General features: G+C 70.5%; 401 protein-coding genes, 8 tRNA genes, 3 rRNA genes, 1 other RNA gene, 7 pseudogenes and 1 riboswitch (2 of these 421 running past the window's edge). Of the genes and pseudogenes, 243 read left to right on the top strand and 177 right to left on the bottom strand.

What is annotated here, in order from left to right:
- A protein-coding gene (locus tag QFZ76_RS22310; protein ID WP_307675403.1) for a potassium/proton antiporter crosses the window boundary here: on the bottom strand, window positions 1-105 show its beginning. The gene continues 1,434 nt to the left of window position 1, outside the view; the window shows 105 of its 1,539 coding nt (coding positions 1-105); its start codon is at window positions 103-105; the stop codon falls past the left edge of the window.
- A 239-nt stretch (window positions 106-344) separates the two neighbouring features.
- On the opposite strand from QFZ76_RS22310, the gene QFZ76_RS22305 reads away from it, so the two are divergent.
- Window positions 345-3,122, top strand: a complete 2,778-nt coding sequence (locus tag QFZ76_RS22305) for a penicillin acylase family protein (RefSeq protein WP_307675402.1) — start codon at window positions 345-347, stop codon at window positions 3,120-3,122.
- Window positions 3,123-3,182: 60 nt separating this feature from the next.
- Here the strand turns inward: QFZ76_RS22305 and QFZ76_RS22300 are convergent, their stop codons facing one another.
- A complete protein-coding gene (locus tag QFZ76_RS22300) occupies window positions 3,183-3,767 on the bottom strand; it encodes a 5-formyltetrahydrofolate cyclo-ligase (RefSeq protein ID WP_307675401.1) in 585 nt (194 codons plus the stop codon).
- 132 nt (window positions 3,768-3,899) lie between these two features.
- Here QFZ76_RS22300 and galU point away from each other — a divergent pair, with 132 nt between their 5' ends.
- From galU to QFZ76_RS22260, 8 genes are all read left to right on the top strand, one after another.
- Window positions 3,900-4,802 (top strand): UTP--glucose-1-phosphate uridylyltransferase GalU, encoded by a 903-nt coding sequence (gene galU, locus QFZ76_RS22295; protein WP_266438166.1) that lies wholly within the window; start codon window positions 3,900-3,902, stop codon window positions 4,800-4,802.
- 5 nt (window positions 4,803-4,807) lie between these two features.
- The gene (gene glp / locus QFZ76_RS22290) at window positions 4,808-6,130 is read left to right on the top strand and encodes a gephyrin-like molybdotransferase Glp (protein ID WP_307675400.1); all 1,323 of its coding nucleotides are present in this window, start codon (window positions 4,808-4,810) and stop codon (window positions 6,128-6,130) included.
- A gap of 85 nt (window positions 6,131-6,215) precedes the next feature.
- Entirely contained in the window at window positions 6,216-6,728 is a 513-nt protein-coding gene (moaC, locus tag QFZ76_RS22285; RefSeq protein ID WP_266438171.1) for a cyclic pyranopterin monophosphate synthase MoaC, read from the top strand.
- Window positions 6,725-7,231, top strand: a complete 507-nt coding sequence (locus QFZ76_RS22280; RefSeq protein WP_307675399.1) for a molybdenum cofactor biosynthesis protein B — start codon at window positions 6,725-6,727, stop codon at window positions 7,229-7,231. Before moaC ends, QFZ76_RS22280 begins: the two co-directional genes overlap by 4 nt.
- Before the next feature lie 20 nt (window positions 7,232-7,251).
- Complete coding sequence (locus QFZ76_RS22275; RefSeq protein WP_307675398.1) at window positions 7,252-7,866, top strand: GNAT family N-acetyltransferase; 615 nt, start codon at window positions 7,252-7,254, stop codon at window positions 7,864-7,866.
- Window positions 7,867-8,050: 184 nt separating this feature from the next.
- Window positions 8,051-9,298 (top strand): gephyrin-like molybdotransferase receptor GlpR, encoded by a 1,248-nt coding sequence (gene glpR, locus QFZ76_RS22270; RefSeq protein ID WP_307675397.1) that lies wholly within the window; start codon window positions 8,051-8,053, stop codon window positions 9,296-9,298.
- A 75-nt stretch (window positions 9,299-9,373) separates the two neighbouring features.
- Window positions 9,374-9,447: transfer RNA gene (locus QFZ76_RS22265), tRNA-Ala, on the top strand.
- Window positions 9,448-9,708: 261 nt separating this feature from the next.
- Window positions 9,709-10,104 (top strand): nuclear transport factor 2 family protein, encoded by a 396-nt coding sequence (locus QFZ76_RS22260; protein ID WP_307675396.1) that lies wholly within the window; start codon window positions 9,709-9,711, stop codon window positions 10,102-10,104.
- A gap of 53 nt (window positions 10,105-10,157) precedes the next feature.
- On the opposite strand, the gene QFZ76_RS22255 is transcribed toward QFZ76_RS22260, so the two are convergent.
- Window positions 10,158-10,634 (bottom strand): GNAT family N-acetyltransferase, encoded by a 477-nt coding sequence (locus QFZ76_RS22255; RefSeq protein ID WP_307675395.1) that lies wholly within the window; start codon window positions 10,632-10,634, stop codon window positions 10,158-10,160.
- Window positions 10,635-10,701: 67 nt separating this feature from the next.
- Between QFZ76_RS22255 and QFZ76_RS22250 the strand changes: the two genes are divergently transcribed.
- A complete protein-coding gene (locus QFZ76_RS22250; protein ID WP_307675394.1) occupies window positions 10,702-11,505 on the top strand; it encodes an exodeoxyribonuclease III in 804 nt (267 codons plus the stop codon).
- A 12-nt stretch (window positions 11,506-11,517) separates the two neighbouring features.
- Here QFZ76_RS22250 and QFZ76_RS22245 read toward each other — a convergent pair whose 3' ends face one another.
- On the bottom strand, window positions 11,518-12,138 hold the full coding sequence (locus QFZ76_RS22245; RefSeq protein WP_307680100.1) for a MerR family transcriptional regulator: 621 nt from the start codon (window positions 12,136-12,138) through the stop codon (window positions 11,518-11,520).
- Between the two features lie 157 nt (window positions 12,139-12,295).
- On the opposite strand from QFZ76_RS22245, the gene QFZ76_RS22240 reads away from it, so the two are divergent.
- The 4 genes from QFZ76_RS22240 to QFZ76_RS22225 all read left to right on the top strand — a co-directional run bounded on the left by QFZ76_RS22240 (window position 12,296) and on the right by QFZ76_RS22225 (window position 15,904).
- Window positions 12,296-13,801 carry an NAD(P)/FAD-dependent oxidoreductase gene (locus QFZ76_RS22240; protein WP_307675393.1) on the top strand — a complete coding sequence of 502 codons (1,506 nt, stop codon included), beginning with the start codon at window positions 12,296-12,298 and terminating at the stop codon, window positions 13,799-13,801.
- Window positions 13,798-14,715, top strand: coding sequence for an alpha/beta fold hydrolase (locus QFZ76_RS22235; protein ID WP_307675392.1), 918 nt, complete (start codon window positions 13,798-13,800; stop codon window positions 14,713-14,715). The genes QFZ76_RS22240 and QFZ76_RS22235 overlap by 4 nt, the downstream gene beginning before the upstream one ends.
- Window positions 14,712-15,596 (top strand): SDR family oxidoreductase, encoded by an 885-nt coding sequence (locus tag QFZ76_RS22230; RefSeq protein ID WP_307675391.1) that lies wholly within the window; start codon window positions 14,712-14,714, stop codon window positions 15,594-15,596. The genes QFZ76_RS22235 and QFZ76_RS22230 overlap by 4 nt, the downstream gene beginning before the upstream one ends.
- A gap of 89 nt (window positions 15,597-15,685) precedes the next feature.
- Complete coding sequence (locus QFZ76_RS22225; protein WP_307675390.1) at window positions 15,686-15,904, top strand: hypothetical protein; 219 nt, start codon at window positions 15,686-15,688, stop codon at window positions 15,902-15,904.
- A 183-nt stretch (window positions 15,905-16,087) separates the two neighbouring features.
- On the opposite strand, the gene QFZ76_RS22220 is transcribed toward QFZ76_RS22225, so the two are convergent.
- Window positions 16,088-19,342 carry a S41 family peptidase gene (locus QFZ76_RS22220; protein ID WP_307675389.1) on the bottom strand — a complete coding sequence of 1,085 codons (3,255 nt, stop codon included), beginning with the start codon at window positions 19,340-19,342 and terminating at the stop codon, window positions 16,088-16,090.
- 166 nt (window positions 19,343-19,508) lie between these two features.
- Here QFZ76_RS22220 and QFZ76_RS22215 point away from each other — a divergent pair, with 166 nt between their 5' ends.
- Window positions 19,509-20,108 carry a TetR/AcrR family transcriptional regulator gene (locus QFZ76_RS22215; protein ID WP_307675388.1) on the top strand — a complete coding sequence of 200 codons (600 nt, stop codon included), beginning with the start codon at window positions 19,509-19,511 and terminating at the stop codon, window positions 20,106-20,108.
- Between the two features lie 122 nt (window positions 20,109-20,230).
- Entirely contained in the window at window positions 20,231-22,477 is a 2,247-nt protein-coding gene (locus QFZ76_RS22210; RefSeq protein ID WP_307675387.1) for an MMPL family transporter, read from the top strand.
- A 127-nt stretch (window positions 22,478-22,604) separates the two neighbouring features.
- On the opposite strand, the gene QFZ76_RS22205 is transcribed toward QFZ76_RS22210, so the two are convergent.
- Entirely contained in the window at window positions 22,605-23,063 is a 459-nt protein-coding gene (locus QFZ76_RS22205; RefSeq protein ID WP_307675386.1) for a MarR family winged helix-turn-helix transcriptional regulator, read from the bottom strand.
- A 24-nt stretch (window positions 23,064-23,087) separates the two neighbouring features.
- Window positions 23,088-23,753 (bottom strand): GNAT family N-acetyltransferase, encoded by a 666-nt coding sequence (locus tag QFZ76_RS22200; protein ID WP_307675385.1) that lies wholly within the window; start codon window positions 23,751-23,753, stop codon window positions 23,088-23,090.
- A 106-nt stretch (window positions 23,754-23,859) separates the two neighbouring features.
- On the opposite strand from QFZ76_RS22200, the gene QFZ76_RS22195 reads away from it, so the two are divergent.
- From QFZ76_RS22195 to QFZ76_RS22170, 6 genes are all read left to right on the top strand, one after another.
- Window positions 23,860-25,470: an immunity 49 family protein gene (locus QFZ76_RS22195; protein WP_307675384.1), complete on the top strand. Its 1,611-nt coding sequence runs from the start codon at window positions 23,860-23,862 to the stop codon at window positions 25,468-25,470.
- Window positions 25,471-25,541: 71 nt separating this feature from the next.
- Window positions 25,542-26,054, top strand: coding sequence for a YbaK/EbsC family protein (locus QFZ76_RS22190; protein WP_307675383.1), 513 nt, complete (start codon window positions 25,542-25,544; stop codon window positions 26,052-26,054).
- Window positions 26,051-26,896, top strand: a complete 846-nt coding sequence (locus tag QFZ76_RS22185; protein ID WP_307675382.1) for a DMT family transporter — start codon at window positions 26,051-26,053, stop codon at window positions 26,894-26,896. Before QFZ76_RS22190 ends, QFZ76_RS22185 begins: the two co-directional genes overlap by 4 nt.
- 271 nt (window positions 26,897-27,167) lie before the next feature.
- Complete coding sequence (locus QFZ76_RS22180) at window positions 27,168-27,860, top strand: helix-turn-helix domain-containing protein (RefSeq protein WP_307675381.1); 693 nt, start codon at window positions 27,168-27,170, stop codon at window positions 27,858-27,860.
- The gene (locus tag QFZ76_RS22175) at window positions 27,757-28,470 is read left to right on the top strand and encodes an RNA-guided endonuclease TnpB family protein (RefSeq protein WP_307675380.1); all 714 of its coding nucleotides are present in this window, start codon (window positions 27,757-27,759) and stop codon (window positions 28,468-28,470) included. The genes QFZ76_RS22180 and QFZ76_RS22175 overlap by 104 nt, the downstream gene beginning before the upstream one ends.
- Window positions 28,471-28,599: 129 nt before the next feature.
- Window positions 28,600-28,875 (top strand): DUF1876 domain-containing protein, encoded by a 276-nt coding sequence (locus QFZ76_RS22170; RefSeq protein ID WP_266438256.1) that lies wholly within the window; start codon window positions 28,600-28,602, stop codon window positions 28,873-28,875.
- Between the two features lie 31 nt (window positions 28,876-28,906).
- On the opposite strand, the gene QFZ76_RS22165 is transcribed toward QFZ76_RS22170, so the two are convergent.
- From QFZ76_RS22165 to QFZ76_RS22140, 6 genes are all read right to left on the bottom strand, one after another.
- Window positions 28,907-30,082, bottom strand: coding sequence for a serine hydrolase domain-containing protein (locus tag QFZ76_RS22165; RefSeq protein ID WP_307675379.1), 1,176 nt, complete (start codon window positions 30,080-30,082; stop codon window positions 28,907-28,909).
- A 54-nt stretch (window positions 30,083-30,136) separates the two neighbouring features.
- Window positions 30,137-30,601 (bottom strand): organic hydroperoxide resistance protein, encoded by a 465-nt coding sequence (locus QFZ76_RS22160; RefSeq protein ID WP_307675378.1) that lies wholly within the window; start codon window positions 30,599-30,601, stop codon window positions 30,137-30,139.
- Between the two features lie 123 nt (window positions 30,602-30,724).
- Window positions 30,725-31,195, bottom strand: a complete 471-nt coding sequence (locus tag QFZ76_RS22155; RefSeq protein ID WP_307675377.1) for a MarR family winged helix-turn-helix transcriptional regulator — start codon at window positions 31,193-31,195, stop codon at window positions 30,725-30,727.
- A 10-nt stretch (window positions 31,196-31,205) separates the two neighbouring features.
- Window positions 31,206-31,985: an energy-coupling factor ABC transporter ATP-binding protein gene (locus tag QFZ76_RS22150; protein WP_307675376.1), complete on the bottom strand. Its 780-nt coding sequence runs from the start codon at window positions 31,983-31,985 to the stop codon at window positions 31,206-31,208.
- The gene (gene cbiQ, locus QFZ76_RS22145; protein WP_307675375.1) at window positions 31,961-32,722 is read right to left on the bottom strand and encodes a cobalt ECF transporter T component CbiQ; all 762 of its coding nucleotides are present in this window, start codon (window positions 32,720-32,722) and stop codon (window positions 31,961-31,963) included. The genes QFZ76_RS22150 and cbiQ overlap by 25 nt, the downstream gene beginning before the upstream one ends.
- Window position 32,723: 1 nt before the next feature.
- Window positions 32,724-33,767 carry an energy-coupling factor ABC transporter permease gene (locus QFZ76_RS22140; RefSeq protein ID WP_307675374.1) on the bottom strand — a complete coding sequence of 348 codons (1,044 nt, stop codon included), beginning with the start codon at window positions 33,765-33,767 and terminating at the stop codon, window positions 32,724-32,726.
- Window positions 33,768-33,946: 179 nt separating this feature from the next.
- On the opposite strand from QFZ76_RS22140, the gene QFZ76_RS22135 reads away from it, so the two are divergent.
- Window positions 33,947-34,321 (top strand): SsgA family sporulation/cell division regulator, encoded by a 375-nt coding sequence (locus tag QFZ76_RS22135; protein ID WP_307675373.1) that lies wholly within the window; start codon window positions 33,947-33,949, stop codon window positions 34,319-34,321.
- Here the strand turns inward: QFZ76_RS22135 and QFZ76_RS22130 are convergent.
- From QFZ76_RS22130 to QFZ76_RS22120, 3 genes are all read right to left on the bottom strand, one after another.
- The gene (locus QFZ76_RS22130; protein ID WP_307675372.1) at window positions 34,298-35,977 is read right to left on the bottom strand and encodes a penicillin-binding transpeptidase domain-containing protein; all 1,680 of its coding nucleotides are present in this window, start codon (window positions 35,975-35,977) and stop codon (window positions 34,298-34,300) included. The two genes, QFZ76_RS22135 and QFZ76_RS22130, sit on opposite strands and share 24 nt — an antisense overlap.
- A 96-nt stretch (window positions 35,978-36,073) precedes the next feature.
- Complete coding sequence (locus QFZ76_RS22125; protein ID WP_307675371.1) at window positions 36,074-37,714, bottom strand: penicillin-binding transpeptidase domain-containing protein; 1,641 nt, start codon at window positions 37,712-37,714, stop codon at window positions 36,074-36,076.
- 174 nt (window positions 37,715-37,888) lie between these two features.
- Window positions 37,889-39,631: a dolichyl-phosphate-mannose--protein mannosyltransferase gene (locus QFZ76_RS22120; protein WP_307675370.1), complete on the bottom strand. Its 1,743-nt coding sequence runs from the start codon at window positions 39,629-39,631 to the stop codon at window positions 37,889-37,891.
- 63 nt (window positions 39,632-39,694) lie between these two features.
- Here QFZ76_RS22120 and rsmI point away from each other — a divergent pair, with 63 nt between their 5' ends.
- From rsmI to QFZ76_RS22070, 10 genes are all read left to right on the top strand, one after another.
- Window positions 39,695-40,552: a 16S rRNA (cytidine(1402)-2'-O)-methyltransferase gene (rsmI, locus tag QFZ76_RS22115; RefSeq protein ID WP_307675369.1), complete on the top strand. Its 858-nt coding sequence runs from the start codon at window positions 39,695-39,697 to the stop codon at window positions 40,550-40,552.
- Window positions 40,553-40,817: 265 nt separating this feature from the next.
- Window positions 40,818-41,246, top strand: a complete 429-nt coding sequence (locus tag QFZ76_RS22110) for a hypothetical protein (protein ID WP_307675368.1) — start codon at window positions 40,818-40,820, stop codon at window positions 41,244-41,246.
- A gap of 46 nt (window positions 41,247-41,292) precedes the next feature.
- On the top strand, window positions 41,293-42,174 hold the full coding sequence (locus tag QFZ76_RS22105) for a TatD family hydrolase (protein ID WP_307675367.1): 882 nt from the start codon (window positions 41,293-41,295) through the stop codon (window positions 42,172-42,174).
- Between the two features lie 141 nt (window positions 42,175-42,315).
- The gene (locus QFZ76_RS22100) at window positions 42,316-43,698 is read left to right on the top strand and encodes a resuscitation-promoting factor (protein ID WP_307675366.1); all 1,383 of its coding nucleotides are present in this window, start codon (window positions 42,316-42,318) and stop codon (window positions 43,696-43,698) included.
- Between the two features lie 93 nt (window positions 43,699-43,791).
- Window positions 43,792-44,697 (top strand): 16S rRNA (adenine(1518)-N(6)/adenine(1519)-N(6))-dimethyltransferase RsmA, encoded by a 906-nt coding sequence (rsmA, locus tag QFZ76_RS22095; protein WP_307675365.1) that lies wholly within the window; start codon window positions 43,792-43,794, stop codon window positions 44,695-44,697.
- Window positions 44,694-45,590: a 4-(cytidine 5'-diphospho)-2-C-methyl-D-erythritol kinase gene (locus tag QFZ76_RS22090; protein ID WP_307675364.1), complete on the top strand. Its 897-nt coding sequence runs from the start codon at window positions 44,694-44,696 to the stop codon at window positions 45,588-45,590. The genes rsmA and QFZ76_RS22090 overlap by 4 nt, the downstream gene beginning before the upstream one ends.
- A gap of 219 nt (window positions 45,591-45,809) precedes the next feature.
- Window positions 45,810-47,618: an ABC-F family ATP-binding cassette domain-containing protein gene (locus QFZ76_RS22085; protein ID WP_307675363.1), complete on the top strand. Its 1,809-nt coding sequence runs from the start codon at window positions 45,810-45,812 to the stop codon at window positions 47,616-47,618.
- 193 nt (window positions 47,619-47,811) lie between these two features.
- The gene (locus QFZ76_RS22080) at window positions 47,812-49,578 is read left to right on the top strand and encodes a PQQ-binding-like beta-propeller repeat protein (protein ID WP_307675362.1); all 1,767 of its coding nucleotides are present in this window, start codon (window positions 47,812-47,814) and stop codon (window positions 49,576-49,578) included.
- A 67-nt stretch (window positions 49,579-49,645) separates the two neighbouring features.
- A complete protein-coding gene (locus QFZ76_RS22075) occupies window positions 49,646-51,559 on the top strand; it encodes a PQQ-binding-like beta-propeller repeat protein (RefSeq protein ID WP_307675361.1) in 1,914 nt (637 codons plus the stop codon).
- 312 nt (window positions 51,560-51,871) lie between these two features.
- A complete protein-coding gene (locus QFZ76_RS22070; RefSeq protein WP_266438330.1) occupies window positions 51,872-52,570 on the top strand; it encodes a LuxR C-terminal-related transcriptional regulator in 699 nt (232 codons plus the stop codon).
- 87 nt (window positions 52,571-52,657) lie between these two features.
- On the opposite strand, the gene QFZ76_RS22065 is transcribed toward QFZ76_RS22070, so the two are convergent.
- Entirely contained in the window at window positions 52,658-53,014 is a 357-nt protein-coding gene (locus QFZ76_RS22065; protein ID WP_307675360.1) for a hypothetical protein, read from the bottom strand.
- Between the two features lie 21 nt (window positions 53,015-53,035).
- Window positions 53,036-54,727, bottom strand: a complete 1,692-nt coding sequence (locus QFZ76_RS22060) for a sodium:solute symporter family protein (protein ID WP_307675359.1) — start codon at window positions 54,725-54,727, stop codon at window positions 53,036-53,038.
- 188 nt (window positions 54,728-54,915) lie between these two features.
- Between QFZ76_RS22060 and galT the strand changes: the two genes are divergently transcribed.
- Genes galT through galK form a run of 3 tightly spaced genes read left to right on the top strand, consistent with a single transcriptional unit; the run spans window position 54,916 to window position 58,153 of the window.
- Window positions 54,916-55,977 carry a galactose-1-phosphate uridylyltransferase gene (gene galT, locus QFZ76_RS22055; protein WP_307675358.1) on the top strand — a complete coding sequence of 354 codons (1,062 nt, stop codon included), beginning with the start codon at window positions 54,916-54,918 and terminating at the stop codon, window positions 55,975-55,977.
- Window positions 55,974-56,951: a UDP-glucose 4-epimerase GalE gene (galE, locus tag QFZ76_RS22050; protein ID WP_307675357.1), complete on the top strand. Its 978-nt coding sequence runs from the start codon at window positions 55,974-55,976 to the stop codon at window positions 56,949-56,951. The genes galT and galE (QFZ76_RS22050) overlap by 4 nt, the downstream gene beginning before the upstream one ends.
- Window positions 56,952-56,989: 38 nt before the next feature.
- Window positions 56,990-58,153: a galactokinase gene (gene galK, locus QFZ76_RS22045; RefSeq protein WP_307675356.1), complete on the top strand. Its 1,164-nt coding sequence runs from the start codon at window positions 56,990-56,992 to the stop codon at window positions 58,151-58,153.
- Here galK and QFZ76_RS22040 read toward each other — a convergent pair.
- Window positions 58,146-58,601 (bottom strand): N-acetyltransferase, encoded by a 456-nt coding sequence (locus QFZ76_RS22040; protein WP_307675355.1) that lies wholly within the window; start codon window positions 58,599-58,601, stop codon window positions 58,146-58,148. The two genes, galK and QFZ76_RS22040, sit on opposite strands and share 8 nt — an antisense overlap.
- A gap of 261 nt (window positions 58,602-58,862) precedes the next feature.
- On the opposite strand from QFZ76_RS22040, the gene QFZ76_RS22035 reads away from it, so the two are divergent.
- Window positions 58,863-59,630 (top strand): response regulator transcription factor, encoded by a 768-nt coding sequence (locus QFZ76_RS22035; RefSeq protein WP_307675354.1) that lies wholly within the window; start codon window positions 58,863-58,865, stop codon window positions 59,628-59,630.
- Here the strand turns inward: QFZ76_RS22035 and QFZ76_RS22030 are convergent.
- Window positions 59,589-60,086, bottom strand: a complete 498-nt coding sequence (locus tag QFZ76_RS22030) for a MarR family winged helix-turn-helix transcriptional regulator (protein ID WP_266438349.1) — start codon at window positions 60,084-60,086, stop codon at window positions 59,589-59,591. The two genes, QFZ76_RS22035 and QFZ76_RS22030, sit on opposite strands and share 42 nt — an antisense overlap.
- 118 nt (window positions 60,087-60,204) lie before the next feature.
- Here QFZ76_RS22030 and QFZ76_RS22025 point away from each other — a divergent pair, with 118 nt between their 5' ends.
- Both QFZ76_RS22025 and QFZ76_RS22020 read left to right on the top strand, forming a co-directional pair.
- On the top strand, window positions 60,205-61,023 hold the full coding sequence (locus tag QFZ76_RS22025; protein ID WP_307675353.1) for a trans-aconitate 2-methyltransferase: 819 nt from the start codon (window positions 60,205-60,207) through the stop codon (window positions 61,021-61,023).
- The gene (locus QFZ76_RS22020; protein ID WP_307675352.1) at window positions 61,023-61,385 is read left to right on the top strand and encodes a VOC family protein; all 363 of its coding nucleotides are present in this window, start codon (window positions 61,023-61,025) and stop codon (window positions 61,383-61,385) included. The genes QFZ76_RS22025 and QFZ76_RS22020 overlap by 1 nt, the downstream gene beginning before the upstream one ends.
- A gap of 44 nt (window positions 61,386-61,429) precedes the next feature.
- Here QFZ76_RS22020 and QFZ76_RS22015 read toward each other — a convergent pair whose 3' ends face one another.
- Complete coding sequence (locus QFZ76_RS22015; protein ID WP_307675351.1) at window positions 61,430-62,104, bottom strand: TetR/AcrR family transcriptional regulator; 675 nt, start codon at window positions 62,102-62,104, stop codon at window positions 61,430-61,432.
- Entirely contained in the window at window positions 62,101-63,111 is a 1,011-nt protein-coding gene (locus tag QFZ76_RS22010) for a fatty acid desaturase (RefSeq protein ID WP_307675350.1), read from the bottom strand. Before QFZ76_RS22010 ends, QFZ76_RS22015 begins: the two co-directional genes overlap by 4 nt.
- A 290-nt stretch (window positions 63,112-63,401) precedes the next feature.
- On the opposite strand from QFZ76_RS22010, the gene ppc reads away from it, so the two are divergent.
- Window positions 63,402-66,143 carry a phosphoenolpyruvate carboxylase gene (gene ppc / locus QFZ76_RS22005; protein ID WP_307675349.1) on the top strand — a complete coding sequence of 914 codons (2,742 nt, stop codon included), beginning with the start codon at window positions 63,402-63,404 and terminating at the stop codon, window positions 66,141-66,143.
- Window positions 66,144-66,234: 91 nt separating this feature from the next.
- On the opposite strand, the gene QFZ76_RS22000 is transcribed toward ppc, so the two are convergent.
- The 8 genes and pseudogenes from QFZ76_RS22000 to QFZ76_RS21965 all read right to left on the bottom strand — a co-directional run bounded on the left by QFZ76_RS22000 (window position 66,235) and on the right by QFZ76_RS21965 (window position 72,682).
- Entirely contained in the window at window positions 66,235-66,912 is a 678-nt protein-coding gene (locus QFZ76_RS22000) for an LPXTG cell wall anchor domain-containing protein (protein ID WP_307675348.1), read from the bottom strand.
- A gap of 138 nt (window positions 66,913-67,050) precedes the next feature.
- A complete protein-coding gene (locus tag QFZ76_RS21995; protein WP_307675347.1) occupies window positions 67,051-67,554 on the bottom strand; it encodes a hypothetical protein in 504 nt (167 codons plus the stop codon).
- A gap of 52 nt (window positions 67,555-67,606) precedes the next feature.
- Window positions 67,607-68,209 (bottom strand): aminoacyl-tRNA hydrolase, encoded by a 603-nt coding sequence (gene pth, locus QFZ76_RS21990; RefSeq protein ID WP_307675346.1) that lies wholly within the window; start codon window positions 68,207-68,209, stop codon window positions 67,607-67,609.
- Window positions 68,210-68,279: 70 nt separating this feature from the next.
- Window positions 68,280-68,864: a 50S ribosomal protein L25/general stress protein Ctc gene (locus QFZ76_RS21985; protein WP_307675345.1), complete on the bottom strand. Its 585-nt coding sequence runs from the start codon at window positions 68,862-68,864 to the stop codon at window positions 68,280-68,282.
- 185 nt (window positions 68,865-69,049) lie between these two features.
- Window positions 69,050-70,031 (bottom strand): annotated as a pseudogene (locus QFZ76_RS21980) (ribose-phosphate diphosphokinase).
- 136 nt (window positions 70,032-70,167) lie between these two features.
- A complete protein-coding gene (glmU, locus tag QFZ76_RS21975; protein WP_307675344.1) occupies window positions 70,168-71,616 on the bottom strand; it encodes a bifunctional UDP-N-acetylglucosamine diphosphorylase/glucosamine-1-phosphate N-acetyltransferase GlmU in 1,449 nt (482 codons plus the stop codon).
- A 113-nt stretch (window positions 71,617-71,729) separates the two neighbouring features.
- Window positions 71,730-71,804: transfer RNA gene (locus QFZ76_RS21970), tRNA-Gln, on the bottom strand.
- A gap of 14 nt (window positions 71,805-71,818) precedes the next feature.
- The gene (locus tag QFZ76_RS21965; RefSeq protein WP_307675343.1) at window positions 71,819-72,682 is read right to left on the bottom strand and encodes a hypothetical protein; all 864 of its coding nucleotides are present in this window, start codon (window positions 72,680-72,682) and stop codon (window positions 71,819-71,821) included.
- Between the two features lie 167 nt (window positions 72,683-72,849).
- Between QFZ76_RS21965 and QFZ76_RS21960 the strand changes: the two genes are divergently transcribed.
- A complete protein-coding gene (locus QFZ76_RS21960; RefSeq protein WP_307675342.1) occupies window positions 72,850-74,175 on the top strand; it encodes a sensor histidine kinase in 1,326 nt (441 codons plus the stop codon).
- A gap of 19 nt (window positions 74,176-74,194) precedes the next feature.
- Here QFZ76_RS21960 and QFZ76_RS21955 read toward each other — a convergent pair whose 3' ends face one another.
- Together QFZ76_RS21955 and QFZ76_RS21950 are read right to left on the bottom strand one after the other, a co-directional pair.
- Window positions 74,195-74,689 carry an SUKH-3 domain-containing protein gene (locus QFZ76_RS21955; RefSeq protein ID WP_307675341.1) on the bottom strand — a complete coding sequence of 165 codons (495 nt, stop codon included), beginning with the start codon at window positions 74,687-74,689 and terminating at the stop codon, window positions 74,195-74,197.
- 98 nt (window positions 74,690-74,787) lie between these two features.
- Window positions 74,788-75,375, bottom strand: a complete 588-nt coding sequence (locus QFZ76_RS21950) for a YwqJ-related putative deaminase (RefSeq protein ID WP_373464333.1) — start codon at window positions 75,373-75,375, stop codon at window positions 74,788-74,790.
- Window positions 75,376-75,681: 306 nt separating this feature from the next.
- On the opposite strand from QFZ76_RS21950, the gene QFZ76_RS21945 reads away from it, so the two are divergent.
- From QFZ76_RS21945 to QFZ76_RS21935, 3 genes are all read left to right on the top strand, one after another.
- On the top strand, window positions 75,682-76,671 hold the full coding sequence (locus tag QFZ76_RS21945) for an HNH endonuclease (RefSeq protein ID WP_307675339.1): 990 nt from the start codon (window positions 75,682-75,684) through the stop codon (window positions 76,669-76,671).
- An 8-nt stretch (window positions 76,672-76,679) separates the two neighbouring features.
- A complete protein-coding gene (locus QFZ76_RS21940) occupies window positions 76,680-79,322 on the top strand; it encodes an SUKH-4 family immunity protein (protein WP_307675338.1) in 2,643 nt (880 codons plus the stop codon).
- 206 nt (window positions 79,323-79,528) lie between these two features.
- Window positions 79,529-80,416, top strand: a complete 888-nt coding sequence (locus QFZ76_RS21935) for a cellulose-binding protein (protein ID WP_307675337.1) — start codon at window positions 79,529-79,531, stop codon at window positions 80,414-80,416.
- A gap of 93 nt (window positions 80,417-80,509) precedes the next feature.
- Here the strand turns inward: QFZ76_RS21935 and QFZ76_RS21930 are convergent, their stop codons facing one another.
- Window positions 80,510-82,120: a cation acetate symporter gene (locus QFZ76_RS21930; protein WP_307675336.1), complete on the bottom strand. Its 1,611-nt coding sequence runs from the start codon at window positions 82,118-82,120 to the stop codon at window positions 80,510-80,512.
- Window positions 82,117-82,599 (bottom strand): DUF485 domain-containing protein, encoded by a 483-nt coding sequence (locus tag QFZ76_RS21925; protein WP_307675335.1) that lies wholly within the window; start codon window positions 82,597-82,599, stop codon window positions 82,117-82,119. Before QFZ76_RS21925 ends, QFZ76_RS21930 begins: the two co-directional genes overlap by 4 nt.
- Window positions 82,600-82,827: 228 nt before the next feature.
- Between QFZ76_RS21925 and QFZ76_RS21920 the strand changes: the two genes are divergently transcribed.
- A complete protein-coding gene (locus QFZ76_RS21920) occupies window positions 82,828-83,556 on the top strand; it encodes an NAD(P)-dependent oxidoreductase (protein WP_307675334.1) in 729 nt (242 codons plus the stop codon).
- Window positions 83,557-83,573: 17 nt separating this feature from the next.
- Here QFZ76_RS21920 and QFZ76_RS21915 read toward each other — a convergent pair whose 3' ends face one another.
- Complete coding sequence (locus QFZ76_RS21915) at window positions 83,574-84,074, bottom strand: GNAT family N-acetyltransferase (RefSeq protein WP_307675333.1); 501 nt, start codon at window positions 84,072-84,074, stop codon at window positions 83,574-83,576.
- Window positions 84,075-84,182: 108 nt separating this feature from the next.
- Window positions 84,183-85,703 (bottom strand): MFS transporter, encoded by a 1,521-nt coding sequence (locus tag QFZ76_RS21910; protein WP_307675332.1) that lies wholly within the window; start codon window positions 85,701-85,703, stop codon window positions 84,183-84,185.
- 482 nt (window positions 85,704-86,185) lie between these two features.
- Between QFZ76_RS21910 and QFZ76_RS21905 the strand changes: the two genes are divergently transcribed.
- The 3 genes from QFZ76_RS21905 (at window position 86,186) to mfd (ending at window position 93,367) form a co-directional block, all read left to right on the top strand.
- Complete coding sequence (locus QFZ76_RS21905) at window positions 86,186-86,974, top strand: ABC transporter ATP-binding protein (RefSeq protein WP_266438411.1); 789 nt, start codon at window positions 86,186-86,188, stop codon at window positions 86,972-86,974.
- Window positions 86,971-89,535 carry an ABC transporter permease gene (locus tag QFZ76_RS21900; RefSeq protein WP_307675331.1) on the top strand — a complete coding sequence of 855 codons (2,565 nt, stop codon included), beginning with the start codon at window positions 86,971-86,973 and terminating at the stop codon, window positions 89,533-89,535. Before QFZ76_RS21905 ends, QFZ76_RS21900 begins: the two co-directional genes overlap by 4 nt.
- 301 nt (window positions 89,536-89,836) lie before the next feature.
- Entirely contained in the window at window positions 89,837-93,367 is a 3,531-nt protein-coding gene (gene mfd / locus QFZ76_RS21895; RefSeq protein WP_307675330.1) for a transcription-repair coupling factor, read from the top strand.
- A 28-nt stretch (window positions 93,368-93,395) separates the two neighbouring features.
- Here mfd and QFZ76_RS21890 read toward each other — a convergent pair whose 3' ends face one another.
- Window positions 93,396-93,989, bottom strand: a complete 594-nt coding sequence (locus QFZ76_RS21890) for a TetR/AcrR family transcriptional regulator (protein WP_307675329.1) — start codon at window positions 93,987-93,989, stop codon at window positions 93,396-93,398.
- A 119-nt stretch (window positions 93,990-94,108) separates the two neighbouring features.
- Between QFZ76_RS21890 and QFZ76_RS21885 the strand changes: the two genes are divergently transcribed.
- Complete coding sequence (locus QFZ76_RS21885) at window positions 94,109-95,014, top strand: hypothetical protein (RefSeq protein WP_307675328.1); 906 nt, start codon at window positions 94,109-94,111, stop codon at window positions 95,012-95,014.
- Window positions 95,015-95,230: 216 nt separating this feature from the next.
- On the opposite strand, the gene QFZ76_RS21880 is transcribed toward QFZ76_RS21885, so the two are convergent.
- Window positions 95,231-95,413 (bottom strand): Rv0909 family putative TA system antitoxin, encoded by a 183-nt coding sequence (locus QFZ76_RS21880; protein WP_307675327.1) that lies wholly within the window; start codon window positions 95,411-95,413, stop codon window positions 95,231-95,233.
- Window positions 95,414-95,574: 161 nt separating this feature from the next.
- On the opposite strand from QFZ76_RS21880, the gene QFZ76_RS21875 reads away from it, so the two are divergent.
- Together QFZ76_RS21875 and QFZ76_RS21870 are read left to right on the top strand one after the other, a co-directional pair.
- On the top strand, window positions 95,575-96,354 hold the full coding sequence (locus tag QFZ76_RS21875) for an HNH endonuclease family protein (RefSeq protein ID WP_307675326.1): 780 nt from the start codon (window positions 95,575-95,577) through the stop codon (window positions 96,352-96,354).
- A gap of 129 nt (window positions 96,355-96,483) precedes the next feature.
- Window positions 96,484-97,227 carry an N-acetyltransferase gene (locus QFZ76_RS21870; RefSeq protein WP_307675325.1) on the top strand — a complete coding sequence of 248 codons (744 nt, stop codon included), beginning with the start codon at window positions 96,484-96,486 and terminating at the stop codon, window positions 97,225-97,227.
- 22 nt (window positions 97,228-97,249) lie between these two features.
- On the opposite strand, the pseudogene QFZ76_RS21865 reads toward QFZ76_RS21870, so the two are convergent.
- A pseudogene (locus QFZ76_RS21865) lies at window positions 97,250-97,688 on the bottom strand (hypothetical protein); the annotation flags it as partial.
- A 152-nt stretch (window positions 97,689-97,840) separates the two neighbouring features.
- Here QFZ76_RS21865 and QFZ76_RS21860 point away from each other — a divergent pair.
- The 13 genes from QFZ76_RS21860 to QFZ76_RS21800 all read left to right on the top strand — a co-directional run bounded on the left by QFZ76_RS21860 (window position 97,841) and on the right by QFZ76_RS21800 (window position 113,764).
- Window positions 97,841-100,015, top strand: coding sequence for an N-6 DNA methylase (locus tag QFZ76_RS21860; protein ID WP_307675324.1), 2,175 nt, complete (start codon window positions 97,841-97,843; stop codon window positions 100,013-100,015).
- Window positions 100,016-100,209: 194 nt separating this feature from the next.
- Window positions 100,210-100,887 (top strand): hypothetical protein, encoded by a 678-nt coding sequence (locus QFZ76_RS21855; protein WP_307675323.1) that lies wholly within the window; start codon window positions 100,210-100,212, stop codon window positions 100,885-100,887.
- A 38-nt stretch (window positions 100,888-100,925) separates the two neighbouring features.
- The gene (locus QFZ76_RS21850; RefSeq protein ID WP_307680099.1) at window positions 100,926-102,419 is read left to right on the top strand and encodes a serine/threonine-protein kinase; all 1,494 of its coding nucleotides are present in this window, start codon (window positions 100,926-100,928) and stop codon (window positions 102,417-102,419) included.
- Between the two features lie 192 nt (window positions 102,420-102,611).
- Window positions 102,612-103,256, top strand: a complete 645-nt coding sequence (locus QFZ76_RS21845; RefSeq protein ID WP_307675322.1) for a SurA N-terminal domain-containing protein — start codon at window positions 102,612-102,614, stop codon at window positions 103,254-103,256.
- 90 nt (window positions 103,257-103,346) lie between these two features.
- Window positions 103,347-104,384, top strand: coding sequence for a nucleoside triphosphate pyrophosphohydrolase (locus tag QFZ76_RS21840; RefSeq protein WP_307675321.1), 1,038 nt, complete (start codon window positions 103,347-103,349; stop codon window positions 104,382-104,384).
- 96 nt (window positions 104,385-104,480) lie between these two features.
- The gene (locus QFZ76_RS21835) at window positions 104,481-105,752 is read left to right on the top strand and encodes a cytochrome P450 (protein WP_307675320.1); all 1,272 of its coding nucleotides are present in this window, start codon (window positions 104,481-104,483) and stop codon (window positions 105,750-105,752) included.
- A 165-nt stretch (window positions 105,753-105,917) separates the two neighbouring features.
- Window positions 105,918-106,964: a transglycosylase family protein gene (locus QFZ76_RS21830; RefSeq protein WP_307675319.1), complete on the top strand. Its 1,047-nt coding sequence runs from the start codon at window positions 105,918-105,920 to the stop codon at window positions 106,962-106,964.
- 180 nt (window positions 106,965-107,144) lie between these two features.
- Window positions 107,145-107,322: riboswitch (cyclic di-AMP (ydaO/yuaA leader) on the top strand.
- Between the two features lie 3 nt (window positions 107,323-107,325).
- Window positions 107,326-108,027 carry a transglycosylase family protein gene (locus QFZ76_RS21825; protein WP_307675318.1) on the top strand — a complete coding sequence of 234 codons (702 nt, stop codon included), beginning with the start codon at window positions 107,326-107,328 and terminating at the stop codon, window positions 108,025-108,027.
- Between the two features lie 393 nt (window positions 108,028-108,420).
- Window positions 108,421-109,707, top strand: coding sequence for a phosphopyruvate hydratase (gene eno, locus QFZ76_RS21820; protein ID WP_307675317.1), 1,287 nt, complete (start codon window positions 108,421-108,423; stop codon window positions 109,705-109,707).
- Window positions 109,708-109,840: 133 nt separating this feature from the next.
- The gene (locus tag QFZ76_RS21815; protein WP_307675316.1) at window positions 109,841-110,317 is read left to right on the top strand and encodes a septum formation initiator family protein; all 477 of its coding nucleotides are present in this window, start codon (window positions 109,841-109,843) and stop codon (window positions 110,315-110,317) included.
- A gap of 54 nt (window positions 110,318-110,371) precedes the next feature.
- Window positions 110,372-110,977, top strand: a complete 606-nt coding sequence (locus QFZ76_RS21810) for a DUF501 domain-containing protein (protein WP_307675315.1) — start codon at window positions 110,372-110,374, stop codon at window positions 110,975-110,977.
- Window positions 110,974-111,927: a Ppx/GppA phosphatase family protein gene (locus QFZ76_RS21805; RefSeq protein WP_307675314.1), complete on the top strand. Its 954-nt coding sequence runs from the start codon at window positions 110,974-110,976 to the stop codon at window positions 111,925-111,927. Before QFZ76_RS21810 ends, QFZ76_RS21805 begins: the two co-directional genes overlap by 4 nt.
- Window positions 111,928-112,348: 421 nt before the next feature.
- Window positions 112,349-113,764, top strand: a complete 1,416-nt coding sequence (locus QFZ76_RS21800; RefSeq protein WP_307675313.1) for an NAD(P)/FAD-dependent oxidoreductase — start codon at window positions 112,349-112,351, stop codon at window positions 113,762-113,764.
- Here the strand turns inward: QFZ76_RS21800 and QFZ76_RS21795 are convergent.
- Entirely contained in the window at window positions 113,662-114,165 is a 504-nt protein-coding gene (locus tag QFZ76_RS21795; RefSeq protein WP_307675312.1) for a DUF397 domain-containing protein, read from the bottom strand. The genes QFZ76_RS21800 and QFZ76_RS21795 overlap by 103 nt on opposite strands.
- Before the next feature lie 163 nt (window positions 114,166-114,328).
- Between QFZ76_RS21795 and QFZ76_RS21790 the strand changes: the two genes are divergently transcribed.
- The 3 genes from QFZ76_RS21790 (at window position 114,329) to QFZ76_RS21780 (ending at window position 116,753) form a co-directional block, all read left to right on the top strand.
- A complete protein-coding gene (locus QFZ76_RS21790) occupies window positions 114,329-114,691 on the top strand; it encodes a Uma2 family endonuclease (protein ID WP_307675311.1) in 363 nt (120 codons plus the stop codon).
- Complete coding sequence (locus tag QFZ76_RS21785; protein ID WP_307680098.1) at window positions 114,691-115,305, top strand: Uma2 family endonuclease; 615 nt, start codon at window positions 114,691-114,693, stop codon at window positions 115,303-115,305. Before QFZ76_RS21790 ends, QFZ76_RS21785 begins: the two co-directional genes overlap by 1 nt.
- 146 nt (window positions 115,306-115,451) lie before the next feature.
- The gene (locus QFZ76_RS21780; RefSeq protein WP_307675310.1) at window positions 115,452-116,753 is read left to right on the top strand and encodes a cyclopropane-fatty-acyl-phospholipid synthase family protein; all 1,302 of its coding nucleotides are present in this window, start codon (window positions 115,452-115,454) and stop codon (window positions 116,751-116,753) included.
- A 96-nt stretch (window positions 116,754-116,849) separates the two neighbouring features.
- Here the strand turns inward: QFZ76_RS21780 and QFZ76_RS21775 are convergent, their stop codons facing one another.
- Both QFZ76_RS21775 and QFZ76_RS21770 read right to left on the bottom strand, forming a co-directional pair.
- Window positions 116,850-119,378 carry an ABC transporter permease gene (locus QFZ76_RS21775; protein ID WP_307675309.1) on the bottom strand — a complete coding sequence of 843 codons (2,529 nt, stop codon included), beginning with the start codon at window positions 119,376-119,378 and terminating at the stop codon, window positions 116,850-116,852.
- Entirely contained in the window at window positions 119,378-120,148 is a 771-nt protein-coding gene (locus tag QFZ76_RS21770; RefSeq protein WP_307675308.1) for an ABC transporter ATP-binding protein, read from the bottom strand. Before QFZ76_RS21770 ends, QFZ76_RS21775 begins: the two co-directional genes overlap by 1 nt.
- Before the next feature lie 392 nt (window positions 120,149-120,540).
- Between QFZ76_RS21770 and QFZ76_RS21765 the strand changes: the two genes are divergently transcribed.
- The 3 genes from QFZ76_RS21765 to QFZ76_RS21755 all read left to right on the top strand — a co-directional run bounded on the left by QFZ76_RS21765 (window position 120,541) and on the right by QFZ76_RS21755 (window position 123,023).
- Window positions 120,541-120,624: transfer RNA gene (locus QFZ76_RS21765), tRNA-Leu, on the top strand.
- A gap of 177 nt (window positions 120,625-120,801) precedes the next feature.
- Window positions 120,802-121,977: a 4-hydroxybenzoate 3-monooxygenase gene (locus QFZ76_RS21760; RefSeq protein ID WP_307675307.1), complete on the top strand. Its 1,176-nt coding sequence runs from the start codon at window positions 120,802-120,804 to the stop codon at window positions 121,975-121,977.
- Window positions 121,978-122,126: 149 nt separating this feature from the next.
- Window positions 122,127-123,023 (top strand): Bax inhibitor-1/YccA family protein, encoded by an 897-nt coding sequence (locus QFZ76_RS21755; RefSeq protein ID WP_307675306.1) that lies wholly within the window; start codon window positions 122,127-122,129, stop codon window positions 123,021-123,023.
- Window positions 123,024-123,099: 76 nt separating this feature from the next.
- On the opposite strand, the gene QFZ76_RS21750 is transcribed toward QFZ76_RS21755, so the two are convergent.
- Window positions 123,100-123,330: a DUF4287 domain-containing protein gene (locus QFZ76_RS21750; protein WP_266438476.1), complete on the bottom strand. Its 231-nt coding sequence runs from the start codon at window positions 123,328-123,330 to the stop codon at window positions 123,100-123,102.
- Between the two features lie 245 nt (window positions 123,331-123,575).
- On the opposite strand from QFZ76_RS21750, the gene QFZ76_RS21745 reads away from it, so the two are divergent.
- Window positions 123,576-123,857 (top strand): hypothetical protein, encoded by a 282-nt coding sequence (locus QFZ76_RS21745; protein WP_307680097.1) that lies wholly within the window; start codon window positions 123,576-123,578, stop codon window positions 123,855-123,857.
- 13 nt (window positions 123,858-123,870) lie between these two features.
- Here the strand turns inward: QFZ76_RS21745 and QFZ76_RS21740 are convergent, their stop codons facing one another.
- From QFZ76_RS21740 to QFZ76_RS21730, 3 genes are all read right to left on the bottom strand, one after another.
- Window positions 123,871-124,641: a hypothetical protein gene (locus tag QFZ76_RS21740; RefSeq protein WP_307680096.1), complete on the bottom strand. Its 771-nt coding sequence runs from the start codon at window positions 124,639-124,641 to the stop codon at window positions 123,871-123,873.
- A gap of 281 nt (window positions 124,642-124,922) precedes the next feature.
- On the bottom strand, window positions 124,923-126,143 hold the full coding sequence (locus tag QFZ76_RS21735; protein ID WP_307675305.1) for an acetyl-CoA C-acetyltransferase: 1,221 nt from the start codon (window positions 126,141-126,143) through the stop codon (window positions 124,923-124,925).
- A gap of 104 nt (window positions 126,144-126,247) precedes the next feature.
- A complete protein-coding gene (locus QFZ76_RS21730; protein ID WP_307675304.1) occupies window positions 126,248-127,270 on the bottom strand; it encodes an SGNH/GDSL hydrolase family protein in 1,023 nt (340 codons plus the stop codon).
- Between the two features lie 162 nt (window positions 127,271-127,432).
- Here QFZ76_RS21730 and QFZ76_RS21725 point away from each other — a divergent pair, with 162 nt between their 5' ends.
- Window positions 127,433-128,821, top strand: a complete 1,389-nt coding sequence (locus QFZ76_RS21725; RefSeq protein ID WP_307675303.1) for a cystathionine beta-synthase — start codon at window positions 127,433-127,435, stop codon at window positions 128,819-128,821.
- Window positions 128,822-129,285: 464 nt separating this feature from the next.
- Here QFZ76_RS21725 and QFZ76_RS21720 read toward each other — a convergent pair whose 3' ends face one another.
- Window positions 129,286-130,116 carry a helix-turn-helix transcriptional regulator gene (locus tag QFZ76_RS21720; protein WP_307675302.1) on the bottom strand — a complete coding sequence of 277 codons (831 nt, stop codon included), beginning with the start codon at window positions 130,114-130,116 and terminating at the stop codon, window positions 129,286-129,288.
- A gap of 147 nt (window positions 130,117-130,263) precedes the next feature.
- Here QFZ76_RS21720 and QFZ76_RS21715 point away from each other — a divergent pair, with 147 nt between their 5' ends.
- Window positions 130,264-131,025, top strand: a complete 762-nt coding sequence (locus tag QFZ76_RS21715; RefSeq protein ID WP_307675301.1) for an SDR family oxidoreductase — start codon at window positions 130,264-130,266, stop codon at window positions 131,023-131,025.
- 15 nt (window positions 131,026-131,040) lie between these two features.
- On the opposite strand, the gene QFZ76_RS21710 is transcribed toward QFZ76_RS21715, so the two are convergent.
- The 5 genes from QFZ76_RS21710 to QFZ76_RS21690 form a co-directional block, all read right to left on the bottom strand.
- The gene (locus QFZ76_RS21710; protein ID WP_307680095.1) at window positions 131,041-131,472 is read right to left on the bottom strand and encodes a hypothetical protein; all 432 of its coding nucleotides are present in this window, start codon (window positions 131,470-131,472) and stop codon (window positions 131,041-131,043) included.
- Between the two features lie 77 nt (window positions 131,473-131,549).
- Complete coding sequence (locus tag QFZ76_RS21705; RefSeq protein ID WP_307675300.1) at window positions 131,550-132,488, bottom strand: ABC transporter substrate-binding protein; 939 nt, start codon at window positions 132,486-132,488, stop codon at window positions 131,550-131,552.
- Between the two features lie 11 nt (window positions 132,489-132,499).
- Window positions 132,500-133,162 (bottom strand): ABC transporter permease, encoded by a 663-nt coding sequence (locus QFZ76_RS21700; protein ID WP_307675299.1) that lies wholly within the window; start codon window positions 133,160-133,162, stop codon window positions 132,500-132,502.
- A 1-nt stretch (window position 133,163) separates the two neighbouring features.
- Window positions 133,164-133,805, bottom strand: a complete 642-nt coding sequence (locus QFZ76_RS21695) for an ABC transporter permease (RefSeq protein ID WP_307675298.1) — start codon at window positions 133,803-133,805, stop codon at window positions 133,164-133,166.
- A complete protein-coding gene (locus QFZ76_RS21690) occupies window positions 133,802-134,848 on the bottom strand; it encodes an ABC transporter ATP-binding protein (protein WP_307675297.1) in 1,047 nt (348 codons plus the stop codon). The genes QFZ76_RS21695 and QFZ76_RS21690 overlap by 4 nt, the downstream gene beginning before the upstream one ends.
- A gap of 141 nt (window positions 134,849-134,989) precedes the next feature.
- On the opposite strand from QFZ76_RS21690, the gene QFZ76_RS21685 reads away from it, so the two are divergent.
- From QFZ76_RS21685 to QFZ76_RS21675, 3 genes are all read left to right on the top strand, one after another.
- Window positions 134,990-136,498, top strand: a complete 1,509-nt coding sequence (locus tag QFZ76_RS21685) for an aromatic amino acid ammonia-lyase (RefSeq protein WP_307675296.1) — start codon at window positions 134,990-134,992, stop codon at window positions 136,496-136,498.
- Window positions 136,495-137,403, top strand: coding sequence for a MurR/RpiR family transcriptional regulator (locus QFZ76_RS21680; protein WP_307675295.1), 909 nt, complete (start codon window positions 136,495-136,497; stop codon window positions 137,401-137,403). Before QFZ76_RS21685 ends, QFZ76_RS21680 begins: the two co-directional genes overlap by 4 nt.
- 154 nt (window positions 137,404-137,557) lie before the next feature.
- Window positions 137,558-138,112: a hypothetical protein gene (locus QFZ76_RS21675; protein WP_373464528.1), complete on the top strand. Its 555-nt coding sequence runs from the start codon at window positions 137,558-137,560 to the stop codon at window positions 138,110-138,112.
- A 31-nt stretch (window positions 138,113-138,143) separates the two neighbouring features.
- On the opposite strand, the gene QFZ76_RS21670 is transcribed toward QFZ76_RS21675, so the two are convergent.
- The 5 genes from QFZ76_RS21670 to QFZ76_RS21650 form a co-directional block, all read right to left on the bottom strand.
- Window positions 138,144-138,518, bottom strand: a complete 375-nt coding sequence (locus QFZ76_RS21670) for a hypothetical protein (RefSeq protein WP_307675294.1) — start codon at window positions 138,516-138,518, stop codon at window positions 138,144-138,146.
- Window positions 138,519-138,538: 20 nt separating this feature from the next.
- Window positions 138,539-139,087 (bottom strand): roadblock/LC7 domain-containing protein, encoded by a 549-nt coding sequence (locus QFZ76_RS21665; protein ID WP_307675293.1) that lies wholly within the window; start codon window positions 139,085-139,087, stop codon window positions 138,539-138,541.
- A gap of 52 nt (window positions 139,088-139,139) precedes the next feature.
- Window positions 139,140-140,012: a transcriptional regulator gene (locus tag QFZ76_RS21660; protein ID WP_307675292.1), complete on the bottom strand. Its 873-nt coding sequence runs from the start codon at window positions 140,010-140,012 to the stop codon at window positions 139,140-139,142.
- The gene (locus QFZ76_RS21655) at window positions 140,009-140,467 is read right to left on the bottom strand and encodes a hypothetical protein (RefSeq protein ID WP_307675291.1); all 459 of its coding nucleotides are present in this window, start codon (window positions 140,465-140,467) and stop codon (window positions 140,009-140,011) included. The genes QFZ76_RS21660 and QFZ76_RS21655 overlap by 4 nt, the downstream gene beginning before the upstream one ends.
- 169 nt (window positions 140,468-140,636) lie before the next feature.
- A complete protein-coding gene (locus tag QFZ76_RS21650) occupies window positions 140,637-142,064 on the bottom strand; it encodes a diaminopimelate decarboxylase (protein WP_307675290.1) in 1,428 nt (475 codons plus the stop codon).
- A 137-nt stretch (window positions 142,065-142,201) separates the two neighbouring features.
- On the opposite strand from QFZ76_RS21650, the gene hutU reads away from it, so the two are divergent.
- The 4 genes from hutU to hutI all read left to right on the top strand — a co-directional run bounded on the left by hutU (window position 142,202) and on the right by hutI (window position 147,775).
- The gene (gene hutU, locus QFZ76_RS21645; RefSeq protein WP_307675289.1) at window positions 142,202-143,881 is read left to right on the top strand and encodes a urocanate hydratase; all 1,680 of its coding nucleotides are present in this window, start codon (window positions 142,202-142,204) and stop codon (window positions 143,879-143,881) included.
- A 101-nt stretch (window positions 143,882-143,982) separates the two neighbouring features.
- A complete protein-coding gene (locus QFZ76_RS21640; protein ID WP_373464527.1) occupies window positions 143,983-145,197 on the top strand; it encodes an allantoate amidohydrolase in 1,215 nt (404 codons plus the stop codon).
- Window positions 145,194-146,558: a formimidoylglutamate deiminase gene (locus QFZ76_RS21635; RefSeq protein WP_307675288.1), complete on the top strand. Its 1,365-nt coding sequence runs from the start codon at window positions 145,194-145,196 to the stop codon at window positions 146,556-146,558. The genes QFZ76_RS21640 and QFZ76_RS21635 overlap by 4 nt, the downstream gene beginning before the upstream one ends.
- A 38-nt stretch (window positions 146,559-146,596) precedes the next feature.
- Window positions 146,597-147,775: an imidazolonepropionase gene (gene hutI / locus QFZ76_RS21630; RefSeq protein ID WP_307675287.1), complete on the top strand. Its 1,179-nt coding sequence runs from the start codon at window positions 146,597-146,599 to the stop codon at window positions 147,773-147,775.
- Here the strand turns inward: hutI and QFZ76_RS21625 are convergent.
- The gene (locus tag QFZ76_RS21625) at window positions 147,765-147,959 is read right to left on the bottom strand and encodes a DUF397 domain-containing protein (protein WP_307675286.1); all 195 of its coding nucleotides are present in this window, start codon (window positions 147,957-147,959) and stop codon (window positions 147,765-147,767) included. The two genes, hutI and QFZ76_RS21625, sit on opposite strands and share 11 nt — an antisense overlap.
- Before the next feature lie 9 nt (window positions 147,960-147,968).
- On the bottom strand, window positions 147,969-148,820 hold the full coding sequence (locus QFZ76_RS21620; RefSeq protein ID WP_307675285.1) for a helix-turn-helix transcriptional regulator: 852 nt from the start codon (window positions 148,818-148,820) through the stop codon (window positions 147,969-147,971).
- A gap of 192 nt (window positions 148,821-149,012) precedes the next feature.
- Between QFZ76_RS21620 and QFZ76_RS21615 the strand changes: the two genes are divergently transcribed.
- The gene (locus QFZ76_RS21615) at window positions 149,013-149,426 is read left to right on the top strand and encodes an ATP-binding protein (protein WP_307675284.1); all 414 of its coding nucleotides are present in this window, start codon (window positions 149,013-149,015) and stop codon (window positions 149,424-149,426) included.
- 33 nt (window positions 149,427-149,459) lie between these two features.
- Window positions 149,460-150,371: a hypothetical protein gene (locus QFZ76_RS21610; protein WP_307675283.1), complete on the top strand. Its 912-nt coding sequence runs from the start codon at window positions 149,460-149,462 to the stop codon at window positions 150,369-150,371.
- 28 nt (window positions 150,372-150,399) lie between these two features.
- Here QFZ76_RS21610 and QFZ76_RS21605 read toward each other — a convergent pair whose 3' ends face one another.
- Together QFZ76_RS21605 and QFZ76_RS21600 are read right to left on the bottom strand one after the other, a co-directional pair.
- Window positions 150,400-151,950 (bottom strand): RICIN domain-containing protein, encoded by a 1,551-nt coding sequence (locus tag QFZ76_RS21605; RefSeq protein ID WP_307675282.1) that lies wholly within the window; start codon window positions 151,948-151,950, stop codon window positions 150,400-150,402.
- Window positions 151,951-152,234: 284 nt separating this feature from the next.
- On the bottom strand, window positions 152,235-153,140 hold the full coding sequence (locus tag QFZ76_RS21600; RefSeq protein WP_266438535.1) for an RNA polymerase sigma factor SigF: 906 nt from the start codon (window positions 153,138-153,140) through the stop codon (window positions 152,235-152,237).
- A gap of 239 nt (window positions 153,141-153,379) precedes the next feature.
- Here QFZ76_RS21600 and QFZ76_RS21595 point away from each other — a divergent pair, with 239 nt between their 5' ends.
- The 6 genes from QFZ76_RS21595 to QFZ76_RS21570 all read left to right on the top strand — a co-directional run bounded on the left by QFZ76_RS21595 (window position 153,380) and on the right by QFZ76_RS21570 (window position 158,786).
- On the top strand, window positions 153,380-153,766 hold the full coding sequence (locus tag QFZ76_RS21595; protein WP_266438538.1) for an STAS domain-containing protein: 387 nt from the start codon (window positions 153,380-153,382) through the stop codon (window positions 153,764-153,766).
- A 218-nt stretch (window positions 153,767-153,984) separates the two neighbouring features.
- Window positions 153,985-154,527, top strand: coding sequence for an ATP-binding protein (locus tag QFZ76_RS21590; protein WP_307675281.1), 543 nt, complete (start codon window positions 153,985-153,987; stop codon window positions 154,525-154,527).
- Between the two features lie 236 nt (window positions 154,528-154,763).
- Complete coding sequence (locus QFZ76_RS21585; protein ID WP_307675280.1) at window positions 154,764-155,465, top strand: LPXTG cell wall anchor domain-containing protein; 702 nt, start codon at window positions 154,764-154,766, stop codon at window positions 155,463-155,465.
- A 32-nt stretch (window positions 155,466-155,497) separates the two neighbouring features.
- Complete coding sequence (locus tag QFZ76_RS21580; protein ID WP_307675279.1) at window positions 155,498-156,331, top strand: hypothetical protein; 834 nt, start codon at window positions 155,498-155,500, stop codon at window positions 156,329-156,331.
- Between the two features lie 32 nt (window positions 156,332-156,363).
- A complete protein-coding gene (locus QFZ76_RS21575; RefSeq protein WP_307680092.1) occupies window positions 156,364-157,434 on the top strand; it encodes a hypothetical protein in 1,071 nt (356 codons plus the stop codon).
- Window positions 157,431-158,786, top strand: coding sequence for a hypothetical protein (locus QFZ76_RS21570; protein WP_373464332.1), 1,356 nt, complete (start codon window positions 157,431-157,433; stop codon window positions 158,784-158,786). The genes QFZ76_RS21575 and QFZ76_RS21570 overlap by 4 nt, the downstream gene beginning before the upstream one ends.
- Before the next feature lie 72 nt (window positions 158,787-158,858).
- Here QFZ76_RS21570 and QFZ76_RS21565 read toward each other — a convergent pair whose 3' ends face one another.
- Entirely contained in the window at window positions 158,859-160,355 is a 1,497-nt protein-coding gene (locus tag QFZ76_RS21565; RefSeq protein ID WP_307675277.1) for an oligopeptide:H+ symporter, read from the bottom strand.
- A gap of 315 nt (window positions 160,356-160,670) precedes the next feature.
- Between QFZ76_RS21565 and QFZ76_RS21560 the strand changes: the two genes are divergently transcribed.
- Together QFZ76_RS21560 and QFZ76_RS21555 are read left to right on the top strand one after the other, a co-directional pair.
- Window positions 160,671-161,348: a response regulator transcription factor gene (locus tag QFZ76_RS21560; protein ID WP_307675276.1), complete on the top strand. Its 678-nt coding sequence runs from the start codon at window positions 160,671-160,673 to the stop codon at window positions 161,346-161,348.
- A gap of 107 nt (window positions 161,349-161,455) precedes the next feature.
- Window positions 161,456-162,730: an ATP-binding protein gene (locus QFZ76_RS21555; RefSeq protein ID WP_307675275.1), complete on the top strand. Its 1,275-nt coding sequence runs from the start codon at window positions 161,456-161,458 to the stop codon at window positions 162,728-162,730.
- 7 nt (window positions 162,731-162,737) lie between these two features.
- Here the strand turns inward: QFZ76_RS21555 and QFZ76_RS21550 are convergent, their stop codons facing one another.
- Window positions 162,738-163,286 (bottom strand): GtrA family protein, encoded by a 549-nt coding sequence (locus QFZ76_RS21550; RefSeq protein WP_307675274.1) that lies wholly within the window; start codon window positions 163,284-163,286, stop codon window positions 162,738-162,740.
- Between the two features lie 153 nt (window positions 163,287-163,439).
- On the opposite strand from QFZ76_RS21550, the gene QFZ76_RS21545 reads away from it, so the two are divergent.
- From QFZ76_RS21545 to QFZ76_RS21535, 3 genes are read left to right on the top strand one after another with little or no spacing between them, the layout of a single operon-like run.
- On the top strand, window positions 163,440-164,579 hold the full coding sequence (locus QFZ76_RS21545) for a 5-(carboxyamino)imidazole ribonucleotide synthase (protein WP_307675273.1): 1,140 nt from the start codon (window positions 163,440-163,442) through the stop codon (window positions 164,577-164,579).
- Entirely contained in the window at window positions 164,576-165,100 is a 525-nt protein-coding gene (purE, locus tag QFZ76_RS21540; RefSeq protein WP_266438562.1) for a 5-(carboxyamino)imidazole ribonucleotide mutase, read from the top strand. Before QFZ76_RS21545 ends, purE begins: the two co-directional genes overlap by 4 nt.
- A gap of 5 nt (window positions 165,101-165,105) precedes the next feature.
- A complete protein-coding gene (locus QFZ76_RS21535; protein WP_307675272.1) occupies window positions 165,106-166,290 on the top strand; it encodes a dipeptidase in 1,185 nt (394 codons plus the stop codon).
- 14 nt (window positions 166,291-166,304) lie between these two features.
- Here the strand turns inward: QFZ76_RS21535 and QFZ76_RS21530 are convergent, their stop codons facing one another.
- Complete coding sequence (locus QFZ76_RS21530) at window positions 166,305-166,955, bottom strand: response regulator transcription factor (protein WP_307675271.1); 651 nt, start codon at window positions 166,953-166,955, stop codon at window positions 166,305-166,307.
- Between the two features lie 157 nt (window positions 166,956-167,112).
- On the opposite strand from QFZ76_RS21530, the gene QFZ76_RS21525 reads away from it, so the two are divergent.
- Window positions 167,113-168,252 carry a dipeptidase gene (locus QFZ76_RS21525; protein ID WP_307675270.1) on the top strand — a complete coding sequence of 380 codons (1,140 nt, stop codon included), beginning with the start codon at window positions 167,113-167,115 and terminating at the stop codon, window positions 168,250-168,252.
- Window positions 168,253-168,272: 20 nt separating this feature from the next.
- Here QFZ76_RS21525 and QFZ76_RS21520 read toward each other — a convergent pair whose 3' ends face one another.
- Window positions 168,273-168,674 carry a VOC family protein gene (locus QFZ76_RS21520; RefSeq protein ID WP_373464331.1) on the bottom strand — a complete coding sequence of 134 codons (402 nt, stop codon included), beginning with the start codon at window positions 168,672-168,674 and terminating at the stop codon, window positions 168,273-168,275.
- Window positions 168,675-168,752: 78 nt separating this feature from the next.
- The gene (locus QFZ76_RS21515) at window positions 168,753-169,112 is read right to left on the bottom strand and encodes a VOC family protein (RefSeq protein WP_307675269.1); all 360 of its coding nucleotides are present in this window, start codon (window positions 169,110-169,112) and stop codon (window positions 168,753-168,755) included.
- A gap of 105 nt (window positions 169,113-169,217) precedes the next feature.
- Here QFZ76_RS21515 and QFZ76_RS21510 point away from each other — a divergent pair, with 105 nt between their 5' ends.
- Window positions 169,218-169,709, top strand: coding sequence for a CGNR zinc finger domain-containing protein (locus QFZ76_RS21510; protein ID WP_307675268.1), 492 nt, complete (start codon window positions 169,218-169,220; stop codon window positions 169,707-169,709).
- Window positions 169,710-169,740: 31 nt separating this feature from the next.
- On the opposite strand, the gene QFZ76_RS21505 is transcribed toward QFZ76_RS21510, so the two are convergent.
- From QFZ76_RS21505 to QFZ76_RS21480, 6 genes are all read right to left on the bottom strand, one after another.
- On the bottom strand, window positions 169,741-170,517 hold the full coding sequence (locus tag QFZ76_RS21505; RefSeq protein WP_307675267.1) for a cupredoxin family copper-binding protein: 777 nt from the start codon (window positions 170,515-170,517) through the stop codon (window positions 169,741-169,743).
- A gap of 14 nt (window positions 170,518-170,531) precedes the next feature.
- Window positions 170,532-171,065 carry a hypothetical protein gene (locus QFZ76_RS21500; RefSeq protein ID WP_307675266.1) on the bottom strand — a complete coding sequence of 178 codons (534 nt, stop codon included), beginning with the start codon at window positions 171,063-171,065 and terminating at the stop codon, window positions 170,532-170,534.
- Between the two features lie 116 nt (window positions 171,066-171,181).
- Window positions 171,182-172,174, bottom strand: a complete 993-nt coding sequence (locus tag QFZ76_RS21495) for a cupredoxin family copper-binding protein (RefSeq protein WP_307675265.1) — start codon at window positions 172,172-172,174, stop codon at window positions 171,182-171,184.
- A 27-nt stretch (window positions 172,175-172,201) separates the two neighbouring features.
- Window positions 172,202-173,584 (bottom strand): copper resistance CopC/CopD family protein, encoded by a 1,383-nt coding sequence (locus tag QFZ76_RS21490; RefSeq protein ID WP_307675264.1) that lies wholly within the window; start codon window positions 173,582-173,584, stop codon window positions 172,202-172,204.
- A complete protein-coding gene (locus QFZ76_RS21485; protein WP_307675263.1) occupies window positions 173,581-174,219 on the bottom strand; it encodes a hypothetical protein in 639 nt (212 codons plus the stop codon). Before QFZ76_RS21485 ends, QFZ76_RS21490 begins: the two co-directional genes overlap by 4 nt.
- A 421-nt stretch (window positions 174,220-174,640) precedes the next feature.
- Window positions 174,641-175,984, bottom strand: coding sequence for a UDP-glucose/GDP-mannose dehydrogenase family protein (locus QFZ76_RS21480; RefSeq protein WP_307675262.1), 1,344 nt, complete (start codon window positions 175,982-175,984; stop codon window positions 174,641-174,643).
- A 211-nt stretch (window positions 175,985-176,195) separates the two neighbouring features.
- On the opposite strand from QFZ76_RS21480, the gene QFZ76_RS21475 reads away from it, so the two are divergent.
- The 3 genes from QFZ76_RS21475 (at window position 176,196) to QFZ76_RS21465 (ending at window position 178,178) form a co-directional block, all read left to right on the top strand.
- Complete coding sequence (locus QFZ76_RS21475; protein WP_307675261.1) at window positions 176,196-177,368, top strand: acyl-CoA dehydrogenase family protein; 1,173 nt, start codon at window positions 176,196-176,198, stop codon at window positions 177,366-177,368.
- 181 nt (window positions 177,369-177,549) lie between these two features.
- On the top strand, window positions 177,550-177,909 hold the full coding sequence (locus tag QFZ76_RS21470; RefSeq protein ID WP_307675260.1) for a four-helix bundle copper-binding protein: 360 nt from the start codon (window positions 177,550-177,552) through the stop codon (window positions 177,907-177,909).
- 50 nt (window positions 177,910-177,959) lie between these two features.
- The gene (locus QFZ76_RS21465; RefSeq protein WP_307675259.1) at window positions 177,960-178,178 is read left to right on the top strand and encodes a CbrC family protein; all 219 of its coding nucleotides are present in this window, start codon (window positions 177,960-177,962) and stop codon (window positions 178,176-178,178) included.
- On the opposite strand, the gene QFZ76_RS21460 is transcribed toward QFZ76_RS21465, so the two are convergent.
- Window positions 178,175-178,807 (bottom strand): HAD family hydrolase, encoded by a 633-nt coding sequence (locus QFZ76_RS21460; protein WP_307675258.1) that lies wholly within the window; start codon window positions 178,805-178,807, stop codon window positions 178,175-178,177. The two genes, QFZ76_RS21465 and QFZ76_RS21460, sit on opposite strands and share 4 nt — an antisense overlap.
- Window positions 178,804-180,105, bottom strand: a complete 1,302-nt coding sequence (locus tag QFZ76_RS21455) for an LCP family protein (protein ID WP_307675257.1) — start codon at window positions 180,103-180,105, stop codon at window positions 178,804-178,806. The genes QFZ76_RS21460 and QFZ76_RS21455 overlap by 4 nt, the downstream gene beginning before the upstream one ends.
- Window positions 180,106-180,224: 119 nt before the next feature.
- Here QFZ76_RS21455 and QFZ76_RS21450 point away from each other — a divergent pair, with 119 nt between their 5' ends.
- Entirely contained in the window at window positions 180,225-180,782 is a 558-nt protein-coding gene (locus tag QFZ76_RS21450) for an acyl-CoA thioesterase (protein WP_266438625.1), read from the top strand.
- Between the two features lie 94 nt (window positions 180,783-180,876).
- Here the strand turns inward: QFZ76_RS21450 and QFZ76_RS21445 are convergent, their stop codons facing one another.
- Window positions 180,877-182,340 carry an LCP family protein gene (locus tag QFZ76_RS21445; protein WP_307675256.1) on the bottom strand — a complete coding sequence of 488 codons (1,464 nt, stop codon included), beginning with the start codon at window positions 182,338-182,340 and terminating at the stop codon, window positions 180,877-180,879.
- A gap of 131 nt (window positions 182,341-182,471) precedes the next feature.
- Here QFZ76_RS21445 and QFZ76_RS21440 point away from each other — a divergent pair, with 131 nt between their 5' ends.
- Window positions 182,472-183,515, top strand: a complete 1,044-nt coding sequence (locus QFZ76_RS21440) for a glycosyltransferase family 2 protein (RefSeq protein WP_307675255.1) — start codon at window positions 182,472-182,474, stop codon at window positions 183,513-183,515.
- A 3-nt stretch (window positions 183,516-183,518) separates the two neighbouring features.
- Here QFZ76_RS21440 and QFZ76_RS21435 read toward each other — a convergent pair whose 3' ends face one another.
- The 6 genes from QFZ76_RS21435 to QFZ76_RS21410 form a co-directional block, all read right to left on the bottom strand.
- Window positions 183,519-185,138, bottom strand: a complete 1,620-nt coding sequence (locus QFZ76_RS21435; protein WP_307680090.1) for an LCP family protein — start codon at window positions 185,136-185,138, stop codon at window positions 183,519-183,521.
- Window positions 185,139-185,219: 81 nt separating this feature from the next.
- On the bottom strand, window positions 185,220-186,914 hold the full coding sequence (locus QFZ76_RS21430) for an LCP family protein (protein WP_307675254.1): 1,695 nt from the start codon (window positions 186,912-186,914) through the stop codon (window positions 185,220-185,222).
- Window positions 186,915-187,072: 158 nt separating this feature from the next.
- Complete coding sequence (locus tag QFZ76_RS21425; protein ID WP_307675253.1) at window positions 187,073-188,752, bottom strand: LCP family protein; 1,680 nt, start codon at window positions 188,750-188,752, stop codon at window positions 187,073-187,075.
- A 75-nt stretch (window positions 188,753-188,827) separates the two neighbouring features.
- Window positions 188,828-190,588 (bottom strand): LCP family protein, encoded by a 1,761-nt coding sequence (locus QFZ76_RS21420; RefSeq protein WP_307675252.1) that lies wholly within the window; start codon window positions 190,586-190,588, stop codon window positions 188,828-188,830.
- Window positions 190,589-190,817: 229 nt separating this feature from the next.
- Entirely contained in the window at window positions 190,818-192,110 is a 1,293-nt protein-coding gene (locus QFZ76_RS21415) for an LCP family protein (protein WP_307675251.1), read from the bottom strand.
- 241 nt (window positions 192,111-192,351) lie between these two features.
- Window positions 192,352-193,107, bottom strand: a complete 756-nt coding sequence (locus QFZ76_RS21410) for a TIGR03089 family protein (protein WP_307675250.1) — start codon at window positions 193,105-193,107, stop codon at window positions 192,352-192,354.
- Between the two features lie 132 nt (window positions 193,108-193,239).
- On the opposite strand from QFZ76_RS21410, the gene QFZ76_RS21405 reads away from it, so the two are divergent.
- Together QFZ76_RS21405 and QFZ76_RS21400 are read left to right on the top strand one after the other, a co-directional pair.
- A complete protein-coding gene (locus tag QFZ76_RS21405; RefSeq protein ID WP_373464526.1) occupies window positions 193,240-194,832 on the top strand; it encodes a peptidoglycan recognition protein in 1,593 nt (530 codons plus the stop codon).
- Window positions 194,833-194,996: 164 nt separating this feature from the next.
- Window positions 194,997-196,079: an NDP-sugar synthase gene (locus QFZ76_RS21400; RefSeq protein WP_307675248.1), complete on the top strand. Its 1,083-nt coding sequence runs from the start codon at window positions 194,997-194,999 to the stop codon at window positions 196,077-196,079.
- Between the two features lie 242 nt (window positions 196,080-196,321).
- Here QFZ76_RS21400 and QFZ76_RS21395 read toward each other — a convergent pair whose 3' ends face one another.
- The 4 genes from QFZ76_RS21395 to QFZ76_RS21380 all read right to left on the bottom strand — a co-directional run bounded on the left by QFZ76_RS21395 (window position 196,322) and on the right by QFZ76_RS21380 (window position 200,378).
- Window positions 196,322-197,332 (bottom strand): DNA-3-methyladenine glycosylase, encoded by a 1,011-nt coding sequence (locus QFZ76_RS21395; RefSeq protein ID WP_307675247.1) that lies wholly within the window; start codon window positions 197,330-197,332, stop codon window positions 196,322-196,324.
- A gap of 232 nt (window positions 197,333-197,564) precedes the next feature.
- Complete coding sequence (locus QFZ76_RS21390) at window positions 197,565-198,875, bottom strand: coenzyme F420-0:L-glutamate ligase (RefSeq protein ID WP_307675246.1); 1,311 nt, start codon at window positions 198,873-198,875, stop codon at window positions 197,565-197,567.
- The gene (cofD, locus tag QFZ76_RS21385) at window positions 198,872-199,831 is read right to left on the bottom strand and encodes a 2-phospho-L-lactate transferase (protein ID WP_307675245.1); all 960 of its coding nucleotides are present in this window, start codon (window positions 199,829-199,831) and stop codon (window positions 198,872-198,874) included. The genes QFZ76_RS21390 and cofD overlap by 4 nt, the downstream gene beginning before the upstream one ends.
- 34 nt (window positions 199,832-199,865) lie before the next feature.
- Window positions 199,866-200,378, bottom strand: coding sequence for a cysteine dioxygenase family protein (locus tag QFZ76_RS21380; protein ID WP_307675244.1), 513 nt, complete (start codon window positions 200,376-200,378; stop codon window positions 199,866-199,868).
- Window positions 200,379-201,052: 674 nt separating this feature from the next.
- Between QFZ76_RS21380 and QFZ76_RS21375 the strand changes: the two genes are divergently transcribed.
- The 3 genes from QFZ76_RS21375 to QFZ76_RS21365 all read left to right on the top strand — a co-directional run bounded on the left by QFZ76_RS21375 (window position 201,053) and on the right by QFZ76_RS21365 (window position 206,692).
- Complete coding sequence (locus tag QFZ76_RS21375; RefSeq protein ID WP_010034659.1) at window positions 201,053-201,316, top strand: WhiB family transcriptional regulator; 264 nt, start codon at window positions 201,053-201,055, stop codon at window positions 201,314-201,316.
- 196 nt (window positions 201,317-201,512) lie between these two features.
- A complete protein-coding gene (locus QFZ76_RS21370) occupies window positions 201,513-205,211 on the top strand; it encodes a glycosyltransferase (protein WP_307675243.1) in 3,699 nt (1,232 codons plus the stop codon).
- On the top strand, window positions 205,208-206,692 hold the full coding sequence (locus QFZ76_RS21365) for a DUF5719 family protein (protein WP_307675242.1): 1,485 nt from the start codon (window positions 205,208-205,210) through the stop codon (window positions 206,690-206,692). The genes QFZ76_RS21370 and QFZ76_RS21365 overlap by 4 nt, the downstream gene beginning before the upstream one ends.
- 13 nt (window positions 206,693-206,705) lie before the next feature.
- On the opposite strand, the gene QFZ76_RS21360 is transcribed toward QFZ76_RS21365, so the two are convergent.
- Entirely contained in the window at window positions 206,706-207,155 is a 450-nt protein-coding gene (locus QFZ76_RS21360) for a metallopeptidase family protein (RefSeq protein ID WP_307680089.1), read from the bottom strand.
- Window positions 207,156-207,499: 344 nt separating this feature from the next.
- Here QFZ76_RS21360 and QFZ76_RS21355 point away from each other — a divergent pair, with 344 nt between their 5' ends.
- The 7 genes from QFZ76_RS21355 (at window position 207,500) to QFZ76_RS21325 (ending at window position 214,950) form a co-directional block, all read left to right on the top strand.
- Complete coding sequence (locus QFZ76_RS21355) at window positions 207,500-207,874, top strand: DUF3499 domain-containing protein (RefSeq protein WP_307675241.1); 375 nt, start codon at window positions 207,500-207,502, stop codon at window positions 207,872-207,874.
- Window positions 207,875-208,035: 161 nt separating this feature from the next.
- The gene (locus QFZ76_RS21350; RefSeq protein WP_307680088.1) at window positions 208,036-209,652 is read left to right on the top strand and encodes an L-lactate permease; all 1,617 of its coding nucleotides are present in this window, start codon (window positions 208,036-208,038) and stop codon (window positions 209,650-209,652) included.
- A 119-nt stretch (window positions 209,653-209,771) separates the two neighbouring features.
- A complete protein-coding gene (locus tag QFZ76_RS21345; protein ID WP_307675240.1) occupies window positions 209,772-211,136 on the top strand; it encodes a phosphomannomutase/phosphoglucomutase in 1,365 nt (454 codons plus the stop codon).
- Window positions 211,137-211,279: 143 nt separating this feature from the next.
- Window positions 211,280-211,450, top strand: coding sequence for a Trm112 family protein (locus QFZ76_RS21340; RefSeq protein WP_007382472.1), 171 nt, complete (start codon window positions 211,280-211,282; stop codon window positions 211,448-211,450).
- Between the two features lie 64 nt (window positions 211,451-211,514).
- Window positions 211,515-212,642: an SIS domain-containing protein gene (locus QFZ76_RS21335; RefSeq protein ID WP_307675239.1), complete on the top strand. Its 1,128-nt coding sequence runs from the start codon at window positions 211,515-211,517 to the stop codon at window positions 212,640-212,642.
- A 65-nt stretch (window positions 212,643-212,707) separates the two neighbouring features.
- Window positions 212,708-213,859 carry a mannose-6-phosphate isomerase, class I gene (gene manA, locus QFZ76_RS21330; protein WP_307675238.1) on the top strand — a complete coding sequence of 384 codons (1,152 nt, stop codon included), beginning with the start codon at window positions 212,708-212,710 and terminating at the stop codon, window positions 213,857-213,859.
- Between the two features lie 110 nt (window positions 213,860-213,969).
- Window positions 213,970-214,950 carry a cation diffusion facilitator family transporter gene (locus QFZ76_RS21325; protein WP_307675237.1) on the top strand — a complete coding sequence of 327 codons (981 nt, stop codon included), beginning with the start codon at window positions 213,970-213,972 and terminating at the stop codon, window positions 214,948-214,950.
- Between the two features lie 80 nt (window positions 214,951-215,030).
- On the opposite strand, the gene QFZ76_RS21320 is transcribed toward QFZ76_RS21325, so the two are convergent.
- On the bottom strand, window positions 215,031-217,103 hold the full coding sequence (locus QFZ76_RS21320; protein ID WP_307675236.1) for a PTS fructose transporter subunit IIABC: 2,073 nt from the start codon (window positions 217,101-217,103) through the stop codon (window positions 215,031-215,033).
- Window positions 217,104-217,572: 469 nt separating this feature from the next.
- Between QFZ76_RS21320 and ahcY the strand changes: the two genes are divergently transcribed.
- A complete protein-coding gene (ahcY, locus tag QFZ76_RS21315; RefSeq protein ID WP_307675235.1) occupies window positions 217,573-219,030 on the top strand; it encodes an adenosylhomocysteinase in 1,458 nt (485 codons plus the stop codon).
- A gap of 156 nt (window positions 219,031-219,186) precedes the next feature.
- A complete protein-coding gene (locus QFZ76_RS21310) occupies window positions 219,187-219,801 on the top strand; it encodes a hypothetical protein (RefSeq protein WP_307675234.1) in 615 nt (204 codons plus the stop codon).
- A gap of 77 nt (window positions 219,802-219,878) precedes the next feature.
- Here QFZ76_RS21310 and QFZ76_RS21305 read toward each other — a convergent pair whose 3' ends face one another.
- Window positions 219,879-220,952 (bottom strand): RDD family protein, encoded by a 1,074-nt coding sequence (locus tag QFZ76_RS21305; RefSeq protein ID WP_307675233.1) that lies wholly within the window; start codon window positions 220,950-220,952, stop codon window positions 219,879-219,881.
- Between the two features lie 133 nt (window positions 220,953-221,085).
- Between QFZ76_RS21305 and QFZ76_RS21300 the strand changes: the two genes are divergently transcribed.
- From QFZ76_RS21300 to rrf, 4 genes are all read left to right on the top strand, one after another.
- Window positions 221,086-222,093 (top strand): stage II sporulation protein M, encoded by a 1,008-nt coding sequence (locus QFZ76_RS21300; RefSeq protein WP_307675232.1) that lies wholly within the window; start codon window positions 221,086-221,088, stop codon window positions 222,091-222,093.
- A gap of 560 nt (window positions 222,094-222,653) precedes the next feature.
- Window positions 222,654-224,181: ribosomal RNA gene (locus QFZ76_RS21295) — 16S ribosomal RNA — on the top strand.
- 318 nt (window positions 224,182-224,499) lie between these two features.
- A 23S ribosomal RNA gene (locus QFZ76_RS21290) occupies window positions 224,500-227,624 on the top strand.
- A 92-nt stretch (window positions 227,625-227,716) separates the two neighbouring features.
- Window positions 227,717-227,833: ribosomal RNA gene (gene rrf / locus QFZ76_RS21285) — 5S ribosomal RNA — on the top strand.
- Together the 16S, 23S and 5S rRNA genes form the textbook arrangement of a ribosomal RNA operon.
- A 99-nt stretch (window positions 227,834-227,932) precedes the next feature.
- On the opposite strand, the gene QFZ76_RS21280 is transcribed toward rrf, so the two are convergent.
- The 5 genes from QFZ76_RS21280 to QFZ76_RS21260 form a co-directional block, all read right to left on the bottom strand.
- Window positions 227,933-229,243 (bottom strand): DUF58 domain-containing protein, encoded by a 1,311-nt coding sequence (locus QFZ76_RS21280; RefSeq protein WP_307675231.1) that lies wholly within the window; start codon window positions 229,241-229,243, stop codon window positions 227,933-227,935.
- Window positions 229,243-230,232 carry a MoxR family ATPase gene (locus tag QFZ76_RS21275; protein ID WP_307680087.1) on the bottom strand — a complete coding sequence of 330 codons (990 nt, stop codon included), beginning with the start codon at window positions 230,230-230,232 and terminating at the stop codon, window positions 229,243-229,245. The genes QFZ76_RS21280 and QFZ76_RS21275 overlap by 1 nt, the downstream gene beginning before the upstream one ends.
- Window positions 230,232-231,434: a DUF4350 domain-containing protein gene (locus QFZ76_RS21270; protein WP_307675230.1), complete on the bottom strand. Its 1,203-nt coding sequence runs from the start codon at window positions 231,432-231,434 to the stop codon at window positions 230,232-230,234. Before QFZ76_RS21270 ends, QFZ76_RS21275 begins: the two co-directional genes overlap by 1 nt.
- Window positions 231,431-232,180, bottom strand: coding sequence for a DUF4129 domain-containing protein (locus QFZ76_RS21265; RefSeq protein ID WP_307675229.1), 750 nt, complete (start codon window positions 232,178-232,180; stop codon window positions 231,431-231,433). Before QFZ76_RS21265 ends, QFZ76_RS21270 begins: the two co-directional genes overlap by 4 nt.
- Window positions 232,181-232,241: 61 nt before the next feature.
- Window positions 232,242-233,603 (bottom strand): hypothetical protein, encoded by a 1,362-nt coding sequence (locus tag QFZ76_RS21260; RefSeq protein WP_307675228.1) that lies wholly within the window; start codon window positions 233,601-233,603, stop codon window positions 232,242-232,244.
- Window positions 233,604-233,743: 140 nt separating this feature from the next.
- On the opposite strand from QFZ76_RS21260, the gene mtnA reads away from it, so the two are divergent.
- The 7 genes from mtnA (at window position 233,744) to QFZ76_RS21225 (ending at window position 242,882) form a co-directional block, all read left to right on the top strand.
- A complete protein-coding gene (mtnA, locus tag QFZ76_RS21255; protein WP_307675227.1) occupies window positions 233,744-234,892 on the top strand; it encodes an S-methyl-5-thioribose-1-phosphate isomerase in 1,149 nt (382 codons plus the stop codon).
- Window positions 234,893-235,069: 177 nt separating this feature from the next.
- Window positions 235,070-235,759 (top strand): two-component system response regulator MtrA, encoded by a 690-nt coding sequence (gene mtrA, locus QFZ76_RS21250; protein ID WP_187283109.1) that lies wholly within the window; start codon window positions 235,070-235,072, stop codon window positions 235,757-235,759.
- A 1-nt stretch (window position 235,760) separates the two neighbouring features.
- Complete coding sequence (gene mtrB, locus QFZ76_RS21245; RefSeq protein ID WP_307675226.1) at window positions 235,761-237,854, top strand: MtrAB system histidine kinase MtrB; 2,094 nt, start codon at window positions 235,761-235,763, stop codon at window positions 237,852-237,854.
- Window positions 237,844-239,670, top strand: coding sequence for an LpqB family beta-propeller domain-containing protein (locus tag QFZ76_RS21240; RefSeq protein ID WP_307675225.1), 1,827 nt, complete (start codon window positions 237,844-237,846; stop codon window positions 239,668-239,670). Before mtrB ends, QFZ76_RS21240 begins: the two co-directional genes overlap by 11 nt.
- Window positions 239,671-239,843: 173 nt before the next feature.
- Window positions 239,844-240,926, top strand: a complete 1,083-nt coding sequence (locus QFZ76_RS21235) for a ComF family protein (protein ID WP_307675224.1) — start codon at window positions 239,844-239,846, stop codon at window positions 240,924-240,926.
- A gap of 311 nt (window positions 240,927-241,237) precedes the next feature.
- Window positions 241,238-241,930, top strand: a complete 693-nt coding sequence (hpf, locus tag QFZ76_RS21230; protein ID WP_307675223.1) for a ribosome hibernation-promoting factor, HPF/YfiA family — start codon at window positions 241,238-241,240, stop codon at window positions 241,928-241,930.
- A 205-nt stretch (window positions 241,931-242,135) separates the two neighbouring features.
- On the top strand, window positions 242,136-242,882 hold the full coding sequence (locus tag QFZ76_RS21225; RefSeq protein ID WP_307675222.1) for a response regulator transcription factor: 747 nt from the start codon (window positions 242,136-242,138) through the stop codon (window positions 242,880-242,882).
- 22 nt (window positions 242,883-242,904) lie between these two features.
- Here the strand turns inward: QFZ76_RS21225 and QFZ76_RS21220 are convergent, their stop codons facing one another.
- Both QFZ76_RS21220 and QFZ76_RS21215 read right to left on the bottom strand, forming a co-directional pair.
- Entirely contained in the window at window positions 242,905-244,089 is a 1,185-nt protein-coding gene (locus tag QFZ76_RS21220) for a winged helix-turn-helix domain-containing protein (RefSeq protein ID WP_307675221.1), read from the bottom strand.
- A 55-nt stretch (window positions 244,090-244,144) separates the two neighbouring features.
- Window positions 244,145-244,723 carry a GNAT family N-acetyltransferase gene (locus tag QFZ76_RS21215; RefSeq protein WP_307675220.1) on the bottom strand — a complete coding sequence of 193 codons (579 nt, stop codon included), beginning with the start codon at window positions 244,721-244,723 and terminating at the stop codon, window positions 244,145-244,147.
- Window positions 244,724-244,988: 265 nt separating this feature from the next.
- On the opposite strand from QFZ76_RS21215, the gene secA reads away from it, so the two are divergent.
- The gene (secA, locus tag QFZ76_RS21210) at window positions 244,989-247,823 is read left to right on the top strand and encodes a preprotein translocase subunit SecA (protein ID WP_307675219.1); all 2,835 of its coding nucleotides are present in this window, start codon (window positions 244,989-244,991) and stop codon (window positions 247,821-247,823) included.
- Window positions 247,824-247,955: 132 nt separating this feature from the next.
- Here secA and QFZ76_RS21205 read toward each other — a convergent pair whose 3' ends face one another.
- Window positions 247,956-248,726: an Rv3235 family protein gene (locus tag QFZ76_RS21205; protein ID WP_307675218.1), complete on the bottom strand. Its 771-nt coding sequence runs from the start codon at window positions 248,724-248,726 to the stop codon at window positions 247,956-247,958.
- Window positions 248,727-249,062: 336 nt separating this feature from the next.
- Between QFZ76_RS21205 and QFZ76_RS21200 the strand changes: the two genes are divergently transcribed.
- From QFZ76_RS21200 to QFZ76_RS21190, 3 genes are all read left to right on the top strand, one after another.
- On the top strand, window positions 249,063-249,587 hold the full coding sequence (locus tag QFZ76_RS21200; protein WP_307675217.1) for a hypothetical protein: 525 nt from the start codon (window positions 249,063-249,065) through the stop codon (window positions 249,585-249,587).
- A 90-nt stretch (window positions 249,588-249,677) separates the two neighbouring features.
- Complete coding sequence (locus QFZ76_RS21195) at window positions 249,678-250,343, top strand: HAD family hydrolase (protein WP_307675216.1); 666 nt, start codon at window positions 249,678-249,680, stop codon at window positions 250,341-250,343.
- Between the two features lie 851 nt (window positions 250,344-251,194).
- Window positions 251,195-256,126 (top strand): NAD-glutamate dehydrogenase, encoded by a 4,932-nt coding sequence (locus QFZ76_RS21190; RefSeq protein ID WP_307675215.1) that lies wholly within the window; start codon window positions 251,195-251,197, stop codon window positions 256,124-256,126.
- A 79-nt stretch (window positions 256,127-256,205) separates the two neighbouring features.
- Here the strand turns inward: QFZ76_RS21190 and QFZ76_RS21185 are convergent, their stop codons facing one another.
- The gene (locus QFZ76_RS21185; RefSeq protein WP_307680086.1) at window positions 256,206-257,051 is read right to left on the bottom strand and encodes an ABC transporter ATP-binding protein; all 846 of its coding nucleotides are present in this window, start codon (window positions 257,049-257,051) and stop codon (window positions 256,206-256,208) included.
- A 67-nt stretch (window positions 257,052-257,118) separates the two neighbouring features.
- Window positions 257,119-258,048, bottom strand: a complete 930-nt coding sequence (locus QFZ76_RS21180) for an ABC transporter permease (protein WP_307675214.1) — start codon at window positions 258,046-258,048, stop codon at window positions 257,119-257,121.
- Window positions 258,049-258,242: 194 nt separating this feature from the next.
- On the opposite strand from QFZ76_RS21180, the gene QFZ76_RS21175 reads away from it, so the two are divergent.
- Both QFZ76_RS21175 and QFZ76_RS21170 read left to right on the top strand, forming a co-directional pair.
- Window positions 258,243-258,869, top strand: coding sequence for a TetR/AcrR family transcriptional regulator (locus QFZ76_RS21175; protein ID WP_266438761.1), 627 nt, complete (start codon window positions 258,243-258,245; stop codon window positions 258,867-258,869).
- A 94-nt stretch (window positions 258,870-258,963) separates the two neighbouring features.
- Window positions 258,964-259,608 carry a response regulator transcription factor gene (locus QFZ76_RS21170; RefSeq protein ID WP_266438764.1) on the top strand — a complete coding sequence of 215 codons (645 nt, stop codon included), beginning with the start codon at window positions 258,964-258,966 and terminating at the stop codon, window positions 259,606-259,608.
- A 36-nt stretch (window positions 259,609-259,644) separates the two neighbouring features.
- On the opposite strand, the gene QFZ76_RS21165 is transcribed toward QFZ76_RS21170, so the two are convergent.
- The 3 genes from QFZ76_RS21165 to QFZ76_RS21155 form a co-directional block, all read right to left on the bottom strand.
- Complete coding sequence (locus QFZ76_RS21165) at window positions 259,645-259,956, bottom strand: Crp/Fnr family transcriptional regulator (RefSeq protein WP_307675213.1); 312 nt, start codon at window positions 259,954-259,956, stop codon at window positions 259,645-259,647.
- A 75-nt stretch (window positions 259,957-260,031) separates the two neighbouring features.
- Complete coding sequence (galE, locus tag QFZ76_RS21160) at window positions 260,032-261,024, bottom strand: UDP-glucose 4-epimerase GalE (protein ID WP_307675212.1); 993 nt, start codon at window positions 261,022-261,024, stop codon at window positions 260,032-260,034.
- 179 nt (window positions 261,025-261,203) lie between these two features.
- Complete coding sequence (locus QFZ76_RS21155; protein ID WP_266438774.1) at window positions 261,204-261,713, bottom strand: MarR family winged helix-turn-helix transcriptional regulator; 510 nt, start codon at window positions 261,711-261,713, stop codon at window positions 261,204-261,206.
- A gap of 121 nt (window positions 261,714-261,834) precedes the next feature.
- Between QFZ76_RS21155 and QFZ76_RS21150 the strand changes: the two genes are divergently transcribed.
- Complete coding sequence (locus QFZ76_RS21150; protein ID WP_307675211.1) at window positions 261,835-262,248, top strand: organic hydroperoxide resistance protein; 414 nt, start codon at window positions 261,835-261,837, stop codon at window positions 262,246-262,248.
- A gap of 47 nt (window positions 262,249-262,295) precedes the next feature.
- Here QFZ76_RS21150 and QFZ76_RS21145 read toward each other — a convergent pair whose 3' ends face one another.
- The 7 genes and pseudogenes from QFZ76_RS21145 to QFZ76_RS21115 all read right to left on the bottom strand — a co-directional run bounded on the left by QFZ76_RS21145 (window position 262,296) and on the right by QFZ76_RS21115 (window position 275,522).
- Entirely contained in the window at window positions 262,296-263,855 is a 1,560-nt protein-coding gene (locus QFZ76_RS21145; protein ID WP_307675210.1) for a hypothetical protein, read from the bottom strand.
- 94 nt (window positions 263,856-263,949) lie between these two features.
- Window positions 263,950-265,260, bottom strand: a pseudogene (locus QFZ76_RS21140) (hypothetical protein).
- A gap of 111 nt (window positions 265,261-265,371) precedes the next feature.
- Window positions 265,372-267,783: a CDP-glycerol glycerophosphotransferase family protein gene (locus tag QFZ76_RS21135; RefSeq protein WP_307675209.1), complete on the bottom strand. Its 2,412-nt coding sequence runs from the start codon at window positions 267,781-267,783 to the stop codon at window positions 265,372-265,374.
- A gap of 151 nt (window positions 267,784-267,934) precedes the next feature.
- Window positions 267,935-268,843: a carbohydrate ABC transporter permease gene (locus QFZ76_RS21130; protein WP_307675208.1), complete on the bottom strand. Its 909-nt coding sequence runs from the start codon at window positions 268,841-268,843 to the stop codon at window positions 267,935-267,937.
- Entirely contained in the window at window positions 268,840-270,183 is a 1,344-nt protein-coding gene (locus QFZ76_RS21125) for a carbohydrate ABC transporter permease (RefSeq protein ID WP_307675207.1), read from the bottom strand. Before QFZ76_RS21125 ends, QFZ76_RS21130 begins: the two co-directional genes overlap by 4 nt.
- 4 nt (window positions 270,184-270,187) lie before the next feature.
- The gene (locus QFZ76_RS21120; protein ID WP_307675206.1) at window positions 270,188-271,567 is read right to left on the bottom strand and encodes an ABC transporter substrate-binding protein; all 1,380 of its coding nucleotides are present in this window, start codon (window positions 271,565-271,567) and stop codon (window positions 270,188-270,190) included.
- Window positions 271,568-271,838: 271 nt separating this feature from the next.
- Entirely contained in the window at window positions 271,839-275,522 is a 3,684-nt protein-coding gene (locus QFZ76_RS21115; protein WP_307680085.1) for an FHA domain-containing protein, read from the bottom strand.
- 439 nt (window positions 275,523-275,961) lie between these two features.
- On the opposite strand from QFZ76_RS21115, the gene QFZ76_RS21110 reads away from it, so the two are divergent.
- The 4 genes and pseudogenes from QFZ76_RS21110 (at window position 275,962) to QFZ76_RS21095 (ending at window position 281,254) form a co-directional block, all read left to right on the top strand.
- Window positions 275,962-277,650 (top strand): serine/threonine-protein kinase, encoded by a 1,689-nt coding sequence (locus tag QFZ76_RS21110; RefSeq protein WP_307675205.1) that lies wholly within the window; start codon window positions 275,962-275,964, stop codon window positions 277,648-277,650.
- 153 nt (window positions 277,651-277,803) lie between these two features.
- Window positions 277,804-279,046 (top strand): annotated as a pseudogene (locus QFZ76_RS21105) (serine/threonine-protein kinase).
- A gap of 184 nt (window positions 279,047-279,230) precedes the next feature.
- Window positions 279,231-280,337, top strand: coding sequence for a peptide chain release factor 2 (gene prfB, locus QFZ76_RS21100; protein WP_307675204.1), 1,107 nt, complete (start codon window positions 279,231-279,233; stop codon window positions 280,335-280,337).
- Window positions 280,338-280,639: 302 nt separating this feature from the next.
- Window positions 280,640-281,254 (top strand): LPXTG cell wall anchor domain-containing protein, encoded by a 615-nt coding sequence (locus tag QFZ76_RS21095; RefSeq protein ID WP_307675203.1) that lies wholly within the window; start codon window positions 280,640-280,642, stop codon window positions 281,252-281,254.
- Between the two features lie 124 nt (window positions 281,255-281,378).
- On the opposite strand, the gene QFZ76_RS21090 is transcribed toward QFZ76_RS21095, so the two are convergent.
- Complete coding sequence (locus QFZ76_RS21090; protein ID WP_266438800.1) at window positions 281,379-281,570, bottom strand: hypothetical protein; 192 nt, start codon at window positions 281,568-281,570, stop codon at window positions 281,379-281,381.
- Window positions 281,571-281,793: 223 nt separating this feature from the next.
- Between QFZ76_RS21090 and ftsE the strand changes: the two genes are divergently transcribed.
- The 6 genes from ftsE to QFZ76_RS21060 all read left to right on the top strand — a co-directional run bounded on the left by ftsE (window position 281,794) and on the right by QFZ76_RS21060 (window position 286,957).
- Complete coding sequence (gene ftsE, locus QFZ76_RS21085) at window positions 281,794-282,483, top strand: cell division ATP-binding protein FtsE (protein ID WP_307675202.1); 690 nt, start codon at window positions 281,794-281,796, stop codon at window positions 282,481-282,483.
- A gap of 34 nt (window positions 282,484-282,517) precedes the next feature.
- Window positions 282,518-283,438 carry a permease-like cell division protein FtsX gene (gene ftsX / locus QFZ76_RS21080; RefSeq protein WP_307675201.1) on the top strand — a complete coding sequence of 307 codons (921 nt, stop codon included), beginning with the start codon at window positions 282,518-282,520 and terminating at the stop codon, window positions 283,436-283,438.
- Between the two features lie 67 nt (window positions 283,439-283,505).
- The gene (locus QFZ76_RS21075; protein WP_307675200.1) at window positions 283,506-284,678 is read left to right on the top strand and encodes a S41 family peptidase; all 1,173 of its coding nucleotides are present in this window, start codon (window positions 283,506-283,508) and stop codon (window positions 284,676-284,678) included.
- A 52-nt stretch (window positions 284,679-284,730) separates the two neighbouring features.
- Window positions 284,731-285,273 (top strand): SsrA-binding protein SmpB, encoded by a 543-nt coding sequence (gene smpB / locus QFZ76_RS21070; RefSeq protein ID WP_266438811.1) that lies wholly within the window; start codon window positions 284,731-284,733, stop codon window positions 285,271-285,273.
- A 149-nt stretch (window positions 285,274-285,422) separates the two neighbouring features.
- Window positions 285,423-285,809: a transfer-messenger RNA gene (gene ssrA, locus QFZ76_RS21065) on the top strand.
- Between the two features lie 161 nt (window positions 285,810-285,970).
- A complete protein-coding gene (locus tag QFZ76_RS21060; protein ID WP_307675199.1) occupies window positions 285,971-286,957 on the top strand; it encodes a PHB depolymerase family esterase in 987 nt (328 codons plus the stop codon).
- A gap of 21 nt (window positions 286,958-286,978) precedes the next feature.
- On the opposite strand, the gene QFZ76_RS21055 is transcribed toward QFZ76_RS21060, so the two are convergent.
- The 6 genes from QFZ76_RS21055 to QFZ76_RS21030 all read right to left on the bottom strand — a co-directional run bounded on the left by QFZ76_RS21055 (window position 286,979) and on the right by QFZ76_RS21030 (window position 294,788).
- Entirely contained in the window at window positions 286,979-287,986 is a 1,008-nt protein-coding gene (locus QFZ76_RS21055) for a LacI family DNA-binding transcriptional regulator (protein WP_307675198.1), read from the bottom strand.
- Window positions 287,986-290,235, bottom strand: a complete 2,250-nt coding sequence (gene yicI / locus QFZ76_RS21050) for an alpha-xylosidase (RefSeq protein ID WP_307675197.1) — start codon at window positions 290,233-290,235, stop codon at window positions 287,986-287,988. Before yicI ends, QFZ76_RS21055 begins: the two co-directional genes overlap by 1 nt.
- Window positions 290,236-290,247: 12 nt before the next feature.
- Window positions 290,248-291,072: a carbohydrate ABC transporter permease gene (locus tag QFZ76_RS21045; protein ID WP_307675196.1), complete on the bottom strand. Its 825-nt coding sequence runs from the start codon at window positions 291,070-291,072 to the stop codon at window positions 290,248-290,250.
- Window positions 291,069-292,037 carry a carbohydrate ABC transporter permease gene (locus QFZ76_RS21040; protein ID WP_307675195.1) on the bottom strand — a complete coding sequence of 323 codons (969 nt, stop codon included), beginning with the start codon at window positions 292,035-292,037 and terminating at the stop codon, window positions 291,069-291,071. Before QFZ76_RS21040 ends, QFZ76_RS21045 begins: the two co-directional genes overlap by 4 nt.
- A complete protein-coding gene (locus QFZ76_RS21035) occupies window positions 292,034-293,338 on the bottom strand; it encodes an ABC transporter substrate-binding protein (RefSeq protein ID WP_307675194.1) in 1,305 nt (434 codons plus the stop codon). Before QFZ76_RS21035 ends, QFZ76_RS21040 begins: the two co-directional genes overlap by 4 nt.
- Before the next feature lie 172 nt (window positions 293,339-293,510).
- Window positions 293,511-294,788, bottom strand: coding sequence for an MFS transporter (locus tag QFZ76_RS21030; protein ID WP_307675193.1), 1,278 nt, complete (start codon window positions 294,786-294,788; stop codon window positions 293,511-293,513).
- A gap of 117 nt (window positions 294,789-294,905) precedes the next feature.
- Here QFZ76_RS21030 and QFZ76_RS21025 point away from each other — a divergent pair, with 117 nt between their 5' ends.
- The 12 genes from QFZ76_RS21025 (at window position 294,906) to QFZ76_RS20970 (ending at window position 311,012) form a co-directional block, all read left to right on the top strand.
- A complete protein-coding gene (locus tag QFZ76_RS21025; protein WP_307675192.1) occupies window positions 294,906-295,880 on the top strand; it encodes a LysR family transcriptional regulator in 975 nt (324 codons plus the stop codon).
- 157 nt (window positions 295,881-296,037) lie between these two features.
- A complete protein-coding gene (locus QFZ76_RS21020; protein ID WP_307675191.1) occupies window positions 296,038-297,147 on the top strand; it encodes a hypothetical protein in 1,110 nt (369 codons plus the stop codon).
- A 151-nt stretch (window positions 297,148-297,298) separates the two neighbouring features.
- Complete coding sequence (locus tag QFZ76_RS21015; protein WP_307675190.1) at window positions 297,299-299,497, top strand: glycosyltransferase; 2,199 nt, start codon at window positions 297,299-297,301, stop codon at window positions 299,495-299,497.
- Complete coding sequence (locus QFZ76_RS21010) at window positions 299,494-300,723, top strand: acyltransferase (RefSeq protein ID WP_307675189.1); 1,230 nt, start codon at window positions 299,494-299,496, stop codon at window positions 300,721-300,723. The genes QFZ76_RS21015 and QFZ76_RS21010 overlap by 4 nt, the downstream gene beginning before the upstream one ends.
- A gap of 251 nt (window positions 300,724-300,974) precedes the next feature.
- Window positions 300,975-302,360 carry a NarK/NasA family nitrate transporter gene (locus QFZ76_RS21005; protein WP_307675188.1) on the top strand — a complete coding sequence of 462 codons (1,386 nt, stop codon included), beginning with the start codon at window positions 300,975-300,977 and terminating at the stop codon, window positions 302,358-302,360.
- 119 nt (window positions 302,361-302,479) lie between these two features.
- Window positions 302,480-303,628: a uroporphyrinogen-III synthase gene (locus QFZ76_RS21000; RefSeq protein ID WP_307675187.1), complete on the top strand. Its 1,149-nt coding sequence runs from the start codon at window positions 302,480-302,482 to the stop codon at window positions 303,626-303,628.
- Between the two features lie 287 nt (window positions 303,629-303,915).
- On the top strand, window positions 303,916-304,509 hold the full coding sequence (locus QFZ76_RS20995; protein WP_307675186.1) for an ABATE domain-containing protein: 594 nt from the start codon (window positions 303,916-303,918) through the stop codon (window positions 304,507-304,509).
- 319 nt (window positions 304,510-304,828) lie between these two features.
- On the top strand, window positions 304,829-305,350 hold the full coding sequence (locus QFZ76_RS20990) for a sigma-70 family RNA polymerase sigma factor (protein WP_010039908.1): 522 nt from the start codon (window positions 304,829-304,831) through the stop codon (window positions 305,348-305,350).
- A complete protein-coding gene (locus QFZ76_RS20985) occupies window positions 305,350-306,183 on the top strand; it encodes an anti-sigma factor (protein WP_373464330.1) in 834 nt (277 codons plus the stop codon). The genes QFZ76_RS20990 and QFZ76_RS20985 overlap by 1 nt, the downstream gene beginning before the upstream one ends.
- An 80-nt stretch (window positions 306,184-306,263) precedes the next feature.
- Window positions 306,264-308,666, top strand: coding sequence for a UvrD-helicase domain-containing protein (locus QFZ76_RS20980; RefSeq protein WP_307675184.1), 2,403 nt, complete (start codon window positions 306,264-306,266; stop codon window positions 308,664-308,666).
- A 301-nt stretch (window positions 308,667-308,967) separates the two neighbouring features.
- Complete coding sequence (locus QFZ76_RS20975; protein ID WP_307675183.1) at window positions 308,968-310,383, top strand: NAD-dependent malic enzyme; 1,416 nt, start codon at window positions 308,968-308,970, stop codon at window positions 310,381-310,383.
- Window positions 310,384-310,730: 347 nt separating this feature from the next.
- Entirely contained in the window at window positions 310,731-311,012 is a 282-nt protein-coding gene (locus QFZ76_RS20970) for an HU family DNA-binding protein (protein WP_007382399.1), read from the top strand.
- A 257-nt stretch (window positions 311,013-311,269) separates the two neighbouring features.
- Here the strand turns inward: QFZ76_RS20970 and murA are convergent, their stop codons facing one another.
- On the bottom strand, window positions 311,270-312,616 hold the full coding sequence (murA, locus tag QFZ76_RS20965; RefSeq protein WP_307675182.1) for a UDP-N-acetylglucosamine 1-carboxyvinyltransferase: 1,347 nt from the start codon (window positions 312,614-312,616) through the stop codon (window positions 311,270-311,272).
- A gap of 253 nt (window positions 312,617-312,869) precedes the next feature.
- On the opposite strand from murA, the gene QFZ76_RS20960 reads away from it, so the two are divergent.
- The 13 genes and pseudogenes from QFZ76_RS20960 (at window position 312,870) to QFZ76_RS20900 (ending at window position 326,859) form a co-directional block, all read left to right on the top strand.
- Window positions 312,870-313,442, top strand: coding sequence for a YqgE/AlgH family protein (locus QFZ76_RS20960; protein WP_307675181.1), 573 nt, complete (start codon window positions 312,870-312,872; stop codon window positions 313,440-313,442).
- 29 nt (window positions 313,443-313,471) lie between these two features.
- Entirely contained in the window at window positions 313,472-313,771 is a 300-nt protein-coding gene (locus QFZ76_RS20955) for a DUF3039 domain-containing protein (protein WP_266438861.1), read from the top strand.
- A 303-nt stretch (window positions 313,772-314,074) separates the two neighbouring features.
- A complete protein-coding gene (locus QFZ76_RS20950; protein WP_307675180.1) occupies window positions 314,075-315,370 on the top strand; it encodes an extracellular solute-binding protein in 1,296 nt (431 codons plus the stop codon).
- 41 nt (window positions 315,371-315,411) lie between these two features.
- Window positions 315,412-316,356, top strand: coding sequence for a carbohydrate ABC transporter permease (locus tag QFZ76_RS20945; RefSeq protein WP_373464329.1), 945 nt, complete (start codon window positions 315,412-315,414; stop codon window positions 316,354-316,356).
- Complete coding sequence (locus tag QFZ76_RS20940) at window positions 316,353-317,198, top strand: carbohydrate ABC transporter permease (RefSeq protein ID WP_307675179.1); 846 nt, start codon at window positions 316,353-316,355, stop codon at window positions 317,196-317,198. Before QFZ76_RS20945 ends, QFZ76_RS20940 begins: the two co-directional genes overlap by 4 nt.
- A gap of 19 nt (window positions 317,199-317,217) precedes the next feature.
- The gene (locus QFZ76_RS20935) at window positions 317,218-318,843 is read left to right on the top strand and encodes a beta-N-acetylhexosaminidase (protein ID WP_307680083.1); all 1,626 of its coding nucleotides are present in this window, start codon (window positions 317,218-317,220) and stop codon (window positions 318,841-318,843) included.
- A 225-nt stretch (window positions 318,844-319,068) separates the two neighbouring features.
- Window positions 319,069-319,962: a xanthine dehydrogenase family protein subunit M gene (locus QFZ76_RS20930; RefSeq protein WP_307675178.1), complete on the top strand. Its 894-nt coding sequence runs from the start codon at window positions 319,069-319,071 to the stop codon at window positions 319,960-319,962.
- A complete protein-coding gene (locus QFZ76_RS20925; RefSeq protein WP_307675177.1) occupies window positions 319,959-321,623 on the top strand; it encodes a 2Fe-2S iron-sulfur cluster-binding protein in 1,665 nt (554 codons plus the stop codon). Before QFZ76_RS20930 ends, QFZ76_RS20925 begins: the two co-directional genes overlap by 4 nt.
- Window positions 321,620-323,929 carry a xanthine dehydrogenase family protein molybdopterin-binding subunit gene (locus QFZ76_RS20920; protein WP_307675176.1) on the top strand — a complete coding sequence of 770 codons (2,310 nt, stop codon included), beginning with the start codon at window positions 321,620-321,622 and terminating at the stop codon, window positions 323,927-323,929. The genes QFZ76_RS20925 and QFZ76_RS20920 overlap by 4 nt, the downstream gene beginning before the upstream one ends.
- On the top strand, window positions 323,926-324,063 hold the full coding sequence (locus tag QFZ76_RS20915; protein WP_307675175.1) for a hypothetical protein: 138 nt from the start codon (window positions 323,926-323,928) through the stop codon (window positions 324,061-324,063). The genes QFZ76_RS20920 and QFZ76_RS20915 overlap by 4 nt, the downstream gene beginning before the upstream one ends.
- A pseudogene (locus QFZ76_RS20910) lies at window positions 324,063-324,528 on the top strand (AAA family ATPase). Before QFZ76_RS20915 ends, QFZ76_RS20910 begins: the two are co-directional and overlap by 1 nt.
- Window positions 324,529-324,705: 177 nt before the next feature.
- Window positions 324,706-325,863, top strand: a complete 1,158-nt coding sequence (locus QFZ76_RS20905) for an SUKH-4 family immunity protein (RefSeq protein ID WP_307675174.1) — start codon at window positions 324,706-324,708, stop codon at window positions 325,861-325,863.
- An 81-nt stretch (window positions 325,864-325,944) separates the two neighbouring features.
- Entirely contained in the window at window positions 325,945-326,859 is a 915-nt protein-coding gene (locus QFZ76_RS20900; protein WP_307675173.1) for a chitosanase, read from the top strand.
- A gap of 17 nt (window positions 326,860-326,876) precedes the next feature.
- On the opposite strand, the gene QFZ76_RS20895 is transcribed toward QFZ76_RS20900, so the two are convergent.
- Window positions 326,877-326,948 (bottom strand) — tRNA-Cys (locus QFZ76_RS20895).
- Window positions 326,949-327,139: 191 nt separating this feature from the next.
- On the opposite strand from QFZ76_RS20895, the gene QFZ76_RS20890 reads away from it, so the two are divergent.
- The 5 genes from QFZ76_RS20890 to QFZ76_RS20870 all read left to right on the top strand — a co-directional run bounded on the left by QFZ76_RS20890 (window position 327,140) and on the right by QFZ76_RS20870 (window position 333,222).
- Window positions 327,140-328,582, top strand: coding sequence for an MFS transporter (locus tag QFZ76_RS20890; protein WP_307675172.1), 1,443 nt, complete (start codon window positions 327,140-327,142; stop codon window positions 328,580-328,582).
- A 107-nt stretch (window positions 328,583-328,689) separates the two neighbouring features.
- Window positions 328,690-329,064 carry a type II toxin-antitoxin system death-on-curing family toxin gene (locus tag QFZ76_RS20885; protein ID WP_307675171.1) on the top strand — a complete coding sequence of 125 codons (375 nt, stop codon included), beginning with the start codon at window positions 328,690-328,692 and terminating at the stop codon, window positions 329,062-329,064.
- Window positions 329,065-329,210: 146 nt separating this feature from the next.
- Complete coding sequence (locus tag QFZ76_RS20880; RefSeq protein WP_307675170.1) at window positions 329,211-331,010, top strand: DEAD/DEAH box helicase; 1,800 nt, start codon at window positions 329,211-329,213, stop codon at window positions 331,008-331,010.
- A gap of 362 nt (window positions 331,011-331,372) precedes the next feature.
- Complete coding sequence (locus tag QFZ76_RS20875) at window positions 331,373-332,014, top strand: IclR family transcriptional regulator (RefSeq protein WP_307675169.1); 642 nt, start codon at window positions 331,373-331,375, stop codon at window positions 332,012-332,014.
- Window positions 332,015-332,430: 416 nt separating this feature from the next.
- Window positions 332,431-333,222, top strand: coding sequence for a S16 family serine protease (locus tag QFZ76_RS20870; RefSeq protein ID WP_307675168.1), 792 nt, complete (start codon window positions 332,431-332,433; stop codon window positions 333,220-333,222).
- Window positions 333,223-333,234: 12 nt separating this feature from the next.
- Here the strand turns inward: QFZ76_RS20870 and QFZ76_RS20865 are convergent, their stop codons facing one another.
- Genes QFZ76_RS20865 through QFZ76_RS20845 form a run of 5 tightly spaced genes read right to left on the bottom strand, consistent with a single transcriptional unit; the run spans window position 333,235 to window position 337,548 of the window.
- On the bottom strand, window positions 333,235-334,200 hold the full coding sequence (locus tag QFZ76_RS20865) for a glycine betaine ABC transporter substrate-binding protein (RefSeq protein WP_307675167.1): 966 nt from the start codon (window positions 334,198-334,200) through the stop codon (window positions 333,235-333,237).
- Entirely contained in the window at window positions 334,197-335,027 is an 831-nt protein-coding gene (locus QFZ76_RS20860; RefSeq protein ID WP_373464524.1) for an ABC transporter permease, read from the bottom strand. Before QFZ76_RS20860 ends, QFZ76_RS20865 begins: the two co-directional genes overlap by 4 nt.
- Before the next feature lie 38 nt (window positions 335,028-335,065).
- Window positions 335,066-336,394: an ABC transporter ATP-binding protein gene (locus QFZ76_RS20855; RefSeq protein WP_373464328.1), complete on the bottom strand. Its 1,329-nt coding sequence runs from the start codon at window positions 336,392-336,394 to the stop codon at window positions 335,066-335,068.
- Window positions 336,387-337,034 carry an ABC transporter permease gene (locus tag QFZ76_RS20850; protein WP_307675166.1) on the bottom strand — a complete coding sequence of 216 codons (648 nt, stop codon included), beginning with the start codon at window positions 337,032-337,034 and terminating at the stop codon, window positions 336,387-336,389. Before QFZ76_RS20850 ends, QFZ76_RS20855 begins: the two co-directional genes overlap by 8 nt.
- A 22-nt stretch (window positions 337,035-337,056) precedes the next feature.
- Window positions 337,057-337,548 (bottom strand): Lrp/AsnC family transcriptional regulator, encoded by a 492-nt coding sequence (locus tag QFZ76_RS20845; RefSeq protein WP_307675165.1) that lies wholly within the window; start codon window positions 337,546-337,548, stop codon window positions 337,057-337,059.
- Window positions 337,549-337,672: 124 nt separating this feature from the next.
- Between QFZ76_RS20845 and hppD the strand changes: the two genes are divergently transcribed.
- Window positions 337,673-338,818: a 4-hydroxyphenylpyruvate dioxygenase gene (hppD, locus tag QFZ76_RS20840; protein WP_307675164.1), complete on the top strand. Its 1,146-nt coding sequence runs from the start codon at window positions 337,673-337,675 to the stop codon at window positions 338,816-338,818.
- 25 nt (window positions 338,819-338,843) lie between these two features.
- Here hppD and QFZ76_RS20835 read toward each other — a convergent pair whose 3' ends face one another.
- Window positions 338,844-340,256 (bottom strand): lipopolysaccharide assembly protein LapB, encoded by a 1,413-nt coding sequence (locus QFZ76_RS20835; protein WP_307675163.1) that lies wholly within the window; start codon window positions 340,254-340,256, stop codon window positions 338,844-338,846.
- Between the two features lie 92 nt (window positions 340,257-340,348).
- Between QFZ76_RS20835 and QFZ76_RS20830 the strand changes: the two genes are divergently transcribed.
- Window positions 340,349-341,764, top strand: coding sequence for an FAD-binding oxidoreductase (locus tag QFZ76_RS20830; protein ID WP_307675162.1), 1,416 nt, complete (start codon window positions 340,349-340,351; stop codon window positions 341,762-341,764).
- A 58-nt stretch (window positions 341,765-341,822) separates the two neighbouring features.
- On the opposite strand, the gene QFZ76_RS20825 is transcribed toward QFZ76_RS20830, so the two are convergent.
- Complete coding sequence (locus QFZ76_RS20825) at window positions 341,823-342,236, bottom strand: SsgA family sporulation/cell division regulator (RefSeq protein WP_307675161.1); 414 nt, start codon at window positions 342,234-342,236, stop codon at window positions 341,823-341,825.
- A 229-nt stretch (window positions 342,237-342,465) separates the two neighbouring features.
- Between QFZ76_RS20825 and QFZ76_RS20820 the strand changes: the two genes are divergently transcribed.
- Together QFZ76_RS20820 and QFZ76_RS20815 are read left to right on the top strand one after the other, a co-directional pair.
- Window positions 342,466-344,181, top strand: coding sequence for an RDD family protein (locus tag QFZ76_RS20820; RefSeq protein WP_307675160.1), 1,716 nt, complete (start codon window positions 342,466-342,468; stop codon window positions 344,179-344,181).
- Between the two features lie 89 nt (window positions 344,182-344,270).
- Window positions 344,271-344,918, top strand: a complete 648-nt coding sequence (locus QFZ76_RS20815) for an RDD family protein (protein WP_307675159.1) — start codon at window positions 344,271-344,273, stop codon at window positions 344,916-344,918.
- Window positions 344,919-344,941: 23 nt separating this feature from the next.
- Here the strand turns inward: QFZ76_RS20815 and QFZ76_RS20810 are convergent, their stop codons facing one another.
- The gene (locus QFZ76_RS20810; RefSeq protein WP_307675158.1) at window positions 344,942-345,244 is read right to left on the bottom strand and encodes a hypothetical protein; all 303 of its coding nucleotides are present in this window, start codon (window positions 345,242-345,244) and stop codon (window positions 344,942-344,944) included.
- Between the two features lie 335 nt (window positions 345,245-345,579).
- Between QFZ76_RS20810 and QFZ76_RS20805 the strand changes: the two genes are divergently transcribed.
- Window positions 345,580-347,925: an immune inhibitor A domain-containing protein gene (locus QFZ76_RS20805; protein WP_307675157.1), complete on the top strand. Its 2,346-nt coding sequence runs from the start codon at window positions 345,580-345,582 to the stop codon at window positions 347,923-347,925.
- Between the two features lie 133 nt (window positions 347,926-348,058).
- Window positions 348,059-348,400: a hypothetical protein gene (locus QFZ76_RS20800; protein WP_266438933.1), complete on the top strand. Its 342-nt coding sequence runs from the start codon at window positions 348,059-348,061 to the stop codon at window positions 348,398-348,400.
- Window positions 348,401-348,453: 53 nt separating this feature from the next.
- Here QFZ76_RS20800 and QFZ76_RS20795 read toward each other — a convergent pair whose 3' ends face one another.
- Window positions 348,454-349,041, bottom strand: coding sequence for an isochorismatase family protein (locus QFZ76_RS20795; protein ID WP_266438935.1), 588 nt, complete (start codon window positions 349,039-349,041; stop codon window positions 348,454-348,456).
- Window positions 349,042-349,189: 148 nt separating this feature from the next.
- On the bottom strand, window positions 349,190-350,536 hold the full coding sequence (locus tag QFZ76_RS20790; RefSeq protein ID WP_307675156.1) for a nicotinate phosphoribosyltransferase: 1,347 nt from the start codon (window positions 350,534-350,536) through the stop codon (window positions 349,190-349,192).
- A 66-nt stretch (window positions 350,537-350,602) separates the two neighbouring features.
- Here QFZ76_RS20790 and clpS point away from each other — a divergent pair, with 66 nt between their 5' ends.
- The 8 genes and pseudogenes from clpS (at window position 350,603) to QFZ76_RS20755 (ending at window position 356,543) form a co-directional block, all read left to right on the top strand.
- On the top strand, window positions 350,603-350,911 hold the full coding sequence (gene clpS / locus QFZ76_RS20785) for an ATP-dependent Clp protease adapter ClpS (RefSeq protein ID WP_053749283.1): 309 nt from the start codon (window positions 350,603-350,605) through the stop codon (window positions 350,909-350,911).
- 44 nt (window positions 350,912-350,955) lie between these two features.
- Window positions 350,956-351,559, top strand: a pseudogene (locus QFZ76_RS20780) (DUF2017 domain-containing protein).
- Between the two features lie 344 nt (window positions 351,560-351,903).
- Complete coding sequence (locus QFZ76_RS20775) at window positions 351,904-353,334, top strand: amino acid permease (RefSeq protein WP_307675155.1); 1,431 nt, start codon at window positions 351,904-351,906, stop codon at window positions 353,332-353,334.
- 128 nt (window positions 353,335-353,462) lie between these two features.
- The gene (locus QFZ76_RS20770; RefSeq protein ID WP_307675154.1) at window positions 353,463-353,885 is read left to right on the top strand and encodes a M67 family metallopeptidase; all 423 of its coding nucleotides are present in this window, start codon (window positions 353,463-353,465) and stop codon (window positions 353,883-353,885) included.
- A gap of 42 nt (window positions 353,886-353,927) precedes the next feature.
- On the top strand, window positions 353,928-354,959 hold the full coding sequence (locus QFZ76_RS20765) for a LacI family DNA-binding transcriptional regulator (RefSeq protein WP_307675153.1): 1,032 nt from the start codon (window positions 353,928-353,930) through the stop codon (window positions 354,957-354,959).
- Between the two features lie 121 nt (window positions 354,960-355,080).
- Window positions 355,081-355,176, top strand: coding sequence for a putative leader peptide (locus tag QFZ76_RS51785; protein ID WP_019759525.1), 96 nt, complete (start codon window positions 355,081-355,083; stop codon window positions 355,174-355,176).
- Between the two features lie 114 nt (window positions 355,177-355,290).
- Window positions 355,291-355,578 carry a MoaD/ThiS family protein gene (locus QFZ76_RS20760; protein ID WP_307675152.1) on the top strand — a complete coding sequence of 96 codons (288 nt, stop codon included), beginning with the start codon at window positions 355,291-355,293 and terminating at the stop codon, window positions 355,576-355,578.
- A 14-nt stretch (window positions 355,579-355,592) separates the two neighbouring features.
- Complete coding sequence (locus tag QFZ76_RS20755; RefSeq protein WP_307675151.1) at window positions 355,593-356,543, top strand: PLP-dependent cysteine synthase family protein; 951 nt, start codon at window positions 355,593-355,595, stop codon at window positions 356,541-356,543.
- A 15-nt stretch (window positions 356,544-356,558) separates the two neighbouring features.
- On the opposite strand, the gene QFZ76_RS20750 is transcribed toward QFZ76_RS20755, so the two are convergent.
- On the bottom strand, window positions 356,559-357,020 hold the full coding sequence (locus QFZ76_RS20750) for a type II toxin-antitoxin system PemK/MazF family toxin (protein ID WP_307675150.1): 462 nt from the start codon (window positions 357,018-357,020) through the stop codon (window positions 356,559-356,561).
- A gap of 212 nt (window positions 357,021-357,232) precedes the next feature.
- Here QFZ76_RS20750 and QFZ76_RS20745 point away from each other — a divergent pair, with 212 nt between their 5' ends.
- Window positions 357,233-357,985 (top strand): MBL fold metallo-hydrolase, encoded by a 753-nt coding sequence (locus tag QFZ76_RS20745; RefSeq protein ID WP_307675149.1) that lies wholly within the window; start codon window positions 357,233-357,235, stop codon window positions 357,983-357,985.
- A gap of 71 nt (window positions 357,986-358,056) precedes the next feature.
- Here the strand turns inward: QFZ76_RS20745 and QFZ76_RS20740 are convergent, their stop codons facing one another.
- Both QFZ76_RS20740 and QFZ76_RS20735 read right to left on the bottom strand, forming a co-directional pair.
- Window positions 358,057-359,307, bottom strand: coding sequence for a PTS transporter subunit EIIC (locus QFZ76_RS20740; RefSeq protein ID WP_307675148.1), 1,251 nt, complete (start codon window positions 359,305-359,307; stop codon window positions 358,057-358,059).
- A gap of 156 nt (window positions 359,308-359,463) precedes the next feature.
- A pseudogene (locus tag QFZ76_RS20735) lies at window positions 359,464-359,669 on the bottom strand (PTS transporter subunit EIIC); the annotation flags it as partial.
- A gap of 135 nt (window positions 359,670-359,804) precedes the next feature.
- Between QFZ76_RS20735 and QFZ76_RS20730 the strand changes: the two are divergent.
- From QFZ76_RS20730 to rdgB, 4 genes are all read left to right on the top strand, one after another.
- Window positions 359,805-360,038 carry a glucose PTS transporter subunit EIIB gene (locus tag QFZ76_RS20730; protein WP_107439586.1) on the top strand — a complete coding sequence of 78 codons (234 nt, stop codon included), beginning with the start codon at window positions 359,805-359,807 and terminating at the stop codon, window positions 360,036-360,038.
- 86 nt (window positions 360,039-360,124) lie between these two features.
- Window positions 360,125-360,862 (top strand): ribonuclease PH, encoded by a 738-nt coding sequence (gene rph, locus QFZ76_RS20725; RefSeq protein WP_307675147.1) that lies wholly within the window; start codon window positions 360,125-360,127, stop codon window positions 360,860-360,862.
- A 156-nt stretch (window positions 360,863-361,018) separates the two neighbouring features.
- On the top strand, window positions 361,019-361,423 hold the full coding sequence (locus tag QFZ76_RS20720; RefSeq protein ID WP_307675146.1) for a hypothetical protein: 405 nt from the start codon (window positions 361,019-361,021) through the stop codon (window positions 361,421-361,423).
- A gap of 55 nt (window positions 361,424-361,478) precedes the next feature.
- Window positions 361,479-362,081 (top strand): RdgB/HAM1 family non-canonical purine NTP pyrophosphatase, encoded by a 603-nt coding sequence (rdgB, locus tag QFZ76_RS20715; RefSeq protein WP_307675145.1) that lies wholly within the window; start codon window positions 361,479-361,481, stop codon window positions 362,079-362,081.
- A 65-nt stretch (window positions 362,082-362,146) separates the two neighbouring features.
- Here the strand turns inward: rdgB and QFZ76_RS20710 are convergent.
- Window positions 362,147-362,229, bottom strand: a tRNA-Leu gene (locus QFZ76_RS20710).
- A 54-nt stretch (window positions 362,230-362,283) separates the two neighbouring features.
- Entirely contained in the window at window positions 362,284-363,282 is a 999-nt protein-coding gene (locus QFZ76_RS20705; RefSeq protein WP_307675144.1) for an HNH endonuclease, read from the bottom strand.
- Between the two features lie 152 nt (window positions 363,283-363,434).
- Here QFZ76_RS20705 and QFZ76_RS20700 point away from each other — a divergent pair, with 152 nt between their 5' ends.
- A complete protein-coding gene (locus tag QFZ76_RS20700) occupies window positions 363,435-363,947 on the top strand; it encodes a GNAT family N-acetyltransferase (RefSeq protein ID WP_307680080.1) in 513 nt (170 codons plus the stop codon).
- Here the strand turns inward: QFZ76_RS20700 and bcp are convergent.
- Window positions 363,928-364,395 carry a thioredoxin-dependent thiol peroxidase gene (gene bcp / locus QFZ76_RS20695; protein WP_307675143.1) on the bottom strand — a complete coding sequence of 156 codons (468 nt, stop codon included), beginning with the start codon at window positions 364,393-364,395 and terminating at the stop codon, window positions 363,928-363,930. The two genes, QFZ76_RS20700 and bcp, sit on opposite strands and share 20 nt — an antisense overlap.
- 93 nt (window positions 364,396-364,488) lie before the next feature.
- On the opposite strand from bcp, the gene QFZ76_RS20690 reads away from it, so the two are divergent.
- Together QFZ76_RS20690 and QFZ76_RS20685 are read left to right on the top strand one after the other, a co-directional pair.
- Window positions 364,489-364,818, top strand: coding sequence for a DUF3618 domain-containing protein (locus QFZ76_RS20690; RefSeq protein WP_307675142.1), 330 nt, complete (start codon window positions 364,489-364,491; stop codon window positions 364,816-364,818).
- A 44-nt stretch (window positions 364,819-364,862) separates the two neighbouring features.
- Window positions 364,863-365,219: a co-chaperone GroES gene (locus tag QFZ76_RS20685; protein WP_307675141.1), complete on the top strand. Its 357-nt coding sequence runs from the start codon at window positions 364,863-364,865 to the stop codon at window positions 365,217-365,219.
- Window positions 365,220-365,286: 67 nt separating this feature from the next.
- On the opposite strand, the gene QFZ76_RS20680 is transcribed toward QFZ76_RS20685, so the two are convergent.
- The gene (locus tag QFZ76_RS20680) at window positions 365,287-367,695 is read right to left on the bottom strand and encodes a transglycosylase domain-containing protein (RefSeq protein WP_307675140.1); all 2,409 of its coding nucleotides are present in this window, start codon (window positions 367,693-367,695) and stop codon (window positions 365,287-365,289) included.
- Window positions 367,696-367,908: 213 nt separating this feature from the next.
- On the opposite strand from QFZ76_RS20680, the gene QFZ76_RS20675 reads away from it, so the two are divergent.
- The 4 genes from QFZ76_RS20675 to QFZ76_RS20660 all read left to right on the top strand — a co-directional run bounded on the left by QFZ76_RS20675 (window position 367,909) and on the right by QFZ76_RS20660 (window position 371,435).
- A complete protein-coding gene (locus tag QFZ76_RS20675; RefSeq protein WP_307675139.1) occupies window positions 367,909-368,709 on the top strand; it encodes an ABC-2 family transporter protein in 801 nt (266 codons plus the stop codon).
- Entirely contained in the window at window positions 368,702-369,550 is an 849-nt protein-coding gene (locus tag QFZ76_RS20670) for an ABC transporter permease (protein WP_307675138.1), read from the top strand. The genes QFZ76_RS20675 and QFZ76_RS20670 overlap by 8 nt, the downstream gene beginning before the upstream one ends.
- 13 nt (window positions 369,551-369,563) lie before the next feature.
- Window positions 369,564-370,535 carry an ATP-binding cassette domain-containing protein gene (locus tag QFZ76_RS20665; protein WP_307675137.1) on the top strand — a complete coding sequence of 324 codons (972 nt, stop codon included), beginning with the start codon at window positions 369,564-369,566 and terminating at the stop codon, window positions 370,533-370,535.
- 69 nt (window positions 370,536-370,604) lie between these two features.
- Window positions 370,605-371,435, top strand: a complete 831-nt coding sequence (locus QFZ76_RS20660) for a DUF1707 domain-containing protein (protein ID WP_307675136.1) — start codon at window positions 370,605-370,607, stop codon at window positions 371,433-371,435.
- A 21-nt stretch (window positions 371,436-371,456) separates the two neighbouring features.
- Here QFZ76_RS20660 and QFZ76_RS20655 read toward each other — a convergent pair whose 3' ends face one another.
- Window positions 371,457-372,791: an SGNH/GDSL hydrolase family protein gene (locus QFZ76_RS20655; protein WP_307675135.1), complete on the bottom strand. Its 1,335-nt coding sequence runs from the start codon at window positions 372,789-372,791 to the stop codon at window positions 371,457-371,459.
- A gap of 194 nt (window positions 372,792-372,985) precedes the next feature.
- Here QFZ76_RS20655 and QFZ76_RS20650 point away from each other — a divergent pair, with 194 nt between their 5' ends.
- The gene (locus tag QFZ76_RS20650; protein WP_307675134.1) at window positions 372,986-374,323 is read left to right on the top strand and encodes a DUF445 domain-containing protein; all 1,338 of its coding nucleotides are present in this window, start codon (window positions 372,986-372,988) and stop codon (window positions 374,321-374,323) included.
- 54 nt (window positions 374,324-374,377) lie between these two features.
- Window positions 374,378-375,904: an MFS transporter gene (locus QFZ76_RS20645; RefSeq protein WP_307675133.1), complete on the top strand. Its 1,527-nt coding sequence runs from the start codon at window positions 374,378-374,380 to the stop codon at window positions 375,902-375,904.
- Window positions 375,905-376,351: 447 nt separating this feature from the next.
- Here the strand turns inward: QFZ76_RS20645 and QFZ76_RS20640 are convergent, their stop codons facing one another.
- Entirely contained in the window at window positions 376,352-377,977 is a 1,626-nt protein-coding gene (locus QFZ76_RS20640) for a serine/threonine-protein kinase (protein WP_307675132.1), read from the bottom strand.
- A gap of 185 nt (window positions 377,978-378,162) precedes the next feature.
- On the opposite strand from QFZ76_RS20640, the gene QFZ76_RS20635 reads away from it, so the two are divergent.
- Window positions 378,163-379,308: an FHA domain-containing protein gene (locus QFZ76_RS20635; RefSeq protein WP_307675131.1), complete on the top strand. Its 1,146-nt coding sequence runs from the start codon at window positions 378,163-378,165 to the stop codon at window positions 379,306-379,308.
- A 207-nt stretch (window positions 379,309-379,515) separates the two neighbouring features.
- Here the strand turns inward: QFZ76_RS20635 and QFZ76_RS20630 are convergent, their stop codons facing one another.
- Window positions 379,516-380,997: an alginate lyase family protein gene (locus tag QFZ76_RS20630; RefSeq protein WP_307680079.1), complete on the bottom strand. Its 1,482-nt coding sequence runs from the start codon at window positions 380,995-380,997 to the stop codon at window positions 379,516-379,518.
- A 223-nt stretch (window positions 380,998-381,220) separates the two neighbouring features.
- On the opposite strand from QFZ76_RS20630, the gene QFZ76_RS20625 reads away from it, so the two are divergent.
- Window positions 381,221-381,607, top strand: coding sequence for a VOC family protein (locus QFZ76_RS20625; RefSeq protein WP_307675130.1), 387 nt, complete (start codon window positions 381,221-381,223; stop codon window positions 381,605-381,607).
- A 33-nt stretch (window positions 381,608-381,640) separates the two neighbouring features.
- Here QFZ76_RS20625 and QFZ76_RS20620 read toward each other — a convergent pair whose 3' ends face one another.
- Window positions 381,641-381,943, bottom strand: a complete 303-nt coding sequence (locus tag QFZ76_RS20620) for a hypothetical protein (RefSeq protein WP_266439007.1) — start codon at window positions 381,941-381,943, stop codon at window positions 381,641-381,643.
- Window positions 381,944-382,098: 155 nt separating this feature from the next.
- Between QFZ76_RS20620 and QFZ76_RS20615 the strand changes: the two genes are divergently transcribed.
- The 3 genes from QFZ76_RS20615 (at window position 382,099) to QFZ76_RS20605 (ending at window position 384,897) form a co-directional block, all read left to right on the top strand.
- The gene (locus tag QFZ76_RS20615; RefSeq protein WP_307675129.1) at window positions 382,099-382,524 is read left to right on the top strand and encodes an Hsp20/alpha crystallin family protein; all 426 of its coding nucleotides are present in this window, start codon (window positions 382,099-382,101) and stop codon (window positions 382,522-382,524) included.
- Window positions 382,525-382,540: 16 nt separating this feature from the next.
- Entirely contained in the window at window positions 382,541-383,026 is a 486-nt protein-coding gene (locus QFZ76_RS20610; protein WP_307675128.1) for a DUF2267 domain-containing protein, read from the top strand.
- A gap of 188 nt (window positions 383,027-383,214) precedes the next feature.
- The gene (locus QFZ76_RS20605) at window positions 383,215-384,897 is read left to right on the top strand and encodes a glycosyltransferase (RefSeq protein ID WP_307675127.1); all 1,683 of its coding nucleotides are present in this window, start codon (window positions 383,215-383,217) and stop codon (window positions 384,895-384,897) included.
- A gap of 32 nt (window positions 384,898-384,929) precedes the next feature.
- Here QFZ76_RS20605 and QFZ76_RS20600 read toward each other — a convergent pair whose 3' ends face one another.
- Complete coding sequence (locus tag QFZ76_RS20600; protein ID WP_307675126.1) at window positions 384,930-385,346, bottom strand: helix-turn-helix domain-containing protein; 417 nt, start codon at window positions 385,344-385,346, stop codon at window positions 384,930-384,932.
- Window positions 385,347-385,443: 97 nt separating this feature from the next.
- On the opposite strand from QFZ76_RS20600, the gene QFZ76_RS20595 reads away from it, so the two are divergent.
- A complete protein-coding gene (locus tag QFZ76_RS20595) occupies window positions 385,444-386,289 on the top strand; it encodes an NAD(P)H-binding protein (protein WP_307675125.1) in 846 nt (281 codons plus the stop codon).
- Here QFZ76_RS20595 and QFZ76_RS20590 read toward each other — a convergent pair.
- The 4 genes from QFZ76_RS20590 to QFZ76_RS20575 all read right to left on the bottom strand — a co-directional run bounded on the left by QFZ76_RS20590 (window position 386,282) and on the right by QFZ76_RS20575 (window position 388,090).
- Entirely contained in the window at window positions 386,282-386,497 is a 216-nt protein-coding gene (locus QFZ76_RS20590; protein ID WP_307675124.1) for a hypothetical protein, read from the bottom strand. The genes QFZ76_RS20595 and QFZ76_RS20590 overlap by 8 nt on opposite strands.
- Before the next feature lie 138 nt (window positions 386,498-386,635).
- Window positions 386,636-387,007: a hypothetical protein gene (locus tag QFZ76_RS20585; protein ID WP_307675123.1), complete on the bottom strand. Its 372-nt coding sequence runs from the start codon at window positions 387,005-387,007 to the stop codon at window positions 386,636-386,638.
- Between the two features lie 74 nt (window positions 387,008-387,081).
- Window positions 387,082-387,519, bottom strand: coding sequence for a hypothetical protein (locus QFZ76_RS20580; RefSeq protein WP_307675122.1), 438 nt, complete (start codon window positions 387,517-387,519; stop codon window positions 387,082-387,084).
- Between the two features lie 235 nt (window positions 387,520-387,754).
- The gene (locus tag QFZ76_RS20575; RefSeq protein ID WP_307675121.1) at window positions 387,755-388,090 is read right to left on the bottom strand and encodes a hypothetical protein; all 336 of its coding nucleotides are present in this window, start codon (window positions 388,088-388,090) and stop codon (window positions 387,755-387,757) included.
- Window positions 388,091-388,399: 309 nt separating this feature from the next.
- Between QFZ76_RS20575 and QFZ76_RS20570 the strand changes: the two genes are divergently transcribed.
- The 3 genes from QFZ76_RS20570 (at window position 388,400) to QFZ76_RS20560 (ending at window position 390,522) form a co-directional block, all read left to right on the top strand.
- Window positions 388,400-389,644 (top strand): transcriptional regulator, encoded by a 1,245-nt coding sequence (locus QFZ76_RS20570; RefSeq protein ID WP_307675120.1) that lies wholly within the window; start codon window positions 388,400-388,402, stop codon window positions 389,642-389,644.
- Window positions 389,641-390,183 carry a GNAT family N-acetyltransferase gene (locus QFZ76_RS20565; protein ID WP_307675119.1) on the top strand — a complete coding sequence of 181 codons (543 nt, stop codon included), beginning with the start codon at window positions 389,641-389,643 and terminating at the stop codon, window positions 390,181-390,183. Before QFZ76_RS20570 ends, QFZ76_RS20565 begins: the two co-directional genes overlap by 4 nt.
- Window positions 390,184-390,360: 177 nt before the next feature.
- The gene (locus tag QFZ76_RS20560; RefSeq protein ID WP_307675118.1) at window positions 390,361-390,522 is read left to right on the top strand and encodes a hypothetical protein; all 162 of its coding nucleotides are present in this window, start codon (window positions 390,361-390,363) and stop codon (window positions 390,520-390,522) included.
- Window positions 390,523-390,544: 22 nt separating this feature from the next.
- On the opposite strand, the gene QFZ76_RS20555 is transcribed toward QFZ76_RS20560, so the two are convergent.
- Window positions 390,545-391,513 carry a hypothetical protein gene (locus QFZ76_RS20555; RefSeq protein WP_307675117.1) on the bottom strand — a complete coding sequence of 323 codons (969 nt, stop codon included), beginning with the start codon at window positions 391,511-391,513 and terminating at the stop codon, window positions 390,545-390,547.
- Window positions 391,514-391,827: 314 nt separating this feature from the next.
- On the opposite strand from QFZ76_RS20555, the gene QFZ76_RS20550 reads away from it, so the two are divergent.
- The 4 genes from QFZ76_RS20550 to QFZ76_RS20535 are packed head-to-tail and all read left to right on the top strand — an operon-like array spanning window position 391,828 to window position 396,297.
- The gene (locus QFZ76_RS20550) at window positions 391,828-392,517 is read left to right on the top strand and encodes a hypothetical protein (RefSeq protein WP_307675116.1); all 690 of its coding nucleotides are present in this window, start codon (window positions 391,828-391,830) and stop codon (window positions 392,515-392,517) included.
- A 17-nt stretch (window positions 392,518-392,534) separates the two neighbouring features.
- Window positions 392,535-393,977: a hypothetical protein gene (locus tag QFZ76_RS20545; RefSeq protein WP_307675115.1), complete on the top strand. Its 1,443-nt coding sequence runs from the start codon at window positions 392,535-392,537 to the stop codon at window positions 393,975-393,977.
- Complete coding sequence (locus tag QFZ76_RS20540) at window positions 393,974-395,794, top strand: DEAD/DEAH box helicase (protein ID WP_307675114.1); 1,821 nt, start codon at window positions 393,974-393,976, stop codon at window positions 395,792-395,794. The genes QFZ76_RS20545 and QFZ76_RS20540 overlap by 4 nt, the downstream gene beginning before the upstream one ends.
- A 17-nt stretch (window positions 395,795-395,811) precedes the next feature.
- The gene (locus QFZ76_RS20535; RefSeq protein WP_307675113.1) at window positions 395,812-396,297 is read left to right on the top strand and encodes a very short patch repair endonuclease; all 486 of its coding nucleotides are present in this window, start codon (window positions 395,812-395,814) and stop codon (window positions 396,295-396,297) included.
- Here the strand turns inward: QFZ76_RS20535 and QFZ76_RS20530 are convergent.
- The 5 genes from QFZ76_RS20530 to QFZ76_RS20510 all read right to left on the bottom strand — a co-directional run bounded on the left by QFZ76_RS20530 (window position 396,229) and on the right by QFZ76_RS20510 (window position 400,453).
- Entirely contained in the window at window positions 396,229-397,578 is a 1,350-nt protein-coding gene (locus QFZ76_RS20530) for a DNA cytosine methyltransferase (RefSeq protein WP_307675112.1), read from the bottom strand. The genes QFZ76_RS20535 and QFZ76_RS20530 overlap by 69 nt on opposite strands.
- Before the next feature lie 208 nt (window positions 397,579-397,786).
- Complete coding sequence (locus QFZ76_RS20525) at window positions 397,787-398,815, bottom strand: SEC-C metal-binding domain-containing protein (RefSeq protein ID WP_307675111.1); 1,029 nt, start codon at window positions 398,813-398,815, stop codon at window positions 397,787-397,789.
- 123 nt (window positions 398,816-398,938) lie between these two features.
- Window positions 398,939-399,322, bottom strand: coding sequence for a hypothetical protein (locus tag QFZ76_RS20520; RefSeq protein WP_307675110.1), 384 nt, complete (start codon window positions 399,320-399,322; stop codon window positions 398,939-398,941).
- A gap of 84 nt (window positions 399,323-399,406) precedes the next feature.
- Window positions 399,407-399,559 carry a hypothetical protein gene (locus QFZ76_RS20515; RefSeq protein WP_307675109.1) on the bottom strand — a complete coding sequence of 51 codons (153 nt, stop codon included), beginning with the start codon at window positions 399,557-399,559 and terminating at the stop codon, window positions 399,407-399,409.
- Window positions 399,560-399,577: 18 nt separating this feature from the next.
- On the bottom strand, window positions 399,578-400,453 hold the full coding sequence (locus QFZ76_RS20510; RefSeq protein WP_307675108.1) for a helix-turn-helix transcriptional regulator: 876 nt from the start codon (window positions 400,451-400,453) through the stop codon (window positions 399,578-399,580).
- A gap of 105 nt (window positions 400,454-400,558) precedes the next feature.
- On the opposite strand from QFZ76_RS20510, the gene QFZ76_RS20505 reads away from it, so the two are divergent.
- Window positions 400,559-401,257 (top strand): SDR family NAD(P)-dependent oxidoreductase, encoded by a 699-nt coding sequence (locus QFZ76_RS20505; RefSeq protein WP_307675107.1) that lies wholly within the window; start codon window positions 400,559-400,561, stop codon window positions 401,255-401,257.
- Window positions 401,258-401,676: 419 nt separating this feature from the next.
- On the opposite strand, the gene QFZ76_RS20495 is transcribed toward QFZ76_RS20505, so the two are convergent.
- The gene (locus tag QFZ76_RS20495; RefSeq protein ID WP_307675106.1) at window positions 401,677-402,123 is read right to left on the bottom strand and encodes a DUF1772 domain-containing protein; all 447 of its coding nucleotides are present in this window, start codon (window positions 402,121-402,123) and stop codon (window positions 401,677-401,679) included.
- Window positions 402,124-402,212: 89 nt separating this feature from the next.
- Between QFZ76_RS20495 and QFZ76_RS20490 the strand changes: the two genes are divergently transcribed.
- Window positions 402,213-402,791, top strand: coding sequence for a TetR/AcrR family transcriptional regulator (locus tag QFZ76_RS20490; protein ID WP_307675105.1), 579 nt, complete (start codon window positions 402,213-402,215; stop codon window positions 402,789-402,791).
- Between the two features lie 51 nt (window positions 402,792-402,842).
- On the opposite strand, the gene QFZ76_RS20485 is transcribed toward QFZ76_RS20490, so the two are convergent.
- Window positions 402,843-404,315 carry a glycoside hydrolase gene (locus QFZ76_RS20485; RefSeq protein WP_307675104.1) on the bottom strand — a complete coding sequence of 491 codons (1,473 nt, stop codon included), beginning with the start codon at window positions 404,313-404,315 and terminating at the stop codon, window positions 402,843-402,845.
- Between the two features lie 314 nt (window positions 404,316-404,629).
- Here QFZ76_RS20485 and QFZ76_RS20480 point away from each other — a divergent pair, with 314 nt between their 5' ends.
- A complete protein-coding gene (locus tag QFZ76_RS20480; protein ID WP_307675103.1) occupies window positions 404,630-405,430 on the top strand; it encodes a class E sortase in 801 nt (266 codons plus the stop codon).
- Between the two features lie 75 nt (window positions 405,431-405,505).
- Here the strand turns inward: QFZ76_RS20480 and QFZ76_RS20475 are convergent, their stop codons facing one another.
- The gene (locus QFZ76_RS20475; RefSeq protein ID WP_307675102.1) at window positions 405,506-406,918 is read right to left on the bottom strand and encodes an MFS transporter; all 1,413 of its coding nucleotides are present in this window, start codon (window positions 406,916-406,918) and stop codon (window positions 405,506-405,508) included.
- Window positions 406,919-406,987: 69 nt separating this feature from the next.
- Between QFZ76_RS20475 and QFZ76_RS20470 the strand changes: the two genes are divergently transcribed.
- From QFZ76_RS20470 to QFZ76_RS20455, 4 genes are all read left to right on the top strand, one after another.
- Window positions 406,988-407,515, top strand: a complete 528-nt coding sequence (locus QFZ76_RS20470; protein WP_307675101.1) for a helix-turn-helix domain-containing protein — start codon at window positions 406,988-406,990, stop codon at window positions 407,513-407,515.
- Window positions 407,516-407,596: 81 nt separating this feature from the next.
- The gene (locus tag QFZ76_RS20465) at window positions 407,597-407,920 is read left to right on the top strand and encodes a DUF6412 domain-containing protein (protein WP_307675100.1); all 324 of its coding nucleotides are present in this window, start codon (window positions 407,597-407,599) and stop codon (window positions 407,918-407,920) included.
- Between the two features lie 144 nt (window positions 407,921-408,064).
- The gene (locus QFZ76_RS20460) at window positions 408,065-408,781 is read left to right on the top strand and encodes a YidC/Oxa1 family membrane protein insertase (RefSeq protein WP_307675099.1); all 717 of its coding nucleotides are present in this window, start codon (window positions 408,065-408,067) and stop codon (window positions 408,779-408,781) included.
- A gap of 139 nt (window positions 408,782-408,920) precedes the next feature.
- Window positions 408,921-409,778, top strand: coding sequence for a fumarylacetoacetate hydrolase family protein (locus tag QFZ76_RS20455; protein ID WP_307675098.1), 858 nt, complete (start codon window positions 408,921-408,923; stop codon window positions 409,776-409,778).
- Window positions 409,779-409,901: 123 nt separating this feature from the next.
- On the opposite strand, the gene QFZ76_RS20450 is transcribed toward QFZ76_RS20455, so the two are convergent.
- The 3 genes from QFZ76_RS20450 to QFZ76_RS20440 all read right to left on the bottom strand — a co-directional run bounded on the left by QFZ76_RS20450 (window position 409,902) and on the right by QFZ76_RS20440 (window position 412,506).
- Complete coding sequence (locus tag QFZ76_RS20450; RefSeq protein ID WP_307675097.1) at window positions 409,902-410,777, bottom strand: LLM class F420-dependent oxidoreductase; 876 nt, start codon at window positions 410,775-410,777, stop codon at window positions 409,902-409,904.
- A 113-nt stretch (window positions 410,778-410,890) separates the two neighbouring features.
- Entirely contained in the window at window positions 410,891-411,424 is a 534-nt protein-coding gene (locus tag QFZ76_RS20445) for a heme-degrading domain-containing protein (RefSeq protein ID WP_307675096.1), read from the bottom strand.
- Window positions 411,424-412,506 carry a Gfo/Idh/MocA family oxidoreductase gene (locus QFZ76_RS20440; protein WP_307675095.1) on the bottom strand — a complete coding sequence of 361 codons (1,083 nt, stop codon included), beginning with the start codon at window positions 412,504-412,506 and terminating at the stop codon, window positions 411,424-411,426. The genes QFZ76_RS20445 and QFZ76_RS20440 overlap by 1 nt, the downstream gene beginning before the upstream one ends.
- 56 nt (window positions 412,507-412,562) lie before the next feature.
- Between QFZ76_RS20440 and QFZ76_RS20435 the strand changes: the two genes are divergently transcribed.
- From QFZ76_RS20435 to QFZ76_RS20415, 5 genes are all read left to right on the top strand, one after another.
- Window positions 412,563-413,798 carry an ROK family protein gene (locus tag QFZ76_RS20435; protein ID WP_373464327.1) on the top strand — a complete coding sequence of 412 codons (1,236 nt, stop codon included), beginning with the start codon at window positions 412,563-412,565 and terminating at the stop codon, window positions 413,796-413,798.
- Window positions 413,799-414,143: 345 nt separating this feature from the next.
- Window positions 414,144-414,923, top strand: coding sequence for a hypothetical protein (locus QFZ76_RS20430; protein WP_307675094.1), 780 nt, complete (start codon window positions 414,144-414,146; stop codon window positions 414,921-414,923).
- A 130-nt stretch (window positions 414,924-415,053) separates the two neighbouring features.
- Entirely contained in the window at window positions 415,054-415,833 is a 780-nt protein-coding gene (locus QFZ76_RS20425; RefSeq protein WP_266439107.1) for an HAD-IIA family hydrolase, read from the top strand.
- A gap of 128 nt (window positions 415,834-415,961) precedes the next feature.
- On the top strand, window positions 415,962-416,540 hold the full coding sequence (locus tag QFZ76_RS20420) for a hypothetical protein (protein WP_307675093.1): 579 nt from the start codon (window positions 415,962-415,964) through the stop codon (window positions 416,538-416,540).
- A gap of 6 nt (window positions 416,541-416,546) precedes the next feature.
- The gene (locus tag QFZ76_RS20415) at window positions 416,547-417,212 is read left to right on the top strand and encodes a class F sortase (protein WP_307675092.1); all 666 of its coding nucleotides are present in this window, start codon (window positions 416,547-416,549) and stop codon (window positions 417,210-417,212) included.
- A 575-nt stretch (window positions 417,213-417,787) separates the two neighbouring features.
- Here the strand turns inward: QFZ76_RS20415 and QFZ76_RS20410 are convergent.
- Entirely contained in the window at window positions 417,788-417,913 is a 126-nt protein-coding gene (locus QFZ76_RS20410) for a hypothetical protein (protein WP_307675091.1), read from the bottom strand.
- On the opposite strand from QFZ76_RS20410, the gene QFZ76_RS20405 reads away from it, so the two are divergent.
- Both QFZ76_RS20405 and QFZ76_RS20400 read left to right on the top strand, forming a co-directional pair.
- Window positions 417,912-418,067 (top strand): hypothetical protein, encoded by a 156-nt coding sequence (locus QFZ76_RS20405; protein ID WP_307675090.1) that lies wholly within the window; start codon window positions 417,912-417,914, stop codon window positions 418,065-418,067. The two genes, QFZ76_RS20410 and QFZ76_RS20405, sit on opposite strands and share 2 nt — an antisense overlap.
- A gap of 257 nt (window positions 418,068-418,324) precedes the next feature.
- Complete coding sequence (locus tag QFZ76_RS20400; protein WP_307675089.1) at window positions 418,325-419,344, top strand: glycoside hydrolase family 6 protein; 1,020 nt, start codon at window positions 418,325-418,327, stop codon at window positions 419,342-419,344.
- A 67-nt stretch (window positions 419,345-419,411) separates the two neighbouring features.
- Here the strand turns inward: QFZ76_RS20400 and QFZ76_RS20395 are convergent, their stop codons facing one another.
- The 3 genes from QFZ76_RS20395 to QFZ76_RS20385 form a co-directional block, all read right to left on the bottom strand.
- A complete protein-coding gene (locus QFZ76_RS20395) occupies window positions 419,412-421,349 on the bottom strand; it encodes a kelch motif-containing protein (protein ID WP_307675088.1) in 1,938 nt (645 codons plus the stop codon).
- Entirely contained in the window at window positions 421,346-423,361 is a 2,016-nt protein-coding gene (locus QFZ76_RS20390; RefSeq protein WP_307675087.1) for a glycosyltransferase family 2 protein, read from the bottom strand. The genes QFZ76_RS20395 and QFZ76_RS20390 overlap by 4 nt, the downstream gene beginning before the upstream one ends.
- 440 nt (window positions 423,362-423,801) lie before the next feature.
- Window positions 423,802-423,875: transfer RNA gene (locus tag QFZ76_RS20385), tRNA-Lys, on the bottom strand.
- Between the two features lie 188 nt (window positions 423,876-424,063).
- On the opposite strand from QFZ76_RS20385, the gene QFZ76_RS20380 reads away from it, so the two are divergent.
- The 5 genes from QFZ76_RS20380 to QFZ76_RS20360 all read left to right on the top strand — a co-directional run bounded on the left by QFZ76_RS20380 (window position 424,064) and on the right by QFZ76_RS20360 (window position 429,672).
- A complete protein-coding gene (locus QFZ76_RS20380; RefSeq protein ID WP_307675086.1) occupies window positions 424,064-425,452 on the top strand; it encodes a peptidoglycan-binding protein in 1,389 nt (462 codons plus the stop codon).
- Between the two features lie 69 nt (window positions 425,453-425,521).
- A complete protein-coding gene (locus tag QFZ76_RS20375; protein ID WP_307675085.1) occupies window positions 425,522-426,709 on the top strand; it encodes an SPFH domain-containing protein in 1,188 nt (395 codons plus the stop codon).
- A 118-nt stretch (window positions 426,710-426,827) separates the two neighbouring features.
- Complete coding sequence (locus QFZ76_RS20370; protein WP_307675084.1) at window positions 426,828-427,433, top strand: lytic polysaccharide monooxygenase; 606 nt, start codon at window positions 426,828-426,830, stop codon at window positions 427,431-427,433.
- A gap of 118 nt (window positions 427,434-427,551) precedes the next feature.
- Window positions 427,552-428,013 carry a DUF3592 domain-containing protein gene (locus QFZ76_RS20365; RefSeq protein ID WP_307675083.1) on the top strand — a complete coding sequence of 154 codons (462 nt, stop codon included), beginning with the start codon at window positions 427,552-427,554 and terminating at the stop codon, window positions 428,011-428,013.
- Between the two features lie 39 nt (window positions 428,014-428,052).
- Window positions 428,053-429,672: an AMP-binding protein gene (locus tag QFZ76_RS20360; protein WP_307675082.1), complete on the top strand. Its 1,620-nt coding sequence runs from the start codon at window positions 428,053-428,055 to the stop codon at window positions 429,670-429,672.
- Between the two features lie 107 nt (window positions 429,673-429,779).
- Here QFZ76_RS20360 and QFZ76_RS20355 read toward each other — a convergent pair.
- The 6 genes from QFZ76_RS20355 to ehuB all read right to left on the bottom strand — a co-directional run bounded on the left by QFZ76_RS20355 (window position 429,780) and on the right by ehuB (window position 433,975).
- Window positions 429,780-429,853, bottom strand: a tRNA-Lys gene (locus tag QFZ76_RS20355).
- Between the two features lie 87 nt (window positions 429,854-429,940).
- Complete coding sequence (locus QFZ76_RS20350) at window positions 429,941-430,699, bottom strand: IclR family transcriptional regulator (protein WP_307675081.1); 759 nt, start codon at window positions 430,697-430,699, stop codon at window positions 429,941-429,943.
- Window positions 430,700-430,913: 214 nt separating this feature from the next.
- Window positions 430,914-431,690 carry an ectoine/hydroxyectoine ABC transporter ATP-binding protein EhuA gene (gene ehuA, locus QFZ76_RS20345; protein ID WP_307675080.1) on the bottom strand — a complete coding sequence of 259 codons (777 nt, stop codon included), beginning with the start codon at window positions 431,688-431,690 and terminating at the stop codon, window positions 430,914-430,916.
- Window positions 431,691-431,700: 10 nt separating this feature from the next.
- On the bottom strand, window positions 431,701-432,351 hold the full coding sequence (gene ehuD / locus QFZ76_RS20340) for an ectoine/hydroxyectoine ABC transporter permease subunit EhuD (protein ID WP_307675079.1): 651 nt from the start codon (window positions 432,349-432,351) through the stop codon (window positions 431,701-431,703).
- Window positions 432,348-433,073, bottom strand: coding sequence for an ectoine/hydroxyectoine ABC transporter permease subunit EhuC (gene ehuC / locus QFZ76_RS20335; RefSeq protein ID WP_307675078.1), 726 nt, complete (start codon window positions 433,071-433,073; stop codon window positions 432,348-432,350). Before ehuC ends, ehuD begins: the two co-directional genes overlap by 4 nt.
- Window positions 433,070-433,975 (bottom strand): ectoine/hydroxyectoine ABC transporter substrate-binding protein EhuB, encoded by a 906-nt coding sequence (gene ehuB / locus QFZ76_RS20330; RefSeq protein WP_307675077.1) that lies wholly within the window; start codon window positions 433,973-433,975, stop codon window positions 433,070-433,072. The genes ehuC and ehuB overlap by 4 nt, the downstream gene beginning before the upstream one ends.
- 97 nt (window positions 433,976-434,072) lie before the next feature.
- On the opposite strand from ehuB, the gene QFZ76_RS20325 reads away from it, so the two are divergent.
- Window positions 434,073-434,567, top strand: coding sequence for a DUF3830 family protein (locus QFZ76_RS20325; RefSeq protein ID WP_266439141.1), 495 nt, complete (start codon window positions 434,073-434,075; stop codon window positions 434,565-434,567).
- Here QFZ76_RS20325 and QFZ76_RS20320 read toward each other — a convergent pair.
- Entirely contained in the window at window positions 434,548-435,972 is a 1,425-nt protein-coding gene (locus QFZ76_RS20320; protein WP_307675076.1) for an amidase, read from the bottom strand. The two genes, QFZ76_RS20325 and QFZ76_RS20320, sit on opposite strands and share 20 nt — an antisense overlap.
- Before the next feature lie 21 nt (window positions 435,973-435,993).
- Window positions 435,994-436,953: a D-2-hydroxyacid dehydrogenase gene (locus QFZ76_RS20315; protein ID WP_307675075.1), complete on the bottom strand. Its 960-nt coding sequence runs from the start codon at window positions 436,951-436,953 to the stop codon at window positions 435,994-435,996.
- 186 nt (window positions 436,954-437,139) lie between these two features.
- Between QFZ76_RS20315 and QFZ76_RS20310 the strand changes: the two genes are divergently transcribed.
- The 3 genes from QFZ76_RS20310 (at window position 437,140) to QFZ76_RS20300 (ending at window position 440,090) form a co-directional block, all read left to right on the top strand.
- A complete protein-coding gene (locus tag QFZ76_RS20310; protein ID WP_307680077.1) occupies window positions 437,140-437,994 on the top strand; it encodes an aspartate/glutamate racemase family protein in 855 nt (284 codons plus the stop codon).
- Window positions 437,991-438,722: a decarboxylase gene (locus tag QFZ76_RS20305; RefSeq protein ID WP_307675074.1), complete on the top strand. Its 732-nt coding sequence runs from the start codon at window positions 437,991-437,993 to the stop codon at window positions 438,720-438,722. The genes QFZ76_RS20310 and QFZ76_RS20305 overlap by 4 nt, the downstream gene beginning before the upstream one ends.
- 273 nt (window positions 438,723-438,995) lie before the next feature.
- Window positions 438,996-440,090 carry an LLM class flavin-dependent oxidoreductase gene (locus QFZ76_RS20300; RefSeq protein ID WP_307675073.1) on the top strand — a complete coding sequence of 365 codons (1,095 nt, stop codon included), beginning with the start codon at window positions 438,996-438,998 and terminating at the stop codon, window positions 440,088-440,090.
- On the opposite strand, the gene QFZ76_RS20295 is transcribed toward QFZ76_RS20300, so the two are convergent.
- Entirely contained in the window at window positions 440,076-441,899 is a 1,824-nt protein-coding gene (locus tag QFZ76_RS20295) for a bifunctional diguanylate cyclase/phosphodiesterase (protein WP_307675072.1), read from the bottom strand. The genes QFZ76_RS20300 and QFZ76_RS20295 overlap by 15 nt on opposite strands.
- A 312-nt stretch (window positions 441,900-442,211) precedes the next feature.
- Here QFZ76_RS20295 and QFZ76_RS20290 point away from each other — a divergent pair, with 312 nt between their 5' ends.
- Window positions 442,212-443,474 (top strand): M6 family metalloprotease domain-containing protein, encoded by a 1,263-nt coding sequence (locus QFZ76_RS20290; RefSeq protein WP_307675070.1) that lies wholly within the window; start codon window positions 442,212-442,214, stop codon window positions 443,472-443,474.
- A gap of 68 nt (window positions 443,475-443,542) precedes the next feature.
- Here QFZ76_RS20290 and QFZ76_RS20285 read toward each other — a convergent pair.
- From QFZ76_RS20285 to QFZ76_RS20255, 7 genes are all read right to left on the bottom strand, one after another.
- A tRNA-Lys gene (locus QFZ76_RS20285) sits at window positions 443,543-443,616 on the bottom strand.
- Window positions 443,607-444,203, bottom strand: a complete 597-nt coding sequence (locus QFZ76_RS20280) for a bifunctional DNA primase/polymerase (protein ID WP_307675069.1) — start codon at window positions 444,201-444,203, stop codon at window positions 443,607-443,609. Before QFZ76_RS20280 ends, QFZ76_RS20285 begins: the two co-directional genes overlap by 10 nt.
- Before the next feature lie 174 nt (window positions 444,204-444,377).
- Window positions 444,378-444,743 carry a hypothetical protein gene (locus tag QFZ76_RS20275; RefSeq protein WP_266439157.1) on the bottom strand — a complete coding sequence of 122 codons (366 nt, stop codon included), beginning with the start codon at window positions 444,741-444,743 and terminating at the stop codon, window positions 444,378-444,380.
- A gap of 350 nt (window positions 444,744-445,093) precedes the next feature.
- Window positions 445,094-446,425, bottom strand: coding sequence for an AAA domain-containing protein (locus tag QFZ76_RS20270; protein WP_307675068.1), 1,332 nt, complete (start codon window positions 446,423-446,425; stop codon window positions 445,094-445,096).
- On the bottom strand, window positions 446,422-448,020 hold the full coding sequence (locus QFZ76_RS20265) for a hypothetical protein (RefSeq protein ID WP_307675067.1): 1,599 nt from the start codon (window positions 448,018-448,020) through the stop codon (window positions 446,422-446,424). Before QFZ76_RS20265 ends, QFZ76_RS20270 begins: the two co-directional genes overlap by 4 nt.
- Window positions 448,011-449,150, bottom strand: a complete 1,140-nt coding sequence (locus tag QFZ76_RS20260; protein ID WP_307675066.1) for a hypothetical protein — start codon at window positions 449,148-449,150, stop codon at window positions 448,011-448,013. The genes QFZ76_RS20265 and QFZ76_RS20260 overlap by 10 nt, the downstream gene beginning before the upstream one ends.
- Window positions 449,101-450,054, bottom strand: coding sequence for a phosphatase PAP2 family protein (locus QFZ76_RS20255; protein ID WP_307675065.1), 954 nt, complete (start codon window positions 450,052-450,054; stop codon window positions 449,101-449,103). Before QFZ76_RS20255 ends, QFZ76_RS20260 begins: the two co-directional genes overlap by 50 nt.
- Before the next feature lie 208 nt (window positions 450,055-450,262).
- Here QFZ76_RS20255 and QFZ76_RS20250 point away from each other — a divergent pair, with 208 nt between their 5' ends.
- Window positions 450,263-450,859 carry a histidine phosphatase family protein gene (locus QFZ76_RS20250; RefSeq protein WP_307675064.1) on the top strand — a complete coding sequence of 199 codons (597 nt, stop codon included), beginning with the start codon at window positions 450,263-450,265 and terminating at the stop codon, window positions 450,857-450,859.
- Between the two features lie 12 nt (window positions 450,860-450,871).
- Here QFZ76_RS20250 and QFZ76_RS20245 read toward each other — a convergent pair whose 3' ends face one another.
- Entirely contained in the window at window positions 450,872-452,314 is a 1,443-nt protein-coding gene (locus QFZ76_RS20245) for a hypothetical protein (RefSeq protein ID WP_307675063.1), read from the bottom strand.
- 328 nt (window positions 452,315-452,642) lie between these two features.
- On the opposite strand from QFZ76_RS20245, the gene QFZ76_RS20240 reads away from it, so the two are divergent.
- Window positions 452,643-453,044: a hypothetical protein gene (locus tag QFZ76_RS20240; RefSeq protein WP_307675062.1), complete on the top strand. Its 402-nt coding sequence runs from the start codon at window positions 452,643-452,645 to the stop codon at window positions 453,042-453,044.
- Between the two features lie 73 nt (window positions 453,045-453,117).
- Window positions 453,118-453,978: a spermidine synthase gene (locus tag QFZ76_RS20235; RefSeq protein WP_307675061.1), complete on the top strand. Its 861-nt coding sequence runs from the start codon at window positions 453,118-453,120 to the stop codon at window positions 453,976-453,978.
- A 48-nt stretch (window positions 453,979-454,026) separates the two neighbouring features.
- Here the strand turns inward: QFZ76_RS20235 and QFZ76_RS20230 are convergent, their stop codons facing one another.
- Window positions 454,027-454,551 (bottom strand): hypothetical protein, encoded by a 525-nt coding sequence (locus QFZ76_RS20230; RefSeq protein ID WP_307675060.1) that lies wholly within the window; start codon window positions 454,549-454,551, stop codon window positions 454,027-454,029.
- Window positions 454,552-454,673: 122 nt separating this feature from the next.
- Here QFZ76_RS20230 and QFZ76_RS20225 point away from each other — a divergent pair, with 122 nt between their 5' ends.
- The 3 genes from QFZ76_RS20225 to QFZ76_RS20215 form a co-directional block, all read left to right on the top strand.
- On the top strand, window positions 454,674-455,378 hold the full coding sequence (locus QFZ76_RS20225; protein WP_266439182.1) for a response regulator transcription factor: 705 nt from the start codon (window positions 454,674-454,676) through the stop codon (window positions 455,376-455,378).
- Window positions 455,375-456,793, top strand: a complete 1,419-nt coding sequence (locus tag QFZ76_RS20220) for a HAMP domain-containing sensor histidine kinase (protein WP_307675059.1) — start codon at window positions 455,375-455,377, stop codon at window positions 456,791-456,793. Before QFZ76_RS20225 ends, QFZ76_RS20220 begins: the two co-directional genes overlap by 4 nt.
- A gap of 203 nt (window positions 456,794-456,996) precedes the next feature.
- Window positions 456,997-457,153 carry the 5' end (the start) of an ABC transporter substrate-binding protein gene (locus QFZ76_RS20215; protein ID WP_307675058.1) on the top strand. 1,157 nt of this gene lie beyond the right edge of the window, so the window shows 157 of its 1,314 coding nt (coding positions 1-157); its start codon is at window positions 456,997-456,999; its stop codon lies beyond the right edge, outside the window.

The following is a 457,153-nucleotide window of genomic DNA, read 5'->3' as shown; positions in this document are numbered from 1 at the left end:
GACCGCTGCCACGGCGACGAGCAGGACGAGCGAGCAGACGAGCAGGAGCTGGTTGAGGTCGTGGACAGTCAGCGGCCGTTCCCTTCCCTGGCTTCCGCGCTTCACGCGCGCGGGAGCTCACGTACATAGGACACGAAGCGGCGGTTCTCCGCACCCAAGTACTTCGTTACCTTACCTAACTCTTGACGATTTCTTGACGCTCCCCGAGGTGTGAGCGAACGTTCGTCCGTTCTGGTTCCCGACTCCGCGTCAAGGGCCCCTGGGCGCTGCGCCTATGGTTGCTCCAGCGTTCAGTCAAAAGCACAGCCCGCCCTGCCGCTCGCGTTAGGACAGCAAGGACAGCGATGCCCCCCAACACCACCGCCTCTTCGGGCCAGAAGCCCGGCAAGTCCGGCAGGAAAAAGGGGCGCAAAGCCCGTCTGTTCGTCCTCGTGCTGGTGCTGGCCATCATCGGAGGCGTCGCCTACGGGGCGTACTGGTCCGTCAGCACTGTCCGAGCCTCCTTCCCGCAGACGGCGGGCTCGATCACGCTCGAGGGCCTGTCGGGGCCGGTCGAGGTGAAGCGCGACGGCTACGGCATCCCGCAGATCTACGCCGACTCCGACGCGGACCTGTTCATGGCGCAGGGCTACGTCCAGGCGCAGGACCGGTTCTACGAGATGGACGTGCGCCGTCACATGACCTCCGGGCGCCTGTCGGAGATGTTCGGCAAGGGCCAGGTCAAGAACGACGAGTTCCTGCGCACCCTGGGCTGGGACCGGGTCGCCGAGGAGGAGTACGACAAGACGCTGTCGGCGTCCACGAAGAACTACCTCCAGGCGTACGCCAAGGGAGTCAACGCCTACCTCCAGGGCAAGGACGGCAAGGAGATCTCCCTGGAGTACGCGGCCCTCGGTTTCGAGAACGACTACAAGCCCGAGGCGTGGACCCCGGTCGACTCGGTCGCGTGGCTGAAGGCCATGGCCTGGGACCTGCGCGGCAACATGCAGGACGAGATCGACCGCGCCCTGATGACCAGCCGCCTCGGCCCCCAGCAGATCGCGGACCTGTACCCGCAGTACCCGTACAGCCGGAACCAGACGATCGTCCAGCAGGGTCAGTACGACGAGCTCACCTCGACGTTCGAGGGAAGCGGCGGCACGTCCGGCGACGAGACCTCCACGAGCGACGCCGGTGGCACCGTGACGGGCACCCAGTCGTCCACGGCCGGTTCCGCCCTCGAGAGCCAGCTGTCGGGCCTCCAGAACGTCCTGGACGACGTCCCCACGGCCGTCGGCGTGAACGGCAACGGCATCGGCTCGAACTCCTGGGCGGTGGCCGGGGAGTACACCATCACCGGCAAGCCGCTGCTGGCCAACGACCCGCACCTGTCGGCCTCGCTGCCGTCCGTCTGGTACCAGATGGGCCTGCACTGCCGCACCGTCTCCAGCAAGTGCCAGTACGACGTCAGCGGCTACACCTTCGCCGGAATGCCCGGCGTGATAATCGGCCACAACCAGGACATCGCCTGGGGCATGACCAACTCCGGTGTCGACGTCACCGACCTCTACCTGGAGAAGCTGTCCGGCGCCGGCTACCTGTACGACGGCAAGGTGAAGCCCTTCACCACCCGCGAGGAGACCATCAAGGTCGCCGGCGGTGAGTCCAAGAAGATCGTCGTCCGGGAGACCAACAACGGACCCCTGCTGTCCGACCGTAACGACGAGCTGGTGAAGGTCGGCAAGAAGGCCGCCGTCGGCACCTCCGCGCCCGACCGCGGAGACGGCTACGGCATCGCGCTGCGCTGGACCGCGCTGGATCCGGGCACCTCCATGGACGCCGTCTTCGCGATGGACAAGGCGAGCGACTGGACCGGCTTCCGCAAGGCCGCCGCCCTGTTCGACGTGCCCTCGCAGAACCTGGTCTACGCCGACACCGAGGACAACATCGGCTACACGCTGCCCGGGAAGATCCCCACGCGCGCGGAGGGCGACGACGGCTCCATCCCGGCGCCGGGCTGGGACTCCAAGTACGAGTGGACCGGCTACATCAAGCAGGACGAGCTGCCCTACGAGTACAACCCGGAACGCGGCTACATCGTCACCGCCAACCAGGCCGTGATCGACAAGGACAAGTACCCCTACACGCTCACCACGGACTGGGGCTACGGCACCCGCAGCCAGCGCATCACCGACCTGATCGAGTCGAAGATCAAGGGCGGCGGCAAGATCTCCACCGACGACATGCGCCAGATGCAGCTGGACAACAGCAGCGAGATCGCCAAGCTGCTGGTGCCCAAGCTGCTGAAGATCAACGTCGACGACCCCGACGTCCGCGCGGCCCAGGAACTCCTCGAGGGCTGGGACTACACCCAGGACGCCGACTCGGCGGCGGCCGCGTACTTCAACTCGGTCTGGCGCAACATCCTCAAGCTCGCCTTCGGCAACAAGCTGCCCAAGGAGCTGCGCGTCGAGGGACAGTGCCTGTGGGTCGATCCCGTCAGCACCACCGCACCCGTCGACGAGACCGGCAAGGTGCTCGAGTGCGGTCAGCGTGACGCCGACCAGGCGCAGCCCGACGGCGGCGACCGCTGGTTCGAGGTGGTCCGCAACCTGATGGACGACGAGAAGAGCGACTGGTGGACGACGCCCGAGTCGCGCAACCGCATCGGCGCCGCCAAGAACCGCGACAAGCTGTTCGAGCGCGCCATGATCGACGCCCGCTGGGAGCTGACCGCCAAGCTCGGCAAGGACATCGACACCTGGAGCTGGGGCCGGCTGCACCGCCTGTTCCTGAAGAACCAGACCCTGGGCACCGACGGCCCCGGTTTCCTGCAGTACATGCTCAACCGCGGCCCCTGGAAGCTCGGCGGCGGCGAGGCGGCGGTCAACGCGACCGGCTGGAACGCGGCCGGCGGCTACGACGTCGTCTGGGTGCCGTCGATGCGCATGGTGGTCAACCTCGACGACCTCGACAAGTCGAAGTGGATCAACCTCACCGGCGCCTCCGGGCACGCGTACAGCGCCCACTACATCGACCAGACGGGCAAGTGGGTCAAGGGTGAACTGCTGGACTGGTCCTTCTCGTCCAAGGCGGTCGACGACAACACGAGCGACACGCTGGAACTGAAGCCGAGCGGCTGACGCGACATCGTCCGAACGGCCCTCCACGCGCGCGTGGAGGGCCGTTCGGCGTTTCACGTTTCAGGAACCGTGCCGGAAGCGCCGCACCCCCGACGGCGTCACCACCGCGTCCACCGGCCGGTCGTGCGCCTCTGCGGGCACGCGCTCGACGACCTCGGAGTCGTACAGCAGCACCACCAGGGCGGGATGCATGCCCACGCGCTCCAGACGGGCGAGCACACGGTCGTACGACCCCCCGCCGCGCCCCAGACGCATCCCGCGCGCGTCGACCGCCAGGCCCGGCAGCAGCACGGCGTCGGCCAAGGCCACGGCGTCCGGGCCCAGACGCTGCCCGGTGGGCTCGAAGAGGGCCATCTTCCCGCCGTGTTGGACGCGCGCGAGGGAGCCCTCCCCGGTGTACGCGCCCCAGTCCAGGTCGTTGTCCGGGAGAAGCGCCGGAAGCAGGACCCGCACGCCCCGCGCGCGCAGCGCGTCCAGCAGCGCGAGCGTCCCGGGTTCGCTCCCCACGGAGACGTACGCCGCCACCGTGCGCGCCCGCGCCAGCTCGGGCAGCTCCAGTGCCCGCCCGGCCAGCGCGACGGCGGCTTCCCGCACGTCATCGGCCGTCAACGTGTTCCTCACAGCGAGGATCTCTTGCCGCAACATACGCTTGTCAGGCTCGGTCGGACGTTCGACGGGACTCAAAGGTTGCACCCGTACCCTTCCAATACGCTCATATGAGAGCCAATTAACCGGAGCCTCAGATTCCCTGCAAAGACACCGGATAAGGTTGCGGGCATGACTCAGTCGCACCCTCGGATCAGCAAGGCTGTCATTCCCGCAGCAGGTCTCGGCACCCGGTTCCTGCCGGCCACCAAGGCCACTCCCAAGGAGATGCTGCCGGTCGTCGACAAGCCGGCGATCCAGTACGTGGTCGAGGAGGCCGTGTCCGCCGGCCTCGACGACGTCCTCATGATCACAGGCCGCAACAAGCGCCCCCTCGAGGACCACTTCGACCGCAACTACGAGCTTGAATCGGCTCTTCAGAAGAAGGGCGACGCCGACCGGCTCGCCAAGGTGCAGGAGTCCAGCGACCTCGCGACCATGCACTACGTCCGCCAGGGCGACCCCAAGGGCCTCGGCCACGCCGTGTTGTGCGCCGCCCCGCACGTCGGACACGAGCCCTTCGCGGTCCTCCTCGGCGACGACCTGATCGACCCGCGGGACCCGCTGCTCAAGCGGATGGTCGAGGTCCAGGAGCAGCACGGCGGCAGCGTCATCGCCCTCATGGAGGTCGCCCCCGAGCAGATCCACCTCTACGGCTCCGCGGCCGTGGAGGAGACCGAGGACAGCGACGTCGTCAAGGTGAGCGGCCTGGTCGAGAAGCCCGACCCGGCGGACGCCCCGTCCAACTACGCAGTCATCGGCCGCTACGTCCTCGATCCGCACATCTTCGACATACTCCGCAAGACCGAGCCCGGCCGCGGCGGCGAGATCCAGCTCACCGACGCCCTCCAGCAGCTCGCCGAGGACGAGAAGGTCGGCGGCCCCGTGCACGGCGTCGTCTTCAAGGGCCGCCGCTACGACACCGGCGACCGCGGCGACTACCTGCGTGCCATTGTCAGACTCGCATGCGAACGTGAGGACCTGGGCCCGGACTTCCGGACCTGGCTTCGCAGTTACGTAGCCGAGGAGATGTAGCAACGTTGAGCAGCGCCGCGCCCCGCACCACCGGCCAGGACCAGCTGTGGTCGGTGGACGAGCACCTGGACGACATCCTCGCGACCGTCCGCCCCCTCGAACCCATCGAGCTGCAACTCCTCGACGCCCAGGGCTGCGTCCTGGTCGAGGACGTCACGGTGCCGGTCTCCCTGCCGCCGTTCGACAACAGCTCCATGGACGGGTACGCGGTGCGGGTCGCGGATGTCGCGGGCGCGAGCGAGGAGTTCCCGGCGGCCCTGGAGGTCGTCGGGGACGTCGCGGCGGGCCAGGCCGACCTGCTGCACGTGGGGCCCGGCCAGGCCGCCCGCATCATGACGGGCGCCCCACTGCCGCCCGGCGCCGAGACCGTCGTCCCCGTGGAGTGGACCGACGGCGGCCTCGGCGAGGGCCCGGTGACCGGAATGCGCGCCCGCGCCCTGTCACCCGACGGCGCCGAGGGACACGTGCACGTGTACCGGCCTGCCGAGGCACGCGCGCACGTGCGCGCCAAGGGCAGTGACGTGCGGGCCGGGGACCGCGCCCTGGAAGCGGGCACCGTCCTCGGCCCGCCGCAGATCGCCCTGCTCGCCGCGATCGGCCGCGCCACCGTACGCGTACGCCCGCGCCCGCGCGTGGTCGTCATGTCCACCGGCAGCGAACTCGTCCAGCCCGGCGAGGAACTCGGCAGCGGCCAGATCTACGACTCCAACAGCTTCGCCCTCACCGCCGCCGCCATCGACGCCGGCGCCATCGCCTACCGGGTCGGCGCCGTCGCCGACGACGCCGTAACGCTCCGTTCGACGATCGAGGACCAGCTCGTCCGCGCCGACCTCATGGTCACCACGGGCGGGGTGAGCGTCGGGGCGTACGACGTCGTCAAGGAGGCGCTGTCGTACGTCGGCGACGAGGACGAGCCCGGCAGCGGCATCGAGTTCCGCAAGCTGGCCATGCAGCCCGGCAAGCCCCAGGGCTTCGGCTCCATCGGCCCCGACCACACACCGCTGCTGGCCCTGCCCGGCAACCCCGTGTCGTCGTACGTCTCCTTCGAGCTGTTCGTCCGCCCCGCGATCCGCACCCTGATGGGGCTCGACGACGTCCACCGGCCGACCACCAGGGCGACCCTCACCTCCGGCAAGGCGCTGACCTCGCCGAAGGGCCGCCGGCAGTTCCTGCGCGGGACGTACGCCGACGGCGCGGTCACCCCGGTCGGCGGCGCCGGATCCCACCTGGTCGCGGCCCTCGCGCACGCGGACGCGCTGATCGTCGTCCCCGAGGACGTGGAGTCCGTGGAGCCCGGCACCGAGGTCGAGGTCGTCCTGCTCGGCTGAGCACTCCTGGTTGGCGGTACCGTGTCGCGCACAGCAGGCCCACGCGCCGCACCGCGCCGGGCCCGGACCGGGAGCGCCACACAGCATGACAGTGCCTTCCCGGGGGGAGACCCCCGGACCTTCTGCGCAGGACCGACTGACCCATATCGACGAGGCGGGCGCGGCCCGCATGGTCGACGTGTCCGGGAAGGACGTGACCGCGCGCACCGCCCGCGCCAGCGGCCGCGTCCTGGTCTCGCCCCGCGTGATCGAGCTGCTGCGTGGTGAGGGCGTCCCCAAGGGCGACGCCCTGGCCACCGCGCGGATCGCGGGCATCATGGGCGCCAAGCGCACCCCTGATCTGATCCCGCTGTGCCACCCCTTGTCGGTGTCCGGTGTGAAACTGGACCTGAGAGTCGCGGACGACGCCGTGGAGATCCTGGCCACGGTGAAGACGACGGACCGCACGGGCGTCGAGATGGAAGCCCTCACCGCCGTCTCCGTCGCCGCGCTCACCGTGATCGACATGATCAAGGCGGTCGACAAGGGAGCGGTCATCACGGACGTCAGGGTGGAAGAGAAGACGGGCGGCAAGTCGGGCGACTGGAGCCGGGCATGACGTATCGCGCCCTCGTGATCACCGCATCCAACCGCGCCGCCGCCGGGGTCTACCAGGACAAGGGCGGCCCGCTGATCGCCGACGGCCTCAGGGGCTTCGGCTTCACCGTCGAGGGCCCGCAGGTCGTGCCCGACGGCGACCCCGTGGAGGCCGCCCTGCGCGCCGGCGTCGACGCGGGGTACGACGTGATCGTCACCACCGGCGGCACCGGCATCTCACCCACCGACCGCACCCCCGAGGCGACCCGCCGGGTCATCGACCACGAGGTGCCGGGCATCGCGGAGGCCATCCGGGCGTTCGGACGGGAGAAGGTGCCGACGGCGGTGCTCTCCCGGGGCTTGGCCGGAGTTGCCGGGCGGACCTTGATCGTCAACCTGCCGGGTTCTTCCGGCGGGGTGAAGGACGGACTGGCCGTCCTGGAGCCCCTGCTGGCGCACGCCGTCGACCAGATCCGCGGCGGCGATCACCCCAGACCCGCCGCCAGTAGTGGGGGTGCGAGCTGAACAGCCCATCCTGGCCCGTCGTGCTCGTGGACGGCGATGTCGTCCTGAGGCCGATAAAGATGCGCGACCAGCGGGCCTGGCGCGAGGTCAACCGGCGCAACCGGGACTGGCTGCGGCCCTGGGAGGCGACGATCCCGCCGCCCACGCCCAGCGGGCCCATCGCGCACCGGCCGACCTACCGCCAGATGGTCCGGCATCTGCGGGCCGAGGCGAACGCGGGCCGGATGCTCCCGTTCGTCATCGAGTACCAGGGGCGACTGGTCGGACAACTGACCGTCGCCGGAATCACCTGGGGCTCGATGTGCTCGGGCCATGTCGGTTACTGGGTCGACGAGTCGGTGGCCGGCCGCGGAGTGATGCCGACATCCGTGGCGCTCGCCGTGGACCACTGTTTCCGAGCCGTCGGACTGCACCGCATCGAGGTCTGTATTCGCCCCGAGAACGGGCCCAGTCGCCGGGTCGTGGAGAAACTCGGATTCCGCGAGGAGGGGCTGCGCCCGCGCTATCTCCACATCGACGGCGCCTGGCGCGACCACCTCGTCTTCGCACTCACCGCGGAAGAGGTGCCCGACGGGTTGCTGAGGCGCTGGCAGCGGGCACGATCCAGGAGCACGCCCCACGACAATCCCGCATAGCCGGGAAATTGAATAAGTGTTCGAAATTGATCGGCGGATGACCGCCTCAGGGCGTTGAATTCGCTACCTGGGCGACCTGTTGATCGCATCGGTCACAAAAAAAGCTCGAAATATCAGCCAGATCGTGCGACACACCGGCTCAATTGGCAGATGGCCTCACGCAAACCCCTCTACCGTGTGAGGCGTGAGCAGCAGCGGCCTCATCTACGCAGTCATTGTCGGGGCCTGGGCCGCCTACTTGGTGCCGATGTGGCTCCGTAGGCAGGACGAGCTGAACGAGGCCCGTCCGACGGAACGCTTCAGCACAGCCATCCGGTTGCTGTCCGGACGGGCGGGGATGGAGCGCCGATACGCCAAGGACCTGCGGGCGCGCTCCACCGAAGAGGGGGAGCCCAGCGCCCTGGACCCGGGAGCGGCCACCGATTCGGTGGACGTCCGGGCCTTCGCCATGCCTCCGACCCGGCCACAGACACAAGCGACGGTCCAGGCACAGGCGCCCGCACGGCAGGAACAAGTACGCGAACAGGTTCGTGAGCAAGTGCGTGAACCGGAGCGCGAACAGGTTCGTGAGCAGGTGCGTGAACCGGAGCGCGCATCCGACAGCGCGCCGCCCGCGCGTAAACGCGTACCGGTTCCCCGGCGCACGCCCTCCGAAGAAGCGGCCGCGGCGCGCGCCCGGCGTACGAAGGTGCTCGCGCGCCGGCGGCGTACGACGGTCATGCTCTTCATCGCCTTCTCGCTCGGCGCGATCGTCGCCGCGGTCGGCGGGCTCGCCTTCCTGTGGGCGCCCGGCGTGCCCGCGGTCCTGCTCAGTGGGTACATCGCGTACCTGCGCTCCCAGGAACGCAGACGCTTCGCCTACCAGATGGACCGGCGCCAGGCCGAGGCCGCCGCGCAGCGACTGCGCGAGCGCACCCGCCAGCCCCGCCGCCGCGCCGCCGTCGATGCCGGCGCCGACTCCGAGGAGCCGGACGAAGGGCCCGAGCCGGAGACGGACCCCGGGATGTCGGCGCTCGCCGCGGACCGGCGTGCGCTCGTCGAGCAGACCGACCACGCGGAGTGGGTCGACCAGCAGCGGGAGCGCCAGCAGCGGCCCGCGCACGGTGACAGCTGGGACCCGGTGCCGGTGCCGTTGCCGACGTACGTGACCGCGCCGGTCGCTCCGCGGGCCACCTCCGACGTGGACCTCGGCGCCCCGGACGCGTGGAGTTCGGCGCGGTCCAGTGCCGTCACGCCCGAGCAGGAGGCGCGGCCCGGTGCGCGGGACGCGGGAGCGGAGGAACAGGCCGCCGACGCGGACGACAAACCGGCGGCCGACGGTCGCAGTGACGCCCGTCGCGCCGCCTCCGCCCGTCGCGCCCGTGAGCGTGGCCGTACGCCGCTGTTCGACCAGTACGAGGACGGGGACCGGCCGCGGGCCGCGAACGAGTGACCCGAGGTGTTTGACCAGCCCAGGAACGGATTTCCAAGCACCCGGACGGGGATGCTAGAGTTTCACTCGTTGCAAGGGCCTGTGGCGCAGTCTGGTAGCGCACCTCGTTCGCATCGAGGGGGTCTGGGGTTCAAATCCCCACAGGTCCACCGCAACGACTGTTCCGGGTAACCCGGGGGCAGTTGACGAGATCCCGTCCGATCTGACCGATCGGGCGGGATCTTTGTGTTTCGCCTCGCCAATCGCCTTTTCAGGCCCGCCGGTTGGCGGCCGAGACGCGCTGCGTCAGGCGCCTCAGGGCCAGCGAGGCAGGGGCCGATGCGCTCGGTGGTGGCGACGTACTCGTCCTCGGTGTCGGTTGGCGACCAAGGCGTCGAATCAAGTGAGTATCAGGGAGGGTGGAGGATCTCGTGCATCCCTTCCGGAAAGCCGTCGAGACCGCCGACATGGACGCGGTGGCCGCCCTGCTGGCGGAGAACGTCGTCTTCACCAGTCCGGTCGTCTTCAAGCCGTACGGGGGCAGGGCGATCACCGCCGCGATCCTGCGCGCCGTGTCGCAGGTCTTCGAAGACTTCACCTACACCCGGGAGATCGCGAACCCCGACGGGCGCGACCACGCCTTCGTCTTCACCGCGACCGTCGACGGCAAGCAGCTCACGGGCTGCGACTTCCTGCACTTCGACGAGGACGGCAGGATCGACGACTTCATGGTCATGGTCCGTCCGCTCTCGGCGGCCCGGGCCCTCTCCGAGGCCATGGGCGCACGGTTCGAGCAGATCGCCGAGGAAGCCGCCGGGGCCGAGTGACTGCCGCCGTCCAGGCGGCGGCAGCCTCATGACGACTGGGCGGCGCTACGGCGCTACAGCTCCTTGGCGAAGCACCGGCTCGACTCGAAGTGCCGGTAGTAGCCGAACTTGCCGCACGGCTCGTACCCGCTGGACGTGTAGAGGGCGATCGCCTCCGGCTGCTCGGTGCCGGTCTCCAGGACCATGCGTCTGCGGCCGGCCGCGCGGGCGTCCTCCTCCAGCGCGGCCAGCATGCGGCGGGCCAGGCCGCGGCCGCGCATCGCGTCTATGACGTACATCCGCTTGACCTCGGCGTCCCCGTCCAGGTTGCCCTCGCCGTTGGTGTCCTGGCAGCGCCAGCCGCCCGTGGCGACGGGGGTGCCGTCCTCGTCGTACGCGATGAGGTAGATGCCGTTCGGCGGGTCGAAGTCCGACGGGTCCAGGGGCGTGGCGTCGCCGCCGTCGCCGTAGCGCAGGTGGTACTCGGCCTGGACCTGGTCGTTGAGCTTGACGGCGTCCGGGTGGTCGAAGGGGACGCGGCGGATATCCATACTGATCACCGTATATTAATTCATACTCGAACAAGGGCTCGGTCCAGTGTGCCGGTATCGTGCCGGGGTGCTCACTGTGACTTCAGCCAATGTGAACGGACTGCGCGCCGCCGCGAAGAAGGGCTTCGTGGAGTGGCTCGCGGAGACCTCCGCCGACGTGCTCTGCCTCCAGGAGGTGCGCGCGGAGCCGCAGCAGCTGCCCGAGCACGTCCGTACGCCCGGCGGCTGGCACGTCGTCCACGCACCCGCCGCCGCGAAGGGCCGCGCCGGCGTCTCCCTCTATACGCGCCGCGAGCCGGACCGCGTCCGGGTCGGCTTCGGTTCGGCCGAGTTCGACGGCAGCGGGCGCTATGTCGAGGCCGACCTGCCCGGCGTCACCGTCGCCTCCCTCTACCTGCCCTCCGGCGAGGTCGGCACCGTGCGCCAGGACGAGAAGGTCCGCTTCATGGACGAGTTCCTCGCCTATCTCAAGGACCTGCGCGAGCGCGCCGCCGCCGACGGCCGCGAGGTCCTCGTCTGCGGTGACTGGAACATCGCCCACCGGCAGGCCGACCTCAAGAACTGGCGGGCGAACCAGAAGAGTTCCGGGTTCCTGCCGGAGGAGCGGGAGTGGCTGGGGCGGGTCTTCGACCCGGCGGAGGGCGGGTACGTCGACGTCGTGCGGGCGCTGCATCCGGACGTCGAGGGGCCGTACACGTGGTGGTCGTACCGGGGGCGGGCTTTCGACAACGATTCAGGGTGGCGCATCGACTACGAAGTGGCGACGCCGGGTCTCGCGGCCAAGGCGGTCAAGGGGTACGTGGAGCGCGCGGCCACGCATGACGAACGGTGGTCCGACCATGCGCCGGTGACCGTGGTCTACGACCTCTAGTCCCGTTGACCTCTAGTCCCGCTTCCGCATCCGCCGGTCCAGCGCCAGCGACAGCTCCGCCTCCACCACGCTCCGTGCCAGGGGGCGCAGGCGTTGGAGGTCTTCCGCGGGGGCGTGGCGCAGGATCACCTCGGCGAAGAGCTCGGCGAGGGCGTCGGTGTGTTCGCGGACGCGTTTGCCCGCGTCGAGGACCTCGGCCAGGGGGATGCCCTCGCGGACCAGGGCCGAGGAGACGTCCAGGAGGCGCCGGCTGATGTGGACGATCTCGTCGCCGTCGGTGCCGAGGTAGCCGAGCTCCAGGGCGGCGGCGAAGTTCTCGGGGGTGACCTCGCCCTCGAAGCGGGCGGCGAGTTCCTCGGGGGTGAGGCGGACCGGTTCCTCCTCGGTGGGGGTGTCCACGCCGAGGAGTTCGCCGACGTTGCGGCCGTGTTCGAAGGCCTCCGCCAGCTCCGCGATGCTGCTCAGGGTGTGGCCGCGTTCCAGCAGCGCCGCGATGGTGCGCAGGCGGGCCAGGTGGTGGTCGTCGTACCAGGCGATACGGCCCTCGCGGCGGGGCGGCGCGATGAGTTTGCGTTCGCGGTAGAAGCGCAGGGTGCGTACGGGGATGCCGGCCAGTCGTGCCAGTTCCTCCATGCGGTATTCGCGCTTCTCCGTCACGTGCGCAGCCTATGTCGTACCCTCAGTAACTTTCCTGTGGTGGGCCCCTACCCATCAGTACGGAGCTGCTCTACTCTCCCCATTGCGCCAGTGTTCACTGGCGGAGTTCAAGGCGATGCGTGGAGGCTTCGGGATGGCCGAGCACGAGCACGAACATGTCCGGGTGGCGGTGATCGGGTCGGGGTTCGGCGGACTCGGGGCCGCCGTACGGCTGCGGCGCGAGGGTGTCACCGACTTCGTCGTCCTGGAGCGGGCCGGCAGTGTCGGCGGCACCTGGCGGGACAACACCTATCCGGGGTGCGCCTGCGATGTGCCGTCCCACCTGTACTCGTTCTCCTTCGCGCCCAACCCCGACTGGCCGCGCACCTTCTCCGGACAGGGACACATCCGCGCCTACCTGGAGCACGTCGCCGACGTCTTCCGGCTGCGCCCGCACATCCGCTTCGACTCCGAGGTCAAGACGATGACCTGGAACACGGACCGGCTGTGCTGGGACATCGAGACGGCCGCCGGCCCGCTCTCCGCGGACTTCGTCGTCTCCGCCACCGGCCCGCTGTCCGACCCGCGCATCCCGGACATCCCGGGGCTCGACACCTTCCCCGGCAACGTCTTCCACTCGGCCCGCTGGGACCACGACTACGACCTGCGCGGCAAGCGGGTCGCCATGGTCGGCACCGGCGCCTCCGCGATCCAGATCGTGCCGGCCGTCCAGCCCCTCGCCGCGAAGCTCACCCTCTTCCAGCGCACCCCGCCCTGGGTGCTTCCCCGCGTCGACCGGGCGATCACCGGGGCCGAGCGCCGGCTGCACCGGCGGCTGCCGGTGACCACCCAGCTCCGGCGCGGACTCCTGTGGGGCATCCGGGAGTTGCAGGTCCAGCTGTTCACCAAGCGCCCCGACGAACTGGGCCTGGTCGAGACGGTGGCCAAGCGGAACATGGCCCGCTCCATCAAGGACCCGGCCCTGCGCGCCAAGCTGACGCCCGGCTACCGCATCGGCTGCAAGCGGATCCTGCTGTCCAGCGAGTACTACCCGGCGCTCGCCAGGCCCAATGTGGACGTCGTCGCGAGCGGCCTGAGCGAGGTCCGCGGCCGGGCCGTCGTCGCCGCCGACGGCACCGAGGCCGAGGTCGACGCGATCGTCTTCGGTACGGGCTTCCACGTCACGGACATGCCGATCGCCGACCGGGTGGTGGGCGCGGACGGGCGTACGCTCGCCGAGGCCTGGGCGGCGGGCGGGATGGAGGCGCTGCGGGGCGCCTCGGTGCCCGGATTCCCCAACTGGATGACCGTCATCGGGCCCAACACCGGTCTCGGGAACTCGTCCATGATCCTCATGATCGAGTCGCAGCTGAACTACATGGCCGACTACGTACGGCAGTTGGACGTCCTCGGCGGCCGGGTCGCCCTCGACGCCCGCCCGAGCGCCCTGCACGCGTGGAACCGGCGGGTGCAGGAGCGCATGAAGCGCACGGTGTGGAACACCGGCTGCGAGAGCTGGTACCTGGACGCCAACGGCCGCAACACCACCATCTGGCCGGGAACCACGACCGAGTTCCGGCGGGTGACGCGGCGGGTGGACCTGAGCGAGTACGAGGTGCTGCGGACGGAAGCCGTGAAGAAGGCCGAGGTCAGCGCATGAGCCGCCTTCTCCACGTCTCCTCCGGTCCCTACGCCCCGCCCGTCCCCGCCCGCGAACTCACCGCCGTCTCCGCCGACGGCGCCCGTCTGCACGTCGAGGTGCACGGACCCGAGGGTGCGCCGGCCGTCGTCCTCGTCCACGGCTGGACCTGCTCGACCGCCTTCTGGGCGGCCCAGATACGGGAACTGGCCACCGACCACCGCGTGATCGCCTACGACCAGCGCGGCCACGGACGCAGCCCGGCGAGCCCCGCCTGCAGTACGGACACACTCGCCGACGACCTCGAAGCCGTACTGGAAGCGACCCTCGCGCCGGGGGAGAGGGCCGTGATCGCCGGTCACTCCATGGGCGGCATGACGGTGATGGCTGCCGCCGGGAGGGCCGGTGTCCGGGAGCACGCGGCGGCCGTCCTGCTGTGCAGCACGGGCTCGTCACGGCTGGTCGCCGAGTCGCTGGTGATACCGATCCGGGCGGGCCGGCTGCGGACCGCGCTGACCAAGCGGCTCCTCGGCTCGCGCGCCCCGCTCGGGCCGGTCACGCCACTCGCCCGGCGGATCCTCAAGTACGGGACGATGGGCGCCGGTTCGGCCCCGCACATGGTCGAGGCGTGCGCCCGGATCGTGCACGCCTGTCCGCGCAAGGTGCGGCACGCCTGGTCGGAGGTGCTCGGCCTGCTCGATCTCGACCACGGCGTACGGGCGTTGACGGCACCGACGGCCGTCCTGGTCGGCTCGGCCGACCGGCTGACACCCCCGGTGCAGGCCCGCGCGCTGGCCGCCGCACTGCCCGCCTGCCTGGGCCTCGCCGAACTGCCCGGCATCGGCCACATGACACCGGTCGAGGCGCCCGAGCCGGTCACCGGGAAGATCCGTGAACTCGTCGCGACGTACGCGCACATCAAGGAGGGCGCATGACCGGGGTCAGCCTCGAAGGACAGGTCGCCGTCGTCACCGGAGCCGCGCGCGGCGTCGGGGAGCTGCTGGCCCGGAAGCTGTCCGCGCGCGGCGCGAAGGTGGCGCTGGTCGGCCTGGAGCCGGACGCGCTCAAGCAGGTCGCCGAGCGGCTGCACGGCGACAGCGCCCACTGGTACGCCGACGTCACCGACCACGAGGCGATGGCCCGGGTCGCCGAGGAGGTCAAGGAGCGGTTCGGCAAGGTGGACATCGTCGTCGCCAATGCGGGTGTCGCCACCGGCGGTCCCTTCGTCGACTCCGATCCCGTGGCCTGGCGGCGGGTGATCGAGGTCAACCTGATCGGATCGGCGGTGACCGCGCGGGCGTTCCTGCCGGTGCTGATGGAAAGCCGCGGCTATCTGCTGCAGATCGCCTCGCTGGCCGCGATCACGCCGGCGCCGATGATGACGGCGTACTGCGCGTCCAAGTCGGGCGTGGAGGCGTACGCGCACAGTCTGCGCGGCGAAGTCGGCTACAGGGGCGTGCGGGTGGGAGTGGCGTACCTCTCGTGGACCGACACCGACATGGTGCGGGGCGCCGATCAGGACGACGTGATGCGGGAGTTGCGGCAGCGGCTGCCGTGGCCGTCGAACAAGACGTATCCGCTGGGGCCGGCGGTGGACCGGATCGTCGCCGGGATCGAGCGCCGGTCGAGCCATGTGTACGGCCAGTGGTGGCTGCGCGGGATGCAGGGGGTGCGCGGGTATCTGCCCGCGGTCGTCGGAACCGTCGGACAACGGGAGATGCGGCGGTTCGCCACCCGGCTGGAGGGCATCCGGACCGGGCTCGTCGGTGCAGGTGGGGCGGCCGATGAGGAGGCTCGCGCTACGCACCGTGACTGATCGACATGCGTGCGGTGACCGCCCGTGTGAATCTGGTCGAGGCCCCGCCAAGGGGCCCCAGACACCACCCACCACGGGAGTGAACCCACATGGGTATGAAGGACAAGTTCCAGGACAAGTCGGAGCAGTGGCAGGACCAGGCCAAGCAGAAGGCGCAGCAGGCCCGCGAGAAGGGCCAGGAGCGCGGCCAGGAGCCTGGCCGGGAGCGTGGCCGCCAGGGGCAGGACCCCATGCGTGAGCGTGACGAGGAGACGGAGCGGATGCGGCGCGAGGAAGAGGACCGCCTCGCGCAGGACTATGACGCGTAACCGCTGCGCTCGGCTTTAGCCGCTGACGTGGGGTGCCCTTCTTTTGGGAGGGTGCCCCACGTTTTTGCTTGCGTTGTTGGGTGCGTTGTCGGGTGCGGGTCGGTGGGGGCTGGTCGCGCCCACGCGGCGGAGCCGCATATCGATACAGCCCCGCGCCCCTAAGGGAAGCTGCCCTTCCCCCGATCAGAGGCGCGGGGGCAAATTGGGCCTTGCGTGGTTCGGGACGTTCGAGTGATCCGGGGGGGTTGCCGGGGGGTTGGTGTCCAAGAGGTCCAGGGCGAGTTTCACCGCGTCGTCCAGTTGGGCGTGGCGGCCCTCTGCCCAGTCCAGAGGGGTGCGTTGGACTTCGAGGTCGGGGGTGACGCCGTGGTTCTCGACGGACCAGCCGTACGCGTCGAACCAGGCCGCGTTCATCGGCACCGTGATCACCGTGCCGTCGCCCAGTTGGTGGCGGCCGGTCATGCCGACGACTCCGCCCCAGGTGCGCTGGCCGACGACCGGGCCGAGTTTCAGCAGCTTGAAGGCCGCCGTGATCATGTCGCCGTCCGACGCGGTCGCCTCGTCGGCCAGGGCGACCACCGGGCCGCGCGGGGCGTTGGAGGCGTACGACACCGGCTGGGCGTCCCGGGTCAGGTCCCAGCCCAGGATGCGGCGGGTCAGTTTCTCCACGACGAGTTCGCTGATGTGGCCGCCGGCGTTGCCGCGTACGTCGACGATCAGGGCGGGCCGGGACACCTCCATGCGCAGGTCGCGGTTGAACTGGGCCCAGCCGGAGCCGCCCATGTCGGGGATGTGCAGATAGCCGCAGCGTCCGCCGCTCAACTCGCGTACGACGGCCCGGCGTTTGGCCACCCAGTCCTGGTAGCGCAGGGGGCGCTCGTCGAGGAGCGGGACGACCGCCACGCGCCGCGCCCCTCCCTCGCCCTGGGCCGGGGCGAACGTCAGCTCCACCGTCGTACCGCCCGCTCCTGCGAGCAGGGGGTAGGGCCCGGTCACCGGATCCACCGGGCGGCCGTCGACGTGGGTGAGCACCGCGCCCTCCCGGATGCCCGTGCCGGCCAGCGGTGAACGTGCCTTGGAGTCGGAGGACTCGCCGGGCAGGATCCGCTTGACCATCCAGCCGTCGTCCCGGCGGACGAAGTTGGCGCCGAGGAGGCCCTGGCGGCGCTGGTAGTGCGCCGGGCCCTCGTTGCGGCGGGCGGCGGAGACGTAGGCGTGCGAGGTGCCGAGTTCGCCGAGCACCTCGCGCAGCAGGTCCGCGAACTCGTCGGGGGAGGCGACCCGTTCGACCAGCGGACGGTACTGGTCGAGCACCGCGTCCCAGTCGATGCCGCACATGCCGGGTTCCCAGAAGTAGGCGCGGATGAGCCGGCCGGCCTCGTCGTACGCCTGGCGCCACTCGGCGGCCGGGTCGGCCTCGTGCAGGATGCGCCGTGAGTCGATCCAGACCGTCGAGTCGCTGTCGCCGATCTCGTTGGAGGGCACCGCCCGCAGGTCGCCCTCGTCCACGACGACCAGCCGGGAGCCGTCGCCGCTGACCGCGAACCAGTCGAGGTGCTCGACGAGTTCGGTCTTCTTCGCCTTGGTGATGGTGAAGAACTCCAGGGTCGGCCGGCCGCTGGTGTCGTCCGGGTTGGCGAAGGTCTCGCCGAGCGCTCCCGAGATCGGCCAGCGCAGCCAGACCAGGCCGCCGCCCGCCACCGGGTACAGCGCCGAGTACTTGGAGGCGGTGACCGGGAAGGGCGTCACCCGGTTCGCCAGGCCCTCGACCTCGACGGTCACCGTGCCGTCGCCGCCCTCGTCCTCCTCCACCGGGTCCAGGCCCCCGGCGGCGGGCCGGCCCTCCGGGTTCAGTGCGAAGGGGGAGGGCGTGGCGGAGGACAGGGGGACCAGGTACGGGCGGCAGCCCAGCGGGAAGGACAGGTCGCCGGTGTGCACGTCGTAGACGGGATCGAAGCCGCGCCACGACAGGAACGCCAGATAGCGGCCGTCCCTCGTGAACACCGGGTTCTCGTCCTCGAAGCGGCCGTTGGTCACGTCGACGATCAGGCGGTCCTTTATCCGCGCCATCTTGATCTGGCGCAGCGACCGTCCGATCCCCGGGTGCGACCACGTCAGCCACGCCCCGTCCGGCGAGAAGGCGAGGTCGCGCACCGGCCCGTTGATCGAGCGGATCACCTCGGTCACCTCGCCGTCGGAATCCTCCGTGCCCGCGGCGGTAGCCGCATCGTCGGACACGGTGATGAGCAGCAGCCGTCCGTCGTGCGAGGCGATGGCGAGGCGCTCGCCCTGCGGGTCGGAGACCAGCTCCAGCACCCGCCCCAGCTCGCCGGACGCGAGCCGCCGGGGCTCGCGGTCCCCGGTTGCCCTGGGGAGGTAGGCGACCTCGATCGCGTCCTCGCCCTCCGCGTCCGTCACGTACGCGACCTGGCCGACCGAGCCGAGCATCTCCGGGAGCCGGACCCGCACGCCCGGGGTGTCGGTGATGGTGCGGGCGGGCCCGTCACGATGGGTCAGCCAGTACAGGCTCCCGCGCACGACCACGGCGCTCGCGCGGCCCGTCTCGTCGACCGAGATGCCGTCCAGGTGTTGGGTGGCCGGGACCTGGTACGTACGGCGTCCCGCGCGCGGCCCGCTCAGCCGTACGTCGAGCCGGCGGGGCACCGAGTCCGCGGCGAGGTCGTCGACGATCCACAGGTCGCCGGCGCACTGGTACACCACCCGGGTGCCGTCGCTCGCCGCGTGCCGGGCGTAGAAGGCGTCGTGGTCGGTGTGGCGGCGCAGGTCGGAGCCGTCGTACGCGCACGAGTAGAGGTTGCCGATGCCCTCGTGGTCGGAGAGGAAGGCGATCCGGCCGCCGACGAACATGGGGGAGTGGAGATGGCCCTGGAGGTCGGCCAGCAGCCGCTCGCCGTGCAGCCACAGCCTGCCCGTCGCCCCGCCGCGGTAGCGCTTCCAGGCGGCCGGTTCGTGGGGTGGGGTGCCGGTGAGGAGCAGGGTCCTGCGCTCGCCGTCGAGGTCGGCGACCTGGATGTCGGAGACCGGGCCCCAGGGGAGCTTGCGGCCGGGGTCGCCGTCCGGATCGACCTTGTAGGCCCAGGTGAAGTACGAGAAGGGCTCGCCGTGCGAGGCGACGGCGAGGATCGTCCCGTTCGGGGTCCAGCCGCAGACCTGGGTGTCGGCGGACCCCCAGTGGGTGAGTTGCCGGCCCGGCCCGCCGTCCACCGGCACCAGATGGATCTCCGGGACCAGACTGCGCCAGCTCGTGTACGCGAGATGGCGGCCGTCGGGGGAGAAGCGGGGGTGGCCGATTTTGGTGCGGTCGACGGTGAGCCGCCAGGCGCGGCCGGGACCGTCGAGGGGGGCCAGCCACAGGTCGTCCTCGGCCACGAAGCACAGCAGTTCGCCGCTCAGATGCGGAAGGCGCAGATAGCTCACCTCCCCATGCTTTTCCTCCGGATGGACCCGGGCAACTTATGAAAAAATCCGGGCGCAGTCGCCTCGCGTGACGCGCAACACGAACGAAACAGTTTCGTTTCGCTGGAGAGTGCGCTACATTCGTCACGTACGAAACCGTGTCGTTCGGAGTGGGAAGGTGAGACGGATGGCTGAGGTCGCAACGGTGCGTCGCAGTCGGATCACGCCCGAGCGCGAGGCCGAGCTGTACGCGGCCGTGCTCGAACTGCTCCGGGAAGTCGGCTACGACGCCCTCACCATGGACGCCGTCGCCGCCCGTACGCGATCCAGCAAGGCGACCCTCTACCGCCAGTGGGGCGGCAAGCCCGAGCTGGTCGCGAAGGCCATGAAGCACAACAAGCCGGGTTCCATCGGCGATGTCGACACCGGCTCCCTGCGGGAAGACTTCCTCACCCTCGTGTCACGCGAGGACGACTGCACCATGGAGCGGAACTCCGACCTGATGCGGGCGCTGGCCATGGCGGCGCACTCGAATCCGGATCTCATGCGGGCGCTCAAGGAGCTGCTCGTCGAGCCGGAGATGAGTGAGTTCCACCGAGTCGTGCAGCGCGCTGTCGACCGTGGTGAGCTCCGGGCGGACTGCCCCGCGCTCGAGTACGTCGTACACATGCTGATCGGCGCGTTCGCCACCCGCACGCTCATCGACGAGCTGCCCCCCACGCAGGAATTCCTGCGTTCGTACATCGACGCCGTCGTCCTCCCCGCCCTCGGCGTCCCCACCACCTGAGACCTCCCCGCAGTCACCACCTGACGTCACCGCTCAAGTCGTCGGGACGATCACGCCTGCCCCCCAGCGGGCCGATCACCCCTTCCCTGCACCACACACGACCTGACCGGGAGTACGCCCTCGTGGCCACGTTCCTCTACAAACTCGGCCGGCTCGCCTTCCGGCGACGGCATTTCGTCGCCCTGATATGGGTCGCCCTGCTGACGCTCGCGGGCGTCGGCGCGGCCTCCGCGCCCGCTCCGGGCACCACCTCCTTCTCCATCCCCGGCACCGAGGCGCAGAAGGCCTTCGACCTGCTGGAGCAGCGTTTCCCCGGCGCCAGCGCCGACGGGGGAACCGGGCGCATCGTCTTCAAGGCACCCGACGGCGAGAAGATGACGGACGCCGACAACAAGGCGATCGTCGCGAAGACCGTCAAGGAACTGAGCGACGGCTCCGAGGTCGTCTCCGTCACCGACCCGTTCACGACGAACGCCGTCAGCAAGGACGGCACCGTCGCCTACACCTCGGTGAAGTACGACGCCCCCGGCATGGAACTGAAGGACACGACCCGGGACGCCCTGGAGGCGGCCGGCGACGAGGCGCGGGCCACCGGGCTGACCGTCGACATCGGAGGTGACGCCCTCCAGGCCGCGGCCGAGCCGGGGGCCATCGGTGAGGTCATCGGCCTCGCCATCGCCGCGGTCGTCCTCGTCATCACCCTGGGCTCGCTGGTCGCGGCCGGACTGCCGCTGCTGACCGCGATCATCGGTGTCGGCATCGGCGTCTCCACCATCACCGCCCTCGCCAACGCGCTCGACCTCGGCGACACGACCTCCACGCTCGCGCTGATGATCGGCCTCGCGGTCGGCATCGACTACGCGCTGTTCATCGTCTCGCGCTACCGGGGCGAACTGGCCGAGGGCCGCGACCGCGAGGAGGCGGCAGGCCGGGCCACCGGCACCGCCGGCTCCGCGGTGGTCTTCGCCGGTCTCACCGTCGTGATCGCCCTCGCGGGCCTCTCGGTCGTCGGTGTCCCGATGCTCACCAAGATGGGCCTCGCGGCGGCCGGCACGGTCGTGGTCTCCGTCCTCATCGCGCTGACCCTCATCCCGGCGCTGCTCGGGTACGCGGGCAAGAAGGTCCGGCCGGCGGGCGAGAAGCGCAAGCGGCGTGGCGGCGACCCGTCCGAGGCGCCCGAGAAGTCCGCGGCGCAGGCCAAGCCCGGCCTGGGCGTGCGCTGGGCGAGCTTCGTCATCCGCCGTCCGGTCGCGGTGCTGCTGCTCGGCGTGGTCGGTCTGGGTGCGATCGCCGTCCCGGCCAGCCGGCTGGAGCTGGGCCTGCCCGACGACGGCTCGCAGCCGACGTCCACGACGCAGCGCCGGGCGTACGACCTGCTGTCGGAGGGCTTCGGCCCCGGCTTCAACGGCCCCCTGATGATCGTGGTCGACGCGAAGAACAGCGACGACCCCAAGGCGGCGGCCACCACGGTGACCGACGGGATCAAGGGCCTCAAGGACGTCGTCACGGTCACCCCGGCGACGTTCAACAAGGCCGGCGACACCGCGACGATCACCGTGATCCCGGACTCCAAGCCGTCCTCGGTGCAGACCGAGGACCTGGTGCACGCCATCCGTGACCAGGGCGCCGACGTCAAGGCCGACACGGGCGCGAAGGTCCTGGTCACCGGCACCACCGCGATGAACATCGACTTCTCGCAGAAGCTCACCGACGCGCTGGTCCCGTACCTGGCCCTGGTGGTGGGCCTCGCCTTCCTCCTCCTGATCGTGGTCTTCCGCTCCGTCCTGGTCCCGCTGAAGGCGGCCCTCGGCTTCCTGCTCAGCGTGCTCGCCGCGCTCGGTGCCGTGGTCGCGGTCTTCCAGTGGGGCTGGCTCGCCGGCCTGATCGGCGTCGAGGAGACCGGTCCGATCATGTCGATGATGCCGATCTTCATGGTGGGCGTCGTCTTCGGTCTCGCGATGGACTACGAGGTCTTCCTCGTGACCCGCATGCGGGAGGCGTACGTCCACGGCGAGTCGCCGAGCCAGGCCATCGTGACCGGTTTCCGGCACAGTGCCCGGGTCGTGGCCGCCGCCGCCGTCATCATGATGGCCGTCTTCGGCGGCTTCATCAGCTCCAGCGAGTCGATGATCAAGATGATCGGCTTCGGCCTCGCGATCGCCGTCTTCTTCGACGCGTTCGTCGTCCGCATGGCGATCGTCCCGGCGGTGCTCGCGCTGCTCGGCAAGAAGGCCTGGTGGCTCCCGAGGTGGCTGGACCGCGCCCTGCCCAACGTGGACGTGGAGGGCGAGGGACTGCGCACGCAGGACGACCTGAAGAAGGTCGGCGACGCGGATCCGGACGAGGACCGGGAGCTGGCGCGCGTCTGACGTGTCCGGCTTCCGCCGCTCGACCAGCCGGTGAGGGCTCCGTGGGGACGGGGCGCCCTCACCGGCTTTTCCTCGTCTCGGGCCGGGGGAGTTTCAGCCCAGTGGCAGTCTCAGCCCAGTGGCAGTCTCAGCCGAGCGGGGTGTCGAGGAGCTCGGTCAGGGTGCGCTTGAAGTCGTCGGTCCGCGGGTCGCCCAGCCCGCCGAGCGGGGCGAGCAACTGGCCGAGCAGCAGTTGTACGGCATCGATGGCGGGCCGCACGGTGGTACGGCCCTCGTCGGTGAGCGCCAGGCGCACGACCCGGGTGTCCTCGGCGTCCCGGGTACGGCGGACGAGCCCGGCCGCCTCCAGAGAGCGGGCCAGCTTCGACACGTACAGCGCCTCGAGCCCCGTGTGGTCGGCGAGCTCCCGCTGACTCGGCTGCCGGCCCGAGCGTTCCATCCCGCTGAGGGAGGCCAGCAGGACGTACTGGGCGTGAGTGAGGTTCAGGGGCGCGAGGGCCTGGTCGACGGCGGTACGCCACTTGTTGGCGAGGCGCCAGACGAGGTAGCCGGGCGTGGGGGAGGGGGCCTTCGGTGCGTCACTCACAGCGGATACGGTACATGGCTACCTTTATTGAGGATCAGGGCCTGTCGCGCGCCCGAGGTAGGTGACCTCCGTCGACTCGCCGCCCGGCACCTCGATCTCGTTGAAGCCGAGGCGGTCGTAGAAGGACCGGGCGGAGGTGTTGGCGGTGAGCATGGAGAGGTGCACGGCCGGTACGCCCTTCGTGCGCAGGGCGCCGAGGAAGGCCTCCATCAGCGCCCGCCCGTACCCCCGCCCCTGCCACTCGGGGAGCAGGTCGATGTGGAGATGGGCCGGGTAGGCGGCGACCTCCGGGACGAGCATGCGTTCGGGGTGGTGGAGGAGGGGGACGATCTCGTCGTCTGGGCTGCGGGGCGGCGTCCTCGGCTCCGGGTACCGGTCGGCGACCAACGGCAGCCACTTCGCCCGGTAGTCCTCGACGAAACGGGGCGTGTCCGCGGTGCCGAGGATGTAGCCGACGGCTTGCCCGCGACCGTCGTCCAGGACGAAGGCCAGCTCCGGCTCCAGGTGGACGTACGGTGCCGCGAAGATCGCCGGGAAGATGCTGGGGTCGGCGTGGTGGGGGCGGCTGTCCTGGCCGACGTGGGCGGTGCGGACGCAGATGTCGTCGAGGGCGGGGCGGTCGGCGGGGGCGTAGGGGCGTATCTCGGGTGTGGGTATGGGTGCGGGTGTAGGTGTGGGTGCCGAAGTCATCGTCGTACGGTGCTTGGTTGGGCAGTGCTCTTGCAAGCCTGTTCACTCCGGCCGACAGCGGTTCGCTTCTTGGCACAGCACTCGAAGAGGCCCCTAGGGTTGCCGAGTGACTGAACACCAACATGCCGCCCCCGCGCCCGACCCCCACCTGCCCATGCTCACCGTCCCTCAGGCCGAACGGCTGAGAGGGCTCGCCCTCGACCACTTCATACGGCAGGGTCTGCGCCCGACGGTCGACGGCGGGGCCGTCGTGCACAGTGACGGCCATGTCAGTCCGCTGACGTCGCTCGCGCAGAGGTGCCGGGTGATCGCGGAGGAGAACTGGCCGGAGGTCGTCGAGCAGCACTTCCGGAGGATGGAAGGCGCGGGGCAAGGGGGCGAAAGCGCCGAGGAGTTGCTGCGGCACAGTCGTCTGCGGCTGCTCCCCGACGACGCCCTGGCCGACATGGCCGACGGGTTCCGTTACGCGCGTCCCGTCGCCGAAGGGCTCCTCGCCGTGCTGGCGCTGGACGCCCAGGACACCGTACGGATCCTGAGCGACACGGATGTCGAGCGGGCCGGGGCCGAGGAGTTGTGGGCGGCCGGGCGGGCGAATCTGCTGGGCGAGCCGGTGGAGTACGAGGAGATGGACGGGCCGTCCGGCGCCGCCCTGCACTCCGTCCACGGCGACTCCCACTTCGTCGCGGCCAAGGCGCTCGTGCTGCCCGAGCTGGTGCGGGCGCTCACCGGGCGGGAGTTGCCGGAGAACGGGGCCCTCGTCGTCGTACCGACCCGGCATCTGCTCGCGTTCCATCCGATCGTGGACGGCACGGTCGTGGACGCCGTCAACGAGCTGGGTGCCTATGCCCTCGGCGCCTATCAGGACGGGCCCGGCTCGCTCAGTCCCCGGCTGTACTGGTGGCATCAAGGGCGGCTCGTCTGCCTCACCGCCTTCGACCACGAGACCCGCTCCATGTCGGTCGTACCGCCGCAGGAGTTGATGGACCTGATGAAGCGGCTTCGGGGCGGGCAGAGTGCCGTGAGCACCGAGAGCGCCAAGGCGGAGTCCCCCTTCGCCGCCGCCCTCACCCGTGCCTACGACGCCTGCGCCGCCGACCCCGACGCCGCGAAACTGGAGACCTGGGAGGCCTGGGTCGCCGCCATGCAGGCCGGCAGCGCGCTCTTCGAGGGCGGGGCCGAGCAGCCGTACGCCGACGCCCGTGCCTGGCTGGACGCCTTCTTCCTCTCGCTGGTCTGCCGGGAGAGCGAGCGGCTGGACCGGCTGAGCCAGGTGCCCCTGGAGGACCTGCGGCGGGTCACCCCGGACACCGACGACTACCTCTTCCACTGGATCGGCACCCTCCAGCACTACTGGCTCAGGCAGCCGATGGATGAGCTCGTGCCCAAGCTGGTGGCCACCATGGAGTCGTCCCACCCGCACGTGGCGACCCGCACCCCGGCCGACTTCCTGAACTTCGTCGACTACCAGCCGGTCGCCCTCTTCCACCGCCTCGTCACCAACAACCGCGAGGCCTTCGCCGAGGTGCTCGGCGAGGCGCTCGACCACCACGAGCGGTACTGGAACAAGGCGGCGAGCGACCCGCGCGGTCGGGTGGCGCTGGGGCCCCTCGCCATGGCCTGCTTCGCGTACGACGGGGACTTCCCGGTCGACACCGGCTCGCCGTACCTGCCCAAGTACCTTCTCAACCGCGCCTGGTACGGCGAGTTCCCGACCTGACGCACAGGTGGGGGGACGACGGGCCGTAACCCGGTCGCATGCCCCGTACACGCACCGCTAGCGTGCCGTACATGACGACAGCCGCCACTGACAACGAGGGCTCCGGAGCCCACCCCCGTTTCGCCGAAGCCCTGCGCGAGCTCGGCCTCGACGACCTGCATCCCCGCATCCGGCGCTTCCCGGACGCCACCCGTACCGCCGCCGAAGCCGCGGCGGCGCTCGGCTGCGAGTTGAGTGAGATCTGCAAGTCGTTGATCTTCGCGGCGGACGGGGTACCGGTGCTGGTGCTCATGGACGGGGCCTCCCGGGTGGATCTGGACCTGGTCCGTGAGGCGCTCGGCGCCGACAAGGTCACCCGGGCCAAGGCGGACGTGGTGCGGGAGACCACGGGGTATGCGATCGGGGGCGTGCCGCCCTTCGGGCACCGCACCAGGACGCGGGTGCTCGCGGACCGGTCGCTGCTCGACCACGAGGTCGTGTGGGCGGCCGCCGGCACCCCGTACACCGTCTTCCCCATGCAGCCCAAGGATCTTGTCGCCCACGCCGGAGCCACCCTGGTGGACGTGCGCGAGCGCACCTCGTGACGCCCCTGGTCACCGCGGCCGTGCTGCTGGCCGCGGTGACGCACGCCAGCTGGAACGCCATCGCGCACCAGATCACCGACAAGCTCGTCGGGTTCACGCTGATCGCGGGCGGGGGATCGCTGATCGGGCTCGCCATGATGCCGTTCGTGCCGGTTCCGGCGGCGGGGGCGTGGCCGTATCTGATCGTCTCGGCGGTCATCCACCTCGCCTACTACGTGCTGCTGATGAGGTCCTTCCGGCTGGGCGACTTCGGGCAGGCGTATCCGATCGCGCGCGGCACCGCGCCCCTCGTGGTCACCCTGCTCGCCGCCGTCTTCGCCCACGAGGTGCCGGACGGCTGGGCGGCGGCGGGCATCGCCTTCTCCTGCGCGGGGCTGACCGGCGTCGCCCTGTGGGGCATGCGCGGCCGCCGCCCGAACTGGGCGGCGATCGGGGCCGCCTTGGCGACCGGCCTGACCATCGCCGCGTACACCGTCGTCGACGGGTTGGGGGTCCGGGCCTCCGGGTCGTCCCTCGGGTACATCGCCTGGCTGATGGCGGTGGAAGGCGTGGCGATCCCGGCGTACGCGCTCTACCGCTGGCGCGGCCAGTTCGTCCCCCTGCTACGCCCCTTCGCGGGCGTCGGGCTGCTGGGCGCGGCCCTCTCCGTCACGGCGTACGGGCTCGTCCTGTGGGCCCAGACCAAGGCGGAGCTCGCTCCTATCGCCGCGTTGCGCGAATCGTCGATCATCGTGGGCGCGGCCATCGGTGCCGTGTTCTTCAAGGAGAAGTTCGGAGCCCCGCGCATCGCCGCTGCGGGGCTCCTGGTCGTCGGGATCGGGCTGATGCTGCACGCGGGGTAGGGGCTGACAGCTGCCGAGCAGTGCATCAGTGCATCTCAGCATCTCTGGGCCAGTGTCGTGATGGCGTGAGGCTCTCCGGCTGGGACCGGTGGGTCATGGCGTGCCCTGCCTGGCGTGTGCCCGGGTCTTTGCCTCCGGAACGGGAACGGGAGTTCTCCCATCGAATGCGTGACCTCTGCGTGCGGTGCTCGTTGGGTGCGGTGAAGGAATCTTCGAACCGGGGGGAGGCTGCCGAGTGGGCGGGAAGTTCAGGGCGCGGCCCGGTTGCGTGGTGCAGGCCTACAGGTTCGCTCTCGATCCGAACGCCGCACAGGAGCGGGCGCTGCGCTCGCACTGCGGTGCCGCCCGCGCCGCCTACAACTGGGCCGTGTCCTGGGTGACCGCCACGTGGTGGCAGCGTAAGGCCGAAGCCACCTACGGCATCGGCGAAGAGGAGTTGACGCCGTGGCGGCCGTGGTCGCTGCCCGCGCTGCGCAAGGAGTTCAACCGGATCAAGACCACCGAGGCGAGATTCGCCGACTGGTGGCAGGAGAACTCCAAGGAGGCCTACAGCACCGGCCTCGCGAACGCGGCCGCCGCGTTCGACGACTACGCCAAGTCCAAGCAGGGCAGACGCAAGGGGTGCCGGGTGGGTGTCCCGCGCCGGAAGCCGAAACGGAAGGCCCGCCTGGCCTGCCGGTTCACCACCGGCACGATCCGCATCGAGCCGGACGGCCGGCACGTCACTCTGCCCCGCCTGGGCACGATCCGCACCCAACGAACCCACGTCCAAGCTCCTGGCCCGCGTCCAGGCCGGCACGGCGCGCATCCTGTCCGCGACCGTCCGGCACGAGCGCGGGCGCTGGTTCGTCTCCCTCCAGGTGGAGACCGCCCGGGAGATCACCCGCGTTACCCGCCCGGACAGTGCGGTCGGGATCGACCTCGGCGTCAAGCACCTCGCCGTCCTGGCCGACAGCTCGGGTGAGATCCGCTACGAGCCGAACCCGAAACACCTGGACGGAGCGCTGAAGCTGCTGAGGTTCCACGACCGCAGGACCGGCCAGAAGCCGTCGAAGCGGTGGGAGAAGGCCAACGCCGAGCGCAACAGGATCCACCACCGGGTGGCGAACCTGCGCACCGACGCACTGCACAAGCTCACCACCCGCGTACGCGCCGAGTACGGCACCGTGGTGGTCGAAGACCTCAACGTCGCCGGAATGCTCCGCAACAAGCGACTCGCCCGCCGCGTGGCCGATGCCGGGTTCGGGGAGATCCGGCGTCAGCTCACCTACAAGGGCCGACGAAACGCCTGCCGCACCATCGTGGCCAACCGCTGGTACCCCTCCTCCAAGACCTGCTCGAACTGCGGCGCGACGAAAGCCAAGCTGCCGCTGCACGTGAGAGTCTTCGACTGCGACGAGTGCCCGCTTGTGATGGACCGGGACGAGAACGCAGCCCGCAATCTGGTCGCCCTCGCGGCGGCCTGCACCACTGGTACCGGAGTGGCCGGAGACCAGGGTGGCGCAAGCCTGCCGCACCAGCGGCAGACGGAAACGAGAGACCGTCCTCAAGCCGAAGCCCTCACGTTTTGGTGATGTGACGGACCTTTCGGGCAGAAATGCCTGGAATGCCGAGAGCTGCTCAGGCTCTGAGCAACGGAGCCCGACTAGTCGCGAACGGGCTGGAGGAGCACCCTGGAATCAGGTCTTCCGGAGGTGATCGTCATGATGCACAGCGCTGTGGGATGGCACATCGAGCTCGAGTTCCAGGAGGATGACTCGCACACACGGGCGGCCGCGATGGTGCGCCTGCCAGACGGCTCGGAAGTACGCACGCGAGGACACGCCACCCGCCACCACACCGACGCGAATCAGCCGAGGGTGGGGGAGGAGGTCGCCGCCGCCCGCGCTTTGAACGAACTGGCCATGCAGCTGCTGACCAAGGCGCACGACGAGATCGACCAGGCGTCCGGCCGGACCTCCCACCCGATCCACGTCTGAGCCGCTACGGCCGCTACGGCCGCTACGGCCGCTATTGTCCTACGACGACGCTCCGCACCGCCCTGACCAGCGCCTGCGCCCGCGGGTCCGCCGTCACGGTCTTGCGGAAGCCGTTCGTCACATAGCCGAGGGCGATGCCGGTCTCCGGGTCGGCGAAGCCGAGGGAGCCGCCGCGGCCCGGGTGGCCGAAGGAACCCGGGCCGAGGAGCGGTGACGCGCTGCCGTGCAGCATGTAGCCGAGGCCGAAGCGGGTGCCGACGACGAGGACGCGGTCGGGGCCCGCCGATTCCTCGGTCCGGGCCGCCTCCATGGTGGCCGGGTCGAAGAGACGGATGCCGTCGACCTCGCCGATCAGGGCGGCGTAGACGCGGGCGAGGCCGTCGGCGGTCGCGATGCCGTTGGTGGCGGGCAGGGCGGCCGCCCGGTACGCCGGGGCGTTCTGGTCGGGGAAGGGCGTGATCGCGGCGAAGGCGCGGCGGGTGAGGGAGTCCGGGTCGGCGTAGGCCTCGGTGACCGCGCGCTTCGGGCGCACGCGCAGGGCCGCCCCGGTGGAGGGCTCCGGTGTCTCCAGGCGGCCCACCCGGCCCGTCCGGCCGGCGGCTTCCTCTGCTTCCGGCAGGCCCAGCCACAGGTCGGCGCCCAGCGGTCCGGCGATCTGGGCCGCGATCCACTCGCCGGCCCACAGGCCGGTCACGCGCCGCACCAGTTCGTCCAGCATCCAGCCGTACGTCAGCGCGTGGTAGCCGTGGGCGGTGCCGGGCTCCCAGACGAGGGCCTGGGCGGCGACCGCCTCGGCGCCCCGTGCCGGGTTCAGCGCCTCCTCGGGCGTGAGCGGACGGTCCAGGACCGGGAGGCCGGCGCGGTGGTTCAGTACGTGCCTGACCAGGACCCGTTCCTTGCCGCGTGCCTTGAACTCGGGCCAGTACTCGCCCACGGGCGCGTCCAGGTCGAGCAGCCCGCGCTGGTGCAGCAGCAGCGGTACGGCGGCGGCGACGCCCTTGGTCGCCGAGCGCACGATCTGCGCGGTGCCGCGCCGCCAGGGCTCGGTGCCGTCGACGTCCCTGGTACCGGCCCACAGGTCGACGACCCGGTGCCCGTCCCGGTACACGGCCAGGGCCGCGCCCCGGTCCCCGAGCGCCTCGAAGTTCCGTACGAACGCTTCCCTGACCGGCTCGAAGCCCTCGGCGACTGTGCCGTTCACGTCCACGTGCGTACTCCTCGTCTCGCCGGGTGCGTCTCGCTCCGGGGTTTTCCCCTCACCTCAGCCAAGCAGGACCGTCACGTCGATGTTCCCGCGGGTCGCGTTCGAGTACGGGCAGACCTCGTGCGCCGCGTCCACCAGCTTCGCCGCGATGTCCGCGTCGAGGACCGGGAGCGAGACGCTGAGGGCGACCGCGAGGCCGTAGCCGCGCTGCTTGTTGGGGCCGAGGCCGACCTTCGCGGCGACCGTGGAGCCGGTCAGGTCGTAGCCCGACCGGCGGCCGACCAGCACCAGCGCGTTGTGGAAGCAGGAGCTGTAACCGGCCGCGAACAGCTGCTCCGGGTTGGTGCCGTTGCCGTCCCCGCCGAGTTCCGGCGGCATCGCGACCTTCAGCTCGATCTGCCCGTCCTGACTGGTGACATAGCCGTCCCGGCCGCCGTGCGCGGTGGCCTCGGCGACGTACACGATCTTCGTCGGACGGGTGTCGACGGAGACGGCGGTGCTTTCGACGGTCTCTTCGATCACGGCAGAACCTCCCCCAGCAAATACATTGTGCACAAGGTACCGGCCAGTAGTCCTGCCTTCCACGACCGGGGGCGGCAACCGCGGGTAACGCGATGTCAGCGGGGTGAGGTCAGGGGGGTGGGGTCAGCGGGCGCGCTCGGCCGCGGCCTCCGCCCGGTCCGCGAGCCGCCACAACTCCTCGCGCAACCGCGCGATCTCCGCGCCCTCCAGCTCCGTCGCCGTGAGCAGGGCGCCGGGTACGCGCGCCGCGCGCTCCTTGAGTTCCTCGCCGCGTCCCGTGCACGCGATCAGCACCGAGCGCTCGTCGCTCTCCGAGCGCTCCCGGCGTACGAGCCCCGCGCTCTCCAGCCGCTTGAGCAACGGCGACACCGTGCCGTAGTCCAGGCGCAGCGCGCCCGCGAGTTCCTTGACCGTGATCTCGCCGCGCTCCCACAGCACCAGCAGCACGAGGTACTGCGGGTAGGTGAGGCCGAGGTCCTCCAGGAGCGGCCGGTACGCGGCCGTCACCGCGCGCTGGGCGGCGTACAGCGCGAAGCACAGCTGGTCGTCCAGCAGCAGCGAGCCCTCGACCCCGGTGTCCTCTTGGTTCGTCACGGGCCCATTGTCAGGGACGGCTCTCGATCGCCGGCACCCAACGCGGATCGAAACCGAACGGCAGCTCCAGCCGGTGCGCGCGCATCAGCGCGTCGTCGGCGAGGAGCTCGGCCGTCTTCCCGTCGGCGGCGATGGTGCCGTCGCTCAGGATCAGCGAGCGCGGGCACAGTTCCAGGGCGTAGGGCAGGTCGTGGGTGACCATGAGGACGGTCACGTCCAACGACCGCAGGATGTCGGCCAGTTCGCGGCGGGAGGCGGGGTCGAGGTTGGAGGAGGGCTCGTCGAGGACGAGGATCTCCGGCTCCATCGCCAGCACGGTCGCGACCGCGACCCGGCGCCGCTGCCCGAAGGAGAGGTGGTGCGGGGGCCGCTCGGCGAAGTCCTGCATGCCGACCCGCCGCAGCGCCACCAGCACCCGCTCCTCCAGTTCGGGCCCCTTCAGCCCGGCCGCCGCCGGACCGAACGCCACGTCCTCGCGCACGGTCGGCATGAACAGCTGGTCGTCCGGGTCCTGGAAGACGATGCCGACCTTGCGCCGGATCTCGGCCATGTGCTGCCTGCCGACGGGCAGCCCGGCGACCCGCACCGTGCCGGTGCCGCCGCTCAGGATGCCGTTGAGGTGCAGCACCAGGGTCGTCTTGCCGGCGCCGTTCGGCCCGAGCAGCGCGACCCGTTCGCCGCGCGCGATGGAGAAGTCCACGCCGAACAGCGCCTGGTGTCCGTCGGGATAGGCGAAGGCGAGGCCCGAGACCTCGAGAGAAGCGGTCACAACGTCCATCCCAGCAGACATACGACGAGGGCGGTGAGGGGGAGGGTCAGCGCGTACGACCACTGGGCCCGGGACGCGGTCACCTCGTCGATGACCGGCATCGAGCCGGCGTACCCGCGGCTGATCATGGCGAGGTGCACGCGCTCGCCGCGCTCGTAGGAGCGGATGAAGAGGGCGCCGGCGGACTTGGCGAGCACGCCCCAGTGCTTGACGCCGCTCGCCTCGAAGCCCCGCGACTCCCGGGCGATCCGCATCCGCCGCATCTCGTCCGCGATGACATCGCCGTAGCGGATCATGAAGGAGGCGATCTGCACGAGCAGTGGGGGGAGTCTGAGCCGTTGCAGGCCGAGGAGCAGTTCGCGCAGTTCCGTGGTGGAAGCCAGCAGTACGGACGCGGCGACGCCCAGGGTGCCCTTGGCGAGCACGTTCCAGGCGCCCCACAGGCCGCTCACGCTCAGCTGGAGGCCCAGTACCTCGACCCGCTCGCCCTCCGCCACGAACGGCATCAGCACCGCGAAGGCGACGAACGGGACCTCGATCAGCAGCCGCTTGAGCAGGAAACCGGCGGGCACGCGGGCCGCGTACGCGACGCCCGCCAGCAGGACGGCGTACAGGCCGAACGCCCACATCGCCTCCCGCGGGGTCGACACCACGACCACCACGAAGGCGAAGGTCGCCGCGAGTTTGGTGTGCGGGGGCAGGCCGTGCACGGGGGAGTGCCCGTGCCGGTAGAGCCTGTGCGCGTGCCCGGCGCCCACGTCAGACGCCCGTGCTCACGGGAGAGGTGTCGTCGGTACGGCGCCTGCGCACCGCCCAGAACACCGTGCTGCCCGCGACGACCGTGACTCCCACGCCGATGACGCCCGCCAGCCCCCCGGACAGGCGGGCGTCATCGACATCCTTGACGCCGTAGTCGGCGAGCGGGGAGTCCGCGTTCGCGTGCTCCTCGGCCTTCTCGTCGATGCCCTTGTCGGCGGCGACCTTCTCCAGGCCGTCGGGGTTCGCGGAGGCGTAGAAGCTGACGAACCCGGCGAGGACGAGGGAGGTGACCAGGCCGGCGGCCCACACCGTGCGGTGGGACCGGGCGGCGACGGGCACCGGTTCGGCGTCCGGTACGTCGACCAGCTCGCCGTTGACCCGCAGCTTCAGCTTCTGCTGGAGGCCGCGGGCGCCGTACACGAGGTCCGGGCGGACGGCGATGACGGCGCCGACGGTCAGCGCGGTGATCGCGGCCTCGCCGATGCCGATGAGGATGTGCACGCCGACCATGGCGGTGGCGACCTTGCCGATGGAGATGTCGGTGGTGCCGCCGAGCCAGTAGAGGAAGGTGAAGGCGAGGGCCGCGGCCGGCACGGAGATCAGGGCGGAGACGAAGGAGGCGACGGTGATGGAACGCCGCTTGCGGGGCAGCACCTTCACGAGTCCGCGGAACAGGACGTAGGCGACGACCGTCGTGACGACGCCCATGACCGTGATGTTCACGCCGAGCGCGGTGAGGCCGCCGTCCGCGAACAGGATGCCCTGCATGAGCAGGACCACGGCGATGCACAGGACCCCTGTGTAGGGGCCGACGAGTATGGCCGCGAGGGCGCCGCCGAGCAGGTGTCCGCTGGTCCCCGCGGCGACGGGGAAGTTCAGCATCTGCACGGCGAAGATGAACGCCGCGACCAGGCCGGCCAGCGGCGCGGTGCGTTCGTCCAGTTCACGGCGGGCTCCGCGCAGGCTCACCGCGACGGCGGCCGCGGCGACCGCTCCGGTCGCTACGGACATGGGGGCGTCGATGAATCCGTCAGGCACATGCACCGTTCGATGATAGTGGCTTGTTGCGAACAGCTTGCAAGAGAGATGCGGAACGAACAGCCAAGAGCGGTCATGAGCAAGCTGTTCGGCCCCAGGGGCGAAATCCGGGAAACATGCGACGCTGGAGGGGGAGTGGATGCACAGCTTCCGCATAGGTTGCACAGCGTGAGAGGCCCGTCACGATGTCTGTAGTCGAACAGTACGCGCGAGCCCACATCGTTTCGGACGCGGACATCGTGGAGGACGAAGCGGTCCCGGTGATCCTGCGCTACGACCCCGAGACCGACCCGCGCTCGGTCAGGATCGGGCTTCCCAGCACCCACGACGAGTGGACCTTCTCGCGCTCGCTCCTCGAACAGGGCCTGCGGGCACCGGTCGGCAGCGGAGAGGTCCGCGTGTGGCCGTGCGGGCGGGTGCAGGCCGTGGTCGAGTTCCACTCCGCGCAGGGCGTCTCGGTGGTGCAGTTCGAGACGAAGGCACTGCTCAGGTTCCTGCGGCGGACGTACCTGGCCACGCCCGTGGGACGCGGCGAGTCAGCCGCCCAGCTTCAGCAGTGACGCCACGATCGGGCCGGCCGTCTCGCCGCCGTGGCCGCCCTGCTGCACCACGCCCGCGGCCGCCAGGTCGCCCCGGTACGCGGTGAACCAGCCGTTCGGCTTCTTCTGGCCGTCGACCTCCGCCGAGCCGGTCTTCGCGCCGACGTTCCCGGTGACCCCGGACATCGCCTCGGCCGCCGTGCCGTAGGCCGCCGTGTACGCCATCAGCTCCCGCAGCTGGGACAGGGTGCCCGCGGACAGCGTGCGCGAGGCCTTCGCCAGCGTGCGGTCGTCGACCGTCGGGGACACCAGGTAGGGCTGCCTGAAGCTGCCGGACTCGATGGTCGCCGACACCGACGCCATGTTCAGCGGGTTCATCCGGACCCCGCCCTGCCCGATGAGCGAGGCCGCCATCTGGGCCGCGCTCTGCACCGGCACCGAGCCGTCGAAGGACGGCACGCCGATCGCCCAGTTGTTGAGCCCCAGGCCGAACACCTGCTGGGCCTGCTTGGTCAGGTCGTCGTTCTCCAGCTCGGGCGCCTGGCTGATGAAGGCGGTGTTGCAGGAGCGGGCGAAGCTCGCCTTGAAGGTGGCGTCCTTCATCTCGAACTTGTCGTCGTTCTGGAACTTCCAGCCGCCGTAGGTGAAGTACTTCGGGCACGGATGCGCCTTGTCCGCCGACGCCAGGCCCTTGTCGATCAGCAGCGTGGAGGTGATGACCTTCATCGTGGAGCCCGGGGCGAGGGAGCCCTGGAAGGCGGTGTTGAAGCCGTGGGAGGCGTTCGCGACGGCGAGGATCTCGCCGGTGGAGGGGCGCATGACGACGACCGACGACCGCGCCCTCTTGGCCACCTGCGTCTCCGCGGCCGCCTGGAGCCTCGGGCTCAGGGTCGTCTTCACGGTGCCCGGCGTGCCCTTGCTCAGCTCGAGCAGGGTCTTGTCGGATGCCTTCGACGATTTCGCGGACTTGGCGCGGACGACCCGCAGCTCGATGCCCGCCTTGCCGCCGGCGGTCTTGCCGTACTTCTCGCGCAGTCCGTCGAGGACCAGGCCCAGCGACGGGTACGTGGCCTTTGTCAGCTCGCCCCCGTCCCGGTCGACCGCCTTGATCGGCGGGGTCCCGGACTCGCCGGTGACCAGGGTGTCGCCGTCCTGGAGGTCGGGGTGGAGGACGGCGGGCTGCCAGTCGACGACGGGCTTTCCGTCGGTGGTGCCGCGGACGACCGTCAGCGCGCTGTCGTACGTCAGCGGCTTCTCGACGCCCTTGTACGACACCGTGCCCTTCACGGCGAAGGGCACCTTGTCGCCGGTGCGGGCGCCCGCGGTGAGCGTGACGCCCTTGATGTGGGCGTCCTTGGTGTAGCCGGTCAGCGAGGTGGTGGCCGACTTCGCGTCGTCCGTGGCGGCCGCCGCCGCGGCCACCTTGCCCTGCTGCCAGGCCGTGAGGAAGGTCTGCGCGGCGGTGGTGACCTCGGTCGCCGAGAGGGGCCCGGACGGGATGTCCTTCGCCTTCTCCTCGGCGGACGTCGTCTGCGTCCGGTCGTCGGCCGCCGCCCCGCCGCCGTACAGCGCGTAGACGCCGAAGCCGGCGCCGCCGACGACCACGGCGATCATCCCGCCGATCACGGCGGGTCTGGTCTTCCGTCGTCGCTCGGCGACGCGCCTTCTGTTACCCACAGCTTTCGATCCTCCGCACGATCCCCAGGGTCCCCGTTGCCCTCATTCCACCTCAACGACGACACCACCCTAGGGTCCCGTGCTGCGCGGGTGACGTCAGCCGGCAGCTCGTAGCACAGCTGCGACAATCGGGCCCGCCGCTTCGCCGCCGTGTCCGCCCTCCTGAGTCATGGCCGCCGCCGCCACGTCGTTGCGGAATCCGGTGAACCAGCTGTCGGACACGGCCTGCCCGTCGACCTCTGCGGAACCGGTCTTCGCGCCGATGTCCCCGCCGAGCCCCGACATCGCCTCCTGGGCGGTGCCCTGGGTCGCGGTCAGCCGCATCATCTGCTTCAGCTGGGAGGCCGTGTTGTACGGCAGCCCCTTGGCGGTGGCCAGTTGGCGGTCGTCGAGCTTCGGCGACACCAGGTAGGGCTGGCGGAAGTCGCCGGTGACGGCGGTGGCCGTCACGGAGGCCATGTTCAGCGGGTTCATCTGGACCTGGCCCTGCCCGATCGCGTTGGCCGCGCGGTCCGGGCCACCGGAGGCGGGGACGCTGCCGTCGAAGGAGACGATGCCGGTCTTCCAGTCCAGGCCGATGCCGAAGCGGGTCTGGGCCTCCGTGGTCAGCGACTCGTCGGTGAGCGGATTCTCGTCGATGAGCTTGATGAAGGCGGTGTTGCAGGACCGCATGAAGCTGTTGGCGAGCGTGGCGTTCAGGTTGGGCTTCATGCCCGTGAGGTTCTTGAAGGTCTGGCTCTGCCACACGGCGGTGTTCTCGCAGGGCGCCGGGCCGTTCATCGAGGTCACGCCGTTGTCTATGAGCATCGCGGCAGTGATGATCTTCATCGTGGAGCCGGGCGCGACCGTGCCCTCGAAGGCCGCGTTGAAGGCGTCCGTGCGGTTGTTCGCCACCGCCAGCACCTCACCCGTGCTGGGCTTGACGGCGACGACCGACGACTGGGCGTACTGCTTGACCGCCTTCTCCGCCGCGGCCTGCGCGGTCGCGCTGAGGGTGGTCTCCAGCTTGCCCGCCCTGCCCTTGGCGAGGGTCACCAGCGGGGTGTCGGCGGCGCCCCCCTCCGGGTGCCGGATCACCAGCTCGATGCCCGGGGTGCCGCCGGCCTTGTCGCCGTACTTGCCGCGCAGCGCGTCCAGGACCGGCCCGAGGGAGGGGTACTTCTCCTCCGTCAGCACGGTCCCGTTGCGGTCGACGGCCTCGATCGGCGGGCTCGCCGCCTCCCCGGTGACCAGGGTGTCGTCCCGCTGCAGCTCGGGATGGATCACGGACGGCTGCCAGTCGACCAGTGCCCGCCCGGTGGTGACCCCGCGCACGACGGTCAGCTCGCTCTTGTACGTCAGCGGCTTCGACTTCCCGTCGTACGACACCTTCGCCTTCACCGTGTACGGAACGGTCGCGCCGGACGCCGTACCGGGAGTGATCTTCACGTCACCGATGTGGGCGGCCGCGCCGTACGCCGTCAGCAGCGGCTCGGCCGCGGTGTCGTTGTTCGTGTACGCCGCCGCGTCCGCCGCGTCGCCCTTCTCCCAGGCCGCGAAGAACTTGGCGGTCGTCTCCTTGACCTCGTCCGCGCTCGGCGGCCCGCTCTTGACCGGCGCCGGCCCGGCGGCCGTACCCGCCCCGCCGCCCCCGTCCTCGTTCAGCGCGGACACGAAGTTGTACGCCCCGTACCCGGCGCCGCCGACCATCACGGCAAACACACCACCGATGACGGCGGTCTTTACCCCCTTGCCCATTACGGCGCTTCCCCTCCCCCTTGTGCCTTCCCCGCATCTTCTGAACGCGTTCAGAAAGGCTGTCAACGGGTCGCACTCTATGCGGAAGATGTGGCTGCTGTAACGGAAGTTTCCCTTTTGTTGAGCGAATGTGGCGAGATCTGTGCCAAGGCGCTCCGGCCGTTTACGGGACGGCTAGACCCATGTGTCCAGCCACATCCGCGACCGCCACTCGTCTATCGGGATGGCGGTGCCGGTGTACAGCGGCCAGAAGTAGATGAAGTTCCAGGCGATCAGCAGGACCAGGACGCCCGCACCCGTGGCGCCCGCCACCCGGCGGGTGTCGCTGGAGCCCGGCGGGCCGATGATCGCGCCGAGGAGCATGGCGACGGCCAGGCAGAGGAACGGGACGAAGACGATCGTGTAGAAGAAGAAGATCGTGCGGTCCTGGTAGAGGAACCAGGGCAGGTAACCGGCCGCGATACCGCAGGCGATCGCGCCGGCCCGCCAGTCGCGGCGGAAGAACCAGCGCCACAGGACGTACAGGATCGCGAAGCAGGCCACCCACCACAGCAGCGGTGTGCCGATGGCGAGGACCTCGCGGGCGCACTTCTCACCGGCGTCCGTGGGGCAGCCGTCCTTGCCGGGGGCGGGGGACTCGTAGAAGTACGAGACCGGGCGGCCGGTGACGATCCAGCTCCACGGGTTGGACTCGTAGGTGTGCGGCGAGGAGAGGTTGATGTTGAACTTGTAGACCTCGTGCTCGTAGTGCCACAGGCTGCGCCACCAGTCGGGGAAGAGCCAGGTCCAGCTGCCGCCCTTGCCGTCGGTCGCGGCCCAGTTGCGGTAGTAGCCGCCGCTGCCGTTGGCGGGGGAGAGGATCCAGCCCAGCCAGGACAGGACGTACGTGGCGATCGCGACCGGCACGGTGGCCAGGAACGCGAAGCCGAGGTCGCGCCTGAGCACCGCCGCGTACGGGCGGCCCGCACCCGCGACCTTGCGGGAGCCGACGTCCCACAGCACGGCCAGCACGCAGAAGAAGACCAGGACGTAGAGGCCGTTCCACTTCGTGCCGATCGCCAGGCCCATCATCAGGCCCGCCAGCCAGCGCCAGGGGCGCCACCCGAAGCGGGTGGTCTCCGCGATGTGCGCGTCGGGGCGGACCCGGCCGTCGGCGTCGGCCGGAAGGGCGGCGGCGAGTTTCTCGCGCGCCCGGTCGCGGTCGATCAGCAGACAGCCGAACGCGGCCAGCACGAAGAACATCAGCACACCGTCGAGCAGCGAGGTGCGGGCCATCACGAACGCCAGGCCGTCCACCGCCATCAGCGCACCGGCCAGACAGCCGAGGAACGTCGAGCGGAACAGGCGGCGGCCGATGCGGCACAGCATCAGGATCGCCAGGGTGCCGAGCAGGGCGGTCATGAACCGCCAGCCGAAGGGGTTGAACCCGAAGATCAGCTCCCCGAGCCCGATGACGTACTTGCCGACCGGCGGGTGCACGACATAGGCCGCGTCCGTCGGGATCGGGACGTTCCCGTTGTTCGACAGGATCAGGTCGTTGACGTTCTTGTCCCAGTTGACCTCGTACCCGCGGTGCACGAGCGCCCACGCGTCCTTCGCGTAGTACGTCTCGTCGAATATCACCGCCTTCGGGCTGCCCAGGTTCCAGAACCGGATGACGCCCGCGAACAGCGTCACCAGCAGTGGACCGCCCCACGCGGACCAGCGGCCGATCCGCCCGGCGAACTCCTTCGACACCCCGAGGATCTGCCACAGCCGAGGGCTGGGCTCGACGTACGGCGGCACCAGGCGGTCGCGTACGTCGCCTCTGGGCGTCGCCGCATAGCCGAAACGGCGCAGCCGCTGCTGCCACGACGGCCGCTGGTCCTGAAGGGCCTGCTCCTGCCGGGTGTCCATGGAGGACGCGGTACTGGTCACCGCGCCATCGTAGGGAACGGCGCTGTGTGAGTCCCGTGCTTGGGCCCCTGCGAGGATGGAAACGTGACAGTTGCGCCCGGAACCCTGGTCCTTGCCGGTACCCCCATCGGCGACATCTCCGATGCCCCGCCCCGCCTTGCCGAGGAGCTGGCCGGGGCCGACGTCGTCGCCGCGGAGGACACCCGGCGCCTGCGCCGGCTGACGCAGGCGCTGGGGGTGACGCCCAAGGGGAGGGTCCTTTCGTACTTCGAGGGCAACGAGGCCGCCCGTACGCCGGAGCTGGTCGAGGAGTTGGTGAAGGGCGCGCGTGTGCTGCTCGTCACGGACGCCGGGATGCCCTCGGTCTCCGACCCCGGGTACCGGCTCGTGGCCGCCGCCGTCGAGAAGGACATCCGGGTCACCGCCGTACCCGGACCGTCCGCCGTGCTCACCGCGCTCGCACTGTCCGGGCTGCCCGTCGACCGCTTCTGCTTCGAGGGGTTCCTGCCGCGGAAGGCCGGCGAACGGCTGTCCCGGCTGCGGGAGGTCGCCGGGGAGCGGCGCACCCTCGTCTACTTCGAGGCCCCGCACCGGCTCGACGACACCCTCGCCGCGATGGCCGAGGTGTTCGGCACCGACCGGCGGGCCGCCGTCTGCCGGGAGCTGACCAAGACGTACGAGGAGGTCAGGCGCGGCGGTCTGGGCGAGCTGGCCGCGTGGGCGGCTGAGGGCGTACGCGGGGAGATCACCGTCGTGGTGGAGGGGGCGCCGGAGCGCGGTCCCGAGGAACTCGACGCCGCGGAGCTGGTGCGGCGGGTGCGGGTGCGCGAGGAGGCGGGGGAGCGGCGCAAGGAGGCCATCGCCGCGGTGGCCGCCGACACGGGGCTGCCCAAGCGGCAGGTGTTCGACGCGGTCGTGGCGGCGAAGAACGCGGGGGCGTGAACGCCTTGGACCGGGAGGCGCGAAACGCCTTCTGAGCAGGGCGTATCTCCGCTGAGCGGGCGCCCCGGGCGTGCGCCCCATGGGTGCGCAAAGAGACAGCTTGGAAGGCAAAGCCCGCGGCGGGTCAACAGGGCGGAATGGCAAGGGACGCCCAAATCGCCGCCAACAGTCGACAGGTCTGCTGCCTTCATGCCCGCCGAGGCGTCCACTGGGTGAAGAGGACGTACCCCGTCCCAGTCGTCCCCAGCGGACACCAGGAGCTGGCATGAGCGAGATCGCAGGGCAGCCGCAGACCGGCCTCCGCGCCGGCGCGACCGCCGTCGTCCACGAGTCGTATTCCTTCGCCTGCATGCGCTGCGGGCACGGGTGGGAGCAGTCGTACGAGATAGAGCACCACGTGGACGCCGACGACCACGAGTTCGTGCTCTACGTGGTGGACGGCCAGGTGGTGCCCTCCCCGCTCTCCCGGCCCACCTGCACCAACTGCGACAACCACGTCGTACGGATCATGCGGCCGGGCCGGGTCGCCTCGGCCCGCGACGCGGCGCACCGGCAGCACCGCATGCCGCCCGCCGGGCCGGTGGAGGCGCCGGTGGGTGAGGGTGAGCAGCACAGGGAGCAACGGGAGCAGGGGGAGGGCCGTCACTGGCACCTGTCCGATCTCCTGCACCCGTTCCAGCGCAGGGCGAGCTGAGCTGATCGCCGGCCGAGGCCGCGTGCCCCTTTCGTAGGATCGGGGCATGCCTTCGAACGCCGCCGACAAGAACGCCGCCCCGCCGCTCCCGGAACCCCTCCGGGTGCCGGTCGCCGACTCCCACACCCACCTCGACATGCAGTCGGGGACCGTGGAGGAGGGGCTCGCGAAAGCCGCGTCGGTGGGCGTGACCACGGTCGTGCAGGTCGGCTGCGACGTGGCCGGCTCCCGGTGGGCGGCCGAGACGGCCGCGCGGTACGACGCCGTCCACGCGACCGTCGCCCTGCACCCCAACGAAGCCCCGCGGATCGTCCACGGCGACCCCGACGGCTGGTCCCGGCAGGGCGCGCGCACGCCGGGCGGGGACGCGGGCCTCGACGAGGCGCTCGCCGAGATCGACCGGCTGGCCGGCCTGGAGCAGGTCAAGGGCGTCGGCGAGACCGGCCTCGACTACTTCCGCACCGGGCCGGAGGGCAAGGAGGCGCAGGAGAGGTCGTTCCGCGCCCACATCGAGATCGCCAAGCGGCACGGCAAGGCCCTGGTCATCCACGACCGCGACGCCCACGCCGACGTGCTGCGCGTGCTGAAGGAAGAGGGCGCCCCCGAGCGCACCGTCTTCCACTGCTACTCGGGCGACGCCGAGATGGCCGAGATCTGCGCCGCCGCCGGATACTTCATGTCCTTCGCCGGCAACGTCACCTTCAAGAACGCCCAGAACCTGCGGGACGCCGTGGCTGTGGCCCCGCCGGAGCTGCTCCTGGTGGAGACCGACGCGCCGTTCCTGACGCCGGTGCCGTACCGCGGACGGCCCAACGCCCCGTATCTCATTCCGGTCACGGTGCGCGCGCTGGCCGCCGTGCGCGGCATGGACGAGGACGCGCTGGCGTCGGCACTCGCCGCCAACACGGCACGCGCGTTCGGCTACTGAGCCGCGACCGTTCCGTTACCGGCCCGCCCGAACACCACTCTGGGTAGTCGCGTCGCTTTGGAGAGTGACAGCCGCTCCGCTAGGTTCTGGGGGCCCGATCCGGACCCCTCTGGACCCCTCCGGCCCCTGGAGCGTGTCGGCGTGAGCAACTCGCACTACCAGACGTACGAGACGTACGGCCCGAGCGAGCCGTACACCGACGTGCACAGCGCGCAGGCGCTGGCCTATGGCGTGTACGTGGCGCCGACGTCGTACGACGACCTGTATCCGCCGGCCGACGACATGTCCCCGCGCACTGACGACACGTACACGTCCGCCTACGAGGCGCGCGAGCCCGCGCCGCCGCGGTACAGCGCGCCGGAGCCCGTGATGGAGGACGGCGGGAACGGGCGGGCCGCGCGCCGGCGCAGGGCCCGGTACGCCGAGCGCTCGGACGGGACCATGCGCCGACTGCTGCCGCAGGCGCTGGTCGTCGCGTTCCTCGCGGGCGGCACCACCGCGTTCGTCGCCAAGGACAAGGCGATCGAGCTCAGCGTCGACGGCAAGCCGCGCACCCTGCACACCTTCGCGGACGACGTCACCGAACTGCTCGCCGAGGAAGGCGTGCGGGTCGGCGCGCACGACGTGGTCGCGCCCGCCCCCGGCGAGGAGCTGGACAGCGGCGACGAGGTCGCCGTGCGCTACGGGCGTCCCGTCCGGCTCACGCTCGACGGGCACCGGCGCGAGGTGTGGACGACGGCGCGCACGGTGGAGGGGGCGCTTCAGCAGATGGGGGTGCGTGCGGAGGGCGCGTATCTGTCCGCCTCGCGCTCCCGCCGCATCGGGCGCGAGGGACTCGCGCTGGACGTGCGTACCGAACGGGCCGTGACGGTCCTGGCGGACGGCCGGGCGCGCACGATCCGCACCAACGCGGCGACCGTGCGCGAGGTCGTCGAGGAGGCCGGGGTCACCCTGCGCGGGCAGGACGCCACGTCCGTCGCGCCGGAGAGCTTCCCGCGCGACGGGCAGACCGTCACCGTGCTGCGGATCACGGGCAGCAAGGAGGTCCGCGACGAGGCGATCCCCTTCGAGGTGCACCGGACCGAGGACCCCACCCTGTTCCGGGGCACCGAGGTCGTCGAGCGGGCCGGGCAGCCGGGGCTGCGGCGGGTCAGCTACTCCCTGCGGACCGTCAACGGCGTCAAGCAGAAGCCGCGGCGGACCCGGACCGAGCTGGTGCGGGAGCCGCGCGCGCAGGTGGTGAAGGTGGGCACGAAGCCGATGTCGACGTCCGTGCAGGGAGCCGACGATCTCAACTGGCAGGGGCTTGCGGCGTGCGAGTCCGGGGGACGGCCGGGCGCGGTCGATTCCTCGGGGACGTACGGCGGGCTCTACCAGTTCGACACCCGGACCTGGCAGAGCCTCGGCGGGAAGGGGCGGCCGCAGGACGCGTCGGCTGCGGAGCAGACGTTCCGGGCGAAGAAGCTGTATGCGCGGCGGGGGGCGAGTCCCTGGCCGCACTGTGGGACGCGGTTGCAAGGGTGAGGCACGGCTGCGCCGGACCGTACCGCCCCGGTCCCGGCCTCGGCGCCGGGCAAGCCGGCCGGCCACGTCAACCGCGGCCCGTACTCTTGTCCCGTGAGCAGCCCCACCCCTGACGCCCTCCTCGGGCCCGCCGACGTCCGTGAACTCGCGGCCGCGCTCGGTGTGCGTCCCACCAAGCAGCGCGGCCAGAACTTCGTGATCGACGCGAACACGGTCCGCCGTATCGTCCGCACCGCGGATGTCCGCCCCGACGACACGGTGGTCGAGGTGGGACCGGGACTCGGCTCCCTCACGCTCGCGCTGCTGGAGGCCGCCGACCGGGTCGTCGCTGTCGAGATCGACGACGTGCTCGCCGGGGCGCTGCCCGCGACCGTCGCGGCGCGGATGCCGGACCGGGCCGACCGGTTCGCGCTGGTGCACTCCGATGCGATGCAGGTTCGGGAGCTGCCGGGCCCCGCCCCGACCGCGCTGGTCGCGAACCTGCCGTACAACGTGGCCGTACCGGTCCTGCTGCACATGCTCGAGATCTTCCCGAGCATCGAGCGGACCCTCGTGATGGTCCAGGCGGAGGTGGCCGACCGGCTCGCCGCCCCGCCCGGTTCGAAGGTGTACGGCGTCCCGTCGGTCAAGGCCAACTGGTACGCCGAGGTCAAGCGGGCCGGTGCCATCGGCCGCAAGGTCTTCTGGCCCGCGCCGAACGTCGACAGCGGGCTGGTCTCGCTGGTGCGACGGGCCGAGCCGCTCAAGACGACCGCCTCCCGGCGCGAGGTCTTCGCCGTCGTCGACGCGGCGTTCGCCCAGCGGCGGAAGACCCTGCGGGCCGCGCTCGCCGGCTGGGCGGGATCCGCGGCCGCCGCCGAGGCCGCCCTCGTCGCCGCCGACGTCTCGCCGCAGGCCCGCGGGGAGTCCCTGACGGTGGAGGAGTTCGCGCGGATCGCCGAGGCCGCGTCATCTCGGGGGACGACCCCCGAAACCCCGAAGGAGCAGGCCGAGCAGTGAGCGTCACCGTCCGTGTCCCCGCCAAGGTCAACGTCCAGCTCGCGGTCGGCGCCGCCCGGCCCGACGGGTTTCACGACCTGGCCAACGTGTTCCTCGCGGTCGGCCTGTACGACGAGGTGACGGTGACCCCGGCCGACGCACTCCGCGTGACCTGCGCGGGGCCGGACGCCGGCCAGGTCCCCCTGGACCGTACGAATCTGGTGGCGCGCGCGGCCGAGGCGCTGGCCGGGCGGTACGGCCGTACGGCGGACGTGCACATCCACATCAACAAGGACATCCCGGTGGCGGGGGGCATGGCGGGCGGGAGCGCGGACGGCGCGGGGGCCCTGCTGGCGTGCGACGTGCTGTGGGGCACGCAGGCCTCCCGCGAGGAACTCCTCGACATCTGCGCCGAGTTGGGCAGTGACGTGCCGTTCAGCCTGGTGGGCGGGGCGGCACTCGGCACGGGCCGGGGCGAGAAGCTCAGGACGCTCGAGGTCGGTGGCATCTTTCACTGGGTGTTCGCGATGGCGTCGCGCGGGCTGTCGACCCCGGCCGTCTTCCGCGAGTTCGACCGGCTGACGGAGGGGCTCGACGTCCCCGAGCCGGTCGCCTCCCAGCCCCTGCTCGACGCCCTCGCCAAGGGCGACCCCGAGGCGCTCGCCGCCGCCGTCTCCAACGACCTCCAGCCCGCCGCCCTCTCCCTCTTCCCCGAACTCGCCGACACCCTCGCGGCCGGGCGGGCCGCGGGTGCCCTGGCAACCCTTGTCTCGGGCTCGGGCCCGACCACGGCCTTCCTCGCCCGGGACGCCGAGTCGGCGGCGAAGGTGGCGGAGGCGCTGCGGACGTCGGGCACGTGCCGGAGCGTACGGACGACTTCCGGGCCGGCACCGGGGGCCACGGTCACGCGCTGATCCCCGGTGGGGGTGAGCGTCCCTGGGGGCTCCGCCCCCAGACCTCCGGGCCTATGCCCACCCCACCACCCGACTCGGTCTCTTGATTGGTTCACCCCTCGACCCACCGAGACGGGCGGTGGGTGGGCGAAGGCCGGGGGTCCAGAACCCCGGCCGGGAATGACCATCCACCCCGCCGACTACTCTGGAAGGTCGATCGTCCCCCTTGTCAGGAGAGTAATGGCCGTCAATCTGGTCAATGTCGAGAACGTCAGCAAGGTGTACGGCACCCGTGCCCTGCTGGACGGCGTCTCGCTCGGCGTCTCCGAGGGCGACCGCATCGGCGTGGTCGGACGCAACGGCGACGGCAAGACGACCCTGATCCGGATGCTCGCCAAGCTGGAGGACGCCGACACCGGCCGAGTCACGCACTCCGGCGGGACGCGGATCGGAGTGCTGACCCAGCACGACTCCCTCGACCCGACGGCGACCGTCCGGCACGAGGTCATCCGGGACATGGCCGACCACGAGTGGGCCGGAAACTCCAAGATCAGGGACGTACTCACCGGGCTGTTCGGCGGGCTCGACCTGCCCGGCTTCCCGCAGGGGCTCGACACCGTCATCGCCCCGCTCTCCGGCGGCGAGCGGCGCCGGATCGCGCTCGCCAAGCTGCTCATCGAGGAGCAGGACCTGATCGTCCTGGACGAGCCCACCAACCACCTCGACGTCGAGGGCATCGCCTGGCTCGCCCGGCACCTGCGCGAGCGCCGCTCCGCGCTCGTCTGCGTGACCCACGACCGGTGGTTCCTGGACCAGGTCTGCACCCGGATGTGGGACGTGCAGAAGGGCGACGTCTTCGAGTACGAGGGCGGCTACTCCGACTACGTCTTCGCGCGCGCGGAGCGTGAGCGCATCGCCGCCACGGAGGAGACCAAGCGGCAGAACCTGGTCCGCAAGGAGCTGGCATGGCTGCGGCGCGGCGCGCCCGCCCGTACGTCCAAGCCGCGCTTCCGCGTCGAGGCCGCCAACGAGCTCATCGCGGACGTGCCGCCGCCCCGGGACAGCAGCGAGCTGATGAAGTTCGCGTCCTCGCGGCTCGGCAAGACCGTCTTCGACCTGGAGGACGTGACCGTCCAGGCCGGCCCCAAGGTGCTGCTCAAGCACGTGACCTGGCAGCTCGGCCCGGGCGACCGGATCGGCCTCGTCGGGGTGAACGGCGCGGGGAAGACCTCCCTGCTGCGCGCCATGGCCGAGGCCGCGTGGACGCAGGGCGACCAGCAGCCGGTCGGCGGGCGGATCGCCGTAGGACGGACCGTCAAGCTCGCCTACCTCTCCCAGGAGGTCTCCGAACTCGACCCCAAGCTGCGGGTGCTGGAGGCCGTGCAGCAGGTGCGCGAGCGCGTCGACCTCGGCAAGGGGCGCGAGATGACCGCCGGGCAGCTGTGCGAGACGTTCGGCTTCAACAAGGAGAAGCAGTGGACGCCGGTCGGCGACCTGTCCGGCGGTGAGCGGCGCAGGCTGCAGCTGCTGCGGCTGCTGATGGACGAGCCCAACGTGCTCTTCCTCGACGAGCCCACCAACGACCTCGACATCGAGACGCTGACCCAGCTGGAGGACGTGCTCGACAGCTGGCCCGGCTCGATGATCGTGATCTCCCACGACCGGTTCTTCGTCGAGCGCACCACCGACCGGGTCTTCGCCCTCCTCGGCGACGCCACCCTGCGGATGCTGCCGCGCGGCATCGACGAGTATCTGGAGCGGCGCCGGCGCATGGAGGAGGTGGCCGCCGCCGCGGTACCCGTGCCGGCCGCCACCAAGGCCGTACCGGAGAAGAGTGCCGCCGACCAGCGCGTCGCGAAGAAGGAACTCCAGAAGATCGAGCGGCAGTTGGACAAGGTCTCCGAGAAGGAGGCCAGGCTGCACGCCCAGATCGCCGAGAACGCCACGGACTTCGAGAAGGTGGCCAAACTCGACGCCGAACTGCGCGACTTGTCCGGCGAGCGGGACGAACTGGAGCTGCGCTGGCTGGAACTCGCCGACGACGCGTGAAGGGTGCGTGAAGGCGCATAACGGCGGCATCACGGGCCGGTCCTCCCTTGGGAACAGGGGCAGAACCGGCCCGGTGCGTTGTGGTCCCGAGTGATAGAAATGGCCGTCTGAGAACTTTCTGAGTACGACTCTGGGCGCGACACGAACCTCAGGGCGTGGCTAAAAATCAGTGACTGAACGGGGGAACGCGCTGATGACCCAGCCGCCCAACCAGCCGCCGCAGGGTGGCTTCGGAGCACCGCAGGACCAGCCACCACCACAGCAGGGCGGGGGCTTCGGGGCCCCGCCGCCACCACCGCAGGCGCCGCCGCAACCCGGTTACGGCTATCCGCAGCAGCCCGCGCCGCCGTCCGGTCCGTACGCCCCGCCGCAGCCCGGCCCCTACGGCCAACCGGGGCCGTACGCACAGCCGCAGCAGCCGGGGCCGTACGGCCAGCCGCAGCAGCCGGGGCCGTACGCGCAACCGCAGGGCTACGGCTACCCGCCGCAGCCCCAGTACCCCGGCGCGCCCGGCACTCCGCCGCCCGGCTCCGGGAACCGCTTCAAGGGCAAGCCGGCCCTCGTCATCGGTGCCGCCGTGGCCGCGCTGCTCGTCATCGGCGGGACCGTGTTCGCGGTCGCCGGCGGTGGTGACGACGACAAGAAGCCGACCGCCCAGAAGAGCGACGACCCCAAGCCCTCCGCCTCCGATTCCCCGATCAACCCCGGTGACGGCAGCGGTGCCGGCGGCGCGGACCCGGAGAACCTCAACGAGGGCCGGAAGGCCGGCGAGGCCAAGGTGCTCTGGTACAAGGAGGCGCCCGACGCACCCGGCGACGGAGCCGACGCCCCCGGCATGTGGATCACCGACAAGACCGCGGTGAAGGCGGCGTACAAGCAGCTCGTCGCCTACAACGTCGGTGACGGCGCCCCCTCCTGGGACACCATCACCTTCGAGCAGAAGATCTGCGCGGTCACCCCGCAGAAGACGGCCGACAACAAGATCGTCGTCGCGTACATGAACGGCACCAGCGACCGCGCCGAGTGCAACCAGCTCCAGGAGATCGACCTCAACACCGGTGCCAAGGGCTGGACCGGCGAGGTCGAGGACGGCGCGCTGTTCGACAGCACCGCCTCGATCGAGCTGTCCATCACCGGCAAGACCCTGATGGTGGGCCGCTCGCAGTCCGGCACGGCGTACGACGTGACGACCGGCAAGAAGCTGTTCGACAAGAAGAAGTACGGCAACGCCTGCTTCCCGACCGCCTTCGCGGGCGGCGCCCGGCTGCTCGTCGTCGCCTCCTGCGACGCCAGCAAGACGACCGAGCACGACGAGATGCAGGAGCTGGACCCCAGCACCGGCAAGGTCAAGTGGACCCAGAAGTTCGACAAGGGCTGGACCGTCGAGCACGTGTACTCCGCCGACCCGCTCGTCGTCTACAGCACCAACGACGACAAGAACGCGTGGAACATCTCCGCGCTCACCGCCACCGGCACCTTCCGCTCGCAGGTCGCCGTCGACGAGGACTTCGCCCCCGAGTGCGGCTGGGGATTCCTCGGCGGTGACCTCCAGGCCTGCGAGGGCGTGGCCGCCGACGCGAACACGCTCTACCTGCCCACCGAGGCGACGACCGGGGCGAACGAGATCGTCGCGATCAACCTCGCCGACGGCAAGGAGAAGTGGCGCGTGAAGTCCCCGGCGGACGAGTCGATGCTGCCGATGAAGACCGAGGGCGGCAAGCTCGTCGCCTATGTGCAGCCGTCGTACGACGCGGGCGGCCGGATCGTCTCGATCCCGACGACCGGCAGCACGCGCACGCCGACGACGCTGCTGCAGATGCCGGAGGGCACCGTGGACATCGAGAGCGGCTTCTACTCCAAGGACATCGACTGGGTCGACGGGCGCTTCTACCTCTCGACCACACGGCTCGCCGGAGACACCGACAAGAAGGAGAAGTTGATGCTCGCCTACGGCAAGTGACCCTTCTCTTCCGGCTGTTCACCGTCCCCGCCGTCCCCGCCGACACCGCTCCCGAGGTACTCACGTCATGACCCAACCGCCCCCTCCGCCGCCCAACCAGCCCCCGCAGCAAGGCGGTTTCGGCCCGCCGCAGGACCAGCCGCCGCAGCCCCCGGCCGCCCCGCAGACGCCCCCGACGCCTCCGGCGGGCCAGCCGCAGCCGGGCTACGGCTACCCGCAGCAGCCCCAGCCGCCACAGCCCCCTGCGGGTTACGGCTATCCGCAGGCGCCGGCACCCCCGGCACCCCAAGCGCCCCAGACCCCGCCGCCGCCCCCGGGCTACGGCTACCCGGGCCAGCAGCCGAACCCGTACGGCCAGCAGCCTGCCGCCCCCTACGGCCAGCAGCCCGGTTACGGCTACCCGCACGGGACCATGCCCCTTCAGCCGCAGCCGGGCCAGCCGGGCGGCGGGCGGAAGTTCAACGCGCAGCTGACCATCATCGTCGCGGCCGTCGTGGCCATCGCGCTGATCGTCGGCGGTGGCGTCTGGTACGCGTCCAGCTCCGGTGACGAGGGCGGCAAGAAGGACGACACCGCCAGTTCCAGCGGCGGCACCGGCGGCACCGGCGGCACCGACGACAACAAGGAAGGCGACGGCGGCACCGGCGGGAGCGACGCCGAAGGCGGCACCGGCGGGAGCGACGCCGAAGGCGGCACCGGCACCTCCACCACCCCGGTGGAGAAGGTCCCCGGCAACCCCGCCTCCAAGGTCCTCTTCCAGGTCCCGGCGCCCGAGGTCGGCAAGGACAGCACCATCTCCACGGCCGGTTCCTGGCTCACCGACAAGGTGTACGCCAAGAGCGGCGTCGCCGAGGTCGTCGGCTACGACCCGGACAAGGGCACCAAGCTGTGGACGATCAAGCTCCCCGGCCCGGTGTGCCAGGGCAGCAACCACGTCACCACCGACGGCCGGACGGCGATCACCTATCAGCCGAAGATGCCGACCAAGGCCGAGCCCTCGCACGGCTGCAGCCAGATCGCGGCCCTCGACCTCGCCACCGGCAAGAAGCTGTGGACCAAGACCGCCAACTCCGGTGACGAGGCGATCAGCTTCAACAACATCACCGTCAGCGGCAACACCGTCGCCCTGGGCAGCTCCAGCGGCGGCGCCGCCTTCGACCTCGGCACCGGCAAGCAGCTGTGGGCCCCGAAGCCGACCGACACCTGCTACGACACCGGGTACGGCGGCGGCGCGAAGCTGGTCGCGGTGCGCAGGTGCGGTTCGTACGACGCGCCCGAGCTGCACATCCAGACCCTCGACCCGAAGTCCGGGAAGGTGATCTCCGACTACAAGATGGCGCAGGGCATCGCCTACGCCAGTGTCGTGTCCACCGACCCGCTGGTCGTCGCCGCCGACGTCGGCGAGTCCGCGAAGGACGGCAGCGGCATCTCGGACTTCTTCTCCATCGACAACAAGACCGGCAAGCTGCGCACCCGTATCTCGGCGCCCAGCGACCAGTACGCGGCCAGCTGCGACGGCATCACCAAGATCGAGGAGTGCCACCAGCTCGCGGTCGGCAAGGACCGGCTCTACGTGGCGACCGAGGAGGAAGACGGCTCCGGCGAGTTCTCGCAGACCAACCACATCGTCGCGATCGACCTCGCCACCGGCAAGCTGGCCGGCCAGCGGGCCGACGCGGGCGACGACTACACGATCATGCCGCTGCGGATGGACGGCACGAACATCATCGCGTACAAGCGTCCGCCGTACGACAAGGGCGGTCAGATCGTCAGCATCGACGGCAGCACCTTCAAGGAGACCAAGCTGCTGGAGAACCCGGCCACGGAGTCGGTGCGGGACGTGGAGACCAGCATGTCGCCGGACTACTCCGAGATCCTCTACTCGCAGGGACACCTGTTCATGTCCGACATCTTCGCCAGTGACCTGGGGAGTACGGGCGACGACAAGGAGTACCTGGTGATCGCGTTCGGCGCGAGCTGAACCGTTCGAGTCGCCTTGTGGACCTTCGTTGACACGGCCCCGTCCCTGCTCAGGGGCGGGGCCGTGCGCGTACCGCTCATCACCCTCGAATGCGAGGAAAACCAGAAATTCCGTCGATCCGGGGCACTTCTGTCCCGGTAGGGGAAGCGCAACGTCGAACAAGCGTGTAGCTTCCGGGGGCATGAAGGGCGGGGGAGCCGGGAGGGGGCTTCTGTCCGTGCGGACCAGTGGGCATCCATAGTGGGGCATCCACAGCGATGCACTCACGGTTGATGCATGGGGATCCATTGGGGGACTGGGGGGTTGGGCTCGATGGGAGTGCGGCTCATGGTGGTCGACGACCACCGACTGCTCGCCGAGGCCTTGGCCTCGGCGCTGAAACTGCGGGGGCACCGGGTGCTCGCCGCGGCGGCGCCTGCCGCGGGCGCGGCGGAGCTGGTGATCAGCCGGGCGCCGGAGGTGTGCCTGCTGGGGACGGCGACACCGGCGGAGCCGGGGATGTTCGACCCGGTGGTACGGATCAAGCGGGAGCGTCCGCAGGTCGCGGTGCTGGTGCTGGGCCCGGTGCCCAGCCCGCGCGGGATCGCGGCGGCGTTCGCCGCGGGAGCCTCCGGCTATGTACGGCATGACGAGCGGATCGAGGGGGTCGAGCGCGCGATCATGAAGGCCCGGGCGGGCGAGGCGGCGGTGGCGCCGCAGTTGCTCCAGGGCGCGTTCAGTGAACTGCTCAACCCGGTGGCCCAGCCCGACGACGAGGGCCAGCGCCTGCTGCAGATGCTGACGCCCAGGGAGGTCGAGGTCCTGGTCCGGGTCGCCGACGGCGAGGACACCCGGCTGATCGCCGCCGGCATGGGCATCGCCCCGTCCACGGCCCGGACACATGTCCAGCGCGTACTGATGAAGCTGGGCGTGGGCTCACGACTGGAGGCGGCGGCGCTGGCGGCCCGGACGGGCCTGCTGGACCGGGCGGGTCCGGTGCCGCACCTGCCACCGGAGGCTGGAGCCGGGTGATGTGCGGACGAGCCGGGTGACGTCCGGATGACTCGAGGCGGGGGCGGCACCCCGTGACGCCGGGCTGTGCCGCCCCCGCCCCGGACCTCACTGCACTGTTTCGTCCCCCGGCACCACATCCGGAGGCGGCGGAGCCACCGGCCGCAGCTTCAGCCAGACCAGGAAGAACACGCCCAGGGCGAGCATCCCCAACCCGGTCCACAGGTTGATGTTGACGCCCTCGGCCTTGTCGATGTCGGCGTCGGACGCGGTGAAGCCGGCGATCGTGACGATGACGCCGTAGACGACGAACAGGCCGCCGATGATGCGGCGGATGTCGAAGAGGCGGGCCGCGGTCGCGGACTTGGTCTGGAGTTCGGAGACCTCCCGCAGGACGTCCTTCTCGGAGAACCCGGGGTGTTCGGGGTGCTCGGAGTCCTTGGAGTGCTCGGAGTGTTCAGACATGGTTTCTCCATCCTCCCGCGGTCAGAACGAGAACGGGATGTAGCAGGCGGCCGCCAGGATCACCGCGCCCCAGCCCAGCAGGGCCGGCCTGCGGTACCAGGCGTCGTCGCCGACGGCGGGCGGCTCGGACATGCCGGGGGAGGTCGTGCCGTAGACGAGGCCCTGGAGATCGTCGGCCGGCTTCGGGGCGGTGAAGAGCGACACGGCGATCATGACGACCGCGCCGGCCACGAATCCGGCGATCGCGGAGACGAAGTTGGCGCCCTGGTCGGAGGGGATGTCGATGATGCCCTGCTTGTAGATCCAGAAGTAGTTGACCATCGCCGCCGTGGTGCCCGCGAGCAGTCCCCAGAAGCCGGACTTCATGGACGCGCGCTTCCAGAACATGCCGATGATGAAGACGACGAACATCGGGACGTTGAAGAAGGAGAACAGTGTCTGGAGGTAGCTCATGATGTTCGAGAACGACGAGGCCAGGAACGCCGTGCCGATCGACGCGAGGACGCCGACCGCCGTGATCAGGCGGCCGAAGCGCACGTAGTACGTGTCCTCGCGGTCCTTGACCACGTACTTCTGCCAGATGTCGGTGGTGAACACCGTGTTGAAGGACGAGATGTTGGCCGCCATGCCCGCCATGAACGCGGCGAGGAGGCCGGTCACCGCGATGCCGAGGACACCGTTGGGGAGCAGCGCCTCCATCAGGTAGGGGATCGCGTCGTTGTACTGGAGGTCCGAGCCGGACGTGCCGATCTTCGGGACCAGGACCGCCGCCACCAGGCCCGGGATCATCACCAGGAAGACGATGAAGATCTTCGGGAACGCGGCGATCAGCGGGGTGCGCTGGGCCGCCGAGAGGTTCTTGGCCGACAGGGCGCGCTGGACCTCGGCGAAGTTCGTCGTCCAGTAGCCGAAGGAGAGGACGAAGCCGAGGCCGAGGACGATCGTGAGCCAGTTGGCGCCCAGCGGGTTGTCGTTGCCGATGCCCGTGCCGCCCCATGAGGTCATGAAGTCGGCGCCGTGCGTCTTGGTGAGGGAGTCGGACAGACCGTCCCAGCCGCCGACCTTCTTCAGACCCAGCACGGTCAGCGGGATCAGCGCCGCCAGGATCACGAAGAACTGCAGGACCTCGTTGTAGATCGCGGAGGAGAGGCCGCCGAGGGTGATGTAGGCGAGGACGAAGGCGCCGGCGACCACGATAGCGACCCATTCCGGCCACCCCAGCAGCGCCTCGACGACGATCGCGAGGGCGTAGAGGTTGACGCCGGCGATCAGGATGGCGGCGAAGGCGAACAGGATCGAACTGAGCAGGTGTGCTGCCTTGTCGAAGCGCAGCAGCAGGAACTCGGGGACCGAGCGGACCTTGCTGCCGTAGTAGAAGGGCATCATCACCAGGCCGAGGAAGACCATGGCCGGGATGGCGCCGATCCAGTACCAGTGGGTGGTGTAGGCGCCGTACTGCGCGCTGTTCGCGGCCATGCCGAGGATCTCGGTGGCGCCGAGGTTCGCGGCGATGAAGGCGAGGCCGGTGACCCAGGCGGGCAGGGAGCGGCCGGAGAGGAAGAAGTCGAGGCTGGTCTTCACCGAGCGGCGGGCGGCGAAGCCGATGCCCAGGACGACGACGAAATAGATGCCGAGGATCGTGTAGTCGAGCCAGTTCGTCGGGAGTCGCAGCTCTGCCGCCATATATGTGGGGGCATATGTGGGGATTTGCATAAGTACTCGCTTCGTTGCGTGAACTGATCCAGAGCGGAACCTACGCCTCCGCGTTCAGTGATTGAACACTCTGGTCGACGCTTTTTGTTTGATTGTGATGTTGACGGTTGTGGTGAGTTGTGTTTCGATGTGTTTAGTTCTGTTTGATGATTCGGTGATGATTCGGTGGCTCGAATGAGGAGTCCGGCGTGAAGAAGACCTCGACCCGACTGGCCGACGGTCGCGAGTTGATCTACTACGACCTGCGTGACGACACCGTGCGGGACGCGGTCGACCGCCGTCCGCTGGACCCGACCGTCACCACGTCCGAGGTCCGCCGGGACGTGCTGCTCGGCGACGCGGTCGCCGTCGCCTCGCACCGCCAGGGCCGCATCTACCACCCGCCGGCCGACGAGTGCCCCCTGTGCCCGTCGCGGGGCGACCGGCTGAGCGAGATCCCGGACTCGTCGTACGACGCCGTGGTCTTCGAGAACCGTTTCCCCTCGCTGGCCGGCGACTCGGGCCGCTGCGAGGTGGTCTGCTTCACCTCCGACCACAACGCGTCCTTCGCCGACCTGACGGAGGAGCAGGCACGGCTGGTCCTGGACGCGTGGACCGACCGGACGTCGGAGCTGTCGCATCTGCCCTCCGTAGAGCAGGTGTTCTGTTTCGAGAACCGGGGTGCGGAGATCGGTGTGACCTTGGGTCACCCGCACGGCCAGATCTACGCCTACCCCTTCACCACCCCGCGCACCGCGCTGATGCTGCGTTCAGTGGCGACTCACAAGGAGGCGACCGGAGGCGAGAACCTCTTCGACGCCGTCCTGGAGCGCGAACTCGCCGATGAGCGGGTCGTCCTGGAAGGGGAGCACTGGGTCGCCTTCGTGCCGTACGCGGCGCACTGGCCGTACGAGGTGCACCTGTACCCGAAGCGCCGGGTGCCGGACCTGCTCGGCCTGGACGAGGAGGCGCGCACAGAGTTCCCCAAGGTCTATCTGGAACTCTTGAGGCGCTTCGACCGGATATTCGGTGAGGGCGAGTCTGCGACGCCGTACATCGCCGCCTGGCACCAGGCGCCGTTCGGTGCGCTGGAGGAGTTCGAGGGCGTCAGCCGGGACGACTTCGCGCTGCACCTCGAACTTTTCACCATCCGCCGCACTTCCGGCAAGCTGAAGTTCCTCGCGGGCTCCGAGTCGGGCATGAACGTGTTCATCAACGACATCCGACCGGAAGCCGCGGCCGAGCGACTGCGAGAGGTAGCGAGTTCATGAGCGGCAAGTATCTGGTCACGGGCGGTGCGGGGTACGTCGGCAGTGTGGTCGCCCAGCATCTGCTGGAGGCGGGTCACGAGGTCGTCGTCCTCGACAACCTCTCCACCGGCTTCCGCGAGGGGGTGCCGGCGGGCGCCACCTTCGTGGAGGGCGACATCCGCGACGCCGCCAAGTGGCTGGACTCCTCCTTCGACGCCGTCCTGCACTTCGCCGCCTCCTCCCAGGTCGGCGAGTCGGTCGTCAAGCCCGAGAAGTACTGGGACAACAACGTCGGCGGCACCATGGCCCTGCTCGGCGCCATGCGCGAAGCGGGCGTGCGCCGGCTCGTCTTCTCCTCCACGGCCGCCACCTACGGCGAGCCGACCGAGGTCCCCATCGTCGAGTCGGCGCCGACCCAGCCCACCAACCCGTACGGCGCCACGAAGCTCGCGGTCGACCACATGATCACGAGCGAGTCGGCGGCCCACGGACTGGCGGCGGTCTCCCTGCGCTACTTCAACGTGGCGGGCGCGTACGGGACGCGGTCGAATGTCATGGTCGGCGAGCGCCACGACCCCGAGTCGCACCTCATCCCGCTCGTCCTCCAGGTCGCGCAGGGCAAGCGGGACGCGATCTCCGTCTACGGCGACGACTACCCGACGCCGGACGGCACCTGCGTCCGCGACTACATCCACGTGGCGGACCTCGCCGAGGCCCACCTCCTCGCGGTGCGGGCCGCCACCCCCGGCGAGCACCTCATCTGCAACCTCGGCAACGGCAACGGCTTCTCCGTCCGCGAAGTCATCGAGACGGTCCGGCAGGTCACCGGCCACGCGATCCCCGAGGTCGTGGCCCCCCGCCGCGGCGGCGACCCGGCGGTCCTGGTGGCCTCGGCCGCCACCGCCCGCGAGAAACTGGGCTGGAACCCGTCCCGCGCGGACCTCGCGGGGATCGTCGCGGACGCGTGGGACTTCGCGCAGCGGCGGGGCAAGTAGTACCGACGAGCACGTACGGAAAGGTCAGGAGTCAGGGCATGAGCGAGGCTGTCGCAGGGGCTGTCGCCGAGCGGTTCGAGGAGCTGTACGGGGCCGGTCCCGAGGGGGTGTGGGCGGCGCCGGGCCGGGTCAACCTCATCGGCGAACACACCGACTACAACGACGGCTTCGTCATGCCGTTCGCCCTGCCGCACATCACGGTCGCGGCGGTGTCCCGGCGCGAGGACGGCGTACTGCGCCTGCACTCGGCCGACATCGACGGCGGCGTCGTGGAACTGCGCGTCGACGACCTGGCCCCGGAGACCGACCGCAACTGGACGGCGTACCCGGCGGGCGTGGTCTGGGCGCTGCGCGAGGCGGGCCACCCGGTCACCGGCGCGGACGTCCACCTGACCTCGACCGTCCCGTCCGGCGCGGGCCTGTCCTCGTCGGCGGCGCTGGAGGTCGTGGTCGCGCTCGCCCTGAACGACCTGTACGAGCTCGGCCTCAAGGGCTGGCAGCTGGCCCGCCTGTGCCAGCGCGCCGAGAACGTCTACGTGGGCGCCCCCACCGGGATCATGGACCAGACCGCGTCCGCCTGCTGCGAGGCCGGCCACGCCCTGTTCCTCGACACCCGCGACCTCTCCCAGAAGCAGATCCCCTTCGACCTGGCCGCCGAGGGCATGCGCCTGCTGGTCGTCGACACCCAGGTCAAGCACGCCCACAGCGACGGCGAGTACGGCAAGCGCCGCGCCGGCTGCGAGAAGGGCGCGGCCCTGCTGGGCGTCGACGCGCTCAGGGACGTGCCGTACGACGGACTCGACGCGGCCCTCGACCGCCTCGGCGACGAGGAGGAGGTCCGCCGCCTGGTCCGCCATGTCGTCACCGAGGACGAGCGGGTCGAGCGGGTCGTGTCCCTGCTGGAGTCGGGCGACACCCGCGCGATCGGCCCGGTGCTGGTGGAGGGCCACGCCTCGCTCCGGGACGACTTCCGCATCTCCTGCCCCGAGCTGGACCTGGTCGTGGACACCGCGCTGGGCGCGGGCGCGCTGGGCGCCCGGATGACCGGCGGCGGCTTCGGCGGCTCGGCGATCGTCCTCGCGGAGGCCGCCGACGTCGACACCATCGCCAAGGCCGTCCAGGAGGCCTTCGCCGCGGCGGACTTCACCGCACCGCGGGTCTTCGAGGCCGTCCCGGCGGCGGGAGCGCGCAGGCTCAGCTGAGCCGCTTCGTCAGCGTGTACTCCGTGATCCCCGGCGGATAGTCGGGGATCACGCACACCACCTCGTACCCCTGCTTCTGGTAGAACCTCGGCGCCTGGAAGTCCCAGGTCTCCAGGCGTACGGCCGCACAGCCCCGTTCCCGGCGGGCCGTCCGCTCCGCCTGCGCGAGCATCCCGGCGCCCAGGCCGGCGCCCCGGTGGCGGTCGTCGACCCACAGGTACGTCACATGGAGCCAGGTCGCCCAGGTGTGGCCGACGAGGCCGCCGGCCAGGCGGTCGGCCTCGTCCAGGATCCAGACGTGCAGCGGGTGTTCGCGTTCGCCGGGGGTGCCGCGCAGGGCGCGCAGCACGGGAGAGGACGCCGTGTTCGTCTCCCGCAGCCGGGTCCGGAGAAGATCGCGCCGTTCCTTGTCGACTTCTGTCTCCATACGAAACATGCGGCTCACCATAAACGCGCCGGACGGCCAGTTCTGCAAATGCCCTTCCGCTCCCGGCCCCCGGCCGTACCCTGATGAGCAGCACCGGTGGGGGCCGGTGCTGATCAGGGGGCGAGACAGTCGGGTACGACGCCCGAAGTGGGGGTAGCAGGTACTGCACGGCGGCGGCCGTGCGGTGACCGATGCCTCCGGGCGTCGTACCCGCGAATCCGTCTTCGTTCTCCCGACCTTGAGGTATCCCCTGCTCTTCAGGAGCTTGGGGAAGGGGGTTTCGTGGTTCGCATCCGAGTCCTGGTCGTCGACGACCATCGCATCTTCGCCGAGTCACTCGCCGCGGCACTGGCGGCCGAGCCCGACGTGGACGTCTCCGCGGCGGGCAGCGGTCCCGCCGCCGTGCGCAGTCTGGAGCGCGCGGCAGCCGAGGGGCGCCGCTACGACGTGCTGCTGGTCGACGCCGACCTGGGCGGCAACGCCCTGGGTGTCCGGCCCGCCGTACCTGTTCAGGAGGCCAACGAGGACGGCCTCGTCGACGGGATCTCGCTGGTCGTCGGGGTGCGTGCCTCGCAGCCGGCCGTCCGGATCGTCGTCCTCGCCGAGAAGGACGACCCGAGGCGGGCCGCGCTCGCCCTGCAGGCCGGCGCCTCCGGCTGGGTCGCCAAGGACTGCTCGCTGTCCCGGCTGCTGACGGTCATCCGAGGGGTCCTGCGCGACGAGACCCACCTGCCGCCCGCCCTGCTCACCGGCGTCCTGCGGGAGCTGACCGCCGCGCGCAAACACCGCACCGAGAGCGAACAGCTGGTGGAGTCCCTCACGCCGAGGGAGCGGGAAGTGCTGCGCTGCATGGTCGCGGGGCTGGGCCGCAAGGCCGTCGCCGAGCGCCTGTTCCTCTCCCCGCACACCGTCCGCACACACATGCAGAACGTGCTCGGCAAGCTCGGCGTGCACTCCACGCTGGCCGCCGTCGCGCTGGCGCGGCGGGCGGGCGTGGGTCCGGTCGACCTAGCCGGGGATGTTGTCGAACGGGGCGGTCAACTGGCGTAGCAGTCCGGCCAGCTCGCCCCGCTGGGCGCGGGACAGTTCGGCGAGGATCGCCCGCTCCTGGTCGAGGAGCCCGGCCAGGGCCTGGTCGGCGCGGTCCTTGCCGTCGTCCGTGAGGCGGACCAGCACGCCGCGCCGGTCGCTCGGGTCGGGCAGCCGCTCGACCAGGCCCTTCTTGGCCAGGCGGTCGATGCGGTTGGTCATCGTGCCCGAGGTGACCAGGGTCTGGGTCAGCAGCTGTCCCGGCGAGAGCTGATACGGCGTGCCCGCGCGCCGCAGCGCCGTCAGCACGTCGAACTCCCAGGGCTCCAGGCTGTGCTCGGCGAAGGCCAGCCGGCGTGCCCGGTCCAGGTGCCGGGCCAGTCTGCTCACCCGGCTGAGTACCTCGAGCGGTTCCACGTCGAGGTCCGGGCGCTCCCGGCGCCATGCTGATACCAGCCGATCGACCTCGTCCTCCATGACGATCAGTGTAGTGGTTGTGTCGATGTGAAGTCTCTTGACGTCAACACTCTTGACGTCAAGGTATATCGGCGGCAGGCTGGGACGTCGGACACGGTCACGACGAGGAGGCCCGCCCATGCCCGCCACCGCCCCCACCTGGGACCCCGCCCAGTACCTGCGCCACGCCGACCACCGCGCCCGCCCCTTCGTCGACCTCCTCGCCCGCGTCCCCGATCTCCCCGGCGACCCGCCCCGCATCGCCGACCTCGGCTGCGGGCCCGGCAACGTCACGACCCTGCTCGCCGACCGCTGGCCCACCGCGCACATCACCGGGTACGACAACTCGCCGGAGATGCTCGACCAGGCGCGCGCGGACCACGCCGGCCCCACCCCCGGCGGCGGCCGCCTCGACTTCGCCCACGCCGACGTACGCGGCTGGTCGCCGCCGGAGCCGTACGACCTGATCGTCAGCAACGCCACCCTCCAGTGGGTGCCCGGGCACGTGGAGCGGTTCGCGCAGTGGGTGGCGGGCCTCGTGCCCGGCGGCACCTTCGCCTTCCAGGTCCCCGGCAACTTCGACGCCCCCAGCCACCGGCTGATGCGCGAACTCGCCCACTCCGCCCGCTGGCAGGACCGCCTCGCCGACACCCTGCGCCACGGCGACGCCGTCCTCACGCCCGAGGCCTACCTGGAGCGGCTGGCCGACCTCGGCTGCACGGCGGACGTGTGGGAGACGACGTACGTCCACCTGCTGGAGGGCGAGGACCCGGTCCTCGACTGGGTGAAGGGAACCGGCCTGCGCCCCGTCCTCACCGCCCTCGACGACGACCCGGCGGCCAGGGAGGAGTTCATGAGCACCTACCGGGCCGCCCTGCGCGAGGCCTATCCGACCGGCCCGCACGGCACGCCCTTCCCCTTCCGCCGCATCTTCGCGGTCGCCCGCAAGGAGGCGTGATGATCACCGCCGTCGACCACGTGCAGCTCGCCGCCCCGCCCGGCTCCGAGGAGCGGCTGCGGGCGTACTACGTCGGCGTCCTCGGCATGACGGAGCTCCCGAAGCCGCCGGTGCTCGCGGCGCGTGGAGGATGCTGGTTCCGGGCGGGCCCGGTTCACCTGCACCTGGGGATCGAGACCGACTTCCGGCCCGCGAAGAAGGCCCACCCCGGCCTTCGGGTGACGGACATCGGGGCGTACGCGGCCGCGCTGGAGGCCCGCGGAGCGACGGTCACCTGGGACGACGACCTGCCGGGGCACCGGCGCTTCTACTCCGCGGACCCCGTGGGCAACCGGCTGGAGTTCCTGGAACCGATGGCTTGATCAAGCCCCCACGGTCCCACGGAGCCGGCTCTGCGAGCGGCCGTTCAGCTCTTCCGGCGACCTATCAGGTGCGGCTTCGCCTCCAGCCCGTCCAGCCCGTGCCACGCCAGATTGACCAGATGCGCGGCCACCTCCGCCTTCTTCGGGCGGCGGACGTCCAGCCACCACTGGCCGGTCAGCGCGACCATGCCGACCAGCGCCTGGGCGTACAGCGGGGCCAGCTTCGAGTCGAAGCCGCGGTTCTTGAACTCGCGGCCCAGGATGTCCTCCACCTGGGTGGCGATGTCCGAGATCAGGGAGGCGAAGGAACCCGTCGACTGGGGGATGGGGGAGTCACGGACCAGGATGCGGAAACCGTCCGTGTACTCCTCGATGTAGTCCAGGAGCGCGAAGGCCGCCTGCTCGCACAGTTCGCGGGGGTGGCCGGCGGTCAGGGAGCTGGTCACCATGTCCAGCAGGCGCCGCATCTCGCGGTCCACCACCACCGCGTACAGCCCCTCCTTGCCGCCGAAGTGCTCGTACACCACCGGCTTGGACACCCCGGCCTTCGCCGCGATCTCCTCCACCGAGGTGCCCTCGAAGCCCTTCGACGCGAAGAGGGTGCGACCGATCTCCAGCAGCTGAGCCCGGCGCTCGGCACCGGTCATCCGGGTGCGACGGGCGCGCCGCGGTTTTTCATTGCTGGAGTTGCTGGAGTCGGTCGCCACGGCGTCAATCATGCCGCCTCGGCGGTCTCCGTCTTGCGTCGGGAACCGTCCTCACCCGTGTTACGGCGGGAATCGATACGCGAGCGTGACGGCCAGCGCACGTCATAGGCCCAGCCGAGCATCTCGAACCAGCGGATGAAACGTGCCGAGGAGTCCAGCTGGCCCCGCTCCACCCCGTGCCGCGCCGACGTCGGGTCGGCGTGGTGCAGGTTGTGCCAGGACTCGCCGCAGGACAGGACCGCCAGCCACCACACGTTGCCCGAGCGGTCGCGCGACTTGAACGGCCGCTTGCCCACCGCGTGGCAGATCGAGTTGATCGACCAGGTGACGTGGTGCAGCAGGGCCACCCGGACCAGCGAGCCCCAGAAGAAGCCGGTGAAGGCGCCCCACCAGGACATCGTCACCAGACCGCCGATCACCGCGGGCAGCGACAGCGAGACGAGCGTCCACATGATGAACTGCCGGGAGATCGTCCGGATCGCCTTGTCCTTGATCAGGTCCGGTGCGTACTTGTCCTGCGGGGTCTGCTCCTCGTCGAACATCCAGCCGATGTGGGCCCACCACAGGCCCTTCATCAGCGCGGGAACCGTCTCCCCGAAACGCCACGGCGAGTGCGGGTCGCCCTCGGCGTCGGAGAACTTGTGGTGCTTGCGGTGGTCGGCCACCCAGCGCACCAGCGGCCCCTCGACCGCCATCGACCCCATGATCGCCAGCGCGATCCGCAGGGGCCGTTTCGCCTTGAAGGAGCCGTGCGTGAAGTAGCGGTGGAAACCGATCGTGATGCCGTGGCAGCCCAGGTAGTAGAAGAAGACCAGAAGGCCGAGGTCCAGCCAGCTCACGCCCCAGCCCCACGCCAGCGGCACGGCCGACAGCAGCGCGAGGAACGGAACGGTGATGAACAGCAGCAGCGTGATCTGCTCCAGCGAGCGCTTCTGCTCACCGCCCAGGGTGGCGGAGGGAGGGGGGGTGTCGTCGGGGGCCTTCGAATTGCCTTCGATCACATCGGAGCTCGTGGTCATGCGCGTCCCCTGTGGGGTCTGGGATTGAGGCAGATGCCGGGGCGAGGGAACCGTGCCGTACTTCCTACGGTTCCGTAACCTACGGTTTCGTAAGTATGGCAGCGCGCCGCCCTGCGGCAAGAGCCCGAGATTCTGCGCGTCCGCATGGACACCTATCCTTGGATCGGTCGGACAGCGCGGTCCGCACTGATTTCTTCCCGGATGTCCGGCCCGTATGCGGCACACAGCCGACCTGGCCGCCATCCGGGTTCCCCTCCGGACGAGCTTCAACACTGCAAGGAGCCGCACCTGTGAGCAGTGCCGACGACCTGACGACGAGCACCATGTCGACCAGCAGCGAGCTGCGCGCCGACATCCGGCGACTGGGGGATCTGCTCGGCGAGACCCTCGTGCGCCAGGAGGGTCCCGAGCTGCTCGAACTGGTCGAGAAGGTCCGCCGCCTCACCCGTGAGGACGGCGAAGCCGCCGCCGAGCTGCTGCGCGGCACCGAACTGCAGACCGCGGCCAAGCTGGTCCGCGCCTTCTCCACCTACTTCCACCTGGCCAACGTCACCGAGCAGGTCCACCGCGGCCGCGAACTGCGCGCCAAGCGCGCCGCCGAGGGCAGCCTCCTCGCCCGCACGGCCGACCGCCTCAAGGACGCCGACCCCGAGCACCTGCGCCAGACGGTCGCCAACCTGAACGTCCGCCCGGTGTTCACGGCCCACCCCACCGAGGCCGCCCGCCGTTCGGTCCTCAACAAGCTCCGGCGCATCGCGGCCCTCCTGGAGGTCCCGGTCATCGAGGCCGACCGCCGCCGCTACGACACCCGCCTGGCCGAGAACATCGACCTCGTATGGCAGACGGACGAACTGCGCGTCGTCCGCCCGGAGCCCGCCGACGAGGCCCGCAACGCCATCTACTACCTGGACGAGCTGCACGCGGGCGCGGTCGGCGACGTCCTGGAGGACCTGACGGCCGAGCTGGAGCGGGTCGGCGTCAAGCTCCCCGACAGCACCCGGCCCCTCACCTTCGGCACCTGGATCGGCGGCGACCGCGACGGCAACCCGAACGTCACCCCCCAGGTCACCTGGGACGTCCTGATCCTCCAGCACGAGCACGGCATCAACGACGCCCTGGAGATGATCGACGAGCTCCGCGGCTTCCTCTCCAACTCCATCCGCTACACCGGCGCCACCGACGAGCTCCTGGACTCCCTCGGCACCGACCTGGAGCGCCTCCCGGAGATCAGCCCCCGCTACAAGCGCCTCAACGCCGAGGAGCCCTACCGCCTCAAGGCCACCTGCATCCGGCAGAAGCTGGAGAACACCAAGACCCGCCTGGCCAAGGGCATCCCGCACGAGCCGGGCCGCGACTACCTCGGCACCGCCGAGCTGCTGACCGACCTCAAGCTGATCCAGACCTCCCTCAGGGAACACCGCGGCGGCCTCTTCGCCGACGGCCGCATGGACCGTACGATCCGCACGCTCGCGGCGTTCGGCCTCCAGCTCGCCACCATGGACGTACGTGAGCACGCGGACGCCCACCACCACGCCCTCGGCCAGCTCTTCGACCGGCTCGGCGAGGAGTCCTGGCGGTACGCCGACATGCCCCGCGAGTACCGGGGCAAGCTGCTTGCGAAGGAGCTGCGCTCCCGCCGCCCGCTCGGCCCCACCCCGGCGCCCGTGGACGCGGCCGGCGAGAAGACCCTCGGTGTCTTCCAGACCGTGAAGCGGGCCCTGGAGGTCTTCGGGCCCGAGGTCATCGAGTCGTACATCATCTCGATGTGCCAGGGCGCGGACGACGTGTTCGCGGCGGCCGTACTGGCCCGCGAGGCGGGCCTGCTCGACCTGCACGCCGGCTGGGCGAAGATCGGCATCGTGCCGCTCCTGGAGACCACCGACGAGCTCAAGGCCGCCGACACGATCCTGGAGGACATGCTCTCGGACCCGTCCTACCGGCGCCTGGTCGCGCTGCGCGGCGACGTCCAGGAGGTCATGCTCGGCTACTCCGACTCCTCGAAGTTCGGCGGCATCACCACCTCGCAGTGGGAGATCCACCGCGCCCAGCGACGCCTGCGCGACGTGGCACACCGGTACGGCGTACGGCTCCGGCTCTTCCACGGCCGCGGCGGCACCGTCGGCCGCGGCGGCGGCCCCTCGCACGACGCGATCCTCGCCCAGCCCTGGGGCACCCTGGAAGGCGAGATCAAGGTGACCGAGCAGGGCGAGGTCATCTCCGACAAGTACCTCGTGCCGTCCCTGGCCCGCGAGAACCTGGAGCTGACCGTCGCGGCCACCCTCCAGGCCTCCGCCCTGCACACCGCGCCCCGCCAGTCCGACGACGCCCTGGCACGCTGGGACGCGGCCATGGACCTGGTGTCCGACGCCGCCCACTCCGCCTACCGCAGGCTCGTCGAGGACCCCGACCTGCCCGCGTACTTCTTCAAGGCCACCCCGGTCGACCAGCTCGCCGACCTGCACCTCGGATCGAGGCCGTCCCGGCGGCCCGACTCCGGCGCCGGACTCGACGGCCTGCGCGCCATCCCGTGGGTGTTCGGCTGGACCCAGTCCCGGCAGATCGTGCCCGGCTGGTTCGGCGTCGGCTCCGGCCTGAAGGCCCTGCGCGAGGCCGGCCTGGACACCGTGCTCGACGAGATGCACGAGCAGTGGCACTTCTTCCGCAACTTCGTCTCCAACGTCGAGATGACCCTCGCCAAGACGGACCTGCGGATCGCCGCCCACTACGTCGACACACTCGTCCCGGACGACCTGAAGCACGTCTTCGAGACCATCAGGGCCGAGCACGAACTGACCGTGCGCGAGGTGCTGAAGGTGACGGGCGAGAAGGAACTCCTCGACGCCACCCCGGTGCTGAAGCAGACCTTCACCATCCGCGACGCCTACCTGGACCCGATCTCCTACCTCCAGGTCACCCTCCTCAAGCGCCAGCGCGACGCGGCAGCCGCGGGCGAGCAGCCCGACCCGCTGCTGTCCCGGGCCCTGCTGCTGACGGTCAACGGCGTGGCGGCGGGCCTGCGCAACACCGGCTGACGGCCCCTTCGGGCACAAGTCGGACACAAAGGTGCCCCCGAGCCTCGTACCGGAGACTCGGGGGCACCTGTGTGCGTGTTCGTACGTGCCATCAGGCCTTACGGCGACGGAACACCAGGTAACCGCCCCCCGCGACCAGCGCGGCCGCGAGCCCGGACAGCAGGCCCACCGGGGCGCCGCTGCCGGTCTCGGCGAGGTCGCCGCCGGTGCCGCCCTGCGGGGACGGGGAGGCGGCCGGGCCGTCGGAGGCGACGGGGGAAGCCGCACCCGAAGCAGGCGCGGACGCGGACGCTGACGTGGACGGAGAGACGGATGCCGACGCGCCCGGCGTCGAGGTGGTCCCGCCGCCCGGCTCGCCCTCGTCCTCGCAGTCCGTCCAGAACACCTTGTGCTTGGCGGCGCCGTTCTCGCCGTCGAAGTTCCAGAACAGCTTGTAGTGCCCGTCGGGCAGCGACAGGTCGTCCGTACGGCCGTGACCGTCGGCGTCCAGGGCGATCTCGCCGGACGTCACCGTCTCGCCCTTGACGTCGGCCGTCGGGGCCCAGGCCTCGATGTGCCAGTCGACCTGCTGGACGGCGTCGAAGCCGAAGGCGTCGAGGTAGAAGGTGCAGACGTGGGGCTCGTTCTTGCGGAGCTCCTCGCCGGTGGAGGCGTCGTGGATCTTCACGGTGCCGTTGTCGCCTGGAGGAGTGGCGTGCGCGAGGGGGGCGGCCAGGAAGGCCGCCGCTGCGACGGCGGACAGGACGCCGGCGCGAGAGAGGGTATGCATGGGTCAGTAGTCCATCTTCGAGATGTGAACGGGAAGATGTGGAGGGGGCGGCTCAGCTTCCAGCCGGGACTGACCACAGGTCAATCACGAACAGGAAACACTCGGTTCCTCCACAGGACCTGAGAACGCCGAAACCCCTCAGATCGTCACGAAGACAGCCGTCAGCAGCGCGATTCCCGACCCCGCCAGCCCCCACGCGAGCCGCGTCCGCCGCAGCCCGCCCGCCACCACCACCGACGCGAGCAGCAGCGCGCCGCCCATCGGCACCCACGAGTAGAGGATCCCGGCGGGACCCGACCGGACCACGTCGTCACTGCCGGGCTTCACGACCACGTCGTACGTCCGCCCCCTGCGCACGGCCACCGTGTGCTCGATGACGACGCTCTTCCGCGCCGTCGAACCGGTCGACATCGGCGTGTACGGCCCCGTACAGGTCTCCGCCCCGCACCGCGTCACCTCGACCGTGCCGCGCTCCCGGCCCTTGGTGAGCATCACGTGCTGGGCGGTGCCCCAGGACCCCCACACGCCCGCGATCAGGATCAGCACCGCGACCGTGGCCATCGCCGCGAGGCGACCGAAGCGCAACGCGACGAGCGAGGCCTGACGGGAACTGGTGGGTGTGGCAGGCATGGCGGGGATCATTGGCCATGCCAGGACGGACAGTCAAACTCGGCCGGGTCCGCCGACCGACAAGTCAGGAGTTGTACGTGCTTTGCGCCCGCTCCAGCCCCTCGATCACCAGGCACTCCACGGCATCGGCGGCCCGGTCCACGAAGTAGTCCAGCTCCTTGCGCTCCGCCGACGAGAAATCCTTCAGCACGAAGTCCGCGACCTGCATACGCCCCGGAGGCCGCCCGATCCCGAACCGCACCCGGTGATACTCCGGACCCATCACCTTCGTCATCGACTTCAGCCCGTTGTGCCCGTTGTCCCCGCCGCCGAGCTTCAGCCGGAGCACCCCGTAGTCGATGTCCAACTCGTCATGAATGGCCACGATATTCGCCACCGGCACCTTGTAGAAGTCCTTGAGCGCGTTCACCGGCCCGCCCGACAGGTTCATGTACGACATCGGCTTTGCCAGCACCACCCGCCGGTTCCCCGGCCCGGGCGGCCCGATCCGCCCCTCCACGACCTGCGCCTGCGCCTTACCGGCCCGCTTGAACCTGCCCCCGATCCGCTCCGCGAGCAGATCGGCGACCATGAAGCCGACGTTGTGCCGGTTGGCCGCGTACTCGGGCCCGGGATTGCCGAGGCCGACGATCAGCCAAGGGGCGTTCGCATCGGTCGTCACGTGCATGTCTCCTTCATACGCGCCGACCGCCGCCCCCGAGGGGAGCGGCGGCCGGCAACCGGTATTCCGGGAAGGATCAGGCCTCGGTGCCCTCGGCCTCGCCCTCCGCCGGGGCCTCCTCGGCCTGGGCGGCCAGGACCTGGAGGACGACCGCGTCCTCGTCGGTCAGCAGCGTGGTGCCCTCGGGCAGCGGGATGTCCTTGGCGAGGATGGAGTCACCGGCCTCCAGGCCCGCGATGGAGACGGTGACCGACTCCGGGATGTGCGTGGCCTCGGCCTCGACGTTCAGCGTGCTCAGCACGTGCTCGAGCAGGTAGGCGCCCGGCGCGAGCTCGCCCTCGGTGTGGACGTACACCTCGACGTTGACCTTCTCGCCGCGCGTCACCAGAAGCAGGTCGACGTGCTCCAGGAAGCCCTTGATCGCGTCGCGCTGCACGGCCTTCGGGATCGCCAGCTGGGTCTTGCCCTCGATGTCCAGCGTGAGCAGGACGTTCGGGGTGCGCAGGGCGAGCTGCAGCTCGTGGCCCGGCAGCGTGATGTGGGCCGGCTCGGCACCGTGACCGTAGACAACGGCGGGAACCTTGTTGTCACGGCGGATACGGCGGGCCGCACCCTTACCGAACTCGGTACGGGTCTCGGCGGCGAGCTTGACGTCAGCCATGGTCACTCCTCGTAGAACAGTCGGGGAAGGTGGTCACCCGGCCAAACAATCGGCCTGCTACGAAGAGCGCGTCGATAACGGACCGCCGTACGCCTCCTGAAAAGCGGTACGGCCTCCCTCGCCGAGCAACTTGAGCAGTCTACTCGGCGGGGAGGCCACACCCAAAAGGATCTTCGAGGCAGTGCTTACTGCTCGTCGAACAGGCTCGTCACCGAACCGTCCTCGAACACCTCACGCACCGCACTCGCGATCGTCGGCGCGATCGACAGCACCTTGATCTTGTCCAGATCCGCGCCCAGCTCACCCGGCGTCGGCAGCGTGTCCGTGAAGATGAACTCGCTCACCCGCGAGTTCTTCAACCGGTCCGCCGCCGGACCCGACAGCACACCGTGCGTCGCCGTCACGATGACGTCCTCCGCGCCGTGCGCGAACAGGGCGTCCGCAGCCGCGCAGATGGTGCCACCCGTGTCGATCATGTCGTCGACCAGCACACACACCCGGCCCTTGACCTCACCCACGACCTCGTGGACGGTCACCTGGTTCGCCACGTCCTTGTCGCGCCGCTTGTGCACGATGGCCAACGGCGCACCCAGCCGGTCGCACCAGCGGTCGGCGACCCGCGACCCGGCCGGCGTCCGGAGACACGACCGTCAGCTTGTCCTTGTCGACCTTCTTGCCCACATAGTCCGCGAGGAGGGGAAGGGCGAAGAGGTGGTCCACCGGGCCGTCGAAGAAGCCCTGGATCTGGTCCGTGTGCAGATCCACGGTCAGGATGCGGTGAGCACCGGCCGTCTTCATCAGATCCGCGATCAGACGCGCCGAGATGGGTTCACGCCCACGGTGCTTCTTGTCCTGCCGCGCGTAACCGTAGAACGGCACGATGACGGTGATGGAGCGGGCCGAAGCACGCTTCAGCGCGTCGATCATGATCAACTGCTCCATGATCCACTGGTTGATCGGAGCCGTGTGGCTCTGGATCACAAAGCAGTCCGCACCGCGCGCCGACTCCTGATAACGGACGTAGATCTCCCCGTTCGCGAAGTCGAAGGCCTTCGTCGGGACAACCCCGACACCCAGCTGCTGGGCGACCTCCTCGGCAAGCTCGGGGTGGGCGCGGCCGGAGAAGAACATCATCTTCTTCTCGCCGGTCGTCTTGATCCCGGTCACAGCACTGTCTCCTCAGAGGTGTCTCAACTGGGTGCCGACAAACCGTCTCAGCTGGCTGCGAGAGGCCGTCTCGGCTGGTGGGGCGTGCGGATGTGCACTTATCACGGTACGCCGTGTTTGACGCAGCCGTTTCCGGTCAGCCTTCGCTCTCCCCCTGCCGGGAGGCCTCCTCGGCCGCCTTCGCGGCCGCGCTCCCCGGACGCTTACGAGCCACCCAACCCTCGATATTCCGCTGCTGACCGCGGGCCACGGCCAGCGAACCGGGCGGCACATCCTTCGTGATCACGGACCCGGCGGCGGTGTACGCACCGTCCCCGACCGTGACAGGCGCCACAAACATGTTGTCCGAACCGGTGCGACAGTGCGACCCCACGGTGGTGTGATGCTTGTCCTGCCCGTCGTAGTTCACGAAGACGCTGGCCGCACCGATGTTGGTGTACTCACCGATCGTCGCGTCACCCACGTAGGACAGGTGCGGGACCTTCGTCCCCTCGCCGATCGAGGCGTTCTTGGTCTCCACATACGTACCCACCTTGGCCTTCAGCCCAAGACGCGTACCCGGCCGCAAATAGGCGTACGGCCCCACGGTCGCCTGCGGCCCGACCTCCGCGCCGTCCGCAACCGTGTTGTCCACCCGCGCCCCGGCACCCACCCGCGTGTCCCTCAGCCGGCAATTGGGCCCCACCTCGGCACCCTCGCCGAGGTGCGTCGAGCCGTGCAACTGCGTCCCCGGATGCACGACGGCGTCCTGCTCGAAAGTAACGTCGACATCGACCCAGGTCGTGGCCGGATCGATGACACTCACGCCGGCGAGCATCGCGCGGTTCAACAACCGGTCGTTGAGAATCCGCCGCGCCTCCGAGAGCTGCACCCGGTTGTTGATCCCGGCGATCTCACGGTGATCACCGGCGACGGAGGCGCCCACCCGATGCCCCGCCTCACGCAGGATCCCGAGGACGTCGGTCAGGTACTCCTCGCCCTGCGAGTTGTCCGTCCGCACCTTGCCGAGAGCGTCGGCGAGGAGCTGCCCGTCGAAGGCGAACACCCCGGAGTTGATCTCCCGAATGGCCCGCTGCGTCTCACTGGCGTCCTTGTGCTCGACGATCGCGGTGACGACCCCGGACACCTCGTCGCGCACGATACGGCCGTAACCCGTCGCATCCGGAACCGCGGCGGTCAGCACGGTGACCGCGTTGCCGTCGGCGGAGTGCGTGGCGGCGAGCTGCCGCAGCGTCTCGCCGGTGAGCAGGGGAGTGTCCCCGCACACCACCACGACGGTCCCGTCGACCGGCCCGCCCAACTCCTCCAACGCCATCCGCACGGCATGCCCCGTGCCGTTCTGCTGCGCCTGGACCGCGGTACGTACGTCGGCGTCGATCTCGGCGAGATGCGGGGTGACCTTCTCGCGGGCGTGGCCGACGACCACGACGAGGTTCTCGGGCTGCAACTCACGCGCGGCGGCAAGCACATGCCCCACGAGGGACCGGCCACAGATCTCGTGCAGAACCTTGGGTGTGGCCGACTTCATACGGGTGCCCTCACCCGCTGCGAGAACGACGACGGCTGCCGGGCGAATGGCGCTCACGGGGTTGCCCTTCGGCTGTGGAGGGGGAGGGGTGACATCCGCAGGATACCGGGGCGTTTCTTGGGGGACATGAGAGTGGGCCCTGACAGTGCTGTCAGGGCCCGAACCGGGTATGGCTCCCCCGCCAGGACTCGAACCTGAAATACATTATCCAAAGTAATGTGTGTTGCCGATTACACCACGGGGGATCACTCAGGGCAGCCTACGCGGTTCGCCGCTTGGCCTCCACCACCATGCCAGACCACCATCCCTCGATGCGACGGTACAAATCGGCTCCGCCCCGGACATCGATGCGCAGGCAGCCGTAGTAGTTCTCGTCGGTGTTCTTCCGGTTCGTGCTGGGGTTGTGCTTCTTGAGCGTCGTCTTGAGGAACGTGGCTCGTTCGACGCCGACATGGTCGGCCCAGAACTCCTCGGCGCTTGCCACGTCGGCCGTCTCGTGGATCTGTACGGCGAACCTGAGGCGCTCCGGTTCTACGCAGAGCAGATTGAGCCAGGCCAGGAAGAGCGTGATCATGCCGGGATCGCTGTTCACGAAGGTGACGCGCTCCTGCCTTCGATACGGCTTGCTCTTCGAACCCTCAGCCCAGTAGAGGCCGACGCCCACCAGGAACAGTTCGCGATCCGTCATCTGCGCGATTTCCTCCGCTGCCGATTGCCTGGTCTGCTGACGCTTCTCCTCCCGAAGACGAAGCGTGGCTTCCCAGCCCCGCTTCGCGATAGCCGACGCTTCCTCCCGCGTGCGCTTCCGCCGTTCCGGCGTTGGCAGATCTCGAACCCAAAGCGAGATCGAACTCTTGGAGCACCCCAGCTCCACCTGGATCTGGTCGTACGTCCAGCCCTGGAGCCGGAGTTCCCTCGCCTTGTCCCGTAGGTCGTCCTTCGCGTTCGGGCGCTTCGTCCATTCCGGGGGTGCCTCGCCCTCCAGGAGGCGGTTGAGGATGTCGTTGTTGTCGACGTGCAGATGGTCGCGGATCTGGCGTCGGCTGAAGCCCTCGCGCCGCAGCGTCACCGCCCGCTCCCGCAGCCCCTCGAAGTCCGCGTACTTGCCGTGTGGATGTGCCATGGGCATACCGTCCGGGTGGAATCCGATCTTCCGGGGTCGAACGGTGAGCGATTCAGCAGTTCGAGGGATATCGGGCGGTTTCGTCGCCGTTCGGTCACGCAGTGTGGTGTAGGCCAGTCACGGAAACTCACCGGAAAAGGGGCACCCGGCGCCCGTAGGCTGGAGGCATGACCACGACGGGGGAAGAACACACGACGGCCTTGGGAGGGCCGTGGTGGTGGGCCAGGCGGCGCAGTGCGGTGCTGGACGTGAGTCTGGCCGTGGTGTCCGCGGTGGAGTGTGCAGTGGAGGGGTATCCCTTCGCGCGGGACGCGGGGATTCCGGTCGCCGCGGGGATCGTGTTCGGACTGTTGGCCGGTTCGGTGCTGGTGTTGCGGCGGCGGTGGCCGATCGCTGTCGTGCTGGTGTCGATCGCGATCACGCCCGCCCAGATGGGCTTCCTGATGGGCATCGTCGGCCTGTACACGCTGGCGGCGTCGGAGTTGCCGAGGCGGATCATCGGTTCGCTGGCGGGGATGCAGCTGGTGGGGACGTTGATCGTGACGTTCGTGCGGGTGCGGCAGGACATGGTGCGGGGGGATCTGACGCTGGGGGACTGGTTCCTCCCGTTCGCGGCGATCACCGCGTCCTTGGGGCTGACCGCGCCGCCGTTGCTGTTCGGGATGTATGTGGGGGCGCGGCGGCGGCTGATGGAGAGTTTGCGGGAGCGGGCGGACAGTCTGGAGCGGGAGCTGCAGTTGCTGGCCGAGCGGGCCGAGGAGCGGGCCGAATGGGCGCGGAACGAGGAGCGGACGCGGATCGCGCGGGAGATGCACGATGTGGTGGCGCACCGGGTGAGCCTGATGGTCGTGCATGCGGCCGCGCTGCAGGCCGTTGCTCGGAAGGATCCCGAGAAGGCTGTGAAGAATGCCGCGCTTGTGGGGGACATGGGGCGGCAGGCGTTGACCGAGTTGCGGGAGATGCTCGGGGTGTTGCGGACCGGGGACGGCAGAGCGACCGCTGCGCGGCGCGACGAGGTGCCGTTGGCGGCGGTGGGGGCGGCCGCGGCGGTGGCGGCTTCCCGGGTCGCCGTGGACGAGGGTGGGGGTGACGGGCCCGGGCCTTGTCTGTCCGATCTGGATGTGCTGGTGGGGCAGTCGGCGGCCGCGGGGATGGTGGTCGACCTGTCGGTGGAGGGGGAGACGCGGTTGTATGCCTCGGACATCGAGCAGACGGCGTTCCGGGTGGTGCAGGAGGCGTTGACGAACGTCCACAAGCACGCGGCGGGGGCGAAGACGTACGTACGGCTCGCGCATCGGGTGTCGGAGATCGCGATGCAGGTGGAGAACGAGCCGCCGCCGGAGGTGGCGTCGGAGTCGTCGGCGCGGTTGCCGTCCGGTGGCAACGGGCTGGTGGGCATGCGGGAGCGGGTCGTGGCGCTGGGCGGGGTGTTCGTGTCGGGGCCGACGGACGCGGGGGGTTTTCGGGTGTCCGCGGTGATTCCGGCCTCGTAGCGCGGGCGCTCGGGGGGCGTCAGCCCGCCGTCAGCCGGGTCGGTTCGATGCCGGAGACGAGGGCGGCGAGGGCCTGGTCGAGGTCGGGGCCGAGGTACCAGTCGCCGGTGTGGTCGAGGGCGTAGACGCGGCCTTCGGTGTCGATGGCGAGGATGGCCTGGGTGTCGGTCTCGGCGCCGAGCGGGCAGACCTCGGTGTCCAGGGCGCGGCCGAGGTCGCAGAGGGTGCGGGCCATGTGGAGGCCGTGCAGCGGGTCGAGGTGGACGGCGGCGGGGGCGATCTGGCGGCCGGGGCCGGTGGGTGTGAGGTGGAGTCCGCCGAATTCGGCCCAGGCCTCGACGGCGGCGGGGAAGACGGCGTGGCGGTGTCCGGCGGGTGAGGTGTGGTCGCGCAGGGCGTCGGCCCAGATCTCGGCCTGCTTTATGTCCCAGCGCCCGGGTTGCCAGCCGGCGGCGCGCAGGGTGGCGTCGACGGGGACGGGGAAGCGGGTGGTGGAGGTGCGGTCGGGGTGCATCTTCCCTTGGTTCGTCGAGATCGTCGGGGTGCGTCCTGATGATGTACGTGAGGCGTGCCCGAGGTATTCAGTTCGGATCTGGTCGGATCCGGTCGGACTCAGTCGTCCGGCGTCGTGGAGTCGACCACGCGGACGCCGAAGTGGGCGCTGAGGGCCGCGCAGGCGCGGCAGGGGGCGGCGAAGCTGCCGTGGAGGGGGTCGCCGTCCTCGCGGATGTGTCTGGTGGTGAGTTTGGCCTGCTTGAGGGCCTTGCGGGCCTCGCCGTTGGTCATCGGTCTGCGGGCGGCGCGTCTGGTGCGGGCGGCGTCGATGGCCGTGATGTGGCGTGAGATGAGCATGACTTCGGCGCAGCGTCCGGTGAAGCGGTCGCGTCGGTCGCTGGGGAGGGTGTCGAGGAAGTCCTGCACGAGAGGGTGCAGGGCGGGCGGCTGGTCGCCGCGGGCGGCGGTGCCGGTGAGGGTGGCGCCGCGTACGGAGAGGGCGGCGGCGACGGTGGGGAGTATGCCGTCGCGGCGGTGGCGCAGGGTGGGGGCGTGCGGGGTCTCGGTGCTGCTCCAGCCGACGCGGGGGTCGCCGGAGGAGCCGGTGTGCGTGCCTGCGTGCGGTGGTGTCTGCCGGGCCGTCCGGGGGTCGCCGGACGTGCCTGGTCGCGGTGCTGCGTGTGGTCCCGTCTGCGTCGTGTTCATGATCGTCATCCCCTCCCGAGCATCCCCCGGACGACACAGAGTGCCAAACGGCGTGGCTGGTGCGGAAGCTGGGGCGGTGCGACACGCCCGGGTTTGGGCAGGCAGTCACGACGGGGTGACGGCTGGTCACGGAAGCGGAGGGGTGCTGACCGGTGCCCGGTGACCGGTCTTGTCGTACCGCATAGGCTGTCCGCACCGCGATCCACGCGGTCGACGCGTGGAGTCGGACGAGACAGTCGATACGGTGCGTAGTGGCCGAAGGGGGTCGCTGCGGGTCGTACCAGAGTGCCGCAGGGGGCAACCGCCATGACGACAGGTCGGCTCGGGCAGCAAGCCGCGCCGCCGAACGCGGCCTACGCCGGGCAGGTCGTGCATTTCCCGGATCCGGTCCGGGCGGCCCGTCACCCGAGAGGGGTGCGGGTGGACGAGCACGGCTTCCCCGTTTTCTCGCCCTACGCGCGTGCGGTCGCGGAGATCGCGGATCCGCCGGAGGGTTTCGGCGTCGACGAGTTGCGGCTGACGGACTACGTGTCTGCGAACGCGGCCCTGGCGGCTTCGGGGCACGAGCTGTGGGACACGGTGCCCGCGGTGGCGACTCCGCACGGCTGGACGTGGCATCACGCGGCGGGTTCGCGGCGGCTGGAACTGGTGCCGGTCGACGTGAAGGCGCTGCTGCGGCATCACGGCGGTATCGCGACGGCGGCGGTGGACCAGAACAAGAGGGGCACGCGGCCGCTCCAGGAGACGCGTCCCGCGCACTTCGGGCTGCCGAAGTCGGGTGTGGCGGTGACCGAGTCGCAGGTGCTGGGCGTCGAGGAGGACCTCGGGTACCGGCTGCCGGGCGCGTACCGGTCGTTCCTGAAGGCGGCGGGCGGGTGCGCGCCGGTGGGCACCGCCCTGGACGCCGAGTTGGGCCTGCTGATCGACCAGCCGTTCTTCACGGTGCGGGACGAGGCGGCGGTCAACGACATCGTGTACGTCAACAAGTGCCTGCGGGACCATCTGACCAAGGACTACCTGGGAGTCGGTTTCGTCCAGGGCGGGTTGCTGGCCGTGAAGGTGAAGGGCGAGCGGGCCGGTTCGGTGTGGTTCTGCGCGTACGACGACGCGCGGGACGTCGATCCGTCGTGGGCGCCGGCCGAGCGTGTGGAGCGGTTGCTGCTGCCGTGCGGTGAGGACTTCGACGCGTTCCTGTCGCGGCTCGCGGGCAGTCCGCCGGAGTTGGAGACGGTGGCGAACCTGATGGTGGACGGCGGGTTCGCGCGGTCCGTGCCCGTCTCGTCGGTGGGGGAGTGAGCTGAACGATGGTGACCTTTGCGCAGGCGCAGGAGCGCGCCGAAGAGTGGATCAACGGGGATGTGCCGTCGTACCAGCATCGTGAGGTGCGGGTGCGGGAGTTCGACCTCGGGTTCGTGATGTGGGCCGAGGACCGTGCGGACGGGCCGCGTTCGGACGGCGGCGGTCAGCGGCTGGTCATCGCCCGGGACAGCGGGGAGGCCACGCTGTGGCCCTCGCTGCCGGTGGGTGAGGTGATCCGCCGGTACGAGGAGGAGTACGGCCGTGCCGATGCCGTCGCCGACGCGGTGCCGGCGCCTGCGGCTCGGGTGGACCTGAACCAGACGTCGTTCTTGTTGACGCCGCCGGAGTGGTTGCAGGAGGCGGCGGACAAGTTGGGGATTCCGGATCGGCGGGCGTCCGCGGGTTCGGGTGGTGGTGTGGCTGCTGGTGCTGGTGCGGAGGCTCGGGCCGGGGAGGCGCTTCCTCAGACGCAGGCCGGGCCTTCCGGTGTGCCCGCCGGGGCGACGCCGTGGGCCGGGACCGACACCAACGCGGATGCCGGCGAGGACCGTTCCGTTCCGCTGCCCGCGACCGTGTTCGCGCCGCCGCTGAGCGGGGCCGACGACGAGGACGCGCCGCCGGACGCCAAGACGGCGCTGATGTCGGGTGGCAGTGGGCTCCCGCCGACGGCGCCCGCTCCGGCGGTCGATGCGCCGAACGCGCCGGGTGGGCAGGGCGGGCCTGGTGGGCAGGGCGGTACGCCGGTGCCCGGGACGCCGGGTGCGCCGGGTGCGCCTTCGTCGTACGGGTATCCGCAGGGGCCGGGTGTGCCGGGTACGCCGCCTCCGGGTGCTTCGGTGCCAGGGGCTCCGGTGCCGGGGGCGACGCCTCCGCCTCCGCCCTCGACGTACGGGTATCCGCAGGGCCCGGGTGTGCCGGGTACGCCGCCTCCGGGTGGGCCCGTGCCGGGGGCGACGGCTCCGCCTCCGTCTCCGCCGGGGGCGCCTCAGTCTCCCGTCGCCGGGCCCGGTGCTCCGGGCGGGCGGTCGCTCGCGCCGAACGCCGGGGACATCGCGGACGCCGCGACGAGCAAGGCGGGGCCTCCGCCGCGTCGTGCCGGGACGAATCCGCCGCCTCCGCCGGGTGCCCCGGGGACGCCGGGGGCGCGGTCGGGCAGCACGCCCCCGCCGAGTGGTCCCGGTGCGCCGGCGGCCGGCGGGTACGTGCCGACTCAGATGGTGTCGGCGCTCGGCCCCGACGGCCCTGGTCCCGGAGGGCCTGCTCCGCAGGCTCCCCCCGGCCCGCCTCCGGGCGAGGTCCACCATGCCCCCACGATGTTTGCCGATCCCGGGCGGGTGGGCCCCGGTGGGAGCGGGCCGCAGCCGCCGGGAGCTCCTGGTGTGCCGGGTGCTCCTGGTGCGCCCAAGCCGCCCGGCGCTCCGGGCACGCCTGGCGCGCCGGGTGCCGTACACCAGGCGGAGACCATGCTGGCCGGGCCCCCGATGGGCGCCCCCGGCGCGCCTCCGCCGCCGCACGCCCCGGGCGTACCCGGCGTCCCGGGTGCCCCGCAGCCGATGCCGCCCGGTGCCATGCCGCCTCCCGGGGCGATGCCGCCTCCGGGCGCCGTGCCGCCGCCGCCCGGGCAGCCCATGCCGGGGCAGCCGTCGGCGTACGGATATCCGCAGCAGCAGGGGCAGCCGACGGTCGGGCCCGGGTATCAGGCCGTACTGCGCTACCGCGCGCAGGACGGGTCGGAGCAGCAGTTGATCCGGCGTTCGGCGCCGGGGACGCCGCATCCGGAGTGGCAGATCTTCCACGAGCTGCGGGCGATGAACGTGCCGCCGGACCAGGTGCTGGAGCTGCACACGGAGTTGGAGTCGTGCGAGCTGCCGGGTGCGTACTGTGCGCGGATGATCCGGGAGCAGTGGCCGCAGGCGCGGATCGCGAGCATCGCGCCGTACGGCACGGATCACGCGAGCCGGCAGCAGGGCATGCAGCAACTGCTCGAGCATCAGGGCGAGTTGCACCAGGTCGCCGACGGGCCCGCCCGCCCGGCCCCGGTGCGGGTGCCGGTTCCGCAGGTGCCGCCCGCGCCGCCGATTCCGCCGGAGGGCGTGGCGCAGGAGGTGGCGGGGGCGTTCGGGCCGGGGGTCTTCCGGTTTGAGCAGGCCGCCGTGTCCCGGCAGGGCGTGCCGCCGGTCGTGGCGCACTCGCTGGTGGTGGCGGGGCTGCCGATGGACATGGGGCCGTTCTTCTGGGCGCAGGCCCAGCCGGGGCGGCCGGTGCCGACGCTGGCGGAACTGGCGGCCGAGCGCGGGGTGCAGCCGGCCTCGGACGCGGGCTCGTACCTCGTGATGGGCAGCGACTTCGGCCGGGCGGTCTGCGTGCAGTACGGCACGGCGAACATCGTGGCGGTACCCGTGGAGGCGGGGCCGGGCGGTGCGCCCGTACCGCCGCAGTTCGTGAACACGGGGCTGCCCGAGTTCCAGCGGTGCCTGGCGCTGCTCGGCCGGATGTGGCGGCTCAGGTTCGGGCTGAACCAGGAGCAGGCGGGACGCTGGACCGTCGACTTCCAGGCCCAGTTGGCCGCGCTCGACCCGGCGGCGCTCGGTTCGCCGGAGAGCTGGTGGTCGGTGCTGCTGGAGCAGATGTGGGACGGGTTGCTGTGAGGCACCTCAGCTGAGACACCCTGTGCGGAAGGGGCCGGGCCCGATCGTCTGATCGGGTCCGGCCCTTTGTGTACCTGCGTACCTGTGATGACCGTAACCGGAGCGCGGAGTGTCGCGTTATGAACCCTTCCGTCCGATACATCAAGATGTCCGCGAAATCATTATTTCGCATCCATTCGTGTCGGTTCGACGGAGAGGGTTCCAGGATGAGCGGCGCATCGGTCTCACCCCATGGATTCGTGGCCGTACGGGGGCGCGGCTACCGCCCCGAACAGGTCGATGCGTACGCCGGTGCCCTCTCCCGGGACCGCGACGCCGCCTGGGAGCGCGCCGCCCGTCTCACCGTGCTCGCCAAGGCGATGGAGGCGGAGGCGGCGCTGCTGCGGGAGACCGTGGCGACGCTCGCCCCGCAGGCGTACGAGGCGCTCGGGGAGCGTGCGCGCCGGCTCTTCGAGCTGGGGCAGGAGGAGGCCCATGCCGTACGGGAGAGCGCGCGGCAGGAGGCGCGGCGCCTCGTCGAGGAGGCGCGGGAGCGTGCGGACGGCGTGCGCGAGGCCGCGCAGGCGCACGCCGACGCCGTACGCTCCGAGGCCGACGAACGCGCCCGGCACCGCCTGCTCGCGGCGCGCGCCGAGGCCGACGAGATCCGTATCGGTGCCCGGCGCGAGGTGAAGGAGGGGCGCGGGGAGGCGCTCGCGGCGTTGCGCGAGGTGCGGCAGCGCACCACCGGCATGCTCGGCGAACAGGCCAAGGAGCACGCCGAACGGTGGGCCGAGGCCGAGCGGGAGGCGGAGGAGCGGGCGGCCGCGCTGGACGCGCACAACGCCGAGCGGGTGGCGCGGGCCGAAGCGGCGTTGTCGGAGGCGAAGCAGGCGTTCGCCGAGGCGGAGGCGTCCGTGCGCCACCGGCAGGAGGAGGCACGGACGCGGGCGGCCGCCGTGCTCGCGGAGGCGCGGGCGCGGGAGGAGCGCATCGCCCGGGAGACGGAGCGGGTGCTGCGGGAGCACGGGGAGCGGTGGGACGACGTACGGGCGCAGATGGATCACGTACGGAACAGCTTGACGGCGCTCACGGGGCGGGCGGCGATGGAGTGACGTCGGCGGATCCGGTGCTACCAGCCCGCAGCTGAGCGTCCGGCCGGTGTCGGGGGGCGCCCGCCCGGCACCGGGCGGGCGCCCGCGAGGGCGTCAGCCGCCCTTGCGCACCGCCCCCGCCAGGATCCAGCCCTCCACCGCCTCGTACTGCCGCCGCTGCTCCTCCGACTTGCGCCGTCCCGAGGCCAGCGTGCCCAGCCACCCGAAGAGGAAGCCCGCCGGGATCGACACCAGGCCCGTCGTCGTGAACGGGAACCAGTTGAAGTCGGCCTCGGGGAAGGCGGAGAAGGGGGAGCCGGAGACCAGGTTCGTGCCCGGCATCAGCAGCACCACGACCAGCGAGCCGCCGATCAGCGTGCAGAGCAGGCCGGTTCGGGTGTAGCGGCGCCAGAAGAGGCTGTAGACGAGGGCGGGCGCGATGGCGGAGGCGCCCAGGCAGAAGGACAGGGTCACCAGGGGTTGCAGGCTGCGGTGCTGGACCAGCGTGGCCAGCACGATCGCCGGAACCCCGACCGCCAGCGCCGACATCCGCGCCAGCATCATCTCGCGGCGCTCGGACATCTCGTGCACCCGGGCCGCGAACACGTCGTGGGCAAGGGAGTTGGCGCAGGCGAGGATCATGCCGGCGACGGAGGCGAGCAGGGTGAGGAAGAGCGCCGTGGTCACGGTCGTGAACAGCAGGGTCTCGGCCGTGGAGGCGTCGGCGCCGAAGGCCGCCCGGGAGGCCAGCAGATACGCCGTGTTGCCCTGCGGGTCCTCCTGCGCGATCACCGCCCGGCCGATCAGCGCCGTCGCGCCGAACCCGACGACCGTGATGACCAGCACGAACAGCACCACCGACGACACCGCCCAGGACATCGACCGGCGGACCTGACGGGCACTGGAGGCCGTGTACATGCGCATGGTGACGTGCGGCAGACAGGCCCCGCCGAGGACCACGGCCAGTTGGGCGCTGATCATGTCGAGGCGGGGGTGCGGACTGCCCGCGAACTCCAGCCCCGACTGCAGAAAGGCGGACCCCACGCCGCTCTGCTCCGCCGCCGTGTCGAACAGCGCGCCCGGATCCCAGTCGAACCTGTTCATGATCAGTACGGCGACCACCGCGCCCGACCCGAGCAGCATCACGATCTTCATGATCTGGATGAGGGCCGTGCCCTTCATGCCGCCGATCGCCGCGTAGCTGATCATCATCGCGCCCAGTCCGATGATGCAGCCGGTCTTCAGCGAATCGCCGGAGAACCCGAGGATGAACGCCAGCAACTGCCCTGTCCCGGCCAACTGCACCAGCATCAGCGGCAGCAGCGCGGCGATGGTCACCACGCACGCGGCCATCCGCACACCCCGCCCCGGCATCCGCCGCGCCAGCGCGTCCCCCATCGTGAACCGGCCCGCGTTGCGCAAGGGTTCGGCCAGCAGGAACATCAGCAGCATCAGCGACAGGGCCGTACTGAGCGCGAGGACGACACCGTCGTACCCGTACAGCGCGATCACGCCACCCGTGCCGAGCACGGTCGCGGCGGATATGTAGTCCCCCGCGATCGCGAGGCCGTTGCGCATGGGGGACAGGGAGCTGTAGCCGGTGTAGAACTCGTCGAGGTCGTCCCGGTCGGGCCCGGTCATCACGCACAGCAGCAGCGTGATGGTGGCGACCGTCGAGAACGCCACCAGGGACATCGCCTGCGCCGAATCGCTGAATCCCGTCATCGCCCCGCCCCCTCCTCCCGCTTGGCGTTCAGCTCGGACTCCCGGCGGATACGGTCCGCGATCGGATCGACGTAACGCCGGGCCGTGTGCTCGTACAGCGCGATCGCCAGCCAGGTGACCGGCAGTTGGACCATCGCGAGCAGCAGGCCGGTGGGTATCCCGTCGGTGACGGTGCTCGACATGAACCCCGGCGCGAACGCGGACAGGATCAGAAAGAGCGTGAAGTACCCGAGCGCGGTGAGCGTGGCCGTCCGCCGCTGCCAGCGGTAGGCGCTGCGCAGGATCCGCAGGTCGCTGTGGTGACCGAGGGCGGGGCGGTGCTGCGGGCGCTGTCTGGGGGGGTCGGGCGGGGCGGCGGGTTGCCAGGGGTAGGTGGAGTAGGGCGGTGAGGAGTCGTGCGGCTGGTGCGGCTGGTTCTGATACGGCTGATACGGGGGGTACTGCTGATGCGGGTACGACGGTGACGGGTCGTAGGACATCCCGGTGCTCCTTGCGCGGCTCAGGAGTTGGGGGGTGGGCGAGCGGAGCAACGCACGCTACTCGGAGGTAGGCGTGTGCGCGAGGGTTTCACCAAACTGATTGGTCGGTACGCGCTTACTCCGCTGACCAGGGGTGTTACCCGCATTAACTCTGATTTTTGAGCGGCGTGTCACACTCACGGCCGCCCGACTCCTCTGGTTGGCAGGACCTCAGAAGGAGACAGAGCAATGGAGATTGTCGTTTTCGGAGCGAACGGGCCGACCGGTCGGCTGGTCGTCGAGCGGGCGGGGGCGGAGGGGCACGCGGTCACCGCCGTCACACGCCACCCGGAGGCCTTTCCGGTGCGGGGCCCGCGACTGCGGGTGGTCGAGGCCGATGTGCACGACCCCGTCGCGGTCGAGCGTGCGGTGGCCGGGCAGGACGCCGTGATCTCGGCGCTCGGCGTCCCGTACAGCAAGGACCCGGTGACCGTGTACTCCGCCGGCGCCACCCACATCACCCAGGCCATGACCAAGCACGGCGTACGACGCTTCGTCGCCGTGACCTCCACCGTCCTGTTCGGCACGTCTGCGCCCGGCGAGAACCTCCTGTTCCGCAAGGTGCTGGAGCCGGCCGTCATGCGGTTCATGGGACGCACGGTCTACGACGACATGCGCCGCATGGAGGCCGTCGTCCGTGACACCGACCTCGACTGGACGATCCTCCGCCCCGGCGGCCTCTTCGACACGGACACGGTCAGCGACTACGGGGTCGGCACGTCGCGCCTGCCCGGCCGGTACACAGCGCGGGCCGATCTCGCGCATGAGCTGGTACGGCAGGTTGTCGACGCCGGTCATCTGCCCGCCTTCGTCCGCGCCTTCGTCGACGTACGCACGACTGAGAACACGCCGACGTTCCTTCAACTCATCCGGAAGGAGGCAGCCGGCGACAAGGGGGCGGCGCCTGTACGTGATTGACGGCTGGTGTGGCCCTGTCAGTGTCCGAGGCGTGAGAGGGACGCGAGCCGGTAGGCGATGCCGGGGCGGCCGGCGACCGTGATCTCGCCCTCGGCACAGAAGCCGCTGCGTTCCAGGACGGTCCTGGAGGCCAGGTTGTCGAGCGTGGTGACGGCCGTGAGGGAGGTCAACCCGTACCTCGTCGCGGCCAGCCGGCACACGGCCCCGACCGCCGCCGTGGCCACGCCACGCCCCGCCGCGGATTCGCCCACCCGATAGCCCAGTACGGCCGAGCCGTCCGCCGTCACATCCATGAGGTTCACCCGGCCGATCAGCTCGCCCTCCCCGTCCAGTACCACGTGGAAATGGCAGACTCCCGCGTCCTGCTCGGCGAGCAACGCCTTGTGGCGGGCGTCGAATTCGGCGAAGTACGCGTCGCCGCGATCCGATATGGAGCGGACGAAATACGCGCGGTTCGCGCGCTCGAAGGCGAGGAGTGCGTCCGCGTGGTCGGGGCGCAGTCGTTCCAGCTTCACCATGCGGTGCAGGGTAGGCGGGGGGCGGCTGTCGAGCACCTCAATAAACGTGAGCCGACCGCGTGAGCCGGCCACGCCGCAAGACACCCGCAAGACACCGCAAGACACCCGTCATTGCTCCGTCAGCACCGGGAAGCGCCGAGGCGCGAGCACCAGCAGCACCACGAACGCGATCGCCGCCGCACCCGCCGCCCCGAGGTACACCGCATGCACCGCGTCCGCGATCGCGTGCCGGGTCGCCTCGGGCGCGGGGCCGGCGTCCAGGGCTCGGGTCACGGAGTCCAGGTCGCTCGCGCCGCCGAGCCGTGCGGCCAGTACGCCGTTGGCGACCGCGCCGAAGAGGGCCGCGCCGAGGGTCTGGCCGGTCTGGCGGCAGAAGAGCACCGAGGCCGTCGCCGTGCCGCGCTCCGCCCAGCCCACCGTGGACTGGACGCCGACGATCAGCGGGAGTTGGAACAACCCCAGCGCACCGCCCAACAGCAGCATCAGCAGCGTCGGTTGCCACGCCTCACCCGGATACGGCAGGAACGGGAACGCCAACAGGATCAGCGTCGCCGTGCCGATGCCGAGCATCGCGGTGTTGCGGAAGCCGATGCGGCGGTAGACGTGCTGGCTCAGCGCCGCCGACACCGGCCAGCTGAGCGTCCACACGGAGAGGACGAATCCGGCGGCCACCGGCCCCAGTCCGAGGACCGACTGGGCGTACGTCGGCAGGAAGACGGCCGGGGCGACCATCAGCAGCCCCAGTGCGCCGAGGGCCAGATTCACCGCGGCGATCGTACGGCGACGCCACACCCACCCGGGGATGATCGGCTCGGCCGCCCTGCGCTCCACCAGCACCACGACCGCCACGAGCACGAGTCCCGTACCGAACAGGGCCATCGAGGGCGTCGACAGCCATGGCCAGGCCACCCCGCCCTGCACCAGCGCGGTGAGCAGGACGCCGCCGCAGGCGAACACCGCGAGCGCGCCGGCCCAGTCGACACGCGCGCGCGTGGCGGCCTTTCCCTCCTCCTCAGGTCGTACGTCCCGCTGCGGCTCGTGCAGGTGGCGGACGATCAGCCACAGCGCCACCGCGCCGATCGGCAGGTTGACCAGGAAGATCCAGCGCCAGTCCGCGTACGCCGCCAGGACACCGCCCACGCCGGGTCCCGCGACCGCGGACACCGCCCAGACCGTGGACAGCTTGGCCTGGATCTTGGGGCGGTCCTTGAGGGGGTAGAGGTCGGCGGCGAGAGTCTGGACCGTGCCCTGCAAGGCGCCTCCGCCCAGGCCCTGTACGACCCGGAAGGCGATCAGCGCGCCCATGTTCCAGGCCAGGGCGCAGAGCAGGGAGCCGAGCAGGAACAGGACCGCGCCCGCTATCAGTACCGGTTTGCGGCCGAAGGTGTCGGAGAGCTTGCCGTAGACGGGGAGAGTGACGGTGACGGCGAGCAGATAGCCGGAGAACAGCCAGGAGAAGACCGAGAAGCCGCCGAGGTCGCCGACGATCTGCGGTACGGCGGTGGAGACGATGGTGGAGTCGAGGGCCGCCAGCGCCATCGCGAGCATCAGGGCGGCGACCACGGCACCGCGCCGGTCGGGTGTGGTGCGCTGCGCTGCCTGCTGTATCGCGGGTTGCGTGTCGCCCACGCGGAGTCCTTTCCCCTTGCATCTATCTGCCGTCGGACAGCTTCCCATCCGACGCGTGCATCGCGGGAGGCCTTGACCATGACGCCGCGGGAGGGTGGAGGCTGAGTGGGCCGAGAGGTGGAGCGAACCCCGAGAGCGGCTCCACCCGGCGGTGGACTGCCCCTAGGGGTACCTCCGTACTACGGCTGGGGGAGGGTTCGTACCGGCGGAGGACGAGACGGCACGGGGATGGTCCTTAACCTGGCTTTATGCCGCTGGGGAGCGGTCGGGGGGCGGTTCACCGCACGTCCGGGGGTGGGGTTTTCCCCAGCACAAGACGGGGCCCGGCACCAGCGCGCCGGACCCTCTCCGGGCGCCAGACTCATCGGCGTAGCACTTCGACGCACCAAGGCGAACGGCTCAGCCGCTGAACATCTGCTGAGCATCTGCCTGGCATCTGCTGGGCAACAGATTCACCTGCTGACCGACATAGGAGACATACCGTGACATCGGCTGTGACCATCACCAGGCACGGGGGCACTGGCGGGCGTACGGCCGTTGCCGCGCGAGCGCGGCAGGTCGTGAAGGCGTACGGGTCCGGGGAGACCCGTGTCGTCGCGCTCGACCACGTCGACGTGGACATCGCCCGCGGCCAGTTCACCGCGATCATGGGCCCTTCGGGGTCCGGCAAGTCGACCTTGATGCACTGCCTCGCCGGGCTCGACACCGTGACGTCCGGGCAGATCTACCTGGACGACACCGAGATCACCGGGCTGAAGGACAAGAAGCTCACGCAGCTGCGCCGGGACCGGATCGGGTTCATCTTCCAGGCGTTCAACCTGCTGCCGACCCTGAACGCCCTGGAGAACATCACGCTGCCCATGGACATCGCCGGGCGCAAGCCCGACAAGGCGTGGCTGGGGCGGGTCATCGACACCGTCGGGCTCTCCGACCGGCTCAAGCACCGGCCCACCCAGCTCTCCGGCGGACAGCAGCAGCGCGTCGCCGTGGCCCGTGCCCTGGCCGCCCGGCCCGAGATCATCTTCGGTGACGAGCCGACCGGAAACCTCGACTCGCGCGCGGGTGCCGAAGTACTGGGCTTCCTGCGGCAGTCGGTGGACGAGCTGGGCCAGACCATCGTGATCGTCACGCACGACCCGGTGGCCGCCTCGTACGCGGACCGGGTGCTGTACCTCGCCGACGGCCGGATCGTCGACGAGATGTACAAGCCGACCGCCGAGGCCGTCCTGGACCGCATGAAGGACTTCGACGCCCGGGGGCGTACGTCATGACCGTCCTGAAGACCTCGATGCGCAACTTCTTCGCGCACAAGGGACGCATGGCCCTGTCGGCCGTCGCGGTCCTGCTGTCGGTGGCGTTCGTGTGCGGCACGCTCGTGTTCACGGACACCATGAACACGACGTTCGACAAGCTGTTCGCGACGACCGCTTCCGATGTCACCGTCTCCCCGAAGGAGGCCAAGAGCGACGACACGCCGCAGAACGGCAAGCCCGAGTCGCTGCCCGCCTCCCTGCTGGAGCAGGTGAAGCAGGCGGAGGGCGTCAAGGCGGCCGAGGGCGTGGTCGGTTCGTCGGCCGTGACCGTCGTCAACAGCGAGAACAAGAACATGGGCTCCAACAACGGCGCCCCGACGATCGCCGGCAACTGGACGAAGAACGACCTCCGGTCGATGGAGATCACCTCCGGACACGCCCCGCGCGGGCCGACCGAGCTGATGGTCGACGCCGACACCGCCGACAAGCACGACCTCAAGCTCGGCGACGAACTGCGCACCATCTCCGTCGCCGGTGACTTCACGGCGAAGATCGTCGGCGTCGCCACCTTCAAGGTGACCAACCCCGGCGCCTCGATCGTCTTCTTCGACACCGCGACCGCACAGCGCGAACTCCTCGGCTCCGCCGGCCGGTTCACGCAGTTCAACGTCACGGCCGCGGCCGGCGTCAGTGACACGCAGCTCAAGCAGAACGTCGCTCAGGCGCTGGACGGCACGTTCAAGCTCCAGACGGCCAAGGAGAACGCCGACGAGAACCGCAAGGACGTCGGCGAGTTCATGAACGTCATCAAGTACGCCATGCTCGGCTTCGCCGGGATCGCGTTCCTGGTGGGCATCTTCCTGATCATCAACACCTTCTCGATGCTGGTCGCCCAGCGCACCCGCGAGATCGGCCTGATGCGGGCCATCGGCTCGTCCCGCAAGCAGGTCAACCGGTCCGTGCTGGTCGAGGCGACACTGCTCGGCATCGTGGGCTCCATCCTGGGCGTCGGGGCCGGCGTCGGCATCGCGATCGGCCTGATGAAGCTCATGTCGGCGGCCGGCATGAACCTCTCCACCGACGACCTGACCATCAAGGCGACCACCCCGGTCGCCGGCGTCCTGCTGGGTGTCGTGGTCACCGTCCTCGCCGCCTACCTCCCGGCCCGCCGCGCCGGGAAGGTCTCCCCGATGGCCGCACTGCGCGACGCCGGTACGCCGGCCGACGGCAGGGCCGGGCTGGTGCGCGGCCTGATCGGGCTGGTGCTGACCGGCGCGGGCGGGTTCGCCCTCTACGCGGCCGGCACCGCCGACAAGGCGACCGACGGTTCGCTGATGCTGGGCGCGGGCGTGGTGCTGACCCTGATCGGCTTCGTCGTCATCGGCCCGCTGCTGGCCGGCGGGGTCGTCCGGGTGATCAGCGCGGTGCTGCTGCGGGGCTTCGGCCCGGTGGGACGCATGGCCGAACGCAACGCCCTGCGCAACCCGCGCCGTACGGGCGCCACGGGCGCCGCCCTGATGATCGGCCTGGCCCTGGTGGCCTGCCTGTCGGTGGTCGGCTCCTCGATGGTCGCCTCGGCGACGAGCGAGCTCGACAAGTCGGTCGGCGCGGACTTCATCGTCCAGGGCAACCAGCGGATCGTCCCGCAGGCCGAGAAGGCGATGGAACAGAGCCCGGGCCTCGCCCACGTCACCAGCTACAAGGAACTCGAGGCCACGCTGACCTCGCCCGACGGCAAGACCGACGACTCCGGCGTCACCGCCGCGGACCCCTCGTACGCCGAGGACCTGCGCCGCGTGACCACGGCGGGCACCCTGACGGCCGCCTACGGCAAGGACGCCATGTCGGTCGGCTCGGACTACGCCAAGGCGCACGGCGTGAAGGTCGGCGACACCGTCAACGTCGCCTTCAAGGGCGGCGAGACGGCGAAGCTGAAGGTCGCGGCCATCACGAGCGACGACAGCGCCCTCGACCAGGGTGCGCGCTACATCAGCATCGAGACGATGCGGAAGTACGTCCCGGCCGGCCAGATCCCGCCGAACACGATCATGTTCGCCAAGGCGAAGGAAGGCCAGACGGAGCAGGCGTACGCGGCGCTGAAGAAGTCGCTGGACAACTACCCGCAGTACCAGGTCCGCGACCAGACCGACTACAAGCAGGAACTGAAGGACCAGATCGGCCAGCTCCTCAACATGGTCTACGGCCTGCTCGCCCTGGCGATCATCGTGGCCGTCCTGGGTGTGGTGAACACCCTGGCCCTGTCGGTCGTCGAGCGGACCCGTGAGATCGGCCTGATGCGCGCGATCGGCCTCTCGCGGCGCCAGCTGCGGCGGATGATCCGCATGGAGTCGGTGGTGATCGCCCTCTTCGGCGCACTGCTGGGCCTCGGGCTCGGGATGGGCTGGGGCGCCACCGCCCAGAAGCTGCTCGCCCTGGAGGGCCTCAACGTCCTCGAGATCCCCTGGGCGACGATCATCGGCGTCTTCATCGGCTCGGCCTTCGTGGGCCTGTTCGCGGCGCTGATCCCGGCGTTCCGGGCGGGGCGGATGAACGTACTGAACGCGATCGCGACCGAATAGCCACCGCGGACGGGGAAGACCCGGCGCCGAGAAGTCAGGGGGACTTCTCGGCGCCGGGTTCATTGGTGTCTGCCGAGGTCCACCTTCCGACGGGGGTGGGTGGGCACAGGCCGGGGGTCCAGGGGGCGGAGCCCCTGGTACGCCCACACAGGCGCCGAGCACCAGGCGACGCACGTTATCCACAGGGCGTTATCCACAGCTCCCGCACCCGCCCGCGCAGCGACGTACGCTGGAGACCCCCCGGCCGGTCCCCGTGTCGGGCCCTTCGCGATGCCCGCCCTCAGACGAAAGCCGCCCCCGAATGAGCCTGCACGGTCTGCTCGACGCCGTAGTCAAGGACCCCGCCCTCGCGGAAGCGATCACCGCGGCCGCAGACGGCAACCGCATGCACGTCGACCTGGTCGGCCCGCCCGCCGCCCGCCCCCTCGCGGTCGCCGCGCTGGCCCGCGAGGCAGGCCGCCCCGTGCTGGCGGTGACGGCGACCGGACGCGAGGCGGAGGACCTGGCCGCGTCCCTGCGCTCGCTGCTCCCGCCCGAGGGCGTCGTGGAGTACCCGTCCTGGGAGACCCTCCCGCACGAGCGCCTGAGCCCCCGCAGCGACACCGTGGGCCGCCGCCTCGCCGTGCTGCGGCGCCTGGCCCACCCCCGCCCCGACGACCCCGAGACCGGCCCGGTCTCCGTCGTCGTCGCGCCCGTCCGATCCGTGCTGCAGCCGCAGGTCAAGGGCCTCGGCGACCTGGAGCCGGTGGCCCTGCGGACCGGCCGGACCGCCGACCTGAACGAGATCGTTCAGGCCCTCGCTGCCGCCGCGTACGCGCGCGTGGAGCTCGTCGAGAAGCGCGGCGAGTTCGCCGTACGAGGCGGCATCCTCGACGTGTTCCCGCCCACCGAGGAACACCCCCTGCGCATCGAGTTCTGGGGCGACGACGTCGAGGAGATCCGCTACTTCAAGGTCGCCGACCAGCGCTCCCTCGAAGTCGCCGAGCACGGCCTGTGGGCGCCGCCCTGCCGTGAACTTCTGTTGACGGAAGACGTCCGCACGCGTGCGCGTGCCCTCGCCGAGCAGCACCCGGAGCTGGGCGAGCTGCTCGGAAAGATCGCCGAGGGGATCGCCGTAGAGGGAATGGAGTCCCTGGCACCGGTTCTCGTCGACGACATGGAACTGCTCCTGGACGTCCTGCCCAAGGGCTCCATGGCCGTCGTCTGCGATCCGGAGCGGGTACGCACGCGTGCCTCCGACCTCGTGGCGACCTCGCAGGAGTTCCTGCAGGCGTCCTGGGCGGCCACCGCGGGCGGCGGCGAGGCACCCATCGACGTCGGCGCGGCCTCCCTGTGGGCCATCGCGGACGTCCGGGACCGGGCGCGCGCGCTGGACATGATGTGGTGGTCGGTGTCGCCGTTCGCGGCGGACGACGAACTGGACGCCGACACCCTGAAGCTCGGCATGCACGCGCCCGAGACGTACCGCGGCGACACGGCGAAGGCGCTCGCCGACACCAAGGGCTGGCTCGCCGACGGCTGGCGCGCGGTGTACGTGACCGAGGCCCACGGCCCGGCGGCCCGTACCGTCGAGGTGCTCGGCGGCGAGGGCATCGCGGCCCGCCTGGAGGCGGACCTCGCCTCGCTGAACCCCTCCGTCGTGCACGTGGCGTGCGGCTCGATCGACTACGGCTTCGTCGACCCGGGGCTGAAGCTCGCCGTCCTGACGGAGACCGACCTCTCCGGGCAGAAGGCGGCCGGCAAGGACGGCGTCCGGATGCCCGCCCGGCGCCGCAAGGCCATCGACCCGCTCACCCTGGAGGCGGGCGACTACATCGTCCACGAGCAGCACGGCGTGGGCCGCTACATCGAGATGGTCCAGCGGACCGTACAGGGCGCGACCCGCGAGTACCTGGTGGTGGAGTACGCCCCCGCCAAGCGCGGCCAGCCCGGCGACCGCCTGTACATCCCCACCGACCAGCTGGAACAGATCACCAAGTACGTCGGCGGCGAGGCCCCCACCCTGCACCGCCTGGGCGGCGCCGACTGGACGAAGACCAAGGCGCGCGCCAAGAAGGCGGTCAAGGAGATCGCCGCCGACCTGATCAGGCTGTACAGCGCGCGGATGGCCGCCCCCGGGTACGCCTTCGCCCCGGACACCCCCTGGCAGCGCGAGCTGGAGGACGCCTTCCCGTACGCGGAGACGCCCGACCAGCTCACCACCATCGCCGAGGTCAAGGAGGACATGGAGAAGACGGTCCCGATGGACCGCCTGGTCTGCGGCGACGTCGGCTACGGCAAGACGGAGATCGCGGTCCGCGCCGCCTTCAAGGCGGTCCAGGACGGCAAGCAGGTCGCCGTGCTCGTCCCCACCACCCTGCTCGTGCAGCAGCACTTCGGGACGTTCGGCGAGCGCTACTCGCAGTTCCCGGTGAACGTCCGCGCCCTGTCGCGCTTCCAGACCGACACCGAGGCGAAGGCGGTCCTGGAGGGCCTGCGCGAGGGCTCGGTGGACGTCGTCATCGGCACCCACCGCCTGTTCTCCGCCGAGACCAAGTTCAAGGACCTGGGCCTGGTCGTCGTCGACGAGGAGCAGCGCTTCGGCGTCGAGCACAAGGAGCAACTGAAGAAGCTGCGCGCGAACGTCGACGTCCTGACGATGTCCGCGACCCCCATCCCGCGCACCCTGGAGATGGCGGTCACGGGCATCCGCGAGATGTCGACGATCACCACGCCCCCCGAGGAGCGCCACCCGGTGCTCACCTTCGTCGGCCCGTACGAGGAGCGGCAGATCGGCGCCGCCATCCGCCGCGAACTGCTGCGCGAGGGCCAGGTCTTCTACATCCACAACCGCGTCGAGTCGATCGACAGGGCCGCGGCCCGTCTCAGGGAGATCGTCCCCGAGGCCCGCATCGCGATCGCCCACGGCCAGATGTCGGAGCAGGCCCTGGAGCAGGTGGTCGTCGACTTCTGGGAGAAGAAGTTCGACGTCCTGGTGTCGACCACGATCGTCGAGTCCGGCATCGACATCTCCAACGCGAACACCCTGATCGTGGAGCGCGGCGACAACTTCGGCCTCTCGCAGCTGCACCAGCTGCGCGGCCGGGTGGGCCGAGGCCGCGAGCGCGGCTACGCCTACTTCCTCTACCCGCCGGAGAAGCCCCTCACGGAGACCGCCCACGAGCGCCTGGCGACCATCGCCCAGCACACCGAGATGGGCGCGGGCATGTACGTCGCGATGAAGGACCTGGAGATCCGCGGCGCCGGAAACCTCCTCGGCGGCGAACAGTCCGGCCACATCGCGGGCGTCGGCTTCGACCTGTACGTCCGCATGGTCGGCGAGGCCGTCGCGGACTACCGCGCCTCCATGGAGGGCGGCGTCGAGGAGGAGGCACCCCTCGAGGTCAAGATCGAGCTCCCGGTCGACGCGCACGTCCCGCACGACTACGCCCCCGGCGAGCGCCTGCGCCTCCAGGCGTACCGGGCGATCGCCTCGGTCAACACCGAGGACGACATCAAGGCCGTACGCGAGGAACTCGTCGACCGCTACGGCAAGTTGCCGGAGCCGGTGGAGAACCTGCTGCTGGTGGCCGGGCTGCGCATGCTCGCGCGCGCGTGCGGCGTCGGCGAGGTCGTCCTCCAGGGCAACAACATCCGCTTCGCGCCGGTGGAGTTGAGGGAGTCCCAGGAGCTGCGCCTCAAGCGGCTCTACCCGGGGACCGTCATCAAGCCGGCGGCGCATCAGGTGCTGGTGCCGCGGCCGAAGACCGCGAAGGTGGGCGGGAAGCCGCTGATCGGGCGGGAGTTGCTGGGCTGGGTCGGGGAGTTCCTGACGTCGATTCTGGGGTCGTAGGCCCTTTCGGGGCCCCGTGGAGCGGGCCTCAGACGGAACGGAACAGCGTGGTCGCCAGGGTCCGGAACACCTCCTCCGGGTCCCGGTCGCCGACCGCGCCGTCCAGGTTGTGGCCGAGGAGCAGCGTGGCGAACCCGTGCGCCAGGGACCAGGCGGCGACGCCGGCGAGGCGGGAGTCGACGCCGAAGTCCTCGGCGCGCACGGCGGAGACCGCTTCGCGCAGGGCGTCGGCGGCGAGGGCACGGCCCGTGGTCAGCTCGAGGTCGTCGCCGCGCAGTAGCTCGGGCGTGAACATCACCTGGAAGTGCGCGGGGTGCTCGCGCGCGAAGCGTACGTAGCGAACGCCCGCGTCCTTGAGGTCCGAGGCCTCGTTGAGCGCGGCCGCGAGCAGCCCGAAGCCCTCGGCCGCGATCGCCGTGAGCAGTCCGGTGCGGTCCTTGAAGTGGTGGGCGGGCGCCGCGTGCGAGACGCCGGCGCGGCGGGCGAGGTCGCGCAGGCTCAGTGCGGAGGGGCCGTCGGCGGCGATGACGTCGAGCGCGGCGCTGAGGATGGCGCGGCGCAGGTCGCCGTGGTGGTACCGGCGGGGGGCGTCGTCCGTCTTCTTCGGTTCGGTGGGGCTCATGGGCAGCAGCGTACGCTCGATCTAGGCATTGACAAGTTCGGACGGGTCGGGCAATCTTGTCAGTGTCAAGTTGTGCTGGCGTGCTGGTGCTGGTGCGTGATGCGTCGAGGAGGTACGTCATGGGGGAGTACGACGGAGGGATCGACGGGACGGTCGATGGGGCGGTGGAGCTCGCCCGCGTGCGTCAGCTCTGGCAGCTGCTGGAGCCGCTGCATGCGGTGCTGTACTACGCGCCGGAGGTCTTCGCCGAGGCCGCGGCACTGGGCTATGACACCGGGGAGCGCTGGCCGACCTACTTCCCGTACCGCGCGGCCCCGTTGGGCCCGGTGGGTGCCGAGCGGGTGACGTCCGCCTTCTACAGCTTCAGCCCGCGCATGGTCGCCGAGTACGTCGAATCGGCGTGGTCGGTCGCGAGCCCCGAGGCGATGCTGGAGGCGCGGCTGCGGGGGGTTGACGGGGCGTACCGCGCGATCTTCGGCGACCGGGCGGACAGTGCCGAACTGGCGGAGGCCGCCGCCCTCGCCCGGCGCGCGGCCGAGGCGGCGAACACCGCAGGCCGTCCTCTCGCCGCGGCCAACGCCGCACTGGAGTGGCCCAAGACCCCTCACCTCCAGCTGTGGCACGCGGCGACCATCCTGCGCGAGCACCGCGGCGACGGCCACATAGCGGCCCTGCTCGTCGCCGGCCTCGACCCGGTCGAATCGCTCGTCTCCTTCGCCGCGATAGGCGCCGCGAGCGTCGAACGCTTCGAGAGCCGCGGCTGGAGTGCCGCGGAGTGGGCGGCCGCACGGGAGCGGCTGTCCGCCCGCGGTCTGGTCGACGAGGACGGTACGGCCACGGAGGCGGGCCGTGCGCTGCGACGCCGCGTCGAACAGGACACCGACCGACTCGCCGCCGCTCCCTGGCAGTCCCTCGGACGGGACGGCACCGACCGCCTGGTCGACCTGCTCGGTGACTTCTGGGTCGCGGTGCTGTCGTCCGGACTGCTGCCCTCGGAGACGACGTTGGGGATCGGGAAGGTGTGAGTCGGGCGTGAGGTGAGTGTGTGGCGGGCGGCGGGCGGCGGGCGGCGGGCTTCCGTCGGTCCGTCGGTCCGTCGGTCCCGCCGTGTCGTGGGAAACAGGAAGCCGCCCGCGGGAGATGGGTCTCCGCGGACGGCCTCTGTTACCTGTGGTGGTTCAGCGGGAGCCCGGCCGGCACGCTGTGCCAGGGGGCCTCATGACCTCCGTGAGTCTCCGGCCTTACGGCTGTTCGGGCCTGTCGCGATCCATGCCGAGCTGACCTTCGACCCGCTGTTGCGCGTCGTCGACCTGGTTCTCGTACTTCTTGCCCGTCTTCTCGTTGACTTTCCGTTCCGCGGCGTCGGACATGTCCTTGCCCTTGCTGCCCTTCGCCTGGTTCTTGAATCTGTCGAGGATGCCCATCCAGAGCTCCTTCCGGAGGTGACTCGCCATCGACGATACGCCCGACTCACGAGCCATGCTCCTTTTGTCACCGTATGGTCTGGACCTCTCGGCCGCTACGGTGAGACCGGCACAACCCGCCCGTGCGGGGGCGGGAGCCGGAGAGTCAAGGGGAGGGACGCATGACGCGTCTGAGGGGCGGAGCGACTGCCACCGTCAGGACCGGACTTGCGGCGATCGCCGCCATGGCTCTCGTCACCGGGTGCGAAGGCATCGAAGCGGGCGGTTCCTCGACGGACAGCGGTGCTCCGGCGCCGGCGCCGGACGGTCGTGCCGTCAGCCCGCTGAAGAACCCGGACGGCACCGAGCCGGGACTCGCGCCCGTGACGAGCGAGACCGACGAGGCCGCCGCCCGCAAGCTCATCGAGACCCTGCGGACGAAGGGACGCGGGCCCAGGACGGGCTACGACCGGGACGAGTTCGGCTACGCGTGGATGGACACGGCCGAAGGAGTCCCGCTGGCCCGCAACGGCTGCGACACCCGCAACGACCTGCTCCAGCGCGACGGTCAGAGCCTGCGCTTCCGCTCCGGTTCCGACTGCGTGGTCATCGCCATGACACTGCACGACCCCTACACCGGTACGACCATCGAGTGGCGCAAGCAGAAGGCCACCGAGGTGCAGATAGACCATGTCGTCCCACTGTCCTACAGCTGGCAGATGGGCGCCGCACGCTGGTCGGAGGACAAGCGCGAGCAACTGGCCAACGACCCGCTCAACCTGATGCCGGCCGAGGGTCGCGCCAACTCGTCCAAGGGCGACTCCGGACCCGCGTCCTGGCTCCCGCCGAACAAGCAGATCCGCTGCGCCTACGCGGTCCGCTTCACCCAGGTCGCCCTCAAGTACGAACTGGCGGTGACCGCGCCCGACCGGCAGATGATGCTGAAGCAGTGCGGCGGTTGAGCGCCGACGGCAGTCCTGGTCCGGGGTGCGGAGAGGGCGTTGAGCGGCCCTGGCGGCACTCGGGCGGCACTCGGGCAGCACGTGCGAAAACGGCTTTCGCCCTCCCGCACCCGTCCCTACGGTGACCGCATGGATCTGAAGATGTCGAGTCTCGCCGAACGTCCCGACATGCACGGGCTGGTCGTCGACATGGCGAGCAGCTGGCCGGAGTTCGTGACGCAGGACCTCGTGGGCGACTCCCACTACGGTCGCATAGCCACCGAACTCCCGCAGTACGTGCTGTTCGCCGAGGACGAGCGGGGCGAGGTCGTCGCACACGCCTACAGCGTGCCGTTCGCCCTCGCCGTCGAAGGGCGGAGCGAACTGCCCGCCCGGGGTTGGGACGCGGTGCTCACCTGGGCCTTCGCCGACCTGCGCAGAGGCGTGGCCCCCGACACCGTCAGCGCGATCGCCATCACCGTCGCCCCTCACATGCAGGGCCGCGGACTGTCCGCCCGCATGCTGTCGGCGATGCGCGACAACGCCCGCGCCCAGGGTTTCCGGGAGGTCGTCGCCCCCGTCCGCCCCAGCGCCAAGCACCTGGAACCACACACGCCGATCGAGGAGTACGCCCGTCGCGTACGCCCCGACGGGCTGCCGCACGACCCGTGGCTGCGCGTCCACGCCCGGGCCGGCGCCACCCTCCACTCCGTGGCACCGGCCTCCATGACCGTGTCCGGCTCGCTGGAGCAATGGCGCGACTGGACCGGGCTGCCCTTCGACACCGAGGGCGACATCGAGGTGCCGGGGGCGCTGGTGCCGGTGCGCTGCGAACCGGAGCGCGGATACGCGGTGTATGTCGAGCCCAACGTGTGGATGCGGCACCCGCTGTAGTCGACGTAGCCGACCAGGGGCCGCCGCGGTGCCGCGCCCTCGTGCTGTCGACGCGCAGCACATACGGCTCGCCCTCGGTGGCCACGTACAGGGTGCAACCGTCCTTGCCGTCCTTCTCGTGCAGGACGGTCGCGGGCGTGCCGTCGACGGTGGTGGCCGTGCTGCGGGTCGCGTCCGAGTGGCCGTCCTCGGCATCGCCGAGCACCGTGTTCAGGTCGCAGAAGCTCACGATGTCCTGGGCGTCCTGGCCCTTCGCGGACGTCTTGGTCCACTTCCCGGCCGGCATCGCCACGGCCGCGTCGGTGTCCGCCTCGGACTCGCCCTCGCTCTGGGCGCGCAGGAACGCCTCGTCGTACTTCATGTAGACGGTGTCGCCGGTCTTGATCAACTCGGGCTCGCCCTCGACCGCTCTCCTCGTCGGGGATGTCGCCCTTCATGGGCAGCGATGAGGCACCCGTGGTGAACCGGGTCAACACGATTCACGGCGATGGGTTCGTACACGGGCGTGAATGCATGGATCTTGAGTACGCCGGTATGCTCGGCGCCACACACGGACGCGGGGACGACACGAGGCTTACATGGACCCACGCGGGACGATGAGGGGAGCCGGGCCGTGCAGGACAACGCGACAGAGGTGACCGCCGCCGGAATCGCGCGGCTCGCCGGTGTCGGGCGTGCCGCCGTCAGCAACTGGCGGCGTCGGCACGCCGACTTCCCGAAGCCGGTCGGCGGCACCGAGACCAGCCCGTCCTTCGCCCTCGCCGAGGTCGAGGCCTGGCTGCGTCATCAGGGGAAACTCGCCGAGGTCCCCCTGCGTGAACGCGTCTGGCAACAGCTCGCCGGCCACCCCGAGGGACCGGTCACGGCTCTCACCCACGCCGGTTGCGTCCTGCTCCTGATCCACGACCGCCCCACGGTGTGGCTGGAGGTGAGCGCGGGCTCCGACGAGCGGCTCGCCGCGATGCTCCCAGGCGCGCTGGAGCAGGTGCTCGTGCCGCGCTTCGGCGCGCTGCGGGGCGGGCGCGGAGGTGGCGGACGGGAGGTTCGCACGCCGCAGGGTGTGAACTCGCCGCGGTCTGTGAACAGCCTGGGTGCCGTGAACACTGGCGGCCCCGCAAACACCACCTCCACGTCCACCACGTCCACCACTCCCGCCACCCCCGCCATCCACGCCCCCAGCGGCCCCGCCCTCCTCCCCTCCGCCCCCCTCCTCCGCGGCGCCGCCGAACTCGCCGCCGAGCTGGGCGCCCGCCAGACCTTCGAGTTCCTTCTCGGCCGGCACCTCAACGCCAACCCGCGCCAGTACACGCTCACCCCCGCCGAACTCGCCGGCCTCATGGCCGACCTCGCCGGCCCCGCGCGCACCGTCCTCGACCCGGCCTGCGGCACCGGCGCCCTGCTGCGCGCCGTCACCCCGCGCCCCGGCCAGGAGCTGTACGCCCAGGACAGCGCCCCCGACCTCGCCGCGCTCACCGCGCTCCGGCTCGCGCTGCACGCCGGGGTGACCGTGCGCGCCGCCGCCGCCGACACCCTGCGCGCCGACGCCCACGCCGGACTGCAGGCCGACGTGGTCCTCTGCCACCCGCCGTTCAACGAGCGCAACTGGGGGCACGACGAACTCGCGTACGACCCCCGCTGGGAGTACGGCTTCCCGGCGCGCAACGAGTCCGAGCTGGCCTGGGTGCAGCACGCGCTCGCCCGCCTCAAGGACGGCGGCACCGCCGTCGTCCTCATGCCGCCCGCCGCCGCCTCCCGCCGCTCCGGCCGCCGTATCCGCGCCGACCTGCTGCGCCGCGGCGCGCTGCGCGCCGTCCTCGCGCTGCCGGTCGGCGCCGCACCGCCGTACAACATCCCGCTCCACCTGTGGGTGCTGCGCCGGCCCGAGAGGGCGCCCGCGCAGCCCGAGGTGCTGCTCGCCGACGCGGGGCAGTTCGCGACCGAGGGGCGTGGCGGGCCGGACTGGCGAGCCGTGCGGGAGGCCGTACTCGACGCCTGGAGTGCCTTCGACAAGGCGGGTCGTCTCGACGAACGGCCCGGCCTGGCCTGCTCGCTGCCCGTCATCGCGCTCCTGGACGACGACGTGGACTTCGCCCCGGCCCGCCACCTGCCGCCCGCGCCGGCGGCCGACGGCGCCGAGGCGCTCACCGCGGTGCGCGAACGCCTCGGCGAGACCCTGCGCCTGACCGCCGACCTCACCCCGCCGCCCCCCGCGGCCGGCGCACAGCCCACGCGCTGGCCGCTCACCACCGTCGGCGAACTCGCGCGCGGGGGCGCGCTGGTGATGCGTACGGGCGGAAACGGCGGCCACGCGCGCGTGCCCGTCCTCACCGACCACGACGTCCTCGCCGGAAACGCCCCTTCGGGGACGCTGCCCGAGAGTGATGAGGAGGCCGTCCTCATGGAGGCCGGTGACGTCGTGGTGCCGGTGCTCGGCGGCGGCTCGGTGACGCGCGTGATCGACGACGCCACGGCGGGGGCCGCCCTGGGGCGCAACCTCGTGCTCCTGCGCCCCGATCCCACGGTGCTCGACCCGTGGTTCCTCGCCGGCTTCCTGCGCGGCACCGCCAACAACCGCCAGGCCAGCAGCTACGCGTCCACCGCCACCCGGCTCGACGTGCGCCGCCTCCAGCTGCCCCGGCTCCCGCTCGACGAACAACTTCGCTACAGCGCGCGCTTCCACGCCCTCGACGACTTCGAGCGGGCTCTCAGGAGTGCGGGCCGACTCGGGGAGCAGCTCGTCCGCGGAATGTACGACGGCCTGACGGACGGGACGGCCGCGCCCGGCTGAGGCGGAGCGATCAGCACGGCACCGGGCGGAGCGATCGGCACGACAACGGGCGGAGTGACCAGCATGACAACGGTTCGGTACAACCCAGGACCGGTTGTCCGTGTCGGCCTATACGCTCGAAGCGACAATCGTGCGACCGGCGTTGCCCGACGTCGGCCGCACTGGTGCGTCCACCTCAGACTCCAGGAGATTTCATGCATGGCCACGGCTACACGCAGCCGGTGAAGCAGCCGCCCCCGACGGGGTGGCTGGTCTTCCTGCGCGTGCTGTTCGTGGCGCTCTCGTTCTTCAGCATCGGCATCCTGGCCTGGGCGATGCTGCTGCGCCTGGCGATCGTCACGCGCAAGGGGGTCGACTGGGGTCTGTTCGTCGCCGCGTTCGTGAACGTCATCCTCGCGCTCGTGCTGCTCGGCACCGAGCCCGGCGACGAGGTCCACACGGTGGGCGGCTGGACGGGGATGATCCTGCTCCTCGGCGGGCTCGTCGCCGTGACCGCGTACTACCTCGCGGCGGACGTACGCCACTTCCACCAGCTCCGCTACGGCGCCTACGCACCGCAGTCCGGACCGGCGCCCACACCGGCGCCGGCGTACGGCTACCCGCGGGCCGCGGCGCCGACACCGTCCCCGTACACCGCGACGACCATGCCCCAGACGCCTGCGGCGTCGCACAGCCCGCACACGCCGCAGCCTTCGCAGACACCGCAGCCGCCCCTGCCCACCACCCCGCCGCCCCACCGGCCCGCGCCCGCCCGCATCGACCAGGTGCGCGCCGAGCTCGACGAGCTCAGTGACTACCTGCGCCGCCAGGACGGCCACCACGACGGCAACCACGACGGCCACCACAACGGCAATCACGAGGGCGGAAGGTGAGCGTGACGACGGGACGTGTCGTCGCCGGCCGGTATGAACTGTCCACGCTCATCGGGCAGGGCGGCATGGGGCAGGTCTGGACGGCCTACGACCAGCGGCTCGACCGGCGCGTGGCGGTGAAGCTGCTGCGCCCCGACAAGGTGGCCGGCCAGGAGGCGGACGAGCTGCGTCGCCGCTTCGTGCGCGAGTGCCGGGTGACCGCTCAGGTCGACCACCCCGGCCTGGTCACGGTCCACGACGCGGGCAGCGAGGGCGAAGAGCTGTTCCTCGTCATGCAGTACGTCGACGGCGCCGACCTCTCCGACCACCTCGCCGAGCACGATCCGTACCCGTGGCAGTGGGCGGTCGCGGTCGCCGCGCAACTGTGCGCCGTGCTGAGCGCCGTGCACGCCGTGCCGATCGTCCACCGCGACCTCAAGCCGCGCAACGTGATGGTGAAGCAGGACGGCACGGTCACCGTCCTCGACCTCGGCGTCGCGTCCGTGATGGACGCGGACACCACCCGCCTCACCCACACCGGCACCCCCATCGGCTCGCCCGCCTACATGGCCCCCGAGCAGGCGATGGGCGGCGCGGTCGGCCCGTACACCGACCTGTACGCACTCGGCGTACTCCTGCACGAGCTCCTCAGCGGAGACGTCCCGTTCGCCGGCTCGACGGCCCTCGGAGTGCTGCACCGCCACCTGTACGAGCCTCCGCTGCCCGTGCGCCGTATCCGCGCCGAAGTCCCGGAGCCCCTCGAAGCGCTCGTCCTGCGCCTGCTCGCCAAGGACCCGCAGCACCGCCCGGCCTCCGCGCAGGACGTGTACGAGGACCTGGCGCTGCTCCTGCCCGCGCGCGGGATGCCCACGGGGGCGCCCCTCGACCCGACCCGCCCCTTCCTGCGCCCGCACGCCCCCTGGCCGGACCGCGCCCGTACGCCCGCGCCCCAGCCCGCCCCCGCCGCGACCGTGCCGCCCGCCGCCGAGAAGCCGGACGTCGCCCGGGCCGTCGACGAGGTCAAGCGTCTTCTCGGCGAGGGCCGCATCACCCAGGCCGTCGACATCCTCGGAGCGATCCTGCCGGCCGCGGCCGAACAGCACGGCGAGCGTTCCCCGGTCGTCCGCACCCTGCGCAAGCAGTACGCGGCCACCCTCATGGACGACGGCCAGTACCGGCGCGCGCTGCCCGAACTGCGCCGCCTCGCCGACGAACGCGCCGCCGAGGCCGGCCAGGCCGACCCCCAGTCGCTCCGCTACCGCTACGAGGCCGCCCAGTGCCTGGAGCAGCTCGGCGAACCGGCGGCGGCGCTCGCCGAGTACCGGGCGCTGCTGCCGTACTACGAGAACCAGTACGTGGCGGGAGACCCGGAACTCGCCCACGACGTCCGCCGCCGCATCGGCCACCTCCTCCTCGCCCTGGGCGACCGCGCCGCCGCCCACGACACGCTGGTACGGCTGCTGCACGACGCGGAGCGCCTGCACGGCCCGGGCCACCCCTTCGCGGCGGAGATCCGCCGGACACTTCAGTGGCTGGGCCAGGTGCGCGGTTAGGTGCGCGGCCGCAGGGGCGCGAAGGCCCTGCACGCCAAGACGTACCGCAGCCGCCGTGGCCGGTGAGGCGCGGCGGTGCCAGAAGTACTGCCGAATCGTTGGTCGAATGGGTTGGCCAGAGCTTGCCCACTGCCTACCATCGATCACCGCAAGACCTTGTGCACCGCCGCACAAACTCCTCGGGAGGCTTCCTTGCACCGCCGTCGTCGCACCGCGCTCCTCCTCTCCGCCGCGATCGCCGCGGCCCCCCTCATCACCGCCTGCGGAAACGACGCGCATCCCGGCGCGGCGGCCGTCGTCGGCGGCCAGCGGATCACCGTCTCCCAGCTGGAAACCCGGGTGAACGAGGTGCGCGCGGCACAGCGGGCGGCGGTACCGGACGACGCGCAGTACGAGCAGGCGATCGCCAAGACCGGCACGCTCTCCCGAGACACCCTGCACAACATGGTCCTGGAGCGGGTGCTGCAGCGCGCCGCCCAGGACGCGGGCGTGAGCGTCAGCCGCAAGGAGATCCAGCAGATGCGCAGCGGCCTGGAGGAGCAGACCGGCGGCTCCAAGGCCCTGGAGGCCGCCTGGCTGCAGCAGTACGGCATCGCCCCCGAGCGCCTCGACGAGAACCTCCGCCTCCAGCTGGAGGCCCAGAAGCTCGCCACCAGCCTCGGCACCAACACCGGCGACCCCGCCTTCTGGAACGCCCTGGCCGAGGCCTCCAAGAAGCTGAACGTCGACCTCAACCCGCGCTACGGCACCTGGGACGCGGACAAGAGCAGCCGCGTCGACACGAAGACGCCGTGGGTGCGGGACGTCACGACGACGGAGACGCAGCAGACGGCCTGACCGCACCGCGGGGTTGTTCATACGATCACACCGAGCCCCCCGCCCTGTGGACAACTTGATCGCCTCGTCGGCGGCGTGCGTTAGCTTCGAATGGTGAACGCAACCAGCCCCGAAGCCGCCACCGCTCCCGAGCCCGTCACCGGCCGCATCGTCCTCCTCACCACCAGCCACCGCGTCGCCCCCGGCCTGCTCTCCTGGCCCGCCTGGCAGGCACTGCACGCCGCCGACCGGGTGCTGTGCGCGGACGGCGCGCACCCGCAGCTGCCGTATCTGCGCGAGGCGGGCATAACGGTCGACGAGGCGTCCCCGACCGCCGAGGAACTGATCGACGCGTGCGCCGGTGGACGGACGGTCGTCGTGGTCGCCACCGGCGAGGGCGAGCCGGCCCTCACGGACGGCCTGGCACGCCTCGCGGGCTCCGGCCGCGTCCACATGCCCGACCTGGAGCTGCTCCCCGCCTCCTACGACCTGCCGGGCGCCCGCCTCCTCGACCTCGTCCAGGTCATGGACCGCATCCGCGCCGAGTGCCCGTGGTCGTCCCAGCAGACCCACAAGGGCCTGGCGAAGTACGGCATCGAGGAGGCGTACGAACTCGTCGAGGCCATCGAGGAGGGCGACCGCGACGAACTCCGCGAGGAGCTGGGCGACGTCCTGCTCCAGGTGGTCTTCCACGCCCGCATCGCCGAGGAGGACTCCGAGGCCCCCTTCTCCATCGACGACGTCGCCGGCGGCATCGTCACCAAGCTCATCCACCGCCACCCGCACGTCTTCGGGGACGAGACCGCCACGACCCCCGAAGAGGTCAAGGAGCACTGGCTGCGCACGAAGGCGATAGAGAAGCAGCGCGAGTCGGTGACGGACGGCGTCCCCCTCGGCCAGCCGGGCCTCGCCCTGGCGGCGAAGCTGGCGTCGAGAGTGCGGACGGCCGGCCTGGGCGTGCCGTTGCCGGCGGCCGAGGGCGTCGGCTACGACCTGCTCGCACTGGCGGTACGGGCCGAGGCGGAGGGCGTGGATCCGGAGGCGGCCCTACGAGCGGCGGCGCGGACGTACCGGGACGCGATCAGGCGGACGGAGACGCAGCCGGACACGCAGCCCGAGACGCAGGGGGAGGGGGAGCGAGAGGGATAGAGAGAGGGACGGTAGGGAGACGTACCGCAAGGCTGCCGTCATGGGTCATCCCGCCGCCAGGAAGGCCCCCGCCAAGAAGCCAGCTACCGTCAAGGAGTGACCGACCAGCCCACCCCCACGAGCCCTGCCCCCGAACTCTTCACCTGGGAGTTCGCGACGGACCCCTACCCCGCCTACGCTTGGCTCCGGGAAAACGCCCCCGTCCACAAGACCGAACTCCCCAGCGGCGTGGAGGCCTGGCTGGTCACCCGCTACACAGACGCCAAACAGGCTCTCGCCGACCAGCGGCTCTCCAAGAACCCCGCGCACCACGACGAGCCCGCGCACGCCAAGGGCAAAACCGGCATCCCCGGCGAGCGCAAGGCCGAGTTGATGACGCATCTGCTCAACATCGACCCGCCCGACCACACAAGGCTGCGTCGGCTCGTCTCCAAGGCGTTCACCCCGAGACGTGTCGCCGAATTCGCGCCCCGCGTGCAGGAGTTGACCGACCACCTCATCGACCAGTTCGCCGACAAGGGCAGCGCCGACCTCATTCACGACTTCGCCTTCCCGCTCCCCATCTACGCGATCTGCGACCTGCTCGGGGTTCCCCGTGAGGACCAGGACGACTTCCGGGACTGGGCGGGGATGATGATCCGTCATGGCGGCGGGCCGCGCGGCGGAGTGGCGCGGTCGGTGAAGAAGATGCGGGGCTATCTCGCCGAGCTGATCCACCGCAAACGCGAGGCCCTGACGGCCGAGAGCAGCCCCGGCGAGGACCTCATCTCCGGTCTCATCCGGGCCTCCGACCACGGTGAGCACCTCACCGAGAACGAGGCCGCGGCCATGGCCTTCATCCTCCTGTTCGCAGGCTTCGAGACAACCGTCAATCTCATCGGCAACGGCACCTACGCCCTCCTCACCCACCCCGAACAGCGCGACCGACTCCAGAAGGCGCTCGCCGCCGACGACACGGCGCTCCTCGAGACCGGCGTGGAGGAACTCCTCCGCTACGACGGCCCCGTAGAGCTCGCCACCTGGCGGTTCGCGACCGAGCCGGTCAGCATCGGCGGGCAGGACATCGCGACCGGCGACCCAGTCCTCGTCGTCCTGGCCGCCGCGGACCGGGACCCGGAGCGGTTCGCCGATCCGGACACGCTCGACCTGTCCCGCCGCGACAACCAGCACCTCGGATACGGCCACGGCATCCACTACTGCCTCGGCGCCCCCCTCGCCCGCCTGGAGGGCCAGACCGCGCTCGCGACGCTTCTCACCCGTCTTCCGGACCTGCAACTCGCGGTGGATTCGGCTGATTTGCGGTGGCGGGGCGGTCTCATCATGCGCGGGCTGCGGACGTTGCCCGTCGAGTTCACGCCGCGTGGCTGACTCGCTCACCTGCGTAAAGGTGACGCGCCCTCAAGTCTGTGATCTTCACGTGATCTGCGCGGCATTAACTTGTGACAAGTGATCGACTGCCTATACGTTCACGCCAGCGCGGCGCCGAGCCTCACCCGCCACGCTGGTCACCGTTGTCTCGCGAAAGGTTTCCGCATGCTCTCCGGGAACGGCCGTCATCGTCGCCCCCGCCAGGCTCCGGCCATCCTTGTGGCGGCCGGGGTGACCGGCTCCGCCATCGCCATCCCGCTCCTCGGCGCCACCGGCGCGAGCGCGGCGACCGGCACCACGTGGGACCAGGTGGCGAACTGCGAGACGGGCGGCTCCTGGAGCGAGAACGCCGGTGACGGGTACTACGGCGGGCTCCACATCGCCCAGGACGACTGGGAGCAGTACGGCGGCCTCGACTACGCCTCGCGCGCCGACCAGGCCAGCCGCTCCCAGCAGATAGCCGTCGCGGAGAAGATCCTCGCGGACCAGGGCGTCGGCTACTGGTCCACCTGCGGTCTGCTCAACGGCCTCAGCAAGGACACTGCGGCGCCCGGCGTCGACACGGGTGTGGCGGACGACGCGACGTCGGGTGCGGAAGATTCGTCCGGCTCATCCGGTTCATCCGGCTTGTCCGACTCCTCCGAGTCGTCGGCGGACTCGTCCGGCGATGCGGCTTCGGACGCGCCTTCGTCGTCCGCGTCGCCCACGCCGTCCGATTCTGACACCGGGTTGGATTCTTCCGGCGAAGCCGACAACTCGGCCAAGTCCGACACATCGTCCGATTCTTCTACAACCCCCGGCGCCTCGCAGGGCTCAAGCGGCGACTCCGACAGTGACTCCATCGGCGCGACGAATCCGGACGACTCGGACAACTTCTGGCAAGAGGGCGGCTCTTCGGCCCTCGTCGACACCGGCTCCCTCGGCGCGGGCAAGCACCGCGGCGACAGCGCCGACGAGACGGCCGCGGCCACGGACGCGGGCGCGGGTACCGCCGACGCCGACACGGGCGCCTCTGCCGGCCGTCATGCCGCCCGCGCGGACTCGTACACCGTCCGCCCCGGGGACACTCTCGCCTCCATTGCCGACTCCCTTGGCCTCCAAGGCGGGTGGCGTGAGCTCTACGCGGAGAACGAGCAGGCGATCGGCGCCGACGCGAGCGTCATCGTGCCCGGTCAGACCCTCACCGTAGGTATCGAATCGGGCGAAAACTAGCGGGAGTTCGCGTCACACTTCGCCACTTAATGTCCGATTTGGCGAAGTGTGGGATGAGTCTCAGAAGCCTTGATCGTCTTTGAAATTCCGCGGATCGCGTGTCTACCGTCGGACCGCTCGCCAACACGAGCCCCGGCCGCCGCAACGCCGAATCCTGCCAGTGGCGCCCGGGAACAGTCGTCGCGTAAAGCGCCGTAGGCAGGAGCGGGGGACCCAAGGTAAGTGCCGGGACCAGCAGTTGAGCTGGGACCGGCTTGGGGTTAAGTCGTGCCGCGCACGAAACAGCGCGAGGCACGGCCGGGCAACTCAACCGGCCCGAACCCGACAGCTCACCTCGCAGGCGTCGGTGAGGGGATCCACCATGCTGTTTTCCGTCAAGGGCAAGCACCGCCGTCCGTCCAAGGCCACCCGTGCCATCGCCATCGCCGGTGTCACCGGTGCCGCCGTCGCCGCCCCGCTGATGGCTGCCGGCAGCGCCTCCGCCGCCACCGCCTCCGAGTGGGACGCCGTGGCCCAGTGCGAGTCCGGCGGCAACTGGTCCATCAACACCGGCAACGGCTACTACGGCGGCCTGCAGTTCTCGGCCTCCACCTGGGCCGCGTACGGCGGCACGCAGTACGCCGCGCAGGCCAACCAGGCCTCCAAGGCGCAGCAGATAGCCGTCGCCGAGAAGGTCCTCGCGGGTCAGGGCAAGGGTGCTTGGCCGAACTGCGGTGTGAACCTGTCGAACTCCGCCTACAACGGCAGTGCCGACACCTCGTCGAACACGTCCAGCGGCTCCGGCAGCTCGGACAGCAGCTCCTCGGACAGCAGCCGTTCGACCGAGCAGCCGGCCTCCCGTTCCGCGGACCGCCCGGCCGCGAAGAAGACCGTCACCACCCCGACCGGCAAGAAGGTCAAGAAGGGCGACGGCGAGTACAAGGTCGTCTCCGGCGACACCCTCAGCTCCATAGCCGAGGAGCACGACGTCAAGGGCGGCTGGGACAAGCTGTTCGAGCTGAACAAGGACATCGTCACCGACGCCGACCTCATCTACCCGGGCCAGCAGCTGCACCTGAAGTAAGGGCTGCTCCTGAAGTAAGGGCTGCTCCGAAGTATCGGCTGTGCCCGAAGGTAAGAGCCGCTCCTGAAGTACTACGCGGCTCTCAGCTGAACCACAGCGCCCTCTTATCCGTGGACTCCATAGTGGAGGCCTCGTGAGGGCCACCCCCCCGTCCCCACGGGCTCCCCGCTCCGGTGCGTCTTCCCCCGTACGCACCGGGGCGGGGCTTTTTCGTGCCGGTCGCGTGCGATTTCCCCGCGAGTTGCCCGCCACTCTTTGTTCCGTTCGGAAACAATTTACTCTCGGTTCTGTCCATCCGGTGGTCGACCGGCTGGCCGATCGCCCGGAGCCGGTTAGGCTCGTCTCGCAGAACCCACCGCGGTCCTGCCGAACCGCGTCACATTGAAGAAGGAGATGCTCGTGCCGTCCATCGACGTCGTCGTAGCCCGGGAAATCCTGGACTCCCGAGGCAACCCCACGGTCGAGGTCGAGGTCGGCCTCGACGACGGCAGCACGGGTCGTGCCGCCGTCCCCTCCGGCGCCTCCACGGGCGCCTTCGAGGCCATCGAGCTCCGCGACGGTGACCCCAACCGCTACCTGGGCAAGGGCGTCGAGAAGGCCGTCCTCGCCGTGATCGAGCAGATCGGCCCGGAGCTCGTCGGCTACGACGCCACCGAGCAGCGCCTGATCGACCAGGCGATGTTCGACCTGGACGCCACCGACAACAAGGGCTCCCTCGGCGCCAACGCCATCCTCGGCGTCTCGCTCGCCGTCGCCCACGCCGCCTCCGAGGCCAGCGACCTCCCGCTCTTCCGCTACCTGGGCGGCCCGAACGCGCACCTGCTGCCCGTTCCGATGATGAACATCCTGAACGGCGGCTCGCACGCCGACTCCAACGTGGACATCCAGGAGTTCATGATCGCCCCGATCGGCGCGGAGTCCTTCTCCGAGGCGCTGCGCTGGGGCGCCGAGGTCTACCACACCCTCAAGAAGGTGCTGAAGACCAAGGGCCTGTCCACCGGCCTCGGCGACGAGGGCGGCTTCGCCCCGAACCTGGAGTCCAACCGCGCCGCGCTCGACCTCATCATCGAGGCCATCAAGCAGGCCGGTTACGTGCCCGGCGAGCAGATCGGCCTCGCGCTCGACGTCGCCGCGTCCGAGTTCTACAAGGACGGCAAGTACGAGTTCGAGGGCAAGTCCCGCTCGGCCGCAGAGATGACCGAGTACTACGAGGAGCTCGTCGCCTCGTACCCGCTGGTCTCCATCGAGGACCCGCTGTACGAGGACGACTGGGCCGGCTGGAAGGTCATCACCGACAAGCTGGGCGACAAGGTCCAGATCGTCGGCGACGACCTCTTCGTCACCAACCCCGAGCGCCTGGCCCGCGGCATCGAGGAGGGCTCCGCGAACGCCCTGCTCGTCAAGGTGAACCAGATCGGCTCGCTGACCGAGACCCTGGACGCCGTCGAGATGGCCCAGCGCAACGGCTTCAAGTGCATGATGTCCCACCGCTCCGGCGAGACCGAGGACGTCACCATCGCCGACCTCGCCGTCGCGGTGAACTGCGGCCAGATCAAGACCGGCGCCCCGGCCCGCTCGGACCGCGTCGCCAAGTACAACCAGCTGCTGCGCATCGAGGAGATCCTCGACGACGCCGCGGTGTACGCCGGCCGCAGCGCGTTCCCCCGCTTCAAGGGCTGAGCCGCAGCAGGGCTGAGCCGGCCAAGGCTGAGCCAAGCAGGGTTAAGCCTTAGCCAGTCGTACGTACGTCCCCGTACCGGTCCCGTACCGTGTGCGGGGACGTACGCACGTGTGAGACGGGAGGCGGGGAAACATGGCCGTGAAGGACCGGGACCGTTTCTCCACCGCGACCAGGATCAAGCTGCTCGGCGAGCAGACCGCGGCCCGTGTGTACCGCTCCCAGACCAAGCGGCAGGCCCGCCGCTCCCGGCTCACCGGACGGGCCGCGCTCCTCGCCCTGGTCCTGTGCACGCTGATCGTGGCCCTGGCCTATCCCATAAGGCAGTACGTGTCCCAGCGCGCCGAGATCGCCGATCTCGAGCAGCAGCAGGAGCAGGCCCGGCAGCGGGTCGAGCAGCTGCGCGACCTCAAGGCGCGCTGGCAGGACGACGCGTACGCGGAGCAGCAGCTCCGGCAGCGGCTGCACTATGTGATGCCGGGGGAGACTGGTTACATCGTCATCGACCCGGACGCGGCCAGGCAGTCGCGCACCGACCTCGGGGCGGCCGACCGCCCCTGGTACGCGAACGTCTGGGACGGCGTCGACAAGTCCGACGCCTCCGACAGCTGATCCGACGCCTCCAACCAGTGAACTGCCAGTGAACTGAGCGATAGAAAGACAGGCATGCAAACGCCCCCGCCCCCTACTCCGCGCACCGAGCCCACCGACGCGGACGTCGAGGCCTTCAAGCAGCAGCTCGGGCGTCCGCCGCGCGGTCTGCGCGCGATCGCGCACCGCTGCCCGTGCGGCGAGCCGGACGTGGTCGAGACGGCCCCCCGCCTCCCCGACGGCACGCCCTTCCCGACGCTGTACTACCTGACGTGCCCCAAGGCGAACTCCGCCATCGGCACCCTCGAGGCGAACGGCGTCATGAAGGAGATGACCGAGCGGCTGGCGACCGACCCGGAACTCGCCGCCGCCTACCGTGCCGCGCACGAGGACTACATCCGGCGCCGCGACGAGATCGAGGAGCTGAAGGGCTTCCCCAGCGCGGGCGGCATGCCGGACCGGGTGAAGTGCCTGCACGTCCTGGTCGCCCACTCCCTGGCGGCCGGCCCCGGGGTCAACCCGCTCGGTGACGAGGCGCTGGAGATGCTCCCTCAATGGTGGCGCAAGGGAACCTGCGTGACGCTTCCCCGGCCGCCGTCCGGTGAGGGCTGGCAGGTGGAGACGTCGGAGGACGGGGCGGGCCATTTCGCCTTCAAGCCGGTCGAGGGAGATGGCCGATGACCCGGGTCGCCGCCGTCGACTGCGGTACGAACTCCATCCGGCTCCTCGTCGCCGACGCCGACCCGGCGACCGGCGAGCTGGTCGACCTGGACCGCCGTATGACGATCGTCCGCCTCGGCCAGGGCGTCGACCGCACCGGACGGCTCGCCCCCGAGGCCCTGGAGCGGACCTTCGCCGCCTGCCGTGAGTACGCGGCGATCATCAAGGAGCACGGCGCGGAGCGCCTGCGCTTCGTCGCCACCTCCGCCTCCCGGGACGCGGAGAACCGGGACGAGTTCGTACGAGGGGTGCTGGACATCCTCGGGGTCGAGCCGGAGGTCATCACCGGCGACCGCGAGGCGGAGTTCTCCTTCACCGGCGCCACCAAGGAACTGACCGGCCGCGACGACCTCGCCAAGCCCTACCTGGTGGTGGACATCGGCGGCGGCTCGACCGAGTTCGTCGTCGGCGACGACCACGTGCGCGCGGCGCGCTCGGTCGACGTGGGCTGTGTCCGGATGACCGAGCGGCACCTGGTGAAGGACGGGGTGGTGAGCGACCCGCCGTCCGCGGAGCAGATCGCGGTGATGCGGGCCGACATCGAGGCGGCCCTCGACCTCGCCGAGCAGACGGTCCCGCTGCGCGAGGCGCACACGCTGGTGGGCCTGGCCGGCTCGGTGACGACGGTCTCGGCGATCGCCCAGGACCTCCCCGAGTACGACTCCACGGCCATCCACCACTCCCGCGTCACCCATGACCGCGTCCGCGAGATCACCGAGTGGCTCCTGCACTCCACCCACGCCGAACGCGCGGCCGTCCCCTCCATGCACCCGGGCCGCGTCGACGTCATCGCCGCGGGGGCCCTGGTCCTGCTCTCGATCATGGAGCGGATCGGCGCGGCGGAGGTCGTCGTCAGCGAGCACGACATCCTCGACGGCATTGCCTGGAGCGTGGCGGAAGAGCTCGCGTAGCACTCTGCTGAGCAGGCCGGATGCCCGTTTGAGCACACCCGAGGGGCCCTGGTGGGCCCCTCGGTGGCACTCCTCAGGGAAAGTTCGTGAAGTTCTTCACAAGGAATTCGGTCCAGTCGGAGGACGAAGGCGTCCCCGTTGACCCCTCCGGGGTTCCAACACCCCGGTGAACGTGTTCAAAAGAGGCGTGCGAGGGCGTTTCGCGGAGGAACCGGAAGGGTCTGTCGCGAGGGTCTCACGGAGGGGTTTCTGAGCCAGAGAGGCAGCTCACGCGGCATTGACAACGGCCTGCCGTACACGCTGGTTCCCACTCCGCGCCATGACGTGGATCACGCGAGCGGCGGAGGATAGCACACACCGCCAGGAAGCTTGTGAAGGGGCGCACGAGCGACCCCCCTGAGGCGGGTGGATACTCGATGGCATGAGCACCACGGAGCGTCCCAGGATCCTCGTAGTAGGCGGTGGGTACGTAGGCCTGTACGCAGCTCGGCGCATCATGAAGAAGATGCGCTACGGCGAGGCGACCGTCACGGTCGTCGACCCCCGGTCGTACATGACCTACCAGCCCTTCCTCCCCGAAACCGCCGCCGGCAGCATCTCCCCGCGCCACGTCGTCGTCCCGCTGCGACGCGTGCTGCCCAAGGCGGAGGTTCTCACCGGCCGGGTCACCACCATCGATCAGGACCGCAAGGTCGCCACGATCTCGCCGCTGGTCGGCGAGGCGTACGAGCTGCCCTTCGACTACCTGGTCGTCGCCCTCGGCGCGGTCTCCCGCACCTTCCCGATCCCCGGCCTCGCCGAGCAGGGCATCGGTATGAAGGGCATCGAGGAGGCCATCGGCCTGCGCAACCACGTCCTCGAGCAGCTCGACAAGGCCGACTCCACGAACGACGAGGAGATCCGCCGCAAGGCGCTCACCTTCGTCTTCATCGGCGGTGGCTTCGCGGGTGCGGAGACCATCGGCGAGGTCGAGGACATGGCCCGCGACGCGGCCAAGTACTACAACAACGTCTCCCGCGAGGACATGCGGTTCGTCCTCGTCGACGCCGCCGACAAGATCCTCCCGGAAGTCGGCCCCAAGCTCGGCCAGTACGGCAAGGAGCACCTGGAGAGCCGGGGCGTGGAGATCTACCTCTCCACCTCCATGGACTCCTGCGTCGACGGCCACGTGGTGCTGAAGAACGGCCTGGAGGTCGACTCCAACACCATCGTGTGGACGGCCGGCGTCAAGCCGAACCCCGCCCTCGGCCGCTACGGCCTTCCGCTGGGCCCCCGTGGTCACGTCGACTGCGAGCCGACGCTCCAGGTCAAGGGCACGGACTACATCTGGGCCGCGGGCGACAACGCCCAGGTTCCGGACATCGCCGCCCGCAAGGCCGGCGTGGAGAACGCCTGGTGCCCCCCGAACGCCCAGCACGCCCTCCGTCAGGCGCGGGTCCTCGGCGACAACGTGATCTCCGGTATGCGGGGCTTCCCGCAGAAGGACTACAGCCACGCCAACAAGGGTGCTGTGGCAGGCCTCGGCCTCCACAAGGGCGTCGCGATGATCGTCATGGGCAAGATGAAGATCAAGCTCAAGGGCCGTCTCGCCTGGTACATGCACCGCGGCTACCACGGTCTGGCCATGCCGACCTGGAACCGCAAGATCCGCGTCTTCGCCGACTGGACCCTCGCCATGTTCCTCAAGCGCGAGGTCGTCGCCCTCGGTGCCCTGGAGACTCCGCGCGAGGAGTTCTACGAGGCCGCCAAGCCGGCGCCGGTCGCCGCCGCGAGCAAGACCGAGAGCAAGTCCAAGGCCGCCGACAAGCCGAAGGCCGAGCAGGCCAAGGCCTCCTGACCTCCGGTCACTCCTGAGTTCCGGTCACCGAACGCCCCGAAGGGGCCGCCCGCCATCCGTGGTGCGGGCGGCCCCTTCGGCGCGTTTCGGCGCTCACGTCTGAGCATTGGCTGGACCAGCGAGGTCGGGTAGATACCGGAGTCCTTCTTCAGCCCGTCGACGAACGAGCCGAACGCGGCAGCGCTTACCGTGAACCCGCTCTGGCCGGAGGCTTTGGAGTCGCGTATGCCCACTCGCGGCAAGGAATGGGCCACCTCCACGCACTTGTTGTCTGCTGCGCTGTAGCTGCTCTTGAACCAGTTTCCGACTCTGAACCAGGCGGCGGCATCGTCAGTTCGCCGTGGTCTCCGCAGGGAGGAATCGTCGCCCTCATACTGGGTGCGGGAGGTGCCATGACTCATCAGACGATGAGCCCGCGACCTCGCCACCAGTTCACGGCGAAGTTGGTTACCCGGCAGCTGGACGAGCAGCTTACGGAGGGCTTTTTCGCCTTCGAGGGGACCGACACGGACGACGAGGCCCTGGGAAAGCTGCGTGTCCCGGACATCCTCGTCTGGACCGGCGATGCCATGCAGACGGACGACCCGCTCGACCCCCCACGAGATCGTCCTGGCGATCGAGATCGTCTGGCCGTCGAACCCCGAGAACGACTACGAGCACAAGACCCGCGACTACCCCGCCATGGGCATCCCCCACTACCTGGGTCTCGACCCGCGTGACGGAACATGGACGTACCAGTGGCAGATCGGCCGTGCCGAGGGCCGGCCCGCCTACGAGAACCGGCTGCACCTCCCGCTACAGCGCGATGGACATGGGCCTGACCCCGGAACCCGAACAGCCGTGACGTCACTCTTTGTGATGACGATCACCGATTACGGCGGCTACCGTGGACCGGCAGGCCGAGAATCCCGCCCATGGGAGGAATGATGACCGCCGAGCCCCTTGCCGAGCCGACCGCCGAGCCCGGCTGCCGCTGGCCGGTGCCGCCCCGGGACGGATACACCGTGGACGACCTGTTCACGTTGCCCGACCTCCCGCCGCACACCGAGCTGATCGACGGGAGCCTGGTTTTCGTGAGTCCGCAGCGGTATTTCCACAGCAAGATGATCGACCTTCTGGTGGCCGGTCTGCGCCGCACGGTCCCCAAGGAGATGAAGGTCGTCCGCGAGATGACCGTCGTTCTCGACCGCCGCAACGGCCCCGAGCCCGATATCTCGGTCGTCCGCGCCGAAGCCGTCACCAGCGGGGAGCAGACCCGGTTCCAGGCCGCCGACGTCCTGCTCGCCGTGGAAGTGGTCTCCCCCGACTCCGAAGCCCGCGACCGCGACACCAAGCCCCACAAGTACGCCGCCGCCGGCATCCCGCACTTCTGGCTGGTCGAGACGACCGGGGCGAGCCGGAGCCCCGTGGTCCGTGCGTACGAGTTCGATCCGGTGTCCAAGGCCTACGACCTCACCGGCACCCACCGTGTGCTGCTCAAGGTCGACGTCCCCTACGACATCGACATCGACATCACCTCGGACGCGCTCGACGCGCTCTGACGGTCCTGCCGAAGACTCGCCGAAGACTCATGGCCTGTGCACACATTTTGCTCAGCTGTAACGCGAACGAGGGACTGCGCCCCGGCCTCGCAGGTGTTTACGTGGGTAAGGGACATTTCGGGATCCCTCGTCACGGAGGTTGCGCCATGGCAGATGCCGCGCTGCGGCTGAAGAGCCTCGTTGAACAGTTGCTGGGTGTACCGCTACCGGTGCGCATCCGCGCCTGGGACGGTTCGCAGGCGGGGCCGCCGGGCGCGCCGACACTCGTGGTGCGTAATCGGCGGGCTGTGCGGCGGTTGCTGTGGAAGCCCGGCGAGCTGGGCCTCGCCCGTGCCTGGGTCGCCGGGGACCTGGACATCGAGGGGGACCTCTACGCCGGCCTCGACCTGATGTCGGGGCTCATCTGGGAGCGCGACGAGGACGCCCGCAGCCTCGCCCAGGCCCTGCGCGACCCCGAGGTGCGGGCCGCCGTACGCGGACTCGTCGCCCTTGCCGGACCCCCGCTGCCGCCGGCCCCGCCCCGCGAGGAGATCCGCAGACCCCGCCGCCATCTGCACACCAAGCGCAGCGACAAGCGGGCCATCAGTCATCACTACGACGTCGGGAACGATTTCTACGAGATCGTCCTCGGGCCGAGCATGGTGTACTCCTGCGCCTACTGGCAGGCCCCGGAGTCCGAGGGCGGCACCCTCGAAGACGCCCAGCGCGACAAGCTCGAACTCATCTCCCGCAAGCTCGGCCTGAGCCCCGGCCGGCGCCTCCTCGACGTCGGCTGCGGCTGGGGCTCCATGGCCATCCACGCCGCCCGCGAGCACGGCGTGAGCGTCGTCGGGATCACGCTCTCCCAGGAGCAGGCCGCGTACGCCCGTAAGCGGGTCGCCGACGAGGGACTCACCGACCGGGTCGAGATCCGCGTACAGGACTACCGGGATGTGGCCGACGGGCCCTACGACGCGATCTCCTCCGTCGGGATGGCCGAACATGTCGGCTCCGAGCGGTACTTGGAGTACGCCGAGGTGCTCCGCCGGCTTCTCAAGCCCGGTGGGCGGCTGCTCAACCATCAGATCGCCCGGCGGCCCCACCGGGAGGAATCGGCGTACAACGTCGACGAGTTCATCGACTCCTATGTGTTTCCGGACGGAGAGCTCGCCCCCGTCGGTACCACCGTCACCCAACTCGAACGCGCCGGGTTCGAGGTGCGGGACGTCGAGTCGATCCGCGAGCACTACGCCCTCACGCTGCGCCGCTGGGTCACGAACCTGGAGGGGGAGTGGGCGCGTGCGGTGCGGCTCGCCGGTGCCGGGCGGGCCCGGGTCTGGCGGCTGTACATGGCCGCCTCCGCGCTCGCCTTCGAGCACAACCGCATTGGCGTCAACCAGGTCCTCGCGATCCGGACCCCCGAGTCCGGCGACTCGGGGATGCTTCTGCGGTCCCGTACCTGGAACTGAAGCAGACAAACAAGCAGAACAAACAAGCAGAACAAACAAGCAGAACAAACAAGCGGGGCCCGTCGCCACCGGCTACGGGCCCCGACTGCCGTACCGCTACTCCGACTTGATCGCCGCCAGCATGTTCAGCCGTCCCGCCCGCCGGGCCGGCCACAGCGCCGCCAGGACGCCCACCGTCGCCGCCAGGAGCAGGAAGACCGCCATCCGGGCCCACGGCAGGACGAGTTCGTACGTCGCCAGGCTCGAGCCGAGGAGTTCGCCGGCCGCCCAGCCGAAGAACACGCCCAGGCCGATGCCCAGGACCCCGCCGAAGAGGCAGATGACCAGGGACTCCAGGCGGACCATCCGCTTGATGCCCCTGCGGTCCAGGCCGATCGCGCGGAGCATGCCGATCTCCTGGGAGCGCTCGAAGACCGACATGGCCAGGGTGTTGATGACACCGAGGACCGCGACGAGGACGGCCATGGCCAGCAGGCCGTAGAGCATGTTCAGCATCAGCGTGAACATCTGCGCGATCTCGTCGGAGAGGTCCTTCTTGTCCTGGACCTTGATGGCCGGGTTGGAGCCGAGGGCCTTCTCCAGCTGGTCCTTCGTCGCGCCGGACGTGCCGTCGGACGTCTTGACCATGACCTGCATGTCGGCGGGGTCCGACTGGTGCGGGGAGAGCGTGGCGTTGTCCAGGATGATGCCCTGGATCATCTCGTTGCCCTCGTAGACCCCGGTGACGGTCAGCTTCTGCTTCTTGCCGTCCTCGTAGGAGACGGTGAAGCCCGAACCGGCCTTCCAGCCGTGGGACGTGGCCGTCTTGTCGTCCACGACGACCTGCGTGCCGCCCACTTTGAAGGCGCCGCTGTCGATTTTGAGGTCGGTCAGCTCGCCGATGGTGCTGCCCGTGACGCCGGTGAGGTACTCGGTCTCGCCGTCGATGCGGGAGGGCGCGTTGCGCAGCGGGCTGGTGGCGGTGACGTCGTCGATCCGGCCCAGCTTCTTCTCGACGTCCGGCGACAGCTCGTTGCCGTTCGCCATGGACACCACGTAGTCGGCCTTGATCGCGGACGCCGCCATCTTGTCGATCGACTTCTGCAGGCTGCCCGCCATCACCGTCATGCCGGTGATCAGGGTGAGGCCGATCATCAGCGCGGAGGCCGTGGCGGCCGTACGGCGCGGGTTGCGCACCGAGTTCTGGCGGGCCAGCTTGCCCGAGACGCCGAAGACGCGCAGGACCGGTGCCGCGGCCGCGATCAGCGGGCGGGACAGCAGCGGGGTGAGGATGAAGACGCCGATGATCAGGAGGACCGCGCCGAGGCCCATCGGGGCCTGGCCGTCCGAGCCGGACATCGTCGTCGCCGCGAGGACGACCGCGATGCCCGCGCCCGAGAAGAGCGCGCCCAGCGTGTTGCGCAGCACCAGTGACTTGGTGGTCGCGGCGGCGTACAGGCTGCTCATCGCCGCCACCGGCGGGATCTTCGCGGCCCGGCGGCCCGGCAGCCAGGCCGCCAGCATGGTGACGAGGACGCCGACCGCGAGGGCCGCCCCGACCGTGCCGGGCGTGATGATCAGCGGTCCGTCCGGGACGGTCGCGCCGAGCGAGCCCATCAGCGACCGCAGCCCCGCCCCGATGCCGATACCGGCGGCGAGGCCGGTCACCGCGGCGACCACGCCCACCACGAACGCCTCGATGAGGACCGAGCGGGTGACCTGCCGGCGCGAGGCACCGACGGCCCGCAGCAGGGCCAGTTCCTTGGTGCGCTGGGCGACCAGCATGGTGAAGGTGTTGGCGATGATGAACGTACCGACGAACAGCGCGATGCCCGCGAAGACCAGCAGGCCCTGCTTCAGGCCGGACATCGAGGAGGAGATCATCTCCGCCTGGCTGTCCGCCAGTTCCTGTCCGGTCGTGGTCTCGACGGTGTCCTTCGGCAGCGCCTTGTCCAGTTCGGCCTTCAGTGCTGCCTGGCTGACACCCGCCTTCGCCCTGACGTCGATCTGGTCGTACGTGCCCGTCTTGCCGAACAGCCGCTGGGCCGTGGCCGTGTCGAAGAGGGCGAGGCTGCCGCCGGCGGCGACGTTGCCGTCGTCGGTGGTGAAGATGCCGGTGATCTTCGGGTCGAGAACCGGGCCGTCCACCGACAGCCGTACGGTGTCGCCGACCTCGTACCCGGCCCGCTTCGCGGTCTTCGAGTCGATGAGGACCTCGCCCGCACCGCTCGGCACCTGCCCGCTGACGAGCGGATAACGGGCGTCCTTGGTGCCCCAGTAGTTCCCGCCCTGCGACTGGAAGCCGCCGCCGATCAGCTTGCCGTCCTTGTCGGCGATGGCGGTGAAGCCGTTGACCACGCCGATGGCGGAGGCGGCCCCCGGCACCCTCGCGCTCTCGTCGAGCAGCGACTGCGTCAGCTCGGCGGTCTTGCCGACCGTGTCGCCCTTGTCCTCCTGGGTCTCGGGCTCCACGGCCACGTCGACCTGGTCGAAGCCCTTGGCCGAACTCTTCTGGTACGCCTCGGAGATGGTGTTGGTGAAGACCAGGGTCCCCGACACGAAGGCCACGCCGAGCATCACGGCGAGCACGGTCATGAGCAGTCGGGCCTTGTGCGCGAACACGTTGCGCAGGGCGGTACGGAACATCAGCTGGTACGGCCCTTCGCGTCGAACTGCTTCATGCGGTCGAGGACGGACTCGGCCGTGGGCCCGTACACCTCGTCGACGATGCGCCCGTCCGCCAGGAACACCACGCGGTCCGCGTACGCCGCCGCCACCGGGTCGTGGGTCACCATCACCACGGTCTGCCCGAGCTCCCGTACGGAGTTGCGCAGGAAGCCCAGCACCTCGGCGCCGGAGCGCGAGTCGAGGTTTCCGGTCGGCTCGTCGCCGAAGATGATGTCGGGCCTGGAGGCCAGGGCGCGGGCCACGGCGACGCGCTGCTGCTGGCCGCCGGACAGCTGGGAGGGGCGGTGGCCGAGCCGGTCGGCGAGGCCTACCATCGCGATCACCGAGTCCAGCCACTGCTTGTCCGGCTTGCGGCCCGCGATGTCCATCGGCAGCGTGATGTTCTCCAGGGCCGTCAGGGTCGGCAGCAGGTTGAACGCCTGGAAGATGAAGCCGATCTTGTCCCGGCGCAGCTTGGTCAGCTGCTTGTCCTTCAGGGACCCCAGCTCGGTCTCGCCGATGCGCACCGAACCCGAGGAGAAGGTGTCCAGACCGGCCACGCAGTGCATCAGCGTGGACTTGCCGGACCCCGAGGGACCCATGATCGCGGTGAACTCGGCCTGCCGGAAGTCGACGGAGACCCGGTCGAGGGCGACCACCTGGGTCTCGCCCTGTCCGTAGATCTTCGACAGATCCGTGGCACGCGCGGCCACGGCGGTGGCCCGGCCGGCGATGGATGCGGTGGTCACGAGAAGGCACTCCCCAAGAACGATGGGTTGGTCGGAGGGACGACATCCATCGTCCGGGCCGCGAGCCGCCGTGTAGTCAGCCGCTGCTCCGGTTCCGCAGGGGGACTCGGGTCGGACCACACTCCGCGGTGTCATACCTGGGGATGACGGCGGTCCCTGACGGGTGTTGTGCAGAGAACAGGTGGAGCCCCCTCGTTCGGACGGTGAAATTCCGTCATTCCGCAGGCGCGGTCGAGGGGCACGCGCAAGGCTATTGGCAAGTGCGGATGGCCTGTTCCGGGTGCTGATGCTCCCTCAGGCGTCAATAAAATAAGACAACATGGGTCCGCCCGGCCGATGTTCGGGGGATGTCTCCCGATAGGCTCGGAACCTCGATGCGGAGCCCATGGCCTGCCCGGATGGTGGAATGCAGACACGGCGAGCTTAAACCTCGCTGCCCCTTCGCGGGCGTGCCGGTTCAAGTCCGGCTCCGGGCACTTCGGGAACCTGCACCCTCCATTGAAGACTTCACCGCACGACCGTTGACAGCGGGCGCGTGCGGTCGGAAACTCATGTCTGAAAGTGAGTGAAATAAACTTCACCACGCGAACATGCGGACACGCGACAAGCGGATACGCGAACACGCGAAGACCCGGAAACACGGAGGCTGGTCGATGCGCACCACCGTCGGCATCATCGGAGCGGGCCCCGCCGGCCTCCTCCTCGCCCGGCTGCTCCACAACGCCGGCATCGACTCGGTCGTCCTGGAGAGCCGCGACCGCGCCTACGTCGAGCACCGGCAGCGGGCCGGAATCCTGGAGCAGGGCACGGTGGACGTCCTGCGCGCGGCCGGCGCCGGGGAGCGCATGGACCGCGAGGGCCTGCGCCACGACGGCATCGAGCTGCGGTACGCCAAGAAGCGCCACCGCGTCGACTTCCCCGCCCTCACCGGCGGCCGGTCGGTGATGGTCTACGCGCAGACCGAGGTCTGCAAGGACCTCATCGCCCTCCAGCTCAAGGAGGGCGGCCCGCTGCTCTTCGAGGCGGAGGCGCTGGCCGTCGAGGGCGCCGACACCGGCAGTCCGCGCGTCCGCTTCCGGCACGAGGGGGTCGAGGACGTCCTGGAGTGCGACTACGTCGTCGGCTGCGACGGCTTCTGGGGCGTGGCCCGCAAGGCGGTCCCCGCCGCGCTGTCCCGGACCTTCGAACGGACGTACCCCTTCGGCTGGCTCGGCATCCTCGCCGACGTCCCGCCCTCCCACGACGAGCTGGTCTACGCCCACCACGACCGCGGGTTCGCCCTCCTGTCCATGCGCACCCCGACCGTCTCCCGCCTCTACCTCCAGGTGCCCGAGGGCACCGACGCCGAGGCGTGGCGCGACGAGGACATCTGGGCGGAGCTGGAGCGCCGCTTCGAGACCGCCGACGGCTGGCGCCTTCAGCGCGGCCCGATCACCCAGAAGTCGGTCACCCCGATGCGCTCCTACGTCCACGAGCCCATGCGGCACGGCCGCCTCTTCCTGGCGGGGGACGCGGCGCACATCGTGCCGCCCACGGGAGCCAAGGGCCTCAACCTGGCCGTCGGGGACGTCGTCACCTTCGCGAGGGCACTGACGTACGAGAAGGAGACCGGCTCGGCCGAGCTGCTCGACGCCTACTCCGCGACCTGCCTCGGCCGGGTCTGGCAGGCCGAGCGGTTCTCCTACGACATGACGACCCTCCTGCACCGAGCCCCCGACGCCACCGCCTTCGAGGACCGCCTCCAGCTGGCCCGGCTGGAACGGCTCGCGTCCTCCCGGGCCGCCGAGACCGACCTGGCCGAGGGGTACACGGGGTTCCCGTTCGGGTGAGGCCCGCCGTGGCCGGGAATCAGCGGGCCGCGTAGCGTGTTGGCGAGCACGACGAGGGAAAGATCCTCCCCAAGCACTAGGGTCATTCCTTTGCCTACCTATTACTCTTGAGCCAAGGCCCACACACACGGTGGCCATGGAGGAGTGAAATGAGGAGCAGCAACCCGGTCTTCTCGCGACGGGGGTTCAGCCGCGACAACGGCTACGCGGGCTTCAACACCGCGCCGCAGGCCGGGAGCGCAGCTGTGGGTACGCAGGGCAACCCGTACGCGCAGCCGCAGGCCGGCAACCCGTACGCGCAGAACCCGTACGCGCAGCAGGATCTTCAGCACGGAGCACCGCCGCAGGCCCCGGTCACCACCCGGGGCATGACGATCGACGACGTCGTCCTGCGCACCGGCACCACCCTCGGCGTCCTGATCGTCACGGCCGCGCTCGCCTGGGCACTGCTGCCCATCGACGACGCGAACATCAGCCGTTCGTACGGCATCGGTATCGGCGCCGCGCTGATCGGCATGGTCCTGGCGTTCGTCCAGTCCTTCAAGCGCAAGGCCTCGCCCGCGCTGATCCTGGCGTACGCCGCGTTCGAGGGCGTCTTCCTCGGCGTCCTGTCCAACATCGTCGACAACCGCATCGCCGACGGTGCGGCCATGCAGGCCGTGATCGGCACCATGGCGGTCTTCGCCGGTGTGCTGGTGGCGTACAAGGCAGGCTGGATCCGCGTCAACCGCCGGTTCTACGGCTTCGTGATGGCGGCCGCGCTCGGCTTCATCCTGCTGATGATGGTGAACCTGCTGTTCGCCGTCTTCGGCGGCGGTGACGGCCTCGGCTTCCGCAGCGGCCCGCTCGGCGTGATCTTCGGCGTCGTCGGCATCCTGCTCGGCGCCTGCTTCCTCGCCCTGGACTTCAAGCAGGTCGAGGACGGCATCGCCTACGGCGCTCCGCGCGAGGAGGCGTGGCTGGCGGCCTTCGGGCTGACGCTGACGCTGGTGTGGATCTACATGGAGTTCCTGAGGATCATCGCGATCCTCAACAGCAGTGACTAGCGCGTGCAGCGGTAGTCGCGAGTAGCGGCGAAAGGGCCCCGGGTTTCGTCCCGGGGCCCTTTGTCGTGGTGCGCGCCTAGGCGAAGTTGCGCGCGGCCCTCCTCAGGTCGTACTCGTGAACGATGGCCTTCGCGTGGCCGTACGCGAGGTTGTGTTCGTGCCGGAGCCAGCTGACCTTCTCCTCGAAGCGGAAGAGGGAGGGGCCTTCTTCGACGGTGCGGAGCCAGTCGGACACTTCACGACCGGTGCAGTGGGGGATGCGGGCGAGCATGTTGCGGTGGGTCTCCTCGGAGAGGACGTGGGACATCGGCGCCTCCGGACGCAAAGGGGATGTAAGCCGGTCCTTCAGGTCACCGTGCCTGAGCGTTCGCCCGTTGGCAACAGTCCCGGTGGGGCGCGTAGTGCCTTTTCGGGCGGATCGGGCCGAGGAGCGAGCGGCGGAGACCTGTCCGGCGCGGCAGATGTGCGTGCCGGACCCGGCGCCGCTGGCATGATCCGCCGCAGAGGCCCTACGCTCGCGACGTGGTGGATACGACGCGTCTGTGCCGTGCGGTGGATCACTTTGCCGATCGCCTTCGGGCCGCTCCGCAGAGCCGGTTGCAGCGGGGCGCTGCCGCCGAGGCTCTGGGGCTGGCCAGGGAGTTCGCCCGATGGGCGCAGGAGGTGGAGGCGCCCGGGGCCGAGCCTCGGGAGATGCCGGATGCGGGGATGTTCGCTGCCGCCGACCAGATCACCGTCGCCGTGCACGACCTGGCCCTCGTCCTCACGGACGAGGGCCAGGTCGATGATGCTGTGCGGCTGGTGGAGGAGGCGCAGAAGCGGGCGGGCGTCTGAGCCGGCGTCTGAGCTACAGGGACGCTATGACGCGGTCGGCCAGGATGTAGACGTTCTCCTTGCCGCACGCGAACGTCAGCGTGTACGCGCCCGAGATGCCCGAGCCGCCCAGCAGCGTCGGTGTCTCGCCGGCCTGCAGGGCCGAGGCCAGGCGCTCCGCTGTCTCGCGGTGGCCGGGGGTCATGCACAGGGTGGTGCCGTCGGCGAAGACGTAGACGTCCAGGGTGCCCAGCGGGCCGGGGCGGACGTCGGCCAGTTCGACCTGGGACGCCGCCAGCTCCTCCAGCGTGGCCACCGTGCGCTCGTGGTCGTTCACGACCGGGGACGAGACCGGGACGAAGTCCGGGTGGGAGGGGTGGCGGCGGCGGGCCGCGGCCAGTTCCGCGGACTCCTCGGCGTCGGTGCCGTGCTCGGCGACCGGCTCCAGGGGCTCCAGGCCCACGAAATCGGCCTGCCGGGGCAGGAACAGCTCGCTGTCGGGCAGGCCCAGCAGCGAGGGCGCGTCGGAGGCGTCACGGGCCTCCTGCGCGGCCCAGAAGGCCCGCGCCTCGGCGAGCTCGCGCTCACGTTCCTCGGCGAGGGCCTCGGCCACGGCGGCGCGTATCTCGTCGACGTCGGCGGAGTGGCGGGCGGCCGGCACACGACCCCGCGCGGCGGCGGCGTTGCCCTTGGCGAGCTCGGCGTGCAGGGCGGCCACCTGCCGGCGCAGCACCATGAGGGTGCGCAGGACGGCGACGCCCACGGCGCCCGTGGCGGCCGTGGTGACCAACAAGGCGATCGGCATGGCGCTCACTGACGTACTCCCGGTTCAAAGTCGACCCCCGACTTCCTACATCAGCTTGAAGGGCGGACTATCCAGCTGTCAGTGCGTAACGTCACGAAACGGACAGGACTTTGGATCCGGGGGGTGTTACTGAAGTGGTGCTGACCTGCGCGAATCCCTTTCCGAGGGAGATAGGTCACATCCTGGGTGAGATTGGATCACAAATCGGCCCAGAACCTGGGGATTCCACGGTTCTGGGCCGACCTGTGACGCTCTGTCTCCGTGCAGCTACAGCGAGTTGGTCAGCTCAGGCGCTCGATGACCATCGCCATGCCCTGGCCGCCGCCGACGCACATCGTCTCCAGGCCGAACTGCTTGTCGTGGAACTGGAGGGAGTTGATGAGCGTGCCGGTGATGCGGGCGCCCGTCATGCCGAAGGGGTGGCCCACCGCGATGGCACCGCCGTTGACGTTCAGCTTGTCGAGGTCGATGCCGAGCTCGCGGTAGGAGGGGATCACCTGGGCGGCGAACGCCTCGTTGATCTCGACCAGGTCGATGTCGGCGATGCCCAGGCCCGCGCGGCGCAGCGCCTGCTGGGACGCCTCGACCGGGCCGAGGCCCATGATCTCGGGGGACAGGCCGGAGACGCCGGTCGACACGATGCGGGCGAGCGGGGTCAGGCCGAGCTCGCGGGCCTTGGTGTCGCTCATGATGACCAGCGCGGCGGCGCCGTCGTTCAGCGGGCAGCAGTTGGCGGCGGTGACCATGCCGTCGGGGCGGAAGACCGGCTTGAGGCCCTGGACGCCCTCCAGGGTGACGCCGGCGCGCGGGCCGTCGTCCTTGGCGACGACCGAGCCGTCCGGGAGGGTCACCGGGGTGATCTCGCGCTCCCAGAAGCCGTTCTTGAGGGCTTCCTCGGCGAGGTTCTGGGAGCGGACGCCGAACTCGTCCATGTCCTGGCGGGTGACGCCCTTCCAGCGGGCGAGGTTCTCGGCGGTCTGGCCCATCGCGATGTAGGCGTCCGGCACGAGGCCGTCCTCGCGCGGGTCGTGCCAGGTGGTGCCCTCCTGCTCCGCGACGGCGGCGGTGCGGGCCTCGGCCTCGGCGAAGAAGGGGTTGCGCGTGTCCGGGAGGCTGTCGGAGTTGCCCTTGACGAAGCGGGAGACCATCTCGACACCGGCCGAGATGAACACGTCGCCCTCGCCGGCCTTGATGGCGTGCAGGGCCATGCGGCTCGTCTGCAGCGAGGAGGAGCAGTAGCGGGTGACCGTGCAGCCGGGGAGGTGGTCCATCCCCATCTGTACGGCGACGATCCGCCCGAGGTTGTTGCCCTGCTCGCCGCCGGGCAGGCCACAGCCGAGCATCAGGTCGTCGATGTCCCTCGGGTCCAGCTCCGGGACCTTGGCGAGCGCGGCCTGGATGATCGTGGCGGTCAGGTCGTCCGGGCGCAGGTCCTTCAGGGAGCCCTTGAAAGCGCGGCCGATGGGAGAGCGGGCGGTCGAAACGATGACGGCTTCGGGCATGACGGCTCCATTGGCGTACGGGGGTTGTGCAGGGCTGTGTGGGAAGTTACCCGTACGTATGGCCAGGGTCACGCTTCGCGCGGTGTGACCCTGGCCGCAATTTACTAAGCGCTTGCTTGGGTCTCCGGTTCGACGGCCGCCACCCGCCGCCGGCGACGCCGCTTGAGCAGTGCCCACGGCCCCTTGGGCCCCGTCGACATCGCCGCCGTGACCTCCGTACCGGCCTCGGACGCGGCCTCCGCCGCGGCTCGTGCCACCGGCAGGAAGCCCTCGCGGCGCGAGGCGTCCGGACGCTCCTCCTCGGCCGGCCACAGGCCCAGCGCGGCGCACACCGTCGGCAGGACGGCCATCGCCGCGGTGGCGTAGCCCTCCGCCGAGGGGTGGTAGTTGTCCGGGCCGAACAGTTCACGCGGGTTCGCCGCGAACTCGGGGCCCAGCAGATCGCCCAGCGAGACCGTACGGCCGCCCTGCTCGACGGCGCCGATCGTCTGGGCGGCCGCCAGCTGCCGCGAGGCCCTGCGGGCCAGCCAGCGCAGCGGCTGCTGCACGGGCGCGACCGAGCCCAGGTCGGGGCAGGTGCCGACCACGACCTCCGCGCCGGCCGTGCGCAGCCGTCGTACCGCCGCCGCCAGATGACGTACCGAGCGGGTCGGCGGCATCCGGGTGGTCACGTCGTTCGCGCCGATCATGATCACGCAGATGTCGGGGACCGGGGCCTGGTCCGCCAGGACCAGCGCCACCTGGCGGTCCAGGTCGTCGGAGGTCGCCCCGGGGAGGGCGACGTTACGCAGGACCACCGGGCGTTCCGCCACCGCCGCCAGCCCCGACGCCAGCAGCGCGCCCGGTGTCTGGCCGCTGCGGCGCACGCCCTGGCCCGCGGCCGTGGAGTCCCCCAGCATCACCAGCCGCAGCGGCGGTTCGCCGGGGGTGGTGTAGCCACTGCCGTACCGGCCCTCCGCCTGCGGGACGTGCGGCGACGTCCCGTTGCCCACCTGGCGCTTGGCGAGCTGGACCTCCGCCAGTAACAGACCCATGGCCGCCGCGCCGACCAGACCGATCCCACCGCCGCCGTACGCGGCTCCGGCCGCGATCCGCCGGGCCACCCTCGCCCTCGACATCCTCGTCATGCGTCGCCGCCACCTCCTCGTGTCCGTACATCCACTCCTTGCCCCGTACGGACCGTCGCCCAATCTCAACGGGGAGTGAACGACCGTCACGGTCCCCGAAGAAGCCATAGGCTGGCGGAACCAATCACCACCATTTCTTTTGCAAGCATCCGGAGACAAACGGTGCAATTCCACGACTCGATGATCAGTCTCGTCGGCAACACCCCGCTGGTGAGGCTCAACAGCGTGACCAAGGGCATCAGGGCGACCGTCCTGGCCAAGGTGGAGTACTTCAACCCGGGCGGATCGGTGAAGGACCGCATCGCCCTGCGCATGATCGAGGCGGCGGAGGAGAGCGGCGCGCTCAGGCCCGGCGGCACGATCGTCGAGCCGACCAGCGGAAACACGGGCGTCGGGCTGGCCATCGTGGCCCAGCGCAAGGGGTACAAGTGCATCTTCGTGTGCCCCGACAAGGTGAGCACCGACAAGATCAACGTGCTGCGGGCGTACGGCGCCGAGGTCGTCGTCTGCCCGACCGCCGTCGACCCGGAGCACCCCGACTCCTACTACAACGTCTCCGACCGGCTGGTCCGGGAGACGCCGGGCGCGTGGAAGCCCGACCAGTACTCCAACCCGAACAACCCGCTCTCCCACTACCACTCGACCGGCCCCGAGCTGTGGGACCAGACGGAGGGGAGGGTCACCCACTTCGTCGCGGGCGTGGGCACGGGCGGCACCATCTCCGGTACCGGCCGCTACCTGAAGGACGTCAGTGACGGTCGGGTGCAGGTCGTCGGCGCCGACCCCGAGGGCTCCGTCTACTCGGGCGGCTCGGGACGGCCGTATCTCGTCGAGGGTGTCGGTGAGGACTTCTGGCCCACCGCCTACGACCGGTCCGTCGCCGACGAGATCGTGGCTGTGTCGGACAAGGACTCCTTCCAGATGACCCGCCGGCTGGCCAAGGAGGAGGGCCTGCTGGTGGGCGGCTCCTGCGGCATGGCCGTCGTCGCGGCACTGAAGGTCGCCGAGCCGCTCGGCGAGGACGACGTGGTGGTCGTCCTCCTGCCCGACAGCGGGCGCGGCTACCTCAGCAAGATCTTCAACGACGAGTGGATGGCCGACTACGGCTTCCTGGAGGACGAGGGCCCGAGTGCCCGCGTCGCCGACGTCCTCAACGACAAGGAGCACGGCGCCATGCCGTCCCTCGTCCACATGCACCCGGACGAGACCGTCGGCCAGGCCATCGAGGTGCTGCGCGAGTACGGCGTCTCGCAGATGCCGATCGTCAAGCCCGGCGCCGGTCACCCGGACGTGATGGCCGCCGAGGTCGTCGGCTCCGTCGTCGAACGCGAGCTGCTCGACGCCCTGTTCACCCAGCGCGCCTCGCTCGACGACCCGCTGGAGAAGCACATGTCCGCCCCGCTGCCCCAGGTCGGCTCCGGCGAGCCGGTCGGCGACCTGATGTCCGTACTGGGCGCGGCCGACGCGGCCATCGTCCTCGTCGAGGGCAAGCCCACGGGAGTCATCAGCCGGCAGGATCTGCTGGCGTTCCTGGCCAAGGGCGGGAAGTAGGGCCTGTCCGGCGGATCAGGTCGCAGGAAATCGGCGGCGACTGATCAGACCCCGCGTCTGCGGCATGATCCGCCGGACAGGGCCCTGGGCGGGAAACGTGCGGTGAACGGCCCGTGTCCACGGTGAACTTGCGGTCGGGTGCCCGAATGGTGGACTTCGCAGAAGTGGTACGAGGGCGTCACGTCCGCGCAGCACACGCTTAACACGGGTCCGGCACATTAGTGGTTGTCGGCAGGGCGGGAGCGGCTCCCCGCCCCGGCCGACACCGTAAACGGCGTCACGGACCTCCGGAGCGGCTCCCGGACCTCCACAGACGCCTAGGACGCGGAGTCTGGCCCTGACCCGGCCCGCGTCCCTCGCGGGGACCGCCGTCGTCCCGCCCCCCGGTAACGGGGGTGCGGCGGTCCCCGCGCATAGCCTTTTCAGCGGGTTCACCTCGGCAGGTCTTGCTCAGCAGGTTCTCCTCAGCGGACCCGAGTGGTCGCCCAGCTTCCCAGCAGCGCCAGCCGCTCCGCCGTCTCCGAACCGGGTTCCGGCGTGTAGATCACGATCGTCTGCTCCGGGTCCGTCGGTACCGTGAGCGTCTCGTACGGGAGGGTGAGCAGGCCCGCCACCGGGTGGCGGACGCGTTTCACCCCGAACCTGCACTCCGTGACCTCGTGGTCCGCCCACAGCCGGCGGAAGTCCTCGCTCTTGAGGGAGAGTTCACCGATCAGTGCGGCCATCCCGGAGTCGTCGGGGTGGTGGCCCGCGTTCAGGTGCAGGTGGGCGACGTTCTGCGCGGCCACCGCCGCCCAGTCCGGATAGAGGTCACGGGTGGCGGGGTCGAGGAAGATCTGACGGGCGACGTTGCGCTCGCCGGTCGCCATCCGGCTGAAGCCGCTCAGGGCGTCGCCGAGGGCGTTCCAGGCGAGGACGTCCAGGCGGCGGCCGAACACGAACGCCGGGAAGCGGTCCATGCCGTCCAGGATCAGCTGGACGCCGGGGCGGACGCGGGGCGCTGCGGGGCGGCTGCTTTTCGTCCGGCGTGGCCGGGCCACCGTACGCAGGTAGGCGTGCTCCGTCTCGTCCAGGTGCAGGACGCGTGCGATCGCGTCCAGGACGGCGTCCGACACGGACGGCCCACGCCCCTGCTCCAGCCGGATGTAGTAGTCGACGCTCACCCCGGCCAGTTGCGCCACCTCCTCCCGGCGCAGTCCGGGGACCCGGCGCCGCCCGTACGAGGGGAGCCCCACCTCCTCGGGCTGGATGCGGGCCCGACGTGAGCGCAGGAAGTCTCCGAGTTCGCCGTCCATGGTGTGAGCCTAGGCGAGGGGCGGGACCGGAGCCTGGTACTGGCAGACCCAGGAAAAGCTCATCCCTGGGTGGCCGGGGCGGGGCGGACGAGGGTGGGTGTCGTCGCCGGACGGACCGGCGGAGACCGAACACCCGAGGAGTCCCTCATGTCGTACGAGAACCTGGCCGGACGTACCGCCGTCGTCACCGGTGCGGCCAGCGGGATCGGCGAGGCCGTCGCCGTGCTGCTGGCCGCTCAGGGGGCGCGGGTCGCGCTGCTGGCCCGGCGCGCCGAGCGGCTGGAGGCGATCGCGGAGAAGATCCGGGCCGAGGGGGGACAGGCGCTGGCCGTGGTCGCGGACGTCACCGACGACGCGTCGGTGCAGGCGGCCACGGCCCGGATCCACGAGGCGTACGGGCCCGTCGACCTGGTCGTCAACTCGGCCGGCGTCATGCTGCCCAACCCGGTCGAGGCGGGGCGCATCGACGAGTGGCAGCGGATGCTCGACACGAACGTCACCGGCGTCCTGCGGGTCGTCCGCGCCTTCACCGGCGACCTGGCGGCGGCGGCCGCGGAGGGACGTACCGCGGACCTGGTGAACATCTCGTCCGTCGCCGCGCACGTCACGTACCCCGACTACGCGGTGTACGGCGCCACCAAGGCCGCGCTGACCCATTTCTCCCAGTCGCTGCGCACCGAGTTCGGACCGCGTGACGTCCGGGTCACCAACGTCGAGCCGGGGCTGACGGACACCGAGCTGAAGTCCCACATCGACAACGCGGAGCTGTCCGGGCAGCTGGACGGGATGTTCGACGCTCTGGGCGGGCTGGCTTCCGAGGAGGTCGCCGATGTGGTGGCCTACGTGGCGAGCCGGCCGCGGCGGGTCAACCTGGGGCAGATCACGGTGCTGCCCACTCGCCAGGTCTGAGCCTCCGGCGGCCGGTCAGTCCTCCCAGTCGCTGTCCTGGGACGACCCGCGCCGCCGGCCACCTCGGAAGAGGCCCGGGTTGGTGCGGGCGACCTGGACGGCGTTGACCCCGACGATGCCGATCCAGGCGACGAGCAGACCCGGGAGGTTGGCGACGCCGCCGCCGATCGCGGACAGCGGGATCGCCAGGACCAGCGAGACGATGCCGAAGCCGAAGCGCTCGCCCCAGGAGTCGGTCGGCTTCGGCGACCGGGAGCCCCGGGCCGTCACCATCTGCTGCTCGGCCATCTGCCGGCGCACTCGGCGCTCCACGGCGCCGTCGATCCGCTGGTCGACCTTCTCCAGGAACGAGTCGACCAGCGCGGACTCGTACTCCACGCCCAGTTCCCTGCGCGCCTGCAGGGTGGCGTTGAGTTCCTTCTTGATCTCGGTGTCCCGCGCATCCATTCCGGTCATGCGATCCACGGTAGGGAGCCGGGGCGCCTGTCGCACTGGGGTTAGCCCCCCTGTTGAGGAGGGGGTGTTCAGGCCCGCCTGGTCAGCCCGTGCTGCTCGGCGTACGCGTTCGCCACGTCCTCCGGGTCCTTCTTGTCCTTGTCGACCTGACGGTTGAGCTCGGTGAGGTCTTCCGTGGTCAGGACGTTGCCGAGCCCGGCGAGGGCCTTGCGGACCGTGGAGTCGGCCTTGCGGTCGGCGATGAGGGGGACGACGTGCTGGCCGGGGATGAGGTTCTTCGGGTCGGACAGCACGACCCAGTCGTTGGCCACGATGTCGGTGTCCGTGGTGAAGAGGTTCGCCACGTCCACGTCGCCCTTCTTCAGGGCGCCCTTGACCAGCGGGCCGGAGGAGTCGAGGGACTTGAACTCCTTGAACTCCACCCCGTACACGTCCTTCAGGCCGATCACGCCGACCTCGCGCTTCTTGACCTCGGGCGCGGCGCCGATGACCAGCTTGCCGTTTTGCTTCTTGAGGTCGGCGAGGGAGGTCAGGCCGTACTTCTTCGCCGTCTCCTGGGTGACGGCGAAGGCGTCCGAGTCCTCGGCCATGCCGTACGGCAGCACCTGGAGGCCGGCGGGGAGGGCGAGGGCGAGGGCGTTCTGCATCTCGCCCTCCTCGGTGGCCGTCGCCTTCGGGGCGAGGTAGTGCAGGAGGGCGCCCTGGTACTCGGGGAGGAGGTCGATGTCGCCGCCCTTGAGGGCGGGGATGAGGATCTCGCGGGTGCCGAGGTTGGGGCGGACGGTGGTCTTCACGCCGGCCGCTCCGAGGACGGCCGCGTAGAGGTAGCCCAGCACCTGGTTCTCGGTGAAGTTGGCGGTGCCGATGGTGACCCCGCCCTTGCTGGAGCCGCTGCCGCCGGAGGTGGAGCCCTGGCTGTCGAGGGACGTGATGCCGCTCGCGCAGGAGGAGAGGGCGGGGACGGAGGCGGCCGCGAACAGGCCGCCGAGGAGGGTACGACGATTCATGGCGGGGTTCCCTAGGCGGTGCGGTGGCGGAAGAGGAAGCGCTGGAGGCCTGCCAGGCCCAGGTCCAGGACGACGGCGACCGCGGCGACCAGCACCGCGCCGCCGAGCACCTGCACGAGGTCGCGCTGGGCGAGGCCGTCGAAGACGTAGCGGCCCAGGCCGCCGAAGGAGACGTAGGCGGCGATCGTGGCCGTGGCGACCACCTGGATGAGGGCCAGGCGCAGGCCGGTCATGATCAGCGGGAGGGCGAGGGGCAGCTCCACGTGGAGCAGGACTTGGTGGCCGCGCATCCCCTGCCCGCGTGCCGCGTCTTTCACGTCCGGGTCGACGGCGGTCATGCCGGCGTAGGTGTTGGTGACGATCGCCGGGACCGCGAGGGCGACCAGGGAGACGTACACCGGGGTCATGGACAGGCCGCTGGCCAGGAAGACCAGGACGACCAGACCCACGGTCGGCAGGGCGCGGCCGAAGGACGCCAGGTTGATCGCGAGGAACGCGCCGCGGCCGGTGTGGCCGATCAGCAGGCCCAGCGGGAGGCCGATGGCGGTCGCGATGAGCGTGGCCAGGAGGGAGTACTGGAGGTGCTCGGCGAGGCGGTGGGCGATGCCGTCCGAGCCGGACCACTGGGTGCCGCTGGTCAGCCAGCTGCCGAGGTTGGAGAAGAGTTCGTACATCTCAGGCTCGCCGCCTCTTCCACGGGGTGAGGACGTACTGGAGGGCGACCAGCAGCGCGTCCGCGACGACGGCGAGGAGGAGGGTGAGGGCCACTCCCACGATCACCGGGGTCGGGTAGTTGCGCTGGAAGCCGTCGGTGAAGAGCTGGCCGAGGCCGCCGTCGCCGATGTAGGTCGCGACGGAGACCAGGGAGATCGACATGACCGTCGCGATCCGGACGCCCGCCATGATCACGGGGAGCGCGAGCGGGAGTTCGACGGTGAGGAGCGTGCGCAGGGGGCGGGTGCCCATCGCCTTCGCGGCCTCCTTCGTCTTCGCGGGGACCGAGTCGAGGCCCTCGACGGTGTTCCGGAGCAGGACGACCAGGGTGTAGACCGTCAGGCCGATCACGGTGGTGGTGCGGGTGAGGCCGCTGATCGGCAGCAGCAGCACGAAGATCGCGATCGACGGGATCGTGAACAGGACGTTCGACGCGCCGAGCAGGAACCCGCGCAGGAAGCGGACCCGGTGGGCGACCACCGCGAGCGGGAGCGAGATCAGCAGGCCGAAGAAGACCGCGGTCAGGGCCGCCTGGAGGTGGGAGACCGTGAGGGTGGTGAGGTCGTCGGTGTGGCCGGATATCCACGACCAGTCGATGGTCATGCGGCCGCACCCGTCCTGGCGCGGGCGTCGGTGTGGGCCTGGCCGGCGTGGGTGTGGATGTCGTCGCGGGACGAGACGCCGGTGAGGACGCCGGCCGCGTCGACCCGGGCGATCAGGCCGCCCGGCGAGGCGACGCACTCGTTGAGGGCCGCGAGCAGGGAATCGTCGTCCTTGAGCGGCCGTACGGGGATCTCGGCGTCCTTCGACGCCCAGTGCAGCGGCTTGCGCGCCTCGTCGAGGACGAGCGTCCAGGCGCCGCCCTCGGGGGCCGGGCCCTGCGGGACGTCCGCGAGGGTCTTCAACGAGAGCAGCTTGAGGCCGCGCTCGGCGCCCAGGAAGTCGGCGACGAAGTCGTCGGCGGGGCGGGCGAGGAGCTCGGAGGGGGTGGCGCACTGCACCAGGTGGCCGCCGGTGCGGAAGATCGCGATCTGGTCGCCGAGCCGTACCGCCTCGTCGATGTCGTGCGTGACGAAGACGATGGTCTTGCTCAACTCCTTCTGGAGCCTGAGCAGTTCGTCCTGGAGCTGGGTGCGCACGACCGGGTCGACCGCGCCGAACGGCTCGTCCATGAGGAGCACCGGCGGGTCGGCGGCGAGCGCGCGGGCGACGCCGACGCGCTGCTGCTGGCCGCCGGAGAGCTGGTGCGGGTAGCGGCGGCCGGCCTCGGCGGTCAGGCCGACGGTGTCGAGGAGCTCGGCCGCCCGGGCCCTGGCCCTGCGGCGGCCGTGGCCGAGCAGCAGCGGCACGGTCGCTATGTTGTCCAGCACCGTACGGTGCGGAAAGAGGCCCGACTGCTGGATGACGTACCCGATGGAACGGCGCAGGTCGGCGGCGTCCTGCCGCGTGACGTCCCGGCCGCCGACTCGGATGGTGCCGGAGGTCGGCTCGACCATCCGGTTGATCATCCGCAGGGTGGTCGTCTTGCCGCAACCGGAGGATCCGACGAGGACGGTCACGCCGCCTTCCGGCATGTCGAGGGTGAGGTCGTGGACTGCTGTCGTGCCGTTGGGGAAGCGCTTGTGGACCGCGTCGAACTGGATCATGAGTTGTCCCTTGCCCGGCTGTATAACGTCATGCAGAGTTCTCGGTAGGTGAATAGCTTGTCAACGCCTTGGTGTTAATCCGAGGTAACGGATGACCGATAAGCAAGATCAGCTGTCCGGATTGAGGAGGTTTTGGGCTTTATGTCGTCTCGGATCGTGGACACGCCGTGGACTACGGGCTCTGGTCTTGTCGTCCTCGACGGGATCGGGCTCGGCGTCGCGGACGTCGTACGCCTCGCCGACGGGGCCGCGCGGCCGGTCCCGGGCAGTGAGGCGACGCGCCGCGTCGAGGAATCCTGGGACGCCGCCCGCCGGATCGCCGCCACCGGACGCGTCTACGGCCGCTCCACCGGCGTCGGCGCCAACCGGAACGAGGACGTGCCCACCGAGGCGGCCGCCGAGCACGGACTGCGGCTGCTGCGCAGCCACGCCGGCGCCATCGGCGAGGAACTCCCGGCCCGGCAGGTGCGGGCGATGCTCGCCGTCCGCGCCAACCAGCTGCTGGCCGGCGGCGCGGGCCTCAGGCCCACCGTCGTCACGGCCCTGTGCGAGGCGCTGGAGAGCGGGGCTTACCCGGTCGTGAACGAGTTCGGCTCGGTCGGCACCGGGGACATCGCCGCCCTCGCCCAGGCCGGCCTCGCGCTGGCCGGGGAACACCCCTGGCGCGGACCGGGCGCACCCGCGGCCCAGCCGCTCGACAACAACGACGCCCTGGCCTTCATCAGCAGCAACGCCCTCACCCTCGGCCAGGCCGCCCTCGCCCTGCACGAACTGCGCGGACTGATCGAGGCCACCCAGGTCGTCGGCGCCCTCTCCCTGCTCGCCGTCGACGGCTCCCACGAGGCGTACGCCGCCCCCGTGCACGCTGCCCGCCCGCACCGCGGCTCCAGCGAGGTCGCCCGCCGGATGCGGGAGCTGATCGGCGCCGCCGACCGGCCCACCCCGCCGCTCGGCCGCATCCAGGACCCGTACGGCTTCCGCTGCCTGCCCCAGATCCACGGCCCGGCCCACGACGCGGCCGACGCCCTGGAGGAGGTCCTCGCGATAGAGATCAACGCGGCGGCCGAGAACCCCCTGATCTGCCCCGAGGACCTGGCCGCCTACCACCACGGCGGCTTCTACCAGGCCCAACTCGCCCTCGCCCTCGACCACTTCCGGCTGGCGATGACCCAGGTGGCGCGGCTGTCGACGTCCCGCCTGTCGTCCCTGAACGAGCCCGGGTTCACCCGCCTGCGGCCCTTCCTCGCCGACCCGGAGCCCGCCTCCTCCGGCGTGATGATCCTGGAGTACGCCGCCGGCGCCGCCCTCGGCGAGGTGCGGGCCTTCTCCGCGCCCGCCTCCCTGGGCCACGCTGTACTCTCCCGGGGCGTCGAGGAACAGGCCAGCTTCGCCTCGCTCGCCGCACGTCAGACACTGCGCCTGAGCGGCGCGTACCGTCTGGTCGTCGGCTGCGAACTCGTCGCTGCCGTACGGGCGCTGCGCCAGCGCGACCTCAGGCCCGACCCGGACCTTCCGGTGGGCCGCGCGCAGGAGCTCGCCGAGTCGGTGCTCGACGAGGACCCGACCGACCGGCCGCTCACGCACGACGTGACGGCGGCGGCCGGACTGCTCGACCGGTTCACGGACATCTGGAGGGGGAGCGAGGCATGAGCGCGGACACGGAGACGGGTGCGGTGGGAACGGAGACGGGTACGGGTGTGCCGGACGGGCGCGCGGTCGTGCCGGACAGTCCCGCCGCGCGGTTGCAGGCCCTGTTCGAGGGGCACCGGCTGACGCCGACCCAGCGGCGCATCGCGCACAGCATGGTGCGGCGGGCCGCCGACGTGCCCTTCCTGTCCAGCGTGGAGCTGGCCGAACTGGCCGGGGTCAGCCAGCCCTCCGTCACCCGCTTCGCGGTCGCCCTCGGCTTCGACGGCTACCCCGCCCTGCGCAAACACCTGCGCGAGGTCGCGCCCACCGAACAGACGGCGGCCTCGGCGTCGTACAACGAGTACCAGCAGGCCGTCGAGGCCGAGATCGAGAACCTGCGGCACCTCGCGGAGGTGCTGGCCGACCCGCGGCCCGTGCAGAGGGCGGGACGGCTCCTCGCGGCCTCGCGCCCGCTCCCGGTGCTCGGGCTGCGGGCGGCGGCCTCGCAGGCGTACGGCTTCGCGTACTTCGCCGCCAAGGTCCATCCCGACGTACGGCTGCTCAACGAGGGCGGCACGATGATCCACGACCGGATCGACGCCGCCGTCCACGCGGGCGCCACGACCCTGCTGTGCTTCGCGCTGCCCCGGCATCCGCGCGAGGTCGTGGACACCCTGGCGTACGCCAAGCAGGCGGGCCTGACCGTCGTCACGGTCGCCGACTCGGCCTTCGCGCCGGTCGCCAAGGTGTCCGACCTGCTGCTGCCCGCCGCCGTCGGCACCGGGCTCGCCTTCGACACGGCCTGCGCGCCGATGCTGCTGGGCCGCGTCCTGCTGGAGGCGATGTGCGACGACCTGCCGGACGCGCAGGCGCGGCTGGAGGAGTTCGACGCGGGGGCGGCGGCGCGGGGGCTGTTCGTCGAATGAGAGGGGGGTCCCTTCGATGAGATCTGCGTCCCTCTCAGACTCGTCTCACGTTCTTTCGCTAATCTGCGCGACCAGAAAACGTGTTGGGGCGACGAGGAGGCGGATCGTGTCACGCGGAGTTCGCGAGGGTCGCGGCGGTCAGGGACTGGCTCGGGTGGCCGTCGTCGTACGGGCCGGAGCCGCGCCGATGTGGTGGCTGGGCGTGTTGGCGGCGGGCGTCGGCGGACTGGTGCCGGGCATCACCGGCCGACGGATCGGGGTGATGGCCGGGGCCGCCCTGTTCATCGTCGCCGCGACCGTGGTGGCGTACCGCGGGCGCAAGCGGTACGTCGTGCTGGCGCGCTCGGCCGTGCGCGCCGGGAAGCACGACGTGCTCCAGGACCGCGCGGTGAGCGCGCGCAACTGGCGCCGGGGACACCGCTGGTGGCTGCTGCTCGCCTTCCTGGCCGCGCTGGGCAGCTCGTTCGCCGTGCCCGCCGCGGGCGGCATGCTGCTCGCCGGCTGCGGTACGGGGCTGCGGCTGAAGGCCGCCTGGCTCGGGCGGCGCGAGCGGGCCGACGACGCGCTGCTGTGGGTGCGCGTCGACTGGCTCGCCGCGAACGGCGGCCGTCCGGCCGGCAAGACGGTGAAGGCCTACCGCAGCACGGGGATCGCGGCGGGCGACGCGGCCCCGGGTGGAGCGCGCCGCCGCACCGCGGCCCTCGTTTAGTCGGACGGTCAGACCGCCAGTAGTCGGACGGTCAGACCTCCAGCTCCTCCTCGATCTTCCTGAGCTGGTGGCGGGCCATCGCCAGGTTGGCCCGCTTGGCGTCCAGCACCAGGTAGAGGAAGAGACCGTTGCCGCCGCGGCCGCTGATCAGCCGGATCAGGTGGTACTGGTCGGACAGCGTGATCAGGATGTCCTCGATCTGGCCCTTGAGCCCGAGGTGTTCCATGGTGCGCAGCTTGGAGCGGACGACGTCGGTGTTGCCGGCGGCGGCGACATTGAGGTCGAAGCTCTTGCTGCCGCCCAGCGTGCCCAGCGCCATGCCGCTGGTGTAGTCGACGAGTGCGACGCCGGTGGCGCCCTCGATGGCGGCGAGTGCTTCTTTGAGAGCGGTTTCGGTGTTGGCCATGACTGTTCCCTCGGTTCCTCTCAACTTTCGGTGGTGGTACGGGCGTTGGTGGTCGTCGTGGTGCGCGGTGTGCGCGGGGTTCTGGTCCGGGCGGCGGTGGCCGTCTTGGCGGGGGCCTTCGCGGGGGGCTTGGCCGGGGCGGTCGTCGGGGCGGGTGCGGCCGAGGCGGCCGGTGCGGCCGCGGCGGTCCCGGGTGCGGCCGTGGCCTCGACGAGCTCGCCGATACGGGCGACCGCGCGCCGGCCCTCCAGGTGCAGCCGGCCGACGTTGACGCGGTCCTCGGCGAGCAGGGTCAGGAGGGCGCCGCTGCCCGCCGCGTACGTCGCCACATAGCCGTGGACCCCGCGTACGAGCAGCTCGCGGAAGTCCCCCTGCCCGGTCGCGTCGGCCAGCTGCGCGGCGAGGCCGCGGGCGGTGGCGGTGAGCGCGGCCATGTTCCGCGGGTCGACGCCGGGGGTGTCCTGGGCGAGGACGAGACCGTCGGCGCCGGTCGCGAGGGCGCCGGTGAGCTGGGGCACGCGGGCTCTGAGCCGGCGTAACTCCTCCAGGATGTCGGCCTCCGCTGCCATCAGGTTTCTCCTCTCGGCGCGGGTCCGCTGCCGTAGCCGCTGCCGCTGCCGTTCAAAGGGCCTCCAGCGCATCCCTGAGCCTTTTCAGCAGCGTGATGTGGGGGTCGGTGACGTCGGTGGGGATTGCTGCGAGAGGGTCGGGTACGTCGGGCGCTTCGGGCGTCTCGGCGGGGGCCGGTGGGCGCGGTCGGACGGCGCCGGCCGCCGCCAGCCGCCGTATGTCCACGAGCGTGTGGAACGCCGGGCGGCCCAGTTCCCGCGCGATGTCCGTCGCCGTGCGTACGGCGGCCGACTCCGCCAGGACCGCCAGGACGGCCCGCTGGCGGGAGGTGGGTGGCGGGGGCGCGGCGCGGTGCGCCCGGGTCAGCGGGGCCTCGTCGGTCGTCGGGTCGGGCCAGATGCGGTGCAGGAGGTCCCGGCGGCGCAGGGTCTCGCGTTCGAGCGCGGCCACGGGCATGGGGCACCCACAAGCGGGCCCGGGCCCCGCGTCGGCTTCCGCTTCCGTGCCGTAGCGGAAGCGGCCCGGCGTGCTGCTGGGGGCGAGGGCGAAGTACGCGGCGTCGTACAGCGCGGTCAGCCGGCACAGCTCCAGCGCGCCCGCGGCCAGGTGCCCGCCGTCGACCAGGAGGTGGCCGGCGCGGTGCCGGTCGCCGGTCTCGGCCAGCGCCTGCCGCCAGACACCGGCGTCGACGGTGCCGTGGGCGGTGAGCAGGACCTCCAGGCCGGGGGCGGACGGGCTGTCGGCGTGCACCACCCGGCCCCCGGCGAGATGGAGCGAGCCGCGCTCGCGGACCAGGACCCCGGTGGCCCGCTCGGCGGCGAGCCGGGTCAGCATCGGCGAGACGCCGCCCCAGCCGCGGTCCCTGGCCGCCGCCTTGCTCCGCACCGGCAGTCGGGGCGGCGGGGTGGTCTGCACGGCGGTCATTCCAGCACCAGCCGTCCGGCCATCTCGCCGAGCCGGATGCGGGCCAGCGCGAGATTGCCCTCGGCGCGGGCCAGCCACAGGTGCAGACACACGCTGCTGTCGAAGGACGTCCGCACGAACCGCAGCACGTGATAGCTGTCCCGGTTGCTGATGATCAGGTCCTCGACGGGGGGATCGTCCCCGACGTCGTGCCCTGCGTCCCCTTCCCCTTCCCCTCGTCCTCGTCCTCCTCCCCCTCCTCCTCCCTCTTCCTCGCCGGGGTCGGGTGCGAAGGCGTGCTGCTCGGCGGCGAGCCGGGCGAGCTCCGCGGCCTCCACCGCGGCCGCCTCCTGGTCGCCGCCCGGGGCCTCCCCGACGGCGCCCAGTGCCAGGCCGCTCGTCCAGTCGACCAGTGCGGCACCCCGGGCACCGGGCAGTCGCATGGCTTCGAGCAGGCACTCGTCGATTCCGGGCACCGTGGCTCCCCCTCCCCCTGGGATTCGGCTGAGTGATGCCGAAGCTACGCAACGTGTGCGCGAGGGGTGAGGGTTCTGGCATTTTCCGGTGGAACATGCGGCGACTGACTAAGGTGGGTCAACTGACCCTGTTCTCAGGCCAGTTGATCAGCAGGTCCACCGGAGCGCGTCAACGGCGCCCGGGTGTGCGCAGGGTGGTGAGCGCCGCGGCGTGCGCCCCTCCCGACTCGGTCACGATCTCCTCGACGGTCTGCGCCTCCCGCACGGTCGCGAAGGCGGTGCCGCCCGCCCCGTCCGGCGCGAAACCGTAGATCCCGGGCCGGGCGAGGGAGTTGTACGCGTAGTGGTGCGCGAAGTAGTACGCGCCCGTGTCCAGCGCCGCGGCGTAGTCGCCCTGTCCGAGCAGCGGCAGGGGATACCCCTGGGCGAGCAGGTCGCCCGCGAAGCACGCCGGCCCCGCCACGTCCTGAGCCACCTCGGGCCCCTCTTTCGGCCGCCCCTTGCCGTCGTACGCGGCGATCCTGAGCGGCCACGCCCCTGGCGCGTACACCGTCCGCGTCGCCACCTGTACGCCCGCGTGCGTCACCGCGACCGGCCGGCCGCCCGCGCTCTTGGCGTACTCGACCCGCGCCACCACCGTCCCGTGCTTCGCCAGCAGGGACCGCCCGAACTCGGTCACCAGCCCGTACCGCCCGTCGAACAGCCCCGGCACGGCCTCCTTCAGCACGCGCGCGTAGTCCGCGTACGTCGGTGTCGTCACGTCCGACGAGAAGTTCACCGGCAGCCCGCCGCCGATGTCGATGGTGTCGATCTGGGGGCGCCCGATCCGCCGGTTGATCTCCTCGGCGAGCGCGTACGTCGCCGCCACGCCCTCGGCCATCAGCGACAGCGGCACGCCCTGCGACCCGGTGTGCGCGTGCAGCCGGGACAGCCAGGGGCGCTCGGCGTACGCCCGCACCACCCACTCGCGCGCTCCCTCGTCCCGCAGCGCCACCCCGAACTTCGAGGTCGCCGTGGCGGTGGAGAGGGCTTCGATGGCGCCGGCCCCGACCTGCGGGTTCACCCGGATCCCGATGGGCGATCGACTGACCGCCGACCTCATCAGACCGTCGATGCGGTCCAGCTCCTGCGGGTTGTCCGCGTTGACGGCGATCCCCAGCGCCAGCGCCTCCCGCAGCTCGGCCGGTGTCTTGGCGGGCGAGTCCAGGACCGTCCGGCCCGGCGGCAGCCCCGCCGCGCGCGCCAGCGCCAGTTCGCCCGGGCTTGCCACCTCCGCGCCGATCCCCTCCTCCCGCAGCAGCCGCAGCACCGCCACCAGGGGGGTGGCCTTCACCGCGAAGGCGTGCAGCACGGGCGTGCCCGGCGTGGTGACCTCGTCGAAGGCCGCCCGCAGCGCCGCGGCCGACTCCCGGATGCCGGTGACGTCCAGCAGGCCCACGATGGGGGAGTCCGGTCCGAGCAGCCCCTGCTCCACGGCGGCGCGCACCGCCTCGTCCCGGCGGACGACCCGCTCCCCGTCGGTGTCGTCGCCCAGGTCACCCGCGTTGCTGTAGCCCTTGTCCACCACGTCCCCTGTCCTGTCGTTTCCTGCGCCCATGAGTCCAGCGAAACATCCGTGCCCCACCAACACCGACGCGCGAACGTATTGACTAGTTCTATTCAGCGAGCCAGGATGTGAATATCGGCAGTAAGAAATCCGCTGGGAGCAATCCACCAGGAGCCAGGAGGCAGACCATGTCAGGACCCCGCCCCGTACGAGCACCGCGCGGTACGGAACTGAGCGCCCTGGGATGGCAGCAGGAAGCCGCTCTGCGGATGCTGCAGAACAACCTCGACCCGGAGGTCGCAGAACACCCCGACAAGCTCGTCGTCTACGGCGGCACGGGCAAGGCCGCCCGCGACTGGCGCTCCTTCGACGCCATGGTCCGCACACTGCGCACCCTCAAGCAGGACGAGACGATGCTCGTCCAGTCCGGCCGCCCCGTCGGCGTCATGCAGACCCACGAGTGGGCCCCGCGCGTCCTCATCGCCAACTCGAACCTGGTCGGGGACTGGGCGAACTGGGAGGAGTTCCGGCGCCTGGAACAGCTGGGCCTGACCATGTACGGCCAGATGACCGCCGGCTCCTGGATCTACATCGGCACCCAGGGCATCCTCCAGGGCACCTACGAGACCTTCTCCGCCGTCGCCGCGAAGAAGTTCGGCGGCACCCTCGCCGGGACGATCACCCTCACCGCCGGCCTCGGCGGCATGGGCGGCGCCCAGCCGCTCGCCGTCACCATGAACGACGGCGTCGCGATCTGCATCGACTGCGACCCGCGTGCCATCGAGCGCCGCATCGAGCACCGCTACCTCGACGTGCAGGCCGACTCCCTGGAGCACGCCCTCCAACTCGCCGTCGAGGCCCGCGACGCCCGCCGCCCCCTCTCCATCGGCCTGCTCGGCAACGCCGCCGAGCTGCTCCCGCGCATGCTCGCCGAGGGCGCCCCCGTCGACATCGTCACCGACCAGACCTCGGCGCACGACCCGCTGGCCTACCTGCCGGTGGGCGTGGACTTCGACGACATGGCGTCGGCCGCGGCCAAGGACCCGGCCGGCTTCACCACCCGGGCCCGCGAGTCGATGGCCCGGCACGTCGAGGCCATGGTCGGCTTCATGGACGCCGGCGCCGAGGTCTTCGACTACGGCAACTCCATCCGCGGCGAGGCCCAACTCGCCGGGTACGACCGCGCGTTCGCCTTCCCCGGCTTCGTCCCCGCCTACATCCGCCCGCTGTTCTGCGAGGGCAAGGGCCCCTTCCGCTGGGCCGCGCTGTCCGGCGAGGCCTCCGACATCGCGAAGACCGACAAGGCGATCCTCGAGCTCTTCCCCGAGGCTGAATCCATTCACAACGCGTCCCTGCACCGCTGGATCAAGATGGCCGGCGAGCGCGTGCACTTCCAGGGCCTGCCCGCCCGCATCTGCTGGCTTGGCTACGGCGAGCGCGACAAGGCCGGTGAGCGGTTCAACGACATGGTCGCCAGCGGCGAGCTGGCCGCGCCCCTCGCGATCGGCCGCGACCACCTCGACGCCGGTTCCGTGGCGTCGCCGTACCGCGAGACCGAAGCGATGCTCGACGGCTCGGACGCGATCGCCGACTGGCCGCTGCTGAACGCCATGGTGAACGTGGCGTCCGGTGCGTCCTGGGTGTCCATCCATCACGGCGGCGGCGTCGGCATGGGCCGCTCGATCCACGCCGGCCAGGTGACCGTGGCCGACGGTACGAAGCTGGGCGGCGAGAAGATCCGCCGGGTCCTGACCAACGACCCCGGCATGGGCGTCATCCGGCACGTGGACGCGGGGTACGACATCGCGGAGTCGGCGGCCGTGGAGCGGGGCGTGCGGGTGCCCATGCACGAGGGTGACGACGCGTGACGCAGCCTGATGGTGGGCGTGGCGGCGACTCCCTGGCGGGGGCCGAGGTCTCGCCGCCGTCCGCGGGTCCGGCTGTGCCCTCCGGCGCTTCCTTCCAGGAGATGTGGCGTGAGCTGCGCCCCATCGGCCGGCGTCCGGACTCCGGCGGCTACCGCCGCTTCGCCTGGACCGGTGCCGACGTCGAGTGCCGGGCCTGGTTCAAGGCACAGGCCGAGGCACGGGGGCTGGCCTACGAGGTGGACCGGAACGGGAACCAGTGGGCGTGGCTCGGGGATCCCGGTGCCGGGGATGCCGTCGTCACCGGGTCGCATCTCGACTCCGTGCCCGATGGCGGGGCCTTCGACGGGCCCCTCGGAGTCGTGTCCTCCTTCGCCGCGCTCGACGAACTCCGCGCGCGGCACGTCACGTTCGCCAGGCCTCTCGCCATCGTGAACTTCGGTGACGAGGAGGGCGCCCGGTTCGGGCTCGCCTGCGTCGGGTCCCGGCTTGCCGCCGGGCAGCTCACCGTCGAGCAGGCGCACCGGCTGACCGACGGGGACGGGGTCACGCTGCCGCGGGCCATGGAGGCCGCCGGGTACGACCCCGAGGCCATCGGACCGGACCCGGAGCGGCTCGGTCGCATCGGCGCCTTCGTCGAGCTGCACGTCGAACAGGGGCGCGCGCTCGACCTGTCCGGCGACCGGGTCGGCATCGCCAGTGCCATCTGGCCGCACGGGCGGTGGCGGTTCGACTTCCGGGGCGAGGCCAACCATGCCGGGACCACCCGGCTGGTCGACCGGCGCGACCCCATGCTGTCCTACGCCGAGACCGTGCTCGCCGCCCGCCGCGAGGCTCAACTCGCCGGTGCCGTCGCCACCTTCGGCAAGATCGTCGTAGAGCCGAACGGCGTCAACGCGATCCCCTCCCTGGTGCGCGGCTGGCTCGACTCCCGCGCCGCCGACCAGGAGAGCCTCGACACGGTCGTGGGCGGGGTGGAGAGGGCTGCCCGTGAGTACGCCGCCGCACACGGCGTCGACCTCGATGTCGTCCGTGAGTCCTTCACACCGGTCGTCGAGTTCGACCACGCCCTGCGCGACGAACTCGCCCGCATCCTGGGCAAGGACAGCGGCAAGGACACCGACCTGAAGGTGCCCGTCCTGGGTACCGGTGCCGGACACGACGCCGGAATTCTCTCCGGGAGCATCCCGACCGCCATGCTGTTCGTGCGCAACCCCACCGGCGTCTCGCACTCCCCGGCCGAGTACGCGGCCGAGGACGACTGCGTGGCCGGGGTGACCGCACTCGCCGACGTACTGGAAGGGCTGGCCTGCACGTGACGCCAACGGAGCATCCGCCGACGCGGCACACACGGACGTACTGGCTGGAGCACGCCTGGCTCGGCACCCACGTCGAGCCGGGAGTCGTCGTCGAGGTCACGGACGGCCGCATCACCGCCGTCAGCAGGGACGCCCCCGCCCCGCCCCCGGGCGCCGAGATCCTCCGCGGCCTGACCCTCCCGGGCCTGGCGAACGCCCACTCGCACGCCTTCCACCGCGCCCTGCGCGGCACCGTCCAGGTCGGCTCCGGCACCTTCTGGACATGGCGCGAGGTCATGTACTCCGTCGCCGACCGGCTGACCCCGGAGACCTACCACGCGCTCGCCCGCGCCGTGTACGCGGAGATGGCGCTGGCCGGCGTGACGGCGGTCGGCGAGTTCCACTACCTGCACCACGCCCCGGGCGGCACCCCGTACGCCGACCCGAACGCGATGGGCGAGGCCCTCGTCGACGCCGCCTCCGAAGCCGGTATCCGCATCACCCTCCTCGACACCGCCTACCTTTCCTCCGGCTTCGGACAGCCGCCCACCACCCACCAGCTCCGCTTCTCCGACGGAAGCGCGGACGCCTGGGCGGAACGCTGTTCAGTTCTCAAGGACCGGGATCACGCGCGGATCGGGGCCGCCATCCACTCCGTACGGGCCGTACCCGCCCGGCAGTTGGCGACGGTGGCGCAGTGGGCCCAGGAGCGGCGGGCCCCGCTCCATGTGCACCTGTCCGAGCAGACCGCCGAGAACGACGCCTGCCGGGAGGCGCACGGCTGCACACCGACGCGGCTCCTCGCCGAGCACGGGGTGCTGGGCCCGCGCACCACCGGCGTCCACAACACGCACCTCACGGACGAGGACATAGCCCTGCTCGGCGACACGGGGACCGGCACCTGCATGTGCCCCACCACCGAGCGCGACCTGGCCGACGGCATCGGCCCGGCGGCCGCCCTTCAGAAAGCCGGCTCCCCGCTCTCCCTCGGCTCCGACAGCCACGCCGTCATCGACCTGCTCGAAGAGGCACGCGCGATGGAGCTCAACGAGCGCCTGCGCACCCGCACCCGCGGCCACTGGACGGCAGCCGCCCTGCTGCGGGCCGCCTCAGCCGACGGCCACGCCGCCCTCGGCTGGGACGAGGCCGGCACCATCGAGCCCGGCGCGCTCGCCGACCTCACGACGATCGCGCTCGACTCGGTCAGGACAGCGGGGCCGGTGCCCAGGCTCGGCGCCGAGACGGCCGTATTCGCGGCGACGGCAGCGGACGTACGGCACACGATCGTGGGCGGGCGGCACGTCGTACGCGACGGGGTGCACGCGCTCGTACCGGATGTGCCGCGGGCGCTGGCGGCCGCGGTCGAAGCCCTGCGTTCCTGACCCCCACCGACCCCCAAGCCGACGCCCACGAGGACACGATGAGCAGCACTGTCATCACCAACATCGCCACGCTGGTCACCAACGACCCCTCCCTCGGTGACGGTTCCCCCCTCGGTCTGATCCAGGACGCGGCCGTCGTCATCGACGGCGACCGCATCGCGTGGACCGGTGAATCAAGCAAAGCACCCGCCACTGACAATCGGGTCGACGCCGGAGGCAGGGCGGTCCTCCCGGGCTTCGTCGACTCCCACTCCCACCTCGTCTTCGCGGGCGACCGGACGGCGGAGTTCAACGCCCGGATGTCGGGGCGCTCGTACTCCGCGGGCGGCATCCGTACGACGGTCGCGGCCACGCGTGCGGCTACGGACGCCGAACTGGAGGCCAACCTCACCCGCTACCTCGCCGAAGCCCTCCGCCAGGGCACGACCACCTTCGAGACGAAGTCCGGCTACGGCCTGACGGTCGCGGACGAGTCCCGCGCGCTCCGCATCGCCGCCGCCCACACCGACGAGGTCACCTACCTCGGCGCCCACATCGTCTCCCCCGACTACGCCGACGACCCCGCCGCGTACGTCGCCCTCGTCACCGGCGAGATGCTCGACGCCTGCGCCCCGTACGCCCGTTGGATCGACGTCTTCTGCGAGAAGGGCGCCTTCGACGGCGACCAGGCCCGCGCGATCCTCACGGCCGGCAAGGCGAAGGGGCTGCACCCGCGCATCCACGCCAACCAGCTGTCGTACGGCCCGGGCGTCCAGCTGGCCGTCGAACTGGACGCCGCCAGCGCCGACCACTGCACGCACCTGACGGACGCGGACGTCGATGCGCTGGCCGGTGGCAACACGGTGGCGACCCTCCTCCCCGGCGCCGAGTTCTCCACCCGCGCCGAGTGGCCGAACGCCCGCCGCCTCCTCGACGCCGGCGTCACGGTCGCCCTGTCGACCGACTGCAACCCGGGCTCGTCCTTCACCTCCTCCGTGCCCTTCTGCATCGCCCTCGCGGTACGGGACATGGGGATGACGCCGGACGAGGCGGTGTGGTCGGCGACTGCGGGTGGCGCACGGGCGCTGCGTAGAGAGGACGTCGGCCGCATCACGCCGGGGGCGTACGCCGACGTGATTCTGCTCGACGCCCCGAGCCATGTGCATCTGGCCTACCGGCCGGGGGTTCCGCTGGTCAGCGGGGTGTGGCGGCGGGGGGAACAGCTGGCTACGCGCTGAACACGCCCGACTTCACGCCACGTATGAGGTGGGCCAACGGGGCGGTGGTGGTGGTGAGTTCGGTGTCGGGGGTGTCGCTCTCGCGGAGGTGGAGGGTGGTGGGGGTGGCGGCGAGTTCGACGCAGGTGTTGCCATCGCCGCCTTCAGAAAAGGAGGACTTTTGCCACTGGACGGCCTGGGCCATGCTGACGCCTCACAGTTCCTTTGCGATTCGGTGGATGAAGTCCCGGGATGCAGCCGGGCCAAGTGCTGTCTTCTCCACCTTATGGAACAGCTGTCGGAAGCGTTCCAGTTGGGATCCGGTGTCCACGAAGGCCGTACCGTGGGGTGAGTCCCGGAGCACTGTGTCCAGCCGGGCGAGCGGTCCGCCGACGTACATCATCGCGCTGCTGGCGCCGGCGAATCCGTCCCTGTCGAACGGGACGACGCGTACTGTTGCCCGTTCCTCCTCGATGTTGCGGATGACTTCGAGGAGTTGGGCACGGGCGACCTTGCGGTCGGCGACGCGGATTCGCAGCGCCGCCTCGTGGATGACCGTCTCGTAGGTAGCTGCGTTCTCGCCTTCGAGGGCCTTTCTGCGCTGCATGCGATGTTCGACGCGTGGGGTCAGTTCGCTCGGAGGTAACTCGGGGACCATGTACCCGAAGACGGCGCGGGCGTAGTCCGGGGTCTGCATCAGCCCTGGCACGTGGGTGATCACGACCTCCCGCAAGAAGGTCGCGTGATGTTCCAACTCGGCCACGTCAAGGAAGACCGGCGGTAGCACGCCTCGGTACTCCTCCCACCAACCCCGGGTCCGATCGGCCGCCATGGCGACCAAGACTTCGACCAGCGCTTCGTCCGCGCAGGCGCAGTGCGCCGCCAGCCTGCGCAGGCGCTCTTCGCTGATGCCGGAGCTGCCTGCCTCGATCTGGCTCATGTGGGTCGAGCTCGAATTCAGCAGGCCTGCGATCTCCTTGGCCGACAACCCCGCTGACTCCCGCAGCCTGCGTAGTTCTGAGCCCAGGCGCACTTGGCGCGCGGTGGGCTGGTTCCGCATGGTCATCCGGGCAACTGCCTCTCTGTGTCTCCTCGTTCGGGTGTCAGATTACGCGAGCGGCTTGCAAGGGTTGGAATTACTACCCTACGGTCGGTGACGCGACATTCACGCTACGGAAGCGCACCGCTCCGTCCTGCCGTGACGGCTGCGGCAATGCCACCGCACCTACACCCACGAACCCACCCCTGGAGCTGCCGCATGCCCGAAAGCGAATCCGAACCCTGGGAGTACTCCCTCTCCATCCCCCACGACCCCCGCGCCGTCACCGTCTGCCGCCGCACCCTCCGTCTGATCCTCACCCTGCACGGCCTCATCCGCCTCGCGGACACCGCCGAACTCCTCGCGACCGAGCTGGTAGCCAACGCCGTACTCCACACGAAAGGCCCCGCAACCCTCCGCGTCCGCTGGTCGGCCGGCGTCCTGCGGATCGGTGCGTGGGACGCGGACCCGGAACCGCCCGAACCGCCGGGCGAGTTGGCGAGCCTCACGGAAGCGGAGGGCGGTCGAGGCCTCGCCCTGATCCGGGCCTGCGCCGACGTCTGGGGATGGCAACCGCAGTCGCGGTATGGCAGCCGCGGCAAGTACGTGTGGTGTGACCTGGTCGCCGCGTAGATCGTTGATCAAGTCGGACAGAGAGGAGAGCCGATGGTCGGCTCGTCGCACGAGGCGCTGCACCGGATCTTCCAGAAGGATCCCGCGTTGCTGACCCGCGCCCTGCAACACGTCTTACACATCCCCTTTCCGGAGCCGCGCGAGTTCGCCGCGATGAACGTGGACCTCACCGAGATCGAGCCGGTCGAGCGACGCGTGGACACGTTGTTGCGGGCGGAGACCGACGAGGGCGTCTATCTCCTGGTTGTCGAGTCGCAGGGCAAGCCCGACGAGAGGAAGCGAGGCAGCTGGCCGTACTACCTCAGCTACCTGTACGAGAAGTACCGCTGCGAACCGGTGCTCATCGTCATCACTCAGAACAGCGCCACAGCCCGCTGGGCGGCGGAGCCGATTCATTTCGGGGTGCGGGGATGCCCTTCGCTGACGGTGCGTCCGTTCGTCCTTGGACCGGACAACGTGCCGGTGATCGCAGACGAGCGGGAGGCCGAACGGGACGTACCCCTTGCGGTGCTTTCGGCGATGACACATGGCAGGGGCCCACGCGCCGCCGCCATACTGGAATCCCTGGCAGCCGCCCTGCGGACCATCGACGCGGACAGCGCCGCGGTCTTCGTGCAGTTCGTCGACTCTTGCCTGGCAGACCCCCAGGCCCAGCAGATGTGGAGGGACCTGATGACGGCGATCCAGTACTTCTGGCGGCACCCGCTGGCTGAGCAGGTGCGCGAGGAAGGCAGGGAAGAAGGCAGGGAAGAAGGCCGGGAAGAAGGGCGGGCCCAAGAGAGGGCGGAGATCATTCTGCGCACTCTCCAGCGGCGTCAGATCGACGTGCCCGACAGTGTCCGCGAGCGCGTGCTCTCAAGCACGGACTTGGACCAGTTGGGCACCTGGCTCGACCGCTCCTTTGAGGTCAGCGACGCGTGGGAACTGTTCGCCCCGGAATCCTGAGATTGCGGCAGAACGGCGAGGGGAGGAGTCACCCCGCCCCAGCCCGCCACCGCTGCCCCGCACCCCCGCTCAACGGCTCCAGCGACAGCCCGCCCCCCACCGGCGTGAGCGCCGTCGCGATGGCGATCGTCGGGCGGATCACCCCGTCGTCGTCCACCGTGAACCCGAGGTTGTCGCCGTTGCTGCCATCCAAGGACTCGCACTTCCAGATGCCGACGCCCTTGTCCACGTCACCCCGGCTGTCCAGGCAGAAGTCCGGGTCGGCGGACGACTGCAGCACACCGCGGTCGGCGTCGACGCGCCAGCGTTGGGAGGGGGACGTGTCGCACGGGGCCGTGGTGACGTCCGTGCCCTTCTCGAAGGTGCCGGACACGTCGAGGCAGCGGCCCGAGGCGACGTTCACCACTTGGGCGTACGTCCCACCCGGCGGGCGGAACGGCGACGGTGTCGGTCTCGGGGTCGGGGTCACGGTCGGCGTTCTCGGCGGGGTCGAACTCCTCGTCGGGGAAGGCGACGGTGACTTGCTCGTCGCCGACGGGGACGGTGTCGCCGAGACGGTTGCCGTCACCGTCACCGGAGGGGGGTTCGCCGGTGAGGTCACCGCGGCGCCCGCCGACCCCTGCGGCGCCGAACCGCCGCCCTGCGTCACCAGGAACAGCAGCAGCGGGGCCACGGCCACGCCGAGCGCCGCCGAGGTCAGCACCAGGCGGCGGGACGGCTGCCAAGTGCCGGGCGGTTTACGGGACTCCACGCTTCGTGCTGCCCGACCCTCGCGTGCCGCGTACGCCGGTCCCGCCCACGGCAGCAGCCCCTCCGCCAACGCCGTGCGCGGCGCGTCCCGCAGGGCGGACAGTTCCTCGTACGCCGTCGTGCAGTGGGCGCAGTGCGCCATGTGGGCGTGCAGGTCGGGGCTTTCACGCGGGCTGTCCGGTCGTACGGCCTCCTCGATGAGCCGGCGGAAGTCGCCGCAGTGCGGATCGTCGGAGCCGGCGAGGCGGGAGCGCAGGCAGGCCTGGGCCATGGACTGGAGGGCCTGGTCCGTGCCGTACGTCACGTCCTCGCGGGTCAGGCCGAGGTAACCGGCCGTTCTGGAGGGTGACTCCCGCTCCAGTACGCCGTACCAGATGAGCCCCTGCGCCCGCGACGGCAGGGACTGGAACGGGCCGAGGAGGGGCGGGGTCGGGCCGTCGGCGCCCGTCGTGTTCAGGACCAGGAGCAGGCTCGCGTCGAGGCCGGCCGAGCGTTCGTCCGTGGCCCAGGACGCCGCCACGTGCACCGTCAGCAGCAGGAGCCGGTGTCGCCAGGGGACGCCCGGGTCGATGCCGCGTGCCGTTTCCCGGGCCGCGAGTGTGAAGGCCTGTGCGGCCAGTTGGCGGGCGGTGGAGTCGCTGGTGGCGCAGAGGCGGGCGTAGGCGAGGACCGGAGTGCGGTGGCGGGCGCGGAGTTCCTGGAGGGCCAGGTACGCGGTGGTCGGGTCGGCGCGCAGGAGTTCGGTGAGGCGTGCGTCGGAGGCGGCTGCGTACGGGCCGCTCCCGCTCGCTTCGCCCTCGCCGCCGTCGATCCCGTCGGCCCCAGCCATCCGCCCGCCTCCTCGCCCCCGCGAAGCCATCCCAACCACAGCCGCCAGCCACGGCCGTCCTGACGTACCAGCCAGTCTGTGAAGGGTGACCATAGTGATGGACGGGATCCCGAGAGGAAAGGGGTTCCCCCGGGTAACAGCAAGCTTTCAGCCGCCGATGGGCAGCCACCGGAAACGCCGCAACCCGGCCCACACCGGGCCGGGTCGCGCAGTCACCCTCGACGGCACGCGGCGTGCGGCGCATCTGCGCCCGCCGTGACTCCTGGACAGTCACTTCTCGACCGTCACTCCTCGACCGTCAATCCCTTCCGCAGCCGCACCAGCGTCCGCGACAGGAGTCGGGACACGTGCATCTGCGAGATGCCGAGCTCGTCGCCGATCTCGGACTGGGTCATGCCCGCGACGAAGCGCAGGGAGAGGATCGTGCGGTCGCGGGAGGGGAGTTCGGCGATGAGCGGCTTCAGCGACTCGACGTACTCGATGCCTTCGAGGCCGTTGTCCTCGTAGCCGATGCGGTCCGCGAGGGCGCCTTCGGAGTCGTCCTCCTCGGGCTGGGCGTCCAGGGAGGAGGCGGTGTACGCGTTCGACGCCGCCATGCCCTCGACGACCTCGTCCTTCGACAGGCCAAGGCGCTCCGCGAGCTCGCCCACCGTGGGGGCGCGGTCGAGCTTCTGGGCCAGTTCGTCGCCGGCCTTGGCCAGGTCGAGCCGGAGTTCCTGGAGCCGGCGGGGTACGCGCACGGACCACGAGGTGTCGCGGAAGAAGCGCTTGATCTCGCCGACGATGGTTGGCATCGCGAAGGTGGGGAACTCCACTCCGCGGCTGAGTTCGAAGCGGTCGATCGCCTTGATCAGGCCGATCGTGCCGACCTGGATGATGTCCTCCATCGGCTCGCTGCGGGAGCGGAAGCGGGAGGCGGCGAACTTGACCAGGGCGAGGTTGAGTTCGACGAGCGTGTTGCGGACGTACGAGTACTCGTGGGTGCCCTCCTCCAGCGACTCGAGGCGCGCGAAGAGGGTCTTGGACAGGGCCCGTGCGTCCACCGGCCCCACCTCGTCGAAGGGGGGGATGTCCGGAAGCCCGGCGAGTACGTCGTCCTGCTCGATGGGATCCAGATGTTCCGGGGGGGATGTCGACGTCGCTTGATGGGTATGCGATGCGTCGAGCCGGGGTGACATGATGTCCTCCATCGTTCTCGGCATATGGCTGCCGAAGCCAGTTCAGTGCACTGCGGTGTGCGGCGCCTCCAAAGCCGGCCGTGTCGAGTACGTGTCCCTACTAGCCCTACCCGGTTTTCCGAGGCCACCGCAAGTGCATTGTGTGCGGTTATGTCCGTTTGTGGGTGGTTGGTCGAGTGTCGGAGAGTGTGGAGAAGGCGTAGTGTTCGGGGGCGTCAGTCAGCAGCCACGACGTCGGGAGAGAAGACGGCATGGACCGCGGGACAGTCGGCAGCGCACAGTCGGGCCGGCTTCTGGTCGAGGTTCGGGAAACGGGCTCCAGCGCCGTTGTGACCCCGGCGGGTGAGTTGGATCACCACACCGCCGATCTGTTGCGTGAGCCACTCGAGGAGTGTCTCGCCAAGGGATTCAGCCGACTGGTGGTCGACTGCTCGCGCCTGGAGTTCTGCGACTCCACTGGGCTGAACGTGCTGCTGGGTGCACGACTGAAGGCCGAGGCCGCCGGGGGTGGGGTGCATCTGGCGGCGATGCTGCCCGTGGTGGCGCGGGTCTTCGAGATCACGGGGGCGGATGCTGTCTTCACTGTCCATGACACCCTGGAAGCGGCCCTGGCCGACGAGTCGGGCGACACCGGCTGAGTCGGCGGATCCAGCCCGACCATGGTGACCGTGCCTCGCTCGTCCCCCTGTGACCGGCGCTTTTCAGGCGTCACGGCTTTCGTGCCGATACAGGGGTGTTCTGCCGGTCCGGTCGGGCAGGAGACTCCCGTACTGAGTGTTCGGTGACCGACCGCGCAGGAACGGACTGTGTGGGACTTTTGAATCGTGAACCGGTGAATCGGTGAGGTGAAGCGCTGATGAGCACCACCCGGCCTTACCCGCCGGGCGACCGCGGCCCGGAGCCCAGCGGCGCTTCCGGGGCGTCCGAGAAGGACCCGCCCGCGACGGGCGCGTCCGACGGGGGCGTTGCCGTGTCGTCGGGGGGGCGCGGGCGTCAGGTCCGCAGACTGGACTTCGACGGTGAGAGCGGTGTCGTCCCGCTCGCCCGCGACTTCACCCGCCAGGCGCTGTACGCGTGGGGCTGGCTGCCCGCCGCGACCGCCGACCAGCGGGCCGCCGCCGAGGACGTCCTGCTCGTCGTCTCGGAACTGGTCACCAACGCCTGCCTGCACGCCGAGGGCCCGGACGAGCTGTGGATCACCTGCGACAACAAGGTGATCCGGATCGAGGTCTCCGACAAGGGCACCGGCCAGCCGGCCCCGCGCACCCCGCACCGCGCCGGCCGCCCCGGCGGCCACGGCATGTTCATCGTGCAGCGGCTGTGCCTGGACTGGGGGGTCGTCCGCATCCCCGGGGTCTCGGGCAAGAAGGTCTGGGCCGAGCTCGGGGCACCGGCTTAACCCACGTAGCCCGCGAACAGGGGTTACCCGCGGTTCGAAGCTCCGCTGCATCACGTCGCACGTCACGCGGTACCTCACGTCGCACGTCACGTTACGCGCGTCGGATCCCCACAGATCCGACGCGCACTTTGTCTTCCCTCTCCACGACCCCGGGCGTACCTTGACGGCCGATCTGATGTGCCGTCAGGAACGCGTTCGGGAACGCGTTCAGGAACGCCTTCGGGAATGAGGGGACAGTGTCGAACCGGACGTACCAGAAACGAACCGCCGCGCTCGCGTCCGCCGCGGCCCTGGCCGGCTCGGCGGTGCTGATGGCCGCCCCCGCAGCCCATGCCGAGGTCGTCGACGTCAACTACCAGTGCAAGACGCCGATCGGCGACAAGAGTGCCGTCTCGCCCATCGACATCGAGGCCGTCAAGAGCGGCAGCGCCTACAAGGTGACCATGTCGTGGCAGAAGGGCGTCTCGTCCAGCCCCGTCGAACTGGGCAAGGGCGCGATGAACCCGAGCGCCACCATCAAGCTCGGCGGTGCCGACAGCGGGACCCTCACGGTGACCGGCCCTGCCAACCAGGCCGCGATCCCCGCCAACACCCCCATCAAGATCAACGACCTGTCGGGCACGTACACACCGAAGAAGACCGGCAAGGTCACCTTCACCGCGGGTGTGCTCACCATCAAGGCGCTGGGCACGACGACGACGTGTACGCCGACGAACAGTCCTGCGGCGTCGCTGAGCCTGGACGTCACGGCGGCGGGCGGTGGCGTCCCCCAGAGCGGCTCGGGCTCCGGCTCGGGCTCCGACTCCGGCGCCGACCTCCCGCAGACCGGCCCCGAGGACTCCGCGATCGCCCTCGGCACCCTCGGCGGCACCGTGCTGCTCGTCGGCGCGGCGGGCGCGCTGTGGCTGACCCGGAGGAACCAGGCGGCACGCCGCTGACGGATTGATGCGCATGACTGCTGGAGCCGCCGATGTCGTCCGCCACCCGTGTCCTGTGTCTGTCGCTGCTGGTCCTGCTGAGCTCCGTCCCCACGGCGGTCGCCGCCGACGGGTGGTCCCTCGCGCCCTCCGGCGGCGGACGCCCGTCCTTCTACGGCGAAGGTGCCCCCGGGAGCGTTCTCCAGGACACGGTGGCCGTGACGAACCGCGGCGCCGGGGCGATCACCGTACGGCTGCACGGCACCGGCGTCCCGGTCGCCTTCGCACAGACCGCCGTACGCGTCCCCGCCCGCACCCGCGCGGAGGTCCCCTTCACGATGACCGTCCCGGCCGGTGACCGCAGGGCCGAGATCGTCGCGCGGGACGCGGACGGCGGCACCCGGCGCGTGGGACTCCAGCTGCGCGCGGCCGTCCCGGAGCTCGCCGCGCTGACCGTCGAGCATGTCGCCGTACGCGCCGACCGGATCACGTACGACCTGGTCAACCGCGGTACGACGGTCCTCGTGCCGAAGCTCGCCGTGCGCGCGGACGGCCTGTTCGGCCCGGTCCTCGACCGCGCCCCGCGCACCCTGCCCGTCGAACTGCCCCCGGGCCGGCGTCTCCGCCTCAGCGAACCGTGGCCCGACCGGCCGGCCCTGGACGCGGTCGACGTACGGCTGACGGTGACGGCGGGGGAGGGGGCGCGGGACACGGGGGAGGTCTCGGCGCGGTTCGTGCCGTGGGGCGCGGCGGCGGGGGGCGGGGGTGCGGTGGCGGCGGCGTTGATGGGCGCCTTCTTCGTCGTACGACGGCCTGGGCGCCGTAGCGGCCGTGAGGTGGCCGAATCTCCGCGTACGGACGTCGAGTTGACGGGAGCGATGACGTGAGCGGCAAGGTACGGCGGATTCCGGTGCTGGTCATGGTGCTCGCGCTGCTCGTGCTGTCCTCGGCGGGCGTGGGCGCGGCCGCCGAGCAGCCGAGTGTGAAGCTGTCCAAGTCGCAGGCGGGGACCGGGGGTTCGATCACCGTCACCGGGGACGGCTGGCGGGCGCGGGCACTGCTGATGATCCTGATCTGCGGGCAGTCCGTGCCGTCGCGGGGCGTGGTCGGCGGCACCAACTCCTGTGCCAACGCGGACGGTCGGGCCGTGACCACCGACGCCGAGGGACGCTTCAGCCGGAAACTGCCGGTCGCCGAGCCGCCGGTGCCGTGTCCGTGCGTGGTGCACGTGGCGACGGTGCAGGGGGCGAAGGCGGAGGCCGACGCGATCTTCCAGGTCGCCGGGCACGCGGTCGAACCGCTGCCCGCCGAGCCGTCGGGCGGTCGTCTCTCGGTGCTCACCGACACCCGGCTGGACGGGTCGAGCGGGCTGCTGACCTGGTTCGGGGCGCCGCCCGCGCGCACCCTGGTCTTCACCGTCGGCAACGTCGGTACGTCCGCCGTCAAGAACCCCGTCTTCCAAGTCGGCACCTCCCACGGCGTGTTCGCCCCGCAGTGGCAGGAACAGCAGTGGCGCGGCACGATCCAGCCCGGCCGCAAGGCGCGGATCGAGCTGCCCGTCGAGCTCACGGGCGGCGCCCACGGCGACTACACGGTGTCGCTGAAGTACGGCGGGAAGGTTCTCGCCGAGCAGCCCTGGGGCGTGGGGCGGCCCTGGGGCGTGACCCTGTTCTGGGTCCTGGTCTGCCTGGTCGTGCCGGCCGCGCTGTTCCGCGCCGGGATGGCGGTGGTGGACCACGTACGGCCGCGGCGCGCGGGCGGCCTGCGCGGCGGCCGGCGCGGGCTGCGGATGCCCGAACTCGCCCTGCGGCTCCCGGGGTTGCCGGGGCTGCCGGGGCTGAAGTCCGCCTCGGCCCAGCCGCCCCCCTCCGCTTCGACCCTGCCGTGGTTCACCCCGGACGCGGATCCGGGGACGGCCGGTCGGCTCTCCGCACCGCACGACGACAACCCGACGAGTCCTGCGACTCCCACCAGGAAGGGACCCCCGTGAGCATGCGAAGGAGAGCCACACCGGCCGGCGTACCCGGCGTACCCGGCGTATGTGGTGTACGTGGCCTACGAAGAGTGGGGGCGGGGGCGGCGGGCGTCGCCCTGGTGCTCGGCGTCGCCGCCGTGCCCGCCCAGGCCGCCGAGGTGGCGTACGCGACCCGGTGTGTGCCGCCCGCGGCCGCCGGGCTGCCCCCGGTCGACGGCACCACCAAGGTCGAGGTCAGCGCGCCGGCCACGGCGAAGGTCGGCGACGAGGTCGAGGTGGGGTGGAAGTTCGTGCAGGCCGCCTCGAAGAACCCCGACCTGATCGACCTGCCCGCGAACTCCGTCCAGCCGTCCGGCACCCTCAAGGCGGCCGGTGCGCAGACCGCCGACGTCGCGATGCAGGGGCCGCGTGAGAACCCCGCCATCCCCAAGGGCGGCGACATGGTGCTGTCCGACATGAAGGGCACGCTGAAGCTGACGGCGCCGGGGGAGGTGACACTGACGCCGGACGCGTACGACATCAACGTCATGTCGACGGACACCAAGTGCGCGCCCACGGGGGCCGTGCAGCCGGCGGCGACCATCAACGTGACGGCGGGGGACGGAACCTCGACGCCGACGGAGTCCCCTGACCCGACGGACAGCGCGACCGCGACCCCGACGGCCACACCCAGCGCGTCCGCCACCGAAAGCCAGGGCACGGACACGGGCGGATCCGGGTCCGGCGGCGGTGGGGGTGACGGCCGGACCGACTTCACCGGCAAGGAGGTCAAGGTGCCGTACGCCTGCAAGACGCCCATCGGGGACAAGGACGCGACCTCGCCGGTGCAGATCAACGCCAAGAAGAATGGCGGGAGTTATGACCTCACCGTCCAGTTCAAGGGCTCGGTGATGGACAGCCCGGCCGACATCCCCAAGGACTCCGTCAAGCCGTCGATGGAGGTGGCCGTGGGCGGCGCCGACCAGGGCACGGTGCACGTGGAAGGCCCCACGAACGCCGAGGACATCAAGTCCGGTGACCCGATGGAGATCCCGGACCTGACGGGCACCTACAAACCGGGCACCACCGGCGAGTCCACCCTCTCCCCGGGCGTCCTCACGATCAACGCCCTCGGCACGACCACGACCTGCACCCCCACGAAGTCGGAGGTCTCCCTCACCCTGGACACCACCGAGCAGGCGAGCGGCGCGGCGGGCGGTTCGGCGGCATCCGGCAGCGCGGGCGGCTCGTCGACGAGCGGCGGCCTCGCCGAGACCGGCGCCGAGGACGACGGCGCCCTCAAGGCCCTGGCCCTGGTCGCCGGTACGGCGGTCCTGCTGGGCGGCGCGGTGTTCACGTTCCTGCCGGGGAGGCGGCGCTTGCGGTAGCGGTCGCGCGCCCCTGCCAGGCCGCACGGGAAGGGCACCCCAGCGCGAGGTGCCCTTCCCGTGCGGCAGGTCTCAGCGGACGCTGCCCATCAGCTCCTTGACCTTGCCCCGGTACATCCAGACCGCGACGCCGGCGACCACGGCGAGGGTGGCCTCCAGGGCCACGACGCCGGTCTTGTTGAGGTCGACGCCGGCGATGGAGAGCAGGCCCGTCGTGGCGTCGCCCGCGGTGACGGCGAGGAACCAGACGCCCATCATCTGGGAGGCGTACTTGGCGGGGGCCATCTTCGTCGTGACCGACAGGCCCACCGGGGAGAGCAGGAGCTCGCCCACGGTCTGCACGAAGTAGATCGCCACCAGCCACAGCGCGGCCGCCTTGTGACCGCCCTCGGCGATCGACAGCGGGGCCAGGAAGAGGAAGAAGGACGCGCCGACCAGCACCAGGCCGGAGGAGAACTTCACGATCGTGCTGGGCTCCTTGCCGCGCCGGTTCAGCGCGAGCCAGAACCAGGCGAAGACGGGGGCCAGCGCCATGATCAGCACCGGGTTGACCGACTGGTACCAGGAGACCGGGAAGTCCCAGCCGAGGACGGAGTTCTCGGCGGAGGAGTCGGCGAAGATCGACAGGGTCGAGCCGCCCTGGTCGTAGATCATCCAGAACACGGCCGCGGCCACGAAGAACCAGATGTACGCGGACATCGACTTCTGCTCGGTGCGGTCCAGGTCCTTGTCGCGCTTGATGCGGGTCAGGACCATCACCGGGATGATCACGCCGAGCAGGGTCAGCGGGACCAGGATCCAGTTCAGCGTGTAGTGGCCGGTGAAGCCGACGATCGCGTAGAAGACGACGGCGATGCCGGCCCAGACCGCGGCCTTGCGCAGCGTCGAGGACTTCTCCTCGGCGGACAGCGGCGTCGGGACGACGCTGGAGCGCTCCGCGAGGTGGCGGCTGCCGATCAGGAACTGGGCGAGGCCCAGCGCCATGCCGAGCGCGGCGAGCGCGAAGCCGAAGTGCCAGTTGACGTTCTCGCCGATGGTGCCGATGATCAGCGGCGCCGCGAAGGCGCCGAGGTTGATGCCCATGTAGAAGACGGTGAAGCCGCCGTCGCGGCGCGGGTCGTCCGGGCCGGAGTACAGGTGGCCGACCATCGTCGAGATGTTGGCCTTCAGCAGACCCGAGCCGATCGCGACCAGACCGAGGCCGGCGTAGAACGTCCCGGAGGACGGCAGGGCCAGCGTGAGGTGGCCGAGCATGATGACCGCGCCGGCGACGGCGACGGTCTTGCGCGGACCCCAGACGCGGTCGCCGAACCAGCCGCCCGGCATGGCGAGCAGGTACACCAGCGACACGTACACGGAGTAGATCGCGGTCGCCGTCGCCGCGCTGAGGTGCAGGCCGCCCGGGGCGACGAGGTACAGCGGGAGGAGGGCCCTCATGCCGTAGTAGGAGAAGCGCTCCCACATCTCGGTCATGAAGAGAGTGGCCAGTCCGCGGGGGTGGCCGAAGAAGGCGGTCTCGGAACCGGGGGTGCCCGGAGTCACCGAGTCCTTCGTCAGGCTGGACGCCATGGTCGTTCCTTGCTGCTCGGGACGCGCCCGGAGTGGGGTGGGGGGCACACACAAAAGAGACCTTCAGCGTCAAATCCTCGCCAAAGGTCCCCGCGGTGCTACAGGCGCTCATTCACCATACGGCAGGACACCGCATGAAATGGAAGGACTTGAGACCCGAATCACAGGCGGCAGAGGAACCGTACACACCCTTTCGAAGGTCCTTACGCGGTTCGCATCCCACACACACAGGTTCGTGCCAGTACGCCCAAAGGTAAGAATCACTCACCGCCGATCACACCCCAGCACTGGTCACGGGCGGACTACCATCACCTCATGACCCGTGTACTGCTCGCCGAGGACGACGCGTCCATCTCGGAGCCGCTGGCCCGCGCCCTGCGCCGGGAAGGCTACGAGGTAGAGGTGCGCGAGGACGGCCCCACCGCGCTCGACGCCGGCACCCAGGGCGGCATCGACCTCGTCGTGCTCGACCTCGGGCTGCCCGGTATGGACGGCCTGGAGGTGGCGCGCCGGCTGCGCGCCGAAGGCCTCGCCGTCCCGATCCTCATCCTGACCGCGCGCGCGGACGAGGTGGACACCGTCGTCGGTCTCGACGCGGGCGCCGACGACTACGTCACCAAGCCCTTCCGGCTCGCCGAACTGCTCGCCCGGGTGCGGGCGCTGCTGCGGCGCGGCGCGGCGGAGCCGTCGCAGCCGCCGGCCACGCACGGCGTGCGGATCGACGTCGAGTCGCACCGGGCATGGATGGGCGAGGAGGAACTGCAGCTCACCGCCAAGGAGTTCGACCTGCTGCGGGTGCTGGTGCGGGACGCCGGGCGGGTCGTCACCCGGGACCAGCTGATGCGCGAGGTGTGGGACACGACCTGGTGGTCGTCCACCAAGACGCTCGACATGCACATCTCCTGGCTGCGCAAGAAGCTCGGCGACGACGCGGCGAACCCTCGGTACATCGCGACCGTGCGCGGCGTCGGCTTCCGCTTCGAGAAGAGTTGAACCCGCACCGGCCCGGCAGGGCCGCCAGGCAGCCCCGGCAGCCCCGGCAGCCCCGGCAGCCCCGGCAGCCCCGGCAGCACCGGCAGACGTCGAACAGGTAAGAGAACATGCGTCGCCGTCTGATCCAGTCCACCCTCGCCGTGGTGCTCGTGGTCATCGCCGTCTTCGGGGTGTCCCTCGTCATCGTCGAGACCCGCACCATCAGCAGCAGCGCCCAGGAACGGGTGGACCTGGAGGCGGCCCGGGTGGCCAGCATCGTGGACAGCCGGCTCCTCGGGACCGGCACCGTCGACGCGGAGGTCCTGAAGGACCAGGTCGCCAGGGACCGCTTCGCCGTGATCCGGATCCCGGGAGAGGCACCCATCGAGGTCGGCACCAAGCCGACCGGTGACGTCATCCGCGGCGAGGCCCAGGGCGAGCGGGGCGAGACCGTCGTCGTCCAGGAGCCGCGCTCCTCGGTGACCCGCGAGGTCGGCCGTACGCTGCTGATCATCGGGCTGGTGGCGCTGCTCGCGGTGATCGCCGCGGTACTGCTCGCGATCCGGCAGGCCAACAGGCTCTCCTCCCCGCTCACCGACCTCGCCGAGACCGCCGAACGCCTCGGCTCGGGCGACCCACGGCCCCGGCACAAGCGGTACGGCGTCCCCGAGCTGGACCGGGTCGCCGACGTCCTGGACTCCTCCGCCGAGCGCATCGCCCGCATGCTGACGGCCGAACGCCGGCTCGCCGCCGACGCCTCCCACCAGCTGCGGACACCGCTGACCGCGCTGTCCATGCGCCTGGAGGAGATCACCCTCACCGACGATCCGGACACGGTGAAGGAGGAGGCCAATGTCGCGCTCACCCAGGTGGAACGCCTCACGGACGTGGTGGAGCGGCTGCTGACGAACTCCCGCGACCCGCGCACCGGCTCCGCCGTCACCTTCGACCTCGACGAGGTCATCCAGCAGCAGCTCGCCGAGTGGCGCCCCGCCTACCGCGGCGTGGGCCGGGCGATCGTGAGCTCCGGCAAGCGTCAACTGACGGCGGTCGGTACGCCGGGGGCGGTCGCGCAGGTGCTGGCCGCGCTGATCGAGAACTCCCTCATGCACGGCGGCGGCACCGTCGCGCTGCGTACCCGTGTCACCGGCAACCAGGCCGTCATCGAGGTCACCGACGAGGGACCGGGCGTCCCCGCCGACCTGGGCGCCCGCATCTTCGAGCGCGCGATCAGCGGCCGCAACTCCACGGGCATCGGCCTGGCGGTCGCCCGGGACCTCGCGGAGGCCGACGGCGGCCGCCTGGAGATGCTCCAGACCCAGCCGCCGGTGTTCGCTCTGTTCCTGTCGCGTACGCCGGTGAAGAAGGCGTCGGCGGAGGGCGAGGAGCCTACGGTCCGTTGAACCCCTTCTAAGGCACGCGCTGCTGCGGGCGCGGCTTCTTCGCCGCCGTGGCCAGGATCGACTCCGCGTCGGCCACCGTTTCCTTGGCCGGAAGCGTGCGGAACACCCACGTGCGGTACGACCAGAAGCGGAAGAGCGTGGCTATGCCGATGCCGACGAACTTGAAGATGTTGCTCTGCAGGGAGCTGTCCCAGCCGAAGCCGTAGGTCGCCGCGTAGAGCAGGCCGTTCTCGATGACCAGCCCGACCAGGCTGAACAGTAGGAAGAGGGTGAGTTCCTTGGTGCGGCCGGTCTTGTCGCGGTCGCGGTAGGTGAAGTAGCGGAACCCTATGTAGTTGAAGACGATCGCCACGACCGTCGCGATGACACTGGCCCGCACGACCTGGAGGTCGGTGGTGTGCCGGACCAGGTTGAACACGAGGAGATTGACCAGGACTCCCGCCCCGCCCACCGCACCGAACTTGGCGGCCTCGCGCAACAGCCGGTCGACGCGCTGCCGCGCCGCGCTGCGGGGTGCCGGGGGCGCCGTACGAGACGCCGAGGAACCACTTTCCATGGCCGTCCAGGCCCCCGTCCGTCGGATTCGTCAACCCAGCCATGCTAACCACCCCCCGTTCGTGATCGCCCGTGCATGGACTCACAGCCAGGCAAAGGAACGGCCGGGGGACGGTGAAATCAGCCACTGTGGCGTGCCCGATACCCTAGGGACGTGACGTTCCCGGTAGTCGGCATGGTCGGCGGGGGTCAGCTCGCTCGTATGACACACGAGGCAGGCATCCCGCTCGGCATCCGTTTCAAGCTCCTCAGTGACACTCCCCAGGATTCCGCGGCGCAGGTCGTGAGCGATGTCGTCATCGGCGACTATCGCGACCTCAAGACGCTGCGCGCGTTCGCGCGGGGCTGTGACGTGATCACCTTCGATCACGAGCACGTCCCCACCGAGCACCTCAGAGCCCTGGAGGCGGACGGCATCCCCGTCCGCCCGGGCCCCGACGCGCTCGTGCACGCCCAGGACAAGGGTGTGATGCGCGCGAAGCTCGACGCGATCGGGGTGCCGTGTCCACGGCACCGGATCGTGAGCGACCCCGCGGACGTGGCCGCCTTCGCGGCGGAGGGCGACGGCTTCCCCGTCGTCCTCAAGACCGTCCGCGGCGGCTACGACGGCAAGGGCGTGTGGGTCGTCGACAACGCGGCGGAGGCCGAGGAGCCGTTCCGCGCGGGCGTTGCCGTGCTCGCCGAGGAGAAGGTCGACTTCGTACGGGAGCTGGCCGCGAACGTCGTGCGGTCGCCGCACGGCCAGGCCGTCGCCTACCCGGTCGTCGAGTCCCAGCAGGTGAACGGCGTCTGCGACACCGTCATCGCGCCCGCTCCCGACCTCGACCAGGCACTGGCCCTGCGCGCCGAGGAGATGGCGCTGCGGATCGCCAAGGAACTGGACGTCGTCGGCCACCTCGCCGTCGAGCTGTTCCAGACCCGCGACGGTCGCATCCTCGTCAACGAGCTCGCCATGCGCCCCCACAACTCCGGCCACTGGTCGATGGACGGCGCGATCACGTCCCAGTTCGCCAACCACGTCCGGGCCGTCCTCGATCTCCCGCTCGGCGACCCGCGCCCGCGCGCCAGGTGGACGGTCATGGTCAACGTCCTCGGCGGCGACTACCCGGACATGTACTCCGCGTACCTGCACTGCATGGCCCGCGACCCCGGGCTGAAGATCCACATGTACGGCAAGGACGTGAAGCCCGGCCGCAAGGTCGGCCACGTCAACACCTACGGCGACGACCTCGACGACGTGCTGGAGCGCGCCCGTCACGCTGCCGGCTATCTGAGAGGCACGATCACCGAATGAGCCCGGTAGTAGGCATCGTCATGGGTTCGGACTCCGACTGGCCCGTCATGGAGGCCGCCGCCCAGGCCCTCGACGAGTTCGAGATCGACTACGAGGTCGACGTCGTCTCCGCGCACCGCATGCCGCGCGAGATGGTGGCGTACGGCGAGCAGGCCGCCGAGCGCGGACTGAAGGTGATCATCGCGGGGGCCGGCGGCGCCGCCCACCTCCCGGGCATGCTCGCCTCGGTCACCCCGCTGCCGGTGATCGGCGTGCCGGTGCCGCTGAAGTACCTCGACGGCATGGACTCGCTGCTGTCGATCGTGCAGATGCCGGCCGGGGTCCCGGTCGCGACGGTCTCGGTCGCCGGCGCCCGCAACGCGGGCCTGCTGGCGGCCCGGATCCTGGCCACCTCCGACGAGGAACTCCTTGGCCGGATGCGGGACTTCCAGCAGGAACTGAACGACCAGGCCACCGAGAAGGGCAAGCGACTGCGCACCAAGGTCGACGGATCGGGCAACGGCTTCGGCTTCGGGAAGTGACGGCCATGACCTCCCCCTCGCTGGCGGAAGCCCGGGAGCTGCTGCGGGAGTTCCCCGTCGTCGACGGGCACAACGACCTGCCCTGGGCGCTGCGCGAACAGGTTCGCTACGACCTCGACGCCCGCGACCTCGCCGGCCACCAGAACGCCCACCTGCACACCGACATCCCCCGCCTGCGCGAGGGCGGGGTCGGCGCGCAGTACTGGTCGGTGTACGTCCGCTCGGACCTGCCCGACGCGGTCCCGGCGACGCTGGAACAGATCGACTGCGTACGGCAGTTGCTCGCCCGTCACCCGCAGGATCTGCGGCAGGCTCTGACGGCCGCGGACATGGAGGCGGCGCGCGCGGAAGGCCGTATCGCCTCGCTGATGGGGGCGGAGGGCGGCCATTCCATCGCCAACTCCCTGGGCACGCTGCGGGGGTTGTACGCCCTCGGCGTCCGGTACCTGACCCTCACCCACAACGACAACGTGGCGTGGGCGGACTCCGCGACCGACGAACCGGGCGTCGGCGGGCTGTCGGCCTTCGGCCGCGAGGTCGTGCGGGAGATGAACCGGGAGGGCATGCTGGTCGACCTCTCGCACGTGGCGGCGACGACCATGCGGGACGCGCTGGACACCAGCTCGGCCCCGGTGATCTTCTCCCACTCCTCGTCGCGGGCCGTCTGCGACCATCCGCGCAACATCCCGGACGACGTCCTGGAGCGGCTGCCGGCCAACGGCGGCATGGCGATGGTGACGTTCGTGCCGAAGTTCGTGCTCCAGGCCGCCGTCGACTGGACCGCCGCGGCCGACGAGAACATGCGCGCCCACGGCTTCCACCACCTCGCCACCACCGCCGAGGCGATGAAGGTGCACCGCGCCTTCGAGGAGCGCACCCCGCGTCCGGTCGCGACGGTCTCGACGGTGGCCGACCACCTGGACCACATGCGCGAGGTCGCGGGCATCGACCACCTGGGCATCGGCGGCGACTACGACGGCACCGCCTTCACCCCGGACGGCCTGAACGACGTCTCCGGCTATCCGAACCTCATCGCCGAACTGCTCGACCGCGGCTGGTCGACGTCCGACCTGGCCAAGCTGACCTGGCAGAACGCGGTACGGGTGCTGGGCGCGGCGGAGGACGTGGCGCGGGACCTCCAGGCCACGCGGGGGCCGTCCTGCGCGACGATCGAGTCGCTCGACGGCTGATGCCGGGCGGCAGCTCAGCCGCGCGCCATCGTGTAGCCGAGGCCGCGCACGGTCCGGATCAGTGACTGGTCGTGGTCGCCCAGCTTGCGGCGCAGGTAGTAGACGTACGTCTCGACGGTCCCGGTGCGGAACGGCGCTCCCCAGACCCGTTCCAGAATCTGCTTCTTCGTGACGACCTGGCCCGCGTTGTCCAGCAGGTAGCCGAGCAGCGCGAACTCCCGGGTCGAGAGCTCGATCCGGGCCCCGGCCCGCCAGACCTCGCGGCGCGCCGCGTCCACCGCGAGGTCCCCGTGGCGCAGCAGCCGGCTCTCGTCGGCCCGGTCGCGGGTGAGCAGTTCCTGGACACACGCCATCACTTCGGTGAGCTCGAACGGTTTGGTGACGTGCTCGTCCGCGTCCGTCAGCACGCCTCGCACCTGCTCCGCGGCCGCGCTGTCGTCGCGGGCGGACAGGAACAGCACGGGCGTGTGGACGCCGGCGGCCCGCAGTCCGTCGTACGTCTCGACGCCGTCGCCGTCCGGCAGGGCCATGTCCAGGACGATCAGGTCGGGCCGTACGGAGCGGCCGACGGGTATCGCGAACCGGCCGCGGTTGGCCGCGTACACCTCGAATCCGCGTTCGCCGAGCGCTGTCATCAGGGGGCGGACACCTGGGTCGGCGTCCACAACAAGGAGGCGGACCGGTTTTTGAACCTTCACGTACTGAAGGACGAAGATTCATGGCCAAAGGTGCCCGGGCCCATACCCCGAACGCCCCGCCCACCAGGAAGGCCCTCCGGCTCCGTGCGACGGTGACCGTACTGCGATCAGGACGGAGCCCGCCATGGCAGACCTCCAGGACGACCTGCACACCGCCACAGAGCTCGGCGAGCTCGACGACCTGCCGGAGTCCCTCCCCGAGCCGCTCCCGGAGTCCGTCCCGGCGGAGCCGTACGCCCCCGTCGCCGACCCCGGCACCTCCCCGCTGGAGCGGGCCCACGCGATCCTCGGCGTGCACCCCGTCGCCGACGGCTACAACGGGCTGCCCTGGGCGCTGCGCCACCTGCCCTGGTACGACCTGGAGCTCGGCGAGAGCGCCGTCGACACGGACGTGCCGCGGCTGCGCGAGGGCCATGTCGGCGCGCTGCTGTGGTCGCTGCACCTGCCCGAGGGCCTCGACGGCGACCGGGCCGTCGGCGCCACCCTGGAACAGCTCGACCTGGTCAAGACGGTCGTGCGCGCCTACCCCGAGGGCCTGCGCCTCGCCTACACCGCCGGGCAGATCACCGACGTACGCCACTGCGGCCGCGTCTCCGTGCTGCTCGGCCCCGCCGGAGCGGCCGCCCTCGGCGACTCCCTCGGCATCCTGCGTTCCCTGCACGCCCTGGGTCTGCGCGCCCTCACCCTGACCGGCGCGACCTGGGCGAGCGAGGCCGGGCTCACCCGGTTCGGCGAGGAGGTGCTGCGCGAGATGAACCGCCTCGGCGTCGTCGCCGACCTCTCCGGCGCCTCCGCGGACACCGTCCGCCGCGTCTTCGCGGTGTCCAAGGCGCCTGCCCTGTGCACCCGTTCCGCCGCCCGGGCCCTGCGCCCGCACCCGGCCAACCTCCCCGACGACCTGCTCGCCGAGCTGGGCGAGGCCAAGGGGCTGTGCATGGTGCCGCTGACCGCCGAGCAGACCGGCCCGACCGTCCGGGACGTCGCCGACCACCTCGACCACGTGCGCCGGGTCGCGGGCGCGGAGTGCGTGGGCGTGTCCGGCACCTTCGACGCCGGCACCGCCCACCCGCAGGAGCTCGGCGACGCCTCCTGCTACCCGCACCTCATCGCCGAACTCCTGCGCCGCGGCTGGCCCGAGGCCGACATCGCCCTGCTGACCTGGGGAAACGTCCAGCGCGTCCTGCGCAGCGCCGACTTCACCGCCCGCGCGGCCCAGCTGCGCCGGGAGCCGTCGACGGCGAAGATCGCCGACCTGGACGGCTGACGGCGCCCGCCCCGAGGGACCTACAGCGGGTCGATCCGGCAGAGGCAGAAGGGGTGGCCCGCCGGGTCGGCGTACACCCGGAAGTCCTTCTTCTCGTAGTCCTCCCGGTCCAGCACCCGCGCCCCCAGCGCCAGTACCTTCTCCTCGGCGATGTCGATCTCCTCCCAGGTGGTCCCGCCGTCGAAGTCGACATGGAACTGCTGGGAGTTGCGGTCCGCGCGCGGCCACTCCGGCGGGGTGAAGCCGGGTGCCCGCTGGAAGGCGAGCCGCGGCCCGTCCGGGATCCGCAGGACGACCCAGTCGTCGTCCTCGGCCTCCGGCGTGCCGCCGCCGACCTGGGCGTAGAAGGCGGCGAGCGCGTGCGGGTCGGGGCAGTCGATCACGACGGAACGGAAGCGGGCCACGGGTGTCACGGGTGCCATGGGGTCCTCCCGGCTCGACATGCGGTCAGCGGGCGACGGTCGATGGGGCGATCGGCAGACGACGGTCAACGGGGGCGATCAGCAGGCGCAGGGACAGAACGGGTGCCCCGCCGGGTCCGCGTAAACCCGGAAGGTCCGCGTGCGGTCCTCCGTGTCCAGCGGCTTCGCGCCCAGCGCCAGCACCTCCTTCTCGGCCGCGTCCAGGTCAGGCACGTCCAGATCCAGATGGAACTGCTGCGAGTGGTCGGGCGCGGGCCACTTCGGCGGTACGTACCCGGGAGCGGCCTGGAAGGCCAGGGCCTGCCCGTCGGACAGCTTCAGGTCCACCCACTCTCCCTGGCCCTCCACGGTGCCGCCGAGCACGGCGGCGTAGAAGCCGGCGAGGGCGTTCGGGTCGGGACAGTCCAGGACGACGACACCCAGCTTGGCGAGAGCCATGACTTCCTCCTCGAAGTCGGAGTCACCCCTTTGGGGGTTACCTGTAGAGCAGGGTAACCAGTAACGGTTACCGCATGCATCCCTATTGGCGGTAACGTCGCAGGCGTGAGTGAGAGATCCCCCGCGCCCGGGGGCCTGGCCCTGATCCAGTCCCTGGTCAACACGCTGGACATCGAGTCGGGCGTCGACTCGCTGGGCGGGGCGGAATTCGGGTTGAGGGAGGACGAACTCCCGGCTGCCCGCGAACTGCGCGAGTCCCTGCGCGCGACCTTGCTCGCCCACGCGGGCCACCCGCCGCACCGCACGGTGACCCCGCTGGGCGAGCTGCTCGCGCGGGCGCCCGTGGTGGTGACGGTCGACGCGGGCGACGGCTCGGCGGCCCTCGCCCCGGCGGACGAGGGCCCGCTGCTCTCCCGGGTCGCGGCGGCCGTCGCCCAGGCCCTCGTCGAGGGCACCTGGACCCGGCTGAAGGCCTGCGAGGCCGTCGACTGCCACTGGGCGTACTACGACCGCAGCCCGGCCGGACGCGGCCGCTGGTGCTCGATGCAGGTGTGCGGCGCCCGCGTGAAGATGCGCCGCTACCGGGCGAAGGACTGACCTACACCTACGTCTACGCCTACACCTACGTCTACGCCTCCGCCTCCGCCTCCGTCTCCTCGGTCCTGTGGTGCGCCGCCGACCGGGACCCGACCACCAGCAGACACAGCACGGCGACCCCGGCGACGATGCCGGCCAGCACCAGCAGGGGGTCGAGCGGACGGACCGACGAGGCGGCGGTCTGGGGCTGTGCCATCTGCCCCGGCTGCGGTGACTGCGGTACGGCCGCCCCGGGGGCGGCGGACGCCGACGGAGACGCCGGCATGCTCATCGTCGGCGCCTTGCTGCTCGCCGGCGTGCGGCCGGGCGAGGACGCCTGATGGTCCGCATGCCCGGTCGAGGAACCCGACGTACCGGAGGAGCCCGAGGTCCCGGAGGCGCCGGACGACGAGTCGGACGAGCCGGACGATCCCGAGTCCTCCGAGTGGTCGTGCGTGGGCGCGGCCGTCGTCGCCGGTGCCGCCGCCTTGACCGTGATCCCGGCCGTCATGTCCGGATGGACCGTGCAGTAGTAGCCGTAGGACCCGGCCGTGCCGAACGTGAAGCTCCAGCTCTCCCCCTTGTCGAGCATGGGGGAGTGGATCGAGACCGGGCCCGAGGTGGTCTTCACGTCGTGCGGTGCCGTGTCCTGGTTGGTCCAGGTGACCGTGGACCCGACGGGGACGGACAGGTTCGCGGGCGAGAAGGCGTACCCCTTCATCGCCACGCTGTACGAGGCCGCCGAGGCCTGCTGGGCAGGGAGCAGCGGCAGGGCGAGGAGGGCGAGGACGGCGGACGCGGCGGCACTGCGGGCCGTCCGCCGGGTCATGCGCCGGGCCGCCCTCACGCGAACTCCGCCGCGACGAGCAGCCGTAGCCGGGTGGCCGGGATGCGCCACGGCAGCCGGAACCCGGTGGCGCGGCGCAGCAGCCGGTACGGCAGCCGGGCGGCGCCCACCACGAGCAGCCGGTCGTCGGCCCGCTCGACCACGCGCAGCCGCAGCAGGACGGGGAAGGCGACGCCGTTCAGGTCGAGGTCGCCGGAGAGCTGGAGACGGCCGTGGGACTCGTGCACGCGCTCGGAGGTGAGCGCGGCTTCGAGGCTAGGGTCGTCGAACTCGAAGCGGAAGCGGGGGTGTTCGGCTTCGGCGAGGAGGGTCTGCGCGTCGGTGTCGGACCGGGGGTCGGACACGGTGAGGGACGCCCCGGCGAGGGTGATACGGCGGCGCCGGGTCGGCAACGGGCCGTACCAGGCGGTGAGTTCGGCGAGCGAACGGCCGGGGGCGACCGAGTACCGGCCGGGCAGGGGCAGCAACCGGCCGGTGCCGGTGCGTGAGTCCGGCGGGGGAGGGACGGTGGGCAGGGTGACGGTCGTCATCCCGGACTCCTTGGAAGCGGTTCCCGAAGCGTGGCGAAGGTGTGGAGAATGGGGAGGGCGCCGCTCCGGCCGGCTGAGCCCCGGCCGGAGCGGCGTCCCCGTTGTCGCGGATCGCGTCAGCAGTTGTTGCTGACGTAGTCCGTGGTGGGAGCGAGCAGCTGCCCGGCCCAGACGGTGTGCATCTTCACGTAGCTGTCGACGTCGAGCAGATCGGTGATCTGCTGTCCGAGCGACTCCTCCAGATGCGCCTTGTTGATGTGGTTCAGCAGCACGCTGAGCGTGCTGTCGAGCACCGAACCGCCGTCGGCGATGGCCGGCTTGAGGATGCTCTCGATCCACACCGTGTGCATCTTGATGTACGAGTCGAGCGCGAGAGCGTCCTGCACCTGCTCACCCGGCGACCGCTCCAGGTGCGCCGCGTAGAGGTGCTGGAGGATCGGCATCAGCACGTTCTGGACGCTGGCGCACTGCTCGTCGTCACCGGAGCCGCCACCGGTGCCGCCCGTGGGGGTCGGCGTGGCGGTCGGACCCGTGGTCGGAGTCGTGGTGGGCGTCGGAGTGGGAGTGGGGCCGCTCGTGGGCGGGGCCGTGGGGGTGGGGGTGGGCGTCGGCGTGGAGCCGCCTCCGCCGCCGGCCTCGACGACCTTCACCGACGCCACCATGTCCGGGTGCACCGCGCAGTAGTACTCGTACGTCCCCGCCTTGGTGAAGGTGTAGGACCACGAGTCGCCCTGCTCCAGCGTCCCGGAGTCGAACTTCACCGGGGCCTTGGTGGTCGTGACCGTGTGCGGCACGCTGTCGTGGTTGGTCCACTGGACCGTCTGGCCGACCTCGACGACGAGCTGCTTACCGTCGCCGAACTTGTTGCCCATGATGTCGACCTGATAGTCGGCCTTGGCGGCCGCAGCCGGCTGCGCCTCGGCGGCGGCAGCGGGCGCCTGAGCCGCGCCCGCGGCCTGCTCCGAGGAGCTCGTGGAGCCGGAGGCCGCGTTCAGCAGCCCGAGACTGAGTACGGCGGCCAGCGCCGCACCGAGCCCGGCGACCAGCAGGCCCCGGTTACCGGTCGGCGAACTGCGCCGCCGTTCACCGGTGTTGTTGCTCTCTTTCACTACAACTCCTTTGTGCATTGGGGGAGTTCAGCGGCCGGGGTCGGCCGTGACCAGCAGACTCGTCACGACGAGTACGACGAGGACGAGCCCCGTCTCGGCCGCAACCGAGTAACCGAAAGGCCGCACGGTCGCGGCGTCACCGCGCAGGAGCACGGCGAGATCAAGGCGCGTACGCACCCATTGGCGGCTGGCGTACGCGGCGAGGAGGACGGTCCCGAGGACGGCCGTCTTGAGGAGCAGGAGATGTCCGTACGAGCTGTGCAGCAGGGCGTCGTACGACCCCACCACCTGCCAGGCGAGCACCAGCCCCGCGGCGACGATGCCCGTGACGCTCACGGCCGCGAGCCGCGAGTAGCCCGGCACCACCGCGGCCAGCTCACCGGCCCGTCGGCGCGGCAGCACGGCCACCGTGAGCATGACCAGCCCGCCGATCCACAGCGCGGCACCGAGCAGATGGACGAAGTCGGCGACGGCACCCCAGGTGGGCTCGCTGCCCTCGGAGTTGTGGCCCGCCATACCGGTCGTCCGCAGCAGCCCGAAGGTCACCGCCAGGGCGCCCACCCGCCAGCCCGGGGAGCGGGAGGTGCCCGGCCCGCCCTGCATCAGCGCGCCCAGCACCACGGCCGCGAGCACCCACAGCAGACCGCGCGCGGCGAGCACCACGCCGGGCTCGGTGGCCAGCACGTCGGCGTACGTCTCCGGACGCAGCGCGTCCCGGAAGCCGCCGAGCGATGGGGGTCCCCCCGCGCGAGCGAAGTCGAGCGTGGGGGAGTACGCGCCCTGGAGGCCGACGGCGGCGACCGTCGACAGCAGGCCGCCGGTCCAGGCGAGCACGAGCAGCGCCCGGGCCCGCGGCTCGTGCGTGCCGCGCGGCCACAGCAGCGCGACGAAGGCCAGCCCGCCGACGAACAGCGCCAGCGACAGGTAGCCGGCCCAGCGGGCGGCGACGAGGCCCTTCCGCACCGAGGGGGAGGGTGCGGGAACGGGGGACGCGGCCTCGTCGCCGCTGGTCGTGGTGGCCGCGGCGGCCCCGCCGGAGCCGGTCGTGAAGGTGAGCCGGCCGGAGGAGGCGTGCCCGTCCTTCTCGTCGATCACCGACCAGACGACCGCGAGTTCACCGCCCACCGGGGCCGCGAGGGCGACCCGCACGCTGTCGGACCCGCCGCCCGGTGTGCGGGACACCGGGAGCCGGTTGCCGTCCATCGTCAGCACACGGACGTCGGCGAGGTCGACGGGCTCGTCGAAGGTGAGGGTGAGTCGGTCGGGGGCCTTGGCGAGCTCGGCGCCGTCCTTGGGGGAGGACGAGACCAGCCCGGTGTGGGCGGAGGCGGTCTGGGGCGCGCCGACGAGGGCGTACAGCAGCGGGGTGAGGACGAGCAGCAGCAGGGTGCGGCGGAGGTTCCGGGTCACGGCGTCGCCTCCGGCAGCGGGGAGGCGCTGATGCCGAGGAGCCCGGTGACGGAGACGGGGGCGAGCCCGACACAGGGGGAGGGCTGCGGTTCGGGCGTCTCCTCTGTGTCGCCGCCGTTCAGGAGGCCGAACACGGGCTCGGCGAGTCCGGTCAGGAGCGGCTGTACGAGGGTGACCTCGCCGTCCTCGCAGGTGTCGGCGTCGGGATCGGTCGGCGAGGGGGTGGGGGAGGTGGTGCCGGGGGCAGGGGTGGGCGAGGTCTCGTGACCGGGGTGGCCGGGGTCCCCCGTGCCGCCGGTGTGACCGCTGTGGTCGCCCTGGCCGCCGGTGCCGTAGCCGGTGTCCGCACCCGTGCCGCCGATTCCGCCGATTCCTCCGTACGACGGCAGCTCACCCGTGCCGGGGTCCTGCGCGCCGATGCCGCCGGAGCCGCCGGAGCTTCCCGGCGCGGCGGGGCTCGCCGGAGCGGTGGCCGCGGGCGGCGAGACCGGGGGAGCGGCGGCCTCGGCGGTGCCGGAGGGGGCGCCGATTCCCGAGGCGTACCCCAGCACGATGATCACCGCGCCGACGAGCGCGCCCGCCACCACTTCGTCGCGGTGGTCCCGTGGCCACTCCGCCCTACGGAACATGGGCATGTCTCACTCCTGGCATGGTCTGGTCAAAGCCGACGGAAGGTGTGGCGAATGACGACCAGTGGAGTGGAGCGTGGATTCCGCGTGACTACGCGTTTGTTAAACGGCCGTTGCCTACCTCTCTTTCGGGGGGTACCCGTTTGTGAGAACGGTCGATTCCGAATACTGCTCGAAAGGGAATCGAACTCGTGTTGATGATTTGGGGGACGGCAGGCATATGCCCGTCCCGGTCACCTTGCATGCCGTGCGGGACTTGGTTCGGGCGCAGCTCGACAAGGGGGCCGTACGCGAGGATTTCCGCGTACGGCCCCCTTGGGATCGCCGTAAATGCAACCGGGCCTTCACCGAATCCGCGAGAAATCCCGGAGTTCCGTCGAACCCGTCAGTAATTCATGGAACCAGCCTTCTGGGCCCCGAATTCCTTTCAGGCCGTCGGCCGCCCCATCGCCCGGTAACGCCACCCGGCCCGCCGCCACAGCTCCGGGTCGAGGGCGTTGCGCCCGTCCAGGATCACCCGGTCCGTGGCGACCTCGCCGAGCGCCGCCGGGTCCAGCTCGCGGAACTCGCGCCACTCGGTCAGGTGGAGGACGACGTCGGCGCCCCGTACGGCCTCGACCGCGGAGTCGGCGTACCCGAGGGTCGGGAAGAGCCGGCGGGCGTTGTCCATGCCCTTCGGGTCGTACACCGTCACCTGGCCGCCCTGGAGGTGGATCTGCCCGGCGACGTTCAGCGCGGGCGAGTCGCGGACGTCGTCCGAGTCGGGCTTGAAGGTGGCGCCGAGCACGGCGACCCGCTTGCCGAGGAAGGAACCGCCGCCCAGCACCTGCCGGGTCAGCTCCACCATCTGCCCGCGCTGGCGCATGTTGATCGAGTCGATCTCCCGCAGGAAGGTCAGCGCCTGGTCGGCACCCAGCTCTCCCGCCCGGGCCATGAACGCGCGGATGTCCTTGGGCAGACAGCCGCCCCCGAAGCCGATTCCGGCCCGCAGGAACTTCTTCCCGATCCGGTCGTCGTACCCGATGGCCTCGGCCAGCTTGGCCACATCCCCGTCCGCGGCCTCGCACACCTCCGCCATCGCGTTGATGAAGGAGATCTTGGTGGCCAGGAAGGAGTTCGCGGCCGTCTTCACCAGCTCGGCGGTCGGGAAGTCGGTGACCACGAAGGGCGTGCCCGCGGAGACAGGCGTCGCGTACACCTCGCGCAGCAGCTTCTCCGCCCGCTCGCTGCGCACGCCCACCACGATCCGGTCCGGCCGCAGTGTGTCCTGGACGGCGAAGCCCTCCCGCAGGAACTCCGGGTTCCAGGCCAGCTCGGCGTCCTCGCCGGCCGGGGAGTTCGCGGCGAGATAGCGGGCCAGCCGGTCGGCGGAGCCGACCGGGACGGTCGACTTGCCGACGACGAGCGCGGGAGCGGCCAGGTGCGGTGCGAGGGAGGCGATCGCGGATTCCACGTGCGACATGTCGGCGGCGTACTCGCCGTGCCGCTGCGGGGTGTTCACACAGACGAAGTGGATGTCACCGAACGCCGCCACCTCGGCGAAGTCCATGGTGAACCGCAGCCGCCCGCTCGACCCCTCGATCCCGGCGACGTGCTTGCGCAGCAGGTCCTCGAGCCCCGGCTCGTACATCGGGACCTCGCCCCGCTGGAGCATCTCGATCTTCTCCGGTACGACGTCCAGCCCCAGCACCTCGTACCCGAGCTCGGCCATGGCGGCGGCGTGCGTGGCGCCGAGGTAGCCGGTGCCGATCACGGTGATCTTGAGGCTCATGCGGTGCTCCCGGGGGACGACAGGGGGGTGCGTGAGGTGCGCGGGAAGAGCATAGTCGGGGCATGGGACGGCCCCTCGGCGGGCAACTTCTCTGCTGACTTTCCCGCTGTCGCCAAGCTCACGTATCACTCCCGTCGGCGGGCCCTTAAAATTTGGGTTACTTAACGGTAATTAGCGCCAGCATCACAGCGTCTTTGGAGCGTGAGAGACCTTGGCCGGATCGGCTGACTTCGACCTGTACCGCCCGTCCGAAGAGCACGACATGCTCCGCGACGCGATCCGTTCACTGGCCGAGGCGAAGATCGCGCCGTACGCCGCCGTGGTGGACGAGGAGTCCCGCTTCCCCCAGGAGGCGCTGGAGGCCCTGGTGGCGGGCGACCTGCACGCGATCCACGTGCCCGAGGAGTACGGCGGCGCGGGCGCCGACGCGCTGGCCACGGTGATCGTGATCGAGGAGGTCGCGCGCGTCTGTGCGTCCTCCTCCCTGATCCCCGCGGTGAACAAGCTCGGCTCCCTCCCCGTGATCCTCTCCGGATCCGAGGACCTGAAGAAGAAGTACATGGCCCCGCTCGCCAAGGGCGACGCGATGTTCTCGTACGCCCTCTCCGAGCCGGACGCGGGCTCCGACGCGGCCGGCATGAAGACCAAGGCCGTCCGCGACGGCGACCACTACGTACTGAACGGCGTGAAGCGCTGGATCACCAACGCGGGCGTCTCCGAGTACTACACGGTGATGGCGGTCACCGACCCCACGAAGCGCAGCAAGGGCATCTCGGCCTTCGTCGTCGAGAAGTCGGACGAGGGTGTCTCCTTCGGCGCCCCGGAGAAGAAGCTCGGCATCAAGGGCAGCCCGACCCGCGAGGTCTACCTGGACAACGTCCGCATCCCCGCGGACCGCATGATCGGCGAGGAGGGCACCGGCTTCGCCACCGCGATGAAGACCCTGGACCACACCCGCATCACGATCGCGGCCCAGGCGCTGGGCATCGCGCAGGGCGCGCTGGACTACGCCAAGGGCTACGTCCAGGAGCGCAAGCAGTTCGGCAAGCCCATCGGCGACTTCCAGGGCATCCAGTTCATGCTCGCCGACATGGCCATGAAGATCGAGGCGGCCCGCGCCCTGACGTACCAGGCTGCGGCGAAGTCCGAGCGCGTCGCCGCCGGAGGTGGAGAAGGGGACCTGACCTTCCAGGGCGCGGCGGCGAAGTGCTTCGCCTCGGACGTGGCGATGGAGGTCACCACGGATGCGGTGCAGTTGCTGGGCGGGTACGGCTACACGCGCGACTACCCGGTGGAGCGGATGATGCGTGACGCCAAGATCACGCAGATCTACGAGGGCACGAACCAGGTCCAGCGGGTCGTGATGGCGCGGAACCTGCCGTAACCCACGACCCACACCGGCTCGGCTGTGCCCCGTCGCCCTCCGCCTCGATCTTGAGGCGGAGGGCGACGGGCGTACCGTTCACGGATTCCTCCGGTCCGCCCCGTGGCGCACCCGCCCGAGCAGGCGTAGGACGGAAGGGCGGGTTCCGCCCCCCGCGGTTCCCGCCACCGGAGGAGGAACCATGCAGCAGCCCACCACGACCCAGCTCAGCAAGGAGATGCAGGACTGCATCGAGGCGTGCATGACCTGTCACAGCGCATGCGAGGAGACGATGAGCTCCTGTATGCAGAAGGGCGGACAGGCCCAGATGCAGATCATGCGGGCCCTCATCGACTGCTCCGAGACGACCCGCATGTGCTCGGACATGATGATGCGCCGCTCGACCCTCGCCACCGACATGTGCGCCCTGTGCGCCAAGGCCTGCGACGCGTGTGCCGAGGCCTGCATGTCGATGCCCGACGACCCCCAGATGGCCGCCTGCGCCGAGGCCTGCCGCCGCTGTGCCCAGACCTGCCGCGCGATGGCGGGCGCGACGATGTGACGCCGGACTGAGAAAGGCTTCAAGGGCACCCTGCAGGGTGCCCTTGGTGCGTGCCGGGGCAGGGTGGGCCCGTGGCCGACACCGAACCGCTGCCCGCCTTCCCGTACCACCCCGACCCCGTCAGCACGGGCTCCGTGGCCCCCTCGAACGCCCCGTGCGGGTGCTGCGGCCTCCGCCGCGGCTACGCCTACACCGGCCCGGTCTTCAGCGTTGCCGAACTCTCGGACTGGAGACCCCTACGCGGACTTCACGTGAGGCCGGCCGCCTAGGCGAACAGCGGCTCCAACGCCCATGCCAGATCCGCCGGTTCGCGGAAGTGCACCGGCCGCATCCCCAGTGCTGCCGCCGCCTCCACGTTCTCCTCGGTGTCGTCGACGAAGAGGCAGCGGTCGGGGCGGGTGCCGGCCAGGGACGTGGCCAGGCGGTAGATGCGGGGGTCCGGTTTGGCGAGGCCCACGCGGGCGCTGTTCACGACGTGGTCCGCGAGGTCGGTCAGGCCGAGGGCGGTGAGGTCGTCCTCCAGGCGGAGGGTGGCGTTGGTGACGAGGACGAGGGGGATCCGGACGCGGGCGCGGCGGAGGAGGGAGACGACCTCGTCGTTCGCGTGGAAGGGCGACTCCAGGAGGGCCGTGCCCAGCTCCCAGGCCGTCGCCTCGGGGACCTGGCCGGTCAGGGGCTCGGCGATCGAGCGCACCCACTCCTGGCCGTCGATCCGGCCCAGGACGAGGGGCAGAACCGTCTCCGGGGCGAAGGCGACCTTCGTGGTGGTGCCCTCGGTCAGCCCGGCGGCGCGCTCCAGGGCGTGCAGCCGGGAGGAGTCGTAGAAGCGGATCACGTTGTCGACGTCGCAGAGCACCGCGTCGAACGGTGCTCTGGCTGGTCGGGAGGGGTCACTCACTCGGAGACCGTGACCTTCTGGTCGTTGTTCAGCTCTTCGACCAGGGTCTTCACCTTCGCCTTGTCCCAGATGAGGTTGCCCCCGGAAGACCCGGAGATCGGCATGTTCATCGACTTGCCGTCGCCGCCGTTGACGCCCTTCATCGCCCAGAACATCTTGGTCAGGTCGTACAGGCCCATGTCCTTGTCGACGATCAGCGAGTCCAGGCCCGAGCCCATGGTCGGGTACAGCTTGAACGGGTTGAGGATGGTGCTCGGGGTCGCGACCTGGTTGGCGAGGGCGTTGAGGAACTTCTGCTGGTTCTTCGTCCGGTCGAGGTCGGAGCCCTGCAGCGCGTACCGGGTACGGACGAAGGCGAGCGCCTGCTCGCCGTTCAGGGTCTGCTTGCCCGCCTCGAAGTCGGCGCCGGACTTGGTGTCCTTCATGCCGCCCTTCGGGATGTCGATCTCGACGCCGCCGACCGAGTCCACGATGTTCGCGAAGCCGGCGAAGCCGATCTCCACGTAGTGGTCGATGTGCAGGCCGGTGTTGAACTCGACGGTGCGGACGAGGAGTTCGGGGCCGTCCTCCGCGTAGGCCGCGTTCAGCTTCACGTGGCGGCCGGTGCCCGGGTACGTCTTGCCGGAGTCGGAGCCCTTGAACGTCGGGATCTCCACGTCCGAGTCACGCGGCAGCGAAACCAGCGTGTCGCCGTTGCCGCCGACGTGCAGGATCATCATCGAGTCGGTGCGCTTGCCCTCGGCGGAGCCGGTGTGCAGCTTCTTCTTCTCCTCGGCGGACATCCCCGCGCGGCTGTCGGAGCCGACGATCAGGTAGTTCGTGCCCTCGCCCGCCTCCGGCCGGTCGATGACCTTGGACAGGTCGACCTCGCGGTTGAGCTTGGAGTCGGCCCAGAAGTACGTGCCGACGGTCGCCGCGACCAGCACCACCAGCACGGTGATCGAGGTCAGCTTGATCCGCCGACGCCAGTTCGGCGCGGGGCGCGGACCACGGGTGCCGGCGCCGGGGGGACCACCGGGGCCGCCGCCGTAGACCTGGCCCGTGTTGTAGCCGCTGTCGTACCCGTCGTCGTAGACGGTGTCGTCACCGCCGTTGACGTACGACGGCTGCTGCGGAACCCCGCCGTACGGCGGGGCCGGGGCGCCGGGGCCCCCGTACCCTCCCTGCCCGGGCGGAGCCGCCTGGCCGCGGCGGACCTGCCGCATGACACGGGCGCTCTCGGGCTGTGCGCCTGCGCTGCCGCGTCCGTACCGGCTGCCGCGGTTGTCGTCGGACCATGCCTCGGGCCAATCGTTCATGGGCCCCAGTGTGCAGGGCACTGCTAGGTGCCTTACAAGGTTCGTCGGAAAATAAGGGCACTGCTGTTGCGAAGCTGACACAAAATCCCGGGATGTCACCTCCGCATAAGGTGGAGGCCATGACAGATCAGGCCTCCGCCGCGGAATCGGAGACTCCGGATATCCCGGGCAAGCCGACCTCGGCCTCCCGGACCACGCTCAGCCACATCATGACCCACGCCGACACGAACCTTCTGGGCACCGTGCACGGCGGCGTGATCATGAAGCTGGTCGACGACGCGGCCGGAGCCGTGGCCGGCCGGCACAGCGGCGGGCCCGCGGTCACCGCGTCCATGGACGAGATGGCGTTCCTGGAGCCGGTCCGGGTCGGTGACCTCGTCCATGTGAAGGCCCAGGTCAACTGGACCGGCCGGACCTCGATGGAGGTCGGCGTGCGGGTGCTGGCCGAGCGCTGGAACGAGTCGAACCCGGCCACCCAGGTCGGCTCGGCCTACCTCGTCTTCGCCGCCGTCGACGCCGACGGCAGGCCCCGCCGCGTACCGCCGGTGTTCCCGGAGACCGAGCGCGACAAGCGCCGCTACCAGGAGGCCCAGATCCGCCGCACGCACCGCCTGGCCCGACGCCGGGCGATCATGGAGCTGCGGGAGCGGCGGGTGGCGGAGGGCTTCGAGGACTGAGCGCATCGGGACTGAGCGCATCGGGACTGAGTGCATCGGGACTGAGCGCATCGGGACTGAGCGCCTCCGGTCCCGGTCAGGAACCCGGGGCCCCCTACGAACACAACACCTCGTCCCCCCGCACCACCCCGAACTCCCCCTGCGCCGGATCCACCGCCCGCACCTTCCGTACCTCCCGGAAGTCCGCCCCGGCGATCACCTTCAGCGTCGCGCCGAGCCCCTTCACCGCGCGCAGCTCGCTGCCCGGCAACGCGGCGGCGAGGGACTTCGCGGAGCGGTCCCAGCGGGGGTCGTACGCGACGACCGTGCGCTTCAGCGTGCGATCGGCCGCGTTGACCGGAAGCCGGGTCGTGCGGAAGCCCGTCCCCGCCAGTGCCGCGTCCACACGCTTGCCGAGGCCGGCCGTCGCCGTGCCGTTCTCGACCTGGACGCGGATCTGCTGGGGGGCGACGTCCACGCGCAGGGCCTTGGCCTTCGGCTTGTGTACCGACAGGGGCTTGTCGTCGCGGAGGGACCGGAAGAGGCGGCCGGCCTTCTTGGCGTCCCACTTCAGCGTCGAGCCGACGCCCTTCACGGCGTACCCCATCCGCCCGATCGGCACCGTCGTGAACTCCGAGGAGGAAGGCGAGAAGTTGCGCATCGCCCGGCCGAGGTCGAGCAGTTCGTGCGTGCCGAAGCCCTTGTCGGCGCGTACGGAGCCGAGGACGGCCCGGGTGATGTCCCGGAACTTCATCGGGTTCAGCAGGATCCCGGAGGAGGTCGTGCGGTCGATCAGGGCGGCCAGGAAGCGCTGCTGGCGCTGCATCCGGCCGAGGTCGGAGGCACCGTCGACGTGGCGGGAGCGGACGTACTGGAGGGCCTGGCCGCCCTGCAGGGTGTGGGTGCCGGGCGGGAGGTCGAGGCCGGTGTACGTGTCCTTGAGCGGCTGGGCGGTGCAGATCCTGACGCCGCCGAGCACGTCGACCGTCTTCATGAAGCTGGTGAAATCGACCTCCAGGTAGTGGTCGATCTTCACGCGGGTCATGCTCTCGACGGTCCGGACGGTCAGCTGCGGGCCGCCCTCCGCGTACGCCGCGTTGAGCTTGACCGGGTGTCCGCGATGCCGTTCGCCCGTCGTCCCGTCGGTGTGGGCCGGAGTCATGGCGTACGAGTCGCGCGGCAGGCTCACCACGCTCGCCCGCTCCCGGTCCTCCGAGATGTGCACGATCATCATCGTGTCGGTGCAGTGGCAGGGGGCGCCGCCAAGCCGGTACTTCTGCCGCTCGGCCTCGGTGATCTTGTCGCGGCCGTCCGTGCCGACGAGCAGGACGTTCATGCCGTGGCCCGCCCTCGGGCGGTTCTTCATGTCCTTGAAGGCGTCGACCCGGGCGATGTCCGCGTCGAGGCTGGTGACCACCGCGTGACCGATTCCGGCCGAGGCGAGCACGACCACCGAGACGGTCGTCACCGCCCGCATGGCCCAGCGCGGCTTTTTCCGTCGTACGGGGGGCCGCGCCGACCGCTGTGGCTGCGGGCGGCGCGGGGGTCGGGCGGCTGGGGAGCGGGGCGGCGTGGGCATGGGGGGAGGACACCTCCGCGAGGGCCAAACGTGGGATCATGGGAACCGTAGGCCCATACGATCTGCGGTCCGGTGCACCGCCCCGGGCGGGGCGCGGCGCTGTCCCCCGTTCGCGGTAACGTTTGCTCCCTATGAACGCCAAGCCCGACGTGCAGCTCCCCGCCGTGTCCGTCATCATGCCCGTCCTCAACGAGGAGCGGCACCTGCGCGGAGCCGTCCAAGCGATCCTCGCGCAGGAGTACGCCGGCGAGATGGAGGTCGTGATCGCCCTCGGTCCGTCCACGGACCGTACGGACGAGATCGCGGCCGAACTCGTGCGCGAAGACCCGCGTGTACACACCGTGCCGAATCCCACCGGCCGTACGCCGGCCGCGCTGAACGCCGCGATCGGGGCCTCCCGGCACCCGATCGTCGTGCGCGTCGACGGCCACGGCATGCTCTCGCCGAACTACATCACCACCGCCGTACGGCTCCTGGAGGAGACCGGCGCGCAGAACGTCGGCGGCATCATGCACGCCGAGGGCGAGAACGACTGGGAGCACGCGGTCGCCGCCGCCATGACCTCGAGGATCGGCGTGGGCAACGCCTCCTTCCACACGGGCGGGAAGGCCGGCGAGGCCGAGACCGTGTACCTCGGGGTGTTCCGGCGCGAGGCGCTGGAGCGGCAGGGCGGGTACAACGTGGAGTTCATCCGCGCCCAGGACTGGGAGCTCAACTTCCGCATCCGGGAGGCGGGCGGGCTGATCTGGTTCTCGCCCGAGCTGAAGGTGTCGTACCGGCCCCGGCCGAGCGTGCGCGCCCTGGCCAGGCAGTACCGGGACTACGGCCGCTGGCGGCACGTCGTCGCCCGCTACCACGAGGGCTCCATCAACCTGCGCTACCTCGCCCCGCCGACCGCGGTGTGCGCGATCGTGGCGGGACTCGTCGTCGGCGTCCTGGTCACCCCGTGGGCCCTCGTGCTCCCCGGCGGCTATCTCGCGGCGATCACCCTCGGGTCCCTGCCCGCGGGCAAGGGGCTGTCGCTGAAGGCGCGGCTGCGGATCCCCGTGGCCCTCGCCACCATGCACATGTCGTGGGGCTGGGGCTTCCTGACCAGCCCGCGCTCGCTCGCCCGCAAGGTGATCGCGAGCCGGCGCCCGGCGGTGCAGGCGGACGCGCAGGAAGCGTCAGCCTGACCGTCAGGACCAGGTGAACTTCGGGTTCACGTGCATGCAGGCGTCCTCGTCGGCCCCGTTGAGCGCCTCGGCGGACTTCGGGGTCGTGTCGTCCTCCTCGGGCGCCCGGTACGCCGTACCCTCGCGCCAGTCCGCGCCCACGACGACCGTGACTCCGGAGACGTCCGTCGACCGCTCCACCGAACTCGCCGGAATCCCGAGGGACTTGGCGACCCGCTGGGCGTCGCCCTCCAGTTCGGCGCTCGGGTAGCGGACGACCGTACGGTCCTCACTGAGCGCGGAGGAGGTGTCCGCCTCCGCCTCGGTGAAGCCCTTCTCCACGAGCAGCCCGGTCACCGTGCTCGCCCGGTCGTTCGCCGCGCGGAGGGTGTCGGTGCGGGTGCCGTTCTGGACGAGGACGCCGATCTCGTCGTCGGCGGCGGCCGGGTCGCCGGAGGCGGTCGCCGAGGGAGCCGGGGTCGCCTTCTTCTCGTCCTTGCCGTCCAGCGCGATGTCCTCCCGGACGAGGCGGAACAGCTGCTCGGCGTCCTCGGTCGGCTCGACGCGGGCGCCGACGTACCGGTTGGGCATCGTGGTCATGGTGATGCGCGCCGGATCGACCCCGCGCAGCTCGTTGCTGAGGTCGTAGAGCTTCTTGACGGTGTCGAGGCCCGGGTCGACCGTGAGGGCCGCGGTGGCCTTCTCGGCGAGTTTGCGGAGCTTGTTGGGGCTGCTCAGGGTGGCGTTCTCGCGCAGGGTGCGGACCATCGAGTTCATGTACATGTGCTGGGCCTTGGCGCGGGCGAGGTCGCTGCCGTCCTCGAAGCCGTAGCGGGTGCGCAGCCACTGCAGGGCCTGCTCGCCCTTCACCGGGGTGGTGCCCTCCTTCAGCTTCAGACCGGAGCCGTGGCCCTGCCAGTCGCGCGAGAGGATGTTGGCGTCCACACAGACCGGGACCCCGCCGACGGCGTCCGCCATGGACACCACGCCCGCGAAGTCGACCATCACGAAGTGGTCGATGTGGATGCCGGTGAGCTCCTGCCAGGTGGCCACCGTGCAGCCCGGACCGCCGTGGCCGAGGCTCCGGTTGGCCATGACGCGGCCCTCGCTCGCCGAGTACACCTCGTCGTCGTCCGGGTCCGTGCACTTCGGGATCTTCACGAGGGTGTCGCGGGGCATGCTGACGACCGACATGTTGGAGCGGTCGGCGGACAGGTGCACCAGCATCTGCACGTCCGCCAGCGGCGTCGCGCCGAACGTCTCGCGGGCGCCGCCGAGTTGCTGGTTCTCCTCGGTGTCGCGGGCGTCGGAGCCGATCAGCAGGATGTTCAGCGGGGTCTGGCCGGCGGCGTTCGGCGTCGGCTCGGCGACCTTGTTGTCGCCGAGGTTGAGCTCGTCCTTCTTGATGTTGCCGTTCAGGTGCCGGTAGTAGAGGTAACCGGCGGTGGCCGAGCCGATTATCAGCACGGCGAGCGTCGCCGCGGACCAGCGCAGCAGCCGGTGGCCCCGTGGTGACCGGCGCCCGGCGCGCCCGCCGTGCAGGCCGTCGCCGGTGGTGCCGACCTCCTTGGTGGCCGGTTCGACATCCCGAACACTGTTCCGCGTCACTTCCGAGTCCTCCCCGACTACCCGCCCTCGCGCCATGGCGCGGCCCGCCGTACGTCCAGGAGACATACGACGGGCCCGTCAGGTTGCTCTATTTCGTCAACTTGCGCGTTCTGCTCGTCAACTCGCGCACTGGACCTTGTCGGCCGTGGACTTCTCCACGCCCGGCGTCTCGGCCGAGGCGGAGTTGATTTTCACGCCCGCGCCCCTGAAATCCTTGCCCAGGATCAGGGTCATCGTCGGCTGTCCCTGGGAGTTGGTCACACTCTCGCCCGGCTTCATCGCCGAGCCCGAGAGGCCCATGATGTCGGCCAGCCGGCGGGCCTGGTCGGCCTGGTCGGGCGCGTACTCGAGGGTCGTCTTCGCCTGGTCGGCGTCCGCGTTGCCCGCGTTCTCGGACTTCACGACGCCCGCGCTGTTCTGCAGCCAGTCCAGCTGGTTCTGCGCGCTGCCGGACGCGGCACCGCCGTTGAAGACCTGGACCCGCACCTCGGAGGCGTCCGCCTTGGTGCCCTTGAGGCGGGCGGCCACCGCGGCGGCCTCCTTCTTCTGCTGCGCCTTGACCTCGGTGAACGAGATGTCGTTCTGGATCATGTCGAAGACCTGGGGCGCCCTGGTCTTGTCGACGATCACCGTCGCCTTGATCTTCTCGGTGGGGTTGTCCACCACCGGGATCGTGGCGAAGGTGATGTTCTTGGTGGGCACCTTCTTCAGTTCCAGGGCCACGTCCTTGAGCGTGCCGACCTTGCCGATCGCGGTGTCCACGGTGAGGGCATTGGTGGCGGCCTCGGCCAGCTTCAGCAGTTTCGTGGGGTTGGTGAGGGTGTCGCCGGAGGACATCTTGCGTATCAGCGAACCCAGGAACTGCTGCTGCACCTTGATGCGGTCCAGGTCGCCCTGGTTGCCGAAGCTGTGCCGGGTGCGCAGGAAGGCCAGGGCCCGCTCGCCCTCGACCTTGGACTCGCCCTTGGGCAGGACGAGCTTGGACTCCTTGTCGTTGACAGCCTTCGTCACGCACACCTCGACGCCGTCCACCGCTGTCGTCAGCGTCTTGACCGCGTTGAAGTCGGCCATCATGAAGTGGTCCGGCTGGATGCCGGTGGCCTCCTTGACCGTCCGCATGGTGCAGCCCGCGTCCCGGCCGCTCTCGCCGAGGCTCCGGTTGAAGCGGACGCCCTGCTGTCCCTGGACGGTCGCCTTGGTGCCGTCGTCCTTCTTGGCCTGGCACTCCGGGATGTTGACGATCAGATCGCGCGGGATGCTCAGCGCGGTCGCGTTGGAGCGGTCCTTGGAGACGTGCAGCAGGATCGTGGTGTCGGCGTGGCCGACGCTGCCCGCGTCGCCGTAGCCCTCGTTGCCCTCGCCGGTGCGCTTGTCGGTGCCGATGACGAGGATGTTGAACGCCTCGTCCTTCTTGAAGCTGCTGGCGCCCGCGTCACCGACGTCCGTCGTCTTGACGTTCCCCTCGAGGTGCTTGAGGTAGAAGTAGCCGGCGCCCACGGTGGCGACCAGGACGAACGCCATGCCGCCACCGGTCCACAACAGGGCCTTCTTCGCCCCGGACTTCTTCTTGACCGGCCGGCGTCCGCGCCTGCCCGGCAGCGGCTCCTCGGGGGCGGGGCCGCGTCTGCGCGGGGGCGGTACCTCACGGCCGGGGGCCGCCGGCGGTGCCGTACGGCCGCCCCGGGGCTGGGGAACGGTCCGGCGCGGTGCGGCGGGCGTCAACCGCAGTTCGTATTCGCCGGTGTTCGGATTGAGTACCCACTGGTCTGCGGGGTCGATGTGCTCCGCCCGCTCACGGCCTGGTGCGTCCAAGGTTGTCCGAATCCTCCGTCAGGGCCACACGGCGCCTTCCCCCATGGATCGCTCACACTATCCGCACGGTTCGGCGTCGAGTGAACTTTCCCGGGTTTCTATTGAAAGGGAGTTCGACCGCGCGGCAGGGCCGAAGGGCGGGACCGCGCGGCCGGGTTCTACCATTGATACGGCGGGTACACGTCCATGCACTTACCGGTGTCGGATCCGTTGATGGCGTCGGAATTGCTCGGCAGATCCCCGGCCTGAGGCGTCTTCTGCTTCGGATAGGCCGTGCCGGAACGCCAGTCGGCGCCGACGACGACGGTGACTCCGGACACGTCCGCGGACTTCTGCACGGAACTCACCGGGATCCCCAGGGACTTGGCCACCGCCTGGGCGTCCCCCGCCAGTTCGGCGCTCGGGTAGCGCACGAGGGTCCGCGCCTCGGCGAGCGCCGCCGAGGTGTCCGTCGTCGCCTTGGCGAACCCCTTGCCCACGAGTGCCCCGGCGATGTCCCTCGCCCGGCCGCTGACCGGGCCGAGGGTGGCGGACCGCGTGGCGTTCTGCACCAGGACGCCGATCTCGTCGTCGGCCGCGGCGGGGTCGTCGGTGGTCCGGCCGGCGCTCGCCGTACTCGCCGGACTCGCCGGCTTGGCGTCCGCCTTGGCGCCCTTGTCGTCGAAGGGCACGTCGTCGCGGAGCATCGCCCACATCTTCTCGGCGTCGGCCCCGGCCGGCAGCAGGTGGTTGGCGTCCTCGTTGTCCGCGACGGTCGGCATCGTCGTCATGGTGATGCGGTCCGTGGGCACCGTCTTGAGCTGCATACCGAGGTCGTACAGCTTCTTGACCGTGCCGAGTTCCTCGGAGACCGTCAGGGAGTTGGTGGCCGCCTCGGCGAGGTCCATCAGCCGGCCGCCGTCGGTGAAGACGTTCTGGCTCTTCAGCGTGCGGATCATCGAGTTCATGTACATGTGCTGGGCGCGGGCCCGCAGCGGGTCGCTGCCCCAGGCGTGCCGGGTGCGCAGCCACTCCAGGGCCTGCTTGCCCTTGACCTTCTTCCTGCCGGCCGTCATCTTCAGGCCGGAGCCGCCGGGCACGTTCGGCCGCGCGCGGTCCCACACGTTCTGGTTCACACAGACCTCGACGCCGCCGATGGCGTCCGCCATGCTCACCACGCCCGCGAAGTCGATCGTCATCCAGTGGTCGATGTAGATGCCGGTGAGGTTCTCCCAGGTGGCCAGCGTGCAGCCGGCGCCGCCGCGGCCCAGCGTGGTGTTGATGATCTCGTTGGTCGCCGGGTACGTCTCGTCGCTGTCCGGGTCCTTGCACGCCGGGATGTCGACCCGGGTGTCACGCGGGATGCTCACGACCGCGGCGCTCTTGCGGTCCGCGGACAGGTGGATGAGCATCTGCACGTCGGCCAGCGGCGGGTTGCCGCGGGTGTCCCGGCCACCGCCGAGCGCCACGTTCGCGTCGGACTTACGGCTGTCCGAGCCGATCAGCAGGATGTTCAGCGGCGTCTGCCCGGCCGCGTTCGGCTCGGTCTTGCGCGCCTTGGAGTCGGCGTTGGTGCGCCGGCCCTTCTCGATGTTGCCGTTGAGGTGCTGGTAGTAGAGGTATCCGGCGCCGGCCGTGCCGAGTATCAGCACCGCGAGGGCCGTCGCGGACCAGCGCAGCACCCGGTGCCTGCGCCTGGCCTGCCGTCGCCGGCCGCGCCGCCCGCCGTGCCCGCCGCCGGAGGAGGGTCTGCCGGAGCCGTCCCCGTCGTCCCCACGACGGCCGCCCTCCTGCCCCGCCCCACTCGCGCGCCGGACGCCCGGTCGCGTTTCCTTCCCGTGCACACTGCTGTGCGTCATCCCCAGTTCCCCCTACCCTCGCGCCGTCGACGGGCCTGCCTTACGCCCCGTTGGACGTAAGCCGGGCCCCTCAGGTCACTTGGCGCACTCGACCTTGTCCGCGGTGGACTGCTGAACCCCCTCCGGCGCCTTCGTCGGAGCGGTGAGCGACACGCCCGCGCCCTTGAAGTCCTTGCCCAGGGTCAACGTCATCGTCGGCAGGCCCTGGGAGTTGGTCACGCTGTCGCCCGGCTTCATCGCCGAGCCGGACAGGCCCATGATGGCGGCCAGCCGGCGGGCCTGGTCGGCCTGGTCGGGAGCGTACTCGAGGGTCGTCTTCGCCAGCTCGGCGTCCGCGTTGCCCGCGTTCTCCGACTTCAGCACGCCCTCTTCGTTCTGCAGGTACTCCAGCTCCGCCTGCGCGCTGCCGGCCTCCGCACCGCCGTTGAGGATGCGCACCCGCACCTCGGAGGCGTCCGCCTTGGTGCCCTTCAGCCGGGCGGCCACGGCGGCGGCCTCCTTCTTCTTCTGCGCCTTGACCTCGGTGAACGACACGTCGTTCTTGATCATGTCGAAGACCTGCGGCGCCGAGTTCGGGTTGACCACGACGGTCGCCTTGACCTTCTCCGCCGGGTTGTCGATCACCGGGACCGTGGTGAACGTCAGGTTCTTGACGTTGAGCTTGCCCAGCTCCAGACCCAGGTCCTTCAGCTTGTTGATGCTGTCCAGCTGGGAGTCGACGGTCAGCGCCTTCGTCCCCGCCTCGGCCAGCTTGATCATCTTCGCCGGGTTGGTCAGCGTGTCGTTGGACTTCAGCTTGCGCATCAGCGCGCTGAGGAACTGCTGCTGCAGCGTGATCCGGCTCAGGTCGCCGCCGAACCCGACCGCGTGCCGGGTGCGCACGAACGCGAGCGCCGTCTCGCCCGAGATGTGCTGCGTCCCCTTCTTCAGGTTGAGGTGCGAGTCCGGGTCGTTTATGTCCTTGGCGAGACACACGTCGACCCCGCCGACCGCCGTGGTCAGCGTCTTGACCGCGTTGAAGTCGGCGACCATGAAGTTGTCGGGGGTGACCCCGGTCAGCTCGGTCACGGTCCGCATCGTGCAGCTGGGCGTACGGTCGTCCTGGCCGAGGCTGGTGTTGAAGCGGACGCCCGTCGAGCCCGAGATGATCTCCTTCGTGCCGTCCTTCTGCGTGGTCGGGCAGTCGGGGATGTCGACGATCAGATCGCGGGGGATGCTGAGCGCGGTCGCGTTCGAGCGGTCCTTGGAGACGTGCAGCAGGATCGTGGTGTCGGCGTGACCGACGCTGCCCGCGTCGCCGTACCCCTCGTTGCCCGAGCCGGTGCGCTTGTCCGTGCCGATCAACAGGATGTTGATCGCCTTGTCCTTCTGGAAGCCACCGGTGCTCGCGCCGTCGTCGGCGACGGACGTGATGTTGCCGTTGAGGTGCTCGATGTAGAGGTACCCGGCGCCCGCCGCGGCCACCAGCACGAACGCCATCGTGCCGCCGGTCCACAGCAGGGCCTTCTTCGCCTTGGACTTCTTCGCCGGCCGCCGGCCGCGCCGCCCCGGCAACGGCTCCTCGGGCACGCCCCGGCGCCTGCGCGGCGGCGGCACGTCACGGCCGGGAGCCGCAGGGGCCGCTGGGGAAGCCGTACGACCGCGTGGCGGGGCACCCGCCCTGTCGGTGACCGATCTACGGGGCCCGGGAACGGCCGACCGCGGTGACTGCGGCGACCGCGGTGACTGCGGTGCGGAAGGGGTCAGTCGCAGTTCGTATTCGCCTGTGTTCGGGTTGAGCACCCACTGGTCTGCGGGGTCGATGTCGTCCGCCCGCCCACGGCCTTGCGCGTCCACGGTTGTCTGAACCCTCCGTCGGGGCCACGCGGCGCCTTCCCCTCCAAGGCGCTCGGGTCTCGGTCACACAGTGCTCGACCCCAGGACAGACCCATGGCCGGTGGCACCGGATCGCTCACACTAACCGGCTTGTTCGGCTCCGAGCGACGCCGGTGATTAATTCCACGTCACTACAACCGGGCAATCCGCCCATTTACCCGGGAGACTGTGTGTCACCTTGGCGAACGCTTTACGCGCACGCGTCCTCGGCCGCCGTGTTCCCGGGGAAGGTCGGCGCGGGCGAATTGACGGCGGAAGGTTCACCGGACCCTTCGCCGTCCGCCTTCTGGCTCCCCTCCCCGTCCGCGCTCTCGTCGCTTTCCTCGTCGTTCTCGGCCGGATTGCGGCTTTTGGTCGCCGAGTCCGCAGGAGCCGCCGAGTTCCGCGGAGCCTTTTCCGTGACCTCCACCGGCGCGTCCGAGCGCAGCCGCTCGAACAACCTTTCCGCTTCGGGCTCCACGAGCTGGTCACGATTGGCGTTGTAGACGTACGACTCTCTCGGCACTGTAAGGAATTGCACACGTTCGGTGGGGATGTCGCGCAGCCCGCGCACGAGTTCGTACAAACCACGCAGGCTCGCCAGATCCGGGTCGGTCGTCAGCGACGAAGTGGCCGCGTCAAGGACCGGATAGAGCTTCACCGGATTCAGCAGTACGTCATTGCTCTGCACCTTGTTGACCAGCGCCCCCAGGAACCGCTGCTGCCGGTCCATCCGGTCGGTGTCACTGCCGTTGCCCAGCGTCTTGCGGGCCCGCACATACCCGAGGGCCTGCTCGCCGTCGAGCGTCACCCGCCCCGCCGGGAGCCTCAGCTTGGCGGCCTTGTCGCGGATCGGCTCGGCCAGGCACACCTCGACGCCGTCGACCGCGTCGACCATGTCCTTGAACCCGTGGAAGTCGACGACCATGTGGTGGTCGATACGGATGTTCGTCAGCCGCTCCACGGTCCGGATCGTGCAGGCTGAACCCCCCACCTGGAACGCGTAGTTGAACATCGTGAACATGGGCTCGCTCCGGCTGCCGTCGGGCCGTAGGCACCCCGGCACGTCCACCATCAGATCCCGCGGCAACGACACCGCGGTGGCACTGCCCCGCCCCGCCGCCAGATGCAACAGGATCGTGGTGTCGGACCGCTCGGTCCCCGAGTCCCGCCCGTAGCGCCGGTTCTCGTCCCCGGACCGCGAGTCCGACCCGATCACCAGAATGTTCTGCGCCCCCCGCACCAGCGAGGTCGGCCGCTCCTTCTCGTACCGCGCCAGCTCGGCCGCCGCCGCCTTGTCCGACGTGATGTTCCCGTCCAGCTTCGCGTAGACGGCCCACCCGGCCCCGCCGGCCGCGAGCAGCACGACCACGACGCCAACCCCGGCCCCGCGCACCCACCGCCGCCGACGCCGCCGTATCAGCCCGCCACCGGTCGCCGAGGCCCCCGCCCCCGGCCCGAGCGCTCGGGAGGGCGCGGAAGGCGCGCCTGCGGTGTCGGTCACGTGGGCATCCACCCCTCACGGCGTACGAGCGTGTCGTGCGAGCTGCTCCTACGACCATGGCGTGGATGGGGGGTCGGGGGGTGGGTGGAGGGGGCCGAACGGGGGAGGGGCGGTGGCTCAGGGCGAGGGTGACTTCTTGGCAGACCGAGTCGGGTGGTGGGTGGGCACAGGCCGGGGGTCTGGGGGCGGAGCCCCCAGGAGTGCCCGCGCCAGCGCCGGGTCCCGGCGAAACGGTCGCCGCCTACCGGGCCGTAGCCGACACCCGCTCACTCTCGATCCGCTTGGCCAGCGCCTCCTCGCCCAGCTGATCCAGGTTCCGGCACAACACCACGGACCCCCCGGCCGCCAGCGGCGCGTACAACCCCGCGTTCAACCCCTCCCACGTGTCGTACGGCAGAGCGGACAGCAGCCGCGACCCGGGCCCCGTCAGCCCCACCCCCGTCGCCTCCGCCCGAGCCCGCTCCACAACCTCCGCCGCGCTGAACTCCCGCCCGGCCACGATCAACGCCGGCGCCTCGGGATCCACCGGCGCGAACGGCACGAACCGGTCCCCCTGACTCGGCACCTCGACGGCATAGTCGGCGAACCCGGCCGGCGGCTGCGGAAACCGTCCGCCGAGCGGCCGCAGGGCCAGCGCGACCCGCTCCCCGGAGCACGCCCGCGCCGCCTCCAGCGAATCCGGCCCGCTCACCACCACGTCGGCAACCGCCGGATCACCGCCCACGTCGGCGATCACCCCCACCGACGAACACGCCAGCAGCCACACCGCCGTCTGCCAGTGCGCGGGCAGCAGCAGCGCGACCCGGTCGCCGGGTCCCGCGGCGAGGTCGCCCTGGAGGAGGTTCGAGGTCTTGGCCACCCAATTGGCGAAGGTGGCCACGGACAATTCGACACGTTCGCCCGTGGCATCGTCGTAGAAGGTCACCAGGGGGCGTCCGGGGTCCGCGGCGAGCGCGGAACGCAGCAGGTCGGCAGGGGTGCGATCGGTGGCGTTCACCCGAAGAAGCGTACGCGGGCCCGCGATCGCGCACCGGCCGGCGGGGCCACGGATCGCCGCCGGTCCGCCACCGGTTCGGGGGAACGCCGCCCAACGGCCCGTCAATTCCCCGATGGACAGATATGTATGACTATGTCCAAGATCAGGGGCATGCGTGGATTCCTTGCTTCCTCGATCGGCGTCACCTGCGCGGCCGCTCTGGCCCTTCCGCTGACCCCGCCCGCTGCCGCGGCAAGCCCGCCGGCCACGGAGACCGTGCTGTCGGCGAGAGCGCCGACGGCGAACACCCCGGCCAGGACGAACCCGTCCGTCAAGACGAACCCGTCCGTCAAGACGAACCCGTCCGTCAAGACGAACCCGTCCGTCAAGACGAACACCCCGGCCAAGGCACCCGCACCGGCCCAACCGCCCACGAGACCCGCCCCGGCCGCGGAAGCGCCCGGCAGCACCCAGTCGCTGCCCCTCGCGCCCCTCACCCACCCCGACCGAACCCTCGCCCCCACCGCCGAACAGGGCCTGCCCCGCCAGGACGTACGGCACTTCTCACTCGTCGGCGTGATCTGGGACGACCCGGACGTCGAACTGCACGGCCGCGTCCAGGTCCGTACCCGCGCCGCCGGCACCGGCACCTGGTCCGGCTGGCAGGACGTCGACACCCACAACGCCGACCACGCGGCCGACCCTGACACCGCCGAGCGCACCTCGGGCCGGGTACGCGGCGCGACCGCACCGCTGTGGGTGGGCGACTCGGACGGCGTGGAGGTACGCGTCCGCGCGGACGCCGGGGCCCACGACCACCGGGTCGAGGAGACCGCCCGCGGCCCCCGTACGGTGACGGCCGGCTCTCCGCTCCCCTCCGGTATGCGCCTCGAACTGGTCGACCCCGGCGCCCCGCCCGAGGCGGCTCCGGACGTCACCGCCGACGCTGCCCGCGCCCGCGGCCTCGCCCCGACCGCCGAACCGGTCGCGGCCCTCGCCGCCGTGGACGCCTCCGCCGCCAACGCCGGCCTGGCCCCCTTCGGCGCCACCGAGATCCCGGAACTCACCCGGAGCCGGACCGAGCGGGAGCTGTTCAGCCTCAGAACCGCCGAGCTGACGCGGGAGCAGCGGGCGAAGCCGAAGATCGGCCCGCGCCCGCGCATCGTCACCCGGCGCGGCTGGGGCGCGAACGAGGGCCTGCGGGAGCGGAGGTTCGTCTACACGAAGAAGGTCAAGGCGGCCTTCGTGCACCACACGGCCTCCGGCAACGGGTACCGGTGCGCCCAGGCTCCCTCAGTCATTCGCGGTATCTACCGCTACCACGTCCTGAGCATGGGCTGGCGCGACATCGGCTACAACTTCCTCGTCGACAAGTGCGGAAACATCTACGAGGGGCGTGCGGGGGGCGTGGCGAAGCCGGTCCTGGGCGCCCACACGCTGGGTTTCAACACCAACAGCATGGGGATCGCCGTCCTCGGCACCTTCGGCTCCACCAAGCCGTCCGCCTCCGCGGTGAAGGGCATCGCCCGGCTCACCGCGTGGAAACTCGGCCTGCACGGTGCCAATCCGCGCGGAAAGACATACCTGAAGTCGGGCGGTGGCAATCTGTACCGCAAGGGAAAGAACGTACGACTGAATGTGATCTCCGGTCACCGGGACGGCTTCCCAACGGCCTGTCCGGGCCGGCAGCTCTACCGCAAGCTCGGTACGACCCGTTCGACGGCGGCCCGCTACCAGGGCCGATAAGCCGGACCAGGGCTGAGGGAGCAGCCGTAGGACGACACATGCACCGCCGTCGGGGGGCAGGGGCGGAACGCCGCACGGCCATCGAAGGCACCGCACAACGGTCTGCATACACTGGCCGGCCGAAAGAGAGTTCGGCCGGTCCTGGCAGGAAGCAGAGACGACAGGTGACTGAAGCGATACTCCTGGTCGGCGGCAAGGGCACGCGGCTGCGTCCGCTCACGGTGCACACACCGAAGCCCATGGTCCGCGCGGCCGGGGTCCCGTTCCTCACGCATCAGTTGGCGAGAGCGAGAGCGGCGGGCGTCGACCACATCGTGCTCGCCACCTCCTACCTGGCCGAGGTCTTCGAACCGTACTTCGGCGACGGCTCCTCCCTCGGACTCCACATCGAGTACGTCACGGAGGACGAGCCCCTCGGTACGGGCGGCGCGATCCGCAACGTCGCCTCCCGCCTCCACTCGGCCCCCGACGACCCGGTCCTGATCTTCAACGGCGACATCCTGACGGGCCTGGACATCAGGGCGCTGGTGGAGACGCACGAGCGGACCGCCGCGGACGTCTCCCTCCACCTCACGCAGGTCACCGACCCGCGCGCCTACGGTCTGGTCCCCACGGACGAGACGGGCAGGGTCCTGGCGTTCCTGGAGAAGCCGCAGACCCCCGAGGAGATCGTCACCGACCAGATCAACGCGGGGGCGTACGTCTTCCGCCGCTCGGTCATCGACACGATCCCGCACGGCCGCCCGGTCTCCGTCGAGCGCGAGACCTTCCCCGGCCTCCTGGCGGCCGGAGCCCACCTCCAGGGCATGGTCGACTCGACGTACTGGCTGGACCTCGGCACCCCGGCCGCCTTCGTCCGCGGCTCCGCCGACCTCGTCCTGGGCCGTGCCCCGTCCCCCGCGATCCCCGGCCGCTGCGGCGACCGCCTGGTCCTCCCGACGGCACGGGTCGCCCCCGACGCGAAGCTCACCGGCGGCACGGTGGTCGGCGAGGGCGCCTTCGTCGCCGAGGGCGCGCGCATCTTCGGCAGCACGATCCTCCCGGGCGCCGTCATCGAACCCGGCGCCGTCATCACCGACTCCCTCGTCGGCACCCGGGCCCGCGTCGGCGAACGCTCCGTCCTCACCGGCACGGTCATCGGCGACGGCGCCGTCATAGGCCCCGACAACGAACTCCGCGACGGCATCCGCATCTGGTGCAACGCCCAAATCCCAGCGGGAGCGGTCCGCTTCTCCTCGGACCAGTAGGGGCGACGAGAAGAGCAAGGGGGAGGCTGATGGTCCCTCACCCAGGGTGAACAACCGCTTACGCAACGGGTGATAGAGTTGCGACGTGCTGAGCGAGAACCAAGCCAGTGCAGCAACCTCCGTTCTTCGGGGAAACCGGGCTGGTTCCAACCCGGCTGGTGTTGATTGCGTAAGCTTGTTTGTTCGCTGAACGGCCGAGCTGCATGAGTCAGGAATCCCCCTCGCCTGCCGAGGGCGAGGGTTCAAAACCGCCCGATGTCCCACTGGGGCATCCGGGGTGCTCGCCGAGGCGGCGTGCGCCCGCCTAGCAGGATCAGCCGGGCAGCCCTATGGCGCTGCCCGGCATAGGGCTCCAGCAGCTCCAGCATCACGGAGTCATCCGCATCCCGATCCCCGGCAAGCGCCCACCCCACGATCCCGGGCAGATGCAGATCCCCCACCGTCACGGCATCCGCCGCCCCATGACTCCGCTGCACCACCTCCGCCGACGTCCACGGCCCGACCCCCGGCACGACCTCCAACCGAGCCCGCGCCTGAGCCGGCGGCATCAGCACCGCTTCCTCCATGCGCCCCGCCACCCGGACGGCCCGCAGAATCGTCGACGCCCGCTTGTTGTCGACCCCGGCCCGATGCCACTCCCACGACGGAATCAACGCCCAGGTCCGAGGCGCCGGCATCACCCACAGCCGCCCACCCGCCGCAGGCCCCGGCGCCGGCTCCCCGAACTTCCGCACCAGCGACCGCCACGCCCGATACGCCTCGTCGGTCGTGACCTTCTGCTCCAGAATCGACGGGATCAACGACTCCAGCACCAGCCCGGTCCGCGTCAACCGCAGCCCCGGCCGCCGATGCCACGCCCGCGCCACCACCCGGTGCCGAGGAGCGAACACGGCCGGATCGTCATCGGCCCCGAGCAACCCCGGCAACCGCTCCAACAGCCACTCGGCCCCCGGCCCCCACGCCTCGCCCCGAACCGCACCACCCACCGCGGCGACCCGCAGCGTCCCCGGCCCGGCAGGAGTGAGACTGGCCCGCCACACGGACCCGTCCGGCATGGCCCGGAACGTCGGATCCCCGGGCCCCCGCCGCAGCGGCCCGAGCACCAGCCCGAGCTCGAGCGGCCCGTCCGGCACATACGTCCGCACCAGCCCCGGCGCCTGCGCCTGCCGCGGCACGCCCCGCGCCGCGGGCACCCCGACCTCCCCGCCGCGCACAGTCGTACGCGTGGGCCGGGGAGCGAATCGTCCTGCCACGAATGAGCTCCCGGAGAAGTCGGAGGTGTCCTGGCCGCCCTACGAGACCAGACCGCCTTACGAGCCCAGACTGCCCTACGAACCCCGGCTGCCCTACGGGACCAGGCTGCCGTACGGGACCAGGCAGCCGTACGAGAACAGGCGGCGCCACGAGACTAGGCGGCGCCACGAGACTAGGCGGCCCTACGAGACTATGCGGCCGCACGACGCCCCAGCGCCCGTATGACCAGACTCACCGCACCTCGATGAACGCCCCGGCCTCCCGCTCCGGCCGAGCCCGAGGTTCCTCCGCCGGATGCCCCACCGCCACGGCCCCCATCGGATCCCATCCCTCCGGCAGCCCCAGCACGTCCCTGACCACGTCCCGGCAGAACATCGTGGACGACACCCACGCCGACCCCAGCCGCTCCCCGGCCAGCGCGACGAGGAAGTTCTGCACACCGGCCCCCGCGGCGACCACGAACATCTCCCGCTCGGCAGCGTCCCGCCGCGGATCGCCGTACGTGTGCGACCCGTCCATCACAAGACAGGGCACCACCAGATACGGCGCCTTTCGCAGCACATCCCCCCGCCGCACGCGCTTGCCGATCGACTCCTCGCTCTTCCCGTCCCGCCGCAGATCCGCGACCCAGGCGTCGCGCATGGCGTCCAACAGCTCGCTCCGCGCACCCTGCGACTCCAGCAGCACGAACCGCCACGGCGTCGTGTGGTGCGGCGCCGGCGCGGTGACCGCCGCGGCCACGGCCCGTCGTACGGCGCCCGGGTCGACGGGCTCGTCGGTGAAGGCGCGTACGGTACGGCGCTGGGTGACCGCCTCCCGTACCGCCTCCGAGGTCCCCAGCCGGAACATGTCGTCGCGCGCACCGCGCACCATGGCCTGCGCCCCCTCCCCGTGCTCCTCCGCCACCACGTGTGACAGCCCGCGCACCACGGCGACGGGCAGCCCGGCGGTCTTGCCCTTGACCAGATCACCGGCCGCGGCCAGCTCGTCCGCCGTCGCGACGACCGTCGCGCTGAGCGGATTGCCGTACGCGTCCGTGCCTCCGCGCAGATCGTCCAGCACCCGCACGCCGGCGGCGCCGATCGCGACATCCGTGAGCCCCGTGCGCCAGGGCCGCCCGAACGTGTCCGTCACGACGACCCCGACATCGACCCCCAGGGCATCGCGCAGCCCCTCCCGGATCGCTCGCGCGGACGCGTCCGGGTCCTCGGGCAGCAACAGCACGGTCCCGGAAGGGGTGTTGGAGGCGTCGACCCCGGCGGCGGCCATCACGAGCCCTTGCCGGTTCTCCACGATCCGCAGCGCACCGCGTCTGGCCACCACCCGCACGGTCTCGGCGTCGATCGCGGCCTCCCGGTCGGCCGCCTGGACGATCCGGCCCTCTGCCTTGGACACGATCTTGGAGGTGACGAGCAGCACGTCCCCGTCCGCCAGACCTGGCTCGGCGGCGGCAATCAGCTTGCCGAGATCGTCCCCCTGCTGCACCTCGGGCAGCCCGGGCACCGCCCAGACCCGAAAACCGTCGACAGGCACGCCGCTCAAATCGCCCGCACCTCCTCCGCCAGCGCCAGCGCCTCACGCGCCATCTGCGCGGCCGCGTCCACGTCGGTCATCATCAGCGGTACGGCACGGCACCGGATCCCGGCGGCCTCCACCCGCGCCACCACGCCCGCGTCCACGGTGTCGACCAGCCAGCCGTCCAGCAGTCCCGAGCCGTAGTGCTCGGCGACCGCCGCGGCCGTCGACTCGACGCCCACCGCCGCGAGTACCTTGTCGGCCATCCCGCGCACGGGCGCGTCCCCGACGATCGGGGACAGCCCGACCACCGGCACTCCGGCATCGGCGATCGCCTCCCGGATGCCGGGCACGGCGAGGATGGTGCCGATGGACACGACCGGGTTGGACGGCGGGAACAGCACGATGTCCGCCTCGGCGATCGCCTCCAGGACGCCCGGCGCCGGCTTCGACTGCTCCGCACCCACCGGCACGATCGCCTCGGCCGGCACGGAGGCCCGCAGCCGCACCCAGTACTCCTGGAAGTGGACCGCCTTGCGCTCCCCGTCGACCTCGACGGCGACATGCGTCTCGACCCGGTCGTCGGTCATGGGGATCAGCCGTACGCCCGGCTTCCACCGGTCGCACAGCGCCTCGGTCACCGCGCTCAGCGGATACCCGGCGCCGATCATCTGCGTCCGCACGATGTGCGTCGCGAAGTCCCGGTCGCCGAGCCCGAACCACTCGGGCCCTACGCCGTACGCCGCGAGCTCCTCCTTGAGGTGGAAGGTCTCCTCGGCACGCCCCCAGCCCTGCTCCTCGTTGATGCCCCCGCCGAGCGTGTACATCACCGTGTCGAGGTCCGGGCAGACCTTCAGCCCGAAGAGGTGGATGTCGTCCCCGGTGTTGCCGATGACCGTGACGTCCGCGTCCGGCGCGGCCTGCTTCAGACCGCGCAGGAACCGGGCACCACCGATGCCGCCTGCCAGAACCACAATGCGCATGGGAGCAAGTCTTACAGGCGGGTACGACAACGCGTCAGGCGGTTACGACGTCCGCCTCGTCGTACGTGGCCGGGGCCGAGCACTGGGGCGCGTGCATCGGCATCTCGGTCAGGCCCGGGTAGTAGACGTGCAGGCTTACGGCCGGCTCCAGTGTGTCGTTGACCACCTCGTGCACATACCCCGGCGCGAACACCCGCTGAGCCCCCGCCTCCAACGCGTGCGTGCCCCGCCCGGTCCGCTCGGTCAGCGTTCCGTCGAGCACGGTCAGGACACCGGAGGAGCGGCCGTGGTCGTGCGGTCCGCTGCCCTGTCCGGGCACCCAGGACAGCAGCCAGACCTCGTAGCCGGGGCCGGTACGCAGCCGGTGGTACCAGCGGGTGGTCGCGTCGTACCGGACGAGGTGCTCCCACTGGGCGCGGTCGGCCGCGATGGAGCGGGCCAGCCCGACGAACTCGGCGACAGTGGCCGGGTGCTCGCGCGGGGGCTGGAGCAGGTGCGGGACTTCGAGGATGTCGCCGGCGATCTGGAGGTCGCTGTCGCTGTTCATGGAGTGCGGTGTTCCTCGGCGGAAGAGTGTGGGGGGTGGCTGGGTGTCACGTACCGTCCGCCCGGGTCGCGGGGGGACAGAGATGCCCTGGTCCGGGCGGGGGGAACAAGCAGCCGAGTCGCGGTGGACTCAGAGGCAGCCGGAGCGCGCTTGGCTCAACAGCTGGGACAGCAACAACAGCTACAGCGAGCGCGGGCAGCACCGAGGGACCCGGCGGAGCGGGTCGAGGTGAGTGCCAAGTTCGCGAGCATGCCCACAAGGACAGCGGCTCACACCTCCACTGTCAACTCGACGACCGATATGTGGGACATGTTTCACCTCATCCGGTTCATCTCCCAGGTGAAAGGTTTGTTCATGTGCCCACCGGGACACATGGCGCACAACCGGGCGCACGGTCCTCGGAACGAGATCGAACTCCTGGGCGTCCTTCTCCGTACAGGCCCCAAGGCGCGGTGCGGGAACGGAGTCCCACAAGGGTCTCGTCTGCTTGTCAAGGTTTATGCCGATTTGAACACTTTCCGCTAGGCCTTGGTTCCGCAGAGTGAATAAGGGGCCCAATAGCAGATCTCGGCTTGACTCGCCCGGAGCAGCACACTTGTAATTTCACTCGTGTCGTTCAGCCGAAATCGGTACGGCTACATCACGGGGACGCGAAAGACAGACGAGGGGCGCACATGACCGAGACGGTGCAGCAACTGCTGGTCGACGACGCGGACGAGGAACTCGGCTGGCAGGAGCGCGCGCTGTGCGCCCAGACCGACCCCGAGTCCTTCTTCCCCGAGAAGGGCGGCTCCACCCGCGAGGCCAAGAAGGTCTGCCTCGCCTGTGAGGTCCGCTCCGAGTGCCTCGAGTACGCCCTCGCCAACGACGAACGCTTCGGCATCTGGGGCGGCCTGTCCGAGCGCGAGCGCCGCAGACTGAAGAAGGCGGCGGTCTGATCCGAGGGGGCATGCCTCGAGTCCGCAGACATATACGTCACGTACGTCACGAACGGCCCGTCGCAGGTGGGTTATCCACAGGCGGCGGGCCGTCGCCATGCCCAGCCGATAGTGTGGGCGCTCGTCCGAGACGCCTCGCTGCCCCCTCGGGGCACAGGCGTCCACCTCAGTCCACCGAACCGGGGCCCGTACCTCGATGTCCGTGCACAGCCACACGGCAGCCCAGCAAGACACCGCTGCCACAGCAGTGTTTGACCCGGCCCGCCCGCCCGAGTTCCCACGTCATGTGGTGACCGCGGTCCTCGTCTCCCACGACGGCGCCCGCTGGCTGCCCGACGCGCTCGCCGGGCTGCTCGGCCAGGAGCGCCCCGTCCAGTTCGCCATGGGCGCCGACACCGGCAGCGCGGACGACTCCGCCCAGCTGGTCACCGACGTCCTCGGCGCCGACCGCGTACTGCACCTCGCCCGGCGCACCGGCTTCGGCCAGGCCGTCGAGGAGGCGGGCCGCACGGCCCCCGTCCTCACTCCGGACGAGCTGCCGTACCTGAAGCGGCCCAGCGGCTGGGACCCCGTCACCCGCAGCTGGCGCGACGACGCCTACGACATGCCCGAGCTCCCGCACGGAGAGCCGGTGCAGTGGCTGTGGCTGCTGCACGACGACTGCGCCCCCGAACCCGACGCGCTGGCCCAGCTGCTGCGGGTCGTGGAGACCGAGTACGAACTGGGCCGGGACGACGTGGCCGTGGTGGGCCCCAAGCTCCGCGGCTGGTACGACCGCCGGCAGCTGCTGGAGGTCGGCGTCAGCATCGCCCACTCCGGCCGCCGCTGGACCGGCATCGACCGCCGCGAACAGGACCAGGGCCAGCACGACCACGTCCGGCCGGTGCTGTCCGTGTCCACCGCCGGCATGCTGATCCGGCGCGACGTCTTCGAGGAACTCGGCGGCTTCGACCGCCGCCTGCCCCTGATGCGCGACGACGTCGACCTGTGCTGGCGCGCACACGCGGCCGGCTACCGCGTCCTGATCGCCCCGGAGGCCGTCGTACGGCACGCGGAGGCGGCCTCCCGCGAGCGCCGCACCGTCGACTGCGCGGGCCGCACCACCGCCTCCCCGCACAAGGTCGACAAGGCCGGCGCCGTCTACACCCTGCTCGTCAACACGCGTACGGCCGTGCTGCCCTGGGTGCTGGTGCGCCTCGTCCTCGGCACCCTCCTGCGAACCGTCGCCTACCTCGTCGGCAAGGTCCCCGGACAGGCCGTCGACGAGATCCGCGGCCTCCTGGGCACCCTGCTGCGGCCCGAGCGGATCCTCGCCGGGCGCCGCAGGCGCGGCCGTCCGGCCGTCGACAAGGAAGAGATGCGGCCGCTGTTCCCGCCGCCGGGCGCGACCGTCCGCGCAACGGTCGAGCAGGCCGTGAGCAGCCTCTTCGGCAGCTCCGACCCCGAGGCGACCTCAGGAGCCGGCCGGCACGGCGGCGCGGTCGAGTCCGGGCCCGGCGGCGACGACGCCGACTTCCTCGAGGTCGAGCAGTTCGTCCGCCTCAAGCGCATCGCCCGCAAGCCCGGCCCGGTGCTCTTCCTGTTGCTGCTGCTGGTCTCCCTGGTCGCCTGCCGCGCCCTCCTCGGCGGCGGCGCGCTCGCGGGCGGCGCCCTGCTGCCCGCCCCGGCCGACTCGAGCGAGCTGTGGTCGCGCTATCTCGACGCCTGGCACGCGGTGGGCGCCGGCGGCACCCCGTCCGCACCGCCCTACCTCGCGCTCGTCGCGATGTTCGCCTCCGTGCTGTTCGGCTCGACCGGCCTCGCGGTCACGGTCCTGCTGGTCTGCTCGGTGCCGCTGGCCGGATTCGCCGCCTACTTCGCCTCCCGCCCGCTCGTCGAGTCGCGCCTCCTGCGCGCGTGGGCGGCCGTCGTCTACGCCTTCCTGCCCGCCGCCACCGGCGCCCTCGCCGGCGGCCGCATCGGCACGGCCGTCCTGGCCATCCTGCTGCCGCTGATGGCGCGCGCGGGCGTCGCGGCCAGCGGCCTGGCGCACAGCTCGGGCGCGCGTGGCAGCTGGCGCGCCACCTGGGCGTACGCCCTGCTGCTGACCATCACCACGGCGTTCACGCCGATCGTGTGGCCCATCGCGCTCATCCTCGGCATCGGCCTGCTGGCCGTGCGCCGCAGCGAGATCACCGTCTACGGCCTGCGCTTCGTGGCCCAGCTCGGCACGCCCCTGCTGATCCTCGCCCCGTGGTCGCTGTCCCTCCTCCCGTTCGGCTTCTTCCAGGAGGCCGGCCTGGAGTACGGCGCCTCGGCCGCCTCCGCCCTCGACCTCCTCGGCATCAGCCCCGGTGGTCCCGGCACGGTCAGCGGGCTGATGCTCATCGGCATCGTCCTGGCCGCGCTGGCCGCCCTGCTGCGCTCCGGGCGGCAGTTCGGGATCTGGACGGCCTGGGCCGCGGCCCTCGTGGGCCTCGTCTTCGCCGTCCTGTCCAACGCCTCCACCTGGGCCGGCCCCGCGACCCTCGTCTACGGCCTCGCCCTCCTCGCCGCCGCCGTCCTCGGTGCCGACGGGGCACGCGCGCGCGTGGCCGAGCAGAGCTTCGGCTGGCGCCAGCCGGTCGCCGCGCTGATCGCCTTCGCCTCGGCCGCGGGCCCGCTGCTCGTCGCCGCCGGCTGGATGATCGGCGGCGCCGACGGCCCGCTGGAGCGCCGGAACCCGGTGCAGGTGCCCGCGTTCGTCGCCGAGGAGAGCGGCACCCGCGACCAGGCCCGCACCCTCGTCCTCGACAGCGACTCCGCCGCCCACGTCGGCTACATGCTGGTGCGCGGCTCCGGCGCCCGTCTCGGCGACGCCGAACTGACCGCGGCCGACGGCGAGAACAGCAGCCTCGACAAGATCGTCGCCAACCTCGTGGCCGGCTCCGGCGCCGACCAGGCCGACCAGCTCGGCAAGTTCGCCGTGCGCTACGTCCTCGTCCACAAGGGCGCGCCCCGCGAGGTCACCCGCGTCCTGGACGCCACCCCAGGCCTGTCCCGGCTCAGCCAGCGGGACGGCAGCGGGCTGTGGCGGGTCGACCAGGAGGTGGCGCGCGCCACCATCGTTCCCAAGTCGGGCACTCCGCAGCCCGTCGCCGCCGGCCCAGTCGAGATCCACACCACGATCCCGTCCGGCGCCGAAGGCCGCGTCCTGCGTCTCGCCGACACCGCCGCCGAGGGCTGGACGGCCTCCCTGGACGGCAAGCCGCTCACCCGCACCACCCTCGACGGCTGGGCCCAGGGCTTCGAACTCCCCGCCTCCGGCGGGAAGCTGGACGTCACCTTCGACGCCCCGATCACCCACACCGCCTGGCTGTGGACCCAGGGCGCCCTCGCCGTCGTCCTGGTCGTGCTGGCCCTGCCCGGCCGCCGCCGCGACATCGACGACGACCTCCCCGAGGAGCCGGCCGTCCCCGCCCAGGCAGTCGCCGGCGAGGGCCGCCGTGCCCGCCGCCTGCGCGCCCAGGCCGAGGCCGAGGCCGAAGAGGGCGGCCAGTCCGGCGAGTTCCCGCCTCCTCCTCCGGAGGCCCCCGCCGTCGTCCCGCAGCAGCAGTCCTACGGTGAGTGGGACACCCCGAACTACGCGGGCGCCGAGTACGGCGGCGGCTACGGCGAGCAGTATCAGGGAGCCCAGCAGCAGTACCCGCAGGGCTACGACCAGCAGCAGTCCTATCAGGCGGACCCGTACCAGGGCGGCCAGTACGACCCGTACGCGTACGGCGGCCAGTCCCAGCAGGCGCCGTACGACCAGGGTTACGGCCGGCCGTACGACCAGCAGGGCTACGACGACCAGGGCTACGACCCGGCGTACGACCCGAACGCGCCGCACCCGCACGGCAACGGCAGTGAGCGCCCCGACGGGAGTCAGCAGTGAACCGCACCACCCTGTCCCTGATCGCCGGCACCACCGCGCTCGCCGCCGTCACCGGCTTCGCCGTGCTCACCACAACGGACGCCGCCGGCACGGACACCGCCCGGGCGGCCGCCGTACTGCCCGTGGAGCGCACCAGCCTGCTGTGCCCGTCACCCAGCATCTCCGACCTCGCGGACACGACGTACACGTCGTACACGCCCGTCACCAAGGGCACGGGGAGCGACGGCAAGGCCGAACTCCGGTCCGCCACGGAGCAGTCGGCGGAGGGCGGGGGGAAGAAGAAGGCCGACAAGCCGGTCCTGACGCCGAAGGAGCCCGGCACCCCGGTCACCGGGGACACCTCCGGCGGCGACTCGCCCGCACTCGTCGGCACCGCCGAGGGCAAGTTCGCGCCCGGCTGGGCCGTCCAGGAGACCACCGAGGTCGCCGCAGGCACCGGCCGCGGTCTCCAGGGCGTCAACTGCACCGCACCGGACACGGAGTTCTGGTTCCCGGGCGCCAGCACGGCCGCCGACCGCACCGACTACGTGCACCTGACCAACCCCGACGACTCCGCGGCCGTCGTCGACATCGAGCTCTACGGCAAGGACGGGGCCCTGGAGTCCACGGTGGGGGAGGGCATCACCATCCAGCCGCACTCCAGCGAGCCGGTCCTGCTGTCCACGCTCACGGACGAGAAGCAGGAGAACCTCACCGTCCATGTGAACGTCCGCAGCGGGCGCGTGGGCGCCGCCGTACAGGCGCTGGACGACAAGCTGGGCGGCGACTGGCTGGCCGCGTCCACCGACCCGACGGGCAGCCTCGTCCTGCCGGGCATCCCCAAGGACGCCACCGCGGTGCGCCTGGTCGCCTTCACTCCCGGCGACTCCGACGCGGACCTGAAGGTGGCGCTCTCCTCGCCGTCCGGTCGGATCACTCCGGCCGGCAACGAGACGCTGCACGTCAAGGCGGGCATGACCACCGCGGTCGACCTCGGCGACCTCACCCGTGGCGAGGCCGGCTCCCTGATCCTGACCCCCACCGACCAGTCCGTGCCGGTGGTCGCCGCGCTGCGGGTCGTCCGCGGCAAGGGGTCGAAGCAGGAGACGGCGTTCATCCCCGCCACCCGACCGGTCGGCACGCGCGCGACGTCCGCCGACAACAGCGCCAAGGGCACCATCCTCTCCCTGGTCGCCCCCGGCCGGGCGGCGGAGGTCAGGGTCACCGCGTCGGCGGGCAGCGACGGCGGTACGACCGTCACGAAGACGTACACGATCAAGGCGGGCACCACCGAGAACGTCGAGGCCCCGACCCCGAGCGGCGGGAAGGGCACGTACGCCCTGACGGTCGAGCCGGTCTCCGGCGGCCCGGTCTACGCGGCGCGGATGCTGGCGGCCACGGAGGACGGCGTGCCGGGCTTCACCATCCAGACGCTCCCTGACGACCGGGGAACGGTGGCGGTACCGGAGGCGGACCAGGACCTGTCGGTGCTGCAGAAGTAGGGCGGGCCGCGGTTCAGTCCTCGCCGTACCGCGGATCCACCGTCTCGGGAGTCAGCCCCAGCAGCTCGGCGACCTGCTCGACCACGATCTCGTGCACGAGGGCGGCCCGCTCGTCCCGCGCTTTCGTGCGAATCTCCACCGGGCGCCGGTACACGATCACCCGGGCAGGCCGGCCGTCCTGGGAGGGGATCGTGCCGCCCAGAGGAACGGCCTCGTCGTTCCAGACCTCCCCGGGCGCTTCCAGCCGCGGCACCTCGAGCACCAGGAAATCGATGTCGGCCAGCTGCGGCCACCGTCGCTCCAGACGCTCCACGGAGTCCTGCACCAGGTCCGCGAACGCCTCGGCACGGCTCGCCGCGAGCGGCACCTGCGGAGGCGCGATCGGCCCGCGCATGCCCCGACCGTGGCGATCACGACGGCGGGGCCCGGGTCCGGCGGTAGGAGGCGGTACGGGGTTGTCCATCACTGGTGAAGCGTAGTCCCCGCCGGGCCCGGGTGCCCGACGCCCGCGCGGCGGCGCGGACCGCTTCCGTGCATCCCGGGCGGCATGTCGGCAGTTGACCATTCCAGCCAAGGTTGGGCTCGATTCCGTATCCCTCCAAGACCGTCGATCTCAAGGCAATTGACATGGTTTGTGCCGGGTGGTGACCGGTTCCAGAACCGTCCGGCCTTTCGGACGCGTCTGTCGTCGCAGGTCAGCGAGGTGGGGCTGAAGGGGCATGTGGGGCGTTTCACACCACGACACGGTGGAGTGGCCTCGGGGAGAGTCGTCGCGGCCCGCTCAAGAGTGCGGTACCGTCCAACGTCGTGAGCCCTGTACGTCGCTGTTCGCGCACCGCTTGCGGCCGTCCCGCCGTCGCGACGCTGACGTACGTCTACGCCGACTCGACCGCGGTCCTCGGCCCGCTCGCCACCTACGCCGAACCCCACTGCTACGACCTGTGCGCCGAGCACTCCGAGCGTCTCACCGCCCCGCGCGGCTGGGAGGTCGTCCGCCTCGTCGACGGCTCGGCTCCGGCCCAGCCGAGCGGCGACGACCTGGAAGCGCTTGCCAACGCCGTGCGTGAGGCGGCCCGTCCGCAGGAGCGGGCGGCTGGGGCCGGTGGCGGCGGGCGAGGGGCGGACCCGATGGAGGTCGCGCGCCGCGGCCATCTCCGGGTTCTGCGCTCCCCGGACAACTGACCTTCCCCGTCGCCTTCTTGGGCAGGCACGTTCCGCCTTCCCGTGAGCGCGCGTTTCCCCGGGTGCTGCACGCCCATTGACGGGCGGTTGTCGCGGACACGACCATTCCAGTTACGTCGAAACGAGAAATCGCTTTCCGCATGACGGAATCGAGGGCTCCCGTGTACGTCCAGGAACTGGAACCCGTCGCCGGCTCACTCGGCCTGTCCGCCCTGGTGGCCGCCCTACCCCTGGTGATCGTCCTGGTCCTGCTCGGCGGCGTCCGCATGAAGGCGCACCTGGCGGGCCTCACCGGCCTCCTGGCGGCCGCTCTGGTCGCCTGGCTCGCGTACGGCATGCCGCTGGGCCAGACGGTCTCCAGCGCCGCCCAGGGAGCGGTCTTCGGCCTCTTCCCCATCCTGTGGATCGTCGTCAACGCCCTCTGGGTGTACCGGATGACGGTCCGCACCCGGCACTTCGACATCCTGCGCCGCTCCTTCGGACGGCTGTCGGACGACCCGCGCATCCAGGCCCTCGTGGTCGCCTTCTGCTTCGGCGCCCTCCTGGAGGCCCTCGCCGGCTTCGGCGCACCCGTGGCCATCTGCTCGGTCATGCTCGTGGCGCTCGGCTTCGACCCGGTGCGCGCCGCTGTCGTCGCCCTGGTCGCCAACACCGCGCCGGTCGCCTTCGGCGCGATGGGCACACCGGTCGTGACTCTCGCCCAGGTCACCGAGCTGCCCCTGGACACCGTGGCGTCCGTGGTGGGCCGTCAGACGCCGCTGCTGGCCCTCGTGGTGCCGCTGGTGCTGGTCTGGCTGGTGGACGGGCGGCGCGGGCTGCGCGAGACCTGGGTGCCCGCCCTGGTGTGCGGAATTGCCTTCGCCATAGCCCAGTTCGCCGCCTCCAACTACGTCTCCGCGCAACTCGCCGACATCGGCGCCGCCTTGGCCGGCGCGGGCGCCCTGGTCGCCGTACCGCACGCGCGCAGGCCCGCCGCCGAGCCCGTACGCGCGGCCGTGCTCACCGGCGTACGCAGCGAGGACCTGGACGAGGACGACCCGCACCGCGAAGTCCTGCGCGCCTACGCCCCGTACGCGCTGATCGTCGTGATCTTCTCCCTCGCCCAGATCCCTGTGATCAAGGACTGGCTGGCCAAGGCGACACAGACGTACGACTGGCCCTTCCTGAACGTCGTGAACGCGGACGGCGACCCGGTCGGCGCGAACGTCTTCATGTGGCCGATCGTGTCCACGGGCGGCACGCTCGTGCTCCTCGCGGGCCTCTTCACGGCGGTCGTTCTCGGCGTGCACGCGCGCGTGGCGGCCAGAGAATGGGCCGCCACGGTGTACGAGTTGAGGTTCGCGATCCTCACCGTGACGTCCGTCCTGGCCCTCGCCTACGTCATAAACCTCTCCGGACAGGCCGCCACCATCGGCCACTTCGTGGCGGCGGCCGGCGCGGGGCTGGCCTTCCTCTCCCCGGTCCTCGGCTGGTTCGGCGTGGCCGTCTCCGGCTCGGACACCTCGGCCAACGCGCTCTTCGGAGCGCTGCAGGTGACCGCGGCCCGCGAGTCCGGCCTGTCGCCCGAACTCCTGGCCGCCGCCAACAGTTCGGGCGGCGTCCTCGGCAAGATGATCTCGCCGCAGAACCTCACCATCGCCTGCGCGGCCGTGGGCCTCGCCGGCCGCGAGGGGGACCTGCTGCGCAAGGTTCTGCCCTGGAGCATCGGGCTGCTGCTGGTGATGTGTCTGATCGTGGTCGGGCAGAGTTCGCCGGTGCTGGGCTGGATGCTGCCCTGACGGCACCATTCCGCTTCTGACCTGAGGTTACGGCTGGGAGTCACTCAGGTACCGCACCGTCCACTGTCAGTGGTTGCGGGTAGTTTGTGGTGACCAGAGGACTTTCAGAAGGGGTGGCCGTGGCCGCTGATCTCTCCCAGCTCGTGAAGGCGTACGACGTGCGCGGTGTCGTTCCGGACCAGTGGGACGAGCCGCTCGCCGAGCTTTTCGGGGCCGCGTTCGTCCAGGTGACCGGCGCGAGCGCGATCGTGACCGGGCACGACATGCGGCCCTCGTCGCCCGGGCTGTCGGCCGCCTTCGCGCGCGGAGCGGCGGCCCGCGGTGTGGACGTCACCGAGATCGGCCTGTGCTCGACCGACCAGCTGTACTACGCATCGGGCTCGCTGGACCTGCCGGGCGCGATGTTCACCGCCTCGCACAACCCGGCCCAGTACAACGGCATCAAGATGTGCCGCGCCGGCGCCGCCCCGGTCGGCCAGGACACCGGCCTCGCCGAGGTCCGCGCACTGGTCGAGGAGTGGAGCGAGACGGGCGGCCCCGAACCGGCCGCGACGACGGGAACGACCACGCGGCGGGACACCCTGGGGGACTACGCGGCCTACCTCCGCGCCCTCGTCGACCTGACCTCCACCCGACCCCTGAAGGTCGTCGTCGACGCGGGCAACGGCATGGGAGGCCACACCGTCCCGACGGTCTTCGAGGGCCTGCCCCTGGACCTCGTGCCCATGTACTTCGAGCTGGACGGCACCTTCCCCAACCACGAGGCCAACCCCCTGGATCCGGCCAACCTCGTGGACCTCCAGCAGCGCGTCCGCGAGGAGAGCGCCGACCTCGGCCTCGCCTTCGACGGCGACGCCGACCGCTGCTTCGTCGTCGACGAGAACGGCGACCCGGTCTCCCCGTCCGCGATCACGGCCCTGGTGGCCTCCCGCGAACTCGCCAGGCACGGCGGCAAGGGCACGGTCATCCACAACCTGATCACCTCCTGGTCGGTGCCGGAGGTCGTCAAGGAGAACGGCGGCACACCGGTACGCACACGCGTGGGCCACTCCTTCATCAAGGCCGAGATGGCCAGGACCGGCGCGATATTCGGCGGCGAACACTCCGCGCACTACTACTTCGCGGACTTCTGGAACGCCGACACGGGCATGCTCGCCGCCCTGCACGTCCTCGCCGCCCTCGGCGGCCAGGACGGCACCCTCTCCGCCCTCGTCGCCCAGTACGACCGCTACGCCGCCTCCGGCGAGATCAACTCCACGGTCGACGACCAGACCGCCCGCCTGGCCGCCGTCAGGGCCGCGTACGAGGGCCAGGACGGCGTCACCCTGGACGAACTGGACGGCCTCACCATCACCGCCGCCGACTGGTGGTTCAACGTCCGCCCCTCCAACACGGAGCCGCTGCTGCGCCTGAACGCGGAGGCGAGGGAAGAGGCCATGATGGCGAAGGTGCGGGACGAGGTACTGGGGATCATCCGGGGCTGAGCTTCGCCCGGGGTGCCGCTGCGGCCCGCACAGCCGCACCCCGGCCCGGCCCAACCCCGCCACCCCACCCCTCCCGGCGGTAACCTGACCAGGCACATCCGCACAGGCACACGTACCAGCGCATCCCCGAAGGGACACACCCCATGCCGCTCGAAGCCGGCCTCCTGGAGATCCTCGCCTGCCCGGCCTGCCACGCCCCCCTCAAGGAGCAGGACACCGAGCTGATCTGCACCGGCCAGGACTGCGGCCTGGCGTACCCCGTCCGCGACGGCATCCCCGTCCTCCTCGTCGACGAGGCCCGCCGCCCCGCGTAAGCGACGACCTGGCGACCCGGAGACCCGCGAACCCGACGACCCGGCGACCGGAGGCTGCCCGCCCATGCTCGACGAATCGCTGCTCGACACCCCCGATGCACTCTCGGAGGCCGACCACCGCGGCCTGCTCCGCGGCGCCGCCGAAGCAGGCGCCCGCGTCCGCACCGCCGCCCGCCACGCCGCCGACGCCGGCGTGGGCGACCTCAAACCCGACGGCCGCCCCCGCGCCGTCCTCATCGCGGGCCCCGGTGCCGCCGCCACCCACGCCGCCGACCTCCTCGGCACGCTCGCCGGAGCCGGCAGCCCCGTCACCCGCCTGGCCCCCTCCGGCGTCGCGCCCGCCGCGGGCGCCATGCGCTGGGAACTGCCCGGCTGGGCCGGCTCCGTGGACCTGCTGCTGATCGCGACCCCCGACGGGAGCGAGCCGGGCCTGTCCCTGCTCGCCGAACAGGCCTACCGCCGCGGCTGCAGCGTCGTCGCCGTGGCCCCCTCCCACTCCCCGCTCGCCGAGGCGATCGACGGCGCCCACGGCCTCTTCGTACCGATGGCGACCGCCCCGTACGACCAGGACGAACCCCTCGCCGCCTCCGCCCCCGGCGTGCTGTGGGCGCTGCTCACCCCGCTCCTCGCGCTCCTGGACCGCACCGGCCTGCTCGCCGCCCCACCCGACGCCCTGGAGAAGGTCGCCGACCGCCTCGACCGGATCGCCGAGCGCTGCGGGCCCGCCATCGCGACCTACAGCAACCCGGCCAAGACCCTGGCCGCCGAGCTCGCCGACGCCCTCCCGGTCATCTGGACCGAGGGGACCTCCGCGGGCCCGGCCGGCCGTCGGTTCGCCGCAGCGCTCGCCGAGCTCTCCGGCGCCCCGGCCGTCGTCGCCGAACTGCCCGAGGCCCTCGCCGCGCACAGCGCACTGCTCGCGGGCCCGCTCGCCGCGAGCGCCGACCCGAACGACTTCTTCCGCGACCGCGTCGAGGAGCCGCCCGCCCTGCACGCGCGCGTGGTGCTCCTCCGCGACCGCCCGATCGGCGGCCTCACCGCCGCCCCCGCCGCCCGTGACCTGGCCCTCAGCCACGACACGCCGATCAGTGAACTGGAGCCGGAGTCCGGCGACGAACTGGAGACCCTCGCGGAACTGATCGCCGTCACCGATTTCGCCGCCGTTTACCTGGCGCTCGCTTCAAGGGCCTGACCTGGTCCCGCGCCTTCCAGACCAGAGCCCGCCGAGCAGCGTACGTACGGAGACAGAGACAGAGCATGGACCGCCTCGACAACACCGTCCGCCCCTACGCCTGGGGTTCCACCACAGCGATCCCGAAGCTGCTCGGCACCGACCCGACCGGCGAACCGCAGGCGGAGATGTGGATGGGCGCCCACCCGGGCGCCCCCTCGCGCACCGCCCGCGGCACGCTCGTCGACGTCATCGAGGCCGCCCCCGAGCGCGAACTGGGCGAGCAGGCCGTGGCCAAGTTCGGCCCCCGCCTGCCCTTCCTCCTCAAGATCCTCGCCGCCGGCGCCCCGCTCTCCCTCCAGGTGCACCCCGACCTCGCCCAGGCGAAGGAGGGGTACGAGGACGAGGAGCGCCGCGGCATCCCCGTGGACGCCGGCCACCGCAACTACAAGGACGCCAACCACAAGCCCGAACTCATCTGCGCCCTCACCGAGTTCGACGGCCTGTGCGGCTTCCGCACCCCGGCCGAGGCGGCCGACCTCCTCGACGGGCTCGGCGTCGACTCCCTCAAGCCGTACGTCGACCTCCTGCACGCCCAGCCGGAGGAGGCGGCCCTGCGCGAGGTCCTCACCGCGATCCTCACCGCCGACCGCGAGGAAATGGCCCGCACGGTCCACGAGGCCGCGGCCGCCTGCACTCGCCTCGGCGGCGACTTCGCGCCCTACGCCGACATCGCCCACCACTACCCGGGCGATCCCGGAGTCATCGCCGCGATGCTCCTCAACCACGTCCGACTCCAGCCCGGCGAGGCCCTGTTCCTCGGCGCCGGCATCCCGCACGCCTACCTGAGCGGCCTCGGCGTCGAGATCATGGCCAACTCCGACAACGTCCTGCGCTGCGGACTGACCCCCAAGCACGTCGACGTCCCCGAACTCCTGCGCATCGTCCGCTTCGAGGCCGGCGACCCGGGCGTGCTGCGCCCGGAGGCGTCCCCCGACGGCGAAGAGGTCTACGAGACCCCGATCGACGAGTTCCGGCTCTCCCGGTACGTCCTCCCGGAGGGCGCCGCCACTCACGACCTCACCCGTGCGACCCCGCAGATCCTGCTCTGCACGGCAGGCACGGTCCGGGCGGGCGAGCATGAACTGACCCCCGGTCAGTCGGTCTTCGTTCCCGCCGGGGAACAGACCGAAGTGTCCGGGAACGGCACGGTCTTCCGGGCGACCGTCGTCGTCTGAAGCGACCACTTGGTGCCCCGGCACGCTGGAGTCCTGCCGGGCTGCAACAATGGCGCACCGCAAAGGACGGGCAAAGCCCGGGACGGCGTACGAAGGGACAACGCGAACACATGAGCGCGTCAGGCGGCACCAAGGCGATCGTGGCGGCACTCGCCGCCAACCTCGCGATCGCGGTAGCGAAGTTCGTTGCGTTCATCTTCAGTGGATCGTCATCGATGCTCGCCGAGTCCGTGCACTCGCTCGCGGACTCCGGCAACCAGGCCCTGCTGCTCGTCGGCGGCAAGAAGGCCCAGCGCGAGGCCACCCCGCAACACCCCTTCGGCTACGGCCGCGAGCGCTACATCTACGCCTTCCTCGTCTCGATCGTGCTCTTCTCGGTCGGCGGCATGTTTGCGATCTACGAGGGCTACGAGAAGATCAAGCACCCCCACGAGATCGACCACTGGTACTGGCCGGTGGGCGTCCTGGTGTTCGCGATCATCGCGGAGACGTTCTCCTTCCGGACGGCCATCAAGGAGTCCAACCCCCTGCGCGGCCAGCGGTCGTGGAAGGACTTCGTCCGCCACGCCAAGGCCCCCGAACTGCCCGTCGTGCTCCTGGAGGACCTCGGCGCCCTGGTCGGCCTGATCCTGGCGCTGGCCGGCGTCAGCATCGCCCTGGCGACCGGCGACGGCGTCTGGGACGGCATCGGCACCCTCTGCATCGGCATCCTGCTCATCCTCATCGCGCTCGTCCTGGCCGCCGAGACCAAGTCCCTGCTGCTCGGTGAGGCCGCGGGCGTCGAGGAGGTCCAGAAGATCGAGGCCGCCATCGTCGACGGCGACACCGTCACCCGCATCATCCACATGCGCACCCTCCACCTCGGCCCCGAGGAACTCCTGGTCGCCGCCAAGATCGCCGTACAGCACGACGACACGGCCACCGAGGTCGCCACCGCCATCAACGCCGCCGAGTCCCGCATCCGCGCGGCCGTCCCGATCGCCCGCGTCATCTACCTCGAACCGGACATCTACAGCGAGACCGAGGCCGCCAAGGGCGCGGACCGCGAGGCCTCCCCGGGCGGCCCGACACAGCACGACGCCGGCCACTGATTTCTCGTACGTCTGTCCAGTCCGCCTGTGTCGTACGGCAACGGGGTCCACCGAGTCGCTCGGTGGACCCCGTTGTGCGCCTACCGGATCTCGCCGAGCACGCCGAGCACCGCGGCCTCGTCCGCGGCGGTCGTCAGCCGCTCCCGGAACCCGGCGTCCGTCAACTTCCGCGACAGCAGCGCCAGAATCCGCAGATGCTCGTCACCCGCGGCCGCCTCCGGCACGGCGATCATGAAGACGAGCTTGGCCTTCGTCCCGTCCAGCGAGCCCCACTCGACCCCCTCGCCGGACCGCGCGAACCCGACCACGGGCGCGGTCACCGCGTCCGTCTTGGCATGCGGAATCGCGATCTCCTCCCCGAGTCCGGTCGTGCCCTGCTCCTCGCGCCGCAACACCGTCCGCACCAACTCGTCCCCGTCCGCCACCTTGCCGCTGCGCGCGAGCAGCCCCGCCATCTCCCGGATGGCGGCCTCCTTGTCACGCGCGTCGAGCGAGACCTTCACGGTCTGCTCGGTGAGGTAGCCGGAGAGGACCGCGTCATGGCCGTCGGCTTCAGCCGACGCCGGCTCTGCGGCAGATGCGCTCGCGCCCGCCGCCACACCCCCGACAGGGGCCTGCCGCGCTACGACGGCCCCCGCACCCACCCCGACCAACGCGGGCTCGGCTCCCACCGGGCCCCCGCCGACGACGGACACCCCCCGCCGCTTCCGCTCACTGATGTCAACCAGCGCGACCGTCGTCAGCGCGGTGACGACCGTGCCGATCACCACGGCCACGAAGAACATCGGCACCCCGCTCACCGCGCCCAGCACCGCCACGATCGGCCCGCCGTGCGGCACCGCGTCCTCGACCCCGGCCTGCCCGGCGATCGCACCGGCTACCGCGCCGCCCAGCATGTTCGCCGGGATGACCTGCGCGGGCCGCGCCGCCGCGAACGGGATCGCGCCCTCGGAGATGCCGAAGCAGCCCATGAACAGCGAGGCGAGCCCCGTCTCCCGCTCCTGCTCGGTGTACAGCCGCTTCCGTATCAGCGTGGCCAGGCCCTGCCCCAGCGGCATCACCGGGATCGCGGCCGCGCACATGCCCATGACCGTCTGGTTGCCGGTCGCGATGAGCCCGGCGCCGAAGAGGAACGCCGTCTTGTTGACCGGCCCGCCCATGTCGAAGGCGATCATGAGCCCGAGAATCGCGCCCAGCAGGATCGCGCTCGTGCCCGTCATCCCGCTGAGCCAGTCGGTCAGGTGCTCGAAGACCCAGGAGATCGGCTCCCCTATGACGTAGATGAAGAACAGCCCGAGCGCCGTGGTCGCCACGATCGGTATCACGATGATCGGCATGATCGGCTGCACGAACTTCGGGACCCTGACCTTCTTGATCCACAGCACCAGATACCCGGCGAGGAACCCGGTCACGATCGCCCCGATGAAGCCGGCGCCCGCCTTCGAGTCGTAGAGCGATCCGGTGTTGGCGATCCAGCCACCGATCATGCCCGGCACGAGCGCGGGCCGGTCCCCGATGGCGTAGGCGATGTATCCGGACAGGATCGGCACCATCAGCGTGAAGCCGATGACGCCGATGTTGTTCACGTCCATCCAGAAGGAGTCCTTCGGGATGACGAGACCCCCGGAGGGATCGGTGTGCCCGCCGAGCGACAGCGACACGGCGATCAGCAACCCGCCGACCACCACGAACGGAATCATGTAACTGACCCCGTTCATCAGCGCCTTGTACCCGACGCTCCGCTCCCTGCCGCCGCTCTCGGAGGCAGGCTTGATCGGGCCGGCCTGGGCGTGCACCGGCGCCGACCGCACCCGCTCGATCAGCCGCTCGGGGTGGTGAATGCCCTCCGCCACCCCGACAGTGAGGACCCGCTTGCCCACGAAACGGCTCAGATCCACATCCTTGTCCGCGGCGACGATGACTCCGTCCGCAGTGCTGACATCGTTGTCGTCGAGTACGTTTTCGGCCCCGATGGACCCTTGCGTCTCCACCTTCATGTCGATACCGCGGCTCTCGGCGGCCTGCGCGAGTTTCTCCGCCGCCATGTACGTGTGTGCGATGCCGGTCGGACACGCGGTCACCGCGAGCAGCTTCAACCGCCTGCGCTCGCCATCGCCGCTGCCCGTGGGGGGAGGGCCGGCCGGACTGGTCACGTCGATCTCCTAACGCCTTTGTCACACGGAACGCCGTCCCGGACGCCCCGCAGGATCGATCAGAGGATCAGATCTCCCCGCATCCTCCAACACCCGCACCGACGCTCAAAGGCCCGAAAGTCCCCTGTCCTCCAGGTCTGTTGCACGATGTCCTCCCGTTCGTAGGTGTCCTGTTATCGCCGTACGGCCGCGCGCCACCGATCCCGACGACACCTCGTGTTCGGCGCGATGTGTTCGGAGGCGGACTGGGGGCGGCCGGGTCCACCGGTGTAGCTTGGGTGGGAGCCAGACGTCGCTGCTGATGGCGGTCGGGCGGTCCCTCCGCGGACCGACCGAGGGAGAGAGGGCCTCCGACGGACTGCGCTGCGCGCACGCGGGCATGCCTGTGTCCTCCTTCGGGGCACCCCTGTGTCCGCCGCCGCGCAGACCAGCCGTACCCACCTCGACCCAAACTCCAGGAGCAGCTCGTATGACGACTGTCGACAACCGACAGGACTTCAAGGTCGCCGACCTCTCCCTGGCCGAGTTCGGCCGCAAGGAGATCACCCTCGCCGAGCATGAGATGCCGGGCCTGATGTCGATCCGCAAGGAATACGCCGAGGCGCAGCCCCTGGCCGGCGCTCGTGTCACCGGCTCCCTGCACATGACCGTCCAGACCGCGGTCCTCATCGAGACCCTGGTCGCCCTGGGCGCCGAGGTCCGCTGGGCCTCCTGCAACATCTTCTCCACCCAGGACCACGCGGCCGCCGCCATCGCCGTCGGTCCGAACGGCACGCCCGGCAACCCGCAGGGCGTCCCGGTCTTCGCCTGGAAGGGCGAAACGCTGGAGGAGTACTGGTGGTGCACGGAGCAGGCGCTGACCTGGCCGAACACCCCCACCGGCGGCCCGAACATGATCCTGGACGACGGTGGCGACGCCACGATGCTCGTCCACAAGGGCGTCGAGTACGAGAAGGACGGCAAGGTCCCGGACATCGAGACCGCCGAGTCCGAGGAGCACGGTGTGTTCCTCCAGCTGCTGACCCGCACGGTGGCTGAGAGTCCGCAGAAGTGGACTCAGGTCGCCTCCGAGATCCGCGGCGTGACCGAGGAGACCACGACCGGTGTCCACCGTCTGTACGAGATGCAGCGCGACGGCACCCTCCTGTTCCCGGCGATCAACGTCAACGACGCCGTCACCAAGTCGAAGTTCGACAACAAGTACGGCTGCCGCCACTCCCTGATCGACGGCATCAACCGCGCCACCGACGTCCTCATCGGCGGCAAGACCGCGGTCGTCTTCGGCTACGGCGACGTGGGCAAGGGCTGTGCGGAGTCCCTGCGCGGACAGGGCGCCCGCGTCATCATCACCGAGATCGACCCGATCTGCGCCCTCCAGGCGGCGATGGACGGCTACCAGGTCACGACCCTCGACGAGGTCGTCGACAAGGCCGACATCTTCATCACCACGACCGGCAACAAGGACATCATCATGGCCTCGGACATGGCCAAGATGAAGCACCAGGCGATCATCGGCAACATCGGCCACTTCGACAACGAGATCGACATGGCCGGCCTCGCCAAGATCCCCGGCATCGTCAAGGACGAGGTCAAGCCGCAGGTCCACACCTGGAAGTTCCCCGACGGCAAGGTGCTGATCGTCCTCTCCGAGGGCCGCCTGCTGAACCTGGGCAACGCCACCGGCCACCCGTCCTTCGTGATGTCCAACTCCTTCGCGGACCAGACCCTGGCCCAGATCGAGCTGTTCACCAAGCCCGACGAGTACCCGACCGGCGTCTACGTGCTGCCCAAGCACCTCGACGAGAGGGTCGCCCGCCTCCACCTGGACGCGCTCGGCGTGAAGCTGACCACGCTCCGCCCGGAGCAGGCGGCGTACATCGGCGTCGAGGTCGAGGGCCCGTACAAGTCGGACCACTACCGCTACTGAGCCGGCACCCCGGCTCGCGACGAGCACGTCCGTGCACTGACGCGCTCCCGCAACAGCAGGTCCTCCGAGGCAGGCCCCCGCACCCCCGTGCCGGGGGCCTGCCCCTTTGGCCACTGAGGCCGGACCCGCCCGTCAAGCCCCAGGACCAGGACCCCCATGCCCCGCGGCCGCTATTCGCTCCACGATCCGCACGATCACACCCCCCTCGCGGAAGAGCACTTCCACTGCGCCCCCGGCCCCTCCGGCTGGCGCTACGTCTCTCAACTGACCGCCCCCTCGGGCGATCACAGCGGCTCCGTCGACCTCACCCTCGACGAACTCGGCCGCCCGATCCGCCTCGAACTGCACGCCGCGAGCTGGCAGGTCCGCGGTGCCGCCCTCGACGGCGTCACCTGGGTCCGCACGGACCCGACCGGAACCCATGCCACAGAAGGCAACGTCCCCGCCCACGCCTTCACCGGCACATCCCCCGCGTTCCTCGTCGCCACCACCCGTCTCCTCCGCCTCACCCCCTCCACCACAGCAACCCGCGTACGCCTTGTCGCCTTCACTGACCCGGTCCTCGCACCGCGCACCGTGGACCAGTCCTGGGCCCTGCTGAAAAGAGAAGCACACGCCACTGACAACGGCCCTCTGACCGTGGACGAATACCAGGTCACAGCCCTGGACACGGGGGAGCAGCACACCGTTCACATCGCCGGCGACGTGGTGCTCGCGGCACCCGGAATTGAGCTGGAAGACCTCGAATCCCCGCCGTCGACGTTCGCCTGAGCGGCGACGCGAGCCGCACGTGCGGAGGCCGGGGGCCCGCCGAGCGAATACGGCACTCCCCGCAGCCACCCACCGGGTCAGGCAGGCGGTACGAACCCGGTGCCGGGACGATCAGCAGCCGTCGTCTCGCGCGACGGCGCCACAGGCTGACTCGGCTGCACCGGAGTCTCCGGTTCGCCGCCGATCGGGACCTCCGCCTGAACGCCCGTCGGAACGACAGCGTCCGCGCCTCCTGCCGAAGTGGTCCACGCGCTCTGTGCGGCGGGCTGAGCAAAGACCCCCGAAGGCTGCACAGCCGGAGGCCCGTACACACCCGGCGCACCAGTACCATGCGGCGCACCACCACTGCCCGGCCAGCCACCCGCGTACGCGTCACCGACCGGCGCACCGCCCAACGCCGCCCCACCGCCGAAAGCCCGCCGAGCCTCCCGAGACTGTCGCTCCTGCACGACCGCCGCCAGATACGCGGCCGGCGGCACGTCCGGCGGCGCCGGAGCGCCCGTACGAGCCGTGAGATCAGCGGCGAGCCGCTCCGCCATGGCCCAACCGACCTGCGGATCCAACTGCTGCATCCGCGTCAGATACTGGCGGATCGCAAGCCACAGGCCGTCCGGGACCGCCGAAAGATCAAGCGCCGAGAAACGCCCGGCCAGCCAGGGCGGAGGCGGCGGCACGAAGCCTGTCCGCGTGGCCGGCACCCGTTCCCGTACGACGAGAGTTCCCGCAAACACGTCACCGAGCCGGCGCCCGCGCTCCGAGACGAGCGACGCGATACAGGCGACGGCTCCGAACGTCATCAGAATCTCGACCGCACCGATCGCTCCCCGCACCAGCGCATGCCGGAACCGGATCGGCCCGCCGTCGTCCCGCACCACCCGCAGCCCGCACGCCAGCTTCCCGAGCGAACGTCCATGGCTGAGCGTCTCGACCGCGATCGGAGCACCGACCAGTACGAGAAGGAACGCCGCGATCGACAAAGCGACCTGTGCCGCCTCGTCCAGGGAAGCGGTGGAAGCCACCAGAGCGATGGTCACCACGATGTAGGCCGTCACAGCCACGGCCAGATCGATCAGCACGGCCAACGCCCTGCTGGGCAGCTTCGCGGGGCGCAACTCAAGCGCCACCGCCTCGCCCGTCACCAGATCACTCACGTCTGTCCGCCGTCCTTCCCCTGGCCTGCCCCGAGAATGGCCAGTCTGCCAAGCTGAGGGCGCATCGCGTCGCAGTACGACAAGCTGACCTCACGACGAATCGCCGACGACCAGCCGAGGAGCAGGCAGACCGATGGACCTCGACGTCTTCGTCACCGCCCACCGGGCCGAGTGGGATCGCCTCGACGCGCTGCTGCGACGCCAGCGCCGTCTCACGGGCGCCGAGGCCGACGAACTCGTCGCCCTCTACCAACGCACCGCCACCCACCTCTCCCTGATCCAGTCCAGTGCTCCCGACCCGCAGCTGACCGGCAGGCTGAGCCAATTGGTGGCACGCGCGCGTAGTGCCGTGACAGGCACGCGTCGCGCCTCCTGGCGTGACGTCACCCGCTTCCTGGCGCACAGCTTCCCCGCCGCGGTCTACAGGTCGCGCCACTGGTGGGTACCCACGGCGATTCTGTCCACGGTCGTAGCGGCCCTCCTGGGCTGGTGGATCGGCACTCACCCGGAAGTACAGGCATCCATCGCAGCTCCCACCGAACTCCGCGAGCTGACCCGCCCCGGTGGCCAGTACGAGTCGTACTACTCGACCCACCCCGCGGCCTCCTTCGCCGCCCAGGTCTGGACGAACAACGCCCAGGCCGCAGCGATGTGCCTGGTCCTGGGTGTCTTCCTGGGCCTACCGGTCCTCTGGATCCTCTTCCAGAACATGCTCAACCTCGGCGTCGGCTTCGGCCTGATGTCCTCGGCCGGCCGCCTCGACACCTTCCTCGGCCTCGTCCTCCCGCACGGCCTCCTCGAACTCACCGCCGTCTTCGTCGCGGCCGGCACAGGCCTGCGCCTCGGCTGGACGGTGATCGACCCCGGCCCGCGCTCCCGACGCTCAGCCCTGGCGGAGGAGGGCCGAGCCGCAGTGGGCATGGCGATAGGTCTCGCGCTCGTCCTCTTCATCTCGGGCGCCATCGAAGGCTTCGTCACCCCCTCCGGCCTGCCCACCTGGGCTCGCATCGGTATCGGCATCGCGGCCGAGTCGGCCTTCCTCGTGTACGTCTACGTTCTGGGTGCCCGTGCGGCCCGCGCCGGCGACACCGGCGACGTCGAGGCAGCCGAGCGCAGCGCCACGGTGCCGACGGCCGCCTGATGTGCGTCTGCCCTCGCTGAGCTGCTACTGTCTCCTTCGCCCCACAGGAGCCGTTGACACGGAGCCGGCGGGGAGGTAGATTCAAACAGTTGTCTGGAGCCCGGCATCCATCGGGTTCGGCAACAGTGACAATCTGTCTGGCTTCAAGAAATGTTGATTTCAAAGAAGCCCCCTTCCCATTAAGTCGGAAACGAACGGCCGGTCAGACCGGCCGAAAACTTCTGATAATGTTGGGAGCGCCGGAAAGGGAAACGCGAGAGCGGGAACCTGGAAAGCACCGAGGAAATCGGATCGGGAAGATCTGGTAGAGTCGGGAACGCAAGACCGAAGGGAAGCGCCCGGAGGAAAGCCCGAGAGGGTGAGTACAAAGGAAGCGTCCGTTCCTTGAGAACTCAACAGCGTGCCAAAAGTCAACGCCAGATATGTTGATACCCCGTCCATCGGATTCTTCCGGTGGCGAGGTTCCTTTGAAGAATACACAGCGAGGACGCTGTGAACGGCCGGGCTTATTCCGCCTGGCTGTTCCGCTCTCGTGGTGTCGACCCGATTACGGGTAAACATTCACGGAGAGTTTGATCCTGGCTCAGGACGAACGCTGGCGGCGTGCTTAACACATGCAAGTCGAACGATGAACCACTTCGGTGGGGATTAGTGGCGAACGGGTGAGTAACACGTGGGCAATCTGCCCTTCACTCTGGGACAAGCCCTGGAAACGGGGTCTAATACCGGATAACACTCCCTCCCTCCTGGGTGGGGGTTGAAAGCTCCGGCGGTGAAGGATGAGCCCGCGGCCTATCAGCTTGTTGGTGAGGTAATGGCTCACCAAGGCGACGACGGGTAGCCGGCCTGAGAGGGCGACCGGCCACACTGGGACTGAGACACGGCCCAGACTCCTACGGGAGGCAGCAGTGGGGAATATTGCACAATGGGCGAAAGCCTGATGCAGCGACGCCGCGTGAGGGATGACGGCCTTCGGGTTGTAAACCTCTTTCAGCAGGGAAGAAGCGAAAGTGACGGTACCTGCAGAAGAAGCGCCGGCTAACTACGTGCCAGCAGCCGCGGTAATACGTAGGGCGCAAGCGTTGTCCGGAATTATTGGGCGTAAAGAGCTCGTAGGCGGCTTGTCACGTCGGGTGTGAAAGCCCGGGGCTTAACCCCGGGTCTGCATTCGATACGGGCTAGCTAGAGTGTGGTAGGGGAGATCGGAATTCCTGGTGTAGCGGTGAAATGCGCAGATATCAGGAGGAACACCGGTGGCGAAGGCGGATCTCTGGGCCATTACTGACGCTGAGGAGCGAAAGCGTGGGGAGCGAACAGGATTAGATACCCTGGTAGTCCACGCCGTAAACGGTGGGAACTAGGTGTTGGCGACATTCCACGTCGTCGGTGCCGCAGCTAACGCATTAAGTTCCCCGCCTGGGGAGTACGGCCGCAAGGCTAAAACTCAAAGGAATTGACGGGGGCCCGCACAAGCAGCGGAGCATGTGGCTTAATTCGACGCAACGCGAAGAACCTTACCAAGGCTTGACATACGCCGGAAAGCATCAGAGATGGTGCCCCCCTTGTGGTCGGTGTACAGGTGGTGCATGGCTGTCGTCAGCTCGTGTCGTGAGATGTTGGGTTAAGTCCCGCAACGAGCGCAACCCTTGTTCTGTGTTGCCAGCATGCCCTTCGGGGTGATGGGGACTCACAGGAGACCGCCGGGGTCAACTCGGAGGAAGGTGGGGACGACGTCAAGTCATCATGCCCCTTATGTCTTGGGCTGCACACGTGCTACAATGGCAGGTACAATGAGCTGCGATACCGTGAGGTGGAGCGAATCTCAAAAAGCCTGTCTCAGTTCGGATTGGGGTCTGCAACTCGACCCCATGAAGTCGGAGTTGCTAGTAATCGCAGATCAGCATTGCTGCGGTGAATACGTTCCCGGGCCTTGTACACACCGCCCGTCACGTCACGAAAGTCGGTAACACCCGAAGCCGGTGGCCCAACCCCCTTGTGGGGAGGGAGCTGTCGAAGGTGGGACTGGCGATTGGGACGAAGTCGTAACAAGGTAGCCGTACCGGAAGGTGCGGCTGGATCACCTCCTTTCTAAGGAGCACTTCTTACCGATCCCTTCGGGGTGAGGTCAGAGGCCAGTTCATCGGCGAACGTCCGGTGCTGGTTGCTCAAGGGTGGAACGTTGACTACTCGGCACACTTGATCGTCTTCTCCTTCCAGTACTGCTCGCAAGAGCGTGGACCGTTGAGGGGAGCGGGAAGGGTGTCGGGCACGCTGTTGGGTGTCTGAGGGTACGGGCTTTCGAGTCTGGATCTTCGGTGCCGGCCCCAGTGAACTCGAACCGGTTGGTTCGGGGTGATGGGTGGCTGGTCGTTGTTTGAGAACTGCACAGTGGACGCGAGCATCTGTGGCCAAGTTTTTAAGGGCGCACGGTGGATGCCTTGGCACCAGGAACCGATGAAGGACGTGGGAGGCCACGATAGTCCCCGGGGAGTCGTCAACCAGGCTTTGATCCGGGGGTTTCCGAATGGGGAAACCCGGCAGTCGTCATGGGCTGTCACCCATACCTGAACACATAGGGTATGTGGAGGGAACGCGGGGAAGTGAAACATCTCAGTACCCGCAGGAAGAGAAAACAACCGTGATTCCGGGAGTAGTGGCGAGCGAAACCGGATGAGGCCAAACCGTATACGTGTGAGACCCGGCAGGGGTTGCGTATGCGGGGTTGTGGGATCTCTCTTTTACGGTCTGCCGGCCGTGAGACGAGTCAGAAACCGTTGATGTAGGCGAAGGACATGCGAAAGGTCCGGCGTAGAGGGTAAGACCCCCGTAGTCGAAACATCAGCGGCTCGTTTGAGAGACACCCAAGTAGCACGGGGCCCGAGAAATCCCGTGTGAATCTGGCGGGACCACCCGCTAAGCCTAAATATTCCCTGGTGACCGATAGCGGATAGTACCGTGAGGGAATGGTGAAAAGTACCGCGGGAGCGGAGTGAAATAGTACCTGAAACCGTGTGCCTACAAGCCGTGGGAGCGTCGCTGTATGTGCTTGCACATACAGTCGTGACTGCGTGCCTTTTGAAGAATGAGCCTGCGAGTTTGCGGTGTGTTGCGAGGTTAACCCGGGTGGGGTAGCCGTAGCGAAAGCGAGTCCGAATAGGGCGTTTCAGTAGCACGCTCAAGACCCGAAGCGGAGTGATCTAGCCATGGGCAGGTTGAAGCGGAGGTAAGACTTCGTGGAGGACCGAACCCACCAGGGTTGAAAACCTGGGGGATGACCTGTGGTTAGGGGTGAAAGGCCAATCAAACTCCGTGATAGCTGGTTCTCCCCGAAATGCATTTAGGTGCAGCGTCGTGTGTTTCTTGCCGGAGGTAGAGCACTGGATAGGCGATGGGCCCTACCGGGTTACTGACCTTAGCCAAACTCCGAATGCCGGTAAGTGAGAGCGCGGCAGTGAGACTGTGGGGGATAAGCTCCATGGTCGAGAGGGAAACAGCCCAGAGCATCGACTAAGGCCCCTAAGCGTACGCTAAGTGGGAAAGGATGTGGAGTCGCACAGACAACCAGGAGGTTGGCTTAGAAGCAGCCACCCTTGAAAGAGTGCGTAATAGCTCACTGGTCTAGTGATTCCGCGCCGACAATGTAGCGGGGCTCAAGCGTACCGCCGAAGTCGTGTCATTGCAGCATATAGCCCCAACGGGTGCTGTGATGGGTAGGGGAGCGTCGTGTGCCGGGTGAAGCAGCCGCGGAAGCGAGTTGTGGACGGTTCACGAGTGAGAATGCAGGCATGAGTAGCGATACACACGTGAGAAACGTGTGCGCCGATTGACTAAGGGTTCCTGGGTCAAGCTGATCTGCCCAGGGTAAGTCGGGACCTAAGGCGAGGCCGACAGGCGTAGTCGATGGATAACCGGTTGATATTCCGGTACCCGCTGTGAAGCGTCAAACATTGAATCAGGCGATGCTAAGTCCGTGAAGCCGCCCTGGAGCCTTCGGGCAAAGGGGAGTGGTGGAGCCGACGGACCAGACTTGTAGTAGGTGAGTGATGGGGTGACGCAGGAAGGTAGTCCAGCCCGGGCGGTGGTTGTCCCGGGGTAAGGGTGTAGGCCGAGTGGTAGGTAAATCCGCCGCTCATCAAGGCTGAGACCTGATGCCGAGCCGATTGTGGTGAAGTGGATGATCCTATGCTGTCGAGAAAAGCCTCTAGCGAGTTTCATGGCGGCCCGTACCCTAAACCGACTCAGGTGGTCAGGTAGAGAATACCGAGGCGTTCGGGTGAACTATGGTTAAGGAACTCGGCAAAATGCCCCCGTAACTTCGGGAGAAGGGGGGCCATCACTGGTGAGAGGACTTGCTCCTCGAGCTGGGGGTGGCCGCAGAGACCAGCGAGAAGCGACTGTTTACTAAAAACACAGGTCCGTGCGAAGCCGTAAGGCGATGTATACGGACTGACGCCTGCCCGGTGCTGGAACGTTAAGGGGACCGGTTAGTCACTCTTCGGGGTGGCGAAGCTGAGAACTTAAGCGCCAGTAAACGGCGGTGGTAACTATAACCATCCTAAGGTAGCGAAATTCCTTGTCGGGTAAGTTCCGACCTGCACGAATGGCGTAACGACTTCTCGACTGTCTCAACCATAGGCCCGGTGAAATTGCACTACGAGTAAAGATGCTCGTTTCGCGCAGCAGGACGGAAAGACCCCGGGACCTTTACTACAGTTTGATATTGGTGTTCGGTTCGGCTTGTGTAGGATAGCTGGGAGACTGTGAAGCTTGGACGCCAGTTCAGGTGGAGTCGTCGTTGAAATACCAGTCTGGTCGTGCTGGATGTCTAACCTGGGTCCGTGATCCGGATCAGGGACAGTGTCTGATGGGTAGTTTAACTGGGGCGGTTGCCTCCTAAAGAGTAACGGAGGCGCCCAAAGGTTCCCTCAGCCTGGTTGGCAATCAGGTGTTGAGTGTAAGTGCACAAGGGAGCTTGACTGTGAGACCGACGGGTCGAGCAGGGACGAAAGTCGGGACTAGTGATCCGGCGGTGGCTTGTGGAAGCGCCGTCGCTCAACGGATAAAAGGTACCCCGGGGATAACAGGCTGATCTTCCCCAAGAGTCCATATCGACGGGATGGTTTGGCACCTCGATGTCGGCTCGTCGCATCCTGGGGCTGGAGTCGGTCCCAAGGGTTGGGCTGTTCGCCCATTAAAGCGGTACGCGAGCTGGGTTTAGAACGTCGTGAGACAGTTCGGTCCCTATCCGCTGCGCGCGCAGGAATATTGAGAAGGGCTGTCCCTAGTACGAGAGGACCGGGACGGACGAACCTCTGGTGTGCCAGTTGTCCTGCCAAGGGCATGGCTGGTTGGCTACGTTCGGGAGGGATAACCGCTGAAAGCATCTAAGCGGGAAGCCTGCTTCGAGATGAGTATTCCCACCCCCTTTGAGGGGTTAAGGCTCCCAGTAGACGACTGGGTTGATAGGCCGGATCTGGAAGCCCAGTAATGGGTGGAGGTGACCGGTACTAATAGGCCGAGGGCTTGTCCTCAGTTGCTCGCGTCCACTGTGTTGGTTCTGAAACCACGAACAGCCCCGTTGTCGGGCCACGACAACGGTGCGGCTGAAACAGTTTCATAGTGTTTCGGTGGTTATAGCGTGAGGGAAACGCCCGGTTACATTCCGAACCCGGAAGCTAAGCCTTACAGCGCCGATGGTACTGCAGGGGGGACCCTGTGGGAGAGTAGGACGCCGCCGAACAATTGTTGAGGAAACCCCCGTGCCATCGGCACGGGGGTTTCCTGTTTTTCCGGGTCATTTAGGGGCTGGGGCCCCCTCCGGCGATATGCCGGCAACAGGTCACAGGCGTCCTGCGGCCTTCAGTGCCAGATATGCGTCCGCCAGTGCGGGGGCAAGGTCATCAGGCGTGGCGTCGACGACGGTGACGCCATGGCGGCGGAGTTGTTCCGCGGTGCGATGGCGTTCCGCCTGGGCCTGGGCGGCGGCTGCGGCCTCGTAGACGGACTCGGTGTTGCCGCGGGCTGTGGCCATGCCGGCGATGTGCGGGTCCGCCACCGATGCCAGCAGGATCGTGTGGCGTTGGGTGAGCTGGGAAAGGACGGGCAGCAGGCCCTCCTCGACCGGGGCCGCGTCGAGGGTCGTGAGCAGGACGATCAGGGAACGGCGAGGAGCCGACCTGAGTGCCGTTGCCGTAAGGCTTCGGGCGTCCGTTTCGACGAGCTCGGGTTCCAGCGTTGCCATGGCGTTGACCAGGGACGGGAGCACGTCGCCTGCCGTGCGGCCCTGGACGAGGGCGCGTACGCGACGGTCGTATGCGAGCAGGTCGACTCTGTCGCCGGCGCGGGATGCCAGGGCAGCCAGGAGCAGTGCCGCGTCCATGGAGGCGTCCAGGCGTGGGGCGTCGCCGACGCGGCCGGCCGAGGTGCGTCCGGTGTCCAGGACCAGGAGGATGTGGCGGTCGCGTTCGGGGCGCCAGGTGCGTACGGCGACCGTGGTCTGGCGGGCTGTGGCGCGCCAGTCGATGGAGCGGGTGTCGTCGCCGGGGACGTACTCGCGCAGGCTGTCGAATTCCGTGCCCTCGCCACGAGTGAGCACGCTGGTGCGGCCGTCCAGTTCGCGGAGGCGGGCCAGTTTCGAGGGCAGGTGCTTTCTGCTGGTGAACGGGGGCAGGACGCGTACCGTCCAGGGGACCGTGTGGGTGCCCTGGCGGGAGAGGAGGCCCAGGGGGCCGTACGAGCGGATCGTGACGCGGTCGGACTGGCGGTCGCCGCGGCGGGTCGGTCGTAGACGGGTGGTCACTCGGCGGCGTTCGCCTGCCGGGACTGTCAGACGGTGGCGGGAGGCCGCTACCTCTGTGCCGGGCAGCCAGGTGCTGGGGGGCCAGGCGTCGCGCAGGTGGGCGCGGAGAGGGCGGCGGGTCGGGTTGGTGATGGTGAGGGTGACGTCGGCGGTGTCGCCCAGGCGGACCGATGTGTCGCCCGAGCGGGTCAGGCCGAGGCGTCGTACGGGTGCTGCGAGTGCGAAGTCGCAGGCGCAGGCGACGGCCAGGGGGGCGTTGACCGCGAGGATGCCTGTCCAGCCCGGGTCCCAGATGCCGACCGGGAGGGAGCCCAGGGCCGCGAGGAGTGCGGCGCGTCCGGTGAGTGCCATCAGCGGGGGACAGGGACGTGGGTGAGGATCGCGTTGATGACGGAGTCGGCCGTCACGCCTTCCATTTCGGCCTCCGGGCGGAGTTGTACGCGGTGGCGGAGGGTGGGGAGGGCGAGCGCTTTCACGTCGTCGGGGGTGACGTAGTCGCGGCCGGTCAGCCAGGCCCAGGCGCGGGCCGTGGCGAGCAGGGCCGTCGCGCCGCGCGGAGAGACGCCGAGGGTGAGGGACGGCGATTCGCGGGTGGCTCGGCAGATGTCGACTACGTAGGCGGTGATTTCCGGGGAGATCGTCGTCTTGGCGACCGCGGCGCGAGCGGCTTCCAGGTCGGCCGGGCCCGCGACGGGGCGTAGGCCGGCGGCGTGCAGGTCGCGCGGGTTGAAGCCCTCGGCGTGACGGGTGAGGACGTTGATCTCGTCCTGGCGGGACGGGAGCGGGATCGTCAGCTTGAGGAGGAAACGGTCCAGCTGCGCTTCGGGGAGGGGGTAGGTGCCCTCGTACTCGACCGGGTTCTGGGTCGCGGCGACCAGGAACGGGTCGGGGAGCGGGCGCGGGGTGCCGTCGACCGTGACCTGGCGTTCCTCCATGGCTTCGAGGAGGGACGACTGGGTCTTGGGCGGGGTGCGGTTGATCTCGTCGGCCAGGAGGAGGTTGGTGAAGACCGGGCCGGGCTGGAAGGAGAACTCGGCGCTGCGGCTGTCGTAGACCAGGGAGCCCGTGACGTCGCTCGGCATCAGGTCGGGAGTGAACTGGACGCGCTTGGTGTCGAGTTCGAGAGCGGATGCGAGGGCGCGGACGAGCAACGTTTTGGCGACTCCAGGGACTCCTTCGAGGAGAACGTGTCCGCGGCAGAGGAGGGCGACGACGAGGCCGGTCACGGCGGGGTCCTGGCCGACCACGGCCTTGGCGATTTCGGCGCGCAGGGCTTCCAGGGCGGCTCGGGCGTTGCCCGGATCCCCGGCGTGCACGGCGTTGTCAGTGGTCGGGTCCATCATGGACGGCGTACCTCTCTTTCGAGGGCGTCGAGTTGGTCGGCGAGGGAGATGAGGGCCGTGTCGTCGCCGGGCGGCGGGCCGAAGAGGAGAGCGTGCATGGCCTGTCCGTCTCCAGGGCTGTGGAGGTGGGCGGACAAGGCGGGAAGCAGGGCTTCGGGCGCGTGTGCCTGAGTGACGGGGACGCCTACGAGGGGGGCGAGGCGGGTGCGGGTGGTGGAGCGAAGAGCGGCGGCCGCGCGGTCGCGGGCGTTGGCCTTGCGGTAGAGGCGGGCGCGGCCTTCGACGGTTTCGGAGGCGCGGATCGCCACGGGGAGATTTTCGGGCACCAGGGGGCCGAGTCGGCGTGCCCGCCAGAGGGCGGCGAGGACCGCGGCGATGAAGAGCTGCAGTGTGCCCCAGAGCCAGCCCGACGGGAGCAGGTCGAAGAAGCCCTTTTCGTCGTCCGGGTCGGTGGCGGCGGTGTCGGAGAGCGAGGGGAGGTACCAGACCAGATGGGGGCGGGACCCGAGGAGTTGGAGGGCGAGCGAGGCGTTGCCCTGCTCGTCGAGGGTGTCGTTGTAGAGGATGTCGGGCGCGCCGAGTACGACGGTGTCGCCGTCCCCGGACCTGTCCGGGACCCGCACCAGGGTGGCCAGGCGGTTGCTGGGGTAGCACTCGTCGGCGTCGGGCCGGGTGGCGGTGTAGCGGATGCCGCCCGTGTCGGCGGTGCCCGCACGTCGGGCGGCGGGCAGGGCGCAGTCAGGGGAGAGCGTCGAGTCGAGGCTGGTGGCGGGGTTGGCGACGACGCCGGGGGCCAGTCGCTCGACGGACGAGCTGCCGGGGGCGACGAGGAGTGTGCGGCCGCCGGAGTCGGCGGTCCCGGAGCGCAGTTGGCTCTGTTGGCCGTGCGTCAGGAGGTCGGGGACGGCTACCAGCAGGGTGGTGTCCGGGCCGGCCGCGGCCTCGGCCTCGGCGAGGGAGGTGACCACACGCGTGGAGACGCCTCGGTCGGCGAGGAGTTCGGCGACGGCGCGGCTGCCGTACTGGTCGACGGAGCGTGGGTCGAGCGTGCCGTGCTGGGAGTCGGAGCGGATGACGGCGATCGCGACGGCCGCCACCAGGAGGAGCACGAGGGCGAGGACGACGCCTCGCGTCCGGGTCCACACCTGGCGTGCGGTGGGCGAGGCCGAGGTGGACGGGAGCGTGGCCTCGGTGGTCATTCGGCGGCTCCCTGGCGGGTGTCGTGGACCGCGCTCTGGGCCGTGCTCGGGCTGCTGCTCGCTAGTTGGGGCTTGGTGCGTTCCAGGTCGCGGTCGAGTTCGGCGAGGCGGTGGTACGACTGCTCGGTCGCCGTTCGTCCGCCGTATGTCACGTCGTCGAAGTCCCGGGCGGCGGCGCGCAGTCGGTCTGCCTGCGAGGGCAGGGTGCGGCCCGCCTCGGCGGCTGCCTCGTCGGCGGTGCGGCCGGGGCGGGCGTCGAGCAGGGCGCGTTCCTCCAGGGAGCGGACGATGGCACGCATCCGCTCCTGGACGGCCTGGCTCCAGTGGCCCTGGGCCGCGTGGGCCTCGGCGGCCGCGCGGTGTTCGGCGGCGCTGCGGGGGCGGTCGTCGAACAGGGCGGCGGAGGAGACGGGTTCGCGGCGCGGGGTGCCCAGGCGCCACCAGAGGGCGCCCAGGACCGTGAGGACAGCCACGATGACGACCACCAGGCCGAGCGCTCCGCCGGGGGTCGCGGCCGAGGCGGTGTTGAACAGCTTGTCGACCCAGTCCCAGAAGGCGTTCAGGGCGCGCTGGAACCAGCTGGGGTCGTTCTCGTGGTACATCCGCTTGGACAGCTCGCGTCGGGCCGCCTCGCGCGCGGGGTCGCGGGGGATCGTCAGCGGTGGTTCGTCGTCGGAGCGGACGAGTGACAGCGCGGATGTGCGGTCGGCGTGCAGCACGGCCCGGACCGATGCGCGTACGGCCATGTCGGCGGCGTTCGGCAGTGCCGGTACCGCTGTGAGAACTCCCCCCGCCAGGATCACCGCATCAGCTCCCGGGGGCGGGGGTGGTGCCGTAGCCCTGGACGCCTGCGGCGCGGGCCAGGTCGAGGTCGAGGGCCTCACGGCGGATGCGCTGGTCGATGTAGAGGAGCACGGTGACGCCGGCCGTGATCGGGAACGTGATCATGGAGCCGATCACCGAGCCGATCCCGCTGATGATGAGGAAGGTCCAGCCGAGGTCGCCGGTGCCCTCCATGAAGCCGGTGACGCCGTCACCGCTGAACGCGGCGGCGAGGAAGGTGAAGGGCAGGACCACGATCGCCGCCATGATGTTCGCGATGATCCCCGCGAGGAGCTGGATGCCGAACACCCGCCACCAGGAACCGCGGACCAGCTTCGCGGAGCGGCTCATCGACTTCACGATGCCTTGCTTCTCGAGCATCAGCGCCGGCGAGGCCAGGGAGAAGCGCATCATCAGCCACACGGCCACGACGCCGGCGCCGAGGCCGCCGACGACAGCGAGCGCCGTGCCTGGCCCGGTCGCGCCGGAGACGGCCACGAGGATGCCGGGGAGCACGCCCACGAGGACGATTCCGGCGGCGATGACCATCAGCAGGAGGATCAGGCCCAGCAGCTTCATCACCTGGGGGCGGGCGTCGCGCCAGGCTTCGCCGGTGGTGACGGGGCGGCCGAGCACCGCGCGGCTGGTGACGGTGGTGAGCAGGGCGGTCGCCATGACCGTGCCGATCAGGGAGATCGCGAAGACGACGGCGCTGCCGAGCATGGCGTCGCCCATGGCGCGGGTCACTTCGCCGAGTGTGGCGCTCGGGTCGTTGAGGGCCTCGGCGTCGGTGGTGTCGTTGAGGACGAAGCCCTGGAGCAGGATGACGACGATCTCTGTGATGACCGCGACGGTCAGCGAGATGCCCAGGACCGTGCGCCAGTAGGTGCGCATGGTGGAGACCGCGCCGTCGAGGATCTCGCCGACGCCGAGGGGGCGGAGCGGGATCACGCCGGGCTTGGCAGCGGGCGGGGGGCCGCCCCAGCCGCGGTATCCGCCGGGAGGGCCGTAGCCGCCGCCCCAGCCGCCGTTTCCGCCGCCGGGAGGGCCGCCGTATCCGCCGGGAGTGCCGTAGCCCCCAGGTCCGCCAGGGGCGGTGGGGGGTGGGGCGCCCCAGCCCGGGCCGGGCGGTGGGGGCGGCGGTGCCTGGCCAGGGGCCGGCTGACCGGTGGGCGCGGACCACTGGCCGGCCGGTGGCTGGTCCTTGGACCACTTCGAGCCGGGGTCCTGCGGGTCCGTTCCCGGCTGCTCCGCGGGGTTCGCGGCGTCAGGCCGGTCGGCGGGGCCGGACTCGTGCCCGTCGGAGGGGGCGGATCCGGGCGAGGCCCAGCCCGGAGTGTCCTTCATCGTCGCTCCTTCACGGTGCCCGTCCGCGGTCGCGGCGGCAGGTTGGCAGCCATCGTGCCATGGGGTGGTCGTCGACGGACCAGCCGCGGTATGGGCCGGCCACCTTCAATTGTCCGCCGGATAACGGGCAGACTGACCGCATGGCTGATCAGTACGCGCAAACCGGCGAGGACAGCAGGCCGACCGAGATACCGGCGCTCCGTTGGGAAGAGCCACCCGAGGGGCCCGTACTGGTGCTCCTCGACCAGACGAGGCTGCCGGCCGAGGAGGTCGAACTCGTCTGTACGGATGCGCCGGCGCTGGTGGAGGCGATCCGTTCACTCGCCGTGCGCGGGGCACCGCTGCTCGGCATCGCGGGGGCGTACGGCGTCGCGCTCGCCGCCGTGCGTGGGTTCGACGTGGACGACGCGGCGGACGCGCTGGCGGGGGCCCGCCCCACGGCGGTGAACCTTGCCCTCGGGGTGCGCAGGGCCCAGTCCGCGTACCGGGCGGGGCTCGCCAAGGGCGGTGATGTCCGGCAGGCCGCCGAGGCGGCGCTGGCCGCGGCGCGCAGGCTGCATCAGGAGGATGCCGAGGCCAGCGGCAGGATGGCCGAGCGTGGGCTGGCGCTGCTGGACGAGCTGCTGCCCGGCGGCGGGCACCGGATCCTGACCCACTGCAACACCGGTTCGCTGGTGTCGGGTGGTGAGGGGACGGCGTTCGCGGTGGCGCTCGCGGCGCACCGGGCAGGGCAGCTGCAGCGGCTGTGGGTGGACGAGACGCGGCCGTTGCTGCAGGGGGCCCGGCTGACGGCGTACGAGGCGGCGCGCAGCGGTATGGCGTACACCTTGCTGACCGACAACGCGGCGGGTTCGCTGTTCGCGGCCGGGGAGGTGGACGCGGTGCTGATCGGGGCGGACCGCATCGCGGCCGACGGGTCGGTGGCGAACAAGGTGGGGAGCTATCCGCTCGCGGTGCTGGCGCGGTACCACCATGTGCCGTTCATCGTGGTGGCGCCGGTGACGACGGTGGATCCGGACACGCCGGACGGGGCGTCGATCGAGGTAGAGCAGCGTCCTGGGCATGAGGTGACCGAGGTCACAGCGCCCCAGGTGCCGGTGGCGGGAGCCGAGGCGGGTGGCGGGGTTCCGGTGGCGCCGCTGGGGACCCAGGCGTACAACCCGGCCTTCGATGTGACGCCGCCCGAGCTGGTGACGGCGATCGTCACCGAGGAGGGCGTAGTTTCACCGGTGACGGCCGAGGCGCTCGCGGAGGTGTGTGCGAGGTCGCGGCAGGTGACGACCGGCTGAGGGGATCTGCCCGGGCTTGGCGGGCGTGGCACCCTTGGCTGCCGCGTCCGGCCCGGGCTGACATCCTCGGGACATCGACACCGGTCGGCGAGGGCAGACAGTAGTCACTTCGTACGACTATCGTCACAGGCCAGTGACCTCTCTCACCAGCGCCCCGGTCACTGTTACAAGAATGGGATGATGTCGTTTATGAAGGGACGAGTCCTTGTCGTCGACGACGACACCGCACTGGCCGAGATGCTCGGCATTGTGCTGCGTGGTGAAGGTTTTGAGCCGTCTTTCGTAGCCGACGGCGACAAGGCGCTGGCTGCTTTCCGTGAGGCGAAGCCTGATCTGGTGCTGCTGGATCTGATGCTGCCCGGGCGGGACGGTATCGAGGTGTGCCGTCTGATCCGGGCGGAGTCCGGGGTGCCGATCGTGATGCTCACGGCGAAGAGCGACACCGTCGACGTCGTCGTGGGCCTGGAATCGGGCGCCGACGACTACATCGTGAAGCCGTTCAAGCCGAAGGAGCTCGTGGCCCGGATCCGGGCGCGGCTCAGGAGGTCCGAGGAGCCGGCGCCCGAGCAGCTCGCCATCGGTGATCTGGTCATCGACGTGGCCGGGCACTCCGTGAAGCGGGACGGGCAGTCGATCGCGCTGACGCCGCTGGAGTTCGACCTGCTCGTGGCGCTCGCGCGCAAGCCGTGGCAGGTGTTCACGCGTGAGGTGCTCCTCGAGCAGGTGTGGGGCTACCGGCACGCGGCCGACACCCGCCTGGTCAACGTGCATGTGCAGCGGCTGCGCTCCAAGGTCGAGAAGGACCCGGAGCGGCCGGAGATCGTGGTGACCGTCCGTGGCGTCGGTTACAAGGCCGGACCGAGCTGACATGTCCGAAGACAGTGCCGCTTCGGCGCCGGGCAGGTCCGGGGCCGGCGCGGGGCGGCCTGTCGGCCGGAAGGCGGCAGGCTCCCGCTGGGGTCGCTTCCTCGAGGGCGGGTTGCTGCAGGGCGGCGTCCAGGGCAGCCCGGTTCTGCGCCTCTTCATGCGCTGGGTGCGCCGGCCGCTGCTGCCCGTCATGCGCTTGTGGCGGCGCAACATCCAGCTCAAGGTCGTCGTCACGACCCTGCTGATGTCCCTGGGTGTTGTTCTGCTGCTCGGTTTCGTCGTCATCGGACAGGTGCGCAACGGCCTGCTGGACGCCAAGGTGAAGGCCTCGCAGAGCCAGGCCACCGGCGGGTTCGCGGTGGCCAAGCAGAAGGCCGAGGAGGCGGGGAGCGGCACCGGCGACGAGGCCACCACGGTGGACGGCCGCCCCGCACAGAACGTCATCCAGTGGATGAGCGACCTGGTGGAGTCCCTGTCCAGCGGTGGCCAGGGCGCCTTCGACGTGGTGACGCTCCCGGCCGGCAACGACAGCGGCGGCGGGCGCGGGCCGCGCGCCTCCGGCAACGTCGTCGCGTCGTCCAGCGTGCCCGAGGCCCTGCGCGAGCGGATCGACAACAGTACAGCGGCGTTCCAGAGCTACACCCGGATCGTCTACGACGCCGACAAGGAGTCCCAGCCGGCCCTCGTCATCGGCAAGCAGGTCAACGACCCGAACAGCGATCCGTACCAGCTGTACTACCTTTTCCCGCTCACTCAGGAGGAGAAGTCGCTGAGCCTGGTCAAGGGGACCCTTGCGACGGCCGGCCTCTTCGTCGTCGTACTCCTCGGGGCCATCGCCTGGCTCGTGGTGCGGCAGGTCGTCACCCCGGTGCGGATGGCGGCGGGGATCGCCGAGCGGCTGTCCGCCGGGCGGCTTCAGGAGCGGATGAAGGTCACCGGCGAGGACGACATCGCGCGGCTGGGCGAGGCCTTCAACAAGATGGCGCAAAATCTGCAGTTGAAGATCCAGCAGCTGGAGGACCTGTCGCGGATGCAGCGGCGGTTCGTGTCGGACGTGTCGCACGAGCTGCGGACGCCGCTGACGACCGTGCGGATGGCGGCCGATGTCATCCACGACGCGCGCGTGGACTTCGATCCGGTGACCGCCCGGTCGGCCGAGTTGCTCGCCGACCAGTTGGACCGGTTCGAGACGCTGCTCGCGGACCTGCTGGAGATCAGCCGCTTCGACGCGGGCGCGGCGGCCCTGGAGGCGGAGCCGATCGACCTGCGCGAGGTCGTACGGCGGGTCGTCAGCGGGGCCGAACCGCTCGCCGAGCGCAAGGGCACGCAGATCCGCGTCGTGGGCGACCAGCAGCCCGTCGTGGCCGAGGCGGACGCCCGGCGGGTGGAGCGGGTGCTGCGCAACCTCGTGGTCAACGCCGTGGAGCACGGCGAGGGCAAGGACGTCGTCGTCAAGCTCGCCGCGGCGGGCGGGGCGGTGGCGATCGCAGTGCGCGACTACGGTGTCGGGCTCAAGCCCGGCGAGGCGACCCGCGTCTTCAGCCGCTTCTGGCGGGCGGACCCGGCACGCGCGCGTACCACGGGTGGTACGGGCCTGGGGCTGTCCATCGCCCTGGAGGACGCGCGGCTGCACGGCGGCTGGCTGCAGGCGTGGGGCGAGCCGGGTGGCGGCTCGCAGTTCCGGCTGACGCTGCCGCGGACCGCGGACGAACCGCTGCGGGGCTCGCCGATACCGCTGGAACCCAAGGACTCGCGGCGCCATCGCGGCCTCGACGACGCCGGTCTGCCGCGTGGCGGTGGGGAGAAGACCGCCACCGTGCCGGCGCAGCCGAAGGGCGACCAGGGGCCGTCGCGGGGACCGATCGCGACCCGGCCGTCCGCAGCGACGCCCACGGCCGACCCGACGGCGCTGCCCGGCAACGGCGCGCGCGTGGTGCCCCGGCCCGCTTCGGGAGGGCGGCGGCACGACGAAGCGCCCGCGGGAGCCGGGCCGGAGCACAGCGAGGCCGACGAGGCACGGAGTGAGGCCGTGAGCCGGCCGGACGCCGCGTCGGAGGGCTCGTACGAGCAGGGGGAGGCATTTCGTGGGCGCTGACCGCGAGGGGGGCGCCCGGCGCACGCCGGGGCGCGCGGCGGTGTACGCCGCTTGTGGTGTCGTACTGCTGGCGGGGTGTGCGTCCATGCCCGACGGCGGGGATCTGCGGGGCGTCGAGTCCACGCCGCGTCAGGACACACAGGTGCGGGTGTTCGCGATGCCGCCCCAGGAGGACGCGTCCGCCTCGGACATCGTCCAGGGCTTCCTGGAGGCACTGACCAGCGACGATCCGCACTATGAGACGGCGAAGAAGTACCTGACGCCCGAGGCCGCGAAGAAGTGGCATCCGGAGCTGTCCACCACGGTGCTCGCGGACGGCGTGACCGTCGGGGCCGAGCAGGCCGCGGACCGGGAGGACGCGGACATCGTCTCGTATCCGCTCACCGGCGACCGGGTCGCCACCGTGGACGCGCAGCAGTCGTACGCGCCCGCGGAGGGGAAGTACAGCCAGACGGCGTACCTGACGCAGGATCAGAAGAGCAAGCAGTGGCGCATCGACGGGCTGCCGCAGGGCGTCGTCATGGGGAAGTCGGACTTCCAGCGCAACTACACGTCCGTCGACAAGTACTACTTCGCCTCGAACACGACGTCCGGAACGAGTCCGGAGACGGTGGCCGTCGCCGATCCCGTGTACGTGCGTGAGCGCGTGGATCCCATGGCGCAGATGGTGCGTTCCCTGCTCACCGGGCCGACGAGCTGGCTCGATCGCGTCGTCAGGTCCAGTTTCCCCACCGGCACGAAGCTGAAGGACGGCGTCACCTCGCTGACGCCGGACGACCAGGGCAAGTTGACCGTGCCGCTCAACGACCGGGCGGCGCGGGTCGATTCGGTCAAGTGCGACGAGATGGCGGCCCAGCTTCTGTTCACCCTGCAGAACCTCACCCCCGCGGTGGACGAGGTCGAACTGCAGGCGGGCGGAAAGCAGTTGTGCTCGCTCCCCGAGGACGGGTCCGACACGGTCGCCGCGCGCGGCTCGGCGCGCAGTCCCGCGTACCTGTACTTCGTCGACGGCGAGCACCGGCTGGTACGGCTGCCGGCGGGCAACGACAGTACGAAGCCGGATCCGGTGCCGGGAGCGCTGGGCGAAGGCGACAAGGAGCTGCGGTCGGTCGCCGTGTCGCGCGACGAGCACAGCGCGGCCGGGGTCGGTATCGACGGCAAGGCGCTGTACGTCGGCTCGCTCGTGTCGGGCGGATCGCTCGGCGAGCCCGTGCTGACCAGCCGGGGTGCCACGGCGAACGACCGGCTGACAGCGCCCAGTTGGGACGCGGAGGGCGACCTGTGGGTGGCCGACCGCGATCCCGGCAACCCGCGGCTGCTGTTGCTGAAGGAGGGCGCGGGCGAGCCGCTGACGGTGGACATGCCGGGGCTGGACGGGCGCATCAAGGACGTCCGGGTGGCCGCCGACGGGGTGCGGATCGCGCTCGTCGTGGAGAAGGACGGCAAGCAGTCCCTGTTCATCGGGCGGATCGAGCGGGGCGAGAAGGCCGAGGACGCGCCGTCGGTCCAGGAACTGCGGTCCGCGACCCCGGAGATGGAGGAGCTCACGACCATGTCGTGGGCCGGTGACAGCCGGCTCGTGGTGGCCGGGCGCGAGCAGGGTGGCGTGCAGCAGATGCGGTACGTCCAGGTCGACGGCTCCACGCCGGAGGGGTCCGCGCCTGCGGCTCTGACGGGCGTGAAGGAGATCGCCGCGTCCGAGGACGACCGGTTGCCGTTGGTGGCGTTCTCGGAGGACGGGATCGTACGGCTGCCGTCCGGGACGCAGTGGCAGAAGGTGGACACGGACGGGACGGCGCCGGTGTATCCGGGGTGAGTGTCGGTCTGCGGGGGCTGCGGGCTCCTGCGGGGTAGGTGGGCGGCCGCTGCTGCCGGGGTCGACTCCGGCGGGGGCGGTCGCTTCGCTGTGTGCGCGGGCTCCTCGAGTTATCCACAGGGAGTTGTCCACAGGGGTGGCAGCGGGAGGTCGGCGTTGGCACAGTGGTGGCCATGCGGAGGTGGTGGCAGGACCTCACCGACCTGGTGCTGCCGGCCGAGTGCGGAGGCTGCGGGAGGCCTCGCACGGTGCTGTGTCCGGAGTGCCGTGCCGTCCTGAGCGGGGCCGTACCGCGCCGGGTGCGACCGGTGCCGGAGCCGCCGGGCCTGCCGGTCGTGCACGCGGTGGCCCGGTACGCGGACGAGGTACGGGCCGTGCTGCTGGCCCACAAGGAGCGGGGTGCGCTGGCGCTGGCGGCACCGCTCGGTACGGCTCTGGCGGGGGCTGTGCGGGCGGGGCTGCGGGTGGCTGGGAGGCCCGCTGACGGGGTCGTCCCCGGGCTTCGGGAAGCCCGGGGGCCGGCCGACGGTGCCGGGCTTCGGGAAGCCCGGGGACCGGCCGACGGTGCCGGGCTTCGGGAGGCGCGAGGGCTGGTCGACGGGGCTGGTGGTGGTCAGGGGGCTGTGGGGAGAGGCGGCGGCGTCGTGATGCTGGTTCCGGTGCCGTCCTCGCGGCGGGTGGTTCGGGCGCGGGGGCATGATCCTGCGCGGCGGATCGCGCTGGCGGCGGCCGGGGAGCTGCGGCGGGCGGGGACGCCGGCGCGGGTGGTGTCCGTGCTGCGGCAGAGCCGTGCCGTGGCCGACCAGGCGGGGCTCAACCACCGGCAGCGGCTGGAGAATCTCGCCGGTGCGCTGGTGGTGGTTCCCGGGGGCGGACGGCTCCTGTCCGGTGGTCGGGTCGTGCTTGTCGACGACCTGATGACCACGGGCGCGTCCTTGGCGGAGGCGGCGCGTGCGGTGCGGGCGGCAATGGCGGAGCAGACGGCAATGGCGGAGCAGACGGTGCCAGGTGGCGGCGCCGCGGGTGCCCGAGCGGTCGTGGTGAGTGGGGCGGATGTGTGTGGAGAGGGTGCAACGGCGGTGTACGGCACGGTACGTAGGGAAGGCAGAGGGGAACGGATGGGCGGTGCGACGGAGGAGGAGACGGGCCGGGTGGCCGTCCCGTCGGGAATGGCGGGCGTCGGCGGTGACGGTGACGCGATCTGCGCGGCCGTGGTCGCAGCCACACCGGATTCTTTCGAAATAAACCGGAACTGACTGCGAACTTGCATCGTTGCAGGTAATGAGAGGGTCTATTCACCTGAACGGAGGTATGCCGCGGTAGAGGGTGACGACATCCGTCCAGGCGAGATATGTTCGGTTGTGAGAGAAAGGCGCAGGCCACACCTCTCGAATCCGAATGCCGTGCCGTGGGTTTTTCACTATCACCCACACCGGTGGAGTGGAGATCTTGCCCGCGGGGGAGGAGGTGGAAGTCACCGAGTCCGAGGTTCCGGGGCTCACCGGAGCCTGGTGCAAAAGGGAGACGCTCCGCAGCGAAGCGGAGCGATCCGGGAACGGAGTTCTGCGTGGACATCGTCGTCAAGGGCCGCAAGACCGAGGTGCCCGAGCGGTTCCGCAAGCACGTGGCCGAGAAGCTGAAGCTGGAGAAGATCCAGAAGCTCGATGGCAAGGTGATCAGCCTCGACGTCGAGGTGTCCAAGGAGCCCAACCCCCGACAGGCCGACCGCAGTGACCGAGTGGAGATCACGCTCCACTCCCGCGGTCCGGTGATCCGGGCGGAAGCGGCAGCCAGCGACCCGTACGCGGCACTCGACCTGGCGGCGGAGAAGCTGGATGCCCGGCTGCGCAAGCAGCACGACAAGCGCCACACACGCCGAGGCGCGCGGCGGCTGACGGCGGCCGAGGTCGCCGACCACGTTCCGGGCGCGGCGACGCTCAACGGGAACGGCCACACCGCCCACGAGGAAGAGCCGGAGAGCGTGCCGACCAAGAAGATCGGCTCTCTTGAGGTGAAGGGTGAAGGCCCCCTCGTCGTCCGTGAGAAGACCCACGTCGCCTCCCCGATGTCCCTCGACCAGGCTCTCTACGAGATGGAGCTGGTCGGGCACGACTTCTACCTGTTCATCGACTCCGAGACGAAGGAGCCGAGTGTCGTCTACCGGCGGCACGCCTACGACTACGGCGTCATCCACCTCAGCACGGACCCGATGGTCACCCAGACGCAAGGCCCCGCGGCGGGTGGCATGTTGGGCGGCTGATCACCCGGCCGACAGCTGAGCCGGTGCCCCTGGTGCGCGTGTGTGCGCCCCCAGGGGCACCCGTGTGCGACCACTTCGCGCCCCGCTCGTCACCGCAGTGTCGTCCGGGCATGAAATCATGGCCGCACCGGCCCAACCGCTGGGCCGTTGCCTTGGGTTGGCGATGGCACAGAACCACAGGCCACAGCCTTCAGGGGGAGGAACGATGGCGGACAGCTTCGGACCGATGCAGGACGAGGACGCCGCAGACGGCGTCGTCGCCACGGGCTCGGACGCGGGCTCTCCACGCAAGGAGCCGATCCGTGTCCTGGTCGTGGACGACCACGCTCTCTTCCGCCGCGGCCTGGAGATCGTCCTGGCGGCCGAGGAGGACATCCAGGTCGTGGGAGAGGCCGGGGACGGCGCGGAGGCCGTCGACAAGGCCGCCGACCTGCTGCCGGACATCGTGCTGATGGACGTACGGATGCCCAAGCGCGGTGGGATCGAGGCCTGCACCTCCATCAAGGAGGTCGCCCCCAGCGCCAAGATCATCATGCTGACGATCAGCGACGAGGAGGCCGACCTCTACGAAGCGATCAAGGCGGGCGCGACCGGATATCTCCTCAAGGAGATCTCCACGGACGAGGTGGCCACCGCCATTCGCGCGGTGGCCGACGGGCAGTCGCAGATCAGTCCTTCCATGGCGTCGAAACTGCTCACCGAGTTCAAGTCGATGATCCAGCGGACCGACGAGCGCCGTCTGGTGCCCGCGCCGCGGCTCACGGAGCGTGAGCTGGAGGTACTGAAACTGGTCGCCACGGGGATGAACAACCGGGATATCGCCAAGGAGCTGTTCATCTCCGAGAACACCGTGAAGAACCATGTGCGCAACATCCTGGAGAAGCTGCAGTTGCACTCCAGGATGGAGGCGGTGGTGTACGCGATGCGCGAGAAGATCCTCGAAATCCGGTAAAGAAGCGGATCAGAGGCCCGGATCAGAGGGTCGCGCGGGTGAGTTCCCTCGCGAGGGGCTCGCGCAGGTCCGGTGCGTCCACCCGTTCCACTCGTACGTTCGTGCAGTTCACCCAGCTCGCTGCCTCGATCAGGGCCTGTGCGACCGCCGGGACCGCCTTCGGGCCGTCCAGGGTGACCTGCCGGGCGACCAGGGTGCTGCCCTCGCGGGCCGGGTCCACGCGGCCGACCAGATGGCCGCCGGCCAGCACCGGCATCGCGAAATAGCCGTACACCCGCTTCGGCTTGGGGACGTAGGCCTCCAGGCGGTGCGTGAAGCCGAAGATCCGCTCCGTGCGCGCCCGTTCCCAGACGAGGGAGTCGAAGGGGGACAGCAGGGTGGTGCGGTGGCGGCCGCGCGGAGGTGTCTCCAGGGCCGCCGGGTCGGCCCAGGTCGGCCTGCCCCAGCCCTCGACCGTGACCGGGACCAGGCCGGAGTCGGCGATCACCGCGTCGACCTGCTCGGCCTTGAGGCGGTGGTAGTCGGCGATGTCCGCGCGCGTGGCGACGCCCAGGGACTGGCCGGCGAGGCGGACCAGACGGCGCAGGCACTCGGTGTCGTCCAGATCGTCGTGCAGCAGGGTCTCCGGGACTGCGCGTTCGGCGAGGTCGTACACGCGCTTCCAGCCGCGGCGCTCGACGCACACCACCTCGCCGTACATGAGGGCCCGCTCGACGGCCACCTTCGTGCCGGACCAGTCCCACCACTCGCTGGTCTTCTTCGCGCCGCCCAGATCCGTGGCGGTGAGGGGGCCTTCGGTGCGGAGCTGCTTGATGACCTGGTCGTAGGCGCCGTCGGGGAGGGTGTGGTTCCAGTGGGGGCGGTTGCGGTAGGCGCGGCGGCGGAAGGCGAAGTGGGGCCACTCCTCGATGGGGAGGATGCAGGCGGCGTGGGACCAGTACTCGAAGGCGTGGGGGCTGGCCGAGGAGGTGCTCCAGTACGCGTTCTCGACCGTCTTGCGGCCCACGGCGCCGAGGCGGGCGTACGGGATGAGTTCGTGGGAGCGGGCGAGGACCGAGATGGTGTCGAGTTGGACCGCGCCCAGATGGCGGAGGATGCCGCGGACGCCTGAGCGGCGGTCCGGGGCGCCTAGGAAGCCTTGGGCCCGCAGGGCGATGCGGCGGGCCTCGTCTGCCGAAAGGGTGGTGTCCGGGCGCGGGGTCGTCATGAGCCGCACGATAGGGGGTGGCACTGACAACCGGCGCTGAGCTGCGACTTCTCTGCTACGACCGGGAAGGCGCCGGCAGGTAGGGCGCCGTCGACGGCAGGCCGAGGTCCGAGGGCAGCAGCGAACCCACCCAGCTGTCCCGTCGTACGCCCTGGTGGACGATCGCGGAGCGCAGGATGCCCTCACAGGTGAAGCCGACGCGTTCCGCCACCGCGCGGGAGGGCTCGTTGCCGACTTCCGCGCGCCATTCCACGCGGTCGATCGACAACTGGGTGAAGGCCCAGTGGGAGGCGGTGCGGGCGGCCTCGGTGACGTAGCCGTTGCCGCGGTGTTCCTTCGTGCCCCAGAAACCGATCTCCGCCGCGCTCAGGGAGCGCATCGTGAGACTGAGCATGCCCGCCAGGTCCTCCCCTTCGGGGAGGAAGATGCCCCAGGTGAGCATCGAGCCGTCCGCCCAGCCCTCGTGGACGAGTTGCTCGGTGAAGCTCCGGGCGTGTTCGGGGAGATAGGGCGCGGGGATCGTGGTCCAGCGCCGGATGTCGGGGTCCTGGACGGCCGCGTACACGGCGTCGGTGTCCTGCGGCCCGACCGCGCGCAGCAGGAGGCGGTCGGTGGTGAGCGTGACGGGGTCCATCGGCCGATTCTGCTCGGGGTCGCGCAAAGGCACCATCTCTTTGCCGTGCGTGAGCGGGTGATCACAATTCGCGCAATTCGTCAGAGCGGCGCGGCACCATCCGCGGGGCCCGGCCGTTGTCCTTTTGAAGAGATGTGAAGCAGTGGGCGGTCACCGTCGCGGCAGGCCTCCCGGCGTGGCGGGGTCCTCGCATACGATGGCCGTTGCTCAGTAGTCCAATGGAAACCGACCGTCCCAGGCCCGACCGGCAAGGAGACCAACCCCCGTGTCCGTCCTCTCCAAGATCATGCGTGCAGGCGAAGGCAAGATCCTGCGCAAGCTGCACCGCATCGCGGACCAGGTCAACTCCATCGAAGAGGACTTCGTCGACCTCTCCGACGCCGAGCTGCGGGCCCTCACCGATGAGTACAAGCAGCGCTATGCCGATGGTGAGACCCTGGACGACCTGCTTCCCGAAGCATTCGCGACCGTACGCGAGGCCGCCAAGCGCGTCCTCGGACAGCGTCATTACGACGTCCAGATGATGGGCGGCGCCGCCCTCCACCTCGGCTATGTCGCCGAGATGAAGACCGGTGAGGGCAAGACCCTGGTCGGCACGCTGCCCGCTTATCTGAACGCCCTCTCCGGACAAGGCGTCCACCTGATCACGGTCAACGACTACCTGGCCGAGCGCGACTCCGAGATGATGGGCCGCGTCCACAAGTTCCTGGGCCTGAACGTCGGCTGCATCCTCGCCAACATGACGCCGGCCCAGCGCCGCGCGCAGTACGCGTGCGACATCACCTACGGCACGAACAACGAGTTCGGCTTCGACTACCTGCGCGACAACATGGCGTGGTCCAAGGACGAGCTCGTCCAGCGCGGCCACAACTTCGCCATCGTCGACGAGGTCGACTCGATCCTGGTCGACGAGGCCCGTACGCCGCTGATCATCTCCGGCCCGGCCGACCAGGCCACCAAGTGGTACGGCGACTTCGCCAAGCTGGTCACCCGGCTGAAGAGGGGCGAGCCGGGCAACCCGCTCAAGGGCATCGAGGAGACCGGCGACTACGAGGTCGACGAGAAGAAGCGCACGGTCGCCATCCACGAGTCCGGCGTCAGCAAGGTCGAGGACTGGCTGGGCATCGACAACCTCTACGAGTCGGTGAACACCCCCCTCGTGGGCTACCTGAACAACGCCATCAAGGCCAAGGAGCTCTTCAAGGCGGACAAGGACTACGTCGTCATCGACGGCGAGGTCATGATCGTCGACGAGCACACCGGCCGTATTCTCGCCGGCCGCCGTTACAACGAGGGCATGCACCAGGCGATCGAGGCGAAGGAAGGGGTGGACATCAAGGACGAGAACCAGACGCTCGCCACGATCACCCTCCAGAACTTCTTCCGCCTCTACAAGCGCCACGACCACAACGGCAAGGAACAGCCCGGCCTCTGCGGCATGACGGGTACGGCGATGACCGAGGCCGCCGAGTTCCACCAGATCTACAAGCTCGGCGTCGTCCCGATCCCGACCAACCGGCCGATGGTCCGCAAGGACCAGTCGGACCTGATCTACCGCACCGAGGTCGCGAAGTTCGAGGCGGTCGTCGACGACATCGTCGAGAAGCACGAGAAGGGCCAGCCGATCCTCGTCGGTACGACGTCGGTCGAGAAGTCCGAGTACCTCTCGCAGCAGCTCTCCAAGCGCGGCGTCCAGCACGAGGTGCTGAACGCGAAGCAGCACGACCGTGAGGCCCCGATCATCGCCCAGGCCGGCCGCAAGGGCGCCGTCACCGTCGCCACCAACATGGCCGGCCGTGGTACCGACATCAAGCTCGGCGGCAACCCCGACGACCTCGCCGAGGCGGAGCTGCGCCAGCGCGGCCTCGACCCCGAGGAGCACATCGAGGAGTGGGCCGCGGCCCTCCCGGCCGCCCTGGAGCGGGCCGAGAAGGCCGTCAAGGCGGAGTTCGAGGAGGTCAAGGACCTCGGCGGGCTCTACGTGCTCGGCACCGAGCGACACGAGTCGCGTCGTATCGACAACCAGCTGCGCGGTCGTTCCGGCCGCCAGGGCGACCCGGGCGAGTCCCGCTTCTACCTCTCCCTGGGCGACGACCTGATGCGCCTGTTCAAGGCCCAGATGGTCGAGCGCGTGATGTCGATGGCGAACGTCCCGGACGACGTGCCGATCGAGAACAAGATGGTCACACGCGCGATCGCGTCCGCGCAGTCGCAGGTCGAGCAGCAGAACTTCGAGACCCGTAAGAACGTCCTGAAGTACGACGAGGTCCTCAACCGGCAGCGCGAGGTCATCTACGGCGAGCGCCGCCGCGTCCTGGAGGGCGAGGACCTGCACGAGCAGGTCCAGCACTTCATGGACGACACCATCGACGAGTACGTCACCGCGGAGACCGCCGAGGGCTTCCCGGAGGACTGGGACCTCGACCGGCTGTGGGGCGCGTTCAAGCAGCTCTACCCGGTGAAGGTCACCGTCGAGGAGCTGGAGGAGGCGGCCGGCGACCGGGCCGGTCTGACCGCCGAGTTCATCGCCGAGTCCATCAAGGACGACATCCACGACCAGTACGCGGCGCGCGAGGAGCAGCTCGGCTCCGAGATCATGCGTGAGCTGGAGCGCCGGGTCGTGCTGTCGGTCCTGGACCGCAAGTGGCGCGAGCACCTCTACGAGATGGACTACCTCCAGGAGGGCATCGGCCTGCGCGCGATGGCGCAGAAGGACCCGCTGGTCGAGTACCAGCGCGAGGGCTTCGACATGTTCACCGCCATGATGGAGGGCATCAAGGAGGAGTCCGTCGGCTACCTGTTCAACCTGGAGGTCCAGGTCGAGCAGCAGGTCGAGGAGGTCCCGGTCGAGGACACCAAGCCGTCGCTCGACAAGCAGGACGCGGTGCCGGCGCAGGCGCGCCCCGAGATCCGCGCCAAGGGGCTCGATGTCCCGCAGCGCCGCGAGCTGCACTTCTCCGCGCCGACCGTGGACGGCGAGGGCGGTGTCATCGAGGGTGACTTCGCCGATGACGACGAGCCGGTTCGCTCGGAGTCCGACGGCCTCACGCGCGCGGAGCGGCGCAAGCAGTCGCGTGGCGGGCGGCGTCGTAAGAAGTGATGAGGTCTGTGTCTGTGCCTCTGTCTGGGGCGCGGTAGCGGCTTGAAGGGCCGGGTCACCTTGGGGTGGCCCGGCCCTTTGGTATGTGGCTGGGCTGGGTGGTCGTTCGGACGGGCACGGTGCCTGGCGGGATCAGTCGTCGTCCGTGCTCGGCCTGCGCGGGCCGCCCACTTCCACGGCCGTGCAGCGCCAGCGCAGGTCCCGGCCCTGCTCCAGGCGGAAGGCCAGCGCGCGCAGCCGGTCGCCGGCCCCGATGCGGGCGAAGGCCTCGATGGCGCCGGGGCGGGGTTCGAAGTAGCCGATGTCGCGGACGACGGGGAGGGTGCCGCGCGTGGTGCGCAGAGGGCCGCGTTCGGCGAGCCAGGCCAGTTCGTCGTAGGCGCGGCCCGCGGTGTACCGGAGCATCCAGTGGACGGGGCGGCGGCCGCTGAGGACGGCGAGGAGGCGGTCGGCGAAGAGGTCGGTGGGTCGGGGCTGGGGGATGAGGGCGGCCGGGGCCGGTCGGGCGGCTGTGGCTGGGCGTGGGGGTGTGGCTGGGCGTGGGGGTGTGGTGGGGGTGGTGGTCGTGGTTGTGCCGGGCCTGGGGGCGGAGGGCCTTGTGGGGGCGCCTGTGCGGGTGCTGAGGGCACTGGGGGAGGCGGGGGAGGTGGCTGGACTGTGTGGGGCCGTGGTGGGCCTTCCTGCGGTCCTGCCAGGGGTCGGGGGGCGGTTGTCGGGCGGGCTGGTGCGGGTGGGGGGTGCGGTGGTGGCCGGTGAGCCTGGCGGGCGGCCTTCGGGTGTGGTCGTGCGGGGCGTGCCGCCGCCGGGCGTGCGGGGTGGTGTGCCGCCCGGGCGGCGCGGGTCGCGGCGGCCCGGCGGGCGGGCGCCGGGGTGGTGGTTCGCCCTCGTCATGACCTTGTTCATCGGTGTCCCCGCTCGATCGGCCCGGGTGGTACCGGGCAGTAACTTCGTGCTTGGGGATCTTGTACGGGGTGGTGGACCGCGGCGGCAAGGCGGCCGGGGTCCTCGCCGGGGTGGCCGGAATGTTCACCTATCAGAGTGGTCGGGGAGTACGGAAAGCCCGACTTGGCGGGGGTGTGCCGGGTGAGTTCCGGGGCGCCGGGTGGACGACTTCAGGGGGGTGGGCAGGGACTCGAAAGGGGACCCCACGCACGTATCCTGGAGGCCCCTCCGGGAAGCGCCGAACGTCCTTCGCTCCGGGAGGATCCGAGGAGCCTTCGACCACGAAAGCGGCGAGCCATGCGTGTCTACGTCCCCCTGACCCTTCCCGGGCTCGCCGAGGCGTACAAGACGGGGGAGTTGGGGAGCGGGCCGTTCGTCGCGTACGCGGTCACGCCGGCGTTGCGTGAGTGGTACCTGTCCGACGACATCGAGGAACTGGAGTACGCCGCGCTGAACCGGGCCGCGTTGGGGTCACTGCGGTTGCTGGCGGCGGATGCGGGGGCGGTGCGGCGGCGGGTTGTGGTCGCGGTGGATGTGCCCGACGGTGCGGCGACCTCGGATCCCGACCGGGCGCTTGATCCTGCGGCGCTCGGTGAGGTGCGGGTTGCCGGGGGCGTGTCGTTGGCCAAGGCGGCGTCCGTGCATGTCGATGCGTCTGACGCGGAGGCGGATGTGGCCGCGGCGGCCGGGGCGCTGGCGGCGGCGGACGGTGGGGACGACGACGCGCAGTTCGTTGTGGACGGGGCCGAGGATCATGAGCTGCTGTGGTTCGCCACGCAGGAGATTCCGAATCTGGTGGGGATGGGGGCTGAGAGGGGCTGAGGGGGGCTCCGCGGCGGGGGAGCCGGGGACTGGGGGCTGTGGTGACCTGCTCGTCTCTTGATTGTCAGTGGGGGCGGGTACGTTTTGGGCATGGGGAAGCAGACGGGCGCGCACATTGTCTGGGACTGGAACGGGACGCTGTTCCACGACAACGACGCGATCATCGGGGCGACGAACGCGGCGTTCGCGGAGTTGGGGCTGGCGCCGATCACGATGGAGCGGTACCGGGCGTTGTACTGCGTGCCGGTGCCGAAGTTCTATGAGCGGTTGATGGGGCGGTTGCCGACCGATGCGGAGTGGGAGGTCATGGATGAGACCTTTCATCGGTACTACGCCGAGCATCGGGTGAGGTGCGGGTTGACCGCGGGGGCGGTGGACTTGCTTGCCGGCTGGGGGTCGGCGGGGCGGAGTCAGTCGATTCTCAGCATGTATGTGCATGACGAGCTGGTGCCCTTGGTGCGGGGGTTCGGTATCGAGGCGCACTTCTTGCGGGTTGACGGGCGGGTCGGGCCGTCCGGGGGAAGCAAGGCGGAGCACATGGTGCGGCATCTTGGGGCGCTGGTGGGGGTGGATCCGGGTCGTACGGTGGTGATCGGGGATGCTGCCGATGATGCGGTGGCGGCGCTGCATGTGGGGGCGCGGGCCGTGTTGTACACCGGGGGGTCGCATGGGCGGGCGAGCCTTGAGGTGGTGGGGGTGCCGGTGGTGGATTCGTTGGAGGAGGCTGTGGTGGAGGCGGAGCGGTTGGCGGCGTGACGCTGCGGTGAGCTGGGGTCGGGTGGGTGGTCGGCCCAGGGTTGTGGTTGCCGCCTGGGGGTGTCGCCGGGGTGTTTTCGCCCCCGCCGCCCCTACCCGTCCCATCCCCAGGGGCTCCGCCCCTTCGACCCCGCCAGGGGCTCCGCCCCTGCACCCCGGCGGGGACTGCGTCCCTGCGCCCCACGCGGGACTGTGCTCCTGGACCCTGGCGGGGCTGCGTCCTGTCGCGCCGGCGAGGGCCGTGTGGCTTGCGTCCCTTGCGGCGCTCCGCCCCTTCACCCCGGCGGCGCTTCGCCCCTGCACCCCCGCGGGGCCCACCCCGCACCCCCGGCGGCGACCATCAACCCTCCCGCCCGGCGGCGACCATCAACCCTCCCGCCCGGTGGGATGCCGCGCCCTGCATGAGATGGCTGTTCGTGGTCCTGTGCAGAACGTCAAAGTTCTGGCCCTGGTTTTGTACACATACGGCTCATGACGGGCCCCCTGGAAGGAGCGATAGCCTGGTGGCGTGATCAGCGCGATAGTTCGCGGGGGCATCGTCGCCCCTGCCTTGCGCCCGGGGAGCACGGAGTACCTCCGTGACCGGGCGGCGGTCGCTGGTCTTCGCGGGTGGGACGGGGGCCCAGGGGCCCCCGGGACGCCGTACACACGCTGGAAACATGTGCCGCCGCAGAGAGCAGCGTCACACCCTTCCGGCGTGTCGAGAATGGCTGATAACCCCCCGCTCATCTCACCTTGCGGCATAGCGTCGGATCAGACCGGAGACCCCGCGTCGCGGCGTTACGTCACAGGGGAAGAGACCGTACTTCCACCTACGTCACGCAACGGCGCGCGACAGGAGCCAGAGGACAATGCAGACCAAGCTGGACGAAGCCAAGGCCGAGCTGCTCGAGAGGGCCGCCCGGGTAGCTGAGAACAGCCCGGTCGGGGGGCACCTACCGACTGGGACGACGGACGAGAGCACACCCGACCGGGACACGCTGCTCGCGTTCCTCCAGCGCTACTACCTGCACACCGCCCCGGAGGACCTCGCCGACCGCGACCCGGTCGACGTCTTCGGCGCCGCACTCTCGCACTACCGGCTGGCCGAGAACCGCCCGCAGGGCACGGCCAACGTGCGGGTCCACACGCCCACCGTGGAGGAGAACGGGTGGACGTGCAGTCATTCGGTTGTCGAGGTGGTCACCGATGACATGCCCTTCCTCGTCGACTCCGTCACCAATGAGCTGACCCGGCAGGGGCGTGGGATCCACGTCGTCATTCATCCGCAGGTCATCGTGCGGCGTGACGTCACCGGCAAGCTCATCGAGGTGATCACCGCGCCGGTCACCGGCGAACTGCCGCACGACGGGCACACCGAGTCCTGGATCCATGTCGAGATCGACCGCGAGACCGACCGCGGCGACCTGAAGCAGATCACCGCCGACCTGCTGCGTGTCCTGTCCGACGCCCGTGAGGCCGTCGAGGACTGGGAGAAGATGCGGGACGCGGCGCTGCGCATGGCCGACGAACTGCCCAAGGAGCCCATCGCCTCCGACCTGCGCGAGCAGGAGATCGAGGAGGCGCGGGAGCTGCTGCGCTGGCTCGCCGCCGACCACTTCACCTTCCTCGGGTACCGGGAGTACCAGCTGCGCGAGGACGACTCCCTCGCGGCCGTCCCCGGCACCGGGCTGGGGATTCTGCGGTCCGACCCTCATCACGCCGAAGGGGACAGCCACCCCGTCAGTCCCTCCTTCGAGCGGCTGCCTGCCGACGCCCGGGCGAAGGCGCGTGAGCACAAGCTGCTTGTGCTGACCAAGGCGAACAGCCGGTCGACCGTGCACCGGCCGTCATATCTCGACTACGTCGGCGTCAAGAAGTTCGACGCCGACGGGAACGTGGTGGGGGAGCGGCGGTTCCTCGGACTGTTCTCGTCCGCCGCCTACACCGAGTCCGTGCGGCGGGTGCCCGTCATCCGGCGCAAGGTCGAAGAGGTGCTGGAGCGGGCCGGGTTCTCGCCCAACAGTCACGACGGGCGGGATCTGCTGCAGATCCTGGAGACCTATCCGCGTGACGAGCTCTTCCAGACCCCGCCGGACGAGTTGCAGGCCATCGTCACCTCCGTGCTCTACCTCCAGGAGCGGCGCCGGCTCAGGCTCTACCTGCGCCAGGACGAGTACGGGCGCTACTACTCCGCCCTCGTCTACCTGCCCCGCGACCGGTACACCACCGGCGTACGGCTGCGGATCATCGACATCCTCAAGGAGGAACTCGGCGGTACCAGCGTCGACTTCACCGCCTGGAACACCGAGTCGATCCTCTCGCGGCTGCACTTCGTCGTCCGGGTCCCGCAGGGCACCGAGCTGCCGCAGCTGTCCGACGCCGACAAGGAGCGCATCGAGGCGCGGCTGGTGGAGGCCGCGCGGTCGTGGGCCGACGGTTTCGGCGAGGCGCTGAACGCCGAGTTCGGCGAGGAGCGCGCCGCCGAGCTGCTGCGCCGCTACGGCAACGCCATCCCCGAGGGCTACAAGGCCGACCACACCCCGCGCTCCGCGGTCGCGGACCTCGCGCACATCGAGGAACTCACCGAGGAGAAGAGCTTCGAGCTCAGCCTGTACGAGCCCGTGGGCGCCGCCCCCGAGGAGCGCAGGTTCAAGATCTACCGCAAGGGCGAGTCCATCACCCTGTCGGCCGTGCTGCCGGTGCTCAACCGGCTCGGTGTCGAGGTGATGGACGAGCGGCCGTACGAACTGCGCTGCGCGGACCGGAGTGTGGCCTGGATCTACGACTTCGGGCTGCGCATGCCCCAGCCGAAGAGCGGGAGCGGCGACTACCTCGGCGACGACGGGCGCGAGCGGTTCCAGGACGCCTTCGCCGCGACCTGGACCGGCCAGGCGGAGAACGACGGGTTCAACTCCCTCGTGCTGAGTGCCGGGCTGCACTGGCGGCAGGCGATGGTGCTGCGGGCGTACGCGAAGTACCTGCGGCAGGCGGGCTCGACGTTCAGCCAGGACTACATGGAGGACACCCTCCGCCACAACGTCCACACCACCCGGCTGCTGGTCTCGCTGTTCGAGGCGCGGATGTCGCCGGACCGGCAGCGTGCCGGGCACGAGCTCGTCGACGCGCTCCTCGAAGAGCTCGACGCGGCGCTCGACCAGGTCGCCTCTCTCGACGAGGACCGGATCCTGCGGTCCTTCCTGACCGTCATCAAGGCGACCCTCAGGACGAACTTCTTCCAGGAGGCGGCGGGCGGCAGGCCGCACGACTACATCTCCATGAAGTTCGACCCGCAGATGATCCCCGACCTGCCGGCGCCGCGCCCGGCGTTCGAGATCTGGGTGTACTCGCCTCGGGTGGAGGGCGTGCACCTGCGGTTCGGGAAGGTCGCGCGAGGCGGCCTGCGCTGGTCCGACCGGCGTGAGGACTTCCGCACCGAGATCCTCGGCCTGGTGAAGGCGCAGATGGTGAAGAACACCGTCATCGTGCCGGTCGGCGCCAAGGGCGGCTTCGTCGCCAAGCAGCTGCCCGACCCGTCCGTCGACCGGGACGCGTGGCTGGCGGAGGGCATCCGCAGCTACAAGACCTTCATCTCGGCGCTGCTCGACATCACCGACAACATGGTCGCCGGCGAAGTGGTCCCGCCCGCCGACGTCGTCCGGCACGACGAGGACGACACCTATCTCGTCGTCGCCGCCGACAAGGGCACCGCGACCTTCTCGGACATCGCCAACGGGGTCGCCGAGAACTACAACTTCTGGCTCGGCGACGCCTTCGCCTCCGGCGGCTCCGCCGGGTACGACCACAAGGGCATGGGCATCACCGCGCGCGGCGCCTGGGAGTCCGTCAAGCGGCACTTCCGCGAGCTGGGCGTGAACACGCAGGCCGAGGACTTCACGGTCGTCGGCATCGGCGACATGTCCGGTGACGTGTTCGGCAACGGCATGCTGCTCAGCGAGCACATCCGCCTGGTCGCCGCCTTCGACCACCGGCACATCTTCATCGACCCGAATCCCGACGCGGCCACCTCCTACGCCGAACGCCGCCGCGTCTTCGAGCTGCCCCGCTCCAGCTGGGCCGACTACGACACCGCGCTCATCTCCGCCGGTGGCGGCGTGTTCCCCCGTACCGCCAAGGCGATCCCGGTCAACGCGCACATCCGTGAGGCCCTGGGCATCGAGGGCAAGGTCGCCAAGATGACCCCGGCCGACCTGATGAAGGCGATCCTCAAGGCGCCGGTGGACCTGCTGTGGAACGGCGGCATCGGGACGTACGTGAAGGCGAGCACCGAGACGCACGCGGACGTCGGCGACAAGGCCAACGACCAGATCCGCGTCGACGGCGCCGACCTGCGCGTCAGGGTCGTCGGCGAGGGCGGCAACCTGGGCCTGACCCAGCTCGGCCGGATCGAGTTCGCGCTGCACGGCGGCAAGATCAACACCGATGCCATCGACAACAGCGCGGGCGTGGACACCTCCGACCACGAGGTGAACATCAAGATCCTGCTCAACGGCCTGGTCGCGGACGGCGACATGACCGTCAAGCAGCGCAACAAGCTGCTCGCCGAGATGACCGACGAGGTCGGCCACCTGGTCCTGCGCAACAACTACGCGCAGAACACGGCCATCGCCAACGCGCTCGCCCAGTCCAAGGACATGCTCCACGCCCAGCAGCGGTACCTGCGCCACCTGGTGCGCGAGGGCCTGCTGGACCGGGCCCTGGAGTTCCTGCCCACCGACCGCCAGATCCGCGAACGCCTCGGCGCCGCACAGGGGTTGACCGGCCCGGAGACGGCCGTCCTGCTGGCGTACACGAAGATCACGGTCGCCGAGGAGCTGCTGCACACCTCGCTGCCCGACGACCCGTACCTGCGCGGTCTGCTGCACACGTACTTCCCGGCCGCGCTGCGCGAGACGTTCGGGGACCGCATCGACGGCCACCCGCTGCACCGCGAGATCACCACGACCGTGCTGGTCAACGACACGGTCAACACCGGTGGTACGACCTATCTGCACCGGCTGCGCGAGGAGACCGGTGCCTCGCTGGAGGAGATCGTGCGGGCGCAGACCGCGGCTCGCGCGATCTTCCGCTCCGGTGTCGTGTGGGACGCGGTGGAGGCGCTCGACAACAAGGTCGAGGCCGCCGTGCAGACCCGGATCCGGCTGCACTCGCGGCGACTGGTCGAGCGCGGTACGCGCTGGCTGCTCAACAACCGGCCGCAGCCGCTGCAGCTCGCGCAGACCGTCGACTTCTTCGCGGACCGGGTCGAGCAGGTGTGGTCGCAGCTGCCGAAGCTGCTGCGGGGCGCGGACTCGGAGTGGTACCAGAAGATCTACGACGAGCTGGCGGGCGTCGGCGTGCCGGACGAGGTCGCCACGCGCGTGGCCGGGTTCTCTTCAGCCTTCCCGACGCTCGACATCGTGTCGGTGGGCGACCGGATGGGCCGGGACCCGATGGACGTCGCCGAGGTCTACTACGACCTCGGCGACCGTCTCCACATCACCCAGCTCATGGACCGCATCATCGAGCTGCCCCGTGCCGACCGCTGGCAGTCCATGGCCCGCGCCTCCATCCGCGAGGACCTCTACGCGGCCCACGCGGCCCTGACCGCCGACGTCCTGGCGGTGGGCAACGGCACCTCGACTCCCGAGCAGCGCTTCAAGGCCTGGGAGGAGAAGAACGCGCCGATCCTGAGCCGGGCGCGCACGACTCTCGACGAGATCCAGGGCTCGGAGACGTTCGACCTGGCCAACCTGTCCGTGGCGATGCGGACGATGCGGACGCTGCTGCGGACGCACATGTAAGGCGTGACGCGTACGTAAGGCATACGGCGATGAGGGCGCCCCGGGCCGGAATGGCTCGGGGCGCCCTCATGCCCGGGGTTCAGGAGGGAACCGCGGCCTGCGGCTGCGGCTGCGGCTGCGGCTGCGGCTTGGCCTTCGCCTTGTCGGGACCGCCGGTGAACGCCTCGTACGCCTCCAGCACCTCCTCCGTCGGGCCGTCCATGCGCAGTTCGCCGCGCTCCAGCCAGAGCACGCGGTCGCAGGTGTCGCGGATCGACTTGTTGCTGTGGCTGACCAGGAACACCGTGCCCGCGTGCTTGCGCAGCTCACGGATGCGGGCCTCGGAGCGCTTCTGGAAGGAGCGGTCGCCGGTCGCCAGCGCCTCGTCGATGAGCAGGACGTCGTGGTCCTTGGCGGCGGCGATGGAGAAGCGCAGGCGGGCGGCCATGCCGGAGGAGTACGTCCGCATCGGGAGGGTGATGAAGTCGCCCTTCTCGTTGATGCCGGAGAAGTCGACGATCTCCTCGTAGCGCTCCTTGACCTGCTCGCGGGACATGCCCATGGCGAGGCCGCCGAGGTAGACGTTGCGCTCGCCGGTCAGGTCGTTCATCAGGGCCGCGTTCACGCCGAGCAGGGAGGGCTGGCCGTCGGTGTGGATCCGGCCGTTCTCCACGGGGAGCAGGCCGGCGACCGCCTTGAGCAGCGTCGACTTGCCGGAGCCGTTGGTGCCGATCAGGCCGATGGCCTCGCCCCGGTAGGCGACGAAGGACACGTTCTTGACGGCGTGCACCGTGCGTACACCGGCCGCCTTCTCCGCCTTCTTGCGGCGCAGCATGCGGTTGAGTGCGGCGGTCGCGGAGCCGCGGCCGGGGCCGGTGCCGTTGACCCGGTAGACGATGTCGACGCCGTCGACGACGACGGTGGGGATCTTGTCGCCGACGTAGATGTTCTCGGAGTTCTCGGAGTTCTCGGGGTTCTTGGGGTTCTTGGGGTTCTTGGGGTTCTCGGTGTTCTCAGCCACGGCCGTAGGTCTCCTCAGCCTTCCAGAAGTAGATGAAGCCGCCGACTCCGGCGAGCAGGGCCCAGCCGGTCGCGATCAGCCACACGTGGTGCGGCAGCTGGCTGGAGTGGAAGGTGTCGATCAGGGCGAAGCGCATCAGGTCGATGTAGACGGCCGCGGGGTTGGCCTGGAGGGTGGGCGCGACCCAGGACGGCAGGTCGTTGTGCTTGCTGAGCAGGTGGTCGATGCTCCACATCACGCCCGAGATGTACATCCACGTGCGCAGGACGAACGGCATCAGCTGCGCGATGTCCGGGGTCTTGGCGCCGAGCCGGGCCATGATCATCGAGATGCCGGCGTTGAAGGTGAACTGCAGCACCAGAGCCGGGACCGCCAGCAACCAGGACGCGGAGACCGGCACGCCGAAGACGAGCAGGATCACGACCAGGGCGCCCATCGAGAACAGCAGTTGCTGGAGCTGTTGCAGACAGAAGGAGATCGGCAGCGCGGCCCGCGGGAAGTGCAGCGCCCGGACCAGGCCGAGGTTGCCGGAGATGGCGCGGGTGCCCGCCATGATCGAGCTCTGCGTGAACGTCCAGATGAACACGCCCGTCACCAGGAACGGGATGTAGTCCGGCACGCCCTTCTTGGTGCCCAGCAGCACACCGAAGATGAAGAAGTACACCGCCGCGTTCAGCAGCGGGTTCATCACCTGCCAGACCTGGCCCAGTTTCGCCTGGCTGTACTGCGCGGTGAGCTTGGCGGTCGAGAAGGCGGCGATGAAGTGGCGCCGGGCCCACAGCTGGCGGACGTACTCCCGCAGGGAGGGGCGGGCACCGCTGACCGAGAGGCCGTGGCGGGCGGCGAGCGCCGCGAGGTCGTCGTCGACGACGGCGGGTGCGGTCGCCGTCGGCGGGGGCGGTGTGTGGAGGACCTGGCTCACATCCGCTGCTTTCACTCGGGGGGTGGGGTGACGCGTGGTGCTCGTGCGGCGGGCGGGTCCTTCACCCGGCGTTTCCTTACGCTTCTCTTCACGTTCTCTTACGTCGGGACGGGACCGTATCGTCGCAACGTGAGCGTAGGCGGAATCGACGTCGGAACGCAACCGTTTCGTCGTAACGCCCTATGCTGGTCGGCATGACGACGAACGCCGACGAGCCGAAGACCCGTCCGCGCCGCCGGGCCCCCGCCGGAGCGGCCGTGCTCCGCGAGGACGTGACCGAGGCCATCCGGGCCGCGGTCTTCGAGGAACTCGCGGCCGTGGGCTACGCGCGGATGTCCATCGAGGGGATCGCGCGCCGGGCGGGCGTCGGCAAGACCGCGGTGTACCGCCGCTGGCGCTCCAAACTGCACCTCGTCCTCGACGTCGTCTCGGCGATCGCCGTGATGGGCCTGCCGGTGCCGGACACCGGCTCGCTGGAGGGCGACCTGCGGCTGCTGTACGAGGTGACCTCGCGCGCCCTGCGGCATCCCGTGGCCTCGCAGGTCATCCCCGACCTCCAGGCCGAGGCGGCCCGCAACCCCGAGATCGCCGAGGCCATGCAGAAGGCCCTGCGGGAGGGGCAGGAGGGCGTCGCCAGCAAGATCGTGGCGGCGGCCCGGCAGCGCGGGGAGGTCCGTGAGGGCGCGAGCGAGGACCTGGCGCTGGACCTGATCTCGGGGCCGCTGTACTGGCGCTCGGTGGTGATCCGCAGCCCGAAGCTCCCGAAGGGGTACCTGGGCGCGCTGGCGCGGGCCACTGCGGAGGCGCTCAAGGCGTTGTGACCTGTGGGGTCGATGGCGCTTCGCTACGGGTCCGGCGTCGTCAGTTCCGGGGTCGGTGGGTGTGCCCCGTCCGCCCCGTAGGACTATGGGCCCCATGAAACTCGTGATCGCCGAGGACAACGCCCTGTTGCGCGAGGGCCTTGTGCTGTTGCTGACCTCTGCCGGGCACGAGGTGGCGGCCGTCGTCGGCACCGGACCGGAGGTCCTGCCCGCGTTGCTGGAGCATCGGCCGGATGTGGCGGTGCTGGATGTGCGGATGCCGCCGGGGTTCCGGGACGAGGGTCTGCGTGCGGCGCTGGCCGCGCGCAAGGAGATGCCGGGGCTGCCGGTGCTGGTGTTGTCGCAGTATGTGGAGGAGTCGTACGCCGCCGAGTTGTTGGGTGGTGGGAGCAGTGGGGTGGGTTATCTGCTCAAGGACCGGGTCGGGCGGGTGGATGAGTTTCTCGACGCGCTGGAGCGGGTGGCGGCCGGGGGGACGGCCCTCGACCCCGAGGTGGTGACGGAGTTGCTGACGCGGCGCCGGGACACGCCGGTCGACTCGCTGACCCCGCGTGAGCGTGAGGTGCTGAAGCTGATGGCGGAGGGGCACGACAACGCGACGATCGCGAAGACCCTGGTGGTCACCGAGCGGGCGGTTCACAAGCACATCGGGAACGTGTTCCTGAAGCTGGGGCTGCCGCCGTCCGACAGCGGGCATCGCCGGGTGCTGGCGGTGCTGACGTATCTGAACAACGTGTAGCCGCAGTATCTGAACACCATGTGGCCGAGGATCTGGTCACTCGGGAGCGGCCGCGCGCAGGGCGAGGAGTTCCGGGGCGAGGATCTCGAGCCGGCCGTCCCCGGCCCACCGGACCAGACCGTCGCGACGCAGCCGGGACAACGCCCGGTTCACGGTGACGCGGGTGACGCCCAGCAGGTCGGCCAGTTCGCGCTGGCCGCCTGGCAGGGAGACGGCGGCGGTGACGGGCCGGTCCGCCGCCGTCCGCTCCAGGAGCCAGGCCGCGAGTCCGGCCTCGCACGGCAGCGTGACCGTGGCCGTCAGCCGGTCCTGCTGGGCGCGTGCCTGGGCAGCCAGGAGACGGAACACATGGGCACGGACCGTGGCCGACGCGCCCGCGCCCGCACCCGCACTTGCATCCGCACCGCACCCGACAAGAGTCCCCTAGCCGCGAGCCGCCTCCGGGTGCAGTCGTACCCACCCCTCCCATGCCGACGTGATCATGTCCTGGACGTCGTGCTTGGCCTTCCAGCCCAGTTCGGTGGCGGCGCGGTCGGCGGAGGCGACGACGCGGGCCGGGTCGCCGGGGCGGCGCGGGGTGACCGTCGGGGGGCGGTCGTAGCCGGTGAGGGCGTTGATGCGGTCGATCATCTCGCGCACCGACACCCCTTCCCCGCGGCCGATGTTGAGGGTGAGGTCACGGCCGGGGGACGCCAGGAGGGCGCGTGCCGCCGCGACATGGGCCTCGGCCAGGTCGACGACGTGGATGTAGTCGCGTACACACGTCCCGTCCGGTGTCTCGTAGTCGTCGCCGAAGATGCGTGGGGGCGCGTTCTCCGTGAGCTTCTCGAAGACCATCGGGATGAGGTTGAAGACGCCCACGTCCGCGAGTTCGGGACGCGCCGCGCCGGCCACGTTGAAGTAGCGCAGCGACGCCGTGGACAGGCCCGTCGCCCGGCCCGTCGCCCTGACCAGCCACTCGCCGGCCAGCTTCGTCTCGCCGTACGGCGACATGGGCACGCACGGCGTCTCCTCCGTCACCAGTTCGCCGTGAAGCGCGGCGTCCGGCATGCCGTACACCGCCGCGGAGGACGAGAACACGAAGGACGGCACGCCCACCTCCGACACGGCCTCCAGGAGGACGCGCAGGCCCTCGACGTTCTCCCGGCAGTAGTGCAGCGGCAGGTCCACCGACTCGCCCACCTGCTTCTTCGCCGCGAGGTGGACCACGCCGGTGACCTCGTGGTCGGCGAGGGTCCGGGCCAGGCGCTCGCCGTCCAGGGTCGAGCCCACCACCAGCGGTACGTCTTCGGGGACGCGCTCGGTGATGCCGGTCGACAGGTCGTCGTACACCACCGTCCTTTCGCCCGCCTCGGTCATCGCCCGTACGACGTGCGCCCCGATGTAGCCGGCGCCGCCGGTGATCAGCCAGGTCATATGCGGCCGTCCCCTCGTGAATTGGCCTGTGGTGGTCTGCGGTAAGAACTGTGGGTGTGCTGTCGGCTCCCGTCGTCAGTGAAGCAGGCGGCCGAGTCCCGTGCGAGTCACGGTGATGACTCCACGTGAACCTGGGGCGACACGCAGTGCCCGCGCGAGGGTGGGGCTGATCGGCGCGGCTACCGGCCGCCTGGCATCTCCTCCAGCGCCGCCGAGTCCAGCGTCGAGGTGAGCCGGTCGAGGCGTTCGCGCAGGTCGCGGAGTTCGTCGAGGTTGAAGCCGGTGGCCTGGAAGATCCGGCGCGGCACCCGGAGCGCGGGCTCGCGCAGGGCGACGCCCTCCTCGGTGAGCCGTACCTCCACCGAGCGTTCGTCGCGGGTGCTGCGCTCCCGTCGGACGAGGCCGGCCGCCTCGAGGCGCTTGAGCAGCGGGGACAGCGTGCCGGAGTCGAGCCGCAGGTGTTCGCCGAGCTGCTTCACGGGCATCTCGCCCCGCTCCCACAGCACCAGCATCACCAGGTACTGCGGGTAGGTCAGCCCGAGGTCCTTGAGGATCACCCGGTAGACGCCGTTGAACGCACGCGAGGCAGCGTGCAGGGAGAAGCAGATCTGGCCGTCGAGGCGCAGCCAGTTCTCTTCCGAGGGCGATGGGGCGGCTGATGCGTGGGCGGGGGTCGGCGTCCGGGTCATGTATCCAGGATAGCTCTTGCGAGCCATTCAATTGTGCACAACTGAATTGTGTGCTCTACTTGTGCTCGCAAGGCGGCCGGACAGGCCGCCGAGACGTGACTCAAAGAGGGATGGTTCTTCCATGGACGCGCTCTACACCGCTGTCGCCACCGCCACCCACGGCCGGGACGGCCGTGCCGTCTCCTCCGACGGCACCCTGGACCTCGCGCTGGGCATTCCGGTGGAGATGGGCGGCAACGGACAGGGCACCAACCCGGAGCAGCTGTTCGCCGCCGGCTACTCCGCCTGTTTCGGCAGCGCCCTCGGCCTCGTCGGCCGTCAGGCCAAGGTCGACGTGAGCGACGCCGCTGTCACCGCCGAGGTCGGCATAGGCAAGCAGGGCGAGGGCTTCGCCCTCAAGGTCACCCTCCGCGTGGAGCTGCCCGACACCGTGGACGAGGCGACCGGCCGCAAGCTGGTCGAGCAGGCCCACCAGGTCTGCCCCTACTCCAACGCCACCCGCGGCAACATCGAGGTCGACCTCGTCATCGAGTAATCCCAAGGCTCGTCATCGAGCAACCCCCGGTCCCACACCGGAAAGCGTCACCCGACCCGCGCCAGCACCTCCCCCGTCCGCCCGCTCCACGTCACCACCACCGCCTCCTCGGGCACCGGGTGCCGGCGTGTGAGCAGCAGCCACCGCACGTGATAGCGGCGGGCGACGGCGGTGCGCTCGGCGCGGGTCGACGTCGGGGCGAGGTAGGCGCGGACGTCCGCGAGCCGCCTCGCCCTTTCCCGTTCGTCGAGGGCCGCGTCCGGCCGGGCGGGCGCGGCGAGGTTCGCGCCGTAGCCCGCGATCGCGTGGCCGGCGTGGTAGCCGTCGGTGATCACGACCTCGCCGGGGCCGATGTGCTGCGCGGCCCATTCGTACGTCGGCCAGCGCGGCGGCTGTGCGAAGCCGACCGGATCCAGCGAGCGCGGGACGACCGCGCCCGCCTGCACGGTGAGGAAACCCACGCAGGCACCGGCCGCCGCGGCCCCGCCCAGCATCCGCCGCCACACCGGCCAGGGCCGCGGCGCCGCCAGCTCCACCGCGAGCGCCAACTGCGGCGGCACCAGGGTCAGCCCGAGGATCCCGCCGTAGGTGTGGTGCCCGCTGAACCAGCCGTACGCCACGACCAGGCAGTCGAGGACGAACATCAGCACGAGGGGATCGCGCACCGACCGCCGCCCTCGCCGCCACAGCGCCGGCACCCCGAGCAGCGCCAGCCAGAAGTGTCCGCCGAGGTCCTGGTAGAGCGTCCGGGGCGTTCCGCCCGCGCCGCCGTCCCCGGCCGGAGCGAACACGTCGAAGTACGGCCAGCAGACCGCGACCAGCAGCGCGGTCCCGCCCGTCAGCGCCCACCGCCGTACGACCGCCGGCCGCCATCCGCGCTGCCACCCGGCGACCAGGGCCACGGCCCCCAGCGCCGCCGCCACCCACGTGATCGGATGCACCAGCAGGATCAGTCCGTACAGCGCGCCGAGCCCCGCGTACCCGCTGAGACCCGGCAGCCCGCTCGGCCCGACGTACCGCACCGCCCGGCCCGCCTCCCGGGCCCGTGCCCCCGTCAGCGCCCACGCCCAGAAGGCCAGCCCGATCGCGAACGCCGACGGATACCCGAGGTTCCCCGTCATCGACATCAGCCCGAGGTACCCGCTCCACCAGGCCCGCTCGGTCCCCCACAGCAGCGTCATGGCGGCCAGCGCCAGCACCGGCGCCCACTGTCTCGGCGTCAGCACCCGCACGAAACGGCCGAGGCCGGTCAGCAGCACCAGCAGGTTCAGCGGCCCGGCGAGTTGGAGGACCTGCCACCCGCTCAGTCCCGTCAGCCGTGCGAAGGCGCCCTGCGCCAGCGCGTACGGCGAGTAGTACGGGCTGCCCGCGCCCGGCAGGTCGGCCATCGGGTGGCGCGGCTGGAGCAGACTCGCCTTCAGGCGTTCGACGACCGCCGCGTGCTGCCCGGCGTCGCAGCACAGCGGCACCCGCCAGTAGGCCAGCGACATCACCAGCCAGAACAGGAACCCGACGACCTGGTACGGAGTGGGACGCAGGACTCGGCCGCCACGCAGTGCCGTCGCACCGCGCACGGACCGCCGGGCAAGAACACCGACGCCGCTCATCGCACGGGAAGGGGGACGGGAAGCGGGGGGAGGGGCTGAGGCATTGGCCGTATGTTCCCCGCAGCCACGCCGAGGGCGACGGCCCGTCCGTACCTCACCCCATCGTGTGAGCCCGTTCGGCGCGCTCCTGCGCGGGCAGTGTCACCCGCTCGCGTGCGACACGCTCCAGCAGCAGCGGCACCCCGACCACCGGCAGCAGCCACGCCGGCACGATCAGTCGATCGCCCCAGATGTTGATGTCCGGGTGCGCGGCCTGCGTGAGGATCCCCGTGCAGCCCGCCGCCACCAGGAACCCGCCGAACGCCCGCCGTCGCCCCCGCAGCGCACCCCACGCACCAACCGCCAGTGCCGCCGCGAACAGCGGCTGCCACAGCTGCCGACGCAGCCATTCCGTCCAGAAGTTGGCCTGGAGGTGCAGGAACTCCGGCCACGGGCGGGTCCGGTCGGGCCGGGTGAAGTGGTCGGCGAGCAGATCCTGGACGCTCTCGGACGCGGACGGGTAGTGCAGCGCCTTCGCCAGCAGCAAGGTCCCGACCACGGCGGAACACCCCACGGCCGCCAGAGCCACCACGCCACGCCCCACAGCCTGTCCCTGCCCCTGCCCCTGCCCCTGCCCCCGCCGCCACGGCCACCGCCGTACGGCGATCGCCGCTCCCGCCCCCGCCAGGCACAGCCCCAGAAACAGCGCCTGCGAGTGCTTCACCGTGAACAGCCCGGCCAGCGACCCGCCCACCAGCACCAGACCGGCCCGGGCCCGATGCCCGTGCAGCACCAGCGCGCACCCTCACACCGCCGCCGGCGTCAGCGCCAGCAGCAGGCCCTCCGTCATGGGCCGCATGGCGGTCGTGCCGCACGGCAGGACGTAGTACAGCGCCTGGCCGGTCAGCGCGAGCGGCACCGGCACGGACAGGGTGCGCAGGATGAGGAACGCCAGGATTCCGCCCGCGACCGCGATGACGACACTCGCCACCCACACCCCCCACGTCACGCCGAACATGGTGACGAACGGCAGCAGGAACACCGGGTATCCGGGCCGCGCCTCGAAGATCCGCATGAACCGCGCCGAACCGAACGGCACGGCATGCCCGCCCGTCTGCCCCGCCCGCAGCCGCGCGTCCACCTCCCGCCGGGCCGTGGCCCGGCACTCCGTCACGACCTGCCGGCGGGGGTCCGGCCCGTGGAAGCGCACCACGTCGACCTTCTGTCTGCGGTACGCCGTCGACGCCCGGCCCGCGCAGGCGTAGTCGATGGTGGCGGCCGCCGCCTCCCGCTTGCTGTCGCCGCTGAGGCTCAGGGCGTACGACAGGTAGTTCTTGGTGTCGGGGGTGTCCCGGCCGGTGACGTTCGCGAGCTGGAGCACGGCGAACACCGCGGCGAGCACCAGCACCCAGGTGCGCGGCCTCATGAGCGACTACGTCCGGCCGGGCCGGCCCGCCGGCCGCCAGGTGGAGGGCCGGGTCGGGGTCGGCCGGGAGGGGCTGGACGGCATGCGAACTCCCTGGAGTGGCACCGGCATTCAGACGCGGTCGGCGACGGCCGGCCAACCGACGGGCTGCGGACCGCCGACCGGTGAACCGACGGGCTGTGAACCGACGACCGGTGAACCGACGGCCGGCGGACCGGCGAGCCGTGAACCGCCGTCCAACGACCCGACGTCCAGCGACCCGCCGTCCAACGACCCGACGTCCCGCGGACCGGCCGGCTGCGGCACGCCCGCCAGTGGAAAGCGGCCGAGGGCCGCCGCCGCGGACGGTACCGGGTGGCGCTCGGCGAGTGGCACGACCGGCGGGAGGTCCGTCTCGCCCAGCACCACATGGCGTACGACCCGCTCGGCGGCGCGCCCGTCGTCGTACGGGCAGAACCGCTCGCGGAACGCGGAGCGCAGCTGGGCGGAGCGCGAGCCGCGCCAGTGGCCGGTGGCGAAGATGTCGATCAGCTCGTCCTCGCTGCGCGCGACCGCGCCCGGCGGGAAGGAGCGCAGGTCGAAGTAGGTGCCGCGGGCCGCCTCGTAGGCCTCCCGGTCGTCGGCGAGGAGCACGATCGGGCGGTCGAGGTTGGCGTAGTCGAACATGATCGAGGAGTAGTCGGTGACCAGGGCGTCCGAGGCGAGGCACAGCTGCTCGACGTTCGGGTGGTCGGTGACGTCGATGACCCGGTCCGATCCGGCGGTGAGGGGCTCGCCGTAGGCGTGGTGGGCGCGGGCGAGGACGACGTAGCGGGGGCCGAGGGCGCGCAGGAGCCGGTCCAGGTCGAGGGGCTGGTGCTGGCTGCGGCGGTGGTCGCGGTGGGTGGGCGCGTACAGGATCGCGACCGTGCCCTCGGGGACGCCGAGGGTCTCGCGCAGCCGGGACACGTCCACCGAGGTCGCCTGCTGGAAGACGTCGTTGCGGGGCTGGCCGTACTCGAGCGTGCGGTAGCGGCCGGGGAAGACGCGCTCCCAGGTCAGGGTGGAGTGGCGGTTGGCGGACAGGACGTGGTCCCAGGTGTCGACGCCCCGCAGGAGCTCGGCGAAGTCCGTGTCGCGGGCGGCCGCCGGGCGCTCCTGGAGGTCCAGGCCCATGTGCTTGAGCGGGGTGCCGTGCTGTGTCTGGAGGAGGATCTGGCCGGGGCGCTTGACCAGGCGGCTGTCGAAGTCGACGTTGCTGACCAGGTACTTGGAGCGGGCCAGCGCCGTCCAGTAGGCGACCGTGCCGGGCCTGACGCGGCGGGTGGCGGCAGGGATCGTGTGGTGGTGCTCGCGGCGCGCGACCCACGTCGTGCGGATGTGCGGGGCGTGGGTGCGGAACGCGCTCTCCAGGGCGCCCGGGTTGCAGCCGTGGCCGCGGCCGCCGTGCGCGGCGAAGAGGGCGCGGTCGGCGCGCAGCGGGAGGCGGCGCTGGACGCGGTAATGGAGCCGGAGGGCCGCGGTGCCCATGGACTTCAGCAGGCGGGTCAGGGACTTGACCGTGCGGCGGCGCAGGGCCGAGGCCCGTTGCAGGGTGTGGAACGTGCGGCGCAGGCCCAGCCGGACGAGGGTGTGCCGCAGCCGGGAGCGCAGCGGGACCGGGTGGCCGGGGGCGTGGTGACGGCGGCAGAGGGCGCGCGCCTGGCGCAGGAAGTCGGCCCGCGCATCGCGCGGCAGCCGCTCGCGGTGGGCGAAGACCGTCGTCAGGTGGTTGACCATGCGGCGGAACAACACCGGCCGCCAGCACGCCAGTTCGGGGTGCTGCTCGACGTACGCGAAGACCCGGTCGTACTGCTCGAAGAGGTCGAAGTGGCGGCGGCTGGTGGTGCGGGTGATGCTGCCCCGGCGGCGCTGCCGGTAGTGGACGCAGACCCGGTCGAGGGTGGCGATCGACTCGGCGGCCATGAGCACCGGGTACGTCCACGGGACGTCCTCGTAGTAGCCGGTCGGGAAGGTGAGACTCTCGCGCTCGACGAACTCCCGGCGGTACGTCTTGTTCCACACCACCGTCAGCAGCTTGAGCAGGCCCGGGCGGTCCTCCAGGGCGAAGGACGCCGGGCCGCGTTCGGTGAGCTGGATCGCCGCCTGGTTGCGGACGGTACGGCCCGACCAGTCGACGCGCGCGTAGTCGTGGACCAGGATGTCCGGCTCGCCGGTCTCCTTCAGGCGGTCGGCGATCGCGCGCAGCGCGTGCGGGGTGAGGGTGTCGTCGCCGTCCAGGAAGAGCAGGTAGTCGCCGGTCGCCGTGCGCAGACCGGCGTTGCGGGCGGGCCCGAGGCCCTCGTTGCTGGGCAGGTGTACGGGGCGTACACGCGGGTCGCGGGCCGCGGCTTCGTCGATGATCGCGCCGCAGGCGTCCGGCGAGCCGTCGTCGACCACGATCAGTTCCAGATCCGGATACGACTGGGAGAGCACCGAATCCAGGCATTCGTTGAGATACGCCTGAACCTTGTACGCGGGGACGATGACACTGAACCTGGGCAAGGGGGACATCCAAGGGTCGTCGCGGGCGTTCTGCCCGGGAACGGCCGAGGAGTTGATCTGGTTACGAAGCGTTACGGCATTCGGGGGATCGTGGGCGGACAAAGGGGGCGGACCAGTGTGGTCCGCCCCCTGAAGTGGCTGTCCCTGGCGGCTACTTGACCGCGCCCGCCATCACGCCGGACACGAACTGTCGCTGGAACAGGAAGAACACGGCGAGTGGGATCACCATGGAGATGAACGCGCCGGGCGCCAGGACGTCGATGTTGTTGCCGAACTGGCGTACCTGCGTCTGCAGCGCGACCGTGATCGGCTGGCTGCCGGAGTCGGAGAACACCAGCGCGATCAGCATGTCGTTCCACACCCACAGGAACTGGAAGATGCCCAGGCTCGCGATCGCCGGCGCGCCCAGCGGCATCACGACCCGGGCGAACAGGCGCAGTTCACCCGCCCCGTCCAGCCGGGCCGCCTCCAGCAGCTCCTTGGGGATCTCCGCGAAGAAGTTCCGCAGCAGGAACACCGCGAAGGGCAGACCGAAGCCCGTGTGGAAGAGGACCACGCCGAAGATCGAGCCGAACAGGCCGAGCTTGCCGAAGAGTTCGGCGATCGGGATCAGTGCCACCTGCACGGGCACGACCAACAGGCCGACCACGCCCAGGAACCACCAGTCGCGGCCCGGGAACTCCATCCACGCGAACGCGTAGCCCGCGAGCGCGCCGATGACGACGACCAGGGCCGTCGCCGGGACCGTGATCAGCACCGTGTTGACGAGCGAGTTGGTGATGTCGCTGTTCTGCAGCAGCTTGTCGTAGCTCTCGAAGGTGAGTTGGGACGGCTTGGAGAAGACCTCCCACCAGCCGCTCGCGGCCATCTCCCGCGGCGGGCGCAGCGAGGACAGCAGCAGACCGATCGTCGGCACCAGCCAGAACAGGCCGACGACGATGAGGAACACCCGCAGCAGACCGCCGCTGACCCCTTCGGCGAGGCGCGCGCCGAGGGACCGCCTGGCCTTCACGCCCTCGACCGGCGCCTCCTTGGTGAGCCGGTCGGCATGTGTCGTCATCGCCGCACCTCCCGCTTGAGCCTGCGGACGTTGAACCACATCACCGGGATGACCAGCAGGAGCAGGAACACCGAGATGGCGCTCGCGATGCCCGGCTGGTCCTCGGAGAAGCCCTTGCGATACAGCTCCAGGGCCAGCACGTTCGCGTCGTCCTGCGAGGAGCCCGGCGCGATGATGAAGACCAGGTCGAAGACCTTCAGGACGTTGATCATCAGAGTGACGGCGACGACCGCGAGGACCGGCGCCAGCAGCGGCACCGTGACCCGGCGGAACACCTGCCACTCGTTCGCCCCGTCCACCCGGGCCGCCTCCAGGAGTTCACGGGGCATCCCGGCCAGCCCGGCCGCGATCAGCACCATCGCAAAACCCGCCCACATCCAGATGTACGACCCGATGATCGCGGGCGTGACCAGGGACGGGCCGAGCCAGTCCAGGCCGTTGTAGGGCTCCTTGAAGTTGCTTGCCGGGAGCCGGAGTTGGGCCCCGTCGGCTTTCTCGGACAAGGTGAACGTGCCGTCGTCGGCGGCCTTCGTGGACTCCACCACCTTGCCGTCCCTGACCGCCTCGATCTTCATGCCGGGGTAGCCGACCTCGGACGCGTCGGGCGCGCCGAGCGTGCCCACGCCCTTGCCGCGGGTGAAGTCCTGCCAGGTCGTGCCGGTGATCTTCCCCGGCTCGGCCTGCGGCGGTACGGCCCGCTTCGCGTCGCCGGGCATCTGCTCGGGGGCGACGCCCACGAGGGGCAGGGTGACGGTGTCGCCGGTGCTGACCGTCGCCTTGGTGACGAAGCTCCCCCCTTGCGCCACCAGCGGCGAATCGCGGCCCGGGTGCGCCTTCGGGAACGCGGACGCCTCCGCGAAGGTGTCGTGAACACCCACCCACACCGCGTTCGCCACGCCCTTGTCCGGGTCCTGGTCGTAGACCAGCCGGAAGATGATGCCCGCCGCCAGCATCGAGATCGCCATCGGCATGAAGACGACGAGCTTGAACGCCGTGCCCCAGCGCACCCGTTCGGTCAGCACCGCGAAGATCAGACCGAGCGCGGTGGCGACCGTCGGGGCGAACACCACCCAGATGACGTTGTTCTTCAGCGCGGTGCGGATGCCTTCGTCGGTGAACAGCGCCTCGTAGTTGTCGAATCCGGCGAAGCCGTCGCCGGACTGGTCGTAGAAGCTGCGGACGACCGAGTACCCGATCGGGTAGACCACGAGCGCGCCCAGCAGCACGAGAGCGGGCAGCAGGAACAGCGCAGCCACGCTCTTGCGGGTGCCGGTCACGCTCTTGCGCGACTTGGAAGCGGCAGGGGGCGGAGTGCCCCCTGCCGCATTGGCAGATGCCATCGCGTCAGCCGCCGTAGGCCGCCGCCGCGTCGGCCTCCAGTTTCTGCTGGGTGCCGGCGATGTCCTTCGGGTTCTTCAGGAAGTCCTGCAGCGCCTTCCACTCGCCCTTGCCGGGCGTGCCGCCGAAGGCCTGCGGGGCCTGGTCGGACATGTCGAAGCGGAAGTCGTCACCGGCCGCGATCAGCGCCTTGGCCATCCTCTGCTGTACCGCGTTCGGGTACGCCGAGTCCGCCACGTTCTTGTTCGGCGAGAGGTAGCCGCCGAGCTTCGCCTGGACGGTCGCCGCGTCCGGGGAGGCGAGGAAGGTGGCCAGCGCCTGCGCCGCCTCGGAGTCCTTCAGGATCACCGCCGCGTCGCCGCCGGAGACCACCGGCGCGGTGTCACCCACGGCCGGGAACGGGAACACCTTCGCGTCCGTGCCGACCTTCGCACCGGCCTGGACGATGTTGACCTGCGCGAAGTCGCCCTCGTAGACCATGCCCGCCTTGGGCTGGTCGCCGCCGGTGAAGGTCTGCGTCACCGAGGCCGGGAAGTCCGTCTGCAGCGCGCCGGCCGCGCCGCCCGCGACATAGTCCTTCTTGCCCCAGACCTGGGCCAGTGTCGTCAGCGCGTCCTTCACGGACGGGTCCGTCCACTTGATCTCGTGCTTGGCGAGCTGGTCGTACTTCTCCGGGCCCGCCTGGGAGAGATAGATGTTCTCGAACCAGTCGGTCAGGGTCCAGCCGTCGGCGCCGCCGACGGAGAACGGGGTGACGCCGGAGTCGTAGACCGTCTGCGCGGTGGTGAGGAGTTCGTCCCAGGTCTTGGGCTCGGTGGCCCCCGCGTTCTCGAAGACCTGGGCGTTGTACCAGATCAGCGACTTGTTGGCGGCCTTGTAGTAGACGCCGTACTGCTTGCCGCCGACCTTGCCGATGTCCTGCCAGCCCTGGGAGTAGTTCTCCTGCAGTTCCTTGAGGGCTTCGGAGCCGAGGGGCTTGGCCCACTTCTTGTCCACGGCCTGCTTGATGGCGCCCGGCTGCGGGAGCATCGCGATGTCCGGCGGCTGGCCGCCCGCGATCTTCGAGCCGAGGAAGTTGACGATCGGGTCCTGCGCGGGCACGAAGGTCACCTTCGCGCCTGTCCGCTTCTCGAACTCCGCGAGAACCTTCTTGAAGTTGGCCTGCTCGGCGCCGGTCCAGACCGCGGCGACCTCCAGGCTCTCGCCGTCCAGCTTGGGGAGGGTGACGGTGGTGCCTGTCTCCTTGGCGGTCGCCTCGCTGCCGCCGCCGCTGTTGTCGTCATCGCCGCCGCACGCCGTCAGCGAGAGCGTGAGGGCTCCCGCCAGGAGAGCGGCCGCGGTGTGTACGGCCCTGCTTTTCCGATGTGTACTGCTCGTGCTGCGCATCACTGCCCCGTTCTTCGTGCCTCGTCGAACGTTCGAGCGCTGTCCCGTGCGATCTGGTCTACGCCCGGGGGGTTGGGGGCGGCAAGAGCGCGTCGCGTGTCAAGCCGGGGATCGTGACCCCCTCGTGACCAGGTACGGGCGGGTGGTGGCTCGCGTCCGCTGGGGGCCGGCGCCCCCAGACCACCGCTATCGGCGTGAACGGCCTCGTCCTCAAGCGCCGGACGGGCTGATTCTGTGCCGGACCGGTGCCGGCCGACGGTCCGCACCGGCGCTACAGGAGTGACGGCACCTCGGTCGCCGCGACCTCGCGCGCCGCCCGCTCCAGCGCGCTGGCCAGCAGGGCCAGGTCCGTCGGGCCGTTGCCCAGCTCGCGCACCGGACGTCGGGTCGGCGGGTCTCCCATCCGCTCCCAGTCCAGGGGCAGGACCGTCGGCCGCAAGGTCGCCGTACGCGGGATCCGTCCCGTCACCCGGCCCCCCTGGAACGGCGTGACTCGCCCGTCCGCCCAGGCCAGGCGGCCGCGGCCGGGGGCCGGTTCGTCGGGGCCGGAGGCCGGGGTGTCCAGCGTGACGCGGAGGGTGGCCAGCCGTGCCGGGTCCGACTGGGCCGTACGGCCGCCGACGCCGGACGCGGCCACCAGGTGGACGCCGAGGCGCTCGCCCTCGCGGGCCACGGCCTCCAGGGCGCGTATCACCGAACCCGCCGCGGGTCTGCCCGGCGAACCCAGCGCAGGACAGACCAGAGCGTCCAGGTCGTCCACGATCACGACGAGGCGGGGCAACGGCGGCGCCGCCTCCGCCTGCCGTCGGGCGGCCGCCGGGCGCAGCCGGATGGTGGAGCTGGACGGGGTGTCCAGGTCTCCGGTGTGTTCCGCGGTGCCGGACACGCCGCGGGCCGGGGGCGTGCGCTGGGCGACTATGCGGCCCGACACCTCGCGCCCGGTGTGCCACTCGGCGAAGTCGGACCGCCCGAGCAGCTCCGCGCGCCGCTTGAGCTCGGCGCTCAGGGACTGGGCGAACTCCCGCATCCGCACGGGGTCGTTGGCGGTGAGGTGGGTGGTGACATGCGGTACGTCCGTACAGATGCGCAGGCCCTCGCCGTGTCCGCCGCCGTCCGTGCCCACGCTGTCCCGGCCGTCGATCAGCACCACGCTCAGCCGGTCGGGACGCTCGGCGGCTGCGAGCGAGGCGACGACGGCCCGCAGCAGTTCCGTACGGCCGCTGCCCGCCGGTCCCTCTATCAGCAGATGCGGGCCGTCCAGCGCGAGGTCCGCGCAGACGGGGCCGCGCGGTCCGGCGCCGAGCACGGCCCAGGCTCGCCCGCCGAGCGACTCCGTGTCGTCGGCCGCGTCCGCCCAGCGGGCCATCAGCGACGCCGGGGTGGCCCGGGCCAGCCCCAGCTCCTCCAGCAGCCTGGCCGCCTGGGGCAGCGGCGCCGACACGCGCGCGTGCCGCTCACCGGCGATGCCCTCTGCCCGCAACGGCGCCAGCGCCCGCGCGAACCGCTCGGCCCAGGCGAGGGAGACGGCGTCCACGGCGGCGACGGTGCCGTGGCCCACCGGGCCGACGGGGGCGGTGGGGGTGCTCGGGGAGGTGGGCGTGGCGCGCGTGGCGGGCGTCGCTGAACCGTCCGTACCCGCACCCGGCCGTGCCACCCGCATCAGCCGCAGTGCCGTCGCCACGTCGCCGCTGAGCAGCGCCACGGCACCGCACTCACGGAAAGCGGGTGCCGCCGCGCAGGCCGCCTCGTACGTCTCCGTCACCGGCGACGCGGGCGACGCGGGTGCCGTCTCGGCGAGGCACACCACATGGATGCCGGCCCGCGGGCCGTCCAGCGCCAGCCGCGCCACCGCCTCGCGCACGGCGGCGCCCCCGGGATCGCCGTCCACGACGACCACCGTGTACGGGCCGGGGAAACCGCTCCGGCCCTCGTCGTCCACCGCGTCGTCGTCCCGGGCCCAGGCGGGGCGGTGGTTCGCACCGCGGGGTGGGCGGTCGCCGGGGATACTCGCGTCCGTGCCGTACGACGGGGCCGTCCGGCGGGCGGAGGCGGGGACCGAGGCATCGGTGAGGTGGTCCTCCAGGCGGCGGAGGAGTTCGTCGGTGCGGGCCGTGGCCTGTTCGCGGTCGTAGGCGAGGAGGAGGCGGCAGTCCTGGCCGTGTCCCGGGCGCAGATGCGGGAGCCAGCCAAGCCAGGACCACTCGGCGGTGCGCTCCGCCACGGGCCGGGAGCGGTCCGCGCTGATCAGGACGATTTCCAGGGCATCGGGGGAGTGCAGCGCGGTGAGCTGGGCGACGACCGCGCGGGCCAGCCCGGCGAGCCGCTCGCGCGGTCCGGCCAGCCCCAGCGCCCCGGCCTCGCGCAGATCGGCGGTCACCGGAACGACGGGCAGCAGCCCCGAGCCGTCGGGCGCCGCACGGTCCGCCGTGCCGAGCCGCACGGTGAGCGCCTCCGGGTGGCCCGGGCCGCGCTCCCACAGCCGAGGGCCCGGGCCCAGCGCCGTCAGCAGCAGCGCCGCCGGGTCCGGCCAGGCCTCGGGGGCCTGGGACGGCGGGGCGGGGGGTGCCGGCTGCGATGCCGGGGAGGCGGTGCCGCCGGTCTCGTCGTACGTGGGGTCCCCGGCCGTCTCCTGCTCGCCGCGCCCGCCGGTCAGGCGACGCGCCCACGCCGAGAGCCCGCCGCGTTTGCGCAGGCCGGGCGGTACGTCGGTGCCGCGGAGGGGGGTGCCTTTGCGGCGGCCGGTGTCGGGGGCGGGGGCGGATGCGGTGGCGGGATCGGTGTCGTCGTCCGTGGTGCCGGGCCTGCTCGCGTCGGACGGGCCTTCGCGTGTCTGCCCCGGGTCTCCGGTCCCGGGGACCGAGGCGCCGCCCGCCGCGGCGACGCCGAACCGCCCGGCGTGGGTCGCCCCGCTGTCGCCGGAGCGGGTGCGGGAACCCGAGCCGGAACCTGAGCCGGCGCCCGAGCCGTCCCGGGGTACGGCACTCGACCGGCCGTACGGCCGGTCCCCGTTGGTCTCGATGTGCGGCGCCCCGCCCTGGCCCGGTACGACGAGCGGTGGTTCGACGGGGGCGTGGCCCTGCGCGTCCGGGGTGCCGGTCGAGGCACCCCAGCCCGCCGAGCCGTACGCGTGATGCGTCCTGTCGGAGGGGCTGGAGGGGCTGGAGGGGCTGGAGGGGCTGGAGGGGCTGGAGGGGCTGGAGGGGCTGGAGGGGGCGGACGGGCCGGGCCCGCCGCCTGGCGGGGGAGCCTGGGTCGGCGCCGCGTCCCCGGTGGGCACCCGCACCTGCCCCTCCCCGTCGGGAGTCGTCCGCACGCGCGCCCCCGGGCCGCCCGCCGGGGCCAGCCGCAGGGCCGACTCGCCGATCCTGAGCAGCGCGCCCGGCGTGAAGCGGACCGGGCGGGTACCCACGCGCGCGCCGTCCAGCGAGGTGCCGTTCGTGGAGTCGAGGTCGGCGACCGAGACGCGGCCGTCGGGGCCGACGGTCACCGCGCAGTGCAGGCGGGAGACGTCGGGGTCGTCGAGCGGGACGTCGGCGTCGGCGGAGCGGCCGATGTGGATCTGGCCGCCGTGCAGCAGATGGACCCCGCCCGCGTCCGGGCCGGCGATCACGTGGAGCTGGGTCGGCGCGTCGTCCAGCTCGGGGTGGGGCTCCGGCTCGCCGGGGGCGCCCAGGGACAGCACGGCGCCGTCGATCAGCGGGGGCTCGCCCAGGGTGCAGCGCTGGGCGTCGAGCCGCTCCGCACCGGCGTACAGCACGACCGGGCCGCCGCCGGCCTCCCGGCTCCGCTCCGGCGGGGCGCCCGCGTCCGCGGGGACCGCCGAGGCGAGCGCCGACGCCACCGCGGCCAGGGCGGTGCCCGCGGGCGCGGTGACCAGCACGTCACAGCCCGCGGCGCGGCCCTGGGTCCGCTCGGGCGGCCCCAGCGGGTCTACGACGGTCAGCCGGATCTGCATCGCCGTCAGCGGTCCCTTCTGCGCGGGCACCCGGGGACGAGGACGAAGCCGGAACGGCGGTCCCACGCCACGGACTTCCCCCACCACGAGCACGTCGGCCAGTACAGGAGGCATCCTCGCACCTGCCACTGACAACGCGCCCGCCGCCCATCATCAAATGATCTTGATTGGTCGGCTCTGCCCGCAAAAGTGCCTGACCAGTGCCCGACTCGTGACCACTTGAGATCGCTCACGCGCGGCTGTGGCAACCAACGGGATCGAGTCGAGCGTCTTTCCTTCGAACGCGGACGGGAACCGGTACGTAAGACGCACAGAAAGACGACACCGCGGCGTTCCGGACAGCGGCACTACAGTGGGTCGGAACACCCATAGCACGCCGGACACCCGGTGCAGGGGTCAGGTAAGCAAGCAGACAAGCCAGCAACAGGGAGCGCATGACGTGCGGCCGGTAGGCAGCAAGTACTTCCTCGAGGAGCCGCTCGGACGCGGCGCCACGGGGACCGTCTGGCGAGCCCGCCAGCGCGAGACCGCGGGCGCCGAGGCGGCCGTGCAGGGCCAGCCCGGCGAGACCGTCGCGATCAAGGTCCTCAAGGAGGAGCTCGCGAGCGACCCCGACATCGTGATGCGGTTCCTGCGGGAGCGCTCCGTCCTGCTCCGTCTGACCCACCCGAACATCGTGCGGGTGCGCGACCTGGTCGTCGAGGGCGATCTGCTCGCCCTGGTCATGGACCTCGTCGAGGGCCCCGACCTGCACCGCTACCTGCGCGAGAACGGCCCCTTCTCGCCCGTCGGCGCCGCCCTGCTCACCGCGCAGATCGCCGACGCGCTCGCCGCCAGCCATGCCGACGGCGTCGTCCACCGCGACCTGAAGCCGGCGAACGTCCTGCTCAAGCAGAACGGCGGCCAGATGCACCCGATGCTGACCGACTTCGGCATCGCGCGCCTCGCCGACTCGCCCGGCCTGACCCGCACGCACGAGTTCGTCGGCACGCCCGCGTACGTCGCGCCCGAGTCCGCCGAGGGCCGCCCGCAGACCTCCGCCGTCGACGTCTACGGCGCCGGCATCCTGATGTACGAGCTGGTCACCGGCCGCCCCCCGTTCGGCGGCGGCTCGGCCCTCGAAGTCCTCCACCAGCACCTCAGCGCCGAACCGCGCCGCCCGTCCACGGTCCCCGACCCGCTCTGGACGGTCATAGAGCGCTGCCTGCGCAAGAACCCCGACGAGCGCCCCAGCGCCGAGAACCTCGCGCGCGCCCTGCGCACCGTCGCCGCGGGCGTCGGCGTGCACGCGAACTCCGCGCAGATCGCCGCCGCGGAATCGGTCGGCGCGCTGCTGGCACCCGACCCGGCCCCGGCGGCCGTCCCGGGCATGCCCGGCGCCGCCGACCCGACCCAGGTGCTGCCGCACGGCGCGGGCGCGTACGACCCGAACGCCGCGACCAGCGTCATGCCCCACACCGGCGGCCCCGGCAGCCCCGGCGGGGGCTCTTTCGGTGCCGCCGATCCGACCGCCGTCATGCCGCCGGTGCCGCAGCACCAGCCGGGCGGACAGCAGGGGCAGCAGCCCGGTCAGCCCGAGGACCCGCACCCTTGGCAGAACCAGCTGCGGGCCGCCCGCGACCGCAACGAACAGACGCAGGTCCAGTACCTCGACCCCAGCCAGGACCCGCTGCGCCGCCGCCCCCAGCGGCAGGCCGCCCGGCCGGACCAGCAGCCGCGACCCCAGCAGCAGCGGCCCGCACAGCGGCCGCAGCCCGGTGGTTACGGCCATCCGCAGCAGCAACAGCCGCAGCAGTACGCCCCGCAGCAGCGGCCCCAGCCCCGTCAGCAGCCGCAGCCGCAGCGGTACGCGCCGCCCCCGCAGCCGGAGCCCCGGCGGCCGGCCCGCGAGCCCCGCGAGCCGCGGCAGCGCAGCTCCAACCCGATGAAGATCCCCGGGCTCGGCTGCCTCAAGGGCTGCCTGTTCACGATCGTCATCCTGTTCGTCGCGGGCTGGCTGGTCTGGGAGCTGAGCCCGTTGCAGGAGTGGATCGGCACGGGCAAGAGCTACTGGCAGCAGATCGGCGACATGTTCGACACGGTGTCCGGGTGGATCGGCGACCTGAGCGGGAACTCCTCCGGCCAGTAGCGGCCCCGAGAGCCCTGAGATCCTCTGAGATCCCTGAGATCCGGGTGACTCTGGGGATTTGTCGACACCCAGCGGGTGATTTCCGTCTCCGCGGTGAAGGTTGGCTCTTGCGGCGCGTAGCTTTGTCGGCAACACGCGTCAGTAGGAGCAGCCTTGGCACGGAAGATCGGCAGCCGGTACACCGCCCACCAGATCCTGGGGCGGGGCAGCGCCGGCACGGTGTGGCTGGGCGAGGGGCCCGAGGGACCCGTCGCCGTCAAGCTGCTGCGCGAGGACCTCGCGTCCGACCAGGAGCTCGTCGGACGCTTCGTGCAGGAGCGCACGGCCCTGCTCGGCCTGGATCACCCGAACGTGGTCTCCGTGCGCGACCTGGTCGTCGACGGCAACGACCTCGCGCTGGTCATGGACCTCGTCCGAGGCACCGACCTGCGCACCCGGCTCGACCGGGAGAAGCGGCTCGCGCCCGAGGCGGCCGTCGCGATCGTCGCGGACATCGCCGACGGGCTGGCGGCGGCGCACGCGGCCGGGGTCGTCCACCGTGACGTCAAGCCGGAGAACGTGCTCCTGGACATGCAGGGTCCCCTGGGCCCCGGCGGCTCCCATCCGGCGCTGCTGACCGACTTCGGCGTGGCCAAGCTGATCGACTCACCGCGGCGGACCCGGGCCACGAAGATCATCGGTACCCCGGACTACCTGGCACCGGAGATCGTGGAGGGCCTGCCGCCCCGCGCTTCCGTGGACATCTACGCGCTGGCGACGGTCCTGTACGAGCTGCTGGCGGGCTTCACCCCGTTCGGCGGGGGACATCCCGGTGCGGTGCTGCGCCGCCACGTCACGGAGACGGTCGTCCCGCTCCCCGGCATTCCGGACGAGCTCTGGCAGCTGATGGTGCAGTGCCTGGCCAAGGCGCCGGCCTCCCGGCTGCGCGCCTCCGAGCTGGGCGCGCGGCTGCGGGAGCTGCTGCCGATGCTGGCGGGCATGCCGCCGCTGGACGTGGACGAGCCGGACACCGAGTCCGAGGAGGACGCGGACGAGGCCGCGCCTCAGGACGAGCCGGTGTCCTCGGCGCCGGTACGGCGGCGGGGTGCGGTGCCGCTGGTACCGGGCGCGAAGCCGGCCGACTCCAACCGGGACACGCATACGTCGATGAGGGTGCCGGCGCCGGACGAGCTGGCCGGGGGTGCGAGGGGCACCGCCCGTGCGCCCCGGGCCGCCGGCGCTCCCCGCCCCGGTTCCGCCCGGCACCGTGCGGCCACGCGTCGCCGGCGTGTCGTACTGGGCGCGGCCGCGGTGCTGCTGGTCGCCGCGGCCGGCGTCGGCACCTGGGCGGGCCACCTCGGGCGACGACCCCGGCACCCCTCAGGACACGAAGAACTCGTCACCGGCGACACCGTGACCGCCAGGGGCTTCGCCCCTTCAACCCCACCAGGGGGCTCCGCCCCCTGGACCCCCGGCCTATGCCCACCCACCACCCGTCTCGGTGGGACAAGAAGTCGCCCAAGAACAGAGCCCGGGGGCGGAGCCCCCAGCCCGCGCCCGCACCGGCGCCCCCCGCTTGGCGGAGCCGTTAGGCTGGAGGCGTGGCAGTCGTCGATGTATCCGAAGAGCTCAAGTCCCTCTCCTCGACCATGGAGTCGATCGAGGCCGTTCTGGACCTCGACAGGCTGAGGGCAGAAATCGCCGTGCTCGAGGAGCAGGCGGCCGCGCCGTCCCTGTGGGACAACCCGGACGAGGCGCAGAAGGTCACCAGCAAGCTCTCCCACCTCCAGGCCGAGGTCAGGAAGGCGGAGACGCTGCGCGGGCGGATCGACGATCTCTCCGTGCTGTTCGAGATGGCCGAGGAGGAGGACGACCCGGACACCAAGGCCGAGGCCGAGGCCGAACTCGTCGCCGTCAAGAAGGCGCTGGACGAGATGGAGGTCCGCACGCTCCTCAGCGGTGAGTACGACGCGCGCGAGGCGCTCGTCAACATCCGCGCCGAGGCCGGTGGCGTCGACGCCGCCGACTTCGCCGAGAAGCTCCAGCGGATGTACCTGCGCTGGGCGGAGCAGCACGGCTACAAGACCGAGGTCTACGAGACGTCGTACGCCGAGGAGGCCGGCATCAAGTCGACCACCTTCGCCGTGCAGATTCCGTACGCCTACGGCACCCTCTCCGTCGAGCAGGGCACCCACCGGCTCGTGCGCATCTCGCCCTTCGACAACCAGGGGCGGCGCCAGACCTCCTTCGCGGGCGTCGAGATCCTGCCCGTGGTCGAGCAGACCGACCACATCGAGATCGACGAGTCCGAGTTGCGGGTGGACGTGTACCGGTCGTCCGGGCCGGGCGGCCAGGGCGTGAACACCACCGACTCCGCGGTGCGCCTCACCCACCTCCCCACCGGCATCGTCGTCTCCTGTCAGAACGAGCGGTCGCAGATCCAGAACAAGGCGAGCGCGATGAACGTGCTCCAGGCCAAGCTCCTCGACCGGCGCCGCCAGGAGGAGCAGGCCAAGATGAACGCCCTCAAGGGCGACGGCGGCAACTCCTGGGGCAACCAGATGCGTTCGTACGTGCTGCACCCGTACCAGATGGTCAAGGACCTGCGCACCGATTACGAGGTCGGCAACCCGGAGGCCGTGTTCAACGGCGAGATCGACGGGTTCCTGGAGGCCGGAATTCGCTGGCGCAAGCAGCAGGAGAAGTAAGTTTGTCGACAAGGCAACTGTCGCCCGGCTGGCGGCAGTTGCCTTTTGCGTGACCGAATGGGTGCCTGATGTCTGGGTTTTACATCACACTCACACGCTTCATTGTCCGGCAAAGATCGCTTAGTTGGACATTGCGCGCGCAATGGCCTTGACGTTGCTTTGAAAAATGGGAAGGGTAACGCGCGGCATGCGTATCTCTGGGGCGCATGTGAACCGGGGGGCATACGTGCAGCTACCTCCTCCGTTGATCACGGCCCCGGGCGCCGCCTCACTGACGATGAGCTACTGGGGGTAGCAACCAGATGACCAAGAAGACGCGCATCCGGATCGCGCGGGTCGCCGCCGGTGCCGTGATCGCCGCCGGCGCCTCGCTGACCGCAGCCGGTGCCGCATCCGCCGCGGAGACGGACGACTGCATCCTGGGTGTCCTGTGCGCCGACGAGTCGCCGACTCCGACGCCGCCGGTCCCGACCGACATTCCCACCGACATCCCGACGGACCTGCCGACGGACGTTCCTCCCACGGACGTCCCGACGGCCGACCCCACCGAGCCCACCGAGCCCACGGACGAGCCCACCGAGCCCACCGAGGACCCGACCGACCCGGGCAACGGGAACGGCAATGGGAACGGAAACGGCAACGGCAACGGCAACGGAAACGGCGGGGGCAACAGCAACACCGACCCCGACGGCGGTTCCGGCGACTCGGCCCAGCAGGAGGGCTCCTCGTCCCTCACCGACACCGGCACGGACACCCCGGCCGACACGTCGGCCCAGGGCAGCGGTGAGGAGCTCGCCGACACCGGTGCCGCGCAGACCACCTTCCTGGTGATCGGTGCCGCCACGATGATCGCCGGCGGCGTCGGCTTCCGCATCCTGCCGCGCCTCATGGGCGGCCGGGGTGGCGCGGCCGCCTGACGGTAGCCGTCTGCTTACGGACCGTACGCAGGCCGTACGGTGAAGGGCCCGGAGCGGGAAACCGCTCCGGGCCCTTCGTGCGTCCCGTATGTCCCGTACGCCTCGTACGTTCTCGGATCGCGTCCTACGCGGTCTGGTGCGCCAGGAGCGCGACCGCCGCGATCAATACAGCGAGCAATGTGATCAGTGCCATGGGGTTGAGACCCGCGAACAGGTTCTCCTGCTGCAGCCGCTCGCGGCTCGCGCGGCACACATGGCACCGGCCCTCGCTCACGGGCGCCGCGCAGTTCGCGCACACCAGCCGGTCGTACGTCATGCGCTCGCCCTCCTTGCACCGGTTCCATGGACACAACGCCTACGGGAACGCGAACGTTCCCCCTCCACTGTGCCAGGTTCCCCGGAATTCAGCGCGGGGTCCCATGGGGCCGAGGGAGGCACAAAGCGCACATCTGTCACGCAACCGCAACCGGTGCCTGCGCTCGCCTACCCGGTTCGCGTATGGTCACGCTCATCTACCCCCGGCGACCCGTGGTGCATCCGTGATCCGATTCGACAACGTATCCAAGGTCTACCCCAAGCAGACCCGCCCCGCACTCAGGGATGTCTCCCTGGAAGTGGAGAAGGGCGAGTTCGTGTTCCTCGTGGGGTCCTCGGGCTCCGGAAAGTCCACCTTCCTGCGGCTGGTCCTCCGCGAGGAGCGGTGCAGCCACGGTCAGGTGCACGTTCTGGGCAAGGACCTCGCGCGCCTCTCCAACTGGAAGGTGCCGCAGATGCGGCGCCAGTTGGGGACCGTGTTCCAGGACTTCCGGCTGCTGCCCAACAAGACGGTCGCCGAGAACGTGGCCTTCGCACAGGAGGTCATCGGCAAGTCGAAGGGCGAGATCCGCAAGTCCGTGCCGCAGGTGCTCGACCTCGTCGGGCTCGGCGGCAAGGAGGACCGGAGGCCCGGCGAGCTGTCCGGTGGTGAGCAGCAGCGCGTGGCGATCGCGCGCGCCTTCGTCAACCGGCCCAAGCTGCTCATCGCCGACGAGCCCACCGGCAACCTCGACCCGCAGACCTCCGTCGGCATCATGAAGCTGCTCGACCGGATCAACCGGACCGGGACGACCGTGGTGATGGCGACGCACGACCAGAACATCGTGGACCAGATGCGCAAGCGCGTCATCGAGCTGGAGAAGGGCCGCCTCGTCCGTGACCAGGCACGCGGCGTCTACGGCTACCAGCACTGACCGCCACGTCCACGGAAAGGCATAACCAGACGCCATGCGCGCCCAGTTCGTACTGTCCGAGATCGGTGTCGGTCTCCGCCGCAACCTGACGATGACCTTCGCGGTGATCGTCTCCGTCGCCCTGTCACTCGCCCTGTTCGGCGGGTCGCTCCTGATGAGCGACCAGGTCAACACCATGAAGGGCTACTGGTACGACAAGGTCAACGTCTCGGTCTTCCTCTGCAACAAGAGCGACGCCGAGTCCGACCCGAACTGCGCCAAGGGCGCGGTCACCGAGGACCAGAAGAAGGCCATCCTCGCCGACCTGGACAAGATGACGTCCGTCGTGCAGAAGGTGACCTACGAGTCGCAGGACGCGGCCTACAAGCACTACAAGGAGCAGTTCGGCGACTCCCCGCTGGCCAGCTCCCTCACGCCGGACCAGATGCAGGAGTCGTACCGGATCAAGCTGAAGGACCCGGAGAAGTACCAGGTCATCGCCACCGCCTTCGACGGCCGGGACGGCGTGCAGTCGGTGCAGGACCAGAAGGGGATCCTCGACAACCTCTTCGGGCTGCTGAACGGCATGAACTGGGCCGCGCGCGCGGTGATGGCGCTGATGCTGGTCGTCGCGCTGATGCTGATCGTCAACACGGTGCGTGTCTCGGCGTTCAGCCGGCGGCGCGAGACCGGGATCATGCGCCTGGTCGGTGCCTCGGGCTTCTACATCCAGGCGCCGTTCATCATGGAGGCCGCGGTCGCCGGACTCATCGGCGGCACGGTCGCGTGCGGGTTCCTGGTGATCGCGAGGTACTTCCTCATCGACCACGGCCTCGCCCTCTCCGAGAAGCTGAACCTGATCAACTTCATCGGCTGGGACGCCGTCCTGACGAAGCTGCCGCTCATCCTGGCGACGAGTCTCTTGATGCCCGCGCTTGCCGCGTTCTTCGCGTTGCGCAAGTACCTGAAGGTGTGACGCATGCCAAGAGGGCCGTACGGTCAACCGGCCGTGCGGCCCTTCGCGTTGTCCTAGACTCACCCGCATGTCAGGCCGAGACCTGTTCTGCCAGCCCCGCCGCATCCGCCGCGGGGCCGCCCTGACATTGGTCTTCACGAGCGTCCTCGTCGCCGGCGCCGCGACCGGATCCTTCCCGGAGGCCGACGGCCGCGACCGGAAATCCTCCTCCGACCCGACGATCTCGGCCGCCTCGGCGAGCCGCCACGAGGACGTGGCGAAGGCCGCCGAGGAGGCCATGGCCGACGGCCAGTCCCCCGTGGAGGCCGCGGAACGCGCGGTCAGCCGCAGCGGGGACCGCTGGGGCGCCGTCTACTCCGAGGGCGAGTACGAGGAGTTCGAGGAGGCCCTTGACGGCCGGTACACCGGCGTCGGCCTGTGGGCGCGGAGCGACCGGGACGGCCGTATCGAGGTGACCCGGGTGGCCTCCGGATCGCCCGCGGCCGCCGCCGGGATCCACAAGGGCGACCGGCTGCGCAGCGTCGACGGCGCGAAGGTCGACGGACGGCCCGTCACCGAGGTCGTCTCCTTACTACGTGGCGACGCCAAGGACGCGGCCGCCGGTACGACCGTCCGCCTCGGCCTGGAACGCGGCACGCGCGCGTGGGACGTCACTCTGCGCCGGGCCCGCCTCTCCACGGACGACGTGACCGAACGCACACTGGCCGGCGGCATCACCGTCATCAGGATCGCCGCCTTCACCAAGGGCGTCGGCGAGCGGGTCCGCACCGCCGTACGGCAGGCACCGGCCGGCGCCGGCATCGTCCTCGACCTGCGCGGCAACTCCGGCGGCCTGGTCGCCGAGGCCGTCACCGCCGCCTCCGCCTTCCTCGACGGCGGCCTCGTCGCCACCTACGACGTCGACGGCGAGCAGCGCGCCCTGCACGCCGAGGCCGGCGGCGACACCACCAGACCCCTGGTCGCGCTGGTCGACGGCGGCACGATGAGCGCGGCCGAGCTGCTCACCGGCGCCCTGCAGGACCGCGGCCGCGCGGTCGTCGTGGGCTCCCGCACCTTCGGCAAGGGCTCGGTCCAGATGCCGAGCCGGCTGCCCGACGGGTCCGTCGCCGAGCTGACCGTCGGGCACTACCGCACCCCGTCCGGCCGCGGCGTGGACGGCGCCGGCATCACGCCGGACCTGGAGGCGGACCGGCAGGTGCTGGAGCGCGCGGAGACGGTGCTGAGCGGTCTGGGGCGGTAGCCGTTAATCGGCTTCCCGCAGACCCCCTTCGTAGTGCGAAAATGGCGGGACTATGAGCAAGGGAATGTACGTACCGAAGGAATCCCAGCCCAAGCAGGGCTCGGGGGCCGTGAAGGCCAAGGACGGCAAGCGCAAGATCGTCGCCCAGAACAAGAAGGCACGGCACGACTACGCGATCGTCGACGTCTACGAGGCAGGGCTGGTGCTCAGCGGCACCGAGGTGAAGTCGCTGCGCCAGGGCCGGGCCTCGCTGACCGACGGCTTCGTCCAGATCGACGGGAACGAGGCGTGGCTGCACAACGCCCACATCCCGGAGTACAGCCAGGGCACCTGGACCAACCACTCCGTGCGCCGCAAGCGCAAGCTGCTCCTGCACCGTGAGGAGATCGACAAGCTGGAGTCCAAGGCCCAGGAGACGGGTCACACGATCGTGCCCCTCGCCCTGTACTTCAAGGACGGCCGGGCGAAGGCCGAGATCGCCCTCGCGCGAGGCAAGAAGGAGTACGACAAGCGCCAGACGCTGCGGGAGAAGCAGGACCGGCGGGAGTCGGACCGCGCGATCGCGGCGGCGAAGCGGAAGCAGCGGGCCCAGTAGGAGCGGGGCCGCAGGGCGAGACCGCCGGGAATACGGTGGCATCGTCCCGCGTTGGTCACGTACGATGGCAACTGCACCCCACAGCGGGTGCGCGCTCCTCTCCGGTCTCCGGAGAGGGTTGAACGGTTTTTAATTAAACACAGCAACATGGGGATGATCGGTTTCGACAGCGGCTGTCGAAGCAGGGGAAGCGTGTCGAGGAAGCGGCAATGATCTCGTTAACCATATGTCGCAACCAATAATCGCCAATTCCAAGAGCGATTCCCGCGCCTTCGCCCTCGCTGCCTAATAAGCAGTGAGTGAAGGCCCTTACGGGTGTCAGACCGGGGATGTTCCCGACCCGGACCCTGGCATAATCTAGGGAACTAAACCATCGAGCCCGGTCACGGGGTTCGATGGGAAATCAAACAGTGACTGGGCCCGTCGGCGACTTGTTCGCGTGATCGCCGGGGCCGAGAAAATCGCAGCGAACTGCACACGGAGAAGCCCTGATTCTGCACCGTTGGACGCGGGTTCGATTCCCGCCATCTCCACTCGCCCGCGCCTGAGCGGGTACCCCATGTGGGCACAGGCCCCGTCGCTTCCGAGCGGCGGGGCCTGTGTCATGCCGCGTGCATGCGGGCCCCACGCGTACCCCGCCCATTGTGGTGTGCCACCCCATATCGACGGGTCGTTCAGGCTTCTACGGTCCCTCCCCATGACCCAGACCAGAGCCGCAAGCCGAAACCGCCTCACCGTCCTCGCGACCCTCCTGGTCGCCCTCCTCGCCGCCTTCCTCACCCCGGGCCGAGCCGAGGCCGCCTCCCTCCAGGAGGTCACCGGGTTCGGGACCAACCCCGGTGCCCTGCGCATGTTCCGGTACGTCCCCGACGGGCTGCCCGCCGGCCGGCCCGTCGTCGTCGCGCTGCACGGGTGCACGCAGAACGCCTCCGGCTACGGCACCGGCAGCGGCTGGCTCCAGCTCGCCGACCGCTGGGGCTTCTCCGTCGTGCTGCCGCAGCAGCAGGCCGCCAACAACGCGTCGAGCTGCTTCGACTGGTTCCAGAGCGGGGACATGCAGCGCGGGCAGGGTGAGGCCGCGTCGATCGCCCAGATGGTCGACCGGCAGCTCGCCGACGTCACCGGCGACGCCTCGCGCGTCTACGTCACCGGACTGTCCGCCGGGGGCGGCATGACCGCCGTGATGATGGCGGCGTACCCGGAGAAGTTCGCCGGCGGCGGGATCGTCGCCGGGCTGCCGTACGGGTGCGCGCAGGCCGCCGGGTCGCCGTACGTCTGCATGTACGTCGGAGCCACCCAGACCCCGCAGCAGTGGGGCGACCGGGTGCGGGCCGCGCGGCCCGGGTACACCGGGCCCTGGCCCACGCTGATCGCCTTCCAGGGCACGGCCGACTACACCGTGAAGCCCGTCAACATGACAGACCTGACGAAGCAGTGGACCAACGTCCATGGGGCGGACCAGACCGCCGACGTCAGTGACACCGTGGCCGGGTATCCCCACCAGGTCTTCCGGGACGCGCGTGGGAAGGCCGTCGTGGAGACCTACAGCGTCACCGGGATGGGGCACGGGCAGCCCGTCGACCCGGGCAGCGGCAGCGAGCAGTGCGGGACCGCAGGGGCGTACGTCCTCGACGTGAACCTGTGTGCCGCCCACCGGCTCGGACGGGCCTGGGGGCTCGGCTGAAGCAGGCGCAGGCGCCGCGCGTCAGGCGTTGCGCGGCGCCGTGCTCGCCCGTTCCGTCAGCCGCGGCGCCAGCAGCGTCGCCTCCGGTACCTCCGTGCCGTCGAGCTTCCGCATCAGCAGCTCCACCGCCCGGGTGCCGATGTCGGCGGACGGCAGGGCGACGGAGGTCACCGGGACCCGGACGGACTCGGCGAGTTCGTCCGGGCAGATGGCGGTGACGGACAGGTCGCCGGGCACGCGCAGCCCGAGCTGCTCGAAGGCGTCGATCAGGGGCTCCAGCAAGGGCTCGTTGTGGACGACGACCCCCGTCAGCGCGGGCTGTTCGCGCAGCAGTCGCTCGGCGACCTTGCGGGCGGCGCCGGACGCGGCCTCGCAGGGGTGGACGGAGGAGGCGAGCCCGTGCCGGTCGGCGGCGGCGGTGAAGCCCTGGACCACGCGCTGGGCGAACGCGGTCTGCCGGACGTACACCTCCGGCGGCGACCCGACCAGGGCCACCGCCCGGTGCCCGAGCCCGGCCAGATGCTCCACGCACACCTCGCCGGCCGCCTTGAAGTCGAGGTCGATGCAGGTCAGGCCCTCGGAGGAGGCCGGGAAGCCGATCATCACCGAGGGCCGCTCCAGCACCCGCAGCAGCGGCAGACGCGGGTCCTGGAGCTGGACGTCCATCAGGATCAGCGCGTCCACCAACGCCGTGTCGGCGACCCGGCGCAGGCCCTCCTCGCCCTCCTCCTGGGTGAGCAGCAGGACGTCATGGTCGTACCGCCGGGCCGTGGTGACGACCGACACCGCGAACTGCATGACCACCGGTATGTGGATGCCGGCGCGTAACGGCACCACCAGCGCCAGCACGTTCGACTTGCTGCTGGCCAGCGCCCGCGCGCCCGCGTGCGGCCGGTAGCCCAGCTCGCGGATGGCCTCCTCGACCCGGCGCTTCGTGTCGTCGGAGATGGGGCGCTTGCCGCTGAGCGCGTACGAGACCGTGCTCGGGGAGACCCCGGCCTGCCGCGCCACGTCCGTGATCTTCACCATCAGGCCCACTCCACGGTCAGGAAGCCGGTCCCGGCCCGCGCCCGCACCTCGCGCTCACCGACGGCCAGCCCCCAGGGCGCCACCGGATCACCGCAGGACGCCCGCAGCAGGTCCCCTTCGCGTACGACGGTGAAGGTCACGTCCCCGACCCGTACCGTCACCTGGTCGCCCCGCTCCAGGCCGTACGCCCGCAGCGTGACCCCGTCGGCGTGGTCGTAGTCGGGCCGGTCGGCCACCGCGCCCACCGGGATCACCGCGCCGGGCCGCACGAGGAGCGGCACGCTCGAGAACCCGTGGGTCTCGCGCACCCAGCGCGGCCCGGTCACCGTCTCGCCGGTCACGAAGTGGGTCCAGGTGCCCTCGGGGACGTAGTACGTCACCTCCCCCTCGTCGCTGAACACCGGCGCGACCAGCAGGTCCGGGCCGAGCATGTACTGCCGTTCCAGATGCGCGCACCCGGGGTCGTCCGGGAACTCCAGGACCATCGCCCGCATCACCGGCAGGCCCTCGGTGTGGGCGGTGCGCGCGGCCTCGTACAGGTACGGCATGAGCCGCAGCTTCAGCCGGGTGAAGTGCCGCAGCACGTCGACCGACTCCTCGTCGAACAGCCACGGGACCCGGTAGGAGGAGCTGCCGTGCAGGCGGCTGTGGGAGGACAGGAGGCCGAAGGCCAGCCAGCGCTTGAAGAGCGCGGGGGTGGGGGTGCCCTCGAAGCCGCCGATGTCGTGGCTCCAGAAGCCGAAGCCGGACAGCCCCAGGGACAGGCCTCCGCGCAGCGATTCCGCCATCGACTCGTACGTCGCCTCGCAGTCGCCGCCCCAGTGGACCGGGAACTTCTGGCTGCCGGTGGTTGCCGACCGGGCGAAGACGACCGCCTCCTCCTCGCCCCGGTGCTTGCGCAGGACGTCGAAGACCGTGCGGTTGTAGAGGTACGTGTAGTAGTTGTGCATCCGCTCCGGGTCGGAACCGTCGGACCAGGCCACGTCGAGGGGCACCCGCTCGCCGAAGTCGGTCTTGAAGCAGTCGACGCCCTGGGTGAGCAGCCCCTCCAGCTTGGCCGCGTACCACTCGCGGGCCGCCGGGCTGGTGAAGTCGACCAGCGCCATGCCGGGCTGCCACAGGTCCCACTGCCAGACGCTGCCGTCCGGCCGCTTCAGCAGATGCCCGAGCGCCTTGCCCTCCGCGAACAGCGGGGAGCGCTGGGCGATGTACGGGTTGATCCACGCGGACACCCGCAGGCCCCGCGCGTGCAGCCGCGCCAGCATCCCCTCCGGGTCCGGGAACACCCGCGGGTCCCACTGGAAGTCGCACCAGTTGAACTCCCGCATCCAGAAGCAGTCGAAGTGGAAGACGGACAGGGGGAGTTCGCGTTCTCGCATGCCTTCGATGAAGGAGGTGACGGTCTCCTCGTCGTAGGACGTGGTGAAGGAGGTCGACAGCCACAGGCCGAAGGACCAGGCGGGCGGGAGGGCCGGGCGGCCGGTGAGAGCGGTGTACTTGCGCAGGATGTCCTTCGGGGCCGGGCCGTGGATGACGTAGTACGTCAACTGTTGGGTCTCGGCGCTGAACTGCACCCGGGAGACGTTCTCCGAGCCGACCTCGAAGGCCACCTTGCCCGGGTGGTCGACGAAGACGCCGTAGCCGGCGTCCGTCAGATAGAAGGGCACGTTCTTGTAGGCCTGCTCGGTCGCCGTGCCGCCGTCGGCGTTCCAGATGTCGACGACCTGGCCGTTCTTCACCAGGGGGCCGAAGCGTTCACCGAGGCCGTAGACCGAGGTCCCGACACCGAGGTCGAGCTGCTCGCGCAGGTAGTGCCCGCCCGAGGCGTCCCGCATGATGCCCATGCCCTTGGTGGAGCTGGAGGTGAGGGTGCGGCCGTGGGCGAGGAAGTCGACCTGCCAGGGGCCGGTGCGGGCCACCCGGACCGACAGCGCGCCGGAGGTCAGGGTCGCGTGCTCGTCGTCGTACGACACCTGGGGCGGGACCTCCTGGCGCCCCACCTCGAACTCCGGTCCGCGCGGCTGCTCGCCGTTGAAGTGGGTGAAGGTGACGCCGATGACGTCCGGCATCGGCGCGTGGGCGCTGATCGTCACGACCGGTCCCTTCAGCAGGTCGCCGCGGTGGCGGATGGGCTGGGTCGGCGCGTGGATCTCCAGCGTGCCGTCCTGCGCGGTGACGTCGAGCACCTCGACCGGATAGGCCGCGGTGACGCCCTCGCGCAGCAGCCAGTAGCCGTCGGTGAACTTCATGTGGGGGGTTCCTTACTTCACGGCACCCGCGGCGATGCCGCGGGTGAGGGTTCGCTGGAAGACGAGGAAGAAGACGAGGGCGGGGAGCACGCCGAGGAGGGCGGCCGCGTTGGTCATCGTGGCGTCCATCAGGCGCTGGCCCTGGAGGACGCCGAGGGCCACCGACACGGTCTGGTTGTCGTTGGAGATCAGCATGACCAGGGGGAGCAGGAACTCGTTCCAGGTCCAGATGAAGAAGAAGACCAGCAGCACGCCGATGGTGGGCCGGCTGACGGGGACGACGATCCGCCACAGCACCTGCCACTTGTTCGCCCCGTCGATCCGGGCGGCCTCGATGATCTCGCGGGGGAACCGGCTCAGCACCGAGGACAGCAGGTATGTGCCGAAGGCCGCCTGGATCACCGTGAACACGATGATCACGCTCAGCCTGGTGTCGTAGAGGCCGGCCTCCTTGCTCAGGTAGTAGATCGGGTAGACCAGCGCCTCCTGCGGCAGCATGTTCGCGAGGACGAAGAAGGCGAGGACCCAGGTGCGGCCCTTGATGCGGCCGATGCCGATCGCGTAGGCGTTCAGCACCGAGAGGACCACGGCCAGCACGGCCACCGCCCCGCTGATCAGTACCGAGTTGACGAGCTTCTGGCCGAAGTCCACGCGCTCCCAGAAGTCCTTGATGCCGTCGAGGTAGAGGCCCTCGGGGAGGCTGAGGGGGCCGTTCTGGGCGTACTCGGTCGGGGACTTGACCGCGTTGACGGCGACGATCGCGAACGGGACGATCATGAACAGGGCCGCGATGCACAGGGCCACGAGAACCGGGTAGCGGCGGAGCGCGGTCGTCATGCGCGGGTCCCTTCCTCTTCGTCCTCGGCGCGGGTCTGGAGCTTCAGGCCGATCAGGGAGAGGGCGAGGATGATCACCGTGAGCACGGTGGAGATCGCGGCGCCGTAGCCGACCTGCGTCTTCTCGAAGAACGTGGTGAAGGAGAAGTAGGAGGGCACGTTGGTCGCGCCGCCCGGGCCGCCCTTCGTGAGGACGTACACCGCGCCGAACACCTTGAGCGCGGCGATCGAGCACCAGGTGAGGACGACGTAGGTCTCCGGGCGGATCTGTGGCAGCGTGATGTGCCAGAAGCGGCGCCACCAGCCGGCGCCGTCCAGCTCGGCCGCCTCGTACAGCTGGGGGTCGACGCGTTGCAGGCCCGCCATGAAGACGACCAGCGGGAATCCGATCTGGACCCAGACCATCACGCCCATGACGCTGTAGAGCGCGAGGTCGGGATCGCCGAGCCAGTCCCGCTGCCAGGACGACAGGCCGACGGCCGCGAGGAGTTCGTTGAGGGTGCCGTTCTCGGGCGCGAGGATCCAGCTCCAGACGATTCCCGCGACCGCGATCGGCAGCACCTGGGGGAGGTAGAAGCAGGCGCGGAGGACGGCCGCGACCCTGCTGCCGAAGTGCTTGCCGACGTAGTCGAACAGCGCGGCGGCCAGGACCAGCCCGATCGCCGTCGGTACGGCGGCCATCGCGACGACCATGAACAGGCTGTGCCGGAAGGACGCCCAGAACTCGGAGTCGTCCAGGAGCTCGCGATAGTTGGCGAGCCCCGTCCAGTCGGGCGAGCCCACGCCCTCCCAGTCGGTGAAACTCACGCCCGTGTTCATCAGGAACGGGACGACGATGACCGTGAGGAAGGCGAGGACGCCGGGGAGCAGGAACAGGGCGTACGAGTCGCGGGGGCGGCGGCGCGGGTTCCCGGTGGGGTCGTGCTTGCCGGTCACCCGCCCGCCGCGTTCGACGGTGACCGTCATCGCTTCGGCGCGTCCTTGTCGTACGCCTCCTGCAGTGCGTCCAGGTAGTCGTCCGGTTTCGCGCTGCCCGTCATCAGCTTCTGCGTCTCGGAGACGAGGACGTCGTAGAACCCGGAGACCGGCCAGTCGGGGTAGAAGGCCAGGCCGTCGCGCTCGGAGAGGGTGTTGAAGTTGTCGATGAGCGTCTTGGACTTCGGGTCGGTGATGGCGCTCGCGTCCGCCGCGACCGGGACGCCGCCCTTGTTGCCGAGCAGGTTCTGGATCTTCTTCGACATGGTGATGTCGATGAAGTCGTAGGCGAGCTCCTTGTTCTTCGCGCCTTTGGGGACCACCCACAGGTTGCCGCCGGAACCGAGGGTGAGGTTCGATTCGGGCCACAGGAAGGTGCCCCAGTCGAACGTCGCCTCGTCCTGGAAGCGGCCGTACCACCAGCTGCCGGAGAACAGGATCGGCGACTTGCCCTGGAGGAAGGAGACCCCGGCGTCCTCCGCCTTCGCGCTGGTGGAGTCCTTGCTGATGTAGCCCTTCTGCACCCAGTCGGCGAAGGTCTCGGCCCCGTACGTCCAGGCGGCGTCGTGGAAGTCGACCTTGCCCTTGTACAGCTCGTAGGCGTCGACCCAGGCGCGGTCGGCCTTCGACAGGGCCAGCTGGTAGAGGTACTGGTGGGCGGGGTACTCGGCGCCCGCGTTGGCCAGCGGGGTGACCTTGTTATCGGCGTTCTCGACGAACGTGTCCATGGCGGCGGTCAGTTCGTCGAACGTCTTCGGCTCGGGGATCTTGTACTTGGCGAACAGGTCCTTGTTGTAGAAGACCATCGTGTACTCGGCGTAGTTGGGCACGCCGTACCACTTGCCGGAGCCCATGACGCCCTCGGCGTCGTAGACGCTGGTGGTGCGCACACCGGCGCCGATCTTCTTGTCCCAGCCGCGCTCGGTGGCCTCGGCGCTGAGATCGGTGAGCAGGCCCTGCTGGGAGAGGTGGCCGGCCGTCGCGTTGCCCTTGTTGTACTCCATGAGGTCGGGCGCCTCGGAGGAGTTGAGGATCATCGGGGCGGTCTTCTGCATCTGGTCGAAGCCCTTCGCCTCGAACTCCACCTTCACGTCCGGGTGCTTGGCCTCGAACTCCTTGATGGCCTCGGTCCAGGCCTGGCCCATCGCGCTGTTCGGGGCCTCGTAGTGCCACAGCTTCAAGGTCTTGCCGTCGGCGGAGCCGCCGTCCGAGCCGCCGCAGGCGGTCAGGAGCAGGGCTCCGCTCAGAGCCGCCGCGGCCAGGGCCGTCACTCGCCTTCGTGCCGTCAACATCCAGTGCCTCCAGGGAGGTCGGAGTCGGATGGGTCCCGGGCGTCACGCAAGGTTCGTCGAACGGTTCGATGCGTGACGTCGAAGCGCTTCGACGGAGGAAGGTATGTGGCGGCTGTGAAGGCGTCAATGGGTTGCACGGGAACCGTTGAAGCGATTCGACCAGCCGTCCGCGTCAGACGTCGTCGGCGGGGCGGGCGAGCGTGATCAGCAGGGCCACCGCGGCCGCCGTGACCGGGACCCCGAACCCCGCCGTGGCCGAGGCGTGCTCCGCCAGCCAGCCGCCGAGGGCGCTGCCGGCGGCTATCCCGCCGAGCAGACCGGTCACCGCGAGGGTCATGCCCTCGTTGACACGGCCCTCAGGGGTGCGTTCCTGGACCAGCGTCATGCCGGTGACCATCGTCGGGGCCGTCGCCATCCCGGCGACCAGCAGCGCGCCCGCCAGGACGAGGAGAGAGCCCGTGAGGGTGACGGCGAGCAGCGGCAGCGTCAGCAGGGCGGTCATGGCGGCGATGCACCACGGGTAGCGGCTCGCCGCGGACCCGGCCGGCCGCACCGCCCCGTACAGCAGGCCCGCCGCGCACGAACCGGCCGCCTGGAGGCCGAGGACCGCGCCCGCCGCCGAGGGATGCCCCCGCGCGTCCGCGTAGGCGATCGTGACGACCTCCATCGCCCCGAACACCACGCCCATGGCCAGACACACGGCGAGCAGCGGCGGCATACCGGCGGCGCGGAACAGGATCGTGGCCCTCGCCGGGGACCGCTCCGCGACCGGCGGCTCGGTGGAGCGCTGTGCGGCGAACAGCAGCATGCCGGTCACCAGCAGCACCACGCCCACCAGCGTGCCCGCCTCCGGGAAGAACGTCCCGCACAGGAAGGCCGCGAGCACCGGGCCCAGCATGAAACACAGCTCGTCCACGGACTGCTCGAAGGAGTTCGCGGTGTGCAGGGCGTCCGGCTCGGTCTTCAGCAGGTGGGCCCAGCGGGCACGGGACATGCCGCCGAGGTTGGGGGTCGTGGCGGTGGCTGCGTAGGAGGCGAAGAGGGTCCAGGCGGGGGCGTCGTGCCGTACGCACAGCAGCAGCGCGAGCGAGCCGAGGGCCGCGAGCAGCGTCGCGGGTACGGCGATCCGCGCCTGCCCGTACCGGTCGACGAGCCGCGCGGTCCACGGGGCGACCACCGCGGTCGCCGCGAGGCCCGTCGCGGTGACCGCGCCGGCCAGGGCGTACGAGTCCCGGGTACCGGCGATCATGACGACCGCGCTCACGCTGAACATGCCCATGGGCAGGCGGGCCAGCAGGTTGCCGGCGGTGAAGGCGCGGGCGCCGGGGACGGTGAAGAGACGGCGGTAGGGGCCGGGTTCCCCGGTCGTACGGGGGTTGAGGTCGACGGCGACGAGGGTGTCGGCGGTGACCGTGTACAACGGGGGCCTTCTCGGGGTCGGTTGCGGCATGCGGCCACCGTGGCCCGTACCGGATCACGGGGTCCAACACCTTCTCCGTACCGATTCACGCACTCCTGTTGTGAATACTCCGTACCCATGCGCGCACCCGCGTTGTAGGTTCCCCGGATGCCCGCCTCCGGCCACCACCTCGACCCCCGTCTCCTGCGCGCCTTCCTCGCCGTCGCCGAGGAGCTGCACTTCACGCGGGCCGCGGCCCGGCTCTACGTCGCCCAGCAGGCGCTCAGCCGGGACGTACGGCGGCTGGAGCGGGACCTGGGGGCCGAGCTGTTCGTACGGTCCACCCGGCAGGTGACGCTGACGGCCGACGGCGAGCGGCTGCTGCCGTACGCGCGCCGTGCGCTCCAGGCACAGGACGAGCTGCTCGCCGCCTTCGGGCAGGCCCGGCCGCTGCTGGTGGACCTGAACTCGCCGGGCCTGGCCACCGGCCGGCGCGTCCTGCACCGGGCCCGGGAACTCGCCCCCGAGCTGGAGCTGATGGCCCGCTACGAGAGCGGTCTGACCTACGCCGCGGGGGAGTTGCTCGCGGGCCGCCTCGACGCCTCCTTCGGGCGGTTCGCCGGCCTCGACCCGGCGCTGCGGTCGGGCCTCGACCACCAGCCCGTGCGCTACGAGCCCATGGCGGTCGTCCTGCCCGAGGACCACCCGCTGGCGGCACTGGAGGCGGTGCCGCTCGCCGCGCTCGCCGGGGAGTGCGTGTACGCGGGCGCGGGCAACCCGCGTACGCCGGAGTGGACGGACCTCGCGCGCCGGCTGTTCGCGGGGCGCGGTATCGAGGTCGCGTCGCCCGCTCCGCTGGCCGTCGGGGACGAGGAGTTCCAGCGGATCATGGCGAAGACGCGGAACCCGATCCTCGTCGTAGTGGATTTTCCGGCCATGCCCGCGACGGTCAGGCGTCCCTTGGTCGACCCCGTGCCGCTGTCACCGGTGTCGCTGGTGTGGCGAAAGGGGCTGGTGCACCCGGGATTTGACGCACTGCGCCGGGCCGCGCTCGAACTCTCGGTCGAGGAGGAGTGGCTGCGGCGGCCCGCCGGGGGATGGGTTCCAGCCAGTGACGTGAACCTGATGGGTGTCCACAATTGAGCGCCCTGCACACACACAACCTCCTTGTGCGCTACATTCGTACCCTGAGCACAGTGTGATAAGGGGGGCGCTCGGACCGGGTGGGGGCTCGGTTCGGCCGACGGGTGCTTGGGTCGCGCGCGCACCCGGAACTGTCCCTGGGGGGATGTGCGTGCACGTGAAGAAGTGGCCGGAAGACGCCCAACCGGAATGGCCTGAGGTCGCAGCGACCGAGGTCCATTCGGCTACCAGGGGCGGCACCCAGGCGTTCCCGGAGACCAACGGAGCCAGAATCCCGAGACAAAGCGGAACCTCGGGCGAGGGCGACCGGGCCCCTGCCGACGCCGACGGCACCGCGATATCCCGCAGAGCCGGCCGGGCCTTCCCGGACACCGGCCGGACCGCCGAGACCGACGCCCTCCCGCTCGCCGCCGAGCTGCCGGGCCGCCCGGAGGCAGTCGCCCGGACCGCCGCCGACCGTGACCCGTGGGACGAGACCGGCACGTCCGGTTCCGGCCACGACCCGGACGACCACGACCCCACGCACGACCCGCACGAGGTGACGGTCCAACTCGACGGCATAGGCCAGCAGTTGGAGGACCTCCTCGTACGCCAGGCCAAGGGCGGCGGGCCCGTCGCCGGTCCGGCCGCCGGCCCGGAAGGCTCCGACGGCCCGGTGTTCGTCGACGAGTCGGGCCGCCGCAGCCGCCGCTACCGCCGGATCGGCATCGCCGTCGGCCTGGCCTGCGCGGTCTACGCCGTCGTCATCGTCGCCACGCTGCTGTCCGGCAACTCCAACGCGCCCTGGCTGCCCGTACCGGGCCAGCAGGACGGCCAGCCAGCCGGCCAGGTCGACAGCACGCCGCTGCCCACCGAGTCGGCGTCGCCCTCCGGTACGCCCGGCGGCCTCCCGAATCCCACCCCGACGGCCGGCACCGGCACGGCCCCGGTCCCGAGCGCCGGCGCCACCGCGCCCGGCGCCGGCGTCAGCCCCGGGGCGGGCACGTCCGCCGACCCCTCGCCGAGCCGCACGGCAACCGCCCCGGGCCCGGGCACCGGGTCGACCCCGCCGAACGCGACACCGACGACGGACCCGCCGGTCACCAGTGAGCCGCCCGACCCGACACCGACGGACACCGGACCCACGGCCACCCCGACCGAGACCACAGGAGTCGGCGACCCCGGCACCGGCACGGTGGCCGACGGCCCCAGCGACCCGACCCCGATCGTCATGGATCCGGACGGCACGGGGGCGGCGCCCTCGCCGTCGCCGGAGCCAGTCCTCTGAAGGGGCCGCGCCTAGAGGTTCTCCGCGAGAGGACCTCTAGGCGCATCGCGTGTCCCGGCGCGCGCGCCGGTCGTGTCCACCTCCTGCCGATGCACTTCCTCCCGATGCACATCAACCTGATGGCATCCCCGTCCCCGGAGCACTACCTCTGATGGCAACCCGCACCCGCCGTCGGCAGGCCGCGCCAGGAGCCCCCGACAGCTCCAGGCGTCGCCGCCTGTCCTTGCGCCTCCTGCTGCCCCTGCTCGTCCTCGTCGCCCTGATGGCGATGCTGATGCTGCGCGGCTACGTCCACAGCGAGATCCTCGCCGACCATCGCGTCCAGCCCGGGGCCTCCGCGGACAAGGTGCCGGAGAAGATCATCGACGGCGGCCCGGTGATCGACACCCGCAGCGGCCGCACCACCAGCCTGAAGGTGCCCGACCACCGCCTGGTCCTCACCTTCGACGACGGCCCCGACCCGACCTGGACCCCCAAGGTCCTGGACATCCTCAAGAAGCACCACGCGCATGCGGTCTTCTTCGTCACCGGCACGATGACCTCGCGCTACCCGGAGCTGGTCCAGCGCATGGTGGACGAGGGCCACGAGGTCGGCCTGCACACCTTCAACCACCCCGACCTGTCCTTCCAGTCGAAGAAGCGCATCGACTGGGAGCTGTCCCAGAACCAGCTCGCGATCAGCGGCGCGGCCGGCATCCGCACCTCGCTGTTCCGGCCGCCGTACTCCTCCTTCTCCGATGCCATGGACAACAAGTCCTGGCCGGTCACCGAGTACATCGGCACTCGCGGCTACATCACCGTCGTCAACAACACCGACAGCGAGGACTGGCGCAAGCCCGGCGTCCAGGAGATCCTCCGCCGCGCCACCCCGCACGGCGGCAAGGGCGCGATCGTGCTGATGCACGACTCCGGCGGCGACCGCCATCAGACCGTGCAGGCGCTCGACACACTCCTGCCCCGGATGCAGAAACAGGGCTACGAGTTCGACAACCTCACCGAGGCCCTCGACGCGCCCAGCGCACACACCCAGGTCACCGGCATCGACCGGTGGAAGGGCAAGGCGTGGATCTTCCTCGTCCAGGCCTCCGAGAACATCACCGGCGTCCTGGTGGCCGGTCTCGCGATCATCGGCTCCCTGGTCATCGGCCGCTTCGTCCTCATGCTCGTCCTCTCCGCCGCCCACGCCCGCCGGGTGCGCCGCCGCGGCTTCAGCTGGGGGCCGCCGGTCACCGAACCGGTGTCGGTGCTGGTCCCGGCGTACAACGAGGCCAAGTGCATCGAGAACACGGTCCGTTCCCTGATGGCGAGCGAGCACCCGGTAGAGGTCATCGTCATCGACGACGGCTCGAGTGATGGCACGGCACGGATCGTCGAGGCGATGGGCCTGCCGAACGTGAGGGTGGTCCGCCAGCTCAACGCGGGCAAGCCGGCCGCGCTCAACCGCGGTCTGGCGAACGCCCGGTACAACATCGTCGTGATGATGGACGGCGACACGGTCTTCGAGCCGTCCACGGTCCGCGAACTGATCCAGCCCTTCGGTGACCCCCGGGTCGGCGCCGTGGCCGGCAACGCCAAGGTCGGCAACCGCGACTCCCTCATCGGCGCCTGGCAGCACATCGAGTACGTGATGGGCTTCAATCTGGACCGCCGTATGTACGACATCCTGCGCTGCATGCCGACGATCCCGGGCGCGGTCGGGGCGTTCCGGCGGTCTGCTCTGGAGCGCGTCGGCGGCATGAGTGACGACACGCTCGCCGAGGACACGGACATCACGATGGCCATGCACCGGGACGGCTGGCGCGTGGTGTACGCGGAGAAGGCGAGGGCCTGGACGGAGGCCCCCGAGACGGTCCAGCAGTTGTGGTCCCAGCGCTACCGCTGGTCCTACGGCACCATGCAGGCCATCTGGAAGCACCGCGGGGCCCTGGTGGAACGAGGCCCGTCGGGCCGCTTCGGCCGCGTGGGCCTGCCGCTGGTGTCGCTGTTCATGGTGCTGGCACCGCTACTCGCGCCTTTGATCGACGTATTCCTGCTGTACGGCGTCGTGTTCGGCCCGACCGAGAAGACGATCGTGGCCTGGCTGGGCGTCCTGGCGATCCAGTTGACCTGCGCCGCGTACGCCTTCCGCCTGGACCGCGAACGCATGACCCACCTCATCTCGCTGCCCCTGCAGCAGATCCTCTACCGCCAACTCATGTACGTCGTGCTGCTCCAGTCCTGGATCACGGCTCTCACCGGAGGCCGCCTGCGCTGGCAGAAACTGCGCCGCACCGGCGTCGTCGAGGCCCCCGGCGGCCCGGTGCCGCGCCGGCAGATACCCGGCCGCGATGATCGGAGGCCCGTGGGATGACACACGGACACATGCAGTCGTCGTACGGCGTCCCGCAGCAGCGGACGCCGGAGCCCGCCCCTTCTGCTCCGCCCGCGCCGAAGAAGCCGGGCCGGGACCGCTACCTTGACCTTCTCCGCTCGATAGCCCTGGTCCGAGTGGTCGTCTACCACCTGTTCGGCTGGGCATGGCTGACGGTCCTGTTCCCCTCCATGGGTGTGATGTTCGCGCTGGCGGGCTCGCTGATGGCGCGTTCGTTGAAGCGGCCGGCGTGGGGCGTGATCAGGGGCCGTGTCCGCCGACTGCTGCCACCTCTGTGGGCGTTCAGCGCGGTGGCACTCGTGCTGATGTTCGCGGGCGGCTGGAGCGTGACGAAGGACCCCGACCACGGCGGCACCTGGGGCCTGGTCGAGATGATCAACTATGTCATCCCGCTCGGCGCCCCGCCGTTCCCCTGGCACATCGGGGACAAGGCGGGCCTCCTGGAGGACAGCTGGGCGGTCCAGGCGGTGGGCCCGCTGTGGTACCTGCGGGCGTACCTGTGGTTCGTGGTGGCGTCCCCCCTGCTGCTGTGGGCGTTCCGCCGGGTGCCGTGGGCGACGCTGTTCTTCCCCCTCGCCCTGACGGCGGTCGTCGGCACGGGCCTCGTGAACATCCCCGGCGAAACGGGCAACGCGGTCTCGGACTTCGCGGTCTACGGCGGCTGCTGGGTCCTCGGCTTCGCCCACCACGAGGGCGTACTGAAACAGATCCCGAGGTATGTGGCGGTCTCCTGCTCGGTGCTGCTGATGGCCTTCGGCTTGTGGTGGGCGTCGGGACATCTGGGCCCCGACGGCTGGGACCTGAACGACATCCCGCTGGCCCAGGCGACCTGGTCCTTCGGTTTCGTGGTGATCCTGCTCCAGTACTCGCCGTCGTGGCAGGACCTGCCGGGGAAGCTGGCCCGCTGGGACAAGCTGGTGACCCTGTCCAACAACCGCGCGGTCACGATCTACCTGTGGCACAACATGCTGATCATGGCGACGGTGCCGATCATCGACCTGCTGTACGGCCTGCCGTTCATGGAGAGCGGGCGGGCGACGGCCGTGCTCGACTCGACGTACATGATCTGGATGTTCGTCCTGGTCTGGCCGCTGATCGGCCTCGCGATCCTCGGTGTGGGCTGGATCGAGGACCTCGCGGCCAAGCGGAGTCCTCGGCTGTGGCCGAACGGGGCGAAGCGTGGGGGGTCCCGGCGGCGGGGGTGACCGAGCGGGACGCTCCGGCGGGGCCGTAGCGGCAAGCACCGGTGACCGGCGTTCCGGCCTGCCCGTGTTCGCTCACATATGAACCGAGTCACATGAGGTTCCGAAACCTCTCATCCCGCCTCCACTCTTGGTGAGAGCAAAGTTCCCTTCCGGTCACGGTGTGCCACAGGGCGGAAACGCGCCCTCCCTACCTTCGGGACTCAGCCACTCCCCTTTGAACCACCCGAGCCCCGGAGCACCGTGGAGGCGTCATGACAGCCCCTAGTACAGCCCCCGCACCCCCGAGCAGGGGCGGCCGCTGGATCCAGCAGTGGGATCCGGAGGACGAGACCTTCTGGAAGGAAACCGGAGAGAAGGTCGCCCGCCGCAACCTGCTCTTCTCCGTCCTTTCCGAGCACATCGGGTTCTCGATCTGGACCATGTGGTCCGTGCTGGTGCTCTTCATGGGCCCGGAGTACGGGCTCACCCCGGCCGACAAGTTCCTGCTGACCTCGATGGTGACGCTGGTCGGCGCCGTCGTCCGCGTCCCCTACACCTTCGCCGTCGCGATCTTCGGCGGACGGAACTGGACGATCGTCTCGGCCGCCCTCCTGCTGGTCCCGACCGTCGCCGCGTTCACGGTGATGGAGCCGGGAACCTCCTTCAACACCTTCCTGCTGGTCGGCCTGCTGGCCGGTATCGGCGGCGGCAACTTCGCGTCGTCGATGACCAACATCAACGCGTTCTTCCCGCTCCGTAAGAAGGGCTGGGCGCTCGGCCTCAACGCCGGCGGCGGCAACATCGGCGTGCCGGTGCTCCAGCTGGCCGGACTCGCCGTCATCGGTGCCAGCGGCGGTCCGCGGGTGCTGCTCGGGATCTACATCCCGTTCATCGTCGTCGCCGCCGTCCTCGCCGCGCTCTTCATGGACAACATCGAGAACGTGAAGAACGACACCGGCGCCGCGAAGGACGCCGCGAAGGACGCGCACACCTGGATCATGTCCTTCCTCTACATCGGCACCTTCGGTTCCTTCATCGGCTACAGCTTCGCCTTCGGCCAGGTGCTGACCAACCAGTTCGGCCGGACCCCGCTGGAGGCGGCGTACGTCACCTTCATCGGCCCGCTGCTCGGCTCGCTGATCCGGCCCTTCGGCGGCTGGCTGGCCGACAAGTACGGCGGCGCGAAGATCACGCTGTACAACTACGTCGGCATGGGCGTGGCGACCGCGGTCCTCATCGCCGCCAGCATGGAGAAGTCGCTGGCCCTGTTCACCGTCGCCTTCGTGGTGCTGTTCGTCCTCACCGGCCTCGGCAACGGCTCGACGTACAAGATGATCCCCGGCATCTTCCAGACCAAGGCCGTGGCCAAGGGCCTGGAGGGGGAAGCGGCCGCCGCGTACGGGCGTCGTCTCTCCGGTGCCTCCATGGGCCTGATCGGCGCGGTCGGCGCGCTCGGCGGCGTCGGCATCAACCTCGCCTTCCGGCAGTCCTTCCTCTCCTACGGCTCCGGCACCGGCGCCTTCGTCGCTTTCCTCGCCTTCTACGCCGCCTGCTTCGTGGTCACCTGGGCCGTATACCTTCGCCGCTCGGCGTCCCGGTCGCAGGCCACGAGCTCGGCCTCTGAGGCGAAGCCGCAGCTCAGCTACGCGGAGGTGTGACGTAACACCAGCGACATGAAGCCGAACCGAGCCTGTCACGAGCCGTTGACAGGCTCGGTCGGCATGCAGGTGCCACACCTGGTGGCAGGTGCGACGACTCGAGTGCGGGAACGAGAGTTATGTACGAGGTACAGCGACCGGACCATGGACCCCTCGCCGGGTTCACCGTGGGAGTGACGGCCGCACGCCGGGCCGACGAGCTGGGCGCGCTGCTCCAGAGGCGCGGAGCCGCTGTTCTGCATGCCCCTGCCCTGCGCATCGTGCCACTGGCCGACGACAGCGAATTGCTGGCGGCGACCAAGCAGGTCATCGACCAGACCCCGGACATCGTGGTCGCCACGACCGCGATCGGGTTCCGGGGCTGGATCGAGGCCGCCGACGGGTGGGGGCTCGGCGAGACCCTGCTCGACCGGCTCCGCGAAGTCGAGATCCTCGCGCGCGGTCCCAAGGTCAAGGGCTCGATCCGGGCGGCCGGCCTCAACGAGGAGTGGTCGCCGTCGTCCGAGTCCATGGCGGAGGTCCTCGACCGGCTCCTGGAGGAGGGCGTCGACGGCCGCCGTATCGCCGTACAGCTGCACGGTGAGCCGCTGCCCGGCTTCGTGGAGTCGCTGCGGGCCGCAGGGGCCGAGGTCCTGGGCATCCCCGTGTACCGGTGGATGCCCCCGGAGGACATCGGGCCGGTGGACCGGCTCCTGGACGCGGCCGTCTCGCGCGGCCTGGACGCGGTCACCTTCACCAGCGCGCCCGCCGCCGCCTCCCTGCTCTCCCGCGCCGAGGACCGCGGGCTGCTGCCCGAGCTGCTCGCCGCCCTCAACCACGACGTCCTGCCGGCCTGCGTCGGCCCGGTCACCGCGCTGCCGCTCCAGGCCCAGGGCATCGACACGGTCCAGCCCGAACGCTTCCGGCTCGGCCCCCTCGTCCAGCTTCTCTGCCAGGAGATGCCCTGCCGGGCCCGCTCCCTGCCGATCGCCGGGCACCGGGTGGAGATCCGCGGCCACGCGGTCCTGGTCGACGGCGACCTCAAGCCCGTACCGCCGGCCGGCATGTCCCTCATGCGCGCCCTGTCCCGCCGCCCCGGCTGGGTGGTGGCCCGCTCCGAGCTGCTCCGGGCCCTGCCGGGCGCGGGCCGCGACGAGCACGCGGTCGAGACGGCGATGGCCCGCCTGCGTACGGCCCTGGGCGCGCCGAAGCTGATCCAGACGGTCGTCAAGCGCGGGTACCGGCTGGCCCTGGACCCGTCCGCCGACACGAAGTACGGCGACACGTAGGGCCGGTCCGGCGGATCAGGTCGATCAGGTCGTAGGCAGCTGGACGCACCAGACCCGTGTCCGCGGCATGATCCGCCGGACCGGCCCGAGGCGTGCTGTCCCGGCACGTCGGTGACAGGCGGCACGGACGGGCGCGTCCGCACAGAGCGAGCACCCCGGCCGGGAACCCCGGCGCCACCGTCGGCCCCGCCTCCCGCCGGTACGAGGGGTTCCGGCCGCAGGAGCGGGCAGGCACTGTAAGAGGGAACGGTTCCTCACCGGGGTGACCCCAAGGCGGTGACAGGCACATGGCATTGGGTACGGCCACGGCCGCGTACGAGCTGCGGTTCGATGCGGGGCGGATCTGCCTGGATCTCCTCGCGACCACCCATCCCGACGAACGCCTCGACTCCGTCGCGGTGCTGCGCGCCTGGATCGCCGGGTCGGGACTCGTCCCGGCGGGCACCGGGCTGGCGCACGCCGACGCCTCCTGGCTCGTCGGCTTCCGCGAACTGCGCGAACGCATCGGCCAGTTGGTGCCCGGCGGACTCGCCCCCCAAGGCCGGCCCTACGATCTCGCGCTCGCCCGCGTCAATGAGATCGCCCGCGCCGCGCCGCCCGCTCCACGTGCCGTGACCTGCGAAGACGGCACGCTGGTACGCGAGTTGGACGGCCCGCCCGAGTGCGCCGCGCTGCTCGGTGCCGTCGCGCGGGACGTCGTGGAGCTGCTCACGGATCCGGTCGCGCGGGCCGGGCTGCGGCAGTGCGAAGGGGACAACTGCCCGATCGTCTACCTGGATACGTCACGGGGGCGCAGGAGGCGCTGGTGCTCCAGTGAGGTGTGCGGAAACCGGGAACGGGTGGCCCGGCATCGGCGTCGGGCGGCGGTCACCCGCGTCTGAGTGACCGTTATGTTCCTTCTGTGGAGCGGCTGTCGAAGTGATTTCGATTACACGCCGTTTACCTTCGGCGGCCCGCGGGCAGTCGGCGCGATCTTGTCGTTGTGGTGGAAATGTAAAGATCACGCGGTGGGAATGTGCGCTCATGTCCGGCCTCGTCACGTCACCCACGAGAAAACTGTCACCCCACGTTGAACATCCAACTCCCCGCGTCCGTACCCGTGGACGAGCGACCGACTGGGGGAACCCCCGGACATCGGAGGTGGGCGTGCGCAAGGATTCCGTCGTGGCCAATGAACGTGGATCGAGGGCCCGACATCGCATGTCCCAGCCCTCGGAACCTGATGAGGAGCTCATGCGTGCGCTCTACAGAGAACACGCCGGACCCCTGCTCGCCTATGTGCTCCGCCTTGTCGCGGGAGACCGGCAACGTGCCGAGGACGTCGTGCAGGAGACGCTCATCCGTGCCTGGAAGAACGCCGGCCAGCTCAATCGAGCGACCGGATCGGTACGCCCCTGGCTGGTGACGGTCGCCCGGCGCATCGTCATCGACGGCCACCGCAGTCGGCAGGCCCGGCCGCAGGAGGTCGATCCGTCGCCGCTGGAGGTCATCCCCGCGGAGGACGAGATCGACAAGGCGCTGTGGCTGATGACGTTGTCCGACGCGCTCGACGACCTGACCCCGGCTCACCGGGAGGTGCTCGTCGAGACGTACTTCAAGGGGCGTACCGTCAATGAGGCGGCTGAGACGCTTGGTATACCGAGTGGCACCGTGCGTTCCAGGGTCTTCTATGCCCTGCGGTCGATGAAGCTGGCACTGGAGGAGCGGGGGGTGACGGCGTGATGAGTGTGTACGGGGGAAACCAGGGATTCGGTACGGGTGGTGCGGGTATGTCTGGCCCCATGATGGGATCTCCGGGTCCGAACGAGCACGAGACCGTCGGCGCCTACGCCCTCGGCATCCTCGACGACGCCGAAGCAACCGCTTTCGAGGCCCATCTCGCCACCTGCGAATGGTGCGCCCAGCAGCTCGACGAGCTCGCCGGCATGGAACCGATGCTCGCCGCCCTCGCGGACCTGCCCGGCTCCGGCACACCCGCCATCGGCGAGTCGCTGTCCGCCAAGCCCAGCCCGCGGGTCGTGAACAAGCTCGTCGACGAGGTCGCCGAGCGCCGCGCCCGCAAGCGTCGCAAGAGCTTCTACATGGTGGCGGCCGCGGCCGCGCTGATCGTCGGCGGCCCGGTCATCGCGATGGGAGCGACCGGCGACGACTCGAGTACGGGCGGCACCAAGGGCGCCGTGACCCTCTCCGCGACCCCGGCCAAGGACCTGTTCAACACCATCGACGACAAGGTCTCGGCGACGGACCCCTCGACGGGCGTGAGCGCGACGGTGGCCCTGGCCAAGAAGGACTGGGGCACCGAGTCGGTCCTGGAGCTCAAGAACGTCAAAGGCCCGCTCAAGTGCTCCCTGATCTTCATCGGCGAGAACGGCGAACGGGTGACGGCCTCCAACTGGTCCGTCCCGGCCTGGGGCTACGGCCTCGCGGACGGCACGACCGAAAAGTCCAAGAACCCGCTCTACATCGTCGGCGGCGCGTCCTTCGCCCCGGACGAGATGAAGGGATTCGAGGTCATGACTCTCGACGGGGACGTGCTCGTCAAGGGCAACGTGTGATCCACTGGGCGCGCACATAGCTTCTCGGGGCCCCCTTCGCGTACGGTTGACGGCTGCCCAGCACGTCAGAAGGGGGCCCGGTGGCCGCTCAGGCTCAGCAGGAAACCGCGGTCGACTCGGTTCAGGATTCCACGCACGATTCCGTGCGCGACCGAGAGATCAGCGTCGAACAGGAACACCTCGACCGGGTGTACCAGCGCCTTGAGGAGAAGATCCACGAGGCCGAGTTCCTCATGAACGACGCGGCCAAGCGTGGCCAGGTCGGTACGCCCGGCGCGCTCGCCGAGCGGGATGCGCAGGTCTTCCGGGCGGGCATCCACCTCAACCGGTTGAACAACGAGTTCGAGGACTTCCTCTTCGGCCGTATCGACCTGCTCCCCGGCAAGGACGGCCAGAAGGGGCCGGACGGCGCCTACACCGCCGTGGAACCTGCGGAGGGCGCGGTCCGCCCGGACAACACCGCCGACATCGCCGAGACCCTGCACATCGGCCGCATCGGCGTCCTCGACCAGGACTACGCCCCGCTGGTCATCGACTGGCGGGCGCCCGCCGCCGCCCCGTTCTACCGCTCCACGCCGGTCGACCCAGGCCGGGTGGTCCGCCGCCGCGTCATCCGCTCCAAGGGGCGCCGGGTGCTCGGCGTCGAGGACGACCTGATGCGCCCCGAGCTGAAGGCCTCCCTCGACGGCCGGGAACTGCCCGTGATCGGCGACGGCGCCCTGATGGCCGCCCTCGGTCAGGCCCGCACCCACACCATGCGGGACATCGTGGCGTCCATCCAGGCCGAGCAGGACATGGTGATCCGCGCCCCCGCCGCCTCCGTGACGTATGTCGAGGGCGGCCCGGGCACCGGCAAGACGGCCGTCGCCCTGCACCGGGCCGCGTACCTGCTCTACCAGGACCGGCGGCGGTACGCGGGCGGCATCCTCATCGTCTCCCCGACCCCGCTGCTCGTGGCGTACACCGAGGGCGTCCTGCCCTCCCTCGGCGAGGAGGGCCAGGTCGCCATCCGCGCGATCGGCTCACTCGCCGACGACGCCGGGGCGGAGGCCACGCTGTACGACGCGCCGGCGGTGGCGCGGGCCAAGGGGTCGTACCGGATGCTCAAGGTCCTGCGGAAGGCGGCGCGGGGCGCCCTGGAAGCGGGCTCGGGCGGCGCCGCGCGCACGGACGCCCCCGCCGGACAGCTCACCCTCGACGACCCGGACCCGGGACCGCGGACCCCCACGGGCCCGCCCACCCGGCTCCGCGTGGTCGCCTTCGGGCGCCGCCTGGAGCTGGGGGCCGGCGAGCTGGACGGCATCCGCCAGAACGTGCTCAGCGGCACCGCACCCGTGAACATGCTGCGCCCGCGCGCCCGCAAGCTGCTCCTGGACGCCCTGTGGTCGCGGTCCGGCGCGGGCGGCCGGCACACCGACCCGGAGCTGGCCGCCGAGCTGCGCTCCTCCTTCGACGAGGACGTCAGCGCCGAGGACAGCTTCATCGCGTTCCTGGACGCCTGGTGGCCGGAGCTGACCCCGAAGGCCGTCCTCGACGCCATGGCCGACGAGCGGCGCCTCAGCCGCTGGGCCCGGCGGATCCTGAACCCCGGCGAGGTACGCAGGGTCGCCCGCTCCCTCAGACGCGACGGCTTCTCCGTCCACGACATCGCGATGCTGGACGAGCTCCAGTCGATCCTCGGCACCCCGGCCCGCCCCCGCCGCAGGCGCGAGGCCGACCCGCTCGACCTGCTCACCGGCCTCGAGGAGCTGATGCCGGTCCGCGAGGAGTCGCAGCGCGAGCGGGCCGAGCGGCTCGCCCAGGAACGCGTCGAGTACGCCCACGTCATCGTCGACGAGGCCCAGGACCTCACGCCGATGCAGTGGCGCATGGTCGGCCGCCGCGGCCGGCACGCCACCTGGACGGTCGTCGGCGACCCGGCCCAGTCGTCCTGGTCCGACCCGGAGGAGGCTGCCGAGGCCCGCGACGAGGCCCTCGGCAGCCGCCCGCGCCGCCGCTTCCAGCTGACCGTGAACTACCGCAACCCGGCCGAGATCGCCGAACTGGCCGCGAAGGTGCTGGCGCTGGCGATGCCGGGCGCCGAGTCCCCGTCGGCGGTGCGCTCCACCGGCGTACAGCCACGCTTCGCGGCCGTACCCGCACGGGAATCCCTCGCGAAGACCGTCCGGGCCGAGGCCGCCCGGCTGCTCGACCTCGTCGACGGCACGGTCGGCGTCGTCGTCGCCATGAACCGCCGAGAGGAGGCCAGGCGCTGGCTCGCCGGGCTCGGCGACCGCGTCGTGGCGCTCGGCAGCCTCGAAGCCAAGGGCCTGGAGTACGACGCCACGGTCGTCGTCTCCCCGGCGGAGATCGCGGACGAGTCGCCGGCCGGGCTGCGGGTGCTGTACGTGGCGCTGACCCGGGCGACGCAGCAGCTCACGGTGGTCTCGGCGGAGCGGGACGCGCCGGACGGCGACGGAGTTCCGGACCTGCTGAGAGACTGATCCGGAGGAACTCTCGGTACGGGAATCTGCTTACGGGATCTGTTTGTTAGCCTGGGTGTGGCACCGGCCCGATCCAAGCCCCCGGGCCCAACCTTCGTCGCTACGAGCGACCACTTGCCGCGAGGCGAGCATGGCGGGTCGGTGCCACTGAACGATGGAGAGGCCCACGTCGATTGTGACGTGGGCCTCTTTCGCTGCGAACACAACGTTCGCAATCCCACCCGGGCTAACGCCTACTCGGCGGTAGGTGCGACGATCGGACCGCATCCAGCGTCACAGGTGAAAGCAGAGGAAGTCGGCCATGGCAACGGCGCCCAGCGTCTCCTACTCGATGACGGTCCGGCTGGAGGTGCCCGCGAGCGGAACCGCGGTCTCCCAGCTCACCGGGGCCGTCGAGTCCCACGGAGGCTCGGTGACCGGCCTCGACGTCACCGCGTCCGGACACGAGAAGCTCCGGATCGACGTCACCATCGCGGCCACCTCCACCGCGCACGCCGACGAGATCGTCGAGCAGCTGCGCGACATCGAGGGCGTCACGCTCGGCAAGGTCTCGGACCGTACGTTCCTCATGCACCTCGGCGGCAAGATCGAGATGCAGTCCAAGCACCCGATCCGCAACCGTGACGACCTCTCGATGATCTACACGCCGGGTGTCGCCCGCGTCTGCATGGCCATCGCCGAGAACCCCGAGGACGCCCGCCGCCTCACCATCAAGCGCAACTCCGTTGCGGTCGTGACGGACGGCTCGGCCGTGCTGGGCCTCGGCAACATCGGCCCGATGGCCGCCCTGCCGGTCATGGAGGGCAAGGCCGCCCTCTTCAAGCGGTTCGCCGGCATCGACGCCTGGCCGATCTGCCTGGACACCCAGGACACCGACGCGATCGTCGAGATCGTGAAGGCCATCGCCCCCGGGTTCGCCGGCATCAACCTCGAGGACATCTCGGCGCCCCGCTGCTTCGAGATCGAGGCCCGGCTGCGCGAGGCCCTCGACATCCCCGTCTTCCACGACGACCAGCACGGCACCGCGATCGTCGTCCTCGCCGCCCTGACGAACGCCCTGCGTGTGGCGGGCAAGGCGATCGAGAACATCCGGGTCGTCATGTCCGGTGCGGGCGCGGCCGGTACGGCCATTCTCAAGCTGCTGATCGCCGCGGGCGTGAAGAACGCCGTCGTCGCCGACATCCACGGCGTCGTGCACGCCGGCCGCGAGGACCTCGTCGACGCCGCCGCGGACTCGCCGCTGCGCTGGATCGCCGACAACACCAACCCCGAGGGCCTGACGGGCACGCTGAAGGAGGCCGTGCACGGCGCGGACGTCTTCATCGGCGTCTCGGCACCCAACGTGCTGGACGGCGACGACGTGGCCGGCATGGCCGACGACGCGATCGTCTTCGCGCTCGCGAACCCCGACCCCGAGGTCGACCCGGCGATCGCGCGCCAGACGGCCGCGGTCGTCGCCACCGGCCGCAGCGACTTCCCGAACCAGATCAACAACGTGCTGGTCTTCCCGGGTGTCTTCCGCGGTCTGCTGGACGCGCAGTCCCGCACGGTGAACACCGAGATGATGATCGCGGCGGCGAAGGCCCTCGCGGACGTGGTGACCGAGGACGAGCTGAACGCGAACTACATCATCCCGAGCGTCTTCAACGAGAAGGTCGCGGGCGCGGTCGCCGGGGCGGTGCGGGAGGCCGCGAAGGCGGCGGGCGCGGCCTCGTAGCCGCCCGGGATCCCACGCGGGTGCGGCCTGGTTGTGAGGATTGCCACGGCAGGCCTGACACCGGCGCGTCGTGGAACCCGGCCCTCTTGGCCGACGTTTATCGTGTCGGCCAGGCTCAGCCCTCTTTTCGTGTGACTCCCAAGGGTGTTCTCACGACTCCAGGGGGTGCCGGATTGGCTTTCCCGCCGCAGGTAGGGGCAGGATGCGTCTCTGGGCGCGAGGGTCCGGCGACGGACCCGGGTCCCGGTAGTGTCCGAGGGCCCTGGCAGCATCGACTTCGCTGTGCCCAATGTGCGGCTCCGCCGCGTGGCACGCCTCAACAGCAAGAAGAACACGGGAGTAACAACATGAACCGCAGTGAGCTGGTGGCCGCGCTGGCCGACCGCGCCGAGGTCACCCGCAAGGACGCCGACGCCGTTCTGGCCGCGTTCGCCGAGACCGTCGGTGAGATCGTCGCCAAGGGCGACGAGAAGGTCACCATCCCCGGCTTCCTGACCTTCGAGCGCACCCACCGTGCCGCTCGCACCGCGCGCAACCCGCAGACCGGCGACCCGATCCAGATCCCGGCCGGCTACAGCGTGAAGGTCTCCGCCGGCAGCAAGCTCAAGGAAGCCGCCAAGGGCAAGTAAGCCTTCGCGTACGCGACGGGACTTGCGTACGGGGCTCAGCAACGCGAATGGGGCGGCCACCCGGTGAGGGTGGCCGCCCCATCGTCGTACACGCGAATGTACGGGCGCTATGCGTGACGGTCAGCCGAGGGCTTTGCCCGGGAGTTCGACCTTGGCTCCCAGGGCCACGAGCTTCTCCATGCTGTGTCTGCCCGGGGGCAACCCCCGGACCCCCGGCCGGGGCCTGTGCTGCTCCGGGCCGGGGTGCCGGGCTGTGGTCAGCCGAGGGCTTTGCCCGGGAGTTCGACCTTGGCTCCCAGGGCCACAAGCTTCTCCATGAAGTTCTCGTAGCCGCGGTTGATGAGCTCGATGCCGTGGACGCGGGACGTGCCCTGGGCTGCCAGGGCAGCGATGAGGTACGAGAAGCCGCCGCGGAGGTCGGGGATGACCAGGTCGGCGCCCTGGAGGCGGGTGGGGCCGGAGACGACCGCGGAGTGCAGGAAGTTGCGCTGGCCGAAGCGGCAGTTGGAGGCGCCCAGGCACTCGCGGTACAGCTGGATGTGCGCGCCCATCTGGTTCAGCGCGGAGGTGAAGCCGAGGCGGGACTCGTAGACCGTCTCGTGGATGATGGACAGGCCCGTGGCCTGGGTCAGGGCCACCACCAGCGGCTGCTGCCAGTCCGTCTGGAAGCCGGGGTGCACGTCCGTTTCGAGGGCGATGGACTTCAACTGCCCGCCCGGGTGCCAGAAGCGGATGCCCTCGTCGTCGATCTGGAAGGCGCCGCCCACCTTCCGGTAGGTGTTGAGGAACGTCATCATCGAGCGCTGCTGGGCGCCGTGGACGTAGATGTTGCCCTCGGTCGCCAGCGCCGCGGACGCCCACGAGGCGGCCTCCAGGCGGTCCGGGAGGGCGCGGTGGTTGTAGCCGCCGAGCCGGTCCACGCCGGTGACGCGGATGGTGCGGTCGGTGTCCATCGCGATGATGGCGCCCATCTTCTGCAGGACGCAGATGAGGTCCTCGATCTCCGGCTCCACGGCCGCGTTCGAGAGCTCGGTGACACCCTCGGCGAGGACGGCCGTCAGCAGGACCTGCTCGGTCGCGCCGACGGACGGGTACGGCAGCCGGATCTTCGTACCCCGCAGGCGCCGCGGCGCCTCCAGGAACTGACCGTCCGCCCGCTTCTCGATCGTCGCGCCGAACTGCCGCAGCACCTCGAAGTGGAAGTCGATGGGCCGGCCGCCGATGTCGCAGCCGCCGAGACCGGGGATGAACGCGTGCCCGAGGCGGTGCAGCAGCGGGCCGCAGAGGAGGATCGGGATACGGCTCGACCCCGCGTGGGCATCGATGTCGGCGACGTTCGCACTCTCCACGTGCGTCGGATCCATCACCAGCTCGCCCGGCTCCTCACCCGGACGGACCGTCACCCCGTGCAGTTGCAGCAGTCCGCGTACGACACGCACGTCACGGATGTCCGGAACATTGCGCAGTCGACTCGGCTCGCTGCCCAGCAGGGCGGCGACCATGGCCTTGGGTACGAGGTTCTTCGCACCGCGGACACGGATCTCGCCCTCCAGCGGGGTTCCGCCGTGGACAAGCAGTACGTCGTCATTGCCGTTGACGGTCATGTATCTCGCGTTCCGATGAGGGGGGCAGGGGCCAGGAGGGAAAGGGTAATCGCCACGCACCCCCCTTCTGTAAGCCCAAGGACGGTCCAGGTCCGTCATAGCTGTGTCACAACACGAACGGTCCTCCGTCGGGCACATGGGGTCACCGGCGCAGGGCGTGCGCGTGCGGCGCACCGTTGCGCCCTGAGCTGCATTCACTCGCGAACCCGCATTGCCTCCCCGCACATGGGGAAGATGCGGGATCATGTCTGGCATGACCGAGGTGTCCTCGCTCACAGGGCGGTTGCTCGTGGCAACGCCCGCCCTGGCGGACCCGAACTTCGACCGCGCGGTAGTGCTCCTTCTCGACCACGACGAGGAGGGCTCCCTCGGTGTCGTCCTCAACCGCCCGACCCCGGTGGACGTGGGGGACATCCTGGAGGGCTGGGCGGAGCTCGCCGGCGAACCCGGGGTGGTCTTCCAGGGCGGCCCGGTCTCCCTGGACTCGGCCCTCGGGGTCGCCGTCATCCCGGGCGGCACGTCCGTCGACGGGACCCCGCTGGGCTGGCGCCGGGTGCACGGCGCGATCGGCCTGGTCGACCTGGAGGCCCCGCCGGAACTGCTCGCCTCGGCGCTGGGCAGCCTGCGGATCTTCGCCGGGTACGCCGGCTGGGGCCCGGGCCAGCTGGAGGACGAGCTGGTGGAGGGCGCCTGGTACGTCGTCGAGTCCGAGCCCGGCGACGTCTCCTCCCCGGCCCCGGAAAGACTCTGGCGCGAGGTCCTGCGCCGCCAGCGCAACGAGCTCGCGATGGTGGCGACGTATCCGGACGACCCTTCGCTCAACTGATGCGTGTGAGCTTCAGTACCCTGGCTGTTATGAGCACTCTTGAGCCTGAGCCCCAGCCGCAGCGAGGTACTGGGACGGGAACCCTCGTAGAGCCGGCGCCGCAGGTGTCCCACGGCGACGGCGACCACGAGCGCTTCGCCCACTACGTCCAGAAGGACAAGATCATGGCGAGCGCCCTCGACGGCACCCCCGTCGTGGCGCTGTGCGGCAAGGTCTGGGTGCCGGGCCGCGACCCGAAGAAGTACCCGGTGTGTCCCATGTGCAAGGAGATCTACGAGTCCATGGGCGCCGGTGGCGACGACGACAAGGGCAAGGGCGGCGACAAGTAGTCCTTCCCGGTCGGTCCCGCCGGTCCCGCCGGTCCCGCCGGTCCCGCCGGTCCCGCCGGTCCGGCCGGGGTAGTGCTTCCGGCCGGGACAGTCCTTTCCGGCCGAGGTCCGTGTGGCCCCCGAGGCGCGTTCTGATGCGCCTCGGGGGCCTTTGTCATGTTCTGTCGTTGCACGGGGTGCGTCACCTGGTCACAGAGTGGTTGAGACCTCTTGTCGGCATGTTCATGTAGTCCCTAGCCTCCGTGGTGTTGTGCAGAGCGAAACCGTCATTGCATATGTTGCAACGCTTGGAGGAACCAGTCCATGAAGCTCTCGCCCCGACTCCCCGCTCTTCTCCTGGCCGCTCTCGTCGTCACGGCCTGCGCCCCCCAGACGTCCGACAACGCCTCCTCCGACAAGGACGAGCAGACCGGCACCCTGCGCGTCTGGCTCTTCCAGGAGGTCGGCAACGACCCGAAGCAGAAGGTCGTCGACTCCGTCGTCGCCGCCTTCGAGAAGGCCCACAAGGGCACCGAGGTCGACGTCGAGTACATCCCGATCGACACCCGCGCCCAGCGCGTCAAGGCCGCCTTCAACGACCCGAAGTCCGCTCCCGACGTCATGGAGTACGGCAACACCGACACGGCCGGCTATGTGAAGGACGGCGGACTCCTCGACGTCACCAAGGAGTTCGGCGACTGGAGCGAGGCCAAGGACACCGACCCCACCGCGAAGCAGTCGGTCACCGTGGACGGCAAGCTCTACGGCGCGCCCTTCTACGTCGGCGTCCGCGCCCTGTACTACCGCACCGACGTCTTCGACGAACTCGGACTCGAACTCCCGAAGACCATGGCCGAACTCGCCTCCACCGCCCGCGAGATCCGCACGGCCAGACCCGACCTGTACGGCCTCGTCGTCGGCGGCGCCTACATGTACGGCGCGATGCCCTTCGTCTGGGCCAACGGCGGCGAGCTCGCCACCGGCAAGGGCGGGTCGTACGCCTCCGCCATCGACAGCGCGGCGGCCCAGAAGGGCATCAAGGCGTACACGTCCCTCTTCGGCGACGACAACTGTCCCGCCGCCAAGTGCGCCGGGATGGGCGGCAACGACACCATCACCGCGTTCGCCGCGGGCAAGGCGGCCATGGCGATCGGCGGCGACTTCAGCCACACCGCCGTCGAGGCCGGGAAGGTGAAGGGCAAGTACGCGGTGGTGCCGCTGCCCGGGGTCACCTCGGGCTCGATCGCCCCGGCGTTCGCCGGCGGCAACAACATCGGCGTACTGAAGAGCACCTCGCACCGCACGCTCGCCGTCGAGCTGATGGAACAGCTCGCCTCGAAGAAGACGCAGACCGAGCTCTTCGACGCGATGGGCTTCCTGCCGACCTTCGCGGACGTGCGCCAGCAGGTCGCGGCGAAGGAGCCGTTCGTGAAGCCCTTCGTGCAGACCCTCAGCTCCGGCACCAAGTTCGTCCCCGCCTCCCCGGCCTGGTCGCAGATCGACTCCTCGCTGGTCCTGCCGACCATGTTCCAGGAGGTCATCAGCGGCAAGAAGGACGTGGCGGCGGCCTCGAAGGACGCGGCGACCAAGATGAACGACGCGTTCGGCTCCGCCGGGTGACGCCGGTGCCTACCAGCTCGGGGGGCGTGGAGGGTTGGCGGGTGCGGGGCGTTCGTGGCTGGTCGCGCCCACGCGGCGGTAGCCGCAGATCCACCACAGCCCCGCGCCCCTGGGGGCGTACAAGTACCCCCTGGCTGTATCTCGCCCCCGCTCTCGTCGTCCTCGGTGGGCTGCTCGTCTACCCCGTCTACCAGCTCGGGCTGATCTCGTTCTTCCAGTACACCCAGGCCCAGGTCAGCGGCGGCGAACCGACCACTTTCGAGGGATTCGGCAACTACGCCGAACTGTTCGGGGACGAGCAGTTCTGGCAGGTGCTGCTGGCGACCGTTCTCTTCGCGGCGGCCTGTGTCGTGTCGACGCTGGCGGTCGGCTGTGCGCTCGCCGTACTGCTCACCCGCGTGCGGGCCCTGCCCCGGCTCGTCCTGATGCTGGCCGCGCTGGGCGCCTGGGCGACCCCGGCCGTGACCGGCTCCACGGTGTGGCTGCTCCTCTTCGACCCCGACTTCGGGCCCGTGAACCGGATCCTGGGGCTCGGCGACCACTCGTGGACGTACGGCCGCTACAGCGCCTTCTTCCTCGTCCTGCTCGAAGTGGTGTGGTGCTCCTTCCCGTTCGTCATGGTCACGGTGTACGCCGGTATCCGCGCCGTCCCGGGCGAGGTGCTGGAGGCCGCCGCCCTGGACGGCGCCTCGCAGTGGCGCATCTGGCGCTCGGTCCTCGCGCCGATGCTCCGGCCGATCCTGACCGTCGTCACCATCCAGTCGGTCATCTGGGACTTCAAGGTCTTCACCCAGATCTACGTCATGACGAACGGCGGCGGCATCGCCGGCCAGAACCTCGTCCTGAACGTGTACGCCTACCAGCAGGCCTTCGCGTCATCGAAGTACAGCCTCGGCTCCGCGATCGGCGTGGTGATGCTGCTGCTCCTGCTCGCCGCCACACTCGTGTACCTGCGGCTGCTGCGCCGGCAGGGGGAGGAACTGTGAATCCTCCACGTCTGAGAGTGCAGCGCCCGTGGCGGCTGGCCGCCGAGGCCTCGGCGCTGCTGATCGCGGTCGTCGTCGCCTTCCCCCTCTACTGGATGGTGCTCAGCGCCTTCAAACCGGCCGGGGAGATCGAGTCGTCCGAGCCCCGGCCCTGGACGCTCGCGCCCTCCCTGGACTCCTTCCGGCGGGTCTTCGGGCAGCAGGAATTCGGCCGTTACTTCGTCAACAGCCTGGTCGTGGCGTGCACGGTCGTGATCGTCTCGGCACTGATCGCGTTTCTCGCGGCGACCGCCGTGACGCGATTCCGGTTCCGCTTCCGGACCACCCTGCTGATCATGTTTCTGGTGGCGCAGATGGTGCCCGTGGAGGCCCTGACGATCCCCTTGTTCTTCCTCATGCGGGACTTCGGGCAGCTGAACACACTGGGCGCGCTGATCCTGCCGCACATCGCCTTCTCGCTGCCCTTCGCGATCTGGATGCTGCGTGGTTTCGTGAAAGCCGTACCGGAGGCGCTGGAGGAGGCCGCCTACATCGACGGGGCGAGCCGTGCGCGATTCCTGTGGCAGATCCTTTTCCCGCTGGTCTTCCCCGGCCTGGTCGCCACGAGCGTGTTTTCCTTCATCTCGGCCTGGAACGACTTCCTGTTCGCCAAGTCCTTCATCATCAGCGACACCTCGCAGTCGACCCTGCCGATGGCGCTGCTCGTCTTCTACAAGCCGGACGACCCGGACTGGGGTGGTGTGATGGCCGCCTCCACGGTGATGACCATTCCGGTACTGATCTTCTTCGTACTCGTACAGCGACGACTGGTCTCCGGGCTGGGCGGAGCGGTTAAGGACTGACGTGACTTTGACGACGGGAATGATTCCGGCGCCCGCGACGTGGAGGGACATCGACGCGGCGGGCGGTTTCGTGATCGACGAGGCCACCGTGATCGACGCGGGTCCCGGTACCGAGGCGACCGCCCGCTGGCTGCGCGGCGTGCTCGGCGCCGCGACGGGGCTCGCGCTGCCGCCCGGCGCGGGGGACGACGGCGAGACCGTCCGGCTGCGCGTCCAGCCCGAGGACGCCGGCCACCTCGGCCCGGAGGGCTACAAGCTGTACGTCAACGGGGACGACATCACCATCCACGGCGGAGGACCGGCCGGGGTGTTCTGGGGCGCGCAGACGCTCCGTCAGCTGCTCGGTCCCGATGCCTTCCGGCGGGCTCCCGTCGCCCCCGGCCGGCAGTGGCTCGTACCCGGCACATTCGTCGAGGACACTCCCCGCTTCCGCTGGCGCGGCCTGATGCTCGACGTGGCCCGGCACTTCATGCCGAAGGAGGGGGTCCTGCGCTACCTCGACCTGATGGCGGCGCACAAACTCAACGTCTTCCACTTCCACTTGACGGACGACCAGGGCTGGCGCGTAGAGATCAAGCGGTACCCGAAGCTGACGGAGACCGGCTCCTGGCGGGCGCGGACGAAATTCGGTCACCGGGCCTCACCGCTGTGGGAGGAGAAGCCGCACGGCGGCTACTACACCCAGGACGACATCCGGGAGATCGTCGCCTACGCCGCCGAGCGGCATATCACCGTCGTCCCCGAAATCGACGTACCCGGCCACTCGCAGGCCGCCATCGCCGCGTACCCGGAACTCGGCAACACCGACGTCATCGACACGACCTCCCTCTCGGTCTGGGACAGCTGGGGCATCTCTCTGAACGTACTCGCACCCTCTGACAACACCCTTCGCTTCTACGAGGGGGTGTTCGAGGAACTGCTGGAGCTGTTCCCTTCCGAGTTCATTCACATCGGCGGGGACGAATGCGCCAAGGAGCAGTGGCGGGAGTCGCCCTTCGTCCAGGCCCGTATCGCAGAACTCGGACTCGCGGACGAGGACGAGTTGCAGTCCTGGTTCATCGGACACTTCGACACGTGGCTCTCCGCGCGCGGGCGCAGGCTCATCGGCTGGGACGAGATCCTGGAGGGCGGGCTGGCGGACGGGGCGGCGGTTTCCTCGTGGCGTGGTTACCAGGGCGGGATCGCCGCCGCGCGGGCCGGACACGACGTCGTCATGTGCCCGGAGCAGCAGGTGTACCTGGACTACCGGCAGGACGCGGGCGCGGACGAGCCGGTCCCCATCGCCTACGTCCGCACACTGGAGGACGTCTATCGGTTCGAACCCGTTCCACCGGAGTTGACGCCCGAGGAGGCCGCGCACGTCCTCGGCGCGCAGGCCAACGTGTGGACCGAGGTGATGGAGGACCAAGGGCGCGTGGACTACCAGACCTTCCCCCGGCTGGCGGCCTTCGCGGAGGTGGCCTGGAGTCCCCTGACCGCCCCGGCGGAACGGGACTTCGCCGACTTCGAGCGGCGGATGGCCGTCCACTACCGGCGACTTGACGCCCTGGGGGTCGGCTACCGGCCGCCGGCGGGGCCTCTGCCGTGGCAGCGGCGGCCCGGTGTGCTCGGCCGCCCGATCGACGGACCGCCCCCGAACAGGTAAGGGAGAAAACCCGCAAGAGTCACCGAAGAGCGTCAATCAGTACGCACCGGTGATGCCGTGCGAAAACGGACCATCTCCCTGGTGAGGTGGGCGAATGCCTCCTAGCGGACCCTCGCGCTCGGGTCCTGCGAAGATGTGCCAGAGTTGCCACGTCCGCCCTGTCAGCACGTACCGTACGGCAACACAGGTGGGACCAGGTGGGGCAGCGGGAAGGGGCAGCCGGTTTTGACCACGCACGCACCGCAGGCGGCGCAGGCCGTGACGCTGCCCACATCGCTGGACGAGGCCGTGGCGGCACTGGCCGCCATGCCCGCCGCCGTGCCCGTGGCCGGCGGCACCGATCTGATGGCCGCCGTCAACTCCGGACAGCTCAGGCCCGCCGCACTGGTCGGCCTAGGGCGGATCAGCGAGATCCGCGGCTGGCAGTACCAGGACGGCCACGCCCTGCTCGGCGCGGGACTCACCCACGCGCGCATGGGCCGACCCGACTTCGCCGCCCTCATCCCGGCGCTCGCGGCCTCCGCGCGCGCCGCCGGCCCGCCGCAGATCCGCAACGCGGGCACCCTGGGCGGCAACATCGCCTCGGCGTCCCCCACCGGGGACGCGCTTCCGGTGCTGGCCGCCCTGGAGGCGACGCTGATCATCGCGGGCCAGGGCGGGGCCCGCCGGGAGATCCCGGTGTCGCACCTGCTGGCCGGCATGGACATGTTGCGCGCAGGCGAGCTCATCGGCTACGTGCGCGTGCCCCTGCTGCACGCCCCGCAGGTCTTCCTCAAGGCGACCGGCCGCACCGGCCCGGGCCGGGCCCTCGCGTCCGTCGCCCTGGTCCTCGACCCCGCCCGCCGCGGGGTCCGGTGCGCGGTGGGCGCCATAGCGCCGATGCCGCTCAGGCCCCTGGACGCCGAGCAGTGGGTGGCCCGGCTGATCGACTGGGACAACAACCGTACGATCGTCCCGGAGGCCCTCAGCGCCTTCGGCGAGTACGTCGCCGCGGCCTGCATCCCCGAACCGGGCCCGGCCGAGGACGGCTCCGTACAACAGCTTCCGCCCGCCGTACTGCACCTGCGGCGCACCGTCGCCGCGCTGGCCCGACGAGCACTGGGGAGGGCGCTGTCGTGACCGACGACCAGCACGGAGAAGGCACGCCCCAGGGCGCGGGCCGCTGGGACCCGCTGCCCCAGGGCGACTACGACGACGGCGCCACCGCCTTCGTGAAGCTCCCCGAAGGCGGCATCGACGCCCTTCTGGCCTCCGCCGACCCGCTCGCCGCACCCGGTCACGGCTATGTGCCGCCGCAGATAACGGCCAACCCGGCCACCCCCGCGGGCAACGACCCGGCGGCGACGGACGCCTGGGCGAGGCCCGCCGAGGGTGTCCAGTGGCCCGACCCGAACGCGGCGCCCCAGGACGCCGGCAACGACCGGTTCACGTACAACCCGGGCTCCACGGGACAGTGGAACTTCGAGGAGACGGGCGCTCCGGCGCCGGGTCACGACGTGACCGGGCAGTGGTCGATCCCCGTCGCCGGCGGTGACCTGCCGGACGAATCGGGCGAGTTCACCACGTCGTCCCTGGTCGAGCAGTGGGGCGGCACCCCGCCGGCCACGCTCCCGGGCGGCGCGCCCGCCCCGTGGGCGACGGAGGGCGCGGGACAGCCGTGGGCGCAGCAGGTGCCCGCGGACCCCTCGGCGGAGGCGGGGCACGCGCACGAGCAGCCCGCCGCGCACGCCCCCGGCGAAGGCGGCCTCGCCTCGGACGCGCACGCGCCGCAGGGGTTCGCCCCGGACACCCACGCACCCGTCGAGCCCGGCCCGGCCGGACACGACCACGAACAGCCCCGGTCGCACACGTCCGAGGCGCCCGCCCGGCCGTCGTACGCCGAGCCGTCGTACGCCGAAGCTCCCATCGAGCCGTCGTTCGCCGAAGCGCCCGCCGAGCCCGTCGTAGCCGCCTCACAGGCCGCTCACGGGGGCGGTGAGGCCGGAGAGCCGGACGAGGCGTCCGAGGAGGCCCAGGGGGCCGCTGAGGCCGTTGACGAGGCCGCGGAGCCTCCCGTCGAGCACGCCTTGGAGGCGGACACCGACGAGGAGAGCGCGCGGACCCCGGACGGCGAGGCCGCGCCCCCGCCCCCGCCCTCCGGCGAGGAACACCCCCTCGCCTCCTACGTCCTGCGCGTCAACGGCGTCGACCGCCCCGTCACCGACGCGTGGATCGGAGAGTCCCTGCTCTACGTGCTGCGTGAGCGGCTCGGTCTCGCCGGTGCCAAGGACGGCTGCTCGCAGGGCGAGTGCGGAGCCTGCAACGTGCAGGTCGACGGACGGCTCGTCGCCTCCTGCCTGGTGCCCGCCGTGACCGCGGCCGGCAGCGAGGTCCGTACGGTCGAGGGCCTGGCCGTCGACGGACAGCCCTCGGACGTGCAGCGGGCGCTCGCCAGGTGCGGCGCCGTGCAGTGCGGCTTCTGCGTGCCCGGCATGGCGATGACCCTGCACGACCTCCTGGAGGGCAACCCGGCGCCGAGCGAGATGGCGACCCGCCAGGCACTGTGCGGCAACCTGTGCCGCTGCTCCGGCTACCGGGGCGTCGTGGAGGCCGTCAAGGAGGTCGTCGCGGAACGCGAGGCGCACTCCGCGGCGGACACTGAGACGGACACGGACGAGGCGCGTATTCCGCACCAGGCGGGTCCGGGAGCCGGCGGCGTCAACCCGTCGGCGTTCGAACCCGTCGAACGGCACGGCCATTCGTACCGCAATGGACAGGGACAGGACGGAGGCCAGGCGTGAGCAACGAAGCCGCCACCGCGACCACCGCCGCGGAGGCAGCCCCCGCCCCCGAATCGATCCCGCACGGCCTCGGCGCCGCTCTGCCGGCCGCCGACGCCCGTGCGAAGACCGAGGGCACCTTCCCCTACGCGGCCGACTTGTGGGCCGAGGGCCTGCTGTGGGCGGCCGTACTGCGCTCACCGCACCCGCACGCGCGCATCGTGTCCATCGACACCAGCCACGCGCGCGAGATGCCCGGCGTACGGGCCGTCGTCACCCACGAGGACGTGCCCGGCAGGCCGGTCCACGGCCGCGGCAAGGCCGACCGTCCGGTGTTCGCCTCCGAGGTCGTGCGCCACCACGGCGAGCCCCTCGCGGCCGTCGCCGCCGACCACCCCGACACCGCGCGCATGGCGGCGGCCGCCGTCATCGTCGAGTACGAGGTACTCGACCCGGTCACCGACCCCGAGCAGGCCTTCGAGGCCGAGCCCCTGCACCCCGACGGCAACCTGATCCGGCACATCCCGCTGCGCCACGGCGACCCGGACGCGGCCGGCGAGATCGTCGTCGAGGGCCTCTACCGCATCGGCCGCCAGGACCCCGCCCCGATCGGCGCCGAGGCCGGCCTCGCGGTGCCGCGCCCCGACGGCGGCGTCGAGCTGTACGTGGCCTCCACCGACCCGCACACCGACCGCGACACGGCCGCCGCCTGCTACGGCCTGGAGCCCGAGCGCGTGAAGGTCGTCGTCACCGGCGTCCCCGGCGCCACCGCCGACCGCGAGGACCAGGGCTTCCAGCTCCCGCTGGGCCTGCTGGCGTTGAAGACCGGCTGCCCGGTCAAGCTCACCGCGACGCGCGAAGAGTCCTTCCTGGGGCACGTCCACAGACACCCCACCCTGCTGAGATACCGCCACCACGCCGACGCCGACGGCAAGCTGGTGAAGGTCGAGGCGCAGATCCTGCTGGACGCGGGCGCCTACGCGGACACCTCGTCGGAGGCGCTGGCCGCCGCCGTCTCGTTCGCCTGTGGGCCGTACGTCGTCCCGAACGCGTTCATCGAGGGCTGGGCCGTACGCACCAACAACCCGCCCTCCGGCCACGTACGCGGCGAGGGCGCCCTTCAGGTGTGCGCCGCCTACGAGGCGCAGATGGACAAGCTGGCGAAGAAGCTGGGCGTGGACCCGGCGGAGCTGCGCCTGCGCAACGTCATGGCCACCGGCGATGTCCTGCCGACCGGCCAGACGGTGACCTGCCCGGCGCCGGTCGCCGAACTGCTCCAGGCCGTACGGGACTTCCCGCTGCCCACGCTCCCCAAGGACACCCCCGAGGACGAGTGGCTGCTGCCCGGCGGCCCCGAGGGCGCGGGCGAACCGGGCGCGGTGCGCCGGGGCGTCGGCTACGGCCTGGGCATGGTGCACATGCTGGGCGCGGAGGGCACGGACGAGGTCTCCACGGCCACGGTCCGGGTCCAGGACGGCGTGGCGACGGTGCTGTGCGCGGCGGTCGAGACGGGACAGGGCTTCACCACCCTGGCCCGGCAGATCGTCCAGGAGACCCTCGGTATCGACGAGGTCCACGTGGCCCCGGTCGACACCGACCAGCCGCCGGCCGGCCCGGGCAGCCGCGGCCGCCACACCTGGGTGTCGGGCGGCGCGGTGGAGCGGGCGGCGAAGATGGTCCGCACCCAGCTTCTGCAGCCCCTGGCGCACAAGTTCGGCATGTCCACCGAGCTGCTCCAGATCACCGACGGCAAGATCACGTCGTACGACGGCGTCCTGTCGACCACCGTCACCGAGGCGATGGACGGCAAGGAACTGTGGGCGACCGCCCAGTGCCGCCCGCACCCGACGGAACCACTGGACGAGACCGGCCAGGGCGACGCCTTCGTGGGCCTCGCCTTCTGCGCGATCCGCGCGGTGGTGGACGTCGACATCGAGCTGGGCTCGGTGCGGGTGGTGGAGCTGGCGCTCGCCCAGGACGTCGGCCGGATCCTGAACCCGACCCAGCTGGTGGCCCGTATCGAGGGCGCCGTCACCCAGGGCCTGGGCATCGCCCTCACGGAGAACCTGCGCAGCGCGCGCGGGCTGATCCGCCATCCCGACCTCACCGGCTACGCCCTGCCGACCGCCCTGGACGCCCCCGAGATCCGCATCGTGAAGCTGGTCGAGGAGCGTGACGTGGTCGCCCCCTTCGGGGCGAAGGCGGTCAGCGCGGTGCCGGTGGTGACGTCGCCCGCCGCGATCGCCGCCGCGGTCCGCGCCGCGACGGGCCGCCCGGTCAACCGGCTGCCGATCCGGCCGCAGGCCGCGGTGGTGACGGGACAGTGAGCACGCCGGAGCCGGAGCCGGAGACGGAGCCGCGCTACGAACCCGCGCCGAGCGTCGGGAAGTTCGCGGTGTGGGTCCTGCTGTTCCTGCTGGCGGCGGTCATCGTGGTGCTGGGCGGCGTGTATCTCGTGTGATGCGCGGCGTCGTGCTGATCACCGGCGTGATGGCCTCCGGCAAGTCGACGGTCGCGCAGGCGCTGGCGGCGAGATTGCCGCGGGCGGCGCATGTCCGCGGTGACGTGTTCCGGCGCATGATCGTGTCCGGACGCGAGGAGTACGAGCCCGGCGGCGAGGGTGAGATCGGCGGCGAGGGTGAGATCGGCGGCGCGGGCGAGGCCCAACTCCGGCTTCGGTACCGGCTGTCGGCGGCGACCGCGGACGCGTACGCCGAAGCCGGTTTCACCGCCGTGGTGCAGGACGTGGTGCTGGGCGCGGACCTGACGGCGTACGTCCAACTGGTGCGCACCCGTCCGCTGCACGTCGTCGTCCTGGCGCCGAGCCCGGAGGCCGTCGCGGGTGTGGTTGGGCTCCTCGGAACTGACGGTGGAGGGAACCGTGGCGAAGATCCTGGCCGGAAGGGAACGCGCGAGGGTGGTCTGAGCGTCTCCTGGGACGGGGCGCTTGATCCGGTGGGCCGGGGCGCGCTGGGTCCGGGGGCGTTGTCAGTGGTGCCGCGTAGTGTTCTGAGCAGTGGGGGACGGCTGGGACGGCCGCCGGAACGGGGCGGCTGTGCGTGCCCTGCGCGGGACTGTGAGAGAAGCACATTCGGGGGAACACATGAGCACGACCTACGCCGGCCCGGCGACGATCACGCTGACCGAGGCCGAGCTGGATCCGTACGTCACACACGCGTCGACACGCCGCTGGCTGACGGGACCCGGACTCCCCGGCGACAGCGGCCTGTTCACCTTCGCGGAACTGAGCCGGGAGGGCCTCAGGACGGTGGCGGACTCGACCGGCGACACCGACCGCCTGGCGTCGGACCTGTGCGACCAGTTGGTCATAGGCGAACTGATGGGCCCCGGCGGCCTGGAGACGGAGTCCGTCCTGCTGAACGGCACGACCGGCGAGATCTCGACCACGTACTTCCTCCACGACCGCCCCGACCTGATGGGCCGCCGCCCGCTCGCGCCGTCGCTGGAGCGGCTGCTGCGGTTCGCGACCGCAACGGACGAACTGGCCTCGCTGCGAGGACAGTTCGCCTCCTACGCCGGCCGCTTCGGCCCGAAGGCGGTGGCGGAGGCGTCACGCCAACTGCTGGCCGTGTTCCAGGAGGGGACGGGCGGTGAGGTGCCGCCGTTCTGGAAGATGGCCGCGCTGATCCGGCCCCTGTCCCTGGTCGCGGGACCGGGCACGCTGTCCGGGCTCGCCCTGGACCTTCCGGCCCGCCTGCTGGACCAGGAGTTCGGCCGGGGCAAGGTGGCCCGCTTCGAGGACGTCGACTTCCCCGCCACCCTCACCCACGAGGCGACCCGCCGCTTCCTGCGCGAGACGGGCCTGCCCGAGGACGCCTTCCCCTTCCACCTCGACACGGACGTGCCGCTGGCGACGCTGGCCGAGTACCACGCCGAGCACCCCTCCGCCGAACTCCCGCCCCGGGCAGCCCATTTGATACGCCTGGGCGGCCTCGTGGAGAACCACAGCCTCGTGCTCGACGGCGAGACGGGCGCGGTCCTCGACTGGAGCGAGTCCGACGCCACCCTCCACCCCCTCAACACGGACATCTCCACCCTGGGCTTCACCCTCTGGCTGCTCCACCGTGAGCGGGCGATCGACGAGGACCTCTCCCACGGCCTGACCGCGGACACGCACGACCAACTGGCCGCGACGATGATCCAGGTCCTGTCGACCGTCGACCCGACGGGGACGACGACGCAGGCAGGCCGGCACTACTGGACCGAGGCGTTCCGGGACGAGGCGGGCGGGGTGCTCTGAGCGGAGGCACCCCGGCATGATCGACCCTGATACGGAATCCCGCGGTCGAGCACTCTTTCGACCGCCCGTACTCTGTGCGGCATGAATTTTCCGCGTCGTCTCCTCCACGCCGTCGCCCCGGTGGCCACGGCGGCGATCTTCCTCTTGGTGTCCGGCTGCGGCTCGACGCCCTTGCCGAGCTTGTCGGACAGCGACGGAGCCCAGGCCTCCGGCGCGGGCCGGCCCGGAACCGGACCGACAACGGAGGCGGAACGGGCGAGGGACGACGCCCTGATCGCCAAGCTGCCGCCCGGTCTCGCCGCCCCGGACAAGAAGGAACTCGCACAGCAGATCCTGGCGACCGCGGAGAACTCCACGCTCGACTGGCGCGGCCAGTACGACTACATCGAGGACCTCGGCGACGGCAACGGCTACACGGCCGGCATCGTCGGCTTCTGCACCGGCACCCACGACCTGCTCACGCTCGTCGAGCGCTACACGAAGAGCCACCCGGACAACGGCCTCGCCCGCTATCTGCCCGCCCTGCGCGAGGTCGACGGCAGCGACTCCCACGAGGGACTGGACCCGGGATTCACCACTGCCTGGGCGAAGGAGGCGCAGAAGGCCGCCTTCCGCAAGGCCCAGGACACCGAGCGCGACCGCATCTACTTCGACCCCGCCGTGCGCCTCGCGAAGCTCGACGGGCTCGGCACGCTGGGTCAGTTCATCTACTACGACGCGATGGTCCTGCACGGCCCCGGCACCGGACCACGCGGCTTCTACGGCCTGCGCGAGGCAGCCATGGCCGAGGCGGACATCCCGTCCCAGGACGGCACGGAGAAGGCCTACCTCGACGTCTTCCTGGACCTCCACCGCAAGGCGATGAAGCACGGAGACCCCGAGCGCGACACCAGCCGCATCGACACGACCCAGCGGCGGTTCCTCGACGACGGCAACCTCGACCTGAAGACACCGCTGCGGTGGGAGATGTACGGGGAGACGTTCCGGGTGCAGTAGACGTTCCGGTGCAGTAGAGGCCGTAGCGGGATTCGAACCCGCGTAACTCGCTTTGCAGGCGAGCCCCTGAACCACTCGGGCATACGGCCGTATAACTCACTGACTTGACCGTATGGCCCGACTGGCAAGGGGCTCAAGGGAACCGCCGGCCCTGCAACGGGACTGCCATACGCCATTCATGAAAGGGCGGTGCGTGGGAGTGGTCGTACGACCAAGGTCCAGGGGCGGGCCCTTCTCTCGACAGGGGTCAAACGGGCCCGTGGACCTTACGCTGGCGACCATGACCGCTCTGGACCCACGCGACACCGGCGTCGCGGACACCGCCTCCGACCTGCCCTCCGTCGACGAGAGTGTGCTGAGTCGGCCGTATCGGGCGCTCAGTGTCGGGATTGTGTCCGTCGTGCTGCTCATCGCCTTCGAGGCGACCGCGGTCGGTACGGCGATGCCGGTCGCGGCGCGGGAGCTGGACGGGGTGTCGTTGTACGCGTTCGCGTTCTCGGGGTACTTCACGACCTCGCTGTTCGGGATGGTGCTGTCCGGGCAGTGGTCGGACCGGCGAGGGCCGCTCGGGCCGCTGACCGCCGGGATCGGGGCCTTCGCCGCGGGGCTGTTGCTGTCCGGGACCGCGGGGGTGATGTGGCTGTTCATTCTCGGGCGGGCCGTGCAGGGGCTCGGCGGCGGGCTGGTGATCGTGGCGCTGTACGTCGTGGTGGGGCGTGTGTATCCCGAGCGGTTGCGGCCGGCGATCATGGCGGCGTTCGCGGCCAGTTGGGTCGTGCCGTCGATCGTCGGGCCGCTCGCCTCGGGGGCGGTGACCGAACATCTGGGATGGCGGTGGGTGTTCGTCGGGATTCCGGTGCTGGTCGTGTTCCCGCTGGCGCTCGCGCTGCCGCAGATACGGCGGCGGGCGGCGGGGGCGGTGGAGCGGGCCGAGGGGAGCGGGTCGGTCGACCGGCGCCGGATCCGGCTGGCCCTCGGGATCTCCCTCGGTGCCGGTCTGCTGCAGTACGCGGCCCAGGATCTGCGCCCCCTCTCGCTCCTCCCGGCCGTCGCCGGCGTCGCGCTGCTGGTGCCCGCCGTACTCGGGCTGCTTCCGCGCGGTACGTACCGGGCGGCGCGCGGGCTGCCCTCCGTCGTGCTGCTGCGGGGCGTTGCGGCGGGGTCCTTCGTCGCCGCCGAGTCGTTCGTGCCGCTGATGCTGGTCACCCAGCGGGGGCTGTCGCCGACGCTGGCCGGGTTCTCGCTCGCGGCGGGCGGGGTCACGTGGGCTCTGGGGTCGTGGGTGCAGGCGCGGCCGCGGGTGGAGCCGTACCGGGACCGTCTGATGACGGTGGGGATGGTGCTGGTCGCCGCCGCGATCGCCGCCGCGCCGAGTGTGCTGATCGAGGCCGTGCCTGCCTGGATCCTCGCGGTCGCCTGGGGCTTCGGGTGCTTCGGGATGGGCCTGGTGATCTCCTCCACCAGCGTCCTGCTCCTCCACCTCTCCGCCCCCGACGAGGCCGGCACCAACTCCGCCGCCCTTCAGATCTCCGACGGCCTGTCCAACGTCATCCTGCTGGCGATGGGCGGCGCCGCGTTCGCCGCGCTGGGAGGCGGCACGGTGACCCATGCGGCCACCGAGGCGTCCGGGTCTCATCCGGCGGCCTTCGCCGCGGTGTTCCTGCCGATGGCGGGGGTGGCGTTGGTGGGAGCCTGGGTGACCATGCGGTTGCGGGAGCGGTGAGCCGTAAACCGGTCGTGGAGTTGTCTGGACGAAGAGGCCCGGCGCGTGCGCTCCGTCGGGGAGCGGCTCGCCTCGGCGCACGCCGGGCTGTTGCGGAGGCTCGGGGAATGACGCGGCACCTCACCGTCGCGGAGGTCACCGCGCTCGCCGAGGTCGCCTTCGGCGGGCGGGCGCCCGAGGCCAGGGCGCCCGGGCTGCTCGCCTCCGCCGTGCACCGGCCGCGCGCCCGTATGTTCGGTACGGCGGCCTACGACGACCTCCACGAGCAGGCCGCCGCCCTCCTCCACGGCATCGCCGCCAACCACCCCCTCGTCGACGGGAACAAGCGCACCGCCTGGCTCGCCGCGGCGACCTTTCTCGCGCTCAACGGTGTCGATCTCGCCGGCGTGGACCAGGACACGGCGTACGCGCTGGTCATCGATGTGGCGTCCGGAGCGGAGGGGGACGTCGGGGCGATCGCGGGGCGGCTGCGGCGGTTGTGACGTGGGTCCCACCCACGGGCGAGCCGGGCTTGTCCGCGCGTTGACACCATCCGGCCGCCGGTAGGGTGGCCCGGTTGTCATACGTAGCCCAGCTGTCCCCTGTCCCCCTTCAGTTCGCCGAGCCGCCCGACCACCAAACGGAGACCGTGACTACCACCGCCGCCGCCTCCCACCACCTTTCCCCCGCCTTCCCCGGCCGTGCCCCCTGGGGTACCGCCGGCAAGCTGCGTGCCTGGCAGCAGGGCGCGATGGAGAGATACGTCCAGGAGCAGCCGCGTGACTTCCTCGCCGTCGCGACGCCCGGCGCCGGGAAGACGACGTTCGCGCTGACGCTGGCCTCCTGGCTGCTGCACCACCATGTCGTGCAGCAGGTGACCGTCGTCGCGCCGACCGAGCACCTGAAGAAGCAGTGGGCCGAGGCGGCCGCCCGGATAGGGATCAAGCTGGACCCCGAGTACAGCGCGGGCCCGCTCGGCAAGGACTACCAGGGCGTCGCGGTGACGTACGCGGGTGTGGGCGTGCGGCCCATGCTGCACCGCAACCGGGTCGAGCAGCGCAAGACCCTCGTCATCCTCGACGAGATCCACCACGCCGGTGACTCGAAGTCCTGGGGCGAGGCGTGTCTCGAGGCCTTCGAGCCGGCCACCCGCCGCCTCGCGCTCACCGGTACGCCCTTCCGGTCCGACACCAACCCCATTCCCTTCGTGACGTACGAGGAGGGGAACGACGGGATCCGGCGGTCCGCCGCCGACTACACGTACGGATACGGGTCCGCCCTGTCCGACGGGGTCGTCCGGCCCGTCATCTTCCTCTCCTACAGCGGCAACATGCGGTGGCGGACCAAGGCCGGCGACGAGATCGCCGCCCGGCTCGGCGAGCCCATGACCAAGGACGCCATCAGCCAGGCCTGGCGTACGGCGCTGGATCCGCGCGGTGAGTGGATGCCGAGCGTGCTGCGGGCCGCCGACCAGCGGCTGACCGAGGTCCGGAAGGGCATTCCGGACGCCGGGGCGCTCGTCATCGCCTCCGACCAGGACTCGGCGCGCGCGTACGCCAAGCTCATCCGGGAGATCACGGGCGACAAGGCGACGCTCGTACTGTCCGACGACGCCGGGGCGTCCAACAGGATCGACGAGTTCAGCCAGAGCAACGACCGGTGGATTGTCGCGGTGCGGATGGTGTCCGAGGGCGTCGACGTCCCGCGGCTCGCCGTCGGGGTGTACGCCACGACCATCTCCACTCCGCTCTTCTTCGCGCAGGCCGTCGGGCGTTTCGTACGGTCCCGGCGGCGCGGCGAGACCGCCTCCGTGTTCCTGCCGACCGTCCCCGACCTGCTCACCTTCGCCAACGAGATGGAGGTGGAACGGGACCACGCCCTCGACAAGCCGAAGAAGGAGGGCGAGGAGGACCCGTACGCCGAGTCCGAGAAGGAGATGGAGGAGGCGAACAAGGAGCGGGACGAAGAAGACGCAGACACCGGCGAGCAGGAACAGTTCGCCTTCGAGGCGCTGGAGTCCGAGGCCGTCTTCGACCGCGTCCTCTACGACGGCGCCGAGTTCGGCATGCAGGCCCACCCGGGGAGTGAAGAGGAGCAGGACTACCTCGGCATCCCGGGGCTGCTCGAACCCGACCAGGTGCAGCTGCTCCTCCAGAAGCGGCAGGCCCGGCAGATCGCGCACAGCCGCAAGAAGCCGGACGAGGAGGCCGACCTGCTCGAACTGCCCGCCGAGCGGCGGCCGGTGGTCTCGCACAAGGAGATGATGGAGCTGCGCAAGCAGCTCAACACGATGGTCGGCGCGTACGTCCATCAGAGCGGCAAGCCGCACGGGGTCATCCACACCGAGCTGCGGCGGGTGTGCGGCGGACCGCCGAGCGCCGAGGCCACGGCCGGGCAGTTGCGGCAGCGAATCGCCAAGGTGCAGGAGTGGGCCACGCGGATGCGGTGACGCCCGCCGCCGGAGGGGGCGGTGAGGCGGCGTGTGAGCTGGGGCGTGTGCGCTCTGTGCGGGTGTGGTGCACGCGGGGTGCTGCGCGCCGTACGTTTGCGGACAAAAGGGAGCGGTCGGTACGGGGTGATGCCCGGATTCTGGACGTAGCCTTCCGCTCAGCGAACCTGCTTCGCTAATGTCCGGCTACGCATACGCCCCGTGGCAGCGCCGCCGCGGAGCGCAGCCGTGAAGCGACGCGGTCCGGCAACTGGCCGGGCCGCCGGCCGATCGGCGGCCTCTGAAGCGCGTCGCCGACGGGACTCGGTGGCGCATCTGCCGCGAGGGGGCTGCCGACCTCACCACTTGGAGGAGTGGGCGTCGTGACCGCGGAGACCTCTCAGACGCTCGACCGGGGACTTCGTGTCCTCAAGCTGCTGGCCGATACGGACCACGGGCTGACCGTCACCGAACTGTCCAACAAACTGGGCGTGAACCGGACCGTTGTGTACCGGTTGCTCGCCACGCTGGAGCAGCACGCGCTCGTACGGCGTGACCTGGGCGGACGTGCCCGGGTCGGCCTCGGGGTGCTGCGGCTGGGCCGCCAGGTGCATCCGCTGGTACGCGAGGCGGCGTTGCCGGCCTTGCGGTCGCTGGCGGAGGACATAGGAGCGACCGCGCATCTCACGCTGGTGGACGGGGCGGAGGCATTGGCCGTTGCGGTGGTCGAGCCGACGTGGACGGACTATCACGTGGCATATCGGGCGGGGTTCCGGCATCCGCTGGACCGCGGGGCTGCGGGGCGGGCGATTCTCGCCGCGCGGCAGCAGGCCGTGGATGATGACGGGTACACCTTGACGCATGGGGAGTTGGAGGCGGGGGCCAGTGGGGCGGCCGCGCCGTTGATCGGGGTTACGGGGGTCGAGGGCAGTGTGGGGGTCGTGATGCTGGCCGATGCGGTGCCGGAGCGGGTGGGGCCGCGGGTGGTGGATGCGGCTCGGGAGGTTGCGGAGGCGTTGCGCTGACGCGGGCTGTCCTGCACTGACGTGCACCGGCCGGGCTGAGGTGCGGTGATTTCGGCGCCCGGCGTCGGGGCTGGGCGGGGGTGGGTCGCGCGGCCCGGCGCTTGCGGGGTGCCGCTGCGCCCACCCGTGCCGCCCCAGCGGCACGACTGCCCGCAGCTACGGCGGCTACGGGTGGGCTCGGCTGCGGCTGGCGGTTACGGCGGTTACGGGTGGGCTCGGCTGCGGGGCGTGGCTTCGGTGGCTGCGGCGGCTGCGCGTGGGCTTGGCTGCGGCGCGTGGCTTCGGCGGCTACGACTGGCCTCGGCTCGGGGCGTGGGTTCGGTGGCTGCGGCGGGTGCGACTGCCGCGGTCAGGGCGGCTGGGCAGGAGTCTGACCGGGACGTGGCCGGATGTGGGCGTCGCGTTAGATTGATCCTGTGCTCTCTCGCCTCACGCGCCCCCGGGCCGTCGCTGTCTGCGCTGTTCCTGTCGTGGCTCTGCTCGCCACGGCGGCCTTCGCGCCGCTGCCGTTCTCACTGACGCGGCCCGGGCTCACGGCGAATGTCCTCGGCGAGAACAAGGGCACCCCGGTGATCACGGTCTCCGGCACTCCGACCCGCGACACGACCGGCCAGCTCCGTATGACGACCATCGAGGCGACCAACCCGGACACCCGCGTCTCCCTCGGCGACGTGCTCGACGCCTGGTTCGCCACGGACCAGGCGGTCATGCCGCGCGACGCGGTCTACCAGAGCGGCCAGAGCGTCAAGGAGATCGAGCAGCACAACACCGAGCAGATGCAGGAGTCCCAGGACGCCGCGACCACGGCCGCCCTGAACTACCTGGACCTGTCCGACAAGGACACCAAGGTCACCCTGAAACTCGCCGACGTCGGCGGCCCCAGCGCCGGCCTGCTCTTCACCCTCGGCATCATCGACAAGCTCGAGGGCGACGGCAGCGGCGGCGACCTCACCGGCGGCCGTACCATCGCCGGCACCGGCACGATCGACGCGAACGGCGAGGTCGGCGCGGTCGGGGGAGTGGCCCTGAAGACGCAGGCGGCGCGGCGGGACGGGGCGACGGTGTTCCTGGTGCCGAAGGACGAGTGCTCGGACGCGCAGTCCGAACTCCCCAAGGGCCTGCGGCTGATCCCGGTGACCACACTGAAGGGCGCGGTGAACGCGCTGACCGCGCTGGAGAGCGGGAAGGGCTCCGTACCGAGCTGCTGAAGGGCTGGAAGCTCACCCCTCCTTGACGAACCCCTCCTCCGTCAGCCAGTCCAGCGCCACCTGATGCGGATCCTCCCCGGCGACGTCCACCTTCGCGTTCAGCTCCTGGGCCACGGCGTTGTCCAGCTTCTTCGTGATCGGGGCGAGGACGTCCGCGATGGCCGGCCACTTCTTCAGGGCCTTCGTGTTGATCTCGGGGGCCGCGTTGTAGTTGGGGAAGAACTTCCTGTCGTCCCGCATCACCGCGAGGTTCATGGACTTGATGCGCCCGTCGGTGGTGAAGACCTCCCCGAACACGCAACTGCCCTTCGCGGCCTGGGTGTAGATGATCCCGGTGTCCATCTGCGTGATGTTCCCGGCGGGGACGCTCATGCCGTACGCCTTCTGCATGCCCGGCAGCCCGTCCGCGCGGTTGGCGAACTCGCTCTCCACGCACAGGGTGACCGCGCCGGGATCCTTCTTCGAGAGCGCGGCCACGTCCGACAGGGTCTTCGTGCCGTACTTCGTGAAGTTGGCCTGGTTCATCGCGAGGGCGTAGGTGTTGTTGAGCGGCGCCGGGGACAGCCAGGTCAGGCCGTTCTCCAGGTCGGCGTCGCGCACCGCCTGCCATTGCTCCTGCGGGTCGGCGATGGGCTCGCTGTTGCCGAGGTACGTGATCCAGGCGGTGCCGGTGTACTCGTACATGCCGTCCGCGTCACCGGACTTGACCGCCTCGCGGGCGCCGATGGAACCCTGGATGCCGGTGCGGTCGAGCACGTCCGCGCCGGCCGCCTCGAAGGCGATGCCCATGATCGCGCCGAGGATGAGCTGCTCGGTGAACTCCTTGGACGTCACGGTGAGGTCGGCGCCCTTGAGGGGCTCTCCTTTGCCGATCGAGCCCGGCCGCACGTCGTCGACCATCGGGGAACCGCTGGTCAGGCCGCACGCACTCGCCGACACCAGCACGCCGGCCAGCAGCAGACACGTACGCCGTCTCATGTCCCCGTCTCCAAGCCCCGCGGCCGCAGCAGCAGTTCGGCCAGCGAGGCCAGCCAGTCGACCAGCAGGGCCAGGGCGACAGTGAGGATCGAGCCGAGCACCAGCACGGGCATCCGCTGGTTGGTGATGCCGGTGGTGATCAGGACGCCCAGGCCGCCGCCCCCGCCGAAGGTCGCGAGGGTCGCCGTACCGACGTTGAGGACCAGGGCCGTGCGGACGCCCGCGAGGATCAGCGGGACGGCAAGCGGCAGTTCCACCATCCTGAGCACCCCCGTGGGGGACATGCCGATGCCGCGGGCCGCCTCCAGCAGCGTCGGGTCGTTCGCGTTCAGGCCGGCGATCGTGTTCGACAGCACCGGGAGCACGGCGTAGATGATCATGCCGATGAGGGCCGCCTTCTGGCCCGTGCCGAGCCAGATCACCAGGAGGGCGAGCAGGCCGATCGCCGGGGTCGCCTGGCCCATGTTGGCGATCGTCATCGCCACCGGGGTCGCCTTCCGGAAGGCCTTGCGGGTCAGGAGGATCCCCAGCGGGATCGCGATGATCAGTACGAAGAACGTCGAGATCGCCGTGAGCTCGATGTGCTGCCACAGCGCCTTCGAGACCTGGCCGTCCGACAGCGCGTTCTCGGTGAGCGGGTCGAGGTCCGCCTGTGTGAACCACAGCCAGGTCGCCAGCAGCACGGCGATGAGGACGGCGGGCAGGAGGGTCAGCTTCTGCCAGGTGATGCGCGGCTTCAGGGGTCCCGGTGGCGGCGGCGGGGCTTCGCCTTCGATCTCTCCCCGGTCTCCCCGGTCTTCCCGGTCTCCCCGGCGCACTTGCTCCAGCCGTTCCAGCCGCTCCGGTTCCTCCACCTCGGGGGTGGTCACGCCTTCTTCACCCCTCCGACGCCCCCTTCGACGATCCCTCCGACGCCCTCCTGCTCGGCGTGCGTCTGGGCGGCCCGCAGCTCCTCCAGGTCGTGCCGGTGGGCCATCGCCTCCAGCCGGTCGGCCTCCAGCAGCTCGTGCACCGAGTTCATCAGCGTCTCCACGTCGACCACCCCCGTGTACTCGCCGCGCCGCCCGGTCACCGCGACCCGCCCCGAGCTGTCCATGAGCACCGCCTCCAGCGCGTCCCGCAGAGTGGCGTCCCGGGTCACCGTGTCGCTCACCAGCGTTCCGGCCCGGGCCAGCGAGCCCTTGGCGCGCATCAGGTCGCCGCGCCTGAGCCACTTGTAGGGGCGGCCCCGTTTGTCGAGGAGCAGGATCTCGTTGGTGTTGCTGGAGCGGAGCTTGTTGAAGATCTCCTGGAGCGGGTCGTCGACGGTCACCGTCGGGTAGTCGGTGATCTCCACGTCCCGTACGCGGGTGAGGTTGAGCCGCTTCAGCGCCGCCCCGGCCCCGACGAACCCCGAGACGAAGTCGTCCGCCGGGTTGGTGAGGATCGCCTCCGGGGTGTCGAACTGAGCGATGTGCGAGTGTTCGCGCAGGACGGCGATCCGGTCACCGAGCTTGATCGCCTCGTCGAAGTCGTGCGTGACGAAGACGATCGTCTTGTGCAGTTCGTGCTGGAGCCGGATCAGCTCGTCCTGGAGGTGATCGCGGGTGATCGGGTCGACCGCGCCGAACGGTTCGTCCATCAGCAGCACGGGAGGATCGGCGGCCAGCGCCCGGGCCACGCCCACGCGTTGCTGCTGGCCGCCGGAGAGCTGGCGGGGGTAGCGGCCGTGGAACTCGCCGGGGTCGAGTCCGACCAGGTCGAGCATCTCCTCGACCCGGTTCCTGATCCGCGCCTTCGGCCAGCCGATCATCCTGGGTACGAGTGCGATGTTCTGGGCGACGGTCATGTGCGGGAAGAGGCCGGAGGCCTGGATCGCGTACCCGACCTTCCGGCGCAGCTTCACCGGGTCCATGTCGGTGACGTCCTCGCCGTTGATGCGGATACGGCCGCCGGTCGGTTCGATCAGCCTGTTGATCATCTTGAGCGTCGTGGACTTGCCGCACCCCGACGGGCCGACGAAGATGACGATCTCGCCCGCCTTGATCTCCATGCTGACGTTGTCGACGGCAGGGCTGGGATGGCCCGGATACCGCTTGGTGAGGTTCTCCAGCTCGATGGTGGCGCCGGTCGTCGTTCCGCTCGTGGGTGTCGCCCCGCTCGTGGCTGTCGCCCCGCTCGTGGATGCCGTCCTGCTCGTCGATGTCTCAGACACGGATCCCCCTGGAAATGGTCAGCCGTCCGATCAGGACGTACGCGGCGTCGAACAGCAGGGCCAGGACGACGATCCCGAGCGTGCCCGCGAGCACCTGGTTGAGCGCGTTCTTGCTGCCCAGGGAGCCGAGACCGCGGAAGATCACATTGCCGAGGCCCGGTCCGGAGGCGTAGGCGGCGATCGCCGCGATGCCCATCAGCATCTGCGTGGAGACCCGGATCCCGGTCAGGATCGGCGGCCAGGCCAGCGGCAGCTCGACCCGCACCATCCGCATCACCCGGGACATCCCGATGCCCGTCGCCGCGTCCACCAGCGAGGGGTCGACCCCGCGCAGGCCAACGATGCAGTTCCGCACGATCGGCAGCAGCCCGTACAGCGTCAGGGCGATCACCGTGGGCGGAACACCCAGCCCCACCACCGGGATGAGCAGACCGATCATCGCGAGCGCCGGGATGGTCAGAAGGGTCGAGGTGGTCGTCGTCGCGAGGCTGCCCGCCCACTCGCTCCGATAGGTCAGGATGCCGATCAGGACGCCGAGCAGCGTCGCCACGACCATGCACTGGAAGACGGCACTCGCGTGCTGGTATGCGTCCGTCAGCAGCTGCTGGTGGCGGTTGCCCAGGTATTCCCAGAAGTTCACATCCGCTCACCTCAGGTCGCCGTCAGGAGGGCTCCCGATCCTCCGCCGCCTGCTCCACCAGCGGGATGATCCGCAGCGGAACGGGGTTCTCCATGACGATCGCGGTGGAGGCCCGGACGATCCCATCAAAACCGACCACCCGGTCGATGACCCGCTGGAGATCGGCGTTGGAGCGGGCCACCAGGCGGCACAGCATGTCCCCGCTGCCGGTGGTGGTGTGCAGCTCCAGCACCTCCGGCACGGTCGCCAAGTGCGCCCGCACGTCAGGTCCTTGCCCCTGACGGATCTGCAGCGTCGCGAACGCGGTGACGGGATAGCCGAGCGCCGCCGGGTCCACCTGGGGACCGAATCCGCGGATGACGCCATTCGACTGAAGCCGGTCGAGACGCGCCTGCACGGTGCCCCGGGCGACCCCCAGCCGCCGGGACATCTCCAGGACCCCGATCCGCGGCTCCCGTGCCAGCAGCACGATGATCCGTCCGTCGAGTCCGTCGATCCCGTCGGTCGTCCCCACGGCAGCCTCCCGGCGCTGGTCATCCTGTACAGAAGGCCCGCAGAAACGGGCATCACACTGAACATATTGCCCAGCACATTCGCAAACTATTGCGCACCTTGCCATCGCGGGTGACGCTTCCGGCATGACGCAGACCACACACCACACTCCCGACACCGCCCGGCAGGCCGACCCCTTCCCGGTCAAGGGAATGGACGCGGTCGTCTTCGCCGTGGGCAACGCCAAGCAGGCGGCGCACTACTACTCCACCGCCTTCGGCATGAAGCTGGTCGCCTACTCCGGACCGGAGAACGGCAGCCGCGAGACCGCCTCGTACGTGCTCGAGAACGGCTCCGCCCGCTTCGTCCTCACCTCCGTCATCAAGCCCGCCACCCCCTGGGGCCACTTCCTCGCCCAGCACGTGGCCGAGCACGGCGACGGCGTGGTCGACCTCGCCATCGAGGTCCCGGACGCCCGCGCCGCGTTCGCCTACGCGATCGAGCACGGCGCCCGCGCGGTCGCCGAGCCGTACGAGCTGAAGGACGAGCACGGCACGGTCGTACTCGCCGCGATCGCCACCTACGGCGAGACCCGCCACACACTCGTCGAGCGGACCGGCTACGACGGCCCCTACCTCCCCGGATACGTCGCGGCCGACCCCCTGGTCGAACCCCCCGCCCACCGCACCTTCCAGGCGATCGACCACTGCGTCGGCAACGTCGAACTCGGCCGGATGAACGAGTGGGTCGGCTTCTACAACAAGGTCATGGGCTTCACGAACATGAAGGAGTTCGTGGGCGACGACATCGCGACCGAGTACAGCGCGCTGATGTCGAAGGTCGTCGCGGACGGGACGCTGAAGGTCAAGTTCCCGATCAACGAGCCCGCGATCGCCAAGAAGAAGTCCCAGATCGACGAGTACCTCGAGTTCTACGGCGGCGCCGGCGTCCAGCACATCGCGCTCAACACGAACGACATCGTCGAGACGGTACGGACGATGCGCGCGGCCGGGGTGCGGTTCCTCGACACCCCCGACTCGTACTACGACACCCTCGGCGAGTGGGTCGGCGACACCCGCGTCCCCGTCGAGACCCTGCGCGAACTGAAGATCCTGGCGGACCGCGACGAGGACGGCTACCTGCTGCAGATCTTCACCAAGCCGGTCCAGGACCGGCCGACCGTCTTCTTCGAGATCATCGAACGCCACGGTTCCATGGGCTTCGGCAAGGGCAACTTCAAGGCGCTCTTCGAGGCGATCGAGCGGGAGCAGGCCAGGCGCGGCAACCTGTGAGAGCGGTATGCGGGAATGCGTAGAACTACCAGTTCGCCGGCACCTTCTCCACTGACGGCTCACCCAGCGCCGTCAGCGCCGCCCGAGCCGCCCGCACCCGCACCGCCGAGAAGTAGGGGTTGATCCGCAGGGCCTCCTCCAGGTGCCGCCGCGCGGGTCCGTGGCGCTCCAACTCCCGCTCGATCATGCCCCGGTGGAACATGTACAGCGCGCTGCGTACGCCACCCCCCTTGGCCCGGTCCGTAGCCGTCACGGCGAACCGCAGCGCCTCCTCGTGACGGCCGGCCCGGTGCAGTGCCCACCCCAGCGCGTCGGCCACCGCGATCCCCGGCTGGCGGGCCCACTCGGCCCGCAACCGCCGTACCGCCGCCCGGGGATCGCCGTGGTCCGCCTCGAACTGCCCGAGCACCAGCTCCTCGTCGGCCCCGCCCGCGGCCGCACTCCGCACCCGCTCCCGCAGCAGGTCGTACTGCACCCGCGCGGCCTGTCCAAGCCGCAGCGACTCGTACAACTCGCCCAGCTCCAGGGCATATTGGGGGCAGGGCTGCTTGCTGAGGGCCATCCGGTACGCGTTCAGCGCCTCCGTCGTGCGGCCCAGCGCCGCGAGCGCTCGCCCCTGCGCGGCCAGCGCGGCCCGCTGGTCGGGATCGATGCGCACCGCCTCCTGGAAGTGCCGCAGCGCGTCCTCGCGGTCGCCGCGCTCCCAGGCCAGCTGCCCGGCCCGCTCCAGATAGGCCGCCTGCTCGGCGGGCGCCTCGGCCCCGGCCGCCGCGTCCGCGAGGTGGGCGGCGGCGTCCTCAAGCCGGCCGCGGTCGCGGAAGACGGCCGCGGCCCGCGCCTTCACGGCCGGCCCGGACCGCAGGTCCATCAGCCGCTCGAGGGCGGCATCGGCCGCCTTGTAGTCGCCGAGGCCGGTGTAGGCGTCGATCAGCAGCGGATACGTCGTCCACCGCCCGGGCTCCAGCTTCCGGGCGGCCTCGGCCCACGTCCGCGCCGCCCGGAAGTCCCGGCGCGCGTTCGCCAGGGCCGCGAGTCCGCCGAGGGCCTCGGTGTTGCCCTTCGCGGCGACCTTGAGCGAGGTCCGCAGGGCCGTGTCGGCCCTCGGGTAGTACGCGGGGTCCGCGGTCCGCCGCCCCTGCTCCACATAGGCCGATCCGAGCACCGCCCACGACAGCGCGTCCCTGGGGTGCGCCCGCAGATACGACGTCCGCTCGTCGATCAGCGCCGCCAGGTCGGGCAGCGCGGCCGGCACCCCGGCCGTGACCGCCGTCAGCGCCTGCGCCCCCGGGGCCGGCCCGGGAGCCCGCGTCGCCGTCCGCTCCCAGGGCAGCAGCATCAGCACACCGCCGAGCACGGCACACCCGGCGACGGAGGCGATCAGCACCCGCCTCCGCCCTGACGAGCGTGGCTGCGCGGGAGCCTCCTCTTGGTTCTCCATGGCGCTCACTGTGCGTCAATACGACGACCACACCCCGGCAGGCGGAGGCTGGTGTACATGGGGTTCACACCGATGGCCCCCGGTGCGACCCTGTGATCATGAGCCGTATCGAAGCGCCCCGCGACGAAGACATCGCGGCGACCGGCAACCTCGTCGACCGTCTGCTCGGCGGCCTCCCCGCCGAGACCGTCCTCACCGACCCGGACGTCACGGCCTCCTACGCCAACGACATGGCCAGCTTCTGCCCGGCCGGCGCCCCCGCGGTGGTCGTCCTGCCGCGCACGGTCGAACAGGTCCAGCACGTCATGCGCGTCGCCACCGAGCTGCGCGTCCCGGTCGTCCCGCAGGGCGCCCGCACGGGCCTGTCGGGCGCGGCCAACGCCTCCGACGGCTGCATCGTGCTGTCCCTGACGAAGATGGACCGGATCCTGGAGATCAACCCGGTCGACCGCATCGCCGTCGTCGAACCGGGCGTCGTCAACGCCACGCTCTCCCGCGCGGTGGGCGAACACGGGCTCTACTACCCGCCCGACCCCTCCAGCTGGGAGATGTGCACGATCGGCGGCAACATCGGCACCGCCTCGGGTGGTCTGTGCTGCGTGAAGTACGGGGTGACGGCGGAGTACGTCCTCGGGCTCGACGTCGTCCTCGCCGACGGGCGCCTGATGTCCACCGGCCGCCGCACGGCGAAGGGCGTCGCCGGGTACGACCTCACCCGTCTCTTCGTCGGCTCCGAGGGCTCGCTCGGCATCGTCGTACGCGCGACCCTGGCCCTGCGGCCGCAGCCGCCCGAGCAGCTGGTGCTGGCCGCCGAGTTCGCGTCCGGGGCCGCCGCCTGCGATGCCGTGTGCCGGATCATGGCGGGCGGCCACGTGCCGTCCCTCCTCGAACTGATGGACCGTACGACGGTCAAGGCCGTCAACGACCTCGCGCACATGGGGCTCCCGGAGAGCACGGAGGCCCTGCTGCTGGCCGCGTTCGACACGACGGACCCGGCCGCCGACCTCGCCGCCCTCGGCGCGCTGTGCGAGGCCGCGGGCGCCACCCAGGTCGTCCCCGCCGACGACGCGGCCGAGTCCGAACTCCTCCTCCAGGCACGCCGGTTGTCCCTCACCGCTCTGGAGGCGGTCAAGGGCACGACGATGATCGACGACGTGTGCGTGCCCCGGTCACGGCTCGCCGAGATGCTGGAGGGGACCGAGCGGATCGCCGAGAAGTACCAGCTCACCATCGGCGTCGTCGCCCACGCCGGCGACGGCAACACCCACCCAACCGTCTGCTTCGACGCCCAGGACCCCGACGAGTCCCGGCGCGCCCGCGAGTCCTTCGACGAGATCATGGCCCTCGGCCTGGAACTCGGCGGCACGATCACCGGCGAGCACGGCGTGGGCGTCCTGAAGAAGGAGTGGCTGGCCCGTGAGATCGGCCCGGTGGGCGTGGAGATGCAGCGGGCGGTCAAGTCGGCGTTCGACCCGCTGGGCATCCTGAACCCGGGCAAGCTGTTCTGATCCCCGTCCCCTGGCACGGTCGCCGTTCCCCGGCCGGTCGCCGTTCCCCCGGCGACGGTCACTGGGCGAGCAACTGGTCGAGCGCCTCGTCGATACCGAGTTGCTCGCCCTCGGTCCCCGGGGGCACCACCCGCAGCGTCCGCTCCAGCCAGGCGGACACCTGGGGCGTCGGGGCCGCCAGGAGGGCGTCACCATCAGGTGAACTCAGCGCCATCAGGACGACGCTGCGGCCCGCGACCTTTGTCGGCCACACCCGTACGTCCCCGTGCCCGCACGGCCGGAACACCCCCTCCACGAGGAGCTCGCGGGCGAACGTCCAGTTCACCGGGTGGTCGGAGTTGATGTGGAAGGTGATGTGGATGGCGTACGGGTCGTCGGTGTGGTAGCTCAGCAGGGCCGGGACCGGGATGCCGCGCTCCGGCGACAGGATGAGCCTGAGCTCCAACTCGCGCTCCACAACGGTGTAGTGCATGGTGTGTTTCCTCTCTCGCGCCGCGTGCACGGGACCCCGCGGTGGGCCCGTACGAGTGGAGAGGGGGCAGGGCCGGAAGCATTACGCGAATTCGCGGAACTTTTTTCCCAGCAGCGTCACGAGGGTGCTCAAATGGAGTGGGTCCGGTGGGACTGGCGGTGCTTGTTGCGCCGGTCTGATAGATGTGGAGGCCCCCATTTGACCCCCGAGCAGATACGGGACGACGGACATGAGCGCCCCAACCCCGGCACCCGGTGACGACAGGCCCCGCGACGGGTATTACCCGGACCCGTCCATTCCCGGATATGTCCGGTACTGGAACGGTGCCTCCTGGGTTCCCGGCACCAGCCGCCCGGCCCCCGCGGACGGCGAACCGCTCGCCCCACCGCCGGGCGCCCGGGCCGCGTCCGGTCCCGGAGCGGCTCCGGTCGAGGAGACGGGCCCGCACTTCTTCGACGAGGACCCGGCCGACGCCTCCGGCCCCGCCTCGGCGGGCGACGCCCAGCACGGCAGCCGGCCCGAACCCGCGTCCGCCTGGGGCGCCGACCGTTCCCGCCAGTCGGGCTTCGGCGGCGACCAGGACCGCCGGGTGTCCTGGGGTTCGCCGCAGGGCGCGCCCCAGGGTGCCCAGGGGCAGGGTGGCGACCCCCGGCTGCCGCGTCCCGCGCAGCCTGGTGACGGCCCGGCCCAGCCGGACGGCCGCTCCGCCCGCACGGACGGCTCGGCGACGATTCCGCCCGCCGAGCCGGACCAGGGCGACGTCGCCTCCGGCAACACGTTCGTCTTCCGCCGGGCCACGGCGGGGCCCGCGGGACCGGCGGCCGACGGCTCCGGCCCGGGCACGCCAGGCCGTACGGCCCCGGCGGCTCCCGGCGTCCCGGGCCCCGGCGGCCCCCGCGACGACGACGGCACCATGACCTTCCGCGCGCTCTCCCCGCGCACGGCCCAGCAGAGCGGGGCGGCGGGGGCGCAGCGGGGGAGCACGGGGGCGACGGCAGCCGGCGCGGAGGCGGCAGGCCTGCGGCCACAGCCGGCGCCCGGGGCCGACGCCCAGCGACAGCCCGCGTCCCCCGACGCCCACGGAGCCCCCGGCTTCGCCGCCGGAAAGGCCGCCGCATCCCGGGCCTCGGCGGCGCAGGGGCAGGCACAGGCGCAGGGACACGGGCAGGCCGGGCCAGGGGGAGCCGCAGCCGCCCCCGCCGGCCCCCAGCAGGCGCCCCCGGCGTCCGGCCCGCAGCAGGCCGCCCCGAGCGTGCCCCAGCAGCCCGGCGCACCGCAGCCGCAGCCCACCGCCTCCGCCGCTTCCGGCGGCACGCCGATGGCGAGCGGCGCCGGTGGCGGCCAGCCCTCCTGGGCGCAGCAGGTGCACCGGCTCGCGGGCGCGTCCGACGAGGAGCAGCCGGTCGCGCCCTGGAAGCCACCGGTGGAGGACATCTTCCAGGCCGCCGCCCGGCGTCAGGCGTCCGCCCGCCCCGCGGGTCTCGGCAAGCGGCTGGCCGCCCGTCTGGTGGACACCCTGGTCCTCGCGGCCGTCACCGCCGGGGCCGCCGTACCGCTCGGCACCAAGGCGATCGACCACGTCAACGAGAAGATCGACGCGGCCAAGCTGGCCGGCGAGACCGTCACGGTCTGGCTGCTCGACGGCACGACGTCGGTCTACCTCGGCATCATCCTCGCCGTCCTGCTGATCTTCGGCGTCCTCTACGAGGCGCTGCCCACCGCCAAGTGGGGCCGCACCCTCGGCAAGAAGCTGCTCGGCCTGGAGGTGCGGGACATCGAGGGCGGCGAGCCGCCGACCTTCGGCGGGGCCCTGCGCCGCTGGCTGGTCTACAGCGTGCCCGGCCTGCTCGGCATCGGGCTCGTGGGCGTCGCGTGGGGCCTGTTCGACCGGCCGTGGCACCAGTGCTGGCACGACAAGGCGGCGCATACGTTCGTGGCGGGCTGACGGCGTACAGCGGACGGCGTACACGATTCGGTAGCCCGGACGGCCGCTCGCCGGATGCGGAACGGGAGGGTTCGCGGTCGACTCGGGCCATGAGCAGTGAACCGCCTCCCGGCTCCGGTCAGCAGCCACCGGAAGACGACCCGTTCAGGAAGCAGCCCCCGCCGGCCGAGGGCTCGGGATCGCCGTACGGCGATCAGCCCCCGCCCTACCAGGGCGGCGGTGACCCCTACGGGGGCGGTGGTGCCCCGTACGGCGGTGGTGGCGGGTATCCCGGCGATCCGTTGGCCGGCATGCCCCCGCTCGCCGAGAGCGGCCGGCGCACGCTCGCCCGGATCATCGACATGATCCTCGTGGGCATCGTCGTCTGGCTGCTCACCTGGGGCTTCGGCGTCAACGAGTACAACGTGGACGGCGACGACATGGAGTACGGCAAGTCGCTCGGTCAGTCGCTGGTCGCCGCCCTGCTCTACATCGGCTACGACACCTTCATGATCGTCAAGTCGGGGCAGACGCTCGGCAAGAAGTGGCTGGGCATGCGGGTGGCCAACCTGGACAACGGGGCCACACCGTCCGTGCAGAGCACGCTGATCCGCTCGGCGGTGCTGTGGATCCCGTTCGCGTTCTGCTGCGCCTGTATCTGGACCGCGATCTCGGGCGGCTGGAGCTTCTTCGACAAGCCCTACAAGCAGGGCCTGCACGACAAGGCGGCGAAGACGGTGGTGGTCAGGACCACCTGACCACCGACCACAGAAGACTTATGTCAGGACGCAGCGCGCTCGTGCACGGGATGTTCGGATGCCACCGAGGCGACCGAGGCCGGTACGGGCGCCTGTGCCGTTTCCGTGGCGGGGCGGTGTACCGCGACCACGCGGGGCTTGTGCACCGGTACGGTCATCGCCACCAGCAGCCCGAGGGCGAGCGCCGAGAAGGCGATGATCGCGATCCCCACGCCCGAACTCGTCTGTGACAGCAGCAGCATGGCGAGCGTCGAGAGAATCACGGTGCACGAACCGTAGGCGAGCTGTGCGGCCGTCGGGCGAGGCGTGACAGTCGGACGAGGCATGTCAATCGTGTCCTCAGAAGTGGGGTCCACGGGGGGTGTCGGCCTGGCTTTCCGCCGTATTCCGGGCGTTCCGCCAATCGACTCTAATCGCCTGCATGCCCGAGTGGAACGAACAGTAAGCGTGACCTGACCAACAGTGCCGGAGCATGGGGGGCGCACGGAGTCATGACGTCCAGGAAGTGGACGGACTCGCGCGCCTGTTCGGCACTCCGTCATGTGTCCGCAATGTGAACTCGGCCTCCGCATAGTGCAATTGGCGTGCTCAAGTCAAGGTCTGTCTTTTCTCCCCAACCTTTAGTCGAATACCGGCACTTGACCAATGGGGAGAGACTGAAGTGACCAGTAGACCCTGGCAGCTCAGAGCCGCCGCGACTGTCGTGGCGCTCGCCGCCGCCACCGCCACCATCTCCACCTTCGCGGTGGCGCAGGCCGATCCGGCCGCCGCACCCGCTGCCGCCGACGGGCACGACCCGCAGCCGGCGAAGAGCCGGGAACACGACCTCGACGGCCCTCTGTCCAAGACCCAGGAGGCGCAGCGCAAGGAAGCACTCGACCAGGTCATATCCGGTGCCGCCACGGTCAGGGACCGGGACGGCTCGAAGGTCGTCCAGCTCGACGGCTCCAAGGGCAAGGACAAGTACGTCGAGCTCGGCCGCGAGAAGACCGACAAGATCTTCACGATCCTCGTCGAGTTCGGCGACCAGATCGACAGCCGCTACGGCGGCACGGTCGGCCCGCTGCACAACGAGATAGCCGAGCCCGACCGCGCGGTGGACAACAGCACGGCCTGGCAGGCGGACTACAACCAGGCGCACTTCCAGGACCTGTACTTCGGCACCGGCAAGAACACCGAGTCCCTCAAGAAGTACTACGAGAAGCAGTCCTCGGGCCGCTACTCGGTCGAGGGCGAGGTCACCGACTGGGTCAAGGTCCCCTACAACGAGGCCCGTTACGGCTCCAACGACGCCGCCACCGGCGCCTGGTACGCGGTGCAGGACGGCGTCGACGCCTGGGTCGCCGAGCGCGAGGCCGCCGGTGACACCGCCGCCGAGATCAAGGCGGAGCTGGCCGAGTTCGACCAGTGGGACCGCTACGACTTCGACGCCGACGGCGACTTCAACGAGGCCGACGGCTACATCGACCACTTCCAGATCGTGCACGCCGGTGAGGACGAGTCCGCCGGCGGCGGCGCCCAGGGCGCGGACGCGATCTGGGCCCACCGCTGGTACGCGTTCGGCACCGACGCCGGTTCAACAGGCCCCGACACCAACAAGCTCGGCGGCGCCCAGATCGGCGACACCGGCATCTGGGTCGGCGACTACACCATCCAGCCCGAGAACGGCGGACTCGGCGTCTTCGCCCACGAGTACGGCCACGACCTCGGCCTGCCCGACGAGTACGACACCTCCGGCGGCGGCGAGAACTCCACCGGCTTCTGGACGCTGATGTCGTCCGGCTCCTGGCTCGGCACCGGCAAGGACTCCATCGGCGACCTGCCCGGCGACATGAACGCCTGGGACAAGCTGCAACTGGGCTGGCTGGACTACGACGTGGCCAAGGCCGGCGCCAAGTCCACCCACACGCTGGGCGTCGCGGAGTACAACACCAAGAACCCGCAGGCCCTCATCGTGCAGCTGCCCGACAAGAAGGTCACCACCGAGGTGGTCACCCCGGCCCAGGGCGCCACCCAGTGGTGGAGCGGCAGCGGCGACAACCTCCGCAACACCCTGGCCCGCACGGTCGACCTGACCGGCAAGGCGTCGGCGGCGCTGACCCTCGACGGCTGGTGGGACATCGAGGCCGACTACGACTACCTCTACACCGAGGTCTCCACCGACGGCGGCACCAACTGGACGCCGATCGACGGCACTCTGGCCGACGGCACCGCCGTCCCGCGCGACGGCAGCGGCAAGCCCGCCCTCACCGGCACGGTGGACGCCTACCAGAAGCTGACCTACCCGCTGGACGCCTACGCGGGCCAGAAGGTCGACCTGCGCTTCCGCTACGCCACCGACGGCGGCGTGGCCCAGAAGGGCTTCGCGGCCGACCGGATCACGGTGACCGCCGACGGCGCCGCCCTGTTCTCCGACACCGCCGAGTCCGCGGACGCGGCCTGGACGGCGAACGGCTTCTCCCGCATCGGCGCGGCCATCACCGACGACTACGCGCAGTACTACATCGCCGAGAACCGCCAGTACGTGTCGTACGACAAGACCCTCAAGGTCGGCCCGTACAACTTCGGCTTCTCGACGACCCGTCCGGACTGGGTGGAGCACTACGCGTACCAGAACGGCCTGTTGATCTGGAAGTGGGACACCTCCCAGGCCGACGACAACACCAGCCAGCACCCCGGTGAGGGTCTGATCCTGCCGGTCGACTCCCACCCGACGCCGCTGAAGTGGTCGGACGGCACGCTGATGCGCAACCGCGTCCAGTCCTTCGACTCGACCTTCAGCTGGTACCCGACGGACGCGCTCACGCTCCACAACGCGGGCGTCGCCACGAAGATCAAGTCACGTCCCGGAGTCCCGGTCTTCGACGACGGCACGTCGGCGTACTACGACGAGTCGACCCCGCTCGCGGGCGTCAGGGTCACTGACACCGACACCCGGATCAAGATCGTCAAGGAGCCGCTGAGCGGCTCGACGATCACGCTCCAGGTCGGACCGTCCGCGAAGTAGACAGTATTTTCGCAGGTCAGAAGCGTATCGGCGGTGACCCCCTGGCGGGTTGCCGCCGATCGTGTTTAGGTGCGTCCTGTGGTTCTCTTATTGACACCGATGTTGACGCCGACTCGCACGGGGGTGTGACCGCATGGCCGCAGGAGGTTTCTGCAAGCTGCCGACCGGCAGCGTGGTGGTGGCATTGAACCTGCCCAGTCCCACCGCCGACGGCACGGGCAGTGTCCGCTTCCTCGTCCACGCCCAGAACCGTGCGCGCGCCCTGACCAGGCTCCGCAACCTCGGCATGCGGGCGGTCTACCTGCGCGGCAACGCCGCCCCGCCGACCCCCGACGAGATCACCGCGGTCCTGCACCATCCGGACGGCCTGATATGGCGTATGGCCCCTGACAACGCTGTCGGCGGACCGGAGCTCGTCCAGGAGCTCTGGCACCCGATCAGGGCGTTGCTCAGACGCCCCCCGGCCCCGGCGTGACGGCGCCGGGCTCCGCGGGGCTGCGCGGGGCTGCGCGGGGCTGCGCGGGCTCTCTAGACGACCGGCTTCCCGGTCAGCTCCACGCCCGCCGCGCGCAGCTCCTCGACGGCCCGCTCGGTGGTCTCCTCGGCCACCCCGGCCGTGAGGTCCAGCAGCACCTGCGTACGGAAGCCCTCGCGGGCCGCGTCCAGGGCGGTGGCGCGCACGCAGTGGTCGGTCGCGATGCCGACGACGTCGACCTCCTCGACCTGCCGGGCGCGCAGCCAGTCGGCGAGCGTCACGCCGTTCTCGTCGGCGCCCTCGAAGCCGCTGTAGGCCGCCGCGTACGCCCCCTTGTCGAAGACGGCGTCGACCGCGCCGGAGGCGACGGCCGGGGCGAAGTTCGGGTGGAAGCCGACGCCCTCGGTGCCGGCGACGCAGTGCGCGGGCCAGGAGTGGGCGTAGTCGGGGTTGTCGGCGAAGTGGCCGCCGGGGGCGATGTGGTGGTCGCGGGTGGCCACCACGTGCTGGTAGCCGGAGCCGGCCGCCTGCCCGATCAGCTCGGTGACGGCGGCGGCCACATCGGCACCCCCGGCCACTGCGAGACTGCCCCCTTCGCAGAAGTCGTTCTGCACGTCAACGACGATCAAGGCGCGGCGCATGGTCGGTGTCCTTCGACTATGGGGTCGGGGCGGAGAAGGGGTGCGGGCCCGGCCGGTGAACCTCCGAGCCTACGGACTTGTGGGGCGGGACGGGAGGGGGCACGGCAGGGCGTGAAGCACGACCCCGCTTCGGATCCTGTGTCAGGCTCTAGCTACCCGAGCGCCCGTGCACGTACTCCGTCGGGATGACCGGTTCTCCGCGCGACAACTGCGTCGCCGACAGCGGCAGGTTGGCCCGGGCGGCCGCGTGCCGGTCGCGTACGACGTCCAGCGGCTCCCGCGCGACGACCTCACCGGCCTTGACCAGCTCGACGAGCAGCTGCCGGTCGACGAGTTCGCCCGGCACCGGCCCGGTGCCGACGACCTCCGCCTCCGCGATCCCGTACTCGTCCAGACGCCGCGCCGCCCACTTGCGGCCGCCGATGGACGTCTTGCCGCCGGACGACTTCTTCGCCACCGGCACCAGCGGGGCCTTGAGGTCGGCGGACTCGGCGCGGGCGACCAGCTTGTAGACCATCGAGCAGGTCGGGTGCCCGGAACCGGTCACCAGCTGGGTGCCGACGCCGTACGCGTCCACGGGCGCCGCCGCGAGCGAGGCGATGGCGTACTCGTCCAGGTCGGAGGTCACGATGATCCGGGTGTCCGTCGCGCCCAGCTCGTCCAGCTGCTGCCGCACCCGGTACGCGACCAGCAGCAGGTCACCGGAGTCGATGCGCACCGCGCCCAGTTCGGGCCCGGCGACCTCGACGGCCGTACGGACGGCCTCGGTGACGTCGTAGGTGTCCACCAGCAGCGTGGTGCCCCGGCCCAGCGAGTTCACCTGGGCCTGGAAGGCGTCCCGTTCCTGGTCGTGGAGCAGGGTGAAGGCGTGCGCGCTCGTGCCCACCGTGGGGATGCCGTAGCGGAAGCCCGCCGCCAGGTCGGAGGTGGTGGTGAAGCCGCCGACGTACGCGGCGCGCGCGGCGGCGACCGCGGCCAGCTCGTGGGTGCGGCGGGCGCCCATCTCGATCAGGGGGCGCTCCCCGGCGGCGGAGGACATCCGGGAGGCGGCCGCGGCGATCGCCGAGTCGTGGTTGAGGATCGACAGGATCACGGTCTCCAGGAGCACGCACTCGGCGAAGGAGCCCTCGACCCGCATGATCGGCGAGCCCGGGAAGTACACCTCCCCCTCCGGATAGCCCCAGATGTCACCCGAGAAACGGTACGAGGCGAGCCAGTCCAGGGTCTCGTCGTCGACGATGCCGCCCTCGCGCAGGAAGCCGAGGACGTCCGCGTCGAAACGGAAGTTCTCCACCGCGTCCAGCACCCGGCCGGTGCCCGCGACGACGCCGTAGCGCCGCCCCTCCGGCAGTCGCCGGGTGAAGACCTCGAACACGCTGCGCCGTTCGGCGGTACCCGCCTTCAGGGCGGCCTGCAGCATCGTGAGCTCGTACTGGTCCGTGAAGAGCGCTGTCGAGGGAACGTCCACCGGCAGCCCAAGGTCCGCTGTGTTCATGGCAGGAGATGCTACCTCCATTTGCGTCAGTGTGACGATTTGTGGCATGCGTGGCAGCATGGCCATGTGACGTCACCCGCTCCCGTAGAGATCGAACGCACCGAGTCGGCGGAGGAGGTCTTCGCCGTCCCCGAGCCGGACGTCCCCTGGGTCACCATCGTCCACAACGACCCCGTCAACCTCATGAGCTATGTGACGTACGTCTTCCAGTCGTACTTCGGCTACTCCAAGGACAAGGCCACCAAGCTCATGCTCGACGTCCACCACAAGGGCCGGGCGGTCGTGTCCAGCGGCAGTCGCGAGGAGATGGAACGCGACGTGCAGGCGATGCACGGCTACGGCCTGTGGGCCACCCTCCAGCAGGACCGGAAGTGACCCGCCCCAGCCGCCCGCAGGACCGGAAGTAGCGATAACCCCTGATGCCAGGACAATTCGAACCGCTCTCCCGGCGGCGGCGCGGCCGTCGCCCTCGACGACGTCGAGATCTCCATCATCCGGTCGCTGGCCGTCCAGCTCCTGGAGCTCATCGGCCCCGGCCCCGGCGAGGACGCCCCCGAGGACCCGCTCGCCGAGCTCTTCGCCGACGGCCCCAGCGAGCCGCCCTCCGATCCCGTCCTGATGCGTCTCTTCCCGGACGCCTACAGCGACCCCGAGGGCACCCCGGGTCCCAAGGAGGCCGAGGAACAGCGGGCGTACTCCTCCGAGTTCCGCCGCTACACCGAGAACGACCTGCGGGCCGGCAAGCGCGAGAACGCCCTCGCGGTGATCCGCGCCCTGGACGAGCTCAACGCCGCGGGCGAGGGCGGGGCGGTTCTCAAGCTGTCCCCGGAGCAGTCCACGCAGTGGCTCGGCGCCCTCAACGACCTGCGCCTGGCGATCGGTTCCCGGCTGGACATCACGGACGAAGAGGACACGGACCTTCTCTACCGCCTGCCGGACGAGGATCCCCGCAAGCCGATGGTCATGGCGTATCTGTGGCTGGGCGGGCTCCAGGAGACCCTCGTTTCGACACTCATGCCCTGACTTGTGACGGTTGTGTGTTCGCTCAGCGGACGCTCAAATCCGGATAACGATCACGTCACCGTGACGGACACCTATGCCCCTCCAGGGTGGCTTTTGTCCAACTCTCCCTGTGTGCTGCGCCACACGTCGCTCAGGCGATCATCATTGCGGCCGTGATAAATCTTCACGACCGCCCGGCGAACACCACCCGAATGTTCGGCCGGGTGCGCCACCGAGCCGGCGGATCGCCGGCCAGGCACGAGCGGGCCCGCGAGGCCCGCTCAGCTCCATCAATCCGGGGGGATCGGAACCCGGTCCGAGGCCGACGAGAGGCCCGGGTCGGCATGGAGGAAGGCGCACCACACATGACCTCAGCGCAGGTCGACACGGAGAAGACCCCCGAGGGAGAGGGGTACGAACGAGGGCTCGGCAGTCGCCAGGTCCAGATGATCGCGATCGGCGGCGCCATCGGCGTCGGACTCTTCCTGGGTGCCGGGGCGAACATCGCCAAGGCCGGACCCAGCCTCATCTTCATGTACGCCCTCGCGGGCGTGATCATCTTCTTCATCATGCGGGCGCTCGGCGAGCTCCTGCTCTACCGCCCGGTCTCGGGCTCGTTCGCGGAGTACTCCCGCGAGTTCCTCGGCCCGTTCTTCGGCTACTTCACCGGCTGGACGTACTGGCTGATGTGGGTGGTCACCGGCATGGCCGAGCTGACGGCCGCCGCGATCTACGTCAACTACTGGTTCCCGTCCATTCCGCAGTGGGTGACGGCCCTGGTCTTCCTGGTGATCCTCTTCGGGGTCAACCTGATCTCCGTGAAGCTCTTCGGCGAGCTGGAGTTCTGGTTCTCGATGGTCAAGGTCACCGCCCTCATCGGCATGATCGTGATCGGCCTGGGCGTCCTCACCTTCGGCTTCAGCAGCGCCGGCGACACCGCGGCCGTCTCCAACCTCTGGGCCTTCGACGGCTTCTTCCCCAAGGGCATCGGCTCGTCCCTGATGACCCTGCAGGGCGTGATGTTCGCCTACCTCGCCGTCGAACTGGTCGGCGTCACGGCGGGCGAGTCCGAGGACCCGGAGAAGACCCTCCCCAAGGCGATCAACACCCTGCCCTGGCGCATCGCGCTCTTCTACGTCGGTGCCCTCACCGTCATCCTGTGCGTGGTCAAGTGGACCGAGTTCGCACCGGGGGTGAGCCCCTTCGTCGAGGCCTTCGCGAAGATCGGCATCCCGGCGGGCGCGGGCATCGTCAACTTCGTCGTGCTGACCGCCGCCCTGTCCTCCTGCAACTCGGGCATGTACTCCACCGGCCGCATGCTGCGGAACCTGGCCGAGAGCGGTGAGGCCCCGGCCGTCTTCAAGAAGTTGTCCTCGACCAAGGCGCCGGCCTTCGGCATCACGGTCTCTGTCCTGTTCATGGGCGTCGGCGTGATCCTGAACTACATCGTCCCGGAGAAGGCCTTCGGCTACGTCGTCTCCGTCGCCACCGCGGCCGGCATCTGGACCTGGCTGATGATCCTGATCAGCCACGTCCTGTACCGCCGCGCGGTCGAGGCCGGCCGCCTGCCCGCCTCGCCCTTCCCGGCGCCGGGCGGCTCGAAGTGCTCGTACGTCGCGATCGTCTTCCTGCTCTTCGTCACCGGCCTGATCGCGTACGACGCCGACTCCCGCGTCTGCCTCTACGTGATGGCGGTCTGGGCCGCCGCCCTGGGCATCGGCTGGGCGATCCTGAAGAGCCGCAACCCGCGGATCGCGGACCGCGGCGGCGAGCCGGAGTTCGAGAAGATCCGCTGACCCCTCAGCTCACCATGTGGGCCGCCCCGTACCACCCCTCGGTACGGGGCGTCCCACCCGTCGCCCACCACCGCCCTACCTGACGCGCTCCGCGCGGCCCCTTTTGATCCATGCTTATCCTGACCAGCATGCTGACCATCACCCAGGTCCTGTTCGACCAGATCGTCGCCCACGCGCGCGAGGACCACCCCGACGAGGCATGCGGCGTGGTCGCGGGCCCGGCGGGCGCCGGCCGCCCCGAGCGCTTCATCCCGATGCTGAACGCCGCCCGCTCGCCCACCTTCTACGAGTTCGACTCGCAGGACCTGCTCAAGCTCTACCGCGAGATGGACGACCGCGACGAGGAGCCGGTGATCATCTACCACTCCCACACCGCGACCGAGGCCTACCCGTCCCGCACCGACATCTCCTACGCCAACGAGCCCGGCGCGCACTACGTCCTCGTCTCGACCGCGGACAGCGACGCGGCGGGCCCCTTCCAGTTCCGCTCCTTCCGGATCGTCGAGGGCGAGGTCACCGAGGAGGAGATCAAGGTCGTCGAGGCATACTGAGCGTCGTACCCACCTGAGCAACTCGGCGTATCGGAGAAGGTGTTGACGCAGCGGCCGACCCCACGGCGCCCCACCCTGGAGGACGTCGCCCGCCGCTCCGGCGTCTCGAAGTCCACGGTGTCCCGGGTGATCAACGACGAGCCCAAGGTGCGCGCCGAGGTCGTCGACCGCGTCCGGGAAGTGATCACCGAGCTCGGTTACGTCCCGAACCAGGCCGCCCGCCAGCTGGTCACCCACCGCACCAACGCCATCGCGGTCGTGGCCACCGAGCCCGACAACCGGCTCTTCCTCGACCCGTTCTTCGACTGCCTCCTGCGCGGCATCCGCCGGGAACTCGCCCGGCACGGCGCCCAGGCGGTCCTGCTCTTCCTGGACGAACCGGACGACTACGCGCGCGTGGCCGACTACCTCGGCGGCGGCCACGTCGACGGAGCCGTCCTCTTCTCGCTGCGCCCCGGCGACCGGCTGCACGAGATGATCGAGCGGATCGGCCTGCCCGCCGTCTTCGGCGGCCGACCGCTGCTGCGCGCCGGCGACACCGTGCACCGCCACGCCTACGTCGACGGCGACAACCGCGGGGGAGCCCGGCAGGCCGTCCGGCACCTGGTCTCGCTCGGCAGGAAGCGCGTCGCGACCGTCACCGGCCCCCACGACCAGGAGACCTCCGCCGCCGACCGCCTCGCCGGCTACCGGGACGTCCTCCTCGACGCGCCGCCCGAGCTGACCGAGCGCGCCGACTACACCCGGCAGGGCGGCGCCGACGCCATGGCCGCCCTCCTCGACCGGTGCCCCGACCTGGACGCCGTGTTCGTCGCCTCGGACCTCATGGCCTCCGGCGCCCTGCAGACCCTGCGGGCACGCGGACGCCGGGTGCCCGAGGACGTGGCCGTCGTCGGCTTCGACGACCTGACCGACATCGCGGAGTCGACCGACCCGCCCCTGACCACGGTCCACCAGGACGTCGAGGACATGGGACGCCTGATGGCCCGGCTGCTGTTCGACCGCACCGAACGGATCGAGGAGCCGTCCTCGGTCGTCGTACCGACCCGGCTGGTCCTGCGCGGGTCCGCCTGACCGGACCGGCGCGGCCGCGCGCAGGCCCGGTCAGCAGCGCGGTCTCACTCCCCGGCCGGAATCCGTCCGACATGTGGGATCACATTCCGGGACCCCGACCGGGAATCGATACGATGAGCCCATGGTTTCCCACGACGTGAGCGAAAAGACGCCGGGCATGCTGCTCGTGGCGCGCCTGCACGTCGACCTGTGCAGGCTCGCCAGCGCCATCTGTTGACGCTGCCCTGCCGCCGTACGGCCGTGAGCCGCGGCGCCTGACCCGCACCACCCTCGCTGTACAGCGCTGCCGCGCGCCCACCGACCAGACACCTTCCGACAGGAGCCCTGAGCCATGGCCATCGAGGTCCGCATCCCGACCATCCTCCGCCAGTACACCGACGGCCAGAAGGCCGTGGAGGGCACCGGGGACACCGTCGCCGAGCTCTTCACCGACCTCGAGACCCGGCACACGGGCATCCAGGCCCGCCTCATCGACAAGGACTCCGGCGGGGAACTGCGCCGCTTCGTCAACGTCTACCTGAACGACGAGGACGTCCGCTTCCTCGACGGCATCAGCACCAAGCTCGCGGACGGCGACAGCATCACGATCCTGCCGGCCGTGGCCGGCGGCATGGTCTAAGGCCCGCTGCCCCCATGCGCTACGACTCCCCGCTGGCCGCGGTGGGCAACACCCCTCTGGTGCGCCTGCCGCGGCTCTCGCCGTCCGCCGACGTCCGTATCTGGGCGAAGCTGGAGGACCGCAACCCGACCGGCTCGGTCAAGGACCGCCCCGCCCTGCACATGATCGAGCAGGCGGAGAAGGACGGCCGCCTGACCCCGGGCTGCACGATCCTGGAACCGACGAGCGGCAACACGGGCATCTCCCTCGCCATGGCCGCCAAGCTCAAGGGCTACCGCATGGTCTGCGTGATGCCCGAGAACACCTCGCAGGAACGCCGTGACCTGCTCGGCATGTGGGGCGCCGAGATCATCCCGTCGCCCGCCGCGGGCGGCTCCAACACCGCCGTACGGGTCGCCAAGGAGCTCTCCGCCGAGCACCCCGACTGGGTGATGCTCTACCAGTACGGCAACCCGGACAACGCGGGCGCCCACTACGCGACGACCGGCCCGGAGATCCTGGCGGACCTCCCCTCGGTCACCCACTTCGTCGCCGGCCTCGGCACCACCGGCACCCTGATGGGCGTAGGCCGCTACCTCCGCGAGAACAAGCCGGACGTCAAGATCGTCGCCGCCGAGCCGCGCTACGACGACCTGGTCTACGGCCTCAGGAACCTCGACGAGGGCTTCGTACCGGAGCTGTACGACGCCTCCGTCCTCACCACCCGCTTCTCCGTCGGCTCGGCGGACGCGGTCACCCGCACCCGCGAGCTCCTCCAGCAGGAGGGCATCTTCGCGGGCGTCTCCACCGGCGCCGCGCTGCACGCGGCGATCGGCGTCGGCAACAAGGCCGTCAAGGCGGGCGAGAGCGCGGACATCGTGTTCGTCGTCGCCGACGGCGGCTGGAAGTACCTGTCCACGGGTGTCTACACGGCGGCCACCACGGAGGAGGCCATCGAGGCCCTCCAGGGCCAGCTCTGGGCGTAAGCCCCGCCGGCCCCGTTACGTGGCGAGGTGACGGACCTGGTCCCACAGGACCGGGTCCACCACCCCCGCCCTGCGCCGGAACTCCCACACCGGCACCTCGCGCAGCTCGTCCGTCTCCAGGAAGCTCGCGCGCCCGTGCGCATCGCCCACCGCGCCCGGCGGCAACGGGATCACCCCGGCCCGCTCGTCGCGGTACTTGCTGGTGATCTTCGCGACGGTCGCCCGCTCCCCGTGCACCACCAGCACCAGACAGGGCCGGTCCTTACTCCCCGGCCCGTCCTCGTACGGCACGGTCGCCCACCAGATCTCCGCAGGCCGCGGACGTGTCCTCGGCCGCCCGCGGGGCCCCGTCGGACGCCCCGGCGGCCGGGTCCGCCGCCCCGCGGGACGCCGGCCGCGCCCCCAGCCGTCGACGAGCGTCGCGACCATCGCGAGCAGTACCACCGCCGCGAGCGCCAGCCACCAGGACGTATCCATGGGCATGACGTTACCGGCGCCCCAACGCCCGCGCGCCCTTCCTCACGCCGCGCACGCCCCGGGGCCAGCCGAACCGGTGACACCACAGGTGAGTTCGCCCACAACAGCCCCTGGTGGAGGAGCGACCATGAGTTTTGCGCCTTACGCTCGACGAACCGCACGACCCCCGTCTCCTTCCCAGAAAAGTTCCCGCCAGCGGAGGTTTCTGCTTTATGAAGCTCACCGTCGTCGGCTGCTCGGGGTCGTTCCCGTCCGCGGAATCGGCCTGTTCGAGCTACCTCGTCGAGGCCGACGGCTTCCGGCTGCTTCTCGACATGGGCAACGGTGCCCTTGGCGAGCTGCAGCGCCACTGCGGTCTCTACGACCTCGACGCGATCTTCCTCAGCCATCTGCACGCCGACCACTGCATCGACATGTGCGCGTACTTCGTCGCGCGCTACTACCGCCACGACGGCGGCCGCTGCGACCCGATCCCGGTCTACGGCCCCGAGGGCACCGAACACCGCCTCACCACGGCCTACGCGGACACTCCCACCGCCTCCTCCATGAGCGAGGTCTTCGACTTCCACACGGTCAAGCCGTCCACCTTCGAGATCGGCCCGCTCACGGTCCACACCGAACGCGTGGCCCACCCCGTGGAGGCGTACGGCATCCGCGTCGAGCACGCCGGGAAGTCCCTGACGTACTCCGGCGACACCGGCATCAGCCCGGCCCTGGACGAACTCGCGCGCGACACCGACCTGTTCCTGTGCGAGGCCGCCTTCACGCACGGCAAGGAGAGCATCCCCGACCTGCACCTCAACGGCCGCGAGGCGGGCGAGACGGCGAGCAGGGCAGGAGCCCGCCGCCTGGTCCTCACCCACATCCCCCCGTGGACCGACCCCCGGACCAACCTGGCCGACGCGCGCGCGGTGTACGACGGTCCGGTGGAACTGGCGGCGCCGAGGGTGTCGTACGAGATCTAGGCCCCACGACGTGACACAGGCCCCCGGAGCTTCACGGCTCCTGGGGCCTGTGCACTGCGCTCGCTCGCGGCTCACGCCTTGGTGAGGTCCTCGACCTCCTCCTCGGGCTCGCGGCCCGGGGTGGGGAGGTTGAACTTGGTGATGGCGTAGCGGAAGACGACGTAGTAGATCGCGCCGAAGACCAGACCGATCGGGATGATCAACCACGGCTTGGTCGCCAAGTTCCAGTTCAGTCCGTAGTCGATGGCACCCGCGGAGAATGTGAAGCCCGCGTGGACGCCGAGCGCCCAGGTCACCGCCATGGACAGGGCTGTCAGGACCGCGTGGATCGCGTACAGCACCGGCGCGATGAACATGAACGAGAACTCGATCGGCTCGGTGACGCCGGTCATGAAGGATGTCAGCGCGAGCGACATCATCATGCCCATCACGGCCTTGCGGCGCTCGGGGCGGGCGGAGTGGGCGATCGCGAGCGCGGCGGCCGGCAGACCGAACATCATGATCGGGAAGAATCCGGTCATGAACAGGCCGGCGGACGGGTCACCGGCGAAGAAGCGGTTCAGGTCGCCGTGGACGATCTCGCCCGCCGAGTCCGTGAAGTCACCGATCTGGAACCAGGACACGGTGTTGACGAACTGGTGCATGCCGATGGGGATCAGCGCACGGTTGATGAGACCGAACAGAGCCGCACCGAAGGCGCCGAGGCCGGTCATCCACTCGCCGAAGTCGGAGATGACCTCACCGATCGGCTCCCAGACCAGGCCGAAGAAGACACCCATGACGGTGCCGACGAGGGCCATGATGATCGGCACCAGCCGACGGCCGTTGAAGAAGCCCAGCCAGTCCACCAGCCTGGTGCGGTGGAAGCGCTGCCACAGCACCGCGGACAGCAGACCCATGATGATGCCGCCCAGGACACCGGGGTTGTTGTACGTAGCGGCTATGTCCGCGCCGGCCTGGACCTTGGCCTCGGTGACCGGGAAGGCCTTCAGGACGTTGCTGTAGACCAGGAAGCCGACCAGAGCGGCCAGCGCGGTCGAGCCGTCGGACTTCTTGGCGAAACCGATCGCGACGCCGATGCAGAACAGCAGCGGCAGGTTGTCGAAGATCGCGCCGCCGGCAGTGGCGAACACGGCCGCGACCTTGTCCCAGCCGAGGCCGTCCTTGCCGAACACGTCGGGCTGACCGAAGCGCAGCAGCAGGCCCGCCGCCGGCAACACGGCAATGGGCAGCTGTAGGCTGCGGCCGATCTTCTGCAGGCCCTGGAACAGGCCGGATCCCCGCTTCTTCACGGGGGGCGCCGTTGCGGTGGCGGAACTCATACTTCCTCCATCGGGTGGTGGTCTACACCACTCAGTGGTGTAGACCTGTTGTAGCACGATGAAGGACGCATAAGGAACCCGCGATTCCCGTGACGGGAAAGCTACTGTGGGCTACCTGTTTGTACGGCTGTACGGCTGTCCGGCGAGCGGGCCGAGCTACACCTTGGTGACGTCCTCGACCTCCTCCTCGGGCTCCCGCCCCGGCGTCTTCAGGTCGAACTTCGTGATCGCCACCCGGAAGATCACGTAGTACACGACAACGGCGCGACGAACAGGAACGAGTACTCGATCGGCTCGGTGATCCCCGTGACGAACGACGTCAGGGCCACCGACAGCATCAGACCGCGGGTTGGCGACCGCCTGTCAAGTGGTGTAGACCAGTACGGACGATGTCGGTGCTGTGGCGTCATCCTTCGGTACGCGCGGCACGATCGCTCGCGAAGTTGGGCCAACTGTGGGTTACTGCGACAAAGCGGTTCGGATCAGGGAGAAACAACATGGCCAGCAAGGCTGAGAAGATCGTTGCCGGGCTCGGCGGCATCGACAACATCGAAGAGGTCGAAGGCTGCATCACCCGCCTGCGCACCGAGGTCATCGACGCCGGCAAGGTCGACGAGGCCGCCCTGAAGGCCGCCGGCGCCCACGGCGTCGTCAAGATGGGCACCGCCATCCAGGTCGTCATCGGCACCGACGCCGACCCCATCGCCGCGGAGATCGAAGACATGATGTGAGCCCGCCAGCTCACCGGTTCACCGCTTCAGGGGTCCTTCCCACCGCGGGAGGGGCCCCTTCCGCATGTACGGCTAGGCTCAACGCCATGTCTCGAATCGACGGCCGCACCCCCGAACAACTCCGCCCGGTCACCATCGAACGCGGCTGGAGCAAGCACGCCGAAGGCTCCGTCCTCGTCTCCTTCGGCGACACCAAGGTCTTCTGCACCGCCTCCGTCACCGAAGGCGTCCCGCGCTGGCGCAAGGGCAGCGGCGAAGGCTGGGTCACCGCCGAGTACTCCATGCTCCCCCGCGCCACCAACACCCGCGGCGACCGCGAATCCGTCCGCGGCAAGATCGGCGGCCGCACCCACGAGATCAGCCGCCTCATCGGCCGCTCCCTGCGCGCGGTCATCGACTACAAGGCCCTCGGCGAGAACACCATCGTCCTCGACTGCGACGTGCTCCAGGCCGACGGCGGCACCCGCACCGCAGCGATCACCGGCGCCTACGTGGCACTCGCCGACGCCATCTCCTGGGCCCAGGGCAAGAAGCTGATCAAGGCCGGCCGCCAGCCCCTGACCGGAACGGTCAGCGCGGTCTCGGTCGGCATCGTCGGAGGGGTCCCGCTGCTGGACCTCTGCTACGAAGAGGACGTCCGCGCCGAGACCGACATGAACGTCGTCTGCACCGGCGACGGACGCTTCGTCGAGGTCCAGGGCACCGCCGAAGCCGAACCCTTCGCACGCGACGAACTCAACGCCCTCCTCGACCTCGCCGTCACCGGCTGCACCGACCTGGCCGCCCTGCAGCGCAAGGCACTTGATACGGTCCTCGAAAAGTAAAGGACGCACCAAGAAGGACGGCCGCCGGTCGCAACCCGGCCGCCCGTCCTGGCGTCACTACGGGTACGGGCGTACGGCTCACCGCTGTACGCCCGGCCAGCATGAGGGCCGACCGGGGACTGTCCCAGGGCCCTGCCAACGGGAGGGAACAGATCCATGGCCGCGAGCCGACGCCGCCGCAGTCGCCGAATCGCCATCGTCGCAGCGGTGGCCGCCGTCGGACTGACGACCGGCCTCACCACCGGTTGCGACGCCGTGAACAAGGCACTGGACTGCGTCCAGACCGCCGACGCCATCGCCGACAGCGTCACCGACCTCCAGCAGGCCGTGGAGAGCGCGTCCAACGACCCGACGCAGCTCGAGGAATCCCTCGACGCCATCGACAAGAACCTCGACGAAATAGGCGACAAGACCGACAACGCCGACGTCGACAAGGCCGTCGACGACCTGGGCGCGGCCGTCACCAACGTCCGTACGTCGGTCGAGAACGGCGACGCGACCCCCGACCTCAGCGGGGTCACGGACGCGGCGGGCGAACTGACCAAGGTCTGCACGCCGTAGGGCACCCGGAAAACCCGGGAGAGGCGAGGGCCATGGGGCCGGAATACTGGACCCCATGACCCGCCTGATCCTCGCCACCCGCAACGCCGGAAAAATCACCGAACTCCACGCGATCCTCGCCGACGCCGACCTGCCCCACGACCTCGTCGGCGCGGAGGCCTACCCCGACATTCCCGACGTCAAGGAAACAGGCGTCACGTTCGCGGAGAACGCCCTGCTGAAAGCCCACGCCCTCGCCCAGGCAACGGGCCTGCCCGCCGTGGCCGACGACTCGGGGCTCTGCGTAGACGTTCTGAACGGCGCCCCCGGCATCTTCTCCGCCCGCTGGGCGGGCCGGCACGGGGATGACAAGGCCAACCTGGAGCTGTTGCTGGCCCAGCTGTCCGACATCGCCGACGAACACCGGGGTGCCCACTTCGCGTGCGCGGCGGCGCTTGCTCTGCCGGACGGCACGGAGAGGGTGGTCGAGGGCCAGCTGCGAGGCGTACTCCGTCACGCCCCGGTAGGCACGAACGGCTTCGGCTACGACCCGATCCTCCAGCCGGAGGGGGAGACGCGGACGTGCGCCGAGATGAGCGCGGGGGAGAAGAACGCGATCAGCCATCGGGGGCAGGCGTTTCGGGCGTTGGTGCCGGTGGTCCGGGAGTTCTTGGGCTGAGGAGCGCCTACCAGCAAGGTCCGGTTTGCGGAAGTCGCAAGCCGGACCTTGCAAGTGAAGGTGAGTGCGGCCTGAGGGATTCGAACCCTCACGGGATTGCTCCCATCGCGCCCTAAACGCGAGGCGTCTGCCGTTCCGCCAAGGCCGCTAGCCGCCCGTCATCGGGCATGACGGGCGGCTGCAAGTGTACGGGGATCCGCAGCTATCCGGCGAGCGGCGTTCTCGCTTTCTGTCGGCACCACGTCTCTGTCAGCGCATGGCAGTTAGGGCACAGGTATCGCAGATTCTCGCGACGGTTGTCGCGCCACTCCCCGTTGACATGGTCGATCTGCAAAGTGATCGGCTGGCCAAGCCACTCGCCCGTGTTGCCGCAGGTTTCACATGCGTAGGGCACTCCGATCTCGGTCAGTGCACGGTGGAGTTGAGCCCTGTTGGTCCGCCCGGCGTGATCGGGGAGTACGACGAGAACTCGGTGGGCGGTGGGTGCGGGTGCCTGACGTTCCGGCCGCCCCCATGCCCTGCGTGTGAAGTGGCTCGTGTCGAGGCCGAGTCGAGCCGCCGCTCGCCGGACCCGCCGGTGATTCGTGTCGTTGACGTCGAGGTCGAGACCGCGCATCACATCGGCGTAGCTGGTGGAGTGCGACACGAGGTCACGGAGTCTGGCATCGGGAATCGGTACACGTCGGTGTGAGAAGTGTTCGGTGTCGATGCGCCGGGCGCGCAGCATGCGGTGCAGGGTCGCACGAGACCGACTGTCGTCCGGCACGCCTAGGGCGCGAGCCACGCCGCGCATGCTGGTGGCGCCTGCCGCCGCCGCTCTCAGTTCCTCGAGAGTGAAGGGCAAGTCCAGTTCGGCGCGATTCAGGCCAGGGAAGTGGCTGATGTCGATGCCCGCGGCGCTGATGCGACGCCTAATGTGGGAGAGGGTTCCGGTAGCCGGGGTGGCGCCCAGCTTGAGTGCTACTTCACGTAGCGACGACGACGAAGTAGCAGCTTCTGCGATGGCGGCGTCCGGGTACTTGCGCCAAGGGCTGCGCTTGACGAAGTGGCTCGTGTCGAGCCCGTGCTCCGCAACCTTCTCCTCCAGTACGCGCCGCTGCCCTCCGCTCGTCCTGAGGCCGAGCCGCCGCATGAGATCGGTCCAGTTGCGGGCCTCGGCTACGACTGATGCAAGCTGTTCCTTGCCGTATGGGTTCTGCACGTCCGCTACCCCTCATGTCGGCCACGCGTTCGTGGCCTCGCACGGAGTAACGAACCGGTTATCGGACAGTCACGCTCGGTCTGCTGATATGGTGTGGATCACAAGCGAGGCCTTCCGGGCGTGGACTCTTGTCCGTTCGGGAGGCTTTTTTCATGACCATGACCTCAGAACTGATCGTCCGACCAGCAACCCCCGCCGATCGCCCCACCGTCGAACGCCTCTGGCTTCTCTTCCGGCATGACCTGTCCGAGTTCGGGGGGCAACTGCCCAAGCCCGACGGGACGTTCCGGAGGGAGCGGCTGGAGGCTGCCTTTTCAGGGGACGTCGACTGGGCGCCGTATCTCTTCAGTCTTGGTGGGCATCCCGTCGGGTTTGCCTTCGTGCGGGGGCTCAGTGGGCCGACCCGCGTGCTCAACAGTTTCTTCGTCGTGCGGGGGGTGCGGAGGAGTGGGGTGGGGCTGCGGGCCGTGCGGGAGGTTGTGGCCGGGCATCCCGGGGAGTGGGAGGTCGCCTTTCAGGACGCCAACCCTGGTGCTGTTCGCTTCTGGCGGCGGGTGGCCGGCGAGCTTGCCGGGGACGGGTGGAGCGAGGAGCGCAGGCCGGTGCCCGAGCGGCCCGACCTGGCTCCTGATGTGTGGGTGTCGTTCAGATACCCAAGTCCTTGATGATCTTCGCCACGTGGCCGGTCGCGCGGACGTTGTAGAGGGCGCGTTCGACCTTGCCCTCCTCGTCCACGATGATCGTGGAGCGGATGACGCCCATGTAGGTCTTGCCGTAGTTCTTCTTCTCGCCGAAGGCGGCGTAGGCCTCGGTGACGGTCTTGTCGGGGTCGGCGAGGAGGGTGATCTTCAGGGATTCCTTCTCGCGGAACTTCGCCAGCTTCTCGGGCTTGTCGGGGGAGATGCCGATGACGTCGTAGCCCGCGCCGGCCAGCAGCTCGAGGTTGTCCGTGAAGTCGCAGGCCTGCTTGGTGCAGCCGGGAGTCAGGGCCGCCGGGTAGAAGTAGACGATGACCTTGCGTCCCTTGTGGTCGGACAGGGACACCTCGGTGCCGTCGGCGTCGGGGAGGGTGAAGGCGGGGGCCACGTCCCCGGGCTGGAGTCGCTCGCTCATCGGTCCAGCGTAACGGGGAGCCTGACGGTGCGATCCGGCGTCGAGCTGACAGACTGTCCGGAACAAGCATCAGCTGACTTCGGAGGCCGTACGGTGGCGGACACGTCGGACACGAGAACCCCGGCGCAGATCGAGGCGGACATCAAGCGCCGCCGCGAATTGCTGGCCGACACGCTCGACGAGATCGGGGTGCGGGTGCATCCGAAGACGATCGTGGGCGATGCCAAGGCCAAGGTCGTCTCCAATATCGATCACACGCTCGGGCGGGCCTATGTCGGGGTCAATCGGGCCGTGAGCGATGTGAAGGCGCAGTTCGTCGACGAGGAGGGCGCGCCTCGGCTGGAGCGGGTCGTGCCGGTCGCGCTTGTCGTGGTCGGGGTGGTGGGGCTGCTCGCTCTGAGCACCAGGCGGCGCAAGGGCTGACCCTCCGGCCTCCGGGGCCGGCGAAGGCAGGTAGGTTCAGAGACGTGAGCGCCAAGAGGAACGAGCACAGTACCCAGCACGACAAGCTGCCCATCCGGATGCTGCACGACCGTGTACTCGTGCGGCAGGACGCCAGCGAGGGCGAGCGGCGTTCGGGTGGCGGGATTCTGATTCCGGCCACCGCGGCCGTCGGCCGTCGGCTGGCCTGGGCGGAGGTCGTCGCGGTGGGGCAGAACGTGCGGACCGTGGAGCCGGGTGACCGGGTGCTGTTCGATCCGGAGGACCGGGCCGAGGTGGAGGTGCGGGGTATCGCCTACGTGCTCATGCGTGAGCGTGATCTGCACGCGGTGGCCGCGGACCGGTTCGAGGGGTCCGAGGACTCGACCGGTCTGTATCTGTAGAGCAGCAGCAGCAGCAGCGAAGAAGAGGGGCTGGTGACCGTCGTCACCAGCCCCTTTTCGTGCGCGGTCACTGTCTCCTTGTGGTGAGCTGCGGGCCCACCCCGGTCGTCGTGCCGCCGCCCGTCGTGCCTCCGGTGTCGCCGCCGGTGGTGTCTCCCGTGGTGCCGCCGGTGGCCGTGTCGCCGCCGGTGGTGTCTCCGGTCGTTCCGTCGGTCGTGCCGCCGTCCGTGGTCGGGGTGCCGCCGGTGGTCGTGTCCCCGGTCGTGCCGCCGGTCGTCGTGTCTCCCGTGGTGCCGTCGGTGGTGCCGGTGCTGGGGTCGCCGGTCTGGCTCCCGGTCTGGCCCTCGGTGTTCTGGCCGCCGGTGGTGTCTCCGGTGGTGCCGCCGGTGTTCTCGTCGCCCGTGGCGGGGTCGGACGGGACGTCGGTGACGGGGGGCTGGACCACGTCGGCGCCCGGCTGGAGTTCGAGGTCGAAGTCGGTGACCGGCTCGCCCTTGAGGGCGTCCTTGGTGAACTGTGCCCAGATCTCGGTGGGGGCCCCGCCGCCGTTGATCCGCTCCAGGCCCATCGCGCCGTAGAGCGACTTGTGTGCGGCCGTCACCGGGTCCTGGCCCATGACGGAGACGACGGTGGCGAGGTCGGGGGTGTAGCCGGCGAACCAGGCGGCGGTGTCCTCCTCGGCGGTGCCGGTCTTGCCCGCGGCGGGGCGGCCGGCGGCCTGGGCGGCGGTGGCGGTGCCGCCCTCGACGACGCTCTGCAGGACGGAGGTGGTGGTGTCGGCGGCTTCGCGGCTGACGGCCTGCCTGGTCTTCTTCGCCGGCAGCTCGATGGCGTCTGTGCCGTCCCTGGTGATCTTCTCGATCATCGTGTACGTGCCGTGCTTGCCGTGGTTGGCGAGGGTGGCGTAGGCCTCGGCCATGTCGAGGACGCTGGCGGTGGACGGGCCGAGCGCGATGGAGGGGGAGGCGGTGAGGTCGGGGGTGTTGGCCGGCAGGCCGAGGTCGATCGCGGTCTCCTTGACCTTGTCGGAGCCGACGTCGACGGCCATCTGCGCGTACACCGAGTTGACGGACTTGTCGGTGGCCTCGCGGACGGTGATGTCGCCGTACGAGCCCTGGTCCTCGTTCTCGGGGGCGTAGGTGCCGCCGTCCCAGCCGACGATGGGCCGCTTGTTGGTGCCGCCGTAGATGGTGTTCGGGGTGATCGTGCGGCCGTCCTGCGTCTGGGAGTCGTTCTCGACGGCGGAGGTGAACACGAACGGCTTGAAGGTGGAGCCGACCTGGAAGTCGCCGCGGGTGGCGTTGTTCGTGTACTGCTTCACGTAGTCGATGCCGCCGTACATGGCGACGACCTTGCCGGTCTTCGGGTCGACGGCGGCGCCGCCGGCGCGGACGTAGGTGTCGACCTTGCGGTTCTTCTTGTCGAGCTTGTCCATCAGCTGGTCGTTGACGGCGTCGACGAAGGCGTCCTGCTTGGGCTTCTGCAGGGTGGTGGTGATGCGGTAGCCGCCGACGGCGAGCTGGTCCTTGTCGAGGATCTTGTTCTCGGTGAGGTAGTCCTTGATCGCGTCGACGATGTAGCCGCGCTGTCCGGACATGCCGGTGGAGACGGTGGCTTCCTTCGGCATCGGGAACTTCATGCCGGCGCGCTCGGCGGCGCTGATCCAGCCCTTGGTGACCATGCCGTCGAGGACGTAGTTCCAGCGGCCCTGGGCGGCGGCCTTGTTCTCGGGGTGGGCGACGACGTCGTACTCGCTGGGCGCGTTGAGCAGTGCGGCGAGGTAGGCGCCCTTGGCCGGGTCCAGGTCGGTGGCGTCGATGCCGTAGTAGGCCTGGGCGGCGGCCTGGATGCCGTAGGCGTTGCGGCCGAAGTAGCTGGTGTTGAGGTAGCCCTCGAGGATCTGGTCCTTGCTCTCGGTGCGGTCCAGCTTGATCGAGATGAAGAACTCCTTCACCTTGCGCGTGACGGTCTGTTCCTGCGCGAGGTAGTAGTTCTTGACGTACTGCTGGGTGATCGTGGAGCCGGACTGCTTGCCCTTGCCGGTCGCCGTGTTCCACCCGGCGCGGAGCATCGCCTTGGGGTCGATGGCGGACTCGGAGTAGAAGTCGCGGTCCTCGGCGGCCAGTACGGCGTGCTGGGCGTCCTTGGAGACCTGCGCGAGGCTGACGTTCTCCCGGTTGACCTCGCCGTCCCGGGCGAGCTGGCTGCCGTCGGCGTAGAGGTAGACGTTGCTCTGCTTGGTGGCGAAGGCGTTGGCGGCAGGGATCTTGACCAGGGAGTAGCCGAGGAAGAACAGGCCGGCCAGGAGCAGGGCGCCGACGACGAAGGTACCGAGCACCATGCGCCAGGTGGGGATGATCCGCCGCCAGCCGGTGCGCTTGGGCCGCTTGGGCTTGCCCTCGGGTTCGGCGGCCGCTTCCGGCTCTCTCGGTGCCCAGCCCTGGGTCGGCTGCTGCGGCTGCGGCTCGTCGCTCATGTCGTGCACGGACTCCTGTTTCGCGTCTTACGTTCCCGTACGTCTCGTACGCCTTGTGCGCCCCCAGTTGAAGACTCTCGCACCACGCGTTCCGTTCCCGACAATCGGCACGCGCTTGCCCGGAAAATGCGTGGCGTGGCCCACAGCCTGCGGACTAGGCTCCTGCGCTTCGGTGCCGGAACGGGGCCGGGCGGGCGAGGAGGGCGGTGTGCCGTGGATACGGCGCGGTTGTACGCGGCGGTCGCGGCGGGTGGTTTCCGACGGTATGCGACGTATCGGGTGGCCACGGCCGCGGGGGTGTTCACGAACACCGTCTTCGGGCTGATCCTCGTCTACACGTATCTGGCGCTGTGGGAGGAGCGGCCGCATCTCGGGGGGTACGACCAGGCGCAGGCCGTGACGTACGTGTGGGTGGGGCAGGCGCTGTTGTCGACGCTGGCGATCGGGGGCGGCGGGGTCGAGGACGAGCTGATGGAGCGCATCCGTACGGGGGACATCGCGATCGACCTGTACCGGCCGGCGGATCTCCAACTGTGGTGGCTGGCCGCCGACTTGGGGCGGGCGGTGTTCCAGCTGCTGGGCCGGGGGGTGGTGCCGTTCGCGTTCGGGGTGCTGGTCTTTCCGGCCGCGGTGCCCAGTGACGTGGGGACCTGGTGTGCCTTTTTGTTCGCGGTGGTGCTCGCGATGGTGGTGGGTTACGGCATCCGTTTTCTGGTGGCGCTGAGCGCGTTCTGGCTGCTGGACGGGACGGGTGTGGTGCAGATGGCCTGGCTCGTCGGGTTCTTCTGTTCGGGGATGATCTTCCCGTTGAACGTCTTCCCGGGGGCGCTCGGCGAGGTCGTACGGGCGCTGCCCTGGTCGTCGCTGTTGCAGGCGCCCGCGGATGTGCTGTTGGGGGAGGCGGATCCGTGGCGGACGTACGTCTTCCAGGCCGGCTGGGCGGTGGTGCTGCTGGTGCTGGGGCGGCTGGTGCAGGCCATGGCGACGCGGCGGGTGGTGGTTCAGGGTGGCTGAGGACGGGTGGCGGGCCGAAGCGGCCAAGACCGGCAGGCTCGCGGAGGGTGTGCGGACGTACCGGATGATCGCCGCGATGTGGATCCGCTCCACGATGGCCTACCGGGCCTCCTTCGTCATGACCACGGTCGGCAACTTCGCGGCGACCGCGCTCGACTTCGTCGCGATCCTGCTGATGTTCTCGCAGGTGGACGCCCTCGGCGGCTACCCGCTGCCCGAGGTGGCCTTCCTGTACGGCCTGTCCTCGGTGTCCTTCGGGCTCGCGGACCTGGCGATCGGCTCGATGGACCGGCTGGGCCGCCGGGTGCGCGACGGCACGCTCGACACCCTGCTCGTGCGGCCGGCGCCGGTGCTGGCGCAGGTGGCCGCCGACCGGTTCGGGCTGCGGCGGCTCGGCCGGGTGACCCAGGGGGCGCTGGTGCTGGGCTATGCGCTGATCGAGCTCGACCTGCAGTGGACGCCGCTCAAGCTGGTGCTGATGCCGGTGATGGTGCTGGGCGGTGCCGGGATCTTCTGCGCGGTGTTCGTGGCGGGGGCGGCGTTCCAGTTCGTGGCGCAGGACGCCTCCGAGGTGCAGAACGCGTTCACGTACGGCGGTACGACCTTGTTGCAGTATCCGCCCACCATTTTCGCGCAGGATCTGGTGCGGGGGGTGACGTTCGTGCTGCCGCTCGCCTTCGTCAACTGGGTGCCCGCCGCCTATGTGTTGGGGCGGCCGCTGCCGCTCGGGCTGCCGGGGTGGACGGCGTTCGCGTCGCCGCTGGTGGCGGCCGTGTGCTGTGCGCTGGCGGGGGTGGCGTGGCGGACGGGGCTGCGGTCGTATCGGAGTACGGGAAGCTGAGGACTGAGGCCTGATGGATACGGCGTTCATCGAACTGGACCGCGTCGAGAAGGTCTTCGACGTGCGCAAGAAGACCGGCTTCCTGAAGCGGGAGCGGCGTCAGGTGCGGGCGGTCGACTCGATCTCCTTCACCGTGCCGCGCGGCGAGATGGTCGGTTACATCGGACCGAACGGTGCCGGGAAGTCGACGACGATCAAGATGCTCACCGGCATCCTGACGCCGAGCGGCGGCCGGCTGCGGGTGGCGGGTATCGACCCGTCGCGGGAGCGGTCGCGGCTGGCGCACCGGATCGGGGTGGTGTTCGGGCAGCGTACGACGCTGTGGTGGGACCTTCCGCTGATCGACTCCTACCGGCTGATGCACCGCATGTACCGCATCCCGGACGGCCGTTACCGCGAGAACCTCGACCGGCTCGTCGAACTCCTCGAACTCGGGGAGTTGTTGGACGTGCCGGTGCGTCAGCTCTCGCTCGGCCAGCGGATGCGGGGCGACATCGCGGCGGCGTTGCTGCACGACCCGGAGGTGCTGTACCTCGACGAGCCGACGATCGGGCTGGACGTCGTGTCGAAGGCCAAGGTGCGGGAGTTCCTGCGGGAGTTGAACACCGAGAACGGCACGACGGTGCTGCTGACCACGCACGACCTGCAGGACATCGAGCAGTTGTGCTCGCGGGTGATGGTCATCGACCACGGGCGGATGATGTACGACGGTCCGCTCGCCGGTCTGCACGAGGCGGGGGAGAGCGAGCGGGTCCTGGTGGTCGACCTGGAGCGCGAACTGCCGCCGATCGAGGCGCCGCCGCCCGCGCGGGTGGTGAAGGTGGAGGGGCCGCGGCAGTGGCTGGCGTTCCCGGCGTCGGCGTCGGCTGCGCCGCTGGTGGCGCGGATCGCGGCGGAGTATCCGCTGGTGGACCTGTCCGTGCGGGAGCCGGACATCGAGGCCGTGATCGCGAAGATGTATGTGGAGCGGGCGGCGACCGCATAGTGGCCGCATCGGTGGCTGCCGTAGCGGCTGCCGTAGTGCCCGTCGCCCGGAACTCGTAGGCTGGCGGGTATGACCGAGGATGCCCCGGAGCTGCGCGCCTCCGACGCCGATCGTGAACGAGTCGCCGAGGTCCTGCGGGACGCCCTCGCGGAGGGGCGCCTCGACATGGAGGAGTTCGGGGAACGGCTGGACGCGACGTACAAGGCACGCACGTACGGCGAGCTCGCACCGATCACCCGTGACCTGCCGTCCGGCCCGGGCGGCGCCCCCGCTCCTCGGATCTCGATGACCAAGGAGCCCGCGCAGAGCGGGAGTTGGGCGGGGCGGATCGTCGGCGGCGAGGGGTCGTCGACGTGGGCCGTGGCGATCATGTCGGGCTTCCAGCGCAGGGGGCGCTGGACGGTGCCGAGGCGGTTCAACTGCTTCGCCTTCTGGGGCGGCGGCGAGATCGACCTGCGCGAGGCGAACTTCGTGGACGGCGAGGTCGTGATCAACTGCATCGCCATCATGGGCGGGATGCAGGTGGTCGTGCCGCCCGGCGTCGAGGTCCTCGTGCGCGGCCTCGGCATCATGGGCGGCTTCGACCAGCGCGAGGAGGGCGTGCCGGGCGACCCGGGCGCCCCGCGCGTGATCGTGACGGGCTTCGCCTTCTGGGGCGGCGTCGGCGTGGAACGCAAGCTCACCCGCGCCGAGCGGCAACGCCTGAAGGAGGAGCGCCGCCAGGAGAAACTGGACCGCAAGGCGTCGCTGCGTGAGCTGGGTGAGTCCTCCCGGGACGACCTCCACGACTCCCACCGCGGGATGCTCGAAGGCCACCACGACCTGATGCGGGACCGCAGTCGTGAGCGCCGCGAGGAACGCCGCGAGGAGCGGGACCGGCGGCGGCGCCGGGAGTACTGACCCCTGCCCCTCCCGGAAAGATCACAGCTCCGCCGGTGCCGCGCCCCTCAGGTCGTCCAGGTCGACGGCCGCGGCCATGCGTGCGTAGCCCTTGTCGCTGGGGTGGAGGTGGTCGCCGGAGTCGTAGTCGGGGCGGAACTTGCGGGGGTTGTAGGGGTCGCGGACGGCCTTGTCGAAGTCGGCCACGGCGTCGTAGACCTTGCCCGAGCGGATCTCCGCGTTGATCTGCCGGCGTACGGACTCGCGGGCGTCGGTGTAGCCGCGGTGGCCGCCGAAGGGCATGAGGGTCGCGCCGATGACCTTGATGCCGCGGGCGTGGGCCTGGTGGACCAGGGTGCGCAGGCCGTCGAGGATGGCGTCGGGGTCGGCCAGTTGGGGGTTGCGGAGGATGTCGTTGATGCCGAGGTCGATGATCACGACCTTGACGTTCGTGCGGCCGAGGACGTCCCGGGCGAAGCGGGCGACTCCGGCTTGGTTCTCCGCGGGGAGGCCGAGGCCGTCGACGAGGACCTGGTTTCCGCCGATTCCCTGGTTGACGACGCTGTAGCGGGGCACGTCCCGGCCCGCCTCGATCGCCGAGCGCAGCCGCCGGGACAGGAGGTCGGTCCAGCGGTGGTTGGCGTTCTCGGTGGAGCCGACGCCGTCGGTGAGCGAGTCGCCGAAGGCGACGACGGTGCCCTCGGCCTCGTCGCTGAGCACGTCCAGCGCGGTCAGGTAGCGCCAGTACTCGGTCTGCTCGGCGTACGCGGTCCCGGTCGGGTCCTCGGTGCGGTCGCCTTCGGCGGCGTACGAGATCTGGCGGGCGCGCGGGTGGTAGGTGACCGGGCCGGACAGGGTGGGGGAGTAGGTGGTGACCAGGACGTCGCCGCCCGCCGGGATGCGCAGGACGACGGCGTCGCTGAGCACCTGCTGCCCGGCCGGGACGATGACGAGGGTGTTGCCGCCGAAGGTCAGGCGCCGCATGGTCTGCGCGGCGGCCTCGGCGGTTCCGGCACCGGCCGCGAGGGCGATCGACGCGTGGGTGATGGTCAGCGGCGACTGGCCGTAGAGATTGGACAGCGTGACGCGGGCACTCGTACCGCCGATGCTCGCGTGGACGACGTTGCGCACCGAGCGGCCCGCCATGCCGTCGGTCTCGGTGCCGGGCTCGCCGCCGACCGGGGAGGCGGACCAGGTGCCGACCCAGACGCCGGTGGAGGCGGGGGCGGCCGAGTTGTGGGGGGCGCGTCCGCCGGCCAGCGTGGTGCGCTGATTCGTACCGTCGTCGGTTGCCACTCCGACGTAGATGGCGGCGGACAGGGCCACGATCATGGAGAGGATCGCGGCGAGCAGGGCGTATCCATGACGCCGGGTCATGCGGTGGTGTTCTCCTCGGGCGATGGGAGCCCGAGGCTCCGATCTGATGAGCCCATGATGAGTCATGGGCTGGGGAAAACTGGCAGGTCCCCGCCGCGTTCCCCCGACCGGACAGACGCCGGGAACTCTTGTTCCGTTCCAGGAGTCGGTCAGGAAGGGACAATGTGTGAGGGATCACCGAACGGGTGGAGCGGATGGAACGTACGGAAACGGGATCAACCGGTGCCGAAGGGCAGCATGCCCGCCCCGGCGCCTTCACGAACCGCGCCATGAACACGTTCAGCGAGGCCGACGAGGAGAAACAGCGCGGCGTACGTCGGATGAAGCTCACCGCGACCGGGATGCTGCTGTTCGTGGCGCTGGTGTACGTCCTCACCAAGTGGGCTTCCCACCAGGGCGCCGGCACCTGGGCGGGCTATGTCGCCGCGGCCGCCGAGGCCGGCATGGTCGGCGCGATGGCCGACTGGTTCGCGGTCACCGCCCTCTTCCGGCACCCGCTGGGCCTGCCCATCCCGCACACCGCGATCATCCCCACCAAGAAGGACCAGTTGGGGGTGTCGCTGGGCGAGTTCGTCGGGGAGAACTTCCTCTCCGAGGACGTCGTACGACAGCGGCTGCGCGCCGTCGGCATCGGCAGCCGGCTCGGCGCGTGGCTGGCGGACCCCGAGCACGCGGACCGGGTGACGGCGGAACTGTCGGCCGCGCTCAGGGGCGCGCTGACCGTCCTGCGCGACTCGGACGTCCAGGCCGTGGTCGGCGAGGCGATCACGAGAAGGGCCGACGCGCAGGAGATCGCGCCCGGCATAGGCAAGATGCTGGAGAAGGTCGTCGCGGACGGCGGCCACCGTCGTGCCGTCGACCTGATCGTCTCCCGCGCGCACGACTGGCTGATCCTGCACAGCGACTCCGTCATGGACGCCGTACAGGGCGGGGCGCCCGGCTGGACCCCGAGGTTCGTCGACAAGCGGGTCGGCGAACGTGTCTACAAGGAACTGCTGCGCTTCTGCGCCGAGATGCGGGACATGCCCTCCCACCCCGCCCGCGGCGCCCTCGACCGCTTCCTCACCGACTTCGCCTCCGACCTCCAGTCCGACACCGACACGCGCACGCGGGTCGAGCGGCTCAAGGGCGAGGTGCTGGGCCGCGGCGAGGTCCAGGACCTGATCGCCTCGGCCTGGACCGCCGTACGATCCATGATCGTCTCGGCCGCCGAGGACGAGCGCAGCGAGCTGCGCCTGCGGGTGCGGGCCTCCCTGTTGTCCCTGGGCGCGCGGATGGCCGCCGAACCGAAGATCCAGGGCAAGGTCGACGGCTGGGTGGAGGGTGCGGCGGTGTACGTCGTCACCACCTACCGCAAGGAGATCACCTCCCTGATCACCGACACCGTGGCGGGCTGGGACGCCGAGCACACGACGAAGAAGATCGAGGCGAACATCGGCCGTGACCTCCAGTTCATCCGCATCAACGGCACGGTGGTCGGTTCGCTGGTCGGGTTGTTGATCTACACGGTGTCGCGGGCGCTGGGGGCGTAGCCGCGTCGGTCCAGGGCACTCGATCCGGGTTCTCGCTCGATGAGGAGGGAGCCCATGACCACCGCGCAGGCCGAGACCGGCCGAACCGTGACGACCGACATCCCCGCCCGCCTCGACCGCCTCCCATGGTCGCGCTGGCACTGGACGATCGTGATCGGTCTCGGCACCGTGTGGATCCTCGACGGCCTCGAAGTCACCGTCGTCGGCAACATCGCCGGGCGCCTGTCCGAGCCCGGCAGCGGACTGCCCATCACCTCCGGCCAGGTCACCGGCATCGCCGCCGCGCTCTACGTGGCCGGTGCCTGCTTAGGCGCCCTGTTCTGGGGCCGCCTGACCGACGTCTGGGGCCGCAAAAAGCTCTTCATGATCACCCTCGCGGTGTATCTCGCGGCGACCGCGCTCACCTCGATCGCCTTCGACACCTGGTGGTTCTTCGCCTTCCGCTTCCTGACCGGCTTCGGCATCGGCGGCGAGTACGCGGCCATCAACTCCGCGATAGACGAACTGATCCCGGCCCAGTACCGCGGCCGCGTCGACCTCATGATCAACGGCAGCTTCTGGCTGGGCGCGGTCGGCGGCTCGCTGCTGTCGATCGTCGCGCTGAACACCGCCATCTTCCCGGCGAACGTCGGCTGGCGGCTGACCTTCGCCCTGGGCGCCGTCCTCGCCCTGGTGATCCTCCTCGTACGACGCCACGTCCCGGAGAGCCCACGGTGGCTGCTGATCCACGGCAGGGACGAGGAGGCGGAACGGATCGTCTCCTCGATCGAGCAGCGCGTCGAGGCCGAGCGAGAGGAACCGCTGCCGCGGCCCGAGGGCGAGATCACCATCCACCAGCGCCGCAGCGTCACCTTCCTGGAGATCGGCCGCACCGTCTTCTCCGACTACCGCAGGCGGGCGATCCTCGGCTTCTCCCTCTTCATCGGCCAGGCCTTCCTCTACAACGCGATCACCTTCGGCTTCGGCGCGATCCTGACGACCTTCTACGACGTCCCGACCGGCGACACCGGCTACTACTTCGCCGTCATCGCCGTCGGCAACTTCTGCGGCCCGCTGCTGCTCGGCAAGCTCTTCGACACGGTCGGCCGCAAGGTGATGATCTCCTCGACCTACCTGCTCTCGGGTCTGCTGCTCTTCGGCACGGCCTGGCTCTTCGACCGCGGTTCCCTGAGCGCGAGCACGCTGACCGCCTGCTGGTGCGCGGTGCTGTTCTTCGCCTCCGCGGGCGCGTCGAGCGCGTACCTGACGGTCTCCGAGGTCTTCCCGATGGAGACCCGGGCCATGTCCATCGCCTTCTTCTACGCCATCGGCACCGCCGCCGGCGGCATCAGCGGCCCCATCCTCTTCGCCGACCTCACCGGCACCGGCAAGGTCGGCGACACGGTCCTCGCCTTCCAGATCGGCGCGGCACTGATGTGCGCGGCCGGCCTGGTCGCGGCGCTCCTCGCGGTACGAGCGGAACGCCGCTCCCTGGAGGACATCGCCACGCCGCTTACAGCGTCAGCGACGTCAGCGACCTCAGTGGTGACGGAGAAGGGGCCGGGGGTGTCGGGGCCGGAGTCGCGGAGGGCTACGGCGTAGGAGTGAGGGTGCGGAGTGCTACGGCGCAGGGGTGAGGGTGCGGGCAGTCGTTCTCGCCCCCGCCGCCCCTTCCGTGGCTGACAGCGGCGAGGCCATCACGGATCTGGCCGTGCTGCGCGACCAGGGCGAGGTGTACGGCCCCATCGCCTTGACACCGACTGCCTGGCGGCTGCCGGCCGTCGTCGACCAACGCGTACTGGACCGTCTGCACACAGCCCACGCTCCGCACCTTCTTCTCGGTCGGATACGCGGTCGCAGAGCCGGTCCGCCGCGCGATCCGGGCCCTGCCCGAGCAGGTCTGGCACCCCGCTCTGGACCAGAACGGCACCCCTCCGCGAGTCCGCCGAGGTCGCCGAACCGACCGGCATGGCCGACTTGCCTGCCACCCGGCCGGCACTCGCGGCACCGTCCGCCGCGAACGTCCCCGCCCCAACTGAAACAGCGAGGCTAGGAGATCGTCCAGAGCGTCAGCTGGGTGACGTAGTCGGGCCTGACTTCGTGGGGCACCACGTCGGTGATCTTCAGCATGGCGAGCTTTCCGTCCGAGGTGACGGTGCACAGGACGGTGCCCTTGGTGAGGTCCGTCGTGAGTGCCTTGCCCTGGATCTCGGTCGCGAGGGCGTTGGTCTCGGTCGCGGACTTGCAGTCCTCCGGTGTGGTGCCGGTGCTCTTGCCCGTCGTGGTCAGGAACTTGAGCTCGGAGACGCCGCTCCAGTGCGAGTACTTCAGCTCGATTTCCGGTGGGTTCTCGGAGACGCCCTGCCAGTCCGACAGCGGGTCGGCCTTCGGGACGTCCAGGTCGATGCGGGTGTAGGCGAAGTCCTGCGGTGCCCGGAGCGTGAACGCCTTGTTCTTGAAGACCGCCGTGTACGTGGCTTTGCCGCCCGCCTTGGCGGCGGCGGACTTCGACGCGCCCGGCGCCGGGCTGCTCGCCGTGCCCCCCTTCGCCCCGTCGGTGCCCTTTCCGTCGGGGCGGGTGAGCGACCAGGTGACCCCCGCCGTAACGGCCACGGCCACGAGGACGGCAAGGGCGGTCAGCCCGGTCCGTCGACGCGCGGGCGCCGACGGTGACATCGGCGCCGGGGGCGGGGTCGGTGCGGCCGTCGCGTGTCGCGGTGGATGGGTGGTCGGTGGTGCCGTCGGTGCCCCGAGGCCCGTGGCCGTCGACGCGTACGCGGGCGCAGGCGGGTGTTCGGCGGCCCGTTCGCGGCGGGCGATCTCGGCCGCGATCGGCTCCGGCAGCCAGCCGGTGAAGTCCTGCAACCTCCGCCCACTGGCCCGCTCGCACACCTCGGCCAGCTCGCCCGGCGTGGGCCGGGCGGCGGGATCGGCGGAGAGGCACTGCTCCAGAATGCCCTGCAGTGGTTCCGGGTAGCCGGACAGGCTCGGCGGGCGAAGTTCGGTGTTGGCGATCTTGGTCGCGAGTGTGATGGCCCCGCCGTCGCCGTACGGGTGGCGGCCGGTCGCCGCGACCGCCGCGACCAGGCCCAGCGAGAAGACGTCGGTGGCCGGGCCGAGTGGCTGCCCGTCTGCGTGCTCGGGCGACATGAACTGCGGGGTTCCGATCAGCCCGCCGCTGCGGGTGAGCTGCGTGGCGTCCGCCGCCCGCGCGATACCGAAGTCGATCACCGAGGGGCCCTGGGTCCCGAGCAGGATGTTGCTCGGCTTCAGGTCGCGGTGGATCACTCCGGCCGCATGCACAGCGCGCAGCGCCTCTGCCGCGCACCCCATCAGCTGGAGGACCGTCGGTAGCGGCAGCGGCCCGTACGTCGCGAGCGCGACGTCCAGCGGTACGGCCGGTACGAAGGCGGTCGCGAGCCACGGCACGGCACCGGTCGTGTCGTGGTCCACCACCGGCACCAGGTGGTATCCCTGCACCTGCCGTGCGGACCGGGCCTCCTGCTCGAAGCGGCGGCGGAACTCCTCGTCCTGCGCGTACTCGCGGCGGATCACCTTCAGGGCGACGGGCTGGTTGCCCCGCGTGCGAGAGAGGTAGACCGTCCCCATGCCGCCCTCGCCGATCCTGGCGAGCAACCGGTATCCGGTGACCTCGCGCGGATCGTCGGAGCGCATCGGCTGCAAGTAGGCCGTGTCATCAGAGGTGTTGATGCGATCACTCTCCCGCGGAAGCGCCGTCGCGGGAATACTAGGTGATCGCGTGAAGGTCGAGTGGATTCCCAGGCAAACCACTACTGCCATATTCTCGCCGCAACTTGACGGTGACTCAGTCCCGCCGACACCCCGATCGCGGAGGGTTCATGGAGCGCAATCTGGCTGCTACGGCTGACCGGGCCGATTACCTCGTCGACCTCTCCAACATCGCACGCCAGACCTCGATCGGTGGTCCCGGTGACCGTTCGCTGCACCGTCTCCGTCTGGTGATCGAGGGCCTGGTCCGGCTCACCGGAGACCCGGACGTCTCCGTCTACCTGATCGCCGACAACAGCCTGCTGGGCGGACAGAAGCAGTTCACCGATCCGGCCGACGCCCGCCTGCTGCGCCGCTGGGTCGAGGCCGGGCTGGTCGAGGAGGTCGCCGACGCCGACGACCGGGTGCTCGAGATCGCCGGCATGACCGGCATCCAGGTCGTCACCGGCGACTACTACGTCCCCTATCGCAACGATTACCCCTGGATCCAGGGCAACACCTGGCAGTTCCTGCTGCCCGAGCCCGGCCGCAAGGGGTCGGTCCGGCTGGTCCCGCTCGACATGGGAGTCCGTACCCAGGCCGAGATCTCTCGCAAGATGGAGCTCTCGGTCCTCAAGAAGCAGGGCCTGCTGACCCCGGCCCAGAAGCCGCTGATCGACGTGGTCGCCCGGTCCTGGCGTTGCCCGGAGGCCCGCTGCTCGCTCTACAGCGTCCGCAGCGGCGGGCGGATCCTGCTGCCCCGGATGCGACGGGGCACCCCCACCTGCGAGCTGCATGGAACGCCGCTGCTGGACGACGGCCCACGGCCCGGCGCGGCCCAGCTGAAGGCCGTCATCGACGGCAACTGCGCGGCCCGCTACACGCTCGACGAGGGCTCGCGGACCGGCATCGGACGGAACCCCGGTGAGGACGGCATCGCGCTGCACGGCCTGCTGACCGCGGAGAGCGCGGCGCGGGTCAGCCGTCGGCATGTGGTGGTCCAGGTCAAGGGCGGATCGGTCGTGGTCCGGGACACCAGCACGTACGGAACGCGGATGCGCAGCGCCGGCAAGCGGGGTGAGCTGGGGACGTGGGAGCAGCTGCCCTCAGAGACCAACCGGCCCTTCCGTCCCGGCGACGAGCTCGAACTCGCCCCGGGTGTGGTGCTCACCCGCAGCGGCCGGCGCTTCCCGGCCGAGCTCGCGGACGCGTGGCGCTCGGCGGCCGTCAGGATGTCAGTCCCGACGGCCGCCGCGGCGGAGACCCGGCTCCGCTGACCCGGACCGACCGACCGCACTTGGAAGGGCACACCGCCGCCCCCAGACCCCCGCTTCGGCCCTGAACGGCCTCGTCCTCAAACGCCGGACGGGCTGAATCAGCCCGTCCGGCGTTTGAGGAGCGGGGTCTGGGGGAGGGCTGGGGGGGAGCCCAGGAGGACGGGAACGGGAAGGGGCGGCGGGGGCGAAAACGACTGCCCGCGGTTCCTACTCGGCCCCGTCCCGCCGCACCCGGTCACGCCGCCGCAGGAACAGCACCCCGCCGGCAACCGCGGTGATACCCGCCGCGGCCGTCCAGCCGACGATGTCGTTGGAACCGGTGGCGGCGAGGTCCCCTTCGGCGTTGGGCGACGCGGAAGCGGAGGGAGACGCGGAGGGCGTCGCCGAAGCCGACGCCCCGGTCTGCGGCCTGGCGTCCGAACCGCCCCCCGCACCGCCGGAGGCAGCCGCACTGGCAACCGGGCTCGGGGAAGCCGACGTATCCGCCGCCCGGTCCCGCGTGAACGCCAGCGTGCCGAAGCCGAGTTGGTCGTACCCACCACTGTTGGGACCGTAGTCCCCGCCACCCCCCTCGGGCGCGGCCTGGGCGGCGATCCGGGTGAGGTACGTGGCGGACAGGCCCCGGCGCTTGGTGTAGTGGTTGGCGATCATGGCCCAGATCGGGCGCTGCATGGCCGGGTCCACCGTGGCGGCGTCGCCGGCGGTCTCCTGGCCGGACCAGCCGTTGATGGCGCCCTTCGCACGGGTGTTGGCGGTGTAGGACACCTCGCCGCCCATGCTCCACTTGGCCACGTACTGGGCGCCCTTGAGGAAGCGGCTGTCGTCGTAGCCGTACAGGTCGAGGCCCTGGTTCCAGGCCATCTCGCAGAAGGTGCCCATGAGGCCGACGCCGAGCAGCGCGTGCCCCTGGTCGCGTCCGGCCTCCAGCCACTCGGCGAGCCCGTCGTCGCGCACCACGGGGATGGCGTTCTTGACCGCGCCCAGTCCCTCGCCGTGCTTGAAGTAGTCGACGGCGCGGGCGACTTGGGCCTTGTCGTCGCAGAAGATGCCGGTGGCCAGGACGCACGCCATGGCGGTGAGGTCCCAGTTGGTCCAGTAGTTGGTGATGACGGCGCCGTTGTGCCTGACCAGGAAGTCGTCGCTGAGCGGTGCGAAGACGGTGCTCAGCATCTCCTGGAACCGGCCGAGCTCGAAGTCGCCGTGGTCACGGACGAGTTCGGCGGCGTTCGCGAACTGGTAGCCGTAGAGCCCGGCGGCGAGGAACCGGTCGGCGCTCCCTTCGAGACTGGTCAGCGTGCCCGACCAGGCGTTGAGGATCGCGACGGCGGTGTCGGCGTACGCGCTGTCACCGCTGACGTGGTAGCGCAGGCCGTTCTGGTAGGCGGCGTGGATGTCGTTGTAGAGGAGCGTGTAGTTCTGCGGGGAGCCCGCCCCTCGATACACGGTCGCCTGCGGGTTGGCCGTCCAGCCGCTCTGCGCGTGGCGGTTGGCGGTCAGTTTGGCGAAGCCGGCGGTGTAGGGGGCGGCGCCCGCCTTCACCTTGGCGGCCATACGTGCCAGATCGGTGCGGGTGTGCAGCAGGCCGGGGTGCGCGTAGGCGGCGCCGGCCGCGGCGGCGGGACTCGGGGCAAGGGTGGTACCGACACCGACACCGACGGCTCCGGCTGCGACGCCTGCGGCCTTGAGCATGCTCCGGCGGCTGATCTCTCGTGTCACGAGCGGCATTCCTCTTCGGTCCTCGGGGGGTGAGTCGCGTTCCTGTGACCCTGTGGCAGGGGACGGTGAGGAGACGTCGAGAAGTGACGACGGATAACGAAAACTGGAGTCTCGTGCCCCAAAGCGACCCCCGAGGCGAGCCGATGGCGAGCTGCCGGCAAACCGTTGGCAAGCCACTGACGAGGAGAGATGCCGGATGACAGTCCGCAGGATCGTCCCCAACATCCAGGTCGAGTCCGAGGAGGCGATGCGTACGAGCAGGGACTTCTACGGCCTGCTCGGCTTCGAGGAGGTCATGAACATGGGCTGGGTGACGACCCTGGCCTCCCCGGCGAACCCGACCGCCCAGATCAGCTTCTTCACCGAGGAACGCACCGGCCCCGTCGTCCCCGACCTGAGCGTGGAGGTCGAGGACGTCGATGCGGCGTACGCGCAGGTGGTGGCGTCCGGCGCGGAGGTCGTACGGGAGCTGCGGGACGAGGAATGGGGCGTACGGCGGTTCTTCGTACGTGATCCGAACGGGCGGGTGGTGAATGTGCTGACCCACCTGACGGACCTGACGGACGTGACGGACTCGGCGTAGTCGCCCCCGCCGCCACCGTGGTCGTGGGTCGGTTCAGGCCTTCCGGTCCGCCACCGCCCACGAGGCCAGACCCACCGCTCCGGCCACCCCGAAGACGGCCGGCCAGGCGCCCACCTTCTTGGCCAGGGGGTGCGACCCGGCGAAGGCGGCGACGTACGCGACCGTCAGTGCTCCCGCCGCCTTCCCGCCCGCCTGCCGGCGCCACTGCTGCGCTGCCGCTGCCCCGGCGACGGCCAGCACGGCCCCGCCCAGCTGCCGCTTCCTGGTCCAGCGGGCCACGCCGTACCCGCCGACGAGACCGCTCGCCGCGACGACGGAGCTGGGAACCTTCGCCATGCCTGCCTCCTGCGCTGTCCGTGTGCCCCGAGGCTAGCGCTCACCGGCCACGACGCCTGTTCCTGAGTCGGGGCTTGTCAAGTTTTCTCCTCCGAGCTATATAAGAAGCCGTAGGGCATCGCACAGACAGCACCTGAGGAAAGGAGTGAACTGTGATGCTCATGCGTACCGACCCCTTCCGCGAGTTCGACCGCCTCGCGCAGCAGGTCCTCGGCTCCACCGCCCGCCCCACCGCGATGACGATGGACGCCTACCGGTCCGGGGACGACTTCGTCGTCCACTTCGACCTCCCCGGCATCGACCCCGAGTCGATCGAGATCGACGTCGAACGCAACGTCCTGAACGTCCGTGCCGAACGCCGTTCCCCCGCCCCCGAGGACGCGGAACTGATCGTCGCCGAACGCCCCACGGGCAGCTTCACCCGGCAGCTCTTCCTCGGCGACACCCTCGACACGGAACGCATCGACGCCTCGTACGACGCCGGTGTCCTGACCCTGCGCATCCCGGTCGCGGATCAGGCCAAGCCGCGTCGCATCCAGATCACGGGCGGCGGCAGCGACCGTAAGCAACTGAACGGCTGACCGAGAGGGAGCCTCTATGACAGTTATGACAGTACTGAGCACGACCCCCAGTACGACGCCGAGCACCACGTTGAGCACCAAGTTGAGCACCAAGTTGAGCGCGCCAAGATGGCCCGAACTGATCGACGCCGTACGGGAGTCCGGCCAGTACGCGACCACTGCGGAGGCCGAGCGTGTCACCCGCATCGTCCTCTCCGCGCTCGGCGGGCACGTCACCGGCGACGAACGCGTCGACCTGGCCCGCGCCCTCCCCGAGGAGGCGGCCCGTGTGGTCGCCTCCCAGATCCCGGTGACCTGCCCCCTGACGGCGTCGGAGTTCGTGGACGCCGTGGCCGGCCGCATCCAGGGGGCCACCTCGGCCACGGCTCGCTGGGACGTCAGCTCGGTCCTGAGCGTCCTGCCGAGCCTGGTCGGCGATGACGTGGTGGACCGCGTTCTGGCCCGGCTCCCGCAGGGCTACGCCCTGTTGTTCGGCCGAGCGGAACTGACACCGGCAGGCTGAACGGGCCGACGGTCGTCAACCTCCCTGCTGGGTTTCGGCTTTCCGGCATCGACGCCGGCACGTGCAAAGCCGAAACCCAGCACGGCGGGATTGACACAACGATCCCGAGCCCCGAAGAGCGCGCCGACAGGACACGAACGCGAGGCCCGACTACCGTGAGGTCGGTCACGAAATCACCCGTTCCGTCCATGTATGGGGGAATAGTGCTCAAGGTCAGCATTGTGGTGCCCGTCTACAACGCGGGTGACTACATCGAGCGTTGCGCACCGTCGCTCCTCCACCAGAGCCTCGGCCGGGACGCGTACGAGATCGTCTACGTCGACGACGGCTCGACCGACGACTCCGGGCAGCGTCTCGACCGGCTGGCCGACCTGCATCCGCACGTGCGCGTGGTCCACCAGGAGAACTCCGGCTGGCCGGGAAAACCCCGCAACGTGGGTGTCCGGACGGCCCGTGGCGAGTACGTCCAGTTCGTCGACCAGGACGACGAACTGACCCCCGAGGCACTCGAACGCCTCTACCGCCTCGCCGCCCGCAACTCCTCGGACATCGTCCTGGGCAAGATCGTCGGCACCATGCAGGGCCCCAGCATCCTCTTCAGGCGCACCGTCGAACAGTGCACGGCCGAGGACGCCCCCCTCATGGAGAGCCTGACGCCCCACAAGATGTTCCGGCGGGAATTCCTCCTCGACGAGGACATCACCTTCCCCGAGGGACCGGTACGCCTCGAGGACCAGATCTTCATGGCCCGCGCGTACGTGCGCGCCAAGAGGGTCTCCATCCTCGGCGACCCCTGCTACGTATGGAACCGCCGCGAAGACGGAGGCAACACCAGCAGCCGCGCGAGCACCCCCGAGACCTACTACGGCCACCTGCGTGCGGTCGTGGAGGCCATCAAGGAGGGCACCGAACCGGGCCCCCTCCAGGACCACCTGCTGCGCCGCTCCTACCGCGTCGAACTCCTGCGCCCGGTCAGCGAACCCCGCGTCCTCCAGCGCACGGGCAGCAGCCGCGAACGGTACTTCGACGTCGTACGCCGCATGGCCCTGGAGTGCTACCCACCGGGCGTACGGGACGGGCTCCCCGCGATCACCAGGCTCAGAGGCCACCTCCTGGAGGAGGGCAACCTGGAGTCCCTGGTCGAACTCGCGCGCCGCACCAAGGAGATCAAGCCCCAGGTCACGGTCGACGCCATCCGCAGGCACAAGGACAGACTCGTCATCAGGACGACGATCGGCATGCTCCGCTCCGACGGCGAACCCCTCACCCTCGTGGAGCGCTACGGCCGTCTCCTCCTGGACCCCGATCTGCTGGCGGACATCAAGGGCGCCGAGGACTGGGAGGTCCCGCACCCGCTCGGCGACGCCCGCGGCGAGATCCTCGTCCACGACGCCGCCCGCAACCTGTGGTGGTTCCCGGACACCGACCTCGCCCCGCGTACCGAGCCGCTCGGCAACGGCCGCCACCGCGTGATCATCACCGGCGAGACCGTCATCGATCCCCTGACCCTGGCCGGCGGCACCGAGATGCCCCCCGGCACACACCTGGTGTGGGCGAACGCCCGACTCCTCGGCGTCGGCCGCCGGGACCGCCTCACCGGCACGCCCTCCTGCCCCGCCGCGTACACGACCGGCAGCCCGGCCCGCCTGGTCATGCCCACCTGGGGCGGCCCCTCCGGCCAACTCCGCCTGTCCGTGGGCCAACCGGGCCACATCTCCGTCCCCCACCACGTCCTCCTGCACGCCACGGCGACCCCGAGCGTCCGCCGCGCCGCCCGCACCCTCGTGCGGCGCCTCCCGAAGGACGTACGCAAGCAGGTTCGTACGCTCGCGCGCCGGGCGGATCCCTGGACGGCGGGCCGGAAGGACTGAACGTCGCCACTTCACACCGGCTCGGGCGGGACCTACCCATGCCTGACGGCGCGACGGCTGCCGGGCCGCTCCTTGGTGTCGTACTCCCGCCGGGCCTGCTCCACGGTGTCCAGGTTGACCGACCACTCGGAGAGTGCGGCGAACATCGGCCCCAGGCTGCGTCCCAGTTCACTGATCTCGTACTCCACCCGCGGCGGAACCTCGGGGTGGTAGGTGCGCACGACGAGCCCGTCGCGTTCCAACTGCCGTAGCCGGTCGGTCAGCACCTTGGGCGTGATGCTGGTGATGCGGCGTTCCAGCTCCACGAACCGATGCCGCCCGTATTCGTGGAGCGCCCACAGAATCGGAGTGGTCCAGCGGCTGAAGACGATGTCGACCACCGGGGCGATCGGGCAGGCCTGCTCGGGGGCGACATCGATACGAGCCGCCGGATTCGTGTGCTGAGTCACAGTGGGCCTTCCTGTCCAATACTTTCCCCTAGGTACCTACTATCCCCATGCCGGTAGCTTCCGTTGGGCGAACACGGATTCGACAACGGGAGCGAACATGATTGTGGTGACCGGAGCCACGGGCAACGTCGGACGGCCGCTGGTACGGGCGCTCGTCACGGCCGGCGAACAGGTGACGGCGGTATCGCGAGGCATCTCCGCGCAGAACCTGCCGGACTTGCCGGCGGAGGTACGGCACTATCAGGCCGACCTGGCGAAGCTGACCGATCTGGCGAGCCTCGCCCCCGCGCTCGACGGCGCCGACGCGCTGTTCCTGCTGACCTCGGGCGACTTCGTATCAGCCGGTGGCAGCGTCAGCGACGTCCTCGATGTCGCGCGGGCCGCCGGGATCCGCCGGGTGGTCCTGCTGTCCTCCCAGGGCGTCGCCACGGGCAGCCACCCCACGACACTGGAGGACACCGTCACGCAGTCGGACCTCGAATGGACCCTGCTGCGGCCGGGAGGCTTCGACTCCAACACCTTGCAGTGGGCCGACATGGTCCGCACCCGACGGACGGTGGCGGCGCCCTTCGGCGACGTCGCCCTGCCGACCATCGACCCGACCGACATAGCCGAGGTCGCCGCCGCGGCACTACTGGACACCGGCCACGCCGGCAACGCCTACGAGCTGACCGGCCCGGTCGCGATCTCACCCCGCCAACAAGCGTCCGCGATCGCCAACGCGCTGGGGGAGCCGGTGCGGTTCGTCGAGCAGAGCCGGGCGGAAGCCCGCGCCCAGATGCTGCGGTTCATGCCCGAGCCGGTGGTCGAGGCCACGCTCGGCATCCTGGGCACACCGAAACCCGCCGAGCAGCGGGTGAGCCCTGACGTCGAGCGGATCCTCGGCCGGGCGCCTCGCACGTTCGGCGCGTGGGCTGCGCGCAATGTGGCGGCCTTCAAGTAGGCCCTGGGCTCTCTTCCTGCTTCAACCGAGCCGCGAGGTCAATGCCCTCCTGTACGGCGGTGTCGAAGTCGGGGTCCTGGTAGAGACGGATCCTGCCTCGGTAGTCGACGATCACCGCGGCGACAGCTTTGAAGTCCGTCTCCGACGACGCCTCCAGCGCAAGCTGAAGATCGCCTTCAAAGGACTCCCGGGCCGCCCGGAAAGCCATGTCCGGAGCGAAGAGCAGCTCGAATGTCGCCGATGGTCTTCAGCGGCGGCGCCGCAGGCTCGGGCATCTCCGAGTCCCCTGCGTTCACGATCGTTGGGTCCTTGCCGGCTGCTGTCTCCTGCATTGAGGCACCTCCGCTCAGAGATCCAACAGTACGATCCGGCCGGTCATCAGCAGGTCGTGGTTCGCGAAGAGTGCGTCGAGGTCGAAGCGCCGTTTGATGTGGGCCGCCCACTTCACGTACGGCAGGTCCGTGTGCGCCTTGACCACGCGGGCGCGGCTCGCTTGCGTGAGAATCCAGCGGGCCTGGGCAGGACGTTGCTGATGGCCGCCGAGATCGTAGGCGAGGCGCCACAGCTCTTCGCCATCGCTGCCCGCGTCGACGACAGTGACGAGCCCGATGTCACCGAGGCAACGCTCGTCGCTGGACTGCGTGGTGTAGGCGACGATGAGACCTTCGAGCGGGAAGACGGTCACGCGGCTGGTCGCGGTCAGCTCGGTGAGGGACAAGGGGCGGGTCCGTTCTGGCACAGGGGGTGGGCGGACCGACCGGGGAGGCCGACCCGCCCAAACCGGGGGATGGATCAGCAGCAGGGACCGTCGCCGCAGCACGCAGGCGGGTTGCAGTCCGCGGCCGTGCCCCACAGCCGCTCGTCGACCTCGAAGCCGGCGGACCTGATCCGGTCCACGACGTCGACCATCAGCCCGCGCGTGCGCACCTTCGAGTTCGGCTGGTGATGCAGGAAGTAGCCGAAGCTCCTCTCGCACCAGTCGGCGTACCAACCGGTGTGCAGGATGAGCGTGTGCCACCCCGGATCGACCTGCTGCGAAGGCGCCATGGCGGCCCCCGCAGCGGACGAGCCCATGACGAAGACCATCGCGAGGGCCTGGTCGACGACACGGTCGGCGACACAGCGCTCCAAGCCGTACTCGTCGGCGCAGAACGCGGCGAGCATGTCGAACTCGGCGTCTGTGACGAGTGATTGGCCGGCGCGGGGTCCGGCGTCAACGGCGGTCGTCATCGGATGCCTCCCTTCGTAGCACTGCCGTTCCTGGGTGGAGTCGGACCCGGTGGGATGTCGGGTCCTGTCGGGGTTGTGTGCAGCACGGATTCACCTCACCGTGGGGTGGACCTTCGGGCAGCCCTCTCCCCGAGTGCCGAATGCCTGTCGTGTGCTCAAGGGAGAGGGGGTTTGCAGACCGCGGCGCGACGTCGTGCGGACAGGCCGCGCGGCGGAAGACGGCCGAGCGGGCGGGTCAGACCAACGTCTGCTGGATGAGCTGCCGGTGGCCGGCGTCGACCAGGTCTCGCACCGCCTGTGGCCTGCACAGGTTGCCGTCGTAGCGAGGCGGAACGACCCAGTACGTTCCGGGCGGCTCCCGGCGATCGATGCGCGGAACGCCGAGATACGTGTCGTCCCGCAGGCACGGCGCGCTGCGGTTGTAGTCCCAGACCAGGCCGGCATGCCACTGGATGAGGGCGTAGTACGTCGGGCCCGCGGTGCGGTTGTCGTGGATGACGGGACCGCGCAGCCGTTCAGACAGAGCCTCGGTCACCACGACCGGGTCCTCCGAGTCCAGAGCGGCGTACACCAGTACCCCCGAGAGCCTTACCGCGGCGAATCGTTGACCAAGAGGTAAAAGCGCTACCCCCTGGTTCGACCACTCCGCCCGCGCCTGCTCCGGCACCGGGTGTGCCCCGGCGAGCCACTCAGAGATCAGTCTGTCCATGTCCGTTGGCGTCGGCACCGTTGCTCCCTCGATCGTGTGCGTCGTTCACATCCACGAGGAAACCGGAATCGACCTGTCGGCCATCAGGACAGAAGTGGGGCAGTTACTCACAGCCGACCGGACAGTTTTACCGAGCATGGGATGCCGGTAGGACTACCGTCGGAGGACCACGTGCGCGAGGGGGCGGAAGTGGGCGGTTCGCGAAATACCTGTCTCGAGGACCTGTTGGCTGAGTTCGGCTATACCCATGAACAGCTCGCAGGTGAGGTCAATCGGGTGGCTGAGCGGCTGTTCGGTGAACCTGCCAACTGCACGGATCGACATGTACGCCGGTGGATCGCAGGCGATGTCCAACGGCCATGGTCTCGGTACCTTCTCCCGCTCCAGGAGATCTTCGGCCGCAGCCCAGAGGCAATGGGGTTCGCACAGCGCAAGTCAACAAAGCCGCTGCCTTCGCCGGTACGACCAGCACCGGTGAAGGGAGTGAGCGGCGTGCAGCGTCGCACCTTCATCGCCGGAGCCCTCGTCACCGCCCTGGGCATCGATCAGACTCCGGGGTACGGCCGTCTTGGTGCCAGCGACATCGACAGAATCCGAAGTACGATCACCCGCCTTGACGCCCACTTCAACGGGCTCGGCGGCGGTGCTCTGGTCGATGTCGCGGCCGACTACCTTTTGCGTCTTGAGTACGCTCTGGATCGCTGCACCTACGGCGAGCGCGTCGAACGTGCGATGCACTGCGCCATGGCCGAGGTCGCAGCGTGCGCGGGGTGGTCGGCCCATGACTGCGGCCAGTACGAGAGGGCCTCCCAACTACGGAGCCGGGCGCTGCAGGCCGCACTCCTGGCACGCGACCCGGTGTTGGTGACCAGGGCTTGGTCTGACCTTGCCGCTCAAGCCGAACACGCAGGACGCCCCGCCGAAGCGGCTCGCATCAACCGCGCCGCGCTGTCCGAACGGCACCTGCGCAGTCAGCCGTTGATCTCCTCACTCTTGAACGCCAGACTTGCAGATTGCCTTGCCCAGACAGGCGATCCGCACGGCATGAGCCGCCACCTCGCGGCCGCCGAGCGTACTTACGACCGCGCAGACCCGACCGGTGCTCCCAGTTGGCTCGCATTCCTCACACCTGCTGAGCTTTCCGGCCTTGGCGCCATCGCCCATCAGAGCGCTGGTCAATACGCCCGCGCAGAGGCACACGCAGTTCAGACACTCGATCTTCTCGATGAACGCTTCACCCGGAACCGCGCTTACTACAACGTGCTGCTCGCGGAACTCCAGCTGGCTCAAGGCGAATACGAAAGGGCAGCGGCCACGGCCGCTGGCCTCCGTACAGTCGGTATCACCAGCAGTCGCATCACCGCCCGCCTCGAACGGGTCACCGCAGCCAGCCGGCCACAGGGAGGACCTACGTGACCACACACACCGAGCTGGAGCTGCGGCACTACGGACATGAGGAGGCGGGTGCGATCCGCGAACTTCTACTGGACATCCACGACGAGGTGTACGAAGCAAGCGACGACCCTCTCGCTGGGCGTGATGCCTTCGCAAAGTTCGTCGACCACTGGTCCGCCAACGAGGTGTTCGCGTGCGGCGTCGCCTACGATCAGGAGCAGCCAGTCGGCTATGCGTACGGCGCCCCGCTGAGCCCGTCCACAACATGGTGGGCCAAGGTCACCCCACCTCTGCCTGATGACTTCACCGCCGAGACAGGGGCCCGCACCTTCGCCCTGTCCGAGCTGATGGTCCGTACACCCTGGCGCGGTACGGGTGCAGCGCGCCGCATCCACGACGATCTCCTAGCTTCTCGCAAGGAGCAGCGGGCCACGCTGCTCGTACACAAGGACCACGTCAAGGTGCGTGCTTTGTATGAGAGCTGGGGGTACGAGACAGTGGGGGAGGCCGTGCCGTTCGACGGAGCACCATTGCTTTGCGCGATGGTGCTCTCCTTGTGATGTCCCCCGGTTAGTACGCGGGATGAGTACTCGATCAACTGGACATCACCTGGTACGCAACGGGCATGGACTGTACGCGAGGTCCGCGGCACGCTGACCCCACACCAGCACCACCCCTGTGTCCGTACCGAGCGGGCTCGTGGTGCGCTGGAGAGGTACCGCGAGGATCACCCCGTCATGGCTGTCGAAGGACACAGTAAGGCGGTTCTCCTTGAGGAGTCCGCAGTTGAGCTGATCGCGGACTTGCTGCACTGGACCGCTGCCCGGGGCCAAGACCCGGATGACGTACTGGACCGGGCCCAGACGCACTATGAGGCCGAGGCGGCTGTCGCCGCCTGAGAGCTGGCCCGCTTGCCTGGTCTCATTGATGTCCTTGCCGCGTCGACAGAGCCGCTTGCAGGAGTGCGGCGGCATCGTCAGGTGCTCCATGCTGGTGGAGCTGGGCCGCTGCCCGCATCACATGAGGATCGGGATTGTCCCGTCCGTAGATGTGGATCAATGTTCCTGCGAGTTCGTCTAGTTGGCCTTCTCGCAAGACGCATACGAGGGCCGCAGTCTCTGCCGGGCTAAGCACTTCTGCGGAGTGGCGCAGCAGGGCCAGAACCCCCTCTTGCCGGCCGCCGTTCTGCAAGGCTTCGGCCTGGCGGGCGACAGTCAGTGCGGCCCGCTTCTCGGGATTACTCTGCTGCCGGTCCCCCCTCCGAGGGGGGACCGGCAGCAGAGCTGCGTCAGCCCGCGCAGCCAAACGGGATCGCTGGCCGGCCCGAATGGCGCGTCGTGCGCTGGTCTTGAGCGTGCGCACCCCCCGAGCTTTTAGTGCCCGCACCTCGCGCTTCAAAGCGGCAGTCCCCTCCCGCAGGGCTGCGGCCTCCTTCCGGACGGCGCTGAGTTCGGCCTGGACCGCGCTGACTTCAACGGCGTTCTCAACTGCCTGTTGCTGTAGCGCCGACACCTCGTCGCGCAACTTCACGCAGTCACCGCAGTGCTCGGCAGCGGCTTCTGAGTGCAGCCTCTCCAGGTCGGTGAGCGTGATGCCCACCTCCTCCACGCCGCCCGCGTCAGCGCGCGCGATCGCGTAGAGATTTCTGACGATGCCTATGTCTGGCAGGTACTCGGCGGTGAGGTATCTGGACAGAGACGTATCCCTGACGTACAGCCGGTCGGCGGCCTGCTCCTGCGTCGGGGCCTTGCCGTCGGGGTTCAAGGCCAGCAGGCGGCAGAGTCTCTGCAGTTCGGTGGCAAGCGCACGTTTCCCTGGAGGAAAGTCACTGCCGAACTGCTTCTTCGTCGTCCAGCCGTAAGGAGTGTTGCTTCCTTTTGCTCGTGGCATGTCACTCACTCATTTCCGGTCTATATGCAGCGAATTAGCCGAAATCGGGCTGCCGCTGGCACGTCTTGTCGACCTCGTGGCCATGTTGGGCGCAGGGTGGGTCAATTGTGCACGACGAAGGGCCAGTTGTGTTCTTGCTGCCTGGTGCGCAAGTGTTCCAGTGGGGACTGATATTCGGTTCTCGGTGGCACACTGTGATCAGCCGCTCGTCGAGCGGGGGGTGGCCAAGACGCCTGTGCCGCTGCGTGAGTTACGTAGTGCGCATACTGCGCCCTTGCCAAAAAAGCGTGCGATTCAATTACAGGAGTGAGCGAATGTCACTGCCGTCCTGGCGGGACGCCGGTATCGGAAGCATGGCTCGGGCTGCACTGTGGCTGGTGCAGGAAGTCGGGGAGGACAATATCTTCACGAAGGCCGAACTGCGCGAGGCGTTCCCGGACGTCGCCCAGATCGACCGGCGCATGCGTGACCTGCGCGACCATGACTGGAAGATCTCGACGAGTCGTGAGGACCCCACGCTCCGTCAACAGGAGCAGCGGTTCGTGGCCCAGGGGGCGGAGGTGTGGATCCCTGGGAAGTCGAAGGCGCCGAAGCACAAGGCGAGCCTCACGGCCACCCAGCGCGCGAAGGTGCTGGATGAGGACGGTTACCTCTGCCGCACCTGCGGTATCGCGGCTGGTGAGTCGTACGAGGAAGGAATCGAGCAGGCGGTGCTCAACGTGGCCCGCCGCAAGGTGATCCAGCCCAACGGAGACACGGCCTACCAGTTGGTCACCGAATGCAAGCGGTGTGGTGCGGGCAGCTCGGGCCGGCAGGCCGATCTGGGGCGCGTCCTGGAACAAGTCGCGGCCCTGTCACCCATGGAGCAGCGGGTGCTTGCTGGCTGGATCGCCGCAGACCGGCGGTCCTTGAGTCCGCTGGACAAGGTTTGGGGGCAGTACCGGACCCTTCCGGAGCCCTCCCGTAAGGCCGTGGCGGATGCGCTCGACGGCGCGAACGACTAAGACAGGACGGAACGGACATGATGCGAGAACTTCCGGCTCCGCCGCGGGCGGACGAGCTGAGCGAACTGATCAAGAAGAAGGTCGCGGAGGCGCAGGCGGCAGGCGGTACCCGCGAGACGGTGACCGTTGAGTGGAACGAGCAGAAGGCGCACGTCGACGTGATCGACCTGCCCCTCAGCAAGCTCTACTTCAACCCCCGAACGCACCGTATCCGGGCCCAGCGGAGCCACGACGCCGCAAAGGACGCGGAGCTGGACCAGAACCCGTGGAGCGCGGAGAGTCAGGACTACCTCCGTTACCTGCTCCAGGCTTCGCCGACCGACACCAATCTGCGCGATGTCGAGTTCGACGCTCTCAAGGACAGCCTCGAAGAGTTCGGACAGAACGACCCTGGGCTGGTCACCCATCAGGGCATCGTGGTCAATGGCAACACCCGGGCAGCCGCCCTGATGCTGCTTGGCGTGCAGTCGATGCGCGTGGGTGTGCTGCCCGAGTCGTTTACCTGGGCGGATATCAACGCCGTGGAGCTGGCCTTGCAGCTCCGCCGGGATCACCGACGCGACTACTCCTACATCAACCGCATCATCGCCATGGAGGAACAGGCGGCCCTTGGGCGCACGCCCGAGCAGATCGCCAAGGAGTTCCGGATCCAGGTCCGGACGTACCACCAGGAACGCTGGATCCTCGCCACGATCCGCGAGCTGATCAAGCGCAGCCAGGAAGCCGGCGGCGACGGACTCCGGCTGGTCGACTGGGAAGGCGCTCAGGAGCGACTCAAGGAACTTCAGCGCTTGTACGTGAAGCTGGAGACGCTTGACCGCGACCAGGCGGAGATCCTCAAGGAACTGCGTCTGGCCGCCATCCTGCTCAACTTCTCCAAGACCGACGTGCGGCACATCAACGAGGACTTCATCAAAGAGGGGCTGGAGCAGAAGCTGCTTTCCGCTGGTCCGGCGCTTGAGGAACGGTCTGAGGCCAAGCCGACGGGAGTCATGATCCCGGGGCTCGGAGTAGAGGTCCCAGCCGTCTCCTCCGCCGTGGCTGACGTGAAGGCACTCAACGACCGTCTGCTGCGTGCCGCCGCTGTCGTACGCAGTGGGAGCGAGGGCCCTGACCTCGGTAACGAGGCGAAGGAGCAAGCGCAGAGCGTTCTGGACGACGCGAAGAAGACCTTTGACGATGCTATTGAGGCCGCTGGCCGCAGTGCCCGGCTGCGCAAGCGTAAGCAGCTCGCGCCGGCCCGGCTCGCGGAGGCGTGCGCCAGCATCGACCAGTGCGTCAGCGATCTGGTACAGGCCCGCACGTCGCGCAGCCTCGACGAAGAAGCTTTCGACGATGCGGTGATCAAGCTCCGTGGCAGTCTGCTGAAGCTCGCCCAGCAGGCCGGCCGCGGTCTGCAGGATCCGGGCGATGGCGTGGCCTGGCTGATGGACGCTGTCGCCACGGGGAGCCGGCAGTGACGAACGCACCGAGTGAAACGTCACTGCACCTGGGGTTCGACGAGACCCACACGCGCGTCGTGCTCCGGACCACTGAGCGCCACCAGCCGGACCTGGTCCAGCTGGCTGCCCGTTTCCGGACGGGCGGCCAGCTCGGCCTGATCAGCGCCTCGGTTGCTCTCGATGACTTCCTGGCCAACCTGCAAGTCCTTGGCGACTGGCCTGATCCCACCGGCGTGGAGTGGTCTTCCGCCCTCAGGAAGCTGGCAACTGGCGTCCTCCAGGACGCGCGGACCGTCGAAACCAGGCTGGCGGGCACGGCTACCGCCGGCGAGGTTGACCCGGATGATGTCCCGAGTCTGCTCGGCGACAACTGGAAAGGTGAGCTGAGCGCCTTCCAGCGGAGGGACATCGCGAAGCTGCTGTCTCTCCAGCATGGCGCCAACTTCAGCGTGCCCGGCGCCGGCAAGACGCGCGTCGCGCTCGCTGTGTACGCCGCTCAGAAGGCCGTCGGTCACGCACGACGGCTCCTGGTCGTCTGTCCGAAGTCGGCCTATGACTCGTGGCGTTTCGAGACCTCGGAGTGCCTGACGCACGCGCTGCGCGTCAACGTGCTGGACGGGTCTCTGGACCAGTGGGCGGAGGTGCTCGTCGTCAACTACGAACGGCTGGACCGCTCGCTGCCGATGCTGACCGCGTGGCTCGCAGCCCAGCCCTCCATGATCATCCTGGATGAGGCGCACCGGATGAAGCTCGGATCCCGGGGCACTTACGGTGCCGCGTGTATGGCCCTTGGGCCACATGCGGACCGGCGCCTGATCCTCACGGGCACGCCGGCTCCCAACGGTTCCAAGGATCTGGAGAACCTTTTGGGCTTCGTGTGGCCGGGGCACGGACAGCAGACCGTCGTGCGCGCCGTGGCCGGGGGAGATCTTCGGCACGCGAGCACGGTGTTGCGTCCCTTGTTCACGCGGACGACCAAGCAGGAACTTGGTCTGCCCCCTGTCGATCTGGGCATCCGCTACGTGGACATGCCGCCCCTGCACGACGAGATTTACAGTTCCCTGGTCAGCGGCATGAGCAACGGGGCGGCCAGGGAAGACCTCAGCGCTCTCGGCAGGACGGCTCTGCGGCTTCTTATGGCCGCCACGAGCCCGGCTCTGCTTCTGGAAGGAGCCACCAAATACGAGCCGCTGGCTTACCAGTTGCCTCCGTTGGAGATCCCCCAGGGCGGTTCCCTGTACTCGATGATGCAGAACCTTCCTGACTACGAGCTGTCACCGAAGTACAAGGAAGCCGTGACGATCATCGCCGAGAATGCGGCGGCCGGACGTAAGACGCTGGTCTGGACGACATTCGTCCGGAGCCTTACGACGCTGGAGCGCATGCTCGAGAAGTTCAGTCCGGCCGTGGTCTACGGAGGGACCCTCGACCGGGAGGAACAGATCCGGCGCTTCCGTGACGATCCGGCCTGCATGGTGCTCATCTCCAACCCGGCGACCCTTGGCGAAGGCATCAGCCTGCACCACCACTGCCATGACGCCGTCTACGTGGACCGTGACTTCATGGCCGGCCGGTTTCTGCAGAGTTTGGATCGTATCCACCGCCTTGGGCTCGCACCCGACACGGAGACGCGGGTGACGGTTCTGGCCGTACGCAATTCCATTGACGAGGTCGTGGCCGCGAGACTGGAGCAGAAGCTGACGTTCATGGGCCAGATCTTGGATGACCCCACAGTTCAGCAGCTTGCTGACCTGGAGGAGGAGCCGTCAGTAGCGGCTGGCTTGGCGCCGAGTGACATTGAAGCGCTGCTGAGCCACCTTGGGGGCAACCGGTAGCTGGCTGCGTGCGTCGGATGCAGCGCACTACGATCGGTACTGTGTCCTCCGAAGTCGATTGGGCAGCCCCGGATGGGTCCTGGGCCTCGTCCGCCGCACGCCGCCGCAACATGCAGGCGATCCGCAGCCGCGATACAAAGCCGGAATGGCTGATCCGGCGTCTGGTGCATGCCCGAGGGCTCCGCTACCGGGTGTCAGCACGCCCCATACCTGACCTTCGCCGTACGGCCGACTTGGTATTCCGTCCGGTGAAGGTGGCGGTATTCGTTGACGGCTGTTACTGGCACGGATGCCCTGAACATTACGTGCCGCCTAGAACGAACTCCGGCTACTGGTCGGAGAAGGTGCTACGTAATGTGAAGCGAGACCGGGAAACGGATCAGAGGCTCAGTGACGAGGGCTGGATCGTGCTCCGCTTCTGGGAGCACGAGCAGTCAGAGGCTTGTGCCGACAAGATTACCGCGACGGTCCTTGAGCGCAGGAGCGGGACTGGCTTCCGCTGAAATAGAGATTTCCATTTGGTGCGGCATGTTATCCAGGGCGGCTGCGCCCGAGGAGTCGACGTCGTATGTGCTGAGAAGTTCTTCCCGGTACTCTGGCCGCAGAACAGCCGCGATTGCGCGGCCTACAGCTTCAGCGACTGGCGGAGGGAAGGCGTTGCCCACCTGTCGGTACTGTGCTGTCTTTTTCCCTTGGAAACGCCAGTTCCGCGGAAATCCCTGGATTATGGCGGCTTGCTCGACGGTGAGCATAGGGCCGTTCTCCCTGAACAAGTCCCGCTCCGGGTCGCACTCGTTCGGGTCGTTGGCCACCCCCATGGCATCAACCCCCATGGCCGCCCAAGCCCTCTTTGCTCTTGTGGGTCCGAGGTCCGCGCCGCCGTGCTTCCTGGATCCGCCCACCAATGTAGGTGCTACGCCACGGCCGGCGGCCGCGGACTTTCTGGCGGCGTCGAGCCAGTCGTTGTAGACATCCTCGCCTGTCCGCTCGTCGGGCTTGGCCGGTTCACCCCACTTATTCTTGTCCCAGTACCGAAGGCACCGTTCCCGCATAGTCTTTCTGAGGCTTTCAGCGACAGTAGCTTCGTCGCCCTTGATTCCCAGCGGCCAGCGGAATTCATTGACGCCGGGCTTTGAGAAATCTTCACGGATTGCGACCAGGATGGCCCTGGGGCGCAGTTGGGGAACGCCGAAATCTTTCGCGTCGAGTCGGCGCCACACCTTTCGCATCTCAAGATCCTGGGCTGCTGATGAAAGCGAAGTGTCAATGCTGGGGACTGTGTAGCCAGCGCGGCGCAGTCGGTCGAGGATCTTTGCCCGATATTCGATGAAAACCTCCGGCGGCTCAAGAATTCCCCGGACATTTTCAATCATGATTGCTTTAGGGGTAAGTTTTTCAATGATATTCAGGGCTGCTGGGAACAGATCGCGCTCATCGTCTGCGCCTAGTCTTTTTCCGGCCAATGAAAAAGGAGGGCAAGGGACGCCGCCTGCGAAGAGGTCGAGAGTCTGGTCTTTGAGATCAAGGACCTTGCATTCGTTTGAATCGAGAAAATCTTTGACGTCCATTGGGGCTAGAGCCTGGGCCTTTTGCGGCGTCCACCCGGGCCAGCGTCCGACATTGGCCCGCAGCGTACTGACCGCGTGCTGGTCCCACTCGACAAGTGCCAAGTGATCAAATCCGGCATTGTGTAGCCCTACGGCCTGCCCACCGGCCCCTGCACAGATCTCGATCGAGGTCAGTGGCGTGGTGAACTGCGGTCGCTTCTGGCCGCTGGGGGGCATGCCGCTCCTTCTGGGGATGAACCATCATGCTGAGGAGAGTCCGTGGTTGTGGACGGTCACTCCGAGCCTAGAGTCTCGCATTTGTCAGGTCTCCTTTGACACCAGTAGGTGACCGGCCGGTACCAGGCCCGCGAGACTAGCCTGGTGGCGCGCAATGCACCGAACAGGCGGCGCTTGCGAAGGGTGCGCAGAAGGGGCGTTGACCGTCCTAGGCGCCCTTGCTCTGGTCGGCCCTGTGACACTCCACGTAGGTCCTCCCCGACCCACACCAACAAACCGCCCCCCGCTGCGGCGGCCAAACCACAGCCCGCCCCCGCGCCGCCAACGTCGTCGCGTACTGCGGCAGCAGCGCCACGTCCCCCGGCGACACCCCCTCCGACGCGGCGAACGCCTCGTAAGACGGCACAGTCCCGGTCACGATGCCCAGGTTCGGCGTCCCCGAAGCCGCCAGCTCTCGCAGCGACGCCTCTATCGTCGCGAGGTGCTCCTCATGCGAGGGGTACTCCTCGGCCAGCGTCGGGTACGCCGAGAGCAGTTCTGTCAGTTCGCTCGTCGGCCAGTGGAGTACCGCCACCGGGAAAGGGCGGGACAGGGCCTCGCGATAGGTGCCGAGTTCTGCTCGCAGTCTCGAGATCTCTGCCGCCAGCTCCGCCGGGTTGTCCGAGCCGAGGGACCACACCCGCTTCGGGTCGTGGAGTTCGTCGAGGGAGACCGGGGAGGAGTGGAGGGTGTCGGCCAGGACGTCCCAGTCGTCGTGGCCTACGCCCAGCATGCGGCGGACCCTGTGGCGGCCGAACAGGAGGGGATGCGTCGAGTACGGGGGCTGCGCGTCCTCCGGGAGCAGCAGTCGTACCCCCTCCGTGAACGTCTCCTGCGCCGCCTCCAGCTCGTCGTGCGCCTCCAGTGCCTCCGCCACGATCACCCACGGGGCCGCGTCGCGCGGGGACGCCGCTCGGACGCCCTCGATGATGGCGCGGGCCTCGGCCTCGTGGCCGTACTCCCAGAGGTTGGACGCCTTGAGGGCCCGTACCAGATACGGGTTCTCAAGGGCCGCCGGCGACGACAGCAGGCGGTCGTAGAGCTTGCTCGCGGCCGGGCGGTCGTCGGCGAGTTCCAGGTGGGCCGCGGCCTGCAGGAGCAGGGCTTCGGCGTCCTCGGGATACAGGCCGGCGGTCCGCTCCAGGCGGGCGGCTTCGGCGGTGTGGTCGACGTTCTCGGCAGGCGTGTCGGGGCGCATGCAGGACACGGTACTGCCGGGCTGTGACAAAGGGAGAGGTATCCCCAGGCCAGCCCGTGGATCTGGAGATCGTCGGGCGGCCCCGGCTTCTCAGTCGTCCCAGAGGTGGATCAGCGTGGTGGATCAGCGTGTCAGTGCGAACGCCGCGAACAGCATGAGGACCACGAAGACCACGCAGAACGTGAGGTGGGAGCGCGGATAATCGTAGCCCTCGGGGGTCTCGCCCGCCTTGATCGCGGTGCTCCACTGCGCGAACAGCTTGCGGGTCGGGAACATGCCGATCGTGAGGCCGATGAGCATGAAGGCGTACATGACGAGCATGGCGGCCAGGGAGTGGCCCATTGCCTGGCCGACGGCGATCATGCCGGCCAGGCACAGAACCCAGATGAACGGATACACCCTCCAGAATTTCTGGGCGGGGATCCATCTCGCCATGGCGGAGCAGTGGACGACGGTGGCTGTGGCCGCCATCAGCCACAGCCACTCTTCGGCAACGGACGCGAGCACTGGCGGGTGTCCTTCCCGGGGTTCCGGCGTCCCCGGGACTCCGGAGGCGTGAACCTCCGTTATAGGGCGCGAATTGAGTCGTGATCAATGGGTGGTCCGGGTGAGGTCTTTGATCCGGATCATCGAGGCGTGTAGGTGGAGGCCGGCGAGGTAGCTGTCCGGGGACTTGTCGTATCGGGTGGCGATGCCTCGCCAGGCCTTGAGCTTGTTGATCAGGCGCTCGAGCGTGTTCCTCACCTTGAGAGGTCGGCATCGTCAGGTGTGGGTGGTGGCCGGTGGGCCGGCGATGGCGGTGAGCCGGAGCTTGGTCTCGTCCTCGCTGCCGGGCACGGCGGTCATGATGACGATTTTGAGCTCGGAGTCGCCGTCGGCCAGTACGTCGCAGTCCACCGTGACCGGGCCCACTGACGGGTGGTCGATCGTCTTGTGGTCCTCGCGGTGTGCGGCCACTTCTCCGGTCGCCCATAGCTCGGCGAACCTCCTGTTGCCCGCGTTCAGGTCGCGGATCAGCGCGGCCAAGCGATTGTCCTGGGGGAAGCGGCCGGTGGCGCGGCGCAGGTCGGAAACGACGGCGGCGTCGGTGGCGTCGCGGTCCGCCTCGGTCACCGGCCACAGCGCGAGGTGGGCGGGGCCGGCGTTCACCGGGAACCTGTCGCGGGCGAAGTTGCGCAGGCGCGGCGGCGAGGCGGAGGGGTCGCCCAGCAGGGCGGCCCACCCACGGTTCCACCACACCAGTTGCCAGTCCGCCGCGAACACGGCAACCGCCACGTCCCCGAGGCGGGCGAGCACCCGTTGCACGCCGGGCGGAAGATGGTCAGAGATCGCGCCGTCCACGGGCGGTACGAGCTGGGCCAGCCGGTACAGGTGGTCCCGCTCTGCGGTGGACAGTTGCAGGGCGCGCGCCAGGGACGCCACCACCGACGCGGAGGGTGTCGTGGCCCGCCCCTGTTCCAGGCGCACGACGTAGTCGACCGATACCCCGGCCAGGTCAGCCAGTTCTTCGCGCCGCAGCCCGGCCGCCCGGCGCCCGCGGGCCGCCGGCAGCCCGGCGGCCGACGGGGGCAGCCGGTCCCGCCATGTGCGGATCATCGCGCCCAGTCCGGTTCCGGGTGTCGTCGACATGATCTCCATCCTCCGGCATCCCCGATCGTGTGTGCGGGCGCGAGGGTGGTACTGGTCTTCCTACCGTCGAAGCGTCCCTGGCCCGCCTCCGTCGTCGGGGCCAGTATCGAACGCATGACGATCACCTTCATCACCGGAGCCAACAAGGGTCTTGGCCGCGAGACCGCCCGCCGCCTGATCGAGTGTGGCCACACCGTGCTCGTCGGAGCCCGCAACCGCGAGCAGGGCGAGGAGGCCGCCGCCGCGCTCGGCGCACGCTACGTCCCCATCGACGTGACCGACGACGCGTCCGTGGCCGCCGCGGCCGCGAACGTCGCCGAACACGAGGGCAGGATCGACGTCCTGATCAACAACGCCGGTGTGCACGGCCCCCTCGGCGATCCCAGCGACCTCACCGCCGCTGACGCCCGCGCCGTCCTCGACGTCAACGTCATCGGCGTGGTCCGCACCACCACCGCGTTCTTGCCGCTGCTGCGCCGCTCGGACGATCCTGTGATCGTCAACGTCAGCAGCGGCATGGGCTCCCTCGCCCTCACCCACGACCCCGACCGGCCCGAGTCGCACGTCATCGCGCCGCTGTACACCTCCTCGAAGGCGGCCCTGACGATGTTGACCACGCAGTACGCCAAGGGGCTCAAGGGCATCCGTGTCAACGCCGCCGACCCCGGCTACACCGCGACCGACCTCAACGGTCACAGCGGCTTCCAGACCGTCACCGAGGGCACGGACGCGATCGTCGCCCTTGCCACCGAGGAGCCCGGCGCCGGCACCGGACGCTTCGTCGCCCGCCATGGCGAGATCGCCTGGTCCTGAAACCGGCCGTGCCGGATCAGCCATTTCAGGTGACGAGGAACCCACGAAGTTGGGGGACGCCCCGTCGACCACGAGCCGAGCTCTACAAGGAGAGGAAGACCGTCGAGCGCCTGATCAACAAGCTCAAGGCGTGGCGGGGCATCGCGACCCGCTACGACGAGACCCATCGCGACCCGCTACGACAAGACCCCGGAAAGCTACCTGGCCGGGCTTCACCTGCGTGCCCTGGTGATCTGGATCAAAGGCCTCACTCGAACCAGCGCCGAGAGCCGCGCAGGTCATCGAGGAACGTAGCTTGCCGGGATCGCAGTTGCGGGCTCTCAGCGGCAGCTGCATTCCCGGATGTCGGGATTTCGGCGGCCCGCTGCCGCCCGGGGAGCGGGGATCGTGCGCCACCGGTGCGGAGCCGGCCCGCGGGCTCAGACGAGGGCGGCGACCAGCAGGGCGAAGGCGGCGACGATGACGGCGACGCGGACGTAGTGCCAGCGGTCCCAACGCGTCATCTGCTCCTTCCAGTCCTCGGGCCGGTTCTCGGGGGTCCACGTCTTGACCCGGTTGTTGATCGGGACCAGCAGCAGGATCGACATGACCACGCTGACGATCAGCAGCGCGCCGGCGGTGACGACGAGGCCGGTGCCGTCGTGGTGCCATCCGGCGATGGCCCAGACCGCGACGAGGGCGAGTGAGCCGATGTACCAGACCGGCATCACGGAGCCGCCCCTCCGGCCTCCGTCGGCGCGGGCGAGTTGGCCGGCGTCCTCGGGGAGTGCGTTGATGATCGGGTTGGTGAAGACGGGGACGGAGAACTCCACCCCCACCATCACGCCGACGACCACGGTGGTGATGACCTGGAGTGCGCTGAGCATGCCGATCCTCCTGTGTCTAGCGTTGCTAGCTTATGAGGCAACGCTAACACTACCGCCGCTCCCTTGTCTAGCGGTGCTAGCATCGAATCATGTCGGTTCAGGAACGCAAGGAGCGCGAACGGGCGGTCCGCGAGCGCCTCATCGTGGCGACGGCTCGCGAACTCGCCGAGCAGCAGGGCTGGGACGCGGTCACCACGCGTCGGCTCGCCGAGCGCATCGAGTACAGCCAACCCGTCCTCTACAGCCACTTCCGCGGCAAGCGCGAGATCATCGGCGCCGTCGCCCTCGAGGGAGCCGCCGAGATGGCCGCGGCGCTGCGGGCCGCGACTTCCGCCGTGGACGACCCGCGCGCCCGTGTCACTGCCCTTGCCCACGCCTACCTCGACTTCGCCGCGAGCAGCCCGGCGGTCTACGATGCGCTGTTCCAGCTCGACGGCGGCCTGGCGTTCGCGCAGGAGGACACCCCCGAGCTGCTGAAGGACGCCTTCGCCGCCCTGCTGGAGAGTCTCGAAGAGGTCGCCGGGGGCGGCGTCCACCCCGGCGTTTTCACCGAGGTGTTCTGGGCGTCCCTGCACGGCTTCGCGACCCTGACCCGGTCGGGCCGGCTGCCACCGGAGTACGCCGAGCGCAGGGTGGAGCTGCTGGTGGACCGGCTCGCAATGGTCTGACACACCGCCCCAGCGGGCACGCGACCGGCGTCCCCGGACCCCGCTGCCTGCCTAGATCGTCACCCCGTCGATCTGCAACGTCTGCACCGCCTTCGCCGCGAACGGCACCGCCACCGACTTGCCGCTCAGCCGCGTGTCCGAGTACGCCGCGTACTTGTCCCCGCCCGTCGTGACGGTGTTCCAGCGGGGGACCAGGCCGCTCGAGCCGCCCGTCACCGTTGTGAAGCGGGAGAGGTCGAAGGTGAGGGTCTGGGCGGAGGTGGATGTGTTCACCGCCACGATCACCAGGCGCCTCGCCGCCGCGTCGTAGGCCGCCGCCGCGTAGCTGACACCCGTGTCGAGGATGCGCATGCCCGGGCGGATGTGGCGGCTGAACTGGGCCATTACGTAGTACTTGGGCTGGACGGTCGTCGGCTGGAGGGTGTTCTGGTTGTACGCGATCATCGCCCAGCCCGTCGAGGGGTCCATGACCTGCCAGTAGACCCAGGCGGTGGGGTGAAGCCAGCGGAAGTCGTAGCAGAGGTTCGAGGCCATGGTGAGGCCGGTGCCGTCGCTGTCGCCCGTCTCCGAGTTCCAGAGCTTCTTGCCGGAGGTCGTGACGACGTCCGTGTAGAGGAGGTCGCGGCGGCCGCCGGAGCCCTGGTAGCCGTGCACGTTCACCTGGCTGACCAGGGCCTTCGTGGAGGAGTTGAAGGAGGCCCAGGTGGAGCGGGCCGTGTCGATGTTCGTCTCGTCGGACGCGGCGATGCGCAGGCCCGTGAGGCCGCGCTTGTCCAACTCGCTGCGCATGTAGGGGAGTACGGCTGCCTGGACCGCCGGGTCCATGTGGCAGCCCTCCTGGGTGCCGGTGGCGGTCCACCAGGAGGCGGCCGGCTCGTTGAAGGGGTCCACCGTCGCGAAGTTCACGCCCCAGTTGTTCCTGGCGTAGAGGGCGGTCGCGGCCAGGTGGGAGGCGTGCTGGCGGTAGTTCCAGGTCTGGAGGTTGTTGCCGCCGCCCGCGGCGCCGGACGGGTTGTGGTTCGCGCACATCCACCACATGGGGGAGTTGGCGAACAGCTCGGTCGTCGCGCCGCGCTGGACCGCCTTCTGCAGCATCGCGCGCTGGTTGGCGTCCGCCGTCCAGTCCCAGGCCGAGGAGGTGGGGTCCTCGTTGTTCCAGTCCTGCCAGAAGCCCTCGATCTGCTTGAAGGCGGGGATGTTGGGCGACGCGACCATCGACTCGCCGCCCACGGTGTTCGAGCTGCACGCGCCGAGGTTGTAGCGGGCGATGTTGAGGCCCAGGCCGGGGAGCGTCGTGCCGTTGTACGTCACCGAGTTGGTGGTGAAGAAGGCGTCCGCGAAGTCGTTGCGGGAACCGAAGACGTTGGCCCACCAGGCCAGGGAGGTGCCCCAGCCCTCCCAAGTGCCGTACGACGTGCCGGGGTTCACGGCGATCGTGGCGTCCGCGTGGGCGGTGCCGGTCGCCAGGGCGCTGCCGAGGAGCGTCCCGCCCGCGGCCGTGAGCAGTGTTCTACGTCGGATCATGGCTTCTCCGATTCGAATCGACGACGGCCCTGAACCGGCGTCGTGGCGGCCTGTCCCGTTCATGCCACGACGAAGCATCGGGTGTTGCGTGTGGGGTTGTCGAGGGGTGTGACGGCCCTTTTCCACAGCCCTTTTCCAAACCTGTGGAGGAAGGGGAAGGAAGGGGGAGGTAACTGTGCGAGGTGCCGAACAGGCCGCCGTCACAAGCGACCTGGAGGTCCGGAGACGTGGACGGGGCTCTGGCTACTTGCGGCCTCGGCCCCTATCGTGCGGGCGGCCGGTGCGGGCGGCCCGGGGGAGGAGGCGGTGCACCGATGCGCGTTCCCGTCGTACGGCACGGCACCCGGCGGCGCCGCGCCCTGGTCCGGCGCCTGGTGTGGACCGGCGGGGAAACCCTCGTCACCGTCGGGGTCGTGCTTCTGCTGTTCGTCGTCCATCAGGTGTGGTGGACCAACCGGGAGGCCAGGGAGGGGGCCGAGCGGGAGGTGCGGGCGCTGGAGCGGGAGTGGGACGTCAGCGGCGCCGAGGGCGACGCCGAGCCCGCCCCGTCACCCACGGCCACGGAGCCTACGGCCATCGAGCCCCGTACGACCGACCCGGCCGCCTCGCCGGAGAGGCCCGCAGGCGCCGACTCCCCCCGCTCCGGCTCCCCCCGCCCCGACTGGTCCCGCGCCTACGCCATCCTCACCATCCCCCGCCTCGACCTCCGCGTCCCCGTCGCCGAAGGGACGAGCAAGGGCGGGGTCCTCAACAAGGGGTACGTCGGCCACTACGCCGGCACCCAACAGCCCGGCCAGGCCGGGAACTTCGCGCTCGCCGGGCACCGCAACACGCACGGCGAGCCCTTCCGGTACATCAACCGGCTCCGGCCGAAGGACACCGTCGAGGTCGAGACCCGGAGCGCGGTCTACACGTACGCCGTCGACGCCACGCTTCCGCAGACCTCGGCCGGTGACGGCGGCGTGATCCGGCCCGTCCCGCGCTCCGCCGTCCGTCCCGCCTACGGCTACAGCGACCCCGGGTACTACCTCACGCTCACCACCTGCACCCCGGAGTACACCTCCAAGTACCGGCTGGTGGTCTGGGGCAAGCTCATCTCCATGCGGCCCCGCTAGGCCATTGCCAGACCATTGCTGGACCACTGCTGGGCCACCGCCAGGCAACCGCTGGGCCGGGGCACCAGGAAGGACTCACGCCCGCTCCCGGGCCACCCCCACACCCACCGCCGCCACCAGCGCCAGCCCCGCCGACACCACCATCGCGATGTCGGCCCCGTGCGCCAGCCCGGCGATCCCGCCGCCGCCCGTCGACGTCGCGAGGGCGATGGTGAGGGCGACTCCGGCGCAGGAGCCGATGTAGCGGAACGTCTGCTGTGCTCCCGAGCCCATCGCCGCCCGCCCGGCCGGCACCGACTCCACGGCGAGCAGCGGCAGCGCGGCGTTCAGCAGGCCGCTGCCCACTCCGGCGATCACGAGGCCGGGCAGCAGGCGGGGCCAGGAGCCCGCGTCGAGGGCGCCGAGCATGGTGAGGGTGCCGGCGGCGTGCAGGACGAAACCGAGGGCCAGTTGCAGGCGATGGGGGACGCGGCCGGCCAGTCGCCGCGCCTGCAGGGCGACCGCGAACGACAGGCCCGACCAGAGCAGGAACAGCCATGCCGTGTCCATCGCGGACAGTCCGAGGGTCTGTTGCAGCAGCGCCGGCAGGAAGCTGAACAGGCCGATCACGGCGAGGCCGGTGAAGAGGCCGCCGAGGGAGGAGGCGAGGAAGCGGGGGCTGCGGAAGAGACCGAGGTCGATCATCGGCGTACGGATGCGTCGCTCCACGACGGCGAAGAGCCCCAGCAGGAGGACGGCCGCCAGCAGCAACAGGCCCACCGGGGCGCGCAGCCAGCCGTCCCGGCCCAGGGTCAGGGCCGCCACGAGCGCGACCAGCGCCAGTCCGAAGGTCACCGCGCCGAGGAGGTCGGGGCGGCCGCCGCGCGGGGCGCGGGACTCGGTCAGCGTGCGGGCCGCCAGGGCCGCCACGATCAGCGAGGCCGCGCCCAGGACGCCGTATGCCACCCGCCAGTTCGGTATCGCCCCGGTGACGACCGGACCGAGCGCGATGCCGCCGCTCACGAACGCGCCCCACACCCCGGTGGCCCGGAGTCTCGCGGTCGGCGTCGGGTGCGCGTGGACGATCAGGCCGAGGCTGCTCGCGAGGAGGGCCGCGCTGGCCGCGCCCTGGGCGACCCGGGCCAGGGTGAACAGCCAGGTCGTGGAGGCGAGGGCGCCGAGGGCGGTGGTGATGCCGAGGGCGAGGGTGCCGGAGACGAAGAGCCGGCGGCGGCCGTAGTCGTCGGCGAGGGTGCCGGCGACCAGGAGGAGCGCGGCCAGGCCCAGCGGGGTGCCGTTCAGGAGCCATGCCTGGGCGGACAGCGGGGTGTGCAGGGCGGCGGCGGTCTCGGGGAGGGTGACCATCGGCGCGGTGTACGTCATCAGGGCGACGGCGGTGGCGGCGCTGGTGAGGGCCAGGGTGGCGGCGGGGCGTGGGGGCACCTCCGGTTCGGGTGCGGTGCGGGGAGCCTCGATGTCGACGAGGGTTCGTTCACTGAACCTGGCCATGCGACGTACCGTAGCAGCATCGGTTCGTTCATTGAACCAACCCCTCGCAAAGTGGTTACAGTGGACGCCATGGCACTGGGCAAGGACTACGTGACACAGGAGTGCTCGATCGCCCGCGCGCTCGAGATCGTCGGCGAGCGGTGGACGCTCCTGGTGATCCGCGACGCGCTCTACGGCGTCCGCCGCTACAAGGACTTCCTCGTCCACCTCGGCATCCCGCGCGCCGTCCTGGCCGACCGCCTCCACACACTCACCGCCGCGGGGATCCTGGAGAAGCGCCGCTATCAGGAGTCGCCGCCGCGCGACGAGTACGTCGTCACCGCCCGCGCCATCGCGCTGTGGCCCACCGTGCGCTCGCTCGGCCTGTGGGGTCGCGAGCACTTCTCCGCGGCCCAGCTGCGCTACTTCCGGCACGCGGACTGCGGCACGGAACTCGGCCCGTACGGCGAATGCCCCGCCTGCGCGACCGTCGTACCGGTCGAGGACGTCCTCATGGAGCCGGGCCCCGGACTCGATCCGGACCCGGCGGATCCGGTCAGCCGGGCGCTGCTGAAGCCCAGGCGGCTGTTGCAGCCTGTCCTGGTCGATCAGGTATAACCAGTCGATCAGGTATAACCAAGGGCAGGACGAGTAGAGCCAGCAGACGTGAGATGCAGACGTGAGAGGGGAGGGCCGAGCGTGATCCGTACGGTGTCGAAGCTTCGCCCCGCCGCCCTCCTGCTGATCCTCTTCCTCGACGTCGTGCTGCTCGACGCCGGCAGCCTCTCCGCCACCGTCGCGCTCGCCGCGACCGCCGCGGCCGGCTCCGCGTTCGCCGTCTGCTCGCTCGTCGCCTCGCGCTCCGCGCTCGCCGTCCCGCCCACCAGGGTGCGTACGGCCATCCGCGACCGTGACCTCCGTACGGCGTTCCTGCCCCAACGCGACCCCGACGCCAGGGGACGCACCCGCCCCCGAGCGCCGGGACACGCCCTCCCGGCGACCGTCGCGTGGGGCCTGCCGTAAGGCAGCAGGGCAGTAAGGCCGTAGGGCAGTAAGGCCGTAGGCCAGTAAGGCCGTAGGGCACCTCTTACGAGTCCGACCCCGCGCGGGTCGTCATGCCGACTCACTCCTCACCCCGGCACGACGAGACCCTCGGAGGGCTCACCCATGTCCGTTTTCGCCGATCTGGTCCGGCACCTCGCCGACCTGCTCCAGCCGCTGTTCGGAGCCACCGCGGCCGCCGCCGCGATCGTCCTGATCACCGCGTTCGTACGACTCCTCGTGCATCCCCTGTCCCGGGCCGCCGCGCGCGGACAGAAGGCCCGGGCCGCGCTCCAGCCGAAGGTCGCGGAGCTGAAGAAGAAGCACGGGAAGGACCCCCAGAAGCTTCAGAAGGCCGTGATGGAGCTGCACGCCGAGGAGAAGGTGTCGCCGCTGTCGGGCTGTATGCCGAGCCTGTTCCAGCTGCCCGCGTTCTTCCTGCTCTACCACACGTTCTCCAACACGCAGATCGGCGGACAGGCCAACGAGCTCCTCTCCCACCAGCTGTTCGCCGCGCCCCTCGGCGAGCGCTGGGCCGACGCGCTCGGCGACGGCGGGATGTTCGGGGCTCCCGGGCTCGTGTACGTCGGGCTGTTCGTGTTCGTCGCCGTGGTGGCCGTGTTCAATTTTCGCCGTACGAAGCGGATGATGGCCGCGAATCCGGCGATGCCGGTGGGGAACGGGGACCAGCCGGTGCCCGGGATGGGTGCGATGACCAAGGTCATGCCGTTCATGTCCTTCTTCACACTCGTCACCGTGGCGGTGGTGCCGCTCGCCGCCGCGCTGTACGTGGTGACCAGTACGACGTGGAGTGCGGTGGAGCGGGCGGTGCTGTACCGCTGACCAGCAGGGGACCGAGGTGGTGACGGTCCAGTCCGTGAACCGGGTATTGCGGACTGGACGCCGACCTTGGACGATCGACCAGTCATCCGATGGCTGCACCCGTCGGACGACGACCCCGCGATCGAGGGAGATTGTGATCATGAAGCTGCTGCGAGTCGGTACGGCGGGATCGGAGCGGCCCGCGCTGCTCGACGCCGAGGGCACCCTGCGGGACCTGTCCGGCGTGGTACCCGACATCGACGGACCGCTGCTCGCCGACGACGCGGCGCTCGGCCGGATCCGTGCCGCCGTCGACGCGGGTTCGCTGCCCGCACTGGACGCCACCGGGCTGCGGGTCGGACCGCCGCTCGCACGGATCGGCAAGATCGTGTGCATCGGGCTGAACTACCACGACCACGCCCGCGAGACCGGGGCCGAGCCGCCCGCCGAGCCGGTCATCTTCTTCAAGGCCGCGGACACGGTGGTCGGGCCCTACGACACGGTGCTGGTCCCTCGCGGGTCGGTGAAGACCGACTGGGAGGTCGAACTGGCGGTCGTCATCGGGCGTACGGCTCGGTATGCGGAGTCCGTGGAGGAGGCGCTGGGGTGTGTCGCCGGGTACGCCGTCGCGCACGACGTGTCCGAGCGGGAGTTCCAGATCGAGCGGGGCGGGACCTGGGACAAGGGGAAGAACTGCGAGACCTTCAACCCGCTGGGGCCGTGGCTGGTGACGGCGGACGAGGTGCCGGATCCGCAGGATCTGTCGCTGAAGCTGTGGGTGAACGGGGAGCTGAAGCAGGACGGTACGACCGCCGAGCAGATCTTCCCCGTGGGAGAAGTCGTGCGGTACGTCAGCCAGTTCATGACCTTGTATCCCGGTGACGTGATCAACACGGGGACGCCGGCGGGGGTCGCACTCGGGGCGCCCGAGCCGAAGCCGTTCCTCCGTGCCGGGGATGTGGTGGAGCTGGAGATCGAAGGGCTCGGTCGGCAGCGGCAGGAGTTCAAGGACGCGTAAACGCTCCGCTGGGAGGGCCGGGGACTGCGGTTGTTCGGCGGCTGCGGGCCGTCCGTGGCTGGTCGCGCCCACGCGGCGGAGCCGCATATGTCACAGCCCCGCGCCCCTGAGAAGTCGGTCAGCTCACGCCAGTAGGGAAGCCAGGCTCTGCCATGCCTTGCGCGGCAGGGCATCCCTCGGCTCGCCGTTCACCACCTGTAGTGCCACATGGTCCGCGCCCGCCTCGAAGAACGCGTCGATGCGGGTGCGGATCGTCGTCTCGTCGCCCCAGGCGAACAGGGCGTCGATCAGGCGGTCGCTGCCGTCGTCTGCGAGGTCGTCCTCCGTGAAGCCGTGGCGCAGGAAGTTGTTGGTGTAGTTCGGCAGCGTGAGGTACATGGCGAGGAACCCGCGGGCCAGCGCGCGGGCGCGAGCCGGGTCCGACTCCAGGACCACCCCCAACTCGGGGGCCAGCAGCGGGGCTTCGCCCAGGATCTCGCGGGAGTATGCGGTGTGCTCGGGGGTGACCAGGTACGGGATCGAGCCGGCGGAGCGGTCACGGGCCAGCTCGAGGCTCTTCGGGCCGAGGGCGGCCAGGAGGCGACGGTTCGCGGGTACGGCCGCCTCGCCCGCGGCGTCCAGTGCGTCGAGGTAGGCGACCAGGGCCGAGTAGGGGCGGCGGTACTGGTCCGCGCGCTTGGCGTGGCTGACGCCGAGGCCGAGGAGGAAGCGGCCGGGGTGGGCTGCCTCCAGCTCCGCGAAGCTCGCGGCGCTGTCGGCGGGCTCGTGCTCCCAGATGCTCTGGATGCTGGTGCCGACGGTGAGCGTCGAGGTCGCCTCGATCAGCGGTACGGCGTGGGCGGCGGCGCTGTTGCCGCCCAGCCAGACGGCGCCGTAACCCAGTTCCTCCAACTCGGCGGCCGCCTCGGTCAGTTCGCCGCGCCGGGCCGGGTCCTCCGAGCGCAGGCCGGCACTCCAGATGCCGTACCGTCCGATGGTTTCCTTCAAGGCGTCACTCATGGGGTGGGGGTCCCTCCGGTCGGTGGGTGTGCGGTACGTCGGTGCCAACCGGAGGGGGCGTCGAGATCTTCCCCGCACGCCAATGCGCCCGCACGCCAATGCGCCCGTACGCCTCACTGCTCCAGGAACTGCTCCAGCGCCTCCACGACGAACCGGTGGTCCTGCAACTGCGGCAGCCCGGACACCGTCACCGCGCCGATCACGCCAACGCCCTCCACGTTGATCGGGAAGGAGCCGCCGTGGGCCGCGTACTCGTCCGGGTCCAGGCGGGAGGACTCCTCGAACGTCGTGCCCTTGGCGCGGCAGCGGGCGCCGACCAGGTAGGAGGCGGAGCCGTAGCGCTCCACGACCCGGCGCTTGCGGGCGATCCAGGCGTCGTTGTCGGGGGCGGAACCGGGCAGGGCGGCGTGGAAGAGCTGCTGGCCCGCGCGGTGGATGTCGATGGCGACGGGGGCCTGGCGTTCGCGGGCCAGGTCGACGAGGAGCGAGCCCAGCGCCCACGCGTCGTCGTGGGTGAACTGGCGGAAGACCAGCCGGCGTTCCTGAGCCTCCAGCTCCTCCAGGGGCGGGGTGAGCTCCGGGTGGAACTTCGGGGTGATCTCCTGGTGGTGCGACTGGTTCGACTTGTTGTGCGACTGGTTGCTCATCACAGCGACACCGCCACTCCGTCGTGGGCCGAACGGCGCGCCGCCTCCAGTACGTCGAGGGCGGCGGCCGCCTCCAGCGCGGTCACCGGGTTGGGACCGCCGTCGGCCAGGGCCCTGGCCACGGCCGCATAGTAGGCCGGGTAGTCGCCGGGGAGGGTCGGTTCGGGGCGGCCGCCGCCGGTCAGGGGGGAGTCGCCGGCGCCGACACGGCCCCACAGCTCCTCGGGCTCCAGGCCCCAGTCGGGCCCCGGGCGGCGGCCTTCCTTCAGGTCCGCCTCCTGCGGGTCGAGGCCGTACTTCACGTAGCCCGCCTTGGAGCCCAGCACCCGGAAGCGGGGGCCGAGTTGGGCGGTCGTCGCGGAGGCGTACAGATGCGAGCGCACGCCGCTCGTGTGGGTGATCGCGATGAACGTGTCGTCGTCGGTCTGCGCGCCCGGGCGGCGGACGTCCGACTCGGTGTACACGGAGGCGGCGGGGCCGAAGAGGACGAGCGCCTGGTCGACGACGTGGCTGCCGAGGTCGTAGAGCAGACCTCCGATCTCTGCCGGGTCGCCAGACTCCCGCCAGCCGCCCTTCAGTTGGGGCCGCCAGCGTTCGAAGCGGGACTCGAAGCGGTAGATGTCGCCCAGCTCGCCCTCGGCGATGAGCTTGCGCAGGGTCAGGAAGTCGTTGTCCCAGCGGCGGTTCTGGAAGACGGACAGGAGCAGGCCGCGTTCCTCGGCGAGGGCCGCCAGCTCGCGTGCCTCGGCGGCCGTGCCGGCGACGGGCTTGTCCACGACCACGGGCAGGCCCGCCTTCAGGGCGGCGGTGGCGAGCGGGACGTGCGTCTTGTTCGGGGACGCGACGACGACCAGGTCCAGCTCGTCGGCCCGGTCGAACAGCTCCTCCGGCGCGGCCGCCAGGCGTACGTCCGGGAACCCGGCGCGGGCCTGCTCCTGGCGCTCGGGGTTCGAGGTGACCACCGTGTCGAGGATGAGGCCCTCGGTGGCGGCGATCAGCGGGGCGTGGAAGACGGAGCCGGCGAGGCCGTAGCCGACGAGGCCCACGCGGAGGGGAGTACCAGCAGTCTTGCGTCCAGTCATGGCCTCCACTTTCGCAACGCTGTTGCCAAAGTGCAAGCGCCGGGGAGAATGGGGGCGTGAACAGGGCGAAGGGCGGTAGCGGCGATGCGGGGGCGGGCGAGGGCGCGGGGGTGGTCGGTGGCCCGGCGGGGGTGAACCTGCGCGCTCTGCGCAGCCACAACACCGCACTGGTGCTCGACCTGCTGCGCACGGCCGGCACGGAGGGCATCAGCCGCCTCGAACTCGCCGAACGGACGGGGCTGACCCCGCAGGCCGTCAGCAAGATCACCGCCCGGCTGCGGGAGGAGGGGCTGGCGGCGGAGGCCGGGCACCGCGCGTCGACGGGCGGCAAGCCGCGGACGGTGCTGCGGCTGGTGCCGGGGGCGGGGCATGCGGTCGGGGTCCATCTGGACCGGGACGAGCTGTGTGCGGTGCTGGTCGACCTGAACGGGGCTGTGGTCGGGGAACGCCGGGCGCCGCTGGACCTTGGTGCGGGGGCGGAGGCCGTGGTGGGGGCGGTGGCTCGGGTGGTCGAGGGGTTGGCGGGGGAGGGGCTGGGGGCGGCGGGGCCGACTGCGTCGCCTGTTCCGCCTGCTCCGCCTGTCCTGCCTGTCCCGCCTGTTCCGGATTCCACGGTTAGGGCGTCCCTCTCCGACATCGGCTCCCTTCTCGGTGTCGGCATAGCTCTCCCAGGGCCCCTTGATCACGCCCGGGGCATGCTGCATCGGGTCACCGGGTTTCCGGAGTGGGACGGCTTTCCGCTGCGGGACGCGCTGGTGCGGCGGCTCGGGGTGCCGGTCGTCGTCGACAAGGACACCAACGCGGCGGCGCTCGGACTGGCGGTGGCGGGAGAGGGCGGCGCGGGCGGGTCCTTCGCCTACCTCTACCTCGGTACGGGGCTCGGTGCCGGGCTCGTGATCGGCGGTGCCGTGCATCGAGGGGCCCGGACCGGTGCGGGCGAGTTCGGCCACCAGGTCATCCAGCTGGACGGGCCGCGCTGTGAGTGCGGGAACCGGGGCTGCGTGGAGACCCTGTGTCTGGGTGCGGTGGCGCGCGGCGAGATCGAGGAGGCGGCGCGGGTACTGGGGGAGGGCGCCGCGAACCTCGTCGGCCTGCTGGACATCGACCTCGTCCTGCTGGGCGGCCGTACGGTCGCCGGGGCGCCGGACGCTTTCGTACGAGGGGTCGCGGCCGTTCTCGACGCCCGCGCCCGGGGTGAGGGGGCGGTACCGGTACGGGTCGCCTCCGGCGGAGTGGCGGAAGGGGCGGCCCAGCTGCTGCTGGCGCCGCTGTTCGGGCGGGGCGACGGATAGCCGGCCCGTGTGGTGCGTGCAGGTCGGCTGTGGCTGACCGGGGGTGGGTCGCGCAGCCCGGCGCTGACGGGGTGCCGCGCCTCTTTGGGTCGGGAGTCGCCCCAGCGGCACGACTGCCCGCGGATGACGGCGTCGACTGCCGGCGAGGTTGCCGGCGTCGACCGCCCGCGGATTGACGGCGCGGGCTGCCCCGGCGACCGGCGCCGCGCAGCCCCACCCCCACCCCGCCGGCGGAATCCACCGGCCACCCCCACCCGCCAAACGGGCGGAATCCACCCGTCACCCCCGCCCCGCCCGGCATGGCATCGCCGCCACCTCGCCCCCGCCCGGCATGGTCATGTGTTCATGCGACTGCCTATGCCCGTGCCCGTGTCCCTCTGTCTCGCAGCCGCCGTCGCCTTCCTCCCCGCGTCGGCGTACGCCGACTCCGGTGCCTCCTGTGTCGCGCCCGGCGACCGGGCCTTTCCGGTGACCACGCGGATTCATGGCGGGCCCGAGTCCTATGAGGCCGGGGGTGGTTACGGCACCTGGTATCTGGACCTGACCAACACCACCCGCCGGATCTGCGCGAACATCCACCCCGTTGTCGTCCTCGCCGACGACGAGCGGGCGCTCCAACCGTCGCAGCCGCGCCTGGAGTTCTACGACGGCACAGCGCGGGGCGGCACCCGCCCGCACCCCATCCGCTTCGAGCGCACCGACGCCGACGAACTCGTGGGTGTCTTCGCCGACGAGCGGGCCGGCTTCCCCGGCTTCACCGTCGGCCCGGGCCGGACCCTCACCGTGAAGGTCCGGCTCGCGGTCACCTCGGACGCCGTACCGAACGAGGTCACCGCCAACGCGGCCGTCGTACAACGCCACGACGACGACGGCGAGTGGATCGGCCAGTCCAACGACTACCGCTTCGGCATCGACAGCGAACCGAGCGAGGAGCGGGAGCGCAGCCCGAGCGCCGCAGCCACCGACCCCGGCACCGGCGAAGCCGATGAAGACGACAGGGCCGACCGTCCCGACCATGCCTACGAACTCGCCCGCACCGGCCGCCCCGTGGTCGTCGCCCTCGTGGGCACCACCCTGCTGATCGTCACCGGCGCCACCCTGCTGCGGGCCCGCAGACGCCGCTGAGCCGGTGCTGACCCGCTCCTCCGCCACCCCACCGGGAACTGGCCATTCCCCAAGATCCGGCCACTGTTTAGGCTGGGGGCGCATCCAGCACCGCGTACATGCGGCATGCGTACGGCAGGAGATCCCGCACATGGCAGACCGCAGGCCCATCGAGTCGTGGCTCACCGACATGGACGGTGTACTCATCCACGAGGGCGTACCGATCCCCGGCGCCGACGCCTTCCTCAAGAAGCTGAAGGAGTCCGGGAAGCCCTTCCTGGTCCTCACCAACAACTCGATCTACACCCCGCGCGACCTGCACGCCAGGCTGCGGCGGATGGGCCTGGACGTGCCGGTCGAGTCCATCTGGACCTCGGCGCTGGCCACCGCCCAGTTCCTGGACGACCAGCGGCCGGGCGGATCGGCGTACGTCATCGGCGAGGCGGGCCTGACCACCGCGCTGCACGACATCGGCTACATCCTCACCGACCACGAGCCGGACTACGTCGTCCTCGGGGAGACGCGGACCTACTCCTTCGAGGCCATGACGAAGGCCGTACGGCTCATCGAGGGCGGCGCCCGCTTCATCGCCACCAACCCCGACGAGACGGGCCCCTCCACCGAGGGCCCGCTCCCGGCCACCGGTGCCGTCGCCGCACTGATCACCAAGGCGACCGGCAAGCAGCCGTACTTCGCGGGCAAGCCGAACCCCCTGATGATGCGGACCGGGCTCAACGCGATCGGCGCGCACTCCGAGACCAGCGCGATGATCGGCGACCGGATGGACACCGACGTCCTGGCGGGCATGGAGGCCGGAATGCAGACGTACCTGGTGCTCACCGGCCTGACCCGGCCCGAGCAGGTGGAGAACTTCCCGTACCGGCCGTCGAAGGTCGTGGACTCGATCGCGGACCTCGTCGACCGGGTCTGAAACCCGACAGGGGCGGAACGTGCCCCGTTCGGAGCGGCGGAACGTCCCCCGTTCGGAGCAGTGCGGGCCCCGCTGAGGATGCGGGGCCCCGGCCGCCGGGGGAGGCTCCAGGTATCTGGAGGTTCACGATGCGTTCCCTACGTCTCACTCTCTGTACCGGCCTGATGCTCGCCACCGCCGCCCTCACCCCGGCGGCGTACGCGGAGGACGGAGGCGGTGGCATCGCGGTGACCCCCTCGTCCCCCGTCCCCGGCACCGACATCGCGCTGCGCGTCTCCGGCTGCACGGCCCGGACCGCCACGGCGGTCTCCGCGGCCTTCGTCGCGGAGGTCCGGCTTACCGGCGCCGACGGCACACTCGTCGGCGAGACGCGTATCCGCACCTCGCTCCAGGCGGGCGCGTACGACGTGACGGTCACCTGCGGCGGCGCCGACCGCAAGGCCCGCCTGACCGTCGTGGAGAAGTCACCGCGGCCGGACCAGCCGACCCATCAGCCCACCACCCACGCGTCCCCGGTCGCCCCCGTGCAGGCCGGCGGCGGTGGTACCGCGCACCTCGCCGCGGTCGAAACCGGCGCGGAAGCCGACGAGGACGCCCGTGCCACCGGTCCCGGTACCGGACACACCGTGATCGGACTGCTTCTCGCCGCGGCCGCCGCGGTGGCCGTCGTGCTCCGGAGTGCCCGCCGGAGCCGCGGGACGGGCTGACCCGCCATGTCCGACCACGAACGTTCCTCCGGCACCGGACGTCTGATCACCGGCATTGCCTGGGCGGTGCTGCTGCTCGGGCTGTGGCTGTGGGGGCGCGAGGTGACCGACGTACGGCACGGGACATCCGCGCCCACCACGGGCGACATGGCGGCGGTCGGGCGGCCGCCGGAGGTCGAACTCCCGCCCGCACACCGGCCGCTCGGCGCGGCCCTGCCACAGCGCGTCGACATCCCCTTCCTCGACGTGCAGGCGCCGGTGGTGGCGCGAGGGCTCGACGGGGCGGGGGCGATCGACCCGCCCCCGTTCGAGCAGTCCGGGGTCGTCGGCTGGTACGCGGGAGGCGTGAAGCCGGGGGCGGCCGGGACCGCGCTGATGGTGGGGCACGTCGACACCGAGACCCGGCCCGCCGTCTTCTACAAGCTCAGCTCCCTCAAGCCCGGCGAGACGGTCCGGGTGATCCGCGACGACGGCAAGGTCGCCGAGTTCACCGTGGACGACGTCCAGGTCGTCACCCGCGACCGCTTCGACGCCCAGCAGGCGTACGGCCCCCGCCAGACCGGACGGGCCGAGCTGCGGCTGATCACCTGCGGCGGCAACTTCGACCGGGCGAGCCGCAGCTACACGGCGAACGTGATCGTCTCGGCCTATCTCACGGGCGCGGGACTTTAGATCCGGCACCCGTGAGAAGACCTGAGAAGACCTGAGAAGACCTGAGAAGACCTGAGAAGACCCCAGGCGCACCGGAGTACATCTGCGTGCCCCGTCCGAGCGAGTTCAGTGCCCGGGGACGCCCGCACCCACCCCGGACCCACACCGGTTCCGCCGCCGACGACACCGGCTCCCTCGCCGGCACCGGCGGCAGCGGCATCCTGCCCGTGGCCGCCGCGACGGGCGCCGGCCGCACTGCTGCTCGGCGGCGCGCTGGTCCTCTTCGTGAGGCGCAGGCGGGCCTGAACAGAAGTCAGTCGCACCCGGCCCGGTCGGCGACCCGCTCCCCCCGAAGCCGCCGACCGGGCTGGTCCTCGACCGCGCGCGCACGGGTTGCGGGAGTAACCCGGCGCCGGCGCGGGAGGCTTGGAAGCCACGGAGCAAGTGAACGCGTGGCCGGGGGCCGGGGCCGTATGAGAAGACTCTAGAACGGATGTGCGCCGGGGCCCAGAGGCCGTGTGACGCCAAGTCCCGGCCGGTGGCTCTGCGTGATCCATGCTGGTGATGCCTGGTGCGACGCGAAGGGTACGCGGTTTCTACGACGGTCCGTCGAGCGGCCCCTCCACCTCCCGGCGCAGTCCGGCGTCGTCCGCGAGCCCTTCGATGACCGCGCCCGCGACCCGGTCCAGCGACAGCCGGCGCCGCCTGGCGTGCCGGCGCATGCCCGCCGCCGTACTGCGCCTCCAGCAGGTCGAGCGCCACCTCCTGGTGCCGGTTGCTGCCGGCCAGCGACACCGCCTCGCCGCCGTCGATGAGCATGACCCCGGCCGTCCGCGCGGAGAGCAGCTCGACGCAGTGGTCGGACATCCGTTGTAAATGGGGCGTGGTCTCGAAGCCGTCGGTGAGGGTGTCCGCGGCCTCCACCAGTGCTGCCGCGAGCCGGATCCCCCTGGTGGTGTACCGCATATGCGAGCACTCCTCTGCAGAGGTGGACGTGCCCCCCTGGACGGGCGCGCGCCTACCCCGACCATCGGCGCTGTAACAGCTCTTGGACAAGGTTCGGGCGGCCTCGTGGGCCACGTGTCTGGTGTGTCAGGATTGAGACTTGGAACGGTGCACCCAAGGGGGAGTGGATGTACGTCAGCAGGGGGGCCGGAACGCGGACTGCCGCGGTGGTGCTGGGGGCGGCACTGCTGGTGGCAGGCTGTTCCTCGGACGACGGAGGGGACAAGGAGAACGACAACGCCGGTGCCTCGATCACCCAACAGCCCAAGGGGACAAGCCCGTTCTGGGTCAACCCGGACGGCAGCGCGGCGCAGCAGGTGAAGGACTACGAGAAGGCGGGCAAGAAGGCTGAGGCCGAGCAGATCCGCAAGCTGGCCGAGCAGCCGGCCGCCGAGTGGATCGTCCCGGAGAACCCCGAGGAGCAGGCCCGCGGCTACACCGAGGCCGCCGAGAAGGCGGACCGGGACGCGCTGCTCGTCCTCTACAACATCCCGCACCGGGACTGCGGCCAGTTCTCGGGAGGCGGCGCCGCCGACGGCGACGCGTACCGGGCGTTCGTCGACAGCGTCGTCAAGGGCATCGGCGACCGCCCCGCGACGGTGATCCTGGAACCGGACGCGGTGCTGCACATGGTGGACAACTGCACACCGGAGGAGTTCCACGAGGAGCGCTACGCCCTGCTCAACGAGGCGGTCGGCAAGCTCACGTCCCAGAAGAACACCAAGGTCTACATCGACGCGGGCAACGCCGGCTGGGGCAAGCCGGACCAGATCTTCGAACCCCTCCAGCGCGCCGGCATCGGCCAGGCCGACGGCTTCTCCGTCAACGTCTCCAACTTCTACTCCACCGAGGACTCCATCGCCTACGGCAAGGAGCTCTCCTCGAAGGTGGGCAACAAGCCCTTCGTCATCGACACCAGCCGCAACGGCAACGGCCCCTACACGGGCGGCAACCCCGACGAACGCTGGTGCAACCCGCCCGGCCGGGCACTGGGGGAGACCCCGACGACCAAGACGGCGGACCCCCTGGTGGACGCCTACGTCTGGGTCAAGCGCCCGGGAGAGTCGGACGGCGAGTGCAAGGGCGGCCCGAAGGCGGGCGAGTGGTGGGCGGACTACGCGCTGAAGCTGGCCAAGGCTTCCGACTAGTCCGACCGGTCCTTACGTGAGTGGGGGCGCCCTCCGAACCCGGAGGGCGCCCCCACTTTCGTACGTCCTAGGGAACCCTGACCCACTGGGCCTTGCTGGGCGTCCCCTGGTCGTCGTTCACGAACACCATGTACCACCCCGACTGAACAAGGTTCTTGTTCTTCGGCACCGTCACGGTGATCTTGTCGCCCGACGCCTTGAAGTCCAGCGCGATCGACCGCTGGTCGACGTCCGTCACGTGCGTCGCGGCACTGGGCCGGATCAGCCGCACCGACTTGACCGACGACGCGTGCTGCGAGGTGAACGTCCCCGACTCCCCGCGCTCGATGGTCTGCGGCCCGCCCGAGAGCGACGGCCGCGAGCCCTGGTAGAGATACGGCGGCGTGTAGATCTCGATCCGCTGCTCGAACACCCCGGGCTTCGTGTTCGCCTTGTCCGCGTACAACGAGTCCGACCCGAAGAACATCACCCGCCCGTCCGGCAGCAGCAGCGACCCGGAGTGGTAGTTCCTGCCCACCAGCGGCTCGGCGACCTCGTCGAACGTGTTGGTGTCCGGGTGGTAGAGCCGCGCCTGGAGGATGTTGGAGTCACCGCGCCCGCGGTAGTCCTCCGAACCGCCCGACACCAGCACGGTGTCGTCGGGCAGCACCGAGGCCTGCGGATAACGGGTGCCCTTCTCGAGCGTCGGCCCGTCCTCGAACTTCGGACTGTCCGCCTTCAGGTCGACGATCCGGGTCCTGTTGCTGGACAGCTTGGACTCGCCGACCCCGCCACCGCCGATCACCATGTACTTCTCGTCCTGCGCCGGCGGCAGCAGCACGGTCCCCGCCGTCTCCAGCAGCTTCGGATCGCTGAGCCCGGGGATCTTGGTGAACTTGTTGGTGTCCACGTCCCAGACGCCCGGGTCGCGGCCCACGTCGTCCGGTCCGTAGCCCGCATTCGCACCCGAGTAGAAGACCTTGCCGTTCTGCATCAGGAACAGCGCCGGGTACGTCGGGAACTGCATGGTCTTCGGCAGGTACTTCCACTTCCTGGTCTCCGGGTCGAAGACCTCGTTCTTGCCGGGGACCAGCTGCCCGATGTCGTCCAGGCCCGAGACGCTGAGGATCTTCCCGTCGCTCAGGGTGGTGAGCGTCGGGTACCAGCGGGCCTCCTTCATCGGGTCGACCTTGATGTACTTCTCGGCGATCGGGTCGAACTCGAAGGCGTCCCGGATGCCCTGGAAGTCCTTCTTGTCGAGGGCGAGCTTCTGCGCGATGCCGTACGTGTTCTTGGCGTCGGCGCCGGACAGACCCTGGACGGTGTAGTTGTCCTGCGTGCCGGTCTCGTACTTGGCGCCGCTCTTCTGCGCCTCGACGTAGATACGGCCCAGGCCCGGGGTGTTGCCGAGGAACTTGCCGGTCTCCTTGTCGAACTTCTTCGTCGCCCGCTCGACGACGACGGGGTCCTTCGACACGAAGGTCCTGCCGTTCTCCTTGCCCACGAACTTGGTGCCCGCGGGCAGGGTGATCGGCTTGTCCGGGTTCTCGTTGTGGACGATCATCAGGCCGCCGGCCTTGGTGACGTCACCCTTGAGCTTCTCGTACCGCTTGGTGCCGCCCGCGATCAGCAGGTTGCCGTTGGCGAGCTGGGTGTGGCCGGTGCAGAACAGGTCCTTGGGCGTCGGGACCTTCTTGATGGTGCCCTTGACCGGGTCCCAGATCCGGGTGTCGAACTTCTTGTCGTCGAAGTTCTGCTGGTTGTTGCCCGACCCCGCGACGAGCAGGACCTTGCCGGTGCGCAGCAGCGCCGCGTGGATGGTGTTCTGGCGGTACTCCTCCGGGAAGTCGATGACGTCCCACTTGCCGTTCTCGGCTTTGTATTCGGGTTTGTTGATCTGGTACTGGTGGTATTTCTCGGTGCCGAAGCGGTAGAGCCACGGCCCGTTCATCCCGGCCAGCGCGAGCACCACCGCTGTGCCTATCGCGAGTCGACGGACACGGCGGCGGCCGGCCTGGTCCTTCATTCCTTACGTCCCCCAAGTCCACCAAGGGCGATCTGCATGGTCTGGTCTTCCGTCCCGTTCGACGCGGCCCAGCTCGGCTTGTGCTGCGGGGCGTGCTGGGCCGCCGTGCGCTGCGTGGGCAGCGGCTGCGGCTCGTAGGGCCCCGCTGCGGGAGCTGCTGTAGCCGCGGGCTGGGGGGCGGCGACGGGAGCCTCGTCCTGCGGCCCCTGCTCGGGCACGTCGGGCCGCTTCTTCGCCTGCCGCAGCATGTGGCGCCAGGCGAAGATCGGCGTCGCGGTGATCAGCGTGGCGAACATCGCCCAGATGATCATCGCGGGGTGCGAGTGCCCGAAGACGAATCCGGCGGTGATCGAGCCGGTGAAGAGCACGATGAAGTACCAGTGGTACCGGAAGGTCCCGAACCACCGGTCCGGGCTCGCCGAGTCGCCCTTGGGGGTGACCACGAACTTGCTCTTGCGCCGCAGGACGGAGTCGATCAGCGCCTTGGCGTAGAGCGGCGCGGACAGCGCGGACATCACCATGCCGGCGACACCGCCGGAGCCCTCCGGCTCGTGCGGGGAGACGTTGTGCCGGCGGTTCCAGATGTAGAGGCCGATCTGCAGCGCGGAGGCGTTGCCGTAGAGCATCAGCCACACGGTCGGGTCGATGTTCACACCCGAGGCGCCCAGGCCCAGGAACAGCGCGCAACTCAGTGCGGCGAGAATCCAGTTGAGGGCGGACATCGGGTAGAAGATGATCATCATCGTGTAGTTGAAGAGCTTGCTCGGCGGCAGCGAGTACCAGCCCTTCCAGTACTGCTTGAGGATCGTCTCGTACGTCCCTCGTGACCAGCGCATCTGCTGGGTGAAGAAGTCCGTCCAGGCACTGGGTCCCTCACCGACCGCGAGCACGTCCGGGGTGTAGACCGAGCGCCACTTCTTGCCCGTCGCCGGGTTCTTGTGGCGGTGGATCTCGAAGCCGGTGGCCATGTCCTCGGTGATCGAGTCGTACAGACCGCCGATCTGCTTGAGCGCCTTGATGCGCACGGCGTTCGAGGTGCCCACGAACATCGGCGAGCCGTAGCGGTTGCCGGCGCGCTGGATCAGCGCGTGGAAGAGGAACTGCTGCGACTCGGCGGCCTTGGTGATGAAGTTGTCGTAGTTGCCGTAGACCTGCGGGCCGATGACGAAGCCGATGTTCGGGTCGCGGAAGAAGCCGAGCATCCGCTCCAGGTAGTTCGGCAGCGGCACGTGGTCGGTGTCCACGGAGGCGAAGAAGTCGTAGTTGTCGCCGTGCGCGTCCAGCCAGGCGTTGTAGTTGCCGTGCTTGGTCTTGGCGCGGTGCGGGCCCTTGGCCTGGTTCCACTTCGCGACGCCCTTGCGGGAGAAGTGGTGTACGCCGAGGCGCTCGCAGACCTCCTTGACCGCCGGATCGTCGCCCTCGTCGAGGAGCCAGACATGCATGAGGCCGCGGTGCCTGATCCGCACCGCGGCTTCCAGGGTCTTCGTCACCATCTCCAGCGGCTCCTTGCCGGGCACGAAGGAGGTGAGGAAGGCGACTCTGGTGCCGGTCTCGGGCACCACCGGGATCGGGTCGCGGGCGACCAGGGTGGCGTGCGCGTTCGACAGCACGTTCATGCAGCGGAAGAACTCGATCAGACCGATCGAGACGAGCATCACGATGTCGAGCGCGGGCAGCCAGGAGAAGGCCGCGTAGTCGCGCTCGGTCCAGTGCTCGGGCTGGAGCAGCCAGGCCAGCAGGACCAGCGAGAGCAGCGGCGCGGCGGCGAGCATCAGCGCGACCCTGATGCGGTGCGGCTCCTGGGAGATCAACGAGCGGTACTGCACCCTGTACGGCTTGCCCGGATCGGGCTGCGTGAGGGGACCGGCCAGTCTGCTGTAGTGCTCGTAGTCGTACTTCGGAAGTGTCTTCTTGATCCGGCGGAACGTACCGGTCCGATGCGAAGGCACCCTGAGCTGGGTGGTTCGGGACGGGTCGGAGTCCTGCCGGGCGCCCGTCGGCGTCGACGTCATGAGTCATCCCCCCACACGCGGGAGCGCCGCGTGTTTCGTCGTTTCCTTACGTCTGCTCAGGTCCCCCTCGACCTTCACATTCGTATCAGCGGTGGGTCGCAGTCACCACATGCTCCACATTTACAAGACACGGAACCACGACCTTCCGGTTGCATGATGCCCCCCTCGGCATCCGGTCACGAACGGGGCCCCTCTCCCCGATCAACCGGGCAACCGGTTCCTTCCCCCCCAACTGCCGCGAATCCGCAGCATCTTGAAAACCAGGGTTCTACGGTGTTCATCATGATCGCAAGATGCGAAACGCGGTGTTTACCGGTCATACGCGTTCATTGTGGCGCCTGTGGGGACCTTGTGGAGTCATTGTGGACGGCAGAGTGAGTGAAGACCCCCGCCGGAAGCGCGACAGGCCCCCCGCCTGAGCAGGGGGCCTGTCGTGTCTGTGCGCCGCCAGGGACTCGAACCCCGGACCCGCTGATTAAGAGTCAGCTGCTCTAACCAACTGAGCTAGCGGCGCCCGCTGACCTGCACGAGCTTACCGGATGGCGGAGGGTGCTCCGGACCGCCGACGGGGGCGGGAGGGCGGCCCGGAGCGGGCCGCCGTACATCATTCGGACCGTCAGCATGCGCGTCGGGAAGACAGTTGAGAAACTGGCAAACGTGTACAGGTGCGGACATTTCCATCTGGAGTGTGAGGGGAATCGCATGACGACTCCGGTCTTCGAGGAATTCGATCCCGCGAGCGACTGCGACTGCCCCGGATGCGTTCACTGGCGACGGGTCCTGCCGTCTTCCCCGTCGTCCCCGACCGGCCGTCACCCCGCCGCCCACCGGGCGGTGATCCTCGCGGCGGCGGCCTCCACGGCGCTTGTTTCCGGCCATGCGGCACCGGCCCTCGCCGCCCCCCACGCGCCCGCCCGTCCGGGCGTTCCCGCAGGTGACGAGCCTGATACCCCGCAGGGCGGCAAGGCCCCGCTGCACGGCCCGGGCGGGCGGCCGGCGCCGGTGAAGACGCCCACGACCACCCGCGCGGACATCATCAAACGGGCCAAGCGGTGGGTCGCCGCGAAGGTGCCGTACAGCATGAGCGGGTACTGGGGCGACGGGTACCGGCAGGACTGCTCGGGCTTCGTGTCGATGGCCTGGAATCTCCCCGGGAACGAGTGGACGGGCAGCCTCGGCCAGTACGGGGTGCGGATCGCCAAGGACGATCTGCGGCCCGGCGACATCCTCCTCTTCCACAATCCGGCGGACCCCGAGAAGGGCTCGCACGTCGTGATCTTCGGCGGCTGGACGGACTACACGCACACCTACTACATCGCCTACGAGGCGACCCGCCCGTACGCCCGCAAACAGTCCACCCCGTACGCCTACTGGAGCCACTCCGACCGGTACGTCGCCTACCGCTACAAGGGGCTCGCGGGCAGTACGGCGGGGTCGAAGCCGGATCCCGCGAAGCCCGACCCCGTGAAACCGGATCCCGCGAAGCCGGACCCCGTGAAACCGGATCCCGGCAAGCCGGACACCGCGAAACCGGCCGCCCCGGTGAACGCGCCGTTCCCGGGAGCGGCGTACTTCGGGCCGGGCGCGAACAACAAGTACGTCACCCAGCTCGGACGCATGCTCGTCGAGCGCGGCGCCGGGCGCTACTACACCTCCGGTCCGGGACCGCGCTGGTCGGACGCGGACCGCAGGGCGACCCAGGCCTTCCAGCAGGCCCAGGGCTGGCGGGGCGGGGACGCCGACGGGCTGCCGGGGCCGCGGACCTGGCAGCTGCTGGTGACGGGGCAGGGCAGGGACGTCACGGCCGGGGCGGCCGGACCTTCCGTGCCTGCCGGGCCCACCTCCCACGGGGTGCCCGGCTATCCGGGGCGGGCGATGTTCCGGCCCGGGGCGACCAACCAGTACGTCACCCAGCTCGGGAAGCAGCTGGTGAAGAAAGGGTTCGGCACGTACTACACGACCGGCCCGGGACCGCGCTGGGGCGAGGCGGACCGGCGGGGCGTCGAGGCCTTCCAGCGCGCCCAGGGCTGGCGGGGCGGCGCGGCGGACGGCCACCCGGGTCCGGAGACCTGGCGGCGGCTCTTCTCGTAAACCCACGCACCGGCATGGGGCAACCCACGTACTGGCACGGCGTATCTGGCGCGGAGGCTGGAGGCACGCATGAGCACGACCACTTCACACACACCCGAGCACGTCCCCGAACACACTCCCGAGCACATCCCGGAGCACGTCCCCGAGCACATCCCGGAGCGTGTCGCCGAGTCCGAGGGGCCTTCCCGTCCCGCCCGGCTCATCCAGAACGAGGCGACCACCGAGATCCCCGTCCATCTGCTGTTCCGCGACGAGCCTGATCCGGTGTCGGTGCCGCTGAAGCCGGCCGTCGTGGGGCGGCGGCAGGGTACGGGGGAGCAGCCCCGCTTCAGGCGGCCGGTGCCGTCGAAGCCCCGGCCCGCGCCCGAGGTCGACCCCGCGCTGAGGGAGCGGCCCGCGCGGGTGCTGCCGGGCGCGGCGGGCGTGTTCGCCGGTGTCTGCGGGGCGGCTGGCTGTGTGGTCACGTCGTGGTGGGCGGGCGCGCTGGCGCCGCTCGCGGTGCAGGCGCTCGGGCTGCCGTCGTACGCCGGGGCGGGCCTCGGCCCGGCGCAGTGGGCGGCGTACGCGGGTGCGGGCGCCCTTGGGCTGTTCGGCTTCGGCGGGCTGGCCCGGGGGCGGACCGGGCGGGCCTGGGTGCTCGGTCTGTTCGGCCGCTACCGGGGCACGGTCCGGCGCACCGGACTGCTGTGGGTCAACCCGCTGCTGCTGCGCCGCCGGGTGGACGTACGGCTGCGGCACTGGCGCAGCGAGCCGATGCCGGCGGCCGACGCGAGCGGGGTCGCGCTCAGGGCGGTGGTGCTGGTGGTGTGGCGGGTGCGGGACACCGCGCGGGCCACGCTGGGCGTCGAGGACCACGAGACGTATCTGCGTGAGTGCGTGGAGGCGGGGCTCGCCCGGGTGCCGGTGGAGATGCCCGGGTCCGGCCGGGGGTCCGCCGACACCGCCGGGGACGCGCTGACCCGGATGGTCGCGGCGGACGCGGCGCCGGTCGGGGTCGAGGTGTTCTCGGTGCAGCCGGTGCGGCTGGAGTACGCGCCCGAGGTCGCGTCCGCGATGCACCGACGCCGGATCGCGGCGCTGGACGCCCAGCACCGGGCGACCGTGCTCACCTCGGTGGTCGACTCGGTGGAGGACACGGTGACGCGGCTGACCATGCGGGGGCTGGTGGAGCTGGACGACTACGAACGCAAGGCGCTGGTGAAGGACTTGACGGTGGCGTTCTGTGCGGGCCGGGCCGAGGCGGGCTCCGTGAATTGACCCAAGGGTCCTCGCGATTGGTATGGACATGTTCAAGGGGCGGCAATAATCTGGGACTTGGTCTAGACCTACCTGCACAGCTCACTGAAACTCCCCCACGTTCACCAGGAGCGGCAGCATGCGCAAAAAGACCAAGTGGTACGCCGCCGCGCTCGGCCTCACGACGACCGGAGCCCTCGTGCTCTCGTCCGGCGGCGCGAGCGGCCACGGCTACACCGACCTCCCCATCAGCCGTCAGAAGCTCTGCCAGAACGGCACCGTGACCAACTGCGGCAACATCCAGTGGGAGCCGCAGAGCGTCGAGGGTCCCAAGGGCTTCCCCGCGTCCGGACCGGCCGACGGCCGCATCTGTTCCGGGGGCAACACGCCCTTCGCCCAGCTCGACAGCCCGAAGACCCCGTCGGGCGGCGCCTGGCCCACGACGAGGGTGTCGGGCGGTCAGAGCTACACGTTCCGCTGGCAGTTCACGGCCATGCACGCCACGACCGACTTCAAGTACTACGTCACCAAGCCGGGCTGGAACCAGAACCACAACCTGGCCCGCTCGGACCTCAACCTCACCCCGTTCCTGACCGTCCCCTACAACGGCCAGCGACCCCCGTCCACGCTCTCCCACAGCGGCACCCTGCCGTCCGGCCTGAGCGGCCGGCACGTCGTCGTCGCGGTGTGGACGATCGCGGACACGGCGAACGCGTTCTACGCCTGCTCGGACGTCACGTTCTGAGTGCCGCCCGCGGGGGCTGCCGGAAGCTTGAGCACTGCTTGAGACAGTCCGGCGCCCCCCGCGGGTAGGTTCCCCACACGCCGTCGAACGTGACGGCGTACGAACATCGGGGGACACCATGGAAGCCTTCTTCTACGTCGTGCCGCTGCTCATGATCGGGATCCTGGGATTCGCCGCGTTCACGGTGGTCCGTCGCGCCCGTGAGGTCAGCAGCGCCTGGAACAGCGGCCTGACGGCCGAGGCGCGCTGTCTGCGGGTGTACACGACGACCAGCGGCGGCGGCGACTCGTCCGTGCGCACGACCCTGCACCACGTCTACGAGTTCGCCACGCGCGAGGGCCGCGTCGTCCGGTTCGACGAGACGGGCGGCCGGGGGACGACCATCGAGGGCGACCTCGTCACCGTGCACTACGCGGCGGACCGCCCGGAGCGGGCCACGGCCAAGGCGCCGGCGCCCGGGAAGCTGGCGGCGGGCACGGGCTGCCTGCTGGCGTTCTTCGGGACGATGGCCCTGTTCTGCCTCGGCTTCATGGTCGTGGCCCACGAGATCTTCGACGTGGCGGACGGATTCATGCCCTAGCCTCCACATCTGACGGTACGTCAACTACCGTGCGCGCCCATGGAGTCCAGTCGGCGGAGCACGGTCGCGGAACTCGTGGCGGCACGGTGGGGCGACCACAGGCCCGGGCTGTGGTGCGGGGAGCGGACGCTCACGCACCACGAGGTGGCGGCGGGCGCGGCGGCCCGCGCGGCGCTGCTGGCCGACCTCCTGCCGCCCGAGGCGCACATCGGGGTCCTGCTCGACAACACCCCCGAGTACCCCCTGTGGTTGAGCGCCGTGGCCCTCGCCCGGGTCGCCGTCGCCGGCGTCAACCCCACCCGCCGCGGGCCCGAACTCGCCCGCGACATCCTGCACACCGAGTGCCGCATCCTGGTCACCGAGCGCGCCCACCTGCCGCTCCTCACCGGCCTGCGGCTGCCCGGAGTACGCCTCCTGGTGACCGACTCACAGGAGTACGAGGACCTGCTCGCCCCCTACGCGGACGCGCGGCCGGACCCCTCCCGGGCCACCCCGGCCGACCGCCTCCTCCTGTACTTCACCTCCGGCTCGACCGGCGCCCCGAAGGCCGCGCTCTGCTCCCAGGGCCGCCTGGCCGCCGCCGGGCGCTCCCTGGCGGACCAGTTCGCCGTCCGCCCGGACGACGTGCACTACGTCTGCATGCCGATGTTCCACGGCAACGCGGTGATCGCCGACTGGGCCCCCGCCCTCGCGGCCGGCGCGGGCGTGGCGCTGCGCCGGCGGTTCTCGGCGTCCGGCTTCCTGGCGGACGTACGGCGCCACCGGGCGACGTACTTCACCTACGTGGGCCGGGCGATCCAGTATCTCCTCGCCACCGAGCCGCGCCCCGACGACCGGGACAACCCGCTGCGACTGGGCTTCGGCACGGAGGCGGGGGCGGTGGACGCGGCGGCCTTCGAGCGTCGGTTCGGGGTGCGGCTGGTGGAGGGCTACGGGTCGTCGGAGGGCGGCGCGGCGATCCAGTGGGGGCCGGGCACGCCGGCCGGCGCGGTGGGCCCGGCGGCACCCGGACTCGTGGTGCTCGACCCGGACACGCGCGAGGAGTGCCCGCCGGCGGTCTTCGACGCGGCCGGGCGGCTGCTGAACGGAGAGGAGGCCATCGGGGAGCTGGTGAACCGCGGCCCCAGCCCCTTCGAGGGCTACTGGCGCAACCCGGACGCGGACGCGGCACGGCTGCGGGACGACGGCTGGTACTGGACCGGCGACCTCTTCTACCGCGACGCCGACGGCTTCCTCTACTTCGCCGGCCGCACCGACGACCGGCTGCGCGTCGACAGCGAGAACCTGGCCGCCGCGATGATCGAGAACATCCTCGCCCGCTACGAGGGCGCGGTCGCCGTCGCCGTCTACGCCGTACCGGACCCGGTGACCGGGGACCAGGTGATGGCGGCGATCGCCGGGGATTTCGACCCGCGGTCCTTCGCCGAGTTCCTGCTCGCCCAGCCCGACCTGGGGACGAAGATGGCGCCCCGGTTCGTGCGCGTGCTGGAGCGGATGCCGGTCACCGCGACGAACAAGATCCACCGGGCGCGGCTCAGGAAGGAGGGGGTCCGGTGTGCCGATCCGGTGTGGTGGCGGCCGCCCGGTGAGCAGGCGTACCGGAGGCTGACCTCGGCAGACGCCGAAGGGCCCCTCGTTTCCACGAGAGGCCCTGCTTGAGGGGGTGTGGGTGGCGGCGCCCCCGCAACGCGCGGCGTAGCCGCGCAGAAGCGACGAGGGCGAGGCCGGTTCGCGCTTTCTGCGAACACGCCTCGCCCTCGACATCGTGCGCCGCCAGGGACTCGAACCCCGGACCCGCTGATTAAGAGTCAGCTGCTCTAACCAACTGAGCTAGCGGCGCGTGACTCCCGCCGACCGCTCTTCGCGGCCGACGACACAGAAAATACTACCTGGTCCGCGGGGGTGCTTCCGACCAATGGTCGGCGGTCTAGATCGCCAGGGACAGCAGTACCGGAGCGGCTCCCCGGTTCAGTTTGTCCGCGGCCTGGCGGAGCCGGTGGGCGTGCTCGACCGGCAGGGACAGGGCGAGGCAGCCGACCGAGGAGCCGGCCGTGATCGGGACGGCCGCGCAGACCGTGCCGACGGCGTACTCCTGGAGGTCGAGGTGGGGCACCGTGGGCGGCTGGGTCTCCAGGCGGGAGAGCAGCAGCTTGTCGCTGGTGATGGTGCGCGAGGTGAGGCGGGCCATCTTGTGGCGGGAGAGGTGGTCCCGGCGGCCGTTGTGGTCGAGCTGGCCGAGCAGGCTCTTGCCGAGCGCGGTGGCGTGGGCGGAGTAGCGGAAGTCGACCCACTCGTTGACCGAGGGGGTGGCGGGGCCGTCGGCGTACTGGGCGATGGTGACCTCGCCGTCCACGTACCGGCTGATGTAGACGGCGGCGCCGATCGAGTCGCGCAGCCGGTCGAGGGTGCCCTGAAGCCTCTCGCGCAGGGCCTGTTCGCGTTCGTGGGCGGAGCCGAGGCGCCTCAGGGCGGCCCCGGTGACGTACGCCCCGTCGGCGACCTGTTCGACGTAGCCCTCGCGGCGCAGCATCCTGAGGAGCGTGGTCAGTCGCTCCGGGTTGAGGCCGGTCAGGCGGGCGAGACGGGTGTCGGTGACTCCGGTGGTGTGTCGCGCCACGGTCTCCAGGACGCGCAGGGCGTCCTGGGCCGAGTGGTACGGCGCGGTCGGCTCGTGCATCAGCGCCACGGTGTTCCCCCTGCGCTCACTCTTACAACTGGGCCGTAATCCGGACAGCGAAGCCCTTCCACGATAACGGGCAAGAGGCTTGTAGTGAGCGGTTGTTGACGAGATTAGGTAGGTATCGCAGCCCTCTCAGCAGGGGGACTGGCACTCTGGCATATGCCAAAGTCATGACCCGTCCCCCGGACCTCGGTTGTTGAACCACGTTCACCTCTTGTAGTCACAGGACCGCGCTGAGAAATTCTCGCGTCCGGTCGTGCTCCGGCTCGCTGAAGATCTTCTCCGGCGCTCCCGACTCGATGACCCGGCCGGAGTCGAACATCAGGACCTGGTCGGAGATGTCCCGGGCGAAGTTCATCTCGTGGGTCACACAGAGCATCGTGATGTCGGTGGTGCGGGCGATGTTCCGCAGCACGTCCAGAACGCCCGCGACCAGCTCCGGGTCCAGCGCGGAGGTCACCTCGTCGAGCAGCAGCACCTGCGGCCGCATCGCCAGCGCCCGGGCGATCGCCACCCGCTGCTGCTGGCCGCCGGACAGCTGGCTCGGGCGGGCGTCGGCCTTGTCGGCGAGGCCCACCAGGTCGAGCAGGTCGCGGGCGCGCTCCTCCGCCTCGCCCTTGGACATCCCGAGGACGGTGACGGGCGCCTCGGTGATGTTCCGCAGAGCCGTCATGTTCGGGAACAGGTTGAACTGCTGGAACACCATCCCGATCTTCTTGCGGACCTCGCGGACCTGCTTCTCGGGCGCCGGGAAGAGCTGCTGCCCGTCGACGGTGATCGTGCCCTCGTCGGGCTTCGTCAGCGTCATCAGCAGCCGCAGGATCGTGGTCTTGCCGGAGCCGGACGGGCCGATCAGGGTTACGTGCTTGCCCGCGTTGACGGAGAAGTCGAGGTGATCGAGGACCGTGTTGTCCCCGAACCGCTTGGTGACCTGCTCCAGGCGGATCAGCTCGCTGCCGTCCACCGGCGGGTTCGCGTTGGCGTCGGGCTCTTTCATCAGGGGGGCGTCAGTGGACAAGACGTCGCTCCAGTGCTCGCAGGAGAAGGGAGGCCAGATAGGAAATGAGGATGAAGGCCACGCCGATCACGGTCAGGGGCTCGGTGAACTGGAAGTGCTCCTGGGAGTACAGCCGCGCCTGCCCGAGCATCTCCAACACGGTGATCGCCATCAGCATCGGCGTGTCCTTGAGCATCGCGATGACGTAGTTGCCGAGCGCCGGCACCACCCGGCGGATCGCCTGCGGCAGGATCACCACCCGCCAGGTCCGGGCCACCGGCAGGTTCAGCGCCGTGGCCGCCTCCCACTGGCCGGGCGGCACGGCCTCGATGCCGGCGCGGTAGACCTGCATCGTGTACGTCGAATAGTGCAGCCCGATGCCGATCACGCCGGTGGCCAGCGCCGACAGGGTCACGCCCCACTCCGGTAGCACATAGAAGAGGAAGAACAGCTGGACCAGCAGCGGGGTGTTGCGCACGAACTCCGTGACCACACCGACCGGCCAGCGCACCCAGCGCGAGGGCGTGCGCATCAGCAGCGCCCACACCAGTCCGAGCGCGAACGAGATCAACGAGCCGAGGGCCAGCGCCTGCAGGGTGACCAGCAGACCGTCCCAGAAGTGCGGCATGAAGTCGCTCACCGCGTCCCAGTCCCACTTCATGAGGCACCTCCGGCCGCGCCGACCCCGGTCGTCTCGGCGCGCTTCAGCTCATGCGCGGACACCTCGCGCTGCGGCGTCTTGCCGACGCCCGCCTTCAACTTCTTCTCCAGCCCACGCATCACACGGGTGAGCAGGAAGGCGATCACGAAATAGATCACCAGCAGATACGAGTAGATCTCCGCGCTCTCCTGCAAGGCGAGGCGCACCAGATTGCCGCTGAAGGCCAGGTCACCCATGCCCATCACCGACACCAGGGCGGTGCCCTTGAGCAGTTCGATCAGCAGGTTGGAGAACGGCGGGATCATCTCCGGCACCGCCTGCGGCAGCATGATCAGCCGCATCCGCTGCCAGGGCGTGAAGCTGAGCGCGATCCCGCCCTCCTGCTGCGCCGGGTCCACGGCCTTCAGGGCGCCGCGCACGATCTCCGAGCCGTACGCCCCGTAGGTCAGCCCCAGCGCGAGCGTGCCCGCCCACATCGGGACCAGCTGCCAGCCGAAGGCGATCGGCAGCACGAAGAACACCCAGAAGATCATGACCAGCGCGGAGGTCCCGCGGAACACCTCGGTGTAGAGGCCCGCGAGGAAGCGGACGATCCACAGCCGGTGGGTGCGGGCGACGCCGGCGACGAAGGCCGCGGCCGCGGCGAGCAGCGAGCTGAAGACGAGGAGCTGGACGGTGGTCCATATCCCCTTGAGTACGAGTTCCCACAGTCCCGAGGTCATCCGCCGCACAGCTCCTTCGCGGTGAGGTCGGTCATCTCGGCCTCCGTGAAGCCGAACGGCCGCAGGATCCGGAACAACTCCCCACTCTTCTTCAGCTTTCGCAGTTCGACGTTGAAGGCGTCCCGCAGATTGGTCTCGGTGGGCCGGAAGGCGAAGGCGCCCCCGTCCACATGCGGCTTCCCGTCGACCAGCGGCGCGAAGGCCTTGGTGGCCTCGGCCTTGCTGGACTTCTTCACCACCTCGCGGGTGGTGAGCGCGGTCCCGGCGAAGACGTCGACCCGCCCCGCCTCCACGGCGTTCAGCCCGGCCACCTGGTCCGGCACGATCAGGATGTCGCTCTCCTTGTACCCCGCGTCGACGGCGTACTGGATCTCCGCGTACCCGGTGCCGGTGGCGAACCTGGCCCTCTTCTCGACGACGTCCTTGTAGTTGTGCAGCCCCTTCGGGTTGCCCCTGCGCACGATGAACGAATCGAGCATCTGGTAGTCGGGGTCGGCGAAGATGACCTGCTCGCAGCGCTCGGGATTGACGTACATCCCGGCCGCGACGACGTCGAACTGCTGCGAGTTCAGCCCCGGAATGAGCGAGCCGAATTCGGTCGGCACGGGTTGCACCTTGTCGACCCCGAGCCGTTTGAAGATCGCCCGCGCGAGCTCCGGCGCCTCGCCGGTCAACTCACCGTTCGTGTCGATGTACCCGAAGGGGATCTCACCGGCTATCCCCAGCCGTACGACACCGGCCGCCTTCAGCCGGTCGAGGAGTTCACCGCCCTCCGTGCTCGACGCGGTGGCCACGCGTGAGCACCCGGCGGCGCCCAGCGCGCCGACCGCCGCTACCCCCGCGAGCAGCGACCGGCGCGTGGGCCCGGACGTGTGTGTGCCATGTTCCAGTGGTGGAGCCATGGCGGCGCGGCTACCCGAGAGCATGCGAGTTATGCAGGTCAGTTTCGGCCCCGATCTTCGACGAGGCGCTCTTGACCGGCGGGGGACCATGGAACGCATGGCTGACCGCTACATCGAAGTCTCGCTGGTCAAGCGCGGTATCACCGCCACGGCAAAGCTCCTCGACGACCGCGCGCCGATCACCTGCGCGGCCGTCTGGGACGCCCTGCCGCTGGCCGGCGACGTCTACCACGCGAAGTACGCACGCAACGAGATCTACGCTCTTTTCCCGCCTTTCGCCCAATCCGAGCCGCCTCTGGAAAATCCGACAGTCACGCCCATCCCCGGCGATCTGTGCTATTTCTCCTTCGCCGGAGCGGAACTGGGCACGCAGTCCTACGGCTACGACCGCGAGGTGCGCCCCGGCACGACGGTCGTCGACCTGGCCCTCTTCTACGAACGCAACAACCTGCTGCTCAACGGAGACGTGGGATGGGTGCCGGGCATCGTCTGGGGCCAGATCGTGGAGGGCCTGGACGAACTGGCCCAGGGATGCAACGACCTGTGGCGGGCCGGGGCGCTGGGGGAGTCGCTCAGCTTCCGGAGGGCGTGAGGGAGAGGGCCGTATCGGCGACCCCGGCTTCGTACAGCGCGTGCGCCGCCCGCAGTACCAGGTCGTCCCGGTGCCGGGCCGCCACCAGTTGGAGCCCGACCGGGAGTCCGTCGCCGTCCGTGCCCACCGGTACGGTCGCCGCCGGCTGCTGGGTCAGGTTGAAGGGGTAGGTGAAGGGCGTCCAGCCCGTCCAGCGGCGGTGGCCCGAGCCCTTCGGGACCTCGACGCCCGCCTCGAAGGCCGTGATCGGGAGGGTGGGGGTGACCAGCAGGTCGTAGGAGTCGTGGAAGTGGCCCATGCGGCGGCCGAGTTCCATACGGACGTCCACCGCGGCCAGGTAGTCGAGAGCGGTGAGGCGGGCGCCCTGGGCGCAGATCTCCTGGAGGCCGGGGTCGAGCAGCTCCCGCTGGTGCGGGCCGAGAGACTGGGTCACCCGGGCCGCGCCGCTGAACCACAGGGTGTGGAAGGCGTCCACCGGGTCGGTGAAGTCGGGGTCGGCCTCCGTGACGTACGCGCCGAGTTCCGCGAGGCGTTCCACCGCCCGCCGGACCGCCGCCGCGACCGCCGGCTGGACGGCGACCTGGCCGCCGAGGGAGGGGGAGTACGCCACGCGCAGGCCACGCACCCCGCCCGCGAGGCCCGCCGCGAAGGAGCCGGGCGGCGAGGCGAGGGCCGACCAGTCGCGGGAGTCCGGGGTGCCGATGACGTCGAGGAGCAGCGCCGCGTCCGCCGCGTCGCGGGTCATGGGCCCCACGTGGGCGAGGGTGCCGAAGGCGCTCGCGGGGTAGAGCGGGACACGGCCGTACGTCGGCTTCAGCGCGAAGATCCCGCAGAAGGCCGCCGGGATACGGACGCTGCCGCCGCCGTCCGTGCCCAGGGCCAGCGGTCCCGCGCCCAGCGCCACGGCCGCCGCCGCGCCGCCGCTGGAGCCGCCCGCGGTCCGGGTCGGGTCGTGCGGGTTGCGGGTGACGCCGGACTGGGGCGAGTCCGTCACGCCCTTCCAGCCGAACTCCGGGGTTGTGGTCTTGCCGAGGAAGACCGCGCCGTGCTCGCGCAGACGGGCGACGGACGGGGCGTCCTCGTCCCAACGGCCCTGCTCGGAGATGGTTTTCGAGCCTTTGAGGGTCGGTGCCCCGCGCAGCAGCAGGATGTCCTTCACCGTGACCGGCACGCCGTCCAGCAGACCGGCCGGCTCGCCGCGCCGCCACCGGTCGGCCGACGCCGCCGCCTGCGCCAGAGCCTCGTCGGCGGTGAGCCGTACGAACGCGTTCACCTCCGGCTGGATCCGCTCGGCCCGTGCCAGGGTCGCGCGGGTCACGTCGACGGGGCTGAACTCGCCCTTGCGGTAACCGTCGAGGAGTTGTACGGCAGTCAGTCCGGTGAGATCGAGGTCCTGCTCCGTCATGCGCTCTCCAGCCGTGGGAGTTCAGCGTCCGGGGACGTAGCCCCGCTTCTTGTCGACCACGTTCGTCAGTGGTCTGCCCGCCTCCCAGCGCTCGTACAACTCCACGAACTGCTCGCCGAGTTCGTCCCGCCAGCCGACCGTGTCGCCACTCATGTGCGGGGACACGATCAGGTTCGGGACCTGCCACAACGGACTGTCCGGGCTGAGGGGTTCGTGCTCGAAGACGTCCAGGGCCGCGCCCGCGATCCACCGCTTGGCCAGCGCCTCGGCGAGCGCGTCCTCGACGACCAGCTGCCCCCGGCCCACGTTGACGAACCGCGCGGAGGGCTGCATCACGCCGAAACGGCGGGCGTCGAACATGCCGTACGTCTGCTCCGTGAGCGGCGCCGCCGCGATCACCCAGTCGGCGCGGGCCATCAGCCGGTCCAGCTCCTCGGGGCCGTGGACACCGGTACGCGGGGTGCGCCCGACGAGCGCCGTGGTGATGCCGAGCGCCTTGAGCGTGGCGACGATCGCCCGCCCGATGGGCCCGGACCCGACGACGCACGCGCGCGTGCCGGCGACCCGCTGCGACTCGCGGTGCCGCCAGGTCCGCTCCCGCTGGAGATCCCACGTCCGGGGCAGGTCCTTGGCCATCGCCAGGACCAGCGCGGCGACGTACTCGGCGATCGGCTGGTCGAAGACACCCCGGGCGTTGGTCACCACGGTGTCGGATTCGGCCAGTTCCGGACACATCAGGTGGTCCACGCCCGCACTCGCCGTGTGCACCCAGCGCGGCCGCGGCCCCTCGCCCGGCCAGGCCGAGCGCACCGCGTGCGAGGTGAAGTCCCAGACCAGCAGGACATCGGCCAACGGCAGCCGCTCGGCCAGCGTCGACGCGTCCGCGTGCTCGATCCGGGCCCGGCCGGTCAGCCTGCCGAGGCGGGGGAGCGGGTCGGCGTCGAGGACCAAGAGGGTCGGAGGGGATTCGGAAGCGGTCATTCGGCGAGCCGTTTCTCGGACGGTCACGGCCGTCCGACATGGGCGGACATGAGGGGTTGACCGGGGCGTGACCTGGGCGTCACGAGGGCGGATTGACCACGCTCGCACCCGAACCTACCTTCGTCAACACGGGCATGTGCACGGTCCGTTCCCCTCCCGCTTCCCACAGTGAGGCCGGTGTCTGCCATGGACGTCACTTTTCTCGGTGGTCCCCGCCCCCAGCGCGGCGTCGGTGTCGTCGCCCCCTTCGACTTCGCCCTCGACCGCGAACTGTGGCGCTGGGTGCCCGACGAGGTGTCCCTCCATCTGACCCGCACGCCGTACGTGCCCGTCGAGGTCAGCCTCGACCTGGCCCGGCTGGTCAGCGAGCACGAGACCCTGCACGACGCGGTCCGCACCCTCACCGCCATCGCCCCCGAGGTCGTCGCCTACGCCTGCACCTCCGGCAGTTTCGTCGGAGGGATCGCCGGGGAACGCGCGATGCGCTGTGCGATGACCCAGGCGGGCGACCTGCCCTCGGTGACGACGTCCGGCGCGCTGCTGGAGGCGCTGGCCGAACTCGACGTACGGCGGGTGGCGCTGGTGACGCCCTACACGGTGTCCGTCACCCAGGCCCTCGAGGAGTACGTGGCGGAGGCGGGGGTCGCCGTCACCGGGTGCGCGTACATGGGTCTGACCAGGCACATCTGGAAGGTGCCGTACCGGGACGTGGCGGAGATGGCGCGCCGGGCGGTGGACGGCGGCGCCGAGGCGCTGTTCATCAGCTGCACCAACCTGCCCACGTACGACGTGATCCCCCAGCTGGAGGCGGAGCTGCGCATCCCGGTGATCTCGGCCAACCAGGTGACGATGTGGGCGGCGCTGCGCCGACTGGGTACCCGAGCCGTGGGGCCGTACCAGGCGCTGATCGATCCGGCGGCGCGACAGTCCGGTCCCGTACTGCCCGACGTGCCGGCCCTGCCGGCCTTGCCGGAAGCGCAGGCGCTGCCGGACGTACCGGGACTGCCGGATGAAGAACAGCAGCAGGAAGGGTGGACATGACAGCACTGGGGTTCCTCTATCCGGGCCACTCGGCCGAGGACGACTACCCGCGCATCGAACAGCTGCTGGGCAGCGACGTCCGGCTGGACCTCGTGCACACCGACATCGGCGAGGACGCCCACCGGGTCGACGCCCTGCTCGAGATGGGCTCGGCGGGCCGGCTCGCGGCCGGCGTCGAGAAACTGCGCATGGCGGGCGCCGAGTCGGTGGTCTGGGCATGCACCAGCGGCAGCTTCGTGTACGGCTGGGAGGGCGCCCACGACCAGGTCCGCACCCTTGCCCTGACGGCGGGCATGCCGGCCTCCTCCACGTCCTTCGCCTTCGTGCACGCGGCCCGCGAGATCGGGGCGAAGCGGGTCGCGGTCGGCGCGACCTACCCCGACGACGTGGCCGATCTGTTCGCGGAGTTCCTGCGGGCGGCGGGCATCGAGGTGGTCGGGGTCCGCCCGTCCGGGATCATCACGGCGGCGGAGGTCGGCACGTGGGGTGAGGCGGAGGTGTTCGCGCTGGCCCGCGAGGCGGACGACGTGTCGGCGGACGCGCTGCTGCTCCCCGACACGGCGCTGCACACCGCGGCCCACATCCCGACCCTGGAGAAGGAACTCGGCAAGCCGGTACTGACGGCGAACCAGGTCACGGTATGGGAGGCGCTGCGCCTGACGGACCGGCGGGTGAACGCACCGGCGCTGGGTGCACTGTTCACGAGGGAACCCCTCGTACAGGCCTGACTCCCCGCCCCGCCCCAGGGGGCTCCGCCCCCTGGACCCCCGACCTGTGCCCACCCACCACCCGACTCGGTCGGACAGAAGGTGACCCTCGCCCCGGTGGCATACCTCTCGACCCACCGAGACGGGTGGTGGGTGGGCATAGGCCCGGGGTCTGGGGGCGGAGCCCCCAGCACACGCCGCCCGCACCAACACCGGGCACCCGGGAATAAGCGGAGACTGTCTCCTGTTAACCCCCGGAGGACAGCGCACGGCCCACAACAGGAGGCACCCACCGTGACCGCAACGGCAGACGAGACCCGGGGAACACCGCACGGCACCGCCCCCGTCCCCCTCTCCGTACTGGACCTGGTCACCGTAGGCGCAGGCCGCACCGCCACCGACGCCCTCCGCACGAGCGTCGACATCGCCCGCCTCGCGGAGTCCCGCGGCTACCACCGCTACTGGGTCGCCGAACACCACTCCATGCCGGGCGTGGCGTCGAGCTCCCCCGCCGTGATCCTCGCCCACCTCGCCGCCCACACCACCCGCATCCGCCTGGGCTCGGGCGGCGTCATGCTCCCGAACCACGCCCCGCTCGTCATCGCGGAGCAGTTCGGCACGCTGGAAGCCATGGCCCCCGGCCGCGTGGACCTCGGCCTCGGCCGAGCCCCCGGCACGGACGGCGCCACCGCCGCAGCCCTCCGCCGCACCGAGCGCCTGAACGAAGGCGCCGACGACTTCCCCCAGCAGCTCGCCGAGCTGATCCGCTTCCTGGACGACGACTTCCCGGACGGCCACCCCTACCGCCGTATCCACGCCGTACCCGGCCCGATCCAGGCCACGTCCCCCGGCGGCGTCCAGTCCCCGCACCGTCCGCCCGTCTGGCTGCTCGGCTCCTCCGGCTTCAGCGCCCGCCTGGCCGGCTCCCTCGGCCTGCCCTTCGCCTTCGCGCACCACTTCTCGGCGCAGAACACCGTCCCGGCCCTCGACCTGTACCGGGAGTCGTTCCGGCCCTCCGCCGTCCTCGACGAGCCGTACGCCCTCATCGGCGTCTCCGCCCTCGCCACCGACGACGAGAACGAGGCCCGCCGCCAGGTCCGCGCCGCCGCCCTCAACATGGTCCGCCTGCGCACCGGCCGCCCCGGCCTCGTCCCCAGCCCGGAGGAGGCCGAGGCGTACCCGTTCAGCCCCATGGAGCAGGAGTTCATCGACTCCTGGAACGCCAACGTCATCCACGGCACGGTGGACGAGGTCCGCTCCGGCCTCGACGACCTCCACAAGCGCACCGGCGCCGACGAGCTGATGATCACGTCCCACGCGCATGCCGGAGACCTGCGCCTGCGCTCCTACGAACTGATCGCGGACGCGTACGGACTACCGAACGACTAGGCCCAACAATCCGGAGATACGATCCGGCGGCACCGGCCGCGAGTACAGCCACCCCTGGCCGGTGTCGCACCCGATCCGCCGCAGCCGGGCCGCCTGCGCCGACGTCTCCACGCACTCCGCGGTGACGGTCAGGCCGAGCCGGTGGGCGAGCTGGATCATCGCCTCGACGACGACCTCGTCGGCCGGGTTCGGCGGGACGCCTTCCCCTTCGTACTGGAAGCCCCGTACGAAGGACCCGTCCAGTTTCAGCACGGACACCGGCAGCCGGCTCAGGTACGCCAGGTTCGAGTAGCCGGTGCCGAAGTCGTCGATCGCGATGCCCACGCCCATGTCGCTGAGCGCCTGGAGGGCCTGCAGCGGGCGCCCCGCCGAGCCCATGACCGCCGACTCCGTCAGTTCGAGCTGCAACAGCTGCGGCTCCAGGCCCGTCTCCGCCAGGATCTCCGCCACGTCCGCGACCAGATCCGAGTCCCAGACCTGACGCACCGCCACGTTCACGCTGACGAAGATCGGCGGCTCGTCGGGATGGTCCAGCTGCCACCGCCGGGCCTGGCGGCAGGCCGTGGCCAGGACCCAGCGGCCGAGCTGCACGATCGAGCCGTCCTCCTCGGCCAGTCCGATGAACCGATTCGGCGTCAGCATTCCGAACTGCGGATGATTCCAGCGGACCAGGGCCTCGACGCCCCGCAGCCGGCCGTCCTCCATGCACACCAGCGGCTGGTACTCCAGCACGAACTCGTCGCGCTCGATGGCCGGGCGGAGCGTGGAGGCGAGGGCCTGGCGGGTCATGCGGTGGGCGTTGCGCTCCGGGTCGAAGAGGGTCCAGCGGGCCTTGCCGTCGGCCTTCGCCCAGTACAGCGTGGTGTCGGCGGCCTGCATCAGACCGGTCGCGCTGGTCCCCGCCGCCTGCCGTTCGACCACGCCGATCGAGGCCGACACCGACATCCGCTGCCCCGAGAGGTCGAACGGGGCCTGGACCGCCTCCAGTACGGCCTCGGCGAGATCGGCGAGCTGCTCGGTGCCGGTGGAGTCCTCGACGAGCAGGGCGAACTCGTCACCGCCGAGCCGGGCGACCAGCGGCGCGCTCGCCCGGCCGTAGCCCGCCTCGTCGGCGCAGCGGGTGAGGCGTTCGGCGACGGCGGCCAGCAGCCGGTCGCCGACCCGGTGGCCGAGCGTGTCGTTGACGGCCTTGAAGCCGTCCAGGTCGAGGTAGCACAGCCCGATCCGGCCGGTGCCGCTCTGCTCGTACGACTCCGCCTCCAGCGCGGCCGAAAGACGTTCGAAGAACAGGGCGCGGTTGGGCAGCCGGGTCACCGGGTCGTGCATCTGCAAGTGCCGCAGCCGCGCCTGGAGTTCACGCCGGGCGCTGATGTCGGCGACCGACAGCAGGACCCCGGGCTCGTTCTCCGCGAGGGGAGCGACGTGGACCTGCACCCACAGGGAGTTCCCGTCGTGATGCTTGAGCCGGCGCGTGCAGCGCAGTTTCGCCTGGCGGCCGCGCAGCACCTCGCGGTACGCGTGCCAGGTGCGGGCGTCCGAGGCCAGGTCCACCAGGTCGGCGGCGACCCGGCCGGACAGCGACTCGGTGCCGGCGCCGAGCAGGGCGTCGAACGCGTCGTTGGCGCAGACGACCAGCCCCTCGCGGTCGACGACGGCCATCGCGAGCGGCGCGGACGTGAACACCGAACGGTAGGACACCGCATCGCAGGGCGGGGTCTCCCCACCGGGAGACGTGCGGACATCACTCTCTGTTACGGCTGACCCGTCGAGGTCTGCCGTGGCCGTCGGCCCTTCGGACGTTCCGCTCACCGCTTGCTCCCGCAGTGCACTCGATCGCTGTCCGCCAGGAAAGTGTGCCGATCATAGAGGCTGGCCCCAGGCCCTTCCAGCCAGTGTCCAGTGTCCCGGAAGGACAGGGCTTTATGACAGATCGTTTCTGCACGCGTCTGGACGGGTCTTTCAGGCGTCTGACCAGTTGTGACGTTCCGTGAGCGATCCGGGGGTGTCGATCCTGACCCTTCTTCGGCTCTCTCACTCATCTGGTGCAGGCAAACAGGGCGTAGTACGACAAACGGCAGCAATCTGGGTGCGGTGTCCCGTGAACCGCACCCGGAGGTCCCTGTGCCGCGTCCGTTCCCGCGCCCCCGACTGCGCAGTACCGCGGCCGTGTTCACCACGTTGTCGGCGCTCGCCGCGACCTCCCTCGTGACCGGCCCCTCGGTCGCCGAACCGTTGGCGGCGACCCCGTGCGCCCTCCAGCGCACCGAGGCCCACCACTCCGAGGGTCTGGACACCTGGAACGCCGCCTATCCGCGCCCGGCCCGCTCGCTGAACGCGGTGATGGTCTTCCTGTCCTTCCCGGACTCGGTCCCGCTGACCACCCCCGCCGAGCTGACCGCCGACCACTTCCCGGCCACCAGCCGCTTCTTCGAGCGCGCCTCCTACGGCAGGTTCACCCTCCGCCCGCACCCGCTCGGGTACTGGATCCGGATGCCGAAGCCCTCGACGGCGTACGCCATACAGCGCGACTGGAACGCCGCCCACCGCGCCGCCTACCTGCGCGACGCGCTGGCCGCCGCCGACGGGCAGGTCGACTTCTCGCGCTACGACATCGTGTACTTCGTCGCCGATCCGGACGCGCCCGGCGTGGACTCCGACGCGACGAAGGTCGTCAACCTCGACACTCCGCTGCGGGCCGACGGCGCGGACATCCGGCGGGTCGTCACGGTGTTCGAGCAGCATCCGCCGGACCGGTTGGTCCTGGCCCACGAGACCGGGCACGTCTTCGACCTGCCGGACCTCTACCACCGCCCGGTGGACGGCAAGGGCGACTGGGACACCTATGTCGGGGACTGGGACCTGATGGGCAGCCAGTTCGCGCTGGCGCCGGACCTGTTCGGCTGGCACAAGTGGAAGCTCGGCTGGCTGCGGCCCCGGCAGGTGGCGTGTGTGCAGGGCACCGGGCCGACCCGGCTGACAATGGAGCCGCTCGGCGCGGGGCCGGGCGTCCCCGTCGTGGGCGCCGCCGGTGCGCCGGCCTTCGGGCTCGGCCACGGCACCAAGCTCGCGGTCGTGCGCACAGGGACCGACAGCGCGCTCGCTTTCGAGGCACGCGGGCCGGTCGGCAACGACGCGGACGTGTGCCGGCCGGGCATCCTCGTCTACCGGGTGCGCAGCGGCGCCGCGTCCGGCGGCGGACCGGTCGAGGTGATCGACGCCCACCCGCACAGCGAGGCCTGCTGGGAGACCTCCGTCTTCCCGCCCCTCGCGGACGCCCCGGTCGGCGTCGGCGAGAGCTTCACGGTGCCGGACGAGGACGTACGGCTGGAGGTGGAGGGACGGACGGTTTCGGGGGCCTGGACGGTGAAGATCACGACCGGATAGGCGGACCGCTTCTCTGTATGAGGTACGCGAAAGGCCCCTCGCTCGCGCGAGAGGCCTTTTCGTGTCTGTGCGCCGCCAGGGACTCGAACCCCGGACCCGCTGATTAAGAGTCAGCTGCTCTAACCAACTGAGCTAGCGGCGCCTGCTGACGTCGTAGACCTTAGCATCCTGTTCGGCCGGGGGAAAAATCGATATCCGCACGGCCGCGCGGGCCGCCCGTACGGCCGCCCAGAGCAGCACCTCGGGGCCCGGCAGCCAGGGGTGACGGGTGTCCGGGGCGACCAGCCAGCGGCAGCCGGACGGAGTGCCGGAGCCGGCGGCGCCCATCGGTGCGGGGACGGTCACCGCGTCGCCGGTGCCGTGGCACAGCAGCGGCGGAATGGCCTTCGTACGCCCGAACTCCTCCCAGTGCAGCAGCGCGGGCAGCCGCTGTGCCGTGCCGGGCGCGGCGAACAGCAGCATCCGGCCCCGGAACGCCGCGACCGGCCCCGACCCCGGGCCCTCGTCCCACAGCCGGTCCAGCATCCGGCGCCCGAAGATCGCGGGCGCGCCGACGACGTCGAAGGCGGTGCCGCAGGGAAGGACGACCGGGGCGTCGGGGCGCTCGTCCCAGAGTGCGAGGGTGCTGCGCGGATACGCTCCCGCCGAGGCGAGCCAGGCGGCTCCGTCCGGGGTGACCCCCGAGACGTCGAAGCGGTCGGCGACGGTCTCTTCGCGTGTGCTGCTCATGCCGTCAACATCTACCGGCGGTGAGCGTTCCCTCCCCGAGGGTTGCCGGAAACCGGGACGTGACGGGGTGAGAGGGAGTATCTTGCCCGCCTGGCATATGCCGGGCAGCGTATGCGGTTCACATGACTCCCACTGCTCTCACAGGGTCCAGACGGCTCACAGGACTCACGCGACTCACACCGGATCGGCGTGCCCCGGCCCCTCGGCGCCCCGCAGCAGATCCCGGCCGAACTCGACCATCTTCTTCGCGTAGTCCTCGGTCCACTCGGCGCGCGCCGCGATGTCCGCCGGCGTCAGCCGGTCGAAGCGGCGCGGGTCGGCCAGCTGGGCCGCCGCCATCGCCTGGAACTCCACGGCACGGTCGGTCGCCGCACGGAACGCGTGCGTCAGCTCCGTGGCACGGGTGAGCAGGGCGCGGGGGTCGTCGATCGACTCCAGATCGAAGAAGTGCTCCGGGTCCTCGGCGACCTGCGCGGGCTCGAAGAGCAAGGGCGCGGGGCGTAGCCGCGGTTCGTTCCGACGCGGCGTGGGCTCCGCCATGTCTTCTCCTCCTCGTACGTCACGGATGGCCCGTCGGTGAGTGGGCCACCGTCCATTGTCCCGCGCCCGCGCAAGAGGGCCGGATGCCTCCGGCGGCGGCCCGGGTCACTCCGGCGATATCAAGGCCTCCGGGCCACGGGATGTTCCCTGTGCCGGTCAGGTCGCCGGGCGGCCCGGTGTTCCCCGAGCGGGTCACGTCGCCAGGCCACCCTGTGCGCGGCCAGGTGTGCCAGCACCGCGTGGTTCGCCTCCCAGCCGTCCGGGCTGTATTCATCGGCCGCCTCCGGCGGCGTGCCGGACTCTGTCCGGCGACATGGCGACATGGCGGTCGGCGGCGTGGATTGTGCCGGTCACGGTCGCCAGGCCACCCTGTGCTCGGCCAGGTGTGCCAGCACCGCGTGATTGGCCTCCCAGCCGTCCGGAAACTTCACCAGCGTTCCCAGCTGGACCGGTTCCGTCGACGGGTAGTCGTCGAGCAGGTCGGTGACGCCGGCTCGGCACACCACGATGCAGGCGTGCCGGTGGCGGGAGGCCAGGACGCACAGGCGGCCTGTCTCCAGGTGGAACGCGGTGGCGTCGGGGCGGCCGGAGAGCGGGTGGAGGACGACCGTGACGTCGTACTCGCGGCCCTGGAGGCGGTTCGCCGTGTCGACGGTCACGTCCGGGACGCCCAGGTCGGCCAGGGCCGCGCGGACCGCCGCGGCCTGGTCCCGGTGTGCCGTGCCCACGGCGATCCGGTCGGCGGTCAGGGGCGTGGGGTCGGGGGAGCGCTCCGAGGTGGCCGCGCCGCCCCGGTCGAGCAGGCGTCGGACGACCGTCGCCACGGCCCGTACCGCCTCGGGGTCCGTCCGCGGGGTGTGCCGTGCGGGCAGCTCCAGCAGGCCCCAGCCGGATTCCGCCGCCTCGTCGATCACCCGGTCGGGGCCGGAGCCGTCCGACGGGACCGCGAGGGTGAGACGCCGGTCGCCGTGGCCGGTGCCGCTGCGGAACGGCGTGTACGGGTAGAAGGCGTCGGAGACCAGGGGCGCGGCCGACGCCGGGAGCCGCCAGGACACCGGCAGGCGGTGCTGCGGCAGCTCGGGGTTGTGCGCGAGGAGGGTCGTCACGGCGGAGCCGGAGGGGTCGTACGACAGGCCCGCCCACTGCTCGCTGCCGACGATCGCGAACGGGTCCAGCTGGCCCGGGTCGCCCACGAACAGCGCCCGCTCGAAGAGCCCGGCCACGGCGAGCAGCGCGTCCGAGCGCATCTGGTAGGCCTCGTCGACGATGGCGTGCCGCCACGGCTCGTCGACCTTGACGTGCCCCCACTTGGCGGCCGTGGAGATCACGACCGCGAGCCCGGTGAGGTCGCCGGCCTTCGCGGACTTCCGTACCTGCGCCAGGTCGTCGAGCGCCTTGTCGTACGGGTCGGCGTCGCTGCTGTGCAGCCGGCCCACCGGCAGGTCGGGGTTCTTCTCCGCGAGCCTCAGCACGAGGTCGTCGACCTGGGCGTTGGTCTGCGCGACCACCATCAACGGGCGCCCCGCGTCGGCCAGTTCCAGCGCCGCGCGCACGACGAGCGTCGACTTGCCGGCGCCGGGCGGGGAGTCGACGACGACACCGCGCGCCGAGCCGTGCAGGGTGTCGTGGAGGATCGCCTCCGTGGCGCGGGAAGCCTCGGCGCCGGGATCGAAGGCGGTCACAGCACGTCCTCCTCGGTCACGGGGTCGGAGACTTCTGGCACGGCGGCGGCCTCGCCCGGCGGTCCGCCGTGCGTCCACGGCGTGTCCTCCGGGTCGGGCAGCTTGGCGCCGCCGCGCTGCTCGTGCTCGAACAGCGTGAAGCAGACCGGGTCGCCCTTCTCGGGCACGGACCCCACCTCGGGCTCCTTGCCGCGGCCCATCTTGTCGACGATCCGCAGGACCACCAGGGCACCCTCGTCCGCGAAGCCCACGAACTCGGCCGCCTGCGGCTTCCCGCCCAGCGAGCGGTACACCTTCACCCGCTCCCCGAGGTGCGGCCGGTCGTCCGTCCGTACGGTCACCAACGGGCGCGGGCTCGGGCGCTTGCCCTCGCTGTACGTCATGACGACGTCCGTGACCTCGCCCGCGAGCGCCTCGCCGGACAGCCGCCGGCCCGCCATCACCAGCGGGTCGTCCAGGGCTTCCTGCGCCTCGAGCCGGGCCTGCTCGCGCTCGCGCGCGGCGAGCTTGTTCGCGGCGGTGACCGCGTCGTCGCGGCGCGGCTGCGGGGGCTCGCCGGCCAGCACGCGGTCGCGGTGGCCGGTGAACGACCAGCGGTCGCGGGTCCACCGCTCCTCGACGTGCGCGCCCTCGGGCAGCTCCCGCAGCAGCTCCAGGCCACGCCACACCGCGTCCCAGGTGGGGCGGGTCCGGCTCGCCACCAGAGCGCGGATCTCCTGCTCGGCGGCGGTGAGGATGCCGAGCCGGTCGTCGGCCTGCAGGCCGTCCTCGGCGGCGGCGAGGGCGAGGCGGGCGCGGTCGTAGCGCTCGAGGGCGGGGGCGAGGAGCTTGTTGTCGAACGCCGGGTCGGTGGCCGGGCCGGCGGGCGGACACAGCAGCTGGCCCTGGGTGTCCCGGCGCAGCTCGGCCCGGAGGGCGGCCTCGGCGCCGGACAGGCCGTCCGGCGGGTCGATCCAGGCGAGCAGCGCGCCCAGGTGCTGGTCCTCCAGGGTGGACTGGCCGGTCGCCCAGTGCCGGGCCAGCACATCGGTCATGGCCAGCAGCAGCGAGGAGCCGGGCACGCGGGCGCGTTCCCCGAAGTGGGTCAGCCAGCGGCCCAGCAAGGGCAGCCGGGGCGGGGCGGGGTACGGCGTCTCCGGGTCCTGTTCCGCCGTACGCCTGAAGCGCATGGAGCGCCCCAGCAGCCGTACGAACTCGACGCCCGCGCGGCTCGGCACGATCAGCTGCGGGGCGTCCGTGCACAGCTCGACCTCGACCTTGACCCGCTTGCCGGTCTCCGGGTCGGTCTCGGTGCGCTCGGCGGCCTCGACCGACCCGGCGTACGCGTCGAGGTGGGGCAGGACGACGTCGGCCAGCTCCGCCAGGAACGCGAACCTGAGGTCACGGTCGCGCGGCTGCGGTACGACCAGCAGGTGCGGGGTGTCCCGGTCGGTCCCCACCAGCGCGCCGAGCGGGGCCCCGGCCTCACCGGCGGTGGTGAGCGGCACGAAGACCAGGGGGTGCTCGGACAGCCGCCGGTGCCGGACGGTGGCGGCGGGCTGGGCGCGGCCGGTGCTGACGGCTTCGAGCCTGGCGAGGGTGGAGATCAGCGACATGCGGCCACTCCCTGGCCGAGGGCCTCTGCCCGCAGCTCGGCGGCCCTTCTGAGTGCCGCCACCGCCGGATCGTCCGGGTCGCCCAACTCCCCGCGGGCGGCCGCCAGGACGTCCTCGACCGTCGTCAGGCCGCCGAGTTCGGCGCGCACCGAGCGGCCGAGGGAGGTCACCGCGCCGTCCGTGCGGGAGCGGTCGCGGCAGTGGAAGGCCAGCTCGCAGGCGGACAGGCACTCGGGCGCGTAGGTCGCCGGGACCGCCTCGACGGCCTCCGTCAGCTCGTCGGCGGGCCGGTCGGGGGAGAAGCAGGTGCCTTCGGGGAGGGCGTCGGCGATGTCCTGGACGCGGGTGAGGCGGGCCAGCTGGCGGGCGGTCACCGCGCGCTGCTTGCGGATGTCCACGGCGGACGCGGTGGCGAGGTTGGAGAAGTCCTTCGGGCAGACCAGGAGGACGTGGTGCCGCACCCGCGGGGACGGGCCTCCGTCATGGGCGAGGCGGGCAGCCACTTCCTCCAGTGCCAGCACGTACACCGCGGCCTGCCGGGCGGCGGCGCCCACCTTCGCCGGGTCGGCCGAGCCGTCCAGCATAGGGAAGGACTTGATCTCCACGACCGTCCAGCCGCCGTCCGGGTGCACGACCACCGCGTCCGGCTCCAGGAAGGCGGGCGAACCGGCGACTTCGAGCGCGAGCATCGGGTGGTCGAGGAGTGTCCAGCAGCCGGCCGCGGTGGCGTCGCGCAGGGCGAGGGCCGTACGGGCGGTGCGGCCCTGGGGGCCGATCGCGGTGAGGTCGGGCACCTCGGCGTCCGACGGCGGCTCGGCCTTGCGGTCCAGCTTCTCGTGCACCAGCCGCAGCAGTTCCGCGCCGCCGTCCGCCTTGACCCGCGACTCGAACGCGTTGCCCCGCGTGAGCGCGAACTGCGACTGGCCGAAAGCCGACGGCGAGCCGAGCGCGTCCGCCAGCGCCGCCTTGTCCACCCCGGCGCCGTCCAGGATCGCCCGCCGCTTGCAGCCGGGATTGGCGGCGAGGGCCGCAAGGGCGCGGGCGTCCAGCGCCTTGGCCGGTACCTCGGGACCGCGCAGCTCAGCGAGCCGGTGCCGCAGCCCCGTCTCCCGCGTCCGTGGGAGAGGCACTCGGTTCGGCTCCGCCTGCGAACTGTGACTCGCGCTGCCGTGGAATGTGCTCACTCGCGGAAGTCTGGCATCCGCCACTGACAATTGAGGCGGATGCGCCGGGAGAGACCGCCGCGATGCCCGCGAACCGGACCCGCATCGGCTCCATGACCCGGCCCCCGTACCGCATGACGTAGGGCGCGAGCAGCAGCCCGGCCCCCATCACGGCCGCCCCCGCGACCGCGTCGAGGAAGTAGTGGTTCGCGGTGCCCATCACCACGATCGTGGTCACCAACGGATAGCCGACACCGGCGACCTTCGCGGTACGCGTCCCGCCGTACTTCCACAGCATCACACCGCACCACACCGCCCAGCCCACGTGCAGGCTCGGCATGGCCGCGTACTGGTTCGTCATACCGCCCAGACCCCGCGGGGCGCTCGCCTCGCCGCCCCACCAGCCGTACGAGCTGTACTGGGCCATCGTGTCGACGAAGCCGTAGCCGGGGGAGAGCAGTCGGGGCGGGCAGGTCGGGAGCAGGGTGAAGCCGATCAGGCCGATGAAGGTGGACGTCATCAGCCAGGTGCGGGCCATGCGGTAGTGCACGGCACGGGACCTGAACAGCCAGACCAGGATCACGGGCGTGACCATGTAGTGCAGCGACGCGTACCAGAAGTCGGCCGGTACACCGATCCACGCCTCGCTCGTGAAGAGCCGGTTGAGGGGATGCTCGGCGTTGATGTGCAGGACCTTCTCGACGCGCAGGATCGTCAGGCCGTGGTCGACGGCACTGGTGACGTCGCCCCGGGCGAGGAGCCGGCCGGCGGAGTAGCAGGCGTACACCAGCACGATCAGTGGCAGCTCGGTCCACCAGCGCAGCCGGGGTCGCGGGGCCACCTCGATGCCCGGTGTCTCGGTCTGCGGCATCCGATCGCCCTCCCCCTTCACGTCGCGCCCGTCCGGTGGTCCTGGTCCGGTCGTGTCACTTTACGGCGCATGCGCGCGCCTCCGTGGCACGCCCCCGGCCCTCAAAGACGCAGAGATCGCCCGCCGGGTTGCCCTCGGGCGGACCCTGGTACAGCGTGCGCGATGATGGAGGGGCCCCGCCTCTCATTTCTCCCGGAAGGGTCTCTTCATGGCACCGCGCATCCTGCTGGCCCGGCACGGACAGACGGAGTGGTCGCTGTCCGGTAAGCACACCGGCAGGACCGACGTACCGCTCCTCGAAGAGGGCCGGCGCGGCGCCAAACTGCTCGGCGAGCGCCTGCACCGGGCGCCGTTGGACGGTCTCGCCGGGGCCGAGGTGCGCACCAGCCCGCTGGTACGCGCGCGTGAGACGTGCGAACTCGCCGGTTTCGGCGAGCGCGCGAGCACCTGGGACACGCTCATGGAGTGGGACTACGGCTCCTACGAGGGGATGACCCCGCAGGAGATCCAGGATGTCCGGCCCGGCTGGCTCATCTGGCGCGACGGCGTGCCGCAGGGCGAGTCGCTCACCGAGGTGACGGCCCGCGCGGACGAGGTCGTCGCCTGGGCGCGGGCGGCGGACCGGGACGTGCTGATCTTCGCGCACGGGCACATACTCCGGTCCATCGGTGCGAGGTGGCTGGGGCTGCCGATCGACTTCGCGGCGCGGATCAGGCTCAATCCGACGTCCTTGTCGGTGCTCGGCTGGGCTTACGGGGAGCCGGCGATCGAGAGCTGGAACGACGTGGGGCACCTCGTGGCGTAGTGCCGCCCGCGGCTACGCCGTGCGCGGCAGACTCGCATGGCGTTCCAGGAACGTCGACACCCCCGACGCCCGCCGATGCGGCAGCAGCACCCGTGCCGTGCCCGCGAGCATCGTCTGGATCCTGGACGACTGGACCTCGCCCAGCAGGTCCAGTACCCGCATCCCGGCCGCCACGGCCTCGTCGGGGCGGCCCCCGCGCGCGAGGTCGTCCGCCAGTTCCGCCGTGTACAGGGCGATGTTCCGGGTGAAGTGCGGGTCCTGGAGCTGCGCCGCACGGCCCGCGTGCCGGGCCGCGCGCCGCCAGTCGCCGAGTGTCGACCAGCACTGCGCCTCGAGGCCCTCCAGCTCGGCCTCTCCGTAGAAGCTCATCCACTCGGGGTCGGCGTCCGAGTGGCCTCGCTCGAAGAGGGCCTGCGCGCGGGCGAGTGCCTGTTCGCAGCCGGTGCGGTCGGCGAGCCCGGCCCAGCCGCCCGCCTCGCGCAGCGCGAGCAGCGACATCAGCCGGGCGGAGCCCAGCGGGCGCCCGACGCGTTGCGCGGCCTGCGCGGCGCGTACCGCCTCGCGCGGCCGGCCCGCGTCCCGGGCGAGGAAGGCCGTATTGCAGAAGGCGTGTGCCTCAAGGCCCGGGTCCCCGGTCATCCGGGCGGTCGCGAGCGCCTCGGCGTAGTGCGAGCGGGCGTCGTCGAAGCGGCCCGAGTCGTGGGCCAGCCAGCCCACCGAGATGGCCAGTTCACCGGCGCCCGAGTGGAGCCGTTCGGCGGTCGTCTGCCGGGTCGTGTGGGCGTCGAGCAGGGCGTAGGCGGCGCGCAGTGGAGCGGCCGCGCGACGGTAGAGGCCGTCCGCGCCGTGCCGGTCGTCGAGCAGCCGGATGCTGCGGACGGCCTCTTCGAGGGCGCCCGCCTCGCTCGTCCCGACGCGCCGGACGGGGCGTTCCGCGGCCGCGGCGTCGAAGGCGAGTGTCAAGGGGCCCAGCGAGACGGCGGCCATGGTGGCGCCTCCGCTGGTCATGAATGCGCGACGCAGCACGTCGCTCTCCTCGTGGTTGTCGTGCGTCTCGTACGGGTCCTGCGTGTCATACGGCTCGTACGCCCCTGGTGTCTCACCGGCGGTGTACGCCGGGCCGGCGACGCCGGAGGGGGGCGCGTCCTCGGGGGCGTGCGCCCGTCGTCCGCGTACGGACGAGCGGGGCGCGAACCCGAGGTCGGTGAGCGTGCGGCCGGGGAACATGTGCAAGAACACCCGTTCGTACGCATAGTTGGGACAGCGGATCTCACCCGCCTCGACCCGGCCGACATAGCGTGCGTCGCAGCTGACCCGCTCGCCGATCTCGCGGGCGGCCCGCCGCACCGCAGCGGCGAACTCGGCCGGCGAGCGCTGTCCGCGCAACTGCCGGAACGCGAGGTTGGGCTGCGGTGGTCTGGGGGACTGGGACGAGGTCACCATTGACGACGCCATGGCCGGGTCCTCTCGTGCGAACCGTCGAACCATGCCGGAACCAAGGTGGGTTCACGGTGAGTTGTCCGTGTGACACCCCGGTTTCCGGCGGGCAAGAACGTACCCGCTGTGACGGACCCGCCACGCGGTGTTTGGCTACAAACCGGATATCTCATCCGTGATCTGCCATGAACTGCCATCCTTTGCGGCGGACTTCCGCCGTAGCCGTTGACAGGTGGGCGCGTTGAACCCTGTGGACCGGGAGCCGCCCGACTCCCGACCCGTTCGTTGGAGGAGGGGTTCCGTGGTGGAGGCCGGTATGGGGACCAGACACAGCGCCGATCCTCGTATGTCACTTTCGTCCAGTGCGTCTTCGTCCAGTACGTCGCTTTCCTGTCCGGACGCCGTGTGCGACGTCGTCACCGTGCCGACGCGGCACGGGCTCGAGGCGGTCGACATCCTGCGGCGCGGGGCGGGCGACGAGGCGGTCGGGCCCGTCCTGCACGACGACGACTGCGGCACGCTGGGATTCGTGGTCCCGCCGGGGACCGCGGCCGGCTGGGACGTACCGGGCAGCACCTGCACGGAGACGGACGGGCGGGGGCTGCGGCTGAGCCCCGAACCGTCGGTGGAGGGATCGGACTGGCTGCTGCCGCCGGGGGAGGCGGACCTCGCGACGGATCCGGCGGTGCTGCGGGCGGCGCTGGGGGAGGCGGCCCGGTTGATCGAGGCGGCGGACAACTGCCGCTGACGGCGGCACGAGCCCGCTGACGCCGGCACGAGCCCGCTGAGCCGCGCGCCTCGCGGCGCCTGATAATGGCGTCATGGGAAAGTCCAGGAACGCCCGTCGGGACAGCGCCCCCGTCGCCGAACCCGTGGACGGCGGGCTCGCCCAGCTCATACCCGATCGGGACCGGGCGCGGGCCTGGACACTCCTCGTCGACGGGGCGCCCCAGTCGCACGTCGATCTCGACGACCCGGCGTATCTGTCCTTCGAGTACCAGCGGCGGCTCGGGCACGTCATCGACCTGGCCGCCCAGCCCGGCAAGCCCGTGCACGCCGTGCACCTCGGCGGCGGCGCCTTCACCCTCGCCCGTTACGTCGCCGCCACCCGCCCCCGCTCCACCCAGCAGGTCGTCGAGCGCGACGCGGCCCTCGTCCAACTGGTCCGCCGTGAGCTGCCGTTGGACACGGGGGCCCGGATCCGGGTGCGTTCCGTCGATGCCCGCGAAGGCCTCGCCAAGGTGCCCGACGGATGGGCCGACCTCGTCATCGCCGACGTGTTCAGCGGCGCCCGCACCCCGGCCCACCTCACCTCGACCGAGTTCCTCGACGAGGTCCGCCGGGCGCTGAAGCCGGGCGGTCTCTACGCCGCCAACCTCGCCGACGGGCCGCCGCTGGCCCACCTGCGCGGCCAGATCGCCACCGCGGCCGCCCGCTTCCCGGAACTCGCCCTGGTCGCCGACCCGACCGTCCTGCGCGGCAAACGTTTCGGCAACGCGGCCCTCGTCGCCTGCGACCACCCGCTCCCGATCGCCGAACTCACCCGCCGCGCGGCCTCCGACCCGCACCCGGGCCGCGTCGAACACGGCAGGTCGCTGACCGACTTCACGGGCGGGGCCGTACCGGTGATCGACGCGGCCGCGGTGGCCTCCCCGGCGCCGCCGGCCTCCGCGTTCCGGTGAGACAGCGGATCCAGTGGCTCCCGACAGATCCAGTAGGTCCCGATAGATCTAGTAGTTCCCGATCTCCACGCGCGGCGGCCCGTCGTGCCAGGTGCAGAACACCGACACCCGGTCCGCGCCCGAGCCGAACTCCACCCGGATCCACGAGTCCGTCTTCCACACCTGCATCGACCAGCCGGTGCCGGGCGTCGCCGACACCAGCGTCGCGGACGTCTTCCCGAGGTCGAAGACCGCACGGCCGCCGTCGGTGTCGTAGCTCTTGATCTGCCCGGACGCCGTGGGGGACGGGCCGGCGCTCGTCGTCGGTGGGCTCGGCGGGCTCGACGGGGTCCGGGTGGGGGCCGGGGACAGCTCGCGCGAGGGGCTCTTCGACTCGGACGGCGTCGGCCGGGCCGTCGACGACGCCAGCGGCTTCGACTCCTGCGTGGTCGCGTCGGCCGCCGTGATGGGCAGGGCGCGCGGCGGGTCGTAGGCCGTGCCCGTCATCACCGAGTGGACGCCCCACCACGACAGCGTGACCGCCGCGCCCGTGGCGAGCGTCCAAGCCAGTAGGTGTATGAGTCCTCTGCGCATCGCGGGCCATACTGCCTCACGCGTCCCACCGATGTCGCCCGGTGCGCGGGTCGTTGTCCACAGGTGCGAAGTTGTCCACAGGCACCGGAAGGGCCTCCCTCGCATGGCGTAGGTTGCGGCGCATGGCAAGTGTGCTCGTGGTCGAGGACGACCAGTTCGTACGCTCGGCGCTCATCCGGCACCTGACCGACGCCGCCCACACGGTGCGCAGCGTCGGTACGGCACTGGAGGCGCTGCGCGAGGTCGCCCATTTCCGTTTCGACGTCGTGATCCTGGACCTCGGTCTGCCCGATCTGGACGGCTCCGAGGCCCTGAAGATGCTGCGCGGCATCACCGACGTCCCCGTGATCATCGCCACCGCCCGGGACGACGAGACGGAGATCGTCCGGCTGCTGAACGCGGGGGCGGACGACTACCTGACCAAGCCGTTCTCGGTCGAGCACCTGTCGGCACGGATGGCGGCGGTCCTACGACGGTCCCGCAGCGCCGGCGGGGACGCTCCGCCGGAGACCGTACTGCGCGTCGGCGGCCTGACCGTCGACCCGCTGCGCCGGCAGGCCGAGCTGGACGGCGTACGGCTGGACCTCACCCGGCGCGAGTTCGACCTGCTCGCCTTCCTGGCCGGCCGGCCAGGTGTCGTCGTCCCCCGCAAGGAACTGCTCGCCGAGGTGTGGCAGCAGTCGTACGGCGACGACCAGACCATCGACGTCCATCTGTCGTGGCTGCGCCGCAAGCTCGGCGAGACGGCGGCGAGTCCGCGCTATCTGCACACGCTGCGGGGCGTCGGCGTGAAGCTGGAGCCACCGGGATCGGAGCCGGCGCGATGAGATGGGCACTGGTCAAGGTCTCGCTGGCGGTCACCACCATGGTCGTGGTCGCCTTCGCCATCCCGCTCGGACTCGTCATCAAGGAGATGGCCCGGGACCGCGCCTTCTCCAACGCCGAACGGCAGGCTGCGGCCGTCGCCCCCGCCCTGTCCATCACCACCGACCGCGACCAGCTGGAGCGGGTCGTCGCCTCGGCCGGGTCGGACGCGGGCCTGGCCGTGCACATACCGGCGTCGGACGGCGCCGCGGCCGTCGACCTCGGGCGGCAGCGCGCCGCCGACGGGGACATCGCGACCGTGCGGAAGCTGGGCCGCGCCTCCACCAGCGAGGTGCCCGGCGGCTCCACGCTGCTCCAGCCGGTCGCGCTGAGCTCCGGCGAGATCGCGGTCGTCGAGGTGTACGTCCCGGAGTCCGAGGTCAGCAACGGCGTCGCCACCGCGTGGGCGGTCCTCGCCGGGGTCGGTGCCGCGCTCGTCGTCGGCTCGGTCGCGGTCGCCGACCGGCTGGGCGTGCGGATGGTGCGGCCCGCACAGCGCCTGGTCGAGGGCGCGCACGAACTGGGGGAGGGGAAGCTGGGCGCGAGGGTGCCGGAGGAGGGGCCGACCGAACTGCGGCTGGCGGCGGTGGCGTTCAACTCCATGGCCGACCAGGTCGTACAACTCCTGGCGAACGAGCGGGAGTTGGCGGCCGACCTGTCCCACCGGCTGCGCACACCGCTGACCGTGCTGCGGCTGAACGCGGCCTCGCTCGGGGACGGGCCGGCCGCCGAGCAGACCCGGGCCGCGGTCGCGCAGTTGGAGCGCGAGGTCGACACGATCATCCGTACCGCCCGGGACGCCAAGCCGCAGACCGCGGCCGCCGGGCCGGGCGCCGGCTGCGATGCCGCCGAGGTCGTGCGTGAGCGGATGGCGTTCTGGTCGGCGCTCGCAGAGGACGAGGGCCGCAAGTGGCGGGTGGCCGGGGCGGACCGGCCGGTGCGCATACCCGTGGCCCGCGCGGACCTGGTCGCCGCGCTGGACGCCCTGCTGGGCAACGTCTTCCGGCACACCCCGGTGGGCACGGCCTTCGCGGTGGACCTGCACAACGGCGAGGACGCGGTGATCGTGCTGGTGTCCGACGCGGGGCCGGGCATACCCGACCCCGCGGCGGCGATGGCGCGCGGCCGGGGTTCGGGGAGCGCCGGGTCGACCGGGCTCGGCCTCGACATCGTGCGGCGGCTCGCGGAGGAGACGGGCGGGGACGTGCGGCTCGGGGCGTCGGTGCTCGGCGGGACCGAGGTGCGGATCTGGATCCAGCTGGACGGACGCGAGCGGGCGCCTCTGCGGCGGGGGCGGGGGCACCGAGGCTCCGTACGACGGCGTCGGCCCGGCCGACTGGTCTCCACCTTCAGCAACCGGTCCCGACCCCTTCCCTGAGCGTCCCATCCCCTCCGTGAACGTTCCCATCCGGGCGGGAGGGCTCGTGTCGATTACGTTTCGACAAAACGGCCCGAAAGCTATTGACGTATGACCTGACATACGGCTGTCATTGCGCAAACGTGTTTGGTCAAGTTGATTTCTGGTCGATTGCGATCGGATCTCCGCCCGACCCGACCGACCCTCCCCGTCAGGAGCCGTTCATGCCCGACCTCTCTCCCTCCGGCCTCTCCTTCCCGTCCCCCAGTCGCCGCACCATGCTCCGCGGCATGGGTGGCGCGGCCCTGCTCGGCGCCGGGATACCCCTGCTGAGCGCCTGTGGCGGCAGCGGCACGTCCGCCGACCCGAAGACGGTCACGC

Origin of the sequence: Streptomyces sp. V4I2 (assembly GCF_030817655.1) — a bacterium.
Taxonomy (GTDB): Bacteria; Actinomycetota; Actinomycetes; order Streptomycetales; family Streptomycetaceae; genus Streptomyces; species Streptomyces plumbiresistens.
The sequence above is the reverse complement of the archived record's forward strand: the minus strand, read 5'-3'. Positions and strand labels throughout refer to the sequence as shown.

Coding starts and splice junctions, on each gene's coding strand:
- QFZ76_RS22305 (WP_307675402.1), top strand. CDS start 345: ATGCCCCCCAACACCACCGCCTCTTCGGGCCAGAAGCCCGGCAAGTCC.
- QFZ76_RS22300 (WP_307675401.1), bottom strand. CDS start 3,767: ATGTTGCGGCAAGAGATCCTCGCTGTGAGGAACACGTTGACGGCCGAT.
- galU (WP_266438166.1), top strand. CDS start 3,900: ATGACTCAGTCGCACCCTCGGATCAGCAAGGCTGTCATTCCCGCAGCA.
- moaC (WP_266438171.1), top strand. CDS start 6,216: ATGACAGTGCCTTCCCGGGGGGAGACCCCCGGACCTTCTGCGCAGGAC.
- QFZ76_RS22280 (WP_307675399.1), top strand. CDS start 6,725: ATGACGTATCGCGCCCTCGTGATCACCGCATCCAACCGCGCCGCCGCC.
- QFZ76_RS22255 (WP_307675395.1), bottom strand. CDS start 10,634: ATGGATATCCGCCGCGTCCCCTTCGACCACCCGGACGCCGTCAAGCTC.
- QFZ76_RS22245 (WP_307680100.1), bottom strand. CDS start 12,138: ATGGAGGAACTGGCACGACTGGCCGGCATCCCCGTACGCACCCTGCGC.
- QFZ76_RS22240 (WP_307675393.1), top strand. CDS start 12,296: ATGGCCGAGCACGAGCACGAACATGTCCGGGTGGCGGTGATCGGGTCG.
- QFZ76_RS22235 (WP_307675392.1), top strand. CDS start 13,798: ATGAGCCGCCTTCTCCACGTCTCCTCCGGTCCCTACGCCCCGCCCGTC.
- QFZ76_RS22230 (WP_307675391.1), top strand. CDS start 14,712: ATGACCGGGGTCAGCCTCGAAGGACAGGTCGCCGTCGTCACCGGAGCC.
- QFZ76_RS22225 (WP_307675390.1), top strand. CDS start 15,686: ATGGGTATGAAGGACAAGTTCCAGGACAAGTCGGAGCAGTGGCAGGAC.
- QFZ76_RS22215 (WP_307675388.1), top strand. CDS start 19,509: ATGGCTGAGGTCGCAACGGTGCGTCGCAGTCGGATCACGCCCGAGCGC.
- QFZ76_RS22200 (WP_307675385.1), bottom strand. CDS start 23,753: ATGACTTCGGCACCCACACCTACACCCGCACCCATACCCACACCCGAG.
- QFZ76_RS22190 (WP_307675383.1), top strand. CDS start 25,542: ATGACGACAGCCGCCACTGACAACGAGGGCTCCGGAGCCCACCCCCGT.
- QFZ76_RS22170 (WP_266438256.1), top strand. CDS start 28,600: ATGATGCACAGCGCTGTGGGATGGCACATCGAGCTCGAGTTCCAGGAG.
- QFZ76_RS22150 (WP_307675376.1), bottom strand. CDS start 31,985: ATGTCTGCTGGGATGGACGTTGTGACCGCTTCTCTCGAGGTCTCGGGC.
- QFZ76_RS22135 (WP_307675373.1), top strand. CDS start 33,947: ATGTCTGTAGTCGAACAGTACGCGCGAGCCCACATCGTTTCGGACGCG.
- QFZ76_RS22125 (WP_307675371.1), bottom strand. CDS start 37,714: ATGGGCAAGGGGGTAAAGACCGCCGTCATCGGTGGTGTGTTTGCCGTG.
- QFZ76_RS22110 (WP_307675368.1), top strand. CDS start 40,818: ATGAGCGAGATCGCAGGGCAGCCGCAGACCGGCCTCCGCGCCGGCGCG.
- QFZ76_RS22105 (WP_307675367.1), top strand. CDS start 41,293: ATGCCTTCGAACGCCGCCGACAAGAACGCCGCCCCGCCGCTCCCGGAA.
- QFZ76_RS22085 (WP_307675363.1), top strand. CDS start 45,810: ATGGCCGTCAATCTGGTCAATGTCGAGAACGTCAGCAAGGTGTACGGC.
- QFZ76_RS22080 (WP_307675362.1), top strand. CDS start 47,812: ATGACCCAGCCGCCCAACCAGCCGCCGCAGGGTGGCTTCGGAGCACCG.
- QFZ76_RS22075 (WP_307675361.1), top strand. CDS start 49,646: ATGACCCAACCGCCCCCTCCGCCGCCCAACCAGCCCCCGCAGCAAGGC.
- QFZ76_RS22070 (WP_266438330.1), top strand. CDS start 51,872: ATGGGAGTGCGGCTCATGGTGGTCGACGACCACCGACTGCTCGCCGAG.
- QFZ76_RS22065 (WP_307675360.1), bottom strand. CDS start 53,014: ATGTCTGAACACTCCGAGCACTCCAAGGACTCCGAGCACCCCGAACAC.
- QFZ76_RS22060 (WP_307675359.1), bottom strand. CDS start 54,727: ATGCAAATCCCCACATATGCCCCCACATATATGGCGGCAGAGCTGCGA.
- galE (WP_307675357.1), top strand. CDS start 55,974: ATGAGCGGCAAGTATCTGGTCACGGGCGGTGCGGGGTACGTCGGCAGT.
- galK (WP_307675356.1), top strand. CDS start 56,990: ATGAGCGAGGCTGTCGCAGGGGCTGTCGCCGAGCGGTTCGAGGAGCTG.
- QFZ76_RS22040 (WP_307675355.1), bottom strand. CDS start 58,601: ATGGTGAGCCGCATGTTTCGTATGGAGACAGAAGTCGACAAGGAACGG.
- QFZ76_RS22030 (WP_266438349.1), bottom strand. CDS start 60,086: ATGGAGGACGAGGTCGATCGGCTGGTATCAGCATGGCGCCGGGAGCGC.
- QFZ76_RS22025 (WP_307675353.1), top strand. CDS start 60,205: ATGCCCGCCACCGCCCCCACCTGGGACCCCGCCCAGTACCTGCGCCAC.
- QFZ76_RS22020 (WP_307675352.1), top strand. CDS start 61,023: ATGATCACCGCCGTCGACCACGTGCAGCTCGCCGCCCCGCCCGGCTCC.
- QFZ76_RS22015 (WP_307675351.1), bottom strand. CDS start 62,104: ATGATTGACGCCGTGGCGACCGACTCCAGCAACTCCAGCAATGAAAAA.
- QFZ76_RS22010 (WP_307675350.1), bottom strand. CDS start 63,111: ATGACCACGAGCTCCGATGTGATCGAAGGCAATTCGAAGGCCCCCGAC.
- QFZ76_RS22000 (WP_307675348.1), bottom strand. CDS start 66,912: ATGCATACCCTCTCTCGCGCCGGCGTCCTGTCCGCCGTCGCAGCGGCG.
- QFZ76_RS21995 (WP_307675347.1), bottom strand. CDS start 67,554: ATGATCCCCGCCATGCCTGCCACACCCACCAGTTCCCGTCAGGCCTCG.
- pth (WP_307675346.1), bottom strand. CDS start 68,209: ATGCACGTGACGACCGATGCGAACGCCCCTTGGCTGATCGTCGGCCTC.
- QFZ76_RS21985 (WP_307675345.1), bottom strand. CDS start 68,864: ATGGCTGACGTCAAGCTCGCCGCCGAGACCCGTACCGAGTTCGGTAAG.
- QFZ76_RS21965 (WP_307675343.1), bottom strand. CDS start 72,682: ATGGCACATCCACACGGCAAGTACGCGGACTTCGAGGGGCTGCGGGAG.
- QFZ76_RS21960 (WP_307675342.1), top strand. CDS start 72,850: ATGACCACGACGGGGGAAGAACACACGACGGCCTTGGGAGGGCCGTGG.
- QFZ76_RS21955 (WP_307675341.1), bottom strand. CDS start 74,689: ATGCACCCCGACCGCACCTCCACCACCCGCTTCCCCGTCCCCGTCGAC.
- QFZ76_RS21950 (WP_373464333.1), bottom strand. CDS start 75,375: ATGAACACGACGCAGACGGGACCACACGCAGCACCGCGACCAGGCACG.
- QFZ76_RS21945 (WP_307675339.1), top strand. CDS start 75,682: ATGACGACAGGTCGGCTCGGGCAGCAAGCCGCGCCGCCGAACGCGGCC.
- QFZ76_RS21940 (WP_307675338.1), top strand. CDS start 76,680: ATGGTGACCTTTGCGCAGGCGCAGGAGCGCGCCGAAGAGTGGATCAAC.
- QFZ76_RS21935 (WP_307675337.1), top strand. CDS start 79,529: ATGAGCGGCGCATCGGTCTCACCCCATGGATTCGTGGCCGTACGGGGG.
- QFZ76_RS21930 (WP_307675336.1), bottom strand. CDS start 82,120: ATGACGGGATTCAGCGATTCGGCGCAGGCGATGTCCCTGGTGGCGTTC.
- QFZ76_RS21925 (WP_307675335.1), bottom strand. CDS start 82,599: ATGTCCTACGACCCGTCACCGTCGTACCCGCATCAGCAGTACCCCCCG.
- QFZ76_RS21920 (WP_307675334.1), top strand. CDS start 82,828: ATGGAGATTGTCGTTTTCGGAGCGAACGGGCCGACCGGTCGGCTGGTC.
- QFZ76_RS21915 (WP_307675333.1), bottom strand. CDS start 84,074: ATGGTGAAGCTGGAACGACTGCGCCCCGACCACGCGGACGCACTCCTC.
- QFZ76_RS21900 (WP_307675331.1), top strand. CDS start 86,971: ATGACCGTCCTGAAGACCTCGATGCGCAACTTCTTCGCGCACAAGGGA.
- mfd (WP_307675330.1), top strand. CDS start 89,837: ATGAGCCTGCACGGTCTGCTCGACGCCGTAGTCAAGGACCCCGCCCTC.
- QFZ76_RS21890 (WP_307675329.1), bottom strand. CDS start 93,989: ATGAGCCCCACCGAACCGAAGAAGACGGACGACGCCCCCCGCCGGTAC.
- QFZ76_RS21885 (WP_307675328.1), top strand. CDS start 94,109: ATGGGGGAGTACGACGGAGGGATCGACGGGACGGTCGATGGGGCGGTG.
- QFZ76_RS21880 (WP_307675327.1), bottom strand. CDS start 95,413: ATGGGCATCCTCGACAGATTCAAGAACCAGGCGAAGGGCAGCAAGGGC.
- QFZ76_RS21875 (WP_307675326.1), top strand. CDS start 95,575: ATGACGCGTCTGAGGGGCGGAGCGACTGCCACCGTCAGGACCGGACTT.
- QFZ76_RS21870 (WP_307675325.1), top strand. CDS start 96,484: ATGGATCTGAAGATGTCGAGTCTCGCCGAACGTCCCGACATGCACGGG.
- QFZ76_RS21855 (WP_307675323.1), top strand. CDS start 100,210: ATGCATGGCCACGGCTACACGCAGCCGGTGAAGCAGCCGCCCCCGACG.
- QFZ76_RS21840 (WP_307675321.1), top strand. CDS start 103,347: ATGGTGAACGCAACCAGCCCCGAAGCCGCCACCGCTCCCGAGCCCGTC.
- QFZ76_RS21830 (WP_307675319.1), top strand. CDS start 105,918: ATGCTCTCCGGGAACGGCCGTCATCGTCGCCCCCGCCAGGCTCCGGCC.
- QFZ76_RS21825 (WP_307675318.1), top strand. CDS start 107,326: ATGCTGTTTTCCGTCAAGGGCAAGCACCGCCGTCCGTCCAAGGCCACC.
- eno (WP_307675317.1), top strand. CDS start 108,421: ATGCTCGTGCCGTCCATCGACGTCGTCGTAGCCCGGGAAATCCTGGAC.
- QFZ76_RS21815 (WP_307675316.1), top strand. CDS start 109,841: ATGGCCGTGAAGGACCGGGACCGTTTCTCCACCGCGACCAGGATCAAG.
- QFZ76_RS21810 (WP_307675315.1), top strand. CDS start 110,372: ATGCAAACGCCCCCGCCCCCTACTCCGCGCACCGAGCCCACCGACGCG.
- QFZ76_RS21805 (WP_307675314.1), top strand. CDS start 110,974: ATGACCCGGGTCGCCGCCGTCGACTGCGGTACGAACTCCATCCGGCTC.
- QFZ76_RS21800 (WP_307675313.1), top strand. CDS start 112,349: ATGAGCACCACGGAGCGTCCCAGGATCCTCGTAGTAGGCGGTGGGTAC.
- QFZ76_RS21795 (WP_307675312.1), bottom strand. CDS start 114,165: ATGAGTCATGGCACCTCCCGCACCCAGTATGAGGGCGACGATTCCTCC.
- QFZ76_RS21790 (WP_307675311.1), top strand. CDS start 114,329: ATGCCATGCAGACGGACGACCCGCTCGACCCCCCACGAGATCGTCCTG.
- QFZ76_RS21785 (WP_307680098.1), top strand. CDS start 114,691: ATGACCGCCGAGCCCCTTGCCGAGCCGACCGCCGAGCCCGGCTGCCGC.
- QFZ76_RS21780 (WP_307675310.1), top strand. CDS start 115,452: ATGGCAGATGCCGCGCTGCGGCTGAAGAGCCTCGTTGAACAGTTGCTG.
- QFZ76_RS21775 (WP_307675309.1), bottom strand. CDS start 119,378: ATGTTCCGTACCGCCCTGCGCAACGTGTTCGCGCACAAGGCCCGACTG.
- QFZ76_RS21760 (WP_307675307.1), top strand. CDS start 120,802: ATGCGCACCACCGTCGGCATCATCGGAGCGGGCCCCGCCGGCCTCCTC.
- QFZ76_RS21755 (WP_307675306.1), top strand. CDS start 122,127: ATGAGGAGCAGCAACCCGGTCTTCTCGCGACGGGGGTTCAGCCGCGAC.
- QFZ76_RS21750 (WP_266438476.1), bottom strand. CDS start 123,330: ATGTCCCACGTCCTCTCCGAGGAGACCCACCGCAACATGCTCGCCCGC.
- QFZ76_RS21740 (WP_307680096.1), bottom strand. CDS start 124,641: ATGCCGATCGCCTTGTTGGTCACCACGGCCGCCACGGGCGCCGTGGGC.
- QFZ76_RS21735 (WP_307675305.1), bottom strand. CDS start 126,143: ATGCCCGAAGCCGTCATCGTTTCGACCGCCCGCTCTCCCATCGGCCGC.
- QFZ76_RS21730 (WP_307675304.1), bottom strand. CDS start 127,270: ATGACGAGGATGTCGAGGGCGAGGGTGGCCCGGCGGATCGCGGCCGGA.
- QFZ76_RS21720 (WP_307675302.1), bottom strand. CDS start 130,116: ATGGACGGCGAACTCGGAGACTTCCTGCGCTCACGTCGGGCCCGCATC.
- QFZ76_RS21715 (WP_307675301.1), top strand. CDS start 130,264: ATGTCGTACGAGAACCTGGCCGGACGTACCGCCGTCGTCACCGGTGCG.
- QFZ76_RS21710 (WP_307680095.1), bottom strand. CDS start 131,472: ATGGATGCGCGGGACACCGAGATCAAGAAGGAACTCAACGCCACCCTG.
- QFZ76_RS21705 (WP_307675300.1), bottom strand. CDS start 132,488: ATGAATCGTCGTACCCTCCTCGGCGGCCTGTTCGCGGCCGCCTCCGTC.
- QFZ76_RS21700 (WP_307675299.1), bottom strand. CDS start 133,162: ATGTACGAACTCTTCTCCAACCTCGGCAGCTGGCTGACCAGCGGCACC.
- QFZ76_RS21695 (WP_307675298.1), bottom strand. CDS start 133,805: ATGACCATCGACTGGTCGTGGATATCCGGCCACACCGACGACCTCACC.
- QFZ76_RS21690 (WP_307675297.1), bottom strand. CDS start 134,848: ATGATCCAGTTCGACGCGGTCCACAAGCGCTTCCCCAACGGCACGACA.
- QFZ76_RS21685 (WP_307675296.1), top strand. CDS start 134,990: ATGTCGTCTCGGATCGTGGACACGCCGTGGACTACGGGCTCTGGTCTT.
- QFZ76_RS21680 (WP_307675295.1), top strand. CDS start 136,495: ATGAGCGCGGACACGGAGACGGGTGCGGTGGGAACGGAGACGGGTACG.
- QFZ76_RS21670 (WP_307675294.1), bottom strand. CDS start 138,518: ATGGCCAACACCGAAACCGCTCTCAAAGAAGCACTCGCCGCCATCGAG.
- QFZ76_RS21665 (WP_307675293.1), bottom strand. CDS start 139,087: ATGGCAGCGGAGGCCGACATCCTGGAGGAGTTACGCCGGCTCAGAGCC.
- QFZ76_RS21660 (WP_307675292.1), bottom strand. CDS start 140,012: ATGACCGCCGTGCAGACCACCCCGCCGCCCCGACTGCCGGTGCGGAGC.
- QFZ76_RS21650 (WP_307675290.1), bottom strand. CDS start 142,064: ATGGGCGCAGGAAACGACAGGACAGGGGACGTGGTGGACAAGGGCTAC.
- hutU (WP_307675289.1), top strand. CDS start 142,202: ATGTCAGGACCCCGCCCCGTACGAGCACCGCGCGGTACGGAACTGAGC.
- QFZ76_RS21640 (WP_373464527.1), top strand. CDS start 143,983: ATGTGGCGTGAGCTGCGCCCCATCGGCCGGCGTCCGGACTCCGGCGGC.
- hutI (WP_307675287.1), top strand. CDS start 146,597: ATGAGCAGCACTGTCATCACCAACATCGCCACGCTGGTCACCAACGAC.
- QFZ76_RS21625 (WP_307675286.1), bottom strand. CDS start 147,959: ATGGCCCAGGCCGTCCAGTGGCAAAAGTCCTCCTTTTCTGAAGGCGGC.
- QFZ76_RS21620 (WP_307675285.1), bottom strand. CDS start 148,820: ATGACCATGCGGAACCAGCCCACCGCGCGCCAAGTGCGCCTGGGCTCA.
- QFZ76_RS21615 (WP_307675284.1), top strand. CDS start 149,013: ATGCCCGAAAGCGAATCCGAACCCTGGGAGTACTCCCTCTCCATCCCC.
- QFZ76_RS21610 (WP_307675283.1), top strand. CDS start 149,460: ATGGTCGGCTCGTCGCACGAGGCGCTGCACCGGATCTTCCAGAAGGAT.
- QFZ76_RS21605 (WP_307675282.1), bottom strand. CDS start 151,950: ATGGCTGGGGCCGACGGGATCGACGGCGGCGAGGGCGAAGCGAGCGGG.
- QFZ76_RS21600 (WP_266438535.1), bottom strand. CDS start 153,140: ATGGAGGACATCATGTCACCCCGGCTCGACGCATCGCATACCCATCAA.
- QFZ76_RS21595 (WP_266438538.1), top strand. CDS start 153,380: ATGGACCGCGGGACAGTCGGCAGCGCACAGTCGGGCCGGCTTCTGGTC.
- QFZ76_RS21590 (WP_307675281.1), top strand. CDS start 153,985: ATGAGCACCACCCGGCCTTACCCGCCGGGCGACCGCGGCCCGGAGCCC.
- QFZ76_RS21580 (WP_307675279.1), top strand. CDS start 155,498: ATGTCGTCCGCCACCCGTGTCCTGTGTCTGTCGCTGCTGGTCCTGCTG.
- QFZ76_RS21575 (WP_307680092.1), top strand. CDS start 156,364: ATGGTGCTCGCGCTGCTCGTGCTGTCCTCGGCGGGCGTGGGCGCGGCC.
- QFZ76_RS21565 (WP_307675277.1), bottom strand. CDS start 160,355: ATGGCGTCCAGCCTGACGAAGGACTCGGTGACTCCGGGCACCCCCGGT.
- QFZ76_RS21560 (WP_307675276.1), top strand. CDS start 160,671: ATGACCCGTGTACTGCTCGCCGAGGACGACGCGTCCATCTCGGAGCCG.
- QFZ76_RS21555 (WP_307675275.1), top strand. CDS start 161,456: ATGCGTCGCCGTCTGATCCAGTCCACCCTCGCCGTGGTGCTCGTGGTC.
- QFZ76_RS21550 (WP_307675274.1), bottom strand. CDS start 163,286: ATGGAAAGTGGTTCCTCGGCGTCTCGTACGGCGCCCCCGGCACCCCGC.
- purE (WP_266438562.1), top strand. CDS start 164,576: ATGAGCCCGGTAGTAGGCATCGTCATGGGTTCGGACTCCGACTGGCCC.
- QFZ76_RS21535 (WP_307675272.1), top strand. CDS start 165,106: ATGACCTCCCCCTCGCTGGCGGAAGCCCGGGAGCTGCTGCGGGAGTTC.
- QFZ76_RS21525 (WP_307675270.1), top strand. CDS start 167,113: ATGGCAGACCTCCAGGACGACCTGCACACCGCCACAGAGCTCGGCGAG.
- QFZ76_RS21520 (WP_373464331.1), bottom strand. CDS start 168,674: ATGGCACCCGTGACACCCGTGGCCCGCTTCCGTTCCGTCGTGATCGAC.
- QFZ76_RS21515 (WP_307675269.1), bottom strand. CDS start 169,112: ATGGCTCTCGCCAAGCTGGGTGTCGTCGTCCTGGACTGTCCCGACCCG.
- QFZ76_RS21505 (WP_307675267.1), bottom strand. CDS start 170,517: ATGACCCGGCGGACGGCCCGCAGTGCCGCCGCGTCCGCCGTCCTCGCC.
- QFZ76_RS21500 (WP_307675266.1), bottom strand. CDS start 171,065: ATGACGACCGTCACCCTGCCCACCGTCCCTCCCCCGCCGGACTCACGC.
- QFZ76_RS21485 (WP_307675263.1), bottom strand. CDS start 174,219: ATGCCCATGTTCCGTAGGGCGGAGTGGCCACGGGACCACCGCGACGAA.
- QFZ76_RS21480 (WP_307675262.1), bottom strand. CDS start 175,984: ATGAGCCTCAAGATCACCGTGATCGGCACCGGCTACCTCGGCGCCACG.
- QFZ76_RS21470 (WP_307675260.1), top strand. CDS start 177,550: ATGCAGCAGCCCACCACGACCCAGCTCAGCAAGGAGATGCAGGACTGC.
- QFZ76_RS21455 (WP_307675257.1), bottom strand. CDS start 180,105: ATGAACGATTGGCCCGAGGCATGGTCCGACGACAACCGCGGCAGCCGG.
- QFZ76_RS21450 (WP_266438625.1), top strand. CDS start 180,225: ATGACAGATCAGGCCTCCGCCGCGGAATCGGAGACTCCGGATATCCCG.
- QFZ76_RS21445 (WP_307675256.1), bottom strand. CDS start 182,340: ATGCCCACGCCGCCCCGCTCCCCAGCCGCCCGACCCCCGCGCCGCCCG.
- QFZ76_RS21440 (WP_307675255.1), top strand. CDS start 182,472: ATGAACGCCAAGCCCGACGTGCAGCTCCCCGCCGTGTCCGTCATCATG.
- QFZ76_RS21435 (WP_307680090.1), bottom strand. CDS start 185,138: ATGGCGCGAGGGCGGGTAGTCGGGGAGGACTCGGAAGTGACGCGGAAC.
- QFZ76_RS21425 (WP_307675253.1), bottom strand. CDS start 188,752: ATGACGCACAGCAGTGTGCACGGGAAGGAAACGCGACCGGGCGTCCGG.
- QFZ76_RS21405 (WP_373464526.1), top strand. CDS start 193,240: ATGTCCAAGATCAGGGGCATGCGTGGATTCCTTGCTTCCTCGATCGGC.
- cofD (WP_307675245.1), bottom strand. CDS start 199,831: ATGCGCATTGTGGTTCTGGCAGGCGGCATCGGTGGTGCCCGGTTCCTG.
- QFZ76_RS21380 (WP_307675244.1), bottom strand. CDS start 200,378: ATGAACAGCGACAGCGACCTCCAGATCGCCGGCGACATCCTCGAAGTC.
- QFZ76_RS21375 (WP_010034659.1), top strand. CDS start 201,053: ATGACCGAGACGGTGCAGCAACTGCTGGTCGACGACGCGGACGAGGAA.
- QFZ76_RS21370 (WP_307675243.1), top strand. CDS start 201,513: ATGTCCGTGCACAGCCACACGGCAGCCCAGCAAGACACCGCTGCCACA.
- QFZ76_RS21360 (WP_307680089.1), bottom strand. CDS start 207,155: ATGGACAACCCCGTACCGCCTCCTACCGCCGGACCCGGGCCCCGCCGT.
- QFZ76_RS21340 (WP_007382472.1), top strand. CDS start 211,280: ATGCCGCTCGAAGCCGGCCTCCTGGAGATCCTCGCCTGCCCGGCCTGC.
- QFZ76_RS21335 (WP_307675239.1), top strand. CDS start 211,515: ATGCTCGACGAATCGCTGCTCGACACCCCCGATGCACTCTCGGAGGCC.
- manA (WP_307675238.1), top strand. CDS start 212,708: ATGGACCGCCTCGACAACACCGTCCGCCCCTACGCCTGGGGTTCCACC.
- QFZ76_RS21325 (WP_307675237.1), top strand. CDS start 213,970: ATGAGCGCGTCAGGCGGCACCAAGGCGATCGTGGCGGCACTCGCCGCC.
- ahcY (WP_307675235.1), top strand. CDS start 217,573: ATGACGACTGTCGACAACCGACAGGACTTCAAGGTCGCCGACCTCTCC.
- QFZ76_RS21310 (WP_307675234.1), top strand. CDS start 219,187: ATGCCCCGCGGCCGCTATTCGCTCCACGATCCGCACGATCACACCCCC.
- QFZ76_RS21300 (WP_307675232.1), top strand. CDS start 221,086: ATGGACCTCGACGTCTTCGTCACCGCCCACCGGGCCGAGTGGGATCGC.
- QFZ76_RS21280 (WP_307675231.1), bottom strand. CDS start 229,243: ATGGCACTCACCGGACGCGCCGCACTCCTCGCGGCCCTGGGCTCCCTC.
- QFZ76_RS21275 (WP_307680087.1), bottom strand. CDS start 230,232: ATGGACCCGACCACTGACAACGCCGTGCACGCCGGGGATCCGGGCAAC.
- QFZ76_RS21270 (WP_307675230.1), bottom strand. CDS start 231,434: ATGACCACCGAGGCCACGCTCCCGTCCACCTCGGCCTCGCCCACCGCA.
- QFZ76_RS21265 (WP_307675229.1), bottom strand. CDS start 232,180: ATGGCCGTACGCGCATCGGTCCGGGCCGTGCTGCACGCCGACCGCACA.
- QFZ76_RS21260 (WP_307675228.1), bottom strand. CDS start 233,603: ATGAAGGACACTCCGGGCTGGGCCTCGCCCGGATCCGCCCCCTCCGAC.
- mtnA (WP_307675227.1), top strand. CDS start 233,744: ATGGCTGATCAGTACGCGCAAACCGGCGAGGACAGCAGGCCGACCGAG.
- mtrA (WP_187283109.1), top strand. CDS start 235,070: ATGATGTCGTTTATGAAGGGACGAGTCCTTGTCGTCGACGACGACACC.
- mtrB (WP_307675226.1), top strand. CDS start 235,761: ATGTCCGAAGACAGTGCCGCTTCGGCGCCGGGCAGGTCCGGGGCCGGC.
- QFZ76_RS21235 (WP_307675224.1), top strand. CDS start 239,844: ATGCGGAGGTGGTGGCAGGACCTCACCGACCTGGTGCTGCCGGCCGAG.
- QFZ76_RS21225 (WP_307675222.1), top strand. CDS start 242,136: ATGGCGGACAGCTTCGGACCGATGCAGGACGAGGACGCCGCAGACGGC.
- QFZ76_RS21220 (WP_307675221.1), bottom strand. CDS start 244,089: ATGACGACCCCGCGCCCGGACACCACCCTTTCGGCAGACGAGGCCCGC.
- QFZ76_RS21215 (WP_307675220.1), bottom strand. CDS start 244,723: ATGGACCCCGTCACGCTCACCACCGACCGCCTCCTGCTGCGCGCGGTC.
- QFZ76_RS21205 (WP_307675218.1), bottom strand. CDS start 248,726: ATGAACAAGGTCATGACGAGGGCGAACCACCACCCCGGCGCCCGCCCG.
- QFZ76_RS21200 (WP_307675217.1), top strand. CDS start 249,063: ATGCGTGTCTACGTCCCCCTGACCCTTCCCGGGCTCGCCGAGGCGTAC.
- QFZ76_RS21195 (WP_307675216.1), top strand. CDS start 249,678: ATGGGGAAGCAGACGGGCGCGCACATTGTCTGGGACTGGAACGGGACG.
- QFZ76_RS21190 (WP_307675215.1), top strand. CDS start 251,195: ATGCAGACCAAGCTGGACGAAGCCAAGGCCGAGCTGCTCGAGAGGGCC.
- QFZ76_RS21175 (WP_266438761.1), top strand. CDS start 258,243: ATGACGACGAACGCCGACGAGCCGAAGACCCGTCCGCGCCGCCGGGCC.
- QFZ76_RS21170 (WP_266438764.1), top strand. CDS start 258,964: ATGAAACTCGTGATCGCCGAGGACAACGCCCTGTTGCGCGAGGGCCTT.
- galE (WP_307675212.1), bottom strand. CDS start 261,024: ATGACCTGGCTGATCACCGGCGGCGCCGGCTACATCGGGGCGCACGTC.
- QFZ76_RS21155 (WP_266438774.1), bottom strand. CDS start 261,713: ATGACCCGGACGCCGACCCCCGCCCACGCATCAGCCGCCCCATCGCCC.
- QFZ76_RS21150 (WP_307675211.1), top strand. CDS start 261,835: ATGGACGCGCTCTACACCGCTGTCGCCACCGCCACCCACGGCCGGGAC.
- QFZ76_RS21145 (WP_307675210.1), bottom strand. CDS start 263,855: ATGAGCGGCGTCGGTGTTCTTGCCCGGCGGTCCGTGCGCGGTGCGACG.
- QFZ76_RS21130 (WP_307675208.1), bottom strand. CDS start 268,843: ATGACGACACATGCCGACCGGCTCACCAAGGAGGCGCCGGTCGAGGGC.
- QFZ76_RS21125 (WP_307675207.1), bottom strand. CDS start 270,183: ATGGCATCTGCCAATGCGGCAGGGGGCACTCCGCCCCCTGCCGCTTCC.
- QFZ76_RS21120 (WP_307675206.1), bottom strand. CDS start 271,567: ATGCGCAGCACGAGCAGTACACATCGGAAAAGCAGGGCCGTACACACC.
- QFZ76_RS21115 (WP_307680085.1), bottom strand. CDS start 275,522: ATGCAGATCCGGCTGACCGTCGTAGACCCGCTGGGGCCGCCCGAGCGG.
- QFZ76_RS21095 (WP_307675203.1), top strand. CDS start 280,640: ATGACCAAGAAGACGCGCATCCGGATCGCGCGGGTCGCCGCCGGTGCC.
- QFZ76_RS21090 (WP_266438800.1), bottom strand. CDS start 281,570: ATGACGTACGACCGGCTGGTGTGCGCGAACTGCGCGGCGCCCGTGAGC.
- ftsX (WP_307675201.1), top strand. CDS start 282,518: ATGCGCGCCCAGTTCGTACTGTCCGAGATCGGTGTCGGTCTCCGCCGC.
- QFZ76_RS21075 (WP_307675200.1), top strand. CDS start 283,506: ATGTCAGGCCGAGACCTGTTCTGCCAGCCCCGCCGCATCCGCCGCGGG.
- smpB (WP_266438811.1), top strand. CDS start 284,731: ATGAGCAAGGGAATGTACGTACCGAAGGAATCCCAGCCCAAGCAGGGC.
- QFZ76_RS21060 (WP_307675199.1), top strand. CDS start 285,971: ATGACCCAGACCAGAGCCGCAAGCCGAAACCGCCTCACCGTCCTCGCG.
- QFZ76_RS21055 (WP_307675198.1), bottom strand. CDS start 287,986: ATGGTGAAGATCACGGACGTGGCGCGGCAGGCCGGGGTCTCCCCGAGC.
- yicI (WP_307675197.1), bottom strand. CDS start 290,235: ATGAAGTTCACCGACGGCTACTGGCTGCTGCGCGAGGGCGTCACCGCG.
- QFZ76_RS21045 (WP_307675196.1), bottom strand. CDS start 291,072: ATGACGACCGCGCTCCGCCGCTACCCGGTTCTCGTGGCCCTGTGCATC.
- QFZ76_RS21040 (WP_307675195.1), bottom strand. CDS start 292,037: ATGACGGTCACCGTCGAACGCGGCGGGCGGGTGACCGGCAAGCACGAC.
- QFZ76_RS21035 (WP_307675194.1), bottom strand. CDS start 293,338: ATGTTGACGGCACGAAGGCGAGTGACGGCCCTGGCCGCGGCGGCTCTG.
- QFZ76_RS21030 (WP_307675193.1), bottom strand. CDS start 294,788: ATGCCGCAACCGACCCCGAGAAGGCCCCCGTTGTACACGGTCACCGCC.
- QFZ76_RS21025 (WP_307675192.1), top strand. CDS start 294,906: ATGCCCGCCTCCGGCCACCACCTCGACCCCCGTCTCCTGCGCGCCTTC.
- QFZ76_RS21015 (WP_307675190.1), top strand. CDS start 297,299: ATGGCAACCCGCACCCGCCGTCGGCAGGCCGCGCCAGGAGCCCCCGAC.
- QFZ76_RS21010 (WP_307675189.1), top strand. CDS start 299,494: ATGACACACGGACACATGCAGTCGTCGTACGGCGTCCCGCAGCAGCGG.
- QFZ76_RS21005 (WP_307675188.1), top strand. CDS start 300,975: ATGACAGCCCCTAGTACAGCCCCCGCACCCCCGAGCAGGGGCGGCCGC.
- QFZ76_RS21000 (WP_307675187.1), top strand. CDS start 302,480: ATGTACGAGGTACAGCGACCGGACCATGGACCCCTCGCCGGGTTCACC.
- QFZ76_RS20995 (WP_307675186.1), top strand. CDS start 303,916: ATGGCATTGGGTACGGCCACGGCCGCGTACGAGCTGCGGTTCGATGCG.
- QFZ76_RS20990 (WP_010039908.1), top strand. CDS start 304,829: ATGTCCCAGCCCTCGGAACCTGATGAGGAGCTCATGCGTGCGCTCTAC.
- QFZ76_RS20985 (WP_373464330.1), top strand. CDS start 305,350: ATGAGTGTGTACGGGGGAAACCAGGGATTCGGTACGGGTGGTGCGGGT.
- QFZ76_RS20975 (WP_307675183.1), top strand. CDS start 308,968: ATGGCAACGGCGCCCAGCGTCTCCTACTCGATGACGGTCCGGCTGGAG.
- QFZ76_RS20970 (WP_007382399.1), top strand. CDS start 310,731: ATGAACCGCAGTGAGCTGGTGGCCGCGCTGGCCGACCGCGCCGAGGTC.
- murA (WP_307675182.1), bottom strand. CDS start 312,616: ATGACCGTCAACGGCAATGACGACGTACTGCTTGTCCACGGCGGAACC.
- QFZ76_RS20960 (WP_307675181.1), top strand. CDS start 312,870: ATGACCGAGGTGTCCTCGCTCACAGGGCGGTTGCTCGTGGCAACGCCC.
- QFZ76_RS20955 (WP_266438861.1), top strand. CDS start 313,472: ATGAGCACTCTTGAGCCTGAGCCCCAGCCGCAGCGAGGTACTGGGACG.
- QFZ76_RS20950 (WP_307675180.1), top strand. CDS start 314,075: ATGAAGCTCTCGCCCCGACTCCCCGCTCTTCTCCTGGCCGCTCTCGTC.
- QFZ76_RS20935 (WP_307680083.1), top strand. CDS start 317,218: ATGATTCCGGCGCCCGCGACGTGGAGGGACATCGACGCGGCGGGCGGT.
- QFZ76_RS20905 (WP_307675174.1), top strand. CDS start 324,706: ATGAGCACGACCTACGCCGGCCCGGCGACGATCACGCTGACCGAGGCC.
- QFZ76_RS20900 (WP_307675173.1), top strand. CDS start 325,945: ATGAATTTTCCGCGTCGTCTCCTCCACGCCGTCGCCCCGGTGGCCACG.
- QFZ76_RS20890 (WP_307675172.1), top strand. CDS start 327,140: ATGACCGCTCTGGACCCACGCGACACCGGCGTCGCGGACACCGCCTCC.
- QFZ76_RS20885 (WP_307675171.1), top strand. CDS start 328,690: ATGACGCGGCACCTCACCGTCGCGGAGGTCACCGCGCTCGCCGAGGTC.
- QFZ76_RS20865 (WP_307675167.1), bottom strand. CDS start 334,200: ATGAGACGGCGTACGTGTCTGCTGCTGGCCGGCGTGCTGGTGTCGGCG.
- hppD (WP_307675164.1), top strand. CDS start 337,673: ATGACGCAGACCACACACCACACTCCCGACACCGCCCGGCAGGCCGAC.
- QFZ76_RS20835 (WP_307675163.1), bottom strand. CDS start 340,256: ATGGAGAACCAAGAGGAGGCTCCCGCGCAGCCACGCTCGTCAGGGCGG.
- QFZ76_RS20825 (WP_307675161.1), bottom strand. CDS start 342,236: ATGCACTACACCGTTGTGGAGCGCGAGTTGGAGCTCAGGCTCATCCTG.
- QFZ76_RS20820 (WP_307675160.1), top strand. CDS start 342,466: ATGAGCGCCCCAACCCCGGCACCCGGTGACGACAGGCCCCGCGACGGG.
- QFZ76_RS20815 (WP_307675159.1), top strand. CDS start 344,271: ATGAGCAGTGAACCGCCTCCCGGCTCCGGTCAGCAGCCACCGGAAGAC.
- QFZ76_RS20810 (WP_307675158.1), bottom strand. CDS start 345,244: ATGCCTCGTCCGACTGTCACGCCTCGCCCGACGGCCGCACAGCTCGCC.
- QFZ76_RS20800 (WP_266438933.1), top strand. CDS start 348,059: ATGGCCGCAGGAGGTTTCTGCAAGCTGCCGACCGGCAGCGTGGTGGTG.
- QFZ76_RS20795 (WP_266438935.1), bottom strand. CDS start 349,041: ATGCGCCGCGCCTTGATCGTCGTTGACGTGCAGAACGACTTCTGCGAA.
- QFZ76_RS20790 (WP_307675156.1), bottom strand. CDS start 350,536: ATGAACACAGCGGACCTTGGGCTGCCGGTGGACGTTCCCTCGACAGCG.
- QFZ76_RS20775 (WP_307675155.1), top strand. CDS start 351,904: ATGACCTCAGCGCAGGTCGACACGGAGAAGACCCCCGAGGGAGAGGGG.
- QFZ76_RS20770 (WP_307675154.1), top strand. CDS start 353,463: ATGCTGACCATCACCCAGGTCCTGTTCGACCAGATCGTCGCCCACGCG.
- QFZ76_RS51785 (WP_019759525.1), top strand. CDS start 355,081: ATGGTTTCCCACGACGTGAGCGAAAAGACGCCGGGCATGCTGCTCGTG.
- QFZ76_RS20760 (WP_307675152.1), top strand. CDS start 355,291: ATGGCCATCGAGGTCCGCATCCCGACCATCCTCCGCCAGTACACCGAC.
- QFZ76_RS20755 (WP_307675151.1), top strand. CDS start 355,593: ATGCGCTACGACTCCCCGCTGGCCGCGGTGGGCAACACCCCTCTGGTG.
- QFZ76_RS20750 (WP_307675150.1), bottom strand. CDS start 357,020: ATGGATACGTCCTGGTGGCTGGCGCTCGCGGCGGTGGTACTGCTCGCG.
- QFZ76_RS20745 (WP_307675149.1), top strand. CDS start 357,233: ATGAAGCTCACCGTCGTCGGCTGCTCGGGGTCGTTCCCGTCCGCGGAA.
- QFZ76_RS20740 (WP_307675148.1), bottom strand. CDS start 359,307: ATGAGTTCCGCCACCGCAACGGCGCCCCCCGTGAAGAAGCGGGGATCC.
- QFZ76_RS20730 (WP_107439586.1), top strand. CDS start 359,805: ATGGCCAGCAAGGCTGAGAAGATCGTTGCCGGGCTCGGCGGCATCGAC.
- rph (WP_307675147.1), top strand. CDS start 360,125: ATGTCTCGAATCGACGGCCGCACCCCCGAACAACTCCGCCCGGTCACC.
- QFZ76_RS20720 (WP_307675146.1), top strand. CDS start 361,019: ATGGCCGCGAGCCGACGCCGCCGCAGTCGCCGAATCGCCATCGTCGCA.
- rdgB (WP_307675145.1), top strand. CDS start 361,479: ATGACCCGCCTGATCCTCGCCACCCGCAACGCCGGAAAAATCACCGAA.
- QFZ76_RS20700 (WP_307680080.1), top strand. CDS start 363,435: ATGACCATGACCTCAGAACTGATCGTCCGACCAGCAACCCCCGCCGAT.
- bcp (WP_307675143.1), bottom strand. CDS start 364,395: ATGAGCGAGCGACTCCAGCCCGGGGACGTGGCCCCCGCCTTCACCCTC.
- QFZ76_RS20680 (WP_307675140.1), bottom strand. CDS start 367,695: ATGAGCGACGAGCCGCAGCCGCAGCAGCCGACCCAGGGCTGGGCACCG.
- QFZ76_RS20665 (WP_307675137.1), top strand. CDS start 369,564: ATGGATACGGCGTTCATCGAACTGGACCGCGTCGAGAAGGTCTTCGAC.
- QFZ76_RS20660 (WP_307675136.1), top strand. CDS start 370,605: ATGACCGAGGATGCCCCGGAGCTGCGCGCCTCCGACGCCGATCGTGAA.
- QFZ76_RS20655 (WP_307675135.1), bottom strand. CDS start 372,791: ATGACCCGGCGTCATGGATACGCCCTGCTCGCCGCGATCCTCTCCATG.
- QFZ76_RS20650 (WP_307675134.1), top strand. CDS start 372,986: ATGGAACGTACGGAAACGGGATCAACCGGTGCCGAAGGGCAGCATGCC.
- QFZ76_RS20645 (WP_307675133.1), top strand. CDS start 374,378: ATGACCACCGCGCAGGCCGAGACCGGCCGAACCGTGACGACCGACATC.
- QFZ76_RS20640 (WP_307675132.1), bottom strand. CDS start 377,977: ATGCGCTCCGACGATCCGCGCGAGGTCACCGGATACCGGTTGCTCGCC.
- QFZ76_RS20635 (WP_307675131.1), top strand. CDS start 378,163: ATGGAGCGCAATCTGGCTGCTACGGCTGACCGGGCCGATTACCTCGTC.
- QFZ76_RS20630 (WP_307680079.1), bottom strand. CDS start 380,997: ATGCTCAAGGCCGCAGGCGTCGCAGCCGGAGCCGTCGGTGTCGGTGTC.
- QFZ76_RS20625 (WP_307675130.1), top strand. CDS start 381,221: ATGACAGTCCGCAGGATCGTCCCCAACATCCAGGTCGAGTCCGAGGAG.
- QFZ76_RS20620 (WP_266439007.1), bottom strand. CDS start 381,943: ATGGCGAAGGTTCCCAGCTCCGTCGTCGCGGCGAGCGGTCTCGTCGGC.
- QFZ76_RS20615 (WP_307675129.1), top strand. CDS start 382,099: ATGCTCATGCGTACCGACCCCTTCCGCGAGTTCGACCGCCTCGCGCAG.
- QFZ76_RS20610 (WP_307675128.1), top strand. CDS start 382,541: ATGACAGTTATGACAGTACTGAGCACGACCCCCAGTACGACGCCGAGC.
- QFZ76_RS20605 (WP_307675127.1), top strand. CDS start 383,215: ATGTATGGGGGAATAGTGCTCAAGGTCAGCATTGTGGTGCCCGTCTAC.
- QFZ76_RS20595 (WP_307675125.1), top strand. CDS start 385,444: ATGATTGTGGTGACCGGAGCCACGGGCAACGTCGGACGGCCGCTGGTA.
- QFZ76_RS20590 (WP_307675124.1), bottom strand. CDS start 386,497: ATGGCTTTCCGGGCGGCCCGGGAGTCCTTTGAAGGCGATCTTCAGCTT.
- QFZ76_RS20580 (WP_307675122.1), bottom strand. CDS start 387,519: ATGACGACCGCCGTTGACGCCGGACCCCGCGCCGGCCAATCACTCGTC.
- QFZ76_RS20560 (WP_307675118.1), top strand. CDS start 390,361: ATGGCTGTCGAAGGACACAGTAAGGCGGTTCTCCTTGAGGAGTCCGCA.
- QFZ76_RS20555 (WP_307675117.1), bottom strand. CDS start 391,513: ATGCCACGAGCAAAAGGAAGCAACACTCCTTACGGCTGGACGACGAAG.
- QFZ76_RS20550 (WP_307675116.1), top strand. CDS start 391,828: ATGTCACTGCCGTCCTGGCGGGACGCCGGTATCGGAAGCATGGCTCGG.
- QFZ76_RS20545 (WP_307675115.1), top strand. CDS start 392,535: ATGATGCGAGAACTTCCGGCTCCGCCGCGGGCGGACGAGCTGAGCGAA.
- QFZ76_RS20535 (WP_307675113.1), top strand. CDS start 395,812: ATGCAGCGCACTACGATCGGTACTGTGTCCTCCGAAGTCGATTGGGCA.
- QFZ76_RS20530 (WP_307675112.1), bottom strand. CDS start 397,578: ATGCCCCCCAGCGGCCAGAAGCGACCGCAGTTCACCACGCCACTGACC.
- QFZ76_RS20525 (WP_307675111.1), bottom strand. CDS start 398,815: ATGCGCCCCGACACGCCTGCCGAGAACGTCGACCACACCGCCGAAGCC.
- QFZ76_RS20510 (WP_307675108.1), bottom strand. CDS start 400,453: ATGGAGATCATGTCGACGACACCCGGAACCGGACTGGGCGCGATGATC.
- QFZ76_RS20505 (WP_307675107.1), top strand. CDS start 400,559: ATGACGATCACCTTCATCACCGGAGCCAACAAGGGTCTTGGCCGCGAG.
- QFZ76_RS20495 (WP_307675106.1), bottom strand. CDS start 402,123: ATGCTCAGCGCACTCCAGGTCATCACCACCGTGGTCGTCGGCGTGATG.
- QFZ76_RS20490 (WP_307675105.1), top strand. CDS start 402,213: ATGTCGGTTCAGGAACGCAAGGAGCGCGAACGGGCGGTCCGCGAGCGC.
- QFZ76_RS20485 (WP_307675104.1), bottom strand. CDS start 404,315: ATGATCCGACGTAGAACACTGCTCACGGCCGCGGGCGGGACGCTCCTC.
- QFZ76_RS20480 (WP_307675103.1), top strand. CDS start 404,630: ATGCGCGTTCCCGTCGTACGGCACGGCACCCGGCGGCGCCGCGCCCTG.
- QFZ76_RS20475 (WP_307675102.1), bottom strand. CDS start 406,918: ATGGCCAGGTTCAGTGAACGAACCCTCGTCGACATCGAGGCTCCCCGC.
- QFZ76_RS20470 (WP_307675101.1), top strand. CDS start 406,988: ATGGCACTGGGCAAGGACTACGTGACACAGGAGTGCTCGATCGCCCGC.
- QFZ76_RS20460 (WP_307675099.1), top strand. CDS start 408,065: ATGTCCGTTTTCGCCGATCTGGTCCGGCACCTCGCCGACCTGCTCCAG.
- QFZ76_RS20455 (WP_307675098.1), top strand. CDS start 408,921: ATGAAGCTGCTGCGAGTCGGTACGGCGGGATCGGAGCGGCCCGCGCTG.
- QFZ76_RS20450 (WP_307675097.1), bottom strand. CDS start 410,777: ATGAGTGACGCCTTGAAGGAAACCATCGGACGGTACGGCATCTGGAGT.
- QFZ76_RS20445 (WP_307675096.1), bottom strand. CDS start 411,424: ATGAGCAACCAGTCGCACAACAAGTCGAACCAGTCGCACCACCAGGAG.
- QFZ76_RS20440 (WP_307675095.1), bottom strand. CDS start 412,506: ATGACTGGACGCAAGACTGCTGGTACTCCCCTCCGCGTGGGCCTCGTC.
- QFZ76_RS20430 (WP_307675094.1), top strand. CDS start 414,144: ATGCGACTGCCTATGCCCGTGCCCGTGTCCCTCTGTCTCGCAGCCGCC.
- QFZ76_RS20425 (WP_266439107.1), top strand. CDS start 415,054: ATGGCAGACCGCAGGCCCATCGAGTCGTGGCTCACCGACATGGACGGT.
- QFZ76_RS20420 (WP_307675093.1), top strand. CDS start 415,962: ATGCGTTCCCTACGTCTCACTCTCTGTACCGGCCTGATGCTCGCCACC.
- QFZ76_RS20415 (WP_307675092.1), top strand. CDS start 416,547: ATGTCCGACCACGAACGTTCCTCCGGCACCGGACGTCTGATCACCGGC.
- QFZ76_RS20405 (WP_307675090.1), top strand. CDS start 417,912: ATGCCCGCCGCCGTACTGCGCCTCCAGCAGGTCGAGCGCCACCTCCTG.
- QFZ76_RS20410 (WP_307675091.1), bottom strand. CDS start 417,913: ATGCGCCGGCACGCCAGGCGGCGCCGGCTGTCGCTGGACCGGGTCGCG.
- QFZ76_RS20400 (WP_307675089.1), top strand. CDS start 418,325: ATGTACGTCAGCAGGGGGGCCGGAACGCGGACTGCCGCGGTGGTGCTG.
- QFZ76_RS20395 (WP_307675088.1), bottom strand. CDS start 421,349: ATGAAGGACCAGGCCGGCCGCCGCCGTGTCCGTCGACTCGCGATAGGC.
- QFZ76_RS20390 (WP_307675087.1), bottom strand. CDS start 423,361: ATGACGTCGACGCCGACGGGCGCCCGGCAGGACTCCGACCCGTCCCGA.
- QFZ76_RS20380 (WP_307675086.1), top strand. CDS start 424,064: ATGACGACTCCGGTCTTCGAGGAATTCGATCCCGCGAGCGACTGCGAC.
- QFZ76_RS20375 (WP_307675085.1), top strand. CDS start 425,522: ATGAGCACGACCACTTCACACACACCCGAGCACGTCCCCGAACACACT.
- QFZ76_RS20370 (WP_307675084.1), top strand. CDS start 426,828: ATGCGCAAAAAGACCAAGTGGTACGCCGCCGCGCTCGGCCTCACGACG.
- QFZ76_RS20365 (WP_307675083.1), top strand. CDS start 427,552: ATGGAAGCCTTCTTCTACGTCGTGCCGCTGCTCATGATCGGGATCCTG.
- QFZ76_RS20360 (WP_307675082.1), top strand. CDS start 428,053: ATGGAGTCCAGTCGGCGGAGCACGGTCGCGGAACTCGTGGCGGCACGG.
- ehuA (WP_307675080.1), bottom strand. CDS start 431,690: ATGAAAGAGCCCGACGCCAACGCGAACCCGCCGGTGGACGGCAGCGAG.
- ehuD (WP_307675079.1), bottom strand. CDS start 432,351: ATGAAGTGGGACTGGGACGCGGTGAGCGACTTCATGCCGCACTTCTGG.
- ehuC (WP_307675078.1), bottom strand. CDS start 433,073: ATGACCTCGGGACTGTGGGAACTCGTACTCAAGGGGATATGGACCACC.
- ehuB (WP_307675077.1), bottom strand. CDS start 433,975: ATGGCTCCACCACTGGAACATGGCACACACACGTCCGGGCCCACGCGC.
- QFZ76_RS20325 (WP_266439141.1), top strand. CDS start 434,073: ATGGCTGACCGCTACATCGAAGTCTCGCTGGTCAAGCGCGGTATCACC.
- QFZ76_RS20320 (WP_307675076.1), bottom strand. CDS start 435,972: ATGACGGAGCAGGACCTCGATCTCACCGGACTGACTGCCGTACAACTC.
- QFZ76_RS20315 (WP_307675075.1), bottom strand. CDS start 436,953: ATGACCGCTTCCGAATCCCCTCCGACCCTCTTGGTCCTCGACGCCGAC.
- QFZ76_RS20310 (WP_307680077.1), top strand. CDS start 437,140: ATGGACGTCACTTTTCTCGGTGGTCCCCGCCCCCAGCGCGGCGTCGGT.
- QFZ76_RS20305 (WP_307675074.1), top strand. CDS start 437,991: ATGACAGCACTGGGGTTCCTCTATCCGGGCCACTCGGCCGAGGACGAC.
- QFZ76_RS20280 (WP_307675069.1), bottom strand. CDS start 444,203: ATGAGCAGCACACGCGAAGAGACCGTCGCCGACCGCTTCGACGTCTCG.
- QFZ76_RS20275 (WP_266439157.1), bottom strand. CDS start 444,743: ATGGCGGAGCCCACGCCGCGTCGGAACGAACCGCGGCTACGCCCCGCG.
- QFZ76_RS20265 (WP_307675067.1), bottom strand. CDS start 448,020: ATGTCGCTGATCTCCACCCTCGCCAGGCTCGAAGCCGTCAGCACCGGC.
- QFZ76_RS20255 (WP_307675065.1), bottom strand. CDS start 450,054: ATGCCGCAGACCGAGACACCGGGCATCGAGGTGGCCCCGCGACCCCGG.
- QFZ76_RS20250 (WP_307675064.1), top strand. CDS start 450,263: ATGGCACCGCGCATCCTGCTGGCCCGGCACGGACAGACGGAGTGGTCG.
- QFZ76_RS20245 (WP_307675063.1), bottom strand. CDS start 452,314: ATGGCGTCGTCAATGGTGACCTCGTCCCAGTCCCCCAGACCACCGCAG.
- QFZ76_RS20240 (WP_307675062.1), top strand. CDS start 452,643: ATGTCACTTTCGTCCAGTGCGTCTTCGTCCAGTACGTCGCTTTCCTGT.
- QFZ76_RS20235 (WP_307675061.1), top strand. CDS start 453,118: ATGGGAAAGTCCAGGAACGCCCGTCGGGACAGCGCCCCCGTCGCCGAA.
- QFZ76_RS20230 (WP_307675060.1), bottom strand. CDS start 454,551: ATGCGCAGAGGACTCATACACCTACTGGCTTGGACGCTCGCCACGGGC.
- QFZ76_RS20225 (WP_266439182.1), top strand. CDS start 454,674: ATGGCAAGTGTGCTCGTGGTCGAGGACGACCAGTTCGTACGCTCGGCG.
- QFZ76_RS20220 (WP_307675059.1), top strand. CDS start 455,375: ATGAGATGGGCACTGGTCAAGGTCTCGCTGGCGGTCACCACCATGGTC.